The organism is Dysosmobacter acutus, from assembly GCF_018919205.1.
Lineage (GTDB): Bacteria > Bacillota > Clostridia > Oscillospirales > Oscillospiraceae > Oscillibacter > Oscillibacter acutus.
This window is the reverse complement of record NZ_JAHLQN010000001.1, coordinates 1994876-2456248: the sequence shown is the minus strand read 5'-3', so window position 1 is coordinate 2456248 and position 461373 is coordinate 1994876. Positions and strand designations below refer to the sequence as shown.

The following is a 461373-nucleotide window of genomic DNA, read 5'->3' as shown; positions in this document are numbered from 1 at the left end:
TTTTTCACCAGGGAGGGAACCCTGAGCGCCTCCTGGGGGCCGAGCCTTTCCTGCCGGCTGCTGACCTGGCTCCTCAATCTGCCTGCCTTGGTGCTCCACTGGCTGTACCGGAAGCTGCAGCCCTATTTTGACGGCAGCTTTTTTGCAACCCTGGCCTTTGACATGGGGGAGTCCACCGCCATTGCCGTGTCCTGGCTGGTGGCGCTGTTGCTGTCCATTCCCTATGAGCGCTGGAACAACGCCTACAGCCTGATGGGGTTCTTTCTCTGCCTGCTGCTGTTGGTTGCAGGCGGGATGCGCCGTAAAACCTTCCGGCTGAACGCTGCGGCTGTGGGCCCCTACGCGGTGCTTTTGGCCGCGTCTGTATGCCTGGCGGTGGTCTTTTCCGCCTATCGCGGGCTCTCTTACAGGTTCTTCCTGTTTCACTTGACCTGCATGATCCTCGTGATCGTGACGGTCAGCGCCGTGCGCCATGCCGGCGATCTGGTGCGCTTGGCGGCCGGGGCGGGGCTCGGCGTCTTTACCTCCTCCGCCTATGGGATTGTTCAGCGGATTCAGGGCGTGGAGGTCAATGCCTCCTACGTGGATCTGACGCTGAACAAAGGAATGCCCGGCCGGGTCTACTCCTTCTTTGACAATCCCAACGCCTTTGCGGAGATGCTGATTTTTTTCCTGCCCCTGGTGCTTGCGCTTGTCCTCTGCTCCAGGCGCTGGTACAGCGTGGCGGCTGCGTTGGGTGTGTTCTGCATGGGAGTGGGTGTGCTGCTGATGACCTACTCAAGGGCCAGTTGGATCGGGCTGGCGGTTTCCCTGCTGCTGTTTGTCTTTTTGTGGAAGCCTAAGCTGCTGCCGGGACTGATTCTGCTGGGGGTCGCCTGCATTCCCCTGCTGCCGGATACCATTCTCAACCGCATTATGACCATTACCAACCTGAAGGACACCTCCACGTCCAGCCGTTTCCCGCTCTATGAGGCGGCCTTGGCGTTGATCCGCCAGAGTCCTGTCACCGGCGCGGGGCTTGGCACGGATGCGGTGAAGGAGTATATCTCTGTCCACAATCTCTACCACGCGCGGGCGCCTTTTGTCCATTCCCACAACATCTATCTACAGATTTGGGTGGAGCAGGGGATACTGGGGCTGACGGCCTTCTTGGGCACAATGCTCTGGGGGTATAAGTCCGCGGCTGCCGCGATTAAGGGAAAGGTGTCCCGCCAGGCGAAGCTGATCACTCTGGCCGGTGCTTCTGCCATCGCCGGGGCAATGGTTTGCGGAATGGCGGATTATCTCTGGAATTATCCCCGGGTCATGTGCATGTTTTGGTATTTGTTTGCCGTGACAGCCGCTGGAATTAAGGTTTGCAAAATGGAAAAAGACCTGATATAATAATTTGGCCGCCCGGTCGGGCGGCCATCCTTCTGCCCAAGGCAGGGCAAAGAGGCAGTGCATGGTTAGAAACGTGGGGTAAAAATCCAATAACTGAAATTAGTGCAGTTGACAGATCGGGTGGTTTGGGAGCGCCGCGCCGCTATCCGGGGCGGGGGCGAAACGCCGGAAGCTATTGGGACACGGTTGTTTGCGGGATTTAACCGCCGATCAAAAACCGCTCCAAAATTGTGTTTGACCACAACAATGACCACAGACAGCAAAAATCTCGAAAACCGAAAAAGTAAATATCCGGGTGTAGCGAAGTTGGTATCGCGCCTGGTTTGGGAGTGGGGTGCCGCTATCCGGGGCGGGTGAAGGGGAAACGAAGGAAGCCGTTGACACACGGGCGTTTACGGGCTTTGACCGCTGATTGAAAATCGTCTCAAAATCGCATCTGACCACAGCTTTGACCACAGACAGCAGAATTTCCGAAAATCGAACCAGCAAATATCCGGGTATAGCGAAGTTGGTATCGCGCCTGGTTTGGGACCAGGAGACCGTGCGTTCGAGTCGCACTACTCGGACCAAAATCCCAGCGCCTCCCCTCCGCCTTGCGGCAAGGGGAGGCGCTTTCTGTTACAGTTCTTGTTTCACGGCCTCAGCCCAGTCCTGGACTGGCTTTTCGGGCGTTTCCATGTGATCCCCGCCGCTGGAGTCAAAGCGGACCTCCAGCGGATGCCGGACCTGCGCCCCCTTGCACAGCCGCTCCATATCCCGGATGACATGGCCAGGCCATTCGCCGTTGGTCATAAAGGAGATGACGGTTTTACCGGTCCAGTCCTGACTGCTCAGGAAGGTCAGGACGGCGGGAGCCATGGTGTACCACCAGGTGGGGGTCCCCACGGCTATCACATCATAGCCGCTTACCTCCACATCCAGAGGCTTCAGTTTCGGCTGATAGCCCCGCTCCACCTCCTCCTGGCCCTGGTCCACTGTGGTCTGATAGTCCTCGGGATAGGGGATCAAGGTTTCCAGTTTTATAAGGTCCGCCCCAGTGGCGGCCCTTAGTTCCTTGGCGATGCGCTCCGTGTTCCCGTTGGACCAGGAGTAGCAGACGATCAATAGCTTTTTCATGCGATACCTCATTTTCACCTATGGTCTCAGCGGCCCGTAGAAATAACTGGCTGTGGCGCCGCCATCGATAAGGAAGGTGGAGCCAGTGATAAAGGCGCTCTTTTCACTCATCAGCAATTCCGCCACATTTGCCACTTCATCGGCAGTACCGGGACGGCCAGCCGGACACTTGGCAAACATATTTTTGTAGAAGTCGCCACGGGGTCCATTGAACTCGTCTATAGCCAGTGGAGTCACGATAATGCCGGGAGCAATGTCATTCAGACGAGCGCCGCGCTTTCCCCATTTTATAGACTCTGCCATCACACGCTTTTCATTACAGCGCTTTGCCATCTGGTAGGCATGGAGCCCATCTTTGATGTTCTTAGGCTGAAGAATGTCCAGATTCAGCAGTTCCTCGGCAGGGGTAACAGCCAACAAGCGGTCTTCCTCGGCGGTCAACTGGGGCATCCGCCAGCCGGACTGGCTGGAGATGGTGACGCCGCAGCCGCCGGGAACAATGACCTTGCCCATTTCCTCCAGCAAAACCGCGGTGCCATACAGGTCGACTTTCAAAATGGCCTCAATGGGGGCCTGGGTTGGAGAAACACCTGCCCCATTGACCAGATACTTGATTTCCCCAAAGCTCTTGGCAGTCTCAATCAGCGCCAGAATAGATTCCCGGTTGGACAGATCCATCTCCACGCTTGTCACATCAAAACCGGCCTCATTCATGGCCTTGGCAATGGCCTGGGCGTTTTCAACCTTCTTGTCGCCTATGACGATCTTTTTGCCGTAACCCATGCGGCGGGCAATGGCCATGGAGATCTGGCCCGCGCCGGTAACAACCATCACTTCTTTCTGCATTACGGTATTCCTCCTGAAATATGTTTTTGTTGACTGTGGTTATCTGCACCATTTCTCAATGGCAGATCGAGAAATGTCCACACCGCTGCCTTGGATGGCAAGGCCCTTTGCCACAACTGCGCCCCTGGCCGCCTGAGCGATGTCCTGCTCTGTCCGGCCCAGGCCGCTGCCCTCATGGGTGCAGAAGGGGTGGATGGCCTTGCCCGTCCAGTCAAAGGCCTCCAAAAAGGTGTAGACCGCCATGGGCATGGTCCCCCAATAGTTGGGATAGCCCAGATAGATTTCATCATACTGCTCCAGGTCCTCCGGCCAGGATGCCAGCTCCGGACGAGCCTTCGCCTGGAGGTCTTTCTTTGCCTGGGCGATGCAGGTCTGATAATCCGCCGCATAGGGAACCTTCTGCTGGATCTTAAACAGGTCGCCGCCGGTCAGCTCCGCGATCATGCGGGCGGCCTTTTCCGTGTTGCCTACGGAAATATAGCGGTATGCGCCGCCAAAATAGTTCTCGTCCGCTCTGGAGTAAAATGCGATCAATGATGCCATGTCGAATTCTCCTAAAAATTATGTTCTTTATTTCAGGTCCCTGTAATCCTCGTCAGAAACGGGTTCGCACCACTCATTGGAGCCATTGACCCCCGGCACTTCAATGGCCAGATGGCTGAACCAGCTGTCCGGGGCGGCCCCGTGCCAGTGCTTCACCCCTACGGGGATGTTCACGCAGTCGCCGGGGTGCAGCTCCACGGCGGGCTTGCCCCACTCCTGGTAGCGGCCCCGTCCGGCCACGCACAGCAGGATCTGTCCGCCGCCCTGGTCGGCGTGGTGGATGTGCCAGTTGTTGCGGCAGCCCGGTTCAAAGGTCACATTGAAGACTCCTACCTGCTCCGTGGACACAGGAGCCAGATAGCTCTGCCCCACAAAATACTGGGCAAAGGCGTCGTTGGGAGCGCCGATGGGGAACATCAACCGGGCGGCGTGGGTGGCCTTGGCGTCTGCCGGAGCTACATCCTCCGCCCAGACCTCCTTTGCCAGGTTGAACGCGGCCCAGCCCTTGGGCCAGCCGGCGTAGAAGGCGGCATGGGTGATGATGGCGGCGATCTCCTGCCGGGTGACGCCGGCCTTTTTCGCGTTTTCCAGATGGTATTTGAGGGAGGAGTCCGTGACGCCGCTGGCCATCAGGGCCACCACCGTCACAATGCAGCGCTGTCTGTGGTCCATGCCGGGGTCGTTCCAGTTCTCCCCGAAGAGGATGTCGTCGTTGTAGTGGGCGAAAGCGGGGGCAAAGTCCCCAAGGACCGACCGGCCGGCGGTCTGTGTGATTTTTTTCATTGTGCACCTCCAAATTGGATTGACAGGGTCTGCGTTGCCTGTTATCATAATCCTTAAAGTTAACTTCAAGTCAAGAGTTTATTTTGAAAAATTTGGAGGGACTGTCATGTATACCATCGGCCAAGTGGCGGAACAGTTCGGCCTGAGTGTCTCCACTCTGCGCTATTACGATAAGGAGGGACTGTTTCCCGGCCTGGAGCGGATCAACGGCATCCGGCGCTTTGGAGATCGGGACCTGGAGGCCCTGCGGGTCATTGAGTGCCTGAAAAAGTCCGGACTGGAGATTCGGGATATCCGGCAGTTTATGGAGTGGTGCGCCCAGGGAAGCGCCACCTATCCCCAGCGGCGGGAGTTGCTTTGGAAGCAGAAGGCCACCGTGGAGGCGGATATGGAGCGTCTGCGGGACACTCTGGCCATGCTAAATTACAAGTGCTGGTACTATGAGCAGGCCATCCGGGATGGAAATGAGGATCGGATGCACTCCATGGGGCCGGATGAGATGCCGGAGGAAATCCGGGGAGCCTATCTGCGGGCGCATGCTTTGACGGCGGGGGAGGAACTCAGATAAACTGCCGGACGAACGCGGCATGCTTTTCAAATTGCCCCGGGTGTGGTATCATGGGCCCATGGGGAGGGAGCTTTGATGAAAACACCGGAACACTATGAAACGGACCTCTTGTTGTTTTTTGCGGGAAAGCCTGAGGAGATGGAGCTGTATAAAGCCCTTTTTCAGTGCATGTGCGACGCGTTTCCCGATGCGGGGGTGAGGGTGCAGAAGAGTCAGATCAGCTTCTACGGCCGCCACCTCTTTGCTGCCGCGTCGCTGCCCAGGCGGAAGGAAAAGGGCGCCCTTCTTGTGACTTTTGGCCTCTCCCATCGACTGGACTCACAACGCATTGCCGTGGCTGTGGAGCCCTACCCCAACCGGTGGACCCACCATGTCCTTGTGTCGGGGCGGGAACAGATCGACAGGGAGCTGATGGGCTGGATTGATGAGGCATTTGTATTTTCGGAGAGTAAACGCTGAAGGAGCCGCACATGTGCGGCTCCTTCAGCAATCACCGAAAATTGGGGCAGAAGTTACGGTTCCATCTCGTAGGGCCAGTCCCGGATGCCGCCGAACTCATACACCTGAGTGTAGCCCAGTTCCGACAGGGAATCGGCGGCGGTTTTGCTCCGGTTGCCGCTGCGGCAGTAGACCAGCAGGGTGGAATCCAATTCTGGAATCACCTCTGCGGCGCGCTCCTTGTCAATGGACCCCACCGGCAGCAGCACCGCGCCGGGGATATGCCCCTTGTCGTATTCCGTCTGCTCCCGGACATCCAAGATTACAGCGTCCGGCTGCTCTTCCATAATGGATTTGGCCTCCTCGGCCGTAATCCGGGTGTAACCCGGTTCCTCCTCAGAGCCGCATCCGGCCAGAAGGAGGATAAAGAGGATGAGCGAGAGCCGGGCTGGTTTTATAAGCATTCTCCTTTTTGTAGACGTGCCGCCAAAGAAATACGCATCAATGTACAATTGGAAACTGTTGCAAAGGCGGCGGAATCTGGTACAATACAGTCTATCCAAATTTTGAGTCAGGGGGAATGGGCGTATGGCCGAAATCATTTCATTCAGCGAATTTGCGGAAGAGCCGGATCTGGAGACCATGAGCCGGGAAGAACTTGCGGATTATCTGGAGGCGGTCCGGGACCGGATCAACCAGTTGGACCGGGAAGAGCCGGAGGACATGGAGAGCGAATCCTATGAGATCTGGGGCGAGCGCCATGAGGAGTTAGAGGACCTGGCGGATGAGATTTTGGAGCGGCTGGAGCGGTAGCGGCAACGGGGACTGCCGGTCCCAAAAGCCCGGTTCATCCGCTCCCGCACAGTCAACCTGAGACTGTAGCGCCGCGTGTGCTCCGGCGATGGAATCCCGGCCGCGGAGCGGCTGGAGAAAAGCCTGAGGATGGAGAAAGATGCAGAAAACCACATTTGATCTGCCCATCGGCGCCGTGCCCGCTGTTCTATACGGAGCGCCGTCGCCGGAGGTCTGGCTGTATGTCCATGGGAAATGCGGCTGTAAGGAGGAGGGGGAGGACTTTGCCCGGCTTGCCTGTCCAAGGGGCGCCCAGGTTCTGGCCATAGACCTTCCGGAACACGGGGCCCGGAAGGGGGCGGAGGAGTCCTTTACCCCGTGGGACATCGTACCGGAGCTCCGGGCGCTTTTGGCCTGGGCCCGGCAGCGGTGGGAAACCGTCTCCCTGCGCGCCACCAGTCTGGGAGCCTGGTTTTCTCTTGTAGCCTTTGGCTCCGAGCGGCTGAAAAGGGCGCTTCTGGTCTCTCCGGTACTGGATATGGAGCGGCTGATCCGGGACATGATGGGCTGGGCGGGAGTCGGTGAGGAACAGCTGGAGGCAGCCGGAGAGGTTCCCACCGACTTTGGCGAAACGCTCTCCTATAAGTATCTCCTGTACGCCGGAGCACATTCAATTCAGCGGTGGGATACGCCCACCGCCATCCTGTACGCCGGACAGGACGGCATGACCGGACGGAAGACGGTGGAAGGGTTTGTCCGCCGCTTTGACTGCGAACTTTATGTGATGGAGGACGGCGAGCACTGGTTTCACACGCCGGAGCAGCTTTTGACGCTGCGCTCCTGGGAGGATGCACACCTATGACGCTGAAAGAGCGGGCGGCGGGGCTGAAAAGCGATATCCCCGCTGTGTATCTGGCCCTGAAAAGCAGGGAGACGCCGAAAATCGCCCGGATCGCGGCATTTTTGACGGTTGCGTACGCGCTGTCCCCCATTGATCTGATTCCGGATTTTATTCCCGTACTGGGTTATCTGGATGATCTGATCGTGCTGCCCGCGCTGACGGCGCTGACCATCCATCTCATTCCGGCGCAGACATTTGACCGGTGCCGGGAGCAGGCCAGGGGGATGTGGGAAAACGGGAGGCCGAAAAAGTGGTATTTCGCCCTGCCGGTGGCGGTCGTGTGGCTGCTGCTTCTCTGGGTGGTCCTGAGGATTTTTATTGATCCATAAAAACGGCAAAACTGCCGCGCGCCCCCACGGCCTGAAGGTTTAACGCGTCTTTGGCGAAAGAAGCCCGCGGGCTGGCAACTCTGCGCAGCGGCATGAGGCGGACTTTGCGGAGGAGTCATCAGAGCGCCCCGGCTTTTGCGGGTATTGGGAAAAGAGGTGGTCAGGGCCGCGCCGTCCCTTTCAGGAAGACATAGCTGTTGTCAGTGGACAGCTCCGGGGAGAAGGCGTATTGCAGACGGCGGAAGTCCTTGAGCCGCTCCGGATCAAGAATGTGGCGCTCAGCCATGTAGCGCACCAGTTCACCCCGGGCCATCTTGCACGGGATTCCCTTTTCCACCACTTTTCCGCCCTCCCACTCGCCGAATGTGCAGGTAATCACGCGGCCGGGAAAGCGGCCGCAGACGGCTTTGCCGTACTCCCGGGAGGCAAGATTGACAAGGGTGTCCGTCTCAGCGCCAAGGGCGTCGGCAAGAGAGCTCCCCCAGAAGTCGTAGAGGGAGGAGAAGCCTGGGCCGGAGAGCTTTGCGCACATCTCCAGGCGGTAGGGCGTCACACCGTCGAAGGGGCGCAGCAGTCCGTAGAAGCCGGACAGGATACGCAGGTGGGCGCCGATGTACCGGAACTGGTCGTCCGTGAAGACGCCGGGGGCCATGTACCGGTATTGGATGCCCTCATAGGACAGGACGGCGGGTGTGAGGCGGCGGCGCAGGTCCATGGTCTGGATACGTTCAAAATTGAGGGCGGCGATCCTTTCATTGCAGCCCCAGAGGGTTTTGAGCTGCTCATAGGACATGCCGCGGAGAAGCTCCAGAAGATACTCCGTCCGTGTCAGGAAGCGGGGGAGGCTCCGAACCTCCAGGCTGTCCGCGTCCGTATTCATTTTTTTGGCCGGGGCGATGATGATGTTCATAGAAAAACTCCTGGGGATGATTTGAAGGAGGATATCCGGATTTTATCACACCGCCGCCGGGATTTCCAGAGATCAGACAGAAGTGAACAGGAAAAGGGAGGCTGATTATATCAGCCTCCCTTTTTGGGAACATGCGGTTGGACCGCTCAGGCGGAGGCGACGGGAACAACCGTTACCACGCCGGTCAGGTCGATGTTGTTGGTGAGTGGGCCGTAGGACAGCCGGAGGGTGAGCTCGGCAGGCCCTTCGGCGGTCTCCGTCACCAGGAAACTGCCGGCCGCCGAAGCGTTGCGGCCGCCGCAGGCAGAGGCCACGGTGCTGTAGAGCAGGCGGGCCTCGCCGTTGACAAAGGGGAGAATCTGGTAGTACTGCCCCTCCTCCGGTGTGGCCAGGAAAGTGTAGCTGACTTGATAAATATATCCGCGCTCAAAGGTCAGAACGTCAGGCGCGCTGGCGCGCGCCAGACCGCCGGATTCGGAGAGCAGCAGATAGGACACGTCGCTGCGGGAGGGGCCGTTGCTGCTTGCGCCGAACTGCGCATAGGCCGTGTTGAACGGGCGCAGGGGGCGGGGGCAGCAGTAGCAGCATCCGCCGCAGTCATACAGGGTAGAATCCATTGGTTGAAAACCACCTTTCAGGAGCTCCTTTCCATCTTATGCGCGGTCCCCTCCCGACGCCACCTGGGGCTGTGGATATCCAGCCTGGCGCAGACCTGGCGCAGCGTCAGCCGGTAGACCAGATACAAGAGAAGGGAGACCGCCGCGATGACGATGAGGCAGCTGCCCATGCCCGCCAGTTCGTTGACGGTGAGGCGGTTGTCATTGAAGTACATGATCATCGCATAAAAGGCGTAGATCAGCCCGGTGCCCGCCAGAATGGGCACCAGAAACACCCGCTTGATCTGGCCCCGGACGGAGTGGAAGAGGTAGTCGTTGGGCGCGCCCAGGTGGCGCAGGTCATCATAGACCCTGGCGTTGGTCAGGGCAATGGTCATGCACCGGGTGAAGGCGATGACGATCACGGCCGCAAAGCATACAATGGCGATGAAGATGAAGAGCATCAAAAAGACGGCTGTGGTCTTGACGAAGTCCGCCTTGTCAAGGACCCGGAACTGGGGCATGTACTGCCAGTACAGGCGGAAGGCGGAGCTGTTCCGCTGGGCGTAGTCGATGCGCTCAAAGCCGTTGGCCGCCAGATTGTCCCGGTCAAAGGAATAGGGCTCGCCCGCCGCCTCGCTCATCTGCCTGCGGACGGGATCGTAGGCGTCGTACTGTTCCACCTCGCCGCCGGAGCGGTCCACGATCTCGTAGAACAGCGCTTTGGCAAAGTCATAGGTGTCGGCGCAGTTTTCCACATTGAAAAAGGCGATGGTTTCCAGCCAATCCGGGGGAAGGCCGGCGGTCATGGAGGCATAGTCGCCGTCGTCCATGACATAGCGGCCAAAGAGCATGTCGCTGCGAAGCCCCTCCGTGGGCGTGACGGACAGTTTCCGCCCGGTGACGGTGTTGGTGATTTGGGTGGCGTCGCCGCCGAATATGCCCTGGCCGTCGCCGGTAGAGTCAAAAACGCCGGCCACCGTGCCGGGCAGGACATCGACCGCCTCGCCGGTGAGGGCTCTGTAGGCGGATTCGGAGAGGAAGATGTCGCTGCCCAACAGCTCCCGGTACTCTTTGTCCCAGGTGATGCCAAGAGGCCCCTCCTGCTCCACGTGCTCCCAGCCGTCCACGCCCAGCCGCGCGGCGCCGGCCTGGGCCCAGGAGGTGATGGTGACGCCATAGTCCCGGGCCATGGAGCGGACCTCATCCTCCATGGGGATATCCTGGTCCGAGCGGAAGTGGTAGGCGTAGTCCACCGGGCGGGCGTCATAGGTCATCATGGCACCGGTACCTAACATGGGGGTGTAAAAGGAGCCGAAATAGGCCCCCGCGATGAGCAGCGTCATCACCAGCATATTCCGCACGGTCTGGCGGCCCTGGAACTTCATCATGCTGGTGGAGATCAGATCCTTATAGCGGCTTCCCTTTCGCCGCCAGCCGTTGACCACCGTGTGGAGCAGGATCATATAGAGTCCGATGAGGGCGGGCAGGTAAAAGACGGCGCTGAATCCCTCCGGCGGATACCAGTGCATCACAAGGATGAAGAAGGAGGGCACGCTGTAGCCGAAAAAGGCGCCGGCGGCCACAAGGACGATGCCCACGGGGCCATACCAGCGGGGCACGTCCCGGATGGGTTCGGACTTGTGGGACTCCTGGACGATGTCGATGATGTTGGTGCGGCGGATGGACCGGCCGCCCAAGAAGAACAGCATGAGAATGACAAAGGCGGAAAAGGCCAGGGCAAAGAGATAGGCCTGGGGGTCAAAGGAGAGGGACATCTCCTCCGTATCCACCACACAAAGCCGGAACACCTGCCATAGAAACCAGGCAAGGGGCACGCCCAGGACAGCGCCCGCCGCGCAGGAGCCAAAGGATAAAATCGCCAGTTCCTTTGCCATCTCGGCCTTGAGCTGACGGCGCGTGGCGCCCAGGGCCAGGAAGACGCCGGTCTCCCGGGACTTGTTGCGGAAGAAGAGGCCGGAGGCATAGGTGGTGAACACGCCGCAGCCCACCACGGCCAGGACGAAAATCATCATCACCTGCTTGCGGGAGTCGCCGCCCTCCGGCAGGACGGAGAGGACGGTGGGGGAGCGCATCATGGACACATAGGCGGTGATGAGCAAAACAGAGAAGAAGCTGCACCCGGCAAGCAGAGAATACTGTTTGCGGTTGCGGCGGCGCAGGGCCGCATAGACTTCAGAGAAGTGTTTCATAACGGAGTTCTTCCTTTCAGGTTGTAGTAAAACGCATTGCCTGCGCGCGGCCGGGGAGAGGGATCATTCCTTGCCCATCTCCCGGATGCCGTCCAACAGCTCATCCTGAAAGTCTCCCCGCTGTTTTTCCCCACGCTCTATCGTGCGCCAGACCACGCCGTCGCGCAGAATGACCACCCGGTCGCAGAAGGAGGCGGCAAAGGAATCGTGGGTCACCATGAAAATGGTGGCGCCCAGGGCGCTTCGGGCCTGACGAAAGGTGTCGATCACCGCCCGGGAGGACTTGGAGTCCAGGTTGCCGGTGGGCTCATCGGCCAGAATCAGCAGCGGATTGTTGATGAGGGCCCGGGCAATGGCGGTGCGCTGCTTTTCTCCTCCGGAAATCTCCGCGGGGTATTTGCCGCGGATGTGGGAGATGCCGAACACACCGCACAGCCGGTCCGCGGCCTCCTCCATGGACTGGTCGGAGCGGCCGGCGATGATACGGGGCAGCAGGATGTTGTCCCGGACGCTGAGGCCGTCTAAAAGCAGGAAATCCTGAAAGACAAAGCCAAGCCTCTGGTTGCGTAGGGCCGCCAGCTCGTTCTCATCCAACCGGGAGAGCTCTGTTTCTCCCAGGCGGATGCTGCCGGAGTCCACCGGGATATAGCAGGAGATGCAGTTGAGCAGCGTGGTCTTTCCGGAACCGGAGGGCCCCATCACCGCCACGAACTCACCCTTTCCCACCGAGAGGGAGACGCCTTTGAGGACCTCGTAGGTGGTTTTTCCCACCTGATAGCTTTTGTGCAGATTTTCAACAGTCAACATATCAATTGTTCCTTTCCGTCAGATCAGAAATTGCAGCGCGGCAATGACCGCGAGATGGGCGGGGTAAAACGCATAGAAAAACCACCTTGGGAGCCGGACGGACGCCCGCATGGGGATCAGCAGCAGCGGCAGCGCCAACAGCGCGAAAATCTGGGCGTCCAGTAAGAAGCCGCCCACCGATAGGGCCATGGGGTCCAGGGGGTCTACGGCGTAAAAGAGGATGGGCAGGTAAAAGAGGGTGTAGAGGATGCCCATCCATTTGGGACTGCGGCGGCAGAGATAGAAGATCAGCATCAGGATCACGCCGTTGCCCGAGTAGTCGAAGTTCCACCAGCACAGGACAAACAGCGCCAGGGCGAAGAGCCACCATCGGTGGGACTGGAAGCCGTACATGGCAAGAAGGCTGAGAAACAGCGTGAAGAAGATGTTCCAGTTGGTGAACTGAGCCCAGAAGTCATAGGGGTGGAAGGCCAGCACATAGAAGGGCTGGCTAATGAGGGCAAAAAGCCCCAGCCGCAGGAGATAGCGCCTGATGTCGTGGGTGTAGAGAAGCCCCACGGTCATGCAGTAGCAGAAGATGGGAAAAGCCAGCCGGCCCACACAGCGCATCCATACGGCGTCCGGGTACAGGGCGCCGCCCACGTGGTCCACCAGCATGGAGGCGATGGCGATCAGCTTCAGCAGGTTGGTGTTCAGATTGGTGTTCAGTTTGGTCTCTGCCATGATCGAACCCTCCTTGCCTGACTCCAGTGTAGCGCCGCTTTTGAGAAGACGGGGAGGGGATCGTCACATTCGGCGGCTGTGATGTAAAGTTTTGCAGGAAGATGGCCCGGGATGTAAAAAACAGCGCCTTTGCCGTCAACTTTGGTTTGGCCGGGGAGAAAAGATGTGGTATCATATCCCCATACTCTTGGAAGCAAAAAGAGGTGAGCATATGCTTCGCATTGGAATCTGTGATGATCTGTATGACGCCCGGGCGGCCCTTGCCGCGGCCATAGACCGCATCCTGGAGCCCCAGGGAATCACCTGCCGGATGTTTGAATTCTCCTCCGGGGAGGGGCTTTTGGGCTGGCTTTCCAATCACGCCGGAGAGCTGGACCTGATTTTTCTTGATATGGAAATGGGGGAGCTGAGCGGGATGGAGACGGCCCGGAGGCTGCGGAGCGCGGACGAGGGGCTCCAGATCGTCTTTGTCACCGGGTACACCGACTATGTCTTTGACGGATACTCCGTGGGCGCCTTGGGCTACCTGATCAAGCCGCCCAAACGGGAACAGATAGCCGACGTGCTCAGCCGGGCCCAGGCGGCGCTGCACTTGGGGGCCGCTCAGACCTATCTCTGCCGCAGCGGTGAGGTGACCTATCGCCTGCCCAAAAGCAAAATCCTCTATTTCTGTTCCGACCGCCGTCAGGTCATCTGTGTGACCCGGGACAAGTCCTACACCTTTTATGCCAAGTTAGACGATGTGGAGCGGGAAGCGGGGGAGGGGTTTATCCGAATCCACCAGCGCTACCTGGTCCGCGCCGCGGCAGTGGAGCGGGTGGAAAGCGGCGAGGTGGTGATGGAAGGCAAGGCGCTGCCCATCAGCCGCTCCTGCCAGTCCGCGGCGCTGGCGGCCCTGACCCGCTGCCTGCTTGAGTGAGGAGGGAGAGTATGTGGAGTGCGGTATGGAAGGTTCTTGTGGCCCTGATGGCCATGGCAGGCGGAAGCGCCTGTATGGGGCGGGCCGTTTCCCGCGTTTTATCCCAGGGCCGAAGGCCTTTGCAGCGCATTGCGCCCTACGCGCTCTTTTTTGTTGTGATTGAGATGCCCAGCTGGATCGGCGATGAGAACCCTCTGTACCTGCTTCCCTTTTTTATAGCGGTGATCTATTGCTGTTATGAGGGGACCCGGCTATCCAGGCTGGTGACGGCGCTGCTCTTTTACATTCTGGTGGTACCGATCAATATGATGGTGGACACCCTGGGATTTTGGGGCACGGTGATTGAAATGGAGGGCAGCGTTGGCTTAACGGTCAAGGCGCTGGTCTATCTGGCGCTGTGGCTGCTGATACGCCGCCTGATTCCCGCGAACAGCGCCATCTATCTGCCCCAGAGGCTCTGGGGCACGGCGGGCACACTGTGCCTTGCGCCCCTGTTTGGCGCGCTGTCCTACTCCATCTGGAATAGACACTGGCGCTGGACGCTGTCCTTTGACTATGACGAACTGACCAAACCCCTAGCTTACACGGTGCTTCCCTTTGTCTTCCTCTCCGCGCTGGCCCTTTTATATGCGCTGACGGTGTTCTCCCGTCAGGAGCGGCTGGAGCAGGAGCACCAGCTGGCCAATGCGCGGGAGATCTACTACCAGGGCATCCGCCAGGAGCAGGCCCAGGTGCGCATCCTGCGTCATGACCTGCGCAACCACCTGACCGTGGTGCAGGGGTTGATAGACCGGGGAGACTATGAGAAAGTCCGGGACTATCTGGATCAGGTGGCCCAGTCCCCGGCGCTTCAGGGCTCCCGGCGCATCTGTGCCAATGAGACCGCCAACGTGGTGCTCTCAAGCAAACGGGCGGTGATGGAGAGCGAGGGGATGGAGGCGGACTTCTCCGTCTCCCTGCCGGAAGACCTCTCCATTCCGGACCCGGAGCTGTGCGCTCTGCTGGGCAATGCGCTGGACAACGCCATTGAAGCGGTCCGCAAGGCGGACAGCAAGCGGATCACCGTCCGGGCCCGTGCGGACAAGGGGATGCTGATGCTGCGGGTGGAAAACCCGGTGGGCGGGACGCTGAAGGAGCGCAAGGGCTGCTTTGAGACCACCAAGGCGGACAAGAGCGTCCACGGCTTCGGCATCACCGGCATGCGGGAGATCGCGGAGCGCCGGGGCGGTACGCTGGATACGCTGGTGCGCAACGGCTGCTTTGAGCTGATTGCCTGCGTTCCCCTGACAGGGGATTGAACTCCCGGAATTCCTATGTCATAATAGGAGAATCAAGGAGGGATACCATGAAAATTTCCACCAAAGGGCGCTATGCCCTGCGATTGATGATGGACATTGCCGTACACTCCAATGGGGAGATGGTGGCGCTGAAGGATGTGGCCCGGCGGCAGGAGATCTCCGTTAAATACCTGGAGCAGATTGTGGGACTTTTGAGCAAGGCCGGCTTTTTGCGCAGCAGCCGCGGCCCCCAGGGCGGATACCGGCTCTCGCGCCGGCCGGAGGAGTACACCGTGGGGGAGATTCTCCGCCTGACAGAGGGGAATCTGGCGCCGGTATCCTGTTTGGAGGATGAGGAAAACCAGTGCAGCCGCTGCCGCCAATGCGGCACGCTGGACTTTTGGACGGGACTGTACCGCACGGTCAACAGCTATATTGACCGCTATACGCTGGCCGATCTGGTGCGGAGCGAAGAGCAGAAGAAACAGGACGGGCCGGCCGGCGGTACGGAAACGGAAAGGAGGAGCGGCATATGAGGGGCCTGCGGCTGGAACTGCTTGGGATTGGGGTCATTCTTCTTGGAATTGCGCTCAGTACAAACAACTTTTTTGCCATTTTGGGCGGTGTGTTGGGATTTGGCCTCATTGTCGCGGGATGCTTTCTCAAAGAGAAATAGCCGCCCATTGATAGGCAGCGGACGCTTTAACAGGCCGCCTTATTGCCGAGGCGGCCTGTTCTTTCACTGCAGAAAAACACGCGTCGTTTGTCTATTGACAAAAGAGTAGAAGCATGCTACAACTATAACATAGTAATCAAATAGGAAATAGAGGAAAAAGACGGAGGTACCAAATTGATGAAGGTATATGCGGACAATGCGGCCACCACCGCTGTCAGTGAGACCGCGTTAAGCGCCATGCTCCCCTGTCTGCGGGAGGACTACGGCAACCCCTCCAGCCTTCACAGCTGGGGGCAGCGGGCGGCGGAAAAGTTAGAAGAGGCCCGGGCGGTTTTTGCCGCCAGGCTGCATGCAGACCCAAAGGAGATCATCTTTACCGGCAGCGGCAGCGAATCGGACAACCAGGCCATCCGTACGGCGGCGGCCATAGGGGAGAAGAAGGGGAAGCGCCACATCGTCTCCACTAAATTTGAGCACCACGCGGTGCTCCATACCTTGAAGCAGTTGGAGCAGCAGGGCTTTGAAGTGACGCTGATAGACATTCCCGCCTCCGGTGTGATCGCCCCGGCACAGGTGGAACGGGCCCTCCGGCCGGACACCTGCCTTGTGAGCGTGATGTTCGCAAATAATGAGATCGGCACCATCCAGCCCATCGGGGCGATCGGCGAACTCTGCCGCAGCCGCGGCGTCCTGTTTCACACGGATGCCGTTCAGGCGGCGGGACACCTGAATATCGATGTGGAGGCCATGCATATTGACCTGATGAGCCTTTCGGCCCATAAGTTCCACGGGCCCAAGGGCGTGGGCGTGCTTTTTGCCAGACGGGGCATTCCTCTGACCACCCTGATTCAGGGCGGGGCCCAGGAGCGGGGAAAACGGGCCGGTACGGAGAATCTGCCAGGAATCTGCGGCGCCGCCGCTGCCTTTGACGAGGCCTGCGCCAATATGGAGGAAAACGCGAAAAAGCTGACCGTACTGCGGGATAAGCTGATCCGGGAGCTGGGCAGGATCCCTCACAGCGTGGTTAACGGAGACCTGGTGCACAGGCTGCCGGGCAATGTGAATCTGTGCTTTGAGGGCATCGAGGGGGAGTCTTTGCTGCTGCTTCTGGATGCCAGGGGCATCGCGGCGTCCTCCGGCTCCGCCTGTACCTCAGGGTCCCTGGACCCGAGCCACGTGCTGCTGGCGCTGGGACTGCCCCACGAGGTGGCACATGGCTCCCTCCGCCTCTCGCTGAGCGAGTACAACACGGAGGAGGAAGTGAATTATATCATCGATGTACTGCCGGGGATTGTCTCCTACCTGCGGGAGATGTCGCCGGTTTGGGATGAACTTGAGAAAGGAGAGCGTACGCATGTTATATAGTGAAAAGGTGATGGACCATTTCCAGAATCCACGGAACGTGGGCAAGATGGAGGATGCCGACGGAATCGGAGAGGTGGGCAACGCCAAATGCGGAGATATCATGCGCATGTATATCAAGGTGAATCCGGAGACCCAGGTCATCACGGATGTGAAATTCAACACCTTTGGCTGCGGCAGTGCCATTGCCACCAGCTCCATGGCAACGGAGCTGATCAAGGGGAGGCCCGTCAGCGAGGCGCTGGAGCTTTCCAACCACGCTGTGGTGGAGGCCCTGGATGGGCTGCCGCCTCAGAAGCTGCACTGCTCCGTTCTGGCGGAGGAGGCGGTTCGCGCGGCGGTGCGGGACTATTACGATAAAAACGGTATTGCCTATGGAGAGGAGCTGCGGGAGTGTCCGGGCCACTGTGAAAGCTGCGGCCATGAGCACTGCGGAGAATAAGTAAAGTTTTTTTGAAAAAAATCGAAATTGAGACTTGAAAAATCAATCCGGATATGCTATTCTATCTAAGCTGGCTATCCGGGTGTGGCGAAGTTTGGTATCGCGCTTGAATGGGGTTCAAGAGGCCGCTGGTTCGAATCCAGTCACTCGGACCAATCGGAGTATTCTTAATGGGATACTCCGATTTTTTATTTTTGCCATCGTGTTTAGCGCGGCTTTTTAATTCTCAACCTCCGGGCCGCGGTGGTTTTAGACACGCTGCTCAAGGGGACCTTTGCGCCCGAGAGCCCTGCCCACTGGAACATTGGCTGAATACCGTCGGCACGGCGCTGACAGGCTTGCAGATGGAATTACACAAGCAGAGGGGAAAATTTAAGCGCTGGAGCAGCTTCTGCGCTTTGATCCGGGATACTTGGGCGACAACCCTGTAAGAACTGATATTTTATAACCACAGGGATTGAGAATGCCAAAGCAAATAAGCTTGGTGTCAACCAATATTGGTTGACAGGAGGCTACGCGTCGGGTGGAATACCCGAAGCGATCATTAACCAGCCGCAGATTGGTGATTATATGGTGCAACCATCGGATTTTAAAAGAGAAGCTGAGTTAAGATACGCATATAGGAAGAAGCGCGGACGTATGCCCGCGCTTCTTCCCATATTTTTGTGCATCGGAGGGTTGATTCATCTTACGAACGTCTTGGCGCTGGGGGCTGACGACCGGCTGGAGGATCGGCCTCAACTGCCTGTAGATTGGAAAGCGTAGCGCATTTTTCAAGAAACGGACAGCGTTTTATGGTGGGATGTCATTTGCAGTGACAGCCTCCGCCGCAATCACCGCAGTCGCCGCCGCAGGAGCAGCCGCCCTTGCCGTGCTTTTTGTTGCAGATGCCCCGGGCCACAATAGCGATGAAGACCGCCAGGATCAGAAGGCTGATGAGGATGGTGGGCAGATTCATAAAAGTGCTCCTTTCAAAGCTCAGCTGTTGCCGGACACAGCGGCCTCAACAGCGCTGACGGCAGGGATGCTGCCGCCGTATTTGTTCTTGCGGAACAGCATGTAAAGCAGGAACCCAAGGGCCGCGGCCGCCGCTGCGGTGCCCAGCCCGAAGCCGACCTCGCCGGTGATCAGCCCACCAAGCTGGTAGACGATCAGAGAGATCAGATAGGCAAAGCCGCACATGTAGCCGATGGCGGCCCAGGTCCACCTGGCACTGTTCATTTCCCGCTTGATGGCGCCCATGGCGGCGAAGCAGGGGGCGCACAGCAGGTTGAAGATCATGAAGGAGTAAGCGGAGATGGCGGTATAGTGGGCGCCGACAGCGGCCAGCAGCGCCACGTCGTCCTCGGCGACCTCCTCGCCAATATGGAACAGGACGCCGAAGGTGGATACCACGTTCTCCTTGGCAATGAGACCCGTGAAGGTGGCCACGGTGGACTTCCAGTCGCCGAAGCCCAGGGGGGCAAACAGGAAGCAGACGGCGCTGCCTACAGCGGCCAGCAGGGAGGAGTTGTTGTCCTCCACCATGCCAAAGGAGCCGTCGGCGAAGCCGAAGCCCTGGAGGAACCACAAAATGATGGAGGAGACAAGGATGACGGTGCCGGCCCGCTTAATGAAGGACCAACCCCGCTCCAAGGTGGCGCGCAGCACGTTTCCGGCCGCGGGCACATGGTAGGCAGGCAGCTCCATGACAAAGGGGGCGGGGCCGCCGGAAAAGCCCCTGGTCTTCTTCAGAATGATGCCGGAGAGAATGATGGCGGCCACGCCGATGAAGTAGGCGGAGACGGCCACCAGGCCGCTGTCGTGGAACAAAGCGCCGGCGAACAGGCCGATGATGGGCATTTTGGCGCCGCATGGGACGAAGCAGGTGGTCATAATGGTCATCCGCCGGTCCCGCTCATTTTCAATGGTGCGGGAGGCCATGACACCGGGCACGCCGCAGCCGGAGCCGATCAGCATGGGGATAAAGCTTTTGCCGCTGAGACCGAACTTGCGGAAAATCCGGTCCATGATGAAGGCCACCCGGGCCATATAGCCGATGTCTTCCAGGACGGCCAGCATCAGGAACAGCACCAGCATCTGAGGGACAAAGCCCAGGATCGCCCCCACGCCGGCCACAATGCCGTCGGACACCAGGCCCACCAGCCACTCCGCGCAGCCCCAGCTCTCCAGCAGCGTCCTGGACCCGTCCTGGAGCCACCCGGCGCCCAACACGTCGTTGGTCCAGTCGGTGAGGAAGGTGCCGAAAGGCCCCATGGCGATCCAGTAGATCAGGAACATGGCAGCCGCGAAAATGGGCAGGGCCAGAACGTGGTTGGTGACAACCCTGTCGATTTTATCAGAGGCGGACAGGCTGTGCTTGGGGGCCTTTTTCCGCACGGCCCGCTCCACCACGGAGTTGATGTAGGCGTAGCGCTGGTTGGTAACGATGCTCTCAGCGTCGTCGTCCAACTCCCGCTCGCAGTCGGTGATGTGTTCCTCCAGGTGTTCTTTGAGACTGTCGCTCAGGCTCAGTTCCGCGAGAACCTTGTCGTCCCGCTCAAAGACCTTGATGGCATACCAGCGAAGGAAGCGTCTGTCCACCTTGCCCTGAATGGACTCTTCAATATGGGCGATGGCGTGCTCCACGCTTCCGGTGAACACATGGGGCAGCTCGCCCGTCTGATGGGCATAGCCCAGGGCCATGGCTTTTTCGGCGGCGGCCATACTGCCCTCGCCCTTCAGGGCGGACATTTCCACCACTTCGCAGCCCAGCGCGGCCGCTAACTGATGCAATTCTATTTTGTCCCCGCTCTTCCGGACCAGATCCATCATATTTACTGCCACCACAACGGGCAGTCCTAACTCGATGAGCTGTGTGGTCAGGTACAGATTGCGCTCAATGTTGGTGCCGTCCACGATGTTCAAAACGGCATCCGGCTTTTCGCCCACCAGATAACTTCTTGCCACAACCTCTTCCAGCGTATAGGGCGACAGGGAGTAGATGCCGGGCAGGTCCTGGATGACCACGTCCTTGCGGCCCTTAAGCTTGCCCTCCTTCTTCTCCACCGTGACGCCGGGCCAGTTGCCCACGTACTGATTGGAACCGGTCAAATCATTGAACAGGGTGGTCTTGCCGCAGTTTGGATTGCCGGCCAATGCGATCTTGAGCTCCATGTATGTTTCCCCTTTCTGATTTTATGGTTAGCATGAACTAACCATGTGGCTCAAAAAAAGCGGCCTCAGCCGATTTCAATCATCTTCGCGTCGGCCTTGCGCACGCTCAGCTCATAGCCGCGCACATTCAGCTCCATGGGATCGCCCAAGGGGGCTACCTTCCGCACATGGACCTCCACGCCTTTGGTGATTCCCATATCCATGATCCTGCGCTTGACGGCGCCTTCGCCATGGAGCTTTACCACCAGGGCGGTCTCGCCCACCCTGGCATCGTTCAGTGTTCGCATTGGGTTCTCCTCCTTAAATCATGATCCGGTTTGCCATGGTTTTGTCCAGTGCGATGCGGCTGTCCTTCACCTGAAGAATCATGTTCCCCCTGATCTCACTGACCACGCTCACCGTGCCATCCACCACAAACCCCAGCTCCGCCAAGTGCTGGCGCACTTCATCTTTACCGGTTACTTTCCGAATAACCACCGTTTCACCTGTCTTCGCCATCGTTAAAGGCATCATTCCGCCTCCCTCCTCAATTGGTTAGTCCAAACTAACGATCTGGGGATTCGACAGGGAGTTAGCGCATTCTAACTCCCTGAGTGACTATCAATATAGACCAGCTGTGTTTTTTTGTCAAGTCCCCTTTTGCAATTTGTTGCCAAATAAAAAAGTTTGTGGTAACCTGTATAAAAAACGGCGGATTCAAGGAGAATCTGGTTATGAATATTTATGAATCATCCGAGAACTATTTGGAGGCCATCCTCAGGCTGGAGGAGCAGGGTGGCTCCGTACGCTCCATCGATGTGGCAAACGCGCTGAATTTTACAAAGCCCAGCGTCAGTGTGGCGATGAAGAAGTTGCGCCAGAGCGGCTTCATTGAAATCAGCGGCGACGGGTCCATTTGGCTCCAGCCGTCGGGACGTGAGATTGCGGAGCGGATCTACGAGCGCCACCGGCTGCTGACGGAGTTTTTTGTCCGGTTGGGTGTGGATCCTGAGGTGGCGGCGGCGGACGCCTGCAAGGTGGAACACGATCTCAGTGACGAAACATTCCGTAAGATCAAGGAGCATGCGTTGAAAGGGCGGAAATGAGAAAGCCAGCCTGCTTCAGCAGGCTGGCTTTTATTTTTCACTCCGCCACGGAGCCGTCTGGGTGAAGGGTGATGATCTGCCAGGGGATAAACTTTTCACTGCCGCGCAGCGCGGCCCTGACCGCCGAGGCCAAAGCGTCGCAGCAGGCGGATTCCATACGGACCAGGGTGATGGTCTTGATATCGTTTTCGGCAATCACCGCGCTGAGCTTTGATAGATAGTCGGAGTGGTCCGCGTCGGGACAGCCGATCAGGACCGTGCGGCTGCGGACAAAGCGCTGGTGGAACTCACAGCAGGCGTAAGCGGTGCAGGAGGCGGCTATCAGCAGGTGGGTGTTGTCGAAGGCCCCCTGCTCTCCGCTCAGGCGGCAGATGGGGACGGGTGGGCGGCCGGGATGGAATTGGGGGAACTGGGGCGGATGGCTGCAGGCTCCGCAGCCGGCGCAGGCTTTTTCCATATGACGCCTCCTTTCCGGAATGTGTTCATTTTAGCACACGTCGGGGAAAATACATGTTGCTTATGCAACCGGAAGGAATTGGAGATAAGAGGGAGTCCAACAGGCGGTTGTAATTTATGGAAAATGTGATAAAATCACAACAGAAGAGATAGGAGGCGCGCCGATGCAGAAGATTCTGTACACAAAGGAGCTGGAGGCCTGCTCCTCTGACATGGATGACCGGGTGGCGGAGCATATCCGCTCAGGCCAGGTGGTGACATTTGAGGGCATGGCGGACTATGACCTGCTGGCCTTTGACTGGTACGATGTGAGTTATGCGGGAACGGATACCTCCCGCATTTTGATCTATCTGGACCGGGAGAACCTGTTCTTTTTCTGCGAGGATAAAAAGGCATTTGAAAAGGTGCGGGACCTGCTCCCGGAGGGGGAGGGCAACGAGCGGGCGCTGTACCGCTTTTTCCTGGGCCTTCTGCAGGAGGATCTTGCCCATCTGGAGCAATATGAAGGGGAGATCACCGATGCGGAGGACGCTGCCCTGAAGAGCTCCCGGCGGGACTATCTGGACAAGATCGTGGAGTACCGAAAGGAGCTGCTCCGTCTGAAGAGGTATTATGAGCAGCTGGCCGCCATCTTAGACAATCTGACGGCCAATGACAACTGTCTTTTGACGGAAGACGCGGTCCGCCACCTTGCGATCCTTGCCAGCCGGACGGAGCGGTACCGGGGCAGCGTGCTGAATCTCAGGGATTACGTGACGCAGATGCGGGAGGCTTATCAGTCCCAGATTGACATTGAGCAAAATAATCTGATGCGGATTTTTACGGTGATTACCGCCGTATTTTTACCGCTGACGCTGTTGGTGGGATGGTACGGGATGAACTTCAAGAACATGCCGGAGCTGTCCTGGCCCTATGGCTATCCGGTTTTCATCCTGTGCAGCCTGTTGATCTGCGCGGTGCTGATCTGGTACTTTAAAAAGAAGAGATGGTTTTGAGAAGGCGCCAGTTCCACATGAGCATTGATGAGTGAAGAACTTACAATCAAAATTTCTTGGAGGCTGTCAGTATGAAGAAACTATTTGGATTGATACCCTACATTGCTGCTTTGGCAGTCGATTTTTATGTTTTACCTTTGCTTATCAACGATACAGGGTCAGGTATGTTGATGATGCTATGCGTTATCCCCTTGATTGATTTTTTCTGTTCTTTTGTGTATGGGATTAGACAAGGGAGTGGTTTACTGCTCACTGTTGCGGCAGTGATTTTGTTTGCGCCAACAATTCCTATTTTTTACAATGAAACAGCGTGGATTTATATAGTTGTTTATGCGGTAATAACTTTGGTTGGCAGCGCGATCGGCAGAGTATTTTGCAAAGCAAGTAAGTGAGTTTTGATGAAGTAAAAACCATGTGAAACCTCAACTGCTGTAACGGCTGGGATTTCACTGTTTTTAAACATCCATATTTATGGGTGATTGGAAGTTGAAAAAGGCTCCACCGGCTTATGTCGGTGGAGCCTTTTCCTATTTGAACTGGGGACTGTGTCCGCAGTGTTTGGAACAGCCCTCACAGCCGCCGCGGCAGCTCCGCTTCTGGGGACGGAGGGCGTAAATGAGCCAAAGGAACAAGAGCAGCAGGATGCCGTAGTCTAAAATACCCAAGAGAACCTCCCTTCAAAAGAGCAGCAGCGCCGCGTGGTAGACCAAAAAGGCGGCGATCCAGGCCACACAGCACTGGAACAGGGCCACGCCCGCCGCCTTCCAGCCGGAGCGCAGCTCCCGCCGCACGGCGGAAATGGCCGCGATGCAGGGGGTGTAGAGCAGGGTGAACACCAAAAAGCTGAGAGCGGTTACCGTGGAGAAGAGGCCGGCGATGGCGGCGGACACATTGGAGCTGCCGCCTAAAAGAACGCCCAAGGTGCTGATGACGGATTCCTTGGCGATGAAGCCGGTAATCAGGGAGGTGGAAACGCGCCAATCCCCAAAGCCCAACGGGGCAAAGAGGGGGGCAAGGAACTGGCCCACCAGTGCTAACAGGCTGTCGGCACTGTTGGAGACCACGTTGAGACGGGTGTCGAAGGTCTGGAGGAACCACACGATCAGCGTGGCCACGAAAATCACGGTAAAGGCCCGCTGGAGGAAGTCCCGGGCCTTTTCCCAGCATAGCTGGAACACGCTCTTGAGAGAGGGGAAGCGGTAGTTGGGGAGCTCCATGACAAAGGGCACGGGGTTGCCGCGAAAGAGCGTCTTTCCAAACCCCTTGGCGGCTAAAATACCCACTAAGATGCCGGTGACGTACAGGCCGATCATCACCAGCGCCCGGTGGCGGGGAAAGAAGGCGGCGGTGAAAACGGAGTAGATGGGGATTTTGGCGGAGCAGCTCATAAAGGGCGTCAGGAGGATGGTCATCTTCCGGTCCCGCTCCGAAGAGAGGGTGCGGGTGGCCATAATGGCTGGCACGGAGCAGCCGAACCCGATGAGCATGGGGACGATGCTGCGGCCCGAAAGGCCGATCCGGCGCAGCAGCTTGTCCATCACAAAGGCCACCCGGGCCATATACCCCGTGTCCTCCAGGATGGAGAGAAAGAAGAACAGCACCACGATGATGGGCAGAAAACTGAGCACGCTGCCCACGCCGGTGAAGATGCCGTCGATGACCAGACTATGTACCACCGGGTTGATTCCATACGCGCTCAGGCCGGCGTCGGTCCAGGCAGTCAGCGCGTCGATGCCGGAGGCCAGCAGGTTGGATAAAAGGGCGCCGACCACATCAAAGGTCAGCCAGAAAATAAAGAGCATGATGCCAAGAAACAGCGGGATGGCAAGAATCCGGTGGGTCAGCAGGTTGTCCAGCTTCTCGCTGCGCGCCCGCTCCCGGCTCTCGTGGCAGCGCACCACGGTGTCCCGGCAGACGGATTCAATGAAGTCGTAGCGCATATCCGCCAGGGCCGCATTGCGGTCCATCCCGTGCTCCATCTCCATCTGAACCACCAAATGCTCCGTCAGCTCGATCTCGTTTTGGGCCAGGTGCAGCCGCTCCACGATGTCGCCGTCCCCTTCGATGAGCTTGGTGGCGGCAAAGCGAATGGGAATCCCCGCGGATTCGGCATGGTCGGCAATCTGGTGGCACACGGCGTGAATGCAGCGGTGGACGGCGCTTTCCTGACTGCAAAAGTCGGTGACGGCCGGGCGGATCCGGTTCCTGGCCACATGGAGCAGCGCGTCCAGGAGTTCTGAAATGCCCTCATTTTTCACGGCGCTGATGGGGATGACGGGAATCCCCAGCCGCTGGGACATCTTCTTCACATCGATGGTCCCTCCGCCGGAGCGGACCTCGTCCATCATGTTCAGCGCCAGCACCATGGGAACCTGCAGCTCAATGAGCTGCAGCGTCAGATAGAGGTTGCGTTCAATGTTGGTCGCGTCCACGATGTTGATGATGCCGTCGGGCTTTTGATTGAGGAGAAAGTCCCGGGTGACGATCTCCTCCCCGCTGTAGGGGCGGATGGAGTAGATGCCGGGCAGGTCCACCACCGTGCAGTCCCCGTGGCTGCGGATCACACCGGATTTCTGATCCACCGTGACGCCGGGAAAATTGCCCACATGCTGGTTGGAGCCGGTGAGCTGATTGAACAGGGTGGTTTTGCCGCAGTTTTGATTGCCGGCCAGTGCAAAAATCATCTCTGCCGCGCCTCCACTTCGATCTTTGCGGCGTCGTCCCGGCGCAGCGTCAGCTCATATCCCCTCACCCTCAGCTCCATGGGGTCTCCCATGGGTGCCACCTTTTTCAGCGTCACAGCGGTCCGCGGTATCAGACCCATGTCCAACAGCCGGCACCGCAGCGTTCCCTCTCCGCCCACCTTGGTGATGACCGCGGACTGGCCGATGGCAAGTTGATCCAGTGTCATAGTATTCCTCCTAAGAAAAAAAGCTCCCAATATAACTATAGAATAGCATAGCTCTACAGGCGAGTCAAATCCAATGTCCGCCGAAAAAGGAAATGATGCTTGCACGTTAAAAAAGAAGCCGGCGGACAGCCGGCTTCTTCCGCTTGCTATTCAGAAAAGAGGGGAGTGGAGAGATACCGCTCGCCGCTGTCGGGGAGAAGGGCGACGATGGTTTTGCCCCGGTTCTCAGGCCGCCTGGCCAGCTCGGCCGCGGCCCAGAGGGCGGCGCCGGAGGAGATGCCCACCAAAAATCCCTCCCGCCGGGCAATGGAACGGCCTGTGCGGTAGGCGTCCTCGTCGCTGACCGTCAGGATTTCATCATAGACGCTCCGGTCCAGCGTGTCGGGGATGAAATTGGCGCCGATACCCTGAAGGCCATGGGGGCCGGCCTTCCCCCCGGACAGCAGGGGGGAGGAGGCGGGCTCAACCGCCACCACCTTCAGATTGGGATTTTGTTCCTTCAGATACCGCCCAGCGCCGCTGAGGGTGCCGCCGGTGCCCACGCCGGACACGAAAAAGTCCACCCGCCCCTCCGTGTCCTCCCAGATCTCCGGTCCGGTTGTGGCATAGTGGGCCGCCGGATTGGCGGGGTTGTCAAACTGGCCGGGCAGGAAGCTGCCCGGGATGGACCTGGCCAGCTCCTCCGCCTTGTCCACCGCGCCCTGCATCCCCTTGGAGCCCTCTGTCAGAACCAGCTCGGCGCCATAGGCTTTCAGCAGCGCCCGGCGCTCCGCGCTCATGGTTTCCGGCATGGTGAGGATGATGCGGTAGCCCCGGGCGGCGGCCACAGAGGCAAGGCCGATGCCGGTGTTGCCGGAGGTGGGCTCGATGAGGACGGATCCGCTCTTCAGAAGCCCCTTTTCCTCCGCGTCCTCCACCATGGCCTTTGCCACCCGGTCCTTGGCGCTGCCGGCGGGGTTGAGATACTCCAATTTTGCAAGTATGACGGCCGGGAGGCCCTGCCCAAAACGCCGCAGCTCCAAAAGAGGAGTGTGGCCCACCAGGTCGGTGACGGTGCGACAGACGTTCATAAAAACCGCTCCTTCTATACTCCGGCGGAAAAAGCCGGCATTTCAATTATAAGACATCATAGCACACCGGATAGAAAAAGGCAAAGCGGATGGGATAAAGTGGAGGCGCTTGCTGGGAAGTTAAAACTGATCCGCCCACTGGCGCAGCAGCTCCTCCGCCCAGTCAGAGTCTTCTTCCAAGTACGCAAGGTGCAGGCTGTACAGGACACCGCCGTCCACCAGATAGCCGTCCAGGCACAGATAGCCGCTTTTCAGGGCAGAGGAGGTGATGATGTGGCAGCGCCTGGCGCTGGCGGTGGTGTAAAAAGATTCCTGATACCCAACACTCTCCGTTGTTCGGACTCCGATGGTAAGCGGTTCATCGCAGAATTCGGTATAGATCCGGGAGTGGAACTGGAGGCGTATCTCCTCAGACAGATACATGGTTTCCAGATTGATGGAAGTGATCCGCCCGTCGGGAGTGCCGCAGACATTCAGCGTGGTTTCCTGCTCCTCCAGATCCCAATCCAACTGTTTGAGTGAACTGAGCCCGATATAGTCATATGCTTCTTCAGGGGAAGAGAAGCGGATCTGGTAGAGACCGGGGAACCAGCTGTCGTATGGCCGGTAGTCTTTGAACTGCTGAGCGATCAATGCTCCCGCATTCCGGACCTCTCCCGTCAGGTCTGATATAGGGACTCTTTCAAGTTCCACGCTCAGGTCAAACCCGGATTCGGTGAAGTCTGAGCCCGGCTCAGCCCTGGATGTAAACCATTCGATGAGCGCTGTGCCGGGACCGCTCACAGCAAATGCCGTCGCCGTGGCGATGAGAAGGCACAGGCAGGCCGCCGCGCCCCATCTGTTGAGAATCCACCTCCTTTTCTTTGTAAATGGCTCCTGTGCCTCTTCAATCCATGTTTCACTTACATTTGTCAAGCTGTCAAAAAGCTTTTTGCACGCAGCTTCCCTCATAGGGAATATCCCTCCTTTTCAAGCGCCTCCCGCAGCTCCGCCCTGAGCCGGTACATACGCTTCGCAAGTTTTCCGTGGGAGACCCCAAGCTCTTGTTCCAACGTATTCAGCGCTTCTCCATACCAGTAGCGGCGCAGGAACAAGATGCGGTCGTCCCGGGGGAGCGACGCAAGCCATGCGTTCAGAAATCCGGTCAGTTCAATCTCCTCCACCTTGTGTTCCACCGTTTGGCGGGACGGGATGCACTCCTCTATCTCGCTGAGCAGCGCCTCTATGCCAGAATACCGTTTTTGCGCGTGGTTTTTGTGCCACAGGTTGATGGAGAGGTTGCGGACAACTCTCCCAAGATATGCGCCCAGCCTGTTGGGGCGCTGGGGCGGGATGGAGTTCCACGCGTGAATGTAGGTGTCGTTTACACATTCCTCCGCATCCTCCTCCGCAGACAAAATGTTCCTGGAAATGCGATGGCAGAATGTTCCGTATTTCCGGGCAGTGGCTGAAATCGCCGCCTCTTCTCTCCGCCAGTAAAGGTCAACAATCTGAGAGTCCTCCATGTTCCGCCTCCTCTCTCTTGGAAAAGTCTCTTGTCTATAAAGACAGGGTTTTTGCCGCGATGTTCCTTTCCCGATAAAATTTCATCGGCTGAATATGATGATATCTGAACCTGATACGGAAATCCACTCTTTTTCTGAAAGGGGAAACGCCGTCCGGTATCATACCGGACGGCGTTTCCCTCGGAAAGGGAACTCCCTACAGATCAAAAGCCATGGACAGGGCGCACCAGAGCAGGATCAGCACCATTGCCATGCGGAAGGGCCGGTCGTGCCGCTTCAAAAATGTTTGGAAGGCACTGCCTGCCACGGCCCATGTAAAGGTTCCCGCCATACCAATAACGGTGATCCATACCGCGTGGCACAGCAGCGACCCCATGCTGAGTTCGTATGGAAGAACATATCCGGTGTAGATTGTAATGGCGTACAGGATGATTTTCACATTGACAAATTCAAGCAGGAACCCTTTCCAGAACGACATCTGCCGGACCTCGCTGTCTTCCGACTTGCTCACAGCTATATGAACAGCAAGATAGACGATATAGGCGGCCCCCGCATATTTGAGCGCTCCGGCGGCGGTTGGCGCATATCTGGCCAACTCATAGCAGAACAGGGCGCACAGCGCCATGACGCAGAAAAAACCGGCGGCAATGCCAAAGAGAATATTTTTGCCCCGTTTCCAGCCGTACTGGCCAATGGAATAGAGAGCCACAATGTTGTTCGGTCCTGGGGTAAAGGCGGTTATTAGGCCGTAGGGCGTATAGGACAGCACACTTGATAAAAACATTTGCATTCCTCCTCCTATGAGGATATAATACAGCAAAGAATACTTTTGTAAAATTAGAATATTTATAGTATTATTTCAAATTTGTTGAAGAGAGTGTGTGGAAGTGGATCTGAAATATCTGAACACATTCCGGACCATTGTAGCAGAGGGCGGATTTTCCAGGGCTGCGGAAAAACTGAATTACACTCAGTCTACGATTACCTTTCAGATCGGGCAGCTGGAGCGGGAACTCTCCGTCACACTGTTTGAAAAAATTGGGCGGAAAATGGTGCTGACCAAAGCGGGTGAGCAACTGCTCCCCTATGTGGACGAGGTGCTTTCCTCGGTGGAGAAGCTCCGCTGTTTTGAACAAGAGCTTGTGCAGTGCCAGGGAGACCTCCGTGTGGGCGTGGCGGAAACCCAGCTGTGCTACCGGATGCCGCCTGTTTTGAAGGAGTTTCACGCGCAGGCCCCCAGGGCCCACCTGTTTCTGCGGTCCATGAATTGCTACGACATACGGGATGAACTGATGAGCGGGACGCTGGATCTGGGGATATTTTATGAAGATGTGGGAGGATTTGGCTCCAACCTTGTCACAGACCCATTGAGCAGCGATCCGCTGGCGCTGGTTGCATCGCCCCGCGTAAAAGCGCGGCATCCGGATTATATCACGCCGGATCAAAGGATTCCTGTGCCGCTTATTATCAATGAGCCAAGATGTATCTTCCGGCAGATATTTGAACAGTACCTGCGGGACAAAGCCATTCGTCTGGATCACACGATTGAGCTGTGGAGCATCCCCACCATCAAGAACCTGGTGGAAAATGACGTGGGAATTTCCTTTCTTCCCCGGTTTGCCGTTGAGGAGGAACTGGAAGCCGGAAGCCTGGCGGAAATTCCGACCAGCCTTTCCGGCCGGACGATTACAGCTGTGTGCGCGTATCATAAAAACAAGTGGGTCAGCCCTCTGATGCGGCTTTTTCTGAACCTCTGTGCCGGGGGATGAAGGCTTGACGCAGGCTGCGTCCTCCCTGGTTTACATAAAAAAGAACCCGGCTACCAATTGGGAGCCGGGTTCTTTTTTAATTCCGGGCTTTCGGTCTTAGAAGATGGGCAGCACGTTGCCTTGGAAGGTGTCGTTGATGTAGTTGCGGACGGCGTCGGATTTCAGCGCCTCAACCAGAGCAAGGACGGCGGCATTGTTTTCGTTGCCCTCTTTCACCACGACGACGTTGGCGAAAGTCTGGGCGGCCTCGGAGGAGGAGTCCTCCAGGGCGATGGCGTCCTGGGCGGAGGAGAAGCCCGCCTGGAGGGCATAGTTGCCGTTGATGACGGCGATGTCCACCTCAGAGGTGACGTTGGGCAGCATGGCGGCCTCCAACTCCTTGAACTGCAGGTTCCTGGGGTTTTCCTCGATGTCGTTGGGCGTGGCATTCAGGCCGGCGCCCTCCCTCAGCTTGATCAGACCCTGGGCCTCCAACAGCTGCAGCGCGCGGGCCTCGTTGGTCACGTCGCTGGGCACACCCACGGTGGCGCCGTCAGGCAGGTCCTCCAAAGAGGCGGTCTTGCCCGGATAGACGCCGAAGGGCTCGTAGTGGATGGCGGCCACGCTGACCAGATGGGTGCCCTTGCCTTCGTTGAACTCATCCAGATAGGGCTGGTGCTGGAAGTAGTTCACATCCTCGTCGCCCTCTTCCACGGCGGTGTTGGGAACCACGTAATCGCCGTATTCGGTGATCTGCAGATCGATGCCCTGCTCGGCCAGGACGGGCTTCACCTGCTCCAGGATCTGAGCGTGGGGCGTGGGGGAGGCGGCGACCTTCAAAACCACGGTTTCGGCGGAGCCGGAAGCGCTGCCGGACTGAGAGCCGGAGCCGGAAGCGCTGCCGCTGTTGCTGCTGCCGCAGGCGGCCAGGGACAGGCTCAGGGCCAGGGCCAGGATGAGAGACAATACCTTCTTGTTCATACGATTTCCTCCTTAAAAATGTTTGGATTATTTCAAGCGCTTGTCAAGCTTGGCTGACAGCAAACTGAAAACGGATTGAATGAGCTGTACCAGCACGATCAGCAAAATGACCGTAGCCAGCATCATGGCGGGGACGTTTCTCTGATATCCGTACCGGATGGCCAGATCGCCCAGGCCTCCCGCGCCTATGGCGCCCGCGATGGCGGTGTAGGCAAGGATGGTGATGACGGAGATGGAGCCACCCAACACCAGCGAGGGCATGGCCTCCGGCAGATAAACCTTCCAGACGATCTGAGGGGTGGATGCGCCCATGGACTGGGCGGCCTCCACCACGCCGGCGTCCACCTCGGCCAGGGAGGTTTCCACCATGCGGGCGATGAAGGGGGCGGCGGAGACGATCAGGGGGACGATGGCGCCCTTGACGCCGATCTTGGTGCCAACGATCAGTTTGGTAAAGTCCATGATGGCGATCATCAGGATGATGAAGGGCAGGCTTCGGCCGATGTTGATGACCCAGCCCAAGATGCGGTTGAGCGTCCTGCGGGGCCAGATGCCGTGGGGCTGGGTCAGAACCAGCAGCACCCCCAGGGGCAGCCCGATCAGATAGGCGAACACCGTGGATATAAAGACCATTATCAGCGTGTCGCAGGTGCCCTCCAACAGCAAAGCCCCATATTGGGACCAGAATTCGGAGGTAAAGAACTCAAGCATTTTCTTCCACCTCCTCCACAGTGACATCGCGCTGGGCCCGGATATAGGAGAGGGCCTTTGCGGCCTCATTGGGATCCCCGGGAAGCCCCAGGAGCATGGTGCCGAAAGCCCTGCCGTTGACGTTGCGGGTGTCGGCGCCTAAGATGTTCACCTTCACACCGCACTCGATGGCCAGCGAGGCGATCAGGGGTTCATAGGCGGAGCCGCCGTTGAAGGCCACCCGGACCACCCGCTGGGCGGGGAACTGTTCGATCTGGGCGCCGCCGGGATAGACCAGCCGCCGGGCAGCGTCGGTGGTGGGATTGGAGAAGATGTCCTCCACCCGGCCCTGCTCAGCCACCGATCCGCCGTCTAAGATGGCAACCCGGGAGCAGATCTCCTCGATGACGCTCATCTGATGGGTGATGACCACCACCGTGACGCCAAGCTTCTCATTCAAATCCTTCAGCAGCGCCAGAATGGACTGGGTGGTGGTGGGATCCAGAGCGGAGGTGGCCTCGTCGCACAGCAGCACCTTGGGATCGGTGGCCAGGGCGCGGGCGATGGCGATGCGCTGCTTCTGGCCGCCGGAGAGCTGCACCGGGTAGGCGTCGGCCTTGTCGGACAGGCCCACAAGCTCCAGCAGCTCCAGAGCCCGCCGCCTGGCCTGCTCGGCGCCGACTCCGTTGATTTCCAGGGGGAAACAGATGTTTTTGAGACAGGTGCGCTGCATCAGCAGGTTAAAGCTCTGGAAAATCATGCTGATGGATTGGCGGGCGCGGCGCAGCTCCCTGGGGCGCAGCGATGTGATCTCCGCCCCGTCCACCCGTACGGAGCCGCTGGTGGGCCGCTCCAACAGGTTCATGCAGCGCACCAGCGTGGACTTCCCCGCGCCGGAGAGGCCGATGATGCCGAAAATCTCCCCGGCCTCCACGGATAAGGTGATGTCACTGAGCGCAGCCACAGCCCCCTCGCCGGTGCCGAAGGTCTTGCTCAGATGCTCAATCTGAATAATCGGTTCACTCACGGAATGAATCCCTCCTGTGTCGGAATTGGCCCAAAGACCGTGAAATAAAAAATCGTCCCCGATGCATTGCATCAAGGACGATTCAAAATCGTGGTACCACCTTGGTTCACCGCTTCTTCACAAAAGCGGCCTTTGAGAGTGCCAGCACACTCCTGCGCGATGACGGGCGCCTCCGTCGCAGCCTATGCGGATTCCGCAGTCGGTGCGCGACTCCAAGACCATGTTCAGCAATGCCTTCCGTACCTCGTTTCCACCGGCCGAGGCTCTCTTTAACGTATCTCAATGCCTACTCTTCTCTTCATTGTCTTTTTCCTATTCAGTTGCTATGATCCAGAGTTTACATGGAAACAACGCATTTGTCAACTGTGCGCGCTGCCCATAAAAAACAGGAACTGGAAGGTGAAATTTGTACAAATTATTTGATTTTGCACAAAATGAAGAAAAAAGCGGAGAAGAGCCGTATTCTTCAGCGGTGGAATTGAAACCTGAGGAAAAACCTGTTATACTTTTAAATGAAAAGATCACACATTGGGAAGGCGCGCTATGGGCGACAGAAAAGAGAAAAAAAACTGGGTGCTTGGGCTGATCTGCGGCGCGCTGATGGGCGGCGGCGCGATTTTGCCGGGCGTCAGCGGCGGCGTACTGTGCGTGGTGTTTGGCTATTATCGCCCCATGATGGAGATTCTGACCCATCCCAAGCGGGGGCTGAGCAAATATTGGCGGATGTTCGTGCCCGTGGCCATCGGCTGGGTGCTGGGCTTTTTTGGCTTTGCCAAGCTGATTGCCGTCCTGTTCAGCGCTTCGGAGCTGCTGGCCACCTGGCTCTTTATCGGCCTGATCGTGGGCACTATGCCCTCGCTTTTCCGGGAGGCGGGAAAAGAGGGACGAGGCTGGCCCGCCTGGACGGCCCTGACGGTCTGCGCCCTAACCATGGGAGCCGGACTCTACTATGTGGGCCATGTTGCCGCTGTACAGGTGGAACCTAATTTCTGGTGGTATACCTTCTGCGGAATCCTGTGGGGACTGGGCATTGTGATCCCCGGCATGACCACGGCCTCTATTTTGATGGCCCTGGGCCTCTACCAGCACCTAACGGAGGGCATTTCCAATCTGGACATCGTGGTGATGACCGCCTGGATTCCGGGCCTGGTGCTGACGGTGGCGCTGCTGTCCCGGCTGATGAGCTACCTCTTCCGCTCCCATTACCCGGTGGCCTTTCACGCCGTGGTGGGAATTGTCATCGCCTCCACGGTGATGATCATCCCCACGGCCTATTCCGGCGCCGGAGAAGCCCTTGGCGCGGCAGCAAGCTTTTTCGGCGGGTTTGCCATCGCATTTTTGCTGGATAAGATAGAATAGATATCCCTCCCTCCGGGGAGGGCTTTTTATTTCTGAGCGCCGCTTGGAAATAAAAATTGTCCATGCTGGCCGCTGTGCGGCTTATGGCCTGAATTCCGGGCGCGTCCCCGGCTCGACCGGAGATATGGGCATAAAAACAGGTAAACCGCTTTTTGCATAGGTTTTCCATTTTAGGCCAAAATAAGTCCAAAATGAGAGGGGGAGCGATATGACCAAACTGACGCTGCTGGAGCTTGTGGACGCTTTGGGGATCAAAATGGTGCCGGAGATGTCTGAGTCGGAGTTTCACGACGCGGCGCAGGGGCAGATGGATGCCGACGACCTGTTCCGGGAACTGCTGCGTGGGGAGGGGCTGGTCGCCTGTCAGGAAAAAATTCTCCGATGGGCACATGACCTCTATGGAGTTCCCCGGGAAAGGGAGCAGTGAGGCTGCGGACCGGGGAAACCGGGGCTGCGTCGACCGTGGGAAATACTGAAAAATAAAGAAAAACACAAGATTTGAGTTGAAATTTTTAAGACTGCGTGGTAACATGAGCGTATGTGTAGGGCAAACCCGGCGAAAGCCGGCGACGCAAAGCTATAGGATCGTCAGTTATCTACGACAGCCAGCTGCAACACAAAAATAGGGGAAATGGATTTCAACGGGGAATCATTGCCTGTATTGATGTGAAACCATGGAAAAACTGTCGCTGTAACTTAACAGCGGCAGTTTTTTTATTTTATCTGGAGAGGGAGCAGCGGGGTTTGCATCGCTTGGGGGAGGGGGCAGCAATGGGAAATCGGAAAAATCGCGGCTTCACCCTTCAGGAGGCGCTGCTGGCCGTCGTGCTGGTCGTGGTGCTGGCCGCAATCGCCATTCCATCTGTGATCACGCTGCGCCGGAGCCTGAAGCTGCGGGAGTTGGACGACACTGCCCGCTCCCTCTATCTCACGGCACAGAATGAATTGACCGGCCGCAGGGCCACAGGCACTCTTGCGGAACTTCAGGACGCCCTGACGCGGGAGCAGAGCCTGAAGACCTTGGGGGCAAAGCCTCAGGACGCGGAGGATGACGCCTGGACCAGCCTCTACTACATCTCCTCCTCCCAGGCGGAGGAGCTCTTTCCCGACACCTGCCTGACACTCTCCACGCTGGCGCCGGAGGGCAGCTTTTTGATAGAGCTGGACCCGGCAGGCGGCAGCCTCTATGGACTTTTTTATGCTGAGCGGCCGCTGCTCTATTCGGAGGTCACCGCCCTGTCCAGCCGCAGCCGTGAGGACCGGAGGGCTGAGGAGATCGGCTATTACGGCGGCTTCTCCGCCGCTGCCGCTGGGGGGAGTCCGGCGCTCAGGCCCACAATAGAGGCGGTGAACAGCGAGGACCTTTATATAGCGTTTCACTGCGCCGGACTGAAAGAGGCGGTGGTTGACCAGAGAAATCTGACGCTGGCGCTCACCGTGACCGACGAGTCCGGGGCGGCGGACCACCGCTGGAGCCGCAGCTACACGGGCGGCGACGCGGAATTCAGCGTACTTGCCACGGGAGAGGTGACCACAAGGCTGCTGTTGGACAGCCTGAGACAGGGAGAGCACTTTGCGGAGCTCACCGAAGGGCGTCTGACTCCGGGTGACAATCTGACTGTGACGGCGGTCATCACCTACAGCGGGAAAGAAGGGGTTTTGCGGGGCGAGACCTGGACCACGGTGAACAGCCTTTTTGCGCAGAAGCGGGAGGCGGAGGGCGCCGTGGAGATAGATGTGGCCTGTCTGCGCCATTTGAACAACCTGCGCGGCGACTGCTATGACGGGCGGGCCGGAAGCAGCATCCGTCAGACGGCGGACATCAAGTTTGCCCCGGACAATTGGCAGGAGCTTGCGATGCCCGGCGCGTCGGCGGGGGAGCGGCCGCTGTCTGCTTTTTCCCCCATTGAAAACAGCGTTCTTTTCAGCGGCGGCACAGTTTATGACGGCTGCGGGAATCTGCTTGAGGGGTTTGAGATCAGGGGCGCCGACAATGTGGGACTGTTTGCCTCCCTGCGGGACTGCACGGTCCGCAATGTCCGCATGAAGGATGCGGCCGTCAGCGCCGCCGGGAGCTGCGCGGGCGCTTTAGCCGGCAGAATCGACGGGGTGTCGGCGGTGGAAAACTGCGGAGCCTGGCAGGAGGACTCCGGCTCTGTGGCGGCCCGCGGCAGCTCCGTGGGCGGTTTGGTGGGCCTGTGCGGAAGCGGCACCCTGGAGATGAAGGGTTCCTTTTCGGCGGTGGATGTCACCGGAAACTGGTATGTGGGCGGTCTGGTGGGCCTGGTGGACGGCGCCCTATCCGCGGAGCGCTCCTACGCCTCGGGTACGGTCACGGGAAATTCAAGGGTGGGCGGCCTGGCGGGGCTTTGCAACACAGGCGGGAAACTGGAGATCAGAGACTGCTATACCACGGCCTCCGTGACCGCCGCGCTCAGCGCGCCGGTCACCGCCCAGCGGGCGGAGGAGGACCAGGCTGGCGGCGCCATCGGCAATGCCGGCGGAACGGTGCGGTGCATCGGCTGCCGCGTCTACGGGAAGGTGACGGCTCAGACCGCCTCCGGCGCTTTTTACGGCAAGGGCGCGCTGAGCGCAAGCGGATGCGTCTACCTGGTCCAGAGCGGCTATAACGATGACTTTCCCCAAACCGGCCAGATCGGATTGACGGCAGCCTCCTATGGAGAGTTGGAGAGCTCGGACAACAGCGTGCGCAACAGCCACCCCCACAGCGAAAAGCTGCGTGGGTTGGCGTTCCCGTTCCCCATGGTGACGTCGGATCACTACGGCGACTGGCCGCTGGAGACGGAGGCCCCTGTGGAGGCGGATATTCCCTATGGCCTGTGCTACTATGAGCGGTATGGGGACGGCTCCTGGGGCTTTTACGGCTACGATCGGGAGGAGAAGCTGCAAGACAGCCTTGCCGGAAATGAAAGGTCCATCGCGGAGGCCGGCTACGGCGTCCTCTTGCTGAGCGGCGAATCGGCGGCCGGATGGTTCCGGGACTATGGCGGCGCGGCCTTGGACGCCCCGGTCACAGTGCGCTTCGGCGGCGTCAGCGGTGAGCTTCATCCCCTCAGCGCCAAAGGGAAGGACCTGATGGATCCCTATCCGCTGCCGGGGAAAACGGTCTATGAGACCAAGACCCGCCGCTCCCTTGCCATCAATCCCTATTTTGGAGCGGCGCTGTCCCTGAATGCCCTTTCTCCCTCGGAGAGGGAGCCATTCCAGCTCCGCACGGCGGAGCACCTGGAGAACATCGGCGGCCACGCAGGCGGCTGGTGGTATTTCCAGCAGACCCACGACATTGAGGCCCGGGCCTCCACGGCGCGGATTGACAACTACCTGGGCTGCACGGTGGACGGCGGAGGCAACCGGATCACGGGATTGAGGGACACACTGTTTCTCTGGAGCAACGGAACGCTGCGCAATCTGCTGGCAGAGGGTGTGGAAATCCGCCAGAGCGACGCCTGCGCCGCTCTTGTGAGCGCGAATACAGGGACGGTGGAGGGATGCGGCGCCACCGGCAGCGTAACGGGGACCGGCGCGGATTCCGCGGCGGCATTGGTCTCTCTCAACAGCGGATATGTCAGAAATTCCTGGGCCCGGTGCGACGTGGCGTCCGAGGGGCCTGCGGCGGGGCTGGTTTTCCGCAACGGCGGGAGCGTTTCAGACTGCTACGCGGCTGGTACCGTGTCCTCCGGACAAGAGAACGCGGCGGGGCTGGTGGTGGAAAACAGCGGCACCATCGCTTCTTCCTATGCAAACTGCGCGGTAACGGCGGAGAGCGGCAGCGCGGGCGCCCTGGTCTGTACGGCCGGCGCTATCATAGACTGCTATGCGGCCGGTTCCGTGACGGCAAAGAATACCGCCGCGGGAATCGCGGCGGTGACCGGTGGCAGCCTTCGCGCGGAGCGGTGCTACAGCGTGGCGGAGATCAAAGGCGGCGCCCGCCGGTACGGCGTGGCCCCGGCGGGTGCGGCGGAAGACTGCCGGTGGGGCTATGGGCCGGGATACAATGAGGCGCTTCAAGGCGGCGTGGGCCAGCCCATCACGCTGAACGATCTCACGATGCTGCGGATGGCGGCGCCCTGGACGCTGGAGACGGCGCCGGCGCAGTGCCATCCCCGGGCGCAGGAACTTCAGGGGAAAGCCTATCCCTATCCGCGGCTCTCCGCCTTGGACCACTGGAGAGACTGGCCCCTGAGCAGCAAGCAGATCGCAGCCGGTGATCTGGGGGCCGTGATCCTCTGCGGGGAGAACAGCGCCGGCGGGCCGGATGGGGAGTCCATGATAGTGGGACTGAGCATCGGAGCGGACGGGGAACCGGCGTCCCGGTGGCCGGTGCGGGAGAAAAACTGGCACCCACTGGGCTACGGCATTTTGCTCAGCGGACGGAAAGACGAATCGGAGTGGACGGTGGCTTATACCAGCAGCCGGGGCGGTACGGTCCGTATGAACCTGAGCGCCCTGAGGCAGATGCCGGAACTGGCGCCGGAGGGGATGCGCCTCTACCTGCTCAGCGACCCGGATATCATCAGGGGCGCCAAGGAGACCACGGACCTTGTGCTCACGGATGGAAAAACAGCTTACCGCTTCCGGATCAGCTATGATGACAGCAAGGAACCCGCGGTGGAATTCGTTGGATAAGAAGGGGAGACCACATGGGCGGTGCCAGGTCAAAACTGCATAGCCGGCGGGGCGCGTCGCTGCTGCTGGCCCTTGGCGTCTGCCTCATCTTCTTTCTGGTGGGGTCGGTGGTGCTGGGGTCGGCCACCGCCAGCGCCTCCCGGCTCAAGGGACGCCGGACGCAGGAGCAGGCTTATCTCTCCCTGAGCTCAGCGGCGCGTCTTCTTCAGGAGACGCTGGCCGGCTCGGAGTGCAGCGGCTGGACCAGCCGCACCGAGTACACCTGCGGCTGGGAAGCGGATACCGCCGGGCGCTGCGGCGGCCTCACGGGAGACGACAACTTTCTCACCGATGCCGCCTGGCCGGTGTTCTGCGGCCGGACGGGGGCGGGCGACTACACCGTCAGCGCCGGGCATATGGATGAGGTCCATGTGGCCCTTGAGATGGATGAAACCTACCGGGCTGTGCTCACCCTTACCACAGACAGCTCCGACTATGTGATGACCCTCACCTTTGAGGCTACGCTGACCCATTCGGAGGCCAGGGAAACCTCCTTCTGCTCCCATGAGACCACGGAGGTCAACGAGCAGGGAGAGGAGGTTTGGGTGACGGAGACCTATGACGTCTACACCATCACCGACACCACGGTGATCGCCTGGGACGGCGGCACCATCGCCAAAGGAGGTGCCGGCCGTGGGTAAACGCTTCAGCAGAGGAGAGACGCTGGTGGAGACGCTGACGGCCATTTTACTGGTGACGCTGGCCAGTCTGATGATGGTGCGGATGTGCCTGAGCGGAATCCAGCTCAACCAGTCCGCAAGGGAGCGGGAAAATGCGTTCCGCGGGGAGCGGAACGCCGCCGAACTATGCGATCCGCTCCAGTCGTCGCCAGGGGAGGTCTCCATCCGCGGCGGCGGGAGAGAGGAGACCTATGAAGTCCGAGTGGTGGGCGGCGAGGGAAGGCTGACCTCCTATTCCCTTGTAAAGGAGGGGCGGTGAGATGAGAAGGAGCAGGGGCTTTACCCTGGTGGAGACTCTGGCCGCCGTGGCGATATTGGTGATACTGATTGCCACAATGTGGCTGGGCCTTGCCTCCGCGTCGGATACCTACCGCATCTCCCTTTTCAACGCGGAGAGCGCCACGCTGGCCGACACGGTGGATACGGCGATAGGCGACGTGCTGCGCTATGCCTTGTGGGAGGGAGAGGACCGCTTTACAAATCCGGATTACGGCGTTTCCGGGGGACGGCTGTTTCTGAAGGATGGAAAGCTCTGCCTTACCCCCTCTCCCCTTGACAGGGATGCCGATGGGCTCGGGATCATGCCGCTGCTCAGCGACGGGGCCTATTCCAATCTGGAGCTTTCCGGGTTTTCCCTCTTGTATGAAGACGGGGTGTTCAGAGGAAGCTATACCATTGCCGCCGGAGAAATCTCAAGAGAAATCGAGTTTTGCTTCCGCACGCTGCGGTGCGGGACTGAAGGAGCGTAGGTTCATGGCGTATACAAGACTGGGGGATCTGCTCAAGTCTGTGAATCTCATCACCGACGAGCAGCTGTCCGCCGCCCTGGAAAACCAAAAAAAGTCAAAGCGGAGGCTGGGCGAGGAGCTGATCGCCGAACAGGTGATCACGGAGCAGCAGTTTATCGAAGCTTTGGAGATGCAGTTGGGCGTGGAGTTCATCGACCTGAGCCAGATCAGCATCCCGCCCAGGATGGCGGAGACAATCCCCAGGGGAATCGCCAAAAAGCATGCCCTGGTTCCGGTACGGCTCAATCAGAACACGCTCTACATCGCCATGACCGACCCGCTGAACTTTATGGCCATCGAGGAGGTCAAGACCGCCACCCGCCATCGTGTGGTGCCCATGATCGCCACATCCGAGGCGGTGAGCCGGGCCATCGCCTCCCTCTATGGAAACGAAGGCGCGGCCCGGGCCATCGAGGAGATGCAGCGGGAGATGCGCGCGTCGGAGGGGAGCCGGGGACCGGACCCTTTTCAGGCAAACGAGATCGGGGACGACGCCCGTTCGGCGCCCACGATCCGGCTGGTGAATTCCATCATTGAGCGGGCCATCTCGGAGCGGGCCAGCGACATCCATCTGGAGCCGGAGGAGGGCGAGCTGCGGGTGCGCATGCGCATCGACGGACTGATGCGCGCCGTCATGTCGGTGCCCAAGGATTTGCAGTCGTCGGTGGTCTCCCGGCTGAAGATCATGGGCGGCATGGACATCACCGAGCGCAAGGTGCCCCAGGACGGGCGGGCCAACGTGCGCGTCAAGCAGTCGGACGTGGACCTGCGCATGTCCACGCTGCCCACCATCTACGGTGAGAAGGTTGTCATCCGGCTGCTGGATAAGAGCGCCCGGCTGCTGGATAAGGGCCGCATCGGGCTAACCGGAGAAGACCTGGGGAAATATGAGCGGCTGATCCGCCAGAACAGCGGCGTTATCCTGATCGTGGGTCCCACCGGATCGGGAAAATCCTCCACCATGTACACCATGATCCGGGAGCTGAACCGGGAGCAGGTGAATCTGGTGACGCTGGAGGACCCGGTGGAGTACAACATCGCGGGCATCAACCAGGTGCAGATCAATGAGAAGACCGGCATGACCTTTTCCGGGGGGCTGCGGGCCATTTTGCGCCAGGATCCGGATATCATCGCCGTGGGTGAGATCCGGGACGGCGAGACCGCTCAGATCGCCATGCGCGCCGCCCTCACCGGTCATCTGGTGCTCTCCACCATCCACACCAACGACGCCGTCTCCACGGTGGAGCGGCTTTTGGACATCGGCGTGGAGCCCTACCTCATCGCCAGCGCCCTGAGCGGCGTGATCTCCCAGCGGCTGGTGCGCCGGATCTGCCCTGAGTGCAGGGAGGAGTACCAGCCCTCAGAGGAAGAACTGGCGGATATAGGCCTTCAGCCGGGCACGGAACATAAATTCTACCGGGGCCGCGGCTGCCCTGCCTGTTTCGGCACAGGATACCGGGGCCGAACCGGCGTATTTGAGCTTTTGATAGTGGACCGGAAACTGCGCGGCGCCATTTCCGCCGGAGCCGGACGGGAGGAGATAGACGCGCTGGTCCGGCGGGAAGGCAGGTTCACCTCTCTTGCGGACAACTGCCGCCGTCTGGTGATAGAAGGCGTTACTACCATAGAGGAGGCAAGGCGGATCACCAATTCCGCCGATTATGACTATGAGAGCTGAGGAATTGATTCGCAGCGCGTCGGAGGCCGGCGCCTCCGACGTGCATCTGATCTGTGGTCTCGCGCCCCGATTCCGCATCAACGGAACGCTCTGCCCCCAGGGGGAGGAGCCGCTTACGGCGCAGAGCTGCGAGGGCCTTGCCCGGGAGCTGGCCGGCGAGGGGTTTTCCGATCTGGAGCGCACGGGCGAGTGGGACGGCGCAGATACCATCGCCTCTCGCCGGGTCCGCTTCAACCTGTTCCGCCAGCAGGGCCGCTACTCCGGAGCGCTGCGGCTGCTTGCCGAGAAAATCCCGGCGCTGGAGTCCCTGGGCCTGCCAGTCGCGGTGGCCGCCCTGACGGAGCTGCGCCGGGGAATCGTGATCGTCACCGGCGAGACGGGCTCGGGCAAGTCCACCACGATAGCGGCCATGATCGACCGCATCAACCACAGCCGCTGTGAGCATGTCCTCACCCTGGAGGATCCGGTGGAATATCTCTACACGCCGGACCGGTGCGTATTCAATCAGCGGGAGGTGGGTCCGGACACCCGGAGTTACGCCGCGGGGCTGCGCTCGGCGCTGCGGGAGGATCCGGATATCCTGCTTATCGGCGAGATGCGGGACCTCGATACCATTGAGACAGCGCTGACGGCGGCGGAGACGGGGCACCTGGTGCTGACCACGCTCCACACCGGCAGCGCAGCGGACGCCGTGGACCGGATTGTGGATGTGTTCCCCGAGGCGCGTCAGCGCCAGATTCGCATGCAGCTGTCCATGACGCTCCAGGCGGTGCTCAGCCAGCAGCTGCTGCCGCTGCGCAGCGGGGAGGGCCGGGCTGCGGCCTGCGAGCTGATGGTGGTGAACCACGCCATCCGGAATCTGATCCGGGAGGGGAAGACGCCCCAGATCGCCAGCGCGGTGGCTACCTCGGCGGCCGAGGGAGGCATCTCCATGGATAACGCCGTGCTGAAGCTGTACCGGGAGCGTAAAATTTCCGCCGAGACGGCCCGCCAGGCGGCCCATGATCCGGACTTTGTCCGAAAGAATCTCTGAGCAGAGGGGTGATCTGATTTGCTCGCCTTCAAATATCGCGCCATCTCCCGGGACGGAGCCAGGGTCAGCGGTGTGGTCGAGGCCTTTGATGAGTATGAGGCCGTGGCCAAAATCAAAGAGAACTGCACGGTGGTGACGAAGATCGCCCAGGTGGAGCAGCGTGAAAGCATCCTGCACCGGGAGGTGCTGCCGCCGCGGCGGATCAGCGAGAAGACGCTGGCGGTGGTCAGCTCCCAGTTTTCGATCCTCCTGGGTTCCGGCATCCCGGTGGTCCGGGCGGTGGAGCTGATCGCCCGGCAGACCAACGACAAGGCGCTAAAGAAAATTCTGACGCAGGTGGCCGGGGATGTGGCCTCCGGCTTCGGCCTGGCCCAGAGCTTTGAGAGTAAGGGCCGGGGGTTGCCCACCACATTCATTGAAACCGTGCGCTCCGGCGAGGAGTCCGGTACGCTGGACGTGGCCTTTGGCCGGTTGAAGACATATTATGACAAGTCCTCCCGCACCAGGGCAAAGGTGAAAAGCGCCATGGCCTATCCCCTTTTTACCGTCGTTGTGGCGGTGGTTGTGGTGGCGATTATCATGGTGGTGGCGGTTCCCGTCTTCCTCTCAAGCTTTGCCGCCATGGGGACGGAGCTGCCGCTGCCCACCCGGATGCTGATCGGCCTTTCCAATTTCTTTACCAATTACAGCTTGGCCTCGCTGGGGATTCTGGCCGCGGTTCTCATTGCCCTGAAGCTCTATGGGCAGCGGGAGAGAGGGAGACTTCTCTTTGCGCGGATCCATCTCCACCTGCCGGTTTTGGGGAAGATCGCCGTGCTCAAAAGCGCCTCCCAGTTTGCCAACACCATGTCCACGCTCCTGGCCGCGGGACTGCCCGTGATCCGGGCGGTGTCCACCACCGGGAAGGTGATGGACAATTACTGCATTGCCTCCCAGGTCCTGCGCATGGTGCCCGGACTGGAGGAGGGCAAGCAGCTTGGGCTTTGCATGAAGCGCTGCCAGTACCTGCCGGAGCTGCTGATGGAGATGACCGGCGTGGGTGAGGAAACGGGCACCATGGAGACCACGCTGGAGGTGGTGGGCTCCTATTACGACAACGAGACGGAGCTTGCCTCCCAGAAGGCGCTGTCCCTGCTGGAGCCGGTGGTGATCTGCGTCCTGGCGCTGCTTGTGGGCTTTATCCTGCTGGCGGTTTACGCGCCCATGTTTGCCATGTACAACGGGGTCATGTGAGAGTGCAATTCTTCCGGAAGTTCAACCCGCTCCCGGATGGATATAAAAAAGTGATTGTCATTATAATTTTTAGGAGGAATATACAATGAAAAACCTGAAGAAACGTTTGAAAAAAGGCTTTACCCTGATGGAGATGCTGATCGTGGTGGCCATCATCGCGGTCCTTGCCGCCATCGCCGTTCCCAGCTTCAACGCGTCCCTGAACACCGCCAAGAAGGCCGCCGACGACGCCAATATCCGCACCGCTTACATGGAGACAGTGCTGCACAACTACGACTCCTCCATCACTGGTGATGCTTCTGTCAGCGGAACAACAATTACCTTTGGTGATGGCACTGAGTATAAACTGCAATATTACACTGAGATCGATCAGAACGGTCAGTGGAAGGGCAAATAAAATCACCGTACATTTCCTCAACCCACTGCGGGGATGAATCTGCCCCGCTGAACAACCGTTGAACCGCCGCGGGCGGGAGCCGATGGGTTGCGGCTCCCGCTTGCGATGATTCACCATTCCGGGAGGGCTTATGCTGCATCTCACGCCGGCTGTCACGATTTACATATTGACCCTCTCCGCGCTGTTTGGACTGGTGTCAGGAAGCTTTGCCAACTGCTGCGCCTGGCGCATGGCCCACGGGGAAAGCGCTGCCAAAGGCCGCAGCCACTGCGTCGCCTGCGGCCACACCCTGTCGCCCCGGGAGCTGATTCCGGTGATTTCCTGGGTGGTGCAAAAGGGGAGATGCCGCCACTGCGGCGCGCCGGTCTCCATCCGCTATCCCCTGACGGAGGGATTTACCGCCATAGCCTTTGTGCTGATCGTCCTGCGCTATGACGTGACGCTGAATACGCTGCAATTCTGGATTCTCACGGCGGTGCTGCTGACGATTGCACTGGTGGACCTGGAGACGGGATACATTCCCGATTCCCTGGTGCTGGGGATCGCGTTGGACTTTACCGTCGTCACCGCCCTGCGGGGCGGCCCTTTCTGGAGCCTCTGGCTGAAGGGCGTTTTCAACGCGGCGGCCGTGGCGCTGCCGCTGCTGGGACTGGTGCTGCTCATGGACCGGGTGCTGGGCCGGGAGAGCATGGGCGGCGGGGATATCAAGCTTTTTTTTGCCATCGGGCTCTTTTCCCACTGGAGCTGCAATCTTTTTACGCTGCTGCTCTCCTGTTTCCTTGGCATTGCGTTCGCATTGATTTTCCGCGGCGTGTGCACAGAGGACGGGGAGGGGGCGTTTCCCTTTGGCCCGGCCATCGCCGCTGCCGCGTTTTTGTCCATATTGGCTGCGGAGCCGGCCGTTCAGGCATATTTGAGCTTATTTTGAATCGGAACAAACTTCCCAAAAACGGGAATGAAGATAGAGGAGGGGAGCTTATGACCTATCTTGGTCTGGACATCGGCAGCAGCGCGGTGAAAGCCGCGGTCGTCTCCGACGGCAAAATTCAGAAGATCGCAATGGAGCCGCTGCCGGAAAACCTTGTGCGGGACGGACGCATCCTGTTGCCGGAGGCCATGTCCGACGTACTGCGGGAGATAGTGCGGAAAAACCACATCACCACCCGGCGCTGCGCTCTGGCGCTTCCCTCGGAGACGGCGATGACCCGGCGGATCGCCATGCCCTATATGACGGTGGACCAGTTGGCGGTGAATCTGCCCTATGAGTTTCACGACTACATACAGGGGGATAAGGACCTCTACTTCTATGACTACGCCGTGGTGGGCACGGAGGAGGATGAGGAGGGCCTGCCCAGAGTGCTGGAACTGCTGGCCTCGGCGGTGGCAAAGGCGGAGATCGCCGCCTGCCGTCAGATGATCGGCAAGGCGGGGCTGAGGCTGACGACGGCGGTGCCGGAGTGCATGGCCTACCGGAACCTGCTGCGCCGTTATGAGCAGGACCATCCCGGAGCGCACCCGGCGGAGTACTGTGTGATCGATCTGGGCCACGAGGCCATCCGCATGCACGTGTTCCGGGGCAGCGTCTACGAGACGACCCGGCTTGTGGACATCGGCGGCCGGGATGTGGACAGCGCCATCGCCGAGCATATGGATGTGGACCCCCATGTGGCCGCCTCCTACCGGATGAACAACTATGAGGACGCACAGCGGCTGCCTGAGTGTATGGAGCTCTATAACCGTGCGGCGGTGGAGGTGCTCCGCGCCATCCACTTCTATGGGTTCAACACGCCGGACAGCGACCTGCGGGATGTCTATTTATGCGGCGGTGGGGCCCAGGTGGAGCCCATGACCCGGACGCTGCGCTCACAGCTGGAGCTGACGGTGCACGATATCTGTGAGCTGATGCCCGAGGGCGGGGAGCTGCTCTATCCCGCCGCCGTGGGCGCGGCGCTGCAATAGGGGGGATTGGATTGTTGAATTGGAATGTATCGGCGCCGGGAAAACGGTATCCCTCCAAGCAGACGCTGAACCTGGCCCAAAGGGAGAGGGATCCCCACCATTTGGAGGCAGTGCTACCCGCGGCGCTGATCTTAGCGGTGGCCGTAGGGCTCTTTTGTAAGTTTGCCGTGGTGGACCGCCTGAACGCGGCCGCCCGGGCGGAGGCCGCCGCCGCTGCCGCACAGGCGCAGGTGGCGGAAATCCGGGTGTCCAACGCGGAGTATGACGACGTGGCGGCGGCCTATGAGGGATACGTGCTGGCCATGCGCTCCACCGGCGGAGTCGACCCTATGGAGACGCTGGAACTGGTGGAAAAAGAGCTGGTGGAGACCTCCCGGGTGGAGTATTTCTCCATGACCGACAGCGTGGTGACGGTCAAGCTCTCGGGGGTGACGCTGAACCAGATCTCCCGGATTTTTAAGTCCCTCACCGATTCCAGCCAGGTGGCCAACGTGCAGGTATATACCGCCAGCACCCAGGGGGACGACAGCGCGCTGACCACCGCCACCATGACCATTCAGCTTTCCGCTCTGGAGGGATTCGCCCTCTCCGAACCCGCTGAGGAAGGAGGCGGTGAGGCATGAACCGCACCTTTACCAACCGGGAAAAAGTGCTGCTGCTGATCCTGACTCTGATTTTGCTGTTTGTGGGCTACACGAAGGTCGTGGCCCAGCCGGTGGCCCAGCGCATGGCCGATGCCCAGCTGCTGGCCCAGGGCGCCCAGGATGAGATGGTGCTGGAGCTGGCCAAGGCCCAGCGGCTGGAGTCCATGAAGCAATCGCTGGCGCAGAGCGGCCACACGGTGCAGACCGCGTCTATTCCGGATTATGACAATCTGGAAAACGTCATGGTACAGTTGGACGCCATACTGGGGCTCTCGCAGGAGTACAGCCTCATTTTTTCCGACGTGACGTTCGGGGAGGACGGGCTTGTGTCCCGGCCCATCCAGATGATCGTTTCCTGTGCAAGCTATGAGGCGGCAAAGCAGGTGATGGAGCGTCTGGCGGGCTGTGTTTACAGCTGTTCCCTCAACGACATCACCGTCACGGCCTCCGGAGGAGAAGCATCACCGGATGTGACCAAGGGACCGGTCACCGTGGCGCTGACCGCCACCTTTTATGAAACAATTACATGAGAGAAGGGAAAAGAGCCCCATCCATTTTTGGATGGGGCTCTTTATTTGGTCAGACGTGTTTGGATTGGTAGCCCGTGCCCCACTCGGTCATGGCGTCCAGGACAGGCTTCAGACTGTACCCTGTCTCCGTCAGGGTGTATTCCACCCGGGGCGGCACCTCCGGATAGACCCTGCGGCTGAGCAGGCCGTCCGCCTCCATCTCCCGCAGATTGGCGGTCAGCACCTTTTGGGACACGGTGCCGATGGACTTTTTCAGCTGGCCGAACCGCCGGGTTCCCTCCATCAGGTCCCGCAGGATCAAAACCTTCCAACGGTCGGAGATCAGCATCAGGGTGGTTTCCACCGGGCAGGCGGGGAGTTCCTTTGCCATCGTGCACACTCCTTTTCTGCTGCTTTTAACAAAGGACAGTTTACACCAACCCGCGCCGGTTGTAAAGCCGGAGCTGTGCAATGGTATCCAACCGGTGCCTATACCACAAAAAAGTGCTTACTTTACAACCTGGGTGTTCCGACCTATGATGTGGCTGTACCGGGAGAGCAGCGCTTTCCCAAAGCACAGAATGAAACTGGAGGCATACATCATGAACGAAGTCGTTAAATTTTTGCAGGAAAATCCGGTCCAGTATCTGGCCACTGTCGGCCGGGACGGAAAGGCCAAATGCCGCCCCTTTATGTTCGCCCTGGAACAGGATGGGAAGCTCTGGTTCTGCACCAACCACACGAAGGACGTGTATCTGGACATGCGGGCCAACCCCTATGTGGAGGTCACGGTGTCCAGTCCGGACTACGCCTGGCTCCGGCTGAGCGGGAAGGCTGTATTTGAGAACAACCGGGCGGTGAAGGAGGGCTGCATGGCCAACCCCATCGTCAAGGATCAGTACCAGAGCGCCGACAACCCTATCTTCGAGGTGTTTTACCTGGAGGGCGCCCACGCCGTCATTGCCGACTTTTCCGGCAACCCGCCTGAGGAGTATAGCCTGTAAAAAAGAGCCGGGGAGGCAAAGAGATGAACCGAATGGAGCGAATCCGCTGTCTCAATGAACTTTTGTTGGAGGAGATGCCGGAATACAGGGATCAGGCCGCCGAATTCCCGGAGGCCGGGCAGCGGAGGCTTCTGCGCGGCCTGATGAATCTGCGGCCGCCGGGAGGGCTGAGCCAGGCGTTTTTGGACTTGCAGGACGAGCTGCTGAGCGCGGAACGGGGGGAGAAGGGCGTGGTGAACGCTGAACACCTGCCTCCCACGGCCCGGGATCCCCGCCTTGTGCTGTGGCGGGGAGACATCACCCGCCTTGCCGCCGGCGCCATTGTGGACGCGGACAACAGTGGACTCTTGGGGTGCTTTTGCCCCTGCCACGGCTGCATCGACAACGCCATCCACTCGGCGGCGGGGCTTCAGCTCCGGGAGGAATGCAGCCGCATCATGGTAGCTCAGGGCCATCCGGAGGCCGCCGGAGGGGCCAAGCTCACCGCGGGGTACAACCTGCCCAGCCCTTATGTGCTGCACACGGTGGGACCCGTCGTCCAGGGGCGGCTGCGGGAGGAGGAGTGCCGGACGCTGGCAAAATGCTACCGCTCCTGTCTGGAGCTGGCGGAGCGCCGGGGCATCCGAAGCGTGGCCTTTTGCTGCCTCTCCACAGGGGAGTTTCACTTCCCCAACCAGCGGGCCGCGGAGATCGCGGTGCGGACTGTGCAGGAGTTCCTTGATGAGACCGGAAGCGAAATGAAGGTGATTTTCAATGTATTCCAGGAAAAAGACGAGCGCATTTACCGAGCCCTCCTGGACCCCGACCGAACGGCTGAAGCAGGCGGTTGAAACCGCGGAGGCCATCGTGGTGGGTGCGGGCGCGGGCCTCTCCGCCTCGTCCGGCCTGCTTTATTCGGGACCCCGGTTTGAAACGCATTTTGAAGATTTCATTGAGAAATACCACTTCCCGGACATGTACACAGCCGGCTTCTACCCCTATCTAACGCTGGAGGAGTACTGGGCCTACTGGAGCCGACACATCTACTGGAACCGGTATGACCGGCCGGTGGGAGAGGCCTACCGGCTGCTGCTGGAGATGGTGGGAAGAAGGGAATACTTTGTGCTTACCACCAATGTGGATCACTGCTTTCAGGACACCGGATTCGATGAAAAGCGGATATTTGCCACACAGGGCGACTACGGGCTCTGGCAGTGCTCACTGCCCTGCTGCCAGAGGACCTTCAAAAACGAAGAGTCGGTCCGGCGGATGGTGGAGCTGCAAAGGAATATGCGGATTCCGGGGGAGTTGGTTCCAAGGTGCCCTGTCTGCGGCCGCCCCCTGACCATGCACCTGCGCTGTGACGACCGGTTTGTCCAGGACGCCGCGTGGTATGCGACCCAGACGCGGTGTATGGACTTTTTAAGCCGGCACAGGACGGGGCGGGTGGTTTATCTGGAGCTTGGCGTAGGCGGAAACACGCCCGCCATCATTAAATACCCCTTTTGGCGGCTCACCCTGGAAAATCCTGACGCCGTATATGCCTGTATCAATCCGGAGCCCTGGCCATTGCCGGAGGAGATTGCGTCCCGGGCGCTCTGGATCGGAGCCGATATCAAAAAGACGCTGGAGGAGATCACGGACGGCGGCGCGGAATAGAACAATCCCCCGGGAGGTTACTCCCGGGGGATTATTTCATTACAGGTCAAAGACACCCATGATAAAGATGCCGGCCACCACCAGCACGATCATGCCGTAGTGCTTCCAGGAGAGCTTTTCCTTGAGGAAAAGGCGGCTCCAGAGCACAGAGGCCGCGCAGTAGGAGGAGATGATGGGGGCGGACATGGCCAGATGCTGGGTGTCCGCGATGGCGTAGATGTAGGCGAACTGGCCGGCGGTTTCAAATACGGCGCCGGTATACTTGGGCAGTTCGGCCTTTGGAACAAGGGAATCCCGCTTGATGACCACCACATAGAGGAAGCAGAGGACCGCGGCCAGCAGGAAGGTCAGTTCGTAGGCCGCGTTGGCGCTGTCCTCATAATTTTCCACCATGGTGCTTAATACCTCCAACACCCGGTTGTCGGCAAAGGTGCCCAGAGCGTCCAACAGGCAGTAGGCCACCGGAAGGGCCAGGGCCAGAGCGCTCTTGGCGTATTTGTAGTTGCCGGCCTCCTGCCGGGCGGCCCGGAGGGACTCATCCTCCCGGGCGTCCACCACGCCGAGGCCGATGGCACCGATGCACACAAGGGCCACGGCGGCAAGAGCCAGAGGGGGATAGTCCGAGGCTCCGCCGGTGGCAATGGCCAGCACGGCCACCAGGGCGCCGGAGGAGTTGCAGATGGGCGATGAGATGGAAAGCTCAATGTACCGCAGGCCCAAATAGCCCAAGGTCATGGAACCGATGTACAGCAACGAGACGGGCAGGTAGATCAAAAGAATCTGGAGCGTGATGACCGTGCCGCCCACAAAGATCTCATAGGCGGCATGGAGGCCCATGACCGTGCCCACCGCCATGACCATCTTCAGATGGCTGTACTTATCGCTGCCGTCCCGGCAGCCAATCTTGGAAAACAGGTCGGAGCCGCTCCAACACAAAAGAGCGACCAGAGAAAGCCAAAACCACATAGATAGTTCTCCTGAATCGATTAAATTTTTTTGCTGCGCTGAAAACGCCGTGCCGGCGTGTAGCCGGCGGATGGCGATGAAGGGTCCTTGAAAACCCTTTGCCCTAACAAGATCGAAAAGAGCCGGGCTGCGCCCTCTCAGGGAAGCCGGATCAGACCGGCCTCCAGCAGCTTCTGGGCGGACATGAGAATGCCCAACTTGGCGTGATACCAGGTGAGCCCCCCCTGGAAATACACGGCATAGGGCGGCCGGATGGGGCCGTCGGCGGAGAGCTCGATGCTGCTGCCCTGCACAAAGGCTCCGGCGGCCATGATGACCTCGGCGTCATAGCCCGGCATGGCCCAGGGCTCCGGCGTGACATAGCTGTCCACCGGCGCCGCAGCCTGGATGCCCTTGCAGAAGGCCACCATGGCCTCCCGGCTTCCCAGGGTCACCGCCTGGATGATGTCGTGGCGGGGCTCGGAGGCGTTGGGGACGCAGAAAAAGCCCAGGCTTTCATAGAGGTTGGCGGCGAAGACGGCGCCCTTCAGCGCGCCGGAGACCACCGTGGGGGAGAGGAAGAGGCCCTGGTAGAGGGCCGGCATCAGCCCTAAGTTGGCGCCCACTTCCTGGCCCAGGCCGGGGGCGGAGAGGCGGTAGGCGCAGCGGTCCACGCACTCCCGGCTGCCGCAGATATAGCCGCCGATGGGGGCCAGTCCGCCGCCGGGGTTTTTGATGAGGCTGCCCACTACCATGTCCGCCCCCACGTCGGAGGGCTCCTGCAGCTCCACAAATTCCCCGTAGCAGTTGTCCACCATGCACTTGACGTCCGGCTTGACAGACTTGCAGAAGGCGATCAGTTCCCCGATCTGCTCTACAGAGAAGGAAGGACGGGTGGCGTAGCCCTTGGAGCGCTGGATGGTGATGAGCTTGGTGCGGGGGAGGATGGCGCGGCGGATGGCGTCGTAGTCAAAGGAGCCGTCCTCCTTCAGATCCGCCTGGGCATAGGTGACGCCGTACTCCTTCAAAGAGCACTTGCTCTCCCGGATGCCGATGACCTCCTCTAAGGTGTCATAGGGGCGGCCCACCGGTGAGAGCAGCTCATCGCCGGGCAGCAGATTGGCGCTGAGCGCCACCGCCAAGGCATGGGTGCCGCAGGTGATTTGGGGCCGGACCAGCGCCGCCTCGGTGTGAAACACGTCGGCGTAGACGCGCTCTAAGTTGTCGCGGCCGTCGTCGTTGTAGCCGTAGCCGGTCGTCGCGGCAAAGTGGGTGGCGTTGACCCGGTTCTTCTGCATGGCGGCCAGGACTTTGCACTGGTTGTACTCGGCCACGGAGTCGATTTGCTCAAACCGCTCTTTGAGCGAGGCAAGAAGTTTTTCGCCGTAGGAATAGACAGCCGGGGAGACCCCAAGCTGCTGATAAATGTGATGCATGTCAATCAGTCCTTTTCCCCTAAATCATCAGGGAATGTAATTCCATTGGCCCGCAGCATCACCCGCAGGGGGTAGCAGCGGTCCAGATAGCAGTCGCAGAACCACTGGTAGGTGGTCCGGCTGTCGCGGGAGAGCTCCGGGGTTTCCCGGCGGAAGGCCTCATAGGTCCGCTGATCTCCGGAGAGAAGAGCGGCGGCAAGCTCCCGCCGGTCCTCCTGAAGCAGGCGGCGGATCAGTCCGTCGTACAGCGCCGCGCAGGAGCGCTCCTCCTCATCGGCGTAGTCCTCCTTGTGGCCCAGCCAGTACAGGAAGTCCCGGGGGCTGATATCCGCCCTTGCCGCCACTTGGGAGAGCCTGAAAAAGGACAGGTCGTCGCCCCGGCGGAGGATGTCGATGAGATATTCGGTCAGACCCTCCTCCAACATTACGCTGGCGGCAAGGGCCTCTAAGGCGTGGGGCTTTAAATCGGGCGCTCTTGGGGGCTCGTCCTCCACATCCAGGGAGATCTGGGAGAGCGCTTTTTGGACATCCTCTTCCCGGAAACTGTCGAATAGGGACTGGGGGATGGCCTCGCCCTTGATCTGGGCGCAGGCGCGGACAAAGGAGGGAATGTCCCGGATCAGACCCTGCAATTCCACGGCCCGCTCCCACGGCGTTTCAGCGCTGAGCGCAATGCCGTCGGGCGGGGAGAGCGTCCCTTCGCAGAGCTCACCGCAAAATTGCAGATAATAGTCCATAAGCGTCACAAAACCACCTGCCTTTCCAATATAATTACGGAAAACCGCAATTAAAAACTTTACCACAATCAGGAAGCGATTGCAAGATGCGCGCAAGGGTTGATTTTATCTGGTATAATAACCGCATAGCGGCGGTATGTCCGATTTCATGCATATACCATAGCGGCCTTCTGCGACTGTGGTATCATGTTACAGTGCAGCGATGGCCCCTCATTTCATGCGGAGGCCGCACTGACGGTAAAAACAAACTGGACTCGTGTACACGAAAAAGGTTCATACTCAGGAAAAGAGGAATCAAGTTGTATCTGCACAGCTTCAATGAGGAGATGCGCAGCCGGTTCGGCTGCAAGGTGTACCGCCTGGCGCTGTCGGCCGGGTGCACCTGCCCCAACCGGGACGGCACTGTGGGAAGCCGGGGCTGCATTTTCTGCGATGGAGCGGGGGCCTTTGCGGCCCACGGCCCCATTTCGCACCAGCTGGCCCAAGCTAAGGCCAGAGTATCAGCCAAGGCCGGGAGCGGAGCGTATGTGGCTTATTTTCAGGACTACACCAACACCTACGCCCCTGTGGAGACGCTGCGCCGGCTCTTCACTGATGCCATGGAGCCGGAGGATGTGGTGGCGCTGTCCGTTGCCACACGGCCCGACTGCCTGGGAGACGAAGTGCTGGACCTTCTCCGGGACCTGAGAAGGAAAAAACCGGTTTGGGTGGAGCTTGGTCTTCAAACCATTCACCCGGCGACGGCGGAGTACATCCGCCGGGGCTATCCGCTGGAACAGTACGACGAAGCGGTAGAACAGCTGCACCGCATTGGCGCCGAGGTGATCACCCACATGATCCTGGGTCTGCCGGGAGAGGGCGCTGAAGAGATGGTCCGGACCGCGGAGTACATCGGCCGCTCCGGCGCGGAGGGGATCAAGCTCCATATGCTCCACGTGCTCCGGAACACCGATCTGGCGGAGGAGTATGGCCGGGGCGTATTCCGGACCATGGAGCTGGAGGAGTACATCTCCGCCCTGGAGCGGTGCATCCGGCGCCTTCCCCGGTCGGTGGTGATTAACCGCCTCACCGGGGACGGGGCAAAGAAGGACCTGATTGCTCCGCTATGGAGCGGAGATAAAAAGCGGGTGCTGAACGCCATCCGGGCATCGTTTTTAAGAGACGATTTGGTGCAGGGGTCGGAGCTTTGAGATCGTGAAAGGCGGGCGCAGCCTTTGCGCGTCGTCTCTGACTCTGCGCTGGTATTCCACCGCGGCGCGCCATGTGGGCTTTTGCAGACTGCCGCTGCACGCTGCAAAAAAAGCTCCCGGGCGCGGGATTTGAGGAAGTTCCGGTCCGGGAGGCGTTATATCAATAGAAGAGACTCCATGTCCGGCGGAAGGGGCGAGGTGAAGCGGAGCGCCTCTCCCGTGATGGGGTGGCGCAGGTGCAGCACATGGGAGTGCAGGGCCGGCCGGCCGATGAGCGGACTGTCTCCCTCTCCATAGAGCCAGTCGCCCTCCAGCGGATGCCCAACGCTTGCGAGGTGGAGCCGAAGCTGATGAGTGCGGCCCGTCTCCGGCAGGAGACGTATCAGGCTGTGGCGCTCCGTGCGGCGCAGCGTCTCATAGACGGTAACGGCGCGGTCCCCGTCCGGGCGGATGCACCGCCGGATGGCGGAGGATTCGTCCCGGCCGATGGGCAGGTCAATCCTTCCGCAGGGCGGTTCCGGATGCCCTCTTGCCACGGCCAGATACTCCCGGGAAAACTCCCCGCTGTGCAGCTGGAGCCGGAGCCGGTCGTGGACATAGCCGCTTCTTGCCACGGCCATCAGCCCGGTGGTCCCCTTGTCCAGACGATTTACCGGATGGAATATAAACCCCTCTTCCCAGCGCCCGGCCAGAGCGCCGGCCACGGTGGGTGTGTCCGGCGTCAAAGAGGAGGCGTGGACTGCCATACCGGCGCTTTTATCCAAAATCAGCAGGTCCTCATCCTCATAGACCACGTGGAGCGGGATGTCCAGAGGCGCAATGGCCCGGGCCGGAGGATCGCCGATTTCGATCTGGAGGACGTCTCCCGCCTCTACGGGATGCGTGACAAAGACCGGCGCGCCGTTGAGCAGGATGCCGTCCGGACGGCGCTTGAGCCGGGCCAGCTGGTGGGAGGAGAGGTTCAGCTCCCGGCGGAGCACATCTTTCACGGTTTTTCCACTTTGCTCCCGGCGGATGGTGAGCGCAAGCGCACGCATAGCGATTCCTCCTTTTTCCAACTGGAGACAGTTTAACAGAATTCAGGTGGAAAGACCAGAGATTTTATGGTATACTATTTTAGTTAGATCAAAAAAGGAGCGTATTCCATATGCTGCTCTCTGCGGAACATCTCTCCATCAACTTTGGCAGCCGTCAGCTTCTGGAGGATGTGAGTTTATTTTTGAATGAAGGGGACAAGGTGGGGGTCATCGGCATCAACGGGACGGGAAAGTCCACGCTGCTGAGGATTCTGGCCGGTGATTTGACGCCGGACAGCGGCACCATCTCCCGCAACCCCAATGTGCAGGTTGGCTATCTGCCGCAAAATCCCGTGATGGACGATGAAGCCGCCGTTTTGGAGCAGGTGTTTTTGCACATGCCGGACTCGTTTCGCGCCCTCAATGAATATGAGGCCAAGGCCATGCTGAACCGGCTCGGCATCACGGATTTTGATCAGCGGGTGGGCACCCTCTCCGGCGGGCAGCGCAAGCGGGTGGCTTTGGCCGCCGTGTTGCTGCACCCGGCGGATGTGCTGGTGATGGATGAGCCCACCAACCACCTGGACAGCGAAATGGTGGCCTGGCTGGAGCAGCGGTTGGCCCGCTTCTCCGGAGCGCTCATTATGGTGACCCACGACCGATACTTTTTGGAGAGGGTGGCCAACCACATCACCGAGGTTTCCCGTGGGAAGCTGTACCACTATGAGGCGAACTACTCCAAGTACCTGGAGCTGAAGGAGCAGCGCGAGGAGATGGAGCGCTCCAGCGAGCGCAAGCGCCAGTCCATTCTGCGCACCGAGCGGGAGTGGATCATGCGGGGCTGCCGGGCCAGGTCCACCAAGAGCAAGGACCGGATCCAGCGCTATGAGGAGCTGCGCCAGCGCTCCGCGCCGGAGACGGACAGTTCCGTTCAGATGGCGTCGGCTTCCGCCCGCTTGGGCCGGAAGATCATTGAGCTGTCCCACGTCTCCAAGTCCTTCGACGGCCGAACGGTGCTCCGGGACTTCTCCTACGGCCTGGGACGGGAGGACCGCATCGGCATTGTGGGGCGCAACGGCGTGGGGAAGTCCACGCTGCTGCGGCTCATCGCCGGCGATCTGGAGCCGGACTCCGGCGCCGTGGAGCGCGGGGCCACGGTGAAGATCGGCTACTTTTCCCAGGAGGGAAGGGAGCTGGACCTGAACCAGCGGGTCTATGACTTCATCCACGAGATCGCCGGGGAGGTCAAAACGGAGGAGGGGACCTTCTCCGCCTCCCAGATGATGGAGCGGTTTTTGTTCCCTGCGGATCTGCAGTCCGTGTCCATTGGCCAGCTCTCCGGCGGCGAGCGGCGGAGGCTGTACCTGCTGTCCATCCTCATGGCCTCGCCCAATGTGCTGCTCTTTGACGAGCCCACCAATGATTTGGACGTGACCACGCTGGCGATCCTGGAGGATTACCTTGATGGGTTTTCAGGCCCGGTGTTAGCCGTGTCCCATGACCGGTATTTCCTGGACCGCATCGCCACCTCCATGTTTGAGGTCCGCCCGGAGGGAGAGCTGCGCCGCTACAGCGGCAACTACTCCGACTATGTGGAAAAGCGGGTGGAGGAGGAGACGGCAAAGGAGCGGCCGGAGCGGGCGGAGACGCCAAGGGAGCGCCGCCGGAAGCTGAAGTTCTCCTATCAGGAGCAGCGGGAGTACGAGACAATTGAAGAGCGAATCGCCGGCCTGGAGGAGCAGCTGCGGGCATGTGGCGGGGAGATGGAGCGATGCGGCAGCGATTATGTGCGGTTGCAGGAGCTTCAGAGCCGCCAGGAGGAGCTGAGCGGACTTCTGGACCAGGCAATGGAACGATGGATGTACCTCAGCGATCTTGCCGAGAGGATTGAGGCACAGCAGGAAAGGAGCTTTTGATGGAACAAAAGAGAACAATCTGCCTGATGAATGATTCATTCCCGCCGCTGATCGACGGCGTGGCCAATACAGTGGTAAACTACGCCACGTTTATCCAGAAAAACCACGGCAATGCCATCGTTGCCACCCCATACAATCCGGAGGCCAGGGACGATTTCCCCTTCCCGGTGCTGCGCTACCGCAGCTTTGACACCACACGCCTTGTGGGCTACCGGGCCGGGTATCCCTTTTCCGTGGAGGCCATGCGGCAGCTGAAAGAGGCGGACATCAGCCTGATCCACAGCCACTGCCCCTTTGTATCCACCTTCCTTGCAAGGACCCTGCGGGCGGCCATCGATGTGCCGGTGGTCTTCACCTATCACACCAAGTTTGACGTGGACATTGCCAAGATCGTGGGCGACCACCCCTCTCTCCAGGAGAAGATCGCCAAGGTGGTGGTGATGAACGTCCAGGCCTGCAACGAGGTCTGGGTGGTCAGCCGGGGCGCGGGGGAAAACCTGCGCAGCCTGGGATACCAGGGGGACTACGTGGTTATGGAAAACGGCGTGGAGTTCCCCCGGGGACGGGTGGATGAGGCAGAAGTCCGCTCCGTCACCGCCCAATATGACCTGCCGCCTCAGGTCCCGGTATTTTTGTTTGTGGGCCGCATGATGTGGTACAAGGGCCTCCGGATTATTGTGGACGCGCTGTCCCGTCTGCGCACGGCAGGGCAGGAGTTCCGCATGGTGTTCATCGGCGACGGCACGGACCGCCAGGAAGTGGAGGAATATGCCCAGGCGGTGGGGCTTGGAGGCCGGTGCATCTTCACCGGCGCCATCCGGGACCGGGAGACGCTGCGGGCCTGGTACTGCCGGGCGGACCTGTTCCTGTTCCCCTCCACCTATGACACCAATGGGATTGTGGTGCGGGAGGCCGCCTCCTGCGGCTTGGGCAGCGTTCTGGTGGGGGGCAGCTGCGCGGCGGAGGGCGTGAGCGACGGGCGCAACGGACTGCTGATCCAGGAGAACGCGGAGTCCATGTCCGCCATGCTTCTGCGGGCCTGCGATCACCCGGAGTCCATGGCGCGGATCGGTGAAAATGCAATGAACGACCTGTACCTCTCCTGGGAGGAAAGCGTGGCACGGGCGGCGGAGCGGTACGAGGTGGTGCTGGAGCGCTACCGCCGGGGCGAGCTGGAGCAGGACCCCGGTGTGTTTGATGGATTTCTGAAGGCCGCCGGAGAGCTGATGACCGCCGTGGAAAAGGCCCGGGACTTCCGGGCGGACCCTGTGGGTGAGCTGAAGGAGCTGCGCTTTCGCCAGCGGGAGACCATGGGCCGGATGGCGGAGAGCTTCTGGCAGTACTTGGACCGCTATTTATGAGAGAACAAGAGAGAGCCGGGGGGCTCTCTCTTTTCCTTGCGGCAGGCGCGACGCAGGAGAGGAGAAACCTGCTGTGGAAGTGCGGAGGGTTACAGAATGTGGGAAAAACGATTGTTTTTGCCATTCTCTGTAAAATTATAAAAAAACACATGACAAGATAGGAAAATCTGCTATACTATCCTAAACAAATGTGAGATTGACAGGAGAGGCCTATGTCGCATAACGATCAGGAAATCACAAATGTGGAGGTTATTCAGGCGGAGTACCGCCGGATCAACCGAAAGTGGATGGGACTGCATTTCAAGGCGCTGTTCGGTCTGGCACTGTTCACCTTTGCGATGGAGATCGCCATGTTCTTTGTGATGGACCGGGCAGGGCTGATCAGCACGACAAAAGAGATTTACGTGTGGAAATACATCCTGATCCCCTCGGGGGTGAATTTCCTCTGTGTGCTTGCCAGCTTTTTGGTCAAACGGTGCACAAAGTGTTCCGATACCGTAAAAATCTACGTGGTGTCCCTCTGCTTTGCCGCGGCGGGATTCAGCGTATACAATGCCCACAGCCTGTTTGACGCGCTTTATATCGTGTTCACGATCCCCATGCTGATGACCACCGCCTACGGTAATCTGACCCTGACCACGCTGGTGGCCACCTGCTCGGTGATTGCAAAGGCGGTCTCTGACCTCTGGATCCGCTGGGACCCGATGCGGGTCGACGTGACTGCCACAGCGACGGAGTATACCGACTTTGTCATGTCCATGGTTTTGCTGCTGGTATTTTACGCGGCCTGCGTCATTGTGATCCACATCGAAAAGGAGAAGAACGACGTCAGCATCCAAAAGGAGCTGGAGCGGCAGCGGCTGAGTCGGGAGATGCTGATTGACAGCCTGACCCGGATTCAAAACCGGCACGGCCTGCGCCGGGCGTTTGACGAGATGCTGAAGGATTGTGACAGCGTGCCGTATCAGCTGGCCATGCTGGACCTGGACAATTTCAAGCAGGTCAACGACACCTATGGCCATCAAAAAGGGGACCAGTGCCTTCAGATTTTCGGCGGCGTGCTGCGCCAGGTCTGCGGTGACGGCGCCAGACCCTTCCGCTTCGGCGGTGATGAGTTCTGCATCCTGTTCCGGGGACAGGAGATGGGTTCGGCGGTGGAGACCTGCCGCCATATTCAGGAGCGGTATGCCTCGGCACTGGAAGCGGAGGGGGAGAAGCTCCCCTTTCATACCGCCAGCTTTGGCCTTGCGGCTTACCGGGCGGGAATGACGCCCACTCAGATGATCCGGGAGTCGGACGCCGCCCTCTATGAGGCGAAGCAGGAGAAGAATCAGATCAAAGTCTTTCAGACGCAGCAATGAAAAAAGGAGGGGCGTGCCCCTCCTTTTGATGCGTTATGAGAGCCGTTGACTTTTGTCGCAGGCGTACCACATGTTGTAGGTCTGCTGATAGACACGAAGGGCGTCCTCACTGTGGAGGACCATCCGCACCCGCTCCGGCAGGGGATGACTGGAGAGAAAGTCCATGATGGTCCGCAGCGCCACCGTGGCGGCCTGGGCCATGGGATAACCGAAAATTCCCGTGCTGATGGAGGGGAAGTCCACGCTGCGGCAGCCGTATTGCTGCGCCAGCTCCAGGCAGGAACGGTAGCAGCAGGAGGAGAGCTGCTCCGCCTCGCCGCAGCCGCCGCCCCGCCACACTGGGCCCGGCGTGTGAATGACGTATCCGGCCTTCAGCCGGTAGCCCTTTGTGAGCTTGGCCTGTCCCGTTTCACATCCGTGAAGGGTCCGGCACTCCACAAGAAGCTCCGGTCCCGCGGCGCGATGGATGGCACCGTCCACTCCGCCCCCGCCTAACAATCTGGTGTTTGCCGCGTTGACGATGGCGTCGGCATCCGATAAGGTGATGTCTCCCAAAACAAGCTCTAATTTTCCCATATAGCCGCCCCTTTCTGCTGCTCTTTCTCAGTATAATCAGCTGCGGGGAAAAAAACAAGCTTTTCACCGGGGCCGGAATGCGGTATAATAACCGTACACGGCTGTTTTTTATGGGTTCATGCAGATGTGAATGTAGCAGTGAGCCAACGAAGCGGCGCGTCCGGCAGGGAGCGGCCGCGTGGGTGGATAACCGGGAAGTCCACCCACGGCAAAGATCAGAGGAGTGTGAGAGTATGCGTGTCAACGACAGACACCTTTCCTTTTACTATGAGATGGACGACGACATCGGGGCCGTCCGCATCGACCGGCCAAGGACGGCGCTGCTGGTCATTGACATGCAGTACAGCCAGATCAGCCGCCCCTTGGGGAGAAGCGAAAGGGAGCAGCTGCGCTGGGAGCCATTTTACCGGAAGATTGAGGAAGTGGTGCTTCCCAACAACCAGACGATTTTGGAGACCTTCCGCCGATTGGAGATGAACGTCTGCTTTGCCAAGGTGGTGACCCACAAGAGGGACGGCAGCGACCGGTCGCTGAATCAGAAGGGCACCGGGTTCAACGCCTCCTACACGGTGGAGGGGGACCCCAGGGGGGAGATCGTGGCGGAGTTAGCGCCCGCGGCGGACGAGATTGTGGTGTGCAAGGGCACGGAAAGCGCCCTCACGGGTACGAATCTGCGGTTGCTGCTCCACAACATGGGCATTGACACGGTGGTGGTGACCGGTGTGCTGACGGACCAGTGTGTGTCCAGCACCGTGCGGAGCCTGGCGGACGAGAGCTTTCGGGTCTGGCTGATCGAGGATGCCTGCATGGCCGCCACGGAGGAGATACACAACCATGAGCTGGAGATCCTCAATAACCTCTACTGCCATGTCATCAATACGGCGGAGCTGCTGGAGGCGCTGTCAATTTCATAAAAAGAGGGCCGCGGAATGAAATCCGCGGCCCTCTTTTTCAATCAGTGTTTTGCAAGGTACTGCGCACAGGCCCGGTTGGCCTGACGGGACAGGAGTTCCTCGTCCACGCGGGTCAGGCGGCCCTGCTCCACCACCAGGCTGCCGTTCACCACGGTGTAGTCCACCGGTCCCCGCAGTCCCACGGTGGCCAGCACGGATTTGGGATCGTACAGTCCGCCCACCAGTTCCATGCGGCTGCGGTCCACCAGGAACAGGTCGGCGCATTTGCCCACCTCCAGGGAGCCGATATCCGTCCGGCCCAGCAGGGAGGCGCTGCCCCGGGTGGCCATCTTCAGCACGTCGTAGCCGGAGGGAGCATCGGCGCTGGAGGTCAGGCGGTGCAGCAGGTAGCACACCCGCAGCTCCTCCATCAGCGAAGAGCCGTCGTTGGAGGCGGAGCCGTCCACCGCCAGTCCTACCTTCACACCAAGGCGCAGCATCTCGCTTACCCGGGCCACGCCGGAGGAGAGCTTCATATTGGAGATGGGGCAATGGGCCACGCCTGTGCCGGTCTCGGCCAGCAGCTGCAGCTCATCGTCGTTGAAGTGGATGCCGTGGGCATACCACACGTCGCTGCCGGTCCAGCCCAAGGAGGCCATGTAGGCCAGCGGGCGCATGCCGAATTTCTCCAGGGTGAAGCGCTCTTCATCTTTTGTCTCCGCCAGATGGGTGTGGAGCCGAACGCCGTATTGGCGGGCCAGGACGGCGCTTTGCCGCAGCAGCTCCCCGCTGACGGAGAAGGGGGAGCAGGGGGCCAGGGCAATCCTTCGCATGGAGCCGAAGGAATCGTCGTGATAGCGCTCAATGAGCCGGACGGAGTCGGCCATGATCTCATCCACCGTCTGCACCACGCTGTCCGGCGGCAGGCCGCCGTCCTTTTTGGAAAGGTCCATGCTGCCCCGGGAGGCGTGCATGCGGATTCCCAGCTCCTCCGCCGCGGCAAACTGAGCGCCCAAGAGGTCGCCGGCGCCGTGGGGGAAGACGTAGTGGTGGTCAAAGCAGGTGGTGCAGCCGTGTTTCAAAAGCTCCCCCATGCCGCTCAGAGAGGACAGGCGGACCACTTCCTCGTCCAGACCCTTCCAGATTTCGTAGAGCGTGGTGAGCCAGTCGAAGAGCTCCATGTTCTGCACCTGGGGCAGGTTCCGGGAGAAGACCTGGTACAGGTGGTGGTGGGTGTTGACCAGGCCGGGATAACACACCATCCGGCTGCCGTCCAGGATCCGGTCGGCGCCGCAGGCAAGATCGGGGCCCAGGAAGCGGATGACGCCGTCTTCGCAATAGAGGTCTATGTGGGAGAGCACAGAATCGCTGTCGTCGCAGGTGACAACCGTATGTAAATTCCGGATGAGAAGAGAGGACATGGCGCTACCCCTTTCAAAGTTCGAATTCTGTCACAGGCGGCGTGGCAAACGCGCGTTAGCCGAGGCCCGGCCTGTGATAATAATTCATTATACCATAAGCCGCGTGGATTCACAACGGCCCTTCTTCCGCTTGCACTGGAGGCAAGGGTATGGTACAATAACCGCGAATCGGCTGTTCAGCCGCCATTGATCCTGCAATAAATTCGATCATAAAAAGAAGAGGCAAACGATTATGCTGGATATATTTGAAATTTTAGGGCCGGTGATGGTTGGACCCTCCAGCTCCCACACCGCCGGGGCGGTGCGCATCGGCAATATGGGCCGCACGCTCCTTGGAGAGCCTCCTGTGACGGCGCACATTGGGCTCCACGGCTCCTTCGCGGAGACAGGCAAGGGCCACGGAACCGACAAAGCGCTCATCGCCGGCCTTTTGGGAATGAAGCCCGACGATATGGACATCCCGGGCAGCTTCCAAATCGCCCAGGCGCAGGGGCTCTCCTTTGACTTCCGGGAGGTCCAGCTGCGGGACGCACATCCCAACAGCGTGGTGATGGAGTTGGTGGGGAATGTGGGACATACCCTGAAGATGCAGGCGTCCTCCACTGGCGGAGGACGGATTATGGTAAACCGGATTGACGACATTCCCGTGGAGTTTACCGGCAACTACCACACGCTGGTGATCCATAATCAGGACGACTGCGGCTACATAGCGGAGGTGACCACGGAGCTCTCCAAGATGCAGGTCAACATCGCCAACATGCGTCTTTGCCGCCACGAACGGGGCGGGGAGGCCATTATGGTCATTGAGACGGACCAGCAAGTGCCGCCGGTAGCGATTCAGCTGCTGGGGGAATTGCGGGGCATCAACAAGATCACCTATTACGAGAGAGAGGACGCATAATATGGCACTGGACTCGATGGCGGAGATCCTGGAGGCGGTGGAGAAGACCGGGAAGCCTTTCTGGGAGGTCATTTTGGATACGGATGTGGAGGAGCGGCAGGTCAGCCGGGAGGACTCCATAGAAAAGATGCGCTTCACCTGGCGAAACATGGTGGCGGCCTCCGACGCCTATACCGGCACCCGGCGTAGCGTCAGCGGGCTGGTGGGGGGCGACGGCGCGAAAATGCGCCAGTTCATCCAGTCCGGACAGGTCATCGGCGGACATCTGCTGGGCGAGATTATCGCCGAGGCGCTGGCCATGGGCGAATCCAACGCCTGCATGCGCAAGATTGTGGCCGCGCCCACCGCGGGGGCCTGCGGCGTCCTGCCGGCGGTGCTGATCCCGCTGTACCGGTGGGAGCTGGCGGCGGAGCGCAAGATATTGGAAGCACTCTACGTGGCCAGCGGAATCGGCGCGGTGATTGCCTACCGGGCCTGTATTTCGGGTGCGGCAGGCGGATGCCAGGCGGAGATCGGCACCGCTTCCGCCATGGCGGCAGGCGCGCTGGTCGCCCTGCGGCGCGGCGACGCGGCGCAGATTGCCAACGCCACGGCCATGGCGCTGAAGAACCTCATGGGACTGATCTGCGACCCGGTGGCGGGACTGGTGGAGGTCCCCTGCGTCAAGCGGAATGTGATCGGCGCCATGAATGCCGTCAGCAGCGCGGATATGGCGCTGGCGGGGATTGAGAGCCGCGTGCCGGTGGACCAGGTCATCGACGCCATGGGGGATGTGAGCCGGCATATGCCGGTGGAGTTCCGGGAGACCGCCTTAGGCGGCCTGGCGGTGACGGAATTCGGGCTGCGGGCCAAGGAGAACCTGAAAAAGCAGCGATAAGGAAAAGCGCCTCCGCCGATCTGGCGGAGGCGCTTGATTATTCTGCCGGCAGCTCTTGCGCTTTTTGCGGCATCGGCTGGACCGCCCGGCGGCTGTAAATGAGGAAGTGCAGGGGGATACACAGCGCTACGCCGGCAAAGACGTCCAAAATGGAGTGCTGCTTGATGAACACGGTGCTGATGGCGATGAAAAAGCAGAGGATCGCGGTCAGGACCTTCAGCCAGCTTTTCCTCCGGAGCGTATCGGAGTGAAAGACGCCGGCCGCCACGGCGATGGCGCCCACCACATGGGCGCTGGGGAAGACGTTGGTGTTGGTGTCGGCCGCGTACAGTCCGGCGATCAGCTCTGTGAAAAAGTTCTCACGGGGAAAGACCTCTGGCCTCAGATTCTGCCCGTTGGGGAAGAGAAGCCAGATGACCTCGCAGAGGAAAAAGCCGGCGAACAGGAACTTCATGTACCGCTTGAAATTCTCCGGCTCCTTCAGCAGCAGATAGACGCCGATGAGGATCATGGCAGGGTACCACAGATCGTAAAACAGGACGAAGCCCTCCAGAAAGGGGATGTGGTCATCCAGAGGCAGGTAGGAAACCCAGTAATTTTTGGTAATCAGCGCCTCGGCGATGAAGTAGATCAGCAGATAGACAGGGAAGAGCAGGCAGTATTTGACGTGCGGATATGTATGATAGAACGCATTCAGTTTTCGCATCAGATATACCTCCGTTTGTTTCCCGAAAAAACAAAATGCATCATAACACATTTTTAACGAAAAATAAACGGGGGTATACAAAATAGCATAAAAAGTTTACAAATAACGCACACAGGCGATTGAGCCTGTGTGCGTTATTTACGGTTACCGCTCTTCCCGGAAATAACTCAGGCCCAGACTGGCCGGAGGCTGGTTTTCCCGCTTGTTGCGCAGGGAGACGATGATCAGCACAACCAGCGTCACCACATAGGGGATCATCTTGTAGAGCTCCTTCACCGATAGATCCAGTCCCGAGGGAATGTAGAGGTAGAGGATGTAGAAGCCGCCGAACAGGATGGAAGCAAGGATGCTGACATTGGGACGCCAGATGGTGAAAATCACCAGGGCGATGGCCAGCCAGCCCCGGTCGCCGAAGGCATTGTTGGACCAGACGCCGCAGGCGTAGTCCATAACGTAGTAGAGGCCGCCCAGCCCTGCCACCATGCTGCCGACGCAGGTGGCCAGATACTTATAGCGGGTGACGTTGATTCCGGCGGCGTCAGCGGTAGCGGGGCTCTCACCCACGGCCCGGAGCTGGAGGCCAACCCGGGTGCGCTTGAGCACGTAAGAGGACGTGATGGCGATGAGTATGGCCAGATAAGCCAAAAAGCCGTAGGAGAGAAACACCTGGCCGAACCAGCCCAGATCGTCCGCGAAGGGAAGGGCCTTGCTGAAATAGGAACTGGTGGAAGAAAGAGCGATGGAGGGTACCTCGCTGCCGGTGAGCTTGATGAGGGAGCCGCCGAAGAAGTTGCCCACGCCCACGCCGAAGGTGGTCAGCACCAGGCCGGTGACGTTCTGGTTGGCCCGGAGGGTAATGGTCAGAACACTGTATATAAGGCCCATCAGCAGCGAGCCCAGCAGGGAGCAGATCATGGGGATGCCCACCGCCAGCAGGGCGTTCATCTGCGCCGCAGGAACGGCCTGCTCATAGAAGAAGGCACCGATGACACCGCAGATGCCGCCTACGTACATGACACCGGGGATGCCCAGGTTCAGGTTGCCGGACTTCTCCGTCAGAATTTCACCGGTGCTGCCGTAGAGCAGGGGGATGCCCTGCATCACGGCCCTGGGGATAAAGGATACCAGATCAAACATCGCTTAGGCCTCCTTCTCGGCGGATTTCCGCAGGTTGATCTTATAGGTGATGAAGAACTCGCTGCCGATGATAAAGAAGAGGATGATGCCGGTGAGGATATCGGCAAAGGAGTGATTCAGACTGAAGGTGCTGGAAATTTCACTGGCACCCCGGCTGAGGAAAACCAACAGCAGGCTGGTAAAGACCATTATGATGGGGTTGAACTTGGCCATCCAGGATACCATGACGGCGGTAAAGCCCTGCCCGCCCACGATGGTGGTGGTAAGGGTGTGGTTGATGCCGCCCACAAGCAGCAGACCGATCAGGCCGCAGATGGCGCCGGAGAGCACCATGGTGCGGATGATGACCCGATCCACCTTGATGCCGGCATAGCTGGCGGTGCGCTGGCTTTCGCCCACCACGGCGATCTCATAACCATGCTTGCTGTAGTTGAGGTAGATGTATATGACGCCGGTGAGAATGGCCACCAGCACGATGCTCAGCAGGTACTGGTTGCCTATCTTAGGCAGCCAGCCTATCTCTGTGCTCTGGTTGATGATACCGATCTTGCCGGCACCTTTGGGGACCTCCCAGACGATGATATAATAGGCCGCCAGCTGGGTGGCGATATAGTTCATCATCAGGGTAAACAGGGTTTCGTTGGTGTTCCACTTGGCCTTGAAAAAAGCGGGTAAAAATCCCCACAGGGCGCCTGCGGCGATGCTGGCGATGACCATGCAGAGGATCACAAGGGCGTTGGGGAGTTTGTCTGACAGGCAGATCATGCATGCGGTGGTGGCAAGTCCGCCGATGAGGACCTGGCCCTCGGCGCCGATGTTCCAGAAGTGCATCTTGAATGCCGGCGTCACGGCCAGGGCGATGCCCAACAGGATGGCCAGGTCCTGCGCCGTCACCCAGGTGCGCCGGGCCGTGCCGAAGGCCCCGTAAAAGATGGTGGTATAGATGCTGATGGGGTTTTCCCCGGTCATCAGCATGGTGACGATGGCACAGACGATCAGCGCCAGCAAGATGGCGGCGCCCCGGATGGCCCAAGCCTGATATCGGGGAAGATCCGTGCGTTTGGAGATGTAAAACCTCTTTTGCTTATTCATCTGCACCGCCTCCTCCCACATGTGTCATGAGAGTGCCCACCTGAAGTTTGTCGGTTGTGCGGGCATCCACGATGCCGCTGACCTGGCCGCCGCAGAGCACCAGGATTCGGTCGCACAGCTCCAGCAGCACATCCAGGTCCTCGCCCACATAGATCACGGCCACACCCTTTTTTTTCTCTTCCGTCAGCAGGTTGTAGATGGTGTAGGAGGTGTTGATATCCAGGCCCCGGACGGCGTAAGCTGTCATCAAAACGGCGGGATCCTGGGCGATTTCACGGCCGACCAGCACCTTCTGCACGTTGCCGCCGGACATCCGCCGCACCGGGAAGGAGGTGCTGGGGGTAACAACATCCAATTCCTTCCAGATTTGGTTGGCCAGAGTCTCCGGAGCCTTACGGTTGAGGAAGACCCCCTTGCTCTTGTTCCAGGAGCGCAGCATCATATTTCCAGTCATGCCCATGGAACCCACCAAGCCCATGCCCAGCCGGTCCTCGGGGACAAAGGCCATGGATACGCCGCACTTGCGGATCGCCATGGGATCCAGCCCCACCAGCTGCCGGCTCTTGGGCTCTTCGGCGCTGTCCTCCGCGGGGGGATAGAAGCGGATACTGCCCTCAGAGATGGGGTAGAGGCCGGAAATGGCCTCCAGCAGCTCCCGCTGGCCGGAGCCGGAAATGCCTGCGATGCCAAGGATTTCACCGCTCAAAGCAGTGAAGCTCACATTGCTCAGGCGCTTGACGCCCAAGTGGTCATAGACCGTCAGCCCCTCTACCACCAGGCGCTTGCGGGGATTCACAGGCTGGGGGCGGTTGATGTTCAGCGACACGGCCCGGCCCACCATCGTGTCCGTCAGGGACTGACTGCTGGCATCCTTGGTGGCCACGTCGCCCACGTATTCACCCTTGCGCAGCACCGCCACCCGGTCGGAGACCTCCAGAACTTCATGGAGCTTGTGGGTAATAATGATCAGGGACTTTCCATCGTCGCGCATATTGCGCATAATGGCAAAGAGTTTTTCCGTTTCCTGCGGAGTCAGGACGGCGGTGGGTTCGTCCAGGATCAGGATGTCGGCGCCCCGGTAGAGAACCTTCACAATTTCCACCGTCTGCTTCTGAGAGACGGACATCTCGTAGATCTTCTGGTTCAGGTCAATCTCGAAGCCGTACTTCTTGCAGATATCCTGAATCTTCCTGCTGGCTTTCTTCAAATCCAGCCTGCCGGAGTCCTTCAGGCCCAACACGATATTTTCCGTGGCGGTGAATACATCCACCAGCTTGAAGTGCTGGTGAATCATGCCGATGCCCAGGTCGAAAGCGTCTTTGGGGGAGGAGATGGTCACCGGCTGGTCATTGACATAGATCTGGCCCTCGTCGGCATAGTAGATGCCGGAGAGCATGTTCATCAGCGTGGTCTTGCCGCTGCCGTTCTCTCCCAACAGGGAGAGGATCTCGCCCTTGTGCAGCTCAAGATTGATATCGTGGTTGGCCACGACGTTGCCAAAGCGTTTGGTGATGTGTTCCATCCTGATGGCGTTTTTAACAGTTTCCAAGGCTGTCATCCTTTCTCTGCAGAAGGGACCGGGAAAACCGGTCTCCTGGCGTGGGCATCAATTAAAGGTGAGTTTATTTTAGCATATATGGCAGATAAAGTAAATCACCTTTCCCATCTGCAGGCGGAATTTTGAAACGCCCCTGTCTGGAGCTTTGGCCAGACAGGGGCGTGGCATCGATCTGTCAGAGAGAGCCGATGCAGGGCTGGGGAGGATTAATAAGCCTCGTCCAGGAGGGTGATGCCGTCGATCCGCAGGTCGAAATAGGGCGCGGAGCGATACTCAGACTCATGGAAATACCCATCCGCAATGACCTCGGTGTCGGGGGTGTAGTCGGCGTCGGTATCCACGTCCGCCATGTAGCTGCTGAGGGCCTCACCGTTCACGGTGAAGGTGGAGGTGTCGAACACGTGCAGCGTATCGTCCTCCAGCTGGGCCACAGCCGCGTCGATGGCCTCGGCGGTGCCGTCGGCCACCGCGTTGGTGTTCAGGTCGGTGAGGACCACGGAGCCGGTGGCCAGGGTGCCGGTCCAGTCGGCGTCGATGCTGGTGCCGTTCATCACAGCGGAGATGGCGTACTCATAATAGGGAGTCCAATCGATGCGGGAGGACACCAGATAGGTGTTGGGGCAGGCGCTGATGGTAGAGCCGTTGTAGGAGACGTTGGGTACATTGGCCAGCTCGCAGGCAGTGGGGGCACCCATGGAGTCGGCATGCTGGCTGATGAGCTTGCAGCCGTTGTTGATGAGCTTCTGCGCGCCTTCCTTCTCGGCGGTTTCGTCATACCAGGAACCGGTGAAGGTCACTTCCATGGTGGCGGAGGGGCAGACGGAGCGGGCACCTAAGAAGAAGGAGGTGTAGCCGGAAACCACCTCGGCATAGGTGAAGGCGCCCACGTAGCCGATCTTGGCCTGGTCGGCGGTAATGGTGCCGTCCGCGATCATCTCGTTGAGCTTCATGCCGGCCACGATGCCAGCCAGATAGCGGCCCTCATAGATGGAGGCAAAGGCATTGTGGTAGTTGTCCAAGCCCTCGGTGTGGGCCTTGGTGCCGGTGGAGTGGCAGAACTGGACGTCGGAGAAATCCTTGGCGGCCTGGATCATGAAGTCCTCATGGCCAAAGCTGTCGGCAAAGATGATGTTGCAGCCGTCGTCAGCCAGATCGGCAGCGGTATCATAGCACTCCTGGCCCTCGGGTACGTTGGTTTTGAGGACATAATCCGTGATGCCAAGATTTTCGCAGGCAGCCTTGGCAGCGTTGATGAAGTTCAGGTCATAAGTAGAGTTTTCGTCGTGCAGGAAAATGAAGCCCACCTTCACGTTGGCGCCGTCAGTCCCCTCGGTGGAGCTTCCTCCGGCAGAGCTTCCTCCGGCGGAGCCTCCCCCACTGGAGCCGTTTCCGCCGCAGGCGGCCAGACTCAGGACCATGACCAGTGCGAGAAGCGTTGCAAGAAACTTCTTCATTCTAAATTTCCTCCTTATCAATATGCAGCCAATGATGTGAATACCTGTCTGCTGATTTCATCATACAGGATCGAACACTGGAATTCAACACCAATTTTGTAAGATATGGAAAAAACCGCACATTGTCCAAAGAATTCTTGCCCCAATTTCGACAAATTTTCAAGGTATCACAAAATTTGGGGGGCAAAAATAAGAAAGATTAGTTGTGCTAATAATGAAATCCCCGGTGGAGGAGCTCCGCCGGGGACAGCGCTTATTGATGGACAGCGGTGCCGGTTTTTCCGGAAATGCCGTCCTTTGCTTTTTCCAACAGGGTGATGAGGGCCGTGCGTCCGGGCTTGGACTCGGCAAACTTGAGAGCGGCCTCCACCTTGGGGAGCATGGAGCCGGGGGCAAACTGGCCCTGGGCGATATATTCCCGGGCCTTGTCCGGGGTCAGATCGCTTAGCCACTGCTGGTCGGGCTTGTTGAAGTTGATGGCCACCTTCTCCACAGCGGTGAGGACGATCAGCATGTCGGCGTTGAGGTGCTCCGCCATCAGCTCCGAGGCAAAGTCCTTGTCAATCACGGCGGCCGCGCCCTTGAGGTGGTGGTGATGTTCGGTGACAACGGGGATCCCGCCGCCGCCGCAGGCGATGACCACATGCCCGGAGCCCACCAGGGCGCTGATGGTGGACAGCTCCACAATGGCCTGGGGCTTGGGGGAGGCCACCACCCGGCGATAACCGCGGCCGGAGTCCTCCACCATTTTATAGCCGTGTTCACGCTCCATCTTCTCCGCTTCCTCACGGGTCAAAAACGCACCGATGGGCTTGGTGGGATTCTGGAAGGCGGGGTCGTCCTGATCCACCACCACCTGGGTCAGCACCGTGGCCACGCCCTTGTCGATGCCGCGGTCCAGCAGCTCCTCCTTCAGGGCGTTTTGCAGGTCATAGCCGATATAGCCCTGGCTCATGGCCACGCAGACGGACAGGGGGAAGGGGATATACTTTTCCGGCTCGGCACGGGTCAGAAGGCCCATTGCCTCCTGAATCATGCCCACCTGGGGGCCGTTGCCGTGGGCGATGACCACCTCGTGGCCCTCCTCGATCAAATCGGCGATGGCCTTGGACGTCTTGCGGACAGCCACCATCTGTTCCGGCAGGTTATTGCCCAGGGCGTTGCCGCCCAAAGCGATGACGATACGTTTACCCATGTGAATCTTACCTCTTTTTCCTATCAGTGATGATATGTGAGGAAAATTATGCGGGAGAGTGTCCCTCCCGCATAATAAAACAGGATATGTACCTTAAAATTCCTTGCGCTTTTCGCCCCGCCGGTCCAGCTCCATCAGCGCCGCGGCGGGATCCTTCACCTTGGACATGAAGATCATGGCCGCGATGATGTAGGGCTTGTAGGAGGCCTGCTTGTAGAGGGGAACCAGATAGCGGTCAAAGACGGAGCTGTCCACCTCGCCCTCCTCGCAGCTCAGCCCGGAGATGTCGGCGGGCAGACAGTGGAGGTAGAGGGCTTTGCCGTCGCGGGTCAGCTTCATCATGTCCTCGGTGCAGGCCCAGTCCTTGTGCTGGGCGTTTTGGGCCAGCAGCTCCTGCTCCAGCCGGTCAATGCCGGCCTGGTCGCCGCCGGCGTAAAGCGCCGTCCTCTTCTCCATGGCGGCAAAGGGCGCCCAGGACTTGGGATAGACGATATCCGCGTCCCGGAAGGCCTCCTCCATGGAGTTGGTCTTGGAGAAGCTGCCGCCGGTGGCAGCGGCGTTCTTTTTTGCGATCTCCTCGATCTCCGGCATGACCTCATAGCCCTCGGGGTGGGCCAGGACCACATCCATGCCGAAACGGGTGAACAATCCAATGACGCCCTGGGGCACGCTGAGGGGCTTGCCGTAGCTTGGGGAATAAGCCCAGGTCATGGCGACCTTTTTGCCCTTGAGGTTTTCCACACCGCCGAAATGATGGATCACATGGAGCATGTCGGCCATGCACTGGGTGGGATGGTCCACATCGCACTGGAGGTTTACCAGAGTGGGGCGCTGCTCAAGGATGCCGTCCCGGTAGCCCTCTTCCACCGCGTCCACAAAGGTCTTCTGATACTTGTGGCCCTCGCCGATGAACATGTCGTCCCGGATGCCGATGACGTCGGCCATGAAGGAGACCATGTTGGCGGTTTCGCGGACGGTTTCGCCGTGGGCGATCTGGGACTTCTTCTCATCCAGGTCCTGGACCTCCAGTCCTAACAGGTTGCAGGCGGAGGCAAAGGAGAAGCGGGTGCGGGTGGAGTTGTCCCGGAAGATGGAAATGCCCAGGCCGGAGTCGAATACCCTGGTGGAGATGTTGCGCTCCCGCAGGTCACGCAGGGCGTCGGCCACGGTGAAGACGGCCTCCAGCTCCTCGTCGGTTTTATCCCAGGTCCAGTAGAAGTCGTTTTTGTACATGTTGTTGATATGCAGCTTTTCCAGGTGCTTTGCCAGTTCAACAGTTTTGCTCATATCTGTTCTCCTTCAATAGTATGTCAGATTTGGTCCGGATTATTGAAAACCGCAGATTGCAATTTTTGGTTATTTGATGTCGTTGTTGGTCCTGCCGCCCCGGTACTCGCACACATCCTCGTCGCCCTTGCCCTTGTAGAGGCCGGGAACGGCGGCGTAGACGGCGGCGCAGGCCACCAGGTCCTCTTTCCAGGTGATTTCGTTGGGGGCGTGGGCCTGGGATTCGGCGCCGGGGCCAAAGCCAACGCAGGGGATGCCGTAGCGGCCCTGGATGGACACGCCGTTGGTGGAGAAGGTCCACTTGTCGATCAGGGGAGCCCGGCGCTTTTCTGCGGCCTCGGGCGTGGAGGGGGAACCCACCCGCTTGTCGCCGTAAAGGGCCTTGTGGGCGTCCACCAGCGCCTGGACGTGGGGAGCGGTCTCCTTGTTGATCCAGGTGGGGAAGTAGCACTCCGTCTCGTAGACCAGGCCGGTCCAGGCGGGACGGTCGTACATGTACATGCTGACCTTCACGTCGTCCTTGTACTTTTTGCAGGCGGGCAGATTGCGGATTTCCTCCAGACAGGAGTCCCAGGTTTCACCGGCGGTCATGCGCCGGTCGATGGAGATGGCGCAGCTGTCCGCCACGGCGCAGCGGGAAGGGGAGGTGTAGAAGATCTGGGACACGGTGCAGGTGCCCCGGCCTAAGAAGCGGGCGTCCTCGTAGTGCTCGGGGTTATATTTGGGGTTGAGCATTTTCACCAGGCCCTTGATTTCCGTATCGTCGGAATCGCCGTTCTCATTGAGGGAGCGGACGTCGGCGATGATGTCTGCCATCTTGTAGATGGCGTTGTCGCCCCGCTCGGGCGCGGAGCCGTGGCAGCTGACACCGTGGACGTCCACGCGGATCTCCATGCGGCCGCGGTGGCCCCGGTAGATGCCGCCGTCGGTGGGCTCGGTGGAGATCACGAACTCCGGCGTCACCTTGTCCTCGTTGTGTATGTACTGCCAGCAGAGGCCGTCGCAGTCCTCCTCCTGAACGGTGCCGGTGACCAGCACGGTTACGTCCTCGGGGATGAGCCCCAGGTCCTTCATGATCTTGGCGCCGTAGACCGAGGAGACGATGCCGCCCTCCTGGTCGCTTCCGCCGCGGCCGCCGATCTCCGTCTCCGTCTCATAGCCTTCATAGGGGTCGAAGGTCCAGTTCTCCCGGTTGCCGATGCCCACCGTGTCGATGTGGGCGTCGTAGGCGATGATCTTGGAACCCCTGCCCATCCAGCCCAGCACATTGCCCTCGCCGTCGATCTCCACCTTGTCGAAACCGACCTTTTCCATCTCGGCGGCGATGCGCCGGATCACGCCTTCCTCGCCGCAGCTTTCGCTGGGGATGGCAATCAGGTCCCGCAGGAATCTGGTCATGTCCGCCTCGTACCCCTTGGCGGCCGCTTGAATCGCCTCAAAATTCATATCCATTCCCTCCGTTTGTCGTTATTGATCTTACCGGCAGTTGATTCTTTTTTACTATTTCTATCATAGCATAAGAACACAAGATGTCAAACAAAAAATGAGCAAACCTAAAAGATTTTTAGAAAAAGTCATTGATTTATAGAAAAAGTATGCTATGATATAGAATATAGTGCAAAAGCGCAGAGCAATGGGCGGCGCCGCCTGATGACGGCCTCCGCTCTGAAATGAGGGGTGATATCACTGGAAGCGGGAAAACTGGAACTGCTCAAGCAGGTGGCCAAGGGAATTGCCAAACAGTTCGGCAGCAGCTGCGAGGTGGTGGTACACGATCTGAGCCGCCACCCGGACCACTCCATTGTCGCCATTGAAAACGGGCACGTCACCGGCAGGCAGGTGGGCGGCGGGGCCTCCCATGTGGTGTTGGAGCAGATGAAGGAGACGGATGCCCAGCCGGAGGATCACCTCTGCTACCTGACGCGCACCCCGGACGGGAAAATCCTCAAATCCTCCACCATGTACATCCGGAACAACCGGGGCAGGGTCTCCGCAATCCTGTCCATCAACTACGATATCTCCTCGCTGAGCATGGTGGAGCAGGCGGTCCACGACCTGATCTCCACCGGCGAGCCGGAGCAGGCGGAGCCGGAGAAGATCGTCAATGTCAATGAGCTGCTGGACGATCTGATCGCCCAGTCCGTGGCGCTGGTGGGCAAGCCCGTGGCGCTGATGAACAAAGATGATAAGGTCAGGGCCATCCGTTTTCTCAGCGACAGCGGCGCGTTTCTTGTGACCAAGTCCGGCGATAAGGTCGCCAAATACTTCGGCATCTCCAAATACACACTCTATTCTTATATTGATTCAAAACAGGAGGGCAAACGTCATGATTGATCTGAGCATCAACAAGCAGGGTCTGGAGCACAATATTGAAAAGGCCAGAGAGAGCAATGTCATCATTCCCACCATCGCCCAGATGGAACACCCGGAGACCATTCCGGAGAAGATTCAGGAAAAGCTGAAAACCGTGGGCCTGTGGGACGTGAACCCCTTGAACCTCTTCCGCATCACCTGGAAAAACGAGGCGAAGGAGACGGGAGGCCTATTTCAGGCGGTGCCCAATTACGTGGAGCTGCCCTCTGAGCTGACCGGCGTAAAGTGCCGCATTATCGCCATGGCGGGCAAGTGGTTCCCCACCGGCTGCCACAAGGTGGGCGCCTCCTTCGGCTGCCTGGCCCCCCGCCTGGTCACCGGCCAGTTTGACGCTACATACCACCACGCCGTGTGGCCCTCCACCGGAAACTATTGCCGCGGCGGTGCCTTCAACTCCAAGCTGCTGGCCTGCGACAGCGTGGCCATCCTGCCCGCTGAGATGAGCAAGGAGCGCTTTGACTGGCTGAGCAAGATCGCCGGCCAGGTCATCGCCACCCCGGGCTGCGAATCCAACGTGAAGGAAATTTTCGACAAGACCTGGGAGCTGAGACAGGATCCCACCATGATGATCTTCAATCAGTTTGAGGAGATGGGCAATCCCCTGTGGCACTACAACGTCACCGGCAACGCCCTGGCCGACCTCTATGAGGCCGTCAAGCGGCCGGGCGACCGCTTCGCCGGCGCCTGCTTCACCTCCGGCTCCGCCGGCACCATGAGCGCCGGAGACCTGCTGAAGGAAAAGTACCCCAATCTGAAGTTGGCGGTGGGCGAGGCGCTGCAGTGCCCCACCATTCTGGAAAACGGATTCGGCGGACACCGCATCGAGGGCATCGGCGACAAGCACATCCCCTGGATTCACAACGTGAAGAACACCGACATGGCCATCGCCATTGACGACGAGGATTCTCAGCGTCTGCTGCGCCTCTTTAACACTGCCGAGGGTCAGAAGTACCTGAAAGAGGAGCTGAAGCTCAGCGACGAGCTGATTGAAAAGCTGACGTGGCTTGGCATCTCCGGCATTGCCAACGTGCTCTGCTGCATCAAGATGGCCAAATACTATGAGCTGACCGAGCATGACGTGGTGGGCACGGTCCTCACCGACTCCGCGGTGATGTATCAGTCCCGCGTGGAGGAGCTGGACGAGATGCACGGCGCCTACAATGTCCATGAGGCGGCCCTGGACCACAACCTCCATATGTTGGGGCTGAAGACCGACAATCTGATGGAGCTGACCTACGCCGACCGCAAGCGGGTCCACAACCTGAAGTACTACACCTGGGTGGAGCAGCAGGCCAGAGACGTGAAGGACCTTAACGCCCTGTGGTATGACACGGAGAACACCTGGGACGCCGTTCACAAGCAGGCCAAGGACCTGGATGAGCTGATCAATGAGTTCAACGAGGCCACCGGCCTTTTGAAGGCGATGTAATAAATACCGGCGCAAACAGCCCAAATGGGCGGGCTATTGTTCAATGGCCCGCCCATTTTTTGAAAGGAGCAAAGGATGTACAGACGGATTGGCGCGATGCTGCTGGCGGCGGTGCTGTGCGCCGGGGCGACTGCCTGCGGTTCGGACCGGCAGGGGGACACAAGCCGGCAGGAGCCCAGTGTGAGCCGGCAGGAACCGGATGCAAGCCTGAATGAACCGGATGTAAGCCGACAGGAGCCGGCGGAGGGAGACCTGCTGGAGACCGAGCGCCTGGGCGAGCTCCGGTACAACCAGACGGAGGACGAGGTGGAGGAGCTGCTGGGCGAACCCGCCGGCCGCACGGAACCGGAGTACTGGGGTTCGGACGGGCTCACACATACCCAGTGGTCTTATGACGGAGTGGAGCTCTCCTTTGCAGAGGGCATCCTTGAGAGCGCTGCCGTGACAGAGCCCTTTGCGGGGAAGACCCAGGCCGGGATCGCCGTCGGCGACAGCGCGGAAGCGGTCCGGGAGGCCTATGGCGGCTGGATCGACGAGGAATCGTCCACGGAGGAGCGGATCGTGGCCGGGGACGTATACGGCGGGCTGATCTTCACGCTGAAGGACGATTCGGTGGTCCGGATCACCCTGGGCGTGACAGCCGAGTGATGGGAGGAACTGAGTTTGAAACATGTGAAGTACGGAAAGTGCGTCCGGTGCGGCAGGACCTATGAGGCCGTGCCCGGACTGACCACCTGCGAGTGCGGCGGTATTTTGGATATCGTCTACGATTACGGCTACATCAGACAGAATCTGACCAAAGAGAAGCTGAAGGAGCGGGAGCACACCATGTGGCGCTACCGGGAGCTGCTGCCCATCAAGGAGGACACGGCGCCAACGCCGCTGCGGGTGGGCTGGTCGCCCCTGTATGAAGAGCCCCGCCTGGCGGAGCAGTTGGGCATAGGCAGGCTGTGGGTCAAGGACGACGGACAGAATCCCACCGCCTCTTTGAAGGACCGGGCCAGCGCCATGGCCGTGGCCAAGGCCGGAGAGGCGGGAGCCAAAGTGATCGCCTGCTCCTCCACCGGCAACGCGGCCTCCTCTCTTGCGGGCAACGCGGCCGCCGCCGGGCTGAAGACCTACATCTTTGTGCCCAGCCGCGCGCCCAAGGGTAAGGTGGCCCAGCTGATGACCTTCGGCGCCACCGTCGTCTCCGTCCAGGGCAGCTATGAGGATACGTTCGAGCTCAGCCGGGCCGCCATCGACCGCTGGGGCTGGTACAACCGCAACGCCGCCATCAACCCGTACCTGTCCGAGGGCAAGAAAACCGTGTCGCTGGAGATCATGGAGCAGCTATGCTGGCAGGTGCCGGACTATGTCGCCCTCTCCGTGGGCGACGGGTGCACCATCGCCGGCGTGTGGAAGGGCCTGAAGGACCTGTATGCCATCGGCTTCATCGACAAGCTGCCCCGGCTGATCTCCGCCCAGGCGGAGGGCTGCTGCCCACTGAACCGGGCCATTGCCTCGGGCGAGCCCTGGCGCCCCATGGAGGAGAACACCCTGGCGGATTCCATCGCCGTGGGCGTGCCCCGCAACGCCGACAAGGCGTTGATGGCCATCCGGGAGTCGGGCGGTTTGGTGGTCAATGTCTCCGATGAGGAGATCATGGCGGCCCAAAAGCTGTTGGGCGCCGCCTGCGGCGTGTTCGGCGAGCCGGCGGGCGTCACCGGTACGGCGGGCGTGAAAAAGCTCTGTGAGCAGGGCGTTTTAGGCAAGAACGACTCGGTGGTCAGCATCGTCACCGGCAACGGGCTGAAGGATGTGGCCAACGCCATCAAGGCCTGCGGTGAGCCCATCTCCATCCCCGGGGATATGGAGTTGCTGCTGCGCGCCTTTGCGGACCGGGGTATCGTGGCGGAATAATTCTTGCCGGATCCGCCTGTGCCTGATATACTGGCCCCAGGGAAGAAAAATCTGCCGAATTTGTCAGGAGGATCAGCCATGCGAAGAGCAGACAGAGAAGTAACGGATCAGAAGAAGATCGCAGAGGTGATTGAACGCTGCCACTGCTGCCGTTTGGGCTTTTGCGACAAGGGAGAGGTGTATATCCTGCCGCTGAACTTCGGCTATGAGGAGGGGGTCTTCTATTTCCACGGGGCAAGGGAAGGCCGGAAGATCGACCTGATCGCAGACGCACCCATGGTTGGGTTCGAGCTGGACACGGACTACGAGCTCCATGAGGCGGAGACCGCCTGCAAGCACTCCGCCCGCTTTTCAAGCGTCATCGGCACGGGCCGCGTCTCCTTTGTGGAGGACGCGGCGGAGAAGGAGGCAGCGCTCCGCTCGATCATGCGCCACACCACGGGCAGGGGGGACTGGGCTTTTACCGGGGCCATGCTGGACTCGGTCCGTGTGTTCCGGATGAATGTGGAGAAGCTCTCCTGCAAAGAGCACTTATAAGATTGAAAATGCAAATGAGCATCCGGCCGCGGCCGGATGCTCATTCTTTTTCATCAGGGGTAAATTGGATGATGTCTGATACATCACATTGGAGAATGTTGCAGAGGTCATTTAACGTATTTAAAGTGATACTGTGGTTTTTGCGGAGGGCATCCAGTGTTCCGGTGCTCACCCCATATTTCTTAATCAATGCATACTGACTGATTTTCTTTCGCTTCATTGTTTCCCACAACGGGTCAAATGTCAACATATCCACACCTTCTTTTTTGTTAGCATAACTTGATTAGTGTGGATTGAATATTGCCGAATATTAGGCTATACTGAAAGAAAGAATATCTAACTTATGGCTTTAAAAGGGAGGAGCAGATATGCGGATGTTTCCCCAACAGGTGCCTCAACCCAATTATGAACAGATATGCCGAATATTGTTTGTCGCTTTGCATGCAGCTCGTTTTCACCTGTCCCAAGGACAGGAAGATCAGGCTGCGGCTGTATTGGATCAAGCAATGGAACGCTGCCGGAAACTGGCTACTGGCCGAGAGCCGCCCACCCACATCTACATAAAAAGAGACAATTAGGGCGATCCCTTTTTCTTGCCAAAGAGCCGCCAAGTGTTTATAATGGCTCTATGAAAAAGAAAACGGTATATTGGCTTCCTGAGACCAGCCTTCTGGTCATCCTGGCGGCGCTCCTGATGCTTTGCTCGGCAGTGGTGCGCATCGTGTATTACGCCGGAGAACAGTATGTCTCCGGCGGAACCATGGCGTTCCAAATTCTCCTGCCAATCGCGGCAAACATCTTTTTTGCGCTGCTGCTGTTCACCTGCGGGCGGGACCGGCTTTACCGCACCGCCATCCCCGTATGGCTGGGCTGCGTGTTCTTCGCCGTGAAGGCGGCTGGCTTCTCGTCCCTGACGCATATGGTGCTCTGCCTGCTGCTCTATGCACTGGTGGCGGCACTCTACACGGCCACAGTCACCGGCCGCATCCCCACCCAGGCGCTGCTCTGTCCGCTCTTTGCGCTGCCCCTTTTGTACCACGTGTTCGTCGAGGACCCGGTGAAGCTCCAGGGCCAGACACTGCGTGGCTGGCTGCCGGAGGTTTCGATGCTGCTGTGCATGGCGGCGCTGCTGGCGGTATCGGTGAGCATTCGGAAAAAGAAGATGGGGGAGGGCGAGTACGTCCGCCGGTTCGGCGACCGCTGCGACGGGCGGAGGCTGCGCTCCCTCTCGCCCATCTTTGCCGTCTCGCCCTACATCATGAAGACCCGCAACACCTCTCAGAATTTCATCGAAGACCACATCGAATGCTCTAACATGGAGCGTTACATCCAGGAAAAGCGGGCCCAGGGTATGGAGCAGTTCGGCGTGCTCCATGTGATTCTGGCGGCCTACGTCCGCGCCTGTGCCAGGTACCCGGGCCTCAACCGCTTTGTCTCCGGCCAGCGGATCTACAGCCGGGACGGGGAGATCGAGGTGGCCATGACGGTGAAAAAGGAGATGCGCACCGACTCTCCGGACACGGTCATCAAGGTCTATTTCACTCCGGAGGACACCGCCGCCCAGGTTTATAATCGGTTCCACGCCAAGGTGACAGAGGTGAAAAACGCGCCGGAGGACACGGGCTTTGACTCCCTGGCCAAAGTGATGCACTTCATCCCCGGTCTGGCGCTGAAGTTCGTTGTGTGGCTTTTGGAGGTGCTGGACTACTTTGGAGAGCTGCCCCGGGGCCTTCTGCGGCTGAGCCCCTTCCACGGTTCGCTGTACATCACCTCCATGGCGTCTCTGGGCATTCCGCCCATCTACCACCATCTCTATGATTTCGGCAACGTGCCTGTGTTCTGCTCCTTCGGCAAAAAGCGCCGGGTGCGGGAGTTGGACAGCGACGGCAATGTGGTGGTGCGCAAGTATGTGGACTGCAATTTTGTCACCGACGAGCGGATTGTGGACGGCTTTTACTTTGCCTCCATCATGCGCTATCTCCACAGCCTGCTCCACGATCCCTGGCAGCTGGATATGCCGCCGGAGGAAGTGGTCCGGGATGTGGACTGAGTTTACATAATAAAATGGGTTCCGTGTAAATGCACGGAACCCATTTTTTGGCCGCAGGGGAAGGACAGACCATTGCAAAGGAGGCGTTAAGAGTCCCCGGGGCATCGTAAAGGCGCTGCCAATAAGGCGCAAAACCCATTGCACATTCCAATGAAGAAGCTAAAATGAGAGCAGTCAAAATTGCAGGAGGAGTTTCATCATGCAAGTTTCCAATCTGTTTGTATGCGTCATGGGCATGGGCGTCACCTTCATCGGCCTGATCTGCCTGATTTTCCTGATCCAGCTGCAAAGCCTGCTGTTCGGAAAGAAAGAGGAGCCTGCGGCCGCCGTGGCTGCCACTGTCCCGGCCTCCGTTCCTCCCACTCCGGCGCAGGAGGCGATCCCCAACCGGGGTGAGCTGATCGCCGCCATCTCCGCCGTGGTGGCGGAGGACATGGGAGTGGACGTTTCCGCCATCCGTATCCTCTCTTTGAAGAAGATCAGCTGAGCATTCCACAGAAGAGCCCGGCGGCGTGCCGCCAGATCGGACGTATGCCGGGCCGTAGCAAAAAAAGACTCATGCCGATGCATGAGTCTTTTTTTGCTGCTTTGAAACGGGCGATCAGAGCTCCAGCGGCTCAAAGAGCACCCGGATGCTGCCGCCGCAGATCATGCCAATGGTGGCTGCTGCGTCGTTGGAGAGGTCATAGGTGCGGATTTGAGGGCGCGCGCCGCCGCAGAGCGCCGCCGCCTCCCGGATGGCGGCCGCCTCCACCGCGCCTCCGCCGATGGTGCCTGTGATGGAGCCGTCCGGACCCACCAGCATCCGCGCGCCCGCGCCCCGGGGGGATGAGCCGGTCTTTTCCAGTACCGTGGCCATCACAAGGGGGCCGCTCTGTGCGGTTAAGGCATCTAAAATGGACCGCTCCAGGTAGTCCTTGGGAGAGGAGCGGAACACCTGGATGATTTCCGCCGCGATGGACACAGCAATCTCCTCAGGCGTCTGGGCGCCGATGCGAAGCCCCACCGGGGAGTGGATGCTGCCGATCTCCTCCGGGGTAAAGCCGTCCTCCTGAAGCCGCTGGGCGGTGGCGGCCACCTTGCTGCGGCTGCCGATCATGCCCAGGTAGCCGCAGCGCCGGCGCAGCAACTGGCGCAGACAGACATAATCGTCCTGATGGCCCCGGGTCATGATGACGGCGTAGTCTCCGTCGGGGCAGAGAGGCAGCGAATCAAAGGACGCGCACAGCCGCCGGGCGTGGGGGAAGCGCTGCTCCGTCACGAATTCAGGACGGTCGTCCTGCACGCTGACCCGCCAGCTGAGGGTGTGGAGCAGAGCGGCCAGGGCGGCGGACACATGGCCTCCGCCCAAAAGATGGACCTCCGGCCTGCCGGAGAGCTCCTGACACAGGGCGCCGGGAAAGGGCGCATACCCTTTTTCTCCGGTGGCGGGATCGGTGTAGACGGTGCATGTGCCCTGGACGCTCAGGCGCTGGATCAGGTCCAGGTAAAATAGACGTGGTTTCATGGCGTTACAGGCTGTTCTTGCCCCGGGCGATATACCGGCCCTCCGGCTTCTCTATGAGGACCTGGCCGCCGCGGACGACAAGCTTGCCCCGGAGCCAGACCTGGGCCACGGCGCCGGAGGTCACAAAGCCCTCATAGGGGGAGTAACCGGCGGCGCCGATCATGTCGTCGCCACGGAGGACATGGCTGGCTTTCGGGTCGTAGACCACGATGTCCGCGTCGCTGCCCGGACGGAGGATGCCCTTGCGGGGATACATGCCGTAGAGCCGGGCGGGGTTTTCGCTGAGCAGGCGGCACATCTGGGCCGGGCTGATCCGCTTCCGGGCAACGCCGGCGGTGTAGATCAGCTCGCCCCGGGTTTCCACGCCGGGCAGGCCGCCGGGGATCCTGGTGAAGTCGTCCCGGCCGGCCTCCTTCTGTTCCAGGGTGAAGGAGCAGTGATCCGTGGAGATGGTCTGGATTTCCTCACGGCGCAGGGCGCGCCAGAGGGCATTCTGATCGGCCGGCGTCCGCAGGGGCGGCGCGCAGACGAACCGGGCGGCCGCGGAGTAGTCTGGCTGGAAGTAAACGGACTCGTCCAACAGCAGGTACTGGGGGCAGGTTTCCACATAGACCTTCTGGCCCCGCCTGCGGGAGCGTTCCACCTCCTGAAGGGCGGCGGCGTTGGTCAGGTGGACAATGACCACCGGGCAGTCGGCGGCCTGAGCGATACGCAGCAGCCGGGCCACGGCCTCCGCCTCCAGATAGTCCGGCCGAGTCAGGGGATGGGAGGAGGGGGCAAGCTTTCCGGCGGCCTTCCGTTCGGAGATCATGGCGTCGATCACTCCCGCGTTTTCACAGTGGACGCCGCAGATGCCGCCGTGGGCGCGGATTTTTTTCAGGGCAAAGTACATGTCCCGGTCCCCGATCATCATGGCGGGATAGGTCATATACATCTTAAACGAGGAAATTCCGGCGGCGAACATATCGTCCACCTCGGCGCGGATGCCGTCGTTCCAGTCGTCGATGGTCATGTGGAAGCTGTAGTCGCAGAAGGTCCTGCCGTCGGCCTTTTGGTGCCACAGCTCCAGGGCGTGATGAAGGGACTCCCCTTTGTTGGGACAGGCGAAGTCCACCACCGTGGTGGTGCCGCCCCGCAGGGCCGCCCGGCTGCCGGAGGTAAAGTTGTCGGCAGTGGTGGTGTTTGCCACATCAAGATCAAAATGGGTGTGGGCGTCGATGAAGCCGGGGAAGAGCAGCATCCCGGACACGTCGATCACCTCGGTGCCGATGGTGCTGAGGCCGCGCCCGATTTTTGCGATTTTTTCGTTTTCTACAAGCACTTCCGCTTTGCGCAGGCCCTGGCCGGTGACCAGGGTGCCACCTTTAAAAAGACGTTTCATCGAATCGCTCCCTTTTCATTTTATTGGCATCAGCATAGCACATTTTCAGGGGGATTTCCACCGGAAGAGGAGAAAAAGCGTGCGATTCCCGAAACCGCCTGCGTCGGAGCGCCCGGGAACATTTGGTACAAGCGGAAAATTTTACACAATTGCACTTTCTTTTTTCGGCAAAACTGATATACTGATCCCTAAGAGGAATACGCAGGCGTATTCGAAATTTTGGAGGAGGTAGTATATGAAGAATATGCGAAAGACGATGTCTCTGCTTCTTGCGGTCGTCATGGCGCTGAGCCTGACGGTCACCAGTTTTGCGGCGGACACCACCACCGCGGCGGCAAAGGGCGATATCGTGGTGCTGTACACCAACGACGTCCACTGCGGCGTGGATGACAACATCGGCTATGCCGGACTTGCCGCCTACCGCAGCGATATGGAAAAGGCCACGGAGTATGTGACGCTGGTGGATGTCGGCGACGCGATCCAGGGCGCTGCGCTGGGTACCCTCTCCAAGGGTGAATACCCGGTGCAGATCATGAATGAGGTGGGCTATGACGTTGCGGTTCCCGGCAACCATGAGTTCGACTACGGCATGGAGCAGTTCCTGTCCCTTGCCAAGGGGCTGAAGTCCGGCTATGTCTGCTGCAACTTCATGGATTTGAGAACCGGAAAGACTGTGTTTGACGCCTACAAGATCATCACCTATGGCGACACCAAGGTGGCCTATGTTGGCATCGACACTCCCGAGGCGATCTCCAAGTCCACCCCCACCTATTTCCAGGACAGTAAGGGCGAATACATCTACGGCTTCTGCCAGGGCAACGACGGAAAGGACCTCTACAGCGCGGTCCAGACCGCCATTGACGCGGCCAAGGCCGACGGCGCGGACTACGTGATCGCCGTTGGCCACTGCGGCATCGACGAGCAGAGCGCGCCCTGGCGCTCCACCGATATCATTCAGAACGTCTCCGGTTTGACCGCATTCATTGACGGCCATTCCCACAGCACCATCGCTTCCGACAAGGTGGCGGACAAGGACGGCAAGAGCGTGCTGCTCACCTCCACCGGCACCAAGCTGGCCGCCATCGGTAAGCTGGTCATCAAGAGCAACGGCGCGGTCACCACCGGCCTTGTCACCGATTACACCGCCAAGGACGAAACCGTCAAGGCCTATGTGGACAAGATCAAGGCCCAGAATGACGCGCTGCTGAAGAAAGTGGTTGCCAAGACCGATGTCGCGCTGACCACTTTAGGCGCCGACGGCCAGCGGGCTGTGCGCAGCGCTGAGACCAACCTGGGCGACCTGTGCGCCGATGCTTACCGGGCCATCGCCGGTTCCGATGTGGCCATTGTCAACGGAGGCGGTATCCGCGCCGACATCCCCGCCGGAGATATCACCTATGAGCAGATCATCGCGGTCCACCCCTATGGAAATGCCCTTTGCGTGGTGGAGGCCACGGGCCAGGAAATCCTGGACGCGCTTGAGATGTCCTCCCGCAGCTGCCCTGGTGAAAACGGCGGCTTCCTCCAGGTCTCCGGCATCACCTATACCATCGACACCACTGTCGCCTCGTCCGTCAAGGTGGACGAGAACAAGATGTTTGTCAGTGTGGACGGCCCCTACCGGGTGAAGAACGTGGAGATCAACGGCAAGCCCATTGATCTTGCCAAGACCTACACCGTGGCTTCCCACGACTATATGCTCAAGAGCGCCGGCGACGGCATCAATATGTTCCAGAACAACAAACTCATTCAGGACAGCGTGATGTTGGATAACCAGGTGCTGATCACCTATATCACCGGGAATCTGAAGGGCACCGTGCCCGCCGCCTACGCCAAGTCCCAGGGCCGCATCACAGTGGTCCGTGAGCCCTTTGCCGACGTGGTGGAGAGCGACTGGTACTATGCCGGAGTAGTGTATGCCTATGAAAACGGCCTTTTCGCCGGCGTGACCGAGAGCAGCTTTGCCCCCAAGGCCACCATGACCCGGGACCAGCTGGTCACCGTACTGTGGCGCATGGCGGGCAAGCCTGAGGCCACAGCCGCCGGATTCACCGATGTGGCCGCCGACTCTGTCTACGCCGCGGCCATCAACTGGGCCTATGCCAACAAGATCACCAGCGGCTACACCGAGACCACCTTCAACCCCAACAAGGCCATCACCCGCGAACAGTTTGCCACCATCCTCATGAACTATGCCAAGTACATGAAGTATGACGTCACGGCCGGCGGCAACGCCATCAAGGAGTACACCGATTATCCCACCATCTCCGCCTTTGCGGGCGAGGCCATGAACTGGGCCAATGCGGCGCAGCTCATCAACGGCTATGACGATAACACCGTCCGGCCTCAGGGCACCGCGACCCGCGGCCAGGTGGCGGTCATCCTGCATCGCTTCTGCACCACTGTGGCTGCCTGATTGAAAAGATCAGCGGGTCCACTGTACGAAGAGCCTCACACCGCCTGAAAAGGGCGGTGTGAGGCTCTCTTATTGAGGGGAAAGGCTTGAAAATGCTGACGCGTCCGGTCTTTCACACTTGATTCCTGATGGACGGCGGGATAAAATAGTCCTATCTTCATCTAACACGGGAGGAACGCGTCAAATGAAAATCGCGGTCACTTACGAAAACGGACAGGTGTTTCAGCACTTTGGCCACAGTGAGCAGTTTAAAGTATACGAGGTGGAAAACAACGCGGTCATCGGTCAGGAGGTGGTGAGCGCGGAGGGCGGCGGCCACGGCGCCCTATCTGGATTGCTGTCCAAGCTCCACGTGGACACCCTTATCTGCGGCGGCATCGGCGCCGGAGCCCGGAACGCCCTGGCCCAGGCGGGCATCCGGCTCTACAGAGGCGCAAGCGGGGGCGCGGATGAGGCGGTTCAATCCCTTTTAAACGGGACACTCCGCTATGACTCCGATGCGCACTGCGGCCACCATCATGAGGAGGGCCACGGCTGCGGCCATCACTGTGGGGAGGATAAGCACGGCTGCTCCGGCAGCTGAGGCGGGATATCTTGACGCGGATTGAACACCGGCCCTGCATCCACTTTTCGGCCGGGGAGCGCGCTCTTGCGGCATACCCAACCGGAAAACAAGGCAGTACGGCTCAAAGCCGTACTGCCTTTCAAATTGATGGGGAAATTCCCGGGGCGTCAGGCAAGGGTCAAATCGCCGTCCTTGACCCAGCCAAGCTTCCGGCAGCCCAGGTTGATCAGCGGGCAGAGAAGAGCGGGAAGAAGGAAGCAGATCAGTATCAATCCGGCCCAGTCCCATGCGCCGGGGACGATGGCGGAAGCGCCCTTTGCCAGGGCCTCCGCGCTGGGGGCGACCCAGCCGGTCCACACGCCGATCTGTCCCACCAGACCGCAGGTGCCCATGCCGGAGGAGATGGGGGAGCCGTTCATCTGCATATGGAATAAACAGGTGGCAATGGGGCCGGTGATGGCGGAGGTGAGGGTGGGCGCGATCCAGACGCGGGGGTTGCGCACGATATTGGGCATCTGGAGCATGGAGGTGCCCAGCCCCTGGGAGACCAGCCCGCCCCAACGGTTTTCACGGAAGCTCATGACTGCAAATCCCACCATCTGGGCGCAGCAGCCCGCCACGGCGGCACCTCCGGCCAGACCTACCAGCTGGAAAGAGGCGCAGATGGCGGCGGAGGAAATGGGCATCGTCAGGGCTACGCCCACGGTCACGGAGACCAGAACGCCCATCCAAAACGGTTGCAGATCGGTGGCCCACATGATAAAATTACCAATAGCCATGGCCGCCTTGCCGATGGCAGGAGCCCACCAGGCGGAGAGGGCCACGCCCACGCCGATGGTCACAAGGGGCGTCACCAAAATGTCCACCTTCGTTTCCTTGGAGACCGCCTTGCCCACTTCCGCGGCGATGATGGTCACAAAAAGCACTGCCAGCGGTCCGCCCGCGCCGCCTAAGGCGTTTGCGGAAAAGCCCACGGTGATGAGGGAGAAGAGGACCAGAGGCGGGCAGTGGAGGGCGTAGCCGATGGCGGCCGCCATGGCCGGGCCGCTCATGGCGGAGGCCAGCCCGCCCACCGTATAGGAGATGGCATGGTCGCCGCTGCCAAGGGTGGCCACGGTGCGGCTCAGCCATTCAATGTGGAATTGAGTGCCCACCGTGTTGATGATGGTACCGATGAGCAGCGAGCAAAATAGACCCTGCGCCATGGCCCCCAAGGCGTCAATGCCGTAGCGCCGGGCGGAGAGGACGATGTCCTTCCGCTTTAAAAATGCTTTGAATTTCTCCATGTAGATTCCCTGCTTCCTGAAAAATAGTCAGGACATATGTCTTGACACATGTCCTGACTATTCTACTCGCCGATGGTCCGCTTGTCAATCCTCAATTGGACAAAAGAATCCCATCCCTGTCCAGCGCCTCCAGCACCCGCTGACAGGCGCTTTCGTCCGGGCAGGCGATGGTGTGGAGGTGGATGCCGTCGGTGAGGGCGCTGAGGGGCATGGCCTCCGAGGAGCTGACTCGCTGAAGGAACTGCTCCACCTCATACCGGCTGGAGAGCTGCAGCGGGCCGGTGAGCTGACCGTAGACGGGATGCTCCACAATCACATCCACCACGGTGCAGCCCTGGTCCACAATGGCGCAGAGCTCGGAGCGCATCTTCTCCGCGCTGTGGCGGCAGGCGATTTTCCGGATCAGGCGGTCCGTTGCCGGCAAAATGACATAGCCCCGGGGAGTGGCGCAGATTTCCACCCCGGAGGCCCGCAGCAGCGCAATGTCCCCCACAATGATCTGCCGGCTGACGGAAAAGCGCTCCGCCAGGGAGGAGGCGCTGACGGGGCCGCTGGAGCGCTGCAAAAACCGGTGCAGCTTGGTCCGGCGCTCTTCGGCATGCAATGCAATCACTCCCTTCTTCCCATAGGATAGCATGGACCTCGGCGGATTGCAATTCCTTGTTGATTTGATGCCTGATCGAATCGCGGTCCTGGGGCTTTTTGTACAAACAGGAGAAAATGGAAAATTTATTGAATTACCAATTTACAACGTTAGTATGATGAAGTATAATGCGGTTATCAAAGCGGAAGAAGGAGTATCCATGGAGTTTGACCTTTCCATTTTAAAGCCCCAGGAGCTGGTTTCCCTGCAGCTGCGGTCCCTGTATGAGAAGGCGGGCTATCGAAAATACCATATGGGCCGGTTTGAAGAGTACGGCCTCTATCAGGAGAACCTGCACTTCCTCCCGTCGGAGCAGGTCATCACCTTTACGGATTTGGACGGACGGCTGCTGGCGCTGAAGCCGGATGTGACGCTGTCTATTGCGAAAAACGCCCAGGCCAGCGCGGAGGAGCGCACCAAATATTATTATATTGAGAACGTCTACCGTCCCAGCCTGGAGAGCCATACCTTTGAGGAGATCAGCCAGATGGGGCTGGAGTGCATGGGCAGAGTGGACGATGCGGCCACGGCGGAGGTGGTCCGCCTGGCACTGGAGAGCTTGGGGCGGACCGGGCGGCCCTTTTTGCTGCAGCTTGGGCATATGGGCTTTGTCACCGGCCTTTTGGACGCGGTGGGCGCGCCGGAGCGGTGCCGGCTGGAGCTGCTGGAGTGCATCAGGGACAAAAAAGCCCACGCCCTGCGCCAGGCCGCTTCCCGGGAGGGCCTTTCCAAGCAGGGCACGGACGCGCTGTGCCGGCTTTTGGAGCTGTCGGGGGAAGGGGCGCGGGTGGTGGAAAGCGCCGATGCCCTGGCCCTCAACAGCGCCATGTCCGACGCGCTGGAGGAGCTGCGCTCCATCTGCGGCGCCTTGGGCCGCGATGCAAAGGGCGTTCAGGTGGACCTCGCCCAGGTGGGAGATATGGATTACTACAACGGCCTGGTCTTCCAGGGATTTTTGGACGGCTGTCCCCGGGCGGTGCTCAAGGGCGGGCGGTACGATCCCCTGGTGGCCCGGTTCCATCCCGGCGCCCGGGCCATCGGGTTCGCGCTCTACCTGAACGAGCTGAACCGCCGCCTGCCGGAGCGGGAAGAGGGGGAGCGGATGCTCAGCGTGGCGCTGCCCAAGGGCCGCCTGGGCGATCAAATCTATCACCTCCTTGCATCTGTGGGCTATGGCTGCGGGGAGAACTACAGCGAGACCCGTAAGCTGGTGGTGGAAAACCAGTCGGCGGGGATCCGCTACTTCCTTGTTAAGCCCAGCGACGTGGCCATCTATGTGGAGCATGGGGCAGCGGATGTGGGCTTTGTGGGCAGGGACATTTTGTGTGAGCACGGCGCCGACGTCTATGAGCTGCTGGACACGGGTCTTGGCAGGTGCGACATGTGTGTGGCCGGGCCGGAGGACTTTGAAGAGGAGCCGGACCGGGCGCTGCGGGTGGCCACCAAGTTCGTCCGTATCGCCAGGGAGCACTATGCGGCCCAGGGCCGGGACATCGACGTCATTGAGCTCAACGGCTCCATCGAGCTGGCGCCTATCTTAGGACTCAGCGATGTGATTGTGGACATTGTGGAGACCGGCACCACGCTGCGGGAGAACCATTTAAAGGTCATCGAACGCTTCATGCCCATTTCCGCCCGGTTCATCGCAAACCGGTCAAGCTATCTCTTCAAGCAGGAGGCGGTGCTCCGGCTCCTGACCAGGTTGAGTGAGGTGATTGCGCAGTGATTTCCATATATGAGTTCGATCAGCTCCGGCCGGAGGAGATTCTGAACCGGGATATCCGGGCGGAGGCCGGCGTACAGGCGGCTGTGGAGGAGATCATCGGCGGCGTTCGCGCCCGGGGCGACCAGGCCCTGCGGGAGTATGAGCGGCGTTTCGACGGTGCCGTATTGGACGCGCTGGAGGTTTCGGAGGAGGAGATGGAGTCGGCCTGCCGCCGGGTGGACCCGGAGTTTTGGAAGACGCTGGAGATGGCGGCGGACAATATCCGGGACTTCCACCGCCGCCAGATTCACCAGGACTTTGTGGTCAGCGAGCGCGGAGGCGTGGTGATGGGTCAGCGCTACACCCCCATTGAGAAGGTGGGCGTCTGCGCGCCCGGCACGCCGGTGGCCTTTCCTTCCACCATATTGATGAATGTGATCCCGGCCCGCCTGGCGGGGGTCCGCGAGATTGTCATTGCCACGGCTCCGGAGGCCGACGGCTCCATCAGCGCCGAGGCCCTGGCGGCGGCGAGGATCGCCGGAGCAACGCGGGTATTCAGGATCGGCGGGGCCCAGGCGGTGGCCGCCATGGCCTTCGGCACCGAAAGCGTGCCGAAGGTGGATAAGATCGTGGGACCCGGCGGCGTCTACGTGGCCACAGCCAAGCGGCTGGTGTTCGGCCTGGTGGACATCGACATGATCGCCGGCCCCAGCGAAATCCTGGTGTTGGCCGACGGCACCTGCAACCCCAAATATGTGGCCGCGGACCTTCTGAGCCAGGCGGAGCACGACAAGCTGGCCTCCGCCGTGCTGGTGACGGACAGCCGTCCCCTGGCCCGGGCGGTGCAGCTGGAGATAGAGGCCCAGCTTGATTCGCTGTCCCGCGGTGAGGTGGCCCGGGAGAGCATTGCGCGCAATGGAAAAATCCTGATGGTGCGGGATTTGGACGAGGCGGTGGAGGCGGTGAACCTCATCGCGCCGGAGCACCTGGAGCTGTGTGTGGACGATCCTTTCCGCCTTTTGGGCTCCATCCGCAACGCCGGCAGCATCTTTTTGGGTAAGTATGCGCCGGAGGCCTTGGGCGATTATTTCGCCGGGCCAAACCACACCCTGCCCACCTCGGGCACCGCCCGGTTTTCCAGTCCCCTCAGCGTGGATGACTTCGTAAAAAAATCCAGCTTCCTCTACTACAGCAAGGAGGCGCTGGAACAGGCGCACCGGCGGGTGGCCGACTTTGCGCGGCGGGAGGGACTGGACGCCCACGCAAGGAGCGTTGCCATCCGCTTTGAGCGGGAAGAGGAGGAACGTGTATGAGCCGATTTTTCAGCGCCGCGGTTTCCGACTTGGACCCCTATACGCCCGGCGAGCAGCCCCGGGGCCAGAACTACATCAAGCTGAACACCAATGAAAGTCCTTTTCCGCCCTCTCCAAGGGTGGTGGAGGCGCTGACGGAGGAGGAGAGCCGCGGCCTGCGGCTCTATTCCGACCCCACCTGCAAGGACCTGGTGGACGCCATTGCCGGCTATTATGGACTGCAAAGCGGCCAGGTGCTGGCGGGCAACGGCAGCGATGAGAACCTGGCCTTTGCCTTCCGGGCTTTTTGCGGTCCAGAGCGGGGAGTGGCCTTTGCGGACATCACCTACGGCTTCTATAAGGTCTGGGCCAGGCTATGGGGCATCCCGGCCCGGGTGATTCCCCTGCGTGAGGATTTTACGCTGCATGTGGACGATTACATGGACCTCCATGAGCACATCGTGATCGCCAATCCCAACGCCCCCACCGGCATCCCCATCCCGTCCTCGGATATCCGGCGGCTGTTGGAGCGGGATTCGGAACGACTGGTGATGGTGGACGAGGCCTATGTGGACTTTGGCGGCGAGAGCTGCGTGCCACTGCTGGCGGAGTACGGCAATTTGCTGGTGGTGCAGACCATGTCCAAGAGCCGCTCCCTGGCCGGCGCCCGGGTGGGGTTTGCGTTGGGCAGCAAGGAGCTGATCGCGGACCTCAACCGGGTGAAATACGGCTTCAACCCCTATAACATCAACCGGCTCTCCATCTTGGCGGGCAAGGCCGCCATGGAGGATCGGGCCTATTTTGAAAAATGCACCGGAGAGATCCGGCGCATCCGCCGCTGGACGGAGGGGGAGCTGAAGTCGCTTGGCTTTACCGTGCTGCCCTCGGTATCCAACTTCCTCTTTGCCGCGTCGAACCGTATGGAGGGCGGCGCGCTGTACCGGGCGCTGAAGAAGCGGGGCATCCTGGTGCGCTGGTTTGATGCGCCGCGGATTAACCCCTTTGTGCGCATCACCGTGGGCGCACAGGAGGACATGGAAACGCTGATCCGCACGCTGCGGGAACTGCTGGAGGTGTGAGATGCGAAGGGTGAACATTGAGCGCAATACCACGGAGACGAAAATCCAGATGACACTGAACTTGGATGGCACCGGCACCTATGATGTGGATACGGGCTGCGGCTTTTTGAACCACATGCTGGAGCTCTTTGCCCGCCACGGGCGCTTTGACCTGCGCGTGCTGTGTCGGGGCGATGTGGAGGTGGACTGCCACCACACGGTGGAGGATGTGGGCATTGTCCTGGGCAGGGCTTTTTCTCAGGGCCTGGGCGATCTGCGGGGCATCAACCGATACGGCAATTTCCTGCTGCCCATGGACGAAGCCTTGGTGCTGTGCGCGGCGGACCTGTCCGGCCGCACCTATCTTGGCTGGCAGATGGAGCTGCCCACGGAGAAGGTGGGAGACTTTGACACGGAGCTGGCTGAGGAGTTCTGGCTGGCCTTTGCCCGGGGCTGCCCCTCCACGCTGCACTTTCGCCAGCTGGCCGGCGCCAACAGCCATCACATCCTGGAGGCCTCCTTTAAGGGGATGGCCCGGGCGCTGCGCCAGGCGGTTTCCATTGACCCGGCCTTTGCCGATCAGATTCCCAGCACCAAGGGAGTCTTATAAAGGAGTATAACATGACAGCGATTGTGGATTACGGCGTGGGAAATTTGTTTTCCCTTACCTCCAGCCTCCGTCATCTTGGCGTGGAAACGGAGGTCACCCGGGAGGAGGAAAAGCTCCGCCGGGCGGACCGGATCATATTGCCGGGGGTGGGCGCCTTCGGCGATGCAAAAGATAAGCTGGAGGAGACCGGTTTGATTCCGCTGCTGCGGGAAGAGGCGGGGAAGAAACCCTTTTTGGGAATCTGCCTTGGCATGCAGCTGCTGTTGGAGCGGAGCTATGAGTACGGCGTTCACGGGGGATTGGGTCTTATCGGCGGAGAGGTGGTTTCGCTGCGGGAGACGCTGCGGGACCCGGCCTGGAAGGTTCCCCACATGGGCTGGAACAGCCTCCGCTTCCTCCGGGGAGAGGATCCCCTTCTGCGGGAGGTGGACGAGGGGGAGTACGTCTACTATGTCCACAGCTTTTACGCCGCACACTGCGGTGAAAGCACGGTGGCCGACTCTGAATACGGAGCCGTCCGGGTGCCGGGGATCGTGCGCCGGGGCAGCGTCTGGGGCTGCCAGTTCCACCCGGAAAAAAGTGGCGACACGGGACTGCGGATTTTGAAGGCTTTTACGGCGCTTTGAGAAAAGAGGAACTGTATGGAGATTTTTCCTGCCATTGATCTGCGGGGCGGACAGGCGGTCCGTCTCTATCAGGGGGACTACGCTCAGACCACCGTCTATTCCCCGGACCCCTGCGCCGTGGCAAAAGGCTTTGAGGCCGACGGCGCACGGTGCCTCCACGTGGTGGACCTGGACGGGGCCCGGGACGGCACACTGGCCAATTTCGACACAGTGGCCGCGATGGCGCGCCGGGGCGGGCTGTTCATAGAGGTCGGCGGGGGCATCCGCACCGAAGAGCGCATCCGCCGCTACCTGGACCTGGGGGTGGACCGGGTGATCCTGGGCACAATTGCTGTGGAGGATTTTCACTTTACAGAAAAGATGGTTCAGATCTACGGGAAGAAGATCGCCGTGGGCGTGGACGCCCGGGACGGATATGTGGCCACCCACGGCTGGACACGCCGCAGCGGAGAAAAGGGGATTGACTTTTGCCGCCGGCTGCGCAATGCTGGAGTAGAGACAGTGATTTACACCGACATCAGCCGGGACGGGACGCTGAGCGGCACGAATCTGGAGGTCTACCGGGAACTGGTGGGGATAGCGGGGCTGCGGGTGGTGGCCTCGGGAGGGGTCAGCTCCCTGCCGGAGATCGCCCGGCTGCGGGAGATGGGGGTCGAGGGCGCCATTTTAGGGAAGGCTTTGTACACCGGCCGCCTGAGCCTGAAGGAAGCCCTTTCCGCCGCAAGGGAGGAGTGCGCATGTTAGCAAAACGCATTGTGCCCTGTCTGGACGTCCGGAACGGGCGGGTGGTCAAGGGCGTCAATTTTGAAGGGCTTCAGGATATGGCGGACCCGGTGGACATGGCCCGGTTTTACAATGCCTCCGGCGCGGATGAGCTGGTGTTTTACGACATCACAGCCAGCGCCGAGGGGCGGCGGCTCTTTGACGACGTGCTGCGGTCCGTGGCGTCGGAAATTTTCATCCCCCTTACCGTGGGCGGCGGCATCCGCACTCTGGCGGACTTTGACCGGGTGCTCAAGTGCGGTGCGGACAAGGTGAGCGTCAACTCAGGCGCCATCGCCGACCCATCCATCATTCAGCGGGCGGCCCGGCGATACGGCGATCAGTGCGTGGTGCTGAGTATGGATGTGAAGCGGGTGGACGGACGCTTTCACCTCTTTGCCAAGGGCGGACGGGTGGACACGGGCATGGACGCTCTTCGCTGGGCGGAGGAGGGCGTGCGCAGCGGCGCGGGGGAGGTGGTGGTCAACTCCATTGACACCGACGGCGTGAAGGGCGGCTTCGATCTGGAGCTGTTGGACGCTGTGGCGCGGCGGGTGGATGTGCCCATTGTGGCCTCCGGCGGAGCCGGGAAAATGGAGGATTTTGGAGAGCTTTTCCGCCACAGCGGAATGGACGCGGGGCTGGCCGCCTCGATTTTCCATACGCGGCAGGTTGACATCAAAGATTTGAAGCGCTATCTCCGGGACCGGGGAGTGGAAGTGCGCGTTTGATTCAAAAAGGGGAAGGGCGCGGCCAGGGCCGCGGGAGGAAGACGAATGGAACTGAAGTTTGACGAAAAAGGGCTGATCCCGGCCATTGTTCAGGATCACTACACAAAAGAGGTGCTGACCCTTGCCTACATGAACGCCGAAAGTCTGGCCATCACCATTGACGAGGGCCGCACCTGCTTTTGGAGCCGCAGCCGCCAGGAGCTTTGGCGCAAAGGCGAGACCTCCGGAAATGTGCAGCGGGTGGTATCCATCACCGCCGACTGCGACGCCGACGCGCTGGTGGTGGAGGTGGTGAAGGAGGGGCCGGCCTGCCACACCGGGGCGCAGAGCTGCTTCTTTCAGCCGGTCTACCTGGACAAGGAGCTGAAAGCCTTCAGCTATGAAGGGCTCTACCAGCTGATCCGCGGGCGGAAGACCCGGCCCAGAGAGGGCAGCTACACCACCTATCTCTTTGAAAAGGGACTGGATAAAATTCTCAAGAAGGTGGGCGAGGAGTGTACCGAGGTGATCATCGGCGCCTGCAAGCAGGACCAGGAGGAGACCGTCTATGAGATCGCCGACCTCGCCTACCATGTGATGGTGCTGATGGTGCAGATGGGTATTGAGGTGAAGGACATCACGGAGGAACTGGAGAAGCGCCATGTGGTGGACCGCAAGGTCAAGCAGGAGCGGATGCAGTGATGGAGTCCGTCTTCAGCTGCTGCGTTCACACCCACTCCCTTTTGTGCGACGGGCGGGACACCATGGAGCGTATGGCCGGCGCGGCCTGGGAGCAGGGCGTGCGCAGCTTTGGCTTTTCCGGCCACAGCCACACGCCCATCCCCCACGACCGGGAAGGCGTGCTCAGCGCCGACGCCTCTGCCTACCGGGCGGAGGCGCTGCGCCTCCGGCAGGTCTATAAGGGACGGATGGAGGTGCTGATCGGCATCGAATGGGACGCGCTTTCCGATGTTTCTTTCGCGCAGTGGGACTACTGGATCGGAAGCGTCCACAACCTGAAAGCGGGAGGGCGATACCATGCCGTGGACTGGGACCGGGAAAAGCTGATCTGCGGGCGGGATCAGGCCTTTGGAGGAGACATCTATGCCCTGATAGAGGAATACTACCGGGAGGTGGGACGGGTGGCGGAGAAGAAGCCCACCATTTTGGGGCACATCGATCAGATCTGCAAGCTCAATGGGGACGGCGGCCTGTTCGATGAGGAGCATCATAGGTACCGCGCCGCCGCTTTGTCGGCGCTGCACCAAGCCGATCCGTCGTCCACGCTGCTGGAGATCAATACCGGCGCCGTGGCCCGGGGATACAGGAAGGAGCCCTATCCCGCGTTGTGGCTGCTGCGGGAATGGCGGCGGATGGGCGGGCGGATCATCGTCACCTCCGACGCCCACAGCGCGCGCCATCTGCTCTATGGGTACGATATGGGGACCGCCTTGGCGCAGGCGGCCGGATTTTCCACCGCCTGCATCCTTGACGCCGGGGGAATCCGGGAAACAACGATAGACACGGCACGATCAAACTAACGGGAGGCTGCTATGAGAGTCATCAAACGGAACTATCTCCTGTATCTGGCCATTGTGCTGGCGGGACTGGTAATCTTTGTGGGGGGCAGGCTGCGCCCGCTCCGGGGGCTGGACGCATCGGAGATCAGGAGCGCTTCCGTGCGCTGTGTGCCCCCGGACAAGGAGGCGGAGCTGACCGCCGAACAGATCACGGAACTGACGGAGCTGCTGCGTGTGGCGGTGGTCTATCAAAAAGACGACTCCTGCAAGGAATACAGCGGGCAGAGCGTGTCCTTCACATTGGAAAAGGCCGACGGCACCGTCTCCACGGTGGTGGCTTTTTCTCCTTTTATGGCGGTGGACGGCGTGTGGTACCGGGCCAAGCAGGGGCCCTGCGGGGACCTGGCCGCCTTTGGAAACCAGGTTCTGGAAGGGAGGAACTGATGGAAAAAGAAGCTTCTTTTGGAAGCTTCTTTTCTTTTCAGGAAAACTGTGGTATACTATAACTCAATTTGTCCGCAGACCGCCTGAGGCGGCCGCGGTTCAGTTTTGTATGATGAGAAGGAGCACGACATGATCACAGTTTCCGACGTTTCGCTGCAGTACGGCGGCGAGCCGCTGTTTTCCCACGTGGATCTGCAGTTTCTCAAGGGCAACTGCTATGGCATCATCGGCGCCAACGGCGCGGGGAAGTCCACCTTTTTGAAAATTCTCTCCGGAGAGCTGGACCCCTCCTCCGGCGAGGTGTCCGTTTTGCCCAACACCCGCATGTCCATCCTGAAGCAGGATCAGAACGCCTACGACGAGTACACCGTGATGGACACGGTCATCATGGGCAACCGCAGGCTTTATGACATCGCCAAGGAAAAGGATGTCCTCTATGCCAAGGAGGAGATGACGGAGGAGGACGGCATCCGGGCCTGTGAGCTGGAGGAGGAGTTTGCTGAGCTGGGCGGTTGGGAAGCCGAGTCCGACGGCTCCCGGATTTTACAGGGACTGGGGATCCCTGTCTCCATGCACGGTGATCTGATGGCGAACCTGGATGGCCGGCTGAAGGTGAAGGTGCTGCTGGCCCAGGCGCTGTTCGGCAGCCCGGACATTCTGATGATGGACGAGCCCACCAACAACCTGGACATTGCCGCCATTGACTGGCTGGAGGACTTTTTGCTGGACTTTGAGGGCACGGTCATCGTGGTCAGCCATGACCGCCATTTCCTCAATACCATCTGCACCCACATTGTGGACATCGACTACAACAAGATCAAGCTGTACGTGGGCAACTACGACTTCTGGTACGACGCCTCTCAGCTGATGCAGCAGCTGATCCGCAACCAGAATAAGAAGAACGAGGAAAAGGCCCAGGAGCTCCGGGAGTTCATCTCCCGCTTCTCCGCCAATAAATCCAAGAGCAAGCAGGCCACTGCGCGCCGGAAGCTGCTTGATAAGATCACCCTTGAGGAGTTCCCCGCCTCTTCCCGCCGCTACCCCTATGTGGGCTTTTCCCCCGACCGGGAGGTGGGCAAGGACATTCTTTTTGTCAGCGATGTGTCCAAGACCATCGACGGCGTGAAGGTGCTGGACAAGGTCAGCTTTATCGTGGGCCACGGCGACAAGATCGCCTTTGTGGGCGACAATGAGAACGCCCACACCGCCCTTTTCAAGATTCTGGTGGGGGAGATGGAGCCGGACGAGGGCACGGTGAAGTGGGGCCAGACCGCCTCCTTCTCCTATTTCCCCAAGGACAACACGGAATTTTTCAGGGACTGCGACCTGAATCTGGTGGAGTGGCTGCGCCAGTGGTCCCCGGACCCCCATGAGGCCTATCTGCGCAACTTCTTAGGCCGTATGCTCTTCTCCGGCGACGATGTATACAAGGCGGTGAAAGTGCTCTCCGGCGGCGAAAAGGTGCGCTGCATGCTGTCCCGGATGATGCTCTCCGGCGCCAATGTGCTGCTGTTAGACCAGCCCACCAACCATCTGGACCTGGAGTCCATTGCCGCTGTCAACAACGGTTTGGAGGCGGTCAAGTGCAACGTGCTGGTGTCCTCCCACGACCACCAGCTGGTGCAGACCGTGTGCGACCGCATTTTTGACTTTACCCCCGAGGGGAGGCTCATCGACCGTAAGACCACCTACGACGACTATCTGGAAAGCCTCCGTCAGGAGGGAGCGGAATAAGCTACAAGCGGCAGCCAATTTGGCTGCCGCTTGTTTTTGCAACAGGGCCGGGAATACTCAGATTCCCGGCCCTGTTACATGAAAAATGGGGATAAAGCGTTTGGTCAGTTCTGCATCTGACGGAGGACCAGCTGGAAGACCTCCAGCATATTACAGCAGTCCTGTTCGTAGATCTCGCCCATGTTTGCCACCTGGATCATGCCCTGCCTGGCATAGTCGCCCTTGCCGGCGTAGAAGGTGTAGCCCCGCTTCTCCATCTCGGAGAGGAACCGGGCGCCATCCACGCCCTGGGGCAGGAAGACGGAGGTGACCGTGTTGGACAGGTGTTCTTCAAGCAGCATCCGGCAGCCCATGTCGGTAAGGCCTTTGCGGATGATCTCCGCACAGCGCTGATATCGGGCAATGCGGCCGGCCAGGGTCTCATCTTCAAGGATGTTGGTCAATGCCACGTTGAGGGGCCAGAAGAGGTTCACGTTGGGGGTATTGGGGGTCTGATGGGAACTCAGGGCGGTCTGATAGTGCTTGTAGAGGCTTAAGTACACATTCCTGCACTGCTCAGCGGTGAGGCTCTCCAACACATCCTTCTTTGCGCACACATAGGCGGAGCCGGGGAAGGCACCCACACATTTGCCGCCCACGGAGGTGCACAGGTCGATGTTCTTGTCCACCACGTCGATGTTCTGGCCGCCGGCGGCGCTGACGCAGTCCACGCTCAGCAGTTTGCCGTACTGCCTGCACAACTGCCCAACCTCCTTGACGGGGTTGATCATGCCGGTGCAGGTCTCGTGGAACACCATGGTCACCACCTTGACCTTGGGGTGGTCCGCCATGGCCTTTTCGATGACGTTCAGGTCCGGATAGGCGGCCCAGGGGAAGGCCACGTCCACCAGGGGGATCTGGTACTTCTCAATGATCTCAAGGAGCCGCTCGCCGAACATGCCGTTGCGGATCAGCATCACCTCTTCGCCGGGCTGGAACAGGGAGGAGAGCACGGTTTCGTTGGCCGAGGTGCCGGAGCCGGAGACGATCATGCTGTAGTAGGAGTCATCCGCGTTGAACAGCTTTAGGATTTTTTCCTGGGTGTCCACGAACATCTCCTCAAACTCGTGGCTGCGGTGGCAGATATCATAGTGCAGCAGCGCGCGGCGCACGTTATCCTTGACCATAACGGGACCAGGGCTGAACAATTTTGTCATGCTCATTGTAAATTACCTCCAAATGTGATTTGCGATTATAGTAACATTTGAAAGTAAAAAGTCAATAAAAATGATTAAAATAGGTAAAAATCGGAACATTTAAATAAAATTAATCCTCGCGCCAGTATTTGGAGCGCTCCACGGCACGGTGCCAGCGGTACAAAAGCCGCTCCTGCTGAGAGATGTCCATCCGGGGCTCAAAGCAGCGCTCGCTGCGCCAGAGCTGCTCCGCGTCGCTGATGTCTTCAAATTCCCCAAGCCCCAATGCGCCCATGAAAGCGGAGCCGAAGGCGGTGGTATCCGAACGCTCCGGAATCTCCAGGGGGAGGTCCAGGACGTCGGACTGGAACTGCATCAAAAACCGGTTGGCAGTGGCTCGGCCGTTGCAGCGCATGGCGGTGATGGGCACATTGGAGTCCCGGCGCATCACATCCAACACATCCCGTACCTGGTAGCAGGTGGCCTCCAGGGCGGCCCGGACGATGTGGGCCTTTTGGGTGCCGCCGGTGATGCCGATCACCATGCCGGAGGCATAGGAGTCCCAGTGGGGCGCGGCCAGACCAGTGAAGGCGGGAACAAAATAGACTCCGCCGTTGTCCGGCACCTGAAGGGCAAGCTGTTCCGTGTCGCGGGGATCTTCCACCAGGTTCAGCGATTCCTGGAGCCATCTAACGGCGCCGCCTGTGATGTAAACGCCGCCGTCTAAGGCGTAGGTGCGCTTGCCGGAGAGCTGCCAGGCCACGGTGGGCAGCAGCCCGCTCTCAGAAAAGACAGGCGTTTCGCCTGTGTTCATCAGCATGAAGCAGCCGGTTCCATAGGTGGTTTTCACCATGCCGGGCCGGACGCAGGCCTGGCCCACCAGCGCCGCCTGCTGATCTACAAGGATGCCGGAGATGGGAATCTGAGCGCCAAGGAAATCCAATGGATCGGTCCAGGCATAGACCGAGGCGCTGTCGCGAATCTCCGGCAGGAGGGATCGGTCTATCTCAAAGAGGTCCAGCAGCTCCTGATCCCAGTCTCCGCTTTCCAGGTTAAAGAGCATGGTGCGGGAGGCGGTGGAGGCGTCGGTGATGTGGGTGCGGCCATGGGTCATCTTCCAGATGATCCATGTGTCCATGGTGCCCGCCAGCAGCCGGCCCTTGGCCGCCAGCTCCGCGGCGCCCTCCGCGTGGTCCAGAATCCACTTCAGCTTGGTGGCACTAAAGTAGGAGTCGATCATCAGACCGGTTTTGCTGTGGATCAGGCCGTTGTATTGGTCCACAAGGGAATCGGCGTAGTGGGCGGTGCGCCGGTCCTGCCAGACGATGGTGTTGTGAATGGGTTCACCGGTCAGCTTGTCCCATACCACCACCGACTCGCCCTCGTGGTCCAGGCCGATGCTGCGGATGGAGCCGGCGTCGGCGCCGGCTCCGGCCAGAGCCTGGGCGGTGGCAGAGAGCACGGAGGTCCAGACGGCCCTGGCGTCGTGCTCCACCCAGCCGCTGCGGGGGTAGAGAAGGGGAATCTGCTCATATCCCCGGGAGACGGCATTCCAATGCTCGTCAAAGAGAATGGCGGTGGTGCCGGTAGTGCCTTGATCCAGGCCCAGATAGTAGTGTTCGTGCATCCTCTCATCCCTTTCCAGGAAAATTCAGGGCCTTTATCCCGCGGCCCAGTTTCGGGAGCGCTCCACGGCCCGGTGCCAGTGGTGGAGCAGGGATTGGCGCTGCTCCGCGCTCATGGCGGGCTCATACCGGCGGCTGCGCGCCCAGTGGGCAGTCGCCTCCTCCGGAGAGGTAAAGTCCCCGATGCCCAATGCCGCCATATAGGCGGCCCCTAAGGCGGTGGTATCCGGAATCTCAGGGATTTCCAGGGGAATATTCAGAATGTCGGCTTGGAACTGCATCAAAAACCGGTTGCAGGTGGAGCCTCCGTCACAGCGCATGACGGTGATGGGAACCCCGGAGTCCCGGGTCATTACATCCAACACGTCCTTTACCTGGTAGGCTGTGGATTCCAGGGCGGCCCGCACGATGTGGTCCTGGGTGGTGCCGCCGGTGATGCCGATCATCATGCCCCTGGCATAGGAGTCCCAGTAGGGCGCGGCCAGGCCGGTGAAGGAGGGGACGAAATAGAGCCCGCCATTGCCTCCGGCCCGCAGGGCCATCTCCTCTGTCTCGGAGGCGTCGGAGATGATCCCGGCCCCGTCCCGAAGCCACTGGGTGGCGGCGCCGGCTATGTAGATTCCGCCGTCTAAGGCATAGGAGCGCTTGCCGGAGAGCTGCCAGGCCACGGTGGTCAGCAGGCCGTTGGAGGAGCGGACCGGGTGATCACCGGAGTTCATCAGCATGAAGCAGCCGGTGCCATAGGTGGTTTTGACGGTGCCCGGCGCAATGCACGCCTGGCCGAACAGGGCCGCCTGCTGGTCCACCATCACGCCGGTGATGGGGCAGTGGATGCCAAGAAACGAGTCCGGGTCCGTCCAGCCAAAGAGGGCGGCGCTGTCCCCGACTTCCGGCAGAAGGCAGGGCGCAAGGCCCATCAGGTCCAGAATATCCCGGTCCCAGATACCTTTTTGCAGGTGGAAGAGCATGGTGCGGGAAGCGGTGGAGGCGTCGGTGCGAAGGAACTTTCCTCCGGTCAGCTTCCAGTTCAGCCAGACATCCATGGTGCCTGCAAGCAATCGGCCGCCCTTGGAGGCGGAGCGGTCCGGGTCCACCCGGTCCAGAATCCACTTCAGCTTGGTGGCGCTGAAATAGGGATCGATCAGCAGCCCGGTCTTTTCCCGGATCGCCGCCTCGTAGTCCGCCTTCAGGGAATCGGCATAGGCGGCGGTGCGCCGGTCCTGCCAGACGATGGCGGGATAGACCGGCTTCCCGGTGGCTTTCTCCCACACCACCACCGACTCGCCCTCGTGGTCCAACCCCAGGCAGCGGATGTCGCCGGGGCCGGCCCCCGCCGCCTCCATGGCCTGGCGGACGGAGGAGAGGGCGGAGTTCCAGATCTCCTCCGGATCATGTTCCACCCAGCCCGCACGGGGATAGTACTGCCTGATCTCCCGATATCCTCTGCCGGCCAGGCGCCAGTGCTCATCAAAGACAATGGCGGTGATTCCGGTGGTTCCCTGATCCAGACCCAGATAAAATCTTTTTGCCATATGCAACTCTCCAAACAGAACTATAAAATAGAATCCACACGCCGCAGATTGACGCTGCCCTCGTCCAAATACCGCATGTCGCTGGCAGTGCAGTCCAGAAACTTGCGATAGGAGCGGTTCATATGCGTCTGGTCGAAGTACCCGCAGGCAATGGCCGTGCTCATCAGGGATTTCGGCTTGGTGGTGACAATGGTGTACAGGGAGTACTGCAGCTGCGTCAGTTCACAAAAGAGCTTGGTGGAAACGCCCACCCGCTCCTGAAAGATGCGGTTTAAGTAGCGCTCACTGCATCCGGCGGCCTGCGCCACCGCCGAGACCTTGATGACGCCCCGCTCAGATGAAATGAGGTCGATGCAGCGGGAAACCTGGGCGGGCGGTATGTATTGTGAGGCTTTTCGTGCGGAGAGCCGCCTTCCAAGGAGGACGTTGCGCTCATGGAAGGATTCGCCCCGCCGCAAAGCGCTTAAAAACCCGGAGGGAGTCTCCATAAACGGCAGGAGGGAGACGGACCGGTCGGTAAACTCATTGGCGCAGGCATTGATCAGCCACCCGGCGGTGCCGGGGCGGAACCTGACGCAGTAGGCCCTGGAGCGGGGCGGAAGCGTCAGCTTTTTCAAAGCGGTGGTGGGGCCGCAGAGGCTGGCGCCAGAGGACATGTCCTCAAAGAGGAACACAGCGATAAATCCGCTGTAGGGCAGCAGGGGATAGGCCTGCTCGCCGAACTCCGGATTCACCAGTTCAAAGGTGTCCAGCAGCAGGCGGCTGAACTCGTAGTCCTGAGGAAACACTCTGCGCTGAAGCCGCAGCCGGGAGGTCCCCAGCAAAACAGGAAGGCCCTGATAGGAGGATTCAATTTTGGATAACTGCCTGTTACTGATGTAAAGAGACATGGCACTCCCTCGATTAGTAAAAAACAGAACTAAAAGTGTGATATTAATTATGATACTTAGTTTAATATTAAGAGTGTACCACAAGATATTACAAATTGAAATTCTGATTTTTCCTAATTTTGAGAGTGGTTTTACAAAAGAGTCAGGCCGGACGATATTTCAAACATCGTCCGGCCTGACTCTTTTGTAAAAAAGAAAAGCGCTGCCGCCGCAAGCGCTTTTCCAATCCGCTTAATCGTATGTTCCGCCGCCTTAGGGTTCCACCGGCAGATAGCCCCGCAGAAGGATGTCCATGGAGCGGGTGCCGAATTCCATGAAGGAGTAAGTGCCGCCTGAGATGCACCAGTCGAAGATGATGCCCCGCTCCAGGAGGCTGTAGACTTTGGACAGCTCCACAAAGGAGATGTCGTCGCGGATTTCGCCCTTGGCCTGCCCCTCCTTGATCAGCGTGCGGATGATACGGTTATAGGAGCGGTTGCTGCCGATGTAGCTCCCCCGGTTTTTTGTGGCGACTTCAAACCGGCAGGTGGCGGAGGCGCGGTCCAGGTCATAGGTCTGTTCCAGCTTGGACAGAAACACGCGGTTGAGCGCGTGGAGTTTGGAGATGGCATTTTCATCGGTGTCCCTGGCCGTTTCATACCACTGCTCATACGCATAGTCATACAGGTCCGGCGTACAGGCCAGCTCTTCCTTGGCCTCAAAGTAGTGGTAAAAGGTGCTTTTGGAGCACCCGGCCACCTCGACGATCTGATCCACGGTGGTATTTGCATACCCCTGCTCTGCAAACAGCTTCTCCGCTGCCGATAGAAGCTGCTCTCTCAAGCCTGCAGATTTCATGATATTTCCCCTTGTTCTCTATTTTTGTATGACCTTAGCATACACCGGATAAGACTTTTTTTCAAGTGTGGACAGTTCTGTTTTTTATGATACATGCATAGTTCCAATGCAATTATTCCTGCATATGCCTTTAATATAGTATGAAACTTAATATCAAACTATCAAAATTTCCAAAAAGGAAGGCGCATAAAGTCGATTTATGGGTGTATTGCACGTAAACTATTTAAAAAATTCGTATATTTCAACAAGATTCTCTTGTTTGTAAAAAGGAGTATTGACATTTGAACCGGATATTTACTATAATTTGTCACATCAAGTACGAGACTTAGTATGAAACTTGATGTAAAATTTGAGCTGCCATCAGCAGTAGCAAAAAGGGAAGGAAGCGTAAAAAATGGAATGGACTCAAGAGCTTGTTGACCGCTTTATGAAAGTGGATCCCGCGCAGATCGGCCACTATGTTAAAAGCGGCTATATGAACACCGACATCAAGCCTGTGGTAAAAAGCTTTAAGGTTGTCGGGCCCGCCGTCACCGTCCGCATGACCGGAGACAGCAACCTGATGCTCTACTATGCCGCCGAGCACGCGCCCAAGGGTTCCGTCATCGTGGTGGACCGGGGCGGGGAACCCATGCACGCCTGCTGTGGCGATGGCTGCGCCCTCAACGCACAGTGCCAGGGGGTTGCCGGCATTGTGATTGACGGCCCGGCCTGTGACTCCGCCGGCATCGAGCGGGTGGGACTGCCCGTCTTTTCCACCGGACTCTCCGTACTGACCACCACCATTGTGGAGGATCGCAAGGCCACGTTCAATGAGCCCATCCAGTGCGGCGGCGTTGTGGTGAACCCCGGCGACATCGTATTTGGAAACGCGGAGGGCGTTCTGGTGATGAAGCCGGAGGAGTGCGAACAGCTTCTGGAACACGCCGAGGCCGGCGACAAGCTTGAGCAGGAGCCCGGCGGCATGTTCGACAGCTTCCGCGCTGGTAAAAAGATGTCCGATTTCTTCCCCATTATCCACGACGCGCTGAAGATGAACGGAATTGAGGATTCCGCCGACTGGATCAACCGCAAATAACTGTTCAGAGGGTATTGGAACGATACCTCACAATAAAAAGAAAAGGAGAATATCCCATGAAAAAGACTCTTGCAATCTGCTTGGCGGCGGCCATGGCCTGCTCGCTCCTGCTGACCGGATGCGGCGGCTCCGGCTCGGGCAGCGCGTCCTCCTCCGGCGGCGCTTCCGCCTCCTCTGCCGGTTCCCAGACCTCCGGAGACACCATTGTCCTCTCCTGCGCCACAAAGGTGACGGAAGACAGCTTTGAAGGCAAGACCTACCAGCACTTTGCCGATTTGGTCAAGGAATACACAAATGGCTCCGTGGAGGTCCAGATATATCCCAGCGAACAGTTGGGCGACAGCACCACCACCGTCAACAACATGCAGTTAGGCACCATTGACATGTACATAGAGGGCTCCACCTTCTACTCCGGCTACGGCGTGGACGTGCTCTTCACCTCCAGCCCCTTCCTGATGACCGAGTGGGAGGACTACCTGGAGCTGGTCACAGGCGAGTTCGGCGATCTGCAGATGCAGCAGATGGAGAAGGCGGGCTTCAAGATGCTCTGCTCCGACAGAAGCTGGCAGCGGGGCCCCTACTATGTCACCTGCTCCACCAAGCCCATCAACAGCCTGGACGATCTGAAGGCCACCAAGCTCCGCTCCGCGGATTCCGCCGCCTTCATGAACGCCATGAGCTTTTTGGGCGTCTCCACCACGGTGGTCAATTACTCCGAATGCTACATGGCGCTGCAGCAGGGCACCGTGGAGGCGGTGAACTGCCCGGTGTCCAACGTGGAGTCCATGGCCTTTTATGAAGTGGGCCCCTATGTCTCCTACATGAACTGCTATCCCCAGGAGCTCTGGCCTGTGATGAACCTTGATAAGTTCAACAGCCTGACCCAGGAGCAGCAGGACGCTCTGGTAAAAGCCGCCAACGACGCGGCCGCCTATTCCAACGAAGAGCTCTACACCTTCACGGATGAGATGATCGCCCGTTTGGAGGGCGAGGGAGCCCAGTTCAATATGGACTTTGACTGCGGTGTGATTCAGGACGCGCTCCACGACTACTATGCCGAGGAGGCGGCCAAGGGCAACATCCCCGAGCTGGTGGCCCAGTTCCTGGGTCTTCTGTAAGAGTATCTCCAGAAAGGACGCTCCCCGCCTTGGCAGGCGGGGAGCGCCAAAGGCACAATCCGGTCTGTCCGGAGACAAGGAGACAATAGGAGAGTTTCATGAAAACGATAAAGAAACTGTACGGCTGGATCGTGGAGCTTGAGAGCGGCATCGCATTGGTTCTCCTGGCCCTGGCCATTGTTCTCAACGCCTACGAAATCTTCCAGCGCAACTTCCTGGGAAAATCCTTCATCTGGCTCCAGGAGTACAGCACACTGATGCTGCTGTGGTTTGCCCTGCTGGGCATGTGCAAGATCGTCAATGAACATCAGGATATCTACGTGGATCTGTTTGTAAAGAAGTTCCCCAAGGGGCTGCAGAAAGTGATCGATGTGATTGTGTACGCCCTTGTAACAGCCTTTATGGTTGTGGCCATTATTTACACTTGGAAGCTCTTCCTCTCCCAGGAGGGGAATTACACCATCGTTGCCGCCTATCCGCTCCAGCTGCGCTCGCTGGCGCTGTTGATCGGGTTTGTGACGATGGGCCTGAAAAACTGCGCGTCCTTTGTGGAGGGCGTGATCGGGCTGTTCCGAAAGAATGAGGAAGGAGGCGCTGCCTGATGGTTGCCGTGATTATGTTCGCGCTGCTGATCCTGCTGGTTGTGGTGGGGGCCCCGGTCTCCATGGCCATGGCGATCGCGGCGCTTTGCGCGATTTTGTTCTGCGGGCTGGATCCCGTCATCATCCCCAGCCTCATCTCCGGCGGCATCAGCAGCTACACGCTGATGGCCGTGCCCTTTTTCATCTTCTTAGGCAATGTGATGAACAGCGGGGGCATCACCCACCGCATCTTCGACTGGTGCGAGGCGTTGGTGGGCCACATCAAAGGCGGACTGGCCCAGGTGAACATCATCTCCTCCGTGATCTTCGCCGGAATCTCCGGCACAGCCGTGGCCGACTCCGCGGGGCTTGGCATGGTGGAGATCGAGGCCATGAAGAAGAAGGACTACGACATTTCCTTCTCCATCGGCGTTACGGTGGCCTCCTCACTTCTGGGACCCATCATCCCGCCCAGCGTGGTGCTGCTGGTGTTTGCGTCATTGGCCAACGTTTCGCCCGGCAAGCTGTTCATGGCCGGCGTAGTGCCCGGCGTGCTGATGGCCGCCGTGCTGATGGTGTGCGTGTACGTCATGTGCGCCCGGGGAAAGGTGAAATGCCCGGAGCCTGAACCCTTCAGCGCCAAACGCCTCTGGGACGCGACAAAACACAGCATCTTCGCCCTGCTGTGTCCGGTGATTCTGCTGGTCGGCATCTCCACCGGGTTTGCCACCGCGACGGAGGTGGGCATCATCGGCTGCGTATACTCCATCTTTGTCAGCATCATCTACAGGACCTTTTCCCTCAAAGGGCTGCTCCAGGCGCTGAGGGACACCCTGATGTCCTCCGCCTCCATCATGTTCCTCATGGGCATCGGCAATGTGCTGGCCTGGATCATGACAAAGGAGCAGGTGCCCCAGGCCATCACCAAGGCGCTGACCGGCATGACGGACAGCAAATATATTGTGCTGCTGATTATCATGGCCATTTTGCTGTTTCTTGGCTGCTTTATGGACGGCACCTCCATTCAGCTGGTCATGGTGCCTATTCTGGTGCCCATTGCCAACGCCTTTGGCATCGACCTGATCCTCCTGGGCGTGGTGGTGGCCCTGGCCGTCACCATCGGCGCGGCAACGCCGCCTGTGGGCGTGTGCCTCTTTGTGCTCAGCTCTGTGACGGGTGAATCCCTTGAAACCGTGGTGCGGGGGACGAAGCCCTTCTATCTGCCCATCCTGCTTGCCCTGCTGGCGGTGGCGTTTATCACTCCGCTGAGCACCTGGCTGCCAAGCCTCTTGGCATAGCGGCGTAAATTCTGGAAAGGTGTGTAAAACATGAAAAAATTGATTAAAGTTGCCATCTGCCAGCGTGGAGCCACTGGCGCCACGCCCCGGGAAAACCTGGAGCAGTCGTTGGAGATGGTGGAGCGGGCGGCGGAGGGAATGCCGGACCTGGACCTGATTATGCTGCCGGAGTGCAACAACTTCCTGGCCCATTCCGGGGAGGAGTTCCAGCAGATTGCGGAGCCCATTCCCGGTCCCTACACCGACGCCATGGCGAAGCTTGCAAAAAAGCTGCACGTCAACCTGCTGCCCGGCAGCATCACCGAGCGGGCGGAGGGCGGCAAGGTCCGAAACACCACGGCCTTCATCGACCGCCAGGGCAATCTCCTGGGCAAGTATGCCAAAATTCACCTTTTTGACGCCCTGGGCTATAAGGAGTCCGACAACATAGAGGCGGGCAGCGAGACCTGCGTACTGGATACGGATTTTGGACGGGTGGGCATTCAGTTGTGCTACGACTGCCGCTTCCCGGAGCTGGCCCGCACGCTGGTGTTGGATGGCGCCGAAATTCTGTGCATCATGGCGTTCTTTCCGGGCGGAAATCCGTTGCCGCCCCGGACGGATCACTGGGACACGCTGATCAACGCCATGGCATTGCAGAACCAGACCTGGGTCTGCGCCGCCAATCAGTATGGCCTTGTGGGTGGGGAGCACCCCTTTGGCCGCAGCCGGGTGGTGGATCCCTGGGGCACGCCTGTGGCCGTCGCGGGCAACCATGAGGACATCATCTATGCCACGCTGGATATGGATTACCAAAGCGCCTGCAAGGAGAGCATGGGCGGGCTGAACAACCGCCGGCCCGACGTCTATCATAAATAAGAGGAAAGGCCCATTGCCAGGCAATGGGCCCTTCCTGCAAAGTGGAGGAAAAATGGAGAGACAGGTGGTCCTTTTTACCTTGGGCGGCACGGTTGCCTGCCGCTATGACCCGCAGCGCTCCGCGGCGGTGCCGTCTCTTGGCGGCGGAGACATCCTGCGGGCGCTTGAGATGCCGGAGGGCGCTCTTTTGCTGCGGGAGGTCTGCAGCAAACAGAGCAGTGACCTGACATTGCGGGACATCGCGGGCCTTGCCCGGGAGGTGAACGCCGCGCTGGAGCGGGAGGAGGCTGCGGGCGCCGTGGTGCTCACAGGTACCGACACGCTGGAGGAGGTATCGTATCTGCTCTCCCTCTGGACGGCGTCGGACAAGCCGGTGGTGGTCACCGGCTCCATGAAGAGCTTTGGAGAGCCTTACGCGGACGCGGCCGGAAACCTGCGGGGCGCCCTAACGGCGGCACGGTCCGATGAGTCAAAAGGCGTTCTGGTCCATTTTAACGAGCAGCTCTACTGCGGTTCGGACGTGGTCAAGCACAACTCCGCCCGAATCGATGCCTTCACCTCCTACCGGGGGCCGGTCGGCCGGGTTTGCGGCGATCGAGTGCGCTGTTGGCGCCGTGTGGACCGGGAGAGCGTCTACCCCGTCCGTGAGCTCACCGGCAGGGTGGCGGTGGTCAGGGCCTGCCTTGACTGGGAGCTGTGTTGTCCCCGGGAGGGGCTTGACGGACTGGTAATCGAGGCCTTGGGCGCCGGAAACCTGCCCGCCCGGTCGCTGGCCCCAATACGGTCGCTGGCGGAGAGGGGCGTGCCGGTTCTGATCGCCTCACGCTGCCCCGACGGGGAGACGCTGGAGCTCTACGACTACCCGGGCAGCGCGAGGGACCTGCGCGCCATGGGCTGCGTTCTGTGCGGACGCTTAAGCGGCGTCAAGGCCAGGCTGAAGCTGCTGGTGCTGCTCTCCTGCGGCATTCGGACGGTGGAGGAGCTGCGCCGCCATTTTGAGACAAGAACAATATGAGTTCAGGAGGGATGATATGAAGCAGATCAAGGTGCTGCTGTGGTTCGATGTGGAGGACTACCTGACGCCGGAATCGGACGACGCGTTTTTCAAGCTCCTTCAAATGCTGGATTCCATCGGAGTCCGGGCCACGCTGAAATTCTGTACCCGAAAGGCCGCGGTGCTGAAGGAGCGGGGGAGGGAGGACATCCTCCGGCTTCTTCCAAATCATGAGCTGAGCTTCCACACCACCCGCCATAGTGTCCACCCGCTGCCCACAGAGTACCTAAACCACTATGGATTCCGGTCCGGGACCGAGGAGTTTTACCGCCGGGAAAAGCCCGGGTTTGACCATCTGGCCGCCATCGTGGGCCAGCGCCTGACCAGCTATGGCCACCCTGGATTTGCCTGGGCGCCCCAAGCGTTTGCCGCGGTGCGGAAAATGGGCGTGCCCACCTATTTGGACGCCCATCCTATTTTGAATGTGAACGGCGGACCCTTCTGGTACGAAGGACTGTTCACTATGAGCGGACTTGTGAACCTGATCCACTCCAGACATGAGCCGGACCAGTTCCAGAGGCTCTGCCGGGCATTCGACCAGATGGACCTGCAGGGGGAGGATGTGGTGTTTCTCAGTGTGTACGACCATCCCACGGAGCTGGCCTGCACGGAGTTCTGGGACGAGGTGAATTTTGCCCGCGGGAAAAATCCGTCCGTGTGCCGTCCCGCACCGCTGCGCGCGGCGGGAGAATTGGAGAAGAATATCGAAGCTCTGCGCCGATTCCTGCTCTACACCCTTGAAAAGGAGAATGTGGAGTACATTACGGCCACGGAGGCCATGCGCTATGAGAAGAGTGGTATCGAACCTATCACCGTCCAGGATCTGAGGGAATATGCCCGGAGCGTCGACGGCCTGGTGAGCTTTTCCTCTCTTGGAGGGCGGATGCTCTGCGCGTCAGAGCTCTTTTCCCTCCTGGCCCGGAGCCTGACGGGCCGGGCGCTGATCCCGGAGCTGCTCTACGGTCCGGAACAGGACGAACCCTCCCGGATCAGGACGGAAACCGTCCCCGTCCGGGAGATAGCGGAGGCGGCCTACGGCCAGTTTGAGACGGTATTGGGCTACAAGCAGCTCAAATCCCTTTACCCGGTGGGAGAAAACCTTCTGAACCCGGCGGATATGCTCTGCACCATGGCGGAGGCGCTGCGCACCGGGGTGGAGCGGGTGCCGGTGCGCCGAGGCCGCCTGAGCGCCGCCGACTATGTGGACTCGGCCTACCGGTTCGGAGGGAACTGGATTCTCTGGGAAGAATCGTTCCGGGCGGAGAACGTGGTGGAGGCCACCCGGCTTCAATGCTGGACGCTGAAGCCCGCCCGGGTTTAGAGGAGGACTTTATGGAAACCCATGAATTGATGAAACTCACCGCGGAGCAGGTGGAGAGGGGAGGATACGACAAAGCGATTCTGGCCGTTGGATCCTGCGAGGCCCACGGGAAGCACCTTGCCTCCGGCACCGATACATTGGTATCCCACATGCTCTCGTGCCGTGTGGCGGAGCGGGTGCGGGGACTGCTGGTGCTGCCCCCGGTGACGGTGGGCTACAGTGCCCACTATGATTCCTTCCCCTTCTCCCTGACACTGGGATACGACACGGTGACCCAGGTGATCTGCGACATCTTAGAGTCGGTGCTGCGCAACGGCATCCGGCACATCTTCCTCATGAACGGCCATGACGGAAACATCGCGCCCATCGAAATTGCCAGCCGGAAGATCAAGGAGACCCATCCGGAGGCACGGATCGCCTGCCTGCCGGCCTGGTGGGTGACGGCGGGGGAGCTGCTGCCTCCGGGGACCTTTGAGGTCTGGAACGGGCTGGGCCACGCCGGGGAAGGGGAGAGCTCCATCGCCTACTACCTCTATCCCCAGTGGTGCCAGCCGGAAAACGCCTCCTGCGTGGTACCTGACAACCTGCCGGAGCACATCGACATCAAATGGGATTTCTCCGAGCTGACCAACTGCGCCGCCACCGGCGACGCCACCCGGGCCACCGCGGAAAAAGGAAAAAAGATGACGGAGGCTTTGGTGGACTGCGTGGCCTCTGCCATTGAGCGGCTGGATGGATGCGGCTGGGACTACAGGACCAGCTCCATCCGATGAGAAAAGACTCCGGAATATCCGGAGTCTTTTCTTTGCAGCCGCCCCGGGGAGGATTAGGACCGGTTCAGGGGAAAGGTGACGCGCCAGCTGCCTTCCGTATACCGGCCGGAGGTGTAAAAGTCGCCGCAGATGCTGTAGGGGCCCAGTTCCTCCGGGGCAAGGTCAAAGACAAACTCATAGTAGTCCTCCCGCTCTTCTCCGCCAGTGAAGGCGGCGGAATAGAGGCTGGTCACAGCATTCCCCTCCGCATCCTCCAAGCGCAGGAAGCAGTGGCCGTCGGTTTTGGGTAAGTCTTCGATTTTCACCTGGATATGAAGGAGATCGTTCACATATCCAATTGCTGTAATGGAAAATCCATTGACAGGATTTGCGATTGCGCTTCCCGGCTCCAACATGGGAGGGTCCTCCAGCATGGCTTTGCCATTGGGGGCGGAATAGCCGCCGCCCCGGCACTGGTAGCCGTCGGTGGTCGGCGCCTCTTGGGCGTACTTCGTCAGGGGAATATCCAGTGTCAGGTTCTCTGTCGATTTTTTCCCACTGAGAAAGCAGCTCATGGAAAAGGTCATCTTCCCCCCGGGAACCGCCTGACCACTCATGGTTTGCTCAGTTACCCGGAAGAGGGCGGTCCCCGCCTCGGGGTCGAAGGCCGCCAACTCGCAGTGGCCGGAGGAATCAAAGGGGACGTGCATGGAGCAGCTGTCGTAGAGGTCGGTGGTCTCATCCACGCGGCTGCCGGTCAAGTCCGTCAGGGCAATATAGGCCTGGGCAGTGTCGCCCTCCGTCTGGACGGACACCACCTCCATCCGGATGCCGTTGTCCTCGCAGCTTTCCTGAACGGGCTGGAAAAACTGGGCGGCGGCGGGGGCAACGGCGTATAGAAGCTGATAGCCGGGTTCCGTCCGGGCGGCCAGCGGCGTGGCGGCGCAGAGCAGCAGGGCGGCAGCGGCAACGGCAGCCGCACCGCGCCGGAGGGGTGGGTGTCGGACTTGCCGGAGGGTGCTCTCCACCAATTCGGTGCCGGGATGGAGTTGGTCGTTCATGGCGCGATAGGCTTCTTCAAACATCTCATAGGTCTCCTTTCAGCAATTGGGAGAGCTGTCGCCTTGCTCGGGTCAGCTGAGTGCGGACGGTGGAGGAGGCTCGGTGGAGAAGGCGGCTGATCTCCTCCGTGGAATAGCCCTCATAGTAGTAAAGGTGAATCACTGTTCGGTAATTGGGCGGCAATGAGTCTATTGCTTCTTTCAGACCGGATTCCTCAGGCGTGGGACAGGGCAGATCCTCCAGCAGGGGACTGCTGGGGCGCGACGAGGACCAGAAGCTGTTGCCGCAGTTGGCCGTCACCCGCAGCAGCCAGGCCCTGCGGTGCTCCTCACTTTCAAAGCGGCGGGGAATACGGAAATACCGGAGGAAAACCTCCTGAAAGATGTCGTCGGCGTCGCTGCGGCTCCGGGTGCGGGCATAGGCCAGCCGATACACCATATCGCCGTAGCGGCGGACAATCTCCTCGGGCTGTTCCAAGCTCTCCCTCCTTTCTATCTGGAATACCCTTCAAAGGGAAGAAATGCTACAGGGAGGCGATCTTTTTTTAAACTGTTTTTTCAGAGCGGGACACTCTGCTGGAAAGTGCTGAAGTGCAGACAGTTCCACAGCGGTCAATTGGAACAAGGCTCAATCATAAAAAACCGCCTGGACGCAATCCGTCCAGGCGGTTTTTTTAAAATGGACTCAGCCGATCAGATAGGCATATTTATTCAGCACAGTAAGGATCAGCACCTCGATGTCGGCGGGCAGAGGATTATCGCCCGCCAGATCCGCCTCAAAGACTTTGCCGGCCAGGCGCACCAGCACTTTCCCTCCGCCCAAGGGCAGGAAGCCCTGGTTGTCCACGCTCTCCTCAAAGCCCCGGCGGTTCAGGAAGAGGGTGAATTTGTCACGGTAGGGGGCACTGTCATAGGGGCAGAACACGGCGCAGTTGCCGCACTCGTTGCACATCCGGTCCACGTGGAGAATCTGATGGCGGCCGTCCGGCAGCTGAATGACCACGTTTGCCCGGTTGGGGCACACATCGGCACAGACCTGGCACACCACATTGCAGCTGAGGCACCGGTCCCCCTCGCATTTCGCGGATTCACAGAGCACGCCTTTTTTGGCAAGGGCGGACTCCCGGTCTGCAATGGCATGGGCTGGCATTTTGAAGGTGTGAGACTGCCCGATGACCGCATTGGCAAAGGCTTGGGCGTCGGCAATGCCCTCCACCACGGTGGCAGGGCCCCGCATGGCGTCGCCGCCTGCGTAGACGTTCTCCAGATTGGTCTGGAAGTCGGGGATACCGCGGCTGTCCACGTGGATGCCGTTGGCTGTGAACAGCTCGCTCTCCACCTGCTCTCCCACGGCGGAGATCACCGTGTCGCAGTCGATGGAGACGGTTTCGCCGGTGGGCTCGGGCCTGCGGCGTCCGGAGGCATCCGGTTCGCCCAGGCGCATCTTTTCACAGAGCAGCCTGCCGTCCTTCTGCTCCACGGGAGAGACCAGCTCCAAAAACGCCACGCCGTCCCGGATGGCAAGTTCCAGCTCTTCGGCATCGGCGGGCATATACTTCTTTGTCCGACGGTAAACAAGGGTGGAGGACTCAGCTCCAGCCCGGAGAGCGGCCCGGGCGGCATCCATGGCGGTGTTGCCGCCGCCCACCACAGCCACATGGCCCAGGGGCGCTTCCCTGCCGGCCTTCAGGTCCTTCAGCCAGCTGATGACCGGCACCACATTGCCGGGGATGTCAAGGCGTCCGGCTTTCCAGGCGCCCACGGCAAAGAAGATGTGGGTGTAGCCCTGGGCCTTCAGCTCCGCCACAGAGGGGGCCTTCGTATTCAGCCGGACCTCAACGCCCATCTTTTTTACCAGCGCCGCGTCCTTGTCAATGGCCGCGTCGGAGATGCGGAAGGAAGGAATCACCTGGCGGACAATGCCGCCCAACTGACCGGATTGCTCAAAAATGGTGGCGGGAATCCCGGCCCGTCCCAAGAAGTAGCCGGCCGCCATGCCGGTGGGGCCGCCGCCGATGATAGCGGCCTTTGCGCGGGAATCGGCGACGGCGGGCGGCGTCAGCTTATCCATCAGCTGATCGTAGCCCCGCTCCGCGGCCACCAGCTTGGTGGAGCGGATCTGGACCGCCTCGTCATAGAAATTGCGGGTGCACTTGGTCTGACAGCGGTGGGCGCAGATGGTGCCGGTGATAAAGGGCAGGGGGTTCTTCTCCGTAATCACCCGCAGAGCGGAGGCGTAGCGGCCCTTTCTGCACAGCTCGATGTACTCGGGGATGTCCTGGCCAATGGGGCAGCCGCCCTCGCAGGGGGCGGTGAAGCAGTCAATCAGCGGCACCTTCTCATAGAGCTTGCGCCGGGGCAGAGGCTTGACGGCCTTCACATGGTACTTGTCGGACCGTGCGGCGCGGGAGAGGGCTTCGATGGCGCCCACGTCCACCTTTGTGAAGGGGACAAAATTTAGGGCGTCTAACTTGTCGCCGATCTGGGAGAAGCGCTGGTAGCCGCCGGGTTTGAGCTCCGTGGTGGCCATGGTGATGGGCCAGATGCCGCACGCAAACAGCTTGTCAATGTTGAAGTAGTCGGCGCCGCCGGCATAGCTGAGCCGGAGCTGGCCGTCAAACTCCCGGGCGATCCGGGCGGCCATGGTGGTGGTCAGGGGGAAGAGGGACTTGCCGGCCATGTACATCTCTTCGCTTGGCAGCTCTCCGGCCTTCACATCCACCGGGAAGGTGTTGGAGAGCTTCAGCCCGAACTCCAGTCCCTGCTCCTTTGCAAGGGTCATCAGGCGGCGGAACATGGGGACGGCGTCGCCGTACTGGAGATCCTCGTTGAAATGGTGGTCGTCAAAGGCGATGTAGTCGTAGCCCATCTCGTCCAAAATGGTCCGGGCGGTCTCGTAGCCCAAAATGGTGGGGTTGCACTTGACAAAGGTATGCAGGTGCTTTTCCCGGAGGAGATAGGAGGCGATGCGCTCGATCTCATCGGGCGGGCAGCCGTGGAGGGTGGAGACTGTCACGGAGCCGGAGACGTGGGGGGTGATGGCGTCGATGTACCCCTCCTCGGCGGGGAAGAGCTCCTTCAGGACGCGGATGCACTCCTGAAAAATGGGGGTTTCCCCTGCGTCGATCATGCCGTTCAGGAAGGAGTCGATCTTCTCTCCCCGGATACCCGCCAGGTCATAGCCCACGCTCATGTTGAACACAAACCCGCTGGGATCGCCCAATCCGTAGACCTTTGACAGGATTTTTAAGGCGCACCAGGCCTTCACGTACTCCTCAAATGCCTGCTGGACGTAGAGCTCTGTGGACCACTCACAGTTGTAGCACTCGTCCTCCGCCAGGATGCAGGGACGGCTGATGCAGGCCGCCAGGTCCGCGCCGTCCATCTTCTGGACGGTTTTCAGCTCAAAGAACCGGGCGCCGGCAAAGTAGCCGGCCACAATATTCTGGGCCAGTTGTGTATTGGGCCCGGCGGCGGGGCCGAAGGGCGTCTCAATGGTTTCTCCAAAAATGGGCAGTTTTTTCACCCCGGCGCGATAGGGGCGGTGGACACCGAAGACGGAGCCCTCGTTCTGGTACTCCGTGGTGATCCAGGTCATCAGTTCCCGAAAGGGGATGGGGGTCATCAATTCAGACATAATCCGTTTCCTCCTCAAACGTCGGTATCTTCCTCAGCGGGCGGCGCCATCAGGCACAGTGCGTCCGGAAGCCTGAAGAAACTCCCGAAACTTCAGCCAGCAGCCGTAGTGGACGGCGGCGTGGCCTTTTGGGTCCTTGCGGCCAATGGCGGCAAAATGGGACTCCAGCAGCTGCCGGGCGGCATCCATGGAGCGGCTGCTGGAAAAGATATCCCCAAACGGCATGCCGATGTCATGGTAATAGGTGTAAAGCACATTGCTTGCCATGTTGCCGGGCCGCGCGTAGTGATAGTGGCTGTTTAAATATTGGATGAACTCCAGCCGGAGCTCTTTGGCCTGCGTATCCCCCATACTCAATAGGTGCAGTGATTCAGCTGGCCCCAGAGCCGCTTGGCGCTTTCAAGGACGTGGGCGTTGACGGCCTCCTCGTCGATGTCCACCAACTCCCGGTCCACCATGCGGAGCCTGCCGTTGATCATAGTGGTCTGGCACTGTCGTCCGGTCATGCCGAAGAGCATGTGGCCGTCGATGTTGTCGCTGCCAAAGGGCGTGAAGGGCTTGTAGTCCATGACGATCACATCCGCCGCGGCCCCGGCCTTCAGGACGCCCAATGGCGCTTCAAAGGAACGGTTGGCAATTTTGGCGTTGTTCTTAAAGAGCATATCCGTCACCTCGCACCAGGCCACGTTGGGCAGGCACGCATTGTGCCGCTGGGAGCACAGCGCCACCTTCAGCGACTCCAGCATATCGTTGGTGTAGGCGTCTGTGCCCATGCCAAGGAGGATGCCCTTGCGGTACATGGGCAGGATGGGGGAGATGCCCACGGCGTTACCCATGTTGGATTCGGGGTTGTTGACCACCATGGTGTCGGTGGCGCGGATGAGGTCCATCTCGGCGGTGCTCACATGGATGCAGTGGCCAAGGATGGTCCTTGGTCCCAGAATGCCGTGGTCCTGAAGCCGCTGGACCGGACGCCGGCCGTAGGTCTGCAAACTGTCGTACACATCGTTCATGCCCTCGGATACGTGGATGTGATACCCCACCCGTCCGCCGTTGGCGGCTTCCATGCGCTCAAAGGTCCTGTCGGAGATGGTGAACAGGGCGTGTCCGCCGAACATGGCTTTGAGCATGTCGCTCTTCTCCTGCTCGCAGTAGGCGATGAAGTCGGCGTTTTCCCGCACGGCCTGGAGGGATTTCTTCTCGCCGTCCCGGTCGGAGACCTCGTAGCAGAGGCAGGCGCGCATACCGTATTCCCGGGTCACCTCGGCAATTTTCATCAGCGATCCGGGAATTTGGCAATAGGAGGCGTGGTGGTCGAAAATGGTGGTGACGCCCTGCTTGATGGAATCGATCACAAGGGCCTGGGCGGAGGCGCGGGTGGCCTCCAGGTCCAGGTGGCGGTCGATGGCCCACCAGGTGCCGTCCAGCACCTCAAAGAAATTGGTGGGGTTGTTGCCCTGGATGGACAGGCCCCGGGCCAGGGCGGAATAGATGTGTGTGTGGGCGTTGATCAGGCCAGGCATGATGACCCCACCCCGGGCGTCCACAAATTCCGCCTGGGGGTACGCCTCCTTCAGCCTAACGGTTTCGCCCACATCAATGATCCTGCCGCCGTCGGTGACAACACCGCCGTCGGCCAGATAGGGAAGGTCGCTGTCGCGGGTGATCAGTTTTCCGTTTGCCAGTAAATACATACGATGGCCTCCTTTATGTCTGTTGTTGAATGGGCAAACCGCTGCCTGAGGTAAGAAAAAATGTATCAAACCCCGGTTGGTTTGATACACTCGAGCAGCAGCTGAGTGATAGTGTTCAGCCCGTGCGCACAGCACTTCGTTACAGCTATCAGTCTTGGATTGTGGCTTTATTATACTGTGTTTTGCCGCGAATTGCAATCTTTTTTCCGGTGGGAATCCAAGGGAGGCGGGAGGGACAGGGAGAAAATAGAGGAAATTATTTGTGCAGTTTGACCGAAAGACTCATGAAACATTTTCCAGTTTTTGATCGTCTAATGATTGTATTGCATACGATTGAAGAGGTGTATGGACGAATGAAGCGGTTTCTTGCCCTTTGGCTGGCGGCTGGCCTGGCGGTGTGGCTGACAGGGTGCGCGAAGACTCCCGGCCCGGTGGAGAGCGGTCTGGAGGAGAGCCCTTATGGAGAGCAGGACATGGGAGAGGCGTTCCGCCTTTCCTCCGAGTGGCCGGCCTACGACTCGTCGGTGGAGGAGGTCACAATTTTCCTGGACAACCTGACCGGGACGGACGCGGAGTCCGGCGGGGCTTTTGAAATAGAGACCTCCATAGACGGCGGCTGGCGTCAGCTGACGGAGCGCGAATCGGCCCTTTGGCCGGAGGAGTCCCTGACCATTCCCGCCGGGGGAACCGCCGCGCTGCGCTGCCGCCTTTCCAATTACGACCTGACCGGCTTTGAAGAAGGGGTGTTCCGTATTGTCATGGAACTGTGCGGTAAGCACTACGCCGCGGAATTTGCCATAGGCGAAAGCCCCATCACCGCCGAAACGCCTTACGGCTTCCTGCCGCTTGAGGAGCTGAGCCGCGACTATGGGCCGGAGGATAGGGACGGCTGCCTTGTCAGCGGCCCCAAGGGCGTGGAAAACGGAGCGGCCATGGATGAATTCCTGAAAAAGGTAGGCCTTGGCGTCCCATGCCAGCTGCGGATCCTGAATACAGCCGCCGGAGGCGGGGCGGTGCTCACGGATGTGATCTATGAGCCAGTGAACGGCGCGGACCGGTTTTTATGGCGCTGTGACGCGACCCGCGGCCAGGGAGATGACCTGGGCGCCGGGATTGCGGAGAACACCTACAGCTTCCTTGTGACCGACGGAAGCGATATCTCCCTGAGCAATTGGAGCGGCTGGAAAGAGGATCACGCTGAGCGGGATATGTCCATCCTCTGGGACGAGGCGGCCCGGCCCTGGGTAGCCCATGTGGAGGAAATGGCCCGCCGGGCCGGAGAGGACTGTACATACCGGATATGGAATCAGAGCGGAACCGCCAGCGCCGGACTGACAGGGGAGGAGTTGGTCTTTTCCTTCCAGACCCATGAAAAAGGGGTAATCCAACTGCTCAATGACGTTCCGGAGGGGTTTGAGCGCATTGAGGAGATATCCTGGGCCAATCAGCACACCCAATGGCTGGAACAGGAGGGCATCCAGATCGATGAAAACACCCTGCTGCTTATCAGCAATGAGTATGACTCAAGGCATTACTATGCCATTTACGACATAGACGCGGAAGCCCTGCAATCCTACGTTTTATATTGAACAAAGAGCCACGGCGTCAGCCGTGGCTCTTTACTTTCGGGTCCGACGCGTATCCGCGCCTGAATCGGGATAAAATACCTGTGAGAAAAGCTGAATCCCACTTGAAATATTTTTTAAAACGATGTAATATAATAATTAATACTATATTACGAGTCGGGGGAAATCATATGGCTAAGTTGTTTCACAATGCACAGGACCCGGTCAGCTGCGGAACCCATGCGCTGGGCGCGGTGCTTGCGCTGATAGGAGGATTTTTATTTTTGGCGCGTGCCGCAAGCGGCGACGGCTCCGCCATGGCCGTCTCGGCGGCCATGTGCTTCTGTCTCTCCATGATCGCGCTGTATGCGTCAAGCGCGGTGTATCATTTTTATCCCGGCGATATCACCAGCGGGGGCGTCAAGCGAGTGCTGCGGAAGATGGATCACAGCATGATCTATGTGCTCATTGCCGGCAGCTACACGCCCTTTTCCCTGGTGCTGCTGCCTCAGCCCAAGGGGCAGCGGTTCTGCCTGGTGCTCTGGGGTGTGGCCATCGCGGGTATTTTGCTCAAACTGCTCTGGATCAACGCGCCCCGGGTGCTGTCCACAGTCCTCTACCTCATCATGGGGTGGGCGGTGGTCTTTGTGGCAAGGGATTTTCTGACCATAGGGCAGCCCTGCCTGACGCTGATCGCGCTGGGCGGGCTGTGCTATTCGGTGGGCGCGGTATTCTATGCCGTCAGGCGGCCCAACTTCTCCGCAGAGTGGACGTTCCACGAGCTGTTCCACCTGCTGATCCTGGCCGGATCCTTTTTCCACTATCTGGCCGTGTATTTTTACGTGCTGTAAAGGCGATAAAAAAGCGCCCCCGTCACAGGACGGAGGCGCTTTTCCTCACTTGGTGCCGAAGATGCGGTCGCCTGCGTCTCCCAGGCCAGGGACAATATAGCCGTGGTCGTTCAGATGGCTGTCCACAGCCGCCACATAGATCTCCACATCGGGGTGCTCCTGCTGGATGCGCTCAATCCCCTCCGGAGCGGCCAGCACGTCCATCAGCTTGATGTGCTTGCAGCCGTATTCCTTCATGAAGGTGATGGCGGCGGAGGCGGAGCCGCCGGTGGCCAGCATGGGGTCCACGATCAGCACATCCCGGCTGGCGATGTCCGCGGGCATCTTGCAGTAGTATTTCACAGGCTTCAGCGTGGCCGGGTCCCGATACAGGCCGATGTGGCCCACCCGGGCGGCGGGAATCATTTTGAGCACGCCGTCCACCATGCCGAGGCCCGCCCGGAGGATGGGGACAATGGCCATCTTTTTTCCGGAGAGGGTCTGGAAGGTGCCTGTGTCCACGGGGGTCTTAACCGTGACCTCCTCCAGGGGCAGGTCGCGGGTCGCCTCATAAGTCATCAACATGGCGATCTCGGAGACCAGCTCACGGAAGTCCTTTGTGCTGGTATTTTCATTGCGCAAAATGGTCAGCTTGTGCTGAAGGAGGGGGTGGTTCAGGACATGCACGTTTTCATTCATGTTGGACAGCTCCTATTCTTTTGTTTCGTTCCCGCTCCGCCTGGGATAACCTCAGGTAGACCGGCTTCAGGTCCTGGGCAGCGACGGTTTGCCCCGCCTGCGCCATGCGTTCGGCCACGATGCCCACGCCCACGGCGTGCTGCATCACCAGACGGGAGGGGGCCATGCGGCAGCCAATCCCATTTTTCGACAAATCATTATAGCACAGCTGCGCGCCGTCTCCAACTATGATTTTGTTTTTTTTGCAAGTTTTCAATTCACCGCCCAACTCCTCCAAAGAGATGGCCCGGTCGGGGCAGAGCCGGGTCAAAACGCCGTCCTTTGCCTCAAAGAGGGCGTTGTAGACCTGGGCGCGGCGGGCGTCCATGGCGCAGACGATCACACCGTCCAGGTGGGCGACCCCCTGGGCCATGGCCTCCAAGGTGGAAACGCCCACGCAGGGCAGCTCCCTGGCCCAGGCCAGGCCCTTGGCGGCGGCGATGCCGATTCGGATGCCGGTGAAAGAGCCGGGGCCGGCGGCCACGGCGATGGCGTCCAGGTCGGCAAGGGACAGCTCACTGCTGCACAGCATGGCTTCCACCATGGGCATCAGCGTGCGGCTGTGGGTCAGCCCCACGCACTGGTAGGCGGAGGCCAGCACGCAGCCGTTCTCCACCACGGCGGCGGAGACGGCCTTAGCCGATGTCTCCAGAGCCAGTAATTTCATGGTCTTGTCCTCCTGTAACCGTGATGATGCGCCAGTCCTCCTGCTCCGGATGGCGCCGCAGCTCCACCCAGAGGGTGCCGGGCGGCAGGGCGTCGGCCACCCGCTCGCTCCACTCCACGGCGCAGACGCCGCGCCGGTCCAGATAATCCTCCCACCCAATGTCGAAAAGGGCGTCGGAGTCCTCCAGCCGGTACATGTCAAAGTGAAAGAGGGGAACGGCGCCCTCGTATTCGTTCACAATTGTAAACGTGGGGCTGGTGACCCGTCCGGAGCACCCCAGGCCTCTGGCCAGCCCCCGGGTAAAGGCGGTCTTGCCCATTCCCAGGCCGCCCCGGTACGCCAGCACGGTTCCCGGCCGGAGCCGAGCGCCCAGCGCCTCTCCGATCCGCTCTGTCTCTGCCTCGCTGTGGGAAAGATACTCCATTGCCCACCCTCCTCAATTCCTGTTCGGCAAAATAGTATATCACAATGCAGCCCGGTTGAAAAGGAAAAGCTTGTTTACAGAATGTTGGTTTACAGAAAACCCAGCCTGTGGTATACTATACCATCACGGCCAGAATATGGAAGATGCCAAAAGATAATGAGATGGAGCGTGTCATGTTCACTCGTCTAAAGAGCATTATATCTGATTTTATTCAGCAGGCCGACCTGGTCCTGCTGGCGCTGTGCTGTACGGCCACATGCTACGGCCTGGCCCTGATCTACAGCGCCACCCGCTACAAGGACACCTACCGATATGTGGTGGTCCAGGCGGCGGCGCTCTGTATCGGGATTTTGTGCTATATTTTCTTCTCCATGGTGGACATCGAGGAGCTGTCAAAGAAGTGGAAGTGGCTGGTGGCCTTCAATGTGGTGTTCATCCTGCTGCTGATCCCTTTCGGCAAGGAGGTCTATGGAAACCGGGCATGGGTGCATTTCCCGGGGATGCCGGTGAACATCGGCCCGGCGGAGTTCATTAAAATCACTTTCTCCATCCTGCTGGCCCGGCAGCTTCAGTGGCTCCAGGAGGAGAAGCGGGATTTAAAATCCATCAGCGCCATTGCATTCATCGGCGGCCACACCATTTTGCTGTGCGGCTATTACTATGTGATCTCCAGCGATATGGGCAACGCCCTGGTGTATGTCTTTATCTTCATCTGCATGGCTTTTGCGGCGGGTGTGGCGCTGCGGTGGTTCGTACTGGCCTTCGCCGCGGCCGGCGGCGGCATTACGGCGCTCTGGGCCATGGATTTGATCCCCTCCTATATGAAAGAGCGGTTCATCGTCCTTTTTGACCACTCCTATGACCCCCTGGGGAAGGGATGGCAGCAGACACGCAGCCTGCTGGCCCTTGGCTCCGGGCAGCTGACCGGCCAGGGTTTTTTGAACGGCACCCAGACGCAGGCGCGCTATGACGGGTCCCTTCCCGCCCGCTGGACGGACTTCATTTTCTCCGTGGCCGGAGAGGAGCTGGGGATGTTGGGCTGCCTTGGGATCATCCTCATCCTGGCCGCCATCATCGTCCGGTGCCTGATGGTGGCCAAGCGGGCAAAGACCAGGATGTCGGCCTATATCTGCGTGGGCATGGCGGCCATGCTGATCTTTCAAACGGTGGAAAATATCGGAATGTGCCTTTTTGTCATGCCGGTGATCGGGCTGACGCTGCCATTTTTCAGCTACGGCGGGTCCTCGGTTGTGACACTCTTCTGCGCCATGGGCGTGGTGTCCGGCATCAAGAAGCGGTCTTTGCCGGACTGGCTGCGGAACCGATAGGCTTTGGCAGTTCAAACCAGATTTGTCAGCAAAAAAAGCGGGCAGTTCCCTTGCGGGCGGGAAAGTTCCGGTCGTGACTGCACGTGGCCGCATGCTTGGCACGCCGCTCGCAGACGCATACGCGCGCATAGTTTTTGCAGCTGTGGAAAACAATACTTCTATCCAAATCAAACAGGAGGTATTCGTTTTGAAACAGTTCAGATGGCAAATGAGCCTTTTCCTGGCCCTCACTTTGGCAATGCTGACCACCCAGCCGGCCGCGGCTCTGTTTGGAATCCAGCCCAAGGAGGAGGCGCCCGCAGCGGCGGAGGGCGCGCCCATCGCCAGGGAGCTGGAGATCAGCGCCTACCGCGGCGTCCCCTACACCGGCCAATTCCAGAGCAACACGGAGGGCGTGACCTACGCTCTGGCGGACGAGCCCAAAAAGGGCACCGTCACGGTGGAGGGCGACAGCTTCACCTACACGTCGGAGAAGACCGGCAGCGACAGCTTCACCTACACCGCCACCGATGCGGACGGCAAAACCTCGTCTCCCGCCACGGTGAAGATCACTGTGACCAAAGCCAAGACCCCGGTCACTTACGCCGACCTGGAGGGCTCTGCCGCCCAGACCGCGGCGATCCGCCTGGCGGAGTGCGGCGTATTCACCGGCGCCAACGTGGGCGGCAGCTATTTCTTTGAGCCGGACCGCGCCGTATCCCGGGGCGAATTCCTGGCCATGACCATGGAGACCGCCGGCCTTGCTGCGGAAGAGGCTGTGAATCTCACCGGATTTTCCGACGATGAAGCCATCCCCACCTGGGCCAAGTCCTATGCAACGGCCGCTGTGGAAGAGGGCGTGATCCGGGGCGTAACCACGGACGCGGGCGTGGTATTTTCCGCGAATTCCCCCATCAGCTTCAACGAAGCCGCCACCATTTTGAACCGGGTGCTCTCCGTCAGCGACGTAGACGTGGAAACCTGGTACGCCGACCGGGACAGCGTGCCCTCCTGGGCGGCCCAGGCCGTGGGCAACATGGAGTCGGTGAATGTGCTGGCCACCGGGAGCTTCGGCAGCACGAAGATGAGCGAGCAGGTGACCCGGGCGGACGCGGCCCAGATGCTCTGCGCGGCAAAGACGCTGCTGGAAGGGAAACAGACCGGCTTTTTCGACTGGCTGGGCGAATGAAATCAAGCGGGCGGACAGAGGGGAAACTCCCTGATGCGCCCGCTTTTTCCCTTGTATTCCGGAGCCTTCTGTGCTAAAGTGTATCCTGTTATAATAGGTTGATGAAAAAGGTTCCATGCCGCGCAAACCGACCCGCGGCAGACCAAAGGAGTGAGAAGAACCATGAAAATCGTTGTTTTGGCCGGAGGCCTCAGCCCGGAGCGCAATGTGTCGCTCTCCAGCGGCATCATGATCTGCCAGGCGCTGCGCAGCCGCGGACATCAGGCCGCGTTTGTGGATCTCTTTTTTGGGACAGAGGGCTGCAGCGGAGCGCTGGAGGAGCTCTTTTCCGCCCCGCTGCCGGAGGATTTGCGCCGCGTGTCCCGCCAGGCCCCGGATTTGCAGGAGATTAAAAAGAGCCGCAAGTGCGGCGGGGAGAGCATGTTCGGCGAGGGCGTGCTGGAGCTGTGCGCCATGGCCGACGCCGTGTTTTTGGCCCTCCACGGCTCCTGCGGCGAGGACGGCAGGGTTCAGGCGGCGCTTGACCTTTTGGGCATCCCATACACCGGCTCCGGTTACTTGGGCAGCGCCATCGCCATGGATAAGGACCTGACCAAGCGCCTGGTGGCACCCAAAGGCGTTCTGACCCCGGATTGGAAGACCGTCAGCTATGGGGCGGAGGACATCGACAGCCTGGTGGGGTCCACGGAGCTGCCCTGCGTGGTAAAGCCCATCGACAGCGGTTCCTCCATCGGCGTATACATTGCCAGGACGGAGCAGGAGCTGCGCGGTGCGCTGGAGTCGGGCCTTGCGCTGGGCGGGCGCAGCGTGATCGAGCAGTACATATCCGGAAGGGAACTTCAGGTCGCCGTTCTGGAGGGGAAAGCGCTTCCCTCCATTGAGATTGTGCCCAAGGTGGGCTTTTATGACTATGAGAACAAGTACCAGCCCGGCGCGGCGGAGGAAATCTGTCCCGCTCCCGTCAGCGCGGAGGTGGAGGAGCAGCTGGGCAGGGCGGCTCTGGAGGTCTATAACACCCTGGGCCTGAGTGTTTATTCCCGGGCGGATTTCATCCTGAGCCCGGACGGCCGCGTATATTTTCTGGAAATCAACACGCTGCCCGGCATGACGCCCACCAGCTTGGTGCCCCAGGAGGCCGCTGCGGTGGGGATCGACTATCCCACGCTGTGCGAGCGGATCCTGCTGGCCTCGCTGGAGGCCCGGCGCCAGGGAAAATAAGGGGGAAGCGACGTGGAGGAGATTTCCATACAGCAGATTCTGGAGGCCGTGAAGGGAAAGCGCCTGAACCAGGCAGGGGACGGAACCGTCTTGTCCGTCTGCACCGACAGCCGGAAAATCACCCCCGGCTGTCTCTTCGTGCCCCTGAAGGGGGAGCGCTTTGACGGCCACGACTATATCGAACGGGCGTTGGAGCGTGGCGCGTCCGGCACACTCTGCGCCCAGCCGCCCAGGGAGATCCGGGAGGACCGCTTTTACATTCAGGTGGAGGACACCCGCCTGGCGCTGAAGGACCTGGCCTCCTGGTACCGCGGGCAGTTCGACATCCCCGTGGTCCAAGTCACCGGCAGCGTGGGGAAGACCACCACCAAGGAGATGGTGGCCGCCACTCTTTCCGCCCGGTACAAGGTGCTGAAGACGCCGGAGAACTTCAACAACGACATCGGCACACCCCTGACCCTGCTCAGCCTGGAGCGGAGCCATCAGGCGGCGGTAATCGAAACCGGGATGAACCATTTCGGAGAGATCCGATACTTGGGGGAGATGGTGCGGCCGGACATTGCCGTCATCTCCAACATTGGAGACGCCCACATCGAATTCTTAGGCAGCCGCCAGGGGATTTTGCAGGCCAAATGCGAGATTTTCGATAACCTGAAGCAGGACGGCACCGCCGTCCTGGACGGCGACGACGCGCTGCTTGGCACGCTGGAGCTGCCTTTTGAGACGCTGCGCTGCGGCAAGTCGGAGCGGTGCAACGTGCGGGTGTCGGAGATTCTTGACAACGGCGTCAACGGCCTGATCTGCCGGGTGGAGACCGGACGGGACGCCTATGTCCTGGAGATTCCGGCCCCCGGCGAGCACATGGTCTATTCCGCCTCCATGGCGGTGGCCATCGGTGAAAAATTAGGGCTCAACCGGGAGGAGATCATCCGCGGCGTAGCCTCTTACGAGCCCACCGGCTCCCGGATGCGGCCCGTCCATCTCAGCGGGGAGCGTACAATTTTAGACGACTGCTATAACGCCAACCCCCAGTCTGTGGCCGCGGCGCTGGAGATTCTGGCCAAGACCGGCAGCGGGCGGAAGATCGCCGTCCTGGGGGACATGGGCGAGTTGGGTGACCTGACGGATCAGGCCCACTACAACATGGGCGCGCTGGCGGCCATGCTCGGCATCGACCAGGTGTTTGCCATCGGGCAAAAGGCCCAGAAGATCGCCGACGGCGTGGCCTCCTCCGGCGGTGAGGTGCTGTATTTCCCTGTCAAGGAAGCGGCCTTGCCGGAGCTGGAGCGCCAGTTTACTGAGGAGAGTACCATGCTGGTGAAGGCATCCCACGCCATGCATTTTGGAGACATAGTGAAGCAGCTGACCAACACCTTTGGAGCTGCCCAATAAGTAAAGAGACAGATTCGGAGAATACCATGATTGACATCCAGGCGGAGGGACTGGTCAAGTCCTTTGATTTGGAAAAAAAGATATTGGACGGCCTGAGCTTTCAGATCGACCAGGGGGAGCGTGTGGGGCTGCTTGGCAAAAACGGCGCCGGCAAGACCACCCTCTTTAAAATCCTCACCGGGGAGATGGACTATGACGCGGGCCGTGTGGCCATTGGCCAGGGCCGGCGGATGGGCCTCATCTCCCAGATTCCCGTCTATCCCGGGGACTTTACGGTGGAGGATGTGCTGCGCACCGCTTTTTCCCGTCTCCAGGCCCTGGCGGAGGAGATGGAGCAGCTCACCGTCCGTATGGCGGGCGGGGAGAGCGGCAGCGAGGTGCTGCGCCGTTACGGCCAGCTGTCCGAGCGGTTTGAGGCCTTCGGCGGCTACGATACGGACGTGGCTGTGAACAAGGTGGCCAACGGCCTGTCCATCACCCGGGACATGCGCTCCCAGCTCTTTGAGAGTCTCTCCGGCGGCGAGAAGACCCGGGTGAATCTGGGCCGGCTGATCCTGGAGGACACGGACATTCTGCTGTTGGATGAACCCACCAACCACCTGGACCTCCACGCCACCGAATGGCTGGAGGACTACATCGCCCACTTCCACGGCACGGTGGTGGCCATCTCCCATGACCGCTACTTCCTGGACCGGGTGGTGAAGCGTGTCATTGAGATTGAAAACGGCAGGGCCGAGTTCTACAGCGGCAACTACAGCTTCTATGCCATCGAGAAGGAGCGCCGCTATCAGGAGCGCATGCGCCAGTATCAGAAGGAGCAGGCCAAGATCGGGCAGCTTCAGGAGGCCGCGGACAAGCTGCACCTGTGGGCCTTCATGGGCAACGACGCGCTGCACAAGCGGGCCTTTTCCATGGAAAAGAGAATCGAGCGGATGCGCACCACCGACAAGCCCACCAAGGCAAGGAAGATGGACGCCCGGTTTGCCAGCACGGAATTTTTCGGCGACGAGGTGCTGGAGCTGAAAAATGTATGCAAATCCTTTGGAGAAAAGACCCTTTTCTCCAATTTGAACCTGAAGGTGGAGGGGGGCGAGCGCATCGCCCTCATCGGCGACAACGGCACCGGCAAGTCCACCCTCATCAAGCTGATCATGGGGGAGCTGTACCCGGACGACGGCCGCATCAAGACCGGCCCCTCGGTCCGCGCGGCCTATCTGCCCCAGATCATCCACTTCGAAAATCCCCAGCGCAACCTGGTGGACACCATGCTCTATGCCAAGAAGAACATCACGCCCCAGTCCGCCCGGAACCGCCTCGCGGCCTATGACTTCCGGGGCGAGGACGTATTTAAGAGCGTTTGCGTGCTCTCCGGCGGGGAGCAGAGCCGGCTGCGCCTCTGTATGCTGATGGACGAGGAGATCAACTTTCTCATCCTGGACGAGCCCACCAACCATCTGGACATTGCATCCCGGGAGTGGATCGAGGAGGCGGTGGAGGCCTTTGACGGCACGCTGCTGTTCGTTAGCCACGACCGGTATTTCATCAACCGCTTTGCCACCCGCATCTGGGAACTGGAGGGCGGAGCCATCCGGGATTATCTCATGGGCTTTGCCCGCTACCGCTTGGCAAAGGCCGAGGAGCAGAAAACCGCGCCCCGCCAGGAGGCACCCCGTCCGGAGGAAAAGGCGGAGCGCCCCGTCCGCGGCAACAAGGCCCAGGTGGCGGCCCGCAAACAGCTGGTGATCTGCGAGCGGGAGATTGCCAGGTCGGAGGAGGCCATCGCCGCGCTGGACCGGGAGATGGAGGCGGCGGCCTGCGACTATGAGGCGCTCAACAGGCTGTTGGGAGAAAAGGAGGAGGCCCAGGCTGAACTGGAGGCCCTCTATGAAAAATGGGAGGCTCTCAGCGAGGAGGCCCAGGCGTGAAGGGCCGCTGGTGCGCCGCGCTGATATGCGCCCTTGCCGGCGTCCTTTTGACGGTGGTCCGCGTTTGGGGTATGCGCTTTTCCGGGTTTTTGCTGATAGGGACCGCCGCCGCCATTGGGCTTTCGGCTCTGATTGACGCCCGGGCGGAGAAGGGGCGGCTCTGGCGCTGGCTGCGCCGGGCCTTTTACGGCGCGCTTTCGGTGCTGATAGTGCTGCTCACCTCCATTGAGGTGTTTGTGATTTCCAAGGGCCGGGAGGATTTTACCGCCCTGCCCTCGGAGGCGGTGATCGTCTTGGGGGCGGGAGTCAACGGGCGGGAGCCGTCCCTTGCCCTAAAAAGCCGCCTGGACGCGGCCCTTGCCTACCTGGAGGAGCATCCTGATATTCCCGTGGTGCTCACCGGGGGAAAGGGCTACGGCGAGGAGATCACCGAGGCCCAGTGCATGTATGAGTACCTGACTGGGCATGGCGTGGAGGGGGAGCGGCTGATCACAGAGGAACAGGCGCTGAACACGGCGGAGAATTTCGCCTTTTCCCGGGCGCTTTTGAGTGAGCATGGCGTGGACGTGGAAAACGGCCTGGTGGCCGTGGTCACCAACGACTTTCACGTGGCCCGCTCCAGGCTGATCGCCCAGCGGCAGGGCGTGCGCATGTTAGGCGTCCCGGCGCCCCTTCCATGGAAGCACCTGAGTGCCAACTACTATCTGCGGGAGTCCTTTGCCATGGTGAAGACATTCCTGTTTGACTGAATCGAGACGGGAGGAAAGCTATGAGCGACGTTTTGTGCATCTATTATTCCCGAACAGGGAGAACCAAACAGGCCATGGAGGAGATCGCGTCGGAGGTGGGCGGCGAACTGGTGCGGCTGCGGGACGGCGTGGAGCGGGGCGGCTTTCGGGGCTACCTCCGCTGCGGTTTGGACGCCGTGCGCCGCCAGTGCGAGCCGCTCAAGCGCTATGAGACGGACAAGCCCCTTTCGGAGTACCGCCTGATCATCATCGGCACCCCGATCTGGGCCGGCCGGTGCAGCGCACCCATCCGGTCGTTTTTGAAGGAACAGGGGCTGTACCTCAACAAGGTGGCCTATGTGGTGACCCGCTCCAGCGAGACCAAGTTTCAGGAGGTCTACCGCCAGATGGACAGCTATACCGCTGCGCCCCACCTGCTGGCCGTATCCCTGCGGTGCAATTCCGTGGGGCACCACTTCTGGCAGGAGCAGTTCATCAAGGACGTGCGCAAGTATTTGGGGAAGTAATGGAGATTGAGGAGGAACTGCCGTGCTGGAAAAACTGAAGGGGATCGAGGCGCGTTATGAGGACCTGGAGCGCCAGCTGACAGACCCGGAGGTCTACTCGGACGCCGCGATGCTGAAAAAGGTCAACCGGGAACTCAAGGAGCTCTCAGCGGTGGTGGAGGCCTACCGGGCCTACTGCGCCGCCGCGGCCGACTGTGAGGAGGCAAAGGAGCTGTTGGGGGATGCGGAGATGAAGGAGATGGCCCAGGAGGAGCTGAGCCGGTCCAGGGCTGAGATGGAACGGCTTACAGAGCAGCTGCGCTGCCTGCTGCTGCCCAGGGACCCCAATGACAGCAAAAACGTCATCATGGAGATCCGCGGCGGCGTCGGCGGGGAAGAGGGGGCGCTGTTTGCCGCGTCCCTTCTCCGGATGTACACCATGTACGCCGAGTCCAAGGGCTGGACGGTGGACATCATCAATATGAACGACACGGAGTTAGGCGGTGTCAAGGAGTGCAGCCTGATGGTGGAGGGCGAGGGCGCCTACTCCCGGCTGAAGTTTGAATCCGGCGTGCACCGGGTGCAGAGGGTGCCGGAGACGGAGTCCGGCGGCCGCATTCACACCAGCGCCGCCACGGTGGCGGTGCTGCCGGAGGCGGAGGAGGTGGAGTTTGAGATCAACCCCGCCGATCTGCAGATCGACACCTACCGGGCCTCCGGCGCCGGAGGCCAGCACGTCAACAAGACGGAGTCGGCCATCCGCATCACCCATCTGCCCACCGGCGTGGTGGTGGAGTGCCAGGATGAGCGGAGCCAGTACAAGAACAAGGACAAGGCCATGAAGGTGCTGCGCTCACGCCTTTATGAGGCGGAGCGGCAAAAGCAGGAGGCCGCCGTGGCGGCGGAGCGCCGCAGCCAGGTGGGCAGCGGCGACCGCTCCGAGCGGATCCGCACCTATAACTTTCCACAGGGCCGCGTCACGGATCACCGCATCGGCTTGACGCTCTATAAGATCGAATCCATTATGAACGGCGCGATAGATGAGCTGATTGACGCGCTGGTGACAGCGGATCAGGCGGAAAAGCTTCAGCGGAGCGAGGAATGAGGAGAAGAGCATGGAAACCAGAAAATTTGATTTGACGGATATTCACCGCCCCCAGCGGGAGATTGAGGAGAAGATCGACGCGGCGGCCCGGATTCTCACCGAGGGCGGGCTTCTGGCCATTCCCACGGAAACGGTGTATGGGCTGGGCGCCAACGGGCTGGACGGCGCCGCCGTGCGCCGCATCTTTGAGGCAAAGGGACGGCCCCAGGACAACCCCCTGATTCTGCACGTCCCCTCCTCCCAGTGGCTGCCCCGGTTTTGTGAGGATGTGCCGCCGCTGGCCTATGTGCTGGCCGCCCGGTTCTGGCCGGGGCCGCTGACCATGATCCTGCGCCGCAAGAGCGTGGTGCCGGACGAGACCACCGCCGGACTGGACACGGTTGGTGTGCGCTGTCCCAACCACATGGTGACCCAGGCCATCATCAAGGCGGCCGGCGTGCCGGTGGCCGCGCCCAGCGCCAACCTCTCCGGCCGGCCAAGCTGTACCTGTGCGGCGGACGTGCTGGAGGATATGGACGGCAAGATCGACGGCATTGTGGACGGCGGTCCCTGCCAGGTGGGCGTGGAGTCCACCATTTTGGACCTGACGTGCGTGCCGCCCCGGCTGCTGCGGCCCGGCGGACTGCCCCTGGAGGAACTGGAGGCCGTGGTGGGCGAGATTGTGGTGGACAAAGCCGTCACCGGCGCCCTGGCGGAGGGGGAAAAGCCCAAGGCCCCCGGCATGAAGTACCGTCACTACGCGCCCAAGGCGCCGGTGACCGTGGTGGTGGGCAGCCCGGAAAAATCCGCCCAGGTGATCGAAAAGCACATGGGCCCGGCCTCAGGCATCATCTGCTTTGACGAGTATGCCGGCCTGTTCGCGGGCCATGAGCTGCAGACGCTGGGGTCCTACACGGATAAAAGCGCCCAGGCCCAGCGGGTCTTTGACGCCCTGCGCGCCTTTGACGCCACCTCCGTCACGGAGATTTACGCCCAGTGTCCCGACAGCCGCGGACTGGGATTGGCGGTGGGGAACCGTCTGAAAAAGGCGGCGGGCTTCCACATCATTGACGCGGATGCGCGCAGAATCGTCATCGGCATCACCGGCGGCACCGGTTCGGGGAAGAGCAGCGCCCTGCGGGCCCTGGAGGCTCTGGGCGGCCGGGTGGTGGACTGCGACATGGTGTACCATGAGATGCTCAAAAGCTGCCCTCCGCTGCGCAAGGCGCTTTTTCAGGAGTTCGGCAACATATTTGACAGCACTGGTGCATTGGATCGGCAGAAATTGGGTACATTGGTCTTTGGCGACAGCGTCAAAATGGACCGGCTGAATCAAATTGTCTTCCGCTTCCTGCTGCCTGAAATTCAGGTGCGGATGGAGGAGGAGCCGGAGGCACTCTACGGACTGGACGCCATCAACCTCATCGAAAGCGGTTTGGGAAAGGTCTGTGACCGGACCGTGGCCGTCACCGCGCCCGCTGAAATCCGGGTGCGCCGGATCATGGAGCGGGACAGCATTCCCGAGGAGTATGCCCGGCTGCGGGTGACGGCCCAGAAACCGGACAGCTTTTACCGGGACAACTGTAGCTGCGTCCTTGAGAACACGGCCCCCTCGTCACAGGAATTTGAGGATTCGGCGCTGCAATTTTTGACAAAGCTCATTGAATCGATCAAGGAGGAAAAATCGGATGTCTGATCAGCATAAAGAGCGGAAAGAAGCACTGTTTACCCAGAAGAAAAACGGCTATGACCGGATGGAGCCAGCCCAGCGGGAGGCTATGGAGCGCTACTGCGCGGACTACAAGGCGTTTTTGGACGCGGGCAAGACCGAGCGGGAATGCGCGGCCTTTGCCGTGGCTCTGGCGGAAAGGGCGGGCTACAAGCCCCTGGTCCGGGGCGCGGCGCTGAAGACCGGGGACAAGGTCTACCGCTGCAACCGGGACAAGTCGGTCCTGCTGGCTCACATCGGCTCCCGTCCGCTGAGCGAAGGGGTGCAGATCACCGCCGCCCATATCGATTCCCCACGGCTGGACCTCAAGCCCACGCCGCTCTATGAGGACGGGGAGATGGCCTATTTCAAGACCCATTACTACGGCGGCATCCGGAAGTACCAGTGGGTCACCATTCCCCTGGAGCTCCACGGTGTGGTGGCCATGAAGGATGGCTCCACCGTGACGGTCACCATCGGCGCGGACGAGGGGGAACCCAAGCTGGTCATCACCGACCTTCTGCCCCATCTGGGCGCGGAGCAGAACAAAAAGCCTCTGGGGGAGGCCATCCCCGGTGAAACGCTGAACCTGCTGCTTGGCAGCCGCCCGGTGAGCGGCGGAGAGGGCGGCGACCGGGTCAAGCTCCAGGTGATGGAGCTTCTCAACGAGAAGTACGGCATCACGGAGGATGATTTCAACTCCGCTGAACTGGAGGCCGTCCCCACGTTCCGGGCGACCGACATCGGCCTGGACCGCAGCCTCATCGGCGCCTACGGCCACGACGACCGGGTCTGCGCCTACGCCGCGCTGAAGGCGCTGCTGGACCTGAAAAACGCTCCGGGCAAGACGGCGGTGTGTGTTCTGGCCGACAAGGAGGAGGTCGGCTCCGACGGTGTCACGGGCATGAAGTCCGCCGCCTTTGACACCTTTATGGAGGATCTCTGCGACGCCCAGGGCGTACCCTGCCGGGCCTGCTATGAAAATGCGTTCTGCTTAAGCGCGGACGTGACGGCGGCCTTTGATCCCAATTTCTCTGAAGCCTATGAAAAGCGCAACTCCGCCCAGGTCAACTATGGTATAGGCCTTTGCAAGTACACCGGCGCCCGGGGCAAGTCCGGCGCCTCCGACGCCAGCGCCGAGACAGTGGCCTATGTCCGCGGCGTCCTGGACCGAGCGGACGTGGTCTGGCAGATCGCGGAGTTAGGCAAGGTGGATTACGGCGGAGGCGGCACCGTGGCCATGTATATGGCCAACCGGAATATCGCCACATTAGACGCCGGCGTTCCGGTGCTTTCCATGCACGCGCCCTTTGAAACCGTATCCAAGCTGGACTGCTATATGACCTATCGGGGCATCCAGGCGATCTACCAGGCGGAATAAGAAACAGCAGACGGGTGAGCACAGCTCACCCGTCTTTTTTTGCCCTTTTGAAGGGGCATACCGTCCCGGACAGCCTGAGCGCGGGCCTTCGGCTGCGGGGCTGCATACCGGAAAAGGCCGGAGGGCGACAACGCAAATTTAAACAATTGATTGTGAGGGAAAAAACTAAAATGTGCGATATTTTGCGCAACAAAACGAAAGAAATTTTCCGGTACGGCCCATATACTGAGCATAGACAAGTTGCACAATGAACGAAAGAAGAGACATATAAAACTGTTTATTTTTACAGGATTGAAAGAGGTGCTCTTGTGAAGGCAACAATTTTGACAGCTCCAAAGCAGCTTGCGGTGGTGGAGAGGGAATTGCCTGCGCTCCGGGATGGGCAGGCGCTGGTCCGTATCCGGGCGACCGGTCTGTGCGGCACGGATGTCATGGTGTACGAAGGCGGTTTGCCCCCGCGCAAACTGCCGATTACGAATGGGCATGAGGCGGCCGGAACCATCGAAGAAATCCGCGGGGAGTCCTTTGGCTTCCGCGTGAACGACGCGGTTTTTTTCCGGGGAAGCTGGGGTTGCGGCCGGTGCGAGTACTGCCTGTCCGGCGCCGCGCAGCTGTGCAGGGAGCGGAGGATGCTGGGTGTGGACATCGACGGCACCATGGCGGAGTACGCCGTCATCCCGACCGCACAGCTTTTTCACCTCTCGGAAAAGATTCCCTTCTCCGACGCACAGTCCCTGATCGGCATCAGCTGCGGGCTCAATCTGGTGCACCGCATTGCGGAGCCGGCGGGAAAGACCGCAGTGATCTTCGGCCCGGGACACAATGGGCTGATTATTTTGCAGCTGCTGCGCCACGCCGGGTTTGGCCGGATCGTTGTGGTGGTTGGCCATCGGGAGAACCGCGCAAGGCTTGCCATGGAGCTTGGTGCGGACAAGACAGTGGCCTACGACGACCCCCGCTTGGAAGAGACCATTGACTCCCTGATTCCGGACGGCCCGGATATCGCCGTCGAGGCCTCCGGTTCCGTGACCGCGCTGAAGCAGTGCATCCACATCGTGCGCAAGAGCGGGCAGGTGCTGGCCTTCAGCATCTACCGCGGCGACGCGGACCAGTTCCCGGTACGGGAGTTCTACAACAAGGGGATCACGGTCACGGGGGTAAAGGGAGCGGCGGACTGCTACCGGGAGGCGGAGGAGCTTTTGCGCCGGGGGGCGGTCCGGATCGATCCGCTTATCACCCACCGCTTCCCCCTGGAGAAGACAGCGGAGGCATTTGCGGCGTTCCACGATCCGGAGGCCATCCGGATCATCGTTGAAAATCAGGCTTGACTCTCAATGCGTTCCCACACCATGTCTTATGGTTATTTCAAAGGGTTAAAAGATTAGGAGGTACAAAAGATGAAAAAGATGTTGTCAATCCTGCTGTCCGGAATGCTGATTTTCACCTTGCTTGCAGGCTGTGGAAATACAGGCGCTCCCGCCAAGGGCGGGTCTTCCTCTTCAGGCTCCTCCCAAAGTTCTTCCGCCGGCGGGTCCGGCGATGAGCTGGTCATTCCCGACAGCTACACGCTGCTCAATACGGCCAGCGGCTCCAGCGGCGGCCTCTGGTACACCCTGATGGTGTGCTACAGCGAAGTGCTGAAAAACGACACCGGCATCTCCCTCCAGTGCGAGCCCGGCGGAGGCGGCACCGCCAATATGAACGCGGTGGGCGTGGACGACCACACATTCGGGTTTACCAACAACGCGGCCATGTACTGCGGAATGAACGGCATCGGCTATGACCGGACGTTTGACAATGTCCGCACCATGTTCCCGCTGTATCCCAGCATCCAGCTGTTCTATGCCGTGGACCCCAACCTCAAAACCATTTATGACCTGGAGAACAAGATCGTCTGTCTGGGGCCCTCCGGAGGCGGTGTGGTGAATATGACCCTTCTGGAATTTGAGACGTTCGGCATCCATCCAAGAGAGGTGGTCTACATGGCATACGCGGATGCGCTGACCGCCCTGAAGGACGGCACCGTGGACTGCGTTGTGGACGCCGGCGGCCATCCCAACGCCTCTGTGACCGAGCTTGAGACCACCATGGACAAGGTGTCCCTTTTGACCGTGCCGATGGAGGACATGGAAAAGATCCATGAGGCGGCGCCCTATTACAGCATCTTCCCCATCTCCTCCGACCTCTATAAATCCCTGGATGAGGACCTGCAGATGCTGGGCTTCTACTCCATCGCCATCTGCACGGAGGACTTCCCCGACGACGTGGTCTATGCCATGACGAAGGCCGCGTTTGACAACTACGATACCATTGTGACCAACGTGGCGTCCGCAAAGGATATTGCGCTGGAAAACGTCCAGTACATGTACGGCCCCATGCACCCAGGCGCGATGCGCTATTACGAGGAGCAGGGCATCGACGTCTCCGCGTTTGACCCAGGCAACTTTTAGACTCATGCGGTAAAGGTCTATTTGTGTCGCCAGGACGCTTCCGGTCCGCGCGCAAGGAGCCGCGCGGACCGGAATTCAGTCCGACAGGTGAATTTACAGCGTGGGAGGCTTTATGAAGAACGCAACGATACCGAAGACAGGAGTTGACAACCCCAAGCTGCTGCTGTTGGCAAAATGCGTTGCAGTTGCCGGCATCCTGTACCACATTTATTCGCTGATGATCCGCGCAACCTCACCAGGATATATCCGCCCGGTTCACGTCTGCTTTCTGGTCATCATGGCCTACCTGGTGGCGCCAAAGCCAGGAAAAAAGAAGGGAACGATCCTCTTTTGGTGGATTGTGGACACGGTGCTGGTCTGCGGCGTAATTGCCTCCACGGTCTATATTTTTATAGACCAGCAATCCTGGATGATGCGCTATGCCATCTCGTCCACGGACCTGGATTTCCTCTTCTCCACCATCACCGCCATTGCGATTCTTGTGATGGCTCAGCGGCTGGTGGGCTGGCCCATGGTCCTTCTGGCCGGTGTGGCCATGGCCTACTGCCTGTTCGGCCACAATCTCTCCGGCTCCTTCCGCATCCTGCAGATCACGCCCCGGAAGATGATGACCACCATGTATTTCATGCAGGACGGATTTTTCAGCTCGCTGATCGGCGTGTGCCTCTCCTATGTGCTGCCTTTTGTCTTTGTGGGAAAGCTCATGGAGATCTGCGGTACCGGCGATTATTTCACGGAGCTGGCCGCCAAGTTGACCGGCAGATCAAGAGGCGGCCCCGCCAAAGTAGCCATTGTCTCCAGCGCGCTCTTTGGGACCGTGTCCGGAGCCGGCACCGCCAATGTGGTGGCCACCGGAACCTTCACCATTCCGCTCATGAAGCGCATCGGCTATCCCAGCCATTTTGCCGCGGCGGTGGAGGCAGTGGCCTCCACCGGAGGGCAGATCATGCCGCCCATCATGGCCTCCGCCGCGTTTTTGGCCGCGGACCTCAGCGGCATCCCCTACGGCCAGCTGGCCATCGCCGCGGTCATCCCCGCCCTGATCTACTATGTGAGCCTCTATTTTTCCATTGACCTTGAGGCGGGGCGGCTCAGCCTCAAGGCCATGGACGCTGAGGACATCGTCTCCTGGGGCGCACTTTTGAAACGCGCCTATCTGCTGCTGCCCCTGGCCATTATCATTATCGTGCTGACGGTGCTGCAGCAAAGCCCGCTCAAGGGCACCTTTTACGCCATGATCTGCGGCTGTGTGATCTACTTCATCAATCCCAAGACACGCAAGTCCCTGAAGGAGGGACTGATAGGCATCGTCGATGCGATGTACAAGTGCGCCTCCGCCATGGCCGGCATCGGCGCCGCGTTCCTGTGCGCCAGCATTGTGGTGGCCGTATTGAATATGACGGGAATTGCAGTCAAGTTCTCCTCCGCCATTTTGCAGGTGGGGCAGGGCAGCGTCCTGCTGTCCCTGCTTCTGACAGCCGCCATTGTCATTGTGCTGGGCATGGGGCTGCCGGTGGCCGCCTCCTATGTCATAGCGGCCAGCGTCTGTGTCAGTTCCCTGCTGAAGTTGGGCATCCCCATGGCCGCGGCCCATCTCTTCATCCTGCACTTTGCCAGTCTCTCCGCCCTGACTCCGCCGGTGTGCCTCTCGGCCTATGCGGCCGCCGGTATCTCCGGGGACTCCCCCATGAAAGTGGGCTTTACCGCCGTGCGGATTGGACTGGTGGCCTTTATGCTCCCCTTTTTCTTTGCCATCAACCCGGACATGCTGGTCATCATCAATGGGGCGGGACCGGCTCTGCGAACCTGTATTACGGCGCTTATCGGATGCGCGGGCATCTCCTTTGCAACCATCGGCTGGTACAGGCACACGGTCAATCCCGTTTTCCGGGTGGCCTTTTTGGCAGGCGGCCTCTTGATGATCGACCCCTCTCTTACCACGGATGTGGTGGGCTTTGGCGTTCTGGCCGCGACCATGCTTGTCCACTTGATAGTGAGCCGGAAGAAAAAGGAAGCTGAAAAAATATAGCAATTAAATCTGCCAAAGGGAGGGATTCCTCTGTTGATTCACAACGTGATGGCGTCTGAGGCAAAAACCGCGCCGGGGCATTGGAGCGTATTCGGCCGCACCGTTTTTGAGGGCGGAGGCGTTTCCGTCCGGCACAACCTGATTTTGGCCGGCGGCGGAGCCCAAGCCCATCGGCATGACTTTGAACATATCTTTTTTGTCCTCCGGGGCAGCCTCCATGTGACCTGCGGCGGTAAGACCACGGTGGTTCCGGCCGGCTGCGCGTTCCGGTTTGAGCCGGGGGAGCAGCACCAGGTCTGCGGCGACGGCGTGTCCGACGCGGAGTACCTGACCATCAATGTGCCCGCTCTCCAAACAGCGCCGGATGACGGCGGGAAGGGGGCGTAAGGTCATTGGAGCGGTTTCAGCTTTTCAGTCCCGCGTCTATTCCGGAGGCGATAGAGCTTTACCAGGCGCACCGGGAGGCGGGCTGCATGTACATCAGCGGCGGGACCGACCTGGTTCCCTCTATGCGTAAAGGCGCTTTGCATCCCGCGTTTTTGATCGATCTCCAGTCCGTCGGGATAGGCGGCATCCGTCTCACGGCGGAGGGAACGGAGATCGGCGCTGCCTGCACCATGAAAAAACTCTGTTCCAACAATCTCATCCAGTCCCTGTGGCACGCTCTCTATCTGGCGGCAGGCTCCGTTGGCTGCACCCAGACCAGAGGGCTTGCGACGGTGGGCGGAAACCTCTGTTCCGGCCTGCCCAGCATGGATACGGCGCCGGCGCTGCTGGTTTATGACGCGGTCCTGGAGATTGCTTCCGCCTCGGGCTGCCGCCGGGTCGGCGCGGAGGACTTTTTCGTGGGCCCAAGGAAGACCTGCCTGAGACCGGGGGAGATTCTGACCAGGATACTTCTGCCGGACCGGGAAGAGCGCCGCAAGGCCCATTTTATCAAGTTTGGCCGCCGTAATACGCTGACGCTGTCCATTGTCAACGAGGCGGTGGGAGCGGTGGTCCGGCAGGACTGCCTGCATCAGGTCCGCGTCGCGGTGGGGGCCTGCGCGCCTACTCCGGTGCGGATCCACGGCCTGGAGGATTACCTTGAGGGACGGAGCGCGTCGGAGATAGAGGAACAGGCGGTGCGGGAACTGGTGGCGCGCGAAATCCGACCCATCGACGACTTCCGGGCCAGCGCCGAATACCGCTCCTCCCTGGCCGGCGCCCTGGTCTGCAAGAGCCTGCGCGTTCTCACCGGGCGGTCCGATCCGGAGGACCTTGTGATAGGAGGACGTGAATGAGAGACATTGTGCTGACCATCAACGAGCGGGAGTACCCGGTGCAGGTGGAGGACCATGAGGTCCTGGTGGACGTCATACGAAACCGGCTGCATCTGTACGGCACAAAGATAGGCTGCGGCAGCGGGGAGTGCGGCGCGTGCAGCATCATTATGGACGGAGACATCGTCAACTCCTGCCTCATCCTGGCCTGCCGGGCCCAGGGACACCGCTTCACCACTATTGAAGGACTGGAGCAGGACGGAAAGCTCCATCCCCTCCAGGAGGTCTTTATCAAAAATTCCGCGCTCCAGTGCGGATTCTGCGGGCCGGGCATGCTCCTTGCGGCCAAGGTTCTGGTGGAGGAGAATCCCTGTCCCAGCGAGGCGGAAATCCGCGCGGGGATCGGCGGCAATCTCTGCCGGTGCACCGGCTATGTCAATATCGTCAAGTCCGTGATGGAATACGCGGCGGAGAATGGAGGGAGCGGAGCATGAACACGGTGGGAACCTCCATGCCGCGCCTGGACGCGGAACTCCTTGTCACCGGAAGAGCGCGCTACGGCGCGGACATCGACCTGCCAAACGCCCTTTGGTGCAAGGTCAAGCACAGTGAGCGCGCCCACGCCAAAATCCGCTCCATCGACCTCTCCGAGGCCCAGGCTCTGAGCGGTGTGGCCGCCGTGTGCACGGCCGGGGATTTTGCCTGCAACCGCCACGGCGTCAGCATCCGGGACGAGCCCTTCCTGTCGGATGACCGCGTGCGGGGCTACTACGACAGCGTGGCCGCCGTGGCCGCGGAGTCGGAGGAGATCGCGCAAAAGGCCGCCGCGCTTATCCGCGTGGAGTATGAGGACCTGCCCGGTGTGTTCGACCCCTTTGAGGCCATGAAAGAGGGAAGCTGCTCTATCCACGGAGGCGGCAACATCGCGGCGGAGGTAAAAATCGTCAACGGGGATGTGGACCGGGCCTTCCCCCGGTGCCCGCATATTTTTGAGCAGCAGATGTATACACCGGTCAATGAGCACGCATTCATCGAGCCCCATGCCGCCGTGGCCTACCTGGACGAGATCGCGGGAGATATTGTGGTCCGGACCTCGGTACAGCGCCCGGCCCTGATCGCGGAGGACCTGGCACTGGCCATCGGCTGGCCCCAGAGCAAAGTCCGGGTCATCACCGGCTCCGTGGGCGGCGGGTTCGGCGGGAAAAACGAGATCACGTTTGAGCACATCCTGGCTGTGCTGGCCATCAAGACCCGCCGCCCGGTGAAAATGGCCTATACCCGTGAGGAGGAGTTCGACTGCTCCACCGTGCGCCACCCCTACTGGATCAAAATGCGCTCCGGCGTCTTGGAGGATGGGAGAATACTGGCCCGGGAGGTCTGGATTGTCTCCGACTGCGGCCCCTATGTGGGGCTTGGGAAGATGACGCTGGAGAAGGGCTGCATCCACGGCTGCGGCCCCTACCGGATTCCAAACACCCGGGTCTGCGGGAAACTGGTCTACACAAACAACAGCTTTGGAAGCGCCATGCGCGGATTCGGCGTGCCCCAGCTTGGCTTTGCCTACGAGGTGCACACCGACTACATCGCCCGCCGGATGGGCATTTCACCGCTGGAGTTCAGAAGGATCAACGCCATCCGGGACGGCGACAAGCTGCCCACCGGCATGTCGCTGAACCAGGTCACCGTGGGGCAGGCAATCGACCGGGCGGTCCAGCTGGCACGGGAAGGAGGCGACTGGGAATGATTCACCGCGGGCGCGGCCTGGCCGCCATGTTTTATCCCATCGCCCCCACCGGCGTTTCCGCCTGTTTTGTAAAGGTCAACGCGGACGGCACGGCGGTGCTCTACTTGGGCACCACGGACATCGGGCAGGGTTCTGTCACCGTGCTGTCCCAGATCGCCTCCGAGGCGCTGGGTATTTCCATCGACCGGATCGCGGTGGTGTCCGGGGATTCCAAGCTGGCCCCCTACGACCGGGGGCCGGTGGGCAGCAGGACCACCTACGCCACCGGGAACGCGGTTCTGATAGCCTGCGCGGAGGCCAGGGAGACGCTGCTCCGGGCAGCGTCCCGCTTGCTGGACATGGACCCCGGCGGCCTGCGGGTGGAAAACAACCGTGTCTGCATAGAGGGCTTTGAAGAGGAGAGCGTCTCCGTCGCCCAGGCCGCGGACTATGCCTTTCGCACCATGGGAACCGCTATATTGGGGAAGGGGACGTTCAGCCCACACATCCGGCCCATCCGCAAAGAGACCGGCCACGGCAAGCAGTACGCCACCCACGTGTACGCCGCCCAGATCGCCGTTGTGGACGTGGACGATGAGACCGGAGCCTTTGCGGTCAAAAAAATTTACGCCGTCCACGACTGCGGACAGGCCGTCAACCCCATGCTGGTCCATGGCCAGATCCACGGCGGAACCGGAATGGGCGTGGGCTTTGCCCGGTACGAGGAGATGGTGCTTCAGGAAGGGAAGGTGCGCAACAACCAGTTTACGGATTATATCGTCCCGACGGCCGGCGACGTGCCGCCGATCCTCAGCGACTTTATAGAGCGTCCGGAGCCCACCGGCCCCTATGGGGCCAAGGGCGTGGGGGAACCCGCCATTCTGCCCACGGCCCCGGCCATTGCCAACGCCATTTTCGACGCGGTGGGCGTCTGGATCCTGGATCTGCCGATCACGCCGGAAAAGGTATACAGGGCGCTTCAGCAAAAGAAAAGCGAATCCGGGAGCGGCGGGCGGATTTGAAACAAACAGAAGGGGGAATTCACTTGAACGGAAAGCCGTGGGAAACCGAGAACTGGAATGTCAGCCAGTGCAACTACTGGGACGAGGTGCGGGAGAAGTTTCAGCTGGCCCCGCACATCCAGTTCCATGACGCCACGCTGCGGGACGGGGAGCAGAGCCCCGGCGTCGTATTCAGCGTGGAGGATAAAATTGCCATAGCAAAACAGCTGGACCGGATCGGCATGCATCGGATTGAGGCCGGTATGCCCGCGGTCTCGGCGCAGGACTTTGAGGCGATTCGCCGAATCTCCCAGCTGGGACTTAAGGCCAGGCTGTTCGCATTTTCCAGGGCCATGCCCGGGGATATTGAGAAGGTGGTGGCCTCCGGGGTCAGCGGCGCGGTCATTGAGATCACCTGCGGAGAATCCAGGCTGAAATACGCCCATCCCAAGTGGGGGTTTGAGGATGTGGTCCGCCAGAGCGTGGAGACCATCCGCTTTGCCAAGCAGCACGGCCTCTATACGGTCTATTTCCCATACGACACCACCCGGGCGGACCCTGATTTTCTCAAAGAACTCCTGAAGGAGGTCTGTGAGCGGTCCGATCCGGATGCCGTGGCCGTGGTGGACACGACGGGCACGATTCTGCCCAGCGCGCTGCGCGTACTGGTGGGGCGCGTCCGGGAATACGTGGGAGGCCGCCCCGTGGAAATCCACACCCACAACGACCTTGGTATGGGCGTTGCCAACGCCCTGGCGGCGGTGGAGGCCGGGGCGGAAGTCGTCCACGGCTGCATCAACGGCTTGGGCGAGCGCTGCGGCAACGCGGCTATGGAGGAGATGGTGGTTGCGGCCGAGGCGCTATACGGCATCCGGACAGGTATCGACTGCTCCAGACTCAGGGAGACCTGCCTGCTCCTGGAGCACCTCTCCGGCGTCAGGGTGCCGTTCAACAAGCCCATTGCCGGACCCGCGGCCTATATGAAGGAAAGCGGCGTCGGCATCAAGGTGGCCACGGAGCACCCCCTGGTCACCTTCCCCATCAGCGACCGGTTCGTGGGCGGCAAGCGCACGCTGGTCTTGGGAAAAAAGAGCGGTAAGGACTCCATCCATATGAAGTTGGACGAGTTCCACGAGACGCTGCCGGAGGAGAAGGTGGAGCTCCTGCTGACCCGGGTGAAGGAGCTGTCCATCCGGGAACGCCGCTATCTGAGCGACGAGGAATTCCGCACTTTACTGAACTCTGTCCGCTGAGCGCAGATATGAATTGGGCGGTGGCCCATCATATAAGAAAATTTTCAGGGAGGTTACATTATGTCTCAAAACCAGCTTGGAACGGCTCTGGGCGCCCAGGGAGTGGACTGGGAGGTTCGAATCGACTACGACCGCATGCGCAGAGAGCGCCTTGAGCGGCTGACCAACGCCGTAAACGAGTCCGGCATTGACGCGCTGTTCGTCTTCCGCCTCGAGGCAACACGCTACGTGACCAGCTTCCGCTCCCACGACTGGCCCATGGCCCACTGGGGCATGGCGGCCGTCATCATGCCCCGGGGCGGGGACTACACATTCTACACGCTGGATTATGTCCATGCCAAGGCGCGCATGCCCTGGCTGGGCGATCACCTGACCGACGTCACCTGCCGGGGACTGGATGTGCCCGGCGGAGCCATGGACTGGGCCCTGTCCGCGAAAAAGCGTCTCTACGACCAGGGGATCGAGCCCAAGGTCATCGCGGTGGACGCATGGAGTCCCGCCCTCTATGAGGCGCTGCCCAAGGTGTTCCCCGGCGTGACATTTGTGGACGGTCAGAGCATCATGATGAAGGCCCGGATGATCAAGACCCAGGATGAGATCAGCTGCCTGCGCATGGCCTATGAGATCACCATGGCCGGCATGGCCGCCTGCACGGAGTTCCTGCGTCCGGGCCGCAAGGAGTGCGAGGTCCTGGCCGAGGCATTCAAGGCCATGTACTACTATGGAAGCGAATGGAGCCAGTGTTCCAACATCGTCTGCTCCGGTCCCTATACGGCGCCCTACCGCCGTTTCACCTCGGACCGCATCATCGGCTACGGCGACCCGGTCATCATCGACATCGGCGGCCGGTTCAACGGCTATTGGGGCGACTTCACCCGCACCTGGATCTGCGGCAGGGGCGCAAAGCCCTCCAAGGAGCTGAAGGCGGAGCACATGAAGTGCTACACCGCCCTGAAAAATGCCGAGGCTGCCTGCAAGCCGGGCAACACCACCCGTGATGTGGCACTGGCCTGCGGGGACAACTTCATCCTGGGCAGCAGCCTGGGCCACGGCCTTGGCATCTCCGCCAACGAACAGCCGCTGCTTGGCACCTACAAGGGCGTGATCGAGCCTGAAAACGCTGTGACGCTCCAGCCTGGCATGGTCTTTTCCATTGAGCCCTACTCCGGCACACCGGGCATCGGCGGCATCCGCCTGGAGGACAATGTCATCATCACCGAGGACGGCTGCGAGGTACTCAGCACCTATCCCTTCGAGGAGCGCTTCTTCGACTGATGAGCCATTGAGCGCAGTCTGGGTACGGGCCGGCGGAGGGCGGTCCGCACCCAGACAAACCTGCCGGTCCGGCATAAAAATGGAGGCTTTCCTATGCGTTTTAAAGTTGTTCTTACAGACGGCCGCATGCCCCATTACGACTATGAGCGGGAAATCCTGGCCGGGGTGGACGCGGAGCTGGTGTTCTCCGGCATTCCCTTCGGCACAAGGGACGACGAAGCGCTCAAACGCGCCGTGGCGGACGCGGACGCGCTGCTGGTTTCTCAGGCCCAGATCACCCGGGAGATCATCAGCAGCATGGACCACTGCAAAATCATTGTCCGGTACGGCATCGGCACGGACACGATAGACATTCCGGCGGCCACGGAGAAGGGCATCCTTGTGGCCAATGTGGTGGACCACTGCGTCTCGGAGGTGGCGGACACGGCTCTGGCGCTGATTTTATGTCTGGCGCGCAAGACCGTGCTCTCCGCCCGCCAGGTCCGTCAGGGAATGTGGGGCGTGGCCGGATTAAAGCCCATCCACCGCATCTCCGACACCGTGTTAGGCATCTTGGGCTGCGGACGGATCGGTCGCGACATCGCCCGCAAGGCGTCGGCCGTCGGGTTCAAGGTCGTCGGCTTCGACCCCTATTTGCCGGAGGCGGCGGCCCGCCAGGCGGGCATCCGCCTGGTGAGCCGGGAGGAGCTGCTCTCCACCGCCGACATCGTCACGCTGCATATGCCGCTTTCGGAGGAGACGGCCGGCATGATCGACCGGTCGGTTCTGAACCGGATGAAGCCCGGCGCGGCCATCGTCAACGTGAGCCGAGGCGCCCTTATCTGTGAACCCGACCTGATCGAAGCCCTGCAATCCGGCCACATCGGCGGCGCGGGGCTGGATGTCACCTGCCGGGAGCCGATCGAACCGGATAACCCGCTGCTCACCATGGACAATGTGATCGTCACGGCCCATACGGCCTGGTACTCCAATGAAAGCAACGACGAGCTGCAGAGGAAGGCCGCTCAGATTGTGGCGGACGCCCTGACGGGAAAGCCGGTCAAAACAAGGCTGAACTGACCATCTGAGAGAATATGCCTGAGCGGGCAAGAGAGGGTGATTTCATGACAGCGGCGTTTTTCACTCTGCTGGTCTGCTTCATCGGGGGCGCGCTCCAGTCCCTGATCGGCTTTGGCTGTGCCATCATCATGATGGCGCTCCTTCCATACCTGATATCGCCCATTCCCCTGGTGTCGGGCATGACCAGCGTCATCTGCTTTCTCTGCTCACTGGCTCTGACGCTTAAGTACCGGCGGCCCGTGCACCTGCGGAGGATCCTGCCTGTGTTCGCGGCATATCTGGTTCTGCTGCCCATCTCCAACAGGATCGCCCTCGCCCTGCCCCCGGGCCGTATGAAGCTGTACCTTGGGCTGGCCCTGGTGCTGATGAGCGCCTACTATCTGATGTGCTCAGGAAAGACACTGCGGCTGCCCCGGACCCTTCCCGTGGCGCTGGCAGTGGGGATGCTCAGCGGCATTTTAAGCGGACTTTTTACCATGGGCGGCCCGCCGGTTGTGCTCTATGCCATGAGCGCCTCGGACGACAAGGAAGACTACCTTGGGATGATCCAGTTCTATTTCACCATCACCAATCTCTCCAACAGCGTGGTCCGGATTGCCGCCGGCGTCATCACACCGGCCGTGCTCCCCTGGATCGCCGTGGGCATGACCGGCACCGCCGCGGGTATGCTTGCGGCAAAGCCCCTTCAGGGCAGATTGAACTGGGACGCGCTCCGTCGGTGGACCTATGTGATGATCGGCGTGGTCGGCGTGAACAACATTCTTTCGGCGCTTTAAAAAGAGCACAGGGGCGCATCGCCCCTGTGCTCTTTTGTCCGCTATATTTTGTGGCTGGACCGGTATTCCCGGGCATAGCGGCCGGGAGAGGTCCCGACCACGTTGGTAAAGGTCTTGATGAAGTGGGCGTTGCTCCCGAACCCGGACCGCTCGCCCGCCTCCTGCACGGAAACGCCGCTGCGCAGCAGCGACCGGGCCTGGGCCAGCCGGTTCCGGATGATATACTCCGTGGCGCTGAAGCCGGTGACTTTTTTGAAGAGATGGCAGAAATAGTGTTTGCTCAGGTAGAACTCACCGGAAAGGGTATCCAGAGGCAGCGGCTCGTCCAGGTGCTCCTGGATATAGTCCAGGACCGGCCGGATCCGCTTATAGTCCGGAGAGGTGACGGGCTGGCCCTCTTCAAAGGGCTCCCCCAGGATATTCCCGATATAGTACAGGATCTCCAGCAGGGCGATGTTGCACTGGAACGTGTTCCCGCGCTCCGCTCCGCTCAGCGTATACAGCCGGTCGAAAAGGTAGTTGAGCTGGATGTAGTCCTGGGGGGAGAGCAGTGTGCAGAGATAGGTCCGGTTCAGAACCGAAGCGACCGGGTCCGTCCCGTCGCTTAAGTCCCGGAGAATGGTTTCGGGGAACTGCAGCACGTATCGTTTGAATTCATCCACCTCGGATCTCGTCCGGTGCAGACACCCGGCCTGAATGAGGCAAAGGGTGCCGTTTTCCAGCGGGAAGAGCTCGTTGTCAATGAAGATCGAGCCCGCGGTGGTCAGTGAAAAAAGAATTTCATAGTTGTCGTGAAAATGGAACTGCGGCTTTTGCCAGCTCTTGTCCGTCAACAGCCGCAGGCTGTAGTCAAACCGCATGGCTGAATTCACCTCCATTGCCGTCTGCGCCGGCCGCCCGTTGGGATTGACGCGGTCCGGGAGGACCGCATCCCGATTGACTCACACAAAAAGACCATCCAATTTTCCTCCTTCAAGAGTAGCACGGAGAGTATTTTTTGTCCACTGATTTCATTGTAAAAATATCAAATTTGATGAAAAAAGAAAACAAGATTTCACAAGTTATTTCAAAAATCTTTGAATAATTAAGAATCTTATAAAATTATTGGAAGCAAAAACCACCATATGGAAAAGCGATGGACCTGCCGGGAAATACAGAGCGAAAGCACATGCCTCTCTCAGGTGGTGTGAAAAGGGACCGGCACGGCTTTTAGCCGTGCCGGTCCCTTTTCTTCAATGAATGCCGGCGTGGGGATGTCATCCCATGGAGGTGCTGCCGCTCCAGGGCACCTCGAACCCCCGGATCCATCCGCCATCCTGCCGATAGGTGTCGGCATGGACCTTGATGCGGCGCTCCCGAGCGTCCTCAAAGGACAAAAGGAAGGGGTGGGCGAATACACGGTGGCCCTCCGCCTCCAGAAATTCCGTGACCTGGCAGGTGTCGGAGATTCCATTTGGATCACGGGCAAGGTCCGTGACGCTCAGCTGCAGCGAGGCGATGTCCGGGTCGCTGACACAGCCGAACACATAGACGATGTAGCGGTCCAAATCCGAATAGGTGACGCTGTACTCGCCGATGACCACCGGCTCCGACCCATCGCAGTCCAGAACCGGCGCGTAGACCGGATACCAGCCGCCCAAAAGGTTCCAGCGCATGGAGGTCAGCATCACCACATCCTCGTTGCAGGAGAGGTAGAAGAGAGTAAAGGGGTGCACCTGGGGCAGATAGTCCCGGCGCAGAGTCTCCGTCCGGCGGACGCCGGAGCGGTCCTCCTGATTCCGCAGCGCCTGGATGGGTAGAAAACCGTAGAGGTTGGTGAGGACCATGAAAAAAACAAGGGCCAGCGCCGCCGCCGTCCGGCGCAGGGCCTTTTTCCGCCGGGAAAGCTCCGTCTTTTTTACTGATTTGTGATCGCTCATGGCGCAGCCTCCTCTCCCGGCAGGGGGATGTATTCCTCCAATTGGTAGCCGTGGGAATCGTAGTACAGCGTAAACCCATTCTCCCCCTCCGGAAGCGGAAAGCTGATGGTTGTGTACCAGGCGCCTGTGTTGCCGCTGCCGCCGTAGAGGCGCTCCAGCTCATTGCCTGATTCATCCAGAAAAACCACGTCCCGCACCAAAGACTCCGAGGCGCAGCGGAAGGGATTGCGGTTGTAGGCACAGAGATAGACCCGGACGCGGGAGTCGCCGTTGGCGTCCATGTGGTTCGGTTCCAGGCCGTAAACCCGCAGCACGCTGCCGCCCACCGTCCAGCGGTAGTCCGTGAGGCAGACGCTCTCCGGCGCGGCACCGCTCATGAAGCGGCCCCCATAGGAGGGGGAGATGCGGCAGCGCAGATTGTTATAGGCGCTGCCGAAGAGGGGGAGGGTAAAGAGGATGTAGAGGCAGAGCAGCAGGAGCAGCGCCCCCGAGAGGCGGGAGAGAATCAGCCACCCCAGCGGATACTGACGGTTCATGGCCCGGCCGATCTCAGCAGGATCGCCCATGGCCTCCACGGCGGCCTGCGCGGCCGCCTCCTCATCGCTTCCGGAAGATTGCAGCGCCTCCGCCCGGTCCTCCAGATGGTCCCGGAGCTCCCGGCGGATGCTGTCCCGCTCCTCCGGCGTGGCGTGGCGCACCTCCCGGCACACCTGTTGGCAAAAGGTTTCAAAAAGCTCCATCCGCCGCTCCTCACGCAAGCCCCATGGCCTGCTCCAGCACCGCGTTGACGCTGTGGCTGTAGCGGCGCCACTGCTCCGCCTCCGCCTTCAAAGCAGCGGCGCCCTTTTCCGTCAGGCGGTAGTATTTCCGCTCCCTGCCGGAGGGGGCCTGGGTCCGGTAGGACTCCACTGCGCCGGAGCGCTCCAGGCCGTGGAGAATGGGGTAGAGGGTTCCCTCCTTCATCTCAAAGGTGTGGTCCGACTGGCGCTCTAACTCCGCGATCATCTGATAGCCGTACATGTCCCCCTGGCTCAGCAAAGAGAGCACCAGCAGCGCGGTGTGGTCCATGGTTTGCTTCCGGCCCATAGGCAAGCTCCTTTCATACATCGATTCTCTATGTATAGCATACCTTGAAACTCGAGGCATGTCAAGGAGAAACCTGTGCGCAAAAGGGAAAAACGCCCGCCGGAATAATTTCCGGCGGGCGTTCATCTTACTTACCCAAGGACTGGTTTTTTTCGTACGCGGCGATGACCGCGTCCATCACCGTGGCCCGGAAGGCGCCCTGTTCCAGGGTACGCACCCCTTGAATGGTGCTGCCTCCGGGGGAGCAGACCGCGTCCTTGAGGACGCCTGGGTGATCGCCTGTCGCAAGGATCAGCCGGGCGGTGCCGGCGGTCATCTGCGCGGCCATCTCCAGCGCCTGAGCCCGGGGCAGGCCGCAGGCCACGCCTCCGTCGGCCATGGCCTCCACAAAGAGGTTTACAAAAGCGGGGCCGCAGCCGGACACGGCGCTGCCCGCGTCGATGAGACGCTCCGGCAGCCGGCAGAAAAGGCCGGCTCCGGCCATGAGGGAGAGGAACTCCTCCGTCCGTTCACCGTCCACACCCTCGCCGGGAGCGTACAGGATCATCCCCTCGCCGATGGAGGAGGGCGTGTTGGGCATGATGCGAAGCACCGGATAGCTTCCCCCGGCCAGACGCCGGATATCCGCGGTGGTCAGTCCCGGAGCCATGGACACCAGAATAAAGCCGTCGCCTCGCTCCTTCAGAATGGGGGCGATGCCGGAGAGCAGGTCCTCGGTCATCTGGGGCTTGACGCCTAAGAAGATGTACTCCGCCTGTCTTGCGATGGTCTCGTTGTCGGATACCCGGCACCCCAACTTGACGGCCAGCGATTCCGCCTTGGACCGGGTGCGGTTGGCCAGGAGAACCTGATCTGCGGAAACGGTCTTGCAGGCCGCCGTGGCCAGGGCGGTCCCCATGTTGCCGGTGCCGATGAAGCCTAAAATTGCCATAGAAAACTCCTCCAGTTTCAGCGGGCGCGCCCGCTTTATTCTTAAAATTCCCGGAATTCAGTATAGCAGATTGAAAAGCGTTTGCAAGTTTGGTTTATTTTCTGACAAACGGTTCATCCTAAGGAGGATCATTAAGGAGGGATTGTTTTGGCAGACAAGACGAAGGAAGTGACCCCGGAGAGCGGCGACGGGGAGAAGAAAGAGGCGCCGGAGCGCTGGCAGCAGCAGATCGTGGACATGGGCAGCGCCACCACGCGAAACAGCCATGGCGCCATCCACTGCCTGACCATCGTGGGACAGGTGGAGGGCCACATGGTTCTCAATCAAAATACAAAGACCACAAAGTATGAACATGTGATGCCGCTGCTGGCCTCCTTGGAGGAGTCAGAGGACATCGACGGGCTGCTGCTCCTGCTCAACACAGTGGGCGGGGATGTGGAGGCGGGCCTTGGCATCGCGGAGCTGATCTCCGGCATGCAAAAGCCCACAGTTTCCCTGGTGTTGGGCGGCAGCCACTCCATCGGCGTGCCGCTGGCGGTATCGGCCAAGGTGAGCTTTGCCGTGCCCTCGGCCTCCATGACCATTCATCCGGTGCGCATGAACGGGACCATGATCGCCGCGCCCCAGACCTACAATTATTTTGACCGGCTGCAGGAGCGGATTGTGAAGTTCGTCTGCAAAAACTCCCACATCAGCGAGAAAAAATTTCTGGAGCTGATGCTCAAAACCGGTGAGATGGCGGCGGATGTGGGCAGCGTGCTCTACGGCGAGGAGGCGGTGAGCCTGGGGCTGATCGACCATGTGGGCGGGCTTTCCGAGGCGCTGGAGTGCCTTTATGGACAAATTGATGAGAAAAAGCATCCGGCGGAGTAAACGCCGGATGCTTCTTCTTTTCACAACGCGCCTATCGGAACTCCTCCACGCGGAGGGCCCGGGTGGCGTTTAAAATGGCAAGGAAGGCAACGCCCACGTCGGCGAATACAGCCTCCCACATGGTGGCCGCGCCGAAGGCGCCCAACGCAAGCACGGCGGCCTTAACGCCCAGGGCGAACCAGATGTTCTGCTTGACGATGCGCAGCGTCTTGCGGGAAATCCGCATGGCTGTTGCAATCTTGGAGGGCTTGTCGTCCATCAGCACGATGTCGGCGGCCTCGATGGCCGCGTCGGACCCCAGGGCGCCCATGGCAATGCCGATGTCGGAGCGGGTCAGGACAGGGGCGTCGTTGATGCCGTCGCCCACAAAGGCAACCTTGCCGCCGGGGCTTTTATCGGCCAGCAGCCGTTCCATCCACTCCACCTTGTCGGCGGGCAGCAGCTCGGCATGGTATTCATCGATCCCCAGTTCCGAGGCGATGGCCTCCGCTGTGGCCCTGGAGTCGCCGGTGAGCATCACGGTCTTGCGGACGCCGCCGGCCTTCAGGTCGGCGATGGCGTCTTTCGCGTCTTCCTTGGGCTGGTCGGCGATGAGGATGTGGCCGGCGTAAACGCCGTCCACCGTCACATGGACGATGGTGCCAGGCAGTTCGCAGGGCTGAAAGGCAATGTGCTGGCGGTTCATCAGGCGGCTGTTGCCCGCGCAGACCCGTTTGCCGTCGACGCAGGCGCATACGCCGTGGCCGGCGATCTCCTCCACGTCGGATACCCGGGCCGGGTCCGGCTCCGCCTTGCAGGCGGCCTTCAGAGAGAGGGAGATGGGGTGGTCGGAATAGTACTCCGCAAGAGCGGCGTACTCCAGGAGCTGCTCCGCTTTCAGGCCGGACTCCGGATGGATGGCGGTGACGGAGAAGGTGCCGCGGGTCAGCGTGCCGGTTTTGTCAAAGATAACGGTCTCCGTGTTGGCCAGCGCCTCTAAGTAGTTGCTGCCCTTGACCAGGATGCCGCATTTGGAAGCGCCGCCGATGCCGCCGAAAAAGCTGAGAGGCACGGAGATCACCAGAGCGCAGGGGCAGGAGATCACAAGGAAGATCAGCGCCCGGTGGAGCCAGTCGGACCACACGGTGCCTGATAGGAACGCGGGCAGCGCGCTGTCCGGCGCCAGGGCAAGAACGGCGGAGGGAAGGAGAAAGAGCAGCGCCGCCGCCGCAACCACACAGGGCGTGTAGTACCGGGCAAAGCGGGTGATGAAATTTTCACTGGCGGACTTTTTCTCACTGGCATTCTCCACCAGATCCAGGATTTTGGACACAGTGGACTCGCTGCTCTCCCGGGTGACCTGAATCCGAAGCACGCCGGTCTGGTTGACGCAGCCGCTGATCACCGCGTCGCCGGGCATCACGTCCCGGGGCACGGATTCCCCGGTCAGAGCGGCGGTGTCCAGGGCGGAGCTGCCCGACACCACGGTGCCGTCCAAGGGCACCCGTTCGCCGGGCTTTACCACGACAATGGCGCCCACAGACACCTCCTCAGGGTCCACCTGACTCAGCTGGCCGTCCTCCTCCAGGTTGGCGTAGTCCGGGCGGATGTCCATCAGGGAGGCAATGGACTGGCGGGATTTGCCCACCGCATAGTCCTGGAACAGCTCGCCCACCTGGTAGAACAGCATGACGAACACGGCCTCGGCGTATTCCGCGGTGGCGAAAGCGCCCACCGTGGCCAGCGCCATCAGAAAGTTTTCGTCAAAAACCTGGCCGTGAGCAATGTTGCGTACGGCCCGCCAAAGCACATCCCATCCGATGATGAGATAGGGAATCAGGTACAAAGGCCAGCGGCTCAGAGTAAAGGCCGCCGTGCCGTCCGGGGCTGTGTGACTGAGGGAGAGGAGAGGGACGGAAGCCGGGAGGGAGATGACAGGCAGCAGCTTGACAAGGATCAGCAGTACCGCCGATGTAAGGATGCGGGTCAGCATCTTCTTTTGCTTTTTGCTCATACAGGTTCCTCCGAAAGTGGATTTCGCCTCCGAATAACGGAAGCGGATGTTCGGCGTTGGCCCGCCAGGCAGACAGACGGTGCCGGAGCTTGCCGGCGCCATGGAGCCAGCCGGAGCGCGGGGCCGGCCGCTTTCGGCTGGAGATCAGCCGCGGAGCGCATCACACATGGATCACACAGTCCGGCTCCACCTTTTTGCAGATGGCCACGACCTCCTTGAGTATTTCGTCAAAGCGGGCGTCATCGGCCTCGATGGTCAGCTTCTGGGTCATAAAGCTGACGGCGGCGTCGTGTACGCCGTCGATTTTCCTGATGGCATTCTCCATTTTCGCCGCGCAGTTGGCACAGTCCAGATCGGTCAGGTTGTAGCGCTTTTTCATGTGGGTTCCTCCTCATTTATCAATAAAAATTTGAATTTACTCGGAAACGTGCTCAATTCCCTGGTCGATGATGGTTTTCACGTGGTCATCCGCTAAAGAGTAAAACACCGTCTTGCCCTCCCGGCGGGATTTGACCAGCCTGGCGTTTTTCAGCGCCCGGAGCTGATGGGAAATGGCGGACTGGGTGAGCCCCAGAAGCTGGGCGATGTCGCACACGCACATCTCCGCCTCAAAGAGCACATATAGGATGCGGACGCGGGTGGAATCGCCGAAAATGCGAAACAGCTCCGTCAGGTCGTAGAGCGCATCCTCACTGGGCAGCTCCTTGCGGACCCGCTCCACGATGTCCTCGTGGGCGTGGATAAAGTCACAGCACTCCACATTATACTGGTCTTCCATGGGATCGCCTCCTAACAAATGAATGATTGTTCATATGTTCATTATATGCAAGATATAAACTTTGTCAAGCCCTCAATGAAAAAAATCCGTCGGCGGGCGGTTTGGGCAGAAGCGGAAAGCGCAAATAGTTGGAAAATAGAGTGCATTTTTGTGGAAATCACAGGGCCGGTGTGGTAAAATACAATATTATCCTGCAATAAAAGCGGAAAACGCCCGGCGGCAAAGCGGCTTGACCGGGGTGCGGACCTCCGCTATAATGACCAAGATGATCCGTTTGCCTGGGAAAACTGCGTAAAAGACTTTACTTTCAGGAAAACCGGGTATGAAATCAGGCGCATGGATCAAAGGCGGGCTGGAACAGGGCCTGCTTTTCCATTGAAGCTGACAGACAGAGGTGAAAGCATGCATTTACTCAAGGCGCTGGAGATACAAGGCTTCAAATCGTTTCCGGACAAGACCGTCCTGAATTTTGGAGAGGACATCACCGCCATTGTGGGACCCAACGGCAGCGGTAAGTCCAACATCTCCGACGCCATCCGCTGGGTGATGGGGGAGCAGAGCACCAAGAGCCTGCGGGGCGCCAAGATGGAGGATGTGATCTTCGGGGGTACGGAAAAGCGGGGCCAGGTGGGCTTTGCCCAGGTCACGCTGGTCATCGACAATACCGAGCATATCTTCCCCACCATGGACGAGGCGGAAGTGGCCGTCACCCGGCGCTATTACCGCAGCGGCGAATCCGAATACTACATCAACCGTCAAAGCGTCCGGCTCAGGGACGTATACGAGCTTTTTTTAGATACCGGCATGGGCCGGGAGGGCTACTCCATCATCGGGCAGGGCAAAATCGACGAGATTTTGTCCGTCAAGAGCGGTGAGCGCCGGGAGGTCTTTGAGGAGGCAGCGGGCATCTCCAAATACCGCCACCGCAAGGAGGAGTCGGAGCGCAAGTTGGAGCGCACGGAGGAGAACCTGGTGCGCATCAACGACAAGATCGCCGAGCTGGAGCTCCAGGTGGAGCCGCTGCGGGACCAGGCGGAAAAGGCCAAGCGCTACCTGGTGCTCCGGGATGAGATGCGCGTTTTGGAGATCTCCGTCTGGCTGGAGAACCTGGAGACGCTGAAGGCGGGCGCGCGGCAGCTGGAATCGGATTTCCACGAGGCGCAGGCCCAGCGGGACCGGGCCCGGGAGGAGCTGAACGCGCTCTACGCCCAGTCGGAGCGCTGTGGCGCGGATATGCAGCAAAAGGACATCGAGGCGGAGCAGGTCCGTGGTCAAATTTCGGAGCTGGAGACGAAGATCCATGATGAGGAGGCCGGCGTCGCCGTCCTCCGCTCCAACATCCGCCACGCTGAGGAGACCATTGAGCGCATCGACCGGGAGCTTGCCGAGCAGGAGGAGCGATCCGGCGGGATGCAGTCCCAGATCGACGAGCAGACCAGCCGTATCGCGGCCATCGACGCCCAGGCCGCCCTTCTCCGGCAGGAATTGGAGGAGCTGTTGAGCCAGGCGGAGGAGGCCTCCCGCCTGGCGGGCGGCAGGCAGTCTCGGGCGGAGGCACTGCGGGCCCGGGAGGCCATTGCCGTGGCCGCGGCCTCAGAGTGCCGGGCGGAGTCCTCCGCCCTTGCGGCGGAGAGCCGGGAGCTTGGCGAGCGTGCCGCCGCGATAGAAGGGGAGCTTGCCTCCGCCCAAGAGCGGCTGCGCCAGAGTGAGCAGGAGGCCCGGGAAAACCGGCGCGCCCTGGAGGAGGCGAAGGAGGAGGCCACCGCCGTCTCCAACATCATCGCCGGACACGCCATGAAGATGGCCGAGCGCAAGCGCCGTCACAAGGAAGCCACGGACAGGCGGATGAAGCTGACCATGGACGCGGGGGCAATGGACAACCGCATCCGCCTCCTTGAAGAGATGGAAAAGGAGTACGAGGGCTTTTCCAAGGCGGTGCGCATGGTGATGCAGGGGTCCCTGCGGGGCATCCACGGCCCGGTGGCAAGCCTGATGAACACGGAGGAAGCTTACTCCGTGGCCATTGAGATCGCCCTGGGAGCGGGCCTGCAGAATATCGTGGTGGACCGGGAGGAGGACGCCAAGTCCGCCATCGGCTACCTGAAGCAGCGCGACGGTGGCCGCGCCACCTTCCTGCCCCTCTCCGCCATCCGGGGAGAGGAGCTACGGGAGCCGCGGGTGGAGAGCGAATACGGCTTTGTGGGCATAGCCTCCAATCTGGTGCGCTTTGATCCCCAATACAGTGGGATTTTCCTGAATCTGCTGGGCCGCACCGTGGTGGTGGAGGACCTGGACTGCGGCATCGCCATGGCAAGGAAGTATCAGAACCGGTTCCGCATCGTGACGTTAGACGGACAGGTCATCAACCGGGGCGGCTCCATGACCGGCGGCAGCGTCAGCCGCAATGCCGGCGTGCTCAGCCGGGCGGGAGAGCTCAAGCGGCTTAAGTCCCAGGCCGGGGCGCTGCACCAGAAATTGGAGCAGGCCCGGGCCGATGAGGAAAGCGCCGGCCGGGAGCTCTCCGCCGCCCAGTACGAGGTGGAGGTTGCCGAGGGGCAAAAGCGCCAGGCGGAGGACGAAGTGCTGCGACTGGAGGGCAGCGGGAACCACTATGCAATTTTGATCGACAGTCTGAAAAGCAGCTGCGAAACCTTTGAGGGAGAATTGGCCTCCGTGCGGGGCAGGCTGGAGGACAACCGGGCCCGGGCCGAGGCGATTGAACAGGAGACGGCCCGCCAGGACGGCCTGGCCGCCCAATACCGCTCCCAGGCGGAGGAGCAGCTCTCCGGCCAGTCGGAGCTTTTGGAGCGCAGCGGCACCTTGGCGGAGTCCATCAGCCAGCGAAAATCCGGCCTCGCGGCCCTCAACGCCGAGCGGGAGGTTACGGAGCGGTCCCTTGAGGATCTGCGGCGTCTCCAGTCTCAGATGTCCGGCGACCAGGGAGAGAAGGAGCAGCTGAAGGCCCGGTATGAAAAGACCATCGCCGAGGCCGAGGGGGAGATCGCCCTGCACGACGGCGCGGTCGGGGCGCTGCGCGGGCAGAGCCAGTCCCTCCAGCAGCGGCTGGGCGCCATCAATGAGGAGAAGATCGCCCTGGAGGCCGAGCGCACCGCAAGGAACAGGGCGGGGCAGGAGATGAATGAGACGCTGCTGAATCTGGAGCGCTCCGCCTCCCGCCTGGAGCAGAAGATCGCCACCTCCGCTCTGGAGGAGAAGCAGATTCTGGACCGGCTGTGGGAGCACTACGAGCTCAGCCACTCCGACGCCCAGGCCCAGCGCATCGAATTGGAGAGCCTGCATAGGGCCAACCGCCGCATCGGCGAGCTCAAGAGGGAGATCGGCTCCCTGGGCACGCCCAACATCGGCGCCATCGAGGAGTTTGGACGGGTCAACACCCGCTATACCTACCTCTCCGGCCAGCGGGACGACGTGGAGCGGGCCAAGGAGGAGCTGGCCGGGATCATCGACGAGATCACCCGGGAGATGACCGGGATTTTCGCCGAGCAGTTCAAGCTGCTCAACGAGAGCTTTCAGGAGACGTTTCTGGAGCTCTTCGGCGGCGGCCAGGCACGGCTGGAGCTGGAGGACGAGGAGGATATCCTGAACTGCGGCATCGACATCAAGGTCCAGCCGCCGGGGAAGAGCCTGAAGACCATCACGTTGCTCTCCGGCGGAGAGAAGGCCTTTGTGGCCATTGCGCTGTATTTCTCCATATTGAAGGTACATCCCACGCCATTTTGCGTAATGGATGAGATCGAGGCGGCACTGGACGACGCCAACGTCACCCGCTTTGCAAAATACATGCGGCGCATCGCCGGACGCACCCAGTTCATCGTCATCACCCACCGCCGGGGCACCATGGAAGAGGCGGATGTGCTCTACGGCGTGACCATGCAGGAGCGGGGCGTCAGCAAGATTTTGACCATCAATTTAAACGATCTGGCCAAGGAACTGAAGATCCGGTAAGAAGAATTCTGCGGTTCTCCCGGAGCTTGGCCGGGAATACTTAAGAGTGATCCTTTTATTGAAGCAGAATCCATTGAAACTGAGGAGCGGACGTATGGGCTTTTTTAGCAAACTGAAAAAAATCTGGCAGGAGGACATCATCGGCTATTCCATTTCCCCGGACGACGAGGCGTTTTTTGACGACTTGGAGGAAATGCTGATCTTAGCGGACGTGGGGATGGAAACCTCCACCAAGGCGGTGGAGCAGCTGCGCTCCCGTATGAAGCGGGAGGGCATCTCCGGAGAGAGCGCCGTCAAGGAGGCGCTGCGGGAGATTCTGGCCCAGATGCTGGATGTGGGGGACGAGGCCCTGGACCTTTCCACCAGGCCCAGCGTGGTGCTGGTGATCGGCGTCAACGGCGTGGGTAAAACCACCTCCATCGGCAAGTTAGGCTACCGGCTGCGCCAGGAGGGAAAGCGGGTGCTGCTGTGCGCTGCGGACACCTTCCGGGCCGCCGCCGCCGATCAGCTCCAGATTTGGGCGGAGCGTTCCGGCTGCGAACTGGTGCGCCAGCATGAGGGCGCCGACCCCGGCGCGGTGCTCTTTGACGCCTTGCAGGCAGCCCGGGCCCGGGGCGCGGACGTGGTGCTCTGCGACACCGCGGGGCGGCTGCACAACAAGCAGAACCTGATGAATGAGCTTTCGAAGCTCTCCAAGATCATCGACCGGGAATGCCCCGGCGCCGCAAGGGAGACGCTGTTGGTGCTGGACGCCACCACGGGCCAGAACGGCCTGATTCAGGCAAAGCAGTTCAAGGAGACCGCCGGACTCACCGGCATCGTGCTCACCAAGTTGGACGGCACCGCCAAGGGAGGGATCGTCATCGCCATCGCCCAGGAGTTAGGCGTGCCCGTCAAGTACGCGGGCGTGGGCGAGGGGCTGGAGGACCTGCGGCCCTTTGACGCAAGGGAGTACGTGGAGGCCATCATTTAAAGAAGACAAGGAAAGGAGCGGCTATGATTACGATGTTCAACCGCAGGGAGCTCACCGTGGTGTGGGGCATGGAGAAGCTGAACGCGCTGCGCGCCGCCCTGTCCGAGGCCGGGATTGAGAGCGCAGTGAAAGCGCCCGGCCTGGCCGCCGACGCCCTGAACCATGCCCAAGTGGGCGGTTTGGAGACGCGTACGCCGCAGCGGCGGGAATATATCCTCTATGTGGCAAAGGAGGACTACCAGCGGGCGGCGGCCCTGATACGGGGCAGGGCCTGAGTGGAGTCTATTAAGAAATAGGAGTAAGTCATGACCAGAATAGACGGCCGGGCGATAGATGAACTTCGCCCCATTCAAATCACCACCGATTTTGTCAAATTTGCCGAAGGCAGCTGCCTCATCGCGTGCGGCGATACCAAGGTGCTCTGCTGCGCCAGCGTGGAGGAGCGGGTCCCGCCCCACGTGGCTGAGGGGAGCGGCTGGGTGACGGCGGAGTACTCCATGCTGCCCCGGGCCAACCGGGAGCGCAGCAAGCGGGATGTGTCCAAGCTGAAGCTGAGCCCCCGCAGCGCGGAGATTCAGCGCCTGGTGGGCAGAAGCCTGCGCGCTGCCGTGGACCTAAAGCGATTGGGAGAGCGTACCATCACCATCGACTGCGATGTGATCCAGGGCGACGGGGGAACCCGGACGGCCTCCGTCACCGGCGGCTTCATCGCCCTGGCCCTGGCCTGCCGGAAGTTAGTGGCCGACGGCGTGTTGGGCGCGACGCCCATCCGCCGCTTTGTCTGCGGCGTCAGCGCCGGCATTGTGGATGAAACGCCCATGCTGGACCTGTGCTACAGCGAGGATTCCCGGGCCCAGGTGGACCTGAACTGCGTGATGAATGAGCTTGGAGAGCTGATCGAGCTTCAGGGCACCGGCGAGGGCCGGGCCTTCACCCAGGCGGAGCAGCAGGAGCTGGTGCGCCTGTGCGCCAAGGGAAACCGGGAGCTGGTCGCACTGCAAAAGCGCGTGGTAGGAGGGCTGTAAGATGAAATTTGTACTGGCTTCCCGGAATCCGGGAAAACTGACGGAACTGGCGCTGACGCTGAAGGAGCTTGGGGTGGAGATCGTCCTCCAGTCCGACCTCGGATTGGATGTGGAGGTGGAGGAGACCGGCACCACTTTTGGGGAAAATGCCAGATTGAAGGCACAGGCCGTGTGCAGCGCCTCGGGGCTTCCGGCCATCGCCGATGACTCCGGACTGTGCGTGGATGTGCTGGACGGCGCGCCCGGGGTGTATACCGCCCGTTACGGCGGGGAGGACCTGGATGACCGGGGCCGTTATCTGCTGCTTTTAAATTCCCTCCGGGGTCAGACCAACCGCTCCGCCTGCTTCCGCACCGCCATCGCCTGTGCCTTTCCCGACGGGGACCTTTTGGAGGCGGAGGGGGAGTGCCAAGGAACCATCGCTTTTGCGCCCATGGGGGACCAGGGCTTTGGCTATGACCCGGTGTTTTTTGTGCCGGAGCTGCGCAAGACCTTTGCCCAGATGAGCCTGGAGGAGAAGGCGGCCATTTCCCACAGGGGAAAGGCGCTGAGGGCCTTTGCGGCGGAGTTGGGACAATATTTAAAGAGACAGGAGAAATAGATGGAACTGACAAGTAAGCAGAGGGCCCAGCTGCGGGGCCTGGCCAACGGAGAGGACGTGATCGTCCACATCGGCAAGGACGGCATCACGGAGAACCTCATCAAGCAGGCGGACGGAGCCCTGGAGGCCCGGGAGCTCATCAAGTGCCGGGTGCTGGAAAACTCCGTGTACACGGCCCGAGAGGCATGTGAGGAGCTGGCCCGGCTGACGCACAGCGAACAGGTGCAGGTCATTGGCAGCAAATTTGTGCTCTATCGGCAGAACCGGGACAAGAGCAGACGGAAAATCCAGCTGGTCAAGGCGGCGCCGAAGTCCCTTTGACAATTGTTCAAAATTAGTTTACAATCCAGCGGAAACCATTTGACACGAAGCAGCGTCCTAAAGAAAATAGAGGAAAAGGGGAGCGATGTATGCGTATCGGTGTCTATGGCGGGACATTCAATCCGCCCCATCTGGGCCATATCACCGCGGCAAAGGCGGTTTTTGAGCTTTTGAAAATAGACCGTCTTCTGCTGATCCCGGCCAGGGAGCCGCCGCACAAGGTGCTGCCTCCCGGCAGCCCCACGGCGGATCAGCGGCTGGAGCTGACGCGGCTGGCCGCCGATCAGATGGGCCTGGGCAGCAATGCCCAGGTACTGGATATTGAACTGCGCCGGGAGGGAAAAAGCTACACAAGTGACACCCTGGAGCAGCTCCATGCGCAGTACCCGGGCGCTGAGTTCTGGCTTTTGATGGGCACGGATATGTTTTTGACCTTCCAGGCCTGGAGGGATCCGGCCAGGATACTGAGCCTTGCCGGGATCGCCGCGTTTGGCCGCACCCAGGCCGATACCAAAGAGCTCTTCCTTGTGCAGCAGGACTACCTGCACCGCACCTATCCGGACGCAAGGATTTTCACATTAACGCTGCCCCATGTGGTGGATGTCTCCTCCACCGAGCTCCGGGAGGAGTTGGGCCGGGGCGGCGGACAGCAGTATCTGCCTCCCGCGGTATACGGCTACATTCTGAGAGAGGGCCTTTACGGCACCGGCGCGGACTTGAAGCATCTGACGCCGGAGCAGCTGCGGCCGGTGGCGCTGAGCTACCTCAAGCACAAGCGCATACCCCACGTCTTAGGCACGGAGCAGGAGGCGGTCCGGCTGGCGGAGCGTTACGGGGCGGATGTGAAGATGGCCCGGGAGGCCGCTCTGCTCCACGACTGCACCAAGAAACTGGATATCCAGGAGCAGCTGGAGCTTTGCAGCCGTTATGGCGTGGAGCTGGACGAACTGGAGCGCAACGCGCTGAAGCTGATGCATGCCAAGACCGGGGCGGCCATTGCCAAGTACGTGTTCGGCGAGCCGGAGGAGGTGGTGGAGGCCATCCGCTGGCACACCACCGGAAAAGCGGAGATGAGCGTGCTGGAAAAGGTGTTGTATCTGGCGGATTACATTGAACCCAACCGGGATTTCCCCGGAGTGGAGGAGCTTCGTGAGGCATGCTACCGCAGTCTGGACGAGGGACTGGAGATGGGATTGCAGATGACGGCGGACGAGATGAACCAGCGTGGCAACCCCATCCATAAAAATACGCTGGAAGCGCTCAGCGAGCTGAAAGGAAAGAACGGGCGTGGATAAATACCAAGGTAAGCGGGTGGGTCAGAAAAGCCCCAGGGGGCCAAAGAAAAAACTGACCAAGAAGCAAAAGTGGATGGTGGCGGGCGCGGCGGTGTTGGCCGTGGCGCTGGTGCTGCTGATTGCCTATATGCTTCTCTTTGTAAGGCCGGAGGTCCCTGGAGCGGGCAAGCAGGAAAAGGAGCAGGAGGACCCGGTGAGTTCCGAGGAGGGCGTGCAGCCCAAGGCCACCGGAGAGCGCAAGTCCAAGGACTACTATACTATTCTGGTGTTAGGACGGGATACCGGGGGCGGCGGCAACTGTGACACCATGATGCTGGCGTCCTATGATGTGACCAATCAGAAGATGACAGTGATGAACATCCCCCGCGACACCATGGTGAACGTCTCCTGGGACGTGAAAAAGATCAACTCCGTCTACAACTTCTACGGCGGCGGGGAAAAGGGCATCGACGCGCTCTACAAGGAGATTTCCCAGCTGGTGGGCTTTGTGCCCGATTACCGGGTGATCGTGGAGTGGGAAGCCGTGGGCAAGTTAGTGGACGCCATGGACGGGGTCTATTTCGAGGTGCCCCGGGATATGGATTATGAGGACCCCTATCAGGACTTGTCCATTCACATCAAAAAGGGATATCAGAAGCTCACTGGCGAACAGGCCATGGGCGTGGTCCGGTTCCGGGACGGGAAAAACGGGTATAATAACGGCGACATCGGCCGCATTGAGACTCAGCAGAATTTTCTCAAGGCCGTGATTTCCCAGCTGCTTCAGGTGAAGAACCTGACAAAAATTGAGAAGTTTGCAAAAATCTTTACCGAGTGTGTGGAGACGGACCTGACCTGGCAGAACCTCTTCTGGTTCGGTAAGTCCGCCATTGTGGGCGGTCTCTCCATGGACAACGTGAACTTTGTCACCATGCCCTATAAGGGAGTATATGCCTGGAGCCGCAGCTATAAGCAGACCCTCTCCTATGTGGTGCCGGTGGCCGACGAGCTGCTGGAACTGGTCAACAACTCCCTCAGTCCCTATGTGGAGCCCTCCAGGATGTCTGAGCTGGACATCATGTTCGTCAACTCCGACGGCAGCATCGGCTCCACCACCGGACGGGTGGAGGACGCCAAGGCGGCGGTCCCGCCTGTCACCTCCTCCGGAGAAGGGACCACGCCTCCGGAGACAGGCGGCGAGACGACCTCACCCGAGACCGGTGGTGAAACCACGCCTCCGGAGACGGGCGGGGAAACGGTGCCGCCAGAGACAGGGGGAGAGACAATGCCGCCGGAAACGGGCGGGGGAACCACGCCCCCAGAGACGGGCGGCGAGACGACGCCTCCTTCCACCGGCGGGGAAACCACGCCTCCGGAGACGGGCGGCGAGACGACGCCTCCCTCCACCGGCGGGGAAACCACACCTCCTGATACAGGCGGGGAGGTCATGCTGCCTCCCTCCACCGGCGGGATCGACAATTGGCCGGTACCCGGCGAACCCACACAGCCGGCCCAGTCCGCGGGAACTCCGGCGGATTCCATGGCCGCATAGAAAGGAAGAAATGGAATGACCCCAAAAGAAATTGCATTGGCTGCCGCCGCCGCATTGGACAGCAAAAAGGGCGGAGACATCAAAGTCCTTGAGATCACAGACCTGACCACACTGGTGGATTATTTTGTCATTGCCACCGGCACCTCCAACACCCAAATCTCCGCCTTGTGCGGCGCCGTGGAGGAAAAGCTGACAACCCAGGGGGAGGAGCCTTTGCACAGGGAGGGCTACCGGGACGGAACCTGGGTGCTGCTGGACTACGGCAGCGTGGCAATCCACGTGTTCTCCGAGGAGGCCAGGGAATTCTACTCCCTGGAGCGGCTCTGGAGCGACGGCAAAGAGGTGGATTTGACCGGCGTGCTGACAAAAGAGTAAGCGAATTCAAAGAGTGCTCTTGACAAAAGCTGCAAACCTCCGTAGAATATTCCTGTTAAAGACGTTGAAGGGAAGAAAGACGGATACGACGCCTTCAGAGAGCCGGCGGCCGCTGCGAGCCGGTGGGGAGTTCCGTGTATAACTGATCCCGGAGTTTTCCGTCCGATGCCTCTGGCCTAAGATGGAACGGTTTGGCCCCGTTACCGGCTGAGATCCTTTGGATCACTGAGGGCCGTCCGGGCAACCGGCGGCTGAATCAGGGTGGTATCGCGTATCAACGCCCCTGACCAAATGGTCAGGGGCGTTTTATTTAAGAGAAAACTTTCATGAATATGAGGGAGAAGCGCAATGAAATACGATTTCACAGCGATTGAAAAAAAGTGGCAGGAGAAGTGGCTGAAGGAAAAGACCTTCGCCGCGGTCAACGGCGATGCTTCCCGGCCCAAGTTCTACGGCCTGGTGGAATTCCCCTATCCCTCCGGACAGGGTCTCCACGTGGGACATGCCCGGCCCTATACCGCCATGGACGTGGTGGCCCGGAAAAAGCGGATGGACGGTTATAACGTCCTCTTTCCCATCGGCTACGACGCCTTTGGCCTGCCCACGGAGAACTACGCGGTCAAAAACCACATCCATCCCGCCAAAGTGACCCATGACAATGTGGCGAACTTCCGCAAGCAGCTCCAGATGCTGGGCTATTCCTTTGACTGGGATCGGGAGGTCAACACCACCGATCCGGACTACTACAAGTGGACCCAGTGGATTTTTCTCCAGCTCTATCAGAAGGGCCTGGCCTACAAGGCCTCCATGCCCGTGAACTGGTGCACCTCCTGCAAAATCGTCCTGGCCAACGAAGAGGTGGTGGAGGGTGTGTGCGAGCGCTGCGGAGGCGAGGTCATCCGCAAGGAGAAGAGCCAATGGATGCTTGCCATCACCAAGTATGCCGACCGCCTGATCGACGATTTGGACGGCCTGGACTTCATCGAGCGGGTCAAGACCCAGCAGAAGAACTGGATTGGCCGCAGCGAGGGCACCGAGGTGGACTTCACCACCACCTCGGGCGACACCATGACGGTCTACACCACCCGCTGCGACACCCTTTTCGGCGTCACCTACATGGTGCTCTCCCCGGAGCATCCTTTCCTTGAAAAGTGGAAGGATCAGCTGAAAAACTGGAGGGAAGTGGAGGCTTACCGGGAGGAGGCCGCCCGCAAGTCAGACTTTGAGCGCAGTGAGCTGAACAAGGAAAAGACCGGCGTGCGCCTTCAAGGCGTGGCCGCTGTCAATCCGGTGAACAACACCGAAATCCCCATCTACGTCTCCGATTACGTGCTGATGAGCTACGGCACCGGCGCCGTGATGGGCGTGCCCGGTCACGACCAGCGCGACTGGGAGTTTGCCACCAAGTTCGGCATTCCCATCGTGGAGGTGGTGAAAGGCGGCGACATCACCAAGGAGGCCTTTGCGCTGAAGGACGATACCGGCATCATGGTCAACTCCGGCTTTTTGAACGGTCTGACGGTGAAGCAGGCCATCCCCGCCATGAAGGAATGGGTCACCAAGCAGGGCATCGGTCATCCCAAGACCAACTACAAGCTCCGCGACTGGGTCTTCTCCCGTCAGCGCTACTGGGGCGAGCCCATTCCCCTGGTCAACTGCCCCAAGTGCGGCTGGGTGCCCCTGCCGGAGTCGGAGCTGCCGCTGCTGCTGCCGGAGGTGGACTCCTATGAGGTCACCGACACTGGCGAAAGCCCCCTGGCCAAGATGACCGATTGGGTCAATACCACCTGCCCCTGCTGCGGCGCTCCGGCCAAGCGGGAGACGGACACCATGCCCCAGTGGGCCGGGTCCAGCTGGTATTTCCTGCGCTATATGGACCCCCACAACGATAAGGCCCTGGCCTCCAAGGAGGCGCTGGACTACTGGTCCCCCGTGGACTGGTACAACGGCGGCATGGAGCACACCACGCTGCATCTGCTCTACAGCCGCTTCTGGCACAAGTTCCTCTACGACATCGGCGTGGCGCCCACATGCGAGCCCTATGCCAAGCGTACCAGCCACGGTATGATCTTAGGCGAGGGCGGCGAAAAGATGTCCAAGTCCAGGGGCAATGTGGTGAATCCCAATGACATTGTGGATCAGTTCGGTGCCGACACCATGCGCACCTATATCATGTTCATCGGCGACTTTGAAAAGGCCGCGGCCTGGTCCACCCAGGCGGTGAAGGGCTGCAAGCGTTTTTTGGACCGGGTGTGGAACCTGGCCGAGGCGTGTACCGATTCCCTGGAGCACACCCCCAAGCACGAAGCCGCGCTCCACAAGGCCATTAAGAAGGTCTCCGACGACATTGAGGCTATGAAGTTCAACACCGCCATCGCGGCGATGATGGCGCTGGTCAACGACTTCTATGCAGACGGCTGCACCAGAGGCGACATAAAGACGCTGCTGCTGCTCCTCTCTCCCTTCGCCCCCCATATGGTGGAAGAGATGTGGGAGAACCTGGGCTTTGCCGCCGCCGAGGGTAAGATGGCCTGTGAGATGCCCTGGCCCGCCTACGACGCCGCGAAGACCGTGGCCGCCTCGGTGGAGATGGCGGTGCAGGTTAACGGCAAGCTCAGGGGCACTGTGATCGTGCCCACCGACAGCGCCGAGCAGGATGTGGTGAACGCCGCCCTTGCGGTGGAGCGGGTGGCCAAGGCCGTGGAAAACGGAACGATTGTGAAGACCATTTTGGTGAAAAACAAGCTGATCAACCTGATCGTCAAGAGATAAGATAATATCCGGCCGGAGGTTTTGAGCCTCCGGCCGGGTACTTTTCCGGAGGGGTATACTGAAAAGGGCCCGGACACACAATGGCGGGAATTTGAGATATCATTTTCACATAAGCGCCGATACTATGCCTGATAAAGTGGCCTTCGCCGAAATAAATAAAAAGAACCCCTGCACTTTTGGTGTAGGGGTTCTCCCGTTCAAATCACAGTATATCAATCAGATGAAACTGCATATCAAGCAAAGTGCGATGCAATAATTGCAATGATACATACCAAAGTCACTCCGCCGCAAAAAACGAATATCGCTTTTCTGAGCTTTTTATCCGCTTTTACAGCCATATCTATCTTATCTGAAAAGATTGCAAGAAAGATTGCGGGGATTAAAAACCACCAATATATTTGCATATGAGTTACCGTCCAATTTCAGCTTGAGGAGTACGCCTTATCCGATTTGGATAATAAACATTTCTACCGATACTGAAATACTATCATATCGACTTGTTCCTTTCAAGGCTGCTCGATGAAACCGACAGAGCTTTTCCCATCAATACTTATCTAAAAAGGGGACAATTCGAAGTTCCTCTTGACAAGTGTGCTGTAAACAGGTATAATGCATTCGTTAAAGCCATAGATTATGGCCCTTAAAGTGTCGGGTACCCGGCATTCTGGAGGGAGGGAAATATAAATGTCTGAAGTCCATGTGAAGGAAAATGAATCGATTGACAGCGCGTTGAAGCGGTTTAAGCGCAGTTGCGCAAAGGCCGGCGTTCTGGCGGAAGTCCGCAAGAGAGAGCACTATGAGAGCCCCAGCGTGAAGCGCCGCAAGAAATCTGAGGCAGCCCGTAAAAACCGGAATAAGAAGTTTTATTAATAGAAAAAAGAGGTCTGCGGAAACGCAGACCTCTTTTTTTCTTTCCGGTAATGGGCTTGCCGCGATGGACTGATGACCGGCTATTTCCCCGTTCTGGAGGGGGGCTGGCCGAAAAGAGCGGGCAGAAGGTCCGCCACCTCAGGATACATGAGAAACGCGGTGCTGACCCCCAGCTTTTTGCCGATCTGGAGTTTCCGGCGCAGCGTGTCCGCGTCATCATAGAGGACAAAGTGGGTTTCTCCCCCCTGGACGCAGGTGAAGTACCGGGCCGCCAGGGAAGGGGAGTAGAAGACGGACCGGTCTTTGGAGAGCACTGCGAAAGACTCTGCGGTCAGCGGTGAGCCCTCTCCGGTAGGGGCGGGGAGCGGGAAATCCATCCGCAGGCGCTGTAAGTCCAGGGCGATGCTTCCCTGCCGCACCTTATCCTCCAGATAGGTTTGAAAGTCCCCGCCGGAGATGGCGGTGGTGATCAGGGTGACGGCGCCCGGCATGCGGTAGGTCTCCGGCACATAGAGCACACGCTGGTTTTGCTGCAGCATCTCCTGAAGACGGGCCAGAAACTGCAGCCGGTCCTGAGTGGGTTTTGCCTCAAAGTCAGCCACAACGCCGCTGTAGCCCCGCCGGCAGCACTCCCGGATAACCGCGCCGGCCAGCCGCTGCGGGGCGGTGATGGTGGGTGCGTCCAGGTCGCTGAGGGACAAAAGGCCGCCTCTGGTCTGGATCAGCAGATTGCTGTAGAGCAGCGTGGACTCCGACCCGATGCGGTAGGCCACATGGGCAAAGTTTCGATAGTAGGCTGAGGCCGGACGGATTTGCTCCGGTGTGACAGAAAGATAGAGCTGCAAAGGATCTCCCCCTTGTGGAAGCGTTTGGAAGCTGATATACTGATAACAAGATATGCGAAAGAGGAGCGGAACATGAGTTTTTCCTTGGTGCCGGATGCGGTATTCAATCATTTTTCCCAGATCGCGCCGGATGAGCTGAAGCGGCGCGGGATCACGCTGCTGCTTTCTGACCTGGACTACACACTGGCGGCCAAATCCACCCGGCGGCCGGGGGAGGAGGTCAGACAGTGGATCGACGCCCTTCATGAGGCGGGGATCCAGTTGATGATCGTCTCCAACAACCGTTCCAGCCGACGGGTCGATGAATTCTGTGCCGAGTTGGGCGTGCCCTATCAGGGCCATGCCAGAAAGCCGTCGCCTCAGGGACTCAACGCCGCCATGGAACGGGCGGGAGCCTCCCGCGCATGTACCGCCATGTTGGGGGACAAGCTGTTGACGGATGTGCTGGCCGCCAAGCGGGCCGGTGTTCCCGCGCTGATGGTGGAGCCCGTGGGCGGGCCGGTGACGATGTGGCAGAGGGTAATCCATGCCATGCAGGAGCCCTTTAAGCGCCGCTGTCAGACCGATCTGCGCAGAGGCGGATAGGCCATCCGGATTGGGCTGAAAACCGGCGCGGAGGTCCCGGAACATTAAAATTGGAAAGATTTTTCGGCTTTTCCCACGGAAATACTTGCAATAGGCGTAGAATTGGGATAAAATATCATAGGCTATTTTTGCTTGCACTTTTTTGTAATAGAGAAAATAATCGCAGCAGGTTGTTTTCTCATATTCGTTTGAGGAGGAAAAAATATGGCAACAATTACTGCCGGCGATTTTAGAAATGGCGTCACCTTTGAGATGGACGGCAAGATCATGACCGTGGTGGAGTTCCAGCATGTGAAGCCCGGCAAGGGCGCGGCCTTTGTCCGTACCAAGATGAAGAATGTGGTGACCGGCGCGGTCACTGAGACTTCCTTCAACCCCACCGCAAAGTTTGAGCAGGCCTTTGTGGAGCGCAAGGACGCGGAGTACAGCTACAACGACGGCGACCTGTACTACTTCATGGACCCCGAGACCTTTGATATGGTTCCCTTGAACCGGGACGTCCTGGGCGATGCCTTCCGCTTTGTCAAGGAGAACACCGTCTGCAAGCTGCAGTCTTATAAGGGCAGCGTCTTCGGCGTGGAAGTGCCCAACTTTATGGACCTTGAAGTGACGGAGACAGAGCCCGGCTTTAAGGGCGACACCGCCACCAACGTGACCAAGCCCGCCACGTTGGAGACCGGCGCGGAGATCAAGGTGCCCCTGTTCATCAACGTGGGCGACAAGATCACCATCGATACCCGCACCGGCGAGTATATGTCCCGTTGCAAGGACTAATTTTGTTCGCTCCGGCGCGCTTGCCGGAAAGATAGCTATCCGGCGCGGAATCCTCTGCGCCACGGCTTTGAAAGGAGCTGCAACATGAATATTTCTGAAAAGGTTTCCTACCTGAAGGGTCTGGCCGAGGGCCTGGCGCTGGACGCGGAGTCCAAAGAGGGCAAGCTGATTTCCGTCATCATCGATATCCTGGACGACATTGCCCTGGAGATCGACGACATGCAGGAGGAGCAGTGCGACCTGGAGGATGGCCTGGACGCCGTCAGCGACGATCTGGCTGATCTGGAGAGCCTGGTCTATGAGGAAGAGGACGACGACGAAGACGAGGAGTGCTACGAGACCGTCTGCCCCAACTGCGAAGAGGCCATCTATTTTGACGACTCCATCCTGGAAGAGGGCGAGGTCATCTGCCCCAACTGCGGCGAAAAGTTAGAGTTTGATTTGAGCGATCTGGCCAACGAGGAGAAAGAGGAAGACTGAATCCTGAAAAGGCCCTGACCCAAGTGGTCAGGGCCTTTTTTTGGTTGGAGTAAAAGACCGCTCCCGAAAATCGGGAGCGGTCTTTTTACTGTTTTTGCGCTGAGACAAGAAGCATCATGGGCCGGCGCAGTTCATTCCGCATCCCGGGGAGCTCCAGCATCTCCTCCGGCGGCTGAGGCTCCACCACATGACGGAGCAGGAAGCCGCAGGACAAAAGGGACTCCAGACAGGAAGTCAGCGTCCGGTGGTATTTGGTGACCTTTTCCCCAAGAAAGACCGCTTTACGCGCCCCTTCTTCAAAGTAGCGATCCACCGGAAAGTGGAGGATTTCCCCATCAGGTCCGTAGTACCAGTCCTGAGAGCCGCAGGCGGTGAAAACAGGGTGCTCTGTTGAAAAGAGAAAGGCGCCACCCGGGATGAGCCAGCGATGGATGCGCTGCACCAGATCCGGAAAATCCGCCACATAGTGAAAGGCCAGCGAGCTGATCACCGCGTCGAAGCTCTCCGCGGGGAAGTCCAGGTCCTCCATGGCCGCCCGGCGGTAGGAAATCACGGGAGAGACGGATTTTTTTCGGGCCACCTCCAGCATCTTCTCTGAGAGATCAATGCCCAACACAGAGACGGCACCCTGATCCGCGGCATAGATGCAGTGCCAGCCATAGCCGCAGCCCAGGTCAAGGACCCGCTTACCGGAGAAGTCCGGCAGCAGCTTTTGCAGCGCGGGCCATTCGCCGGCGCCGCTGAGTCCCTGAGTGGAGCGGGACATCTGACTGTATTTTTCAAAAAAGAGAGGGTCGTCGTACTTGTTTTCTTTCATGAAGTCCCTTTCACTGCCGCGGTGGCGTCCATACTGCAAAGCCCGGCGCCGATGGCCGTGGCGAATGTGGCGTTCTCAGGGATGATATAGCGGATGTCGTAGAGGCGGTGAAAAATCTGGAAGGTGGGTTCCACCTGTGGAAGGGTGGTCATGGAGCCGGTCAGAACCACCGTGCGGGTGCCGCAGCCGGTGCAGGCCAACATGGACATGGTGCCGATGGCCTGAAGCACCAGATTCACCGCGCCTGCCGCCAAATCCGCCGGCGTGGCGTCCTCCGCCAGGTTTCCGAAGTTGGCCGCCGTCATATCCGGGTGAAGGGAGGACTCGGCATCCCGGGAGATATCCTGAATAGTCAGGTCCACTTTGCCCAAATCGCCGTCCTGGGCAAGCTTTTTGATCTGTCCAAAGCGCTCCATGCCAACTAACTTGTGGCACAGTCCGCCTAAGGTGCCGCCGCCGATACCGCTGCCGCCGATGTGGCGGATTTCTCCCGTTCGGTTGGCACAGATGAAGGCGGTGCCGGTGCCCATGGACACCACAAGGGCGGATTCCTGGCCGGACAGGGCCAGGGCGCCCAGTCCGCAGGCCGTAAACTCACTGACCACCTCGGTGGGGATGCCGTAGATATTGCCGTCCACATAGGAGGCGCCCACGCCGGTGAGGGCAATGTGGGACACGTCCTGAAGGTTCAGCCGGTTGCTCTTTAAGTAATTGCCCAACGCGCCATAGAGGGAGGTCAGCTGATCCTCCGCCCGCACACGGAGCATGGACAGTACAGTTCCATCCTGCCGGAGTCCCACGATCTTGGTGGTGGAGCCTCCGATGTCGATTCCCAAAATCACACTCATTCCGATTCCTTTCCGGGGTCTGCCCCATGGAAGAATTGTCCTCCCTAAGAATAGGCGACTTTACCAGCAAAGTCAATGCTTTTACATTTGACAAATTATTGGCAAAGAATGATTGATTTTGTGCAGAAAATGGACTATACTCTGAATGAAGCCCTGCAAAAGGGCAATACATGAGGAATCTGAGGGACTGAAATGAGAACCGATGAAAAGCTGAATATGACTATGCTCTGCGATTTTTACGAGCTGACCATGGGCAACGGGTATTTTCAAAACGGCTTAAAGGACCGCATCACCTATTTTGACGTATTTTTCCGCAATGTGCCCGATGGCGGCGGCTTTGCCATTGCCGCCGGGCTGGAGCAGTTGGTGGAGTACATCCAGGACCTTCATTTCTCCGAGGAGGACATCCAGTACCTCAGGGGAAAGAATCTCTTTTCCGAAGAGTTTTTGGAGTATCTGCGCAGCTTTAAGTTTACAGGAGACATCTACGCCGTGCCGGAGGGAACGCCGATCTTTCCCCAGGAGCCCATTGTCACCGTACGGGCGCCGGCCATTGAGGCTCAGCTCATTGAGACGTTTACCCTGCTGACCATCAACCACCAGAGCCTGATTGCCACCAAGGCCAACCGCATTGTCCGGGCCGCCCGGGGCCGCACAGTGCTGGAGTTCGGCTCCCGCAGAGCCCAGGGCGCGGACGGCGCTGTCACTGGCGCCAGGGCCGCCTACATCGGCGGCTGCGGCGGAACAGCCTGTACCATTTCCGACGAGCTGTTCGGCGTCCCCGCCGGCGGCACCATGGCCCATGCCTGGGTGCAGATGTTTGACAGCCAGTATGAGGCTTTCAAGACCTACTGCGAGATATATCCCCACAATGTGGTGCTGCTTGTGGATACCTATAACACCCTCAAGTCGGGTATCCCTGACGCCATCCGGGCCTTCAACGATGTGCTCAAGCCCATGGGGATCACCAAGTGCGGCATTCGCTTGGACTCCGGAGATATGGCCTATCTGACCCGGAGGGCCCGCCAGATGCTGGATGAGGCCGGATGGACGGAGTGCACCATTACCGTCTCCAACTCTCTTGACGAGTATCTGATTCAGGACCTGCTGCTTCAGGACGCCAAGATCGACCAGTTCGGCGTGGGCGAGCGGATGATCACCGCCCGCAGCGAGCCGGTGTTCGGCGGCGTTTACAAGCTTGCCGCCATTGAGGATGAGCAGGGGAACATCATCCCGAAGATCAAGGTCAGCGAGAACGTGGGGAAGATCACCAACCCCCATTTCAAAAAGACTTACCGGTTGTTCAACCGCTGTACCGGAAAGGCCATCGCCGACTATCTCTGCGTCCACGACGAAGTGGTGGACGACTCGAAGCCGCTGCTGCTCTTTGACCCCAACGCCACCTGGAAGAAGAAGACCGTGGTGAACTATGAGGCCCGCCCGCTTCAGGTACAGGTGTTCCGGAACGGGGAGCTGATCTACGACCTGCCTAAGCTGGAAGATGTCCGCGCTTACTGCGCCCAGCAGGTGGACACGCTTTGGGAGGAAGTGCGCCGGTTCGACAACCCGCACACCTTCTATGTGGACCTGTCTGCGCGCCTGTTCGGCATCAAGCAGAATCTGCTGCAGCAAAATGGATAATCAATCAGCCGCCCGTCTGGATTCCAGGCGGGCGGCTGTGCCTGTCAAAGGCGGAGGCAGGGCTGTCTGCTTCGTGGCTTGTGCGGGGAGAGTGGGTAAAAATTTGCCAAGGCGGACAGACTGAACCGGGACACATTTGTCGGAATGAAGGTTGCGCCTCGGCGGCATCCTATTATATAATAAAACAAACTGGTGGTATTTCCTGTTCCAGCACAGCGGCGAACTTGGGAAGAAGGGGGCGGATCCAGCGTGAAAAAAGCAGATGGAGTCGTAAAAAAAGGGAGCAAGAGGCAGCGGGTGGAGCGGCACATCTCCGCGGCGCTGCGGATTTTGATGGTCTGCCTCACGCTGCTGCTGCAAATCGCCGTGGTCCTGGGACTGGCTTTTGCCACCAGGCGGTACTCCACCGTGATCTACCTGATCATGGAGCTGATTGCCCTGGTCTGCGCGGTGGGGGTGCTGAACCGGGGAGGGAGTCCGTCCTATAAAATCAGCTGGATTTTACTGATCCTTGCTGTGCCGGTGGCAGGTATGATCCTCTATATTCTCTGGGGCGGTACCCACCAGGCAAAGCAGCTGAGCCTCAAATATGTGCCCCTGCCGGTGGAGCGCCAGAGCGCCCGCATGGAGAGCAGCAACAACATAGCCCGCCTTTCAAGAGCTCTTCCCACCTGGGAGCGGCTGGCCACCTATCTGGAAAAGAGAGGGTTTCTCCTCTACCGCAATACGGAGGTGCGCTACTTTCGGGAGGGCGCTGATTTCTTTGCGGATTTGATCACAACCATGGAGAAGGCCCAAAATTATATCTTTCTTGAATACTATATCCTGGCGGAGGGGAAGCTTTGGGACCGGATATTTGAAGTGCTCCGCCAGCGCTCTGCGGCAGGTGTGGAGATCAAGATCATCTTCGACGATTTTGGGAATATCACCCGCTTGTCCGACGCCATGCTCCAGCAGATCCAGGACGCGGGCATTCAGGTCCAGATTTTCAACCCGGTTCACAAATATGTGAACCGCCTGTATTTCAACTACCGGGACCACCGGAAGATCGCTGTCATCGACGGCTGGAGCGCCTATACCGGCGGACTGAACATTGCCGACGAATACGCCAACATCATCAACCGCCTGGGCCATTGGAAGGACACCGGGGTCTGCCTGAGGGGAGAGGGCGCGTGGGGCCTTACTTCCCAGTTTGTCCATATGTGGGAGATGTTAGGCGGCACACTGGACAATGAGCACGACTACTACCGTCCGGAATCCTCCGGACAGGGCGGCGGGTTTTGTCAGTGCCTCTGTGACGGACCCATGAATAACCCGGACAACCCCGCCGAGGAGACCTATCTTCAGCTGATCTCCAACGCCCGCCGCTTTCTCTATATGACCACGCCCTATCTGGCCATCGAGGAGTCCATGGTCAAGGCCCTGTGCATTGCCGGAGACGGAGGAGTGGATGTGCGGCTGATGGTTCCGGCCATTCCGGATCACAAGTTCACCTATCTGGTGGCGGAGACCTATTATGGCCAGCTGATGGCCCACGGGGTGAAGATATACAAATACTCACCTGGCTTTCTCCACTCTAAGACCGTGATGGTGGACCGGGAGGTGGCACTGGTGGGGTCCATCAACATGGATTACCGCAGCTTCCAGCTCCACTATGAGTGCGGCGTTCTGCTCTATGACGTACCGGCGGTGGAGGAGATTTTTGAGGATATGGACAACATCGTTCAGGTCAGCGCCCGGTATACCCAGGACGACTGGAACAAGCGCCCCTGGTACCGCAAGGCGATGGAGACGGTGCTGAAACTGTTTGCCATCTGGATGTAAAAGAGGAGGAAGGCCATGGCCCGGGAACTGACGGCGGCGGAGACCGCCCAGCGGAGCATCATCAAGAAATACAGACGGGTGCTGTGGAACCCCTTTATCGCGGCGGTCAAGCGCTACGAGCTCATTTCTCCGGGCGACCGGATCGCCGTGTGCATCTCCGGCGGCAAGGACTCCATGCTGCTGGCAAAGCTGATGCAGGAGCTGCAAAACCATACGGTTGCGCCTTTTGAGCTGGTTTTTCTGGTGATGGACCCGGGCTATCGGAGAGAGAACCGGGAGCAGATCGAATCCAACGCCAAGCTGCTGGATATCCCTGTCACCATTTTTGAAAGCGATATTTTTGACGTGACCGCCGCGGTGGAGAAAAATCCATGCTATCTCTGTGCCAGGATGCGCCGCGGGACGCTCTACAGCCGGGCCAGAGAGTTGGGCTGCAACAAGATCGCCCTGGGCCATCACTTCAACGACGTGATCGAAACCACGCTGATGGGGCTGCTGTATGGCTCCCAGATTCAGGCCATGCTGCCAAAACTCCACAGCAGGAACTTTCCGGGAATGGAGCTGATCCGGCCGCTGTACTGCGTCCATGAGGAGGACATCATTGCCTGGAAAAACTACAACCATCTAACGTTCATCCAGTGCGCCTGCCGACTGACCGAGAATCGGACCGTGGGGGAGGACGGCGCCAGCAATTCCAAGCGCCAGGAGATGAAGGAGATGATTTACCGTCTGCGTAAAATCAACCCCAACGTGGAAAAGAGCATTTTTCAGGCCATCCACGGTGTGCAGCTTGACACCATGGTGGGATATAAGACCGGCGGGGTGCTCCATTCCTTCCTGGACGAGTATGAAAAGAAGGGACAGCCTCAATAAGGCCGTCCCTTCTTTCTTACATGATGTGCTCTTCACAGAAGTTGTCCAGAACGCGAAAGCCCATCTCTCCGCGGTCCGCCACAGGATACAGGGCAATGCTGACGCTGTCAAAGGCCGGGCACAGCCGTTCTTCCGGGTCAAGGCGCAGAGCGGGCAGGTCCTTTGGACGGTGGTTTTTCATTTGCAATCACCCCGAAATTAGCCTTTGCCGCATCCTGTCGGTTATGCCGGGAGATCCATGGAACCGTGGAAAAAATTTGGGAACTGCGGGCAATTTTCTATTGACAAATTTGAGATAAGGAGTATAATATAACCTGTTCACGGCTTGAACACAGCGGGTTTGTGTAATGGTAGCACACCGGACTCTGACTCCGTTTGTGAGGGTTCGAATCCTTCACCCGCTGCCATAAAAAGTCCTGAAATCCCAAGGGTTTCAGGGCTTTTTTCTGCGTTTTGACCCTTACTTTGACCCTTACGAGATTTTACAATCTTTTGGAGCCAGCGCAAAAGCTAACGAAGTCCCTCAATATACCGCTGCATCCGGTTGGCACTATCCTCTTTCATACGTTCCGAAACATGACCATAGACATCCAGCGTGAAGGCCGCTGTCGCATGTCCCAGATTTCCCTGCACCGTTTTGACATCATCTCCGTTTTGGAGCGACAGGACGGCGTAGGTATGACGAAGATCATGCACCCTGGCGTTGGGAGCGCCGACAGATATCGCCAGCTTCTTGAAGTGATTGTATACGGTCTGGGGATGCAGATGTCCGCCGAACTCATTGGTGAATACAAGAGCGGTCCGCCGCTCTTTTTCATTTTTCCACCCCTGCCATTCCGGGCCGCATTTCAGGCGCCACTCTTTCTGACGCTGTTCCCACTCTTTCAGCAGATCCAGCACATAGGGAGCCGGCGCGACAACACGCACCTTATCGTTTTTCAAGGAGGCAAAAACGAATCCGCCATCAGCAATCGGGCGCTTTTGCAGCTGTTTGTCAATGGTCAGCCGCCGCTTGGTGAAATCCACACAGTCCCAGGTCAGGCCTAACGCCTCACCGAGCCGGAGCCCTGTAAATACCACAACTTTGAACAGTGTCCCGAAGCCATCGTCACCTGCGGCGCAGATCATCTTCTGTACTTCTTCATCTGTCAGCGGCTTGATGATCTTCTTCTCTACCCGTGGCAGGATCACCGGCTCTGCGGGATTGCGGCGGATATACTCCAGCTGCACAGCCACGGCCAGACACTTGCGCAGGACACCGTGTACGTTGCGTACGCTTTTGGGCGTCAGGGGCTTCTCTTTCCCGGTTCCCCGCAGCAATGCGTTATCAAACGCCTGGATGATGTGTGGATTCAGCTGAGATAGTGGATAATGCCCCAGAGCCGGGAGAATGTGGGATTTTACCTGAGCCTTGTAGTGCTTGATGGTGGACCATTTTTTATCGCCCATATATTCCGCCAGCCAAATGGTCATCCATTCTTCCAGCGTCATCTGACAGGGTTCTATATAGGTCCCTTCATCGATCTCAACCGTGACCTGCGCGAGCTTTTCCCGGACCTCTTTCTGCGTCTTTCCATAAATTGATTTTTGCTTCTGCTTTCCGTTGACGGGATCGAAGCCGATTGTAAATCGTGCTTCCCACCGACCATCAGAACGCTTGCGGATGGTCCCTGCTCCCTGCGCATTTTTCTTATTGCGCTTCATAATACTCCTTTCCGAGCGTGGGCCAGTCCACCGTGTTTAGGGTGCTTCTATTGTACTCCAAACACTGGGACTGGTCAATTTTTCTCTCGCTTAACGCTGAGCTAAGTAGTCCTGTATAGCATCTTTGGGGATACGCAGCTGACGCCCGATGCGAATGCTGCGGATCTTTCCGGAACGCACCAACTCATAAGCCGTATTCCGCCCAATGCCGAGAATGGGCATCAGGTCCTCTACCCGGAGGGTCAGAGGGAGTTCCTCGAAAGAGTGGTAATTACTGCTCATGCTTGTCACTCTTTCTCACGGAGGCCAGATAGATATTAGTCACATCCGGCCGCTCATGGCCCAGCAGGCGGGAGACTTCAAAATGGGCGTCCAGAGGGCCCTTGCCGCTGTCGACCAGCTCCTGGTACTTCTCCGCCGCATAGGTATGGCGAAGTCCGTGGAAGGTCATAGGACGGTCGGAATCCACATCCCGCACTTCATCCCGGTGCCGCATGATGAAGAATTGCAGATGGTTGATAGCCCGATCCGTGGGCATGTCATCGGGCACCAGCAGCTTATGTCCCCGTGGCGTGCGCTCCAACTGCTTCCGCATGGCAATGGCAATCTGCTCATTGATGGGGACAGTCCGCACTTTGCCGCCCTTGCCCTTGATGGTGATGGCGTTCTCCCGAAGCGCCCGCTCTGCCGTGGCGGTGTCGATGCGGAAGCACTCGTGGATACGCAGGCCAGCATACCGGGCCAGGTAAAGTGCAAGGATGAAGTCATAGCGGTCAATCGCCAATGCCTTGCCCAGCATCTTGTTGAACTCCGTCATGCTCCAGGTGCGGTCATCCTGTCCGAACCTGCGGCGTTCCAGTGTGATGCCCAACTCGTCGTTGGAAGGCAGAGTGTACTTGTGATCCATTTTGTCATGGAAAAACCGAATGGCTGCCAGATCCGTTTTGATGGTACTGGCCGATTTACCGGTATCCTGCAGATAGATCACATAACTGACCAGATGCTTGCCGCTGATGTTGGACAGCTTCTGCAGATGATACACATCGGCCAAGTAGGCACAGAATCGCTTCATGGCCTCATAATAACGCCGCTTCGTATGAAAGCTGCCTTGGCGATTGTGGCGGAAAATACGATCCAACTGTGCAACTAGTGTCTCATAAATGCCGACTTGTTGAATTTTGATCCTCATATGAAAAGGTTCCTCCTGTGTTCTGAAGTGCCCAATGGACGCAGTACACCCGTTGGCACAAACACCCCGTTTCTGGATGATCTCCGCAGAAACAGAAAGCGATCACTCGAAGAAACCTTGCTGTATCAGCACTTAGGAACTCTGTTCCGTTCTCTGTCTCTGTTTATGAAATTGGCTGTTTAGTATCAATGCCGCGTAGGGATGGAAGTTCCCTGCCTGGTGAGACTGCGGCGAACACGACCGTTGGGAACGGCTGCAGCATACATGCCGCTGGTGTTCTTCGACCTTTCGGTGCAGGTCTGATTTGCTGAGAGAGCTTTGCATAACCGGCCGGACACTCTGACTGTCCGGATACAAAGCCCAGCAGCTGGCACTGCTGGATGGCGAACCAAAAGGACCTCACACTTTGCCAGAAGCGGGAGTGACCGGCAGTCCAGACCGGTCTGAAATCATTTCCTCTGGTAATAAAAAGCTTCAACATACAAAAACCTCCTCGCCCGCAGCGGTCTAGGGAGACAAGTCCTGAACCGGAACCGGGCTTTCTTCATCTAAAAATGGATACAAAAAGGCCTGAAAACGGCTTTCGCCCTTTTCAGACCTCTAGTAAGCAATATTCATCCTAAAACCGGGACTGCACAATTATCCAAAACAGTGCTTTCCCCAATACCTACAAACCCTGCAAAAGCAGGTAAATCCCAAACCGATCATATTCCCGCAACATTCCTGCGCACGAGCATGCGAGCAGGCACCGAAGTTCCATGGGTGCAAAGCCACAAAAACCATCAGACAGGCGAAAACAGATCCCAATACCCCTGAGGGGCAATCAAAGCTGCACAATCGTGCAGAGCCATAGCGACCACATTCAGGGTCACTTCACAACTTAGCAATCTCCACTTGCCGGGAGTGGGCACATCTAATAAAAACAAGATTATATTAGCACAAGATGTCGCATATGTCAAATTTCTGAGAGTTTATCTGGTGTTGTTTCGTGTTAATCTGTGCCTAATTTGAAATTATTTTTGGCATTTTATAAAGAGAGATACGCATAACGTTTTCGTTCGAGAACGCAAGCGCATTCCTGACAAAAGCCGTTCAACCTGCGGGGATGCTCCGCATCCTCAGCTCACTGCATAACAAGGCCCGTTCCGGGGAAGCTCATTGAATCAATACGCCATCAGTTTACCATGAGACAAACGGATTGGCTATCATACCAAAATCTATGTGGCGTTTGTGCGGAAGCCCCATTCGTTACGCATAACGTAGTCGATCGTCAACATATCTTTTTGTTTACGTTATGCGTAGTCGTAATGTAATAGTTCCGGTTCCTGCGTTCTCGATCGTCTACGTTATACGTTGACCATCCACTCCTGTGAATCTGGCAACAGTCAGACTCCCCCTTATCACTGTCCGGTATAAGCTTGTAAATTGCGATAGTTGCAGAAACCCAACGGCGCAAGTAAAACACCCCAAATATGGAAAATATTTTGCGTTTTTCGCGTCCCACAGAGAATCAGAAAGAAACAATCCCGGAATCCATTGCAGCGCAATGGGGTCCGGGGTATTTTTACATCATTTTTTGAAAGTGAGTTGCCTTGATCTTCTATAGGGAAATAGACTGCCAGAGTATAGTAAGCGTTAGCGGGTTGTCAATTTTATGGTCTTCCGAGCTAGCTGCTTTCAGAGAATCTTTCACCTGTCCATCAGTAAGCGGATGAATATCTTTTTTCTCTACCCCTGGCAATATTACACATTCCGCCGGGTTACTGTGAAATATACGTCCTCACGAATCCAGAACTTCGGTAGAGCCATCTTTAGCGTTCGATGTACTTCATTATCAATTTCCTCTATCTGGTTACCGCAAACCTTACAGCCAGGGCCTTTCTGCGGTTTTCGCAAAGTGGGTCCCGCTTTGCAGGTTTGCCGCTTTCTTGTGTATGGTTTTCAATCTCTTGCAATTCAAGGCATTTCCCAGTATAATGACAAGTATGTAATGAGCGAGGTGCCTCGCAATGCCTGTCAAGCTGAATACAACGTATATCTCCAGTGCGCTGGCCGATAAGCTGTCCCACATTTCCGAATATCCGGTCACTTCCATCGTGGCCCCGATTGGATACGGGAAAAGCAGAGCCATCCGCTGGTGGGCAGATCATTGCCAAAAGAAGAAATCGGATGCTCTGATCCTGCGGCAGACCATCGTCACGGACTCCCTGGCGGATTTCTGGCGAGGCTTTTGCCGGAACCTCCGGGAATGGCCGGAACTGGAAAAGGATATGTCTGCTCTTGGATTTCCCGCAGATCCACAGGCGCGGCAGCTGATGATGGAATTGCTGACCGATGCTCTGGCCGGGAAGTCCCACGATATTTTTTACATCATTGATGACCTGCACTTTCTGCCGAATCCCGCGTTTACATCTCTAATCCTGTTTTTAAACGATCACCTGCCGGAGCGGACCCACATTATTCTGCTTTCCCGCAACGTGATCTTTGACCGGGCGGCACAGATGAAGCTGGGGCCCCGCCTGTGGGAACTGAATGTGGACGATTTGCGGCTCGGAGAAACGGACGTCCGGGAATATGCACGCCGGAGCGGCCAGCTTCTGAACATCCGGGATGTGAATATGCTGGCCAGCAGTACCGAGGGCTGGTTCTCCATGGTCTATCTGAAGCTGCGGGCCTATACGCAGACCGGAAAATGGCCGGAAAACACCACAAATATCTATCCGCTCATAGACGAGGTGCTGTTTCGTCCCCTGACGGCCCGTCAACGGGAATTTCTGGTTCGGCTGGGTGTGCCGGATGATTTCACGATGGAAGAGGCAGAGTTCCTGTGGCCGGAAGATGACACTGCGGCGCTGCTGAGCCAGCTGACAGAACAAAATGCCTTTATCACCTGTACCGACGGTGTGTATCGCTATCACAATATGCTGCGCTCCTGCGCCCGGAAGAAGTACGCACTGCTGCCGGAGGCGGAGCAAAACGCCACGCTTGCCCGCCTGGGAGCGTGGTATGAGCGGACGGGAGAGTGCTGTCTTGCCGCAGAGTGTTATGAAAAGGCCGGCAGGTGGGATGATCTCCTGCGGACAGTGGGACAGGACCGGGGTCTGAGCTTCGGCCCCGAGCGGCTACCGCTGATGCGCCGCTGGATGGCCAATTGCCCGGAGGAATGTCAGCTGCGCCATCCGCGGGCGCTTCTGGTATTCATGCTGCTGCTCTTTTACGGCCGGGACATCCCGGAAATGCGGCGGTATCACGCACTGTTTCAGCGCAGCATGGCCCTTTGCACCGACCTTTCCCGGCGGGAGCGGGATCAGCTGGAGGGAGAGGCCCTGCTGCGCCTGTCTTTCCTGTGCTTCAACGACATTTCCGCCATGAGCGCCTATCACCGGCAGATCCGCGCCCTGATCCCTGCGGACCGCAACCCATGGACGCAGGGCTCACCTTCCGTTTTGATGCTCTATCACAGCAAGAGCGGCGGCCTTGACCGGGAGAATGCCGAGATGCGGGAATGCATGCCTATTTACAGCCGCGTTGCCAGCGGACATGGCAGCGGCGCGGCGACCATCATGCAGGCCGAAACGGAATTTATGCGGGGGAACCTGACCGACGCCGATATTCTCTGCCGCCAGGCGGAGGAACAGGCGCTGGAGGCGGGAGAATACAGCATTTATACGGCCGCCGCCGTTCTCTCCGCCCGGCTGGCGCTGTATGACCAGCCGCTCCGGGGCGGCTTTCCGAGCCTGGACCGGGCGGCGGACACCCTGCGCCGCGCCCATCAGTACCGTTTGCTGACCACCGTGGAACTGGGCCGGGGATGGCTCAGCGCCCTGCTGGGGCAGACGGAGCAGCTTCCCGCGTGGCTGACGGCGGAAGGCGCCAGCATGGCACAGGTGTTCCCGCTGATCGAGCCGGTCTTTCAGGTGATCGTGGGCCGCGTGCTGCTGGCGCAGAGCCAGTGGGCCCAGGCAGCGGCCCGGACGCCCCGGCTGCTCCGAGCCAGCGCCGATGCCCGGTTCGCCCTGTGCGGCATGTATGCCCATCTGCAAAACGCCGTGGCGCTGATGCATCTCGGAAAGGAAACGGCCACACTGCAAGCGCTTCAGGAGGCCTGGTCCCTGGCGTAGCCGGACGGCATCCTGCTGCCTTTCGCCGAGAGCGATCCCTGTCTGGACCGGCTTCTGGACGAGCTGGCAGAGGGGGAAGTCCATGAGCATCTGCATACCCTCGCTGCCAGGTTCCGCGCCGGACGGGAGGCCATCCGGCGGGAAGGGGGCCTTTTGGCGCAGTACGGTCTGACGGAGCGGGAGCTGGAGATTGCCGGTCTGGCGGCTCAGCGCAAGAGCAGCCGGGAGATCGCCGAAATTCTGAGTATTTCCGTGAAGTCTGTCAACAACCGCCTGAACGCCGTCTACGAGAAGCTGGGCCTGGGCGGCGAAGGGAGAAACAAGCGTCAGGCGCTGGCCAAGCTCTTAAAAAACTCATAATGGAATCCGGCAAATTGGGGTAATCATAGGTTAAACGCCTGTTTCATATCTCAATATACCTTTATAAAGCTCAATAAAACCCATATTTGTGTACTTTTCTGTTACATAAATCCATGTATCTACATATATTTTCATGGCAAATTGGTGCGGAATTGGTGCGGCGTATGGGAATCGACATTCGGGAAACGGGGTTCATCACGACAGATTAAGGCAACACCGCACAATTGCGTCTGCGGTCTTCGGCGGATCTTTTGAGCCGGAAATGCGGTACTTTTTCTTGCAATACACCAAGTATTCCCGCGAAAAGTACCTTTTTCCGAACTCAAAATCTCTCACCGAATACTCTTGCCGAACTATGCGGTGTTGCCCTAAAAATTGCAGTCAGAGTTTCCGGAGGACCCTATGCGCGCATCGCGCAGAGAATACATATGCTCGTATGTTCCGGAGAGAGGGGAGCCTTTATGTCACGATACAGAGAGAATTTGAACACGATATATATATCTGAACGCATGCAGGAGTGTCTGCGGCAGATCGAAGAGAGTGCGTTTACAACGATCATCGCGCCAATGGGCTACGGCAAGACCACGGCTGTGTCATGGTATCTGGAAAAACGCAGACAGATGGGAGATCAGGTATTTCGTGTCAATATCTACTCCAACAACATCAACCTGTTCTGGAAGAGCTTCTGTGGAGCGTTTCACAATACGGAGCTTGGAAAGCAAATCAGTCAGTTTGACTTCCCGATGGGCGAAACCGCTGTCGGCCTGCTTGCGGAGACCGTCCTGGATTACCTCTGTCATCGGGAGGATCAGTTTTTTCTGTTTATCGACGACTACCACCTGATGAATGACGGGCGTGTGCTGTCCATGCTGATCAAACTGACCGACATCCCTGTCAGCAACCTGCATATTATCGTTGCCTCCCGCAATGCCATTTTGTCACAGAGCGAGGATATGCATCTTGGACAACGGCGGCACGCCATCGCGACAGGTGACCTGCGGCTGAATCCCACAGAGCTTTCCATCTACTGCCGCCGCTGCGGTGTGTCCATGAGCAAAAAGCAACTTGCGGAACTCAGCGAACAGAGCGAGGGCTGGTTCTCGGCCGTCTATTTGAATCTGAAATCCATCTCCATGGGGAAAGGTCTTCTGGATGGAAGAGACGATGTTCTCGGTATGATGGATCACACGCTGGTGGAAGGACTGAACGCCGGTTATGTGGAGCTGTTGCAAAAGATGTGCCTCGCCGACGAATTTTCCCTCCAGCAGGCGGAATATATTACGGAACAGACGGACGTGGCGGATCGTGTCCGAAACCTCAGTGCCAGCAACGCCTTCGTGCGGTATCTTCCCGATACCCAGACCTATCGGTTCCACCATATGCTGCAGGAGTGCATGCAGAAGCAGTTTTCCCGGCTTCCTTCCGAAGAGCAGGCGGCCTGCCGCACACGCTATGGTAAGTGGCATGAATCCCAAAGGCAGTATACCCAGGCAATCAATTTTTACGATCAGGCAGGCGACAGACGCTCCGCGCTGCGCGTCATCGGTCTGGACGGTGGAACGCAGCTTGCGGCTATCGCGCCGGAACGGATTCTCTCCTTGCTGGACAACTGTACGGAGGAGGAACTGATGGCGGAGCTCCAGGGACTTCTGGTTTTGATGCGCCGCCTGTTCTCCTGGCAGCAGATCCCCAGAATGCTGAAGATCAAGGATGTTCTGCTGAAAGCGGTGAGCCAGTCTGAGCTGGCAGAGGATGAGCGAAACAACCTGCTGGGCAATTGCGACCTCATCATGAGTTTCCTGTATTACAACGATATCACTGCTATGAGCCAACTGCACCAAAGCGCGTGCCGTCTGATGTCCCGGCCATCCATCAGCATCCCCAAAAATGGTTCTTTCACGTTCGGATCCCCCTCTGTCCTGATGATGTTCCACCGGGAAGCCGGGAAGCTGGACAGTGAGATCAACGAGATGAATCACTCCATGCCGTACTATTATCAAGTGACGGACGGTCAGGGCATGGGCGCGGAACAGATCATGGAGGCGGAGGCGTTTTTCAACCGGGGGCAGTTTGTCGATGCGCATATCATGCTGGAAAAAGCACGGGCGTCGGCTGCCGGAGAGCAGCAGAATTACATCCTGCTGTGCTGCGATTTCCTGTCTCCGCGGCTGGCGCTCTGCGGCCAGCTGCCGTATCAGGAGGAGTGGTACGAAAGGAAGCTGGAACAGTTTAAGGCATCCCGTGACCCGATGCTCTTCACGGTGCTGGACGGTTGCCTTGCCTATGTCCACGCGCTGCTGGGCCGGGTAGATCGTCTCCCCATCTGGCTCCGTGATGGAAAGCTGGCGGAGGCCAATCTGCTGAATCCTGCCCGCCCCATGTTTGAGATTATCTACAATCAGGTGCTTTTGGCCCAAAAACAATATGCGGTGGTGATCGGCCGCAGCGAGGGGCTGCTGAAGTCCTGTCAGGCGATCCCGTATTTGCTGTGCGAACTGCATATCCATATCCAGCTCGCGGCGGCCTACTATGCCCTGAACAGGCAAAAGGACGCTGAGGAGGAACTTCGCACCGCCTTGGAGATCGCTGTGCCGGACGGCATCCTCCTGCCCTTCGTGGAAAACGGTGTATACCTGCGGGAACTGCTGACGGCCACGCAGAGAAAATACCCGCAGCAGATCAGCGCCATCCTTGCCTGCGCGGATGAGATGGAGAACGTAAAGCGGGGCCTTTCCGGAAACAATTCCGCCGATCTGGGCCTGACGGAGAGCGAGCTGGCAATTGCCCGGCTGATCGTCCAGAGAAAGACGCGGAAAGAGATTGCGGATACACTGTATCTCGCGGAACACACCGTAAAAAATAAACTGACGCATATTTATGATAAGCTTCATATCTCCGGAAAGCCGACGGAGAAGCGGGAGCAGCTTACAAAAATGCTCTCAAACGAAAAATAGGGACATTTCGTCTCATTACAAAAGATTTTATCCCCAGTACAATTATTTTTGTACTGGGGATTTCTTTATGCACCAGAGGGAGGCTGTACGATGAGCAGAACAATGCCAATCAAAAGCGTAATGACGTTGGACGGGCATTTGCTGCAGGTGACGTTTCATACGGGAAACTGCGCCGTGGTGGATCTGAAACCGCATCTGCAGAGCGTACGTTTTCGTGCCTTATCTAATCAAGAAATCTGGGAAACTGCCGACACCAACGGCGGATTCATTCACTGGTATCAAAGCGGCTTTATGGTTGTTGAGTTGGCGTGGAACGAGGTCGTGGAGATGCTGTTGGGAGAATGGGCCTGATAGAGATGGTATCGTTTTCGGAGAGCTAAGAATCTTATAATAAATAATCCAGGAGTAGGAGGAAAAAACATGAAATCGCGTGTGTTCAAAAGATTTGTGTCATTGCTTTTGGTTCTGGTGTTCAGCACGCAGCTGGTGACACCGGCACTGGCTGCTGTCATCCAGAATGATGACGGCTCGTTGATATTGACAGATGAAAACGGGAACGTCATCGAGGAGGATTGGGAGGCTGAATTCCCTTACGGAACCTTCGTCTTCGAAAACAGCCAGCTGGCCACCGCTGAGGACGCCGGCGAGAAAAGCATCAAAATCTATCGTCTTGGAGGCACGGTCGGCAAGGCAGACATTACCGTGACAGTGGCTCCCGTTCTCTCCCAGATGGATGACGGGAGCTACTCCGCTTCTACGGCGGCCTGCTGCTATGACTATGTGATGATGGTGGAGGACACGCTGCCCATCGCGGCATATCAGGCCTACGGCCAGGATGTCCAGCCTCTGGCCGCGAAGGATCCGGCAACGATCTCCGCCGAGGTAGTGGAGCCTGACACCGTGGACGAGGAGGGCAATCCGGTCTACGGTCACACGGTCCTGTCCCTGAGCGTCACGGCGAGCAAGTACCTCTGGCAGGCCAAGAATGCCGACGGTATGTGGAGCGACGTGGGCACTGAAAAGACGCTGGATGTGGACAACGATGTTCTGGAACTCGGCGACATCCGCTGCATCTACACCGTGGGCGGCCAGCGCTATTGCTCTACCTCTTACAAAGGCGAGGTGTATGTGCCTGACGATGACGACCTGCCCGCCATTCCGGAGGATCTGGAGCGCAACCCGGAGAAGAGCTTCAGCGTTCTGGATCCCGAGAAGTACGAAATCGCCCCCTACGGCACCTATGAATTCACCATGACCTTCGCCGAGGGCGAGTCGGTCAAGGAAATCAGGATTTTGCCCGTGGATGACGACGAGGCGGAAAACGTGGAGCTGCTGGCTCTGCGTATCAGTGCCTGCAAGGGCGGCGAACTGTATGATACCGCCAACACTCTGGCAATTTCCATCGAGGACAACGAGGAGCAGGAGCCCAGCTTCTTCGCCTTTGAGACCACCGATATCACCGTGGACAAGGCCGCGGGGACGGCAAAACTGACCGTGTGCCGCACCGGCGCGCTGCAATATGTGACTTCGGTGGACTACCACACCGAAGACGGCACCGCCGTCGCCGGCGAGGACTATTCCTACACCGAGGGGCAGCTCTACTTCTCCACGGATATGGATGAGATGACCATCGAGATCCCTCTGATCAACAACGGCGAGGTCATCGCTGAGGAGGACAGCGACCTCAGCTTTACCGTGGTGTTGGACAACCCCATCGGCGGCGGCAACAGCGCTGTGGTCGAGGGCAAGGGTACAGCCCGGGTGAAGCTTTACAACAGCGGCGAGAGCGAAACGCCGAATCTGGCCACCATGCTCTATACCCCTGAGGCGGACGACGTGTCCGGCAATACCCAGACCACAGGGGCCATTGCGCCCTCCGGCAGCGATACGGTGATTGCCCAGCCTGTGACGCAGGAAAGCGCGGATGTGGGTTTCTCCTTTGGGAGAAGCGGCGACGTCAGCGCGCTGACCTATGATCTCAGCGCGACCCTGAACTTCAACCGTACCACCATGCCTATCAGCACCCATTGGACCGACCGTGCGGCGCTGGATGGTTCTTTCAGCTCCAGTGCCATCGTCAACGATACCCAGGGCCTGTCCTACAACGGCTGGGATGATTATGGTCAGGTATCGAAACAGTCTGACGGCTATATGGGCCGGTATTCCGGCGCGGTTGGCAAATCGAACAATCGATACCTCAAGTGGAACAAGCAGACCGTTGAAAACTTCGACCAGCTGTTTACCAATGTGTATGCCATATTCCGCGGCAAAACGGAGAACAATTGGGCAAATCAGTATCACACGACCAGTTCGGTGGGCCTGACCAATAGCGCATCGGGAAACTCTCTGAACCAGATAGACAGCACCGTTGACTTTGTCAAAAGAGGATCGGCCGGAAACTACTCGAATGTGAGCAAAACAATTCCGGTCGTCAAGGGGTCTGCGGGCCTGTTCATTGCCCTGGGTTCCGAGGATGTTGGCTGGGCTGACACCAGAGACGCCGGCGGCTCCGTCTATTTGAAGGCCGAGGCAGCGCGCCGGGTGTTGACGGGAGATATCAAATACCTGGTCCACACGGCGGATGACGATACCATCACCGCGGCGGAGCGCACGAGTCTGTACAAGGCGATTGCGCCCTCAATCTCCGTGGCGTCCGGCGCTGGCGGCGTGGATCAATCTGGAAATGTGTACGTCGGCACCACGTTGACGCTGTCGGGTCCCATTTATTCCAGCTATCAGTACATCCCCACCGAGAGCGGCAAAACTCCCCTATACCTCACCAACAGCGCGGGCGACATAGTCAACACCGGTACGGTGGGGGATGACAAGAGCGCCACTCTGAAGCTTGTGGGTTCCAATGGACTGACTTTTGCCAGTGGCGGTGATTTGAGTACCAGTGACGACTACACGGTCAACGTGGTCCTCAACCGCGTGCAGAAGATCAATGTGAATGTGGCCCCTTCCGTTCCCCGGACCGAGGACGGCAATCTGGACACTGAGCAGATCCAGAACACCGTGGACAAATTCTTTCAAAACGCGAGCATTGAACTTTCCTATAAGGTGAGCCAGACCCCCAAAATGGAGGGCGGAAATTACACGGTTCCTTTCAAGACCGAAACGAAGTACCTGACGGCGGACCAGTTTAGTAATACGTCTACCATGGTGACCTCCAACGGGACTGTCGAGAACCTCCAATACATCAATTTCCACCTGCCTCACACGGATCAGATCCTCTTTAACGGTGAAGCGTACGCAGGCGATGCCCTTATCCCCATCAGCATGGGCATGTTCGGCATGAATGAGCTTACCTTTACCTATTACGCCTCCGACTATGTCTCCGTGGAGAGCGACATGACCCTGTCCATCGGCCGTATTGAGCACTACATCGACTACAACGGCAACGGCCAGATCGATGGCGAGTTGACGGATGCAAACCAGTTCATTCTTACGCCTGTGGTCAAGGACGGAGTCGAAGTCTATGACGTGCTGGTGGAGGTCCTGGACGAGGATCAGTACAACATTACTGAGTTCCTCCCCGTCTTTGGTGCTGACGGACAGCCTGTGCAGCACTTCCTGAAATTCTACTACAATATGACCCCGCGATGCCTCTCTGTCCCGGCAGGGTATAAATCTGATGATCCTGCGCAGATCCTGCCCTCTTTTGTCACCTCTATCACGGATTCGGCGGCGTTTTCTGCCCTCAGCAAGGAGATGCAGGGCTTCCGCTTCATTGACAGCGGCAAGTACACTTCCGAGACCGTTGTCTATAACAACAGCAAGAAGCCGGTCATCACCCATGCGGCGGGGTCCTATTCCGGCGACGGCAAGCTCATGTTCGGCGCGGTCGCCAACTCCCTGGAGACCGTGGACGTTCCTCTGGGCGGCGACTGCGGAACACCCACCCCCACTTATATCTATATGGATGGAGATGGGGAGGAACACGAAACTAAGGATAAGCCCTCCGTAGTAGCAAAGGACCCCAATAGATCCGACTGGTACCTGGCCGACGCCAAGTTCCTGCGGGAGGACTGGTCCACCGCTTACCGCGGCAATCTGCTCTATGAGTTCCATGATCCCGCGGCGGTCTTTATCAGCGACCCCCTCTACGGCGACATGCTGCCTGTGGCCGCTGAGGATAAAAGTGGGAACTACTCAAGCGGCTATGACGCAGCGCAGACCAACCTCTATCTGGGCAGCTTCAATCCCAACGACACGGTGGCACTGTGTATCCGTCCTCAGTCTGAGACAACGGATGAGATCCACGCCAGCCACGACCTGTATTCGGGCTCTGCGGATGTCTCCGCCCTTGACGAGACCATTGAATCCGGAGAATACAGAATCAGCGTGGACTCCGTTAACCCCGCCGGATTCAAGACCGTCCCGGACGGAAGCAACCTGCGCGTCATGACCAGCCCGGACGCGGGCAGCAATCAGAGCTTCGACTCCAGTGCAAGCAGCAGCGCCTTCTCGGAGTTCAACATGGACATGGGTATTGAGCTGCCTTCCATGAGTTTCGCGGTTACGGATTATGTTACTCTCATCATAGACGGCGATGAGATAGGCTTCTCCATCGGTGTGCCTCTGGCTTCCTGCAAAAAGGAGCAAGACTACTACACGAAAAGCCAGACGAACGAAAAATTAAGTACGCACTCCTTTATCCAGAACACCAAGGCCGAATGGGAGACGGGTAATCCTGTCAGTGAGAACATTGATCAGGCCCAGGGTATCCTGGATAATCTGAACCCCAAGGGCGAACAGTGGCAGTCTATCAAGTCGGCACAGTCCCATCGGATGATGAAGAAGGACAGCAATGGCCATATCGTGAAAGACCCGAAGACTGGCAAGCCCCAGTACAACGACAAGCTGCTCCACAGCTCCAGCAAGGAGTTCAGCCTGGCCTTCAACGTCACTGTCATGTTCAAATACAGTCCCGTTGACAATACCTATCACTTTACCAGCGCGATGATCTTCCTCCAGTTCGGGTTCGAGTACCGCAAAGAGGTCCGCCTGGGCGTCTGCCCCATTATCTATGCTTATGTCGTGGTGGGCGTCAGCCTGGAGGCTGCCGGCGGCGTCATCAATGAGCGCGAGGTGGTGGAAGTCGGCCAAGGTACCTCCGGGTATATCGATATCAACAGCGGCACGAGTTCGCAATATACGCTATCATCGATAAATGAGCTGGACGAATGGCGGATTGATGACCAGGACGGCGCGTCCGGCAAGAAGGTGGCCAATGGCGCTCCGGGCTGCAGCATCGAGTTTATCTGTAACAGCGACGCCTTCAACGCGTATTTTAGCGGCACGCTGAAAATCGAGAAGCAGACCGGCTCCAGCGATGACGATTGGGAGTGTCTCGGTTACATCCGGTCTGACGGCAGCGAGCCTGTGCTGGTCATGCTGGATGAAAAGGTGAACGGAACCGAAAGCTCTGATATCCCTGTTCGGCTCACGGTTCTCGACGCCCGCGCGGAAGTGGACACGATCGTGGCCATTGAGAAAATCCGCAACGATACCTACTTCTCCGGCTTGTCCCTGACCCCCTGCGCTTACATGGAAGTGGGCGCCGGTATCGGCGTGGAGTGTTTGAAGGCTGAGATCTATTTTAAGGCCAGTATCTCCATCACCATGTCCTTCTTCACCCGGCAGAATAACGCCGCCACGAAGGGCTCCAATCTGCGTGACCCCTCCTCTTCTTCCGTCTCTGTGATGGGCGCTGCGGCCAGCCTGGTCAGCAGTGATGATATGGTGTCCGCCTTTGGTGGCGAAGTTGAGAAATTCAGTTTTGACAACTTCAAATTCCGGGCCGGATTCGGCGTGCGCGTGGTACTCCTGTTCTTCAATTTTGAAATGGACATGATCCAGTTCGGCATCGACTATTCTAAGGAATATGATATGAACCGTGGCGGCGATGATGGCTCAGAAGATGGCTTCAAGTCAAGCGGCTGGAAATTTGCGTGGTATGCCTTCAACGAGACTACGGACGTAGCTACTTACGGACTGGACGATGAGGATGAAGGTTTCCCCGGCATCAAGATCACCATTCCTGCCAACACCTTCACCGCACAGCAGATTTTCGGGCCTGAGTACGCGGACCAGGTCATGGATGAGATCGAGGCTCTGGCCTTCGATCCCGAAAATCTCGCGGACAATGCCTTCCAGATCTCCGGCTATTCCTCGTCCGGCGACGCCTTCCGTCTGGCTGAGGGCCTCGGCTCCGGCGCGGACTATCAGCTGCTGACCGTGGGCAATACAAACTACCTGCTCTATACCATCAGCCGGGATCCCAGTAGTATCAGAAATGCCGTGGACTCCAACATGCTGGTGCTGTCTAAGATTCAGAATACCGGTGCGGAGGAGAATATCGGTCTGGTGAACCCCGTGGATGGGGGGACCGAGCCCGCCTATATTGTCGTGGACAACGATAACACCGGCGATCTGGACTTCTCCGGTCAGGTGAACGGCAATACGATCTATGTCTCCTGGGTGAGCTATGCCTCGCAAACTGCCGCGGACGGCAGCACCAAGCCCACGATGCCGGACGCAGATGTATATCGCCCCAGCTACACCGACAGCAATGACGCGACGGTGTATATGAACAACGTCAATTATGAAGAGGCGGCGTTCAAACCGGTGGAGCCGACGCTGGGTGTTACAGAACCCACTGCGCCCAAGCAAACGGATTACTATCTGACCGCTGATGAATTCGATGCACTGGGCGAAGAGCAGCAGTCGGCTTATACGCAGGATGCAGATAGCGGCAATTATTACAATACAAGTACCTACGAAACGTACACGGCTGCCGAAGGCGCGTATAATGCGGCGCTTGCGCAGTACGCAACGGACAAGGCTGCCTATGATGCAGCGGAGGAAGAATACAAGGCAGCATACCAGACATATTCGAGTCTGAAGGCTGCCTACGATGCCTGGTATGGTTACTATGCCGGCAACGCCACGGCCTCCGCAAGCACCCAGGAGCTGTTGGCGAATTCCGCCCGTAACACGGTGATCAAGACGGCAAGCTTCACCGTTGGCGGCACAGACAACGGCTTTACAGAGCCGGAGGTGGTAGCGGAGGCGAACGACGGGGCCTATAAGTTCCTGCCCTCTGTCAGTCCCGACGGCAAGCTGACCTTCTTCGCCCGAAGCAACAATTATACTTCCGACGAGAAGACAGCTGCCACCGACAAGGCGAAAGACTACTACGAGGCCAGCAAGGGTGATGTGAGCACCGACGCAAACGGCCTTTCCACCGGTTCGGGCGATCCCAGCGCGGCGTTCCGCTACGCCTATACCACCTCGACGGATGACGTCTATGGCAAGAACACGCAGTTCTTCTTCAGCTATCAGACCGACGATGGTAAGGTCGTTACCACCGGCTGGACGCCGAAGGGCTGGGAGCAGGCTGGCATGCGCCTGTCCAGCGTGGACATAGTGATGCTGGATGACACGACTTTCTATTTGGCCTATACCGCCACCCAGACCGTGACCAGCGTGAGCGGTGACAGTTACAGCGACGCCAACGTGCATAAGCTGTATCTGCAGAAGGGAAGCGTGGACACAGCTACCGGCGCGGTCACACTGGAGACGGCCAAAATGCTGCGCACGCTGGTGGATCTGAACGAATCCGGCGGTGGAGATGCGATGATCAACAGCCTGACCGGTACGACCGGCGTTTCCAAGGACGGCGTTTACCGCAATACTGACGGCAACGGTCTCCAACTGGTGGAGGAACACAATGATCCCTACTTCGGCACCGTGAAGTTCCTGCAGGGCAAACTGGGCAATCTGACCGGGGAGGAGGAGAACTTCGGCGAGAGTCTGAGCTTTACGGCTCTGGATACCGAGGAAAGCCTGTTCCTGATGTTCGAGATGAACGGCATGGCCTATGTGGTCCCCGAAACGAGTCTGGCATCCATCACGGATCCCGATCAGGGGAGCGGCTGTATCATTCCCTTCTTTGCCCCCACAGAGGAGAACAGCGGACGGGGCAGCATGGATATTGGCGTGGACGGCGACGGTAATATCTCTGCCGTGTACACCAGCACCGTTCCCTATACCACCAACAACGCCATCTATGTATCCAAGTATGACGCAAACACCCAGAAATTTGGCGAGGGCCGCATGCTGGCCATGAACCAGATGCAGGTCTATGAGGACTCCATCGCCAACTGCTGGAACGCCGAGGAGACCGAGCAGGCCTACTACGGCAAGCTGGAGGGCTATGAGACGGACGAACGGGGCCTGATGACCTCCTTCACCTTCAGTGATCTGGCAGTGGCGCTGGGCCTGACGAAGACGCCCGAAACTTCGGAAGACTCGGAGAGCGCAGCCGGCACAGTGGATCAGTCCACGCTGGTTATTCTGGCCCGGGGCACCAAGACCGAGCTGGAGGAAACTGAGTTCTACGGCGAAAAGGGCACAAAGATCGTCACCAGCAAGTACAAGGATGACGGTACTATGGACACCACCACCGGCATCTACGTCCTGTCCTTCGGCGTAGGTGAAAAGAGTGTGGGCGAGGCCAGCATTACCTTCGAGTCTCCCAACTTTGTGACCGGCGCGCGGCTGCGTCCCGTGGTGTCCTTCAAAAACACCGGCGACGTCTCGCTGCTTGGTTCCGAGGCAAATCCCATCACTGTGAAGCTGTGCATCTCTGATCAAAGCGGCAAAGGTTTTGGCGAAGAGCTCTTTACGTGGGAGATCACCGAAAACATCGCGGTGGGTCAGACGGTAACCACCCAGTTGAGCACCGGCGATTATACCAAAGCGCTGCCGGAAAATCTCGTGGGACGCGAGATCTACTTCACCGTGAGCGAAGACACTGAATATGTCGATTCTCCCCTCGAATACAGCTCTCTGGACGGCGGTGTTACCCGGAAAATCGAGAACAAGCCTGAGCTGGCTGTGGAAGACCTGAAGTTCAGCACCCTGGGTGTCGAGACCGTCGGCAGTGAGCAGATGGTCAAGATCGGGGTGGATATGAAGGTCACCAACCGCGGTGCGGCAAACGCCGTGGCTCCGTACATCCAGTTCGCCTATCAGAGCGGACGGACCATGGAGGAGGTCAAGGAAGGCGACACCGACTATCAGAAGGCGGTCTACTCGCCTCTGGACATCACCAACAGCAGCTTTGAGATCAGCAATCAAACTCCTATCGAAGCCGCATCCGCTGACGATGACAAGCAAAACGGCATCCTCCGTCTGGTCGGTAAAGATGGCGAAGATTTGAAGGCAGGCTACGAACGTACTGTCTCCGGTACCATTCTGGTACCCAAGGACGCCTATTGCCTGGCAACTGCCACTGGCAGCCTGAATCTGGTGGTATCCGTGTTCGACGACAATACCTCCATCAGCTCCCTGTCTGCCGACGGCCTGCTTGTCTCCGCTTTCGACAATGAGTATGTGCCGGACAACAATGCCGTCTACGATTCTCTGGAGCCCACCAGCTTCTTCTCCGCTCCTCAGAAGCTGACCATCCCGCTGGGCACCACCATGCGTCTGGCGCTGCCCGTCACTACCACGGAGCAGACCGTGCCCGTGATCGAGGTCAACGAGCTTAACTGTCAGGCACAGGCGACCAATGAGAGCCACATGGGCATTCTGTATTACAACATGGGCTCCAGCGGCACCGGCGCGGACGGCTACCTGGTTCTCAGCCCCTCCGACGAGGGCAGCGGTATCATCCGCGTAGCGGACAAGAACACCAATGCCTGGGTGGACATCTCCTACACGGTCACTGAGGCCGGCAGCGGCGTCAATATTTTCAAGGACAACGGCCGCTTCACCTGGTATAACGCCAGGGGTCAGCAGATCGATCCCGAGACGGACGAATCCGGAGCCTGGGTATTCCCGAGCGCTGTGGCCCAGTGGGGCAGCGGCGAAGAAACCACCGTCCCCTACCTGGGTGATACATCCAATGCAAAAATGCGCAACACGTCCTTCACCTTCGACACCCTGGCTGAGACCATCGACCTCTATTTCGACGGAAGCATCCAGGTGAGCTGCAATGACGAAGACGTGGAGACGCAGAACCTCACCGCCACAGGCGGCAAGGGCGAGGGCAGCTATGCCACCATCAACCTGGGCAGCAACCCCGCCAACAAGACCCGCAGGGTCACGGTCAGGGTGAACAGCGACAGCGCCGTCTTTGACTACATGGTGGAGCATTTTGCCGGCAATCTGCCGATTATGCCTGACGTCGGCGGCGAAGCTCCGCAGATCTATTTCAGCCGTATCATGCCTGAGACGGCGAGCCTGGATCCTGCGAAATATCCCGATGGCTTCTCCGTCACCGTTTATATCGTGGACGAGAACGGCCTGGCCCAGGCCACGCTCGACCCCGGCAGCAGCAATGCGGCTACGGCCAATTACAGCGCGCCAAACGACAATTTCCGTCAGTTTGACGTGGTGGTGAAGAGAAACGGTACCTTCGCAGTCAGTGCCACGGACACTACGGGCAATACCTCCAGCCGCACGATCATGGTAGACTGGTTCAACAGCACTGTGTCGGCTACGGATGAGCCTCTGGTCATGGAAAGGAACTGGGTCTATCTGAACAGTGGCAATGAATCCATTGCGGTTGCGGATGACGCCATGCTCAAAAAGGACCAGTTCGCCTATCTGGATGTCTTGACGAAGATTGGCAACGTGCCTGAGAATGCGGATACCACACTCGAGTACTATCAGATCACGGTAACCACGGTCACTACCAGCTATGAACTGGTGGAGAAGGAGATCACGGGTGAAACCGGGGAAGACACTGAGGAAGCCCCTGTGCCGACCACCTGGGTCCTGCGAAAGACGGTCACCACCGTTGATGGAAAGGGTAATCTCGTCGGTGACCCGGAGATTACGGACACTCCGGCGGACGCGACCACGGTCGTTCCGGCGAGCAGCGTTTCCGTTGAGACCCGCGGCGTGTGGGAGAAGGTCGAGCCTGTGCAAATCGGGGATGCGGAACCCAAGACGACGCTGTATCCCGTTGTACAGAATGGCGTCTATAAGCTGACTGCGGAATTGGATGGAAAGTACGCCAATGAGATCTTCCTGATGAACCGGCTCAACAGTGACCTGCCCAGCATCAGACTGGGTTATGTGGAGGCGGAGAGCGTCCTTTCGGCGCCCAGCATTACCTATTCCGCCACCAAGGGCGAGAGCAGCAGCGCCGGACTGGCCCAAATTAAGTTGGACGACTATGTGATCGCTACAGCCGACAACGCTGACGTCATGAAGGGCTCCATCCAGGTGCTGTACAACGGCTCCTACAAGCTGACCGCTGTGGATGGCGCGGGGAACGAGCAGGATGCCACAAAGGAGATCGAAGACATTTCCCTGATGGCGCAGAATGATGCCATCACTGTCAACGCAGCCACAAACAATGCCAAGGACAACGGCAGCATTTCCATTGATGCCTCCAAGCTGATGGGTGGAAGCTATGACAGCATTGACGCCGACGGCGTCCACAATGTCTATCAGATTGCACTGATCCCGTCTGCAGAGAACTATAATGGAACGGTCGACGGATTCGGAGCCTTTGCCGATGGACTGAACTGGAAGAGCACGGAATTGGGCGGCGTCAGCTTTGAGGATCTCACCCCCGGCGTTTACGTCCTCTATGTCAGAGACGCGGAGGATACTCCCGATCCGGCCGTAAGCACAGAGGAGGATTATCTGATCCGCAAGCTGACCGTCAATGACCACAGCGTGAACTTCACCACGACCACGACCTCCAGCAGCATTACGGTGAAGGCTACCGGCGCGGAGCGGTATGAGTACATTGTATTCCCCGTGGACAGCACTGAGATGACGGCCTACAGTGAGATCGATGAACTCATCGAACAGTCCAGGACCGCAGCAGAGGCCAACGCCCAGGCGGCGAAGGAAGCGGCGGTCGCACAGGCCGAAAAGGACCTTGCTTCCATCGCCGATACCACATCCGAGGAATACAAGGCGGCGGAGAAGCAGCTTGCGGCGATCGAGAACTCCGACATCAGCAGCTTCATTGACCAGAACGAACTGATCAACTGGAAGAGCACAAACTACTTCTCAGGACTTACCAACGGGCAGCAGTACCAAGTGGTCGTCCGTGACGCGGCCGATCCTACCCGTTATAAAGCCGCGCTGGTCACAGCGGTTTCGTCCTCCGGAGGAGGCGGCGGCAGCAGCCTCGGAAGCATCATCAGCGGTGAAACCTTCACCGAGAAGGAAGAGGCCGAGATCATCAAAAAGAACCAGGCGGATGACGTGGTGATCGAAAACGAGAAGTACATCGTCATCATCCCCCAGAGAACGCTGGAGAGCGGTGATTCGGTCAATAGCCTGCTTCTGAGCGTGCCGAGCGATTTGAGCATTGCAGACGATGGTATCGTGGTCAGCTGCACCACAGCAGACGGCAGCACCTATATTGTCCCCTGGTGTATGGTAGAGAATGAAAAAGTCCTCTATCTGGCTCTGGAACCCGGCGACTATGCTCTGGTCAACAACGCCAAGCACTTCAGCGACATTGACAGCCACTGGGCAAAGACGTATATCGACTTTGTCACCGCCCGCGAACTGTTCAAAGGAACTGGCGAAAATGTGTTCTCTCCCAATCTGACGATGACGAGAGCCATGTTTGTAACGGTCCTGGGACGGATGGCAAATGTGGATACGGCGAATTATGACGGCTCCAGATTCCGCGATGTGCAGAAAAATTCCTGGTGCAGCGCCTATGTGGAGTGGGCGGCGGATAACGGCATTGTCTCCGGTTACGGCGACGGCAGCTTCAGACCCAACAACCCGGTCACGCGGGAACAAATGGCGAAGATCCTCTATCATTTCGCCCGACTCATGGGTGAGGAAACGACAAGCAGCGGCAATCTCTCCCGTTACACCGACCAAACGCAAATCTCCGAATGGGCGATTGATCCCTGCTCTTGGGCGACCGACTGCGGCCTGCTCCAGGGCAGAGAGGACGGGTCTTTCGATCCTTCCGGTTTGGCCACAAGAGGCGAAGTTTCCGCTTTGCTGAAGCGCTTTGTCGAACACATCATCCAGCGCATTTACAAGGCCGGAAGCAACAACTGATTCCTGTGCCGCAGAGGAAACGCGTGCAATCACAGGTGGGATTTTATCCCACCTGTGATTGCCGTATCAAAATAAAAAACCGGAAAGGAGAGCCGCGTCATGATACATAAGAAGATCCGTGCGGGGATGGCTCTTGTCCTGAGCCTATGCATGGTGATCCCAAACGCATACGCGCTGTCCGGGGACGAGTCGACCGATCTGGAATATGATGGATATATCGTCAAACTGAAAGACGAGATACCGCAGCAGAGTTTGTATGTACTTGGCGGCGGGGACAGCAGCTCTGAAAGCGGCCTCATCGTAGTGGACAGTTTGGAAGAAGCTCGTGATATCCCGGAAGAACTGGTGGAGTATATCGAGCCAAACTATCTGGTGGAGCTCTTCGCTGAAAATGAGGCTGAGGATGAGCCCGCAGATGGGGACTCTCTCTCCGACAATTCTGTTGTGCCCAACGATCCCTATTACGCCGACTATCAGTGGAACCTGCAGACGATCAACGCATATGAAGCATATCGACAGAATTTGACCGGCAGTGGTGTAAAGGTAGGCTTCGTGGACTCCGGCATCAATATTGAACACGAAGACGTAAACGACAACAATATCAGCGGAGCGAATTTTAACCAAGACGAGCTTGCATATTATCAGGATACCTACGGACACGGCACCTTTGCCGCAGGTATCGTGGCGGCGCAGACAAACAACAGCCGCGGTATCGCCGGCATTGCGCCGGATGTCGAGCTTCATGCGTACCGCATCTTTTCAAGCAAGACCACAACGACAGACGCAGTCGTAGCCGCCATTGAGCAGGCGGTTCAGGACGGCTGCCAGGTTATCAACCTGAGTCTGGGAACCTCGAATTCCTCGACAGCGCTGCGGGACGCGGTTGCGGAAGCGGTCGCTTCCGGCGCGGTCGTTGTGGCGGCCGTCGGCAACGGCGGCAACGCCGTGACGCAGTATCCCGCCGCCTATCCCGGCGTCATTGGCGTCGGATCAGTGGATATAGGCCTGGAAGTCTCCAGCTTTTCCCAGCGGAATACATCTGTTGACTTTACAGCGCCGGGCGACGGCGTGGCAAGCCTCAGTAATACCGATAACAGCGGCTATAAACTGGACATTACCGCTTCATCCAACCGGGGAACCTCCTTCGCCGCGCCGGTCATCACCGGAATGGCCGCTCTGGCTCTGGGCTATGACAAGGACATCACAGCGGATGGCGTTTTCACCCTGCTGCAGGCCAGCGCCGTGGACAAGGGCGCAGAGGGTTACGACACCAGCTACGGCTACGGTGTTGTGGATGTGGCGATGTTCGTGGAAGAATTGACCAGGGACTACACGATCAGCTATCAACTTGATGACGGCACGCTTCCGGAAGGGGCCGTATCGACTTATAACGTAAAGTCTGACACGGTCACGCTGCCTGCGCCGGAAAAGGCGGATTACCAGTTCGCCGGTTGGTACGTGGACGAGGACTGCACAGGCGATCCCGTAACGGAGATCCCGGCAGGCTCCGTCGGTGATTTGACCCTCTACGCCGGTTGGCAGACGGACCTGTCCACCGCAGTGGCCTCGGTCTATGTGGACGGTTATGCCGCCAGCCTGCAGGAAGACGGAACCTTCCTCGCCTATTTCCCCTATGGTGCGGATCTCAGCGCCGTCATAGCGGATAATATTGTCGTGACGCCGATGACCTCCACCAGTACGGCGGGCTATCCGCAGCGGTCTGAGGCTGACAGCACCATTTGGCAATTTACCATTCGCAGCGCGGCCCCGGTGGTCGAGAAAACCTATACGATCCGGCTCTCGACTTTCCCGCTGCACGTAAAAGCGGATGCCGCCGGGCAAAAAGGAACTGCTGCGCCCGCATCGCTGGACGGAACAAGGTCCGCAGTGAGCTATGAGGTGCAGGATGTTTCTGCCTGGTTCCAGTACGGGGAAGGCGGGCTGCCCGAAGAATTTGCCGCCCTGGCGGAGATGACCGACGGGACAGGGACCCTGAATCTGGAAGGGAACCAACTGACCTACACCCCGGCCGCGGAGGACGCGGGAAAGATCGTGACGCTGACGGTGCGCGGCAGCACAGGGAATGTGTCAACGCCGGATGCTGTCACGGTAGCGATTACAGTTGCCCCGCTGCCCACCAGCAACGCGGTGCTGATAACGAAAACGGAGACCTTTGATCCATACACCCAGGAAACGGCGGAATTTATGCTGACCATGTACGACAATTCCGTAACGGCAGTCAAGGTTGGCGAAATTGCGCTGTCGCCCGAACAATACCGCACAGGGAGCGTCTCAATCGACGGTTCTGCCGCGCTGATTCTGACGCAGGATGGGGTGTCAGCCTTGGCGGACGGCGAGTACACCGTAACGATTTCCTTTGACAAGAGCGCGCCGGTCGTCGGAAAACTGACGGTGGCACGCAGCGAGATCAGCTGCACGGCTGCCTATCGTGCCGCCAGTATGACCCTGACCGACAATATTGCCCTCAACTACAAAGCCACCGTTGTGGTGCCGGAGGATGTCGTCATCCCCTATACTGTGGGTTCTCTGTTCTGGACCACCGAACCCCAGAGCTATACAGTGGAGGATGATCCGCAGCTGCAGATCGAAAAGGATGGCGTGAATTCTGACCTCTACCGCTATGAGGACAATACCGGTTACCATGTCTTTACCTACGACGACATACCAGCCAAGCAGATGAACGATACCATCTACTCTGTTGTCTATGTTCTCATAGACGGTCGGTATTTTTACAGCGATCCGCTGGAGTACAGCGTTGCAAAGTGTGCCATGGCAGTCCTGAACGCTGCCGGCTATTCCGCCGAATTTAAAACACTTGCGGTGGATATGCTCAATTACGGTGCTGCCGCGCAGAGCTATTTTGGGTACCGAACGGATAACTTGGCCAACGGTTCTCTAACCAGTGCGCAGAAGGCGTTGGGGACGAGCAAGAATGTCTCCCTTACCGATGGAAAGACGAAATACGGCACGGATTCTGAAGAAGTGAAATTCTCATCGGTCAGCCTGACGCTGGAGAGTGCGGTATGGCTCAATTACAAAGTGTCTGTGGCACAGCGGGATGGGGCGGTCATTGACAGCGTGGTGCTGCTGTATGACGACGAGTTTTCTGGCGTGACAGACTGGGAGACCCGTCGGGAAGCAAATGAACTCAAGACCGCTGCCATGACTCTGGACGGCGCCATATATTCCGGCTCTATTCAGGATGTTGTGGCAAAGGAACTGCGAAAACCCTACTATGCGCAGGTTAGGGTGGGATACAGGAATACGGAGAACAATACCGTTACCTATGCGTACAGTTCCGTTCTGAAATTTGCCATATCAGATTTTGCCTACGCAGCTCGTCAGCAGGGCAGCAGCGCGCTGAAGCCGCTTTCAGAAGCGCTGATGCGGTATGGAGATGCGGCTGCCGCCTATTTCAATAGCCTGCATTAACAAAGAAAAGGAGAATGATCTATGAGCTTCTGGAAAAAAATCCTTTGTGCTGTTCTGGCTGTCGGCTTATTGGGGATGGGTACCACCGCACTGGCGGCAGAGAATACCCAGGATAACTATGCTGATGCCCTCCATGAATTGGGACTGTTTCAGGGGACCAACGCGGGATACGAGTTAGAGAAGGACCTTCCCCGGGAGCAGGCAATCACACTTGTGGTCCGTTTTCTGGGGACGGAAAAAGAAGCGTTAGAAAAAAACTATCAGTATCCTTTCGCTGACGTGCCAAACTGGGTCGCTCCCTATGTGGGCTATGCCTATGCAAATTGGATCACCAGCGGCATCAACGTAACAACGTTCGGCACCGGACAGCTGACGACCCAGGCACAATATATTGTTTTCATGCTGCGGGTCCTCGGCTACCAGAGAGGAGAAGATTTCGCCTGGGATGAGGCGAAGGCCTTTGCGGAACAGATAGGGCTTTTGCCCTCTGGCTGGGACAGCGGTGACCATTTTACCAGAGGCGATGCCGCGGAACTGTCCTGGCTGACATTGGGCGTAAAGGTAAAGGGTGGAACAGAAACGCTGGCGGATAAGTTGATCAAAGCCGGGGTGTTTACCGCGGATGAGTACGAGTTTGCTCAACGTGTGGCCGAGGTTGGTCTTGCGGGGGCGCAGGAAGCGGAAAAACCTCTCCCGGGGAACGATGATAATTCCGGCAGCGGCGGTTCCGGCGGCGGTTCCGGCGGCAGTTCCGGCGGCAGTTCCAGCGGCAGTTCCGGCGGCAGTTCCAGCGGCAGTTCCGGCGGCGGTTCCGGCGGCAGTTCCGGTGGAAACCCCGATACGAATGAAACGGAGGATATCCCTCTTTTCTGACGGTGAATCTTTTTTAGGGCAATACCGCACAGAACAAAGGTGTGCAATATAACCCCAAAAATGGTACAATATGGCTGACAGTCTTTTCTGCGGACATGGGAGCCCAAGGAGGCACTGGTCAGCCAGTTGCTCCCCTAATTGTAGCTGAGGCACGAGATGGAAGGAAGCCCAGCTGGATGCTGGGCTTCCTTCCAAAACATATTGTAATAGGAGGTACGTGTCAGTTCTTCCGGTGGCAGCACCTCCAATCCGGTAACTGTACCGGAGCAGCCGAAGAACGGCAGCATTTCTGTTAGCCCCTCCAACGCATCTGAAGGCCAGACCGTTACGGTCACTGTCACCCTGGATGATGGTTATGGTGTGCAGACCGTCACAGTGACGGACAAAAAGGGTAATAACATCCCTGTGACGCCTCTTGGCAACAACAAATACAGCTTCACGATGCCTGGCACCGCAGTCACCATCGAGGCCGAACTTTTGCCGCTGAGTGACATCGTAACCTTTACCGATGTTCCCGCCAATGCCTACTATGCGGACGCGGTGACTTGGACGGTACGCAATGGTGTCACAAAGGGCACCACCGAGACCACATTCTCTCCCAATGCAAGCTGCACCCGCGCCCAGGCCGTCACATTCCTGTGGCGTGCTGCCGGCTCTCCCGAGCCCGCATCGACCCGTAATCCTTTCACAGATGTAAAGAGCGATGCGTATTATTACAAGGCCGTCCTGTGGGCCTTGGAGAAGGGGATCACGGTCGGAACCACCGCCACCACCTTCTCCCCCAACAATGACTGCACCCGGGCCCAGATCGTGACGTTCCTGTATCGCTTCCTGGGCGAATAATCCGAAGCTGCCCCAACTGTAAAACGGAGGGCGGCAGGCAAGCGCCTGCCGCCCTCCGCTCATGCACGACCAAAGGGAAAAGCGGCCTTGCAAAGGAGCTGACATGCACGGCGCAAAGTACAAGCAGACCCTTATTTTGACCCTTATTCTGACCCTTACCACGGTAAAACCGGCCAACACGCTCTAACAGCACTTAAAACAATGAAATCTCAAACCCTTTGTGCCGCAGCACTTTGCGGCATTCGGCGACATCAGATGACACGGTTCAAAATCGCGCACAGGCGATTCGAATCCTTCACCCGCTGCCAATAGAATTGCTCTGGAATCGTTGAGGTTCCAGGGCTTTTCTATATAATGACACAGATTTTCTAATTTCGTATTGATTTCAACTGTTCTGGTTGAGGACTGCGCAGTCCCACATTAGCACAAAAGGGTAAGTCATTTAGGAAGATGAGGGCCTTATGGGCCTACTCATGCCTGCCAGATTCGGCAACGCAATGGCCCAGATGGTAAAAAAGGGAGCTTGCAGCCTGGCTCCATGAATATGGTTGCGAAATAGAGCGGGAGGGACACTGTCTTTTGGTGACATCTGCTGCATTGCTTTAGTGCTATACTGCTCCGCGTCTTGAGGCGCGGGGCAGTTTTTTACAGTAAATTTTGACCGCATAAGGGGAAAGAGTTGGATCGTAAGGATAAAGAACCGGACAAAACAGCGATGAGCAATCCGATCGGACTGCTCATCGCTGTTTTTGCAAGAATGAAAGCCGGACAATTTTTCTCAAAAGAATGTTCTCCATAAAATGGATACCAATCCATAAGGGGGATTTTCTAAAAGGCCGGGGCCTGATAGGGCTGTCCACAGGCCCTTGATATAAGACTGTACATCATGGCGAGAATCAGAACCTCTCAGGCAATCAGGCTTAACCGGAAAACGATTATAAGGGAATCTTCTCCCAATTGCTTAATCCTGCTGTCACCAGCTGCATTCCATTCAGATATGTATAGTTGCCGCCTCTGTCATAATGATCAAAATCGATACAGAAAACAGAGTAAGCGACGATTTTTCCTGTCTCCATAACAATGCGAATATTACGCATTACCACATCAAGATCATGGCCGTAGGGAACTGCTTTTTCATAGGCTGGGATATACTTTGCCTTCAGTATATCAGCGTCAACAGACAAATATATCACATCAACTTCTGAGGCAAGCTTTTTCACGGCCCTTTCCCATGCGGCAGCATCTTCAAAAACACTTGCCTCCAAACGCAAAATATTTGCATTGCATAAAGCCTCGGCAGTGGGCTCATCCATGATACGGAAATCACTGGCAATGATATGTTCGCCCTTGATGGGGAGATGCAGCCCGCAGATTTCTTTGCGGAAATTGGGAAGCGTTTGTCCTGCCATCATCGATAGCCGCACGCCCACCATGCGGACCGGCGTCGATGATGTTTCAACGATGCGATTATCGGCATGTGCGTCTACCCAAATGAGGCCGATCTTCTTATCCTCTCCGATTTACAGGCGGGTACCAGGCTTATTCAGAGGAAGAAGTGATATTAAAGTGATCCCTGTCTGTTCTTGTTATAACGGCAGTAGCCATAGAGCCAGCTGCCCTGTCTGTTCGCTCCATAAGCAGGCGGCCAGTGTTTTTTGTAACGTCTTTCTTTACCAATGTTGTTTTGGGAGGATGTGTTTTGATATAATGGTTAAAAAACATTAACGAAAGGATTTGGGGATATGAAACAACGGCAGGTAATAGTTGATACAGATAAATGTATCGGGTGCGGTCTGTGCAGGAATGTATGTGTTGCCCACAATCTTGTCATACATGATAAGAAGGCAAAAATTGTGCTGGATGAGTGTGTTATGTGCGGACAATGCTCGGCAGTCTGCCCCAAAAGGGCAATTTCATTGGTTGGGTGCGGAAGCGGGCAGATGGAAAAAGCAGGAGATGCACGGCTTGCTCCTGATGATATTTTGAACACGATCCGTTTCCGCAGGAGCGTACGCAGTTTTCAAGAAACAGAAATTCCCCAAAGGGTGATCGAACAGATTTTAGAGGCAGGAAGGCTTACTCATACTGCAAAAAATATGCAGGATGTGTCTTATGTTGTGCTTACCGCCGGAAAAGACCGCGTTGAAAAGATGGCAGTTACCCTATTCAGGGCAATTAAGCCTGTTGCGAATCTGTTTAGCCCAATGACAAGAAACAATCAAATCAGCGATCAATTTTTCTTTTTCAGCGCCCCTGCTGTCATCGTTATTTTAGCAAAGGATAAGACAAATGGCGTTCTTGCTGCACAAAACATGGAGTTTGTTGCGGAAGCAAACGGGTTAGGCGTTTTATACAGCGGATTTTTTACAATGGCGGCCAATATGTCACGAAAAATTAAAAAAGAGATTGGCGTACCGAAAGGAAAAAAGGTTGCCATGACACTGGTGCTCGGTTATCCCAATGTAAAATTTTTACGCTCTACACCCCATAAAGAATTGGAAGTCAGATATATGTAGGAGGTTTGAAGTGCAAAGAGAATGTGAGGAAAACTTAAGGCAAATCATTAATGGCTTCCAAGAATGTAGAAACGCGTTTACTGCCATTGGAGATGAGACAAGACAGCTCATATTGCTTGTGTTGTTAGAAAGCGATCTATCCGGTATTCGAGTAGGCGAAATTGCCGGGAAAACGCATCTGACAAGACCCTCTGTTTCTCATCATCTTCAAATATTAAAAGAAGCTGATATTGTTGCCATGCGCCGCGTGGGAACCAAAAATTATTATTATTTGAGCACGGATGGAACACAATGGAAAGAAATTTCGGATTTGATCAATCGCATTTATGAAAGCGTTAAACACATCACCCAATCAGAGTGGAGGAGCAATCTATGATTTTATATTTTTCGGCAACCGGAAACAGTGCGTATGTGGCGAACAGAATTGGGAAGGGGATAGGCGATACAGTCGTGGATCTTTTTGATAAAATCAGAGAGAATGATTTTTCAGAACTGTGCGCCGAACGTCCGTGGGTAATCGTGGTTCCGACTTATGCCTGGAGAATCCCGCATATCGTGAGAAAATGGATAGAGAACACAACGTTTACAGGAAACCATGATATGTATTTCGTTATGACCTGCGGGGGGAACATCGGAAACGCGGGCAAATATCTGGAAAAACTGTGTCTCAAAAAGAAAATGAATTATCTGGGCTGTATGGGAATTACAATGCCGGAAAATTATATTGCGCTGTTCTCAACGCCAACGCAGGAAAAAGCACTGCAGATTATTGACAAGGCTGAGCCGGTCATAGACCAGGCGATCAATTATATTAAGAATGACAAAAAGTTTCCGCAAATGGATGTTTCTTTTAAAGATAACATGAATAGCGGAATCGTAAATGACCTTTTCTATCCAATGTTCGTACATGCCAAAAATTTTTTTGCCACCAGTGACTGCATTGCCTGCGGTAAATGCGCCAATGTGTGCCCACTGAACAATATTTGTATCGAAAATGGAAAACCTGTCTGGGGAAATGCCTGCACACACTGCATGGCGTGTATCTGCCATTGCCCGAAAGAGGCAATTGAATATGGCAAGCATAGTCAAGGTTTGACTCGCTATATATGTGAAAAAAAGGTTTTATAACATTGTGCATAGAAATTCGGCTTTTTTGTTTTTGTCAATTGAGGAGCGGCTTCAGAAGACCCTGAAGCCGCTCCTCAATTGATTTACAGATTAAAAACAGGACACCTCAGAGCTTGTTGGCCTCGATATAGGGCTGGAACTGGGTGAAGACACTGCGCTCCAAAGGGGAGCGCAGCCAGGCGTTTCGGCGGCGCAGAAGCTGCATGCGCTGCGCGCGGACCTGAGCAGCATCCTTGGAGATATCGCACAGCTGGGCGATCTCCTCTGCCGTCTGTGCGCCGCAGCCCCACAGAACACAGGCCGGCGCCAAAAGGCGGGAGGCGAACACATTGGCGTCCCGCTCCTTTTTGGGGTCCGGAGAGGACAGCAGCGCGCCGTGGGGACAGACTATATGTCCCATGTGCCCCAACAGAATGTGGCCGTACTCATGGGCCACAGTAAAACGGATCCGATGATGGCTGTAGCGGTCGTTGAAAAAGACCATCAGTTGTCCGGAAGGGGCTTGAAGTGAAAAACCGTCGGCAGCCAGATATGCCCCAAGGCCCGCTTCAATGATCGGCTCCCGATTGACTGTGTATTTATAGAGACGAATCCCCAGACGGCCTCCCAATTCATTGACCTGTACCGGCAGAGAGGAGATCTGGCAGTCAAGCAGGCACTGCCAGCTGGCGTCTCTGGCGCCGGTATACTTTCCATAGGAACTCATGTAAAGCAACTCCTCTGAAGTGCTTTGCAGAACTCAAGGCTCTTCATCTGTTTCTTGGGCCTTCAACTCCAGGATGCGGGCGGCGTCCTGTGAAATCTGACCCACCGGACCACCCCGGGCGACAATGGGAATATCGCCCTTCTGGGGAAAGGGGATTCGCTTCCCGGCAGAGCGTGAGCGGCGGGCGGGTTTGGGTTCCTGAGTCTTTTTGAAGGCGATGAAAGCCAGAACTTCCTTTTGCGCCTCCGGGGAGAGGGCGTCAAAAGACAGCAAAAGATCCGCCCGGAGATCATCCCTCCGGGGTTTTTCCAAAAGCAGGTCGGAGAGCTCCACATGCAGGAGCTGAAGCAGCTCGCTGAGCCTGTCCGTCCGGGGAATATTCTGTCCCGCGCACCAGGCGGACACTGTACCCTTTGCAACATGGAGCTGATTCACAATGTCAATTTGTTTGATGGATTTTTCCAACATCACCCGGTTGAGATTTTTTGCAAATACCACACACATTTCCCGCTCTGTCAATTGTATCACCCCGTTTCAAAAGCATTTTACATGAAAACTGAACAAATTGCAATAGAAATTCCAAAAAGTTCATTTTAATTTGAACATCCGCTTGACAGAGATAGCCTGTTGTCGTATGATAAGTTCAATTAAAACGAACGGAGGTGCGCGAGATGGAGTACAAGATTACGCTCAGGGCAGCACGGATCAACGCCAATCTGAACCAAGCTGAGGTTGCTGCGGAACTTGGTGTCTCAACAGAGTCAGTTGCAAACTGGGAACGGGGAAAGGTTCCGCTGAAGGCCACGACTCTGGTGCGGCTGTGCCATTTATACGGTGTCCCTATCGACAATATTTTGCTGCCATAAAGTTCATTTAAAATGAATAAATGTACTAAAGGGAATATGATTCTGTCGGGCGGCGTACAGACTGGCCGTTCTGCACGCCAACAGATGCAATGGGAGAGGGGAGAGGCAAAAGCGGAAATGAAAGCAGAGCGGTTAAAAAGGCAGGAGAGCGGAGAAGCGGCCGACATGGCCTATGTGCGGCAGACCCTGCGCCTGGTACAGGGAACCTTGGAGCGGCACGGCTGCCCTGCCGCCTGGCCTTTGGGGAGGAACAAGGGAACAATGGACGAACCGGACCTTTTGCAGCTGGCACTCTGCATTGATTACATAGCGCAGTGCAGGGCAGGGATTGATGCGGCGGCTGCAAAGCCTGCATGGGATAGACTCAGGCTCCAGGAGGCCGGGCGGATGCAAAAGGCCTTAGAGGAGGCGGAACGGATCACAGTGCGGATGCTGATCTCCCTTTTTCATGAGGAAGCATCAGAGGGACAGAAGGAAAAATAGGAATTGAGCAGGAAGGGTCCTGAACCCAGACGGGATCAGGACCCTTCCTTGATCTGCTGATTGACCCACTCTACCGCTTCCGGATAAAACATCCGGCGGCCGTCGGCCTCCAGAACCGGCACAGTGGTGAACCCAAGCTTACGCATGGCTTTTGCGTCTGTACATTTTTCGTAGGAAATGCCGCTTTTATCCAGTAGCTTTTCTAAAAAAATGCAGTTGGTACAGTTGAGCGTATACAAAGTTGCCTGCCCCAGAATAAATCCCTCCTTATGCTGTCAAGCGTTTGAGATTCGGAAAACGCACAGAGATAGTATAGGCAGATGGGGACAGGTTATACCGCAAAAATCGACTTTTTTTGGATAGAAGGAAAGGCCTGCCGGTGACAGGCAAACCGGGTCCGCGGGGCATACAATGAAACAGGCGCGTGGTGAATCAGCGCGCAATCATCTGAAAGGAGCTTCACTCCATGCCAACAGAAAAAAATCTCCGGGATGTACCGGCAACGCCGCTGCCGGAAAACACCCCTGTTGTTCCCTTGCCACCCATCGTACCGGATGAGGGAGACACCCCGGTGGTTCCCCTGCCGCCCATCGTGGATCAGCCTCCCGCGGCAAATCCGGACCAGACGCCGGTAATTCCCCTGCCGCCCATTGTGGACCAGCCTCCCGCAGCGAATCCGGACCAGACGCCGGTAATTCCTCTGCCGCCCATCGTGGGTCAGCCTCCCGCGGCGAATCCGGACCAGACCCCGGTGATCCCTCTGCCGCCCATTGTGGGCATCCCCATGCCCGGCGTCCGCCCGGAGTACCCCGGATACGCGACGGTTCGTTTTCTCAACGCTGTAGCGGACGGAGAGCCCGTCCGGGTGGCGGTAGGATCCAGAACCGTGGCCAACAATCTGGCGTTTGGAAACCTTGGCAATTATTTCAATGTGATTGACGGATTCCGTACAGTCACCATCTACAGCGTCCGTTCTCCCCGGACTGTGCTCTACCAGAGCAGCGTACCCATGAGCGCCGGGGAAGTGATCACCCTGGCCATCGTGCGCTCCGGCGGAGTGCTGGATCTGGTGCGGGTGTCGGATAAACCCTGCAACAACCGCCCGGCCAACCGGGCCTGCATCCGCGCGGTGAATCTGGTCTACAACAGCCCGGCCCTCGATGTGGTGCTGGCGGACGGCCGGGTGGTCTTTACGGATGTGCGCTATAAAGAAGTAACGATCTGGCGTCAGGCGCGGCCCAAGGAGTATGATTTCTACATTGCCCAGACCCCGTACTCACTCAATCGGATGTATGACGATATCCAGACTGTGGAGGACCTGCCTCTGGCCATGGCAGGCTACTATCTGCCGGGCTACGGTTCCGTGGATCCTCTGGTGTCCTTCTACGTAAATGCCAGAGCCGGAGCCATGGATACCATCTATATCCTGGGCAACTGGAACATTTCCCAGGTAATCCGCACCAAAGTGGTGGAAGATTATTAACGCCAACTGACAAAACAGCGTAAAACGCTGCTTTTGCGCGCTTCTCCGACGGAGCCGGAGGAGAATAAGGGGTTTCAGGCCGTGGGGCACACCGCGCCCCACGGCTTTTTTGCCGCTTTGCAATAAAAAGAGACCGGAGCATCAGCTCCGGTCTCTTTCGCACTTGTTATTTCGCCACGGTTTCGCAGTAGCGCATCAGGATGGTAGCCACCTGGGCGCGGGTCGCGTTGCCCTTGGGAGACAGGGTGCCGTCGGTCTTGCCGGTGATGAGCTGCTTGCCAACCGCCCAGTTCATGGCGGAGACGGCATACTCGGAAATCTCATCGGCATCGGGGAAGGAGGTCAGGTTTTCTTCCAGGGTCACGGCCTCCATGCCCTTGTACTGCGCATAGCGGTACAGGATCGCGGCCATCTGCTCCCGGGTGATGTTGCTGCCCGGTGCGAAAACATCCTCGGAGAAGCCCTTGACGATGCCGTTGGCATTGGCCCAAACCACGGCCTTGGCACAGTAGCTGTCCGCGGCCACATCAGAGAAGGAGGGCGCGGCGGTCACGGCGGGAGAACCCTCCAGGCGGTAGAGCACGGTGACCAGCATGCCGCGGGTCATGGTGGCGTTGGGGCTGAAGGTGGTGTCGGTGGTGCCGTTAAACAGGCCGTTTTCCACTGCGTACTTCACTGCGTCATAGCACCAGTCGTTCTCATTCACGTCGGTGAAGGGGTTCTTCCAGCCGGTGGGCGGAGTGACGACGGAGCCGCCGCCGCCACCACCGCCGCTGGAGTTGGCGGAGAACTTGGCGGTTGCGGTAACATCCTTGCCATTCAAAGCATCCAGGAGCTTGTCGGTCAGGGTGGTGTAGGTTCCGTCGATGCCCTCAAAGGTCCAGCCGCTGAAGCTGTAGCCGCTCTTGGAGGCGGTGGGCAGTTTGTCGCCCACGTTCAGGGCGTTAAAGGACTGGCTTTCAGCCACAATGTCATTACCGTTCTTGAAGGTGACGGTGGCGGTGCGGGCGTCGGCTTTCAGAACGAACTTGCTGAAGCCGTGGGTCACGGTGAAGGTGGCGGTCTTGGAAGAGTCTCCCTCAATCGTGGCGTCGTAATAGTAGACGCTGCCGTTGGATTTGGTGTGCTGAACCTTCAGGTTCTCCACGGAGAACCCATCGGGCAGGGGAATGGTGATGGTCACGGGAGTGGTGACGGTCATGGGCTTGGGGGAACCGACCACCGCGGCGTTGACTTTCAAATCAGGATTGTCATTGCCTTCCGGAATCTCCTTGACCAGTTCGTCGCCCTCGCTGACATTGGCAGTGGTGGCCACGGTGTTGTACATGGGAGTGATGTTCAGCTCCAAAGTGACCAGAGCGTCGCTGCCCTCATCCTTGACGCAGTCCTTCACCTCGATGTTCAGATAGGGCTCCACCACGATGGTAACGGACTCGTCAGCGATATCGATTTCCGCCTCTTCCAAGGCCTTCTTGACACTGGGACTATCGCTGGTCAGCGTGGTGTTCTGGGCCACCTTGTTGGCAACAGTCTCCAGGCCTTCGGGAGCAGGGGCGGTTTCCAGTGCCGCGGCAGCTTCCTTTACCTCATCCTTGGCATTTTCGGGGAGAGGAGCCACGTTGGGAGGAGACACGACCACTTCAACTTCGGTCTTCTTCTCCTGAACAGCGTACTTATAGGTGACGCCGCCGGTGGTGTAGTCCTCGGTCACAGCCAAATAATCAGTGGCAAGGTAGGCGGTGGGGTCAGAGGTAAACCGTCCGCCGGTAATGAAGGACTTCATATTGTCGGAGAGAATGGCGCCGACCTTACCGGAGAAATAGCCGCCGGTGATGGAGAAACCGTTCTCTTCGATATAAGCTGCGCTTGGATTCGCTTCATTCTGGACATGCGCCAGGTTGTACTCATCAATGGCATAGTAGGTGGGGCTGATGAATGTGCCGCCGGTGATGGTGATGTCCATGTGGCCATAGTAACTCGTTGCGCTCTGATTGCCCTTGGAGACAATGGCAAGAGCGGTGCCGAAGTTGTAGTTACCGCTGCCGCTTGGCTTATACTTACGGGTTCCGTCTCCGCTGTATGTGGACTGGATGGTTCCGCCGGAGACGGTCAGCTTACCGGAATCGATCTCAATACCACACCAACCCTTGATGACCGCGTTGCCGGAAATGGAGGTGGTGTTGGCACCGGGGAGATAGAGGGCGCAGTCCTGGACGCTTTCCACTGTACCGCCGGAGATATTGATGGTAATGCCGCCGTTATCGGTTTTGCTGTCGCGGGTCCCATCTCCGCTGATGGCAAAGTTGCCGTCCGTTGTCCCATTTTTATAGGTGTTGCGGACTGTGCCGCCTGTCATATTCAGCGTGGCGCCGCTGCCCCTTACATAGACGGTAGCGCCCTTGCTGCTGGTGATGGTGCCGCTCTTCAGATTCAGCGTAGAGAGGACGGCCTTTTCCGGAATATGCACGCCGCTGTTTTCATACGCGGTGTTGCCGGTGATAATCAGGCGCGCACCGTTGTTCAGTGCGATGGTTCCGGTGCTGCCCTGAATGGTTACTTTAGCTCCGGTATCGATGTTGATCGCGTAATCGGAGGTAATGGTCTTTCCGTTCAGGTCCAGTGTAACCGCCTTGTCGCCGCTGAAGGAAAGAACGCTGTCCAAAGTGGTGTTCTTTAGCATGCGGATTGTCTGTCCCTCGCCAGCCGCAGCTACGGCTTCGGCCAGGGTGCCGTACTTGTCGGTGCCGATCTGAGCAACCGCGCTGTCGCTGACCATGTAGCTGTAGCCGTCCTTGTCGCTGGGCTGGACATAATAACCTGCTGCAAGATACTTGCTGTCCAGCTTGGCGGAGAAATAGCCGCCGGAAATGGAGATGGTCTCTTCCACTTCGGTGGTATCAGAGAAGAGCATGCGAACCATTTCGCCGGACACGCTGGAGAAACAGCCGCCCTGAATGGTCAAAGACAGGGGGAAATTGTAGCCGCATTCCACGTAGACGGCATCGCCGGTCAGGTCCGAAATGCCGCTGGGAGTAGATGCCTCCGGAATTTCAGATGTTGCCCGGGTACCGCTGATTTTAGCGCCATTCTCAATGATAACGTTGCCGCCCTTGATGCCGAGGCCGGTAGAGCCGGTGATCTCTGTGCCGCTCTTGATGGTCAGGGCGCTGTGCTCCTTACCGGGGAAATAGACGCCCTCGCCGGTGGTGGAGGTCACCTTGACGCCGTCTAAGACCAGCTTGACTCCGGGAACTTCACCGTTCAGAACCACGCCGAAGTTGCTGCCGACGATTTCGCCGCTTTTGGCACTGTCAGTCAGGGTGATGTTGGCATGGCTTGGGGACAGGACGCTCACCGGAACAATACCAAAGCCGTATTCATTAGAAGAACCACCCAATGTATGGCCATTTAGATCCAGAGTATAGGTGGCATAGGCCAGGGCTTCGGTGTGGGAAGACGAATCCTGTTGCATGACCACCACGTCGTTGATCTGGCTGGAGGATGTGTCGTTCTGGCAGGCAACAGACAGTGCGTTGACCAGAGCTTCATAGCCTGTCCTGCCGATTGTGGCGCCAAAACTGCTGGTAGCGGCCACCTTGCCGTTTAAACCGTTCTGATCACCGATGCTGTAATCATCGGGGATGTACTTAAGGACCGTGGCCCGCAGTGCCTCCGGTACAAAACCGGCCGTAATTTCTTTGGCGGCCATGGTGAAGCTGCCGACGGCTCCATCGGTGACGGTCAGGGTCCCCACATTGATCAGCTCAGCACCCGTGGACACCAACTTGGCCAGGGAGCCTCCGTAGCTCACCGACTTATTCTGGGCATTGATAGATGTGTCTGCGGGCAGGGAACTCAGCTCCACGTCTGCAAGCAGCAGAATGGGCTTTCCGTTTGCTCCCGCGATTGCCTCGTCGATGGTTTTATAAGAGGTGCCGCCGTTGACATCGGCGACGTAGGCCACGGAGCCGGTCTCCGGAGCGGCAATGGCCTTGGGATATGCCTCTTTGTTGGCGTCATCCGTATTGGCCACGACCATATAGGGGGCTTTTACAAAGTCGCCGACATTGCTGTTTTCGGTATAGTAGCCGCCGACGATCTCTACATTGGCAGGCTTATTGCTGGCAATTGTGCTTTCGGCGCTGTAACAGCCGCCCTCTATCCGAATATGGCCGCCTGCGTTATCTGCGGTGCCGTACATTTTCACAGTACCTGAAACCTCTGATTCGCCCTTTATCACAAGAGTGCCCTGGGAACTCCAGGTGATAGAAGCGGCGGGCTTGTCGGCAGTGGCGGTGATGGATCCTCCATCTACCGTGAAGGTGCCGCCTGCGTTAGAAACTACTGCATAGATGGATTCGGAGCTTCCTCCGCTTACCGTGCAGTCTGTCAGCAGGACATCATTGGAGGTGAGGTCAATGGCATACGTGCTGGTGCCGCCGTTTACGGTGCAGCCATTCAGGAGCACCTGGTCCGCCGTACCTTTAATTGCGGCGCTGCCCTTGCCAGTCATTTCAAAGGTGCAGTTGGTAGCAGTTAGGGTGCTGCCGGAGGACAACTTTACTGCAGACCCTGTGGAGCTCTTCAGCGTGCAGTCCACCATCACTACGGGAGCATTGATTGACAATCCGTCACTTTTCTCATAGGAGACAGTGCCGTTTTTCAAAGTGATCTCCGCCTTCAAAGAAAACCAGCCGGATTCTTTTGCAATCAGAGAATACTGATTCAGATCAAGCGTGACCTTTTTGCTGATTGTCACACTGCCATCATATGTTGTGGCAGTTACATCGCTGAGCAATGTGACGGTATCGCCGTCACCGGCCGCATCAAGAGCGGCAGCCAGCGTGGGATATGCTGTACCGTTCACTTCGGCCTGATCGGTGCTTTGCGGCGCGTCATAGGTGACCGCCTCCTCCGGAAGCTCGGCCGCCTGTTCAGGCTCCTGGGTATTCTCCAGCGGCTCCGTTGTAACCTCCTCAGGCGTGGTCGGCACTTCCGGCTCATCCGCCAATGCGGCAGTGGGCAGGAGGGAAAGCGCCATGCACAGAACAAGGAGAACACTGAGTAGCTTTTTCCTCATAAGAATCTTTCCACCTTTCTTCATTTCCTTGAATCTCTTCCGCGGGAAAAGATGCTGGCGTGGATCGATAAAATCACCTCGAATCAAAAAAGAGCCTGCCGCATTCCTATTTGGCAGGCCCCGATTTCCGTTCGAGAGCGGGCAGCTGGCTGGCATACGAAGATCGATTAGCCCCTATAGCATTGCGTCCCTGTCTTTCAACAGGTTTGCCAAATAGTATGGATGCGGGATGCCGGAAGACAAGAGGCGGAGGAATTTACGGCTCATTTACGCTTGGCAAAAGAAAACCGCCTCTGCCGCTGGCAAAGGCGATTACAACACAATGTACGGGAATAGCTTTGCCAGCCCAAAATGGATTTGGTCACTCAGCATACTCCTTATGTTGGCTCTTATTATACAGGAAATGGGCGGGATAAGTCAATAGAAATGTGCAAAATTTAACATAAAGCGTCACAATGCATTTATGGAAGAGTAAATTCAGGTCTGACTTGTTCCGGATGCGCTCTGCCGCGAAAAAAACCGCTCCGGGAATTTTCTCCCGGAGCGGGGCTGGATTACGCCTGCTGGAGGTCCGCGCAGGTAAAGTATTTGCGCAGCGGCTTTTGCAGCAGCGCAAATACCACGACGCACAAAATGGCGTCGGGCAGGGCCCAGGTCATGTTGTACAGGAAGGAGTAGACCCACTCGTTGGTCATGGCCATGCCTAAGAATTCATCCGGCATATATTCGGCCCAGACCGTGGCGCCCACCACAAAGCTGGAAAGGAAGCGAAGGAAGGTGCCGACAACAGTACCCAGATAGATGCCGCCCTTTTTTCCGCGGAAGAATCCCGCGCCTACTCCTAAGAGCGTGTAGGCCACCAGGTAGTCGGCGATCATGGTGGTCCAGGAGATGGCAATTCCATTTCCAAGGAAATACTGCATCAGCCCATAGACGAACCCAACGCCAGTGCCCCAGGCCAGGCCGTAGCGGAAGCAGAAGAAGATGATGGGCACCATGGCGAGGTCGATGGAGCCGCCGCTGGGCAGGGGCTCAATCTTGATGTAGCTGAGCACCTGGGCCAGGGCCAGCATGATGGCGGCCTCGCAGAGGCATTTGACTTTTGCATGTTGCATGGGAAGACAATCCTTTCGTGAATAGAGTCCAATTCCATAAAAAAATCCCGCATGGCGAGCCATGGGGCGTCGCAATGCGGTCAGCAAAACAATATCATCGCATTCCTACGCCGGCATTACCCGGATCAGGTTCGAGGGACTGGGCGGCAGTACGCCCGATCTCAGCCAGCTTGCGCCAGCGCCCCTTGGAATTGTCGCACTTACTATATCAAAGGCGAATGGATTTGTCAAGGCGGGAGACTTGTGGTAAACTGTACAAAATTGTCGGGAGGGATGGAATGAACGCCTGCTTTATTTTTGGGGCTGGGACGAATTACGGCCTCTATCGCCGCCCCGCAGACGGCGACTATGTGATCGCCGCCGACGCGGGATATCTGACCTGCCAAAAGGAGGGGATCCGTCCGGATCTGCTGATCGGGGACTTTGACTCCATGGCGGAGCCGGTGGATTTTCCAAACCGGATGCGTCTCCCGGTGGAAAAGGACGATACGGACACTATGATGGCCGCAAAGATCGGATTGGATAAGGGGTGTAAGGTATTTCACATTTACGGAGGAACCGGCGGAAAACGACTGGATCACACCCTGTCCAATCTGCAGATGCTGCTCTTTTTGGACAGCAGGGGGGCAAGGGGCTACCTCTATGACGACGCGTTTGTCTACACGGCGCTGTGCAGCGGTTCCCTGACCATCCCAAGAGGGCCGGAATGGGGGCTTTTATCGGTCTTCTGCTTCGGCGCTCCGGCCACCGGCGTGGAGGAAGAGGGCGTCCAGTATCCGCTGAAGGACGCGGTGCTGACGCCGGAGTTCCCGCTTGGGGTCAGCAACCACATCGTGGCGGAAGAGGCGAAGATCACCGTGGCCCGGGGCAGTCTGATCGTAGGGTGGGAGTTGGAGAAGGCTAAAAGTTTTTTATGATTCCAAACAAAATGGAAGCATTTTCTCTTGCAGTCCCCGGTGAGGAATAGTATAATTGGATAAAAGAGCGCGGAGGGGAGCCTCCGCGTCTGGCAAAAATAACGAACAGCGCTCCGCTGGGTAAGGAGATGGACCATGGCAACATTTACCGTGAACGGCCGCATGGTCAGCGTGGAAAAGAATCAGAAGCTGCTGCGCTATCTGAGGGATGAACTGCACCTGACTTCTGTCAAGGACGGGTGCAGCGAGGGTGCCTGCGGCACCTGCCATGTGCTGATCGACGGGAAGGCCACCAAGGCCTGCATCCCCCAGACCGACAAATTGGAGGGCAAGGCCATCGTGACGGTGGAGGGCCTGTCGGATTTTGAAAAAGAGGTCTACACCTATGCCTTCGGCAAGGCCGGCGCGGTCCAGTGCGGCTTCTGCATCCCGGGCATGGTGATCTCCGCCAAGGCGCTGCTTGACGTGAACCCTGACCCTACGGAGGAAGAAGCGGCCTACGCCATCCGCAACAACATCTGCCGGTGTACCGGTTATGTGAAGATCATCCAGGCCATTTTGCTGGCGGCGGAGGTGTTTCGGATCGGCGAGGTGCCCCGGGAAAATGAGGAGTGGAAGGTGGGCGCCCGGGTGCCCCGCATCGACGTGCGGGAAAAGGTCACCGGCACCGGCCAGTATCCGGACGACGTCTATTTGGATGGGATGATCTATGCCAGCGCGGTCCGTTCCGCTTATCCCCGGGCCATCGTGAGGGCCATCCACACGGATGAGGCCCGGGCACTGCCCGGGGTGGTGGGCGTCTTCACCGCCGCCGACGTGCCGGGCATCAACAAGGTGGGCCATTTGGTGAAGGATTGGGACACCATGATCGCGGTGGGGGACACGACCCACTACCTTGGAGACGCCATCGCCCTTGTGGCGGCGGAGGATCGTGAGACGCTGGAGAAGGCGAAAGCACTGGTACAGGTGGAGTATGAGGTGCTGGAAAGCGTGCGCAGCGCCGAGGAGGCCCGGGCTGAAAACGCCCCCTTGGTCCACAGGACCGGGAACCTGCTGGCCCACCGGCACATCCACCGGGGAAACGCGGCCTTCGCCATTGCCAAATCCAAACACGTGCTGACCCGGCGGTTCCACACCCCGTATACGGAGCACGCCTTTTTGGAGCCGGAATGCGCCGTGGCCTATCCCGACGGAGACGGGGTCATGGTCCTCTCAAGCGACCAGGGCACCTATGACACCCAACAGGAGACCATGCGCATGTTGGGGCTTGGGCCGGACCAGGTGAAGGTCCGCAACATGCTGGTGGGCGGCGGATTCGGTGGGAAAGAGGACGTGACGGTCCAGCACCACGCCGCCCTGGTGGCCTATCTCACCAAGCGGCCGGTGAAGGTAAAGCTCACCCGGGCGGAGAGCATTCTGATCCACCCAAAACGCCACCCCATGGACATGGAGTTTGCGCTGGGCTGCGACGAAAACGGCATTATCCAGGGCGTGGCGGCTCAGATCATCGCCGACACCGGAGCCTACGCATCTTTGGGCGGGCCGGTGCTGGAGCGGGCCTGCACCCATGCCGCCGGGCCCTACAACTATCAGAACTTTGAGATCGACGGCTACGCCTACTACACCAACAATCCCCCGGCCGGAGCCTTCCGAGGCTTCGGCGTGACCCAGTCCTGCTTTGCCATTGAGAGCCTGCTCAATGAGATGGCGGATGTTGTGGGCATCTCCCCTTGGGAGATCCGCTACCGCAACGCCATCCGCCCCGGTCAGGAGCTGCCCAACGGCCAGATCGTGGACGAATCCACCGGACTGGTGGAGACTCTGGAGGCCGTCAAGCCCTATTACGACAGCGCCAGGTACGCGGGGCTGGCCTGCGCCATGAAAAACGCCGGCGTGGGCGTGGGCATCCCGGACACCGGCCGGGTCCGTCTGGCGGTCCAGGCGGGGAAGGTGCACATTTACGCCGGCGCCTCCTGCATCGGCCAGGGGCTGGGCACGGTGCTGACCCAGATCGTCTGCGAATTGCTGTCCATAGCGCCGGAGCAGGTGGTCTACGAGCGCGCAAACACCTATGAATCGCCGGATTCCGGCACCACCTCCGGCTCCCGTCAGACTCTTTTTACCGGAGAGGCCTGCCGGCGGGCCTGTGAGAGCCTGCTGGACGCATTGAAGGAAAACTCCTTAACAGACTTGGAGGGGAGGGAGTTTCGGGGGACATACCTTGGAAAAACCGACCCGCTGGGAGCGGATGTGCCCAACCCGGTGAGCCACATCGCCTACGGCTACGCCACCCAGATGTGCGAGCTCAACGAAGACGGCACCATCCGGCGGATCGTGGCGGCCCACGATGTGGGCAAAGCGGTGAACCCCATTTCGGTGGAGGGCCAGATCGAGGGCGGGGTGGTCATGTCCATGGGGTTTGCCCTGACAGAGCAGTACCCGCTGACGGACTGCAGGCCCACCGCCAAATTCGGCACCCTGGGCCTCTTCCGGGCTCATCAGATCCCGCAGATCAAGGCCATTGTGGTGGAGAAGGCCGGACTGAAGGTGGGCGGCGGGGCCATCGGCGTTGGAGAGATCACCTCCATCCCCACCGCGCCGGCCATCGCTGACGCCTATTACCGCCATGACGGAAAGCGGCGCAGCTCCCTGCCCCTTGAGGACACGCCCTACAGCCGGAAGTGAGTCTTCCTTTGGGACGTGGGAGGCGATGAAAAAGGGGAGCCTTTCCGCTCCCCCAATCCCTTATTCTGAATGCCTGCCCTGCAGTGCCGCCAGCGCCTGGACCGTGTCCACGTCCGTCAGCTCTTCCTCCGCAACATCCAACAGGATGAGGCTCTCCTCATGGGCGCGGATCACCGCAGAGCCGCCGTGGTCCTCCGTGAGGGAGAGCAGCTCCGGAAAGAACCGGGCGGGGAAGAGGCAGGGATTGCCCCGGACGCCGTTGCGGCCCAGGGCCGCAATGCGGTCCGGGCGCTGCATCCACAGGTCGATCAGCGCTTCAATGCTGCTCCGCCGCAGAAGCGGCTGGTCGGACACCTGAAAGAGGACCGCGTCACAGCCGGACAGGGCCTCCAGCCCCAGACGGATGGTGTGGCTGATGCCCCAGTCGGGGTGGGCGTTGTGGACACAGAGAAAACCGAACTCTTCGGCCATTTCCGCTCCCTCCGGATATTGGGTCACCACGGCAACGGAGGAAAAGAGCTGGCCCGGTATACTCTCCATGGCCCGGCGCAGCAGAGTTTTGCCCTGCACTTGGGCGCAGAGCTTGTTGTCGCCGAAGCGGCGGGCGTTTCCCGCAGCCATGAGGACGCATCCGATTTTCCAGTCCATTGACTCCGCTCCTTTCTGATAAAAGTATACCGTTGATAGCATGCCCGGTCAAGGCGGAAAATAGCGCTGTTCTTTTGAGAATATAATGATGCGGAATTGACCCTGTGATATAATCTATGGAAATAGCAGAAATAAGCCTGTGTAATCATGGACTTGCGCAGCAGGTAAAGGAGGCCATAAAATGAGTACAAGTGTAGGGCAGAGCAAGGTCCGCGTGGACGCCTACGACAAGGCGGCCGGCCGGGCCAAATACACCGACGACCTGTGCGACAAAAGCGCTCTGATCGCAAAGATCCTCCATTCCACCATCGCCCACGGCTTGGTGAAGTCTGTGGACACCTCTGCGGCGGAGCAGATCCCCGGCGTGGTGAAGGTGATTACCTGCCTGGACGTGCCGGACTATAAGTTCCCCACCGCGGGACACCCCTGGTCCACGGATCCGGCCCACCAGGATGTGGCGGACCGGCTGCTGCTGAACCGGCATGTGCGCTACTACGGCGACGATGTGGCCGTGGTGGTGGCTGAGGATGAGGTGGCCGCCATGCAGGGCGTGCGGGCGCTGAAGGTGGAGTATGAGGAATATCCCTTTGTGCTGGACGCACAGGAGGCCATGGCCGACGGAGCGCCCCAGGTGCAGGAGGACTTTCCCGGAAACATCCTGGCCCACACCAGCATTCGCAAGGGCGATCTGGAGAAGGCTCTTCAGGAGCCGGGCCTGATCAAGGTGGAGGGCTGGTACGACACGCCCACGGTCCAGCACTGCCACATTGAAAACCACGTCTGCTTTGCCAGTATGGAGGCCGGGCGGATCACCGTGGTGTCCTCCACCCAGATTCCCCATATCATCCGCCGGGTGGTGGGCCAGGCCCTGGGCATTCCCTGGGGCAAGGTGCGTATTGTGAAGCCCTACATAGGCGGCGGATTCGGCAATAAGCAGGACGCGCTCTATGAGCCGCTGTGCGCCTACCTCACCACTCAGGTGGGAGGACGGCTGGTGAAGTTGGAATGCACCCGGGAGGAAACCTTTGTCTCCAACCGTGTGCGCCACGCCATCCGCACCCATATCATCTCCTGGGTGCGGTCGGACGGCACCCTTGCGGCCCGGAAGTTTGAGGCGTTTTCAAACCAGGGCGCCTACGCCTCCCACGGCCACGGCGTGGTGGCCAAGGGCATGGGAGCCTTCCCCCAGCTCTACCCCTGCGATAATGTGGAGTGCGACTGCTGGTCCGTGTTCACCAACCGGCCCGCCGCGGGGGCCATGCGGGGCTACGGCATCCCTCAGGCTATGTTTGCAGGAGAGTGCCATATCGACGACATCTGCTTGAGCCTCGGCATGGACCCGCTGGAGTTCCGCCGGAGAAATCTGATGCCGGTGGGCTATGTGGACGGTTTTTCCAAAAATGAACTCTATGACGATACCTTCAACCAGTGCCTTGAACGGGGCATGGAGGTCATCGATTACCAGCGCAAATGGAAGGCCTATCAGAACCAGACCGGGCCTGTCCGCCGGGGCGTGGGCATGGCCGTGTTCTGGTACAACACCGCCGTCTGGCCCATTTCTCTGGAGTCCTCCTCCTGCCGCATGGTGCTCAACCAGGACGGCTCGCTCCAGTTCCAGACCGGCGAGACGGAGATTGGGCAGGGCTGCGACACCGCCTACACCCAGATGGTGGCCGACGCGGTGGGCGTACCCTTTGAGGATGTCCACGTGATCTCCTCCCAGGATACGGATGTGACGCCCTTCGGCACCGGTGCCTATGCCTCCCGCCAGACCTACATCGGCGGCTTCTCCATCATGCAGACCGGCCTGCTGCTGCGCCAGCGGATTTTGAACTACGCCCATGAGCTGACCAGGATGCCGGTTGCCACGCTGGACCTTTCGGACGGCAGGATCATCCGCAAGGGGGACGGCCGGGTGTTGATGACCTTGGGCGAGCTGGCCACGGAGGCGCTGTACTCCACCACCAACAGCCAGCATCTCACGGCGGAGTCAACCGCTCAGATCAAATCCAACGCCTACTCCTTTGGCTGCTCCATAGCGGAGGTGGAGGTGGACATTCCGATGTGTAAAGTGAAACTGCTGAACATGGTCAATGTCCACGATTGCGGCCGGCTCATCAATCCGGCCCTGGCCGAGGCCCAGGTCCACGGCGGCATGTCCATGGCGATTGGCTACGGACTCAGCGAGGAGTTGAAGTTTGACCCCAAGACGGGCAAGCCGCTGAACAACAACCTCTTGGACTATAAGCTGTCCACCTGCATGGACCATCCGGACCTGGAGGCCCGGTTTGTGGAGAACCTGGAGCCCACCTCGCCTTACGGCACCAAGTCCTTAGGCGAACCGCCGGCCTGCTCCGGTGCCCCGGCCATTCGCAATGCCGTCCTGCAGGCCACCGGCGTGGCGGTGGACAGGTGTCCCATCACGCCCCACGTCCTGTTTGAAGCGTTCAAAGAGGCCGGGCTGATTACCGATTGAAGGAGGGATGAGCCATGTATGATATGAAAGCGCTGTATGAGGCCCGGAGTGTGGCCGACGCGGTGCGGCTGCGCCAGGAGCATCCCCAAGCCCAGATCATCGCCGGCGGCTCCGACGTGCTGGTACAGATGCGGGAGGGGAAACGCGCCGGCGCGGAGCTGATCTCCATCTATGGCATCGACGAACTGCGGGGCGTTACCCTGGAGGAGGATGGCACGCTGCGCATCGGAAGCCTGACCAGCTTTTCCCACATCACCCGCCACCCTCTTATCCAAAAGTACATCAACGTGCTGGGCCAGGCGGTGGATCAGGTGGGCGGCCCCCAGATCCGGAACATCGGCACCATTGGCGGCAACACCTGCAACGGCGTGACCTCCGCCGATTCCGCCTCCACGCTCCACGCCTATGAGGCCATTGTGGAGCTCATCGGCCCAGAAGGGGTGCGGCGCGTCCCCATTGAAAAGTTCTACATCAAGGCCGGCGTGGTGGACATCCGCCCCGGTGAGATTCAGACGGCCCTCCTCATTCCAAAGGACAGCTATCAGGATACCGTTGGCCACTACATCAAATATGCCATGCGCAATGCAATGGACATCGCAACCCTTGGGTGCAGCGTCAACGTCCGCCTGAGCAGGGATAAAAGGACCGTGCTCCGCGCCCGCATCGCCTACGGCGTGGCCGGGCCGGTGCCCATGCGCTGCCCCGGCGCCGAGGCCGCGGCCAACGGCAGGGCGGTTTCGGAGGAGATGGTGGAGGCGTTCAGCCGCGCGGTGCTGGAGGACATCCACCCCCGCGACAGCTGGCGGGCCTCCAAGGCCTTCCGGGAGCACATTGCCGTGGAATCGGCAAGGCGCTGCATGCGGGAATCCATCCGTCTTGCGGGAGGTGAGCTGTAATGGAGAAGCAGTTTAAGCTGGTGCGATGCACCATCAACGGCAAAGAGGTGGAGCAGATGGTGGATGTGCGCGCCTCTCTCACCGACATGCTCCGGGGTGACTACCGGCTGACCTCTGTAAAAAAGGGCTGCGAGGTGGGGGAGTGCGGCGCCTGTACCGTCCTCATCGACGGCGAGGCGTTTAACTCCTGCATCTACTTGGCGGTGTGGGCCGACGGCAAGCACATCCAGACGCTGGAGGGACTCCTTGGACCCAATGGGGAGCTCAGCGACATCCAGCAGGCCTTTGTGGAGGAGGCGGCCATCCAGTGCGGCTTCTGCACCCCGGGCTTTATCCTGACGGCGACGGAGATTCTCAATTCCGGGAAGGAATACAGCGATGAGGAGCTGCGAAAGCTGCTCTCCGGCCACCTCTGCCGCTGCACGGGGTATGAGAACATCCTGCGGGCGGTAAAAAAGACCATGTACCGCCGCTTGGGCAAGAAAGCCGAAACCCGCATGTCATAAATATACAAAACGGCGCGTGGAGAAAATTCCGCGCGCTTTTTTGTAACTTCCCGTAATTGACGTTGCGGCGATTTGGATTTATAATAAGGATAAGCAAAGGAGGGATCACTATGTCAACAAAAACCATCATCACAATCGGCAGACAGTACGGCAGCGGCGGTAAGGAAATCGGTATCCGGCTGTCCAAAGAACTGGGAATCCCGTTCTATGACAAGGAGCTGCTCAAGCGCGCGGCGCAGCAGAGCGGCCTGTGCGAAAAGGTCTTTGAAAGCTTTGACGAAAAGCCAAGGAGCCTGCTGTATTCCATTGCCATGGACCCCTATGCGTTCTCCTTTGCCGGGGGCATGGAGGGGGACTCTCTGGAGCAGAGGGTGTACCTTGCCACCTTTGACACCATCCGCCATCTGGCGGACCAGGGTCCCTGCGTCATCATCGGGCGGTGCGCGGACTACGCGCTTCAGGAGTATCCCAATCACCTGAGCCTGTTCATCCACGCGCCCATGGCCAAGCGGATCGAGCGGGTGGCCAGACGGCTGAATACCACGCCGGAGAAGGCCAAGACGGCGATTATCAAGACCGACAAGCGTCGGGCGTCTTACTATGAGTATTACTCCTCCCGCAAATGGGGCGATGTGGGCAGTTACGACTTCTGCCTGGACAGCAGCTACCTGGGCACCGGCGGGACTGTTGAGCTGATCCGCGCCATCCTTCAGGAGATTGAGCATCCCCATCCCAGCACCACGGAAGTGGATCCCGAGGAATGATACCTTTCATTGGATCAAAAGAGAGCGGGCATTATTGCCCGCTCTCTTTTAGTCTGCCTGCGCGTATAAACAGCAGCTATTTTGAGGATTGGTCTTTTGCGCAAAAGGGGAAGACCTCCCGGAAGAGCTGCTCCCCATAGGACTCTATCTGGGTGCAGTAGCGCCGGTAGGAGGTCAGAATCTGCCGCGCCTCCTCTGTCAGGACGGCACCTCCGCCGCCCCGCCCGCCGGTGGTGGAGAAGAGCAGCTTGCAGCCGAAGCCCGCCTCGGCGGCACGGATAATTTTCCAGGCCTTGGAGTAAGCCATATCCATGCGCATTGCCGCGGCGCGCAGAGAATGCACCTCGTCCACCAAGGCCAGCAGCTGGGCGACCCCGGGGCCGAAACACTTCTCCTCCGCGAAGAGGCGCACAGTCAGTTTTACGGTCAAATTCTGTTTCATATCCATATTTTATCATTGATAAAATCGTTCGTCAACGTTTAAGGCAAAAGTTCGCTGATTCCTGTGTTGACAGGACTTGGAGGGCGTGTTACTCTAAGTGGGAATGCAGACGGAAGGCTTGTGAGAACATGATTTGCTTTTACCGGGTCCTGGATATCCAGCCGGGCGTCACAACGGTCATCGGCAGCGGAGGGAAGTCCTTGCTGCTCTCCACCTTGGGCCGGGAACTTCCGGGGACGGTGATTCTATGCACCACCACCAGGATTTATCCCATTGGCCGGACGCTGTGCACTCCCGGAGCGGAGGAAGTGCGTCAGGCGCTGAAGCGCTGGGGCACGGTGTGCATTGGCACAGAGCTCCCCAATGGGAAGATAGGTCCTCCCCGGCAGTCCATCCCACTGCTGATGGAGATAGCCGACTATGTGATCGTGGAGGGGGACGGGGCGGCCGGTCTGCCGCTGAAGGCCCATGCGCCCCATGAGCCGGTCATTCCGGCGCAGAGCGGGCAGATCATCCAGGTGGTGGGGTTTTCCGGCATGGGGCAAACCATCCGGGAGGCGGCCCACCGGCCGGAGCGCTATGCCCAGCTGGCCGGAGCGGAGCTGGAGGACGCGGTGACGCCGCGCATGGCCGCTGCGGTTATCAACCAAGAGGGCCTTTGCGGGCGGGTTCTAATCAATCAGGTGGACGAGCCCTCCCAACAGGCGGAGGAGATGGCCTCGCTTTTGCAGGTACCGGCAGCGCTGGGCTCGCTGCGGAAAGGATGGACTTCATGCTTGTTTTGATCCGTGGCGCGGGTGACATTGCCACCGGCATTGCACTGCGCCTGTGGCGCAGCGGGATGCTGGTGGTGATGACCGATCTGCCCTGGCCCACCGCCATCCGGAGAACGGTTTGCTTTTCAACAGCCATCACCGAAGGAGAGACAGCGGTGGAAGGCGTGCGTGCGGTCCGGGCGGAGGACGCGGCCCAGGCGCGGCAGGTCCTGGAACAGGGGGCCATTCCGGTCCTTGCGGACCCGAAGTGCCGCTGCCGGGAGGCGCTGAGGCCCGATGTGCTGGTGGACGCCATCCTGGCCAAGCGGAACCTGGGGACCAGAATCACAGACGCCCCGGCGGTGATCGGCGTGGGCCCCGGCTTCACCGCCGGAGAGGACTGCCATGCCGTGGTGGAAACCATGCGGGGCCATGCCATGGGACGGGTCATCCGGCAAGGCTCCGCGCTGCCCAATACCGGCGTCCCCGGCGAGATCGGCGGCTACGGGGAGGAGCGGGTGCTTCGGGCGCCGGCCCAGGGCATCTTCCGCCCGACTGCGCAGATCGGCGACCGGGTCAAGGCGGGGGAGATTGTGGGCTATGTGGCGGATTATCCCATGGTGAGCGCCATCGATGGAATTCTGCGGGGCATCCTGCCCAAGGGGACAAGGGTCCATATGGGGATGAAAAGCGGAGACGTGGACCCCCGGTGTCAGAAAGAGCATTGTTACTTTGTATCAGATAAGGCCCTGGCCGTGGGCGGCGGCGTGCTGGAAGCATGCCTGGCCCTGACCGGCGCGCTGGTGGAACAATAAAAGGAGAAAAAGCTATGGAAGAACAGAACATCAAATTGACCAAGCTGGCCAAGTGCGCCGGCTGCGGCGCCAAGGTGGGCGCGGGCGTGCTGGCCCAGCTGTTAGAGGGGATCAAGGTACATCACGACCCCAACCTGCTGGTGGGTTTTGACAAGAGCGACGACGCTTCGGTCTACAAGATCAGCGACGATCTGGCTCTGGTCCAGACGGTGGACTTTTTCCCGCCCATCGCCGACGACCCCTATCTCTTCGGCCAGATCGCGGCCACCAATGCCCTTTCGGACGTGTACGCCATGGGAGGCGAGCCCAAGCTGTGCCTGAACATCATGGCCATCCCCGAGGACATGCCAAGGGACGCGGTGCATCAGCTGCTCCGGGGCGGCTATGACAAGGTCTACGAGGCCGGCGCGCTGATCACCGGCGGCCACAGCATCTTGGACGACGAGCCCAAGTACGGCCTGTGCGTCACCGGATTCGTACATCCCGACAAGATGCTCAGCAACTCCAACGCCAAGCCCGGCGACGTGCTGCTGCTGACCAAGCCCATCGGCATTGGCGTGCTGACCAGCGCGGCCAAGGCGGAACTCCTGTCCAGGGAGGGCCAGGAGCTGGCCAACCGCATGATGACCACGCTGAACAAGGCGGCCCGGGACGCTATGGTGAAGTACGAGGTTCACTCCTGCACCGATGTCACCGGCTTCGGCCTGCTGGGCCACAGCTATGAGATGGCCCAGGGCAGCGATGTGGAGATCATCCTCCACGTGGACGACATCGACCTGATTCCCGAGGCGCTGGAGTTTGCCCGGATGGGCGTGCTGCCGGCGGGCATGTACCGCAACCGCACCTTTGCCGCCCCCGGCGTGGACGCAGGAGAGGTGGAGCTTGCCAAGCAGGATTTGCTCTACGATCCCCAGACCGCCGGCGGGCTGCTGATCGCGGTGGCGCCCCAGGATGCCGACGCCCTGTTTGAGGAGCTCAAGGGCGCGGTGCCCAGCGCCCAGCGCATCGGGACCGTAGGGGAGTATCAGGGCGGAGAGCGCATCAAGCTCCGCTGAGTTCCCGCAGGGCGGCGAGCGCCGCGTCCACGTCTTCTTTGCTGTTGGCAAAGCCCAGGGAGAAACGGACCGTGCCCTGGGGGAAGGTTCCTAAGGTCTTATGGGCCGATGGAGCGCAGTGGAGGCCGCAGCGGGTCAAAATCCCGTACTCCGTCTCCAGGCGGAAGGCGGCTTCAGCGTTATCCTGGTTGAGAAAGTCCACGGAGAGCACGCCCACCCGGCATCTGAGGTCCCGGGTGCCGCACAGGCGCAGGCCGGGAAGGTCAGAGAGGCCGTCCAAAAAGCGGCCGCAAAGCTCCATCTCGTGGGCGCGGAGCGCGTCCACGCCCTGCTCCTCCACAAACCCCACAGCAGCCTCAAAGCCGTAGATGCCCGGCATGTTGGGCGTCCCGGACTCAAAGCGGTCCGGCAGATAGGGCGGCAGGTATTCGCTGTCCGAGGCGCTGCCGGTACCGCCGGCAATCAGAGGCGTCAGCTGTCCGGCGAACTCCTCTCCCAGTACCAGCGCGCCAATGCCGGAGGGACCAAGCAGCCCTTTGTGGCCCGGGACCGCCATGGCTGAGAGCCCAAAACGCTGAAAGTCAATGGGGTAGTGGCCCGCGGTTTGGGCGGCGTCCAGGGCAAAGGGAATCCCGTGCCGGGCGCAGATATCGCCGATGGCCTGGGCGTCCTGTACGGTGCCGCAGACATTGGAGCCATGGGCCAGGATCACCAGACGGGTATTCTTCCGGATGAGGCCGGGCAGGGCGTCCACCTGTACCAGCCCCTTGTCGTCGCAGGGGATGCGGTCCACCTCCACGCCCTCCATCCGAAGCAGGGGGCGCATGACGGCGTTATGCTCCATGGAGCTGACGATGCAGTGGTCGCCGGGGCGCAGGAAGCCGCTGAGGATCATGTTCAATCCGGCGGTGGCGCCGGGCGTCAGGATGACGTGGGTGGGCGGCCCGGAAAAGGAGAAGAGCCTGCCCAGCCGCTGGCGCAGCTGCAGCGTCACAAGCCCGGCGTCCTGCGCGCTTGCGTAGACGGAGCGGTTGATGGTGGCGCCTATGCGGTCCATATAGCGCTTCATACTGTCGCTGACACCAGCGGGTTTTGGAAATGATGTGGCCGCGTTGTCCAGATAGATGGTATTCATGAAATATCCCTCCTGTAAGAGAGCATACCACATCAAGCGGAGAAAGTCATATGGAAAGAAACGATAAGAAGGGGAAGCGGATGCTGGAAATCAACCTGAGACAGCTGGAGGCCTTTGTGACCACGGCTGAATACAGTAGCTTTACCCGTGCTGCTGAGGAGCTGTATTTGACGCAGTCCACCGTCAGCGCCCATATCCGCGCCCTGGAGCAGGCCTTGGGCGCTCAGCTGATCCTGCGGGGCGCCCGGAGAAAGGTGTCGCTGACGGAGGAGGGCAAGCGGGTGTACGGCGCGGCCAGGGATGTGCTGGGCCGCTGCCAGGCCCTCCAGGAGATGACGGAGCGTTCCCGGGGCGGTGAGCTGACCATCGGGGCTTCGACCGTGCCGGCCCAGCATGTGCTGCCGGAGCTGCTGCCCGGTTTTCTGCACAAGTATGGAGACAGCCGCTACCTGCTGCGCCGGGGCGACAGCGCCCAGGTCCACAAGCTGTTGGAGCAGGGCGAGGTCCGGCTGGGCTTTGTAGGCGCCGCCCTGGACCGCAAGCGCTATACATACCACACCCTGATGGAGGACAAGCTTGTGCTCATCAGCCCCAACACCTCCCACTACCGGGAGTGCCGTGCCCAGGGGTCCGGCGGGCGCGCCCTTTTGCTGCAAGAGCCCATGATCTCCCGGGAGGAGAGCTCCGGGACCAAGCAGGTGCTGAACCAGTATCTGAAAAAGTGCGGCCTGACACCGGAGGAGCTGCATATTGTGGCGCGGATGGACAGCCCCGAGACCATCAAAAACACAGTGGCCCAGGGGATGGGCGTCTCCGTGATCTCGGAACTTGCCGTGCGGGAGGAAGTGGACTCGGGAAAGCTGATAGCCTTTGACCTGGATGACGGGGGTGTATACCGTAAAATCTACCTCACCTGGCGCAAGGAGGAGACGCTCAGCAGGATCGAGCAGGAGTTCATCAGCTATATCCGTGGAGAGATCAGAAAAAGATACGATCGGTAAAAACGATCGTATCTTTTTGTTATCGAAAACGGGAATTGGATATTTGCGCCATCAGCTCCTATAATGAATCTTGTTGAAACCGCGGGGCTCCGCGGGAAACTTGTGTGAATAGGAGCATAGAGATGAAAAAGATCAACTGGATTGTAGTGCTTGCCGGCGCGGTGGTAGGCGCGGCGGCCGTGGTGCTGACAGCCCTGGGCAATCCCGCAAACATGGGCTTTTGCATCGCCTGCTTCCTGCGGGACATCGCAGGCGCGGTGGGTATGCACAGCGCGGCAAAGGTGCAGTATGTCCGCCCGGAGATCATCGGCCTGGTGTTGGGCGCCTTGATCATGTCCGTGGCGACCAGGGAGTTTCGCGCCAAAGCGGGATCCTCTCCCGCCACCCGCTTCGTGTTGGGCGCCTTTGTCATGATCGGCGCGCTGGCCTTCCTGGGCTGCCCGCTGCGCATGGTGATCCGCCTGGGCGGCGGAGACGCCAACGCCCTGGTTGGTCTTCTGGGATTCATCATCGGCATTGTCATTGGCGTGCAGTTCCTGAAGGCCGGATTTTCCCTCAAGCGCGCCTACGAGGTGGGCAAGAGCGAGGGCAGCGTGCTGAGCGCGCTGATGGCGGGTCTGCTGATCCTCTTTTTGGCGGTTCCCGCCCTCTTCCGCTTCAGCGAGGAGGGGCCTGGCTCCAAGCATGCGCCGGTGCTGGCGGCTCTTGTGATCGCCCTTGTGGCGGGGGCTCTTGCGCAGAGGGCGCGTCTTTGCATGGTGGGCGGTATCCGCGATGCCATTTTGTTCCGGGATTTCAAGCTGCTCTATGGCTTTGTGGCCATCTTCCTGGTGGTTTTGGCAGGCAACCTGGCCGCCGGCAGCTTCAAGTTCGGCTTTGAGCTGCAGCCCATCGCCCACAGCAGCCACCTGTGGAATCTGCTGGGCATGACCATTGTGGGCTGGGGCAGCGTGCTGTTGGGCGGATGCCCCCTGCGCCAGTTGATCCTGGCCGGAGAGGGCAACGGCGATTCCGCCGTCACGGTGCTTGGCATGGTCGTGGGCGCGGCCTTTGCGCACAACTTTGGCCTGGCCGGCAACGCCGACGCCCTCAATGAGGCCAAGGAGATCGTGGTGGGCGGAATCTCCACCGCCGGTAAGGCCGCGGTCATCATCGGACTGATCGTGATGCTGGGCGTATCGGTGTGGAACCTGCCCAGGAAGGAATCGGTCAGCGCCTCCGTGGAAACGGTTTGAGAAAGGAGAACATACGATGGTTGTTGATGCAAGAGGGTATTCCTGCCCCATGCCCGTGGTGATGGTGCAGAAGGAAGTAAAGAAGTCCGCTCCCGCCTCCCTGGAGGTTCTGGTGGACAACCAGTGCTCTGTGGAGAATGTCACCCGCTTTGGGACAAGCTGCGGTTATCAGGTCACTGTTGCACCGGAGGGCCGGGATTTCCGGCTGAGCCTGAGCAAATGAATCTGTATATTGCCACCTTCCACACCCATCTGTCCGCCCTGATGACCAGCCGGACGCTGACCGGGAAGGGGGTCCGTGCACGGATGATGCCGGTTCCCCGAAAGCTGAGCTCTTCCTGCGGCACCTGCATCCGATACGAGGCGGAGGAGCCGAACCTTGCCACCATGGATGTGGATGTGGAGCGGGTCTATCAGGTGGGACCGGAGGAGCAATACACACTGCTGCTGGAAAATCAGTAAAGAAAAGCAGCCTCCCCTTCGGCAATGTCATTAAGTTAAGCTCTGTTCAGGGCAAAAAAAGCTACCCCCGTCCATTTGAGTGAATGGCCGGGGGTAGCTTTTGCAATATGTTGTCGAAAGACACTTGATTTTCTGTGCATTATCGGTTAAAATTGGATTGGAAACATAAATAGCGGCAGAGCATAGCAGGTTGCAGCCTGCTATGCTCCTATGAAGAGTGTCTTACCCACTCAACACAACAGTCTTACGACTGCACCACATCTCCCATTATACTGTTTCGGCGTTTCCTTTTCAAGTGCAAACAACAGGAAATGGGAACCTATGTGTTACGCTTTGATTGATACAGTCAGGCGGTGTTGAGTTATACGCTCAACACCGCTTTTTATGTTTCCGGCGGACACCCCGGGCGGGGGCGTTGGCTCCCGCCCGCCGGGACCGTCCGTCGGAAATATACGGGCTGACCTTGATAATTGTTCGTTGTGCCGTGGGATGTAGGCCCGGAGAGAAAGGAGAAAGCGCGCGTAAACCGGCACAATAAAACATGAGAGAGGAAGTCCATAGGATGAAAAAATTAGCTACACTTTTCTTGTCCCTTGTCCTGTGCATGGGGCTGGCTGTGCCAGCATTCGCGGCAGGCTATGAAGCCCACACGTTCACGGCAGACGACGCAACAATAGCGTTTGAAGCCGTATCGATTTCAAAGACGACAATTAAACTTGTCGGGATGGAGGGCGACCCTGTATCCAGCGAGGTCACAATGGTCACGATCAAACCCGGTTCCACGGTGACAGTCAAAGACAATGCAGGATATGGTTTTGTTTCGCTGTACGGTTATGTCTTGGAAGAAAGCGGCGTGTATGGTATGACAATGGCCGCATATGAACTTGCCACTGGTACGGCTGACAACGCTTTTGTAGGGAACCCCGATTTGATTATTGAGTTGAGCGGTTCGGATAAGATTTATTTAAAACTGGGTGATGGGAATAGTGCCGCTACGGAACCTGCCACTCCCACCGCGCCCGTTACGCCTGCGGAACCGACAGTCCCGGCGGATAAACCCGCCCAGCCCGAACAGCCCGCCCCCTCCGCGTCCCCGGACACTTACGCCGTGAAAAAGGGCGACACCTACGGCACAATCGCGCTGAACACCTACGGCACTTATGGCGTATGGCGCGAGCTTTACAGCGCCAACAAGAGCGTAAAGCTGGTTCCCGGTGTAGAGTGCTGACCCTGCCCGCGAAACTGGGTAACACCGCCCGCATTTCCGCTCCCGTGGCTGGCACAGGTGAAACCCTCTATACCGTCAAGGCCGGGGACACACTGGGCGCTATCGCAAAGGCCACTTATGGCGATGTGATGAAGTACAAGGCCATCTTTGAGCGCAACAGCGACCGCTTGAAGAACGCCAATACTATCTATGCGGGACAGGTCATCGTCCTGCCCGCGAAATAAAAAACTGATGTGAAACGAGTACCCCCGCCATTTGAAATGGCGGGGGTACTTTTTTTAACTTGTCCCCGCCATGCCTTAAAAATATGTGAGCAAGCCGAAAAAGCCCAAAAAGGGCAATACTCAACATGTCCCTGAAACGATATAGAAGCTGGGCCAAAAGTGAAAATCATTGTTTAAGGAATAAAACTCCCTGTTTTTCATTTGGCGATTTGTCGTAGACAATGTAAAAAATCGTTAAGCGATTTATCGTGTATTTGGTGCTGTATTTTCTTGACGACGCCCTGAAAGCCGCTGTTTCCGGGGCTTTTGCCGCCATTTCTGAAAAGTGATACGCACCAAAAACATGCGTTTGGGTGAGACGGGCAAAGGGCGGCCCGTTCCTGTGTAAAAAATCGTGTAACCCCTAAACCCGGATTTTCGTATTTACGCCGCCACCCGGTAAAGGAATCCCACAAAGGATTTCGGGCGCAGTTTTCGCTCGTCCTGCCGCCCCGGTCTGACCGGCTCGGTGTATCGTGCTATGTCCCGCAGAAGCTGTTCCCCGTCCGCGCCCGGCGTTCGGAAAAACTTCTTGCAGAGATAGGCCGCCATTTTCTGGTTGACATTGTAGAGATATGCCGCCCCTGTGTGCTGTTTGACAACCGCTTGGCTGATGATACGCGAGCAGAGCGACGCGATAATCATGGAAGCGTAAATTTCCTGCCGGGCAAACTCCTCGCTCCGCCCATGAAGATTGACAAGGCCATAATGATACTTGAGCTCTCTGTAGGCAGTTTCTATTCCCCATCTGGCCGCGTAGAGCGCTTTGATTTGCTGTGCCGTAACGCTGGGCGGCAAAGAGGTCGCCAGCGTTTCATACTCGCCCGTATCCAGCAGGACGCGCACGATCCGCAGCTTCATGGGATAGGGCGACGGGAAATCCCACCGCCCCGCCCGCGTGTTTTGGCTATATACGCGGTCTTTCCTCTTTCTCGTTTGCAGGAAAATATATCCCTTTTCTTTATCTTCCTTTGTCTGCGTTGTTGTGATAGTGAAGCTGATTTCCGTATCCAGTTCCCGCATGGGCAGCGTTGCCACTTCGCGCATGGCTCCCCGCCCCTGTTTGACGCGGATGAGAAAGTCCGCGTTGGGCTTTTGCTGTATCGCAGCGAACAGATTGTAGCTGGAAAAGGCCCTGTCAGCCACAAGAAGCGTCTTTTCCTCGAAGTCATGCCACGCGAGAAGGGCGTCCAGAGCGCCGATTTCGTCCTGCTGCGGCTGGGGCTGTATCACGCAAGCCCGATAGCTTTTGTTAAGAATATCATACATGGGGGTGGCGTGCAGCTGGCAATAGCCCTGTGGTGCGCTTGGGTTGCAGACGAAACAGCGGGATTCCGGGTTACGGGCTATGTTGACGGCTGTTCCGTCCACAGCCAGCACCCGATAACCCAGATAGGTCTTGGGTGTGTCATAGCGTGCGTGCAGTTCTGTGAGAATATCCCCCAGCAGCTCGGAGGGGATTTGACGGCGGCGCTGGACAAAGGCGGACGCGCTGATATTCAGTCCCAGCTCGTGCAGTTCCTTTTGCAGGCTGCCGCCCTGCATGAAAAGCAGGGCCTTTATGATGTCCGCCCGGGAAACCTTGCGGCTGCGTGCAGGCTTGTCCAGCGCGGCAAAGGTGCTGTTTTTCAGCACATGGTTGATGACTTCGTCCAGATCAGACGATACGATTTCAGGATAGGCCATAGCCGTTTTCTCCAATGCTTTGATATTCAGCATAAAAAAACAAAGGAGTACAGCGACGCCTGCGGCGTCTGCTGCACTCTCTTCTTTCAACTTCCTTGCCTTTGGAGATTATGGCTTGTCCTAAAATTTGCTTGAAATTTTAGCGGTGACTTTGCCGGGCTTCAACTTCCTGTGTGTGCTTTTTGCTGTGATTTCATGATACGACGGACAGGGGGAATTGTCAAGGGGAGAAACGCGCCCTTAACTTAACGGGCGATTGAAAAAGGGCCGTTAAGTTAAGCAATTCAGGCACAAATACCGGCCTTTTGCGGCGGTTATACTGGGATTTGTGCGAGGGAAAAATCTCCCCGCCTGTTTCACGCAATCAGGCGGGGAGTCTTTTTCTGCCTTAGCTTAATGACATTGCCCCTTCGGAGGCTGCTTTTCTTTGACGGCAGCCCGGGATTCCCTCTTTTAAAGGAGCAAAAAGTGTGTTACACTACAGGGGAACAGGAGGAGTGTCACATGGTATTTAAAAATGATGAGGAGTCGCTGAAGGTGGAAGTGGCGGCCTATGAATTCCCCGATGGCGTGGATGAGGATGCCAACTGGCTGGTGCTCAAGGGCACCTATACCGATTCGGAGGGAAATGTCACCATTGACCGCAACAGCTGCCTGACCACCTCTGAGCTTCAGGAGCTGACTGCCGGACTGAAGGTGCTCCTGGCCGGGATCAAGGGGCTGTATGAGAGCGAGTTCACCGAGCCTTACTTTGAACTGACGGTGGAACAGGTGGAGGAGGATGTCTATCAGACCGCAGTGGCATTCACCATGCTGAACGCGCCGGAGGACTGGGACACGGTGGAGATAGAGCTGACGGCCTCCGGGGCGGACCTGAAGGATTGGATCGCCGATCTGGAGCAGGCGGAAAAGCGATTTCCCGTCAAATAGCCCGGCGAGAATGGAGCAGGCAGGGACCGCCTTGCGGTTCCTGCCTGCTTATTTGTTGAAGTGCATATATAAAAAAGAGCGCGGAACCGTCCGCGCTCTTTTTTGCACAGGGAGGACTTACAGGGAGTTGGCCTCATCCACCACCTGACGGATGGCATCGGCCGCATCGGCAGGCAGCTTGTTGAAGCCGCCCTCCGTGGTATCAAGATTCAACACGTAGTCCAGACGGTCCTGCATGCGGGCCTTAAGCTGCGACACATACTCCTTGTCGGACAGATCGGGCACAAAGCCGTCCCACTCATAGATATCAATGTCGGAGAAGGGGCCCCAGGGCTTAAACTGAGCCTTTCCCTCCACAACGGCCTCCAGCACGCCAAGAGTGTCCTCCTTCTTCACCTTCTTGCCCATGAACTCGCCGGTGTTGATGATGTAGCAGGCCACATTCTTTTCGGCCACAAGCTTCTTGAACTTCTCATAGTCATTCACCAGGGGATAGGTGCGGAAGGGATTGGCATAGGGCTCCACCACCAGGGCGTTGGGGTCCACGCCGGCCTTCAGCCGCTCGGCAGAGGAACGCTTTGTGGCCAGAGTGGCGCCCATGACGGAGGCCAGAGACGCACCCTTGAGCCTGACAATTGGGGGAATGGTGGGGTCCTTCATGATCCAAAAGATGGCGTTGACAGGGGATTCGATCTTATCCACCCGGTTGGGGGACCAAAGCTTGGACTTGATGGCCCGGCCATTGCCGTTGCGCACATCCTCGGTGACCAGGACCACCTTGCCGTCCTCATCAAGCGTGGCGGAGCAGTTCTGCACCGTCAGCAGGTACTTATTGTCCTCGGAGTTGACCGGATAGTCGGCGGTCTTGTCAAAGTATGTAGGTTCCAGAGCGATGGAGGAGCAGGTGTCGGAGTTGATGATAAACGCGTCGTCGTGCAGCACCTTGATGGAGGGATACTTTCCGCCGTGCTTGGCATGGGTCAGAGTGGATTTGCCGGAGCCGGACAGGCCGAACACCGCGGCCACGTACTTGGAGCCGTCGTCCAGGGTATACTCCTTCTGTCCGCCGTGGCAGGAGGCGTAGCCGTTGCGGTTGGCAATGGCCCAGGCAAGGGTCAATGTGCCCTTCTTGTGCTCGCCGAAATAGCGCATGCCCAAAATCGCGGCGCAGTTGGTGTCGGTGTTGAAATAGCACAGGCACTTGGGGTCGCAGACATCCTCCTGACCGGGAGCACCGGTCCACTGGGGATCGGAGAAGATATAGATGTCGGGCTCTCTGCCGTCGCCCACGCTCTTGGATTCCTTGTACATCTTGACGTATTCGTCGGACATGTACTGGAAATTCAGCATCCAGGAGTAGAGGAGGTTTTCCTCTCCCTTGGGGATCAGCAGATGGGCCTTCACCATGAATTCAGGGTCCAGGCCGATGAAAACCTCGGCGTGGTACATGGTCTTCCAGCGGGTGTCATAGACCGCGTCCATCAGGATTTTATCCAGTTTGTCGGTGTTGACACCGGGTTTGCCGGTGATGCGCCGGGCGGGGGCATAGCGGCCGGTAATGGATCCGTCGTTGAACAGCAGCACCTTGGCGTCGGCATCCAAACCAAACTCCTCGCCGCGGTAAACCGGCATGTCGGTGACAACGGTGCCGGGGGAGCTCTTCGCCAGTTTGTAGGCCTCCTTCAGGGAGTTGACCTCAACGACATTGTTTCCATAAAATGGAGCCTCAATAATAGATCGGGTTTTGGCAAACCCGACCTTTTCAGGACCAATTTCGGCCCGAGCGTAATGGGATTTAGTAGACATAACTCTTCCTCCTTGTTGGATTCGTTTTTTGTGCGGATTTCCAACTGACAAACGAGTACCTCAGGAAAAACCAATCATCCGTACTTACCTACAGTATAGAATACACGGTAAAAAATAGCAAGGAGTATTTACTGCTTTCCAAGCTGATAGAGGCGGTCGGACAGAGCCGCCATCTCCTGCAGCGACAGCCGTTCGCCCCGGATATCCGGCGGCAGGTCGCAGGCGGCGATGGCGTCCCGGAGGGCCTCCTTGCTGTAGGTGCTCCCAAGGGCGGAGCTGAGGCTGTTGAGCAGGGTTTTGCGCCGGAGAGCAAAGGCACCCCGGGCTACCCGGAAGAAAAACGCCTCGTCCATGGGGGAGACGGCGGGCGTCTGGCGCATCCGGCAGCGAAGGACGGAGGAGGTGACTTTGGGGGCCGGATAAAAGCAGGCGGGAGGCACGTCAAACAGCAGTTCCGGCTCCGTGTGGTACTGCATGAAGAGGGAAAAGGCGCCGTAGTCCGGGCTGCCGGGAGCGGCACAGATCCGGCGGGCCACCTCCCGCTGAATCATGACGGTGAGGCTGGTGAAGCAGCCCGCCTCTACGATCCGGGTCAGCACAGGCGTGGTGATGTTGTAGGGGAGGTTCGCGCACACCATGGGCCGCAGGCCCGTCAGATGCTCCGATGCCAGCTGCCTGAGGTCTGTTTTCATCACATCTCCGGAGATGACCTCCACGTTGTCGTACTCCGCAAGCGTCTCCCCAAGCACGGGAAGGAGGGTGCGGTCCAGCTCCACAGCCGCCACCTTGCCTGCCCGGCGGGCAAGCTGTACGGTCAGCGGGCCAATGCCCGGTCCGATCTCCAGTACGCCGCAGCTGCTGTCCGCGCCGGAGGCTTCGGCGATGTCCCGGGGGACGGAGGGCTCGATGAGGAAGTTCTGTCCCATGGATTTGGAAAACCGGAACCCATGGCGCCCCAAAAGGGCCCGTATGGTATTTAAGTCACAGAGGTTCATATGTCGTCCGCCTTTCGGAAGTTTGCATTCATAGGAGGGTATCCGGCCCGCGCGGTGAGTATGCGGCGGGATCGGCCGAACTCCCGCCGCAATTGCCTTAGTTATTATATCAGATTTTCAGGAGGAAGAAAGAGAAAAAACGCTCCCGGTCGTCAAACCGGGAGCGTTTGCTCAGCCAAGCACGTAGACAGTGCAGTTGCGCCGTCCGAACTGAATGCATTCATTGTAGGTTTCGTAGTAAAGGTCCAGCCGGTTGCCGCGTATGGCTCCGCCGGTATCCTCTGCCACGGCAGTGCCATAGACGACGCTGCCGTCGCTGCTGACGATATACATCTTGGTGCCGTAGGGGATGGTGTTGGGGTCCACGGCCACGGTGCCGTGGCGCACGGTGGTACCGGTCGAGGTGCGGGTGCCCACGCCGTCGTGGCCGCTGGTATAGGCGGTGGCGGAGCAGGTGATGACCTTTTCATAGGGCATGGTGGCGCCGGAGGCGAAGGTCAGATAGCCGCTGCCGTCGCTGCCGGCGTTTACCCTGGCGATCCGGTCGGACCGGTCCACAGAGGTGACCGCAGTGCCGTACTCCACCACCTGGTCCACAGAGGTGTCGCCGCTCTCCTCCACCAGCTGGCGGGAGATTTCCTGACCGTTGGCATAGATCACCTCGTAAGTGGCGGTAACGGTGCCGCTGCGGCCCTCCTGAGTCACGGTTTCCGTGCCCTTCGCCATGGCGGGGTTGGCCACCCGCACGGTTTCAAAGGGCTTTTCCGCCTCAATCTTCTCATAGAAGGTGAGGTCGGAGGCCACCGTAATCCTCATCACAGGGGCGCTCAGGTCCACTGCGATCATATCCAGAGGACCGGGCTCGATGTGCATGCGGTTCAAAAGGGAGGTGACCGTCTCCTGGCGGGATGCAGCGGAAACGGACGCGCCGTTGTAGGAGATGGAGACCATGGTGCCGTCGTTGAGGATCACCTCAGGGTTGGCGGAGCTGCCGCCGATGGTAATCAGCCTGGAGGAGAAGCCGGCAGTGTCCGCGGAGTCGTCCAATACCAGGGCGGTATCGTCGGTGCCGGTGAGGATATACAGAGCATCAGCTTTCTCAGACCCCAGGAATGTGCACAAAACCAGAGCGGTTGTCAGGCAGCAGAAAAACGTGCGCCAGAAAAACGCGGCATGGGCTTTCAAATTGCTAAACATAAGAGACCTCCTGAAAAATTTCCCAATCCAATCATTTCCTCTTTTTGCATTTGCTATTCAAAAAAATAACAGAGTGAAAACGACTTGTAACTTTTGTTACCGGTCGGAAAACTTGCGTTAGTATAATACATCCCACCACTTTTGTCAAGTTTTTTATATTAAAACTGTAGATGATCCCCCACATGGGTTGAAAAATTCGGGATCAAATGCGACAAGAACACTCCAAATATATGCAAAATGGTAACAAATGATTACAGAATAAATGGAAATTTTCTGGAAGAAGGAGCGAAAGCATGAAAAAAATTCATAACAGATTATAAAATGTTCCAAATGGGAGCCTGGCGCGCAGAGTCAGATATTAGCGGGAAAAAGGAGAATAAAATTTGAAAAAAATGTAAAAATAAAAGAAATGAAGAATAAATACCATACAATACAATCGATTTTTTGTACACTTTGACAGTAGAAACCCTCATGTTAGATATGCACTTATGACGCTTTACGAATGGGAAAAAATAAAATAGAATACTTACAGAGAGAAAAAATGTGAAAATGCTGCGATGCGTGCGGCCAGTCGCGATTCACGTTTCCCATTTGCCAAAACGGGATAGTATATCCTGTTTTCTATATACCTCCCTCCCCTCTCTTTATTTTGCAAAAGAAACCCGCTGCCCAAAAGGCGGCGGGTTTCTTTTTGATTCCTTCATATATACATGCGGCTCAGGGGAGGGTGGGGACGATGCGCTTGGCGTAAGAGACAAACTTCCGGGCCGCCGGGGACAGCGCTTCAAAGGAGGGGGCGATGATGCCGATGGTACGGTACTGTGGCGGATCCAGCTCCACAATCGCCACCTTGCTTGGATTGCCCTTGAGCAGCATTTCATAGCTCAGGCTGACGCACAGTCCCTTTTCCACCATTGCGATGGCTGCGTAGTCATCCATGGTGGAGAAGGGGCACGCGGGCTGTACCTTGGCCTCCTTCAGCACCCGCATGATGTCGTAATCCACACCCATGGAGGGGATGACAAAGGGTTCGTTCTGAAAGGCGGAGATGGGATAGCTGTCAAAATTGGCGCAGGGGTGGTTCAGCGGCAAGATGGCAAGGATCGGGTCACGCTTCAGCGGAAACCAGTCATAGTGCATGTGGGGCTGAAAGCTGCAGAAGGCAAAGTCCAGACGGTTTTCCTCCAGCAGTTTCTCCAGCTCCTGGGTGGAGCCCTCAATGAGGTGCAGCATGATGTTGGGATAGTCCCTATGGAACTCGTCGATGATATTGGGCATCCAGGAGATGGATATGCTGGCGAATTCGCCGATGTTGATCTCGCCGGTGTCCAGCCCGTTGAGTTCCGAGACGTTCTGGTTCAGATGGCGGTTGGCGTTGACGATGGTCCGGATATAGGGCAGGATGGATTCGCCGCCCTTGGTCAGCGTAACGCCGGAGCGGCCGCGCACCAGAAGGGGGAACCCAAACTCGGTCTCAAGGCTTTTCATCATGTGGCTGATGCCCGACTGGGTATAGCCCATCTCCTCCGCGGCGCGGGTGAGGCTGCCGCAGTCCACGGCCCGCAAGAGCACTTCGTATTTGGTAATATCCATAAACAACACTCCCATGAAGATTCTGCATGGAATATCAGACAACAATTCAATAACTGCATTGTATGCCACAGAGCAAAAAAAGTCAAGAACCGCCTGAAAGGTTGCTTTTTTCCGTCAAGTTGGGTAGAATGTGCTGAAAAGGAGGGAAATCGGTGAAGCGAGTATTCAAATGGGGAATTTGCATCCTCCTGGTACTGATTCTGGCCGCGGCAGGATATGTGATTTACGCCTGTGCCGCCTATTACCGGGTGGAAGATGAACTGAGGATAGATGTCGAGTGCAATCAGGAATCCTTGGTGGAGGCGGATACATTATATAAAATAGTATCTTACAATGTGGGGTTTGGCGCCTACAGCGCCGACTACAGCTTTTTTATGGATGGAGGCCGGGAGTCCCGGGCCAGGTCCAAAGAGGCGGTGGAGGAGAACATCGGCGGCGCCCTGGACGCCGTGGAGTCCCTGGGCCCTCAATTCGTCTTATTCCAGGAGGTGGATATAGGCTCCACCCGGAGCTATCAGGTGGATGAGCGGTCGATGATTCAGGAGCGGATGGCCGGGTATGGCGTAGTATTCGCCCAGAATTACGATTCCCCCTACCTCCTTTGGCCGCTGAACGAGCCCCATGGAAAGTCCCGGTCCGGCATGATGACGCTTTCTGCGTATCAAATCGGAGAGAGCCTGCGCCGCAGCCTCCCCGTGGAGGAGGGAGTGTGGAAGTTCCTGGATTTGGACCGCTGCTACAGTGTGAGCCGCCTGCCGGTGGACAACGAGAGGGAACTGGTGCTGATCAATGCCCATCTTTCGGCCTATACAAAGGATGGAAGCATTGCGGACGCCCAGCTTCATCAGCTTGCGGCAGAGATGGCAGAGGAGTACCGAAAGGGGAACTATGTGATCTGCGGCGGTGATTTCAACAAGGACTTGCTTGGGGATTCCTCCGCCGTGTTCGGCGCCTCCGGAGAGGAGTACAGCTGGGCCCAGCCCTTCCCGGCGGACTCGGTGCCGGAGGGACTCGGACTGGTGGCGCCGCTGGATGAAGAGCGCCCGGTGGCCTCCTGCCGCAACGCGGACCGGCCCTATGACGCGGACACCGCGTACACGCTGACGGTTGACGGTTTTTTGGTCTCGGACAACGTGTCCGTGGAAAAGAGCGGCGTGGCGGATACCGGCTTTGCCTGGTCGGACCACAATCCGGTTTATATGGAATTCCGCCTGAACGGGAAGGCATAGGAAAGAGGGCTGGTCCGTCCGGGGGTTGCAAAAACTCCCCGGTCCGGAACGGATGCGCTTTTTCGCAGACGGCAGGGGAGAAGCGGCTGATCTCAGGAGAAAGTCCGAATAATCAGGCACCGCCCAGCCAAACCGGCTGGGCGGTGCCCCTTTTTTATAAGCGGATACCCTTCACATCTTTGATGCGGCGCAAAATCGTCTCGCAGGTTGCATGTATCAACCCGGGCAGCGTGTAGACCACATCGGTAATCAAGCGTTCCAATTCTCCGTCACTGCTGACCACCGCGTGGGCGTGCAGCTTGGAAGCGCCCGTCATCAGATAGATCTGGGTGATGTTTGGAGTCTGCTGCAATCGCGCAATGGCCTCCTCCACATGCCGGGGCTCCAGTTCCAAATCCAGGTAGAGGGACACGGTGTTATCCAATTTGGCAAGGTTGATCACCGTGACGTACTTGTCGATGATACCGGCGGATTCCAACGCCTGTACCCTTGCCTTTGCGGCCACACGTGAAAGGCCCACGGCATTGCCCACATCGACATAGGACATCCGCGCATTTTCGGCCAGCATATCCAGAATTTTTTCGTCAATTTCATCAAGGTCCTTAAACCCTTTAAACATACGCATTTCTCCTTGCAGCTCTGTGGGTTTTATTATATTTCATCTTGCCGGTTTGTGCAATACGTAAATTATCATATAAAAAGGAATATTTATCGGCAAAATACTTGCAATTTGTTTTAGAAAGTTATAGCATAATTTATGTAATCAATAATTCCAATTTTGGTTTTCAATCGAATAAACAGTCAGACGTTCTGAAAGTGATCCGCGGTTCAAACCACTTGGGTTCCCTTCCACAGTCTCTGCGTGTAAGTTGCGTGTAGTTTTGTGTAGGAGGTCATTTATGAAAGAGTTTGTTGAAACCACCTGGACGTATTTTCATGAGCATCCTGAACTTGGCTTTGAGGAATTTGAAACCACAAAGCACATTGTCGAACTGCTGGAGAGCTTCGGCTATGCGCCAAAGGTGTTCCCCTCGGGCACGGGGGCCATCGCTGTACTGGATTCCGGCAGCCCCGGCCCTGTGCTTGGCCTGCGCGCGGACATCGACTGCCTCGCGTTTACGGTTGATGGAGAAGTGGAGAAGTACCACGCCTGCGGGCATGACGGCAACATCACGATGCTGATAGCCGCGGCCAAGCAGCTTAAAGAAGAGGGAATCAAAAGAGGAAAGGTATATTTTATTTTTCAGCCCGCGGAAGAGACGCTGAAGGGTTCTCTGTCCGTCATCGACAGCGGGTACATCAGCGACATGGAGGAGATCGTCGGCATGCACCTCCAGCCGGATCAGGAGGAGCAGTACGGGCACGCCGCGCCCAGGCTGCTGCACAAGTCCTACGGCCGGGTGGAAGTTACCGTTCATGGGCGCAATGCCCACGCCTCCTTGCCCTATCTTGGAATCAACGCCACGGAGGCCGGCGTTCAGATTGTCAACGCGGTCAACTGCATCCGCTGTGATTCCCGTTCACCCTATTCGTGTAAAGTCACAATTTTCAAGGCGGATGGCAGCAGCCACAACACCATCCCGGATAAGGCCCTGCTGGTATTCGACATCCGCGCGGATACGAACGACACCATGGCGCAGATCATTGAAAAGCTGAAAGTTGCCGCCGAGCACGCCGCCGTCTCGGTGGGCGCAACAGCGGAGATCAGCGATGAGGTGATCTGCTACTCCGCCAGCTATGACCCGGCGCTCTGCGACGAGGTAAAGTCGGTCCTCTGCGATGTGCTTGGCGCTGAGAATGTGACTGACGCCTGCCCGGCCACCACCTCTGAGGACTTCCACAATTACAGCAATCATATGGGGGTGAAAGCCGCTTATATCAGTCTTGGCGCCTCCTTTACTCCGTTTTTACACGCCAACCATTCTTTCTTTAATCATGATGCGCTTCTCAGCGGCGCTAAGATCTGGGTCGGTGTTGCCCACAGGCGTCTTGGATAATTGACGGTACGTTTGGGTCGATGCACGGGTGGACGCCTGCCGGTTCAACGTTCTTGAAACGCCGCAGCGCTTCCTGTGTTGAGATAGAGAGATGGCAAATAGAAAGGGAGAGTGATATTATGGAAAAGGAAAACAAGAACAACCAGAAACCCGGATTTTATGCAGTGTGCTTCAAGGAGTTCAAGTTCTGTGCAATTGCCGCAAGCGTCTACATCCTGTTGAGCTGTCTCATTTGCTGGATCCTTGGCTACAGCCAGGGGGGAGAGGTGGCATTTATCGCCGGCTTCCCCGCATGGGCGGTCTTTGGCGTGTTCATTCCGTGGATCCTGATGGTCATCCTTACCGCCATTTATGGCTTTAAGGTCATGAAAGGAGATGTGGAATAATGCAGATCGAAGTTGCTCCGATTACAAAAGTATTGTTCTTTGCCTATTTTGCAGTTTTGATTTTCATCTCCGTATATGCGTATTACAAGCGGAAAAACAGCAAAAACTTCCAGAATGAGTACTATGTGGCCGGCCGCTCCTTTGGTCCCTGGGTGGTTGCATTCCTCTGGGCCACATCCTGGACCAGCGGCGGTACGTTTATCGGCACACCGTCTGTGTACTATTCCTATGGCTGGTGCACCATCCTCTGGCAGGCCGGCGCGGCAATCCTTGGCATCTGCGGCATGCTGATGATCGGCAGACGCATTGCCCGCTTTGCCTCTGACAACGGCTGCGTGACACTGCCCGACCTCTTTGCGGAGCGGTTCGGCAGCCGCTGGATGGGCATCATCGCCGCCTGCTCCATCATTGTGTTCGGCGTTGCGTACATGGTTTCCCAGTATACCGCCGCGGCCCGGATCATCGAAACCTTCTTTGGGTTTGACTACACCATGGCAATTCTCCTCTTTGCGGTGGTAACCGCGATCTACACCGTCGTCGGAGGCATCCGCGGTGTTGCGTACAACGCATTGGTACAGGGCATTATTATGCTGGGCGGCTCGGTCCTGATCTGCGGTATTATGATCAGCAAGGCCGGCGGCATTTCGGCGATCACCTCCGCTCAGATGGCCATTGATCCGGCCCTGCTGACGCCTCCGGGACCCAACAACTACCTGCCCCTGGCCACCGGCTTCTCCACCTTCTTCACCCTTGGCGTTGCCGTGATGGCGCAGCCCCACGTTGTGACCAGAATCTTCACCGTGAAGGATACCAAGTCCCTGAAGCGCGCCGGCGCTCTGATCAGCATGATCTGCATGGTGTGGTTCTTCTCCCTGTTCCTCAGCGCTCAGGCCGCCCGCGCCCTGATCCCCTCCCTGGAAGTGCCGGATCAGATTTTCCCGACGATCGTCCTCACTTACTGCGGAAAGTATTTGGCCGGCATTTTGATGTGCGCGCCCTTTGCCGCGGTGATGTCCACGGTTTCCGGTCTGATCCTCACCGTGTCCAGCGCCATCATCAAGGACATCTATCAGCGCAGCTCCACAAAACCCCTGACCGACAAGAGCCTGAAGGCCACTACCTATATCGTGACGCTGGTCATCGCCATGGTCGTCATGTTCCTGTCTCTTAATCCGCCCGCCTTTTTGCAGGATATCGTCATGTTTGCCGTCAATGGCTACGCGGCATCCTTCACCATGCCGATTATCTTCGGCTTCTTCTGGAAAAAGACAACCTCCGCCGCGGCCACTGCGGGTATGATCTCCGGCTTCCTCACCCTGATCGGCCTCTATGCGCTGCCGATCACCACCAACCTGCTGGGCTTTAACCCCCTGATCTGGGGCATGCTGGTGTCCGCAATCGTCATCGTTGTGGTCAGCAAGGCAACAAAGGTAACCAATCCTGAATTGGTGGAAGCAATTTTCAGATAAAAAGTCAACCGTCAGATAGGGGGACTCTATGGCAAATCATATTTGTACCGCGGACCAGATCACAAGCATCATCGGAGAGGGCATAGGGAAAGAGGTCTGTGTCTCCGACGGAGACCTCCTTGTTCTTGAAACGGCTCCGGGCTGCTGGGGGCCGATGATCACGCCCAGCGTTTCGGGAGGCCATGAGATTACAGGCCCGGTATGGGTCAATGGCGCCGAACCCGGAGACGCGGTGGCCCTCACCATTGAAAAGGTGGAGGTGCTTTCCTCTGCGACCTCCTCCGGTACCGGACGCGTAAACCCGGGCTTTTTCGACAAGGACCCGTCTGTCAAGGCAATTTGCCCCTTCTGTCACATCAGCAATCCGGAGACGGAGCTGAGCGGCACGGGAGAAGAGGCCGTCCGCTGTAAAAAATGCGGCAAACCCATCCTGCCCCAGACCTTTGAGAACGGGTACACCGTCGTCTGCGATGATGAGAGCGGTCTGGCGGTCGTGGTGGATGGAGAAACGGCCCAGCAGATCGCGCAGGACACCCTGGAGGGAAAGCTCTATCTGCCCAAAGGCGCAAAGCAGCATCTGGCCACCATCCTTGGCAGGGCTGATTTTTCCGGTTTGGTAGTCCGTTCCCGTCCGATGGTGGGAAATATCGGCTGCTCCCCGTCGGGCCGGATTCCCGCCTCCAAGAACGCGGGGGACTGCTATCTCTCCGTTGGAAATACTGATCTTTTTGAGCCTGTGGGCAAGGAGCAGATCACCGACGCCCACATGGACATCAAGTCTGTGGGGGAGGGGTGCGTCGTCATCAGCCCGGTCCTTGTGCCGGGAGCGGGCGTATACGTTGGAGATGTGCATTTTACGCAGGGGGACGGCGAGATTGCCGGCCATACGCTTGACATCTCCGCCCGGGTGAGCGTTCGCGTGGCGCTGATCAAAAATTTGAATATGGAGGGACCTGTTCTGATTCCCTCCGTTTCCGAGATAGACAGCCGGTTTGTCCCGTTCTCCAAAGAGGAGTATGAGCGGGCGAACAAGCTGCTTGCCCCCTATGGGAAGAGTTTGTCGGTCCGCAGTTACCCCATTCAGTTTGTCGGTTCCGGGACAAATATGAATGAAGGAATGGACAATGCCCTTGACCGGGCCCAAAAACTCACGGGACTCCCCAGAGGAGAACTGATGAACCGGGCTACAGTTGGCGGCGAAATCGGAATTGGAAGGACCAGCGGACTGGTCTATCTCACTATGATGTTAGAGGAAGAGACGCTGGAGAAAATGGGACTGCTCAAGTTGGTGCTGGCACAGTATAATAAGCCGTGATCAACTGTTCCACATTCCGCATGGTCCGGAATTCAGCGATCCTGGGAATCTGAGCAACGCATGGGGCTGATTAAGAAGTAGATATCTTTTTAATCAGCCCCACATTTTTTAAGTTTACGCACAAAATCTGACACAGGAGCAGCGTACAATGACAATATCTTTATCAATTCCATTGTGGATTCTATCGGCCTTCCCAATTGTCTTCCTGATTGGCGTCATGGTGGCACGCAATTGGCCCGCATCAAAGGCTGCTCCAATTACCCTGTGCATTACGATCGTATCGGCAATAGTTTTTTTCCGGATGAACCTTTCGGCTGTTGTGGTCGAAAGCGGCAAAGGTATATGGAGCGCCGTCAGCATTCTTTTGGTGGTGTGGCCCGCGCTGCTGCTGTATGAGATGTCCAACCAGGTCCACGCGTTTCAGGTGTTACGCAGGAGCCTGGACCACTTTACAGCCCATAAACTGATGCAGATTATCCTGCTGGGCTGGATATTTCCAAGCTTTCTGCAGGGAATCACAGGATTTGGCGTTGCGGTGGCGGTCGGAGCCCCGCTGCTGGTCAGCATTGGAGTTGCCCCGCTGTGGTCCGTTGTCATCGTCCTGCTGTGCCATTCCTGGGGCGGAACGTTTGGAACGCTGGCGATCGCTTGGCAGGCGCTGCTGACCCAGGTAAATGTTTCGGAGGACACTGCGGCTATGGCCGCTTTTATTGCATGCATTTTGATCTGGCTGTACAATTTTGTTGCCGGGCTGCTGCTGGCCTGGTTTTATGGGAAATGGGCCGCCGTTAAGGAGGGCTTCCCGGTGATCCTTTTGATCAGCGTGGTACAGGGCGGAGGCCAGCTTCTCTTTTCCCAGATCAATTCCACCATCTCCTGCTTCCTTCCCGCCTGCATCTCGATGCTTGTGGCAATAGCAGCCTGCAGAACGCCGAAATATCACCGCAAGTGGGAGATAGAGAGCGGCATCATGACGTCCGTTCCCGAACAGAGCACAGAGGGGAAACCCATCTCCTTTGTTCAGGCTCTGTTTCCCTATATCATTTTGACGGTGCTGGCCATTACCTGCCTGCTCATTTCTCCCCTCAACCAGCTGCTGAAGCAGTGGAGAGTGGGTTTCCCATTTCCGGCAAGCGTTACGGGATATGGGTATGAAACGCCGGCAGAGGCCTGCTTCTCCCCTCTGACGCCGCTGACCTTCGCGGGTACATTCCTTATGCTCTCGGTGGTAATCGGGTGTCTCTACTATGGAAAAATCGGCGTGATCACGCGAAAGAGCCTGCGCTCGATCTGGAAGCGCACCGTTCAAAAGGCTGCCTCGTCCTCTGTCGCGATTCTCTCACTGCTGGTCCTCTCGAGGATCATGAGCTCCAGTGGGCAGATTTATGTGCTCTCCCGGGGAATCGCGCAGATCTTGGGCTCCAGCTATCTCTTTGTGGCGTCTCTGGTTGGAATGGTGGGAAGTTTTGTGACAAGCAGCAATATGTCTTCCAATATCCTCTTTGGCAGCTTTCAGACGCAGATGGCTGAGTTCCTTGGCCTGAATGCGTCCCTGCTCATGGGGGCGCAGACGGCTGGCGGTGTGATCGGCACTGCGTTTGCCCCGGGAAATGTCATCCTTGGAACCTCCACCACGGGCCTTTCCGGCCAGGAGGGAAAGATCATCCGAAAGGTGCTCCCGGTGGCCCTGTCCATGGCGTTGATCGACGGGCTGGTGATTCTTGTTTTTGGGAAATGCGGGTTCCCGTTTGGAAATCTGTGATAGAAATGAATGATAAGCCCGGAAGAGTGGTCGATCCATCTTTCGGGCTTGTTCTTTTTCACCTGAAAGGCGTTTGGGAGCGGATGGAAACTTTGACATTGAGCTGACCGCCAACAATTATGAAGAACGAATAAGCGACAATGCGGGAACATCTTAACCGATGCTCCCGCCTTACTCTATACACACATTATGAAGTTAAAAATATAGACACCCATAAAGTGTTCCTGTGATATATTTGACATTGAAAACTAAATTATTTCTTCTTGAATTTTTCAAATAGCCCATATAATCCTTCAAGCAAACCCCATGTTAAAATCGCAGAAAGAAAGGCGGCTATGTATGCACCTAAAGGTTCACTTTTGGCACCAGTTTGAATCATGCCTGGTATGGGAGCAGGAAAAAGGCCACGATAAAGCTGGATGAAATAGACAAGGGCAACAAGGGAAACAATAATCGTATATTTAGTTTTCTTTTTCATTCGGAACCTCCTTTCAAACTCTTTTATATTAAGAGGATCTTCAATAATTACATAATAGCATAAAGCATATCAAGTGAGCAAGGGCAGGAATATGTTCCCGCCCTTGCTTATCATAGTACATTCTCAATAGAAATGATAAACCCGAACTATATGACCCACCTGAATCATATAGTTCGGATTATCATTGTTTGGTCCGAGTGACTGGATTCGAACCAGCGGCCTCTTGAACCCCATTCAAGCGCGATACCAAACTTCGCCACACCCGGATGCAAAAATGATATTACCACACCCGGAAGCGCTTTGCAAGGGTATTTTTTTCGTGGCCTATTTTTTTACCGGACTCAGCTGATTATAGAGCGAAAGGGCCTCTTCGTAAGTTAAATTCTTTTCCCCGGTATGGTTGAACCCACTGTTTTGCGCGTTATTCGCAAAAACATAATAGGAATACAGACTGCCATCGGAGGCGTCTGTACTGCTGTAGAGCGCCACATTGCTCATCGCCACGGAGTATTTGCCCGTATCAACTGAGTAGGAGATCGCCGGGACCTGCTTATATGCTCCGGCGCTGACGTCATAGGTGGACCAGACATATTCCACTCCGGCGGGAGAGGAGCCTGTCTTGTTGTTCAAGATCACCCAGGACTGTATGGCAAGGTCGGGATAGCGGTCCATGGCTCCGGTTACCGTGGGAGCCCAGTTCTTTCCACCGGAATCCACACGGGTGTTGGCAGTACTGTCCGTCCATTTGCTGCTCATCTCGCTGTTGGCGTCCAACACAGCCTGCAAGCCCTTGGCAAACTGGTCTACCAGTAAACTGCCGTCCACCTGTTTGGTGTGCTTGGAGCAGACCACCAGGCAGGCATCACCCGCCTGCTCTACGGAATAAGTGCCGCCGCCAGGGCAGGTGACACCGCGGTCCGTGACCATCTCATTGAGCTCCTTTAGGGATACAGCGCTGTTTTGAAACCGCGCCAGAGTGACCTCCTGGCGCAGCGTCCTGCGGTTGGCTGAACAGGCCACTTCACGGGTGGTGTCCATGCGATGGGCGAACGTCGGAACCGCGATCGCCGCCAGAACGGCGATGATTGCCACGACAATCAGCATCTCCATCAAGGTAAATCCTTTTTTCACTGCTGCACCTTCCTTCAAGTAACATATTATTCCGAATTTTGCAGCATGTCAAAGGATATTTATCGAATCTGACCGGTTCCGTGAATCAAATATTTATAGGAGGTCAGCTCCCGCAGCCCCATGGGCCCCCGGGCATGCATCTTTTGGGTGGAGATACCGATTTCCGCACCCAGGCCGAACTCGCTGCCGTCGGTGAAGCGGGTGGATGCGTTGACGTAGACAGCCGCCGCGTCCACTTCGGCGCTGAAGCGCCCGGCGGACTCGGGATCCTCTGTGACGATGCATTCGCTGTGGTGGGTGGAGTATCTGGCAATGTGATATAGCGCCTGGTCCAGGCTCTCCACCACCCGGGCCGCCAGGATGTAGTCATTGAATTCGTCGGCGTAATCCTGCTCTGTGGCGGGCTGGATGCCGGGCAGTATGGCGCAGGCGCGCGGGCAGCCCCGCCACTCCACACTGGCCTCGTCCAGCCTGGCCTTTGCGGCAGGCAGGAAGGCCTGAGCCACATCTCTGTGCACAAGGACGGTCTCAAGGGCGTTGCAGACCGACGGCCGGGAGCACTTGCCGTTGAACAGCAGCTCCACCGCCATGGCAAGGTCGGCGCTTTGGTCCACATAGAGGTGGCAGTTTCCCGTGCCGGTTTCGATGACCGGCAACGAGGCGTTGTCCAGCACGCTGCGGATCAGTCCCGCGCCGCCTCTGGGGATTAAGACGTCGATGTAGCCCCGCAGCCGCATCATCTCCCGGGCCACCTCGTGGGAGGTGTCGTCTAACAGCAGCATGCAGTCCGGGTTCAGACCCGCCTGGGTCAGGGCGTCACGCAGAATGGACATCAGCGTCATATTGGAGCGGAAGGCCTCCTTGCCGCCCCGGAGAAACGCGGCGTTGCCGGATTTGAGGCAGAGCGCGGCGGAATCCACGGTGACATTGGGCCGGGCCTCATAGATGATGCCGATTACGCCCAAGGGAACCCGAACCTTTTGGATATTCAGGCCGTTGGGACGGTGTACTGTTTCCATCACCTCGCCCACAGGGTCCGGCAGCGCCATCACGTCCCGAACGCCCTTTGCCATGGATTCGATGCGTTCGTCCGTCAGCGTCAGCCGGTCCACCATGGTGGGGCGGACGCCGTTTTGCTCTGCCTCCGCCACATCCCGGACGTTGGCGGCAAGAATTTCCTCTCTGCGGGATTCCAGCGCGTCGGCAATGGCGGAAAGGCCCCGGTTTTTCGTTTCCGCGCTGTAGAGGGCCAGTTCTTTTGCAGCCGCTTTTACACGGCCTGCCAGTTCATGCAGATGATCCATTCGCATTCCCTCACTTTCCGGTTATAAACACAGTGCCCACGGATTTTCCATCCAATAGATCATACAGAAGGTTGGGGTCCGAGCCGTTGATGATGGCCATAGTGACACCGGCTTTCCCGGCGATTTTTGCGGCCTGAATTTTGGTGCTCATGCCGCCGGTGCCAAGTCCGGAGACAGAGCCCCCGGCGATTCCCTCTATGTGGGAATCGATTCGATCCACCACGGGGATCAACTTGGCGGCGGGATTTTTGTGGGGATCAGAGTCATAAAGCCCGTCGATATCCGAGAGAATGATCAGGGCGTCGGCTTCGGTCAGGGCGGCCACCATGGAGGAGAGGGTGTCGTTGTCGCCAAATTCCAGTTCCTCTGTGGCCACCGTGTCATTTTCATTGACAATGGGAATGGCGCCCAGGCTGAGCAGGCGGTCAAAGGTGTTTTTCATGTTCTGACGGCGCTGTGGCTGCTCGAACCCGTCCCGGGTCAGAAGGACTTGGGCCACCTTGTGGTTTTTCTCAAGGAACAGCTTGTCGTAAAGATACATCAGCTCGCACTGTCCCACAGCGGCAGCGGCCTGTTTTCCCGGTATGTCCCGCGGCCGCTCCGGGAGGCCCAACTTGGCCACGCCGACGCCCACGGCGCCGGAAGAGACCAGAACGATCTCCCGACCGGAGTTTTTCAGGTCGGAGAGCACCTTACACAACAGCTCAAAGCGGCGGATATTGATCCGTCCCGTGGCATAGGCCAGGGTGCTGGTACCGATTTTAATGACGATTCTCTTTGCCTCACTGATTTGGCTCATAACTACACGCTCCCTCTGCACGGATGCGGACCATCCGGACTGAATAATTCAGTATAGCAAACTTGGAAAAGACAGTCAATTGTAATGGAAAAGACTTTATGAATTTTAACGGAACATGCGCTTGCTTGATTTGATGTGAGGGCTATGACGGCGGGCGCGGCTTTCCGCGTTGCGGTCCGCGCCACTGTCTGGTATGATATTAGCGGCAGACCCTGTGGGTTTTGCCCTGGCCGATCGGTCTTCAGCGGGACGCGCTGAGATTTCTTGAAAGGGGAGAGGCGCCATGAAAGGATTCTGGAGAGACAACCTGCTCTTTTCTTTGTGCGGACTCAACTGCGGACTCTGTCCCATGCGGCTGGGAGGCTACTGTCCCGGCTGCGGCGGCGGGGAGGGGAACCAGTCCTGCGCCATTGCAAGGTGCAGCCTGGCCCACGGAGGCCTGGAATACTGCTATGAGTGCGGCGCGTTTCCCTGCGAAAGGTATGAGGACATCGATCAGTTCGACTCGTTCATCACCCATAAAAACCGCAGACGGGACATAGAGCGGGCGTCGGAGGCGGGTATGGAGGCATATTGCGCCCGGCAGAGGGAAAAAACGGCGGTTTTGCAGGAACTTTTGACGCACTACAACGACGGCAGGCGGAAGACGCTGTTTTGCACCGCAGTCAACCTGCTGGAGTTGGAGGATGTGCGGGCGGTTGCGGAGAAACTTCAGGGACACGCCTGGCCGGAGGGGACGTCCTTGAAGGAGAAAGCGGCTCACGCGGCATTCCTGTTTCAGGACACGGCCCGGAGGCGGGATATAGACCTTGCCTTACGTAAAAAGAAAAAGAGCTGAGTGAACCTTCAGCTCTTTTTATACATTATATCAGGCTCAGCAGGTCCATCAAACTGAAGCGATGGCAAAAGGCGTCCTGCAGTGAATCCAGGTTTTCGGCGCAGTGTTCCACCTCCCGGCAGAACATCCGCAGGCAGTCGGGATAGGGGGCGTTGAGGGAACCGGCCACGGCGGTGGCCAGCACGCAGAGTTCCGCCCTGGAGAGGACGTCGCCGTCCCAGACGCTGTGCAGCCAGTACCGGAATAGAAAGTAGACGGCGGTCCGCTGGCCCAGCGGTTCCGGGGCGTGATAGACGGGGAGGCCCCTGACCCAGCTGTTGGGCCACGTTTGGAGTAGGCTGCGCCAGTCATCGCCCAAACAGTCCAGCTTCCGCAGCAGTTCCAACACACGGCGCCAGACTTCGGCGCGTTGTGCTTCATCAGGGACAGGGAGGCCCGGGGCCGTCCATTCCTCAGCGAATTGCGGGAGAGAGGCTTCTTCACCCTCGTCGATGCGCGACTGGACCTCATTGGCAAAGAGGAGCAGCTCCCCTAACTTTTCCCGGAGCGGAGGGCCTTCCCGGCGGAGAATCGCAAAGGCCGTGCCACGGCAGCGCAGAAGAGGGTTCAGCAGGGAAGGGGCCGGGCCGGAGGGGCCCGCCCACTCCGACTCTGCAAACAGGGCATCCCGGGAGAGAACCAGCCGAGTCACCTCGGGGCAGGAGGCGCAGAGACTTTCCTCACGGCGGGAGCCGTAATCGTCAAAGAACCGGGGATGGGTTCGGCAGATGAAGCTTGTGTGCGATTCACCCAATCGGCGGTAAATTTCACAGAGGCCGCCGCGCTCCAAAAACGGGCAGCGCCCGCCCCGGAGGGGAAAGCAGTATGCATTATCCTCATCCCGCTGCAGCGCCTGGCGCAGCCGCCGGCCCAGCTCGCCCGGCACGCTCTGGTAGAAAGCGGCGGTGTCGTTGTCTATCATCACCTCCCAGCCGATGCAGCAGCTGTGGGGGCATCTTTCCGCCAGACAGCGGAAGTCATCGTAGTAGTCCGGGACGCAGCGTATCATAAATCAATCTCCTCAGGATGCCGGCGGGACCGGATGCGCTCGTCATTGGAGCAGCAATCTCCCCTTCCGCCGGCGCGCCTCTCATTTGAATAATTTGTCCGCCCGCGTGATGCGGCGGCTGCTTTACGGCCATTCTACCACAGAATCCGACAGTTGGCGAGTGAAAAAGGGGATGCAAAATCGGGAGGATTGTGCTACAATAAAACGGATATGGAATCGCAGAGGAGGGAAGGCCATGGAACGGCCCCTTGCGGATGAAATCCGCCCCCAGACACTGGATGAAGTGGTGGGGCAAGCCCATCTTCTCGCTCCCGGAGCCGTGCTGCGCCGGATCATTGAGAGCGGGACCAATGCCAACATGGTGTTCTACGGCCCATCCGGCACGGGAAAAACCACGGTGGCAAACCTGATCGCCCAGCGGACCAACCGTACGCTGTACCGGCTCAACGCCACTACCGCGTCTTTGCAGGACATCAAGGAGATCATCGCCGATGTGGGTACGCTGATGGCCCCCGGCGGAGTGCTGCTCTATCTGGATGAGATTCAGTACTTTAACAAAAAGCAGCAGCAGAGTCTGCTGGAATTTATGGAGAACGGGAAGATTACCCTGATCGCCTCCACCACGGAAAACCCCTATTTTTATGTGTATAGCGCGCTTTTGTCCCGCAGCACCGTGTTTGAATTCAAGCAGGTTCCGCCGGCGGAGGTGGAGCGGGCCGTCCTGAGAGGGCTGGAGATCGAAGGGCGGCGATTGGGCTTGGAGATCAGCTGGGAAGAAGCGGTTCCCATTCAGATCGCCACCGCCTGCGGAGGCGATGTGCGCAAAGCCATCAACGCGGTGGAGCTGCTGTGCCAGTCTGCGACCCCGGAGAAGGGAAAGCTGAAACTGACAAGTGAAGATGCTTTGCAGGTCGCGCAGCGCAGCGCTATGCGCTATGATAAGGATGGGGACGCTCACTATGACATCCTCTCCGCGCTGCAAAAGTCCATCCGCGGATCGGACCCGGACGCGGCGGTCCACTATCTGGCCAGGCTCCTTGAGGCGGGAGATCTGCTCTCGCCCTGCCGGAGGCTTTTGGTCATCGCGGCGGAGGACATCGGCCTTGCCTATCCCCAGGCCATCGTCATCACAAAGGCCTGCGTGGATGCGGCGGTGCAGTTGGGGCTTCCGGAGGCGAGGCTTCCTCTGGCGGAGGCTGCGGTGCTTCTGGCCACGGCGCCCAAATCCAACTCCGCCCACAACGCCATCATCGCCGCCATGGAGGATGTGGCCCACGGCAAGACCGGTGAGATTCCCCGCCAGCTGCAAAATGTCCACGCGGACACCACCGGATTTGACAACCGGCAAAACTACAAATACCCCCACAACTATCCCAGCCACTGGGTGGAGCAGCAGTATCTGCCTGACGCTATCCGCGGCGCCCGGTACTATGAGTACGCAGACAACAAGACGGAGCAGGCCGCCCGGCGCTATTGGGAGGAGATCAAAGGGAAGCGGTGAAGTCCGTCTCAATGAGGTCCCGCTGAAAGCCCGGTGGTGAATAGCGCCACAGGGCAATCTGGCCGTCAGTGATCTGATAGGAGAGCTGGGGCAGGAAGGGCGGAAGTTTTTCGATGATCTGGAGCTTGATCTTCATCCGCTCCGGCTGCAGGCTTTTGATGAACACGGACACGCACTCGCCCGGAGAAAAGCCCTCTTTCAGGTCCGCAAGACCGGAGAGGTTGGGCTGGAGCTCCACAAAGATGCCGTAGCTTTTGACGCCTCGGACAATGCCCCGGACGGTTTCGCCGGAATGGTAGCGGCTGGCGTTTTCCATCCAGGTGCCAAGAAGCTCCTTGTGGGTCAGCTGAAAGCGTTTGTTCTCCCGATCCACGGAGGAGATCACCGCCCGGATCCGCTGCCCTGAACGGAAGCGCTCAGCGGGGTGGGTGATGCGGGAGATGGAGATGTTCTCAATGGGCAGCAGCGAGACGATCCCGCAGCCAATATCCACGAAAGCGCCGAAGTTCTCCATGTGTGTGATCGCGGCATCGATCACCATGCCGGGCTTCAGAGCCTCAAGCAGATACGCCATTGCCCGCTCCTGGGCCTGCCGGCGTGAAAGACGAACCACCGGGGCGCCCTTTTCATCGGAGCGGATGGAGGAAACCGTGAAGCAGACCGGTTTTCCCACCCGGGACAGCACGGCGATCTCCCGGTCGGAGCCGTTGATGGAGGGCAGTACGGCCTGGTCCCGGGAAATGATGCCTGTGTATCCGCCCAGGGAGACATGCAGGTTATGCTGAGTGTCACAGCGCAGGACGACGCCCTCCAAAATGGCACCGGACTCCTGTGCCGCTTTTAAATCATCCAACGAATAGGGTCCGCTTGAGCGGAAGCCCTCTGGTAAAAACAATCTGTTTTCTGGCATAATCAACCATCCCATCCGCCGCCCAGCGCGGCTGTATTTATCCAATATATGCACTGCGGCGGGAGGGATTGATCAAGAAAGAGGCGGTATTTTGGAACTGCACCTGCACGATAAGGTGGAACTGAAAAAGGAACATCCCTGCGGCAGCAAAACCTGGGAGGTGCTCCGGGTGGGGATGGATATCAAGCTGCGCTGTCTTGGCTGCGGGCATGAGCTGATGCTGCCCCGCAGCAAGGTGGAAAAGAGCATCCGGAAAATCCTGACGGAGGAGGGTGAAAAATGAACAAAAAAGCAAGAGTCTTTGCGCTGATTATGGCTGTGATCATGGCGCTTTCTCTGATTGCCTCCATGATTGTGCCCTACATCATATAAAAAAGGAGAGCGTCCTGAGGGACGCTCTCCTTTTTTGCGACCTCTTTTACGCACAGCTCGTTCTATAATGGGACCATCCTGTGCGGGGAGGTTTGCCATGACGGTCGTGTACATAGACAGCGTGTTTTTATTCAACATGCTGACAGACTATCTGATGCTGCTGTGCGCGGCCCATCTGGCCGGCATCCGGCTGCGCAGGGGGCGCTTTCTCCTGGCCGCGGCGGCGGGAGGGGCATACGCGGTGGCGGTGTTTTTGCCCGGATGTGCCTTTTTGACGGCGCTTCCTGTCAAGGCGGCGGCCGGAGTGCTGGTAGCCTTGATCGCTTACGGCGGAGAGCGTCTGCTGCTGCGGCTGACGCTGCTTTTTTTCGGCGCCTCCTGTGCCTTTGCCGGTTGTGTGCTGGCGCTGGGGCTGATAGCCGGGCGCACGCCCATGGTCAGCGGGGTGTTTTACACCCAGGTGGACGGGAAGATTCTGCTCATTGCCTCTGCGGCCGCTTACGCCGTGCTGTCGGTGATCTTCCGCTCCGGCGCAAAGCACGGAGGGGACCTGGTGGGCGTCAGCGTGGAGCTGGCGGGAAGGCGGGTTTCCCTGACCGCTCTGTGCGACTCGGGGAATACGCTGCGTGATCCCATCTCCGGACGGCAGGTGCTGGTTGTCTGGGCGGACCGGCTGAAGGACTTGTGGCCTCCTGAATGGAGAGCGGCGTTGACGCCGGAAAGTCTGGCAGAGCCGGTGCAGGCCATGGAACAGTTGAACGACAAGCGTTTTCGGCTGATTCCCTACCGCAGCGTAGGGGTCAGCAGCGGGCTGCTGCTGGCGGTGCGATGCGACTATGTCAGCGTAAACGGAGTGCGGTATCCAGACCTGCTGGTGGCGCTGTCTCCTTCGGAGGTCAGCGACGGCGGCGGGTATCATGCCCTCTGGGGCGGAGAGGTAAAGAAGGGAGCGAAAAAACGTGCTGGAAAAATGGAGGCAGGGGCTCAGCCATCTTCTGACCCGGTTGGGGCTGCTGCGACCGGGGAAAATCATGTACATCGGGGGCAGCGATACGCTGCCGCCGCCTCTTTCCCGGGAGGCGGAAGCAAAGCTGCTGGAGCGGATCGCCGAGGAGGACGCGCGCCAGACGCTGATTGAGCACAATTTGCGCCTGGTGGTCTATATTGCCCGCCGGTTTGAAAATACCGGCATCGGCATTGAGGACCTGATCTCCATTGGGACCATCGGGCTCATCAAGGCGGTGTCCACCTATCAGCCGGGGAAGAACATCAAGCTGGCCACCTACGCCTCCCGGTGCATTGAGAATGAAATTCTCATGTATCTGCGCAAAAATGCGTCACGGCGGTCGGAAATCTCCTTTGACGAGCCGCTGAACACAGACTGGGACGGGAACGAGCTGCTGCTCTCCGATGTGTTGGGCACGGAGGAGGACACGGTGATGCGCCCCATCGAAGAGGTGGTGGACCGCAAGCTGCTCCACAGCGCGATCAGCACGCTGCCCCAGCGGGAAAAGGAGATCATTGTGCTCCGCTTTGGGCTGGAGGGCCACCAGGAGCAGACCCAAAAAGAGGTGGCAAGCCGCTTGGGAATATCCCAGTCCTACATCTCACGACTGGAAAAGCGGATCATCCAGCGGCTGAAAAAAGAGATTCTTCGAATGAGCTGAAAATAGTCCAGATACAATTCGTCATACTTGACAAAATTCCGGCGCTATATTATACTGATTCACGATATAAACTGCGATGAAGGGAAGCAGTACCTGCGGGGCGGAAGCAAAGAGAGGGGACGGACGGTGCGAGTCCCCGTGACGCGGCAGGGAAGTCGTCCCGGAGCTTTGGGCTGAAGAGGAAAGAGTAGGCGCCAACGGATTCCCCCGTTATCGGGAAGCGGCAGATTAGCCGGAAAAGTGCGGGAATTTCCCGAATTCAGGTGGTACCACGGATGATTGATCCGCCCTGAGCCAAACTTGGCTCAGGGCGTTCTTTTTTTAAAGGAGGATAGAGATGGAAGTTGTCACACAGTATACGCCTCGTGATTTGATTGCCTTCCAGCGGATTTACGCAAAAACAACAGGCCGGCGCAAGACGCTGCTGATGCGTGGATTCTACTGCCTGTTCGGCCTGCTGGGTCTGCTCAGCGGCTGTCTTTTGATCTATGCGGAGGGAAAACTTTCCGTACTGGTGGCGGTGGAGCTGGTCATAGGAACACTGTTTCTTTTCGCGGGAATCTTTTATTTCCGCCTCACCGCCTGGAGCTCCAAACGGATGATGCCCAAGGAGGTTCGGACCAACACCTTTCTCTTTGGCGAGGAGGAGATCACCATTCGGGACGAGCTGGAGACCTCTCAGCTGCCCTATCGGGTCATCAAGACCTGGGGCGAGAGCCGGGAGCTGGTGGCCCTTTTCTTCAGCGACAAGCATGGAATCCTGCTGCCTAAGCGGGATATCTCCGACCCGGAGGCCCTGCGGGTATTTCTACAGAAAAAACTCTCCTGCGGGAGAGTGGACTTTGGATTTTAATCACTACAGATATAGGAGATCAGACGTATGAAAAAAGAGCTGCCAAAAGTGTATGAGCCCCAGCAGGTGGAGTCCCGCATCTACCAGATGTGGATGGACGGGGGATGCTTCCGGGCGGAGCCGGACCCAAAGAAAAAGCCGTTCTCCATTGTGATGCCGCCGCCCAATGTCACCGGACAGCTGCACATGGGTCATGCCCTTGATTCCACCCTCCAGGACATCCTGACCCGTTTTAAGCGGATGCAGGGCTACTCCGCCCTGTGGCTGCCGGGCACCGACCACGCCGGCATCGCCACACAGATCAAGGTGGAGGAGGAACTGCGCAAGAGCGAGGGAAAGACCCGCTATGACCTGGGCCGTGAAAAATTCTTAGAGCGCGTCTGGCAGTGGAAGGAGAAGTACGGCGGCCGCATTGTGCGCCAGCAGCAGAAGCTTGGCGTCTCCTGCGACTGGAGCCGCTCCCGTTTCACCATGGACGAGGGCTGCTCCAAGGCGGTCCGGGAGACCTTTTGCGACCTCTATGAAAAGGGGTATATCTACAAGGGCAGCCGGATCATCAACTGGTGTCCCCACTGCACCACCGCCCTTTCCGACGCGGAGGTGGAGTATGTGGACAAGCCGGGCCACCTCTGGTATATCCGCTATCCGCTGAGCGACGGCTCCGGCGATTTGGTGGTGGCCACCACCCGACCCGAAACCATGATGGGCGATACCGGCGTGGCCGTAAACCCGGAGGATGAGCGGTTCAAGGATCTTGTGGGCAAGACCTGCATCCTGCCCATTATGAACCGGGAGATTCCCATTGTGGCCGACGACTATGTGGAACTGGGCTTTGGCACCGGCGCCGTGAAGATGACCCCGGCCCATGACCCCAACGACTTTGAGGTGGGGCTGCGCCACAACCTGGAGGTCATCCGCGTCATCAATGACGACGGCTTCATCAATGAAGACGGCGGCCCCTACAACGGAATGGACCGCTACGAGTGCCGCAGGCAGATCATAAAGGACCTGGAGGAGCAGGGCTATCTGGTGAAGAGCGAGCCTTACAGCCACAACGTGGGCACCTGCTACCGCTGCCACAACGACGTGGAGCCGCTGATTTCGGCCCAGTGGTTTGTGAAGATGGAGCCCCTGGCCCAGGAGGCGCTGCGGGTGGTGCGCAGCGGCGAGGTGAAGTTTGTCCCGGAGCGCTTCTCCAAGACCTACACCAACTGGATGGAAAATGTCCACGACTGGTGCATTTCCCGCCAGCTCTGGTGGGGCCACCAGATTCCCGCCTGGTACTGCGACGAGTGCGGCCACATCAATGTCAGCCGCGAAGACCCGGTGCAGTGCGAAAAGTGCGGCTGCACCCATCTGACAAGAGACCCGGATGTGCTGGACACCTGGTTCTCCTCCGCCCTGTGGCCCTTCTCCACCCTGGGCTGGCCGGAGAAGACGGAGGACCTCAAGTACTTCTATCCCACCTCCGTCATGGTGACGGGGTACGACATCATCTTTTTCTGGGTGGCCCGGATGATCTTCTCCGGATGTGAGCAGATGAAGGAGATTCCCTTCCACACTGTGCTGATCCACGGATTGGTTCGTGACGACAAGGGCCGCAAGATGTCCAAGTCCTTAGGCAATGGCATCGATCCGCTGGAAATGGCGGAGCAGTACGGCGCCGACGCCCTGCGCTTTAACCTGATTACCGGAAATTCCCCGGGCAACGACACCCGGTTCTACACGGAAAAGTGTGAGGCCATGCGCAACTTTGCCAACAAGATTTGGAATGCCTCCCGCTTTGTGATGATGAACCTGAGCATTGAAACATGCCGCCTGCCAGAGCGGCTGGAGTTGGAGGACAAGTGGGTCCTGAGCAAGCTGAACACCCTGGTGAGGGAAGTCACCGAAAACCTGGACAGCTACGAGATCGGCGTGGCCTCCGCCAAGGTCTACGATTTCATCTGGGACACCTACTGCGACTGGTATATTGAGCTGACCAAAACCCGTATGAACGGCGAGGATGCCCAGAGCAGGCAGACGGCGGAGCAGGTGCTGTGCTACGTGCTCACCCAGGTGCTCAAGCTGCTGCATCCCTTCATGCCCTTTATCACGGAGGAGATTTGGCAGGCGCTGCCCCGTCTGGAGGGAGAGGAGGGCGCGTTCCTGATGACCTCCCAGTGGCCTGAATACCGGCAAGCGCTGGACTTCCCGGCGGAGGAGGCCGCCATGGAGGCGGTGATGGACACCATCAAGGCGGTCCGCGCCCGCCGGGCGGAGATGAACGTGCCGCCCTCCAAAAAGGCGGAGCTGATCCTGTCCACAGAGGAGCCGGCCATCTACAGGCAGGGCATCCACTTCATCACCCGGCTGGCCTTTGCCTCTGAGGTAAAGATTGTGGGCGAGGCTCCGGAGAATCTCAACGGCTTGGTGACCATTGTGACCCACAAGGCCAATGTGTATATCCCCCTGCGGGAACTGGTGGATTTTGAAAAGGAACTGGAGCGGATTGGCAAAGAGAAGGAAAAGGCGCAAAAAGGGCTGGCGTCGGTGGAGGGCAAGCTGAAAAACGAGAAGTTTGTCGCCAACGCGCCGGAGGCCGTGGTCAACGCCGAACGGGAAAAAGCGGTGAAATACCGGGAGCTGATTGCCAAGTTGGAGGAGTCCGAGGCCGCGATGAAAAACTGACAAATACAGCTTGATTGATCAGTGGAAGAGAGGATGGATTGCCATCCTCTCTTTTTAATTCTCTCAGAAAGTATCTCATAAAAGGACCGGTCCGCAGAGGGAGTGCTCCTCCTGCGGACCGGTCCTTTGCCATATGAAGTCAATGCCCCTTGTGTTTTTCCCGGCGCTTTTTCTGGCGCAGATCGAATCGACGGTCTTTTTCCGCCTGATGCCTGGCCCGCACGCGGACTGAGCGCTCTATTTTGCACTGCTCCCGATAGAGCTGAAGTGCCTGCTGGGCCTTGGTGCCCACGCCGGAAGAGGAGAGCAGCCTTTCCGCCTGCCGCTGGGCCCGTTTGGGATTGGAGGCTTTATTGGCACTGCAAAAGCCCTCCACAGACGGGCTGAAGCGGAGATGATCGTAGTGCCTGAGCAAAAACCCGTAGAGCTCGCCCTCTTTTGGCTCCGCGCCAAAGACGACTTTACAGGCTTCCCATCTGCCCTGCGACCAACGCTCAAAGACGCCCACCCAAAACGGGGGATCAAAAAACACCGTGAGACTTGAACCGTTTTCTTCCATGGCAAATTCCTCCTTACTGTCTTTACACAAAGAAGGGACAACCAAGGAGGCAGGTTACTGATCCCAGAAGGGGACGCCCGGACTACCAACCGGACCGTGTTTTTATCTTTGCAGCGGCATTCTATCACATTCCGCCCGGTGAGTCAAATGTGTATGCCTGAAGGTCATGGGTCTGCGGATCAGATATATTTGCGGCAAAAAATACGGCAATTTTTGATTTCCCGATCCAATGGATAGAGGTTTCGACAAAAAACCGGAAGGCGGACATGCTATCATCGAAATCGGGGAATAATTTACCAAAAAGGAGCGTTTCCATGAAAATCAATGCAACAACAGTTGACCGGAACCTCCTGCTGGAATGCAGGGGAGAACTGGACCACAGCGGCGCCAAGGGGGCCATGCGGGAGTTGGATCTGGCAATAGACGCGGCGCTGCCCCTGCGGCTTGTTTTGGATTTTTCCGGCATCACATTTATGGACAGCTCGGGTATCGCGCTGATTTTGCGGGCACACCATAAAATGCAGCTGTTCGGCGGGAACCTGGTGCTGTGCAACGTGCCGTCCCAGGCGATGCGGGTGCTGGACGCGGCAGGGATCAGCCGCATTGTGACCATTCGACAGGAGGAAAGACAATGAAAGCAATCAACTACATATCCATGGAGTTTTTGAGCCGCAGCAGCAACGAGGGCTTTGCCCGTGTGGCTGTGGCGGGCTTTGCCACGCAGATGGACCCCACGTTGGACGAATTGGGCGATATCAAAACGGCGGTGAGCGAGGCGGTGACCAACGCCACCATCCACGCCTATCCGGATTCACTTGGGAAGGTGCTGGTACGGGCCAGGATATTTGAGGGCAACATCCTTGAAATCCTGGTGCGGGACTGGGGACGCGGCATCCCGGATGTGGAGCAGGCCCGCCAGCCCATGTTCACCACCGGCGGGGAAGAGCGCAGCGGTATGGGGTTCACCATCATGGAAAGCTTCATGGATCATCTGACGGTTCGCTCCAAGCCGGGGAAGGGAACCACCGTGGTCATGCGCAGAAAGATCGCGGTGCGGGCCCATCTATGAGTGCTCAGGAGCTTCTGGAAGCCGCCCAACAGGGGGACCAGGACGCCTGTGAGCGGATGCTGAAGGAAAACGCGGGGCTGATCTGGAGCATTGTCCGGAGATATTACGGCCGCGGCGTGGAGTCGGACGACCTCTACCAATTGGGCTGCCTTGGGTTTTTGAAGGCGGTCCGCGGATTCGACTTCCAGTACGGCACTTGCTTTTCCACGTACGCCGTGCCGAAAATCGCCGGTGAAATCCGTCGTTTTTTGCGGGACGACGGAGCGGTAAAAGTATGCCGCAGTATACGGGAACAAGGACAAATGCTTTACAGGGAACGGGAGCGGCTGCGGCGGGAGTTGGGCCGGGAGCCGGTCCTTTCAGAACTGGCGGAGGCCACCGGAATGCGCCTGGAGGAGATCGCCCAGATCGACCTGGCCACCGAGGCGCCGGAATCGCTGCAGCAGGAGATAGCTGAGGGGCTGACGCTGGAGGGCGTGTTGGGCGGAGAGGCGCCGGAGGAGGGACTGGTGGAAAAAATTGCCCTCCGGGAGGCCATAGACCGCCTGCCGGAAAAAGAGCGGATGACCATTTTGCTCCGCTTTTTCAAAGGCTTTACTCAGGAGCAGGCGGCCCGGGTGCTTGGAGTCTCCCAGGTGCAGGTATCCCGCCTGGAGCGGCGGGGCCTTCAACGGCTGCGGGAGAATTTTTCGCCTTAAAATAAGAAGGGGGCTGAAACTCCGTCATGGTGTTCCAATAGCGCTTGGGCATCTGCGTCATGCGGCATTTGGGATTGTAGCGCTCCTTAATGGCGATGGTGTCATAGAAGCGTTTCCAGAGGATGCGGTAGGATGCCTCCTCCTCGTCCGGCGGCGCCATCTCGAAATCCTCCAGTGGACGGATCTCCGATTTGCGGTCGGCGTAGAGCAGCACCTCGTGGTGAGTCCGGTCGTAGATGAAGAAGGTCTCATTCTGATAGCGGCCGCAGAAGTGGCCACGCAGGATGGGAAGCACCCGGTTTTTCGGCTCGATTTCAGCACCCAGGATGCCGGAGAATTCGGAGAACCGGACGAATCCCCGCAGGAGATGAGCCTCGCCCTCCAGATGGCGGACAGCGGTAAAGACAGGGTAACAAACCTCGTCGGAAAAACGGCGGAGCAGCGGCGCGCCCACCCGATAGAGCTTTCGGATCAGCAGATACAGGCGGTATTCCCGGTCCGGAAGGCAGGTCAGAAACCCCTTGCGGATCAGGTTTCCAGCCTGGGGCGAAATCTTGACCAGACTGCGGTAGACCCGCAGTGCGTGGGCCCGGTCGGTCTCCACCGTCCTTGTGGCAAACAGCACAGGTGCGAAGTCCTCATCGCTGTAAATAGCGGTGAGGACTTCTCTTCTTGTATAGCTTTCAAAGACGCAGCAGAGAAACCCTTCAAAACTGCCGTCATACAGATAGACCAGTTCAGACATTGTATCCATCCTTGTTTTAGTTCATCCGGCGTCAAAGAGGGACAGCTGCTCCGCCTGGGGAAGAGGCAGGGAGGGCCGCTCCGCCGCGATCAGCCCCTGCAGCAGGCTGTCCGGCGAGAAGCGGAGGCCCTCCGCCATCTTTCCGCATGCGGTCAGGAAGTACTGGGCCCGCTTCATCACCACGCCCAACTTCTTCAAATCCTCGTGATGCAGCGGTCCGGCCCGGCGGGAGACCAGGATGCGTTTGGCGCTGCGAACGCCCACGCCGGGGATGCGCAGCAGCGCTTCATAGTCGGCCGAGTTGACCTCCACCGGAAAAAAGTCCAGATGGGCAAGGGCCCAGCTGCATTTTGGGTCCACCAGGGGGTTGAAATCCGGATGCTCCTGGTCCAACAGTTCCTCCGCCCGGAAGCCGTAAAACCGCAGCAGCCAGTCGGCCTGATAGAGTCTGTGCTCCCGCAGCAGGGGCGGCTTGGTCTCTTTGGAAGGCAGCAGAGCGTTTTCCACAACAGGCACATAAGCGGAGTAGAACACACGTTTGAGTTGATACTTGTCATACAGCCCCTGGGTCAGGGAGAGGATGTGCAGGTCTGAATCAGCGGTGGCGCCTACAATCAGCTGGGTGCTCTGCCCGGCGGGAGCAAACTTCGGCGCGTGGCGGTATTTGACCAGTTCCTCCCGGTTTTCCAGGTTCTTTTGCTGAATCTGGCGCATAGGGGTGAAGATGGCCTGCTTTGTCTTATCCGGAGCCAGAGTCTTCAGCCCTGACTCAGAGGGCAGTTCGATGTTGACGGAGAGCCGGTCCGCCAGCAGGCCCAGCTGGCTCACCAGCTCCGGTGAGGTGCCGGGAATGGCCTTGGCGTGGACATAGCCGTTGAAGCGGTACTGCTGGCGCAGGATGGTCAATGACCGGACCATCAGCTCCGTGGTGTAGTCCGGAGAGCGGAGTACGCCGGAGGAGAGAAAAAGCCCCTCGATGTAGTTCCGGCGGTAAAAGCCGATGGTCAGCTCCGCCAGCTCCTCCGGCGTAAACGCGGTGCGGCGGACATCGTTGCTGCGGCGGTTGACACAGTACTTGCAGTCATAGACGCAGCAGTTGGTCATCAGCACTTTCAGCAACGTAACGCATCGACCGTCGGCGGAGAAGCTGTGGCAGCATCCCGCTACAGAGGAAGAGGTATTGCCGATATAGCCCTGCCGGAAGCCGCGCCTGCTGCCGCTGGAGGTGCAGGCGGCGTCGTATTTGGCCGCATCGGAGAGAATGGTCAGCTTCTCCAGCAGATCCATGACTCAGGCGGCGCGGCGGCGTACACGGCGGCGCTCAGGCCGCTCAATGAGGTCGATCAGGCGAAACAGCTGCACCGTCAGGAAAGCGGCGCCGATCAGGATGAAAAGAAAGGTCCAGCCACTCATAAGTCAAATCCTCCGTATCGAATATTTGTTCTATACATACTATATATCGAACAAGCGTTCGTGTCAAGAGAAAATCAGAAAAAATAAAAACCCCTCCCTTTTTAAAAGGGAGGGGTTTTTGCGGCCGCTTACGGGTTTCCCGACTCATCCAGGCGCAAAGAGGTGTAGCTGCCGCCGTACCAGTCGCTGTTCCAGTGGCTGGCCGGGTCGGCGCTGTAGGGGAACAGGTTGGTATACACCGGCATGTCGTAGCAAAATCCGGTCCAGAAGACGGTCCATTCGGCGGGCACATTCAGGTTGTAGGCCATATAGCCGCAGCGGTCTTCCGAGAAGAAGGGGTAGCTGAAGCGAACCGTGGGCAGGGCGTGGGAATCGCCGAAGAAATCGTAGTAGGTCCGGCTGTCCACTTCCACGTCTCCGTAATATGGCTGCCCATCGGAGGTCCAAAGAATCCGGCAGGTGAAGTCCGAAGGATAGGAGGAGGGGTGGATATCCGGCTGATAGTCCGGATTTACATTTGCGATGTTCTGCCAGTTGGAGCGGAGGGTGGTCTCCTCCAGGGTAAAAAAGGAGTAAATGCGATAGCTCAGATCGCCGGTCCGTACGATCACCGTATCAAAGCGCAGCTTTGTCTTTTCCCGGTCACCGCCGTTTTCCTGATCCCGGGCGGTAAAACACCAGTCCGCGCTATCAAGCCGCTGCCGCTCCGCATCGTCCAAGCGCTCCAACAGGTCTGAGGGGAAACCAATCTGAAGGAGATTTTCCTCCACGTCCGTTGGAGCTGTAAAGGACTGCTTTTCCACCGGCACGTGGTTGAAATACAAGGTGCAGCCCACCACCAGGACCAGAAGGCTCAGGTAGTACCAGCGCTGTAAAAGGCCGCTGCTCAGGCGCACAGGGGAGGCCTGCACCGAATAGCCGCAGACATCCAACGAATCGGAGACGCGGCTGAGCGAGCGGAGGATGAGCACATAGGCCACAAGGACTATGACGCCGCCCAAAAGACCGATGTTGGGCAGCCACAGGGCCAGAATGAGTATGACGGCGTACCAGATCATGGCACCCAACAGCGGATCATCCTCCTGTTTTCTTCCAACCGCGTGGAAAGCCTCCTGTAGGGCCCGGCGGAAGCAGAAGAACAACAGGAAGGTGACGGCGGCGCCCGCCGCCCCATGGACTGTGCCAGCCAGACTGGAGGCGGCATAGGGCGTGGCGCAAAGCACATTACCAACGTAAATCAAAATAACTTCACAAAGTGCCAAACAGGAGGAAATTCGAAACCACTTGTTGTTGCCCCGCAGTGTGCGGAATCCAAGATAGAGCTGCATGGCGCCGACAGCCGGCAGAATATATTGGAGATTGAAAAAATTCAGCGTGATGGAGGTGAGCAAAAGTCCTGCCACAATGCGGTCGATGGCGCCGCGCCAGGGGGTGATCTCCTGCACCGCTTCCTCCAGGGGCGGGAACTCCTCCAGGGATTCGGACAGGGAACGGTCAAACTTCTCCCATTCATTCATAGAGCGTCACCTCCCAGTTCCTCCTGCAGCCGCTTGCGCAGCCGGTAGAGCCGCCCCTCAGCCGCGCGGAGGGACAGGCCCATTTCGGCGGCAATCTGCGCCATGGGCTGCATGTAATAGTATTTCCGGTAAAAGAGCTGCCGGTCCCTATGGTCCATGCGGGCGACAAGGGCCTTAAGCTGCTCCAGCTGCTCCTTGCGCATCAGCGCGTCCTCGGGCGTACCGACGGAGGCGGGTTCCTCCTGCGTCTCATGGGCGCTGCGCCGCTGTATGGATTTGAGGCGGTTCAGGGCCATATTTCTTGACACAGCGGTCAGATAGGTTGCAAGGGACGCTTTTTCCGGGTCATAGGTGTCCATCTTCTGCCACAGGCACAGGCACACCTCATTGTAACAGTCCTCCACCTCCTGAGGATGGCGGAGGATACCGCCGATCACGTAGTGCATCAAGCCGCTGTAGCGGCTCAGCAGCTGCTCCAGGCCCTCGCTTTGATGGGTGCGCAGCAGCTCCACAATGGATGCATCCTCCATATCCAGCCTCCTTTCTCTTGTCTCTACTCTATCATACAACGCCGCCGGGAAAAACCCACAAAAAAGCCGCCCATTTTTCTGGGCGGCTTCTGCTAAGAATGGATTTGGGCCAGGTCCTCCAAAAAGCGGTCCACATCCCGGGCCTCGGTGGCCCAGCTGGTGACCAGCCGTACCCGGGTCCGGCGGGGTCCCACCGGCGCGTCCACAGTGAAGTCGTAGGAGGAGGCAAGGCGTTCGGCCACGTGGTTGGGGAAGACGGGGAAGATCTGATTGGACGGGGAGTGGTAGGACAGCTCGTACCCAAGGGCGGAGATGCCCTCCCTCAGGCGGGCGGCCTGCTCGTTGGCGTGACGCGCAAGATGCAGATAGAGGCCGTCCTTCAAAAGAGCCTGGAACTGGACGCCTAAGAGACGGCCCTTGGCCAGCATGGCGCCCCGCTGCTTCATATAGTACCGGAAATGATCCTTGACGCTCTCCCGCACCAGAACCACCGCCTCACCGAACAGAGCGCCGTTCTTGGTCCCGCCAATGGTGAAGGCATCGGTATAGCGGGGCAGGTCCGACCAGGTCAGGTCGTTTCCGGGCGCAGTGAGGGCGGAGCCCAGGCGGGCACCGTCCAGGTAGAGGAAAAGCCCATTCTCATCGCAGCATCTGCGCAGGGCGGCCAATTCTGATTTGCTGTAAAGTGTACCCACTTCCGTGGTATTGGAAATGTATATCAGGCGGGGATGCACCATGTGCTCTGAGGAGTGGGCGGCCACCGCCTGCTCCACCATGGCCGGCGTCACCTTTCCGTCGGCAGAGGGGAGCGCCGCCACCTTGTGGCCGGTGAGCTCGATGGCGCCGGTCTCGTGGACGTTGATATGGCCCGTGTGGGCGGCAATCACCGCCTCATAGGAGCGGAGGAAGGCGTGGATGGTCAGGAGATTCGCCTGGGTTCCGCCCACCACAAAATGGATGTCCGCCTCCGGGGCGGTGCAGAGGGAGCGGATGGCATCCGCCGCCGCGGCGCAGTAATCGTCCAGACCGTAGCCGCGGGTCTGCTCTGAGTTGGTCTCGGCCAGAGCCTGCAAAACAAGGGGGTGGGCCCCTTCGCTGTAATCATTGGCAAAGCTGTACATAAAACTCCCCTTTGGTAAAATGTAGAAGGCGAACAAATTATAGCGCCCGGCGCGGAAAAAAGCAAGCATGTATGAAATGGAAGCTTCAGGGGAAAACTATGGGAACTTTTTCCCACGCTGTCCCGTCTGAGTACGGGAAAGAAACAAATCAACAAACAAAGGAGTCCATATATGAAAAAACAAGTGATACTGCTGCTGAGCGCCGTGCTTGTGCTGATCCTGCTGACCGGCTGCAAGGGTTCGGAGACGCCTAAAGAGGTGAATCTCACAGACTTTTACAACTCCCTGGCGGAGCGCTACGGCTGGGAGGGCACCTATCTTGTGGATGTGACCGATGAGCTGCAGGAGACCTATTATCCCGGGCTTGGGGAGTATACGCTGGTCCAGAAAGTGATGAAGATGCCCATGATGTCCTCTGTGGTGGCGGAGTTTGCCTTTGTCCAGTGCGAGACGGAGGAGGACGCCGGGAAGGTGGCTGAAATTTTCCAGAAGCGGGCGGATGAACAGGCGGAGGGCGGCGCCTGGTACCCGGAGTCCATGGAGGCCTGGGGCGATGCCCAGGTGCTGACGGAGGGGCCCTACGTGGCGCTGATCGCCTATGCGGAGAACGGGCAGGAAGTGGTGGACCAGTGGAAGGCGCTTTTTGACGAATAAGCCTTGTTTCCCGGAAAAATTGTGATACAATTTGTATCGTTCCGCAAATGGCGGCGGGCCGCGAATCAGACGGAGCAGGCTGCCGTTTGCCGGAGACAGTGTACGGAAATCAGCTGTAGACGGACGTTTACCGGTTGCCGCGGCTTTGGGGCCGCGGCAACCATACTGTAAGGAGAGAGACTTTTGGTTTTCAGCAGTTTGACATTTTTATTCTACTATCTGCCTGTGGTGCTGCTCCTGTATTTTGCGGTCCCGCTCCATTGGCGCAATGTGGTGTTGCTGATCGTCAGCCTGCTCTTCTATGGCTGGGGCGAACCGGTGTACATTGCAATTATGGTCCTGTCCATCCTCATCGACTATTCCCACGGACTGCTGGTGGAGAAATACAGGGCAAACGATAAAAAGGCCCGACGGTTTGTGGCGCAGTCCGTGGTGTTCAACCTGATGCTTCTGGGCTTTTTCAAGTACTATGACTTTTTCGCCGCCAATCTGTCCCTGATTCCCGGCGTTCAGATCCCCCAGTTGGGGCTGAGCCTGCCCATCGGCATCTCTTTTTTCACCTTCCAGACCATGAGCTACACCATCGATGTGTACCGCGCTGACGCGCCGGTGCAGCGGAACCTTTTGACATTTGGGACCTTTGTCACCATGTTCCCCCAGCTGATCGCCGGCCCCATTGTCAAGTATAAGACTGTGGCCCGGGAGCTGAACGAACGCACCCACAGCCCGGAGGGGTTTGCCTCTGGCGTGCAGCTCTTTGTGATCGGCCTTGCCAAAAAGGTGCTGCTTGCCAACTCCATCGGCGCGCTGTGGGATACGTCCCTTGCGGCCCAGCTCTCGGGAACCTTGACGGTGGCGGGCGGCTGGCTGGGCCTTGCGGCCTACTCGTTCCAGATTTATTTTGACTTTTCCGGATACTCCGATATGGCCATCGGCCTGGGCAGGATGTTCGGTTTTCACTTTGAGCAGAACTTCGACCACCCGTATCTCTCCTCGTCGGTGACGGAGTTCTGGCGCCGGTGGCACATGTCATTGACCTCCTGGTTCCGGGAATACGTCTATATTCCCCTTGGGGGCAATCGGGGCGGGACGGCCAGGACGCTGCGCAATATTGTGATCGTGTGGTTTCTCACCGGCTTCTGGCACGGCGCGGGCTGGAACTTCATTCTGTGGGGGCTGTACTTTGCCGTCTGGCTCATTTTGGAGAAGTTCCTCCTCAAAGGCGTCCTCAGTAAGACGCCCGCCTGGGTAAAGCATCTTTACACCCTGTTGGTGGTGGCGGTGGGCTGGGGAATTTTCGCCATCGAGGACATGGGCCGCTGTCTTGCCTATCTCTCCACCTGCTTTGGAAACGGCGCGCTGTGGAGCGCGGCGGACGGTTACGCGCTGCGCAGCTACGCGCTGACGCTGATCGTTCTGATATTGGCCTCCACGCTTTTTGGAAAGCGGGTGTGGGGCGCGCTTTCGCCGCGGCTGCGGCAGCTTGTCTTCCCGGTGCTGATGGTGGGGGCGCTGATCCTCTGCACCGCCTATCTGGTGGACGGCAGCTATAATCCCTTTTTGTATTTCCGGTTTTGAGAGGAGGGTGAAGATGCAAAAACGATACGCGCAGTTCATCTCCGTTTTGTTCTGCCTCTTTATCGGCGGATTCTTTGCCCTCCACCTGATTCTCCCGGACCGGGAGAAGTCGGAGGTGGAAAACCGCACCCTTCAGCAGGCCCCCCGTTTTTCCGTGGGGGCGGTGTTAGACGGCAGCTTTATGGAGGACGTGGAAACCTATATTGCCGACCAGTTTCCCATGCGGGATGAGTGGACCGGGGTAAAGGCCCGCAGTGAGCAGGCCATCGGCAAGCGGGAATTTAGCGGAGTCTACCTCTGCGGCGATACGCTGATCGCCAGGGTGAATGAGCCGGACGCGGCCCTGGTGGAGAAAAACCTGGGCTATGTGAAGGCATTGGCGGAAAAAACGGAGCTTCCCGTGTACCTGGGGCTGATCCCCTCGGCTGCGGAGGTGTGGAAGGACCGTCTGCCGGAGGGAGCGGCCTCCTATGACCAGAGGCTGGTTTTGGATCAGGCCCGGACAATAGGCGTACCTCTGGTGGAGTATTCCTCCGTGCTGACCGATCACGCGGAGGAGCCCATTTTTTATCGGACGGACCACCACTGGACCACCTTGGGCGCCTACTACGGCTATACCGCCGCGGCCCGGGCCATGGGCCTGGATATCGAGCCCATGGGCGAACCACGGCAGGTCAGCGACAGCTTTTCCGGTACGCTCTACTCCACCTCGGGCATCCACTGGCTGAAGCCGGATGCCATGGAGATTGCCGTGGAGGAGGAAGGAGTGGATGTGACCTCCTACCGCACCGGCAAGCCGGAGGCGGGAGCGCTGTATGACTGGAGCAAGTTGGAGGGGAAGGACAAGTACTCCTTCTTCTTAGGCGGCAACCAACCCCTTTGCATCGTGGAGAGTCAGTCCGCGAAAGAGGGCGGGCGCCTTCTAATCATCCGGGACTCCTACGCCGACTCCCTGGCTCCGTTCCTGTCTCAGAACTTTGAGCAGGTGCATCTGCTGGACCTGCGCTATTATAAAGGCTCCGTGGCGGAGTACGCGCGGGAAAACGGCATAGACGCGGTTTTGATCTCCTACAGCGTGCCCAACTTCATCGAAGAAAAAAACATGGCCCTGTTAGGCCAATAGGAAAGGACGCCCCGTGGGGCGTCCTTTCCTGACAAATCCGTTTATTCTTCGGGGGCCATGTAGCAGTTGAGCAGAGGACAAAGGGGGTTTGCCTCAATGCCGTTGCGGCTCAAAAAGTCCTCTACCACCGTCTGGGAGCAGACTCTCAGGCAGCCGTAGTGGCGGCGGCTCAGGAAGTTGTGCTCCAGATACTGCACATCCGTTGGCTCCGTCAGCACATAGACATAGGTCTGATCGGTGCCGATGACGCCGCCGGCCGCGCCCACGAACTGGGAGAGGTCGGTGCCGAACTGATCTTCAAATTCAGACCGGGGCCAGATTGTCAGGTTCCAAACGAAGCCGTCTCCGTATTTCTGAAAGGCCCCGTTCTCCCGGAGGGTGAAGACCGACCGTCCGCCCTCCTCCGTGCTGGTTCGCACTGTGCCAAATTGGTCCCAGCCCACCGGATAGGCAAGGGTCAGGCCGTAAGTGTCCTCCCGGACCGTTTTTGTCTTGGAGCCGTCCAAATCGCGGATGGCCGTTTCCACCCGGTTGTAAAAAGCCTCAGCCCGGCGGCCCTCCGATGTGGAGGGGAACTCACCCGGCAGATTTCTTGCCTCATACTGCCATTGGTTATACTGGGCCTCCAGGGCCAGCAGGTGGACGAGGTCCGCCCGCGCATCTTCCCCAAGGCCGGAGAGGGTAAGGCTCAGGTCATAGGGCGTGCGGAGGTACTGGTCAAAGAGGATGTTCAGAGCGCTCTCCGCCCGGATGCCCTCATAGAAGGTGACGTCTGCGGGGGAACCGCTGATTTCCAGCAGGAAGTTTGCCACCACGTCGGCGCTCTGGTGATTCAGGAAAGAGGAATAGGCGCCCTCCCAATAGGAGGAGGTCTCCTGGGCGCAGGCAAGAGACAGTCCCTCCTGATAGGACCCCATGGCGGTTCGGACCAGTTTTGCAGAGTCGGCGGGGAAGCGGGTCTCCACCTGCGCAAGCCAGTCCGTGTCGGCGGGACGGGAAGCGGAGGGAGGGGACGGAACGGCGACGCCGCCTGACGGGGCCCAGAAGTCCCGTATGTAGAAGAGCTCTCCCTGCTTTTCCAATGTCACAGAGCAGGGGAAAAAGCACTGGCGCAGCAAGGTGAGATCGATGCCGCCGGTGTAGCCGGACTCCTGATAGAGGGCCACGCCATAGTAGGTGGAAAGAGTTTCACCGGTTTCGGCGATGGAGAGCACCGCGTGGGCCTCGGCGGCGTAGAGCGCGTCTTCTCCCAAGGAAGCGCCGACATGCTCCATCACCGCCTCACGAAAGGCGTCCTCCGGGTCAAAAAATACGTCGCTTTCAAAGAGCATGGATTGGAAAGTTGCCCAAAAGAGATCTGAGTCCGGGCCGCAGTCGTTGATCATCTGAGCGCCCACATAGGAGCGGCTGCCGTCCTCGTTTGCATGGAATAGAAGATGGGTGCAGTAGGGATAGGAGGGGCAGACCCATCCGTCCTCCTTCAGGTACATGCCGCCGGCCAGCGTCACGGACTCCGGCGAGGAGGAGTGGAACTCATAGTTGAGGTTGTATAGCTCCACCGGCACGCCGTGAACCTCATAGGAGCCGGTGAAGGTCAGGCTCTCAATGCGCCAGTCGTCGTAGTGGGGGTCATCCTCCCGGTCGTAGTCTTTTTCCTCACGATAGAAGCCCTCCACCGTCTCTTTGGCCGCGGCCAGCACGTCTTCCGGGACGTCAACGCCCTCCATCACATGGTCGCTGGTGGAGCGGTTGTCCCGGTAGGATTCCAGTGAGTCGCCGGTAAAGCGGAGGAAGCGCTGGACCGTGGCCCAGTTGTTCTGCTCATCGTATCCGCTCAGAGGCAGCAGGAAGGTCTCGCTGTCAAAGGACCCAAATTCCCAGTAGCTCCAGCTGGGGTAGGCGTCCTGTATCAGCGAATCCAGATGGATCTGGTAGAGCGCGCCTTGGCGACGGAAGAGGAAATAGAGGCCCCGCTCCTCCGGCTCCGCGCCCAGGGGCTCCCAGAGAAGCTCCTGCTGGCCGTCCAGGTCCATGTCATACGTGGAGCAGCCGCCGGTGGTTTCAAACAGCAGCTGAAGCTGTCCCGCATCGTCGCAGGTATAATAGGCGGTCACCGAGGTGCCCATAAAAATGGGATATGTGATCTGGAAGCCGTCGTACCCAAGGAGGTTGGAGAAGGGATGGATGGAAAGGCGTCCGTCGGTGGCGTCGTACTCCACAGTCAAAAAGCAGTCCGCCGTCCAGAGCCCCGATTCGCCATTGGTGAGGGCGGCGTAAATGGTTTCATCCGCGGCGCGGTAGAAGACAACGGTGCGCCCTTTCAGATTGCCCTGCTCCATGGGACAGGATTGCAGAATCTCAAAAAGATCGGAGACATGCTCCTCAGTGGGGGCGGCCTCCAGCGGATGGGGGAGCGCGCCTTCAAGGGAGAGCACCTGGTCCAGCTCTCCGGCGGGAGGGGGCAGGTAGCGCTGGTTGGAGACGAAGTGATAGCCGCCGCCTGTCTTTCGCAGCGTGAGCACCTTATATCCATCGTCCATAAACCAGTCGTCATAGATGAGGCGGATCAGGTCTCCACGGCGGCTGCCGGAGGAAAAGGCGACGCTGCTCCGATAGTTGGTGTCGCCGTGGGCCCAGAAGTAGGTGTCATGTTCCGGGAAATAGTGGAACTGGTCAAGCCCAACCCCCGCCGACTCCTCCAAAGAGATGCCCATATACCGCTGTAAGAGGCCATCCATTTCCTCAGCGGACATTTGGTAGGTGGCACAATCCGGGTCCACGCCGCCATACGCCGCGTCAATGACCTGCTGCCAGACATCGTCGGGCAGGGCGGGGGCAGAGAGATCGTGAAGCTCTGAGCCTGGAATCCCGCAGTAAAAGAGCGCAAAGAGGTCGATTTCCTCCGGTGAGTCATAGAGGGAAGAGAGGAACTGGTTGCGGAGGTTGTAATCCTCCCCATTGAAGTATTCTTCATTAAAGTAGCGCAGCTCCTCCTCATCGATGGGGTCCCAGGGCTTTTCCGCTGCGGCGCCGGTGAAGGCAAAAGCGCAGACGGCGGCCACCAAGGCCACCACGGCGAACAGCGCCGCCGCCACGCTCTGGCGCTTTTGAGCGATTCGCTGGATGCGGTCTTTGAGCTGCTGCTTGCCTGAGGTCATGGTGGTTGCGGTGCGCAAAAGCCCGGTGGGAACGGTTTTCACCGGAATAAGGGACAGCAGCGTCTGGCCATAGGGGATCCGCTGCTCCTCGCCCAGGCGCCGTACGGCGGACTCGTCGCAGGCCAGCTCACAGTCCGTGCGGGAGGCCGCGGCGGCGGCCCAGACCAGGGGGTTGAACCAATAGACCGAGAGGCACAGGCACCGCAGAAGCGACCAGATGTGGTCCCCGTGGCGGTGGTGGGCTGTTTCATGGGCCAGCACGTGGCGCAGCCGCTCTTGCGAGGAGCAGGAGGAGGGCGTCAGATAGACGGCGGGGCGGAGAAGTCCGAACAGGCAGGGCGAGTCAAGCCCCTCTTCCACCAGGTAGCAGGGCAGGGTGGTCTCCTTTGTCTCAAAGGGGCGGCGGGTTTTGCGCAGCCGGCGGTAAAAAAGCAGATTTCCCACAAGGAACCAGCCGCCGGTCACAAGGATTCCGGCCTTCCAAACCAGAGAGAGCACCTCCGAGGCGCTCAGGCGGTCGGCGTAGCGGGTGACGGTCTGGCCGTCCCGGGAGAGGACGGGGTAGCCGAAGGAGGCGCCGTCCGGCACCACCTGGCCGGGCTGCACCTGCCGGGAGAAGGGGTACTCCTCCGCCGGAGCGCGGTCCATGGGCAGGACATAGACCGTCCGGCTGTCCAATTGGGCGGAGACCGTCTCCTGGACGTCTTGGGTGACGCTGAGGGCGCTGAAGCCCATGTCCGGCAGGTTTACCGGAACCAGCAGCCGCAGCGCCACCACAAGCCACAGGGCATATTGGACCCGGCGGCTGATGTTATGGCGGAACAGCCGGCGCAGCGTAAGCAGCGCAAGAATCAGCAGGGAAGAGGTAATCAGGATTTCTTTCATAACGAATCCTCCTTCGATTGCCGCAGCAGCTCGGAAAGCTCCGCAAGGTCTTGTTCCGTCAGGGCGTTGCCGGACACCATGGCATTGACCAAAGAGCCGAATCCGCCCACCTTGTGGAGAAAGCTCTCCGTCTCCGTCAAAATCGCGTCCTCCCGGCGGATGGAGGGATAGTACTGTTTGGCCCGGGCCCCCTCCGCATAGTGGACGGCGCCCTTAGATTCCATCCGCCCCAGCATGGTGATGACTGTGTGCTTGGACCAGCCGGTTTCCTCCCGCAGCGCGCCCACCAGCTCCGTAATGGTGCGGGGCGATTGCTCCCACAGGCGGTTCATCACTTTCCACTCCCCGTCGGACAGATTGATCTTCATGTGCGTATCCTCCCCAATTGGTAAACTCTTGTCTACCTTCAGGATAGCAGAGAGGTAGACGAATGTCAACCTTTTCTTGCCGCTCATTTCTTGCCGCTCATTTCACCTTGACCTCAGGAGGGTTCTATCGTAGAATAGACAAAGATTTTAAGAATGGGTGGAACTATGAACAACGAACGATATGTAGCGGCCCGCAAGCGGGTCATTGAGCGGGATTTCCAGCGCCTGAACCCGGAGCAGCGCCGGGCGGCCATGGCCACGGAAGGGCCGCTGCTGCTGTTGGCAGGCGCGGGGAGCGGAAAGACCACCGTGCTGATCCAGCGGGTGTATAACCTGTTGACCTATGGCCGGGGCAGCGACTGCGATGAGGTTCCGGAGTGGGCGTCGGAGGAGGACCTAAAGTTTCTGGAGCACTATCCAGACCATCCCACGGAGGAGGAGAAGCGCAGGGCCAGAAGGCTTTGCGCCGTGGAGAGCGCGGTGCCCTGGTCGGTGCTGGCCATCACCTTCACCAACAAGGCGGCGGGGGAGCTGAAAGAGCGCCTGGCGGCCCGGCTGGGCTCGGCGGCCAACGACATCTGGGCCTCCACCTTCCACTCCGCCTGCGTGAAGATTCTGCGGCGGGACGCGGACAAGGTGGGCTTCAGCAAGGACTTCACCATCTATGATACCGACGACAGCAAGCGGGTCATCAAGGATGTGCTGAAGGAGCTGGGACTGGAGGAAAAATCCTTTCCGCCCCGGGACGTGCTCTCCATCATCAGCAGCTCCAAGGACAAGTACGAAAGCCCCCGGGAGTTTGCCCGGCGCATGGAAGCCACCAACGACTGGCGCTTAAAGCGCATCGCCAGGGTTTACGATGCCTATCAGGAACGGCTGCGTACGGCCAACGCCATGGATTTTGACGATATCATCTACCACACGGTGGAGCTTTTACAGCGCAGCGAGGAGACCCGGACCTTCTATCAGCGCAAGTTCCGCTATGTGTTGGTGGACGAGTACCAGGACACCAACCACCTCCAGTATCTGCTGACCTCCCTGCTGGCGGGCGGGTATCAGAACATCTGCGTGGTGGGCGACGACGACCAGTCCATCTACCGCTTCCGGGGCGCCAACATTGAGAACATCCTCAGCTTTGAAAAGCAGTATAAAAACGCGCGGGTGATCCGCCTGGAGCAGAACTACCGCTCCACCCAGAACATCCTGGACGCCGCCAACGCGGTGATCCGCAACAACCATGGCCGAAAGGGCAAGACCCTTTGGACAGAGAACGGCGGCGGCAGCCTGGTGACGGTGAAAACCACCTTCAGCGAGATGGATGAGGCAAACTATGTGGTTTCCTCCATCCTCTCCGAGTGCCGCCGGGGCCGCAGCTTCCGGGACTGCGCCGTGCTCTATCGCATGAACGCCCAGTCCAACGCGCTGGAGCAGGCGCTGCGGCGCAACGGTGTCACCTACAAGGTGGTGGGCGGCATGAAGTTCTTTGACCGCGCTGAGATCAAGGACATGCTGGCGTATCTGTGCGTGATCAACAACCCGGACGACGATCTGCGCCTCACCCGCATCATCAATGTGCCCGCCCGCTCCATCGGCGCCGCCACGGTGGAGAAGGTGCAGACCCTGGCCAGGAGTCAGGGGACGTCCATGTTTGAGATTCTGACCCGGGCGGCCTCCTATGCGGAACTTAAGAGCGCGGCGGGAAAGCTTGGAAAGTTTGCCCAGCTGATCGCTTCTCTCCGCGCCCAGGCCTCTTCCATGGAGCTCCCGGAGTTCTATGAGCAGGTCTGTGCCCAGACGGGTTATACCGCCGCGTTGATGGAAAAGGACGACATGGAGAGCCGGGGCCGGTTGGAGAACGTCCAGGAGCTCCAGTCCAGCATTGTGGGCTTTTTGGAAAACCAGCCGGAGGACCCTACGCTGTCCGGCTTCCTCAATGAGATTGCCCTGTACACCGATCTGGATGCGGTGAACGAGGGGGACGACGCAGTGACGCTGATGACCATTCACAGCGCCAAGGGGCTGGAATTTCCGTCGGTTTATGTGGTTGGCATGGAGGACGGCATCTTCCCGGGCAACCGCGCCATCGGAGAAGAGGAGGAAATGGAGGAGGAGCGGCGGCTGTGTTATGTGGCCATGACCCGGGCCAAGGAGCAGCTGACGCTGGTTAATGCCCGCCAGCGGATGCTCTACGGCCGCACCAGCAGCAATATGCCCTCCCGGTTCCTTGAGGAGATTCCGGCAGAGAACATGGAGTGGCTCAGCAAGTCGGAGCCGCGCCGCGGCGCCTGGGAGGACGACGATCCCTTCTTCCGGGAGCAGGAGGGCTGGAGTCCCCGGCGGGGTGCCGCGGCCGCCGGGAGTCCCGGTACCGTCCGGGAGAGCGGAGCGCCCCGCCGTGCGATTTCGCCTTCCGCCGCCCGGAAGGCGGTATCTTCCGCTCCGCTGCTGGAGCTGGTCAAGGGCGACATGGTGGAGCACAGCGCCTTTGGAACCGGCATGGTGGTTTCCGTCCGGCCCATGGGCGGCGACGCCTTGGTGGAGGTGGCCTTTGACGGCATCGGCACCAAGAAGCTGATGCTCAAATCCGCCGGCATACATATGAAAAAGCTGTAAATACACGAACGCCAGAGGGGACTGCCGCAGTTCCCTCTGGTGTTATGTTTCTAATTATTATTACAAATTGAAAGAAACTTTATAAAATATATCCTCTCCCGTAACCAGTGCCATGTAAGATAATCCCAACGACACGACATTGACTGATAAGGAGAATCAAGTGATGAACCATACTTGCAGGAAACTGTTTGCAATCCTTTTGTCCCTGACCGTGATGGCGTCCGCCATCTCCCTGACCGCTTTCGCCGAGGAGAGCCAGGATCAGGCCGGCGCCGGGGAGAAGACGGAGAACACGCTCAACCCGGAAGGCGGAGCGGATTCCGATTCCGCCGAAGAAGATGATGAGTATACCGAGCCCTCTGAAGAAGCGGGTGCCGAGCCTGGTGATCCTTCCAAGGAAGCGGAGGACGTCGAGAACGGTTCGGAGGATATCCAGGACGAGGAAGGCAAGGAGACTGAGCCCTCTGAGGATGAGGACGAAATCGGCTTGGAGGAAGGGATTTCCCTGTTTTCCGCACCGGCAGAGGAGATCGGCCGTCTTTTGGTTCAGGACGAGAGCGGCGAGTTGGAATACGACACCGCCGCGGTGGTGATCGACGCCTCCGGCGATTACACCATCTCCGGCACCGGAATCGGTGAGAACAATGTGCAGATCGTGAGCGGAAGCGACGAGGCCCTGGAGGTTTCCCTGACTCTGGACAATGTGACCATCGGCGAACTGGAGAGCGGCCTTTCCGCCATTGAGATCGGCGAGGGGTGCAGCGTGGAACTCACCGTGGTGGGCGACGTGTACCTCACCGGCGGAAACGGCGGCGCGGGTATCGCGGTGCCTGCGGGCTCCGCTCTGGTCATCACCGGGGACGGCAGCCTCACCGCCATCGGCAGCAACGGCAGCGATGAAAACGCTTCCGGCGCCGGTATCGGCGGCACTGCCGCCAATGGCTCCAGCGGTGAGATATCTGTGGGCTCCCTGAGCGCTCTCACTGCACAGGGGTACGGCTCCTTTGCCGCGGGGATCGGCAGCGCCAATGGCAACAGCGGCTCCATCGAACTGTCCCAGGTCGGCAATGTCCGCGTTCAGGGCGCCTGGGCGGGCTATGAAAACCAGACCGACTCCAACAGGAACAGCCCCGATGGCGGCCCCGCCATCGGCGGCGGCGGAAAAGGCCCCAACGAATACAACAGCGACGGTTCCGACGGCACGGGCCTCTGCGGCGACATCACCATCACCGGCACCACCATTCTCAGCGCGGTGGGCGGAAACAAGAGCGCGGCCATCGGCTCCTCCTGCTGGTCCAACTGCGGCACCATCACCATTGACCGTTCCAGCCTCTCCGGCATTTTGGGCGGAGGCTGCGGCGGCGCCGGAATCGGACTGGGCCGCTACAACACCAACGCCACCGGCGATGTGGAGATCATCATCACCGATTCCACCGTCAGCGCCAAGGGCGGCGCCCTGGGTCCCGCCATCGGCACCACCAGCACCGACGACCTGGGCGGCCGCAATGCCGAGACCAACTCCTCCGTCACCATTGCGAACAGCACGGTGGAGGCCATTGCCGGCCAGGGCGCGGCGGCCATCGGCGCCGGGTACCGGTTCGGCAACGTGCGGATCAGCATTGAGAAAAATTCCTCCGTCTACGCCTTAGGCGGTGTGTTGGAGAGCAAGAGCGAGATCAACAAGAACGGCGCGTCCGCCATCGGCAGCGGCGCCTATGGCAGCTGGTGCCCCGGCTCCTCCTACGGCGAATCCACCGAAAGCCGCGGCATCACCGATTTCTACGGTCCCTGTGAAATCTCCATCGACAGCACCTGCTCTGTGGTGGCCCTCTCCAACGGCGGCAAATGGGCCGTTGACCTTGGCGGGGGACATAGCTCCGACGTCTCCGGCGTGGCGCCCATGATCCAAGCCAGATTCCTGGTGGAACAGGGAGTGCTGTCCTTCTCCAAGGAGGCGCTGGGCCAGAGCGCCTATTACGAAAAAAATGATGCCGATGCGTGCGCCATGATCGCCTCCAACGCGGAGAACACAGTGAACATGGCTGGCCGGAGCGTCACCCTTCCCGCCGGATACATCTGCGCGGCTGTGACCACCGGCCAGACCGGGATCTTCCGCATCCAGACCAGCGACGATACGCTGCGCTTCAGCCAGTACGACGATGCCAACGCGGCCTTTGATTACGCGGGCCAGGAGAGCCTGGCGAAGGCCGACGCGGCCTTTGCGGCCAACGATGGCCTGGCGGAGAGCTCCTACCTCTATGTGGCGCTGCGGGGCGACGAGGTTCCGGAGGAAAAACCGACTCCCGGCGGCAATGAAGACAACTCCGACGAACCTTCCGGCGAAACGCCCACTGTCCCGGAGACCATTGTGGACGAGGACGTCCCCATGGGCGATCTGCCTGAGGTGGAGGCTGCGCCTGAGGAGAGCGCTGAAATCCCGGAGGAAGAGGTTCCTCTGGCCGATGCCCCCAAGACGGGAGACGGCAGTCTGCTGTTTTTCGGTGCCATGCTGAGCTCCCTGGGCGGCCTTGTGGTGCTGATGCGGAAAAAGGTCAGCGAGTAAATGGCAATCTCAATATGGTCCATAGGCGGAACATACGGGATTAAAAGAGCTCAATCAGATCATAACGACAGAATATAGGGAAAGAGCATCCCGCTCCGGGTTACCCGGAGCGGGATGCTCTTTTGCCGGAAGGATACTCAGAGAAGCTCCTCAAAGCTTTTGAGGTACACGTCGCAAAACTCCCGCATGGCTTGCTCATCCGCGGCAAAGAAGGGGTCGTAGACGCCAACCACCCGCATCCTGGCGGCCCTGGCGCCTTTGCAGGCCTGAAGCGAGTCGTCGAACACGGTGCAGCGCTCCGGTTCCACGCCGGATTTTTGGGCGGCCAGCAGAAAAATCTCCGGGTCTTTTTTTTCAAGGCCCAAATCGTGGGCGAAAAAAATCTCTTCAAAATAGGGCTCTAACTTGTGCTGGGCCAGCACCGCCCGGCAGTGCTGGGGAACGCTGGAGGTGATGACGGCCATCCTGCGCCCCTCGGCACGGCATTTTTTCAGGTAGGCCCGGACACCGGGCTTGATGGGGACGTGGTGGGCATAGGCGTCCTTGGCCAGCTCCATCCACTCCGCCATGATCTCCTCACAGGACTCCTCCAGGCGGCAGTACTCCTTGGTGAATTTGGCGGCCAGAGGGAAGATGGTGTGGGCCACACCCTCATAATAGGCATGGGTATAGGGAAGGCCGCGCTTTGCAAGGAACGCCCGGTCCACGTCCTTCCAGATTCCGTTGGAATCCACCAGCGTGCCGTCCAAATCAAAGAAAAACATCCGTTTTCACTCCTTTTCCTCCAGATAAAACCGCCACGGAAAGTCCACGGCCTCCTCGGCATAGTCGATGCCGATCCGTTTGCTGACATGAATCCGGTGGGAAAGATGCGCGTCGCCCGGGACGCCGGCATCCTCCGCACGGTCGCAGACAAACAGGGGAGGGGCGGTGAGATCCAGCCCATTTTCAAGTTTGGTAAGTGATAAGCCTTTACAGACCTTGCCCGGGCCGTTCAGAAAATTCTTTCGCTGATACGCGCTGAGCCGCTTGTCCTCTATGGCGCCGAACCGGAGACGCCGGATCGTCTGCTCGCCCCAGACCGGGGAGAGGCCGCGGATCAGCACGGCGGCGGGCTCCCCCTCCGGCTCTGTGACAAAGTTCAGACAGTGGTACATCCCATAGATGAGGTAGATATAGGCGTGGCCGGGAGGGCCGAACAAGGTCTCCGTCCTGGGGGTGCGGCGATAGCCGTAGGCGTGGCAGGCCTTGTCCATGCGCCCCACGTAAGTCTCGGTCTCGGTGATGCGGCAGACCAGAGGCTCGCCATCCCGGATGCGCACCAGATATTTTCCAAGAAGCGCCCGGGCCGTCTCCACTGTGTCTCCGCTATAAAATTTCCGGTGAAGTATTGCCATTTCCACACCTCTGTGATAGCATTTTCCGTATTGTAACATTTTATTGTATGAGGAGCAAGCAAATATGAGGACAAACCACCTCCGCCAGAACTCGTGCGCTGTGCTGGCGGCGTTCATATGGGGAACCGCTTTTGTAGCCCAGAGCATCTGCGCAAGATATGTCTCGCCGTTTACCTTTACCGCCTCAAGGTTCGTCATTGCCACGCTGGTGATGGGGGGAATTGTGGCCGTCATTGAGGTCCGGCAGAGGAAGCAGGACAAGGAGCGCGGGCCCAGGGACTGGAAGGCGCTTTTGACTGCAGGAACGCTCTGCGGAACGCTGTTGGGCGCCTCCACCATTTTGCAGCAGGCGGGACTGGGCGGCACCAGCGCCGGAAAGGCCGGATTCATCACCGCCCTTTATATTGTGGTGGTCCCGATTTTAGGGCTGTTCCTCCATAAAAAAGTGACGCCGCTTGTCTGGATGGGTATGGGTTCCGCCGTGTTTGGACTGTATTTTCTCTGCATAACGGAGTCTTTCTCCGTCTCGCTCAGCGATACGTTTGTGATCCTCTGCGCCATTTTTTTCGCGGTGCATATTTTGGTGGTGGACCACTATGACGGCAGGGTGAATTCCATAGAGCTCTCTCTTGTGCAGTTGGCGGTGGCCACTGTGTGGGCGCTGCTGGGCATGCTGCTATTTGAAACGCCTGACGCGGGGACCATTGAGGGTCTGCGCCTTTGCTTCTGGCCCATCCTCTACATGGGTATTTTCCCAAGCGGCGTGGCCTACACCCTTCAAATTCTGGCCCAGCGAGAGTCCAACCCCACAGTGACCGCGCTGCTGATGAGTTTGGAGTCCGTGTTTGCCGCGGTGGCCGGCGCGCTGATTCTGAAGGATCAGATGAGCGGGAGGGAGTACTTAGGCTGCTTTTTGATGATGGTGGCGGTGGTGCTGGCCCAGCTGCCGCCGATCCCCCTGAAAAAGAAGGAAGAGGACCTGACGGTGGAATCATAGGAAAAAAGCGGGTATGCGCCTGCATGCCCGCTTTTTGTTTTGGTTGGACAAAGAGAAGTTTCTGTGGTAAAATCAAATGGACTTTGTGTTGAAGAGGTGTTTCCGTGCGCATAGATGTATTGGGCGTTGGATTTGACAACCTGACCATGGCGGAGGCGGTGGAACAGGGGATGAAGCTGATTGCAGAGGGCGGGTGCCACTATGTGGTGACGCCAAACCCTGAGATCGTGGAGGTCTGCCGGGAAAATCCCGCCGCAAACGAAGCGGTGAACGGGGCGGATCTGGTGCTGCCTGACGGGGTGGGTGTGGTCAAAGGCGCCCGGATTTTAGGGACGCCCCTGAAGGAGAAAACGCCTGGCGTTGAGTTTGCGGCACACCTGATGGAGCGGCTGGCCGCCGAGGGGAAGTCCCTCTTCCTTTTGGGAGCTAAGCCCGGCATTGCGGAGCAGGCGGCCGAAAAGCTGAAGGAGACCTATCCCGATCTGGTGATTGCCGGCACTCACGACGGCTACTTCAAGGAGGATGAGCCGGTGGTGGCGGAGATTGCCGGCAGCGGCGCGGACGTGGTCTTTGTGTGCCTGGGCGCGCCCAAGCAGGAGCTTTGGATGAAGCGGTACGGCCCGGCCACCGGCGCCCGTCTGCTCTGCGGACTGGGCGGAAGCTTGGACGTGTTTGCCGGCGTGGTGCAGCGCGCGCCCGCCGTATGGAGCCGCATGGGGCTGGAGTGGCTTTACCGGCTGCTCAAGGAGCCGCGGCGCATTGGGCGGATGATGAAGCTGCCCCTGTTTTTGGTGCATGTTTACGGCCAGAAAGGGAAGAAAAAGGGATGAGCGGGAAGCTGATTGTATTTGAGGGTACGGACGGCTCAGGAAAGGCGACCCAGGCCAGGCTGCTGTGCCGGAGGCTGGAGCGGCAGGGTATGGCGTTTCGGGAGATCGATTTCCCCCGCTACGGGGCCCCTTCCGCGGCCATGGTGGAGGAGTATCTCAGCGGCGCGCTGGGAAAGAATCCCGGGGATGTGAACGCCTATGCGGCCTCCACCTTTTACGCCATAGACCGCTATGCCTCTTATAAGCAGGACTGGGGTCCTTTTTACGAAGGAGGCGGTCTGGTCGTTGCCAACCGCTATACCACCTCCAATGCCGTGCATCAGGCGTCCAAGCTTGCGCAAGCGGAGCGGGAGGCCTATCTCAGGTGGCTCTTTGACTTTGAGTACAGGCTGCTTGGACTGCCCGCGCCCGCGCTGGTGCTGTACCTGGACCTGCCCACGGAACTGAGCGGACAGATGATGCGTCAAAGAGAGCGGCAGACCGGAACCCAGGCCGATATCCATGAAAATAACGAGGCCTACCTGCGCGCCTGCCGGGAAAACGCCCGCCAGATCGCAAGGGACCTGGGCTGGAAGGTGATCCAGTGCGCCTCCGGCGGGAGGGTCCGCAGCGCGGAGGACATCGAGGACGAGGTCTATCGGGAGATCCAGCGGCTTCTGTAGGGGCTGTCCCAAAGCGAAACGGCAAAAAAGGACGCGGCGCGCCCTTTTTTGCACAGGGATCAGCAGCAGGGATTGCAGCAGTCGTTTCCGCAGTTGTTGCCGCAGCCGTTCCCGCATCCACATCCACAGCCACAGCTGTTTCCGCAGGTAGAACCGCTGTTTCCGCAGCAGCAGCAAATCAGGACGATGATCACGATCAGCCAGATGCAGGAGCAATTGTTGGAGTTATTGAACCACATTGTTTTGTCACCTCACCTTGTTTTCTATAGACCATCTTATGCGTGAGGTGACGGTTGGGAACTTGACCAACAAAAGATTTTTGCCGCCGCGGCTCCAGCGGCGGAGAAAGGCGCTGAGTATATGGGCAAACAAAACGACACTACAGGCTGGGACGCAAAACAGGTCCGTTCCCAGTCGGACTCTTATCGTCAGGAGCGGCAGCATCCCCGCCGGCGGGGCACGCGGGCGGCAAACGTCGTGCTGTATCTGCTGGTCGTGGTGCTCTCCTCCGCCATTTTGGCCGGTGTGGGATGGCTTCTGGCCAACGACCTGTGCTCCTTTAACAAGGAGCCGGTGACCACCACCATTGAAGTGACGGCGGACGATACGCTGGGATCTGTGGCAGGCAAGCTGAAAGACGAGGGGCTGATCCAGTACAAATGGTTTTTCCGGCTCTTTGCCAAGGTGGCCGGCGCCGAGGACAGCATTGGGATCGGCTCCTATGAGCTCAACAGCGATATGGATTACCGGGCTTTGATCGTGGCTATGAAGAACGGCTCCGGCAGTTTGAACACGGACACGGTGCGCGTTACCATTCCGGAGGGCTATACGGTCCGGCAGATCATCCAGCTGCTTGCGGACAACGGTGTAAACACGGTGGACGCGCTGACGGACGCGGCACAGAACTATGCGTTTGACTATGATTTCATCGACAATCAGAATTTAGGCGATGTCAGTCGGCTGGAGGGGTATCTCTTCCCGGACACCTATGACTTCTACCTCAATGAGAATCCCGCCAACGCATTGGGCCGTCTCATCAAAAACTTCAACACCAAGTTTGACGAGCAAATGCGCAAGCAGTCGGAGGATTCCGGCTACTCCATGCAGCAGATCGTCATCATCGCCTCTCTCATTGAAAAGGAGACGGACGGTACGGATCAGAGTAAGATCGCCTCGGTCATCTACAACCGCCTTGCGGACTCCGGAAGCCACGGAACCTATCGCATGCTGCAAATCGACGCCTCGCTGCTCTATGGCCTGCCGGATCACACCGGAGCCCTGACCAACGAAGACCTGAAGGCCGATACTCCCTACAACCTCTATAAGTACCAGGGCCTGCCGCCCACGGCCATCGCCAACCCGGGCCTTGCGGCCCTGCAGGCGGCGGTGAATCCGGAGAGCACGGAATCCTATTACTATGCCCTGGGCAAGGATGGGAAGCACCACTTCTTTGCCACGCTGAAAGAGCATCAGGCCTTTACCAGCAGCGATCAGTATGGCGGATAAGAAAAAGCCGGAGCTGCTCTGTCCGGCGGGAGATATGGAAAAGCTGCGGATGGCCGTGCTCTATGGGGCCGACGCGGTGTATCTGGCGGGAACTGCCTTCGGGATGCGCTCCTTCACCGGAAATTTTTCGGCGGAGGAGCTGCCCCGGGCAGTGCGCTATGCCCACGACCACGGCGTGCGTGTCCACTGCACGGTGAACACCATGCCCCGCAGCGGCGAGGTGGAGCAGCTGCCCGCCCACCTGGAGCGGTTGGAAGAGGCGGGAGTGGACGCGCTGATCCTGGCGGACCTGGGCGTATTCCGCCTGGCGGAGCGCTACGCGCCCCATTGCCAGCGGCACATCAGCACCCAGGCAAGCATTGCAAATCACGAGTGCGCCCGGGCCTGGTACGATTTGGGCGCCAGCCGCGTCATCCTGGCCAGGGAATTGAGCCTGGAGGAGATCAGGGGCATCCGGGAGAAGACCCCGGCCCGGCTGGAGATCGAAGCCTTTGTCCACGGAGCTATGTGTGTCAGCTATTCGGGAAGATGCCTACTGTCCAACTATATGACGGGGCGGGATTCCAACCGCGGAATGTGCGCCCAGCCCTGCCGCTATCAGTATGCGCTGATGGAGGAGAAGCGGCCCGGGGAATACTTCCCGGTGTTCGAGGACGAAAAGGGCACATATATTATGAATTCCCGGGATATGTGCATGATCGATCATTTGGAGGATCTGATGTCTGTCCCGATCGACAGCCTGAAGATCGAGGGGCGGGCCAAATCCGCCTACTATGCGGCCATCGTCACCGGGGCCTACCGCCACTGCCTTGACGCGGCATCCCGTGGGGAGAGGCCCGACCCGGTCTGGCGGGACGAGGTGGAGCATGTCAGCCACCGCCACTACTCCACCGGCTTTTTCTACGGTGAGCCGGGCCAGTACTATGCGGATTCCCGCTATATCCGGGAGTGGCAGGTCTGCGCCATTGTGATGGACTGCGATCCCTCCGGCGGCGCGGTTCTATCCCTGCGCAATAAGTTCTCTGCCGGCGACACGGTGGAGGTCGTAGGACCGGATGTAAAGCCATTTTCCATGGTAGTTCCTGTGATGGAAGATGAAGAGGGATCTCCGCTGTACGAGCCCCGCACGCCTCAGATGGAATTTCGCATGCAGCTTCCCGCTGCGGTTCCGAAGTACTCCATTGTGCGCCATGCGGTGGAGCTTTCCCCCAAGGACAGAGAGAAATGAGGCGGTACCATGCGCCTAAGGGAAGAACGTAAAAGAATATGCTTTCACTGCGCCAACATCTTTGAATCCGGGGAGACGGAGTGGATTTGCTGTCCGGAGTGCGGCCATCGTGTGTCCTCCCGCCGCTACCACCTCATTGTGGACCGGGCCAGAGAGGCGGTGGATTACGGCTATCAGTACCGCCTGAAGTATGAGGAGGATTTTGCCGCGGAGGGAGCGATCACCAGGCACTACGCGCTGACGCCGTTCGATGAGTTTCTCACCTTTGTGGCAGTGGCGGCGGCCAGTGGGATCGTGGGAAACCTTTCCACGGACCTGGTCAAACGGGCGGTGGGAAAAGTCCGGGAGGCCCTTCGCCGGGAGGAGAAGAGTGAGACCGGCGGAAAGCTGACGGCCCTTCTGGATGATCCGGAGAAGATGAAGCAGTTTATGGATTACATAGACGCCTACTTCACCTGCTTTGAAGAGATTGAACCCCATGTGCGGGCGGCAATCTATGAAGAGATGATCGTGGACCGGGTGTCTCCCACCATGATGGACCGGTTGATGAAGGCCTGCCCCAAACTGAAGGTGGAGCAGGCCCAGGAAAGCAGCCCCTTTACACAGGAGGAAATCTTTCGTATGATGATAGAAGCGCGCCGGGAGCTGTCCCGGCGCCCCGGACTGAAGCCCTCCCTCTTTGATGGGTTTTGGGAGGGTGTGGAGCCGGAGAGTGAGCAAAATCGGGATACCGAATGAACATAGGAGGACAATATGAACGCTGACATTGTCATTGTGGGAGCAGGCCCCGCCGGCATCTTTACCGCGCTGGAGATGATCAAAAAGGGCGCGAAGCAGAAGATTGTGATGGTGGAGAAGGGACAGAGCGTGGAGCGCCGCCACTGTCCCAAGGACAAGACCGGACACTGCATGAACTGCAAGCCTTACTGTCATATCACCACCGGGTTTTCCGGCGCAGGCGCCTTTTCCGACGGAAAGCTGTCGCTGAGCTATGAGGTAGGCGGCGACCTGCCCAATCTGATCGGACCGGACCTGGCTCAGGAAACCATCAACTATACCGACCAGATCTATCTGGAGTTTGGCGCGGACACTCATGTGGAGGGCATCGGCAGCACGGAGGAGGTCAAAGAAATCCGCAAGCGTGCCATCCAGGCGGGACTCAAGCTGGTGGACTGTCCGATCCGCCATCTGGGCACGGAAAAGGCACAGGGGCTCTATCTGGCCATTGAGAAGTTCCTTCAGGAAAAGGGAGTGGAGATGCTCTTCGGCTACGAGTGCAGCAACATCATCCTGGATGGGGACACCTGCAAGGGCGTTATTATCTCCAACCGGGATCAGGAGATGGAGATTTACGCAAAGCACACCATCGTGGCCACCGGCCGCCGTGGAGCCGACTGGCTGGAGAGCATCTGCGCGGAGCACAACATCGCCCACCAGCCCGGCACCGTGGACATCGGCGTCCGGGTGGAGGTACGCAATGAGGTGATGGAGACCGTCAACCGGGTGCTCTATGAGTCCAAGTTGGTGGGATACCCCAAGCCCTTTAAAAACAAGGTCCGCACCTTCTGCCAGAATCCGGGCGGATTCGTGGCCCAGGAGAACTACGACAACGACCTGGCCGTGGTCAACGGCCACAGCTACAAGGACCTCAAGTCCAACAACACCAACCTGGCCATCCTCTGTTCCCACAATTTTTCCCACCCCTTCAACCAGCCCATCTCCTACGCTCAGAAGGTGGGCGAGCTGACCAACATGTTGGGGGCGGGACATATCCTGGTGCAGCGCTTCGGCGACATTCTGGACGGTAAACGCACCTGGGAGAAGGAGCTGGCTCAGTCCAACGTCCGTCCCACGCTGCCCGACGCCGTGGCAGGCGACATTACCGCCGCGCTGCCCTACCGCTCCATGATGAACATTATCAACTTCATCCAGGCCGTAGACCACGTGGTGCCCGGCTTTGCCGCCACCGAGACGCTGCTCTACTCCCCGGAGCTGAAGTTTTACTCCAACCGGGTGAAGATGGACACGGATTTCAACACCAATGTGAAAGGGCTCCACTGCCTGGGGGATTCCTCCGGCTGGACCCGCGGACTGATGATGGCCTCCGTGATGGGCGTGCTGATGGGCCGCAGAATCGCGGAAGAAAGCTGATTGATATGGATGGAAAACAGGGCTGAACGCCCTGTTTTCCGTTGATTGGATGAGTACATAAAAGGGGAAGAGAAATGAACTTTATCAAAAAAAACGCCGCGGGTCTGTTGGTATGCCTTGTGATCGCCGTGCCGGCCTGGCTGTTGGGCAAACGGCTGGAAGTGGTGGGGGGTCCTGTGTTCGCCATTTTGATCGGCATGGTGGTGGCCCTCTTCTGGAAGGACCAGGGCAAGGCCAAATCCGGCATCACCTATACCTCCAAAAAGATTTTGCAGCTGGCGGTGATCCTGCTGGGCTTTGGCATGAACCTTGGGAACGTGCTGAAGGTGGGCGGGCAGTCCCTGCCCATCATCGTCTCCACCATTGCCACGTCTCTCATTGTCGCCTATATTCTGTTCCGCGTACTTCATATGGACGGCAATATCTCCACGTTGATCGGCGTGGGGTCCTCCATCTGCGGCGGCAGCGCCATTGCCGCCACCGCCCCGGTGATCGGGGCAGACGATGAGGAGATCGCCCAGGCCATCTCTGTGATTTTTCTGTTCAACGTCATCGCGGCGCTGATTTTCCCCACGCTGGGGGGTATGCTGGGCCTTTCCAACGAGGGGTTCGGCCTCTTTGCCGGCACGGCTGTGAACGACACCTCCTCCGTCACGGCGGCGGCCGCGGCCTGGGACGGCATCTATGGCAGCAACACACTGGATACCGCCGCCATTGTGAAGATGACCCGCACCCTGGCCATCATCCCCATTACGCTGGTGCTGGCCTTCCGGCGCACCCGTCAGGCCGGGCGGCGGGAGGGCGCCAAGGTGGATATCAGAAAGATATTTCCCTGGTTTGTTCTGCTCTTTCTGCTGGCCTCCATCGTCACCACGCTGCTGCCCATTCCGGCGGCTGTGGTGGGCTTCCTGAAAAACGCAAGCAAGTTTTTCATCGTGATGGCTATGGCGGCTATCGGATTGAACACGGACATAGTGAAGTTGGTGAAGACCGGCGGCAAGCCCATCTTCATGGGCTTTTGCTGCTGGGTGGCCATTGCCGGCGTTAGCCTTGGAGTCCAGCATCTGATGGGGGTCTGGTAAACCCTGCGCCGCAAGGGTTGCAACTGTGGGTTGACAAAGTTCCACCCGCCGCGTTCTTGCCTTTTTCTCAATTGAAAGATATGGTGGAGCCATCTTGAACAGTGGGAGGAACCAATGGAATTTTCAGAGAAACTGACCTTACAGAGAAAACGGAGGGGTCTGTCACAGGAGCAGATAGCGGACCGCCTGGGCGTTACCCGCCAGTCGGTGAGCAAGTGGGAGTCCGGTGCGGCCGTGCCGGAGTTGGGAAAGCTGATTGCCCTCTCGGAGCTTTTCGGCGTCAGTGTGGATTATTTGGTAAAAAATACCTGGGATGAGGAGCGCCCCCGTCAGGAAGGGGACAGGGAGGACGCGGCGGCCCAGACACGTATGGAGCGTCAGGTGGCTGAGCTTCACCGGATGTTTCGCGGCTACCGATACACCAGCGCCGCAAGGGTCTTCGGCCTGCCACTGGTGTCCATCCGGTTGTGCCGCAGGATGATGGGCCGGGACGACGTGGCCCGAGGCATCATCGCCATTGGGAACGCGGCGGTGGGCGTGGTGGCCATCGGTGCGTTTTCGGTGGGGCTCTTTGGCCTGGGCGCCTTCTCAGCGGGCCTTGCCGCCGTGGGAGCCCTTGCGGTGGGCGGAGTATCCTTTGGGGCGCTCTCGGTTGGCATCGTGGCCGTGGGCTCTTGCGCCGTGGGGGTTTGGACCTGCGGCGTTGCCTCCGCGGCAAAGGAGATCGCCGTTGGCGTTGCGGCCTTTGCGGAGACCGCGGTGGGGAAGGACGCCGAGGGCGCCCATGTGCTGCTCTGGGGAGACGGGCTGACAAAGGCCCAGGTGGAGGAGTTTCTGCTCCGGCATCATCCGGGGCTGTGGAAGCCCTTGGTGCACCTGCTGTCCTTCTTCGGCGCAAATATCCGGTAAACGGAAGAAAAGCGTTGACAATCCAATGAAAACGGGTATAATAATCAAGTAATCAGTCAAACGCAGTGAAAAAGTCAGCCGTGCGAACGAGGCCAAGCGAGAGGGGAATGGTGGGAGCCCCTTGCCCACGACGCACAGCAGCCGCTTTTGAGCAGTCCGCGAGGAGCGGAACGGCCTGTCCCCGTTACCGGACGCTTAAGACGTCCCGCTCCGGCGGGAATAATTAGGGTGGTACCGTGAAGCAGAGTCTTCGCCCCTATCATAGGGGCGGGGACTCTTTTGATTTGACAGAACCGCTGAACTGCGATTGAACTGGAAGATAACAGGAGGAAGAAACGATGTCACATCCCTACTATGGGCTCAATGAACTGCGGGAGATGTTTCTCAGCTACTTTGAAAGCAAGGGTCATCTCCGGCTGCCCAGCTTTTCTCTGATTCCCCACAACGACGCCAGCCTGCTGCTCATCAACTCCGGCATGGCGCCCATGAAGACCTGGTTTACACGGGAGGAGGAGCCGCCCTGCAACCGGGTATGCACCTGCCAGAAGTGCATCCGCACCGGCGACATTGAAAATATCGGCAAGACCGACCGCCACGGCACCTATTTTGAGATGTTAGGCAACTTCTCCTTCGGCGACTATTTTAAGAAGGAGGCGATTCCCTACTGCTGGGAGTTTCTTACCAAGGTGGTGGGACTGGAGGAGGACCGGCTGTACCCCTCCATCTACCTGGATGACGAAGAGGCGTTTGAAATCTGGAACAAGGACATCGGCATCCCGAAAGAGAGGATTTTCCGCTTTGGAAAAGAGGATAACTTCTGGGAGCACGGCGCCGGCCCCTGCGGCCCCTGTTCCGAGGTGTATTATGACCGGGGCCCGGAGCACGGCTGCGGCAAGCCGGGCTGCACCGTGGGCTGCGAGTGCGACCGCTATATCGAGGTCTGGAACAACGTGTTCTCCCAGTTCGTGGGCGACGGCGAGGGCCACTATGAGGAGATGGAGAACAAGAACATCGATACGGGCATGGGATTGGAGCGTCTGGCCTGCGTGGTGCAGAACGTGAACTCCCTCTTTGACGTGGACACGGTGATGAACATTACCAACAAGGTCAGCGAGATCACCGGCGCCCACTATGGCGAGAGCCACAGGACAGATGTGTCCCTCCGCGTGATCACCGACCACATCCGCTCCGCGGTAATGATGATCTGCGACGGCGTGCTGCCCTCCAACGAGGGCCGGGGCTATGTGCTGCGCCGCCTGCTGCGCCGCGCCGCCCGCCACGGGAAGCTTCTGGGCGTCGACCATGCCTTTTTGTATGATGTGGTGGACACCGTGGTTCATGAAAATGAATGCGCCTACCCGGACCTGCGGGAAAAGCAGGGCTATATCACCAAGGTGGTCCGCACCGAGGAGGAAAACTTTGCCAAAACCATCGACGGCGGCATGCGGATCTACGAGGAAATGCTTGCTGCCCACAAGGAGCAGGGGGAGAAGGTATTCTCCGGCGCCGACGCCTTCAAGCTGTATGATACTTTCGGCTTTCCCATCGACCTGACGGTGGAGATGGCGGAAGAAGAGGGCATGCAGGTGGATAAGTCCGCCTTTAACGCCCTGATGGAGGCCCAGCGCGTCCGCGCCCGGAAGGCCCGGGAAGCGTTGGGTGATCTGGCCTGGGCAGGTATCGACCTGGGGCTGGACACGACTCCCACGGAGTTCACCGGCTACGACCGCCTGGAGGGCACCGGCAAAATCCTGGCCATGGTGGCCGAGGGCGAGCTCCGGGAGGAGATGGTCAAGGGCGTGGAGGGCATGATCGTCCTGGACCGGACGCCTTTTTATGCAGAGATGGGCGGCCAGGTGGCCGACCACGGTGTTATACGCCTGGGCGGGGAAACCCTGTTCCGGGTCAGCAACGTGCAAAAAGACAAGGCGGGCAAGTTCCTCCACACGGGCGTGATGGAATTCGGCACGCTGAAGGTGGGCGACAGTGTGGAGTGCTCCATCGACGCGGAGCGCCGCAAGGCCGTCATGCGCGCCCACAGCGCTACCCATCTTCTGGACGCGGCGCTGAAAAAGGTGTTGGGCGACCACGTGCACCAGGCCGGTTCCCTGGTCGAGCCGGACCGGCTGCGCTTTGACTTCACCCACTTTGAGGCCATCACACCAGTGCAGCTGGCCGAGATCGACCGATTGGTCAACGACGCCATCCTTGAGGGGTACGACGTGGTGACGGAGGTGCTCCCCATTGAGGAGGCTAAGAAGAAGGGCGCCGTGGCCATGTTCGGCGAGAAGTACGGCGACACGGTCCGCGTGGTGGAGATGGGCGACTTTTCCATGGAGTTCTGCGGCGGCACCCACCTGAACAACACCGCCAAGGCCGGGCCCTTCCGCATCAAGTCCGAAGGGTCCGTGGCCTCCGGCGTGCGGCGCATCGAGGCCACTGTGGGCAAGCTCTCTCTGGAGGTGATGAACAAGAACCAGGAGATGCTGTTCCACGCGGCGGAGATTCTGAAGACCAATCCCGGTGAGCTGGCCGCCAAGGCGGAGCAGCAGATGTCAGAGATGAAGGAGCTGCGCCGCAGCCTGGATAAATTCAAGGTCGCCAACTGTCTGGGCGAGGCCCGCCAGTGCCTGATGTCGGCCAAATCCGTGGGAGGCATCAAAATCATCACCGCAAACCGCAGCGGCGCCGACGCTGACACACTGCGTCAGATGGGAGACTTTTTACGGGATAAGGAACCTGCCGCAGTGGGCGTGCTGGCCTCCGTCAACGGCGATAAGATCACCTTCCTGGCGGTTTGCGGCAAGGAGGCCGTGGCCAAGGGGATCAAGGCCGGAGAGCTGGTCAAGCATGTATGTGCGATCTGCGGCGGTAAGGGCGGCGGCAAGCCCGACAGTGCCATGGGCGGCGGCAGCGACCTTTTGAAGTTGGATGACGCTTTGGCACAGGTGGACGATTTCGTATCCGCCAAGTTGGGGCTGTAACGTATGGTTCCAAGAGACCCTGCCATTCTTTTGAGCTTTGTCAATGCCAAGCTGCGGGATTATTATGACAGCCTGGAGGAGCTCTGCGCCGCGCTGGACGCGGACCAGTCGTCCGTCACCGCTTCTCTTGCCGCCATCGATTATTACTATGATCCCGCCCGGAATCAATTTATCTGAAGCTTCCATCTCATCATAAAAGGAGGGAGTCCACATGTCCGATTGCTTGTTCTGCAAAATCGCCGCGGGGGAAATCCCAAGCGGCAAGGTGTACGAGGATGAGGTCTGCTATGCGTTCAACGACATCGCGCCTCAGGCGCCCACCCACTTCTTGGTGATCCCCAAGGCCCATATCGCCTCCGTGGCCGGTATCAGCGCGGAAAACAGCACCGTGGTGGCCCACATCTTTGAGGTGATCGCCAGGCTCACCGCGCAACTGGGCCTCAATAGCTACCGCGTGGTGTCCAACATCGGCGAGCAGGCGGGGCAGAGCGTGCCCCATCTGCACTTTCACGTGCTCAGCGGCCGCGATATGACCTGGCCTCCGGGCTAAGAGCGGAAAAAGAAATGGAGCGCAGGCTCCATTTCTTTTGCGTTGGAATGGCTCCGGATGGGCACAATAGCATGAAGAAAATGTTTCCGATTGGTAACATTTTATAGGTGATGCGTATGGAAATCAAACGGCTTCGGGATTTAAGGGAAGATCACGACAGAACGCAGCAGGAGCTGGCGGACTATCTGAATATGCACCGCAGCGTCTACCGGCGCTACGAGAGCGGAGAGCGGGAGACGCCGGTCTGGATCGTGGACAAGCTGGCTGACTACTATCAGGTCAGCACGGACTATCTTCTTGGGCGGACCGACGATCCCGCGCAGCCAAAACGGAAATGAGAAAGCTTGCCGCTTTTGGGTTTTCCTTTGCCGTGGGTGTGTTTGCGGTCCAGTATCTGCTGCCCGGCCGGTATGTGATGGCGGCGGGGCTCGGGGCGCTGGCGCTTGGTATCTCGGCCTCCTTTCTGCGCGGTTTCCGGCGGACACGGGTGATGCTGATTTTGATCGGCGTGGGGATTGGACTTGTCTACTCCTGGGGCTATGCCAAGGTGATTCAGGAACCTTATCTGCGTCAGGCGGAGACGCTGCGGCGCAATCTGACCATGGAGGTCTGCTCCTGGCCGGAACGCTCCACCTTCGGCGCAAAGGTGACGGTGCGGATAGGTCCTTTCGGCAAGGCGGTTTACTACGGGGATGAGAAACTGCTGTCGCTGTCTCCCGGTGATGCTGTAACCGGCGACGTCTATCTGACGGACGCCTCCAGCATCCGCGGAAACGAGCTTACGACCTTCACCTCCCGTGGAGTTTGGCTGCTGGCCTACAGCAGGGGAGAGGCTGTAGTGGAACCGGGCCGGGGTTCGGCCCGCTATCTTTCGCTGCATTTGAAAAAGAGGTTTCAGGATCAGATCGACCTGCTGTTCACAGGGGACAGCAGGTCCATGATGCGGGCGCTTCTCACCGGAGACCGCGGCGATATGCCCGAACACCTCTCCTCCGATCTGGAGGAGAGCGGACTCTACCATGTGACGGCGGTCTCCGGTATGCACTGCACGATTCTACTAAGTCTGGTGACGGCACTCACGGGGAAACACCGCCGCCGGCTGAAAGCGGCGGTGGGCATGGCCGTGCTGGTGCTCTACATGCTGATGGTGGGCTGTACGCCTTCGGTGGTACGCTCCGTGGTGATGAACGGATGCCTCCTTTCGGCGCCGCTGTTCCGGCGGGATGGGGACCCGCCCACATCGCTGGCCACGGCGCTTCTTGTGATCCTTTTGCAAAATCCCTTTGCCGCCGCCAGCATCAGCCTTCAGCTGAGCTTTTCCGCCGCGGCGGGAATCCTGTGGCTGACGCCTAAGCTTTGGCCCAAAGGCGAACACGGAGGGGTAATTCGGTTTATCGCGGGCAGCTTTGCCGTAACGGCCGGCGCCCTGGTCTTCACCATTCCGCTCTCCGCCTACTATTTTGACTTTTTCGTGGTGGTTGCGCCGCTCTCCAACCTGCTGTGCCTGGAGGCGGTGAGCGGCCAGTTCCTCTTCGGACTGATGGCCGTGCTTGTCAGCTATATTTGCCTCCCGCTGGGCCAGGCATTATCTTTCATTTCGGCGGGACTTGGCTGGTATGTATTGGACGCGGCCCGTCTGCTTTCGGCGATTCCCTACCATGCCCTCTACTTCTGCAGCGGATATCTCAAGTACTGGCTGGTCTACGCCTATGCCGCCTTCGGCATCTGCGCGGTGTCCGGGGCGCCCAGGCGCAGATACATCTTTGCCGCCGCCGGATGCGTGCTGACGCTGATTTTGACCGTCCATATGACGGAAGAGCAGATGACTGGCGGGAAGATGGACCTCTTTGTATTGGATGTGGGCCAGGGCCAAAGTGTGCTGATGGTCTCCCGGGGCCGGACCGCGCTGGTGGACTGCGGCTCCGGAAACACGTTCCGGGACGCGGGCGGAACGGCCGCCGATTACCTGAATACCATTGGGGAGCGCAAGTTGGACTATCTGGTGCTGTCCCACTACGACACGGACCACGCCAACGGAGTGGAAAGGCTCCTTGCCCGGGTGGACGTGGGGACGATGCTGGTGCCGGAGATTGAGAGTGAGTACGGTGAAGCGCTGCGGGAGCTTGCGCAAGAGCATGGCGTTCAGGTGGAAGGAATTACGGAGGAGCGGCGCTATGCCCTGGGCGAGGCGGAGCTTACGGTTTATCCGCCGGTGGGAAGCGGGAGCAGCAACGAAGAGGGATTGACGGCGCTGTGCTCCTGCGGGGAGTTTGACTTGCTGGCCACCGGCGATATGGACAGCGCAACAGAGCGCAAGCTGATCGAATCGGTCCCTCTTCCGGATGTGGAGGTCCTTCTGGCCGGGCACCATGGCTCACGGCACTCCACCTCCACGGAACTCCTGAAGGCGGTCATGCCGGAGGCGGCCGTCATCAGCGCAGGAGAAAACAGCTACGGCCACCCGTCCAAGGAGGCGCTGCGGCGTCTGGTGTTAGAGGATGTGGAAGTCTTTCGGACAGACCTTCAGGGAACCATACATATATCGGTAAATTGAGGAGAGCATATGGCAGTCAAAAAGAGCGACAGCTATCAAAAGCTGAAAAATGACCTGAACGCGGGAACTCTTGGCCAGGTCTACGTATTTCACGGGGAGGAGACCTATCTCCGGGAGTATTACCTGGGCGAGGTCAGGAAGAAACTGGTCCCCGCCGGGTTTGAGGAGTTCAATTACCACCGCCTGGATGGAAAGGCCCTGAGCATCCAATCCCTGGCGGAGGCGGTGGAGGCGCTGCCCATGCTGTCGGAACGGACGCTGGTGGTGGTGACGGACTGCGACCTCTTCAAATTGGGAGAGGACCAGCGGGGAAAGCTCATCGAGCTGCTGAGCGATTTTCCCCCATACTGCTGTCTAATATTTGTCTACGACCTGATTTTTTATAAGCCCAACAAGGTGATGAAAAAACTCTGCAAGGCCATGGAGGAGCATGTCCAGGTGGTGGAGTTTCCCGCCCAGGGCACCGGTGATCTGCTGAACTGGATCGGAAGGCGATTCAAAGCCCTGGGGAAGGAGATCGACAAGCAGGCCGCCGAGCATCTGATTTTTACCTGCGGCGGGCTGATGACCGGCCTTGTGCCGGAGATCGAGAAGATCGGCGCCTACGCCCGGGGAAAGCAGGTCACCATAGCGGACATCAACGCCGTGGCGGACCCGGTGCTGGACGCCCGGGTGTTCGACATTACCAACGCCATCACCGCCAATCAGTACGACCGGGCCGCCGTCATCCTTGGAGATCTTTTGAAAGAGCAGGAGGAGCCTATCCTGATCCTTGCGGCCATTGGAAAGGAAATCCGCAAAATCTACACGGCCCGCATCGCCCTGGACAATGGGAAGGATAAATACTGGCTGATGGAGTTGTGGGGCATGCGCTCCGACTATCCAGCCAGGCTATTGATGAACGTGGCGGGGAAGACCACCGCCGCCTGGTGCGACGACGCGGTGAAGATGTGCCAGAAGTTGGACAGGCGGATGAAGAGCGAAAAGGGCATCGACAGCGAGGGGGAGCTGAAGCTCCTTTTGACGCGTCTGGGGACAAAGCGGGCATGAAACCAAAGATCAGAGAAGTGATCGTGGTGGAGGGCCGCTACGATAAAAATGCCCTCAGCCAGGTGGTGGATGCCGTCATTTTGGAAACCGGGGGATTTTCGGTGTTCAACGACCGGGAGAAGCTGGTCTTCCTGCGCCGCCTGGCCCAAAACCGCGGGCTTATACTCCTTACCGACAGCGACGGCGCGGGGTTTGTCATCCGCAACTATCTCAAAGGCGCGCTGCCCCGGGACCGGGTGAAGCAGGCCTACATCCCGGATGTCCCCGGTAAGGAGCGCCGCAAGCGCCGGGGCGGAAAAGAGGGCAAGCTTGGCGTAGAGGGCATGGCGCCTCAGGTGCTGTTGGACGCCCTGCGCCGCTCCGGAGCCACCTTTGAAGAGGGCGGGGAGGAGCCGAAAGGGCCGCCGATCACCAAGGCAGACCTCTATGCGGCGGGCCTTACGGGCGGGCCGGACAGCCGGGAAAAACGGCTGGAGCTCTTGAGGCGGCTGGAGCTGCCGGAACATCTGACAACCAACGGCTTACTGGAGGCGCTGAACCTGCTGATGAGCCGGGAGGAATTTTTGCGTCCGCATGGGCTTTAAACGCTCACTGAATAAATTTGCAGAAAAAACGCCAAATTTCGACAGAGTTTCTCTTGACGGGGCTGGTACAATTTGAGTGGATACAGGGTATCATACAGTGTACAAAAGGTCGGAAGAAAGGAGCGTTTTTTTATGCGCGATCAGCTGATCGGATGTATACCGCTTGACGGAACGCAGCTGGAGTACTATCTGCTGGTGGAGGAGACGGAGCGGGAAACGGAGCACTATGGCGTCAGAATCGAGTGGGAGGGCGGAGACTGTGCCGCCATCGGAAATATCACCGCATCCCAAAGCAGGATTGAAGAGCTGCTCTCGCTGCTCCAGGCGGGTGCCGTTACGCCGGCCACGCTGTGGGACGTGGTGGAGGATTGGCTGTAAATGGCTGTAAATCGCAAATCCGCTTTTTCCTTGATTTTTGAGGCTGGTGTCTGTATAATAAACTTTATGTTTTACCGCAGAAATGGAGAAAGGATGAACAAGACATGGCCGAGGAAATCAAAATGACAGACGCGCCGGAAAGCAAGAACTTTATTCAGGCTTTTATTGAAGAGGATATTGCGGAGGGCGGCCAGTTCCAAGGCATGACGGTTCACACCCGCTTCCCGCCGGAGCCCAACGGCTATCTGCACATCGGGCACTGCAAGGCGCTGACCATCGATTTCGGCATGGCCGAAAAGTTCGGCGGCATGTGCAACCTGCGCTTTGACGACACCAACCCCGCCAAAGAGGACAACGAGTATGTGGAGGCCATTCAGGAGGATATCCACTGGCTGGGCTTTGACTGGGGCAACCGCATGTTCTACGGCTCGGATTACTTTGAAAAGACCTATGAGCTGGCTGTGGGCCTGATTAAAAAGGGACTGGCCTATGTGTGTGAACTCTCCCCCGAGGAGTTCAAGGCCATGCGGGGTGACATCGGCGTGAGCGCCCAGTCTCCCTACCGGGACCGCCCCATTGAGGAGAGCCTTGACCTTTTTGAAAGGATGAAAAACGGGGAGTTTCCAGAGGGGTCCAAGACGCTGCGGGCAAAGATCGACCTTGCCTCCGGCAACTTCAACATGCGCGACCCGGTGCTCTACCGCATCCGCTATATTGAACACCACCGCCAGGGCACCAAATGGTGCATTTTCCCCATGTATGATTTTGCCCATCCCATCCAGGACGCGCTGGAGGGGATCACCCACTCCCTGTGCTCTTTGGAGTATGAGGCCCACAGGCCGCTCTATAACTGGGTGATCGAGCACACCGACGTGCCCTCCCATCCCCGGCAGATCGAGTTTGCCCGTCTGGGGATCAACCACACGGTCATGAGCAAGCGCAAGCTGCGCCTGCTGGTGGAGGAGGGCTACGTCAGCGGCTGGGACGACCCCCGCATGCCCACGCTGTGCGGATTGCGCCGCCGTGGCTATACGCCCCGCTCCATCCGGAACTTCTGCGAGCGCATCGGCGTCGCCAAAGCCGACTCCACGGTGGAGTACGCATTTTTGGATCACTGCCTGCGGGAGGATCTGAACGAGACCGCAAAGCGCACCATGGCGGTGCTGCGGCCCATCCGCCTGACCGTGGTCAACTACCCCGAAGGCCGGTCCGAGACCTTTGCGGTGGAGAATAACCCGGTGGACGAATCCGCCGGGACCCGGGAGATTACCTTCTCCCGCAACCTCTTTATTGAGGCCGACGACTTCCTTGAGACGCCGGTGCCCAAGTACAAGCGCCTCTATCCTGGCAACGAGGTGCGGCTGAAGGGCGCGTATCTGGTCACCTGCACGGGCTGCGTCAAGGATGAGAACGGCAATGTAACCGAGGTGCTCTGCGAGTACGATCCCGACAGCCGCGGCGGAGACCCCGCCGATGGGCGCAAGGTGAAAGGCGCCACCGTCCACTGGGTGGACGCGGCCACCGCCCTGGATGCGGAGGTGCGCCTCTACGACAACCTTTTCACCGACCCCGACCCCGACGGGGCGGACAAGAACTTCCTGGACTATATCAATCCCCAGTCTTTGGAGGTGCTTCAGGGCTGCAAGGTGGAGGCCAATATGGCGGAGGCGGCTGTACCGGCCAGCTTTCAGTTTATGCGTCAGGGCTATTTCTGCCTGGACAACAAGGACTCTGAGCCCGGCCGCCTGGTCTTCAACCGCAGTGTGTCCTTAAAGGACAGCTTTAAGAAATAACATGCAGGCAGGCGTGCATGCACGCCTGCCTGATCGTTTCCTGTGAATCGGCTGCGGTTCAGGAAATTACGGATGATTCCATACCAAGGAGAGACGGTTTGAACGAAAATTCAGCATTGATTTTGGAGGGAGGCTCCCTGCGCTGCCAGTTTACCGCGGGCGTCCTTGACGTGTTTATGGAGAAGGGGATTCTCTTCCCTTGTGTGGCCGGAGTTTCCGCCGGCGCTTTGTGCGGGATCAATTACCTGTCCGGGCAGATCGGCCGCACGGCAAAGATCAACCTGGAATTTGCCAACGATAAGCGCTATATGGGGCTGGGCAACCTGGTCAGGCGGCATTCGGTCTTCAACTTTGACTTTTTGTTCGGCGAAGTGTCGGACACGTTGGTGCCCCTGGACCGAAAGGCCTTTGAAGAGTCCGCGCAGCGCTTTGCGGCTGTCTCCACCGATGTGCGGACAGGGGAGATGGCGGTCCATGAAAAGGGCGTCAGTGAGGACATCCTGCTGGCCGCCCGCGCCTCCGCCAGCCTGCCGCTGCTGGCCCCAATCGTGGAGGTGGATGGAAAGCGCTGCCTGGACGGCGGCGTTGCCATGCCCATCCCGGTGGAGTGGGCGCTTCAGGAGGGGTACGAAAAAATCGTCCTTGTGCTGACCCGGCAGAAGGGATACCGGAAAAGGCCGGTGCGGCGGGCAGCCAGGATGGCCTATGAGCGGATGTACCGGGACTACCCCATGCTGCTCTGGCGGCTGAACCAGGTGCCGGTTCACTACAATGAGCTCCAGGTGAAGATCAATCGGCTGGAGCGCGCCGGAAGGGTTTTCGTCATCCGGCCAAGAGACCCGGTGATGGTGTCCCGGGTGGAGCGGGATACGGAGAAGCTGAAGGCTCTTTATGAGATCGGCAGGGAGAGCGCCCTGCGGCGCATGGATGAGATGAAGGCTTATCTGGACCGACCATGAAAGGATGGAAAAAGCCGGCCGGCAACAATACCGGCCGGCCGCTTCAAAGGCTTTTTTTAATGGTGTTGATGGCGTTTTTTTCCAGCCTCGAAACCTGGGCCTGGGAAATACCCACCTCGCTGGAGACCTCCATCTGGGTTTTCCCTTCATAAAAGCGGAGGGAGAGGATGTGCTTTTCCCGCTCACCCAACTGCTTCATGGCCTCCTTCAGCGCAATCTGTTCAATCCAGGACTCGTCCGTGTTCCGGGTGTCGCTGACCTGGTCCATGACGCAGATGGTGTCTCCTCCGTCGGAGTAGATTGGCTCATAGAGGGAGACCGGGTCCACGATGGCGTCCATGGCAAAGACCACCTCTTCCCGAGGGATGCCCAACTCTTTGGCGATCTGCTCCACAGTAGGCTCTTTCTGTGTCTGGGCAATCAGCTTGTCCTTTGCCTGAAGGACCCGGTAGGCGGTGTCCCGCATGCTGCGGGACACCCGGATGGCGCTGTTGTCCCTGAGATACCGGCGGATTTCTCCGATGATCATGGGAACGCCGTAGGTGGAGAAGCGGACGGGCTGTGTGATATCAAAATTGTCGATGGCTTTAATGAGCCCCACACATCCCACCTGAAACAGATCATCCACATTTTCGCCCCGGCTCAGAAATTTCTGAATCACGGACAGGACGAGTCGGAGGTTGCCTGCGATCAGCTCCTCCCGGGCCGCTTTGTCTCCCTGCTTGGTACGCCGTAAAAGCTCCATGGTCTCATCATTTTTCAACACCTTCAGCTTGGAAGTGTTGACGCCGCAGATTTCGACTTTACCCTGCATCAAAGCGCCTCCCGCAATCTCTAAACTGTACGCTTCAGTATTGCCTTGGCGGCGTGGAATTATACGGCATAGGACATCCGCATCCGCGCATAGGATCAGAACTGAGGTGAGAGAAGATGCAGTGCAGGATTCGTGATTTGCGGTGCAAAGAAGTCATCAATATCTGTGACGGCTGCCGTCTTGGCTGTGTGGCGGACGTGGATGTCAAGGTGCCGGAGGGACAGGTGGTGGCGATTGTGGTCTACGGGCCCTGCCGGTTCTTCGGACTGTTCGGAAGGGGAGAGGAGTACTATATCCCCTGGGACTGTATCCAGAGGATTGGGGACGACATCATCCTGATCGACAAGCCCTTCCAGCGCCGCGATCCGTCCATGGAGCGGAAGAGGAGAAGACGCTTTTGACAAAAAGCTCGGAAAGCCGGTGGATTTCCCCGGTTTTCTGAGCTTTTTTCTGGGTGTTTTTTGAAAAAGTCCTTGCAAATCCGGGTATACTATGGTATTATATTTCAGCATTCCGCACAGCCTCCGACTCTCTGTCTGTGCCAAATTGGTTGGCAGGGAGGATGAAGGGGCTGGAGGTAAAACTAAATTGATATTGGAGGAACACTCAAATGGCAAACGTCGTATCCATGAAAGCCCTGCTGGAAGCAGGCGTCCACTTCGGTCATCAGACCCGCCGCTGGAACCCCAAGATGGCTCCTTATATTTACACGGAGCGCAACGGCATCTATATCGTTGACCTTCAGAAGACCGTGAAGAAGCTGGAAGAGGCCTATAACTTTGTCCGCCAGCTCTCCGAAAACGGCGACACGTTGCTGTTCGTCGGCACCAAGAAGCAGGCGCAGGAAGCCATCCGCGAAGAGGCCACCCGCTGCGGTCAGTTCTATGTCAACGCCCGCTGGCTGGGCGGCATGATGACCAACTTCAAGACCATGCGCACCCGTGTGGACCGCCTCAATCAGCTCAAGACCATGCAGGAGGACGGCACCTTTGATATGCTGCCCAAGAAGGAAGTCATGAAGCATCTGGGCGAGATCGAGAAGTTAGAGAAGTATCTGGGCGGCGTCAAGGAGATGAGAAAGCTGCCCGGCGCGCTGTTCATCGTGGATACCCGCAAGGAGCGCAACGCCATCGCCGAGGCCCATAAGTTGGGTATTCCCGTCGTAGCCATTGCGGATACCAACTGCGATCCCGATGAGATCGACTATGTGATTCCCGGCAACGACGATGCCATCCGCGCCATCAAGCTGATCGCCTCCGTCATGGCCAACGCCGTGGTTGAGGGCAAGCAGGGCGAGGAGACCGCTGAGGCTGCCGCCGAAAAGGCTGAGTAAAGTTTTCAGGAACTCCCTGTTACACTAAATTTTGGAGGAATACAAGATGGCTTTTACCGCTGCAGATGTAAAGAACCTGCGTGAGATGACCGGCGTTGGCATGATGGACTGCAAAAAGGCCCTGACTGCTTCCGAGGGTGATATTGAGAAGGCAGTTGAGTGGCTCCGCGAAAAGGGTATGGCCGCCTCTGCCAAGAAGGCCGGCCGCATTGCTGCGGAGGGCATGTCCTATGCCGCCGTGATCGACGGCGTGGGCATTGTGGTCGAGGTTAACGCCGAGACCGACTTTGTGGCCAAGAACGAGAAGTTCGTGGAGTTTGTCAAGGGTGTGGCCGCTACCGTGGCCAAGCAGAACCCCGCTGACTTGGACGCTCTGATGGAGTGCAAATATGAGGGCACCGACTTGACCGTCACCCAGCAGCAGCAGGAGATGGTCCTTGTGATCGGTGAAAACATCAAGGTCCGTCGCTTTGCCCGCTATGCCGACGGTGTCTCCGTTCCCTATGTCCATGCCGGCGGCAAGATCGGCGTGCTGGTGAACCTGAGCGTGGAGGGCGGCATCGACGCCACCGAGATCGGCAAGGATGTCGCTATGCAGATTGCCGCGCTGAATCCCCGTTTCTGGGACAAGTCCCAGGTCACCCAGGATGTGCTGGATGAGGAAAAGAAGATCATGATGGTCCAGATGGAGAACGACCCGAAGATGGCTTCCAAGCCTGAGCAGGTCAGAGAGAAGATCGTCATGGGCAAGCTGAACAAGTTCTATGCTGAGAACTGCCTGCTGCAGCAGGAGTTCGTCAAGGACAACACCACCAGTGTGGAGAAGTATATGGCCTCTGCTGCCAAGGCCCTGGGCGGAGGCGTATCCTTCAAGGATGCGGTCCGGTTTGAAACCGGCGAGGGTATCGAGAAGAAGGAAGAGAACTTTGCCGCTGAGATCGCTTCTTTAGTAAAGTAACATTTGCTGTTTCGTTCCCCATTGAAACGGACACAATGTCCCGCATAAATCGACTCAAGAGAGTCCGAGGTAATTCGTTTACCTCGGGCTCTTTTTTTCTCGATTTGTGGCCTGCACTGGCCTTTTTAGAGTTCTGGGGCAATTTTTTTTCTTCTTTGCTCATCCTGTTCGTTCGTTTTTTGAGGTCTGTTTTGAAGGGACAAAAGGACGATTTGAAATGGGATGATGACATTTGCTGTTATCGTGCGCTGAATAATGGTCCAATCGTCCGTAATTTTGTCCCATTTTTAAGGATTTCCGGAAGGGAGATCAAGGGAAAAAGGGCAAAATAAGCGGCGGTGGCCACTGAACACTTAACAAATAAAAGAACCAGAAGATACAATTCGTATCTTCTGGTTCTTTTATATTTTTTACAAGATTGCTATTACGCTTTCGCGGCAATTGCGGAAAAGGAAGTCATAGCATGTAAGACATTTGCTACCGCAAGATGCTTATCCCTGCTGCCAGCCGCTGGCAGCAGGGATAAGCCGCCTCACCACCTTTTCATAAAATGCCGCATCTTTCAGCAAACTGTTGCTATTTTTACGTGGATTTGCTATACTTTGAAATATATATGAATGTGAACAATACAGGGCTTTCAGAAGCTCTTCGAACATCCGGGGATTAAAAACAATTTTGATAAATCCTATAGAATGGGCGGTTAAATCATGGAAAACAAGCGCGGGGCAAAGTGGAGCGGGGCAAAAACAAGCGTCAGGTGTCCGGAAGCGCTGGACATGCTGAAGACGGGAATGCTCTGCTGCCTGCTGGACGATGAACTGACCTTCCGGTGGGGAAATTCCAGCTTTTTCAGCAGCATTGGATATTCCAGGGCAGACTTCCACAGCCGCTTTCACAGCCTGCGGCAATATTATGCGGAGCTTCCCGACGAGTTTATATTGCTCCGACAGAACGTATTACAGGCTGAGAGAAATGGCGGCGGCCTTGAGATGATTCTCCGCCTGCCCTCCGGGGAGGGGGGCTTTTCCTGGATAAAGCTCTATGGAACCATTGCGGATGACCCTGTCCTGGACACTCCGGTGCTGCGGATGGAACTGGCGGGCGTGGATGGTTTGGCGGCTGAAAAAGAGGGGCAGGAGCGGCTTTATCAACAGAAACTGCACTATTTTCACTGGATGCTGGACTCCTATGAGGGCAATGTCTATATCAGCGATATGGACACCTACGAGCTGCTGTATGTCAATCAGCATTCCTGTGATGTTTTGGGCGCACCGGCGGTGAAGCTGGTGGGCAAAAAGTGTTACGAGGTGATCCAGGGAAGGAACTCTCCCTGTCCTTTTTGTACCAACGATAAATTGACTGAAGAAAGCTTCTATGAGTGGGAGTTCCAGAATCCGGTCCTTGAGCGGACGTTCCGAATTAAAAACCGAATCATCAACTGGGAGGGCCACCGGGCGCGCCTGGAGCTGTCCCACGATATGTACAGCACGGAATATAAACTGGCCAAAAAGGACCAGGAGCGGGACGCGCTGATCCGCAGTGTCCCCGGTGGATTGGTCCGGGTGGACGGACGGGATATGCGCACCGTCCTCTGGTACAGCGGAGGCTTTCTGGAGCTGATTGGATACACTAAAGAGCAATTTGAAAAGGAACTTCATTCGCAATGCACCTATGTGCATCAGGATGATATGGACCGCACCGCCAGCATCATGGAGCAGTCCCGGGAGACCGGGGAATCCTCAATGGTGGAGGGCCGCGTCGTCACCCGCGACGGAACTGTTAAAATTCTGATGATGACCTACAGCTATGTCAGTGGTGAGGACAGCTGGGACGGGATTCCCTCCTATTACAGCGTGGGCGTCGACGTGACGGCGGAGCGCACGGAGCAGGCCCGGCAGAGGCAGGCGCTGGAGGACGCGTACAAGGCGGCCCAGATCGCCAACGACGCCAAGACCAACTTCCTCTCCTCCATGTCCCACGACATCCGCACCCCCATGAACGCCATCATCGGCATGGCGGTCATCGCCCAGGCCAACTTGCGGTCCCCGGAAAAGATACAGGACTGCCTGAATAAAATCAACGTTTCCAGCCGGCATCTTTTAAGCCTCATCAACGAGGTGCTGGACATGTCCAAGATTGAAAGCGGGAAAATCGACCTGATTTCTGCGAACGTCTCTCTGCCGGAACTGATTGAGGATGTCATGGACGTCTTCCGGCCGCTGGCGGCGCAAAAGCATCAGGAGCTGCAGATCAATGCCGACCATGTGCGGCACGAGACTGTGGTGACGGATCAGAGCCGTCTGCAGCAGGTTTTGGTGAACCTGCTCTCCAATGCCGTCAAATACACCCCTGATGGCGGTTCTATTGGGCTTCGGGTCCGGGAGGTGCCGTCCTTTGCGAAGGGCAGGGGGCAGTATGAGTTCATCGTCACCGACAACGGGATCGGGATGTCCGATGCGTTCATCCCTCATATTTTTGAGCCTTTCTCCCGGGCGGAAGAGTCCAGAATCAATCAAATACAGGGGACTGGACTGGGTATGGCGATCACCCAGAATATCGTGCGCATGATGAACGGCACCATTGAGGTCAAGAGCACCCTTGGAGAGGGGAGTCAGTTTATCGTCGCCGTCGCCTTTGACCTTTGTGAGGAGGCGGAGGAGAACGACAGCGAACTGTCGGGCCTTCCGGTGCTGGTGGTGGACGACGACCGGATTGTCTGCGAAAGCGCGGCCGAAATCCTGGACGAGTTAGGCATGCGGGGCAGCTGGGTGCTCTCAGGGCAAGAAGCGGTGCGCCGCGTTGTGGATGCCCACGAGGCGAAAGAAGATTTCTTTTCTGTGATTCTGGACTGGAAGATGCCCGAAATGGATGGGCTGGAAACACTCAGGGCAATTCGAAGGGAATTGGGCATGGATGTGCCCGTCATTGTGATTTCGGCCTATGATTGCTCCGAGATCGAGGAGGAGTTCCGGCTGGCAGGGGCGGACGCCTTTATCACGAAACCGCTCTTCAAGTCCAAGATCGCCCATACCTTCCACCAGTTCTGCCAGAGTGGCCGTTCTGAGGCCGCCGCGCTCCCCGCTGAGCAAGCGCCCTTCCGGTTGGAGGGCAAACGGATTCTGATCGTGGAGGACAACCAGCTCAACCGGGAAATTGCGGCGGAACTGCTGAAAATGCAGGGCTTTTTGATCGAAGAGGCTGCGAACGGCCAGATTTCGGTGGAGAAGTTTGAATCTTCCGCTCCCGGTACATACGACTGTATCCTGATGGATATTCAGATGCCGGTGATGGATGGGCTTCAGGCTGCCGAGGCAATCCGGGCGCTGAGGCGGAAGGACGCCAAAACCGTCCCCATCCTTGCCCTGACGGCAAACGCCTTTGCCTCGGATGTCGGAAAGTCCCACAGCGCCGGTATGAACGACCACGTGGCAAAGCCCATTGAATTGGACCGGCTTATGGAGACGCTGCAAAGATGGATCAGATAATTCCTTGATAGCATAGAGCGATTCGGGCGGAGAGTCCGGATGCGGAATTGTGAGGGGATTCAACGTGCAAAGACTGTTGAAGGGACTTAGTGCGGAGGGAGAGGCTCTTCTCGATCTCATTCCCGGGGGAGTCATGCAGTGCAGGAATGACGGAGGATTTACCATCGTTGGAGTCAACGAGGGGTTTCTTGGCATGTTCGGATTTACGAAGGAAGAGATGGCCGAACAGTTTCAGAACCAGTTCCTCACAATGATCCACCCGTCGGACCGGCAGAATTTCCTGATAGAAGTCGACAGACAGCTCATTAAGGGCGACCGGCTTTCCCTGAGTTACCGGGTACTGTGCAGGGACGGCAGCTACAAGTGGACCGCCAGCAGCGCAAAGCTGTTTGGAAACGATGAGGAGGAGCGGTTTTTCTGCATCTTTCTGGATCTCACCGAGGTGCGGGACGCGCAGGAAAAGCTGCGGTTGTCCCTGGAGCACCTGGAGATCATCATGAGCCAGTCCTCGGATATCATTTTTGAATGGGACCTCTCCGCGGACACCATATCGTTTTCCCCCAATTGGCTGGATAAGTTCGGATATCCGCCGAATTACGACAGCCGCCTGCCGAAGGAGAGGATTTTCCGCAATTTCCACCTGGATGACGTGGATCCCATGGCCGAGTTTATGCAAGAGGCCAGAGAGGGGAGGTCCAATGCGGTCGTCGACGTCCGTATCCGAAATTCAAAGGACCAATATCTCTGGTGCCGGATTCGCTCAGCCACCCAGTTCAGCGAGGACAACAAGCCCCTTCGCGCTGTGGGAACGATATCCGACATCGACGAGGAAAAACGGATGGTGGAGGATTTGCGCAGGCGGGCGGAACTGGACACGCTGACCGGGCTTTATAACCATGCCGAAACGGAGAGAAGGTCTGAACTGTACCTCTCCGGCGGGCCGGATACAATCTGCGCCATGTTTATCATCGACGTGGACAATTTCAAGATGGTGAACGATGGGCAGGGGCATCTCTTTGGCGACGCGGTATTGGCTGAACTGGCGGCGGGCATGAAAAGGCTGACGCGCAAGAGCGATGTGATCGGAAGGATCGGCGGGGATGAATTCGCCATGCTCCTGAAGGACCTACCGTCCTCTCAAATTGCCGAGGACAAGGCGCGGAAGCTTCTTGAGATGTTTCGTCATCTCTTTCAGGGGGAGAAGCGGCCTGTTGCGGTGAGCTGCAGCATCGGCCTTGCAATCTATCCCTGGGACGGCGCCGATTACCAGTCCCTGTATCATTGCGCGGACCTGGCGCTGTACCAGGCAAAAAGCCGGGGAAAGAACCAGTTTGCCCGCTTTGACGCGAAAAGCATGGGGACGGTGGACCGCATTGGCTATTCCGCCCTTGGAGCGGCCATCGACTCTGACCAGAATACAGGCGAGCGGGGCGGCAATCTGGTCAATTATGTGTTCCAAATCCTGTATGATGCCGATGACATCGACACCGCCGTGGAGGCGATCCTTGAAATCGTGGGCAGGCGCTTCGATGTGAGCCGGGCCTATGTGTTCGAGAACAGCGCCGGCGGAAAATATACCGACAATACCTATGAATGGTGCAATGAGGGAGTCACGCCCCAAAAGGAATTTTTGCAGAATTACCCTTACGAAAATGTAAAGGGATATAAGGAGCTCTTTAAGGACAACTCCATTTTTTACTGCCGGGATGTCCATTCACTCACGCCTGCCCAAGCCGCGCTTTTTGAAAGCCAGGGTGTGTGCTCCACGCTCCAGTGCGCGCTGTACAACGGAAAGGAATTCCGCGGATTTATCGGGTTTGATGAGTGTACGGGCCTGAGGATGTGGAATAAAGAGGAAATTGGCATACTATCACTGGTCGCCCAATTGCTTACAACATTCCTTCTGAAAAAGCGCGAGGCGGACCGGAACCAGCAGATCATGATCCAGCTCAACACCATACTGGACAAACAGGACGCCTACATCTACGCCATCCGGAAAGATACCTATGAGCTGCTGTACCTCAATGAAAAAACCCTTCGGCTCGATCCCATGGCCAGGGTGGGAATGACGTGCCACCGGGCATTTTTTGGCCGGAACTCCCCCTGCGGGACATGTCCCCTGTCCGGAGCCACGGAGGTCTACAACCCCCAGTACGATGTCTGGACCAGGGTGCAGTTTTCCCCCATGAAATGGGTCGACAGCGACGCGTATCTGATAAACTGCGTCGATATCACGGACTATAAGCGGCTGCAGGGGCCCGAAAAGTGAGTGCCTCCATGAGAGAGCCAATGAAAATCAGAAGGCGGGAGATAATGCATCTCCTGCCTTCTGAGCGGCGCTCCGCCGATTTCCACATCCAATTCAACTTTCACTTACATCCGGGATCAGAAGCTTCTCCGCCCCGGGAATATTGAGCTGCCACAGGAACTCAACAGTTGTGCGAAGTTCATAGAGGGCAAGCCGTTCCAGATGGGCCGAGAACTGTGGAAAATCCATGTTCTCCAGAGCCTGGATCAGGTCATCAAGATAGGGGTCGTAGACTTGGTTGATGGTTTCCTGACTCCCTTTCATCCCACGGAACGCATAGCCCCAGAAGAACTGGCGCAGCAGTTCCGAATAGACGGTCCGGATGGCCCGGTGGGGAGCGCATTTTGCGATCAAATCCAGTATGTAATAGGATAGGGTCTCGCCGCGCCGCCAATCCCTGTTCTCCTTCAGCTGTCCGTACAGCCTTTGAACGGAGCCGGCATCCAGGGCGGAGAGCGTGGTTAGAGAGACCTCTTTGCAGGAGATGGCCAGGAGCTGAAGGCTTTCCGCCATATCCAAAAGCCTGCGCCGAAGGACCGGTTTTGAAAAATCGCTGTTATCTGTAGCTTTATCCAGCGGCAGGACCCGTGTACCCACATATTTGGCGGACTTCACCGCCCCGACACTGGAGAGCAGGTCAAGCGCCCTGCGGACTGTACTGACGGAAACGCCTCTTTGCCGGGCAAGCTCCTCCTGGGAGGGAAGCAGGCTCCCGGCGGGATAGATCCCCCGGCTGATGGAGAGCAGAATGTCCATGGCAATGGTGTAGCACAGCTGCTGGCTTTTTTTATAGGAACTCCAGATGAAAGGTGTTTCCGCCTCCGGAGGCGGAAAGGTGATTCTGGACTCATAAAACCAGGCAAGGGCTGAGGGAATCTGCTTGATGGAGCGGTCCACCGCGGAGCGCAGCCCGGACCAGTCCTTCTTGCGGCACAGGGCCAGAAGAGTCTGCAGGTAATCGGCAGATGGATCAAAGTAGCGCTGATTGTCTTCTATACAGAAAAAAGGATCATATAAAAACATAAACATCTGCCAGACAAGATGCATGAGGAGAGAATTCCCAAGGGCGCAGTACTTTTGATTGAGGTGACTGAGCATTGCGAAAGGAGCCGCCGTTTTCTCCTCCCTGAAAAGGCGCTCCATCGCCTCAAGCGTCTGTGGGGAGGCGTATTTCAATCCCAGCCACTGCGCATTGCCCAAAAGCGGCCCAAGGGAGTTCCCCAAATCCATCATGGCGTCTTTTCGCGTGGAGAAAAAGGTCTGGATAAACCGCTCCGTCTCCTTGTCGTCATACGCTGCTTTTACTGTGGCGCCCGCATTTTTTACCAGGGAAATATACCCCTTCTCCTTGAGCTTCAGATAAGCGGCACGGGCCGTATCAATCGATACGCACAAACGCTCGCTGGTTTCCTCTATAATGGGGAGCTTTTCTCCGCAGCGATATGCGCCAAATTGTATCTGGGTCAGCAAGGCGCTGTAGACCGCCTTGCGCAGTTCCATACTGTTTTCCAAAGCCGGCTCCTCCATTTTCTATAAATTCGAACTGCAATGGAGACAGTATATCATTTTTTTCCCCTGTTTTCCACAATCCCTTTTGATTTTTGGCCAGTGGTTGCTATTTTTGCCGCCGCTTGTTATACTGAAATAAATGTGTATATGAACAATTGAGAGTCTCTCGTTCCAGCCGCGGGATTCGGCTTTTTCAAAGGGGACGCATATGCGTGCAGAAGGCGCCAGTCGTGTCACATCGCAAGCTTTGTTCAAAGAGGTGGATACAGTGAATCTGACTGCAAAAAGAAGAGTTTTAGTGGTGGAAGATAATGCGCTGAACCGCGGCCTCCTGTGTGCGATATTGACCCCGCATTATGAGGTGGTGGAGGCGGAAAACGGTCTGGAGGCCCTGAACCGGCTGCGGCAGGATGCCGGCAGCTTTTCCCTTGTCCTGCTGGATATCGTCATGCCCGTTATGGACGGATATGAATTTCTGAGAGTGGTCAGGGACGACCCGGAGCTTTCCCCCATTCCGGTGATCGTCACCACGCAAAACGACGGGGAGTCGGAAGAAGTGGAGGCCCTGTCCTGCGGCGCCGCTGATTTTGTGGCCAAACCGTACAAAACGCAGATCATCCTGCACCGGGTCGCGAATATCATCCATTTACGGGAAACAGCCGCCCTTGTCAATGAATTTCAGTACGACCGGCTCACCGGACTCTACAGCAAGGCCTTTTTTTGCCGGCAGGTGAAGGAGCTTCTGCTCCAGAACCCGGACAGGAAGTACGATATCATCTGCTCGGACATTGTCAATTTCAAGCTGGTCAATGATATATTTGGAGCCTCCGCAGGGGACCGGCTCCTGAAGACGATAGGGCAAAACTATATGGACAATACACGGGACAGAGGGATCTGCGGACATTTTCTTGCGGACCGCTTTGCCTGCATCATTGAGCACAACTGGGAGTACACGGAGGACATGTTCCAGGAGGCCTGCGCACGGATCAACGCCCAGTCCCAGACACGGAATATTGTGATGAAATGGGGCGTCTACCGCGTGGAGGACCGGGATGTCCCGGTAGAGCAGATGTGTGACCGCGCCATCCTGGCCGCCCGCAGCATTAAGGGGCAGTACAAAAAGTATTTTGCCTATTATGACGATGTGCTCCGCAGCAAACTGCTCCAGGAGCAGAAGATTGTGGACAGCATGGAGTCCGCCCTGGCGGACGGGGAGTTTGAAATTTACCTCCAGCCAAAATACAGGATCAGGGACAGGCGAATGGTGGGCGCCGAGGCGCTGGTCCGCTGGAACCACCCGGAATGGGGATTGCAGTCCCCCGCGGTGTTTATCCCTCTTTTCGAGCGCAACGGGTTTATCACCAGGCTGGACCAATCTGTCTGGGATCAGGCATGCGCCGTTTTACAGGACTGGAAGAAACAGGGGCTGCCGGACCTGCCCATCTCGGTGAATGTGTCCCGGGCGGACATCTATCATATGGATTTGACCGATACTTTATCGGGACTCATGCGCAGGTACGGACTGAACCCTTCCAGCCTCCACCTGGAAATCACAGAGAGCGCCTATACCGAAAACCCCCAGCAGATCATTGACACGGTGAGCCATCTGCGGGAGCTGGGCTACATCGTTGAGATGGACGATTTTGGGAGCGGCTACTCATCTTTGCACATGCTCTGCAAAATGCCGGTCGATATTTTAAAATTGGACATGAAGTTCATCCAGAGCGAGCCGGCGACACTGGTCAATCAGGAAATCATGCGCTTTATCATCAATCTTGCCCACCTGATGTCGCTGGATGTGGTGGCGGAGGGCGTCGAAACGGCGGAACAGCTGGACCGCCTGCGTGAGATCGGCTGTGAATACGTTCAGGGATATTATCTTGCAAAGCCGATGCCGGTGAAAGAGTTCGAACAGCTTATAAAAAAGGAAAGCTGTGATATGCGGTAGCGGCGGACTCAGGACGTGTTTCCTTTGGAAAGAAGGGTTACATAAAATGTATCGATTGGCGGAGAGAACGGATGACCGCGGGGTGGATCATACCGTCACGATGGAAGGCTTTCCGTGGAACGAGGCCATGTACCTGTGGATTTTGAACATGCTGTCTGAGGAAGCAGGCCTGCGGCAGCGCAAGGAGGGCGGGAAATAATGGCAGAGGATCACCTTTCCATGGAGCAGCTGAGCGCTGTACTGGATAACGTGCCGGCGGCTGTTTTTGTCAGTGCGGTGAATGATCGGCGGCTGCTCTATTTCAACAGGCTGGCGCGGGAGATGTTCCCGCAGACAGGCAGAGCCGCCGCAGCCTGCTATACGGTTGCCGGCTTTGAGGAGGTCTGCCCCTTTTGCCGCAGTGGGAAGATGAGCCGGTCTGAGCTGCTGGTCCGGGAATACCATCATCCTGTCGACCATCGTATTTACCAGCTCAGTGGGAAGCTCATCGACTGGGCAGGGGAAGAGGCCCATATTGAATACATCCTGGACATTACGGAGCGCAAGCGGGAAGAGGAAGCGCTCAAGCGCTCAGAGCGGGAGATGTCCGAGACATTTGACAGCATCTCCTGCGGATTGTGCATTTACCAGATCAGGGGAAGCAACATTTCTCCTCTCTTTCACAACAGGGCCTTTTATGAACTCATGGGGTATTCCGAAGAGAACATCCGGCAGGTGGAGCAGGCGACAAACTATCTCAACGTACATCCGGAGGATGTGGAGCCCCTGAGGCAGAAGCTGAACGTCCTTTTTGAAAAGGACGGGATCATGCGGGATACCTACCGCCTGTGGAATGACAGGGAACAGGAATACCGATGGATCCATCTTGAAGGGACCCTTCAAACCCGCACAGATGGACGGAAGCTGCTCTACGGCGTCTACAGTGACGTCAGTGAACAGGAGCGGCTGAAAAAAGAGCTGACGAGCGCCAATGACAAGATGGAGGATATCATCAACGCTATCCCCGGAGGCGTTGCGATCTACAAGGTTTCGGATATTTTTAAAACGGTCTATTTTTCGGATGGAGTTGCGGAACTGTCAGGATATACCGTGGAGGAGTACCGTGAGCTCATCAGAGAGGACGCGGCCAGGCTGACCTATCCGGAGGACAGCGCCATGGTGGTGGAAAAGCTCCGTGAGGCGATCCGGAACCATACGGTGGCGGACTTCAAGTTCCGCAAGCAGCACCGGGACGGGCACGTGGTCTGGGTCCATATCCAGGCGCGGCAGATCGGTGAGGAGGACGGATTTCCCCTGCTTCAGTGCGTATTCCACAACATCTCCGCATTGGAAAAAACCCAGCGGGAGCTGGACCACCTGATCAACTCTATTCCAGGAGGGATCGTCAGCTACCGTGTGGAGAACGGACAGTTTATCCCTGTCTTTTTTACCGATGGAACTGCGGAGCTTGCCGGATTTTCACGGGAGGAGTATGAAAAGCAATGCCCCAGCGACGCGCTGGAGTTCATTTATGAGCAGGACCGGCCGCGGGTGAGAGCGGCGGCTCTGGCCGCTGTGGAAAGCGGGGAGGTACTGGATATTTCTTACCGGACGCGCCACAAAAACGGCAATCTGGTCTGGATACATCTCAACGGACGGAGAATAGGGCCGGTTTCCAAGTCCTCTCAGTTCTACGCGGTTTTGACCAATATGCTTTCGGACGTGAGTACGCTCACCAATGAGAAGGCGGACGGAGTCTACGTCGTCGATCGGGATACCTATGAACTGCTCTATGTCAATGAATCCAAGAAACTTGCCGTGAGCGGGGATGTCCGTGTCGGAAGCACCTGCCACGCGGCCATTCATGGCCTTGGCGCTCCCTGCGGCTTCTGCCCCCTGAGAACCTATGGCCCGGATGAACAGGAGCACGAGATCACAGTGGAAAATACGGGTCTTGTATACACAGCCCGTGTCAAAGAGAGCGTCTGGAACGGTATTCCTGCCTACATCATGTTCCTGCGGGATGTGACCGAGGAGGTACATGCACGCCAGGAAAAAGAGCGGATGGAGCTGTATTTCCAGACGCTGGTCAGAAATCTGCCCGGCGGGATCGCGGTGCTCCGCTGCACGCGGTCGGGCGGCATGACGCCGGAATACATTTCGGAGGGGTTTGCTTCGCTGCTTCAGATGACGGTAAAAGAAGCGGAAGAGTTGTACCGGAAAAACGCTTTTGCGGGCATCCATCCGGATGACGTTGAGAACTGCCGGGCAAGAATTGAGGCGTTTTTCCAAAGTGGGGAGGAGCACTGCGAGCTTTCACCGCGGTTCAAGCGGAGCGACGGAAGCTATGTATGGATTCGAGTCCATATCTCCCTGCCAAAGGGACCGGATGGGATTCAGCGGCTCTACTGCGTCTATACGGACATCAATCAGCTGGTGGCCGAAAAAGAGCAGATGGCCCGGCAGTATGAGGAGCTGATCCTCCAGCATTACCGCACGCCGGGTCCTGACACGTTGGTTCTCGGCCACTGCAATATCACACAGAATCGGATTTTGGATATCCAGGATTTCACTGAATCCGGGCTTTTGGAGATATTCGGCCGGGAAAGGGAGGCCTTTTTTACCGGAATCGCCGGGCTGATCGTGAACGAGGAGGAGCGGCAGGCTTTCCTGGGCACTTATCTAAACGCGCCGTCCTTGAATGCGTTTGCACGGGGCGACACGGAGCGGATTCAGAGGAGCTTTATCCAACTTCCCCGGGAGTCCAAGGGCCGCTATGCGGAAATTCAGATGAATATGGTAGAGACGCCAGACACCGGAGATATCACCGGGATCTTGTCGGTGACCGAGGTGACCGATCAGGCTATTTCCGAGCAAATTCTCCGCCGGCTGTCAGTCACCAGCCACGACTATGTGATCGACCTCGATCTGAACAGGGATTTCTATGTCGTTTTGACCTGCAATGAAAATGCCAGCCTCCTGCCTGCGCCAGAGGGATGCCACAGCGAACGGGTTGCGTTTATGGCAGGCTCCGTGGTGGTGCCGAAGGACCGTGAGGTATACGCCAGAGCAATGGACCCGGATGAAATGATGCGGCGCCTGCGGGAAAGCGGCACATATACGGTCGCCTACTCTGTGGAGGACGAAAGCGGCGCCATCCGGACAAAGAATATGACCATTTCTGCCATCGACCTGCGCCTGGGACGGGTTTCCCTGGTATGCACCGACATCACCAGCTCCGTGAGGGAACAGCAAAATCTTTTGAGCATGCTGGCCTATACCTTTGAACTGGCGGGTATGATCGACATCAGGGACAACAGCTTTGTCATGTATACCCGGGAAATGATCCTTGAAAACCTGCCGCCCTTTGTTAGCGACGACTATTGCGTGACGCAGGTGGGGTTCGCAAAAGCCTATGTGGAGGAGAGCCGGGCGGATGCGCGCAGGCAGTTCAGCCTGAAAACCATGCTGAAAAGGCTGGACGAGACGCCTTCCGGCTATGAATTTGTCCTGCCTTTCCGGGAAAAGGGACAGGAAGAGCTGCGGTATAAGCAGATCAACGTGCTGTGGGGGGACCGGGGCCACGAAACCATCTGCATGGTGCGGGCGGATGTGACCGAGGCATTGGCGGCGGAGTTGCAGGCCAAGAGCGCACTGGAAAAGGCGCTGGCCTCCGCCAAAGAGGCAAATCAGGCAAAAAGCGATTTTCTCTCCTCCATGAGCCACGATATCCGCACGCCGATGAACGCCATTATGGGGATGACGGCACTGGCGCCGGCCCACCTGGACGACCGGGTCTGGATGGAGGACTGCCTCCAGAAAATTTCCATTTCCTCCAAGCACCTGCTCAGCCTCATCAACGACGTGCTGGATATGAGCCGGATTGAGCGGGGGCAGCTTACCCTGAATCCGGTGCCCCTTTCTATTTCCGAGCTGACGGAGCATCTGTCCGCCATGATGGAGCCCCAGGCGGAGAAGGCCGGAATTATGTTTTCTGTCTCTACGCGGGATATTTCCCATCCCGTTTTCCGCGGGGATTCCCTGCGCATCGACCAGACGCTGATCAACCTTTTGAGTAATGCAATGAAATTTACGCCTGAGGGCGGCCGGGTGGAGCTTCTTGTGGAAGAGATACCGCCGGTTGTTGAAGGGGCGGTCCGCTATCGATTCACAATCAGCGATACGGGAATCGGGATGTCGGAACAATTCCTTCAGGTCATCTTTGACCCCTTTGCCCGGGACGGCAGCGCGGCGCGCATTGAGGGCACGGGATTGGGTCTGAGCATTGTCCATGGGCTGGTTGAGCTGATGGGAGGCCGGATTTCTGTAAAGAGCAAGCCTGGAGAAGGTTCCACCTTCCGGGTAGAGATAGAGTTTGAAGCCGCTTCGGAGCAGGATGGCTCTCCCCTGGACACGCGCGGCGCTGCCGAACACAATGGGGACGCCCTCTTTTGCGGCCGCCGGTTTTTGGTGGCGGAGGACAATGCCCTCAACGCGGAGATCCTCTTTGAAATTCTTCAGGGGTTTGGGGCGAAGCTTGTCGTGGAGCCGGACGGCGCACAGGCGGTACGGGCGTTCCGGGCCGCAGCGCAGGGATACTATGACGCGATTTTGATGGATATCCAGATGCCGAACATGAATGGATACGAGGCGTCCCGCGCCATCCGCGCCATGGAGCGGCCTGACGCAAAAGCAATCCCGATCATCGCCCTGACAGCCAACGCCTTTGCGGAAGATATCCAGGCCGCGGCTGATGCGGGCATGACCGCCCATGTGTCAAAGCCGATCGATGTGGCTGTGCTCCAGGCGACGCTTGGCAGGGCTCTGGGCAATGAAAACTGAAAAAAGAAAAACGTGGTCATCCGGGGTAGTCGGCGTATGGCCGGAAAACAAGGAGTTAAGACAGATGCAGAAGGCTGTGAAAGACAGGAAGGGCTCTGTGGGGCGGAGTCAGCAGATGAGCGTGATCAGTACGGCGGTCCTCATTTTGCTGATGCTGTGCTACTTGGCCATGACCATCAGCAATTCCACCAATTTGGCGGCACAGACGGAGATCATATCCAACCACCCCTTTGAGGTGGTGATTTCCGCCGGCGACGTCAAGCTCTATGTTTCGGAGATGAGTCTGCGCACCGGACGGCTGGTCCGCCATTTCAGCCTGGACGACGTGGAGTTTGCCAGAACCAGCCTGGAGGAGCTTGACCGACAGCTGAAAACCCCGGTGGCCCAAATTGAGGAGCTGTATCTGGGCGATGAGCGGGACGTGCGTGCGTTGGAAGAAACTCTGGCGCTTTTGCGGACGGAGCAGGCGGAGTATCTGGACTTTTGCGCCCGGCTGGATACCACGGCGGAGGATATTGAGGCGTATGCGCAGGAGCATCTGCAGCCGCTCTATGATGAGACCCTTCGCCAGACGGAAGAGATCATCTCCATCGCCCAGGCAAAAAAAGTGGGATATGGCGAGACCGCGGAAGCGCTGCGGCTTACCAACCTGATCGGCTCCACTGTACTGATGGGCCTGATGGTGGTTGTGCTGCTGGTCTCTCAGTATGTGCTTCACCGTCAACGGGAAGAACTCCTCTACCGCAGCAAGCTTTTTGATAACCTCTCGCTGAGCATCGACGACGCATTTATCATCCGTGACGCCAATACAAACAAGATCAGCTATCGCGGGCTGAATCTGGAGCGGGTCCTTGGCATGCAGATTGAGAAGGTGGAAGACCTCTACCAGGGCCTGAAGGAGGAAGACGCCCAGGCGTTCCGTGATGGGGCCGCCGATCCCAGGTTCGCGTCACCTCTTGAAAAGCTTGTGGAATACACAAAGCCCAATCGGGAGAAGCGCTGGATGCTGATTCGCATCTACCGGATGGAAGATCTGAACACCAGGCAGCTGATTACCGTGTTTTCCGACCGCACGGAGGAGGTCCGTTCGCGTCAGGTTTTGCAGGAGGCTATGCTGACCGCAGAACGCGCCAATACGGCAAAGAGCGAATTTCTCTCCCGGATGAGCCATGAGATCAGGACGCCTCTGAACGCCATCATCGGCATGACCACCATTGCGGCGGCCTCGGTCAAGGATTCCGCCAGGGTGGAGGACTGCCTCTCCAAAATCACTTTTTCCTCCAAGCACCTGCTGATGCTGATCAATGACGTGCTGGACATGTCCAAGATTGAAAGCAGCAAAATGGTGCTGCAAAACGAGCCTTTTGATATTTTTGAGGCTGTCAATGGATTTGTGTCCACCGTTTACGCCCAGGCCAAGGGGAAGGGGATCGAGTTCACGGAGACCATGGAGGGCTTTGGGGAGGACGCTGTCTTTATCGGAGATTCCCTGAGGCTCAACCAAATTCTTCTGAATCTCAGTTCCAACGCGGTCAAGTTCACCGCCCCGGGCGGCAGCATCCGTCTGGAGGTCTCCCAGCACAGGAACGGGGCCACAGTCGACGTACTGCGGTTTGTCCTTTCCGACACCGGAATCGGCATGACGAAGGAGGCTCTTGAAAAGATTTTTCAGCCCTTTGAACAGGCTGACGCGTCCATCGCAAAGCGTTTTGGCGGAACGGGGCTGGGCATGTCCATCACCCGAAACCTTGTTACATTGATGGGCGGCCAGATTCAGGTGGAGAGCGAACCCGGTGTGGGAACCACCTGTATTGTGGACCTGCCGTTCCAAAAGGGGACAGAGAGCAGCGTAGCGGAGCCTGATTTTGGACAGGAGGGGCTGCGTGCGCTGATCGTGGACGACGAGCGGCAGGTCTGTGAACAGACGGCAGTTTTGTTGGAAAAGATCAAGATCGGCGCCGACTGGTGCCTGTCCGGCGCGGAAGCCGTAGACCGGGTGAAGAAGACCCACCGGGAGGGACGGGATATTGACCTCTGCCTTGTTGACTGGAAAATGCCGGATATGGACGGTGTGGAGGTGACGCGCCGCATCCGCCGGGAGGTTGGAAACGGTGTCCCCATTGTGATGATTTCGGCCTACGATATCTCAGAGGTGGAGGAGGAAGCGCGGGCGGCGGGCGTCAACGGATTCCTCCCCAAACCGCTCTACCGATCCTCCGTCTACGCCACCATCAAAGAGGCGCTGGAATACAAGGGGCGGCCTTCTGCCTACAGGGAGGAGAAGTCCGGCGGAAAATCCCTGGACGGCGTCCGTCTGCTGGTGGCGGAGGACAATGCCCTCAACCAGGAGATTGCGGCGACGCTGCTGCGTATGAACGGGGCCTCGGTGGACTGTGTGGAAAACGGCCAGCAGGCTCTGGATACCTTCCTTGCATCAAGTCCCGGCGACTATGACGCGATTTTGATGGATGTACAGATGCCGGTGATGGACGGTTACGAGGCCACAAGGCGCATCCGCGTATCCGATCATCCGCTTGCCCTCACGATCCCTATCATCGCAACAACGGCCAACGCATTCAGCGACGATATCTCCGCCGCGCTGGCGGCCGGGATGGACGCCCATGTGAGCAAGCCGCTGGATATGGCACAGCTTTGCAAAATACTTACAGAGTGTATCCACAGGTCCGAGCACTGAAAAAATCGCATTGCAGTTTCTGCAATGCGATTTTTCCTGCGTCAGCTGCCGCTTTTTGGCGCTGGCACTGCGGCTTTTATCTTGTCATAAGCCGCTTTTTCTGCTATACTGATTTTTATAATTTGGGTAATTTTGACCTTTGAAGGAGCTGTGCCGGTTGCACTACATCGAAAATTTGATCCAATCCATTGATTTGAGCAGTTTACAGGCTATATTGCTGCGCATTGTCTCCATATTTCTCTGTCTCACCATCCACGAAACATGCCACGGCCTGGCGGCTTATGCCCTTGGCGACCCTACGGCCAAGTCCATGCACCGCCTTTCGCTGAATCCGCTGCGCCACATCGACTGGTTTGGACTGCTGATGATGTTTGTCTGCGGCTTTGGCTGGGCAAAGGCGGTGCCGGTAGACCCCCGGTATTTTCGAAAGCCAAAACAGGGGATGGCTTTCACGGCTTTGGCGGGACCGGCGTCCAATTTTGCTCTGGCCTTTTCTCTGATGTTGGGCGCCAGTGCCATCTACTATCACGCACCCTATTCCGGCCTTTGGGACACGCTGTTTGAATTCCTGATGAGCACGGCGGTTTTGTCCATTGGCCTGGGAATTTTCAACATAATTCCCATCCCGCCCCTGGATGGCTCCAAGGTGTTGGGCGCGCTTTTGCCGGATCAGGCCTATTTTACCCTGATGCGGTATGAGCGCTATGGGATGCTGGTGCTGATCCTGCTGTCCTTCACCAATATCGGCGGAGGTCTGGTCTCTGATGCGATTTTTTCAGTCTACTGGCTCTTTGTGAGACTGCTCTTCTGAGGTGACGTGTTGGATAATCCGATTTATAAACTGGAAAAAATCGTGCGGGCGAAAAGCGAGGAATCCATGCAGGATTTCGAGGGCCCTCTGGATTTGATCCTCTACTTATTGGGTAAAAATAAAATTGAGATTCAGGACATCTCCATCTCTCTGATTCTGGACCAGTATCTGGCGTACCTTGAGGCGCGCCAGAGCATGGACTTGGAGGTGGCCAGCGAATTTGTCACCATGGCGTCCCATCTGATGTTCATCAAGACCCGGATGCTTCTCTCCATTGAGGACGAAGAGGCCCAGAGTGAGATGGACGCGCTGATCAAGTCCCTGGAAGAGCGCCGGCGCAACGACAACTACCTGAAGGTGAAGGCGGTTGCGGAGCATCTTGGCCCCATGGGGGAATTCGGGCGGAATATTCTGACCCGGAATCCGGAGCCTGTGGAGCGGGGGAAGATCTATGAATACGACCAGGAGAAGGCGGATCTGATCCTTGCCATGCAGGAGATACTGAACCGTTCGGAGCGGAACGCGCCTCCAAGCGCGGCGGCGTTCAGTTCCATTGTGCGCCACGAGCCCTATCCCGTGGAGTCCAAGGCCAGGGAGATTCTGAACCGGCTGAAGCTCAGCGGCGTCACCCGGTTTTTGCTGCTGTTCCGCGGAAACAGGAGCAGAAGTGAAGTAGTGGCCACCTTTTTGGCGGTGCTGGAGCTATGCCGCTCAAAGGTGATCCGTCTGGCCGGCTCTGAGACGGACTGCACCGTCGCGCCGGAAAAGGACGACCTGGCGGCGCAGGATGGAAGAGGATGAAAAACATGGAAATGAAAGAGATAGAATCCGCCATTGAGGGCATCCTATTTGCATCGGGAGAACCGGTTCACATTGACCGGATTTGCCTGGCGCTGGAGATGGACCGTCCCACGGTGGAAATGGTGCTGCAAAAGTTGGGGGATTACTATGCCTTTGAGCGCAGAGGAATTCGCATGCTGCGCCTGGAGGACAGTTACCAGCTCTGTTCGGCTCCGGACTACGCGGACCTGATCCGTAAGGCCTTTGAAATCCGAAAGCCCGCCAAGCTGAGCCAGCCCGCGTTGGAGGTTTTGACCATCATCGCCTACTATCAGCCCACCACCCGGGCCTATGTGGATCAAATCCGCGGCGTGGACAGCTCCTATACCATTGGCCTGCTGCTGGAGCGCAGGCTGATTGAGGAATGCGGCAGGCTGCAGGTACCCGGCCGCCCCCACCTGTACCGCACGACGAAGAACTTTCTGAGGGTATTCCATCTGAGCTCCTTAGAGGAATTGCCTGAACTGCCGGGACTGTCCATGGAGGGGCAGATGCGTCTTTCCGAGACCGGAGCGGTGATCGATCCGGAGCAGGAGGAGTAACGTGGAGGTGACCGCTTGATCTGGCTCTACATCTTAGGCGCCCTGCTGGCGCTGTTCCTGTTGATCTGCCTGATCCGCATCGGCGTCACCATAGCCTTTGAAGAGCGTGTGACACTGGATATCCAGGTGGGTCTCATCCGGATTCACGTGGACCCGGCCGGCCCGAAAAAAGCGAAAAAACAAAAGAAGCCAAAAGAGAAAAAAGAAGTCACGGCAAAAGATGTGGAGCGCCTGGCCGGCAAACTGCCAAAGCCCACGCTCTTGGAGCTTAAGGAGGCCGCGGCCTATTTTAAGCCGGTTTTGCAGCGCACGCTGGGCCGTACCAGGCGCAGCGTGCGGATTCACCCCCTGACGCTCTCAGTGACCCTGGGGGCTGCGGAGGACCCGGCCAACATGGCCCAGATCTACGGCTATGCCAACGCCGGGATGTGGACGTTCATGCCCTGGCTGGAGCATCTGCTGGTGATTCCGGATCCCCGGATCCACCTTGGGCTTGACTTTGACAGCGCAAAGACAGTGATCCGGGGAAGGCTTGGCGTGTCCATCCTGATAGGCGACGTATTTTTGATCGGACTGGGCGCCGGGCTTCCGGCCCTGAAGTGGTTTTTACAGTTTAGAAAAAGGCACAAAGCGGATAAAACAGAACAAGCGGTATAGAAAGGATGCGACTGAAATGGATGAGAAAAAAAATCCTTTGAACGACCTGATGAACTCTACCATGGATAAGGTGAGCCAGATGGTGGACACCAATACCATCGTGGGCGAGCCCATCTCCACGCCCGACGGCGTGACGCTGATCCCCATTTCCAAGGTGACCTTCGGCTTTGGAAGCGGAGGCGGTGACTACGGCAAGACCCAGCCCAAGGAAAACTTTGGCGGCGGCAGCGCCGCAGGCGTTAAAATCGACCCGGTGGCCTTTCTGGTCATTAAGGACGGAACCACCCGCGTACTGCCTGTGGCGGTTCCTCCGGTGGGCACGGTTGACCGAATTGTGGAGATGGTGCCCGACGTCCTGGACCGGGTTGAAAAATATTTCGACAAAAAGAAGGAAAAAGAGATCGACTAAAGGGGTATACTACACTCATCCTATAAAGCAGGTGAGTGTAACATGCCGACCATTCGACGCGTTTTTTCCTTTCTCTTTGCTGTTTTATTGTTAAGTGTTATGACTTGTCGAGCCAGTGCTGTCAGCACTTCCGCCACGTCCTCCATCTTGTTGGACGCCGGGAGCGGGCGTGTTTTGTATGAGCACAATGCAGACAAGCAGATGCTGATCGCCAGTACCACCAAGATCATGACCGCCCTTGTTGCCATTGAGAACGGGGATCTGGATCAGGTGGTGACGGTCAAGCGCACCTACACGCTGGTGGAGGGCTCTTCCATGTATCTGAAGGAAGGGGAGAAGCTGACGCTGGAGACGCTGCTCTACGGACTGATGCTGTGCTCGGGAAACGACGCGGCGCTGGCCGTGGCGGACGCTGTGGGCGGCAGTGATTTCATCGACATGATGAATGACAAGGCGGAGGAGTTGGGCATGAGCTCCACCTCCTTTGCCAATCCCAATGGGCTGGACGATGAGAAGCACTACTCCACCGCCCGGGATATGGCGATATTGGCCGCGGAGGCAATGAAAAACCAGACCTTTGTCCGGATCGCCTCCACCAAAAGCGTTTCGATCGGCGGCCGGTTGATGAGCAACCACAATAAGCTGCTCAACATGGTAGATGGATGCCTTGGACTGAAAACCGGCTACACCAAGGCCGCGGGCCGCACGCTGGTCAGCTGCGTGCAGCGCCACGGTCAGATGCTGGTGGCTGTGACGCTTCAGGACGGCAACGACTGGGCGGACCACGCCGCGCTCTATGACTACGGATTTTCCACCTACCCCGCCTCCACGCAGGTAACGGCGGGGGAGCGCGTGGGAGTGGTCGGTGTAACCGGGGGGACCGTTTCCCGCGTGCCGCTGGCGGCGGCGGATACGTTTTCCTATCCGCTGGCGCAGGGGGAGAAGCTGCGCACCGAGACGGACTTCCCGGAGGAGGTCTCCGCACCTCTCTATGCTGGCACCCCCTTAGGCGAGATTCGCTTTTACCTGGGTGAGCAGGAGGTAGGCTGCGTGGAACTGGTTTGCGGGCAGGACGTGGAGCTGGATTTCCCGGAGCCGGTCAGCTTCCTGCACCGGATATTCTCCTTTTTACCATAGGAGGGTCATTTGGAAGAGAGAGTACAAAAGATCATCGCCGCCTCGGGACTCTGTTCCCGGCGGGCGGCGGAACAGCTGCTGGAGAGCGGCCGGGTTTTCGTGGATGGGCATGTGGCCCGTCTGGGGGAGAAGGCCGATCCGGATCGTGCTGAAATCACTGTGGACGGCAGGCCCATTTCGAAGAATGTGCCTGCTGTCTACATTATGCTGAATAAGCCCAGGGGGTATGTGACCACTTTGTCGGATGAAAAGGGCCGCCCTGTGGTGACGGACCTGCTCAAGGGACTGGACGGTGTGCGGGTCTTTCCTGTGGGCCGGCTGGATATGGACTCGGAGGGGTTGCTGCTGCTGACCAATGACGGAGAACTGATGCAGAAGTTGCTGCATCCAAGTCATGAGATTCAAAAGACCTATTTTGTCTCTGTCTATGGGGATATCTCCGGCGTCGACCGCCGTCTTTCCGCATTGAAGGAAGTGAACGGAGAAGCCATCCGGCCGGCGCAGGTGGAGATTCTCCGCAGCGGCGGACGGGCGGCGGACCTGCTGATCACTATTCACGAGGGGAAAAACCGGCAGATCCGGAAAATGTGCGGCAGCTGCGGCCTGATGGTGAAGCGGCTCCGCCGTATCCGGGAGCACACGCTGGAGTTGGGCCGGCTCCCGGCGGGGCAGTGGCGGTATCTGACTGAATCGGAACTTGCAAAACTCCGGGACCATGCATGAAAATTTAAGAAACTTGCAAAATTGAGTTTAAAAAGAGAAAACCTTGTGGTATACTACCATTGCATGCTGTGCCTGTAAAGCACATGGCTGCGGCGTGCTTTAGAATGATTTGTACGATTAAGAGGCAGGTGAGGATTCCCATGGCTAAAAGCGTCCTACATACCATTGAGAGCAACATGAGTACCTTTTCCAAGGGACAGAAACTGATTGCGAACTACATCCTGGAAAATTACGACACAGCCGCCTTCATGACAGCCAGCAAGTTGGGCAAGATGGTGCATGTCAGCGAATCCACTGTGGTGCGTTTTGCATCCGAGCTGGGTTATGACGGCTATCCCAGTATGCAGCGGGCTCTGCAGGAGATGATCCGCAGCAAATTGACCTCGCTGCAGCATCCAACGACCAGCTGACGGGGCAGGATGTGCTGACGGCCGTCATGCAGTCCGATATGGAGACCATCCGCATGGCCATTGAAGAGGTAGACCGCAATGAGCTGGCCCGGGTGGTGGACAAGCTTACCCACGCCCGGCACATCTATATCCTGGGCGTCCGCTCCTCCTCCTTCCTGGCGGGTTATCTGAACTTTTATCTGCATCTTCTCTTTGAGAACGTGACGCTGGTGCAGAGCAACGCGGCTGGAGAGATTTTCGAGCAGCTGTTCCGCATCGGGCCAGGTGACGTGATCATCGGCATCAGCTTTCCACGCTACTCCAAGGTCACTCTGAACACCATCAAGTTTGCCGCCGACCGGGGCGCGGACGTGGTTGCCATTACGGACAGCGAGTTATCGCCCCTCTACCAGATGGCCGGCACCGCGCTGCTGGTCCGCAGCGAAATGATTTCCTTCATCGACTCCATGGCCGCGCCGCTGTCGCTGCTCAACGCGCTGATTGTGGACATCGGCGTTCAGATGAACCGGGATATTTCCAAGACCTTTGCTGAGTTGGAGGGCATCTGGGACGCCTACAGCGTGTTCGGAAAAATGGACGATGAATAAAAAGCTTGTGGTGGTGGGCGGCGGCGCCGCCGGTATGATGGCCGCCATCTGCGCGGCCCAGTCCGGCGCCGCTGTCACTGTGCTGGAGCCCAATGAACGGTTGGGCAAGAAGCTGAACATCACCGGAAAAGGACGCTGCAATGTGACCAATTGCGCCGGGCTGCAGGAGCTGCTGGCCAACGTGCCCCGCAACGGCAAGTTTTTGTACAGCGCGTTCAGCCGCTTTGACGGGCATGACGCCATGGCCTTTTTTGAGAGCCTGGGCGTGGCGCTGAAGGTGGAGCGGGGGAACCGGGTGTTTCCGGTTTCAGACCGGTCCTTCGACATCAGCGCCGCGCTGGAGCGCCGCATGAAGGCTCTCCGTGTGGCGGTTGTCCGGGACCGGGCTTCGTCCCTGCTGCTTTCAGACGGAGCTGTGCAGGGTGTTCGCGGCGAAAAGGGGGATTATCCCGGAGAGGCCGTAATTCTGGCCACCGGAGGCGTCTCATACCCCGCCACCGGCAGCACAGGGGACGGGTTCCGCATGGCGGCGGAGGCCGGACATACCATCACGCCTTTGCAGGGTTCCTTGGTGCCGCTTCAGGAGGCGGGAAACCTCTGCGCCGAGCTCCAGGGGCTGAGCCTGCGCAATGTGGCGCTGAGTGTCTTTGAAAACAACAAGCGGATCTATACGGATTTCGGCGAGATGCTGTTCACCCACTTTGGGGTGAGCGGCCCCCTTGTCCTGTCCGCATCCGCCCATATGCGTCACTGGGGCAAAAAGGCCTACCATCTGGAGGTCGATCTGAAGCCCGCGCTGGATGAGCAGCAGTTGGACAGGCGGCTGCTGTCGGACTTTGAAAAGCACTGCAACAGCGATTTCTGCAATGCTCTGGGGGACTTGCTGCCTCAGAAGCTGATTCCCATGATGGTAAAGTTTTCTGAAATCCCCGCCCATCAAAAAGTGCACGAGGTCACCCGGGAGCAGAGAAGGGGACTTTTGCAGCTTTTGAAGCATTTTCCCATTGTGGTTTCAGGACTGCGGCCGGTTGAGGACGCCATTGTGACATCAGGGGGTGTCAAGGTGAGGGAGATCGACCCAAAGACCATGGAATCAAAGATTGTAAAGGGATTATACTTTGCGGGAGAGATGATTGACGTGGACGCCTATACCGGCGGATTCAACCTACAGATCGCCTGGGCCACCGGCAAAGCCGCCGGGGAGGCCGCCGCAAATTGTGAGGGATAGCATGAGAATAACACGCAACCGCGCCATTGCCATCGACGGACCCTCCGGCGCCGGAAAAAGCACTCTGGCAAAGGCCCTGGCCCAGGAGCTGGGCTTTTTATATGTGGATACCGGCGCCATCTACCGCACAGTGGGGTATTTTGCCCGCAGCCGCGGCGTGGACACGAAGGAGGAAGCAGCCGTGAAAGCGCTGTTCCCGCACATCCGTCTGGACATGACCTACAGCCCGGACGGCCTTCAGCACATGATCCTCAACGGCGAGGACGTGACGGAGCACATCCGCCTGCCGGAGATTTCCCTCTGTGCCTCGGCGGTTTCGGCTCATCCCGCTGTCCGGGCCTTTTTGATGGAGATGCAGCGGGATATGGCCCGGCGCTATAATGTGATTATGGACGGACGGGACATCGGCACCGTGGTGCTGCCGGATGCGGACGTCAAAATCTTCCTGACCGCAGCGCCGGAGGCCCGGGCCCGCCGGCGCTGCCTGGAGCTTGAGCAGCGGGGAACGCCGGAGCCCTACGAAAAGGTGCTGCGGGAAATTGAGGAGCGGGACTATAACGACTCCCACCGTGCGGCGGCTCCGCTGCGGGCGGCGGAGGACGCGCTTACCGTGGACACCACCTATCTCACCTTTGACGAGAGCCGGGATGCGCTGCTCCGGCTGATTGAGGAGCGGATTGGACGATGAACGGATTCTTTCGGTTTGTCTGGCGGGTGTTTGGCCCCATCTTCCGCTTTTTCCAGCCGGTTTCCGTGGAGGGTCTGGAGAACCTGCCGCCCCACGGGGCCCTGCTGTGCCCGAACCACTCCAGCAACTGGGACCCGGTGCTGCTGGTGGTCTCCCTGCCCATCGATTACCGGCTGCACATCATGGCAAAGGACTCGCTGTTCCGCATCCCTGTGCTCAGCTGGGTCATCACCAAGTTGGGAGCCTTTCCCGTGGCCCGGGGAAATTCCGATCTGAATGCGGTAAAAACCGCCATACAGAGCATCAAATGCGGCGACAATCTGCTGATCTTCCCGGAGGGAACCCGGGTGGAGCGGGAAGGTGATGCCCCGGCCAAGGGCGGCGTGGCCGTGATCGGCATCCGCACCGGGGCCATCCTGGTGCCTGTTTTCGTGGATGGAAAAAAACGGATTTTCCGCAGAAGCCGAATCATCATCGGCCAGCCCTACCAGCCCTCCTACACAGGGCGGCACGGGACGGCGGAAGAGGTCCAGGCCATTGCCGATGAAGTGCTGCGCCGGTCCTACGCTTTGGGGAGATCGCAATGAATGTGATACTTGCCGAATCCGCCGGCTTTTGCTACGGCGTGGAGCGCGCGGTGCGCCTGGCCGCTCAGACGGCGGAAGAATGCGGCGGCTGTTGGATGCTTGGGGACATCATCCACAATGCAAGCGTGGTGGAGGAGCTGGAACGCCGGGGTGTCCGCAGGGCGGAAGGGGCGGAGGAGCTGTCCTGCGGCGATGTGGCTGTGATCCGCTCCCACGGAGAGTCCAAGGAGATTCTGGGCATGCTGGCCCAGCGGGGCGTCCGATGCGTCAACGCCACCTGCCCAAATGTGATGCGGATTCAGAATCTGGTGGCCCAGGCGGAGCAGGAGGGCCGTCAGACCGTTATCATCGGGGACCCGGAGCATCCTGAGGTCCGGGGCATTGCCAGCTGGTGCAGCGCGCCTTTGGTTTTTGACACTTCCGACGCGGTCATACGGTGGATTTCCGGACAAAAAAGCCCCTGCGGGATACCGGTTACCGTTGTTGCTCAAACCACGTGCATCCGTGAACTTTTTGAAACTTCCGCGAAAATCTTAAAAAACCAGTGTACAAATTTAAAAATATTTGATACAATATGCAATGCTACGCATAGACGTCAGTCGGAAGCGGCGGAAATCTCCGCCATGGTTGACGCGATGGTGGTAGTCGGCGACCGCAAAAGTGCCAACACCAAGCATCTGACAGAAATTTGCCAAGAGAGATGTCGGTCCGTCATTCAGGTCGAGAAGGCGGACGAGCTCTCGCCGGATTTTTTCCATGGTTGCTCTGTTGCGGGTCTTACGGCCGGCGCGTCCACGCCTGCGGGCATCATTAAGGAGGTATATGCAACCATGAGTGAAGAAATCAAAGCGGCTGAGGGGAAAGAAGAGTCCTTCGAGGAATTGCTGAATCAGTCTTTTAAAACTTTAAATACAGGAGAGAAGGTAACCGGCATTGTCACGGCCATCACTCCCACTGAGGTGCAGGTGGACGTGGGCGCTAAGCAGGCTGCTTATATCAAGCTGAGCGAACTGTCTGACGATCCCAATGCCAAGCCCGAGGACATCGTACATATCGGCGATGAAATCGAGACGTACATCGTGCGTGTCAATGACATCGAGGGATATGCCGAGCTCTCCAAAAAGCGTCTGGACACGGTCAAGGTGTGGGAGAACATCGAGAAGGCCGTGGAGGAGAAGACGATTCTTGAAGGCGTTGTCACCGAGGAGAACAAGGGCGGTATCGTGGTTTCCGTCAAGGGCGTCCGCGTATTCGTTCCCGCTTCCCAGAGCGGTCTGCCCCGCGGGGCTGAGCTGTCCGCGCTGCTCAAGCAGAAGGTGCAGCTGCGCATCACTGAGGTGAACCGCGCCCGCCGCCGCGTGGTCGGTTCCATCCGCGCCGTCCAGCAGGAGGCCCGTCAGGCCGCTGCCACGGCTGTGTGGGAGTCCATCGAGGTGGGCAAGCATTATACCGGCACCGTCAAGTCCATGACCTCTTACGGCGTCTTTGTGGACATCGGCGGCGTGGACGGCATGGTCCATATCTCCGAACTGAGCTGGAGCCGCATCAAGAACCCTGCGGAGGTGGTTTCTGTCGGCGACACCCTGGAGGTCTATGTCATCTCCTTTGACGCGGAAAAGAAGAAGATTTCCCTGGGCGTCAAGGATCGTACCTTGGATCCCTGGAAGCAGTTCATGGACACCTATCAGGTGGGCGACGTGGCGTCCGTCAAGATCGTCAAGCTGATGACCTTCGGTGCCTTTGCCGAGGTGGTTCCCGGTGTGGACGGCCTGATCCACATCTCCCAGATCGCCGACCGCCGCATCGACAAGCCCGGCGATGTGCTGAGCGAGGGCCAGGTGGTGGATGCCAAGGTCACCGCTGTGGATGAGGAGAAGCAGAAGATTTCCCTGTCCATCCGCGCCCTGCTGGAGCCCCAGTCCGTTCCCGCTGACGACGAGGAGAACGAGGCGGAATAACACAAGTTACAAAAAGAGGCAGATGAGTTTCGTCTGCCTCTTTTTTCTATGCGCGCGATTCTGAATTGCATTTCCCATTGGGCTATGTTATTATATTATCAATCATGGCAAGGAAGAAAATACCTTGATCCAATCAGGGATTGAACAGACAGGGAGGAGCAGTTTCACATGAGCTATGCGGAAGAATATGCAAAAAAGCTGACCACAGCCGATCAGGCGGTGCGGGTCGTCAAATCTGGAGATTGGGTGGACTACGGCTGGTGCACCGGACATCCCCGGGTGCTGGACCAGGCGCTGGCAAAGCGCGCCGGGGAGCTGACAGACGTCAAGGTCCGCGGCGGCATCTGCCTGTGGAAGCCGGCCATCGCCGAGGTGCCCGACGCGGCGGAGCACTTTACCTGGAACTCCTGGCATATGAGCGGCATTGAGCGCAAGATGATCGCTGAGGGAATCGCTTTCTACGCCCCCATCCGTTACTCCGAGCTGCCCCGGTATTACCGGGAGCACATCGTCCATGATGACGTGGCCATGTTCCAGGTTGCGCCGATGGATGAGCACGGGTACTTTAATTTCGGCCCCAACGCCTCCCACATGAAGGCAGTCTGTGAGACCTCCAAAGTGGTGATTGTGGAAGTCAATCAGAACATGCCCCGCTGCTGCGGCGGAATGGAGGAGTGCGTCCACATCAGCGACGTGGACATGATCGTGGAGGGCAACAACGATCCCATGGGCATCCTGTCTGGCGGAGGAGTCCCCACGGAGGTGGACGCTGCCGTGGCCAAGCTGATCGTGGAGGAGATTCCCAACGGTGCCTGTCTCCAGCTGGGAATCGGCGGCATGCCCAACACAGTGGGCAGCATGATCGCGGAGTCCGACCTGAAGGACCTGGGCGTACATACGGAGATGTATGTGGATGCCTTTGTGGATATTGCCAAAGCCGGCAAGATCAACGGCTCCAGGAAGAACATCGACAGAGGCCGCCAGACCTACGGCTTCGGCGCCGGAACCCAGAAGCTCTACGACTACCTTCATGAAAACCCTGAGCTGATGAGCGCGCCGGTCAGCTACACCAACGACATCCGCTCCATCTCCGAGCTGGATAACTTCATCTCCATCAACAACGCGGTGGATGTGGACCTCTTCGGCCAGATCAACGCGGAGTCTGCCGGAGTCAAGCACATCAGCGGAGCGGGCGGACAGCTGGACTTTGTCCTGGGTGCCTACCTCTCCAAGGGCGGCAAGAGCTTCATCTGCTGCTCCTCCACCTTTACAGACAAGAAGACGGGCAAGCTGGTCTCCCGCATCCGTCCCACCCTCTCCATCGGCTCCATTGTCACGGATACCCGGACCAATGTCCACTATCTGGTGACGGAGTACGGCAAGGTCTGCCTGAAGGGCCTGTCCACCTGGGAGCGGGCAGAAGCCATCATCAGCATCGCGCACCCGGATTTCCGGGATGAGCTGATTGCCCAGGCCGAAGCCATGCGCATCTGGCGTGCAAGCAACAAGCGCTGATTGCTCCAAAATAAGGGAAGGCGGAAAGACCGCCTTCCCTTATTTGATGGAAAAAAAGAGGAATTCTATTGTAAAGGGCGGAAATTGCCTGTATAATGTGAGATAGAAGTGTAAAATGGAGGGAATGGGGCAAGGAAGGAGCGCATATATGTTTTGCGTAGGGGATTATGTGGTTCACCCCATGCACGGAGCCGGTGTCATCAGCGACATTGTGCACGAACGGATCAACGGGACGAGCCGGGAGTACTATGTCTTTGAGATGCCTGTGGGCGGGCTGCTCCTGAAAATCCCTGTCTCCAACAGCCCCGCCATTGGAATCCGCGCCGTTGTGGGACGGGCCGAGGCGGAGGCGCTTTTGCGTGCCATTCCCGCCCTGGAAGTGAAGGAGCCCTCCAACTGGAACCACCGGTATCGGGAGAATATGGAACGCCTGAAGTCCGGCGACCTCTATGAGGTGGCCAGGGTGATCAAGGGACTGATGCAGCGGGAGAGCGTCCACCGGCTCTCTACCGGCGAACGGAAGATGTTGCACAGCGCCAAGCAGATTCTGATTTCGGAGATCGTGTTGACCGAAGGGTGCGGCTACCAGGAGGTAGAGGACCGAATCAACCAGGCGATGACGACTGAGGAGCCATAGTGATGAAATCGTTTTTCAAAAAATTCCGGGACGCCCAGCGCCCCTTCTGCACCATGATTGTTGCCGCTGCCGGCGCCTCTTCTCGAATGGGCGGCGGCAACAAGCTGTTTATGCCCATAGACGGGATCCCGGTGCTGGCCAGGACCCTTTTGGCCGTCGACCAGGTGTCGCTTGTGGATGAAATCCTCATTGCTGCCCGGGAGGAGGACATCCTGACCATTTCCGACCTCTGCAAGACTTTTGGGATATCCAAACCGGTCAAAGTGGTGCGGGGCGGAGAGAGCAGGGAGGAGTCCGTTTATCTGGCAGCGATAGAGGCGGATTCCCGAGCCGGGCTGATTGCCGTTCAGGACGGAGACCGGCCGCTGGTGACGCCGGAGCTGATCGCCGAGGTGGTGCGTAAAGCTGCCGCTACTGCCGCCGCCGCCCCTGCCGTGGCGGTAAAGGACACCATCAAAGTGGCGCAAGAGGGCGTTGTGGTGGATACGCCCCAGCGGGAGACCCTCTATGCGGTGCAGACGCCCCAGGTCTTTGACGCGGATCTGCTGCGGGCCGCGCTCCAGTCGGCCCTCCAGTCCGGCGCGGAGCTTACCGACGACTGTTCCGCGGTGGAGCGCATGGGAAAGCAGGTCTTTCTCACAGAGGGCGATCCGGAGAACCTCAAGATCACCACTCCGGTGGATTTGACCATTGCAGAGGCAATAATACAGGAGCGGGAGGAATCGTGATGACCGGTTTGCGGATTGGGCAGGGATATGACGTTCACCGGCTGGAAGCGGGTCGGAAACTGATCTTGGGCGGGGTGGCTGTCCCCTATGAGAAGGGGCTTTTGGGCCACTCCGACGCTGACGTGCTGCTCCACGCTCTGATGGATGCGCTGCTGGGCGCAGCAGGGCTGGGGGATATTGGATCGCATTTTCCAGACACAGACCCGCAGTACGCAGGAGCCTCCAGTTTGCTGCTGCTGATCCGGGTGGGACAAAAGCTCCGGGATGCGGGGTACGTTTTGGTCAACGCGGATGTGACGCTGCTGGCCCAGGCGCCGAAGATCGTCCCCTACCGTCAGGCCATGGCGGAGAACATCGCGGTCGCCTTGGGCGTGGAGCTGGATCAGATCAACGTCAAGGCCACAACGGAGGAGGGGCTGGGCTTTACGGGAGATGGCTCCGGTATGGCAGCCCACGCCATTGTGCTGGTAGAAAAAAAGAAGTGAGAGCGTGCCGATTCCGGCACGCTCTTTTCATTTGGGCATACACTGAGTTGAGAGGGGGAGTGAGTTTTGGAATACTACCTGATCATCGCCCGCTCCATCACCTATGCCCAGCGAATGAGCAGGGTGCTGGAACGGATCGGCATCCGCGCCCAGATTTTTCGGGCGCCTGTGGGTCTGACCGACCGGGGATGCAGCTATGCCCTGCGCCTGCGCACAGAGCATCTGGCACCTGCGCTGCGTGCGCTGCACGAGGCGGGACTGAATCCGATCCAAGTTTTTTTATTCCAGCAGGGAGAATATCACGAATTAGAGCCGAGGTAAGGCTATGATCTATTTTGACAGCGCAGCCACCACATTTCAGAAGCCCGCTGCGGTCCGGGACGCCATGGCCCGGGCCATGGCGACAATGAGTTCCCCGGGAAGGGGAAACTATCCCGCCGCCCAGACGGCAGCGGAAACTGCATTTGAATGCCGCAGCGAGCTTGCGGAGCTGTTCCATGCGGAATCGCCGGAGCAGGTTATTTTTACCTCAAATGCCACCCATGGACTGAATATTGCGATCAAAACACTGGTGAAGCCGGGCAGCCATGTGGTGATCTCCGGCTATGAACACAACGCGGTCACCCGCCCCCTGAGCGCAATTCCAAATGTTCGCGTCACGGTAGCGGCCAGCCCCCTCTTTCAACAGAAAGCGGCGCTGAGCGCTTTTGAGCGGGCCATTTCTTCCGATGTGGATGCGGTGATCTGCAACCATGTCTCTAACGTCTTCGGATGCGTCCTTCCGCTGGAGGGAATCGCCGCTCTTTGCCGAAGCCGCAATGTCCCCCTGATCGTGGATGCGTCCCAGAGCGCCGGCGTGCTGCCTCTGGACCTCATGTCTCTTCAGGCAGCCTTCATCGCCATGCCGGGACACAAGGGGCTCTATGGGCCTCAGGGCACCGGCGTCCTGCTCTGCAACCACAGTGCGACCCCTCTTATGGAGGGCGGTACCGGCAGCCTTTCAGTGCAGCAGGAGATGCCGGATTTTCTGCCGGACCGGCTGGAGGCCGGAACCCACAACATGCCAGGGATCGCAGGGCTTCTGGAAGGAGTACGCTTTGTGCGCTCCCGGTCGCCGGAGGTCATCTGCCAGCATGAGAGAGAGCTGACCCAGGCCGCGGCGGTGGCAATGCGCCGGATTCCGGGAATCCGTGTATTTGCCGAGCCGGATCTGCGCAATCAGGTGGGGGTTCTCTCTTTCCTGATGGCCAACCGGGACGTGGAATCGGTGGGCGAGGCCCTTGCAAACAGCGGTATAGCAGTCCGGGCGGGCTTCCACTGCGCTCCGCTTGCCCATCAGACGGCGGGCACGCTGCAAAGCGGAACCGTCCGCTTAAGTTTTTCCGCATTTAACTCCAGACAGGAAATCAGCAGATTCCTGCAACTTTTGCGCACGATTTGATTTCTTTTGTGGTATTTGTAGAAAAAATGTAGAAATATGAACCAAAGTTCACAATTTTCAGACTGGTAATCCTTGCAATTAGCCAGTATTTTTTATATAATAAGTGTTACTAATTGCCTGAGAGGATGCCGACATGGAAATGATCACAAATTTGCTCGCCGTTGTCGTCAGATTCCTGATGACGATCAAGATTGCGGATATCCTGGACATTACCATTATGGCGTACCTGGTCTACCAGCTCCTGAAGCTGGTCAAGAGCACAAAGGCCGCCAGTCTGCTCAAGGGCCTGCTGGTATTTTTGATGGCGCTGTGGCTCTCTACCATCTTCAAGCTGAACGGCATCAACTTCATTTTAAACCGTATGATGGAGCTTGGTATTCTGGCTCTGATCATCCTGTTTCAGCCGGAGATCCGGCGTATCCTGGAGCAGGTGGGCAGCAGCCGCTTCGCCGGCTTTGGCCTTTTTTCCAAGGAGCAGAAAGCGGGCACTATGGAGCACGCCATCGGTCAGACTGTGCTGGCCTGTACGGAGATGTCCAAGAGCCGTACCGGCGTATTGATTGTGTTTGAACGGGAAATCCTCTTGGATGACCTGGTCCGCAGCGGCACGGTGCTGGATGCGGCCGTGTCCAACGAGCTTTTGAAGAATATCTTTTTCGTCAAGGCACCTATGCATGACGGCGCCGTCATCATCCGGCAGGGCCGGGTGCTGGGCGCCGGCTGCATGCTGCCGCTTTCCAAAAACGTCAATCTGAGCCGCGATTTGGGCATGCGCCACAGGGCGGGCATCGGCATGAGCGAGAACTCCGATGCGGTGGTGGTGATTGTCTCTGAGGAGACGGGTTCCATCTCCGTGGCCATCGGCGGCATGCTGAAACGGCACCTGATGCCGGAGACGCTGGAAAACCTCCTGCGGAACGAGTTGCTTCCGCAGGAGAGTGCCGAGACGGACAAGCGCAAGATTCGCCTGTTCCGCAGGAAGGATGGTGGCAGCGATGATGGAGAATAAAAAGAGCAAGGCGTTTTTGATCGTCATTTCCGCTTTGGTCGCGTTCGGCGTCTGGCTCTATGTGGACAGCGCAAAGGGGATCAAAGTCACCACCTATGCAAATGACATCCCGGTGGAGTTTGTGGGGGAGAACACCATCCTTGCAGACCGGGGGCTGATGCTTCTGACCGGCTCCACCGACACGACGGTCACGCTGCGGCTCCGGGCCGAGCGTACGGTGATCGCCAGGCTGGATACGAAAAAAGTCAGAATCCGGGTAGACCTTTCCAGCGTCACCGCGGTGGGAAAACAGTCCCTGGGATACCGTGTCATCTATCCGGAAGGCATATCCAGCAACGAGGTCACCGTGGAGTACGCCAGCACCACCTCCATTACGGTCAACATCGGGGAGCTCTATAAAAAGTCCGTGGAAATCCGCTGTGAGAGGACCGGCAATCTTCCTGAGGGATATCTGGCCGGAGAGGTGTCCTTTGCCCCGGAAACCCTTGAAATCCGAGGGCAGCAGGCGGACATCGAGCGCATCAGCTATGCAAAGGTGGTCCTGGACATTGACAACGCCACGGAGACTGTGGTGAAAAACCTGCCCTTTGCCCTCTATGACTACAACGACCAGCTGGTGGAGGATGAGGACATCCATGCCATGAGCGACTTCATCCAGGTGACCATGCCCATCCAGGTCATCAAGGAACTGCCGCTGAACGTCAGCTTTGAGGAGTCGCCCGGCTCCAGTCTGAGCAATGTGAACTACAGCATTACGCCGGAGTCTATCACCGTCTCCGGCAACCCATCCATCCTTGAGAGCGTGGACTCTTTGCTGCTTGGCTCTATTTCTCTTGCGGAGTTGGACAACTCCGCCACGTATCACTATACCATTACGCTGCCGGACGGCTGCGCAAATCTCAGCGGAGTCTCCACCGCCACGGTGGTGGTTGCCTTTAAGGATATCTCCAATTTCAACGTTACCACCACCAACATCGGTGTGGAAAACGGGCCGGAGGATCGGATCGCCTCTATCCTCACCGGAGAGATGACGGTCACGCTGCGAGGCACCACCGAGGATCTGGCGACAATTACACCGGACAAGGTCCGGGTGGTGGGCGACCTCACCGACGTCAGTTCGGCGGACGGAAGCTATACGGTGCCCGCTACCGTGTACGTGAACACGGACCGGGACGTGGGCGTTCTGGGCACGTACCAGATACAGGTGACCATCAGCCAGACGGCGGATAACCCGGAAGACGATACTACAGAGTAGGAGTTTCAGCATGACGCAGGTTGCGACAATCGAAAAAATCATCGACAGCACACACGCCCAGATCGCCGTCCCAAGAAAGTCCGCCTGCGGACACGACTGTGAGGAATGCGCCGGCTGCGGCGCCTCCGGTATGGTGGTGCGCGCCGTGGCACGGAACCAGATCGGGGCCGGGGTGGGAGATAAGGTCGTGGTGCAAAGCAGCACCAAAAAGACGCTGCGCATTGCGCTTTTGGTCTATATGCTCCCGCTGGCGCTGTTTCTGGTTGGCTATTTTGCATCGGAGGCCCTGGGGGCGGAGGCTGTGCGCTATGCCGTCGCCATCGCGTCCTTCTTCCTTGGCGTGCTGCCGGCGGTGGCCTATGACCGCCGGGTCCGCAAGAGCGGAGAGCTGACCTTTGAGATCGTCCGGCTTTTCTGATGTTCGGCTATGTGCTGCCGGCGCTGGGCGAGCTGCCGGAGGAGGAGAAGCTGCGGTTCCGATCCGTATACTGCGGTCTCTGCCATACGCTTGGCAGGCGCTATGGGATCCTCTCCCGCTTTATTCTCAATTATGACTTTACCTTTTTGGCGGTGCTGCTCTCGGAGAATCAGGAGTCTCCCTGCCAGGCGTGCAGGTGTCTGGCCAGCCCTTTTAAAAGAAGGTCTGTGATGGAAAGCACGCCGGCGCTGGAACTGGCGGCGGACGAGAGCGTGATTCTGACCTGGTGGCAGCTGCGCGACGGCGTGGCGGACCATGGGTTTTTCAAGGGGCTAAAATACCGGCTGCTCTCTCTTCTGCTGCGCCGGGCCTATCGCAAGGCCAAAAAGCTCCGGCCGGAATTTGACCGTTCCACCCGGGAACAGCTTCAGATTCTTTCGAATTTGGAACGGGAGCGTTGTCCGTCTATGGACCGGGCGGCGGATGCCTTTGCCGTGCTGCTCTCCGGTGCGGCGCAGGAGGTCCCGGAGGAGGGGCGCAGGCGCGTTTTGCGGGAAATGCTCTATCATCTGGGGCGATGGATCTATCTCATTGACGCGGCAGATGACTTAAAGCGGGACTTTCAGGACGGCAGCTACAACCCGCTGATTTACCGCTACGGCCTGACGGAGGGGTGTCTTGAAGCGGACAGCCGCCGCGATTTTTCCATAACCCTGGACCACTCCATCCGGCTGATGGCCTCCGCCTCGGCGCTGTGGGACTTCGGATGTTGGTCGGCGATTATCGAAAGTACGGTTACCCGCAGCCTCTTTTATGTGGGCGGCGCGGTGCTGGACGGATCTTTCCGAAAAAAGAGAAAAAAGGAGACACCATGAACGACCCGTACAAAGTACTGAATGTTTCCCGTGACGCCACAGATGCGGAAATCAAAAAAGCATATCTGGCCCTTGCCCGCAAATACCATCCGGACAACTACCATGAAAGTCCGCTGGCTGATCTGGCCCAGGAGAAGATGAAGGAAATCAACGGCGCCTATGAGCAGATCACCAAGGAGCGCAGCGGCCGGGGCGGCGGCTCTTCCTCCTATGGGTACGGCGGCGGATATGGCTATGGCGGTTACGGCGGCTCCACCGCGGGGCAGGCCTATCAGGGCGCCTCTATTTTCCAACAGGTGCGCATCGCCATCAACCAAGGCGATTTCAGCCGGGCGGAGGGACTTCTTGGCGCCATCGACGACCACAACGGGGAGTGGAATTTTCTCAAGGGCACCATCTGCCTGCGCCGGGGTTGGCTGGATGAGGCGAAGCGGTATTTTCAGACGGCCTGCCAGATGGATCCGGGCAATCAGGAGTACCGCAACGCGCTGAACTATATGGAAAACGGAGGGCAGACCGCTTATCATCAGGGAGGCTCTTTCTCCACGGAGAGCTGCGTGGGCAACGATCTGTGCAGCCGGCTCTGCTGTGCGTATCTACTTTGCAATGGCTGCGGCTATGGCGGAATTCGGTTCTGCTGTATATAAAGGGAGGGAATGAGATTGATCAAAAGCATGACTGGCTATGGACGGGCCAGGCAGACAAGAAATCAGCGGGATATCACGGTGGAAGTGCGTTCCGTCAACAACAGATATCTGGACTGCACGGTGAAAATGCCCCGTATTTATACATTCGCCGAGGATGCGATCCGGTCCCGGGTGCAAAAGGCCATCTCCCGCGGTAAGGTGGACGTTTACATTTCCGTGGACGCGACCGCCGCGGATACGGCGGTGGTCAGCGTGAACCGGGATTTGGCCGCCGGGTATTTCCGCGCCTTGAAAGAGCTTCAGGACGCATTTCACCTGGAGGGCGAGCTCTCAAGCGCGGTTTTGGCAAAGTTTCCGGATGTGCTGAGCGTCACAAAGGCCGACGAGGATATGGAGACTGTCACGGAGGATATATGCGCCGTGCTGAACGAGGCGCTGGAGTCCTACAACGTCATGCGGGCAACAGAGGGAGAAAAGCTTGCTGCGGATATCGGCGGGCGGCTTGGAAACATCGAAGCGCTGACGGCCCGGGTGGAGGAGCGTTCTCCCCAGACAGTGGCCGAGTACCGGCAGAAGCTGACCGCCCGGATGCAGGAGGTTCTTCAAAACACCAACATCGACGAACAGCGCATTCTCACTGAGGCGGCGATTTACGCCGACAAGATCGCGGTGGATGAAGAGACTGTCCGGCTGCGCAGCCATGTGTCCCAGCTGCGGGATATGCTTCTTTCCGATGAGCCCATGGGCAGGAAAATGGACTTTTTGATCCAGGAGGTCAATCGGGAGTCCAACACCGTTGGCTCCAAGTGCAACGACATCGCCATCGCACAGGTGGTGGTTTCCCTGAAAGCGGAAGTGGAAAAGATCCGCGAACAGGTACAGAACATCGAATAGGGACAAAGTCATGAAACTGATCAATATCGGCTTTGGCAATCTCATTTCCGCAGAGCGCCTGGTGGCGGTGGTGGGTCCGGAATCGGCTCCCATCAAGCGGATGATCCAGGAGTCCCGGGAGCGGGGCATGCTGATCGACGCCACCTATGGGCGGAAAACCGCCTCGATTTTTATTATGGACAGCGACCACGTGATCCTCTCCGCAATAGCGCCGGAGAAGCTTTCCGGGCGGCTGGACATCCTCAACGATGAGGATTGATTTGACATAGCTGCGCAAGGCAGCGGAATAGGAACGGTGATTCAATGCGCAGTGGAAGAACCTTTATCATTTCCGGTCCGTCCGGGGTGGGCAAGAGCACGGTGCTGAACGCGCTGCTGGCAAAGCACACGGATCTGGCTTTTTCGGTATCCGCCACCACACGCAATCCGCGTCCGGGTGAGCAGAACGGCGTCCACTATCACTTCATCAGCGTGGACCAGTTCCGCGAGATGATCGCCCGGCATGAGCTGCTGGAATATGCGGAGTACGTGGGAAATTTCTATGGGACCCCCAAGCAGTTTGTGGACGACAATATGGCCCGCGGCCGGGATGTGATTCTTGACATCGAGGTGCAGGGCGCCACCCAGGTCCACACGCTCCGCCCGGAGACTGTGCGGATTTTTATCGCCCCGCCCTCCTGGGACGAGTTGGAGCGGCGTCTGTCTGGCCGGGGAACCGACAGCCCGGAGAAAATTCAGAAGCGTCTGGTCCGGGCAAAAGTGGAATTCCAAATGGCGCATACGTATGACTATTTTGTCATCAATGATACTGTGGACGGCGCGGTCCGGGAGCTGGAGGCGATCTTGGTCGCGGAACACTGCCGTCCAACAGAGCGGATGGAAATGATCAACGGCTGAAACGATTCTTTTTTGGGAAAACTGACAGCAGAAAAATAACAGCCAGCAACTGGCAGAATGGAAGATGATTGATATGATGCTTTATCCTGCAATGAACAAGCTGAACGCCTATATCCCCAACCGGTACATGCTGGTCAACGTGGTGGCCCGCCGCGCCCGCCAGCTGGCGGCAGCCGCGGAGCAGACCGGGGAGCACCTGAAGGAAAAGCCTGTGACCATGGCGCTTCACGAGGTGGCCGAGGGCAAGATGGACGCCAATAAGATCGACACGCAGATCAACGAGGACTGATTCGTTCGGAGGGCTGAGATGGAGACCGCAAACATTGCAAAATTGGCGGTTGCCGCCGCGCCCTACGCCATCGACAAGCCCTATGACTATCTGATCCCGGAGGGGATGGAGGTTTCGGTGGGCGTCCGCGTCAGCGTCCCCTTCGGGCGGGGCAACCGCCGTTCGGAGGGGGTGGTTCTGGCCGTTGGAGAAGGGGAGAAGCTCCCGGGCCTCAAGCAGATCCTGAGCGTGCTGGACCGGGAGAGTGTGCTGGACCGGCAGGACATCGATCTGGCGCTGTGGATGCGCCAGCGGTATTTCTGTACCTTGTACGACGCATTGAAGACCATTTTGCCCGCCGGCCTATGGTATCAGTTCAGGGAGGTCTGCCGCCTTGCGCCGGGGATCGACCGCACCGCCGCCTGTGCGGACGCACAGGAGGCTCCTGCCTGCGCCGAGGTGATGCGGCTGCTCTTTGCAAAGGGCGGCTCAGTGGAGCTGAGCGAGCTGAAAAGCGCCTGCGGCGAGGAGTGTGTAAACGCACTGAAGACGCTTGCCGGAAAGGGCCTCATTTTTTGCGAATCCCGCGCTCAACGGAAGATCGGAGACAAAACCCGCCGCATGGTGGAGCTTGCGCTCAGCGCCGAGGAGGCTATGGAGATCGCGGAGTCCCGTCGGCGAGCCGCGCCTGTGCGCTATGAGGCAATCCGGCTGCTGTGCACCGTGGGCCGCATCTGCGCATCTGAGCTGTGCTATTTTACCGGCGCTTCCTCCCAGACGCTCCGGGCCCTGGAAAAGGCGGGCGTGGTGCGTTTTTTTCAGGAGGAGACGCTGCGGGTGCCGGAGATAAAGCAAAGCGGAGAAGCCGCGCCCATTGTCCTCAATGAGGAGCAGGAAGCGGCCTACTGCGGCCTTCTTTCCCTGATGGAAAGCGGCCGGGCGGAGGCCGCGCTGCTGCACGGTGTCACCGGAAGCGGAAAAACCCAAGTTTATATTCGCCTGGTTCAGGAGGCCCTGCGCAGAGGGAAAAACGCCATCGTCCTTGTTCCGGAGATTATCCTGACCCCTCAGATGATGGATAAGTTCTCCTCCTGTTTCGGCGTGGAAGTCGCCATGCTCCACAGCGGCTTGCGCCTCAGTGAGCGCTATGACCAGTGGAAACGCATCCGGCGCCAAGAGGTGCGGGTGGTGCTTGGTACTCGGTCGGCCATCTTTGCGCCGCTGCGGAACCTGGGCCTCATTGTGATGGATGAAGAGCAGGAGAGCAGCTACCAGTCTGAAAATCCGCCCCGCTACCACACCCGGGATGTGGCCAAATTCCGCTGTGCCCAAGACGGGGCGCTGCTGCTGTTAGGTTCGGCCACCCCGTCGGTGGAGTCCGCCCACTGGGCCAGGGAGGGCGTGTACCATCCCTTCTTCCTGCGCCGCAGGTACAATGAAAAAAGCCTGCCCCGGGTAATGCTGGCCGATTTAAAGGACGAGGTGCGCTCGGGAAACTCCGGAGTCATCAGCTCTCTGCTCCGCCGGGAGATTGAGCAGAACCTTCAGCGCCGCGAGCAGAGCATCCTCTTTCTCAACCGCCGGGGCAACAGCCGCATGCTCCTTTGTGGGGAATGCGGCTTTGTGCCGGAGTGCCCCCGGTGCAGCACGGCGCTGACCTACCACTCCGCCAACGGACGGCTGATGTGCCACTACTGCGGCCACTCGGAAAAAGCCAACGAGGCCTGCCCCATGTGCGGCGGCATTATGAAGCGGGTGGGCGTGGGGACCCAGAAGGTGGAGGAGGAGCTTCGCACCCTTTTTCCAGGCATCCAGCTTTTGCGTATGGACGCCGACACTGCCTCCGGAGAGCATGAGGCGCTGCTCTCCCGCTTTGAACGGGAAAAGATACCAATTCTCCTTGGCACTCAGATGGTGGCCAAGGGCCTTGATTTTGAAAACGTGACGCTGGTGGGCGTGCTGGCCGCCGACCTTTCCCTCTATGTGGACAACTACCACGCGGCGGAGCGGACCTTCAGCCTGCTGACCCAGGTGGTGGGCCGGGCCGGCCGGGGAGAGAAGAGCGGCCGGGCGGTCATTCAGACCTATACGCCGGGGAATGAGGTCATTGTCAGCGCGGCGGAGCAGGACTACGACCGCTTTTTTGAAAGTGAAATCCGTATGCGGAGAATACGGCGCTATCCGCCTTTCGCGGACCTCTTTACCTGCACCATCTCCGGAACGGATGAAACGGCGGTCCTCCGTGCGGCGGTCCGGCTGCGGGAGGAGTTGAGGCTTGAGGCGCAGAAGGAGCCCTTTTGCCGCAGCGATCCGGAGGTTCTCGGACCGGCGCCGGCGCCGGTGGTGAAGGTGGACAACCGCTACCGGTATCGAATCCTGTGGGTGGGGAAAAATGATAAGGACACCCGCGCGCTCCTGTCCTACACATTGAAAAAATTTGCGTCGGACCGGCAAAACCGCGGCATCAGCATATTTGTGGACTGCAACGCATTGGAATAAAGAAAGGGACATCAGTATGGCTTTGAGAAAGATTGTGGAAAAGGGTGACGAGTGCCTGAACAAGGTCTGCCGCCCGGTGACAGACTTCAACCAGAGGCTGCACACCCTGTTGGATGATATGGCTGAGACGCTGCACGATGCCAATGGCGCAGGCCTGGCGGCCCCGCAGGTGGGTGTTCTGCGTCGGGTCTGCATCGTGATTGACGATGAAGGTGAGGTCATTGAGCTAATCAACCCGGAGATTGTCTCCAGCAGCGGCGAACAGACCGGCTTGGAGGGCTGTCTCAGCGTCCCCGGCAAGTGGGGCATCGTGACCCGGCCCAATGTGGTCCGGGTGCGCGCCTGTGATAGAAACGGCTCCTTGTTTGAAACGGAAGGGGAGGGGCTGACCGCCCGGGCGTTTTGCCATGAGATAGAGCACCTGGACGGCCACATGTTTACGGAGCATGTGGACCACTTCCTGACAGACGAAGAACTGCAGGAATATCTGGAAGAAGAGGAAGCGGACGAATGAGAATTCTGTTCATGGGGACCCCGGAGTTTGCAGTGGCATCCCTGCGCCGCCTTGTGGAGGATGGGCACGAGATCTGCGGCGTGTTCACCCAGCCTGACAAGCCTAAAAACCGGGGGATGAAAATGACCTTTTCCCCGGTGAAGGAGTATGCGGTTTCTCAGGACCTCCCGGTCTATCAGCCTCTGAAAATGAAGGACGGCACGGCGCTGGAAACCGTGCGGGAGCTGAAGCCCGAACTCATTGTGGTGGCGGCATACGGCAGGATTCTGCCGGAGGATATCCTGAATGTGCCTCCCTTTGGCTCCATCAATGTCCACTCATCGCTGCTGCCCAAGTACCGGGGAGCGGCGCCCATCAACTGGGCCATTCTGAACGGAGAGGAGGAGACCGGCGTATCCATCATGTATATGGCCAGGGAATTGGATGCCGGTGATGTGATCTCCCAGGTTTCCACGCCCATTGGACCTGAGGAAAACGCCCAGGAGCTGACCGCACGGCTGGCTGAACTGGGGGCGGAAGCACTCTCCAGTGCGGTGGATGCCTTGAAAAACGGCACGGCCCGGCGCACGCCTCAGAATCATTCCGCCTTCACCTACGCGCCCATGCTCTCCCGGGAGCTCTCTCCCGTGGACTGGAGCCGGAGCAGCGGGCAGATCATCAACCAGATCCGTGGTCTGATTCCCTGGCCCTGCGCGGTGGCCCAGATCGGGGAGACAAAGTTCAAGCTGTTTCAGGCCGCGGCGGGCGGCGATACCGCCTCCGCTCCCGGCACGGTGCTGTCCGCCGGAAAGATGGGGATTGAAATCGCCTGCGGAGACGGGAAAAGCCTTTTGATCCGGGAGCTGCAGGCCGAGGGCGGCAAGCGGATGGCTGCCGCCGACTATCTGAGAGGACATCCTCTCAATGTTTGAGTGAGGGTTTATGTATCACGACTATGCCTATTTCTTTGCCCAGAACGTCTACTGGGTTTTGCTGGTTCCTGTGCTGATTCTGTCCCTCTGGGCCCAGGCCCAGGTTTCCGGCTCCTTCCGGCGCTACAGCGCGCGCAACAACAGCCGCCGCCTCACCGGCGCGGAGGCCGCGGAGCGGGTGCTCCGGGCCCACGGGGTGATGGACGTGCCGGTGCGCTGCGTCCGGGGCGAGCTGACCGACCACTATGACCCAAGGGACAACACCATCTATCTCTCGGAATCCGTGTTCAACGCTCCGACCATTGCGGCGGTGGGCGTTGCGGCCCATGAGGCCGGCCATGCGGTACAGTATGCGGAGGGGTATGCCCTGGTCCGGCTGCGCCAGGCCATTGTCCCGGCCACCAGAATCGGCTCCCAGTTTTCCTTTATTCTTTTGTTTGTGGGGCTTCTTCTCTACAGCCAGCCCTTTTTCCTCATCGGTATTGTGCTCTTCTCCCTGACCACGCTCTTTCAGCTGGTCACGCTGCCTGTGGAGTTCAACGCTTCCCGCCGGGCCATTGAGACCATTGAAGGGGAACGCCTGTTAGATGAAGAGGAGATCGGCGGAGCGAAAAAGGTCCTTCGGGCCGCGGCTCTCACATATGTGGCCGCGCTGCTGATGTCTTTGCTGCAGCTGCTGCGCTATTTGCTGATTTTTCTCAGCCGCGGCGGAGGAAGCCGGAGGGGAGGAGGAAGCCGATGAGGGCCTCCGCCCGTGAGACGGCCCTTCAGGTGCTGACCGCCTGCCGCCAGGGCGGTGCGTGGGCCGACGGCGCGCTGAAAAGCGCCATTGGCAAAGACCGGCTCGCCGGCCCTGACGCCAAGCTGGCCACCCATATTGTCTATGGTGTGATGCAGAACCGGATTCTCCTGGACAGGTATGTTGGCCTCTGCTGCTCCCAAAGACCGGAACAGCTGGAGCCGCTGCTTCTGGATATCCTCCGCATCGGGGCCTACCAGATTCTCTTCCTGGACCGGATTCCGGACAGCGCGGCGGTGAACGAATCCGTGGAACTGGCCAAGGCCCACGGGAAAGCGCGGGCCTCCGGTCTGGTCAACGCCGTACTGCGGAAGATTTCCCGGGAAAAGGACAGGCCCGTGGAGCTGCCCGCGGCTCAGGAAGAGCGGCTGAGCATCTGCTACAGCCACCCCAGGTGGCTGGTGGAGCGGCTGATCGCGCTCTTGGGGGCGGAAGAGGCGGAAGCCTTTTTAAAGGAAAATAACCGTCCCGCCCCGTTGACTGTACAGGTCAATACGCTGAAGACCTCCGTGGAGGAGCTGATGGGCGCTCTGAGGGCGGAAGGCGTGGAGTCGGAACGCCACCCTTGGCTTTCTGACTGCCTCATCCTCTCCGGGACAGGGAATCTGGCGTCTTTGACCGCCTTTGCTGACGGGGGATTCTGGGTTCAGGATGCCGGTGCGAAGTTGGCGGTTCTGGCGGCCCGGCCCCACGGAACGGTAATCGACGTCTGCGCCGCTCCCGGCGGAAAATCCTTTGCCGCCGCTTCTTTGATGAATGGAGAGGGGCATATCTTCTCCTGCGATATCCACGCCCACAAGCTGAAGCTGATGGAGGCCGGGGCAAAGCGCCTTGGCATTGAGAATATGGAGCCTATGCTGCAGGACGGACGGGTGCTCAGGGAGGACTGGCTGGAAGCTGCGGACACTGTTCTGGTGGACGTGCCCTGCTCCGGCCTGGGGATCATCCGCAAAAAGCCGGACATCCGCTATAAAAACCCGGCGGACCTCTCCGGACTGCCCCAGATTCAGCGTGCCATCTTAGAGAACGCCGCCCGGTACGTAAATGTGGGCGGCACCCTGGTCTACTCCACCTGCACCATTCTTCCGGAGGAGAACGAACAGGTGACAGAAGGCTTTTTGAGAGACCATTCCCAATTTTCCAAGGAGCCGTTTTCACTGCCCCTGAGTCAATCGGAGACCGGGGAGCTGACCCTCTGGCCCCAGCGCCACGGGACCGACGGGTTTTACATCTGCCGTATGAGAAGGACTGACCATGATTGACATCAAATCCATGACGCTTGATGAGCTGACCGATTCGCTCCGGCAGCGGGGAGAGCCTGCCTTCCGGGGAAAGCAGGTGTTCACCTGGCTTCACCGGGGAGTCGCCTCCTTTGAGGAGATGACCAATCTCTCCAAAACGCTGCGGGAAAAGCTGAAGCAGGAGTATCTGCTCACTGTGCCCCAGGTGGCCAGGAAGCAGGTTTCGGCTCAGGACGGCACCATCAAATACCTCTGGGAGTTGGGGGACGGCAACTGCATCGAGTCCGTCCTGATGCAGTATCACCATGGGAACACTGTCTGTATCTCCTCCCAGGTCGGCTGCCGGATGGGATGCTCTTTCTGTGCATCCACAATTGCCGGCAAGGTAAGAGACTTAACACCATCTGAGCTGTTGGACCAGGTGATTTTCACGCAGAAGGACTCGGGTTTGAGCGTGTCCAACATCGTGCTGATGGGTATTGGTGAGCCGCTGGACAACCTGGACCGTGTGCTGCGGTTTTTGGAACTGGTCAACCACCCGGATGGGCTGAACATCGGGATGCGTCACATCTCTCTGTCCACCTGCGGGATCATCCCCGGCATTGACAGATTATCGGATTTGGGATTACAATTGACGTTATCGGTTTCCCTGCATGCGCCGGACAGCGGGACCCGTTCCCGGATCATGCCGGTGAACCGGGCGTATGATGTGGATCAGCTCTTTGACGCCTGCCACCGTTATTTCAAAAAGACGGGTCGGCGCATTTCCTTTGAATACGCCATGATCGACGGCGTCAACGACAGCGACTGGCAGGCGGACCTGATAGCCAAAAAGATTCGCGGTATGCCTGGGCATGTGAACCTGATTCCGCTCAACGACGTGGTGGAAAGCCCTTTGAAGCCCAGCCGGAGAATTGCCGCGTTTCAAAAGCGGCTGGAGTCCCATGGGATTACGGCAACTGTACGGCGCAGTTTGGGCGGCGACATCGACGCCTCTTGCGGGCAGCTCCGTAGAAAGGCCATGGAGGAGGAGCATCAACAATGAAAGTTTGGGGCATTACAGATGTGGGCCTGGTCCGAAAGGAAAACCAGGACGCCTATGCCATTGCGGAAGAGCCCACCACCATCTGTGTGGTCTGCGACGGAATGGGCGGGACCAACGGTGGACGGCTGGCCAGCAGCATCGCCGTGTCTACATACGTGGCGGAGCTGAAGAAGGTGCTGCGTGAGGACATGACGCCGGAACAGCTGCGGGAGGCGTCTTCCTACGCCGTATCCCTGGCCAACGACGAGGTGCGCAGGGCGGCCCAGCAGTCGGAGGAGTACCGCAGTATGGGCACCACCTTGGTCTCCGCCATCGCCTATCCGGGCGGGGTGGTGGTCAGCAACGTGGGAGACAGCCGGGCCTACCACATCACCGAGGACGGTATCCAGCGCATAACCCGGGACCATTCTCTGGTGGAGAACATGGTGGAGCGCGGGGACATCACCGAGGAGGAGGCGCGCCGCCATCCCAACAAAAACCTGATTACCCGGGCGCTGGGCCCGGATATGACCACCATTTGCGACGGCTTTATCTGCCCTTTGAAAAAAAATGACTTTGTGCTGCTCTGTTCCGATGGTCTGGTGGACACAGTCACAGACCAGGAGATGCTTTTTGAAGTCATTCACAGTGAGGATGTGGACTCGTGTCTGAACCGGCTGCTGGAAATCTCCAAGGGCCGGGGCGCGTCGGACAACGTGACCATTGTCCTGATGCAGAACAACTGAGAAAGGTAGGAATTGGAATGGATCAGTATATCGGACAGATGCTGGATAACCGCTATGAGATTTTGGAGCGGATCGGCACTGGCGGTATGGCTGTTGTCTATAAGGCAAAATGCCATCGCCTGAATCGCCTGGTGGCGGTGAAAATCCTGAAAAGTGATCTGACCGGGGACGCGGACTTCCGCCGCAGATTCCACGACGAATCCCAGGCCGTTGCCATGCTCTCCCATCCCAATATCGTCTCTGTCTACGACGTTTCCCGGGGCGGTGATGTGGAATACATCGTCATGGAGCTGATTGACGGAATTACGCTCAAGCAGTATATGGAGCGGCGCGGTCAGCTGAACTGGCGGGAATCGCTGCACTTCATGATCCAGATTATGAAAGGTCTCAGCCACGCCCACAGCCGCGGGATTGTCCACCGGGACATCAAGCCCCAGAACATCATGGTGCTGCGGGACGGCAGTGTGAAGGTGACGGATTTCGGCATTGCCTGTCTGGAAAATTCGGCTCAGACCCTGACCCAGGAGGCGCTGGGATCGGTGCACTATATCTCGCCGGAGCAGGCCCGGGGCGACCGCACGGATGCCCGGTCCGACATATACTCCGCCGGTGTGGTGTTCTATGAGATGCTGACCGGACGGCTGCCGTTTGAAGGTGATTCCGCCGTCTCCGTTGCCATACAGCATCTCTCCTCCATCCCGCTTCCTCCCCGGGAGATCAACCCGGATATCCCGGAACAGCTGGAGTTGATTTGCATGCGGGCCATGGCGCCCGACATCCAAAAGCGCTATCCCACCGCCGACGCCATGGTGGCTGATCTGGATGCGTTCCGCAAGAATCCGGAGGTGGATTTGGAGTATAACCTCAAGGATTTACAGCCTGAAGAGCCCGATGAGCCCACCCGGTACATCCGCCCGGTCACCGACGTTGCCCGGCGGCAGGAACGCCATTCCCCGGTTCCTGTCCGTCAGGAGCCGCGCAAAGGGGGAGCCGGTAAGCGGATCGGAATCATTGTGGGCGCCTTTGCCGCCGCCCTGGTGCTGATTGTGCTGCTGTTCCGCTTCATCCTGAGCTCCTTCAGCGGGCCGGTTACAGTGGATTACACGGTCCCCAACATCCTGGGCTACACAGTGGAGCAGGCATCTGAACTGGAGAGCGTCAAGGATATCTTTGAGATCCAGGTCAAGGGCTATAAAAACAGCAGCGAATATGAAGCGGGGGAGATCATCTCCCAGAACCCCACTGCGGAGAGCATCAAAAAGTCCACGGACGGCGCGCTGATCCCAATCAGCGTCTACGTAAGTGAAGGCGAAAATACCGCCGTGATGCCTGATCTGGTCAACAATGAGTACCGGGCCGCCACCATCAAGCTGCAAAAGAGCAACTTGGGCATTGAGGTGAGCATCGCGGAGCCCATTGAAGAGTTTTCCGACATCTACGCGCCCGGATATGTGATCTCCACAGACCCGGTGAAGGATACGGTGCTTCATGAGGGCGATGTGATTACCCTGACCATCAGCAAGGGCGCCGAGATACAGCCTGTCACTGTTCCTTCTTTTTTAAACAGCCACATTGACAAGGCCATGGAGCTTGTGGATCAGCTGGGCCTGAAATGCGGTAAGGTGGACGAGGTGGAGAGCGATCTTCCAAAGGGCTATGTGGTTTCTCAGGATGTGGATGCCCTTTCCAGCGTTGACCCGGGCACCACAATCAATTTCGAGATCAGCCGGGGCGAAACGGTTACCTCCCAGCAGATATCCATCAACCTGCCCCAGGACCGGGACACGGTCACCATCGTCATCGAGCAGGATGGGCGGGAGGTCTGCAACAAGGTGGTGAGTTGTTCCATGGGCACCTATACCTACGAACTTCAGGGCAGCGGGACCAGCACGGTAGACATCTACTTTGACGGTGTTCTGTCCGACAGCAGGGAGATTACGTTCAATTGAGCAGAGGGCGCATTCAAAAGGCCCTGAGCGGCTTTTATTACGTGAATACGGGGACTCAGCTGCTCCAGTGCAGGGCCCGGGGCAAGTTCCGCAAGGAGGGCCTGACCCCACTGGTTGGCGACTGGGTGGACGTGCAGGAACTGCCTGGCGGCCAGGGCTATGTGGAGCGGATCGAACCACGTAAAAACCAGTTTGCCCGCCCCGCCGTGGCCAACATCGACCAACTGGTCATCATCGCCTCTCATGCCATTCCCCAGACAGACCCCTACCTGATCGACCGGGTTTCCGCCATTGCGGTGTTGAAGGGGTGTGAGGTTCTTGTGTGCATCAACAAGACCGATCTGGATCCGGCGGACGACCTCTATGAAATTTATAGCAGCGCCGGTCTTCCGGTGCTGCGGGTCAGCGCTGAGAGCGGGGAAGGGCTCAATCAGCTTACAGAAGCAATATCTGAAAAGCTATCTGCCTTTACAGGAAATTCCGGTGTGGGAAAGTCCAGCATCTTAAACGCACTGGATCCGGAGTTCCATCTTCAGGTGGGAGAGGTCAGCCAGGCCCTGGGCCGCGGCCGCCACACCACCCGTCATGTGGAGCTCTACCATCTTAGGTGCGGGGCGGATGTGGTGGATTCCCCGGGCTTCTCCTCCTTTGACACCGACGAGCTGAATCTGGAGCTGAAACGGGAGCTGCCCAATACCTTCCCGGAGTTTGCCCCCTATCTGGATCACTGCCGCTTTACCGGATGCAGTCATACAAAAGAAAAGGGCTGCGCCGTGCTGAAGGCGGTCCGGGAGGGGAAGGTTCCCAAAAGCCGGCATGAGAGCTACCTGCGATTGTATGAAGAGCTCAAGCCCCTGAAAGAGTGGGAAAAATAGCAAAAGAGCCTGTGGAATTTTTCCGCGGGCTCTTTTGTACCTTTTGTGCCTCCGCTGTATATACTGATAACAAACAAGAGAGGAGTGTGGGGCGGAGATGTATGGCGGCGGCCTTTGTTTTTTGGGGCTTTGCGCCCTGGCACTGGGGTTGGGAATATTGATTGCCGCTGTTTTCCCGGTGGGCTGTCTGATGTTTATTGTTGCCCTGCTCCTGATTGCCTGCGGAATTGGCTGTATGAGAAGAAGATAAGGAGGAACTGCATGAAAATCGTCGTTTGGAAATCACCCAAATCCCTGTCCGGAATTCTGCGCCGTATTTTTAAGATCCACGAATAATCCTGTCCAGCCGCTCATATCTTTTTCATAGGAATTAGCGGCTGAGGAGGACAAATATGGAATTGAAAAAAGCTTGCCTGAACTGCTGGGAAGCAGGGGCGGATTTGACATTGACGCAAGAGGAAACCCTGGAGACGATTGTCCCGGACTACTGCCCGGACATCGCTCGCATCATCGACACGGCCGGAAAGGTTTTTCTGCACAGCCGCGAGCTGCGAGACGGCAAAATCCTGATTACCGGAACGGTGAAAGTAACTGTACTTTACACTCCGGAAGACGACGGCGGGATTCGGTCTCTGGAATTTGCGCTGCCCTTTACCACAGAGGGTGAGGGGACGGGAGAGCACCTGAGCGTCAAGACGGAGATCGAGTCCGTTGAGACCCGCATGACCAATCCACGCAAGGTATTCACTAGGTGCCTGCTGTCCAGCCGCGTCTGCTGCTTCAGGCGGACAGAGCGCCCTTATTGCAGCGACGTGGAAGCGGAGCCGGCCCTGGGCATTGAAAAGCGGCTGGAGGCGGCCAAGGTGAATACGGTAGCCGCCATTGCGGAGAAGGAGTTCACCTTTTCCGATGAACTGAATATCTCACCTGGAAAAAACCCGGCTGAAGAGATTTTGCTCTCCAGCGTCAGAGACTCGATCAGCGAGACCAAAATTGTTGGGAATAAGCTGATCATCAAGGGCCTGTTCACCATTTCACTGCTTTGCTCCGCCGCGGAGAAACAGTACTATTCCGCGGGAGGGGAGCTGCCTTTCTCCCAGATCATTGAGTTAGAGGCTCCGGCTGAGGACTCTCTTTGCAGCGTATCGCTGCAGCTGACCGGCGCTGAGTTCAAAATAGGGGAGGACGGCCACACCGTGACGGTGACGCTCTACCTCCACGCCCAGGCGCAGCTTCGAGAGGAGCAGACGCTGACGCTGCTTTCGGACCTGTACAGCACGGCCCATGCCATGACCTATGACGCCGCCCCAATGGAGCTGTCCGACTACATAGACACGGTCTCCAGGCGGCAGACCGTCCGGGAGGTGCTGGAGATCGGCGTGGTGGCCAAGACCATTCTTGCCATCTCCGTCGCCTGCGGCACCGTCACACACTCGAGGGAGGGGGAAGTCGTCACATTGCGGACCACGGCGTCCATCCATGCCCTCTATCTGGATGAGGGCGGAGTTCCGCTGGTTTCGGAGCGGCGGATGGAGGTTAACTGCCAGATGGAATTCCCGGAGAACTGTCAGATTACAGCCCGGGCGGTCTGCCCGGAAGATGCCATGGGCAGCCTCTCCTCCGGCGGGATCGAAATCCGCTTCCCGGTGGATTTCTCCGCGGAGGCTACTGTGCAGAAATCCTATAGCTGCGTCATGTCTGCCGACATAGACCTGGAGGCCGCGCAGGAGGATGCCAGCCGTCCCTCCATTGTGCTGCGCTGCCTTGCTCCGTCCGAATCCCTGTGGGACCTTGCCAAGCGCTATCGCACCACCTGTGCCAACATTCTCAGCGCCAATGAACTGGAGGAGGGAACGGCCATTCCCTGTGACCGGCTGCTGCTGATTCCAAAAAAGCGCGTATAGACAAAAAGAGCAGTCCGATTTCGGACTGCTCTTTTTGGATTCAGTTGGCAAACCGGGAGAGGAACTGGCGGGTGCGCTCCTCCCTTGGGTTCCCGATGACCTCCTTGGGGTTACCTTGTTCCACGATCACACCGCCGTCCATAAAGATGACCCGGTCGGCCACATCCCTGGCAAAGGCCATCTCGTGGGTAACGATCACCATGGTCATCTTCTCCTCGGCCAGCTGGCGGATGACCTTCAAAATCTCGCCGGTCAACTCCGGGTCCAGGGCGGAGGTGGGCTCGTCGAAAAAAAGAATTTCCGGATTCATGGCCAGGGCCCGGGCAATGGCCACGCGCTGCTGCTGTCCGCCGGAAAGCTGGCAGGGATAGGCTCCGGCCTTGTCCGCCAGGCCCATCTTCTGCAAAAGCTCCCTGGCCTCCCGCTCCACCTCCGCCTTGTTCCGGCCGCCCACTGAAATCGGGGCGTCCATCAGATTTTTCAGCACAGAGTAGTGGGGGAAGAGGTTGAAGTTCTGAAACACCAGTCCAAAATAGCCGCGGATCTTTTTCAGGTCCCTGGCATACACGGATTTGCCGTTTTCGTCGTTCCAGGCGGCTTTTTCACCAAGGTAGGAGAGCTCGCCGCTGTCCATCTGCGTCAGCAGTGTTGCACAGCGCAGCAGGGTGGACTTTCCAGAGCCGGAGGGGCCGATGATTGCCACCACTTCACCCTTTTCCACGCTGATGCTGATGTCCCTGAGCACTTCCAACTGACCGTCAAAGGTCTTCTGGACACTTTTTAATTCCATAACATTCATAACCCGGACCTCCTCAGTTGTAATAGGAAAGGGTGCGTTCGATGCGTTCCATGATCCAGGCCACCACACCGTTGAAAATAAAGTAGAAGATGCCGGCGACAAACAGGGGCATCACCGTGGTTTTAGCAGCCGCAATCTGTTTGGCGATGGTAAAAAGCTCCTGATAAGCGATGACAAAGGCAAGGGAGGTGTCTTTCACCAAGGTAATGACCTCGTTGGTCACAGCAGGGAGGACCCGCTTGACCATCTGGGGCAGGATGATCTTCAGGAAGGTCTGGCTGCGGCTGTAGCCCAACACCTGGGCGGCTTCATACTGGCCCACCGGTATGGACTGGATGCCGGAGCGGTATATCTCCGCAAAATAGGCGGCGTAGTTGATGGTGAAGGCGATTACCGCGGCCAGGAGCCGGGAGTAGCCGGACAGGTTCAGTCCGAAGAGATAATATGGGCCAAAGTAGACCACCATCAGCTGCAGCATCAGCGGAGTGCCCCGCAAGATGGAGATAAAAAACTTGAAGATCAGCTGTACGGGCCGAAAGCGGCGCAGAGCGGTGATCCACCAGCCAGCTTCCTGCCCGGCCTCCGCTTTTCCGCAGCGGTGGAACGGCGCCCATTCCGAACGGCGGCCAAAGCACACCGCCATGCCCAACGGCAGGGAAAACACCAGCGTCAGGACAAACAGCTGCACAGCGGCCCACAGTCCGCCTGTCAGCTGTTGGATGATATTACCCAAATCCATGTTCTCTCTCCTCACTGCGTTCACGAGAGGAACGGCGGGAAGTTCCCGCCGTTCCTCTTGGAAGATATCTGTTATTTTACTCGCCGTAGCAGATCATGTCAATCAGTTCGGGAGCGTCATATGATTCGGCGGCATTGGTGGCAATCTCCATGAAAGTGCCGTCTTCCCACATCTCATCCAGCGTGGCCTTCACCTGGTCGGCCAGCGCGGTGTTGCCCTTTTTGAAGCCGATGCCGTACTGCTCGGTGGAGAGGGGCTTTTCCAGCATGGTGAAGACATCGCTGCCGCGGGTGTTGAGCTGGTAGTTGGCCACGCCGATGTCCACGGCAATGGCATCATCTACGCCGGATTCCAAGTTCATAAAAGCGGTGTTGTAGTCGGGCACCTGATCCAGGGCGGAGAAGGAGGCGGCCAGGGCCAGGTTCTCGTCGTTGCTGCCGTCGCCGGGATCATCGGTCAAAGCGGTCAGAGCCGAGGAGCCGGACTGGGTGACCACCGGCTTGCCGGAGAGCTGGGAGGCATCTGTGATGCCGGAATCGGCGCGGACCACAAACATGATGGAGTTGTTGACATAGGGCCCGACCCAGGTGTAGTCGCTTTCACGGCCGGTCATGGTGAAGCCGTTCCAAAGCACGTCGATGTTTCCCGCATCTAACTCCATATCCTTGGAATTCCAGTCGATAGGCTGGCGGACCAGCTCCCAGCCGTTGCGGTCGCAGACCTCCTGGGCAAGGTCCAGGTCAAAGCCCACGTAGCTGCCGTCATCGGCCTTAAAGCCGTAAGGGGGATATTCCGCGTCAAAGCCCACGGTGAAGGTGGTGCGCCCACCGCCTGCGGAGCTTCCTGCACCACTGCCGGAAGACGCGCTGCCTCCGGAGGAGGAACCTCCGCTGCCGCCGCAGGCGCTCAGGCCAAGGATCAGTGCCGCTGTCAAAGCCAGGGTCAATATGTTCTTCTTGTTCATCGTTCTTTCCTCCAATTCCAGTCATCCAATGTATCGCGCGTATCATTTATTACATTAGCAGTTTACCATGATAAATCAATGGTGTAAAGAATCAAAATCAGATAAAACTTCACAAGAATTGCTCCTGACTTTGTGCAGCTTTTACAAAGGAGATTCGACTGGCAAGGTTGGGAATACTTGACCATATTGGCTCATAGAAATATACCATGCAGAATGCAGCTGTGGAAAAGGACGGGATGATATGACAAATACGAGTATTTATCAAAATATCGCCACCCGCACCGGCGGAGATATTTATATTGGTGTGGTAGGGCCGGTACGCACTGGCAAGTCAACCTTTATCAAGCGCTTTATGGAGACGCAGGTCATTCCCAATATCGAGAACGTCTATCGGAAAGAGCGGGCAAAGGATGAGCTGCCCCAAAGCGGATCCGGTCGGACCATCATGACCGCGGAGCCGAAATTCGTACCGGAGGAAGCGGTCCAGATCTCTTTGGAGGACGGCGCGGCTTTTTCCGTCCGTCTGATCGACTGTGTGGGATATATGGTGAAGGGCGCCATTGGCCAGACGGAAAATGACGAACCCCGTATGGTGACGACTCCCTGGTTTGACCATGAGATTCCAATGACCGAGGCCGCGGAGGTGGGGACCAGGAAGGTCATTGTGGAGCACTCCACCATTGGAATCGTCATCACCACCGACGGCACCATCTCTGAGATTCCAAGGGAGGATTATCTGGAGTCGGAGGAACGGGTCATTCGGGAGCTGCAGGAACTGGGAAAACCCTTTATTGTGCTGCTCAATTCCTCTGAGCCCCGCTCTGACCGGGCTCAGGCCATCAGCAAGGATATTGCCTCCCGCTATGAAGTCAACTGCATTCCGGTGAACTGCCTGGAGCTGGAGGAAAATGACGTGTCGGCGCTGCTCAGGGCGGTGCTGTACGAATTCCCCATGCAGGAGCTGGATTTGTTCCTGCCGCCCTGGGTGGATGCGCTGCCGGATGAACACCCCATTAAAAGCGGGCTGTACGCTTCCATCCGGGAGGCCACAGGGCAGCTGCGCCACATCCGGGAGGTGGATGCGGCTATCAAGACCATGGGGGCCTATGACGCTATTCAGGATGCCAGAATCCTCAGTATCCAGTTGGGGACCGGAATTGCCACCGCAGAGCTGCGGCTGCCCCGGGAGCTCTTCTACCAGACCCTCTCTGAGCAGTCCGGCCTCCATGTGACGGATGACGGCGATCTGATGAGCCTGCTGACACAGCTGGCCTCCATCAAGACCGAGTACGACAAGGTGGCCGGCGCGCTGCGGGACGTGAAGGAAAAGGGCTACGGCATTGTGGTGCCGGGCATCGAGGAGCTGACGCTGGAAGAGCCGGAAATCGTCAAGCAGGGCGGCCGCTACGGCGTCCGGCTCCGCGCCAGCGCGCCCTCCATCCACATGATCCGGGCGGACATTGAAACGGCGGTCTCGCCGATTGTGGGCAATGAGAAGCAGTCGGAGGATATGGTGAACTACCTCCTCCAGGAATTCGAGGGGGATACCAGCAAAATCTGGCAGTCCAACATCTTTGGACGCAGCTTCCATGAGCTGGTGAACGAGGATCTTCAGACAAAGCTCAAACGCATGCCGGAGGACGCCCAGCACAAGCTGCAGGAGACCCTCCAGCGGATCATCAACGAGGGCAGCGGCGGCCTGATCTGCATCATCCTGTAAAAAGCATATTGGTTTGAGCGCCGGCGTGATCTTCATGCCGGCGCTTTTTCCTTGCGTGAAGGGGACGGGCGTGGTATGCTAAAGACAGTTAATAAAAGGGAGGAAGCAATATGCTTTTGGCCATAGACATAGGAAACTCCACCACGTCCATCGGGCTGTTCGACCAGACGAAGGAGCTGCGCTTCCTGGCCTCTTTGGATACGGACAGCAAAAAGACGGCGGACCAGATCAGCATTGATCTCATGAATCTCTTCACCCTGTACCACTACGCTGTCTCCGATGTCACCGGGGCCATTTTCTGCAGCGTGGTGCCTCCCATGAACTTCATGATGGAAAAGGCGCTGACCCGGCTTCTGGGGAAGCCGCCCATGATGGTGGGGCCCGGGGTCAAAACAGGGCTCAATATCCGGATGGAAATCCACTCCCAGCTGGGCGCTGATATTGTGGCGGACGCGGTTTCCGCTCTGGCAAAATATCCGGCGCCCTCGGTGGTGATCGACATGGGAACCGCCACCACCATTGGTCTCATCTCCGCCGATCGCACCTATCAGGGCGGCTTGCTGCTGCCGGGCGTGCGCATCTCCTTAGACGCCCTCTCCGACCATGCGGCCCAGCTGCCGGATATCTCCCTCCAGCACCCCAAGAGCCTCATTGGGAAAAACACAGAGGACTGCATGCGCTCCGGAATCGTCTACGGCACCGCCGCCATGATAGACGGCATCGTGCAGCGGATCGAAGAGCAGTTAGGGCAGTCGGTCACCGTAGTGGCAACCGGCGGCAATGCGCCGGTGATCGTGCGCTACTGCAAAACCGACATCATCTATGATAAGTACCTGCTGATGGAGGGCCTGTGGCAGATATATCAGAAGAACAAGCAGGGAGGAGGGGGAGCATGAAACGGGCAATTATCTGCGCCCTGATTGTTTTGGCGGCTGGATATTTCGGCTGCATTCTTGGCGTGGCGGGCTGCATGATAGCCGTTGGGGCAACCATGACCGGTTGCATCATCTATGAGTTGGAGGATATCCGGGCGGAAAGAAAGCCGCCTTCTGAATAAGAAAAAGCCGTGCGTGAGAATATCCCGCACGGCTTTCTTTACTATTTGGCCAGCACTTTTCTCAGTTTGGCAAACCTGGGAAGGGACTCCTGCTTGGGCAGGTTGGGCTCTCCCTGGATCAGGGGCAGGCAGTAGTCGATAAACGCCTTCTGAACGCCGTTGCCCTCCGGATTGATCCACTCACGGGGCACTTTCTTCTCGGTGTTTGCCACCTCGGAAAGGCTCAGAAGCTTGGTCTTACAGAGGTATTTGCCGCCCTGGACGCCCCGCTCAAAGCCCACCATTTTGTCGGTGATGCCGTTGACCGCGTTTTCCACCGCGGCCTTTCCGGCCATATAGGATTCCGAGATGTCCGTCTCAGAGGCCAGGTGCGCGCCGCAGCGCTGCAGCAGGCTCAGCTCAATGCCGCGGACCTTGGCACCGGTGCGCTCCTTGACCGCGTTGGCCAGCAGCGCGGCAAGGCCGCCCAACTGAGCGTGGCCGAACCCGTCGGTGGCAGAGGTCTTTGCCTCGGATACGAAGGAGCTGTCGGCATAATGGATGCCCTCGGAGACTGCCACCATGCAGTTGCCCTTTTCCTTGTAAATGCGATCCACGTCGGAGAGGAACTTCTCCATATCGAAATTGGTCTCCGGCAGATAGATGAGGTCCGGACCTGCTCCAAATTCCGTGGCCAGACCGGCGGAGGCGGCCAGCCAGCCGGCATGGCGGCCCATAATCTCGATGATACAGACCATCCCGGTATCGTAAACCCGGGCGTCCTGGTAGACCTCCATGCAGGAGGTGGCGATGTATTTGGCGGCAGAGGCGTAGCCGGGGCAGTGGTCTGTACCGTAGAGGTCGTTGTCGATGGTCTTGGGCACGCCCATCACACGGCACTCATAGCCCACCTTCTGCATATATTTGGAGATTTTGTTGCAGGTATCCATGGAGTCGTTGCCGCCGTTATAAAAGAAGTAGCGGACATCGTACTTTTTAAAAATCTCCAGAATACGCTTATAGTCGGTGTCGTCCACATCGGGGTCCGCGATCTTGTAGCGGCAGGAGCCCAGGGCGGAGGAGGGCGTGTATTTCAGCAGCTCCAGTTCTTTGGGGTCCTCTTTGCCCATATCAAACAGGCGGTCGTTCAGTACGCCCTTGATCCCATGCTCCGCGCCCAGCACACGTGTGATGCTGGGGTTGTGCAGCGCGGTGTCGATCACGCCGTAGGCACTGGCGTTGATGACCGAGGTCGGCCCGCCGGACTGGCCGATGATGCAGGCGCCTTTCAACTCACTCATAAAAAACAGCCTCCCATAACATACTAAGTTAGCCTAATCATATCACGCATTTTTTAAATTGTAAACAGGTTCTTTTTATTTAGACAATCGTTTACCTCGTTTTTTCAGGAATATTTCTTGCATTTTTTATAATTTATGATAGAATGAAAACGAAATTTTGAATAGGAGCTGATGATATGCCTCTGGTCACATCAAAGGAAATGTTTCGCAAAGCCTACGAGGGCGGTTACGCCATCGGTGCTTTCAACGTAAATAACATGGAAATCATTCAGGGAATCACGGAGGCGGCGAAGGACCTGTCCGCGCCGCTGATCCTGCAGGTCTCCGCCGGCGCCCGCAAGTATGCCAACCACACCTACCTCATGAAGCTGGTGGAGGCGGCGGTTGTTGAAACCGGCCTGCCCATCTGCCTGCATCTGGATCACGGCGACAGCTTTGAGCTCTGCAAATCCTGCATCGACGGCGGCTTTACCTCCGTGATGATCGACGCGTCCTCCAAGTCCATGGCGGAAAACATCGCCGTCACCAAGCAGGTGGTGGAGTATGCCCACGACCACGGCGTGGTGGTGGAGGCCGAACTGGGCACCCTGGCCGGCATTGAAGATGATGTGAAGGTCGCCGCCGAGGATTCCTCCTATACCCGCCCTGAAGAAGTGGAGGAATTCGTCACCAAATCCGGCTGCGACTCCCTGGCCATCGCCATTGGTACCAGCCACGGCGCGTATAAGTTCAAGCCCGGCACCAAACCCCAGCTGCGCTTTGACATTCTGGAGGAGGTCTCCCGCCGCCTGCCCGGTTTCCCCATAGTCCTGCACGGGGCGTCCTCCGTGCCCCAGGAATTTGTGGCCAAGATCAATCAGTTCGGCGGCAATATGCCCGGCGCCATCGGCGTTCCCGAGGATCAGCTGCGCCAGGCCGCCCGCATGGCCGTGTGCAAGATCAACATCGACTCCGACCTGCGTCTGGCGATGACCGCTTCCATCCGGGAGCATCTTTCCGAGCATCCCGACCATTTTGACCCCCGCCAGTATCTCAAGCCCGGCCGTGAGGCCATCAAGGCCATGGTCGCCCACAAGTTAGTGGACGTCCTGGGCTGCGATCACAAGGCATAAGACTCTGCGCAGAAGCAGGACCGTACAAATTTGTACGGCCCTGCTTTTTTGTGCTGCCGATGCCTTGGGCGGCATCCGGCCTCAGAGAAACGCCGGAACCCCGCCCGGCCTCGATGCATAGACTGCGATGGGGAGGGAAGCAGATGGAACTTGTGCCCTATGACCGCCGGGCGGCTGTGGCCTATGCTCACCAATGGGCCTATGGACGAAACCCGGCCTTTTACGATTACGATGAAATCGGAGGAGACTGCACGAATTTTGCCTCACAATGTCTCTACGCAGGCTCTTCTGTCATGAACTTTTTGCCTACCTATGGGTGGTATTATATCGACGCCAATCAAAAATCCCCGTCCTGGACGGGAGTACCTTTTTTATTCCAGTTTCTGACCAGGAAGGAGGCGTCCATCGGCCCTGTGGCGGAGGTGGCCGCGCTGGAGCAGATGATGCCCGGAGACCTGGTGCAGCTCCGCTTTGCCGGTGAGAAATTTCAGCATACGCCTGTGGTGGTATACGCCGACCAGCCAAGGACGTTGGGCGATATATGGGTGGCCGCCCACAGCTATGACGCTGACAACCGGCCGCTGAACACCTATGAGTTTGAGGAGATCCGCTTTCTGCATATAACAGGAGTCCGCAGGCCTTAGGCGCGGACTCCTTGCTTTTAGGGGCGTTTCGGAATATAATGGATTGGTAATCAGAGATGCAATTCAGATGCAAGCTTGCAGTAAAATAGATTGCACCAATACAAAAGAGGAGACGACGTCATGGGAAAGAAAGTATTTGCTCTGCTGCTGTCTTTGGCTCTTGTCACGCCGGCATTTGCGTATTCAGATGTTCCGCAGGACAGCGTTTTAAAGCCGGAAATCGAATCCGCCGCCCAGTATGGACTGATGAATGGATTTACCGACGGCACCTTTGGATACAGCCAATCCATCACAAGGGCGCAGTTTGCTACTGTGTTGGTCCGGATGTTCGGCTGGGATACGGTTTTGCCGGCCGCTCCATCCTACAGTGATCTCTCCTCAGACAGCTACTATTTTCCGTACATAGAGTCCGCACTGGTCCACGATGTCTTTGACGCGGGTACGAATTTCCGGCCCGGAGATGCCGTCACCCGGGGAGAAATGGCAGAGATGCTGGTCCGGGCCCTTGGGCTGAAATCCGCCGCCTCTCTGGTGCGCCAGGCCTGGAAAGACCGGGTCACCGCTCAGCACTTCAGTCTGCCCTTTACGGATGTCTCAGGGGACAGTGCCGGCTACATCTATGTTGCATACAGCATTGGCATGACCAACGGCACATCTGCCACCACCTTCAGTCCCAACGCATCCGCCACCCGCGCTCAGGCAGCTGCCATGCTGGTGCGCATCTATGAGAAGATCAAGCAGGACACCACCTTCAACCATGCCTTCTATGCCATCTCCTCCTATAGTCAGCTGAGCCTGAGCGACGAGATGGACGCTGTCAGCGTCGGCTGGAGCCGCATGAGCTGGGATAGGACCGCCGCGTCCCTTGCGACCACCAGCGCCAACGGAAACGAATACTGCATTCCCAGCGGCTACAGCGAGGTAACAGATTACCTGAGCAGCCGCGGCATTGGGATGAATCTGAGCGTATTTATGGATACTTCCGGAGGGTTGCAGGACATGCTGTCCTCCGATGCAGGCCGCACCCAGGCGGTGGAGCAGATTGTAAATGAACTGACCATCACCTACAATGCCATTGGCCGAAACCCCTACAGCGGCGTCACAATCGATTTCGAGGGACTCCGCTCCGCCCAGCGGGAGGACTTCAACCGCTTTCTTGTCTCGCTGTCCAGCCAGTTGAAGGCGATGGGGAAGTCCCTCTATGTCTGCGTATCGCCGGTTCTGGTCACCGGCAGCTACTACGACGGCTACGACTACGCCGCCATTGGGGACTTGGCGGATCGGGTGATCCTCATGGCCTATGACTACGATACACGGGACCTGAGCGACTATGTGGGCACTGAGTATTATAAAACTGCCGTGCCCGCGCCCATCGATCAGGTTTGGGCCTCTTTGAAGGCCATTACAGACCCCGATACCGGCGTTAGGGACCGCTCCAGGGTGTCTCTGGGCTTCAGCGCCAAGCAGGTTGCCTGGCAGATCGATGAAAACGGCAAGCTTCTCTCCGGCACGCCGGTCTATCCTACCAAGGAGACAGTGAGCAAGCGATTGGCCCAGGCCGATACGGTGAAAGGCTGGTCCTCCGAATATCAGATGTCCTACGCCATCTACCGGACGGAGGACGGGAGCCGGTACTTCCTATGGTATGAGAGCAGGGAAGCGGTGGAAGTCGCGCTCAATGCCGCAAAATCCTTAGGCGTGACCGGTATCTCCCTCTGGAGACTGGGTACGATCCCCGATGATGCGCTTTGGAGTTGGTAAGCATAAAAAAGAAGGCCGCCCATAAGGACGGCCTTCTTTTTTTGGATTCAATCCTTCTTTTTCTCTGATTTTTTCATATTTGACAAGGGGTTTGCCTTTGCAGCAACGCGGAGCGCCTCATTGTCGATATGTGTGTAAATCTCCGTTGTGTTCAAATGCTCATGCCCCAAGACCTCCTGAACAGCCTTCACATCCACACCGTTTTGCAGCATGAGTGTGGCCGCTGTATGGCGCAGCTTATGGGAGGAATACTGTTCGCTGTCCAGTCCGGCTTCCGCCAGGCGCTTTTTTACCATGGCGTGGACGGTGGAGCGGCTGATCCGTTCGTTTTGAGAAGAGAGGAAGAGGGCGTTCCGATCCCTTCCGGAGATGGGACGCCGCACGGCAAGATATTGACCCAAGGCATCCTTGCAGGCGTCGTTGAGATAGACGATGCGCACTTTATTTCCTTTGCCAAGCACCCGCAAAGCATCGTCTTGAATGTCATTCAGGTTCAGCCCAATGAGCTCCGATATCCGCAGGCCGCAGTTGAGGAACAGAGTGAGGATACAGTAGTCACGCTCTTGATTGTTCCCACCAACTGAGCGGAGCAGCTGCATGCTTTCGTCCAATGTCAGATATTTGGGCAGTGTTTTCATAATTTTGGGGCTATCCAGATCTTTGACCGGGTTTTCTGTGAGAAGATGGGCCTTATTGGTAAGATAGTTAAAAAATGAACGAAGTGTGGCAATTTTTCTGGCTCTGGATGCCGCGTTCAGGCCATAGTCGGAGTCCTTGCTGTTTTGATGCTGGATCCGGTCCCGGCTGAGGTAGGTCATGTAGCCGTAGATCTCCGTCAAAGTGACCGTCTTAACAAAAGATAAGTCCACATCGCCAATGGATATCTCGTCCAATTCTTTGCCGCTGAATTCCGCAGGACTGCGGCTTTTCTTCAAATAGCGGAAAAAGTTTCGCAGGTCCAGGAAATATTCATCCACGGTTTTTTGAGAATGGGCCTTGATGGTTTCATGGTATGAGAGAAAATCCCGCAGAATCTGCGGCGCTTCCGACTGATAATCAATCATAGTTTTGGAAAGAAGGCAATTTCATCGTTCCACAGAGCATCAGCGCTGTACACCATTATGCGCTGGTGATCAATCTGCGGATTGGTGGGGGTAAAAGACTTTTGCCCCCACCCTGTTTTGAACAAAATTTTTATTTTGTTCAATTCTCCCTATTCGCCTTCCAGACCTCCTCCCGATGCGTTCTCTTTGCCTGAGATGATAATTTTCGATCCATGTGAGATACTAAAGTCAAATATGGAAAGGGTTGAATGCTTCAATGAGTCTGATCCCTTGTACGAGCCAATGTATGTATCAAAACGACGGCATCTGCACGCTGGACTGTGTATCCGCCGCCGGGCTGCCGTCCCACAGCGGCACATGCGTCCACTATATCCCAAGGATCAGCGGCGCAGCACCGCACGCAGCGCCTCGCCAATGTTGCGGGCCGAAATCAGCTGAAGACCGGGTGGAATCCTCAGATCCTCCCTCTGCTTTGCCGGAATCAGGCATCGATTGAATCCCAGCCGCCGCACCTCGGAAAGCCTTTGCTCCAGGTGGCTTACGCCGCGCAGCTCCCCTGTGAGGCCCACTTCCCCGACGGCCACCAGGTCATTGCTGATGGCCTGATCCAGATAGCTGGAGGCCAATGCAATCACCGCGGCCAGATCGGCGGAGGGCTCGTCCAGATAGAGCCCTCCAATGATATTCAGATATGCGTCACAGGAGGACACTTTGAGACCTGCCCGTTTTTCAAGAACAGCCATCAGCATGGCTGCCCTGTTATAGTCAAATCCGTTGCTGGTGCGCCGGGGCGTGGAAAAGCTGCTGGGCACCACCAGCGCCTGGATTTCGGCCAGCACAGGCCGGGCACCTTCCATGACACAGGTGACACAGGTCCCCGGCGCATCCTCCGGCCGCCCGGAAAGCAGCATTTCCGAGGGGTTTTCCACCTCCACCAGCCCCTCGCTGCGCATCTCAAATACGCCGATTTCATTGGTAGCGCCAAACCGGTTTTTGGCTGCCCGCAAAATGCGGTAGCTCATCCGCTGATCCCCTTCAAAGTACAGCACGCAATCCACCATGTGCTCCAAGACCTTTGGACCTGCGATTGATCCCTCCTTGTTGACGTGGCCAATGACAAAGACTGTCAAATTTTCTCCTTTGGCCAGCTGCATCAGAGACATGGTGGCATTTTTCACCTGGGCAACGCTGCCCGCCGGAGAGTCCAGAGCCTCATCATAGAGTGTCTGAATGGAGTCGATGATGAGGACATCCGGCTTTTCCTCCCGGACCGATTCCAGCACGTCTTCAAGATTTGTTTCGGAGATCACATACAGCCGGTCGCTCTCCACCTGCAGGCGGCGGGCCCGTAGCTTCAGCTGATGCTCTGATTCCTCGCCAGATACATATAATACCTTGGAAAACTCGCACAAGCTGCTGCAAATCTGCAGCAGCAATGTGGATTTACCAATCCCAGGCGCGCCGCCCACCAGAACCAGAGAACCCCGCACGGCTCCTCCGCCTAACACCCGGTCCAGTTCTCCGATCCCGGTTTGAAAGCGAATCTCCTCAGCCGTCTGAAGGTCCGTCACCGGTCTGGCCTTCCGCACCCCGTCAATGGAGGATGAGGCAACCTTTCCCCTGCGGACTTCCGGCTGCTCCACAATGGTGTTCCATGCGCCGCACGCAGGACACTTCCCCGCCCATTTGGGATATTCATTTCCGCACTCTGTGCAGTAAAACCGCGTCTTGGATTTCATTCCGTCCCCTCATTTGCTAAATATCTTTGGTATCCAGCTGCGATGGATACGGCCAAAGCCGTCTGGTACGCATCGGTCTGCAGGCGCGCCGTCTCTGGTGCGTTGGATAAAAATCCGCATTCTACAATCACCGCCGGGCAGGTCACATGCTTCATCAGGTAAATGGAATCAGGTATCTTTTTTGCCGTTTTCCCCTGCTCTGCATTGATGAACTGGTTCAAGCTCTCCTGCACTGCTCCGGCCAGCTCTTCGCTTCCCTCCGACCGGTTGTAAAAAGCCTGGGCACCGTGGACAGAAGGTGCCGACGGCATACTGTTCTGATGAATGCTGATGAGCACCGCGCCTGTTGTTCCGTTGATCTGATCCACCCGGTTTTTCAGGTCGGATACCTTCTTTTCGCGCAGCGTCTTTGCACCCTCCGTATATACGGAGATATCCTCTTTGCGGGTCATCACCGTTTCATGGCCAAGAAAACGCATCACATCGTCCAGGCGCAGCGCCACCGCCAGATTGATGCCGCTCTCCGTTGTGCCATCCACCGCTACAGCCCCGCCGTCCTCGCCCCCGTGCCCGGGATCGATGACAACAGTGGCAGGGCCGCTCAGACCCGGGGCGAAAACCTCCGCACTCTGCCCTCTGCCCTGCCACAAAACAACGGCTAAAACAGCCACGAAAAGACAGAACAGCCCCGCAAACACACCGTGCTTTTTTCGAATAATCAATACCACTCAACCCACCCCCAAGCATCCTATGGGGGAAAAGCTGTCCAATATGCTTTTGACAGTATAACATATCTCTGAACAAAATGAAACTCCTGTTTCACAGGTCAGGCCCTGCGCATAGACTGGGATGAGCGCACCGCTGTGCGCCCAAAGGAGGAATATGCTTTGCAACCCAATCCCAACACTTGCAGCGTGGGCCAGGGCGGGCTCCCCGGCCCCTGTGCTTCACTCGCCTATCCCTTTGTCTCCATGCAGTGCAACAATCCGGAGCGCTATGATCAGAATAAGGCTCTTGCCACCGGTACCTTATTCCCCGGTCTGGATCTGCCGTTTCACGCCGCTGTCAACAGCAACCTGAAGGTAAACACTGCGCTGGCAGAGCTGATGGCCCTGGATTTTGCCATTGACGAACTGGGCCTCTATTTGACCACCCACCCCCAGGATCAGGAGGTTTTGGATCTGTATTGGTCCTATATCAAACTGGCAAAGGAAGGCCGGAAAAAGTACCAGGAGATGTACGGTCCCCTTCTGCAGACAGACCTCACCCCGGATGAGGGGTATGCCTGGCTGAATAATCCCTGGCCCTGGGAAGAAGGAGGAAATGACTGATGTTTGTATACGAGAAAAAACTTCAGTACCCTGTTCGGATTAAGAACACCAACCCTAAGCTGGCGGCACTGATCATTTCGCAGTACGGGGGACCACACGGGGAGCTTGGCGCATCCCTGCGTTACCTGAGTCAGAGATACTCCATGCCATATCCCGAGCTGAAAGGGCTGCTGACCGATATTGGCACGGAAGAGCTGGGACACCTTGAAATGGTGGGCACGGTCGTGCACCAGCTGACCCGGAACCTGAACGCCAACCAGATCAAAGAGGCTGGTTTTGACCAGTACTTCGTGGACCACACCGCCGGCGTCTATCCCCAGTTTGCCTCTGGCGAGTCCTGGACGGCCAGCACCATCTCTGTCTCCGGCGACACCATCGCTGATCTGACGGAAGATCTGGCGGCCGAGCAGAAGGCCCGTCTCACCTATGATAATATTCTGCGCTTCACCGATGATCCCGACGTACGGGATGTCATCAAGTTCCTGCGTGAGCGTGAAGTTGTCCACTTCCAGCGATTCGGCGAAACAAAGCGTACAAGATGGAATGGGACAAGCAAGAGCTGCTGACATTGAAAAGAGTTCTGAACTTTGCGTCTTGCAAAGCTCAGAACTCTTTTTTTGAGCCAATATCTCTGCTTACCGGGTCAGCACCTTCTGGTGCCCCTCCTCTTCGGAGGTATCCGGCGTTTCCAGGCCGAACATCTCCAGAGCGTTTGCGTCGCCCGCCAGCAAGGCGGACTTCAGGTCCTCCAGCGCCTCTTTATGCTCCTGGATCTCATCCAGCCGTTCGGATGTGCTCTCCTCAAACTCCCTCAGGCCCTCCTGGGCGGGGGTCAGCTCCTCCACAGGGTTCTCTCCGTACAGCTCCTCCATCCGCTCCGCGACGGTGTGGGTGTCGCCGTTCTCCTCTAAGATCTCAATCTCATCCAGACTGCTGGCTTCATACACGTCATCCCCAGCGCCGTCGGAGATATCCGTCTGTATATCGTCCTGGGGGGTATCGAAGATTCCCTCCGATTCAAAATCGATGCCGCTCTCCTCGCAGGAAACATCATTGTCTGTGCTCACATCGCCGGAGACATCCATGCTGCTACCGAATTCGTCACACATATGTTATTCTCCCTTCTCCCGGGGGAGCAGAATGGTCTCCATCTCCCGCGGGGAAAATACAAAGCCTTTTTCCAATGCAATCTTCCGCAGCAGCCGCAGACGGGCGCAGAAGCACAGCCGTTCAAAGTCCGGCCCCGGCGTCCCCTCCCAGAGGGCCAGGGGCTTGTGCAGCAGGATCGCGTACTGTGCCGCGGTGCTGCGGCCTTTCATTTTGACACCGTTTTCCTGCAGCACCCGGGTGGCGTAGTAGTCCGCCCGATCCCGGAGGGCCAGATCGCAGCCGCCGGCGCACTGGGGGCAGAGGCCGCATTCCCGGCAGGGCTTGAGCAGATCCCCATGATGGATCCAATAGGTCATGCGTCCGGCGATCTCCCCGTCGGGAACCGATAGGCGGATACCTTTGGCTGCCCGGCTGTCGGTGGTCTTCACCAACTGGGGCGCGTCCAGGCGGCTGTAATAGACGAAGGCCTCGCCCACGCCCAGACGGCCCAGATGCTGCCGCTGGGTCTCCTCCATGCCGGTACTGTCCGCCAGAGCCGCCTTCTCCTCTCCCTGCACCAGGCGGAAGGACACCTTGATGTCCGTGTTGGCCACGATAGGCCGACTGACCGCCGTGGGGGACTGATCAGCGATGAGGATGCCGGTGCCGTAGGAGCGGATCTCCGCGATCATATTCTGCAGAGCCAGCACCGTGGTGTCCTGCCCGCCCGGCCCATCGGCGCGGGACTTGCCTCTCAGCAGCACATGGGCCTCGTCGATGAGGATGATGTTTTTCAGCTCTCCGTCGCCCTTCTGGTTCTGCTTGGTGTGGGTGCAGACGGAGATCAGCAGCAGGGCCATGAGCAGCGCTTTCTGCTCCTGATTCTCGATGGCATTCAGCTCCAGCACCGTGGGCTTGGACAGCAGATCATCCAGCGGGATGGTGTGGATGGTGTCGTAGATGCTGGCGTTCTGCTCCAGCAGGTTCATCAGCCGCAGGGTGCCGCCGGACTGGAGGTTGCTCCGCACCTCGCCGCTGTACCCGGAGTTGGCCACCAGCTCCTTGAAGCAGAGGATGAACTCATACAGGCCGAAGGGCTGTACATCCGGGTCCCCTGCCCTGCTGCTGTTCTTCCAGCCGTATTTCGTATAGGCCGCCCGGACAACGGACAGGAAGATCATATCCAGGGGCGACGGCATGGAAAACGCCGCCTGGAAGGCGCTGACCAGACTGGGGATGTACTTCTCCACCGTGATGTTCCGGGGCGGCAGGAAGGGATTGCAGAGGAAGGGCGACACGCCGCTGTTGCCGGGGGTGAAGATCTGCAGATCCGGGATGGCGTCGATCATGGCCCGGTACTCCGTTTTCGTCGGCTCGATGGCCAGGAAGGGGATGCCCTTCTCATAGAACTGCAGGAGCATATCCACGGAGAAGGTGGTCTTGCCGGTGCCGGGGGTGCCCACGATCAGACCATGGCGGGTGAATGCTTTCAACGGCGCGCCGATGCGTACCCGCTCATCTCCCGCCAGGTGGCCAAAGACGATATTGTCCTCCGCCAGCACTGCCTTGTCAAACAGTGCCCCGGACAGGTCCACACGGTTACTGACGATGCCGGGCAGGCTGCCGTCATCCACGGGGATCTGCAGAAGCTTCGCCGTCTCCTCCTCCGTGTAGAGGTACGGTAGCCGCATGAGGTCCTCCATGCCCTGCAAATTCTGCCACAGGGTCCCATCCCGGTACTGGTAGATGAGAGCGCTGCTGATGTTCCAGGGTGAGAACAGCAGGTCCCGCCCCAGGGAAAAGGCCCCCGTCAGGTCGGTGTCCGTCAGAGACACCCCCCGCAGGGCACTCTGGACCCGGGCCAGCAGGGCGGCACAGGCGGCGGGCGGCCCGCCCACCAGCAGGTTCATCAGAAAGCGGGGGCCGCTGTCCTGGGCGTAATAGGTGTAGGTTTCCAGCGGCCTGCGGGCGGTATCGTCCCCCATGACGGGGGTTTGCCCGGACATTCCGCTGACCGCCTGGGAAAGCATCTGGCGCATCTGCTCGGCGGCTAACTGTTCCTCCGGGGACAGATACGCAGGGATGACCTGCACGGACAGCGCCCCACCCAGCGCGCCGCACAGGGCTGTCAGAAGGGATGCGAAGTCCACCGCGCAGCCCTGCAGGGTGTCATAGTGGTAATAGGGAAACTGGGCGAAGAAGCTCATGGGCACCTTCTCCTGCCGCACAAGAGCGTGAAGCTGCCCCTCCGCCTGTTTCAGCAGACCTGCCAACGGCTCTCCCCCGGACAGGGAGCAGCCCTTCTGAGTGAGCACCGCCTCCATGGCGGACAGGAAGGCGTCCATCTCCCGCTCTGCCTGCTGTGCCGTGACGGACAGCTTCCGCAGCAGCAGGAACAGCCGCGCCCGGGCGGGGAACTTCTGTCCGCTCACCGGCTGGGACAGCCAGAGAAACTCCAGCGCCGCGGACTCCCCGCACAGCAGGGCAAGGTCGCCCAGCAGGCCTTCAAAGATCTCCCCCATCCGCCCGGTATCCGTGCCGAACACATCCACATGGGGCAGGGCCGTCACCTCCCTGACGCTCAGGCCCAGGTAGCGGCCGTCCTCCAGTCGGGTTCCTTGAAACAGGGGCATACCGCCGCCTCCTTACTCGTCAAATGTGGGGCCTTTGTCCTTGTCGGGGTCGTCGGCGTAAGAATAGGTTTTCTTACCACCGAACAGGCCCGTTTTATAGGTGAAGCCGTCCATCATGGGGCGGATATCGCCCTGAATGGTCATGCCTTCCGGAAGATCAATCGAACCAGAGCGAGATCCACTATAATGTGTAGTACGCCCAGCATAACGACGAGAACCAGAATAATGATAATTAAAACGGATTTTACTACCCTGCACGCCCTCAAAAGATTCGATCATGTCGAATTCGCTACTCAATTTCCTTAACCCTGTCTCGGTGATTATCTCATGACGACCCTTCTTTACATCCAGCTTCAGGAGAAAAGCCAACGCGTATTCCTTAGCAAAAATACTGGGAAAGGTATTCAGAAATTCTGCATTGGCTTTTTCCCAATAGTAATATGTGTCGCGCTTCCTTTTCTTGTCCTTGTACTTCTGGATCACCGATTCCTTTTGATTTTGGAACCACAGCAGGCCCTGCTGTGCTTCGTCAGCAACGCCGCCGAGAGACTGTGCCCGCTTATAGTATTTTTCTATTTCATCGCACCACTTCAAATCCCCAAATGAGTTATCGAATATATAAGGATAATAACATTTATCATTATCACCGGTAGCAGGATACTCTAATAGTTCCTTTTCGCATTCTCCCAGTTTGATCTTCACCCGGACAGTTGCCTTACCAAGCCACATTCTGCCATCTCCGGGATATTTCCTTGTGGCATTCGAGTAGGTATCATACGCAGCTTCTAATTCTCCAATGCGCTCGGCATCTTTGGCCCGCCGGTAGAGGGCGTCGGCATCCTCCACGCCAGTGACCTTGACCTCGCCGTCGATCTGGATGGGGCCGGACAGCTCCACCACCATTTTCTTAACTTCTTCTTTGGAGAACTTCATGCCGCAGCTCTCGCACACGGCCATGCCGTCCTGCATGACCAGCGCTCCGCCGCAGATCGCACATTGTAATTTTTTCATATGTAATCACTCCAATCATCAGTTAGGTCTTGCTTCCTTCACCGCCGCCAGGGCCGCTTTCGCCTCTTCCAGAGCTTTCCGGGCCTCGGGCAGTTCCTGCTGTGCCTGCTTCAATTCCTGCTTCAGTTCGCTGGCGCGGTCGAAGTGGCCCTTTGTCCGGTTCAGGCGGCGGATAATGAACAGAAGGGGCAGGCCAAGGCCAATCAACGTAGCGATAGGTGTCCCGATGGGATGAAACTCCTCAAACCACACAACATAGGTGAGTGCGCCGCCGAAAAAGAGTCCCAGGATATTTCCCAATGTGATGGGCCGGCGATCGCCGGTCTTTTGGTTGTTTGTGAGTTTCCGCTCGTCTTTGATCTGATCTGCGTTTACACGGATGGTCAGTTCAAGATAGCTAACACGGTTTCGGGCTTCCTCCACCCGCCGCTCCTCCTGTTTCACTGCCTGCTGGTAAATGGCAATCTTCTGCTGGCTGGCCTCCCGTGCTGCCTGTTCCGCCTGTTTTGCCGCCTGTTGTTCCGCCTGTTCCGCGGCTTCCTGCTGCAATTTTTTGTCCGTGTCCGGCTTGACGCTGCGCACCCGCTCCTCAAAATAGGCCCGTATCTCCTCTTTTGTCCCCTCCGGTGCGAAGTCTATCGCCCGCTGGCACGTCTGCGGCATAACCGCTTCGTCCAGTCCGCCGTCGTGGAAGTATTTCTCCCAGTCCATGGTTCGGGTCAGGCCCCACCAGCCCCGGTAATCAGAGGGATACTCGTCAGCCATCTGCCGGAAAGCGGCCTGGGCCTTTCCCGTCTCTCCCATGCGCAGGAAGGTCTCTGCCCGGTCAGCCAGAGAGTCGCTGTTCTGGATGCCCTCCACCTTCACCGGGCCGGACAGCTCCATGATCATTTTCTTGACGGTTTCCTTTTTAAAGCTCATACCGCAGCTTTCGCAGACGGCCTTTTCTCCGTCGTCGCTCATCACCAGAGCGCCGCCGCACACGCTGCACTGCAATTTTTCCATAAGTATTCTCTCCTTTATCCCTTGAAACGATAGACCTTTTCTGACTTGAACAGTCCGGAGGGCTTCATCCGCTGTCCGTCGAACAGGGGGCGCACATCGCCGTCGATGAAGCGGCAGGGCGCATAATAGGTGTGCCATTTTCCATCAGCATCGTCCCACAGACCTTTTCGCAGTTTTCTGCGAAATTCCACAACACCGCCCGCCGCATAAAGAACTTCAAAGCCCAGAGCACCTTCGTAGCATGTACTGGGGAGGAAGCTTGCTCCTGTCCGTCCGTTCCCGACGGAAACCCACTGCTTTACACTGTGATTCCACAGCTCATCGGGCCACCCCTCTCCGCGCAGGTAGTGTCGATCAAAGTTGAGTATCGTTGCGATCGTATCGGCCGGGAACTGATTTAAAAACGCCGCGTTTTTTGTTCCCCAGGCGTCCAGACGGATAAATTCCTTCGTTTTTTCCAAATCGGTCTTGGGTGCATTCATTGCCAACTCTTCCAGCATGGCGGCATAGTCCGCCACGCTTTGGTTCACCGGTTGGCCGACCGCCTCCTCTTTTCCTGCACCGCATTGGGGGCAGCAGTATTTTCCCATGGGGGTGCGGGGGAAGGTCTCTCCCTCGTATCCACAGGCTTTACACTTCATCTTTCTTCCTCCTCATTTCGCGCGGCTCTCTTGGCGCGGTTTTCCCGCTCCCGCTCCGCGATCATTCTGCCGCCCAGCACCGTCCCGCCGCCGCAGAGCAGACAGGCCGCCACCAGCACGATCTCCACAATAGCGCCCCATTTGAGCGGCAGGAAGGTGACGATGACACCCACCACCAGCTGAAGCACAAAAAAGATGGTCAATACCGCACCCAGGGCCATTGGCAGATGGGCGATCCCGGCCCGGAAGGCGTCCTTCCAGACAGCGGCGAGACACAGTCCCAGCACCAGAACCGTGCATGCAAGGCCCAGCCAAGCGCCCGGCGACGCAAATCCTGTCAGTAAAAGCAGAATGGCTCCGTAGGCAAGCGTTACGATTCCATACCCGATGGAAAATCCAATCTTATATCCCATATCCCGCTCCTTTCCTCACATCCGGCTGAGCACTTCCTGCATTTTCTTGTCGTAGACCTCCTGAGGGATCAGTCCCGCATCCAGCATGGCCTTTAATTTTTGCAGCACGGCCACCGGGTCCTCCTGGGCAGGGGCTGCGGCCGCCGCAGGCGCGGGAGCAGGCTCCGCCGCCTTGGCTTTCAGCGGGCTGGGGGCCGCACCGAAGGGAGAGGGCGGCGGCGTGAAGGGGGATGCGGGCGCCGCCGGGGCGCTCTGCTGGCCGCCGAAGGCCTTGGGCGGCTGGGAGAACGCCTGATCCATCAGAGGCTTGGCGGCTCCCCGGAGCATCTGGCCAAATCCGAAAGCCAGGGGCATCTGCGCCATCATGCCGCCCACGTTGTTGGCGCTGCCGGGGTTTTTGGCGTACTCCCTGGCGATCTCCGCCATTCTTTCATCTGTCCAGTTATAGCCCAGCAGATCCATGCGCTGCTTTTCCGCCATGGAGGAAATGCCCAGCGCGCTGGCGTCGGACAGGGCGGACTGGATCTTCTGGTAATCTTCATCAGCCAGACGGATGCCGGAGACGAAGAATTTTACCAGCTTCACGCCAAATTCAGCCATCTCCTCCCCAAGCACCTCCTGCATGGCGGCGGAGATCTCATTCAGATGGGCATTGGCAATGGTAAAACTCACCTGGCTGAGCAGCGTGGTCAATTGTGATTTGACCCGGGTGACGATCATCTCCCGGAAGTAGCTGGTCAGGGATTCCGTGGTAAATTCCCGGTTGGTGCCATTGAAGCTCACCAGGAATTTTTGGCTGTCCCCGATCTGGACGCCCATGCCGCCGTTAGCGCCGGCGTGGATCAGGATATGGAACTGGGGGTCCATGGCGATGACCTGGTCAGGCGTCCCCCACTTCAGGTCCATGGGGATGGACTTGTTGATGTAGTAGACTTCGCAGTGGAAGGGCGACACGCCCCCGGTGGGGATATTCAGCAGGCGGCGCAGTACAGGGATGTTTTCTGTTTTCAAGTCGTGGCGGCCGGGGCCAAATATTTCTGCCACCTGGCCGTTGCACATAAAGAGGGCCTCCTGGGACTCATGTACGATCAGGTGGGAGCCGGTGTTGAAGTCCTCGCAGGGGTGCTTCCACACCAGAACGTCGTTTCCGCCCTCATAGTTGATGACATCCAAAAATTTCAAGCTCATATCTGTCTCTCCGTTCTCAGTTGATCGGGCAAATAAAAAAGTAGACTACCCATAACATGGATAGTCTACCATATCTCCTGTGAGCCTTGGCGTATCGCGGCCCATCTTACCATGGTGAAAATCAGCGTTTGGAAAACTGGAAACGGAGCAGAAACAGGATGCCCCGTACGTTCAGCTCGATGCTCATGGCCAGCCAGGCGCCCACCAGTCCCAGCGGGCGGATGAGCAGCATGGACAACGGCACCCGCACCAGCCACAGGCTCCCCAGCATCAGCGTACTGGAAACAAGGGTGTCTCCCCTGCCTTGCAGAATGCCGGCGCACACCAGCTGGGTGCCGTACATCAGTTCCGCAAAGGCCTCAATCCGGAGGATCTTCGTTCCCAGCAGGATCAGTTCCGGGTCCGGCGTCAGCATCCGCATGAGCTGCGGGGCAAACAGGAACAGTACCACGGACAGGGCGATGGTGACCATCGCCGCAAAGCCGATCCCGGCCCAGCCCATCTGTCTTGCACGTTTTTTATCTCCCGCACCGATCTCCCGCCCGGTGATCGCCACTTGGGCGAGGCCGATGCCGTAGGCGGGCATATAGCAAAAGCTCTCCGCTGTGATGGCCAGGGAGTGGGCCGCCATGGCAACGTTCCCAAGAGGTGCGATCATCCCAACCACCGTTGTCTGGGCAAAGCGCATGACCACCTGTTCCAACGCGATGGGCGATCCAAGACGAAACGCCCGGCCCAAGACCTCCCGAAGCCCCGGGGCGAAAACGGGCTCGCCCCGGCGCAGCTTCATGCCGGATTCCCGCACCAGGAGCATATACAGCATCAGCAGCCCGGTTATGATCTCGGACAAGGCTGTTCCCAACGCGGCGCCCTCCACGCCCAGTCCCGCGCCGGGGACGGTCAACGGTAAGTGGAACAATTCCAACCGTCTGGTGGGGAAGATCAGCAAATAGTTGAACAGAACATCCATCCCGTACATCCCGGCAGTCAGCATCCCCGGCACACGCATATTCCCGCTGCTTTGCAGCATCCCTGCCGCGTAACCGTTCAGCTGAACAAAGGGCATGGAGACGGCATAGATCTGGAAATACCGGGCGGCAGACCCGTGTATGGACGCTTCCGCTCCAAGCCAAACTGGAAGGCGGACGCTGAGCCACAAGCCCAGCAGTGCCATACACATCCCTACGCTGAAGGCCACCCAAAGGCCATGCCGCATAATGCCTCTGGCGCGCGCCTGCTCTCCTCCGCCGCTGGCCTGGGCCGCCTGCACGGCGAAACCTGTGGTCAGGGCGGCGCACAGTCCGCCGAACAACCAGGTCACACTTGCCACAACGCCCGCGGCAGCTGCGGCGTCGGCATTCAGATGGCCCAGCATGGCCGCGTCGATGTACTGCATGACTACCGAGGAGACCTGGGCCCACATGGACGGCAGGGAGAGCCGCACCACCAGCCGGAACAGTTCCCGCTTATTTGTACTGCCGTAATTGTTCATAGACATCCTTCTCAAAACAGCTGAAGTTCTGTTCCTCTGCCTTTTGGAACCAGGTGAAGGCCAGCTTTTGCTGTTTAAGCTTCTCCTCCGTTGTTTTCGCCGCGTCACGCGCCGCCAGTGCCAGCTTACCCAGGACGAGGCTTGCCCTGGCGCTCCCGTCATAGGCAGCTTTTTCCAGATAATGACGGTATTTCTTTTCATCCGGCCCAAAGCCGTCCGCTCCGTAGAAATACCGGGCCAGATGGTAAGATGCGTTGGGATAATTCATCCCGGCCGCCTGCTCCAGCATCTCCCGGGCCTCCTCTATGTACCCCAGCCGCAGGTCCAACATGGCAAGTTCATCCATTGCAAACACATTTCCCATGGCTACCGCCTGCTTCCACCTGGCCCGGGCGGTCTGCTCTCCGGTCAGACCGGCCTTTGCCAGAGCCTGCTCCCGGTACGGCTCGTAGGCAGGATTCTCCAGAAACTGCGCCGCTTTGATGGGGCCCCAAAAGGACCCCATCCGCTCCGCCTGGTCAAAATATCCGATGGCGGCGGCCAGTTCCGTCACGATATCTTTGAAACGCACTTCCGATTCAGGCTGTTTCAGCAGCCGGTCCGCCCGCAGCAGTGCCAGATCACCCAAGCCGCTCACCGCATGGTGGAACTTCTGCGCCGCCGCCAGCCGGTAATGCCGCTCAGACTCCGCCATCCGCTGTTCCGCAGACAGCTCCCCTGTCTCGCCGTGCAGGAGCATATAGCCGTAGGAATACAGGGCGGGGGCATAAGGCGGCTGGCTGGACGCTGCCCGCTTGAAGTAATGGGCCGCCTGTTCCAGATTGCGCTCCACCACATACTTTCCATGGGGGCCGCCGGCCTCATTTTTCACCACGAATTCCATGCCCACATAATAGAAGCCCGCCAGATTGCTGGAGGCTATCACATTCTGCCCAGCCATCCGCCGCAGGGCGAAAAAGAAATCGATACTGGTGGCCTCATAGCAGTCGCAGGTCAGGTAATACTCCTCCACCTGCCGCTTCATATTGACCTTTCCAAACGCCGTCTCCTCCCCGGACTCCTCGGGACTGCGCCGTTCCCCCAGATGGGTCTGCACGATCTCATACAGGATAGAGGCCAACAGCATGCTGTCCGCCGTTTCAGCCTGAGATAAAATTCCCGACGCGCAGGAGAGCTCACCCTTCAGGCGGAGAAACAGCTCGTCCAGATCGGTCCCACGGCGGTTCGCACTGTACCGGATCACCGCCGCAAGGCGTTTGCAGATCTCCCGTTTATGCTCTGCCTGGGCGTAATGGACGCAGTGGAATTTGGGGATGCCCATGCCCGGTTCGTCATTGATGTGCTTTCCGATATTGCTGGAGCTGTTATCCAGACCGCCCTTGAAAAACGAGTCAATCTCCTGCCTTCTGCGTTCTCTCGGTCCATCGTGCGTTGCTGTCTCCATATACACGACCAGTTCTTTTGGGAACGCCTCCGGATTGGTCATTCCGAAAATAGCGTTATAAAAACCAACCTGATTATCAAACAGCTTGTTTTCCTTTCCGGACAGAATTTTTTGAAGTTTTCTCAAAACGGTCTCTTTCTGAAACATTCTCCCACACCTCTGACAAGTCCCTGTGCGCATCATCGCCAGTTCTCCACACATTTTCTGTAAACTATAAAATCATATAATCCCATGAGTTCTCATGCAAGCGAAAGGATAAAATCACCATGGTGATTTTATCTGAACGCATTCGTAATGCGATAACGACATAAACCAAAACCCGTATTGGAACGTTCCATGATCTCCCGCGGAATCTGTTTTAGGATCTTGCGTCCGAAGCTGGTCGTTCCGAAATAAGCATCGAAATTTGCCACCGGCAGCACCACCCAGTCGGAATCATCCGGCTTGTTGGCTATATAATAAGCCACCACGGCAGTAACCATGTGTATGGGAATTTCCTTTGGCGTTGCTGTCCGAATGCGATCCATCAACTCGTCGGGCAGCTCCATATCTGTACAGCGCAGAGGCCCCTGATCCAGCGCATTGGCAAGGATATCTTCAAACCGCAAGCTCCACTGCCCTTTGGTGGTGGGCGAGAATACTGGCATCTGCATTTGCGTGACCTTGTCCCGCCAGGCATCGTCAAATCCGCTCTCCAGCTTGGCGCACTTCTGAGGAGTGCCGCTGTATACGGCGCCGAGGTTCGCTTTCACAAAAGCGATCACCCCATGTACATGGCGATGGAACCAACCACTGCCTTCCCCGTCCACCAACCGAGGGAACTCTCCGTGAAGTTCTCTGAAATCTGTTCTGAACTGCCATGCCGCTTTGGGAGTGGCTTTTTTCTTGTCCGGAACACTGCACCAGGCGCACAGACCCCGGCGGGCGTATTCGATTCGCCCACGCGGCTGTGCCGCCAAACTTCCGTCTGGTTCATGGAACAGAAATCCTCTGGCAAGGATGGTCAGCACCCGGGCCAAGCCCTCAAAATCCATCAGTGTGTCAAAGGTGAACCGGCCCAGATAGGTGGTGTCCTGCTTGTTGACGGCAGAATAGTGAACCGTCCCGGTATAATCTGAAAACTCCTTCCACTCATTCAGCATAGGGCACCTCCAGTACATTCTCTTCAATCCGGTCCAGCAGCAGGTCCCACAACAGCTTCCGCTTGCCCAAAGCCACCACATACCGTACAGCAAGACCAGGGCGAACGATCCTGTCCAAATATTTTCGGCACACTTTGGAAACCACAGCACGCTCATCTCCTGAAAACGGATTCTCCATATACGCCTCCATCATGGCTATGAAATATGGCGAGTCTCCCTTTCGAATCAGCTTTTTTCGCTCTCTGCTGCTATTCTCATCATCCACATCACAGACCAGATCGCCCAAAACGCGAAAACCGCTGTTCCGAAAATCTGTCAGCAGGTCATAGTAGTCAGCTGCCTCCGGGAGATGCGCCATCAAAAATGTCTCCCTCTCATCAGATGCCATGAAATGCCACTGGCAGTCGGAAATAGCCTGCCGCAGTGCGGTAATGCGTTCCGGAGGCAGCTGCTGGAAAAAAGCGTACAGCTCGTCAGAATCATATAATTCCTCCTGTCCTCTGGCATAGAGAATACGGTCAATGTCAATCTTTCTCTGTTTGTCTTTCACAGGAATACGGCAGGCTCGAATACGGGAAAGACAGTGTTCGTAGTCCCCCAGCAGTTCAGAAACAGAAGCAAGGACCTGCTTGTCCAACTTGTTTTTCCAACCGCGTTCCTGTGCAAAAACAAACAACTCACTGTCCTTCGCAGGTCTGGCTTTCATTCTTGGTGTGTTCTGCTCCAGCTGCCGCGCCAGATACGGCAACCGCTCAATATGAGACCCCACCTTGCTCCAGTCTGTCTTTTCAAAAAAAGCATCCAGCTTTTCCTTATGGCTCGGTTCATACCAGGCCCGCCGAGTCTCCTCAGCCTGTTCTGCCAGATATTTATACTGGAGGAACGCACTGCGCTTTACCCGCTTTTTACCGATATACTCATCCAGATCAGGCCGAACGCCGCTTTTAGCGGCATCGATCTCCAGACCGCTGAGGATGGCCAGCGTTTCAATTTCCCGGCGGTACCGCTTCCGTTCTTCCGGGTCGGCATTCTCACTGTATGCAATAACACTGCGGTCCATAGCGGCGTTGCAGATCTGGCCGATGCGGGCGGCGAAGGTGTTTTCTACCGTGCGGAATCTCTCCCGCCAGTCATTGGCGTTGGACAGCGGCGCTGACAGAGATGGGATTTTCAGCAGCGGTAGATTGGTATTATTGGAAAGCTTCTGATAGACATCATACTCGTAATTCCGCTTGACGCAGCGGTTCAGGACAGGGTCAGCAATGGTTTTGATCAAATCGCCGTCATAGTCGGCCCCGCCCAGACGCTCTGCCGCCAACGTATCCGCGGACACCATAACGACATCTGTCAGATGCCCCAGATAATGAGCTCGGAGTTCATCATCTGGGTATACGGATAGCTGAAGCTCCTCGTTGCGTGCGATGTGAGGATTACGAAGCAAGGTGCAGCTTTCGTCATGTTCATAGACAGCGCCGGGGGCATAGAAGCTGTCCTCTGTAAACATATCAGCGTTGACAGCATCGCAGAAAGAACGCTCTGCCGGCATCTGAAATATGCGTGGCGTCATAAGCTGCCGCAGCAGTTCCAGCAGGTCTCCGGACAGGAAACGGTTATCACCCGGCACCAAAAGATGACCCACAGCGTAACCCTTTAAAATCTTTTTCGCTTGCGCGTCCAATGCGTCGGCATAGATCGGTTCCTGAATAAACAGCGGATTTTTGCGCAGTACCCGGGCAAGCATATGCGCTCGGCTTCTGCGCGGCTGGTCAAAGCCCTTCAGAAAATACTCTCGACGGAAAGTCTCATTGGCGCAGAAATCATAGTAGGCAGTCTCTGTTGCCTTGGTCAGCCACCGCCTCTCATCTTTCTCCGGACTGTGACCCCAGCCATTGGGAAGATCCGCAGGCCGGAATTCCTCTGGTCGAATGGACACTGTGGATAGAAACTGGTAGTTCAGTTCAATGAGCGCTTCTGGTTCCTCCTTGCTCACGTTGGTGATATACAGGGCATGACGGTATTTCCGGAATGCCTTCCAGTAATCCTGCCAGGTCATGCCGTTTTCCCGCAGCCAATCATAAGCCTTGAACTGGCTGCGGGTCAGGATGATGTCCACATCCTTGACTGCGTGATTTACGCCCCAGATATCCTGAATGATCTGTGTACCGGAACGCTTCAAAAAGTCCTTGAAGTCTACCTGATGCAGCATCCCTTTGATATAAGGCATGCGGATCTGAAACGAAGTATGGCTATGCCTGCCGCAGTAGGTCTTGTCCACTGTCTCAGCGTACTCCTTAGAAATGAGTCCGACGCCGTCGAAGCAAGTGACTTTCACATCTTCCAGCGTCTCTACTCTATGATATTTCCCCGGCTCATACCCCTCCCGAACAGTGATGACGGGAACTCTCTTTACGACTTTCGTAGGGTTGTCGATCACAATGACGCGGTGCGGCTTGTCAATACGAATGCCGTCCACCCGGATTCCGCTGGAAAACAACAGGCCATTGTATGCATAGAGCTTACTGAGCTGGCAGCGCTCCAGGGTCATATCCATCATCATGCGCCGGCGCATTGGCTCATACAGGTCTGCACGAATAAATGAGAGCCTGGATCTGCGGCTCATGCTGGCGGAACGTTCAAAGCTGACATATCGGTGAGGCCCGCTGCCAAAATCCAGCGTAACGCCTTCGGGGCGAAACATGTCCCTGGCTTTCTCGCGGCGGGTTTTCTGTGTCTGGTTTGTACCACGGCGATCAAAGATACCGGTAAAGTCCATATAAAAAATGATGTCCGCAAGGTCGGCAATGCACGCATCCGCCGGCACCCGATACCGGTCTCCATGGAGTTGACACATAAGCTGAAAAAACATAGCACAGTCGTCCTGCTCGTGCTTTGCTCCGGGTACCTTGCAGTGCTCGGTAGCAGTATGATTCAACCGGAATGTATGAATTCTATTCTCTTCTTCTGCATAACTCATGACCGCTCTGGCCGAGAGTTCATAGATCGTATATTTCACCATCGGCACACGCACCTCCATTTGCTTTTAGTATATCATAAACCTTTTCAAATGCAAAACGAATACTGCTCCCACCTTTTATGAGGTTGTAGTTCTTGTATTCAAAATTTGAAAAGGAGGTTTCATATATGAGCAAACCAACACCGCTGCAGACCATTGATGGTAAAACGCTTATGAGCACACCTATTGAACCGCTGTACTTTGTAGTGGATACGTTCATATCCCAGGGGCTGCATATACTTGCAGGCCCTCCCAAGGTGGGAAAGTCCTGGTTGGCACTGTGGCTGGCTGTCAGCGTTGCCAAAGGAGATCCGGTATGGGGTATGGAAACAAAGAAAGGCACAACGCTCTATCTCTGCCTGGAGGATTCCACTCGTCGTATCCAAAACCGGCTCTGCCAACTTACAGAGGATGCTCCATCCAATGTTCATTTCTGTACAGAGAGCAGTATCCTCGACCGGGGGTTGGAAGAACAGTTGGCACAGTTTATCTATGACCACCCCGACACAGTCCTGATCATCATCGACACGCTGCAAAAGGTGCGAGGCGTAAAAAATGACAACGCCTATGCGAATGACTACCGCGACCTCTCTCTGCTGAAAAAGATAGCGGACAGGCATGGCATTGCGATTCTGCTTATCCACCATCTGCGCAAAGAAGGCGATGAGGATGTGTTCAACCGCATCTCCGGAACCACGGCGATCAGCGGTGCCGTGGATTCCAGCTTCACACTGGTAGAAGATAAACGCGGCAGCGGCCGTGCCAAACTTTTCTGCATAGGCCGTGATATCGAGTACCGTGAGCTGGAGCTGGAACGCAACGAAGACAATATCTGGCAGCTTCTCTGTGACAGCAAGATCAGTCCCGGCGGCAGGATCACTGCTGCCATCTCTGCATTCATGTCGAACCGCACGGACTACATCGGCACTCCCACAGAGTTCGCAAATAAAATCGACCCTGATGGTTCGCTTGGGATCACGCCAAAGAAAGCCACTCGTCTGATCTTGGAAAGCCTTGCGGCGCTTGGAAAATCCGGGATCACAGTGCGTGTATACCGCAGCAATGGAAAGCGGCTCATCGAGCTTCGCCGTGCCGAAAGTGTCGACACCCAGGGAGTTGACCCTATCGACCCTCTCGAGGCCACAGGAGCCGATTTGAGGGGCTTTTCCGAACATGACGAGTGAACCCCCGCAGGGACAAAATAACCGCCGTTTGGGCCGTTTGTGGCCAAAGGAGAAACGCGGGTGTCCGGCGAAAGAATTTCCTCCCTCGGAGGAAGCCAGCATCGCGTTTGTCTGGTCACCGGCACAGCCGTTGCCCATCTTCCGCTCTATTTCCGGGCGAAGCCCAGACCCACTTCATCTACGATTTGGAGGAAACAACATGAAAAAAGATATTAAATTCAGTACCCGTATGACTTCCGGAGACCGGGAATCCATCAAGGAGTTGGCAAAGCAGTCCGGTATGTCCATGAGCAATTATGTGACGGCCTGTTGTTTGGGCAAACAGGTCGTGGTCATCGACGGACTAAAAGAAGTATTGAAGGAGCTGAAATACATCGGGAAAAATCTGAATCAGCTTGTTACCCTGGCGCACATGGGACGAGTGACAGTGATTCATCTGGACAGCACACTTCAGGTGTTCTCGGAACTCCGTGATGCCGTCCGGATGATCCTGGAACGAAAGCGCTGGTGAGTTATGGCGATCATCACCTTCACAAATTATAAGCGGGGACAGACCGCCGGGTGCATGGGCGCTGTTATGCGTTACACTATGCAGGAAAAGAAAACGCTGTGGGAAGGTCAGCGGCTGGTCACGGGCGTCAACTGTGAACCAGACGCTGTCTACGCAGACTTCATGACTACCAAGCGGTTATATCACAAAACGGATGGCAAACTGTTTTACCATATGGTGCAAAGCTTTCCGAAGGGCGCGTCAGTAGACCCGGTCACAGCTCACGCCGCTGCGCTCAGGCTGGCGGAATATTTTTCGGGCCATGAGGTCCTGGTCTGCACCCATGTAGATCGCGAGCATATCCATTCACACTTCGTTATCAACTCTGTCAATTTCGATACTGGAAAGAAACTGCACATCGCAAAGGAACAGCTCCAGGAACTGCGTCAGCGCAACGACGCGGTATGCCTGGAGTTTTCTCTTCCGGTATTCATGCCCGACCCAAGCCGGCACAAGTCAAAAATCATGACTACCGGGGAGTATCACACAGCAGCCCGCAGTCAGAGCAAAAAGCTGCAGCTCATGAATATCATCAACGATTGTATGCGCCACGCGTCCACCCGTGAGGAATTCATTGCGCTGATGGAGAGTGAGGGCTGTAAAGTCCGCTGGGAAAAGTCCCGTAAGAATATCACTTACACCACGCCGAGCGGCTGGCAGTGCCGTGACCGCATGCTGTTCGGTGACAAATATCTGAAGGAGAATATGGAATATGAATTCAGGATCAGAGAAGAAATTATCTATGGACGATCTAATGGCGTTGAACCGACCCGCGCAGGTACAGCCGGAGCTGGAGACACCGCCACCGGTCCTGCCGCCCATCGAGGTCCACTGTCCCCTTCCGGAAGCGGTGGAGCATCGGCTGGAATCACTGGAGAATTTGAATTCGTGGCAGACAGAGTATCTGAAGCGACTGTCGGAGATGCCCTGCGACTATCCATCCAGATCCCAGATGGACGAGCTGCTGAAATCGGTGAAGCATTTGGAGCAAATGGTCGAACAGGCTGGGAAGCAGAAAGAGAAATCTTTCTATCTTCCCCGGTTTCGGATGCCGTACATTCCCTGGGGCAGTCTGCTCCTGTGGTCAGCGATGCTGGCAATCATCGGAGCAGTCTTGTGGGCGATGTGCTACAGCTCGGCTACACTCTGGAACGCGATCAAACCGCTGTTCCAGTAATCGACAGTACCACAAAACGCGATCGCGCTGACAGCAAACTACTCCGCAGAGAAAAGGAAAAGAAAATCGCCCTCGGTCACAAAGCAGATGATCATGAGGAGGAGCAGACACATACCTGGCAGCAGACGATGTGACGCAAAGGGGAGAGCCGAAATCATTCGGCTCTCCCCTTTTGCATAGGACAAGTATATCAAAAATACAATGTATCAAGCGTACCCGAACCTGGAGGTGATATCTATTATTACCCGTCCATTCACGTATAACAGTGATGCGCATATTGTTTCCGGCAGAAAAAACACCATCACGATTGAAAACCTCACTCCTCAGCTTTCTGATGAGGAACGCTTTGAACAGCGGCGATGCATCGAGGAAGGGCTGTTTGAGGTTTTTATCAAATATACAAATCAACATGAAAGTAATAGCTATTTAGGAGCTGCTGCGGTATGATGTACTCGTCAGCAGCTCTTTTCTATGTGAAAGGAGCTACAACATGAACGCAATCTACACAAGACAATCCGTTGACAGAGCCGATAGTATTTCTATCGAAAGTCAGATCGAGTTCTGCAAATATGAGATGCGAGGTGAAGCCTACAAAGTATATACCGACAGAGGCTACAGCGGTAAGAATACAGACCGCCCCGCCTTTGCCGAAATGATGAATGACATTGAAAATGGAATCATCAGCAAAGTGGTCGTCTATAAGCTCGACCGTATCAGCCGTTCGATTCTGGACTTCTCTACCATGATGGAACGCTTCGAGAAGTACAAGGTTGAGTTCGTATCAACGACCGAGAAGTTCGATACCTCTTCCCCGATGGGCCGCGCCATGCTCAATATCTGCATTGTCTTTGCTCAGCTGGAACGTGAAACCATTCAGAAACGTGTCACAGACGCCTATTTCTCCCGCAGTCAAAAGAGTTTCTATATGGGCGGACGGATCCCATACGGCTTTCGGTTGGTGCCGACTACCATTGAAGGCGTTAAGACTTCCATGTATGAGATCAATCCCGAGGAGGCAGAACAGGTCAAGCTGATCTATGAGCTCTATTCCAAACCGGAATGTTCCTACGGCGATATCATCCGGTACTTCCAGGAGCATGGTATTCTCAAGAATGGAAAACCGTGGTGCCGTACTCGTATGGCAGATGTGCTGAGGAACCCAATCTACGTTCGCGCGGACCTCTCTGTCTACGAGTTCTACCGGGACCAGGGCGCGATCATCGCCAACGACCCCGGCGACTTTATCGGAACAAATGGCTGCTACTACTACAAGGGCCAGGACTCCACCGGCCGCAAGCAGATGAATTTGGAAGGCAACCATCTGGTATTGGCGCCCCATGAGGGAATCGTCCCAGCAGATCTGTGGCTGAAATGCCGCGCCAAGTGTCTGGAGGCTCAGCAAATCAAGCCGTATCAGAAGGCCAAGAATACATGGCTGGCTGGAAAGATCAAATGCGGCGTCTGCGGCTACGCGCTGGTGGATAAGCATTATGCTACCACAAGGGCCAGATACTTCCTCTGCTCTAACAAAATGAACTCCAGAGCCTGTGTAGGACCCGGTACGATCTACTCGGACGAATTCGAACAGCTTATCTACAATGAGATGCTCAAGAAACTGGCGCAGTTCACTTCTCTCAGAAAGCGTAAAGGAAATATCCTTAACCCGGAACTCACCACTCTCAATGTGGAATTGACGCAGACAGAGAGCGAGATCAGCGCTTTGATGGACCGTCTGGCCACCGCTGACGATACCATGTTCCGCTATATCAGCGGGCGCATCAAGGAACTGGACGGTAAGAAGCAGGAACTGATGAAGCGCATCTCCGAGCTGAAACTTCACAAGGAAGCTGACTACACCGAGATCAGCAACCATCTGACCATGTGGGATGAACTGAGCTTCGAGGATAAGCGCCAGACCGTGGATCAGCTCATCCGGGTCATCTACGCCACCAGCGATTCCATTAAAATCGAATGGCGCATCTGAAACCAACTTATGCCCATCTTGTACGCTTCGGCGAGGGCCTGCGTCTGGTGAAGGATCGTCTGGATGAAAAGAATGTCTACTATATGAACCCATCATTTGACAAGTAAATCAACTGCTGTTAAGGGGTATCACTTTATTGTGATACCCCTTTTTGCATGCACTTCTTCTATAGTTTTTTATCTTTTAAACATTAAACCCGGCGCGTACTTTTTCGGGAAAGCTTGCCTTCTGTAAAAAAAGCGGCTATTATAGAAAATAATGTTTTACGGCATATAGCTCTTTGGGCCTGCCCAAGATTTTAGCCGTCAGCGGAATGCAGGCAGGGTCTATCTATTTCTGAGCTGAGCTCAGAAATAGATAATTATACTTCTCTGCCGCATAGACACCCATTTCCACCTGAAGGAGTCATTCTATATGGACATTTGCAAGCTATCCCAGGACATACAAGCTGAGACGGAAAAGATCATTGTGGGAAAATCCGATCGCATCAGGCTGATTATCATGGCTGTGCTGGCCAACGGCCATGTGCTTTTGGATGACCTGCCCGGCGTGGGTAAGACCACACTGGTGAAGACCATTTCCCTTGCCCTTGGCTGCCGCTCCGGGCGTGTTCAATTTGTGCCCGACATGCTGCCCAGCGACATCATCGGAATGCAGATATTCAACCAGAAAACGGGAGATTTTGAGATGCGCCAGGGTCCTGTCATGACCAACCTGCTCTTGGCCGATGAGATCAACCGGGCCATACCCCGCACGCAGTCCGCCCTGCTGGAGGCCATGGAAGAGCGCCAGATCTCTATTGACGGGCAGCGTTTTTCCCTTCCCTCTCCCTTTTTGGTGCTGGCCACACAGAACCCTGTGGAATCGGAGAGCACGTTCCGCCTCCCTGCCGCCCAGATGGACCGATTCCTGATCCGAATCAGTATGGGGTATCCCCAGCCGGAGGAGGAACGGCAAATGCTCCGCAGTCTTGGAGATGAGATTCCCTTTGATTCCGTGCGCGCTGTCACAAGTGACGCGGAGCTGAGATCGGCTCAGCGGCAGATTGCCGGCATCCACCTCTCCGACTCTGTGGCGGATTACATCGTGGCGCTTGCGGACAGGACCCGCAGCCACCCTCAGCTGATGATGGGGGCAAGCCCCCGCGCCACCCGCAGCCTCTATCGGGCCGCAAAGGCCTGGGCGGCCATGTCGGGCCGGGACTATGTGACGCCGGACGACGTCAAGTTTTTGGCCCATCCTGTGCTGGAACATCGTCTGATTTTAAAGAGCAGCGCACGGTTTTCCGGCAATACGCCAGCCAAGGTTCTGGAAGAGGTATTGGAGCAGACCGAGGCGTCCCCCTCCCTGGACACGCTGGATCATGAGGGATAAACCGATTTTCAGCCGTTCCAGCAATCTGGTCTCCCTGCCGGCTCTGGGGCTGGAACTGCTTTTTTGCGTGTTGGCGGCGTTTTTTGATCAGAGGCAGCTCTCTGCCGCGCTGATGTTCGTCTTCCTTCTCTCCGGGGTTTCCCGGCTGTGGGCCGTGCTCTCCCTTCGGAGGCTTTCCATCTCCGTCTCCGATGCCGGCCGTGGCTTATTCCCGGGTGAGACGGCTGTTTTTGAGATAGAGGTGCGAAATGAAAAGTTTCTGCCTGTGATCTGGCTGGAGGTCTTCTTTCCCCTGGCAAAAACCCTCTGTCTGACGCCGGAGGACTGCCGTCCCCCCGATGATTGGGAAGCTCCCGTGCTGGAACGAAGCGGCGCCTCCTCCGCGCTGGTGGGTGAGCGGCGGTTTTCCTTTTTCCTCTGGTATGAGACGCTCCGCTTTCAGAGCCGCTGGATCGCAAACTGCCGGGGCATCTATTCCATGGAGGGCTGGCGGCTGCGCACCGGCGATGGTTTCGGCCTGACTCAGGTGGAGCGCTCCATTCACAAGGATGCGCGGTTTGCGGTATACCCCAGGCTCATTGACGTAGCGCCGGACCTTTTTTTGCGCAATCTCTGGAACACGGAGAGCGGCACCCGGGGCGTGATGGAGGACCCGACCATCATACGCTCCACCCGGGACTATATGACCACCGACTCCTTCAAGCACATCAACTGGCGTCTGGCGGCTCAGGGGCTTCCCCTGACGGTGAACGTGTATGAGGAAATTCTGCCTCAGACGGTCCACTTTCTTTTTGACGGAGAGAGCTTCAGCGGGCCGGATCCACACCCGGAGGAGATGGAGGACGCCCTCAGCATCCTGGCCTCCGAGCTTGTCCTGCTCTCGGAGCGCCAGGTTTCCTGCGGACTCAGCCTCTGCCGCGGGGCAGAGTGTGAACCGGTCAACCTCTTCCCCTCCTCTTCCCACATAGAGGAGCTGCTCTGGGCTTTGGCTGCCTATCAGCCTATGGAACCAAAGCGGGACCCCAATTCCGGGAGCATCCTTCTCCAAGCTCCCGCCTTTGATACGAACACACTGTATGAGGCTGCGGGAAATGTGGGACGGTTCTATTATATCTCCTATGATATCGCCTCGCTGACCGATCGGACACTGCTGCGGCATTTGGATCACACCTGTCTGTCTCTGCTCACCTACTGTGAGCCGGAGCCCTATGGAGGCTTTGAGACGGTGTGCCTCTGCGGCTTAAAGGAGGGTCAGGGCCATGCGTGAAAAACACACCCTCTCCGCGTTGACCACCCTGTTTTCCTCCGCCTGTATCTTCTGCACCCTCTATTACCTGATGACGCTGGGGGAGCGGACCCCGGCCGCCTACTATCCCCAGGTTCTCATGATCTATGCCCCGGTGCTCTATGGGCTGAATCGCGCCTTTTTGCATCGGGAGCACACCATGCGCTCCTTTACGCTTCTCAATGTGTCCATGGGGACTGCCCTGTTCCTTTCAGTTCTGCTCTCAGGTGGCGAAAGCGGATGGGTGTCGCTGCTGTTTGTGGGGATCATCTGCCTCTGGCTGACGATACTTGGCGCTCAGCTGGCTATGGAACCGCCCAAGCTGTCCTACCTGATCCTGTGCTTGGATCTCAGCCTGATGCTGTTGGTGCTGTTCATCGGCTACCTCTCACTCACCGGGGCCTCCACCCTCTGGAGCCTTCCCATTGCCGCCGGATGCGCCGCAGCCATTTTGGGAATCATCTCCCACCGGACTGGAAGCCAGATGGGAGCGCGGGGATGGGGAATTGTGGCGCTCATGTTTCTTGTGATCTTTATCCTGGTTTGGCTGCTTGTCAGCTTTGCGGCCGCCCCGGCGGGCCAGGGTTTGGTGGTCTTGTGGAACGCTGCTGTTGCCGGCGTCAGGTTCCTGGCGGATCTGATGTGGAAGATTTTGCTCTTCCTGTGCTCCCTGATTCCAATGGGCGGGCAGGGAGAGCTTTCGATGGAACCCGGAGCTGTCTCACTGCCCCAGGCCGCGCAGGAGAGCCTGGAGGCAAATCCGGCTATGCTAATTGTTTTGGCGGTTCTCTGCGGCGCGTTGCTGCTGGTGCTGTTTGTCTGGGTGCTGCGCCAGTTGGGAAAGCTGCGGATCGGCGGAAAAGCGGCGCGGCCGGCAGCCGCAGCTCCACTGCGTCAGCGGGTTTCCCTTTGGGCAGGTCTCAGACGGCTGTTGGCCGCATGGCGCCGCCGGCTGCACCTGCGCATCTTCTTGTGGCGGATACGGAATATGCCGGCGGGGGTGTACTATTGCCTGGTCCGGAGATGCCGCTCAGGCCCATGGCGGAAAAAAGCCGGTGAAACGCCAAGAGACTTCCTTCTCCGGCTGCAGCGCGGAGCCGACCCGGAGCTGTATGCCGCATTGAATGATCTGATTCCGGCGGTGGATGAGTCGCTGTTTGGCCTCAGTGCGCCGCAGCCTGTCCCCCAGGCCCGGCTGATCCGGCGCCGGGTGGGGACGGCGGTCCTTCGGCAGGCTTTCAAAAGCTTCCACGTGCGGATAAAAGAGCTGAGCAGTACTCATAAAACTACATCACAGTCTGATCCGACCTGATTAATCAATACATAGAAAGTGATATCACTTTACAGTGATACCACTTTTGCTCAGCGCAGCATCTCTTCAAACTCCTCTTCCGTCAGTACGGGAACGCCCAGGTCCCGGGCCTTTTTCAGCTTGGAACCCGCCGACTCTCCGGCCACCACGTAGGTGGTCTTCTTGGAGACCGATCCGGCGGATTTCCCGCCCCGCTCTTCGATTAGCGCGGCGGCTTCGTCCCGGGTGAATTTGCTCAGCGCCCCGGTCAGGACGAACGTCATACCGGAAAAGCGATCATCCACCATCTGGTTGACGCTCTCCATATTGACGCCGGCCTTTTTCAGGCGGTCGATCAGGTCTTTAGACTGCGGGCTCCGCACCCAATCGAGGATGAACCGGGCGGTGACGGCGCCGATGTCCTCGATCTCCGTCAGTTCCTCCAACGTGGCCTGCGCAAGGGCGTCATAGCTTCTGAAGTGGGAGGAGAGCACCTTGGCGGCCTTCACCCCCACCTGGCGGATACCCAGGGCGTAAAGCAGGCGGGACAGGTCGTTGCCCTTGGATTTCTCAATGGCAGCCACCGCGTTATCGGCGGATTTGACGCCCATGCGATCCAATTGGGCGATCTCCGGCGCCTTCAGATCGTAGAGGTCCGCCGCGTTGGACACTATCTTTGCCTCAATCATCTGCTGCAGGACCGCAGGCCCCAGACCGTCGATATCCATGGCGTCCCGGCTTGCAAAGTGGGTCAGGTTCTGAAGCAGCTGGGCCGGACACTCCGCTCCTGTGCAGCGGATGGCAGCGCCGTCGATGTCCCGGAAAACCGGAGCGCCACAGACGGGGCAGGCCTCCGGGAACTGATAGGGCGACGTTCCCTCTGGTCGCTTGGAAAGGTCCACCTCCACGATTTCCGGGATGATCTCGCCGGCCTTCTGCACAATGACCGTATCCCCAATCCGGATGTCTTTTTCCGCGATATAGTCCTGATTGTGCAGTGAGGCGCTGGTGACGGTGGTCCCGGCCAGGTGGACCGGCTCCAAGGTGGCCTTGGGCGTCAGCACGCCGGTGCGTCCCACCTGAACCACAATATCCACCACTCTGGAGGGCTTCTTTTCCGGCGGGTACTTATAGGCAATGGCCCACTTTGGATTTTTGGACGTGCTGCCAAGGAACTCTCTGGCGCTCAGACTGTTGACTTTGACCACAGCGCCGTCGATTTCAAAGGGAAATTGCAGCCGCTCTTCATTGAGCCGCACGATCTCCCGCTGGCATTCGGACGCCTTGGATACCGTATGATAAGGAATTACCTTAAAATGCTGGCTTTCCAGGTAGTGCAGCGTTTCGGTATGGGAGGAGAACTTCTTTCCCTCAGCAAGCTGAAGATTGAAAATCTGGATGTCAAGACGCCGCTTTGCCGCAATTTTGGGGTCCAACTGGCGCAGGGAGCCGGCGGCCGCATTTCTTGGATTTGCCATGAGCGGCTCTCCGTTGAGCTCCCGGATGGCGTTGAGCTCCTCAAATACGCTGCGGGACATATAGACCTCTCCCCGGACAATCAGCTTCGGGAGCTTTTCCGGCAGCGTCATGGGAATCGACATGATGGTTCTCAGGTTCTCCGTGACATCCTCCCCCACCCGGCCGTCGCCGCGGGTGGCGCCCCGGAAAAAGGCCCCGTTCCGGTATTCCAGCGCAACGGAGAGTCCGTCGACCTTTGGCTCCACCGTGTACTCCACATCGCCGCCCAGCTGATTCTCCATCCGCTGGCAGAACTCCTCCACCTCCTCCGGAGAGAATACGTCCTGCAAACTCTCCAGAGGCACCTCATGGGTCACGGTGTCAAATCCCTCCAGCGTCCGTCCGCCGATCCGCTGGGTGGGAGAATCCGGTGTGATTTCCTCCGGATGCTCCTTTTCCAAATCCTCAAGCTGGCGGAGCAGCTGGTCGTATTCATAGTCCTGAATAATGGGATCATCCAAAACATAGTAGCGATATCCATGCTCGTTCAGCGTGTCCCGCAGTTCCTTCATTTTCTCACGATAGTCCATGAAGTTCTCCTCAATTTCCGTTCAAAATAAATTCCCTGGCATCCTCTGCAATGGGTGCGTCTGAATTGAAATAGGTATAGGATTCCGGCACTGACCCCACGATCACGGTCTCCGCCACCACAAAGGAGTTGCTCACCTTGGTGGCGGTGGAAAACCCGGGCATCAGGATGCTGGCGACCACATCCACATTGAGCTGAATCTGGTGCCGCGTCTGATTGATCCCCGCGGAGGTAAAGACATTCTCCAGAGATGCAGACGACGATCCCACAGACTGCATTTTAACCGTAATCAGCGGCCCGCGGCCGGAGAGCAGCGCGGAGCCGCTCAAACTGCCAAGGGGAATGGACAGCTCCTTGGTGGACACCTCGGAGAGCTTCTCCAGCACCCGGTCCAAAATCTTGGACTGGAGACGGTTGAACTCCGCCATATTGCTTTTGACCGCCGTCACCTTTCCATCATTGTCCTTTTCAAAAGACACCAGATTGCTGTAGTCGATCTCCCCGCTGTCGATGGTCTGGTTCACCGCCTCGGTGACCACCCTGGTCACCGTGTTGGACACGCGGGCCGTGGCCATGCTGCTCAGGATGGGCCTGAGCTGAAACGTGGCCGTCAGCAGCGCGATGGCCAGCAGGACTGACACAAGAAAAAACAGCGCCAGCGCCGATTTCTTCCGGCTCAGCCGGTATCGGTAGAAAAAGTATCCGCGCATTGGCCTCACCTCATCATGAAAGCCTATGCAAAGACAGCTTTTCCTTATTTCAAATCATTGACAATGGATTTGAACGCCGTTCCCCGCACCATGAAATTGGGAAATTGGTCAAAGGCCGCGCAGGCCGGTGAAAGCGTCACCACATCCCCGGAAACCGCACGATTGGACGCGGTCTCCACCGCCTCCTGAAGGGTGTGGACCTCCACCATCTCCGGACAGCCCGGCCGATAATTGGAAGCCCCCGTCACGGCGGCTCGGATTTGATCGGCCGTGGCGCCGCAAAGGATCAGCAGCTTGACATGCTCCACGATTTCGGGCCCCAGCACGTCAAAGGGAATGTGCTTATCATAGCCGCCGGCGATCAGGATGACCTTTTCCGGAAAAGAGCGGAGCCCGGCGATGGTGCGGGAGGGGCTGCTGGCAATGGAATCGTTGTAGTAGCGGACGCCCCTGAGGGTGCGCACCAGTTCGATGCGGTGCTCCACTCCCTGGAAGGTTCTTGCAACCTCCCGGATGGTTTCGTCGGAGACCAGGCCCTCCACCGCCGCGATGGCGGCCATATAGTTTTCGATATTATGCACGCCCGGCAGGAAAATATCCTCTGTTTTCAGCACTTCACGCTCTGTTCCGCCGGAGCGGCAGACGATGGCGCCGCCCCGGAGAAAGACGCCCTCCTCCAACTCACAGGTGCGTGAAAACAGCCTCACACGCCCCCTTGCCTCCTTGGAGAGCTCGTAGGTGATCTTGTTGTCCCGGTTGAAAACCGCCAGATCGTCATCGGACTGATGGAGAAAAAGGTTCTCCTTGGCCGCCACATATTCCGCCATGTCTTTGTGAACGTCCAGGTGATTAGGGGCCAGATTGGTCAGCACGGCCACATGGGGGCTGCGGTTCATGGTCATCAGCTGGAAGGAGGAGAGCTCCAAAACCGCCACGTCCTCCGGACGCATCTGACCTGCTTCCGCTAACAGCGGGTGGCCGATGTTTCCGCCCACGTAGACCCCTTTCCCCTCTTTCTTCAAAAATTCGGAAATCACCGTGGTGGTGGTGGTTTTGCCGTCGCTGCCGGATACGGCAAGAATGGGACAGGGGCATACTTCAAAGAAGACCTCCATCTCCGATGTGATGACGCTGCCCCGCTCTCTGGCCTCCAGAAGCTCCGGAACATCGGGGCGCAGGCCCGGCGTGCGGAAGATGATGTCCTGGCGCAGGCCTCTGAGATACCCGGGGCCCAGCTTGAGCTGGACACCCATGGATTCCAGACGGTCGGCTGTCTCGCCCAAGGCATCCCTCTCTTTTTTATCGCAGGCGGTCACGGAGATACTCGACTTGGCCAGCAGCTCCAACAGGGGCGTGTTGCTGACGCCGATGCCGATCACCGCCACGGTTTTATCCTGAATGGAGTGGAGATATTCCTGAAGATTCATACGATTGCCTCCAAAAAGCGGGGCTGACGCCCTGCGGACTTTAACTTTAAAATTATACCATCCCCTCCAGTATTTCGCAACGAAAAGCTGTCTGTATGGGCCGCTTTTTCATTGACTTTTTCCGCCGGATTCGATACAATAAACCGTACGAGTAAGACAGACAGTCGCGTAAGCTGTGCCGAAAGGCCGCTTATGAGGAAAGTCCGGGCTCCACAGGGCAAGAATAACGGGTAACGCCCGCCGAAGGCGACTTCAGGAAAAGTGCAACAGAAATAAACCGCCAAACCGGGTCAAACCGCTTTGGTAAGGATGGAAAGGTGAGGTAAGAGCTCACCCGATGGCTCGAGAGTGCCCATCGCTGTAAACTCTATTCGGAGCAACACCGGTATGGGAGCTATGGTTTGCCCGACCGCTCCCGGGGTGGCTGGACCGTATTGGCAACAGTACGGCAAGATAGATGACTGTCAGATACAGAACCCGGCTTATAGTCTCACTCGCACTGTACACGAGGCCGCTGGCGTAATACGCCGGCGGCCTCTCACGTATGAAAAAGGCGGAACCGGATTCATTCCGGTCCCGCCTTTTCTGTCAGTCCTGCTGCCAGTTGTGCCAGACGTTCTGCACGTCGTCGTTTTCCTCCAGGAAGTCGATGAGCTTTTCCATGTTCTTTACGTCGTCCTCGCTCTCAAGGGTCACGTAGTTCTGAGGAACCATCTCGATATCCGCGTTCACAAAGCTGTAGCCTTTGGCTTCCAGCGCCTTGACTACATCGTTGAAAGCGTCGGGGTCCGTGGTGATCTCCAGGGCCTCGCCGTCCGCCTCAAAGTCCGCGGCACCGGCCTCTATGGCGTCCATCATCACGGTATCCTCCTCCAGCTCCCCTTCGGAGTTGTCGATAACAATAACGCCCTTGCGGTCAAAGGACCAGGAGACGCAGCCCACAGCGCCCAGGTTGCCGCCGAACTTATCAAAGTAGTGGCGGACCTCCGGAGCCGTGCGCTGGCGGTTGTCGGTCAGCGCCTCCACGATCACGGCCACGCCGTTGGGGCCGTAGCCCTCATAGGTTACGTTTTCGTAGTTGTCCGTATTGCCGGCGCCCAGCGCCTTGTCAATGGTGCGCTTGATATTGTCGTTGGGCATGTTCACTGCCTTGGCCTTGGCAATGACGGTGGCCAGCCGGGAGTTGTTGTTGGGGTCGCCGCTGCCGCCCTCCTTCACCGCAACGATGAGCTCACGGGCAATCTTGGTAAAGGCCTGGGAGCGCTTGGCGTCCGCCGCGCCCTTGGTCTTTTGGATATTATGCCATTTGGAATGTCCGGACATAAGTAAACCTCTCCTTATACATAGTACTGAATCACTTCCCCATGGGAAGCGGACAAGACGATCTCCAATTCCGGGAACGCCTGTTTTAACGTATCAATGATCACCGGGCAGACCACCTGCTCCGTGGGAAAATGTCCGGCGTCAATCAAGTTGATGCCCTTTGGTCTGGCATCTAAAAAGTCATGGTAGCTGAGATCAGAGGTGACAAAGGTGTCACAGCCGGCCGCAACGGCCTGATCCACAAAATCGCCGCAGGCGCCGCCGCCCACCGCCACACGATGGACGCTTCTGCCGCCGTCGGCATAGCGCAGGCCGTTGCAGTGAAGGCACCGGGAAACTTCCGCAACGAACCGCCTGAGGGGCACAGGCTCACTCAACGTGCCCACGCGCCCAATGCCCTCCCGGGTCAGCGGCCCAGGGTCGTTCACCCGCAGGGCGGCCGCCAGAGCGTCATTGACGCCGCCTGACGCCGCATCCAGATTGGTATGCATACAGATGGCGGAAATATCACCTTTAAGCAGCGCGATCAGCAATGCGCCCTGGGGTGTGTCGCTGCGCACCGTCTGCACAGGCAGCCATTTGCAGTTGATGAGCGGATGGTGGGCCACAATGAGCTGCGCGCCGATCCGCGACGCTTCCTCGGCCACTTCCCAGGTGATATCAAGAGCCACCAGGACTTTTTCCACCAGCCGGTCCGGCTCGCCCACCAGCAGTCCCACATTGTCCCAGTCCATTTTCAAGTCCGGCGGGGCAAATTCGAACAGCTTTGCTTCAATCTGCTGAACAGTCGGCATCCTCCCACTCCTTTCTCATCTTCTGAAGTTCCTGGACAATCCCGTCCAGTTCAGCAGCCCTTTCCGAACCGTCCTTTGCCTGCCGGAGCCCCTGAGCCGCGCGACTGAGCTTCCCAATTAAGCAGCTCAGGTACTCTCCCTCCAGGGGGTCCGACGCAAGGGCGATTCCGCCGTAAAGCCTGCCGGGAGAAGGCGGCTCCATGCTGCCGCCCATGGCCTCAAGGATAGGGTACAGGACGCCTTTATCCCGCACCAGCCGCTCCCGGGTCACCTGATAGCCGTGACCGGCCAGAAAGCCGCGTAGATATTCGGGCTTGGACATGGGCTGAAGCAGCAGCGTATGGCCTTCTCTGGTCCAGGGCGCCCGCTCTATGATGGAGGCGATGTTTTCCCCGCCCATCCCGGCGATGACCACTGTGTCCGCCTCCTGGGGGAAAATCCCGTCCAGGCCGTTGCACAGGCGAAATTCCATCTTCTGACCGTACTCACGGGATGTGCGGCGGGCATGCTCCAGAGGAGATTCGTTGATATCGCTGGCAATGGCATATTCCACGACGCCGGCTTGCAGGAGCCAAACCGGCAAATAGCCGTGATCCGTGCCAATATCAGCGATCTTTGCACCGGAACGCACCCAGTCTGCAATGGCCTGAAGCCTGGGCTGAAGCTCCAATCTGCGCTTTGGCTGCATCCCTTCCCTCCTTCGCGTTGACATTCTCTCCCCGCGCGGGTAAGATAACGAAAAAGGAGAGATATGCATGCGGTTATTTGTTGCTATCCAGCTTCCCTGCCCGGTGAGGTCCTCCCTGCTCAACGCCGTCAGCCGGATGAAAGAGCTGGGCCGGGGCAATTTTACCCGGCCGGAAAACCTTCACCTCACCTTGATCTTTATTGGGGAAACCGGGAATGAGGAGGCGGCCCGTCAGGCGCTTTCCATGGTTCAAGGGACGGCCTTTCCCCTTTCAATCGGCGGCCTTGGGTCCTTTGGAGATCTATACTGGGCGGGAGTAGACCCATCCCCAGCCCTGCTGAGTTTACAGCGCCAGGTGGAGGGGTCATTCCGCGCGGCCGGATTCAAACTGGAACAAAGGCCCTACCGGCCCCATCTGACGCTCTGCCGTCAATTCCGGCCCTATGGAGCCTTCCGGGCCGACGAGATCACAGTGCGGCCGCCCACCTGTTCCATCGAACGGATCAGCCTGATGGAATCCCTCCGCCGGGACGGCAGGCTCATCTATCGGGAGGTAGCCGGCCAGCAGCTCATCTGATGATCGGTAGAAGACGCATACGGGGAGTGGCCCCGTATGCGTCTTGCTGTTATTCAGCGGCCTTGTTGGCTTCCTCGTTGACCAGGGCCAGCAGCTTGTCCACATCGATTCCGTGGACCATGCAGGCTTCTTCCACCGTCTCACCCCGGGAAGAGGGGCAGCCCAGGCAGTGCATGCCGATGGACAGGAAAATGGGAGCGGTCTGAGGCGCTACATCCAAAATATCACCAATGATGGTGTCTTTCGTAATTTCAACCATAGAAGTGTATCCTCCAGTTTAAATTCAATTCGCGGCCAGCGCAGAATTGTTGCGTATTTATTATACCCTGATCTCAGTACCATTTCAATAGAAAATAGAGAGAACACTGTCAAAATCTCAAAAAAAGCGTCCGCCTGTTGGCGGACGCTTTTTCAACAGCAAAGTTGAGTCGCTGCTCTGCTTAGGCGTTCTGCTCGCGCATCTTGGCGAAGCACTCGCTGCAGTAAACAGGACGGTCAGACTTGGGCTCGAAAGGAACTCTGGCCTCGCCGCCGCAAGCTGCGCAAACAGCGGTGAAATACTCACGGGGACCACGGGCAGCGTTCTTGCGGGCATCACGGCAGGACTTGCAGCGCTGGGGCTCGTTCTGGAAGCCTCTCTCTGCATAGAACTCCTGCTCGCCAGCGGTGAACACGAACTCCTGGCCACACTCTTTGCACACTAAAGTCTTGTCTTCGTACATGATCTTTACCCTCTCTTTGATAGAAAAAATATATTGCGTTCAGCTTTTGCTGATCTCGCCGGAATATTGCGCAACCTTGCGCCGGACGCGCTGCACAGCGTTGTCCACAGATTTGGGGGATTTGCCTACTGATTCGGCAATCTCCCGACACGAAAGACCATCTAAATAATACCCTAAAATCTTCGTTTCGAACTCGGACAACTGCTTTCGGACGCCGGACAATACGCTTTCTGCGTGTTCCCTGTCGATGATATACTCTTCAGGATTGCGCTGTGCCATATTCCGGGTAGCCGCGGTGTAGGAATTACTCTCAAAGAAGGGTGTATCCAATGGAACCGACTGATTCAGCGGGGAGTGTTTGTCTCTTGTTGCAGCGCGCAAAACCGAATACAGCCGATTTCGTATACAGATTTCTGCAAAAGTCCGAAAAGACGCCTCTTTGGCACCATCATATTCCCGGACCGCTTTAATGAGACCTACCATTCCCTCCTGGGTTAAGTCCTCGCTGTCCCCACCGATTAGAAAATAAGGGCGGGCACATGTGCGTACCAGACGGTTGTATCTTGTCACCAAGATCTCCTCCGCCTCCCGGCTGCCCGCGGCGGCCAGAGCACAAAGCTCTTCATCTGTCAGACGTTCAAAGGGGGGATTGGTTTTCTCATTGCATTTGTACATAACGTATTATACCTGTCTTCCGGTAAAAATGTCAAGCAAATTATCAAATTTACAAGCTCGATTTGTTAAAATTTTAGTGATTTTATAAAATCCACCAAGTTCATTGCACATTTTTCCGCTTCCGACTCTGTTTTTGCCTCCACCATGACCCGAATCAGCGCTTCGGTACCGGATGCGCGCACCAGGACGCGCCCCGCTCCAGCCAGGCGCTTTTCCTCCTCCGCAACGGCCTCCCTCAACGCCCCGGACGCCATAATCTGCTCTTTCACACCGCCGGAGTGAGGCACTTCCACATTGTGCAGCACCTGGGGATACTGAGGGCATCCCAAGGTGAGTGCTGAGGCGCTCTTCCCGCAATCACTGAGAATCTGCAAAAACTGAAGCGCCGTCAGTTCCCCGTCCCCGGTGGTTGCAAACTCGGTAAAGATGGTGTGACCGGACTGCTCTCCGCCGATGCGGTAGTCGCATTCCAGCATCTTTTCCAGCACGTTCCGGTCTCCAACACCGGTGCAGATCAGCTCAATGCCGCTGCTTTTGCAGAACTCGTGGAGCCCAAGGTTGGACATCACCGTGGCCACCACGGTATTCCCGTTGAGCTTTCCCCTGCGCTTCATATCCGCGGCGCACGCGGCAATCACTTTGTCCCCGTCGATGACGCCTCCGGTCTCATCCACCATCAGACAGCGGTCCGCATCGCCGTCAAAGGCCACGCCCACGTTGTATCCGCCGGACACCACGCTGCGGCAGAGATCCTCCAGGTGGGTGGAACCGCAGCGGCTGTTGATGTTGATTCCGTCCGGGTCCCGGTGGATAAAATCCGTATGGGCCTTAAAGCGGCCGAAGAGCTCGGGCGCGGTGGCGCTGGCAGCTCCGTTGGCGCAGTCCACCAGGATCTTCAGACCGCCCAGGTCGCTTTCGATGGTGGAGGCCAAATAATCGATATAGTCCCGCTTGAGCTGGCGCATACCGTGATGGCGGCGGCCGATCTCCTGCCGGGTGCGCAGCTTCATGGGCGCAGCGGAGAGAACCCTCTCCTCCACCCGCAGCTCGGTTGCGTCGGGCAGCTTATACCCCTGGCCGTTGAAGACCTTGATCCCGTTGTGCTCATAGGGGTTGTGGGACGCGGAGATCACGATTCCCGCGTCGGAGCGCTCCTGCACCGTCAAAAAGGCCACGGCGGGCGTGGGGATGGTGCCAAGGGGCTTCACGTCCCCGCCCACGGAGCAGATGCCGGCCATCAGCGCGGACTCCAGCATGTCGGAAGAGATTCGGGTGTCCTTGCCAATGGTGATGACCGGGCGGCGGCCCAGGTCCTCCGCAAGGACCACTGCCACAGCCTGCCCCACCCGAAACGCAAGATCAGCGGTCAGATTTTCTCCCACAACGCCGCGGATTCCGTCTGTACCAAATAATTTACCCATACAAGGAAGTTCCTTTCCTATTTCTCCAGCAGATAATGCAGCATCTGCTCCGGATGATTTAAAAATTGCCTGGTCAATTGATAGTGCTCCGTTTCCTGATAGGCCACCTGCCGGATGCCTGCCCCGCTCAGCTCATAGAGCTGCGCGCCGGGGTAGGCCATCAAAATCGGCGAATGGGTAGCGACCACGAACTGGGAGCCGGCCTCCACCAGGCGGTGCATCTCAGCCAACAGCACCATCAGCCTGGAGGGGGACAGCGCCGCCTCCGGTTCATCCAACAAATAGAGCCCATCGCCCCGGAACCGGTTTTGCACCAGGGCCAGAAAGCTCTCGCCGTGGGACTGACAGTGCAGCGATACACCGCCATAGCTGTCGATGAGCCGCGGGCCGAAGGAGGGCTCGGCGTCCAGCCGGTCGATGTTGGTGGCCACGTTGTAAAAGCTCTCCGCCCGGAGGAAAAACCCGTCCTTGGGGTAGCTCCTGCGGGCTGGGGTCAGATACTCTCCCAACACCGAGTGAGTGTCGTTGGTGGAAAAGCGGAAGTTCCGGGTCCCGCCTTCGGCGTTGAAGCCGCAGGCCACTGCGATGGCCTCCAGGAGGGTGGACTTGCCTGTGCCGTTCTCTCCCACGAAAAAAGTCACGGGGGACTCAAAGGACAGCACATGGCCCTCCATCAAATAGCGCACCGGTGCAAGATCGCGCAGGTAGGAATTCTCCGGCAGTTCCCGCCGGAGCTTGATCTGGGCAAGAAAGTTCATTCCAGCGTCAACTGGTCCATGGGCGACGCAGGCGCGGCGCCGCCGGGGATGGAAACATGGAGGTGCTGATAGGCCTTTTGGGTCACGCAACGGCCCCGGGGCGTTCTGGTGAGGAATCCAAGCTGCATCAGATAGGGCTCGTAGACGTCCTCCAGGGTGATGGACTCCTCGCCGATGGTGGCGGCCAGCGTCTCCAGCCCCACCGGGCCGCCGCCGTAGTTCTCCATGATGGCCCGCAGCATCCGCCGGTCGATGGGGTCCAGCCCCAAATAGTCGATCTCCAGCGCGGAAAGGGCCAGGTCCGCCACGTCTCTTGTGATGGTGCCGTCGGCCCGCACCTCGGCAAAATCACGTACCCGGCGCAGCATCCGGTTGGCGATGCGGGGCGTCCCCCGGGAGCGTCTGGCAATCTCCAGCGCGCCCTCCAACTGGATAGGCACGTTCAAAATCCCGGCGCTGCGCGTCACGATCTGAGTGAGCTCCTCCGGCGTGTAGAGCTCCAGCCGCAGCGTGACGCCGAAACGGTCCCTGAGCGGCGCGGAGAGCTGACCCGCCCGGGTGGTGGCGCCGATGAGCGTAAACCTGGGCAGATCCAGCCGGATGGAGTTGGCCGAGGGGCCCTTGCCCACGATGATGTCGATGGCAAAGTCCTCCATGGCGGGATATAGAATCTCCTCCACCGACCGGTTCAGCCGGTGGATCTCATCCACAAAGAGGATGTCATTTTCATTCAAATTGGTCAGCAGCGCCGCCAAATCTCCCGGCTTTTCGATGGCAGGGCCGGAGGTGATGCGGATGTTAACGCCCATCTCCGCCGCGATGATGCCGGCAAGGGTGGTCTTGCCCAGGCCGGGCGGGCCGTGGAGCAGCACATGGTCCAGGGACTCCGTGCGCCGGCGGGCCGCCTCGATGAAAACGGAGAGGTTTTCCTTGGCCTTTTCCTGGCCGATGTATTCTTTTAAGCTTTTGGGGCGCAAAGACCCTTCGCTGGCGTCCTCCTGCAAAAAGGAGGTGGTGACCAGCGGCTCTTCGTAGATGTCGTTACCAAAATCAATGCTCAATTGCTCATCCCTTTCAGGCTGAAGCCCATCACTTCACCATCTTTTTAAGGCAGGCGCGGATGATCTCCTCCAGCGGCAAAGACTCCACGTCGATCCCCTTCATGGCCGCGGACACCTCTTGGCTGGAATAACCCAGCACCGCAAGAGCCGCCGCCGCCTCCGCTGCCTTGGAGGAAAAGGCACCCGTGCTCACCCCGCCCACGGGCGCGCCGGACTGCTCCTTTGCGATCTTGTCCTTCAGCTCCAGGATGATGCGCTGGGCGATCTTCTTGCCGATTCCCGGGGCCACGGTCAACGCCTTTTCGTCGCCGGTGACAATGGCCATGGCAAGAGTCTCCGGCGTACCCACCGACAAGATGGCCAATGCCGCCTTGGGCCCCACGCCCGAGACGCTGATCAGCATTTTGAAGCTGTTCAGCTCGCTCTGGGTCCTAAAGCCGTAGAGACCGAACACATTCTCCCCCACATGGAGGTAGGTATAGAGCCGGGCCCTCTCTCCCTTTTTCAAAGCGGAGAGCGTATTGTTGGTGGTCATGCAGGCATACCCCACCCCGCCGCAGTCGATCACCGCCAGGTAGGGCTGCAGCTCCGCCACCGTGCCGTCCAGATAATAAAACATACAAGACTCCTTAAACCGTGGACTTTGCCTCCGGGTTCTGTTTCAAAAGAGACGTGGCGCTGCGGGCGTGGCAGATGGCCAGTGCCAGCGCGTCGGCCGCGTCGTCCGGCCGGGGGACCGCGTCCAACTTCAGCAGCCGCCGGGTCATATCCATCACCTGCCGCTTTTCCGCCTTGCCGTATCCCACCACCGCCTGCTTGACCTGGGAGGGGGTATACTCAAAAAGAGGAATGCCGCACTTTTCCGCTGCGTACAGGATCACGCCGCGGCCATGGGCCACGGCGATTCCAGTGGTGATGTTGTTGTTGAAAAAAAGCTCTTCCACAGAGACGGCGTCCGGATGCAGCTGGCCGATCAGCGTCTCCATATCCGATTCAATCTGGAAGAGCCGCTTGGAAAGCGGCAGGCCGGCTGGCGTGGTGATCACACCGTAGCGCACCATTTTCACCTGTCCCCTGTCAGATGCCACCAGACCAAACCCAATGGTGGCAATACCGGGATCGATCCCCAAAATCAGCATGCTGCGCGCCTCCACCCCAAATTATCATAATTATATCAAATCCCTTCTCCGGATGCAACCGAAAAAGGGACCTCCGGCCAATTGGCCGGAGGTCCCTTTTTCTATCGAATATCCACGGCAACCGGCAGAGTAAGGGTCTCCATCCTGGTGAAGGCGGGTTCCAGCCAAACCGAACCCTCCGTATAGCCCACCAGGGGAAACTCCTGGCTGAAGGTGTCCTCCCCGCCCTCCGGGTCGATCCCAGTGCTCCAAGAGCGAATCTCATACGAATGGCCCTGCGCGTCATAGAAGGTCTGGCTCCAGAGCTGGTAGAAGGCGCTCTCCTCCCGTTTCGGCGCCCGGAACGTCAGAATCCATCCGTTTTTCATCTCCTCCGAGCGGATGAATTCCACGCCTTGAGGCAGGAACTCCGCTGTGCACTCCCGCAGGTTCAGCTCCACTTTTTCCCGCTCCTTATCCAGCCATGTCGCCCCAGTGATGTGCAGCGTCAGATGCTTGCTGCTTGCAAAAAAACTGCTTTCCACCCGGAAGGAGTCCATCATGGGGGAGTCCGCCCTGCCGGTGGCGGTCACGCCGTTGGAAACGGGATCAAAACGCTGGCCCTCCTCATTTTCCAGATAGAACTCCAAATCCTTGAGCCAGGCCGTGTTCTCCGGATCGTCCGTGAAATTCAGCCGGATATGGGTGGGGTATATCTCAGCCTCCTGAAGCGTCAGAGTCTGACCGTCTATCTCAAAGTCCTGATCCACGGCAATCCGGTCGCCCTGAGCCGTATAGTAGGAGTCAAAGTGGAGGGAGAAAGTGAATTCCGCCACGTACTCCATCTCCTCATGTTCCGGATGAGCCAGAATGCCGCTCTCTTCGGGTTCCTTGTAGTCCATTTCGTGGCTGTAATCCGCCACCTGCATTTTAAGCTGCAAGCCGTCCGGCATGCTGTTCTCAAAGTCCGCCGTCAGGTAATTGAGCTCCCCGTTGGGAACGCCGTAGTCGCCGTACATCAGGCTGAATCCCTCCATGGGTTCGCCGCTCAGGCTGTGGAGCTCCGGCATGATCTCCAGATGCTCATAGAGCCCGGAGTCCAGGCTGTAGAAGATGATCAGCTGTTTTTGATCCACAATGACGTACTCCACCCGGGCGGTGACGTTGTTTTCCGTCTGTTCCTGCTCAATGGGCTGCACATATTCGTGTTCCACCGCCGCGCTGAGGGAGGCTGACCAGGACACGGCCTTGGCCAGTTCCCGCAGCACCGGCACCCGGCCGCAGGCGTAGGCAAAGGTTGGCAGCAGGTTCACCAGAAGCGTAAAGCTGACCAAGAACACCAGGACGCTGCCCACCGGCACGCCCAGGAATTTGCGCAGACGCTTCCTGGTTCGCAGACGGGCCTGGGCCCGCTGTACGGTGTAGGCAAGCTCTGGCGGAACCTGACTGACCTCCTCCATCAACTTGCTATACTCCTCTTTTCGGTTCATTGTGTTCCTCCTCTCCCAACTCCAGGCGCAGAAGGCTCAGTGCCCTGCGCTGTCTTGTGGATGCGGTACCCTGGGGAATTCCCAGGCTCAGGGCCGTCTCCTGCAGGGTGTAGCCGCCGAAATACCGCAGGATCACGAGGCTGCGCAGCTCCTCCGGCAGACGGCCGATGGCTTCCCGGAGCGGTAGTGCGTCATATTGTTCCGATGCCGCCTCCGGCAGCGTCTCCTCCGGACTCATACGCTTTCTCCGACGCAGCTCCTTTTTGCATTGATTGATCAGAATGCGGGTGAGCCAGGTTTCGAAAAACTCCGGCTGACGCAGTTTCTTTAGTGCCCGCAGCCCCTGGTAGACGCTTTCATCCACCGCCTCCATGGCGTCGGCCTGGCTGCCAAGGTACAGATATGCCGTACGGTAGAGCCGCTCCCGGATGCACTCCACCCGTCCGGCAAACTCCATCTGCTCCATCCGCTCCCTCCTCTCTTTACCTCTTAGAGTCTCCATCGGCCTGTTTTGATTGCAGGCTTCCAAAAAAATTTTCACAAAAAAACCGGCGCGGCAATCTGCCGCGTCGGTTGGACTATGCCCGGGGATGGGCCTTGTTGTATACGTCCTTCAGCTGCTTTTTCACCATATGGGTGTAAATCTGGGTGGAGGAGATGTCCGCGTGGCCCAGCATCTCCTGGATGGACCGGAGGTCTGCGCCGTTTTCCAGCAGATGGGCTGCAAAGGAGTGGCGCAGCGTATGAGGGGTGATGTCCTTCTCAATGCCGGCTTTCTCCTGATAGTATTTGATGATCTTCCAGAATCCCTGCCTGCTCATGCGCTCGCCGTTCATATTCACAAACAGGGCACGTTCGTCGGCGTCGGAGATGATCTGGGGGCGTATGTCCTTAACATAGTCCTGCAACGCCTTTACCGCAGTGTGGTACAGCGGGATGATCCGCTCTTTTCCCTTGCTTGCACAGTGTACCAGCCCGGCGGCCAGATTCAGGTCCTCTAAGTTCAGCGAGATCAGCTCGCTGACCCGAATGCCGGTCGCGTACAGCAGCTCCAGCATGGCGTGATCCCGGTACCCTTTGGCATCCACACATTGGGGCTGCTCCAAAAAGAGCTCTACCTCTTTGCTTGTGAGGATCTGGGGATATTTGCGCTCCACCTTGGCCGCAGCCACTCCCTTTGCAGGAGAGGTCTTCATGAAGCCATAGCTGACCATGTAGCCGTAAAAGGACTTCAGCGACGCCACCGACCGGGTGACGGAGGTGGCGGACTTCCCTTTTCCTAACATCCAGGTCATGTAGGTTTTAATGGTCTCGGGCTTTACCTTTTTGAAATCACTCTGCCCGTTGTCCTCCAGATAGGTGTGAAACTGGGTGACGTCTCTCAGATAAGAACTGACCGTATTGGCGGAGGAGTGCTTGACATCCGTCAGATAGTCGCGATATCCGGCGATATAATCCGCTGCCAAAAAATCTCCTCCTCTTCTCTCTATAGAATCCGCGCGCAGGCAAGCCGCACCAAGAGCGGCGAAAGATAGACCTCACACAAAACACCGACCAGCAGCACCGCCACACAGGCGGCAAAGCGCAAAAACCAGGCCGCATCGTAAACCACTGGCGCCGACCGCCTCCCCTTTCCAAAGGAGAGCAGCGCCAGGGAGATGGAGTTTCGAAAGGACGGCACCGCCAGCCAAAAGTAGCAGGGCAGCGTAATAAGGCAGCGCAGCCCCAGCACGGCCGCAGCCAGCAAAATCCCCTCTTTTCCATAGGCGCCGGCAAAACAGCAGGCGGAAAAGGAGAGAAAGAAGCCAAATGCTGCCGACACCAGCGGCAGCAGCAGCGCCCCAATCGACGCAAAGCCCAGCAAAAAGGCCATCAGCGGATAACGAAAATAAATCAGCAGCGCCGGAAGGAACATCCCCGTCTCCAGCGTTTCGCTGATTTGAAAGAACTCACTAAGATACCGTGTCAGCTCCTGGTCGTTGGATGCCTTAGCGCTGAAGACCTGTCCTAAAATTACGCCGACTGCAAAGCAGAGGGACAGCAGCACAAGGTGTACAGTCTGCCGATCCTCCGTCCGCCTGCCCAGCGGTTTGTTCATTCGATTCATCCGCCTCACCTCGCAACAGATTATGCGGCGGATAGGACAAATAGAATCCCGGTTGACGTAATTATGCTTCTTTCTAAATATATTGCAATTTTGCCCGCTTCGCAAGGCTTATTCTGGAAATTTTCCTTTTTTGTAAATTATCACAAAATATTATGTAAATTGAATTATGTAAACATACGAAACGGGCGCTGTGGCAACAGCTTTTTCCTTTTGCTGTATTCCAAGATGTGGGGTGACAGCCCGATTATGTCCACCAGATATTGGCGAAGCCGCAGCGGAGGCGTCTCGCGATCACGCAAGAACACCTCCGCCGCAGTTTGTCAATGGCTTTTCTGATACTTTGAGGATTTTTGTGAAAAATTACAGCGACTTTCCCCACCTGAAGTCAACGCTTCCGCTTTTTCCGCTTTTTCTTCCCCACCTTGCTCATCCCGGCGACACATCCGCATACCAGCCCCACGGCCAGAAGGATCCAGCCCTGCTGCGCCATGCCGTCAAAGATCAGGTAGCCGGCAAGCAGCACCAGCGCCAAAAAGCCGCATGTGCTCCCCAGAGCCGACGGGAATCCAGCGCCTTTTTTTGCGGCAAAGCGCGCGCCAACAAACGCGGCGATTCCACAGCTCACTGTCACCAGCACTCCGGCGCGCTCCTCCGGAACAACGGACTTGATCAGAAGCAGCGCCCATAAAAACTGGAGCAGCAGATACAGCGCCAGTGATATGCCGATTCCCTTCCCCACTGTGATGGCCGTTTTTCCCTTAGACATAGCATAAAACCTCCCCTGGAATACGCTCTTTGTAAACAAGCATATTCCAGGGGAGGCGCGTTTAGAAGAATCAGTCCTGTTTTTCCTCTTCCGGAGCGGGGATTTCATCCACGGGACACTCCACAGTGCTCTCCTCTTCTTCGGGGATATCATCCTCGTCCTTTTTCTTCTTGCCCTTGACAGGCTCGGTGGAGGCCTGGACGCCGGTGGTGGAAACCGCCCACTTGGTGAGTTCAAGGCGGACGCGGTCCTCGCTGGTTTCAATGACGATGGTGCTCTCGGTCACAGTCACGATCTTGCCCACGATCCCGCCGATGGTGGTAATCGTATCGCCCTTTTTCAGGCTGTTGCGCATCTGCTCCGCAGCCTTTTTCCGCTTATTCTCAGGGCGGATCAGCATAAAGTAAAAGACGGCGATCAGTACTACCAGCATCAGAATGGAAGAAGTTTGTGAATTCATTCAAATGGCTCCTTTTTCAAAATCAGTATGTCTATTATATCCAAGCGCGGAAGGATTTGCAAGTCTTTTGTCAAATCCGCTCTTCCAGCCTTCCGCTGTACCTGGCACGGAATGCTTCGAAAGTGCCCTCATCCAAGGCATTCCGGATTTTTTCCATCAGTTTGTTATAAAAATACAGGTTGTGCATCACCGCCAGCCGCAGCGCCAGTACCTCCTCCGCTTTGAAGAGGTGCCTGAGATAGGCCCGGGAAAAGCTGCGGCAGACCGGGCAGTCGCACTCCGGGTCGATGGGAAGCGGGTCGGTCTTGTATTTTTCGTTCTTCAGGTTCATCGTCCCGCCCCAGGTGAAGAGCTTTCCGTGGCGGGCGTTGCGGGCCGGCATGACGCAGTCGAAAAAGTCCACTCCCCTTGCCACCCCCTCGATGATATTGGAGGGCGTCCCCACACCCATGAGGTAGCGGGGCTTATCGAAAGGCATATGGGGCTCCACCGCGTCAATAATTTCGTACATCACCTCCGTGGGCTCCCCCACGGCAAGTCCGCCGATGGCATAGCCGTCACAGTCTATCCTTGCGATCTCCTTCATGTGCCACACCCGGAGGTCTGCGAAAGTGGCGCCCTGATTGATGCCAAAGAGCAGCTGGCCTGGGTTCACCGTATCAGGCAGGGCGCCCAGCCGGTCATGTTCCGCCTTACACCGTTCCAGCCAGCGCAGCGTCCGTTCACAGGACTGTTTGGCGTAGTCGTGGGTGGCGGGATTCTCCACGCATTCGTCAAAGGCCATGGCGATGTCTGAGCCTAAGTTGGACTGAATCCGCATGGACTCCTCCGGCCCCATAAAAATCTTCCGCCCATCCAGATGGGAGGAAAAATAAACCCCCTCCTCCCGAATCTTGCGCAAAGAGGACAGGGAAAACACCTGAAACCCGCCGGAGTCGGTGAGGATTGGGCCATCCCAGTCCATAAAGCTGTGAAGGCCGCCCATACTCCGCACCACCTCATCCCCAGGCCGAAGGTGGAGATGATAGGTGTTGGAAAGCTCGATCTGGCACCCGATCTCCTTTAAATCGTGGGCGGAGAGGCCGCCCTTGATGGCCGCCTGCGTCCCAACGTTCATAAAGACAGGGGTTTGCACCGTACCGCCATGGGCGCAGGTAAAGGTACCGCGCCGGGCGCGGCCCTGGGTCTTGATCAGTGTGAACATAGTCAAACTCCTACGCTAAACTTTTATAAAAGGCTTTCAGCTCTGCCTTTTTCTCAGCGGACAGCTCCTTCTTGGGAATTCCCTCCACCGCGGCCTCCAGAGCCAAGAGCTTGTGAAGGCAGGCGGTCTTGTCCGTCTGGGCGCGAATCCGCACAAATGCCTCCGCCGCACCGCACCGGCGCAGCGATTCCGGGCTTATAATGCCCACACTGCGCAGATGCCCCTCCAGTACAGGGCCGATATTGGGCAGGTCGGTCAATTCCATAGACTTCTCCTGTTCTCTCTTGTCCGAATCAGCTCAACGAATGAACATGGCATCCCCAAAGGAGAAAAAGCGGTACTGCTCCCGCACCGCCTCCTGATAGGCCTCCAGAATATGCTCCCGCCCTGCAAATGCGGAAACCAGCATGATCAGCGTGGACTCAGGCAGGTGGAAATTTGTGACAAGTGCGTCCATCACCTTAAACTGATAGCCGGGATAGATATAGATGTTGGTCCACCCCGCTCTGGCCCTCATGGTGCCGTCGGGAGCGGCCCAGGACTCCAGTGTCCGGCAGGAGGTGGTGCCCACGCAGATCACCCGCCCGCCTTTTGCGTGTGTCCTGTTGATGAGGTCGGCTGTCTCCTGCGGGATGACGCAGTACTCGCTGTGCATCTCGTGGTCCTCGATGGTATCCTCTTTCACAGGGCGGAAGGTGCCCAGTCCCACGTGGAGCGTCACATATCCCACGCCCACGCCCAGCTCTGAAATTCTGCCAAGCAGCTCCGGTGTGAAATGAAGCCCTGCCGTCGGCGCCGCGGCGGAGCCCAGAACCTTGGAGTACACGGTTTGATACCGCTCCTGGTCCTGAAGCTCCTCCTTGATGTAGGGCGGCAGGGGCATCTTGCCCAGGCGCTCCAGCACCTCCAGGAAGATGCCCTCGTATGCAAAGCGCACCAGGCGGTTTCCGCCCTCCACCTCACCCACGATCTCCGCCGTCAGCTCTCCGTTGCCGAAGCTGACGCGCTGGCCGGAACGCAGCTTTTTTCCGGGGCGCACCAGACACTCCCACACCTGTTCCCCCCTGTCGATCAGCAGCAGGATTTCACAGGCGCCTCCGCCCGGCAGCCGCTGGCCCAAAAGACGGGCGGGCAGGACCCTGGAGTCGTTGAGGATCAGGCAGTCATTAGGGGAAAGGAATTGAGGCAGCTCATAGAAGTGGCGGTGCTCCGTTTCGCCGGTGGCACGGTTGAGCACCAGAAGACGGGACCCGTCCCGTTTTTCCAGCGGTGTCTGCGCAATCAATTCCTTGGGAAGGTCAAAATAAAAGTCCGAAGTTTTCATGCTTTCTTCCAATCTCAGGTGTCACCAAATGGAAACTCCCGTATAATAGAACTGTAAGATATCCTCGCAGCGATATCCCTGCTCCGCCATGGCCTTTGCGCCGTACTGGCTCATCCCCACATTGTGGCCGTTTCCTGTCCCGGTGATGGTAAAGCCCTCGCCGGAGGGGACGGAGGACGGGTCGGGAGAGGCAAGGCGGCTTGTGCCCGAAGAGGTGATGACATAGGCGCTTTTGTCGCTGTAGCGGCCCACGGTTCCGCTTCCGGAGATGGTATAGGCTCCGCTGAGAGAGGAGAGGCGGTTGGAGGCGTTGTTCACATAGCATCCGGAGGACGGCACTCCTCCGCTGCCTCCGGCGATGTCGAAGCGCATGCTGCGGACCGATTTATTATATGTACTGCTGTAAAACACCGTCCGGCAGGCTTCCCGGGAGACGGTGAGCTCCTTTCCGGAGCTGTCCACAAAGGTCACCTTACATACATTGCCCATATTGGTGCGTTCTGAGACATACACATTGACAATTGTTCCGATGGAATACCCTTTGGCCTGTAAAATGGAGGTGAGCTGAGATGGGGTATAGCTGACGGTATACTGATAATTGGGGATGGAGATGGTGCCCTCATAGGGGTCCTGTTTCCCGATGAGATAGCCTGTATCCCCGCCCCAGACGTTGGCCGCATCTTCGGTGGCGCCTCCATCTGAGGCGTGGTAGACCGCGTCGATGTAGCTGCCGTTATAGTAGAGGCACTGCCCCGCTGTCTCCTCCACCGCCCGGTTGCTGTTGGAGGTGGCGCTGGCCGTCCCGCGGTAGACCTGGCAGTCGGTGCCGCCGCACAGGTCAAACCCATAGGAGCTCAGGTGCTTTGTGGTCCGGGCGCCGTAGGTTCTGGCGCAGACCGCCTGGGCCTTCAGAGCCTCCAGGGGCCAGTCCCCGCTCATCTCATAGGGGATCACGCCCTTGACATAGTCGTCCAAATCCACCACGTTGATCACATTAATCCTGCCGCCGGTGACGCGCTGATATTCAAAGGCGCCGTAATAGCGATAGCCCTTAAACCAGGTGACGGGATTCGCGGCGCCTCCCGGCTGGACGCCGAGGCTCCTTGCGCCATAGCAGTCGAACTGGAAGAGAATCCTGGTGGTTCCGGTCACGGTGACGGTCACGCCGGTGCTGCTTGGTTCGGCTACGTCCCCGCCATAGCCTGCGGCAGCCGACTGGGCCTCCCCGTAGGAGGAATAGGAGCCAACCCTTGCATAGAATGTCCCGCCCACATAGGCCGCAAACCCGTCATAGGCGCCTGCGGCCGACTGGGCGCTTTCATAGGAGGGATAGCTTCCCGGGAGCTGCACATGGTATCCCCCGATCACGGAGAAGGCTCCGGAGGGTGCGGTGGAGGAATAGGTGCCGTCGGAGGCGACATAGATGTTGCCGTCCTGGGTCATGGAGATGGTGGTGTACGAGGTGCTCCCAAGGGACACAAAGCCGCGCCCCTCGTCAAAATACCCAAAGGAGTACCCCGAGCCGTTGCCGGTGTAATTCTCCAGGTTGGCGGAATACAGGGCGTCGGAGCCGTAGCGCAGCCCCACCTTCAGCATGTCGTTGACGGCCCCGAGCGCGCTGACGCATGTAAGGCACGCCAGCAGCGCGCCCAACGCGGCCGCAGTCCAAAATCTCTTCATAGCGCCTCCATTGATTTTCTGGTTGACTCCCGGAAAGAAGTGTGCTACCATTAGGCAAATCCGTTGTTTGGTAGGCGAACGTTTGTCCGCAATACAAATACAAATCGATTGTTCTCTGTACATTATAGTACAAAAAACAACCCCATTTCAAGCAAAATCGACAAGAATCTTTCCATAAATTCAGAATTATTTTTACATAGGAGGAAGTACGCATGAAAAAGTATCAGGTTGGCATCATCGGAGGCACGGGGATGGTGGGCCAGCGGTTCATCACTTTGATGGAAAACCACCCCTGGTTCCAACTGACCGTGATCGCCGCCAGCGCCCGCAGCGCCGGTAAATCCTATGAAGAAGCGGTGGACGGCCGCTGGGCACTGGAGCAGCCAATGCCCACGGAAGCCAGGAAAATTGTGGTCATGGACGCAGAGGCGGACGCAGAGAAAATCGCCGGACTGGTGGACTTCTGCTTCTGTGCAGTGGACATGAAAAAAGAAGAGATCCGCGCCCTGGAGGAAAAATACGCCAAGCTGGAGTGCCCCATTGTCTCCAACAACAGCGCCCACCGCTGGACCGACGATGTGCCCATGGTGGTGCCTGAGCTGAATCCCGAACACATCCGGATCATCGACTCCCAGCGCAAACGCCTGGGCACCAAGCGGGGCTTCATCGCTGTCAAGTCCAACTGCTCCCTTCAAAGCTATGTGCCCGCGCTGCACCCGCTGAAGAAATTCGGTCTGGACCGGGCGCTGGTCTGCACCTATCAGGCCATCTCCGGCGCCGGAAAAACCTTTGAGCGCTGGCCGGAGATGGTGGATAACGTCATCCCCTACATCGGCGGCGAGGAGGAAAAATCCGAGCAGGAGCCTCTGAAGCTGTGGGGCCGCATTGAAGGAGACCGGATTGTCAAGGCCGAGGGTCCTTCCATCACCGCCCAGTGCTTCCGGGTTGCCTGCCTGGACGGCCACATGGCGGCCTGCTTCATGAAGTTCCGGGACCGGGTTCCCTCCATGGAGGAGATCAAGGCCGAATGGGCCTCCTTCCGCGGCCGGGCGCAGGAGCTGGAGCTCCCCTCCGCCCCCAGGCAGTTCCTGCACTACTTTGAGGAGAACGATCGGCCCCAGACCCGTCTGGACCGGAACCTCGAGCACGGCATGGCGGTCTCCATCGGCCGCCTGCGCCCCGACACCCAGTACGACTACAAGTTCGTCTGTCTCAGCCACAACACCCTCCGGGGTGCTGCCGGCGGCGCAGTGCTGCTGGCGGAGCTGCTGTGCAAGGAAGGATACATCAGCGCCAAGTAAGCATTACAAAAGAGAACGCGTGCGTCTGCGGAGTTGCGGGCGCACGCTCTTTTTTATCATAAAGGAGTGTATTGATTGTGAAGGAACCTATCTTTACAGGATCTGGCGTAGCGATTGTAACACCTTTTACCAAAGCTGTGGTAGACCTGCCCGCACTGGGAAAGCTCATCGACTTCCAGCTGGCCAATGGCACGGATGCCATCATCGTCTGCGGCACTACCGGCGAGTCCTCCACCATGACCTATCGGGAACGGATGAACACCATTGAATACTGCATCGAGCATGTTGACGGCCGGGTGCCGGTGATCGCCGGGACCGGCTCCAACAGCACGGAAAACTCCCTTGCGTTGTCCCGTGACGCGGAGGCGGCAGGCGCGGACGGCCTGCTGTTGGTCACCCCCTACTACAACAAGGCCACCCAGCTGGGACTGATCCGCCACTACAACAAAATTGCGGACGCCGTCGACATCCCCATGATCCTCTACAACGTCCCCTCCCGCACCGGTGTAAGCTTCACCGCGGAGACCTATGCCGTCCTGGCCAAACACCCCAGCATTGTGGGCGTCAAGGAGGCCTCCGGCAATTTCAGCCTTATCCAGAAAACACGCAACCTCTGCCCGGAGGACTTTTACATCTGGTCCGGCAACGACGACGAAACCGTCTGCATCTGCGCCTTGGGCGGTGTGGGCGTCATCTCCGTGGCCGCGAATGTGATGCCCAAGGAGATGCACCTTCTGACCCACCTGTGCCTGACGGACCGCTTCCAGGAGGCTGGACGGCTGCAGCTACGTCTTAAGGAACTGTGCGACGCGCTGTTCTGTGAGGTAAACCCCATCCCGGTGAAAACCGCGCTGAACCTGATGGGCTATGGAGTCGGTGAGCTGCGGCTGCCTCTTTGCGAGATGAGCCCGGAACATCTTGAGCAGCTCAAGCACGCGCTGAACACCTATCATCTGCTGAAAAAAGAGAGCTGAGGCAACGCCTCAGCTCTTCTCTGTTTTATTGCACCTGCACCTTGTGGAACACCTTTTTGCCCTTTTTGATCACCATGCCGGCGCAGTCATCCTTTGTGTAGACCTGAGCCGCGTCCGTGACCTTTTGGTCGTTGACGCTGACTCCGCCCTGCTGGACCAGGCGGCGTGCCTCGCCGTTGGAGGCGCACAACCCGCAGGCCACCAAGAGGTTCAAAACGCCGATCTGGCCATCGCTGAACTGTGCGTCGCCCAGGGTGGTGGTAGGCATGTGCTCCGTGTCGCCTCCGCCGGCAAAGAGGGCCTTGGCGGCCTCCTCGGCCTTTTGGGCTTCCTCTTCCCCATGGACCAGCTTGGTCAGCTCATAGGCCAGAACCTCCTTGGCGCGGTTGAGCTGGCTGCCCTCCCAGTGGTCCATGGCGTCGATCTTATCAAGGGGCAGGAAAGTCAGCATGCGGATGCATTTGAGCACATCCGCGTCGCCCACATTGCGCCAGTACTGATAGAAGTCAAAGGGGCTGGTCTTGGCGGGGTCCAGCCAGACGGCTCCGTTGGCGGTCTTCCCCATCTTTTTGCCCTCGGAGTTCATCAGCAGCGTGATGGTCATGGCATAGGCGTCCTTGCCTAACTTTCTGCGGATCAGCTCCGTGCCGCCTAACATGTTGCTCCACTGATCGTCTCCGCCGAACTGCATATTGCAGCCCACGGTCTGGAACATGTGGTAGAAGTCATAGGACTGCATTATCATGTAGTTGAACTCAAGGAAGCTCAGCCCCTTCTCCATCCGCTGCTTGTAGCACTCTGCCCGCAGCATGTTGTTGACGGAGAAGCAGGCGCCCACCTCCCGCAGCAAGTCCACGTAGTTCAGCTTCAGCAGCCAGTCGGCGTTGTTGAGCATCATGGCCTTGCCCTCGCCGAACTCGATGAAGCGCTCCATCTGCTTTTTGAAGCAGTCGCAGTTGTGCTGAATGGTCTCCGGCGTCATCATGGACCGCAGATCGCTGCGGCCGGAGGGGTCGCCGATGTAGCCGGTTCCGCCGCCGATGAGGGCGATGGGCCGGTTGCCCGCCATCTGCAGCCGCTTCATCAGGCACAGCGCCATAAAGTGGCCCACGTGGAGGCTGTCCGCCGTGGGGTCAAACCCAATGTAAAAGGTGGCTTTCCCATTGTTGATCAGCTCTCTGATCTCCTGTTCGTCCGTCACCTGGGCAATCAGGCCACGGGCCACCAGTTCCTCATAAATCTGCATCTTTCTTGTCTCCCGTCTTCTCGTTGTAATACGCCTCGATCAGGCGCACTGTGCCGTCCCGAAGCAGCATGATATTGGTTTCGTCCAGTTCCGTATCCTTTGGCGTATGGATGCGGCTTAAGTAGTATCCCACGCCCTTTTTCCGGTGGAACGCGCCCACCGCCACATGAAAGGCAAATTTCCGATGGTCGGAGGGGTAGTAGACCAGACCCTCGATGGTCTGTCTGACCACCTTCTCCCCCACCGGCTGATAGCATTGCTCCAGATTGTCCAGCAGCTGGCCGTCCCATCTGGATTTTTTGGAGGGCATCAGCAAAATATAGTCGCCGTCGCCCACACAGTCGAAGTTGAAAAAAACCTGGCTTCCGATTTCCGCGGAGTGCTTCTTTTTGTACTTGGACGCGCCGGCCATCCCCGCCTCACTGTTGTCAAAAAAGACAAAGGCCACGTGCTTTCGAAGTGGTTTGGGCAGGGCCTGGGCGATGGAGAGCACGGTCAGCACGCCGGAGGTGTTGCTGTTGGCGTTGTTGGGGTTTGCCGGGCCACGGACCATCATCCACAGCCCGAAAAACATCAGCGCAACAAAGAGCGGGACCGTGGCGCCCGGCGCGTTGATTAAAAACGTGGGCAGCACGGAGAGAACAAACGCGGCCGCCGCCATCATGAGCACCGTCGCCACCGGAATCAGTACGGACAATAGCAGATTGGTGGGCGATACAAAGCCAATGCCCCGGGGACCCGTGTCATAATGTGCGGTAAACACCAGCTCCGCGGTCTCCGGCCGGCCGGCGATCACATTGTTGGTGCCCATCCCATAGGTTTCGACCTCAACGGAGTAGCCCATCTTCCGCAGCTGGCGATTCAGCCACTCCCGGAACGCCTGCTTCTGTGCCGCGGTTTTCCGGACGGGAAAGACGTCCAGAAGCTGCTTTCGCAGTGTCTCTATTTTTTCCAATGGTGCAACCCCTCTTTATAAATTTCCGCCTCGCGCATCAGCTCTTCCGCGCTTTGCAGCAGCGCGGGCGTGATGCGGCTGCCGCCGGTGATCCGGGCCAGCTCGGCCTTGCGCTGCTCCGCGTCCATGCAGATCACCCGGGTGTAAGTACGGCCCTTCTCCTCCCCTTTTTCCACGGAAAAATGGGTGTCGGCCATGGCGGCCAGCTGCGGGAGATGGGTTACGCACAGCACCTGTTTGCCCTGGGAAACGGCAGCCAACTTTTCCGCCACCCGTTGGGCGGCCCGGCCGGACACACCGGTATCCACCTCGTCGAACACCAGCGTACCCACCCGCTCCTGTTCAGCCAACACGTTTTTCAGAGCCAGCATGATCCGGGCCAGCTCGCCGCCGGATGCGATTTTGGAGATGGGCTTCAAATCCTCGCCGGCATTGGCCGACATGAGGAATCGGACCTGGTCCATGCCGCTGGCGTCCATCTCCTTCGGCACAATCTCGATGGAAAAGCGCACCTTCCCCATGTCCAGGTCCCGGAGCTCGCCTAAGATCCGATGCTCCAAATCGCCCGCCGCCGCCTTCCGCACGCCGGTCAGGGCTTCCGCCGCTTCCGCTGTCTTCTTCTCCGCCGACCGCAGCTTTTTTTCCAGCTGCTCTATCGTGTCGTCAGCCAACTCGATTTCGCCAAGCTCCCTTCGGCATCGGTCCAGGTACTCCAGCATCTCCTCCACCGTGGAGCCGTATTTCTTTTTCAGCCGATAGAGCTGGTCCGCCCGGCTCTCCAAGGCATCCAGTTCCGCCGGGGAAAACTCAAAATCCTCTTTCAAGTCCCGGACGATCTCGGCAAGGTCATATACTTCACTGCGCATCTGGGACAACCGCTCCGCCAGCTCGGCAAGCTGACCACCCAAGTTTTTCACACCTGAGAGGGCCATTTCCGCCTCCCGGATCTGTGCCAGTGCCCCGGCAGTGTCGTCGTCGCCGCTGAGACAGTAATCCGCTCCGCTGAGGGCGGAGATGTATTTTTCGCTGTTGCGCAGGATGTCCCGCCGGGCGTCCAGCTCCTCTTCCTCCCCGGCTTTCAGGCCGGCCCGCTCCAGCTCATCGATCTGGAAGTGAAGGCTGTCCACCTTCCGGGCCTTTTCCGCCTCGTCCATTTGAAGGGCGCGAATCTTATGGCGCAGCTCCATCATGGACTCATAGCAGGCGCCATACGCCTCCAACTGCGGCCCCACACGGCCAAAGCGGTCCAGATAACCGCAGTGCTGCTCCTCATCAAGAAGCTGTGTGCCGTCGTGCTGGCCGTGGATGTTCAGCAGCTCATTCCCGATCTGGCGCAGCTGGGCCACGGTGACGGGCCGTCCGTTGACACGGCAGAGATTCTTTCCATCCGACATGATCTCCCGCTGCAGCAGCAGCGTCCCGTCCTCATCCGGCACGATGCCGTTTTCCACCAATCCGGCCAGGTCCGCCGGCACCCCGGAGAACTCCGCGCTGACAAAGGCCTTGCCCGCCCCGGTGCGGATCAGGTCCCGGGAGGTGCGGCTGCCAAGGACCGCTCCCAAGGCGTCGATGACGATGGATTTACCGGCGCCGGTCTCTCCGGTCAGGGCGTTGAACCCAGGCTGGAAGGAGATATCCGCCTCCTGGATCACCGCGATATTCTCAATGTGAAGCAGCTGCAGCATGGACTCCCTCCCCCCCTTAAGATGATCGGATCGATCAGAGCATCTCCTGAATCTCTTTGCAGAATTCGTCGGCGCTTTCGTTGTCCCGCATGATGATAAAGGCGGTGTCATCCCCGGCCAGGGAGCCCACCATAAAGGGAAACTCCATACCGTCCATGGCGGCGCAGGCCGCCGACGCAAGACCCGGCATGGTCTTGAGCACCACAATGTTCTGGGCGCTGTCGATGCTGGTGATGCTCTCCCGGAAAATGGTCCTCAGACGCTCTGCAAAATTCAGCTTTGTCCGGTTGCCCGAGACGGCGTAGCGGTACATCCCCTGCCCCATGGGCTCCTTGATGAGGTGCATCTGCTTGATGTCCCGGGATATCGTGGCTTGGGTGCTGCGGATTCCCATGTCCTGCAAACGGGTCAGAAGCTGCTCCTGGGTTTCAATATTCTCCGAGGTAATAATCTCCAAAATTTTGGCCTGCCGGTCATTTTTCATCCTTTTGTCCTCCTGCAAGCAGTTTCTTTTCAAATATCTCACTAAAGCTCTTCCCGGACAAACGGACAAGCTTCAGCTCATGTTTGGACTGGCGGACCCGGACCACGTCGCCGGGCTTGAGAAGAAAGGCCTTTCCGCCATCCACCGAGAGGTAGACCGGCTTCCGGCCCGACTCCACCGGCCACACGGTCAGCGTGTGCTCCGGGGAAAGCACATAGGAGTTGAACCGCATGGAGATGGGACAGATCGGGGAAACCAGCAGATTCCGGGCCGTGGGTTCCACCACGGGGCCGCCCGCGGACAGGGAATACCCCGTGGAACCGGTTGGCGTTGCCAGGACGATGCCGTCCCCCCGCACCTCCACCAGATCCTTGCCGTCAGAGGAGACATGGAGCTTGATCACATGGGCCACGGCCCCCTTGGTGACGGAGGCCTCGTTGAGCGCTAAGTTGGTGTAGATCTGCTTTCCATTGCGCAGCACAGCCACGTCAAGCATCATGCGGCACTCCACCGCAAAGTTCCACTCCGCCAGCTCCCGCAGACGGGGCATCTCATTTTGCTCCAGCTCGGAGATGAACCCCAGGCTGCCTAAGTTGACGCCCAGCATGGGGATTCCCCGCAGGGCAACCGCCTTCGCCAAATGCAGGATGGTTCCGTCGCCGCCGAAGGCAAGAACCATATCGCTGTTCCTCAGCTCCTGCTGCAGGGGGAGCATATTGAGCTCCGGATCCCGGAACCGCCCATCGTCGCTGAAGGGCAGACACACTACGATTTCCATGCCGGTGTCCTTCAGCAGCTCCAGCGCCGCTTTTGTCCCCGCAAAGCCCTTATCCCGATAGGGATTGGGGCAAAGTATCACTTTTTTCATTCGCTTCCCTCTTTCAGACACCGATGGGACTCCTCCACCAGAGCCTTCAGGTCAAATGACGCCTGTCCGCCGCCACCCTTTTGCAAATAGCCCAAATATTCAATGTTCCCCTCCGGGCCCCGGATTGGGGAATAAGTCAGGCCAAGGACTGTAAAGTTTGAATCCTTTGCATGGATCAGAAATTGCTCCAACACCTCAAGATGGACCGCCGGGTCCCGGACAACGCCTTTCTTCCCCACTTTTTCCCGGCCGGCCTCAAACTGCGGCTTGACCAGCGAGACCGCCTGTCCGCCCTCTCTCAGCAAGCCCCAAAGGGGAGGAAGAATCAGCTTCAGCGAAATAAAGCTCACATCCACCGACGCGAAATCCAGCTCATCCGGCACCTCATCATGGGTGAGGTAGCGGGCATTGGTCCGCTCCAGACAGACCACCCTTGGATCAGAGCGCAGCGACCAGGCCAGTTGTCCGTACCCCACGTCCACAGCATAGACCTTTTTGGCGCCGTTTTGCAGCATACAATCCGTGAACCCTCCGGTGGAGGCGCCGATGTCACCGCAGACCGCGCCGCTCAGCGAGATGGGAAAGGCCGCCATTGCCTTTTCTAATTTTAACCCGCCGCGGCTCACATATTTCAGAGCGCTGCCGTGAATTTCAATTTTTGCATCCCTTGGCACCGCGGTGCCAGGCTTATCCACGCGCTGCTGATTCACGAAGACCAGCCCGCTCATAATGGTGGCCTGGGCCTTTTGGCGGCTCTCCTGCAGCCCAAGTTCCACCAGAAGAACATCCAGTCTGGTCTTTGCGCTCATCTGCACTCCTCCAATACCGACTCCACGATTCCGCGGGTATCCAGCCCATAGCTGCGCTGGAGCTCCTCCACCGTCCCCTGGGGAGCGATGGTTTTTCCAAGGTTTTTCAAAATCAGCTTCTCCGGCGCCCAACCCTCCTCCGCCATCATGGCGGCAATCCGCTGGCCGACGCAGCCGGCGCCAAAGGAGTCCTCCAACACCAGAAGGCGGCGGGTGGCGCGCACAGAGCGCATCAGGCAGTCCTTCTCCATGGGGGCGATGCAGTTGAGTTTGAGCACCTGGGCGGAAATGCCCTTGCGATCAAGCTCCGCGGCCGCCTCCAACACATTGTTGACCAGCGTCCCGTAGCTGACAAGGGTGATGTCCGTGCCCGGGCGCAGGCAGACGATCGGCGCGCTGCCGCTGTCATCGCGATAGGCTCCTTCTTCCCCCCGGGGATAACGCACCGCCACAGGGCCTTTCAGTTCAAAAAGGGCCCGCTCCAGCATCTTGCGCAGCTCCGTATAATTGGAGGGGCAAAGCACCGTCATATTGGGGATCTCCGGCAGAAACAGCGCATCCAAACTGCCGTGATGGGTTTCACCGTCGGCGCCCACCAGCCCGGCCCGGTCCACGGCAAGCACCACGTGGAGGTTGGACAGGGCCACATCGTGGATCAGCATATCATAGCTGCGCTGCAAAAAGGTAGAGTAGACGGCAAACACGGGGATCAGTCCCTGTTCCGCCATGCCCGCCGCCATGGAAACCGCATGTCCCTCGGCAATCCCCACGTCAAAAAAGCGCTCCGGCAGCGTCTCGGCAAACCGGTGGAGCCCCGTTCCATCCTCCATGGCCGCCGTGATGGCGCAGACCCGCCCATCCCGCCGGGCATACTCTGTCAGCGCGTTGCCGAACACATGGGAAAAACTGTTGAGCTCCTTCTTTTTCACCAGACCGGTTTCCGGGTCAAAGGGCGCAATGCCGTGGAACTTGCCGGGATCCCGCTCCGCATAGGCGTAGCCCTTGCCCTTGATTGTATTCACATGGACCACCACGGGCCGGTTCAGCTCTTTTGCCCACTGGAGCACATGGCACAGCCGATCCAAATTGTGGCCGTCCACCGGACCCAGATAAGTAAAGCCCATGTCCTCAAACAGGGTGCTGCCAGGCCACAGCGTCTTCTTGACCGCCGTTTTGATCCGGTGGTTAAACCGGTAGAGCTTCATGCCAAATTCACTGTTCCCCAATGCGTTCCGGTACCACTTTTTAAAATGGTAGTATCCGGGCCGGGTCCGCAGGCGGCTCAGATGGTTGGACATGGCGCCAACATTGGGATTGATGGACATGCCGTTGTCATTGAGAATCACAATCAGCGGTTCACCGGACTCGCCGGCGTTGTTGAGCCCCTCATAGGCAAGGCCGCCGGTCAGGGCTCCGTCGCCGATCAGGGCGATCACCGCGTAGTCCTTCTTCAGCAGCGTCCTGGCCCGGGCCATGCCCAGCGCCACGGACACAGAATTGGAGGCATGGCCGGCAATGAACGCGTCATGGCCGCTCTCATAGGGTTTCGGGAATCCGGACAGTCCGCCGAATGTACGCAGCGTGGAAAACAGCTCCTGACGCCCGGTCAGGGCCTTATGCACATAGCACTGGTGGCCCACATCGAACACCAGCCGGTCGCTGGACGTGTCAAATACCCGGTGCAGAGCCACCGTCAGCTCCACGGCTCCCAAGTTGGAAGCCAGATGGCCCCCTGTTTTCGACACTTGGTCCACCAGAAAGCGGCGCAGTTCCGCACAGAGCTGCTCCGTCTGCTCCCGGTTCAAGGCCTTTACATCCGCAGGGGAATGGATCGTATCTAAAATCAAAACTTGAGACTCCCTTTCGGTCAGCGGCGATGAAACACATGCAGCACTTTGGCCACTGCAAACACCACGCCGGTGCTGTTTTGGATGGCGAAATTCTTGCCCACGGCCTTTCCGCCGATGGTCAGCCCGGAGATCAGCGCGGTGAATCCCACAGACAGCGCCAGGCTGCTTATGCTGAAGGCCTGGTGAAGCCGCGTCACAATAACGGCGGCCGTGGTGCCGCTGACGATGCCGCAAATATCGCCCACCACGTCGTTGCAGAAGCTGCTGACATGGCTTGCATTGCGCAGCAGCGACAGCGCCTCGGCGGCGCCTTTTTCCTTGTGGGCCGCCATGGAGTGGAACGGCCGCTCATCCGCCGCGGTGACGGCCACGCCCACCACATCAAACCCGATGCCCAACAGAATGAACACCGCCAGCACCAATACCGCCAGCAGGATTCCGGCGCCCTCCAATGCCGATTCCGACAGAAGGCTCAGGGCCGCAGAAAGAGCCACAGACATGAAGAAAACCCGCAAAATCCACTGATATTGCGGTTTTTCATTGCCTTTATTCCTTCGTTTTTGATCTTTGTCCAACAGGAAACTCCTCCGAACAGAGTGATAAATGCTAAGCAGCGGCGGCTACAGAGGTAAATCTTACGGCTTAGGTACGGGTTGGATTTCCCCATGGCGCGCCTCTCGTTGCCGATCAGGTGGTTTCCCTTTCAGCGCCATGCCACAGTGTCGCCAGCTGTGATACCCGACTGCCACTTAGTCCGCACTGCAATCCCTCTGCTTCCCTTGTTAGGACAGCCTAGGTGATTTCCACAACAGTCTAACCGTTTCTTAGCCTCTTTTGCAGGCAAGGTTTCAGGGCAATAGCACCCAGCCCTGGCCGGGGCACAGGTGCGTAGATTCCCATTCGCCAGACCCACTCAAGGCAGGCTACTCTGCACACAGCGTTTGGGAGCGGACGCTCCGTTCACACCGCATTGCAGGTTCAAATCTGTTTCGTACACAGGCCGGTTACCACGCAGGGAGTACGTCTGTGCACAAGAACAGGTCTCCACAGGAGCAGGGTCGGGATTTCCATGCCATTGGAAAGCGCCCTACAGCTGCAAGCGCATCGCAAACGCGCTTCCCCCCAGCACCCACCCGAAACTGGGCGTAACAAGCAGGCACCAAGAGTTTCATCGATGTGCCCTTCAAAGGATTTTTAGGCCCTTCCTGGAAAACGGCAGTTCTGACTAGAATACTGCGCCGCTAACTTAGCACATGTAGTATACCACTTCCGGCCGGAATATGCAACGTATACCGTATATCGAATTGTGAATTTTTTCTGGAAAATCATACATAAAAAGAGCCGGCCACATAGTGGCCGACTCCTGCGATCACTGGGTCCTGTCTGCAAGATGGTCTGCAAGCCGGAATAAAAACGCATGGTTTGGAATGGGCTCCACGGCGGCCTTCGCCAGCTCCGTACACTCCCGAATGGCCTCGCCGCAGCCCTCCATGCCCAAAAGATCCACAAAGGTCAGCTTCCCCTCTTTTTTATCCGAGCCGATCGGCTTTCCAAACGCCTTCTCGCTGCCGATCACATCCAACATGTCGTCCCGGATCTGGAAGGCCAGTCCCACCTGGGAGGCATACTGCCTGGCCGCCTGACGCATCCAGGCTCCCGCCCCGGCGGCGGCGCAGCCCATCTCCGCGGCGGCAGAGATCATGGCCCCGGTCTTCAAACTGTGGAGAAGGGTGATATCCTCCCGGCTGGTGAGATGATGCAGGGTATCCAGTACCTGTCCCGCCACCATTCCGTCGGCCCCGGCGGCCCGGGCCAGGATCAGGGCGCAGTTTGCCCGGTTCTCCGCCGAGATTTCCGGCGCGGAGAGGATCAGCCGAAAGGCCTCCGGCTGCAACGCGTCTCCCGCCAGCACCGCCAGCGTCTCGCCGAACATCTTGTGGTTGGTCAGCTTCCCCCGGCGCAGCTCGTCATTGTCCATGCAGGGCAGATCGTCGTGGATCAGTGAATAGGTATGCACCAGCTCCACAGCGCAGGCCACCGGCAGCGCCTTGTGCCAGTCCATGCCGCAAAGGTCTGCAAATTCCAGCGTCAGGGCCGGGCGGATGCGTTTGCCGCCCGCCAGGAGGCTGTAGCGCATGGAGGCATAGAGATCGCTGTAGAGCGGCTCTCCCAAAAAGAGGTTTTCCAAAAACCGGTCGGTTTCCGTGCGGTAATCCTCGTACTGGGGAGAAAATTTATGATTGCCCATCGGTATCCTCACTTGCAAACGTATTTTCCACCGGCGCGCCGTCCGGCCCCTTCATCAGCGCGACCACCTTCTGCTCCGCCTCGTCTAACTGAAGAGCACAGGAGGATGCCAGCTTCGTCCCCTCTTCAAAAAGGGCCAGGGAGTCCGCCAGCTGGGCGTCCCCCTTTTCCAGCAGAGCCACGATTTCTTCCAAACGGGAGATTTTCTCTTCAAATGTCTTTTGTTTCATAACTGCTCCTCCGTTTTTTCCACGCGGCACAAAAGGCCGCCTTCCCCCAGTGTCACACGCACCCGCTCACCCGCGGCCACATCCCGGGCGGACTTCAGAATTTCCCCCTGCTCCGTCCTTGCCACGGCATAGCCGCGGCCCAGGACCTTCAGCGGACTCATGGCGTCCAGCGCCGCGCTCAGGGAGGAAAACCGCGCCTTTCGCCTGGACAGGGACTGGGCCTCCACATCGGCCAGCCGCTGCTGAAGATGGGCCAAAAGCATGCGCTTGTCCTGAATATAGGCCGTCTGATCCAAAAGAACCCGCTTGCGCCGCAGGCCGTCCAGCCTTTGCCGCAGCATCTGGAGCCGCTGGGACTCCGCCTGGGAGAGGCGGGCGCCGGCGCTTTGAATATGGCGCAGCAGCTCCGCCATATCCGGTACTGCCAGCTCCGCCGCGTTGGAGGGCGTGGCCGCCCGCAGGTCGGCCACAAAGTCGGAAATGGTCACGTCCGGCTCATGGCCCACGGCGGAGATCACCGGCAATTCGGACTCATAGATGGCCCGGGCCACCCGCTCGTCATTAAAGGCCCAGAGGTCCTCCATGGACCCGCCGCCCCGGCCGGTGATGATCAGATCCGCCACCTTCCAGCGGTTGGCATAACGGATGGCGCCGGCAATCTCCGGCGGCGCCTCCGCGCCCTGCACCCGCACCGGCAGCAGGATCACCTTGGCGACGGGATAGCGCTTACGCAGAATGCGGATCATATCATGGACCGCCGCTCCGGCGGAGGAAGTGACGATGGCGATCTTCTCAGGATAGGGCGGCAGCGGCTTTTTGTGGGAGGGGTCAAAAAGGCCCTCCTCCAGGAGTTTGGCCTTGAGCTGCTCAAAGGCCACATAGAGGTCCCCCACGCCGTCGGGGGACAGCTCCGTGCAGTAGAGCTGGTAGGCGCCGTCCCTGGGAAATACGGCCACCCGGCCGCAGGCAATCACCTTCATGCCGTTCTCAGGACGGAAGCGGAGCTTCGCGGCGCTTGCACGGAACATCACGCAGCGCAGCGCCCCTTCGGCGTCTTTGAGCGTAAAGTAATGGTGCCCCGAGGGATACATTTTATAATTGGAGAGCTCGCCGCGCACATAGAGGCGATTGAGCTCCGGCGCCTGGTCCAGCAGCCCCTTGATGTACTGGTTGAGCTGGGAAACCTCGTAAATCTGATGCTCTTCCAAAGCTTGTCCCTCCCTCCCTTCTTTTGAAAAAACAGAAAATCAGAGCGCAGCAAACCGGCTCGCTGCGCTCTGTAGCTCTATTGAGAAACTTCCTGCCGGACGAAACTGCCCAAAATCCCGTTCATAAATTTTACGGTTTCCGGAGTCTCGTATCTCTTGGCGATCTCCACCGCTTCATTGATCGCCGCGCCGTTGGGAATCTCCGGCATATAGAGAATCTCATACATGGCCACACGCATAATGGCGGAGGCCACCAGCGGAATCCGCGCGAAATTCCATCCCACCGCATATTTGGCGATGTAGCCGTCCAACTCCGCCGCATGCTCCGCCACGCCGCCCACCAGCGCGCGGATATAGGCCGCCTGCTTGGCGTTGGGCGGCTCCTGATAGAGCGCGTCCTCCGGCGCCAGGCGGGAAAACGACTCCGGTGTCAGGCGGCTCTGGAGCAGCTCCTCCACGGCCTTGTCCGTGAAGTTCAGCTCATAGGAAAGGTGGATTGCAATCTCTCTTGCGGTATTCCGCGTCATAGTCAATTCGTCCTTTTCTCTTTTGTTGACGTTACAGGCTGATCCCGGTCACATGAACGTTCACGGTGCTCACAGAAAATCCGGTCATCGCCTCCACGGCGGAGGCCACGGCCTTCTGAACGTTTTCAGCCACCTCGGGAATGGCGTGGCCGTAGGAGACATTGAGATACAGCTCCAGGGAGATGGCATCCTCGGCGACGTCCAGCTTAACGCCTTTGGCCAGACCTTTTTTCATCAGTTCCGACACGTTCCCGGCACTGGTGGACATCATGCCGGCCACGCCCTCGACCTCACGGGCGGCGGACACGGCGATGGCGGCAACCACATCCTCGGAAATATTGATACTTCCGCCCTCTTCCAGATGGGTCATATATTCTTTGTTATCGCTCATTCGCTTACTCTCCTCTGAACAATACGTCTTTTGTAACATGCATAATAAGGGATTCTATTTGTTTATTTTATCACGCCGCCCTGTAAAATACAACCACTAATTTGCCGCCATAATTTTGATCTGATCCGCCTTGTACCCGGTTTCCGTCATGGCGATATCGGTAATTTTTGCCACATCCTGGGCGCTCAGCTCTCCGGCGTCGGGAGTCGCCACCACCACGCTGAGGCTCTCAGCGCCCATGAACGCCACGCAGTCTGTGTAGCCCTTGGCGGTGACCAGGTTTTCAATCTGGGCCTCCTGAAGCGTGTAGGACGCCAGGGCCTGAATCCCCTCGGAGGCCGCGTTCAGCGTCTCCTGATCCGCGGACTCCTCCTCAGACGCCTCCTTGAGCAGGTTCAGTGCGTTGTCCCGAGCCTGCTGACGGGTCAGCCGGGCCGTTGCAAAGTAATCGGAACCCTCCCCGTAGACCGCCGCCTCGTCCGTGGGCCCGCCGTCGGTCTCCGTCTTGCTGACCAGAGTGGATTCCCCCAAGGTCTTGGTCTCCACCGCCTCACCGGGATCCGCCACATTTCCGGCGTATTTCCAGTTCAGATACACCGCCGCGCAGACAAAGAGCAACACCGTCGCCACTACCATGTTCCGTTTGAAATTCCTGTTCATCGTACGTCCCCTTTTCCAAATTATCACTGACATCTGACCACCGTAATCCGATCTGAGCTCAGCCCGGTCAGGGCGGCCACCGCCTGGGTGAGCGCCAACTTTACCTCCGGGTTTGCTCCGCCCTCACAAACCACCAGCGCTCCCCGGTAAACCGGGCAGGTGCTTTTTGTGATGATCGCTCCTTCTCCCCCGCCGCTCTCCGAGAGCACCACAGTCTCCGAGCGGCGCTGGTAATCCTCCGGAGCCTCCGTTGCCCCGCTGTAGCTCAGCTCTGTATCCTGGGCCAGGGCCTTTTCCCCTGTGGAGTCCAGCGTGAGCATCAGCGTCAGGTTCCCCGCGCCGCTGATCTTTGAGAGGATAGACTGCATCCGCTCCTCCGTCTGCTCCAGTGTGGGCTCCTCCGCTGTTGCCGGGGCGGCGGCGGGCCCCTCCTTTTCCCGGCTCCCCGAGGGCCAGGCAAGCAGCGCCACACCGGCCAGAATCACCAGCACTACATATTTGTAGCGGTCCCACAGCGATCGCACCGCGTCTTTTTTGTTTGCCTTCATCGTTTTCATGTTCCTTTCCAGGTCTGCTTTTCCCTGGGGATGCCTAACTCCTGCTCGATGTAGCCGGCAAGCTCCTCTGAAGTCTCTCCGCTCAGCGTCACCTCCGTGGGACAGGGCGGGTCGGAGCCCTCCACCTTGACGGAAGGCGTGCATCGAACCCCCAGTTCGTCCGCTTTGTCTGAGATATATGCTTCCGTTTTCTCCTGTATGATTGTCCGGAGCGTTTTTTCATTTTCCGCCGCGTAATCGGCCTGCTGCGACCGGACCTCCGCCTCCCAGCGGCTGTAGTCCATGGAAAGCTCCTCCGGCTGAATCTGAAGAAGCGGCTGGAGAATCACCAGCAAAAGGGCCAGTCCTCCAGTGAACCGGGCAATCTTCCGGATGGACCCCTCCGGGATGATGCTCTCCACCAACGACACCAGCACCGTGGCCGCCACGATGCCGGTCAGCCAGCTTCTCAGCGCCTCAATCATGGGATCACCGCCGCCACGGAGGAGAGGAGGGAGATCAGCAGCAGCAGCGCGCAGGAACCGGTCATCCCCAACACCAGGCCAAAGGCGCCGCCCAGACCGTTGAGCAGCTTCACCAGCGGCGCTATTCCCACCGCGCCGGAGGCAAAGGCCGCCAGTTTATAGAGGAGGTACTGCACACCTAACTGCAAAAATGGGGCAAGACAGGTGGCCATCACCACCAGCATGCCGAAGATGCCGATGGTGTTTTTCAGCATGCCGGCGCCGGCCAGCACCGTTTCCGAAGCCTCGGAGATGATGCCGCCCACCACCGGGACCATCCCGGAGATGGCGGTCCTGGCCACCCGGACGCTCAGCGCGTCGGCGGCGCCGGAGATGATGTGCCCCACGCCCAAATAGGCGGTAAAGATCAACAGCGCGCCGCTGAGAATCCAGGTGATCACCTTTTTCAGCATCTCCGCGATCCCCCCCAACGGGTAATCCGGCAGCATCACCCCGGCGGTCAGCGCCCCTATGTACAGGTAGGTCATGGGGATGAGAATGCCGTTGATCAGATTGAGCAGCAGGTCCACAAAAAACACGGTGGCCACCTGATGCACCGTGGCGGTCCCCACCGACCCGCAGGCCGCCGTCGCCGCCGCCAGGGTGGGCAGCAGCGCCTTGGAAAACTGGTTGAGCTCCTCAATGGTCCCGGCGCCCAGGCCGATGAGCGAGTCGATGCTCCCGGCGGAGAGCAGCGTAATGGACAGCGCCCCGGCCATGGGCACAAAGTTCCGGATTCGGCTGCTGGCCGTACCCTGAAAAAAACCGTCCGTCAGGCCGCACAGCAGCACCACCATCAGCAGCAGCACCAGGTTCCGCACCCGGGAACGCAGTATGGTCCCCAGCTGATCCTGCACAGCCTGTCCCATGCGTCCGATCCCCTCATTGAGGGCGCCTGCTCCGCCAAAGTCCATGCCCTCCAAGAGCTTCTGCTCAGGGGCGGCGTCCGTCAGATTGTCGGGAATCTCCGCAGCCGCGGTTGACGTGCAGAGCATGCATGTTAGCAGAAAACAGATCACAAATCGTCTCATAATAACTCCAGCAGCAGCTTGATCACCGACCGCAGCAGGGGCAGCGCAGCAAGGATGGCGCAGATGGCGCCCGCCGTCTCCGTCAAAGAGGCCAGGGCCGACTCGCCCGCATCCCGGCAGAGGTCGCTTCCCACTTTCGCCACCAGGGCGATGCCGACGGTTTTCAGAAGCGGCGTAAATACCGCCTGAGGCACTGCCGTCTCCTCCGTCAATTCCTGTAAAAACTCCAGTATCTCTCCCGCGTCCTGCAGCAGGCAGAGCAGGATCACCGCGCCCACCGCCAGCGTCAGGAGCAGCGCCGTCTCCGGCGCGTTTTTCTTCATCAGCAGTCCCAGTACGGCGCCGACGATGCACAGGACTGCCACCTGGGCCATCCGCTCCATCCTTCTAAAAGTGGAACAGTGTCTTGACCAGTTCAAAGAGGTCACTGATCTTTTGCACCAGCATCATCAGGACAATCACCAGCCCGGCCAGCACCACCATCAGCCCCTGCTCCTCCCGGCCGGAGCGAATCAGCAGTTGATTGAGAACCGCCACCAAAATGCCAATCGCCGCAATTTTAAAGATCAAATCCACATCCATCGTCAAGGCCTCGCTTCTGTAAAATTTGGACATGCTCCACTCTATGAGCGCGTGGGGCAGGATATGCCTCAAAGCAGCAGGATCACAAGAAACAGCGCTCCGGAAGCGCACAGCGCCGTGCAGAGCTTTTCTCTGTCCTTCTGCCGGTTTCGCTCCGCCTGGGCCTGCTGGCGCAGCTGCCGGGCCGCCCAGGTGAGATGCCTGCGCACGCTGGCCTCGTCCCCGTCCAGCCGCAGCTCCATCAAAACCCGCCGGGCCGCGCCTGAAAAGTAACGGGCCGCCTCTTCCCGCCAGGCCTGTCCCAAATCTCCGCCCCGGGCGGTCCGGTCGGCGACGGCGCCAAAAAAGCCGCCGGTGAAGCGGTGGGAAATCAGCTTTTTCAGCAGCCGGGGCATGGGCGTCAGGGAAAGGGCAATCTCACTTTCCATCTGTTCCAAATCCGACGCCATCTGCTCCACCAGCCGCAGCTCCTGCCGCCACCGACTCACCGTGTCGTACCAGCCCCAAAATCCTCCTGCCAGGATCAGGAGGCATCCAACTGACCTCAGCATGGCAGTTCTTCCACCTGGTAGACGCGTTCCGTTCCCTTGCAGCGGATGAGGACCGCCCGGTCAAATACCCGCGCGTTCAAAAGCTGGTGAAAGAGGGGCTTTTGCATGAGCTCCTCCGTCCCTGAGGCATGGATCGTGGCCAGGAGGGAAACACCGCAGTTGGCCGCGGAGGCCATGGCCCGGATATCCTCCTCCATGGTGATCTCATCCACGGCGATGATCTGCGGATTCATGGCCCGCATTACCATAGGGATGCCCATGGCCTTGGGGCAGCCGTCCAGCACATCCGTACAGTTCCCCATATCCATCTGCGGCTCCCCCTGGCAGCACACCGCGATCTCCCCCCGCTCGTCCACCACGCTGACCCGATGGGATGGCCGCCCCTCCCCTCCGTTGGAGAGGCACCGGACCATGTCCCGCAGCAGCGTGGTCTTTCCCCCTCCCGGCGGCGCCAGGATCAGAGTGCTTTGGAATGTGCCCTCCTCAAAGAGCTGAGGCATGAGCGGCTCGGCGATCCCGATCTTCTCCCTTGCGATGCGGATGGCCACGGAGGTCAGATCCCGCAGGTTGGTGTTGACGCCGTCCCGCAGAACCGCTGTGCCGCAAAGCCCGATCCGGCAGCCGCCTCTGGCGCTCAGGTATCCGTTGCGCATCGATTCCACCGCGGAGTAGCGGGAGAATTCCGTGGCCATATTGACCACCGTCTCCAAATCCTCCCCGCTCACCTGCTCATTCCATGGCCGCTGTTCCCCCTCCGGCGTCAATATGGACAGGGGACGGCCCACCCGCAGCCGAAATTCCTCTGCCTGCCGCTTGACCTCTTCAGGCAGGTGGTTCACCTGGGTCCGCAGGCGCATGGGCAGGCACTCCGCCGCCTGCTGAAAGCATGTCATTGCAGTCCTTTTATATTCCACAGGTCTCTCCCCTTTCCTTTTCACTCTACTCTATGAACGCTCGTCCCACTCTATGACGGAATCTTTTTGCCGGATGACGTTCGGACAAAAAAACCCGCCCGCCGAATATCGGCGGGCGGGTCCTGCGTGTTACTTACAGCAGCAGTAGGCCTTTGTATCCTCGTAATTTTCAGGGTTGCGGATGGTGTTGGGCGGGAAGAACTCGCCGGTGGGGAAGGAAATGTTGCGGAACAGGTCGCAGGGGTCATCGCCGGAATTTCCGCTGGCGCACTCCTTGTTGGGCATGCAGTAGTCGTACACGGGCACCAGCAGCTGGGTATCCCGCTCCAGGCGAACGATGGAGAACTGGCCCAGGGTGACATAGACACGCTTGCAGTCGTCTCCGCTGCAGAGGTCCGCGCCAAAGCAGTTGGTGACGCAGCAGGGAATCTCGCACAGGTCGCAGTCGCAGCAGCGTCTGTCGCAGCACTCCGTCAGCTTGGCATCCAGCACAATGGGATCCACCGCTTCCACCACGGCAATCGGCATATTGCTCTTCTCTTTCATCTGGCGGTCCATATCGCCGACACGCAGTTCAGAGGAGAAAATCTTGGCGCTGCCCTCGCTGCCGAAGAGGATCACCCGCTTATCGAACACGCACAGACCCTCCACCTCAACAGGGCGGGGACAGCTCAGATAAGCCTGCAGGGTAACGCGGTAGAAAAAGCGCATATCGACGGTGTAAAAGCCGCGGTTAAAGGACACGGGCTCCACATCCACATAGACGTGGCACAGCTCGGCGGACCCGCCCTTCACGTTCAGGGCGCGGTTAATCGTCTCCACAGAAGACAGCGTGGGATAGAAGCGCAGGTCTTCTACACAGTCTTTGTCTCTGCAGGAATCATAGATTTTTTTCGTGTGAATGCAAACAGCCTCCCGAAGGCCGCAGTTGTCGTCAACAGGGCCGGGCATGACTTTATCAGGCATTTCAATACCTCCTAATAAGTAACTGAGTTGAAAGAAGGACTCTTTCAATCCAGTGTATGCGCCTGCCTGAAAAGCGTGAGGGGAGCGGATGGCTCCGCTCCCCTTCTGTTTATGATATACCTTAAAGAGACACGCAAAAGGCTTAATACATCTCCGCAATCTTCTGATACGTCTCCACACGCCGATCCTGCAGGTAAGGGACGTCGGTTGCGCGATGATAGGCCACATCGTCCATATCAATCGTATGTACAAGCAGAAATTCCTCATCCACCGGCGCCTCAGCCAGCAGATGGCCGCGGAAGTTGTAGATCTTGTTGTTGCCGAACATGTGGCAGTCGCCCTCCGTGCCAACACGGTTGATGCCTGCGACAAAGCAGCAGTTTTCCAGGGAGCGGGATCCGAAATAGGTATCCCACATGTCCTTGTCCCGAATCGGGAACGCGCTTGGGCAGAGAATCAGCTCCGCGCCGGAGAGCGCAAGGATGCGGGATACCTCCGGGAAGCCGCCGTCGTAGCAGATCATGAGACCCACTTTGCCAAAATCCATATCGAATACGGGATAGCGGTCGCCGGCTCTGAACCAGAACCGCTCTCCGGCCCAAAGGTGGGTCTTGTTATAGGTCCCCATCAACTGGCCGTCTCTGGAGATGACGATCAGCCCATTGTAGAGAAGCCCGGGGATTTTGCTTTTTAAAACAATAGGCGCAACAATATACATGCTGTGCTTCTTGGCAAGCTCCGCAAGAAATGCAAATGTTGCGCCATCGGGCTCCTCGGCAATGTCAATATATTTGGGTCCGATGATGGAGGGACTATAACCCGTTGAAAACATCTCCGGGAAACAGATGATGTCCGTATGCTGCTGAGCGGCCTGCTCAATAAAGTCCTTTGCCTTGCTCAGGTTGGCTTCTTTGTCCAGCATGGCGCAGTCCATCTGAACAAGTCCAACCGTGACGTTTCTACTCATGGCAATTACCTCTCTTATGGCGTTTGTGCTGGCAAAAAGGAGGATTTTTTGTGTGTAGAATAAGTATAGCAGATAATTTTTCTCACACAACTTCCGCAGTGCACCATTCTCAGCAGCTTTTTTTGTGCATCGCGCACAATCACTTTGCAAGGTAATGGTCGATTTGAGTGGCAAGGAGCATCGTTTCAATATCTCGCTGGTTGGTCAAATCCAGATTGCAGAGCTCTTTGATCTGCTTCATGCGGTAGGCCAGAGAGTTTCTGTGCAAAAAAAGTTCCGACGCGGTAACATTTTGAACCCCAAGGTTTTTGGCAAGATGGAGGGCGGTTTTGACCAAATTCGTCTTGTGGGCGGCATCGTATTCTTTCAGAGGGCCCAGAATGCGTCTGGAAAATTCCCGGCACTCCGGCAGCTCTGCAATCGCGCTGTAAAGGCTCGGCAAAGCCGTGTCACACGCGAAGACCACTCCTCCGCAATGCCCGTCGATGCGCTCTAATTTGATTGAGTTCGCTAAAGTGCGGTACTGGGGAGCGATATCAAGATATTTTCCTATGGGGTCTGATATGGCGCTGATCAGATTCAGGTTTCTCTGCGCCAACAGAGTATTGTGAACGGCCTGCAGAGCAGACTGGATTTCGCCGGCCGGCGTGGACGCATCGAAAAAACAGGCGATCTCATTGTCCTGGCTGATCAGGATGTTTTCAGAGTGAACCTCCCTGAGCGTGTGGGAAAAAACCGGGATGCTCTCCTTTAAGAGGCTTCTCTCTTTCAAGGCGTCGCTCTCCTCCCCATCCGCTTGAAGCAAAAGCTTGCTCAGAGAAATGCGAAAGGGCGGCCGGCTCCAACGCAGCGATTTTGCCCGGATGGCCGCCTCCGTCTCAGAGGAGACGCGCCGGTTCACGATCTGGTCAAAAAACTCTTTTCCCTCACGTATCTGGGACTTCAGCTCTCTTTCACACATCGAGAGCTCCAGGGCCAGATAGGAAGAGGCCTGCTGAATCGCGGCGGTGCATGCCGGGGTTAAAGTGCCGGTTTCACCGAATGCCATCAGATAGTTGGAGGAAGAGACCTGATCCGGAATCTCAAAATAGATGCAGTCGTATGCCGCGTTGCCCCGCGCCACGGAAAAGACGCTGTTGGGTCTGCCTTTTGCCGTGAATTCTTTGCGAATGCAGGAAATCCCCTGTTTTTCTTCAATGAATATCTCAGGATTGGACCGCTTGGCCGGGGACTGCTCTGTGACATGAAACGAGCTGTCCGCCACAAAGAGAGAGCATCCCGTCAGATCGCCGACCAGGTCCAGCATTTCGTTTACGCCGCGGCCCTGAATCTGCATGTTCAGAAACTGCCGGCGCATTTGTTCAGTGAATTGATAGATGTGGTTCTGTTCATTTGCCAGGGCCTGCATCAGCGGATTTGTGATTTCCACAAAGGGAAACTGCGGCGGTATCTGGATCAGGGGGACCGCTATCTCATCCGCCAGGGCAATGGTTTCCGGCGGGATATCTCCCAAAAACCTTGTTTTCAGAGCCAGACCCGCAGCACCGATGACCTTCATTTTGCGCAGCAACTCGCCCAGGGCACGGCTGTCTTCACGGATCGCGTATGCGGTTGTGACCACCAGTTCATTCTTTCGGAGCCAGGGCCCGATATCCGGTATCTCCATGGTATCCACAAAGGTGATGGGATTGTCCAGACCGCCGCTTCCCGCGATCAGTTTGAACTCTCTGAACTCAGGCAGATTGAGCATATCTCTGACGCAAAAGGGCAAGGCTGATGCCACCTCCTGAAATCGTTGATGCATTAGACATTCATGAGATTGTTGTCTGAAAAAAACGCGATGGTCTCCTTGCGGAAGAGATTCACCGTGGGCGAGATATACTGGGGAAATACGGTAATCAATCCGATTGTTCTAAAAGGCGCGTTTTCAATTGGATACATGTTGATCCTGTCGTCCCGCGGATATGTGATGGCAGCAGTGATGCGAAAGCCAAAGCCCTGGCGGATATACTCATAGCAGGATTCATCGTTGTCGATGCGGAAAACAGAGTCAAAGGGAATGGCCGCGCCGGACAGAATGGAATTTGTCTCTTCGTCAAAATTTTCAGTGCGCAGAATGATGGGCATGTCCCGCAGGTCCTCAGCGGTCATATAGGTCCCATTGCGGGGGAAATAGTCTTTTGGCGTAAAGCAGACCATTGGCGTTTTATGAAGCGGGATGAAGGAGGATGCGTTGTAATAGGAGTTAAACACGATTGCAAGATCGATTTCACCGCGTTCCATCCACTGCTTGATTCTCACGTCGTTCGACTGGCGAATGGTGATCCGGATATTTGGGTATTTCTCGTGAAACCGCTTTAATATGGAGGGAAGCCAGTTTCGGATCACGTTGTTATACGCGGCAATGCATACGGCCCCCTCCACGGAGTTCTTCAGCCGCGAGGCCTCCTCCTGCAGCGCGGTGCCGGACTTCAGATAGTTCTGAACATAGGGAAGCAAGGTCTTTCCGTTGCTTGTCAGTTCAAAGCGGTTGCGCTCTCTGATAAAAATCGGATAGCCGACATTCTCCTCCACCTTTTTGATCATGTGGCTGACCGCGGAAGGCGTGAGATCAAGGATGTGGGCGGCCTGCGTGATGCTGTGGTGTTCGGCAACCATGGCGACTACGTTCCAGGAATAAAGAGACATGGAAACCTCCTTTGAGTATCTTTTCAAGTTTAATCATAGGATACATCTTACATGTTTGTCAATAACTATGAAAAAATTCGCAAATTTAGTCAAAAAAGCAGAGTATATCCAAAATTTTCGCCGATAATTAGTTGAATAAATGCTCAATAACTTGTGACTATTTTTGCTATTTACATCAAATGAGGCGGTGGATATAATAAAATTATTCTGTTGTGTGTGGCAAATTGGATATTTGATGTGTGGCATTTTCATAAAGGAGGCTGGCCTAAGTCAGCCTCCTTTATGAAAAAAGAAAAGATTTTGAAAGGGGAAGGAAAATGAAGCAGGAAAAAAACGTCGCGGGAGCGGCGGAAACAAAAGAGGTTTTTAATGACTATGAGTTTTCTCCCGTCCCGGAGGAAAAGAAAAACACATGGAAGGCCCAGGTCTTTGTCTGGCTGGGCGTCGGCTTCTGCCTGACGGCCTTTACGCTTGGCGGACAGATTGCGCTTGGCCTCGGCTTTTGGCCGACGGTGGCGGCCGTGTTTATCGGCGGTATCATTCTTACCCTTGTTGGCTGCCTTGTCGGAGCCATTGGCGTGAAAAGCGGACTTTCCTCCACGGTCTCGTCCCGTTTTACCTTCGGCACATACGGCGCCATTGTGTTCGGCATCATCAACGCGCTGTGCAACTTTGGCTGGTTCGGCTACCAGTGCACGTTCTTCGGCAGCAGCATTACCAGCATGTTCAAGCTTGCGGCCGGCATCGATGTGAATCTGACCGTGTGCATCGTCATCGGCGGTCTTTTGATGATGGTTACGGCCATCGTGGGCTACAAGGGGATCAAGGTGCTGTCCCAGTTCGGCGTACCGCTCCTGTTTTTGCTGGTTATCTTCGGTGTGGCTAAGACTTTTACAAAGGTTCCCGCCTCTGAAATTTTCTCAGCCGCTCCTGTCGCGCCGATTTCCTTTGCCACCGCGGTCTCCCTGATGGTGGGCAGCTTTATTGTGGGCGTTTCCATCGTTCAGGACTTTACGCGCTACTCCAAGACGGTTAAGGACTCCTCCATCGGCGTTACACTTGGTTTCACAATTGGCTATCCCGCGGTTGTGATCTGCGGCGCTATTTTTGCCTGCGCCTTCCAGTCCAATGACCTCACCAATACGTTGATCCATGTTTTGGGCTTTGGCTATGTGGCGGCGTTCATCATTGTGGTTGCAACCTGGACCACCAACGACAACAACCTGTATCAGTCCGTCCTGGGCCTGACCAATGCCTGCCACGGCATCATCAAGCTGCCCCGCTGGATTACGACGGCCATCTGCGGCATCATCGCCACGATCATGGGCGCAATCGGCATGATTGACTGGCTGGTTCCGTTCCTGAATATCCTCTGCGTGGTTGTTCCCCCCATCACGGGCGCAATGCTTGCCGATTTCTACATCCTCAAAAACGCGGACAATTATAAATTTGAGCTGATGGACAAGATTCCCAATGTGAGAAGCGACACAAGCATCGGCGCGATCTTCGGCTGCCTGGTGGGCCTTTGCATGAATGAAGCCCCTGTCGGATTCGGCGTTCCCTTTATGGTTCAGCTGTCCACTGTGGTTCCCACCGCGCTGGTCGCAATGGCGTGCTCCGTCGTCGTGGTTATTCTCATCAATAAATTCTCCAAAAAGAAGGCGGATTGATTGAAGAAGAAAGAAGTCGCGGTAATCCGGGTTGTCACGACAGAGGATCAGAAGCTTCTTCAGATGCACGGGGCCCTGATTGAGCAGTATTATCCTATGGTGCATACCACCTCATACTGTATTGAAGATCAGCCCTCTGGAATCCACAGCCCTGAGACAAAGGCCCTGGCAATCCCTAAAATCATAAAACTTGCAAAAGAACATCGGGACGCGGCTGCCATTGTAATCAGCTGCTGTGACGATCCGGCCGTCAGGGAGCTGCGGGAGGAGCTGAGTATCCCGGTATTTGGCGCGGGCCAGTCGGTGTGCGCGGTTGCGCAAACCTACGGCACCAAAATCGGCATACTTGGCATCACCGAGTATGCCCCCGGCCCCTACCATGAACTTTTGGGAAACAGGCTCATCAATTTGGGAAGGCCCAAGCATGTAACCTGTACGCTGGACCTTATGACCGAGGCGGGCCGCAAAGGCGTTATAGAAAAGGCACAGGAACTGAAAAATCATGGCGCGGATGTCATTGCACTTGCATGTACGGGAATGAGTACGATCAAAATTGCCGGCGCGATCGAAGAACAGTGCGGCCTCCCTGTGATTGACCCGGTGATGGCGGAAGGCCTGTTTGCATGCTACGCATGCCTGAGAAGTGAAAAATGAAAGTAGCAGGAGAATGTTATGCTGATTAAACAAGTGATTGAGGTATTTGATTTACTGGACAGCGCCCGCGCTTCCGGCGAGAGCGTTCAGAGCTATCTGCAAAGCAAGGGCGCGGCGGATATCACCGTGAAACGGATTCAGGGCGGAGCGCATTCCACAGATTTCATAAAAATCGTTGTCCCCGGAAAGAATGGAAAGACGGCGGGCGGCTCCGCGCCGACCTTTGGCGTTGTGGGAAGACTGGGGGCCATTGGAGCGAGGCCGGAAGTGACCGGGTACGTGTCCGATGGAGACGGCGCGCTGTGTGCGCTGTCCGTCGCCTCCAAGCTCATCGACATGAAGGCAAAGGGCGACGAGCTGGAGGGCGATGTCATCCTCTGTACCCAGATCTGCCCCAACGCCCCCACGCAGCCTCACGAGCCTGTTCCGTTTATGGGCTCCCCTGTAGATATGGCCACTATGAACCGGGAGGAAGTCGACGGCGCCATGGAGGCAATCCTCTCCATCGATACGACCAAGGGCAACAATGTGATCAATGTGAACGGCTTTGCCATTTCTCAGACCGTGAAGGAGGGATATATCCTCCGGTACAGCAGCGACGTGCTTGACGTGATGCAGCGGACGACGGGAAAGGCTCCCCACACCTTCGGCGTCTCTGTACAGGACATTACGCCGTACGGCAACGATCTCTACCACTTGAACAGCATCCTCCAGCCCTCCATCGCAACCAACGCGCCTGTGATCGGCGTTGCACTGACAACAGAGCTTCCGGTGGCCGGATGCGCGACCGGCGCTTCCCACTTTGTGGATGTGGAAGAGACGGCCCGTTTTGTATTGGAAGTGGCAAAGGCGTTCTGCGACGGAAAATGCCGGTTTTACGACGAAGCTGAGTTCCAATCCATTGTAAAAAAGTACGGCAAAATGAATCACCTTCAGACGATGGGAGTTGGTGCTGAGTGAAAAAGATCGGTGCCATTACCATCGGCCAGGCGCCAAGAACCGATATCTCAGAGGATATCGGCGATATCTTGGGAAGCGATATTGAGCTCATTCAGGCCGGAGCGCTGGATGGATTGACCATAGAAGAGGTAAAGCGGCTGAATCCCGACGGAACAGGTACCACCCTTGTGAGCAGAATGCGTGACGGCACCGCTGTCACGCTTCAGGAGCAAAAAATTCTGCCCCTGATGCAGCAGAGAATTGATGATCTGGAAAGCCAGGGCGTCGGCGCGATCCTCATTCTGTGCACAGGTGAATTCCCGGAAACCTTTTTGTCAAAGGTTCCTCTCATTTATCCCAGCAAGGTCATCTGCGGCATTGTGGCGGCGCTCAACAATGTGAGCCGCATCGGAGTGGTTACGCCGGATCAGGATCAAATCGAGGACATCAAAAAAAAGTGGGGGAAAATTGTGGAGACGGTGATCCCCGTCCAGTGGAACCCCTATCTAAAAAAGAAGTCCGAACAGGCCGCGTCGCAGCTGCGGGACGCAAACGTGGATCTGGCCGTCATGGATTGCTTTGGATACAGCAGTGGGATGAGGGAATTCCTTGCTGAAAGGATTTCCAAACCGGTGATCCTGTCAAGAACCATAGCGGCCCGCATTTTACGGGAGATTGCGTAAGTGGAAGCCTGCTCGCAGATTTTTTTGACGGTCAACACCGGAAAATGGCTGATTGCACAAGCGGTTTTGGAGCTTGACTGCGTCAAAGCCGCGCTGCAGTCCGGAAAGGTTGTTTTAAAGGGTGGAACCACTGTGTCCTGTATCTCGGAGCTGCTGCTTGACTATCCGCTGAAGATATCGGGCCGGCTCACTCCGAAGGGCGCTTTGCCGAACCGCCACGTTACCAGGCAGGCGTATGGGATTCTCGTTGAAAACGGAGCGGCGCGGGGCATTGATTCCGAGGTGGAGGAATGCGTTGTCCGTCTGGGGCCCGGTGACGTTGTGATCGCAGGCGCAAATCTCATTGACGCACAGGGAAACGCCGCCGTGTTGGCTGGGAGTCCCGGCGGCTTTCGATGGGGCCGGGCCATGGCCGCGATGTGTACGGAGGGGGCCCGCGTGATCATTCCCGCAGGGCTTGAAAAACTTACACCCGGCTCCGTGACGGAGGCCATAAAATCGGCCAGGCGGAAAAATATCGACCAGTATGAGGGGATGTCCTGTGGACTTTTTCCTGTGGTGGGTGATATAATCACAGAGTTAGAAGCAGTGAGACTATTGGCAGATGTGGAAGCGTGCGTCATTGGCCGTGGGGGAATACATGGCGGAGAAGGAGGAACCCTTCTCCAGATTCACGGTGAGGCCGATGAACTCACCCGCCTGCAAAAGATCGTGCATCTGTGCCAGGAAAAGAAAACAGGGGGCGATCCAGTCTCTCTGTTCTGATTGGAAGGAGAGAAGTGCAATGGCATACAGCAAGGAACTTTTGGACTTTATACAGCATCATCCCAGCGTATATCATGTGATTGAAGGACAGAAACAGCTTCTTCTGGAGGCGGGATATGAGCAGCTCCTTGAAAGCAGACCCTGGGCGGTCCGGGAGGGCGGCAAGTATTTTGTCACCAGAAACGGCTCTGCGCTGATTGCGTTCCGCGTTCCGAAGGGGCGGTTTCACGGCTTCATGATGATGGCAAGCCACAGTGATTCCCCTGCGCTGAAGATCAAGGAAAATCCGGAGATCACGGTGGATGGAACGTACCGGAAGCTCAATGTCGAGCTGTACGGCGGCGCTCTTCTGGCCCCATGGTTTGACCGTCCCCTTTCCGTCGCGGGCCGGGTTTTTGAAAAAACGGCTGAGGGAGTCCGGATGCGCCTGGTGCACGTTGACCGGGATTTGCTCTTAATTCCAAGCCTTGCGATCCATATGAACCGGGAAGTCAACTCCGGCTATGAGTATAAGGTGCAGCGGGATATGCTTCCTCTTTACGGAAGCGCGTCGGCCAAAAGCCTGCTGGAGGTCGTTGCGCAAGAGGCGAACCTCCCGGCAGAGGCGATCTTAGGACACGATCTGTTTGTTTACAACAGGCAGGCTCCTGCCATCTGGGGCGCTGAACAGGAGTTCATGTCCAGCCCAAGGCTTGACGACCTCCAATGCGCGTTCTCCTCCCTGTGCGGCTTTTTGGAAGCCTCCCCTGCCGAGAGCATGCCGGTTCATGTTGTATTCGACAATGAGGAAATCGGCTCCTCCACAAAGCAGGGCGCCGCCTCAGGATTTTTGGAGGATACCCTCAGAAGGGCTGTCGAAAGCCTTGGTCTTACGGAGAACGAATACCTGGAGAAGCTGTCTCAAAGCTTTATGCTCTCGGCGGACAATGCCCACGGCATGCACCCGAACTATATGGACAAATGTGACCCGGTCAATCACCCTGTACTGGGCGGGGGCGTCGTGGTCAAATACAGCGGAAATCAGAAGTATACCACGGATGCGGCCTCTGCGGCGATCGTCAATATCCTTGCTGAGCGATCTGGCGTAAAGCTTCAAACCTTTACAAATCATTCTGATATTCCAGGCGGGACCACGCTTGGAAACATCTCCATCCAGCATCTTGCGGTGAAGACCGCCGACGTGGGCATTGCGCAACTTGCGATGCACTCCCCTTACGAGACCTGCGGCAGCCGCGACACAGAGGAGCTTGTGGGACTGGCGCGGGCCCTGTTCTCCTCTTCCATAGTTGAGCATGGAGAAGAAGAGTACTTGATCCAGTGACCTGTGAAAAACAGGGGACAGTCGCTTAAAAGCGCCTGTCCCCTGTTTCTTCTTTTTCATGGCAGGTGTCTTTGACTGCTGCTCACTCTGCGGTTACCGCGCTGTCCAGCCCCACAATGCAGACATATGTGGTACCCCGTCCCAAGGTCAGCGGTGTGCCGTCCTCCAGGGTGTAAGCAAAGGGCTCCGTCCTGCCGGACTTGCTCCAGCGAATAGGCACGGACTTGCCGCCGCAGCAATACATCCCCTCGCCGCCTGAACTCAGATCCACGGAGATGCGTCCCGCGCTGTCTCCGGAGATCAGGCTGATCCGCGTCCGCAGGACCAGTACATTGGTCACCGCCACCTGATCTCCCGTGCCGCCGTCCACATAGGCGCCGTTGTACTGGCCCACCAGATAGGCGCCCTCACCGGCGTCATAGTCAAACGTCCCTGTCTTGGACTTTGAAAACTTCACGCTGACATGTTCGGCCGCGCTGCCGCCCGCCGGGGTTCCGTCCTCGGCGAATGTCATCTCATACCGGTATCCGTCCTCATGTTTTGTCGCATAGCGCCCGCCGGCAAGGTATTCCTGAATTTTCTCACCGGAGGTCAGCAGACTGTGCTCGTATCCCGCGTTCTTTCTCCGCTCCGGGTCCCGCCAATAAATTTCCTGCTCACTGCCGCCGTTGACCCCGTCCAGATTGTCCACCCCCCATTTGGGGATGCAGGAATAGGCCTCCGGGCTGCCCCCGGCATGCACCAGAATCGCATCATGTCCTAAGGCAATCTCCAGATAATAGGCCCTTGTGCTGCGGATGCTTCCCAGGTCACCCACTCCATCCAGGTCCTGAAAAACCGCAAGCATGCGGGTAATACCTCCCTCCGCAAGCACCTCATAGATGATGTCCGCCTTGGAGACGCCTAACTGCGGAAGGGATGCCTTGAGATTGTTCAGCATCACCGCCACCGGACGCTGATCCGCCTTTTCCGGATCAATCCCCAACCCTGTCAGCGGATTGCGGGCCGCAGGCTCCTGAGGCGGCTCCTGAACCGGAGCCAGCTGCAGCGAGGACGCGGAGGCCCTGCTTTGACTGGAGGAGGATGCCTCTCCCGCTTTGCAGGAGGCAAGGGTCGTCATCATGAAAACCGCCAAAATCAGGCTAAGCATTCGTCTGCTCATACGGTAGCCGCCTTTCTACTGAGTCTGTATACGCGGAAATTGTCATATTTTGTCTTTTCCCTATCATACCAAGGATTTGACGGGTTCGTCAAGGGAATTTGGCAAAAGGGAAATTTTTGCTATACAAACCTGCGCTCTGTGCGCTATAATAAGAATACAGGCTGCGGTGAATAAGCGCGGCATTCTCGTCTCCAGGAGGCTGAAAGCGTGGCAGGGTTTGGTTTTATTCGGGACAAATTAGAGATCAAATTTTTGATCCTGTATATAGCGGACAGGGTGATTGAACCGATCCCCTTTGATACGGTCCTGGACCTGACGCTGTGCGACGGCGGGATCGACTATTTTGACTTTTCAGACTGTCTGGCAGACCTGGTGCGCACCGGGCATCTGACCCTTTCCAAGGACGGCCTCTACGCCATCACGGATAAGGGCCGGCGCAACAGTGAAATCTGCGCCTCCAGCCTCCCCTATTCCGTCCGCATCCGCACCGATAAAAACGTATCCATCTGCAACCAAAAGCTCCGCCGCAAGAGCCAGGTGAAGGCCTCCACGACCCGCAGGCCCAACGGAACCTATACCGTGACGCTCTCCCTCAGCGACGACGTGGGCAGCGTGATGGAGCTGGACCTGATGGTGCCCAAGGAAGAGATGGCGCAGGAGGTTGAAAACCGCTTCCGGACCAATCCGGAGGGTCTCTACTCCGCCCTGCTGGGCACCTTGCTTGGGGATGGAAAGAAAACATAATAAACAGTGGACGCCGCGGATACCCGCGGCGTCCCTTTTCTATTCCTACTTGATGACGATGTTTTCTTTGCCGATGGTCTCCCGCAGCTCCTCCAAAAGCGCCCGGTGCAGCAGGCAGCTGGTCCCAAAGAGTTTACCCGTGTCCGCCATGCGCATCTTCACCGGCGTGGTGCCGGGGAACATCTGAAAGACTATCTTCATATGCTCAAATTCCGGGCTCTGGGCGCCGGGGAAACGGAGGTAGAGCACCTGGCCGTCCAAGACTTTCCCGTCGCCCCTGCCCGCCGGCGGCTCCTCCGGAAGTCCCTCCCGCAGGGGCTGAATGGAGTCGGCCATGATCTGAGGCGATTTTTCATCCCGCACGGAGAGCCTGCCCTTCACGATCACCACCTGATTTTCCTTCAGATAGCTTCCGCAGGTTTCCAGCACCCGGGAAAAGCACAAAAGCTCCATGGATGCCGTATCGTCCTCCACCATCACGTAAGCCATCAGGGAATTGTTTTTCGTGGTCTTGGTTTTGCTGGAGGTCACCACGCCGGCGATGGTGATGCGCTGGTCATCGGCAAAGCGGGTGGGGCCTGTCTCCTGGGCGAAATCCTCCAAAATGGAGGCAATGGGCACGGCGCCGGACTTTTTTGCAAGGTCCCTGTAGTCGTCCATGGGGTGTCCGGAGAGATAGAGGCCCGTGCTGTCCTTCTCCATGCTCATCAGCTCCGACGCAGTGTACTCCGGCACATCCGGCAATTGGATGTGCCCTGCCCCGGAGGGCTCGGAGGCGCTGGCAAAAAAGTCCATCTGCCCCTCAATATTTTGGCGGCGGCTGCTGGCGATGGCGTCCAAAACCCGCTCATAGACCGCCATCAGCTGGGAGCGCCGGACACCCATGGAGGAAAAGGCGCCGCTGCGGATCAGGTTTTCCACCGCCCGTTTATTCATATCGCTTCCGCTCATCCGCTCACAGAAATCCTGGAAGGAGGCAAACGCTCCTCTTTCCCGCTCCTCCATCACCGACTGGATAAAGCCCCGACCGATGTTTTTGATGGCCACCAGCCCAAAGCGGATTCCCTTCTCCTCCACGGTAAAGCGGTCGCAGGAGCGGTTGATGTCCGGCGGCAGCAGCTTGATGCCGCAGTCCCTGCACTCGGCGATGTACTCGGAAACCTTGTCCGAGTTGTCCAGCACCGACGTGAGCAGCGCCGCCATGTACTCCTTGGTATAGTGGCATTTGAAGTAGGCGGTCTGATACGCCACCACCGCATAGGCCACGGCGTGGGCCTTGTTGAAGGCGTAGTTGGCAAAGTCGTATATCTCCTGATAGATGGCCTCTGCCGTCGACTCCGGTATGCCGTTGTTCACGCAGCCTGAAATCCCACGCTCCGCGTCCCCGTGGATGAAGGCCTCCTTTTCCCGCTTGATCTGCTCCGCCTTCTTCTTGGAGATGGCACGGCGCACCATATCCGCCTGGCCCAGAGAGTAGCCGCCCAGGCGGCGGAATATCTCAATCACCTGCTCCTGATAGACGATGCAGCCGTACGTGATGGAAAGAATCGGCTCAAGAGACGGATGCTGATAACGGATCATCTGCGGGTTCTGCTTGCAGGCGATGAACCGGGGAATGGATTCCATGGGACCCGGACGGTAGAGGGCGATGATGGCGGTGATGTCCTCGATGTTCTGGGGTTTGAGTCCCACACACACGCCAGTCATGCCGGTGGACTCCATCTGGAATACACCGGAGGTTTGGCCCCGGGAGAGCATCTCAAAGGTCTCCGCGTCGTCCTCCGGTATGTCCTCCAGCCGAAAGCCCGGCTGATGAAGCTGGAGCATTTTCACCGCGTCGTCCAGGACCGTCAGGTTCCGCAGACCCAAAAAGTCCATCTTCAAAAGGCCAAGCTCCTCCAGTGTGGTCATGACATACTGGCAGACCACCGCGTCGTCGTTCTTGGCCAGGGGCACATACTCATAGACCGGCATTTTTGTGATGACTACGCCGGCGGCATGGGTGGACGCGTGGCGGGGCATGCCCTCGATGGAACGGGCAATGTCGATGAGCCGGTGGATTTTCTCATCGCCCTCATAGAGGTCGGACAGCGGCTTGGAGAGGCGCAGCGCCTCATCCAGGGTGATGTGCAGCGTGGCGGGCACCTGCTTGGCCACCACGTCCACCTCAGCGTAGGGCATGTTCAGCACCCGGCCCACATCCCGAATGGCGCCCCGGGCGGCCATGGTGCCGAAGGTGACGATCTGCGCCACGTGGTCGTCCCCATACTTCTGTCGGACATAGTCCACCACCTCGCCCCGCCGGGTATCCCCGAAGTCCATGTCGATATCCGGCATACTGACCCGCTCGGGGTTGAGGAAGCGCTCAAAATATAATCCGTATTGGATGGGATCGATGTCCGTGATATGGAGGCAGTAGGACACCATGGAGCCGGCGGCGCTGCCCCGGCCCGGCCCCACCGGGATCCCCGCTTCCCTTGCAAAGCGCACAAAGTCGGAGACAATGAGAAAATAGTCCGTAAAGCCCATCTTCTCGATCATGTTCTGTTCATACTCCAGCTGCGGACGATGGGTGTCGTCGTCGCCGTAGCGACGGCGGTATCCCTCATCGCAGAGCTTTTTCATATAGGAGAAGGAGTCATAGCCTTCCGGCAGCTGAAACTCCGGCAGGTGATACTTGCCAAAGGTGAACTCCACGTTGCACCGCCGAACAATTTTCTCCGTATTCTCAATGGCCTCCCGGGGGAAGAGCTCCGCCATCTCCGCCTCGGAGCGCAGATAGAAATTCTGGGGCTCATAGCGCATCCGGTTTTCCTCATCCACCGTCTTGCCCGTCTGAATGCACAGCAGCACATCGTGGCTGGCGGCGTCGGACTTGCGCAGGTAATGGGCGTCGTTGGTTGCCACAATGGGCAGTCCCGTCTCCTCGTGAATGCGCAAAATCCCCTGGTTGACA

430 protein-coding genes, 4 tRNA genes, 1 other RNA gene, 1 pseudogene, 3 riboswitches and 3 other annotated features (2 of these 442 only partly in view) are annotated in these 461373 nt (G+C 58.3%); of the genes and pseudogenes, 258 read left to right on the top strand and 178 right to left on the bottom strand.

Going from position 1 to position 461373, the window contains the following annotated elements; translation table 11 throughout:
- A protein-coding gene (locus KQI82_RS11795; RefSeq protein WP_216632943.1) for an O-antigen ligase family protein crosses the window boundary here: on the top strand, positions 1-1383 show its 3' portion. Its footprint begins 156 nt before the window's first position; the window shows 1383 of its 1539 coding nt (coding positions 157-1539); the start codon falls outside the window, past its left edge; its stop codon occupies positions 1381-1383.
- A gap of 493 nt (positions 1384-1876) precedes the next feature.
- Positions 1877-1952: transfer RNA gene (locus tag KQI82_RS11790), tRNA-Pro, on the top strand.
- Between the two features lie 49 nt (positions 1953-2001).
- Here KQI82_RS11790 and KQI82_RS11785 read toward each other — a convergent pair.
- Genes KQI82_RS11785 through KQI82_RS11770 form a run of 4 tightly spaced genes read right to left on the bottom strand, consistent with a single transcriptional unit; the run spans position 2002 to position 4671 of the window.
- Positions 2002-2499, bottom strand: coding sequence for a flavodoxin family protein (locus KQI82_RS11785; RefSeq protein ID WP_216632942.1), 498 nt, complete (start codon positions 2497-2499; stop codon positions 2002-2004).
- A gap of 18 nt (positions 2500-2517) precedes the next feature.
- Entirely contained in the window at positions 2518-3345 is an 828-nt protein-coding gene (locus tag KQI82_RS11780) for an SDR family oxidoreductase (protein WP_216632941.1), read from the bottom strand.
- A 39-nt stretch (positions 3346-3384) separates the two neighbouring features.
- Positions 3385-3888, bottom strand: a complete 504-nt coding sequence (locus KQI82_RS11775) for a flavodoxin (protein WP_216632940.1) — start codon at positions 3886-3888, stop codon at positions 3385-3387.
- Between the two features lie 27 nt (positions 3889-3915).
- Positions 3916-4671, bottom strand: coding sequence for a carboxymuconolactone decarboxylase family protein (locus KQI82_RS11770; RefSeq protein WP_216632939.1), 756 nt, complete (start codon positions 4669-4671; stop codon positions 3916-3918).
- Positions 4672-4777: 106 nt separating this feature from the next.
- Between KQI82_RS11770 and KQI82_RS11765 the strand changes: the two genes are divergently transcribed.
- Complete coding sequence (locus KQI82_RS11765) at positions 4778-5239, top strand: MerR family transcriptional regulator (protein WP_216632938.1); 462 nt, start codon at positions 4778-4780, stop codon at positions 5237-5239.
- Between the two features lie 75 nt (positions 5240-5314).
- Positions 5315-5698, top strand: coding sequence for a DUF5655 domain-containing protein (locus KQI82_RS11760; RefSeq protein WP_216632937.1), 384 nt, complete (start codon positions 5315-5317; stop codon positions 5696-5698).
- A gap of 53 nt (positions 5699-5751) precedes the next feature.
- On the opposite strand, the gene KQI82_RS11755 is transcribed toward KQI82_RS11760, so the two are convergent.
- Positions 5752-6141 (bottom strand): rhodanese-like domain-containing protein, encoded by a 390-nt coding sequence (locus tag KQI82_RS11755; RefSeq protein ID WP_216632936.1) that lies wholly within the window; start codon positions 6139-6141, stop codon positions 5752-5754.
- A gap of 124 nt (positions 6142-6265) precedes the next feature.
- Between KQI82_RS11755 and KQI82_RS11750 the strand changes: the two genes are divergently transcribed.
- From KQI82_RS11750 to KQI82_RS11740, 3 genes are all read left to right on the top strand, one after another.
- Complete coding sequence (locus KQI82_RS11750; RefSeq protein WP_216632935.1) at positions 6266-6490, top strand: hypothetical protein; 225 nt, start codon at positions 6266-6268, stop codon at positions 6488-6490.
- Between the two features lie 139 nt (positions 6491-6629).
- On the top strand, positions 6630-7331 hold the full coding sequence (locus KQI82_RS11745; protein WP_216632934.1) for an alpha/beta hydrolase: 702 nt from the start codon (positions 6630-6632) through the stop codon (positions 7329-7331).
- The gene (locus KQI82_RS11740; protein WP_216632933.1) at positions 7328-7699 is read left to right on the top strand and encodes a YkvA family protein; all 372 of its coding nucleotides are present in this window, start codon (positions 7328-7330) and stop codon (positions 7697-7699) included. The genes KQI82_RS11745 and KQI82_RS11740 overlap by 4 nt, the downstream gene beginning before the upstream one ends.
- Positions 7700-7859: 160 nt before the next feature.
- Here KQI82_RS11740 and yaaA read toward each other — a convergent pair whose 3' ends face one another.
- From yaaA to KQI82_RS11715, 5 genes are all read right to left on the bottom strand, one after another.
- Positions 7860-8609, bottom strand: coding sequence for a peroxide stress protein YaaA (gene yaaA / locus KQI82_RS11735; RefSeq protein WP_216632932.1), 750 nt, complete (start codon positions 8607-8609; stop codon positions 7860-7862).
- Between the two features lie 146 nt (positions 8610-8755).
- Positions 8756-9226, bottom strand: a complete 471-nt coding sequence (locus KQI82_RS11730; RefSeq protein WP_216632931.1) for a hypothetical protein — start codon at positions 9224-9226, stop codon at positions 8756-8758.
- Positions 9227-9243: 17 nt separating this feature from the next.
- Positions 9244-11418, bottom strand: a complete 2175-nt coding sequence (locus KQI82_RS11725; RefSeq protein ID WP_216632930.1) for an ABC transporter permease — start codon at positions 11416-11418, stop codon at positions 9244-9246.
- A 63-nt stretch (positions 11419-11481) separates the two neighbouring features.
- A complete protein-coding gene (locus KQI82_RS11720) occupies positions 11482-12225 on the bottom strand; it encodes an ABC transporter ATP-binding protein (RefSeq protein ID WP_216632929.1) in 744 nt (247 codons plus the stop codon).
- Between the two features lie 18 nt (positions 12226-12243).
- A complete protein-coding gene (locus KQI82_RS11715; RefSeq protein WP_216632928.1) occupies positions 12244-12948 on the bottom strand; it encodes a TraX family protein in 705 nt (234 codons plus the stop codon).
- Positions 12949-13159: 211 nt separating this feature from the next.
- Here KQI82_RS11715 and KQI82_RS11710 point away from each other — a divergent pair, with 211 nt between their 5' ends.
- From KQI82_RS11710 to KQI82_RS11680, 7 genes are all read left to right on the top strand, one after another.
- Positions 13160-13867 carry a LytR/AlgR family response regulator transcription factor gene (locus KQI82_RS11710; RefSeq protein ID WP_216632927.1) on the top strand — a complete coding sequence of 236 codons (708 nt, stop codon included), beginning with the start codon at positions 13160-13162 and terminating at the stop codon, positions 13865-13867.
- Positions 13868-13878: 11 nt separating this feature from the next.
- A complete protein-coding gene (locus KQI82_RS11705) occupies positions 13879-15165 on the top strand; it encodes a sensor histidine kinase (protein WP_216632926.1) in 1287 nt (428 codons plus the stop codon).
- Positions 15166-15212: 47 nt separating this feature from the next.
- A complete protein-coding gene (locus KQI82_RS11700) occupies positions 15213-15680 on the top strand; it encodes an RrF2 family transcriptional regulator (protein ID WP_216632925.1) in 468 nt (155 codons plus the stop codon).
- Positions 15677-15820: a hypothetical protein gene (locus KQI82_RS11695; protein ID WP_216632924.1), complete on the top strand. Its 144-nt coding sequence runs from the start codon at positions 15677-15679 to the stop codon at positions 15818-15820. Before KQI82_RS11700 ends, KQI82_RS11695 begins: the two co-directional genes overlap by 4 nt.
- Positions 15821-15997: 177 nt before the next feature.
- Positions 15998-17185, top strand: coding sequence for a cysteine desulfurase NifS (nifS, locus tag KQI82_RS11690; protein WP_216632923.1), 1188 nt, complete (start codon positions 15998-16000; stop codon positions 17183-17185).
- Entirely contained in the window at positions 17175-17624 is a 450-nt protein-coding gene (gene nifU / locus KQI82_RS11685; protein ID WP_216632922.1) for a Fe-S cluster assembly scaffold protein NifU, read from the top strand. Before nifS ends, nifU begins: the two co-directional genes overlap by 11 nt.
- A gap of 78 nt (positions 17625-17702) precedes the next feature.
- A tRNA-Pro gene (locus tag KQI82_RS11680) sits at positions 17703-17779 on the top strand.
- A 650-nt stretch (positions 17780-18429) separates the two neighbouring features.
- On the opposite strand, the gene KQI82_RS11675 is transcribed toward KQI82_RS11680, so the two are convergent.
- From KQI82_RS11675 to KQI82_RS11660, 4 genes are all read right to left on the bottom strand, one after another.
- Entirely contained in the window at positions 18430-18582 is a 153-nt protein-coding gene (locus KQI82_RS11675) for a FeoB-associated Cys-rich membrane protein (protein WP_216632921.1), read from the bottom strand.
- A gap of 20 nt (positions 18583-18602) precedes the next feature.
- Positions 18603-20780 carry a ferrous iron transport protein B gene (feoB, locus tag KQI82_RS11670; protein ID WP_216632920.1) on the bottom strand — a complete coding sequence of 726 codons (2178 nt, stop codon included), beginning with the start codon at positions 20778-20780 and terminating at the stop codon, positions 18603-18605.
- Between the two features lie 65 nt (positions 20781-20845).
- Positions 20846-21067, bottom strand: coding sequence for a FeoA family protein (locus KQI82_RS11665; protein WP_216632919.1), 222 nt, complete (start codon positions 21065-21067; stop codon positions 20846-20848).
- A 13-nt stretch (positions 21068-21080) separates the two neighbouring features.
- The gene (locus KQI82_RS11660; RefSeq protein ID WP_216632918.1) at positions 21081-21293 is read right to left on the bottom strand and encodes a FeoA family protein; all 213 of its coding nucleotides are present in this window, start codon (positions 21291-21293) and stop codon (positions 21081-21083) included.
- Between the two features lie 200 nt (positions 21294-21493).
- On the opposite strand from KQI82_RS11660, the gene KQI82_RS11655 reads away from it, so the two are divergent.
- Positions 21494-21865 (top strand): metal-dependent transcriptional regulator, encoded by a 372-nt coding sequence (locus KQI82_RS11655; RefSeq protein WP_216632917.1) that lies wholly within the window; start codon positions 21494-21496, stop codon positions 21863-21865.
- A gap of 37 nt (positions 21866-21902) precedes the next feature.
- Here the strand turns inward: KQI82_RS11655 and KQI82_RS11650 are convergent, their stop codons facing one another.
- Positions 21903-22322, bottom strand: a complete 420-nt coding sequence (locus tag KQI82_RS11650) for a hypothetical protein (RefSeq protein ID WP_216632916.1) — start codon at positions 22320-22322, stop codon at positions 21903-21905.
- 163 nt (positions 22323-22485) lie between these two features.
- On the opposite strand from KQI82_RS11650, the gene KQI82_RS11645 reads away from it, so the two are divergent.
- Together KQI82_RS11645 and KQI82_RS11640 are read left to right on the top strand one after the other, a co-directional pair.
- Complete coding sequence (locus KQI82_RS11645; protein WP_216632915.1) at positions 22486-23316, top strand: magnesium transporter CorA family protein; 831 nt, start codon at positions 22486-22488, stop codon at positions 23314-23316.
- Positions 23317-23387: 71 nt separating this feature from the next.
- Positions 23388-23708 (top strand): hypothetical protein, encoded by a 321-nt coding sequence (locus KQI82_RS11640; protein WP_216632914.1) that lies wholly within the window; start codon positions 23388-23390, stop codon positions 23706-23708.
- A gap of 135 nt (positions 23709-23843) precedes the next feature.
- Here the strand turns inward: KQI82_RS11640 and KQI82_RS11635 are convergent, their stop codons facing one another.
- From KQI82_RS11635 to KQI82_RS11605, 7 genes are all read right to left on the bottom strand, one after another.
- Positions 23844-23981 carry a hypothetical protein gene (locus KQI82_RS11635; RefSeq protein ID WP_216632913.1) on the bottom strand — a complete coding sequence of 46 codons (138 nt, stop codon included), beginning with the start codon at positions 23979-23981 and terminating at the stop codon, positions 23844-23846.
- A gap of 12 nt (positions 23982-23993) precedes the next feature.
- On the bottom strand, positions 23994-26000 hold the full coding sequence (gene feoB / locus KQI82_RS11630) for a ferrous iron transport protein B (protein ID WP_216632912.1): 2007 nt from the start codon (positions 25998-26000) through the stop codon (positions 23994-23996).
- The gene (locus KQI82_RS11625; RefSeq protein ID WP_216632911.1) at positions 25997-26227 is read right to left on the bottom strand and encodes a FeoA family protein; all 231 of its coding nucleotides are present in this window, start codon (positions 26225-26227) and stop codon (positions 25997-25999) included. The genes feoB (KQI82_RS11630) and KQI82_RS11625 overlap by 4 nt, the downstream gene beginning before the upstream one ends.
- Before the next feature lie 146 nt (positions 26228-26373).
- Positions 26374-27297 (bottom strand): cysteine synthase A, encoded by a 924-nt coding sequence (cysK, locus tag KQI82_RS11620; protein ID WP_216632910.1) that lies wholly within the window; start codon positions 27295-27297, stop codon positions 26374-26376.
- Positions 27298-27417: 120 nt separating this feature from the next.
- Positions 27418-28248: a hypothetical protein gene (locus tag KQI82_RS11615; RefSeq protein ID WP_216632909.1), complete on the bottom strand. Its 831-nt coding sequence runs from the start codon at positions 28246-28248 to the stop codon at positions 27418-27420.
- The gene (locus KQI82_RS11610) at positions 28245-28802 is read right to left on the bottom strand and encodes an RNA polymerase sigma factor (protein ID WP_216632908.1); all 558 of its coding nucleotides are present in this window, start codon (positions 28800-28802) and stop codon (positions 28245-28247) included. The genes KQI82_RS11615 and KQI82_RS11610 overlap by 4 nt, the downstream gene beginning before the upstream one ends.
- A gap of 196 nt (positions 28803-28998) precedes the next feature.
- On the bottom strand, positions 28999-29586 hold the full coding sequence (locus tag KQI82_RS11605) for a LysE family transporter (protein WP_216632907.1): 588 nt from the start codon (positions 29584-29586) through the stop codon (positions 28999-29001).
- Between the two features lie 103 nt (positions 29587-29689).
- Here KQI82_RS11605 and KQI82_RS11600 point away from each other — a divergent pair, with 103 nt between their 5' ends.
- Entirely contained in the window at positions 29690-30571 is an 882-nt protein-coding gene (locus tag KQI82_RS11600) for a LysR family transcriptional regulator (RefSeq protein WP_216632906.1), read from the top strand.
- Positions 30572-30667: 96 nt separating this feature from the next.
- Here KQI82_RS11600 and KQI82_RS11595 read toward each other — a convergent pair whose 3' ends face one another.
- The 3 genes from KQI82_RS11595 to KQI82_RS11585 are packed head-to-tail and all read right to left on the bottom strand — an operon-like array spanning position 30668 to position 33236.
- Positions 30668-31531, bottom strand: coding sequence for a MetQ/NlpA family ABC transporter substrate-binding protein (locus KQI82_RS11595; RefSeq protein ID WP_216632905.1), 864 nt, complete (start codon positions 31529-31531; stop codon positions 30668-30670).
- Between the two features lie 27 nt (positions 31532-31558).
- Positions 31559-32242: a methionine ABC transporter permease gene (locus KQI82_RS11590; RefSeq protein WP_216632904.1), complete on the bottom strand. Its 684-nt coding sequence runs from the start codon at positions 32240-32242 to the stop codon at positions 31559-31561.
- On the bottom strand, positions 32235-33236 hold the full coding sequence (locus KQI82_RS11585; protein WP_216633705.1) for a methionine ABC transporter ATP-binding protein: 1002 nt from the start codon (positions 33234-33236) through the stop codon (positions 32235-32237). Before KQI82_RS11585 ends, KQI82_RS11590 begins: the two co-directional genes overlap by 8 nt.
- 82 nt (positions 33237-33318) lie before the next feature.
- Positions 33319-33559, bottom strand: a binding site (T-box leader).
- 95 nt (positions 33560-33654) lie between these two features.
- Between KQI82_RS11585 and KQI82_RS11580 the strand changes: the two genes are divergently transcribed.
- The 15 genes from KQI82_RS11580 (at position 33655) to KQI82_RS11510 (ending at position 48235) form a co-directional block, all read left to right on the top strand.
- Entirely contained in the window at positions 33655-33834 is a 180-nt protein-coding gene (locus KQI82_RS11580) for a hypothetical protein (protein WP_216632903.1), read from the top strand.
- A complete protein-coding gene (locus tag KQI82_RS11575) occupies positions 33792-34607 on the top strand; it encodes a DUF368 domain-containing protein (protein WP_216632902.1) in 816 nt (271 codons plus the stop codon). The genes KQI82_RS11580 and KQI82_RS11575 overlap by 43 nt, the downstream gene beginning before the upstream one ends.
- A 208-nt stretch (positions 34608-34815) precedes the next feature.
- Positions 34816-35034: a hypothetical protein gene (locus tag KQI82_RS11570; RefSeq protein WP_216632901.1), complete on the top strand. Its 219-nt coding sequence runs from the start codon at positions 34816-34818 to the stop codon at positions 35032-35034.
- Between the two features lie 109 nt (positions 35035-35143).
- Positions 35144-35224: riboswitch (cyclic di-GMP riboswitch) on the top strand.
- Between the two features lie 154 nt (positions 35225-35378).
- A complete protein-coding gene (locus KQI82_RS11565) occupies positions 35379-39254 on the top strand; it encodes a hypothetical protein (protein ID WP_216632900.1) in 3876 nt (1291 codons plus the stop codon).
- Between the two features lie 14 nt (positions 39255-39268).
- The gene (locus tag KQI82_RS11560; protein ID WP_216632899.1) at positions 39269-39934 is read left to right on the top strand and encodes a hypothetical protein; all 666 of its coding nucleotides are present in this window, start codon (positions 39269-39271) and stop codon (positions 39932-39934) included.
- Positions 39927-40232 (top strand): type IV pilus modification PilV family protein, encoded by a 306-nt coding sequence (locus tag KQI82_RS11555; RefSeq protein WP_216632898.1) that lies wholly within the window; start codon positions 39927-39929, stop codon positions 40230-40232. The genes KQI82_RS11560 and KQI82_RS11555 overlap by 8 nt, the downstream gene beginning before the upstream one ends.
- 1 nt (position 40233) lies before the next feature.
- Entirely contained in the window at positions 40234-40722 is a 489-nt protein-coding gene (locus tag KQI82_RS11550; protein ID WP_216632897.1) for a type II secretion system protein, read from the top strand.
- A 4-nt stretch (positions 40723-40726) separates the two neighbouring features.
- Positions 40727-42439 (top strand): GspE/PulE family protein, encoded by a 1713-nt coding sequence (locus KQI82_RS11545; RefSeq protein WP_216632896.1) that lies wholly within the window; start codon positions 40727-40729, stop codon positions 42437-42439.
- Positions 42429-43472 carry a type IV pilus twitching motility protein PilT gene (locus tag KQI82_RS11540; protein ID WP_216632895.1) on the top strand — a complete coding sequence of 348 codons (1044 nt, stop codon included), beginning with the start codon at positions 42429-42431 and terminating at the stop codon, positions 43470-43472. Before KQI82_RS11545 ends, KQI82_RS11540 begins: the two co-directional genes overlap by 11 nt.
- An 18-nt stretch (positions 43473-43490) precedes the next feature.
- Positions 43491-44705 (top strand): type II secretion system F family protein, encoded by a 1215-nt coding sequence (locus KQI82_RS11535; RefSeq protein ID WP_216632894.1) that lies wholly within the window; start codon positions 43491-43493, stop codon positions 44703-44705.
- An 85-nt stretch (positions 44706-44790) separates the two neighbouring features.
- Positions 44791-45102, top strand: a complete 312-nt coding sequence (locus KQI82_RS15805; protein WP_277602921.1) for a prepilin-type N-terminal cleavage/methylation domain-containing protein — start codon at positions 44791-44793, stop codon at positions 45100-45102.
- A gap of 130 nt (positions 45103-45232) precedes the next feature.
- A complete protein-coding gene (locus KQI82_RS11525; RefSeq protein WP_216632893.1) occupies positions 45233-46030 on the top strand; it encodes a prepilin peptidase in 798 nt (265 codons plus the stop codon).
- A 50-nt stretch (positions 46031-46080) separates the two neighbouring features.
- Entirely contained in the window at positions 46081-47061 is a 981-nt protein-coding gene (gene pilM / locus KQI82_RS11520) for a pilus assembly protein PilM (protein WP_216632892.1), read from the top strand.
- Between the two features lie 11 nt (positions 47062-47072).
- Positions 47073-47684 (top strand): hypothetical protein, encoded by a 612-nt coding sequence (locus tag KQI82_RS11515; RefSeq protein ID WP_216632891.1) that lies wholly within the window; start codon positions 47073-47075, stop codon positions 47682-47684.
- Positions 47681-48235, top strand: coding sequence for a hypothetical protein (locus KQI82_RS11510; protein WP_216632890.1), 555 nt, complete (start codon positions 47681-47683; stop codon positions 48233-48235). Before KQI82_RS11515 ends, KQI82_RS11510 begins: the two co-directional genes overlap by 4 nt.
- Positions 48236-48284: 49 nt before the next feature.
- On the opposite strand, the gene KQI82_RS11505 is transcribed toward KQI82_RS11510, so the two are convergent.
- Positions 48285-48605, bottom strand: a complete 321-nt coding sequence (locus KQI82_RS11505; RefSeq protein WP_216632889.1) for a winged helix-turn-helix transcriptional regulator — start codon at positions 48603-48605, stop codon at positions 48285-48287.
- Positions 48606-48816: 211 nt separating this feature from the next.
- Here KQI82_RS11505 and KQI82_RS11500 point away from each other — a divergent pair, with 211 nt between their 5' ends.
- The 3 genes from KQI82_RS11500 to KQI82_RS11490 are packed head-to-tail and all read left to right on the top strand — an operon-like array spanning position 48817 to position 50856.
- The gene (locus KQI82_RS11500) at positions 48817-49218 is read left to right on the top strand and encodes a pyridoxamine 5'-phosphate oxidase family protein (RefSeq protein ID WP_216632888.1); all 402 of its coding nucleotides are present in this window, start codon (positions 48817-48819) and stop codon (positions 49216-49218) included.
- Between the two features lie 23 nt (positions 49219-49241).
- Complete coding sequence (locus KQI82_RS11495) at positions 49242-50048, top strand: protein-ADP-ribose hydrolase (RefSeq protein ID WP_216632887.1); 807 nt, start codon at positions 49242-49244, stop codon at positions 50046-50048.
- Positions 49972-50856 carry an SIR2 family NAD-dependent protein deacylase gene (locus tag KQI82_RS11490; protein ID WP_216632886.1) on the top strand — a complete coding sequence of 295 codons (885 nt, stop codon included), beginning with the start codon at positions 49972-49974 and terminating at the stop codon, positions 50854-50856. Before KQI82_RS11495 ends, KQI82_RS11490 begins: the two co-directional genes overlap by 77 nt.
- Before the next feature lie 39 nt (positions 50857-50895).
- Here KQI82_RS11490 and KQI82_RS11485 read toward each other — a convergent pair whose 3' ends face one another.
- The 3 genes from KQI82_RS11485 to KQI82_RS11475 form a co-directional block, all read right to left on the bottom strand.
- Positions 50896-51822, bottom strand: a complete 927-nt coding sequence (locus KQI82_RS11485; protein WP_216632885.1) for an EamA family transporter — start codon at positions 51820-51822, stop codon at positions 50896-50898.
- A gap of 137 nt (positions 51823-51959) precedes the next feature.
- A complete protein-coding gene (locus KQI82_RS11480; protein WP_216632884.1) occupies positions 51960-53237 on the bottom strand; it encodes a methionine gamma-lyase family protein in 1278 nt (425 codons plus the stop codon).
- A gap of 5 nt (positions 53238-53242) precedes the next feature.
- Positions 53243-53974, bottom strand: coding sequence for a hypothetical protein (locus KQI82_RS11475; protein WP_216632883.1), 732 nt, complete (start codon positions 53972-53974; stop codon positions 53243-53245).
- Between the two features lie 299 nt (positions 53975-54273).
- On the opposite strand from KQI82_RS11475, the gene mnmL reads away from it, so the two are divergent.
- The gene (mnmL, locus tag KQI82_RS11470; RefSeq protein WP_241426701.1) at positions 54274-55164 is read left to right on the top strand and encodes a tRNA modification radical SAM protein MnmL/YtqA; all 891 of its coding nucleotides are present in this window, start codon (positions 54274-54276) and stop codon (positions 55162-55164) included.
- A gap of 155 nt (positions 55165-55319) precedes the next feature.
- On the opposite strand, the gene KQI82_RS11465 is transcribed toward mnmL, so the two are convergent.
- Positions 55320-56201, bottom strand: a complete 882-nt coding sequence (locus KQI82_RS11465) for an RluA family pseudouridine synthase (RefSeq protein WP_216632881.1) — start codon at positions 56199-56201, stop codon at positions 55320-55322.
- 110 nt (positions 56202-56311) lie between these two features.
- On the opposite strand from KQI82_RS11465, the gene KQI82_RS11460 reads away from it, so the two are divergent.
- From KQI82_RS11460 to KQI82_RS11450, 3 genes are all read left to right on the top strand, one after another.
- Positions 56312-58096: an ABC-F family ATP-binding cassette domain-containing protein gene (locus KQI82_RS11460; protein ID WP_216632880.1), complete on the top strand. Its 1785-nt coding sequence runs from the start codon at positions 56312-56314 to the stop codon at positions 58094-58096.
- Positions 58097-58122: 26 nt separating this feature from the next.
- Positions 58123-59457, top strand: a complete 1335-nt coding sequence (locus KQI82_RS11455; RefSeq protein ID WP_241426700.1) for a glycosyltransferase — start codon at positions 58123-58125, stop codon at positions 59455-59457.
- 212 nt (positions 59458-59669) lie between these two features.
- Positions 59670-60818, top strand: coding sequence for a GGDEF domain-containing protein (locus KQI82_RS11450; RefSeq protein WP_216632878.1), 1149 nt, complete (start codon positions 59670-59672; stop codon positions 60816-60818).
- Between the two features lie 33 nt (positions 60819-60851).
- Here the strand turns inward: KQI82_RS11450 and KQI82_RS11445 are convergent, their stop codons facing one another.
- A complete protein-coding gene (locus tag KQI82_RS11445; protein ID WP_216632877.1) occupies positions 60852-61394 on the bottom strand; it encodes an O-acetyl-ADP-ribose deacetylase in 543 nt (180 codons plus the stop codon).
- Positions 61395-61627: 233 nt separating this feature from the next.
- Between KQI82_RS11445 and KQI82_RS11440 the strand changes: the two genes are divergently transcribed.
- Entirely contained in the window at positions 61628-62308 is a 681-nt protein-coding gene (locus KQI82_RS11440; RefSeq protein WP_216632876.1) for a cysteine hydrolase family protein, read from the top strand.
- Positions 62309-62349: 41 nt separating this feature from the next.
- Here the strand turns inward: KQI82_RS11440 and KQI82_RS11435 are convergent, their stop codons facing one another.
- Positions 62350-63708: an 8-oxoguanine deaminase gene (locus tag KQI82_RS11435; RefSeq protein ID WP_216632875.1), complete on the bottom strand. Its 1359-nt coding sequence runs from the start codon at positions 63706-63708 to the stop codon at positions 62350-62352.
- Positions 63709-63940: 232 nt separating this feature from the next.
- Between KQI82_RS11435 and sdaAB the strand changes: the two genes are divergently transcribed.
- Together sdaAB and sdaAA are read left to right on the top strand one after the other, a co-directional pair.
- Positions 63941-64609 (top strand): L-serine ammonia-lyase, iron-sulfur-dependent subunit beta, encoded by a 669-nt coding sequence (sdaAB, locus tag KQI82_RS11430; RefSeq protein WP_338148977.1) that lies wholly within the window; start codon positions 63941-63943, stop codon positions 64607-64609.
- Between the two features lies 1 nt (position 64610).
- Entirely contained in the window at positions 64611-65486 is an 876-nt protein-coding gene (gene sdaAA, locus KQI82_RS11425; RefSeq protein ID WP_216632874.1) for an L-serine ammonia-lyase, iron-sulfur-dependent, subunit alpha, read from the top strand.
- 37 nt (positions 65487-65523) lie between these two features.
- Here sdaAA and KQI82_RS11420 read toward each other — a convergent pair whose 3' ends face one another.
- The 8 genes from KQI82_RS11420 to KQI82_RS11385 all read right to left on the bottom strand — a co-directional run bounded on the left by KQI82_RS11420 (position 65524) and on the right by KQI82_RS11385 (position 75361).
- Complete coding sequence (locus KQI82_RS11420) at positions 65524-66192, bottom strand: phosphatase PAP2 family protein (RefSeq protein ID WP_216632873.1); 669 nt, start codon at positions 66190-66192, stop codon at positions 65524-65526.
- Positions 66193-66336: 144 nt separating this feature from the next.
- Entirely contained in the window at positions 66337-67329 is a 993-nt protein-coding gene (locus KQI82_RS11415; protein ID WP_216632872.1) for an ABC transporter permease, read from the bottom strand.
- Between the two features lie 3 nt (positions 67330-67332).
- Positions 67333-68421 (bottom strand): ABC transporter permease, encoded by a 1089-nt coding sequence (locus KQI82_RS11410; protein WP_338148976.1) that lies wholly within the window; start codon positions 68419-68421, stop codon positions 67333-67335.
- Entirely contained in the window at positions 68414-69943 is a 1530-nt protein-coding gene (locus KQI82_RS11405) for an ABC transporter ATP-binding protein (protein WP_241426852.1), read from the bottom strand. The genes KQI82_RS11410 and KQI82_RS11405 overlap by 8 nt, the downstream gene beginning before the upstream one ends.
- Before the next feature lie 242 nt (positions 69944-70185).
- Positions 70186-71433 (bottom strand): BMP family ABC transporter substrate-binding protein, encoded by a 1248-nt coding sequence (locus KQI82_RS11400; protein WP_216632869.1) that lies wholly within the window; start codon positions 71431-71433, stop codon positions 70186-70188.
- A 253-nt stretch (positions 71434-71686) separates the two neighbouring features.
- On the bottom strand, positions 71687-72628 hold the full coding sequence (arcC, locus tag KQI82_RS11395) for a carbamate kinase (protein ID WP_216632868.1): 942 nt from the start codon (positions 72626-72628) through the stop codon (positions 71687-71689).
- A gap of 93 nt (positions 72629-72721) precedes the next feature.
- A complete protein-coding gene (gene ygeW, locus KQI82_RS11390; RefSeq protein WP_216632867.1) occupies positions 72722-73915 on the bottom strand; it encodes a knotted carbamoyltransferase YgeW in 1194 nt (397 codons plus the stop codon).
- Between the two features lie 69 nt (positions 73916-73984).
- Positions 73985-75361 carry a YgeY family selenium metabolism-linked hydrolase gene (locus KQI82_RS11385; protein ID WP_216632866.1) on the bottom strand — a complete coding sequence of 459 codons (1377 nt, stop codon included), beginning with the start codon at positions 75359-75361 and terminating at the stop codon, positions 73985-73987.
- 240 nt (positions 75362-75601) lie between these two features.
- Here KQI82_RS11385 and KQI82_RS11380 point away from each other — a divergent pair, with 240 nt between their 5' ends.
- The 5 genes from KQI82_RS11380 (at position 75602) to KQI82_RS11360 (ending at position 80156) form a co-directional block, all read left to right on the top strand.
- The gene (locus tag KQI82_RS11380; protein ID WP_241426851.1) at positions 75602-76249 is read left to right on the top strand and encodes a helix-turn-helix transcriptional regulator; all 648 of its coding nucleotides are present in this window, start codon (positions 75602-75604) and stop codon (positions 76247-76249) included.
- Positions 76242-77717, top strand: a complete 1476-nt coding sequence (locus KQI82_RS11375; protein WP_216632865.1) for a pyridoxal-5-phosphate-dependent protein subunit beta — start codon at positions 76242-76244, stop codon at positions 77715-77717. The genes KQI82_RS11380 and KQI82_RS11375 overlap by 8 nt, the downstream gene beginning before the upstream one ends.
- 75 nt (positions 77718-77792) lie before the next feature.
- The gene (locus tag KQI82_RS11370; protein WP_216632864.1) at positions 77793-78365 is read left to right on the top strand and encodes a hypothetical protein; all 573 of its coding nucleotides are present in this window, start codon (positions 77793-77795) and stop codon (positions 78363-78365) included.
- Positions 78366-78380: 15 nt separating this feature from the next.
- A complete protein-coding gene (locus tag KQI82_RS11365) occupies positions 78381-79619 on the top strand; it encodes a threonine synthase (RefSeq protein WP_216632863.1) in 1239 nt (412 codons plus the stop codon).
- 78 nt (positions 79620-79697) lie between these two features.
- The gene (locus tag KQI82_RS11360; RefSeq protein WP_216632862.1) at positions 79698-80156 is read left to right on the top strand and encodes a pyridoxamine 5'-phosphate oxidase family protein; all 459 of its coding nucleotides are present in this window, start codon (positions 79698-79700) and stop codon (positions 80154-80156) included.
- Between the two features lie 40 nt (positions 80157-80196).
- Here KQI82_RS11360 and KQI82_RS11355 read toward each other — a convergent pair whose 3' ends face one another.
- A complete protein-coding gene (locus KQI82_RS11355) occupies positions 80197-80406 on the bottom strand; it encodes a helix-turn-helix domain-containing protein (RefSeq protein ID WP_216632861.1) in 210 nt (69 codons plus the stop codon).
- Positions 80407-80784: 378 nt separating this feature from the next.
- On the opposite strand from KQI82_RS11355, the gene KQI82_RS11350 reads away from it, so the two are divergent.
- Together KQI82_RS11350 and KQI82_RS11345 are read left to right on the top strand one after the other, a co-directional pair.
- A complete protein-coding gene (locus tag KQI82_RS11350; RefSeq protein WP_216632860.1) occupies positions 80785-82206 on the top strand; it encodes a hypothetical protein in 1422 nt (473 codons plus the stop codon).
- 199 nt (positions 82207-82405) lie between these two features.
- On the top strand, positions 82406-82693 hold the full coding sequence (locus tag KQI82_RS11345) for an OadG family protein (protein ID WP_216632859.1): 288 nt from the start codon (positions 82406-82408) through the stop codon (positions 82691-82693).
- A gap of 114 nt (positions 82694-82807) precedes the next feature.
- Here the strand turns inward: KQI82_RS11345 and KQI82_RS11340 are convergent, their stop codons facing one another.
- Together KQI82_RS11340 and hydA are read right to left on the bottom strand one after the other, a co-directional pair.
- Positions 82808-83713, bottom strand: a complete 906-nt coding sequence (locus tag KQI82_RS11340) for an XdhC family protein (protein WP_216632858.1) — start codon at positions 83711-83713, stop codon at positions 82808-82810.
- A gap of 4 nt (positions 83714-83717) precedes the next feature.
- Positions 83718-85094: a dihydropyrimidinase gene (gene hydA, locus KQI82_RS11335; protein ID WP_216632857.1), complete on the bottom strand. Its 1377-nt coding sequence runs from the start codon at positions 85092-85094 to the stop codon at positions 83718-83720.
- Between the two features lie 235 nt (positions 85095-85329).
- Here hydA and KQI82_RS11330 point away from each other — a divergent pair, with 235 nt between their 5' ends.
- A complete protein-coding gene (locus KQI82_RS11330) occupies positions 85330-87510 on the top strand; it encodes a 5'-nucleotidase C-terminal domain-containing protein (RefSeq protein ID WP_216632856.1) in 2181 nt (726 codons plus the stop codon).
- Positions 87511-87694: 184 nt separating this feature from the next.
- Positions 87695-88093, top strand: a complete 399-nt coding sequence (locus tag KQI82_RS11325) for a NifB/NifX family molybdenum-iron cluster-binding protein (protein ID WP_216632855.1) — start codon at positions 87695-87697, stop codon at positions 88091-88093.
- Between the two features lie 149 nt (positions 88094-88242).
- Here the strand turns inward: KQI82_RS11325 and KQI82_RS11320 are convergent, their stop codons facing one another.
- Positions 88243-89361 carry a PTS sugar transporter subunit IIC gene (locus KQI82_RS11320; protein ID WP_216632854.1) on the bottom strand — a complete coding sequence of 373 codons (1119 nt, stop codon included), beginning with the start codon at positions 89359-89361 and terminating at the stop codon, positions 88243-88245.
- Positions 89362-89452: 91 nt separating this feature from the next.
- Positions 89453-89974 (bottom strand): transcription repressor NadR, encoded by a 522-nt coding sequence (locus tag KQI82_RS11315; protein ID WP_338148975.1) that lies wholly within the window; start codon positions 89972-89974, stop codon positions 89453-89455.
- A 145-nt stretch (positions 89975-90119) separates the two neighbouring features.
- Here KQI82_RS11315 and hisG point away from each other — a divergent pair, with 145 nt between their 5' ends.
- The 11 genes from hisG to KQI82_RS11260 all read left to right on the top strand — a co-directional run bounded on the left by hisG (position 90120) and on the right by KQI82_RS11260 (position 100465).
- On the top strand, positions 90120-91730 hold the full coding sequence (gene hisG, locus KQI82_RS11310; RefSeq protein WP_338148974.1) for an ATP phosphoribosyltransferase: 1611 nt from the start codon (positions 90120-90122) through the stop codon (positions 91728-91730).
- Positions 91727-93022: a histidinol dehydrogenase gene (hisD, locus tag KQI82_RS11305; protein ID WP_216632852.1), complete on the top strand. Its 1296-nt coding sequence runs from the start codon at positions 91727-91729 to the stop codon at positions 93020-93022. The genes hisG and hisD overlap by 4 nt, the downstream gene beginning before the upstream one ends.
- Entirely contained in the window at positions 93019-94080 is a 1062-nt protein-coding gene (gene hisC / locus KQI82_RS11300) for a histidinol-phosphate transaminase (protein WP_216632851.1), read from the top strand. Before hisD ends, hisC begins: the two co-directional genes overlap by 4 nt.
- Before the next feature lies 1 nt (position 94081).
- Positions 94082-94669, top strand: coding sequence for an imidazoleglycerol-phosphate dehydratase HisB (gene hisB / locus KQI82_RS11295; protein WP_216632850.1), 588 nt, complete (start codon positions 94082-94084; stop codon positions 94667-94669).
- An 11-nt stretch (positions 94670-94680) separates the two neighbouring features.
- Positions 94681-95295 (top strand): imidazole glycerol phosphate synthase subunit HisH, encoded by a 615-nt coding sequence (gene hisH / locus KQI82_RS11290; protein WP_216632849.1) that lies wholly within the window; start codon positions 94681-94683, stop codon positions 95293-95295.
- Positions 95296-95310: 15 nt separating this feature from the next.
- Complete coding sequence (gene hisA / locus KQI82_RS11285) at positions 95311-96039, top strand: 1-(5-phosphoribosyl)-5-[(5-phosphoribosylamino)methylideneamino]imidazole-4-carboxamide isomerase (protein WP_216632848.1); 729 nt, start codon at positions 95311-95313, stop codon at positions 96037-96039.
- Positions 96033-96788 (top strand): imidazole glycerol phosphate synthase subunit HisF, encoded by a 756-nt coding sequence (gene hisF, locus KQI82_RS11280; RefSeq protein WP_216632847.1) that lies wholly within the window; start codon positions 96033-96035, stop codon positions 96786-96788. The genes hisA and hisF overlap by 7 nt, the downstream gene beginning before the upstream one ends.
- 45 nt (positions 96789-96833) lie before the next feature.
- On the top strand, positions 96834-97469 hold the full coding sequence (gene hisIE / locus KQI82_RS11275; RefSeq protein ID WP_216632846.1) for a bifunctional phosphoribosyl-AMP cyclohydrolase/phosphoribosyl-ATP diphosphatase HisIE: 636 nt from the start codon (positions 96834-96836) through the stop codon (positions 97467-97469).
- The gene (locus tag KQI82_RS11270; protein ID WP_216633700.1) at positions 97469-98308 is read left to right on the top strand and encodes a histidinol-phosphatase HisJ family protein; all 840 of its coding nucleotides are present in this window, start codon (positions 97469-97471) and stop codon (positions 98306-98308) included. Before hisIE ends, KQI82_RS11270 begins: the two co-directional genes overlap by 1 nt.
- A gap of 12 nt (positions 98309-98320) precedes the next feature.
- Positions 98321-98731, top strand: a complete 411-nt coding sequence (locus KQI82_RS11265; protein ID WP_216632845.1) for a hypothetical protein — start codon at positions 98321-98323, stop codon at positions 98729-98731.
- Between the two features lie 129 nt (positions 98732-98860).
- Positions 98861-100465 (top strand): ABC-F family ATP-binding cassette domain-containing protein, encoded by a 1605-nt coding sequence (locus KQI82_RS11260; protein ID WP_216632844.1) that lies wholly within the window; start codon positions 98861-98863, stop codon positions 100463-100465.
- 104 nt (positions 100466-100569) lie between these two features.
- On the opposite strand, the gene KQI82_RS11255 is transcribed toward KQI82_RS11260, so the two are convergent.
- The 5 genes from KQI82_RS11255 to KQI82_RS11235 all read right to left on the bottom strand — a co-directional run bounded on the left by KQI82_RS11255 (position 100570) and on the right by KQI82_RS11235 (position 106524).
- Positions 100570-101667, bottom strand: a complete 1098-nt coding sequence (locus KQI82_RS11255) for a pyridoxal-phosphate-dependent aminotransferase family protein (RefSeq protein ID WP_216632843.1) — start codon at positions 101665-101667, stop codon at positions 100570-100572.
- A 103-nt stretch (positions 101668-101770) separates the two neighbouring features.
- Positions 101771-103267 carry a glycerol kinase GlpK gene (gene glpK, locus KQI82_RS11250; protein WP_216632842.1) on the bottom strand — a complete coding sequence of 499 codons (1497 nt, stop codon included), beginning with the start codon at positions 103265-103267 and terminating at the stop codon, positions 101771-101773.
- Positions 103268-103300: 33 nt separating this feature from the next.
- The gene (gene glpK / locus KQI82_RS11245; protein ID WP_216632841.1) at positions 103301-104797 is read right to left on the bottom strand and encodes a glycerol kinase GlpK; all 1497 of its coding nucleotides are present in this window, start codon (positions 104795-104797) and stop codon (positions 103301-103303) included.
- Between the two features lie 20 nt (positions 104798-104817).
- Entirely contained in the window at positions 104818-105687 is an 870-nt protein-coding gene (locus tag KQI82_RS11240; protein ID WP_216632840.1) for a helix-turn-helix domain-containing protein, read from the bottom strand.
- A 252-nt stretch (positions 105688-105939) separates the two neighbouring features.
- Positions 105940-106524: a TetR/AcrR family transcriptional regulator gene (locus tag KQI82_RS11235; RefSeq protein ID WP_216632839.1), complete on the bottom strand. Its 585-nt coding sequence runs from the start codon at positions 106522-106524 to the stop codon at positions 105940-105942.
- Between the two features lie 394 nt (positions 106525-106918).
- Between KQI82_RS11235 and KQI82_RS11230 the strand changes: the two genes are divergently transcribed.
- The 8 genes from KQI82_RS11230 (at position 106919) to KQI82_RS11195 (ending at position 114605) form a co-directional block, all read left to right on the top strand.
- Positions 106919-107602, top strand: coding sequence for an RraA family protein (locus tag KQI82_RS11230; protein ID WP_216632838.1), 684 nt, complete (start codon positions 106919-106921; stop codon positions 107600-107602).
- Between the two features lie 56 nt (positions 107603-107658).
- Positions 107659-108720, top strand: a complete 1062-nt coding sequence (locus tag KQI82_RS11225) for a TRAP transporter substrate-binding protein (protein ID WP_216632837.1) — start codon at positions 107659-107661, stop codon at positions 108718-108720.
- A gap of 98 nt (positions 108721-108818) precedes the next feature.
- Positions 108819-109322: a TRAP transporter small permease gene (locus tag KQI82_RS11220; protein ID WP_216632836.1), complete on the top strand. Its 504-nt coding sequence runs from the start codon at positions 108819-108821 to the stop codon at positions 109320-109322.
- Entirely contained in the window at positions 109322-110599 is a 1278-nt protein-coding gene (locus tag KQI82_RS11215; protein ID WP_216632835.1) for a TRAP transporter large permease, read from the top strand. Before KQI82_RS11220 ends, KQI82_RS11215 begins: the two co-directional genes overlap by 1 nt.
- A gap of 30 nt (positions 110600-110629) precedes the next feature.
- Positions 110630-111457 carry a carbon-nitrogen hydrolase family protein gene (locus KQI82_RS11210; protein ID WP_216632834.1) on the top strand — a complete coding sequence of 276 codons (828 nt, stop codon included), beginning with the start codon at positions 110630-110632 and terminating at the stop codon, positions 111455-111457.
- Between the two features lie 52 nt (positions 111458-111509).
- On the top strand, positions 111510-112472 hold the full coding sequence (locus KQI82_RS11205) for an asparaginase (protein WP_216632833.1): 963 nt from the start codon (positions 111510-111512) through the stop codon (positions 112470-112472).
- A 16-nt stretch (positions 112473-112488) separates the two neighbouring features.
- On the top strand, positions 112489-113832 hold the full coding sequence (locus KQI82_RS11200) for a polysaccharide deacetylase family protein (RefSeq protein ID WP_216632832.1): 1344 nt from the start codon (positions 112489-112491) through the stop codon (positions 113830-113832).
- Positions 113833-113843: 11 nt separating this feature from the next.
- A complete protein-coding gene (locus tag KQI82_RS11195; RefSeq protein WP_216632831.1) occupies positions 113844-114605 on the top strand; it encodes a creatininase family protein in 762 nt (253 codons plus the stop codon).
- Between the two features lie 53 nt (positions 114606-114658).
- Here the strand turns inward: KQI82_RS11195 and KQI82_RS11190 are convergent, their stop codons facing one another.
- The 5 genes from KQI82_RS11190 to ssnA all read right to left on the bottom strand — a co-directional run bounded on the left by KQI82_RS11190 (position 114659) and on the right by ssnA (position 120976).
- A complete protein-coding gene (locus KQI82_RS11190) occupies positions 114659-115669 on the bottom strand; it encodes a DUF4179 domain-containing protein (RefSeq protein WP_216632830.1) in 1011 nt (336 codons plus the stop codon).
- A gap of 1 nt (position 115670) precedes the next feature.
- The gene (locus tag KQI82_RS11185; protein WP_241426699.1) at positions 115671-116123 is read right to left on the bottom strand and encodes an RNA polymerase sigma factor; all 453 of its coding nucleotides are present in this window, start codon (positions 116121-116123) and stop codon (positions 115671-115673) included.
- 207 nt (positions 116124-116330) lie between these two features.
- A complete protein-coding gene (gene ygfK / locus KQI82_RS11180; protein WP_216632829.1) occupies positions 116331-119282 on the bottom strand; it encodes a putative selenate reductase subunit YgfK in 2952 nt (983 codons plus the stop codon).
- 33 nt (positions 119283-119315) lie between these two features.
- Positions 119316-119633, bottom strand: a complete 318-nt coding sequence (locus tag KQI82_RS11175) for a hypothetical protein (protein ID WP_216632828.1) — start codon at positions 119631-119633, stop codon at positions 119316-119318.
- A gap of 2 nt (positions 119634-119635) precedes the next feature.
- Positions 119636-120976, bottom strand: coding sequence for a putative aminohydrolase SsnA (ssnA, locus tag KQI82_RS11170; protein ID WP_216632827.1), 1341 nt, complete (start codon positions 120974-120976; stop codon positions 119636-119638).
- Between the two features lie 353 nt (positions 120977-121329).
- Between ssnA and KQI82_RS11165 the strand changes: the two genes are divergently transcribed.
- Both KQI82_RS11165 and trhA read left to right on the top strand, forming a co-directional pair.
- On the top strand, positions 121330-122565 hold the full coding sequence (locus KQI82_RS11165; protein WP_216632826.1) for an immunoglobulin-like domain-containing protein: 1236 nt from the start codon (positions 121330-121332) through the stop codon (positions 122563-122565).
- 167 nt (positions 122566-122732) lie between these two features.
- Positions 122733-123392, top strand: coding sequence for a PAQR family membrane homeostasis protein TrhA (gene trhA / locus KQI82_RS11160; protein WP_216632825.1), 660 nt, complete (start codon positions 122733-122735; stop codon positions 123390-123392).
- Between the two features lie 45 nt (positions 123393-123437).
- Here trhA and upp read toward each other — a convergent pair whose 3' ends face one another.
- From upp to tsaE, 3 genes are read right to left on the bottom strand one after another with little or no spacing between them, the layout of a single operon-like run.
- Complete coding sequence (gene upp, locus KQI82_RS11155) at positions 123438-124070, bottom strand: uracil phosphoribosyltransferase (protein ID WP_187333752.1); 633 nt, start codon at positions 124068-124070, stop codon at positions 123438-123440.
- Positions 124063-124776 (bottom strand): tRNA (adenosine(37)-N6)-threonylcarbamoyltransferase complex dimerization subunit type 1 TsaB, encoded by a 714-nt coding sequence (gene tsaB, locus KQI82_RS11150; protein ID WP_187333753.1) that lies wholly within the window; start codon positions 124774-124776, stop codon positions 124063-124065. Before tsaB ends, upp begins: the two co-directional genes overlap by 8 nt.
- Positions 124745-125200 (bottom strand): tRNA (adenosine(37)-N6)-threonylcarbamoyltransferase complex ATPase subunit type 1 TsaE, encoded by a 456-nt coding sequence (gene tsaE, locus KQI82_RS11145; RefSeq protein WP_187333754.1) that lies wholly within the window; start codon positions 125198-125200, stop codon positions 124745-124747. Before tsaE ends, tsaB begins: the two co-directional genes overlap by 32 nt.
- A 143-nt stretch (positions 125201-125343) precedes the next feature.
- Between tsaE and KQI82_RS11140 the strand changes: the two genes are divergently transcribed.
- The 22 genes from KQI82_RS11140 to KQI82_RS11035 all read left to right on the top strand — a co-directional run bounded on the left by KQI82_RS11140 (position 125344) and on the right by KQI82_RS11035 (position 150466).
- Positions 125344-126528, top strand: a complete 1185-nt coding sequence (locus KQI82_RS11140; RefSeq protein WP_241426698.1) for an FtsW/RodA/SpoVE family cell cycle protein — start codon at positions 125344-125346, stop codon at positions 126526-126528.
- A 187-nt stretch (positions 126529-126715) separates the two neighbouring features.
- On the top strand, positions 126716-127696 hold the full coding sequence (locus tag KQI82_RS11135; RefSeq protein WP_241426697.1) for an Ig-like domain-containing protein: 981 nt from the start codon (positions 126716-126718) through the stop codon (positions 127694-127696).
- Positions 127697-127858: 162 nt separating this feature from the next.
- Positions 127859-128914 (top strand): D-alanine--D-alanine ligase family protein, encoded by a 1056-nt coding sequence (locus KQI82_RS11130; protein ID WP_216632824.1) that lies wholly within the window; start codon positions 127859-127861, stop codon positions 128912-128914.
- Between the two features lie 12 nt (positions 128915-128926).
- Positions 128927-130306: a UDP-N-acetylmuramoyl-tripeptide--D-alanyl-D-alanine ligase gene (locus KQI82_RS11125; protein ID WP_216632823.1), complete on the top strand. Its 1380-nt coding sequence runs from the start codon at positions 128927-128929 to the stop codon at positions 130304-130306.
- Positions 130307-130332: 26 nt separating this feature from the next.
- Positions 130333-132231: a ribosomal protection-like ABC-F family protein gene (abc-f, locus tag KQI82_RS11120; RefSeq protein WP_216632822.1), complete on the top strand. Its 1899-nt coding sequence runs from the start codon at positions 130333-130335 to the stop codon at positions 132229-132231.
- A complete protein-coding gene (locus KQI82_RS11115) occupies positions 132228-132980 on the top strand; it encodes a YdcF family protein (protein WP_216632821.1) in 753 nt (250 codons plus the stop codon). Before abc-f ends, KQI82_RS11115 begins: the two co-directional genes overlap by 4 nt.
- 20 nt (positions 132981-133000) lie before the next feature.
- Positions 133001-133486 (top strand): flavodoxin family protein, encoded by a 486-nt coding sequence (locus KQI82_RS11110; protein WP_216632820.1) that lies wholly within the window; start codon positions 133001-133003, stop codon positions 133484-133486.
- A gap of 22 nt (positions 133487-133508) precedes the next feature.
- Positions 133509-134570: a peptide chain release factor 1 gene (gene prfA / locus KQI82_RS11105; RefSeq protein ID WP_216632819.1), complete on the top strand. Its 1062-nt coding sequence runs from the start codon at positions 133509-133511 to the stop codon at positions 134568-134570.
- A gap of 10 nt (positions 134571-134580) precedes the next feature.
- Positions 134581-136245: an L-threonylcarbamoyladenylate synthase gene (locus tag KQI82_RS11100; RefSeq protein ID WP_216632818.1), complete on the top strand. Its 1665-nt coding sequence runs from the start codon at positions 134581-134583 to the stop codon at positions 136243-136245.
- On the top strand, positions 136238-137638 hold the full coding sequence (locus tag KQI82_RS11095; protein ID WP_216632817.1) for an aminopeptidase: 1401 nt from the start codon (positions 136238-136240) through the stop codon (positions 137636-137638). The genes KQI82_RS11100 and KQI82_RS11095 overlap by 8 nt, the downstream gene beginning before the upstream one ends.
- 308 nt (positions 137639-137946) lie before the next feature.
- On the top strand, positions 137947-138966 hold the full coding sequence (locus KQI82_RS11090; protein ID WP_216632816.1) for a zinc-dependent alcohol dehydrogenase: 1020 nt from the start codon (positions 137947-137949) through the stop codon (positions 138964-138966).
- A gap of 69 nt (positions 138967-139035) precedes the next feature.
- Positions 139036-140088, top strand: a complete 1053-nt coding sequence (locus tag KQI82_RS11085) for a TAXI family TRAP transporter solute-binding subunit (protein WP_216632815.1) — start codon at positions 139036-139038, stop codon at positions 140086-140088.
- Positions 140089-140200: 112 nt separating this feature from the next.
- On the top strand, positions 140201-142117 hold the full coding sequence (locus KQI82_RS11080) for a TRAP transporter permease (RefSeq protein ID WP_216632814.1): 1917 nt from the start codon (positions 140201-140203) through the stop codon (positions 142115-142117).
- 48 nt (positions 142118-142165) lie between these two features.
- Positions 142166-142504, top strand: coding sequence for a cupin domain-containing protein (locus KQI82_RS11075; protein WP_216632813.1), 339 nt, complete (start codon positions 142166-142168; stop codon positions 142502-142504).
- A gap of 5 nt (positions 142505-142509) precedes the next feature.
- Complete coding sequence (locus KQI82_RS11070; protein WP_216632812.1) at positions 142510-143400, top strand: FAD binding domain-containing protein; 891 nt, start codon at positions 142510-142512, stop codon at positions 143398-143400.
- Positions 143397-143873, top strand: coding sequence for a (2Fe-2S)-binding protein (locus tag KQI82_RS11065; protein WP_216632811.1), 477 nt, complete (start codon positions 143397-143399; stop codon positions 143871-143873). Before KQI82_RS11070 ends, KQI82_RS11065 begins: the two co-directional genes overlap by 4 nt.
- The gene (locus tag KQI82_RS15800; protein WP_216632810.1) at positions 143870-145123 is read left to right on the top strand and encodes a xanthine dehydrogenase family protein molybdopterin-binding subunit; all 1254 of its coding nucleotides are present in this window, start codon (positions 143870-143872) and stop codon (positions 145121-145123) included. Before KQI82_RS11065 ends, KQI82_RS15800 begins: the two co-directional genes overlap by 4 nt.
- Positions 145120-146124, top strand: coding sequence for a xanthine dehydrogenase family protein molybdopterin-binding subunit (locus tag KQI82_RS15795; protein ID WP_216632809.1), 1005 nt, complete (start codon positions 145120-145122; stop codon positions 146122-146124). Before KQI82_RS15800 ends, KQI82_RS15795 begins: the two co-directional genes overlap by 4 nt.
- Positions 146125-146147: 23 nt before the next feature.
- Positions 146148-147356 carry a LeuA family protein gene (locus KQI82_RS11050; RefSeq protein ID WP_216632808.1) on the top strand — a complete coding sequence of 403 codons (1209 nt, stop codon included), beginning with the start codon at positions 146148-146150 and terminating at the stop codon, positions 147354-147356.
- A 60-nt stretch (positions 147357-147416) separates the two neighbouring features.
- A complete protein-coding gene (locus KQI82_RS11045; RefSeq protein WP_216632807.1) occupies positions 147417-148631 on the top strand; it encodes a M24 family metallopeptidase in 1215 nt (404 codons plus the stop codon).
- Positions 148632-148724: 93 nt separating this feature from the next.
- Positions 148725-149690, top strand: coding sequence for a C-terminal binding protein (locus tag KQI82_RS11040; RefSeq protein WP_216632806.1), 966 nt, complete (start codon positions 148725-148727; stop codon positions 149688-149690).
- A gap of 44 nt (positions 149691-149734) precedes the next feature.
- On the top strand, positions 149735-150466 hold the full coding sequence (locus tag KQI82_RS11035; RefSeq protein ID WP_216632805.1) for a sulfite exporter TauE/SafE family protein: 732 nt from the start codon (positions 149735-149737) through the stop codon (positions 150464-150466).
- A gap of 41 nt (positions 150467-150507) precedes the next feature.
- Here KQI82_RS11035 and KQI82_RS11030 read toward each other — a convergent pair whose 3' ends face one another.
- From KQI82_RS11030 to proC, 5 genes are all read right to left on the bottom strand, one after another.
- Complete coding sequence (locus tag KQI82_RS11030; protein ID WP_216632804.1) at positions 150508-151344, bottom strand: helix-turn-helix domain-containing protein; 837 nt, start codon at positions 151342-151344, stop codon at positions 150508-150510.
- Between the two features lie 378 nt (positions 151345-151722).
- The gene (locus KQI82_RS11025) at positions 151723-152385 is read right to left on the bottom strand and encodes a hypothetical protein (protein ID WP_216632803.1); all 663 of its coding nucleotides are present in this window, start codon (positions 152383-152385) and stop codon (positions 151723-151725) included.
- Positions 152382-153125: a permease prefix domain 1-containing protein gene (locus KQI82_RS11020; RefSeq protein ID WP_216632802.1), complete on the bottom strand. Its 744-nt coding sequence runs from the start codon at positions 153123-153125 to the stop codon at positions 152382-152384. The genes KQI82_RS11025 and KQI82_RS11020 overlap by 4 nt, the downstream gene beginning before the upstream one ends.
- Before the next feature lie 10 nt (positions 153126-153135).
- Positions 153136-153471 carry a PadR family transcriptional regulator gene (locus KQI82_RS11015; protein WP_216632801.1) on the bottom strand — a complete coding sequence of 112 codons (336 nt, stop codon included), beginning with the start codon at positions 153469-153471 and terminating at the stop codon, positions 153136-153138.
- Positions 153472-153598: 127 nt separating this feature from the next.
- Complete coding sequence (proC, locus tag KQI82_RS11010) at positions 153599-154402, bottom strand: pyrroline-5-carboxylate reductase (protein ID WP_216632800.1); 804 nt, start codon at positions 154400-154402, stop codon at positions 153599-153601.
- Positions 154403-154549: 147 nt separating this feature from the next.
- On the opposite strand from proC, the gene KQI82_RS11005 reads away from it, so the two are divergent.
- Positions 154550-155275 carry a ClpP family protease gene (locus KQI82_RS11005; protein ID WP_241426696.1) on the top strand — a complete coding sequence of 242 codons (726 nt, stop codon included), beginning with the start codon at positions 154550-154552 and terminating at the stop codon, positions 155273-155275.
- Positions 155276-155306: 31 nt separating this feature from the next.
- Here KQI82_RS11005 and KQI82_RS11000 read toward each other — a convergent pair whose 3' ends face one another.
- The 3 genes from KQI82_RS11000 to KQI82_RS10990 all read right to left on the bottom strand — a co-directional run bounded on the left by KQI82_RS11000 (position 155307) and on the right by KQI82_RS10990 (position 158046).
- Entirely contained in the window at positions 155307-157268 is a 1962-nt protein-coding gene (locus tag KQI82_RS11000) for a heavy metal translocating P-type ATPase (RefSeq protein ID WP_216632799.1), read from the bottom strand.
- A 160-nt stretch (positions 157269-157428) separates the two neighbouring features.
- A complete protein-coding gene (locus KQI82_RS10995; RefSeq protein ID WP_216632798.1) occupies positions 157429-157647 on the bottom strand; it encodes a cation transporter in 219 nt (72 codons plus the stop codon).
- A gap of 36 nt (positions 157648-157683) precedes the next feature.
- Positions 157684-158046 carry an ArsR/SmtB family transcription factor gene (locus KQI82_RS10990; RefSeq protein ID WP_216632797.1) on the bottom strand — a complete coding sequence of 121 codons (363 nt, stop codon included), beginning with the start codon at positions 158044-158046 and terminating at the stop codon, positions 157684-157686.
- Between the two features lie 402 nt (positions 158047-158448).
- Between KQI82_RS10990 and smc the strand changes: the two genes are divergently transcribed.
- The 11 genes from smc to rpsU all read left to right on the top strand — a co-directional run bounded on the left by smc (position 158449) and on the right by rpsU (position 171775).
- A complete protein-coding gene (smc, locus tag KQI82_RS10985; protein WP_216632796.1) occupies positions 158449-162012 on the top strand; it encodes a chromosome segregation protein SMC in 3564 nt (1187 codons plus the stop codon).
- A 94-nt stretch (positions 162013-162106) separates the two neighbouring features.
- A complete protein-coding gene (gene ftsY / locus KQI82_RS10980) occupies positions 162107-162985 on the top strand; it encodes a signal recognition particle-docking protein FtsY (protein ID WP_216632795.1) in 879 nt (292 codons plus the stop codon).
- Positions 162986-163008: 23 nt separating this feature from the next.
- Positions 163009-163260: a hypothetical protein gene (locus KQI82_RS10975; protein WP_216632794.1), complete on the top strand. Its 252-nt coding sequence runs from the start codon at positions 163009-163011 to the stop codon at positions 163258-163260.
- Between the two features lie 30 nt (positions 163261-163290).
- Positions 163291-164010, top strand: coding sequence for a ribonuclease PH (gene rph / locus KQI82_RS10970; RefSeq protein WP_216632793.1), 720 nt, complete (start codon positions 163291-163293; stop codon positions 164008-164010).
- Between the two features lies 1 nt (position 164011).
- Complete coding sequence (locus KQI82_RS10965; RefSeq protein ID WP_216632792.1) at positions 164012-164611, top strand: XTP/dITP diphosphatase; 600 nt, start codon at positions 164012-164014, stop codon at positions 164609-164611.
- Positions 164612-164932 (top strand): YhbY family RNA-binding protein, encoded by a 321-nt coding sequence (locus KQI82_RS10960; RefSeq protein ID WP_216632791.1) that lies wholly within the window; start codon positions 164612-164614, stop codon positions 164930-164932. It abuts the gene before it with no gap.
- A gap of 89 nt (positions 164933-165021) precedes the next feature.
- Complete coding sequence (gene nadD, locus KQI82_RS10955; protein WP_216632790.1) at positions 165022-166227, top strand: nicotinate (nicotinamide) nucleotide adenylyltransferase; 1206 nt, start codon at positions 165022-165024, stop codon at positions 166225-166227.
- On the top strand, positions 166220-167758 hold the full coding sequence (locus KQI82_RS10950) for an LCP family glycopolymer transferase (protein ID WP_216632789.1): 1539 nt from the start codon (positions 166220-166222) through the stop codon (positions 167756-167758). Before nadD ends, KQI82_RS10950 begins: the two co-directional genes overlap by 8 nt.
- 15 nt (positions 167759-167773) lie before the next feature.
- A complete protein-coding gene (rsfS, locus tag KQI82_RS10945; RefSeq protein WP_216632788.1) occupies positions 167774-168133 on the top strand; it encodes a ribosome silencing factor in 360 nt (119 codons plus the stop codon).
- 55 nt (positions 168134-168188) lie between these two features.
- Positions 168189-168421: a binding site (T-box leader), on the top strand.
- Between the two features lie 60 nt (positions 168422-168481).
- The gene (gene leuS, locus KQI82_RS10940) at positions 168482-170905 is read left to right on the top strand and encodes a leucine--tRNA ligase (protein WP_216632787.1); all 2424 of its coding nucleotides are present in this window, start codon (positions 168482-168484) and stop codon (positions 170903-170905) included.
- A gap of 684 nt (positions 170906-171589) precedes the next feature.
- On the top strand, positions 171590-171775 hold the full coding sequence (gene rpsU, locus KQI82_RS10935) for a 30S ribosomal protein S21 (RefSeq protein ID WP_187333792.1): 186 nt from the start codon (positions 171590-171592) through the stop codon (positions 171773-171775).
- Positions 171776-171855: 80 nt separating this feature from the next.
- Here the strand turns inward: rpsU and KQI82_RS10930 are convergent, their stop codons facing one another.
- The gene (locus KQI82_RS10930; protein WP_216632786.1) at positions 171856-172620 is read right to left on the bottom strand and encodes a glycoside hydrolase family 18 protein; all 765 of its coding nucleotides are present in this window, start codon (positions 172618-172620) and stop codon (positions 171856-171858) included.
- 72 nt (positions 172621-172692) lie between these two features.
- On the opposite strand from KQI82_RS10930, the gene KQI82_RS10925 reads away from it, so the two are divergent.
- From KQI82_RS10925 to KQI82_RS10915, 3 genes are all read left to right on the top strand, one after another.
- Positions 172693-173205 (top strand): YqeG family HAD IIIA-type phosphatase, encoded by a 513-nt coding sequence (locus KQI82_RS10925; protein WP_216632785.1) that lies wholly within the window; start codon positions 172693-172695, stop codon positions 173203-173205.
- A gap of 204 nt (positions 173206-173409) precedes the next feature.
- Complete coding sequence (efp, locus tag KQI82_RS10920) at positions 173410-173979, top strand: elongation factor P (protein ID WP_187333795.1); 570 nt, start codon at positions 173410-173412, stop codon at positions 173977-173979.
- 84 nt (positions 173980-174063) lie between these two features.
- Positions 174064-174459 carry a CD1247 N-terminal domain-containing protein gene (locus tag KQI82_RS10915; RefSeq protein WP_216632784.1) on the top strand — a complete coding sequence of 132 codons (396 nt, stop codon included), beginning with the start codon at positions 174064-174066 and terminating at the stop codon, positions 174457-174459.
- An 85-nt stretch (positions 174460-174544) separates the two neighbouring features.
- Here the strand turns inward: KQI82_RS10915 and KQI82_RS10910 are convergent, their stop codons facing one another.
- Together KQI82_RS10910 and KQI82_RS10905 are read right to left on the bottom strand one after the other, a co-directional pair.
- Positions 174545-175276: a class I SAM-dependent methyltransferase gene (locus KQI82_RS10910; protein WP_216632783.1), complete on the bottom strand. Its 732-nt coding sequence runs from the start codon at positions 175274-175276 to the stop codon at positions 174545-174547.
- Positions 175273-176124 (bottom strand): BadF/BadG/BcrA/BcrD ATPase family protein, encoded by an 852-nt coding sequence (locus KQI82_RS10905; RefSeq protein WP_216632782.1) that lies wholly within the window; start codon positions 176122-176124, stop codon positions 175273-175275. Before KQI82_RS10905 ends, KQI82_RS10910 begins: the two co-directional genes overlap by 4 nt.
- Before the next feature lie 192 nt (positions 176125-176316).
- Here KQI82_RS10905 and KQI82_RS10900 point away from each other — a divergent pair, with 192 nt between their 5' ends.
- The 3 genes from KQI82_RS10900 to KQI82_RS10890 all read left to right on the top strand — a co-directional run bounded on the left by KQI82_RS10900 (position 176317) and on the right by KQI82_RS10890 (position 180462).
- Entirely contained in the window at positions 176317-177765 is a 1449-nt protein-coding gene (locus KQI82_RS10900; RefSeq protein WP_216632781.1) for a nicotinate phosphoribosyltransferase, read from the top strand.
- A 249-nt stretch (positions 177766-178014) separates the two neighbouring features.
- A complete protein-coding gene (cls, locus tag KQI82_RS10895) occupies positions 178015-179589 on the top strand; it encodes a cardiolipin synthase (RefSeq protein ID WP_338148973.1) in 1575 nt (524 codons plus the stop codon).
- 15 nt (positions 179590-179604) lie between these two features.
- Positions 179605-180462 (top strand): tRNA lysidine(34) synthetase, encoded by an 858-nt coding sequence (locus KQI82_RS10890; protein ID WP_216632780.1) that lies wholly within the window; start codon positions 179605-179607, stop codon positions 180460-180462.
- Positions 180463-180478: 16 nt separating this feature from the next.
- Here the strand turns inward: KQI82_RS10890 and KQI82_RS10885 are convergent, their stop codons facing one another.
- Entirely contained in the window at positions 180479-180643 is a 165-nt protein-coding gene (locus KQI82_RS10885; protein ID WP_216632779.1) for a hypothetical protein, read from the bottom strand.
- A 152-nt stretch (positions 180644-180795) separates the two neighbouring features.
- Here KQI82_RS10885 and KQI82_RS10880 point away from each other — a divergent pair.
- A tRNA-Gln gene (locus tag KQI82_RS10880) sits at positions 180796-180869 on the top strand.
- A 103-nt stretch (positions 180870-180972) separates the two neighbouring features.
- Here the strand turns inward: KQI82_RS10880 and KQI82_RS10875 are convergent.
- The 3 genes from KQI82_RS10875 to KQI82_RS10865 all read right to left on the bottom strand — a co-directional run bounded on the left by KQI82_RS10875 (position 180973) and on the right by KQI82_RS10865 (position 183355).
- Positions 180973-182166, bottom strand: coding sequence for a site-specific integrase (locus tag KQI82_RS10875; RefSeq protein WP_216632778.1), 1194 nt, complete (start codon positions 182164-182166; stop codon positions 180973-180975).
- A gap of 90 nt (positions 182167-182256) precedes the next feature.
- Positions 182257-182448, bottom strand: a complete 192-nt coding sequence (locus KQI82_RS10870) for a helix-turn-helix domain-containing protein (RefSeq protein ID WP_216632777.1) — start codon at positions 182446-182448, stop codon at positions 182257-182259.
- Complete coding sequence (locus KQI82_RS10865) at positions 182438-183355, bottom strand: tyrosine-type recombinase/integrase (RefSeq protein ID WP_216632776.1); 918 nt, start codon at positions 183353-183355, stop codon at positions 182438-182440. Before KQI82_RS10865 ends, KQI82_RS10870 begins: the two co-directional genes overlap by 11 nt.
- A gap of 2009 nt (positions 183356-185364) precedes the next feature.
- On the opposite strand from KQI82_RS10865, the gene KQI82_RS10860 reads away from it, so the two are divergent.
- From KQI82_RS10860 to KQI82_RS10825, 8 genes are all read left to right on the top strand, one after another.
- A complete protein-coding gene (locus KQI82_RS10860) occupies positions 185365-187476 on the top strand; it encodes a winged helix-turn-helix domain-containing protein (RefSeq protein ID WP_216632775.1) in 2112 nt (703 codons plus the stop codon).
- Positions 187477-187629: 153 nt separating this feature from the next.
- On the top strand, positions 187630-187836 hold the full coding sequence (locus tag KQI82_RS10855; RefSeq protein WP_216632774.1) for a response regulator transcription factor: 207 nt from the start codon (positions 187630-187632) through the stop codon (positions 187834-187836).
- Positions 187837-188318: 482 nt separating this feature from the next.
- Positions 188319-190790: a winged helix-turn-helix domain-containing protein gene (locus KQI82_RS10850; protein WP_216632773.1), complete on the top strand. Its 2472-nt coding sequence runs from the start codon at positions 188319-188321 to the stop codon at positions 190788-190790.
- Positions 190791-190880: 90 nt separating this feature from the next.
- Positions 190881-191141, top strand: coding sequence for a DUF2442 domain-containing protein (locus tag KQI82_RS10845; protein ID WP_216632772.1), 261 nt, complete (start codon positions 190881-190883; stop codon positions 191139-191141).
- Positions 191142-191210: 69 nt separating this feature from the next.
- Positions 191211-203855, top strand: coding sequence for an S-layer homology domain-containing protein (locus KQI82_RS10840; protein ID WP_216632771.1), 12645 nt, complete (start codon positions 191211-191213; stop codon positions 203853-203855).
- A gap of 99 nt (positions 203856-203954) precedes the next feature.
- Positions 203955-207308 carry a S8 family peptidase gene (locus KQI82_RS10835; RefSeq protein ID WP_216632770.1) on the top strand — a complete coding sequence of 1118 codons (3354 nt, stop codon included), beginning with the start codon at positions 203955-203957 and terminating at the stop codon, positions 207306-207308.
- 21 nt (positions 207309-207329) lie between these two features.
- A complete protein-coding gene (locus tag KQI82_RS10830) occupies positions 207330-208181 on the top strand; it encodes a hypothetical protein (RefSeq protein WP_216632769.1) in 852 nt (283 codons plus the stop codon).
- Positions 208182-208466: 285 nt separating this feature from the next.
- Positions 208467-209024, top strand: a complete 558-nt coding sequence (locus tag KQI82_RS10825; protein WP_338149006.1) for an S-layer homology domain-containing protein — start codon at positions 208467-208469, stop codon at positions 209022-209024.
- 935 nt (positions 209025-209959) lie between these two features.
- Here the strand turns inward: KQI82_RS10825 and KQI82_RS10820 are convergent.
- A complete protein-coding gene (locus KQI82_RS10820; RefSeq protein WP_338149005.1) occupies positions 209960-210526 on the bottom strand; it encodes an arginase family protein in 567 nt (188 codons plus the stop codon).
- Between the two features lie 240 nt (positions 210527-210766).
- On the opposite strand from KQI82_RS10820, the gene KQI82_RS10815 reads away from it, so the two are divergent.
- The 3 genes from KQI82_RS10815 to KQI82_RS10805 are packed head-to-tail and all read left to right on the top strand — an operon-like array spanning position 210767 to position 212668.
- Positions 210767-211540, top strand: coding sequence for a nitroreductase family protein (locus KQI82_RS10815; RefSeq protein ID WP_216632767.1), 774 nt, complete (start codon positions 210767-210769; stop codon positions 211538-211540).
- Between the two features lie 10 nt (positions 211541-211550).
- Positions 211551-211916, top strand: coding sequence for an ArsR/SmtB family transcription factor (locus tag KQI82_RS10810; protein WP_216632766.1), 366 nt, complete (start codon positions 211551-211553; stop codon positions 211914-211916).
- A complete protein-coding gene (locus KQI82_RS10805; protein WP_216632765.1) occupies positions 211913-212668 on the top strand; it encodes an EFR1 family ferrodoxin in 756 nt (251 codons plus the stop codon). Before KQI82_RS10810 ends, KQI82_RS10805 begins: the two co-directional genes overlap by 4 nt.
- A 106-nt stretch (positions 212669-212774) precedes the next feature.
- On the opposite strand, the gene KQI82_RS10800 is transcribed toward KQI82_RS10805, so the two are convergent.
- Positions 212775-213374: an ImmA/IrrE family metallo-endopeptidase gene (locus KQI82_RS10800; protein ID WP_216632764.1), complete on the bottom strand. Its 600-nt coding sequence runs from the start codon at positions 213372-213374 to the stop codon at positions 212775-212777.
- A gap of 33 nt (positions 213375-213407) precedes the next feature.
- The gene (locus KQI82_RS10795; RefSeq protein WP_216632763.1) at positions 213408-213872 is read right to left on the bottom strand and encodes a helix-turn-helix domain-containing protein; all 465 of its coding nucleotides are present in this window, start codon (positions 213870-213872) and stop codon (positions 213408-213410) included.
- Positions 213873-214045: 173 nt separating this feature from the next.
- Between KQI82_RS10795 and KQI82_RS10790 the strand changes: the two genes are divergently transcribed.
- The 3 genes from KQI82_RS10790 to KQI82_RS10780 all read left to right on the top strand — a co-directional run bounded on the left by KQI82_RS10790 (position 214046) and on the right by KQI82_RS10780 (position 216206).
- The gene (locus KQI82_RS10790; protein WP_216632762.1) at positions 214046-214240 is read left to right on the top strand and encodes a helix-turn-helix transcriptional regulator; all 195 of its coding nucleotides are present in this window, start codon (positions 214046-214048) and stop codon (positions 214238-214240) included.
- Between the two features lie 117 nt (positions 214241-214357).
- A complete protein-coding gene (locus KQI82_RS10785; RefSeq protein WP_216632761.1) occupies positions 214358-214723 on the top strand; it encodes a hypothetical protein in 366 nt (121 codons plus the stop codon).
- A 466-nt stretch (positions 214724-215189) separates the two neighbouring features.
- Positions 215190-216206, top strand: a complete 1017-nt coding sequence (locus KQI82_RS10780) for a DUF4397 domain-containing protein (protein WP_216632760.1) — start codon at positions 215190-215192, stop codon at positions 216204-216206.
- Between the two features lie 166 nt (positions 216207-216372).
- Here the strand turns inward: KQI82_RS10780 and KQI82_RS10775 are convergent, their stop codons facing one another.
- Together KQI82_RS10775 and KQI82_RS10770 are read right to left on the bottom strand one after the other, a co-directional pair.
- On the bottom strand, positions 216373-221286 hold the full coding sequence (locus tag KQI82_RS10775; protein WP_216632759.1) for an S-layer homology domain-containing protein: 4914 nt from the start codon (positions 221284-221286) through the stop codon (positions 216373-216375).
- Positions 221287-221423: 137 nt separating this feature from the next.
- A riboswitch (cyclic di-GMP riboswitch) is annotated at positions 221424-221507 on the bottom strand.
- Positions 221508-221840: 333 nt separating this feature from the next.
- Positions 221841-222401, bottom strand: coding sequence for an energy-coupled thiamine transporter ThiT (locus KQI82_RS10770; RefSeq protein WP_216632758.1), 561 nt, complete (start codon positions 222399-222401; stop codon positions 221841-221843).
- 85 nt (positions 222402-222486) lie between these two features.
- Positions 222487-222597, bottom strand: a riboswitch (TPP riboswitch).
- 82 nt (positions 222598-222679) lie between these two features.
- Here KQI82_RS10770 and KQI82_RS10765 point away from each other — a divergent pair.
- Entirely contained in the window at positions 222680-223318 is a 639-nt protein-coding gene (locus KQI82_RS10765) for a thiamine diphosphokinase (RefSeq protein ID WP_216632757.1), read from the top strand.
- A gap of 135 nt (positions 223319-223453) precedes the next feature.
- Entirely contained in the window at positions 223454-226003 is a 2550-nt protein-coding gene (gene xdh, locus KQI82_RS10760) for a selenium-dependent xanthine dehydrogenase (RefSeq protein ID WP_216632756.1), read from the top strand.
- Positions 226004-226063: 60 nt separating this feature from the next.
- Here xdh and KQI82_RS10755 read toward each other — a convergent pair whose 3' ends face one another.
- Positions 226064-226651: a nucleotidyltransferase family protein gene (locus KQI82_RS10755; RefSeq protein WP_216632755.1), complete on the bottom strand. Its 588-nt coding sequence runs from the start codon at positions 226649-226651 to the stop codon at positions 226064-226066.
- Between the two features lie 181 nt (positions 226652-226832).
- Between KQI82_RS10755 and xdhA the strand changes: the two genes are divergently transcribed.
- From xdhA to KQI82_RS10735, 4 genes are all read left to right on the top strand, one after another.
- Entirely contained in the window at positions 226833-229127 is a 2295-nt protein-coding gene (gene xdhA, locus KQI82_RS10750) for a xanthine dehydrogenase subunit XdhA (protein ID WP_216632754.1), read from the top strand.
- A gap of 14 nt (positions 229128-229141) precedes the next feature.
- Complete coding sequence (gene xdhB, locus KQI82_RS10745; RefSeq protein ID WP_216632753.1) at positions 229142-230023, top strand: xanthine dehydrogenase subunit XdhB; 882 nt, start codon at positions 229142-229144, stop codon at positions 230021-230023.
- Entirely contained in the window at positions 230023-230529 is a 507-nt protein-coding gene (gene xdhC, locus KQI82_RS10740) for a xanthine dehydrogenase subunit XdhC (protein ID WP_216632752.1), read from the top strand. The genes xdhB and xdhC overlap by 1 nt, the downstream gene beginning before the upstream one ends.
- A 110-nt stretch (positions 230530-230639) precedes the next feature.
- Positions 230640-231293 carry a cytidylate kinase-like family protein gene (locus KQI82_RS10735; RefSeq protein ID WP_216632751.1) on the top strand — a complete coding sequence of 218 codons (654 nt, stop codon included), beginning with the start codon at positions 230640-230642 and terminating at the stop codon, positions 231291-231293.
- Positions 231294-231369: 76 nt separating this feature from the next.
- Here KQI82_RS10735 and KQI82_RS10730 read toward each other — a convergent pair whose 3' ends face one another.
- Positions 231370-231735 carry a winged helix-turn-helix domain-containing protein gene (locus KQI82_RS10730; protein WP_216632750.1) on the bottom strand — a complete coding sequence of 122 codons (366 nt, stop codon included), beginning with the start codon at positions 231733-231735 and terminating at the stop codon, positions 231370-231372.
- 128 nt (positions 231736-231863) lie between these two features.
- On the opposite strand from KQI82_RS10730, the gene yqeC reads away from it, so the two are divergent.
- From yqeC to selD, 3 genes are read left to right on the top strand one after another with little or no spacing between them, the layout of a single operon-like run.
- Positions 231864-232520, top strand: coding sequence for a selenium cofactor biosynthesis protein YqeC (gene yqeC / locus KQI82_RS10725; RefSeq protein WP_241426695.1), 657 nt, complete (start codon positions 231864-231866; stop codon positions 232518-232520).
- A complete protein-coding gene (gene yqeB, locus KQI82_RS10720; protein WP_216632749.1) occupies positions 232508-233305 on the top strand; it encodes a selenium-dependent molybdenum cofactor biosynthesis protein YqeB in 798 nt (265 codons plus the stop codon). Before yqeC ends, yqeB begins: the two co-directional genes overlap by 13 nt.
- A gap of 14 nt (positions 233306-233319) precedes the next feature.
- Entirely contained in the window at positions 233320-234360 is a 1041-nt protein-coding gene (gene selD, locus KQI82_RS10715) for a selenide, water dikinase SelD (protein WP_216632748.1), read from the top strand.
- Here the strand turns inward: selD and KQI82_RS10710 are convergent.
- Positions 234347-235495: an aminotransferase class V-fold PLP-dependent enzyme gene (locus KQI82_RS10710; protein WP_216632747.1), complete on the bottom strand. Its 1149-nt coding sequence runs from the start codon at positions 235493-235495 to the stop codon at positions 234347-234349. The two genes, selD and KQI82_RS10710, sit on opposite strands and share 14 nt — an antisense overlap.
- Before the next feature lie 50 nt (positions 235496-235545).
- On the opposite strand from KQI82_RS10710, the gene KQI82_RS10705 reads away from it, so the two are divergent.
- The 6 genes from KQI82_RS10705 (at position 235546) to KQI82_RS10680 (ending at position 239645) form a co-directional block, all read left to right on the top strand.
- Positions 235546-236496 carry a selenium metabolism-associated LysR family transcriptional regulator gene (locus tag KQI82_RS10705; protein WP_216632746.1) on the top strand — a complete coding sequence of 317 codons (951 nt, stop codon included), beginning with the start codon at positions 235546-235548 and terminating at the stop codon, positions 236494-236496.
- A gap of 122 nt (positions 236497-236618) precedes the next feature.
- Positions 236619-237731 (top strand): YedE family putative selenium transporter, encoded by a 1113-nt coding sequence (gene yedE, locus KQI82_RS10700; protein ID WP_216632745.1) that lies wholly within the window; start codon positions 236619-236621, stop codon positions 237729-237731.
- Between the two features lie 16 nt (positions 237732-237747).
- Positions 237748-237954: a sulfurtransferase TusA family protein gene (locus KQI82_RS10695; RefSeq protein ID WP_216632744.1), complete on the top strand. Its 207-nt coding sequence runs from the start codon at positions 237748-237750 to the stop codon at positions 237952-237954.
- Positions 237951-238193 (top strand): putative Se/S carrier protein, encoded by a 243-nt coding sequence (locus KQI82_RS10690; protein ID WP_216632743.1) that lies wholly within the window; start codon positions 237951-237953, stop codon positions 238191-238193. The genes KQI82_RS10695 and KQI82_RS10690 overlap by 4 nt, the downstream gene beginning before the upstream one ends.
- Positions 238194-238755: 562 nt before the next feature.
- Positions 238756-239421: a LysM peptidoglycan-binding domain-containing protein gene (locus KQI82_RS10685; RefSeq protein WP_216632742.1), complete on the top strand. Its 666-nt coding sequence runs from the start codon at positions 238756-238758 to the stop codon at positions 239419-239421.
- Positions 239415-239645, top strand: a complete 231-nt coding sequence (locus tag KQI82_RS10680) for a LysM peptidoglycan-binding domain-containing protein (protein WP_216632741.1) — start codon at positions 239415-239417, stop codon at positions 239643-239645. Before KQI82_RS10685 ends, KQI82_RS10680 begins: the two co-directional genes overlap by 7 nt.
- Positions 239646-240068: 423 nt before the next feature.
- Here the strand turns inward: KQI82_RS10680 and KQI82_RS10675 are convergent, their stop codons facing one another.
- On the bottom strand, positions 240069-241370 hold the full coding sequence (locus KQI82_RS10675; RefSeq protein WP_216632740.1) for an IS4 family transposase: 1302 nt from the start codon (positions 241368-241370) through the stop codon (positions 240069-240071).
- 504 nt (positions 241371-241874) lie between these two features.
- On the opposite strand from KQI82_RS10675, the gene KQI82_RS10670 reads away from it, so the two are divergent.
- Positions 241875-242300 carry a WapI family immunity protein gene (locus tag KQI82_RS10670; protein WP_216632739.1) on the top strand — a complete coding sequence of 142 codons (426 nt, stop codon included), beginning with the start codon at positions 241875-241877 and terminating at the stop codon, positions 242298-242300.
- 117 nt (positions 242301-242417) lie between these two features.
- Here the strand turns inward: KQI82_RS10670 and KQI82_RS10665 are convergent, their stop codons facing one another.
- The 4 genes from KQI82_RS10665 to KQI82_RS10650 all read right to left on the bottom strand — a co-directional run bounded on the left by KQI82_RS10665 (position 242418) and on the right by KQI82_RS10650 (position 247891).
- Complete coding sequence (locus KQI82_RS10665; RefSeq protein WP_216632738.1) at positions 242418-244106, bottom strand: phosphoenolpyruvate carboxykinase (ATP); 1689 nt, start codon at positions 244104-244106, stop codon at positions 242418-242420.
- Positions 244107-244234: 128 nt separating this feature from the next.
- A complete protein-coding gene (gene rsmA / locus KQI82_RS10660; protein WP_216632737.1) occupies positions 244235-245101 on the bottom strand; it encodes a 16S rRNA (adenine(1518)-N(6)/adenine(1519)-N(6))-dimethyltransferase RsmA in 867 nt (288 codons plus the stop codon).
- Between the two features lie 171 nt (positions 245102-245272).
- Positions 245273-246298, bottom strand: coding sequence for a 3D domain-containing protein (locus KQI82_RS10655; RefSeq protein WP_216632736.1), 1026 nt, complete (start codon positions 246296-246298; stop codon positions 245273-245275).
- A gap of 717 nt (positions 246299-247015) precedes the next feature.
- Entirely contained in the window at positions 247016-247891 is an 876-nt protein-coding gene (locus tag KQI82_RS10650; RefSeq protein WP_216632735.1) for a LysR family transcriptional regulator, read from the bottom strand.
- A 152-nt stretch (positions 247892-248043) separates the two neighbouring features.
- Here KQI82_RS10650 and KQI82_RS10645 point away from each other — a divergent pair, with 152 nt between their 5' ends.
- Complete coding sequence (locus tag KQI82_RS10645; protein ID WP_216632734.1) at positions 248044-249120, top strand: endonuclease/exonuclease/phosphatase family protein; 1077 nt, start codon at positions 248044-248046, stop codon at positions 249118-249120.
- A 154-nt stretch (positions 249121-249274) separates the two neighbouring features.
- Here the strand turns inward: KQI82_RS10645 and KQI82_RS10640 are convergent, their stop codons facing one another.
- Complete coding sequence (locus KQI82_RS10640) at positions 249275-249739, bottom strand: Lrp/AsnC family transcriptional regulator (protein WP_216632733.1); 465 nt, start codon at positions 249737-249739, stop codon at positions 249275-249277.
- Positions 249740-250019: 280 nt separating this feature from the next.
- On the opposite strand from KQI82_RS10640, the gene KQI82_RS10635 reads away from it, so the two are divergent.
- From KQI82_RS10635 to KQI82_RS10615, 5 genes are all read left to right on the top strand, one after another.
- Positions 250020-251117, top strand: a complete 1098-nt coding sequence (locus KQI82_RS10635; protein WP_216632732.1) for an amidohydrolase — start codon at positions 250020-250022, stop codon at positions 251115-251117.
- A gap of 119 nt (positions 251118-251236) precedes the next feature.
- On the top strand, positions 251237-251503 hold the full coding sequence (locus KQI82_RS10630) for a DUF997 family protein (protein WP_216632731.1): 267 nt from the start codon (positions 251237-251239) through the stop codon (positions 251501-251503).
- Entirely contained in the window at positions 251503-252972 is a 1470-nt protein-coding gene (locus tag KQI82_RS10625) for a sodium/pantothenate symporter (protein ID WP_216632730.1), read from the top strand. Before KQI82_RS10630 ends, KQI82_RS10625 begins: the two co-directional genes overlap by 1 nt.
- A gap of 28 nt (positions 252973-253000) precedes the next feature.
- The gene (locus KQI82_RS10620) at positions 253001-254287 is read left to right on the top strand and encodes an acetamidase/formamidase family protein (RefSeq protein ID WP_216632729.1); all 1287 of its coding nucleotides are present in this window, start codon (positions 253001-253003) and stop codon (positions 254285-254287) included.
- A gap of 148 nt (positions 254288-254435) precedes the next feature.
- On the top strand, positions 254436-256049 hold the full coding sequence (locus tag KQI82_RS10615; protein WP_216632728.1) for an L-lactate permease: 1614 nt from the start codon (positions 254436-254438) through the stop codon (positions 256047-256049).
- 253 nt (positions 256050-256302) lie between these two features.
- On the opposite strand, the gene KQI82_RS10610 is transcribed toward KQI82_RS10615, so the two are convergent.
- The 5 genes from KQI82_RS10610 to proB form a co-directional block, all read right to left on the bottom strand.
- Positions 256303-256527, bottom strand: coding sequence for a hypothetical protein (locus tag KQI82_RS10610; RefSeq protein ID WP_216632727.1), 225 nt, complete (start codon positions 256525-256527; stop codon positions 256303-256305).
- A gap of 189 nt (positions 256528-256716) precedes the next feature.
- A tRNA-Pro gene (locus KQI82_RS10605) sits at positions 256717-256793 on the bottom strand.
- A gap of 58 nt (positions 256794-256851) precedes the next feature.
- Entirely contained in the window at positions 256852-257658 is an 807-nt protein-coding gene (locus KQI82_RS15785) for a prepilin-type N-terminal cleavage/methylation domain-containing protein (protein ID WP_216632726.1), read from the bottom strand.
- 59 nt (positions 257659-257717) lie between these two features.
- The gene (locus KQI82_RS10595; protein ID WP_216632725.1) at positions 257718-258962 is read right to left on the bottom strand and encodes a glutamate-5-semialdehyde dehydrogenase; all 1245 of its coding nucleotides are present in this window, start codon (positions 258960-258962) and stop codon (positions 257718-257720) included.
- A gap of 10 nt (positions 258963-258972) precedes the next feature.
- Positions 258973-259761 (bottom strand): glutamate 5-kinase, encoded by a 789-nt coding sequence (gene proB, locus KQI82_RS10590; RefSeq protein WP_216632724.1) that lies wholly within the window; start codon positions 259759-259761, stop codon positions 258973-258975.
- A 283-nt stretch (positions 259762-260044) separates the two neighbouring features.
- Here proB and KQI82_RS10585 point away from each other — a divergent pair, with 283 nt between their 5' ends.
- Positions 260045-260599, top strand: coding sequence for a DUF3795 domain-containing protein (locus KQI82_RS10585; RefSeq protein WP_216632723.1), 555 nt, complete (start codon positions 260045-260047; stop codon positions 260597-260599).
- Positions 260600-260624: 25 nt separating this feature from the next.
- Here the strand turns inward: KQI82_RS10585 and fliB are convergent, their stop codons facing one another.
- Complete coding sequence (fliB, locus tag KQI82_RS10580) at positions 260625-261647, bottom strand: flagellin lysine-N-methylase (RefSeq protein ID WP_216632722.1); 1023 nt, start codon at positions 261645-261647, stop codon at positions 260625-260627.
- Positions 261648-261882: 235 nt separating this feature from the next.
- Between fliB and KQI82_RS10575 the strand changes: the two genes are divergently transcribed.
- Positions 261883-263148 carry a replication-associated recombination protein A gene (locus KQI82_RS10575; RefSeq protein ID WP_216632721.1) on the top strand — a complete coding sequence of 422 codons (1266 nt, stop codon included), beginning with the start codon at positions 261883-261885 and terminating at the stop codon, positions 263146-263148.
- Here the strand turns inward: KQI82_RS10575 and KQI82_RS10570 are convergent.
- Positions 263132-264001, bottom strand: coding sequence for a S1 RNA-binding domain-containing protein (locus KQI82_RS10570; protein WP_241426694.1), 870 nt, complete (start codon positions 263999-264001; stop codon positions 263132-263134). The two genes, KQI82_RS10575 and KQI82_RS10570, sit on opposite strands and share 17 nt — an antisense overlap.
- 148 nt (positions 264002-264149) lie before the next feature.
- On the opposite strand from KQI82_RS10570, the gene KQI82_RS10565 reads away from it, so the two are divergent.
- The 5 genes and pseudogenes from KQI82_RS10565 (at position 264150) to KQI82_RS10545 (ending at position 269620) form a co-directional block, all read left to right on the top strand.
- Positions 264150-264341: a DUF951 domain-containing protein gene (locus KQI82_RS10565; protein ID WP_216632719.1), complete on the top strand. Its 192-nt coding sequence runs from the start codon at positions 264150-264152 to the stop codon at positions 264339-264341.
- A gap of 156 nt (positions 264342-264497) precedes the next feature.
- Positions 264498-265343, top strand: a pseudogene (locus tag KQI82_RS10560) (sigma-E processing peptidase SpoIIGA); the annotation flags it as partial.
- Between the two features lie 82 nt (positions 265344-265425).
- A complete protein-coding gene (gene sigE / locus KQI82_RS10555; RefSeq protein WP_241426837.1) occupies positions 265426-266097 on the top strand; it encodes an RNA polymerase sporulation sigma factor SigE in 672 nt (223 codons plus the stop codon).
- Positions 266098-266164: 67 nt separating this feature from the next.
- Positions 266165-266392, top strand: a binding site (T-box leader).
- Between the two features lie 42 nt (positions 266393-266434).
- A complete protein-coding gene (locus tag KQI82_RS10550; protein ID WP_216632718.1) occupies positions 266435-266950 on the top strand; it encodes a YcxB family protein in 516 nt (171 codons plus the stop codon).
- A 27-nt stretch (positions 266951-266977) separates the two neighbouring features.
- On the top strand, positions 266978-269620 hold the full coding sequence (locus tag KQI82_RS10545; RefSeq protein WP_216632717.1) for a valine--tRNA ligase: 2643 nt from the start codon (positions 266978-266980) through the stop codon (positions 269618-269620).
- 139 nt (positions 269621-269759) lie between these two features.
- Here the strand turns inward: KQI82_RS10545 and KQI82_RS10540 are convergent, their stop codons facing one another.
- Both KQI82_RS10540 and KQI82_RS10535 read right to left on the bottom strand, forming a co-directional pair.
- Positions 269760-270179 carry a YjdF family protein gene (locus tag KQI82_RS10540; RefSeq protein ID WP_216632716.1) on the bottom strand — a complete coding sequence of 140 codons (420 nt, stop codon included), beginning with the start codon at positions 270177-270179 and terminating at the stop codon, positions 269760-269762.
- Between the two features lie 124 nt (positions 270180-270303).
- Positions 270304-270495: a hypothetical protein gene (locus KQI82_RS10535; RefSeq protein WP_216632715.1), complete on the bottom strand. Its 192-nt coding sequence runs from the start codon at positions 270493-270495 to the stop codon at positions 270304-270306.
- Between KQI82_RS10535 and KQI82_RS10530 the strand changes: the two genes are divergently transcribed.
- Genes KQI82_RS10530 through KQI82_RS10520 form a run of 3 tightly spaced genes read left to right on the top strand, consistent with a single transcriptional unit; the run spans position 270494 to position 271946 of the window.
- Positions 270494-270814 (top strand): STAS domain-containing protein, encoded by a 321-nt coding sequence (locus tag KQI82_RS10530; RefSeq protein WP_216632714.1) that lies wholly within the window; start codon positions 270494-270496, stop codon positions 270812-270814. The genes KQI82_RS10535 and KQI82_RS10530 overlap by 2 nt on opposite strands.
- Complete coding sequence (spoIIAB, locus tag KQI82_RS10525) at positions 270811-271248, top strand: anti-sigma F factor (RefSeq protein ID WP_216632713.1); 438 nt, start codon at positions 270811-270813, stop codon at positions 271246-271248. Before KQI82_RS10530 ends, spoIIAB begins: the two co-directional genes overlap by 4 nt.
- Positions 271245-271946, top strand: coding sequence for a sigma-70 family RNA polymerase sigma factor (locus KQI82_RS10520; RefSeq protein ID WP_216632712.1), 702 nt, complete (start codon positions 271245-271247; stop codon positions 271944-271946). Before spoIIAB ends, KQI82_RS10520 begins: the two co-directional genes overlap by 4 nt.
- Here the strand turns inward: KQI82_RS10520 and KQI82_RS10515 are convergent.
- From KQI82_RS10515 to KQI82_RS10495, 6 genes are all read right to left on the bottom strand, one after another.
- A complete protein-coding gene (locus KQI82_RS10515) occupies positions 271843-272691 on the bottom strand; it encodes a TIGR03915 family putative DNA repair protein (protein ID WP_216632711.1) in 849 nt (282 codons plus the stop codon). The two genes, KQI82_RS10520 and KQI82_RS10515, sit on opposite strands and share 104 nt — an antisense overlap.
- 21 nt (positions 272692-272712) lie before the next feature.
- Positions 272713-273978: a putative DNA modification/repair radical SAM protein gene (locus KQI82_RS10510; RefSeq protein WP_216632710.1), complete on the bottom strand. Its 1266-nt coding sequence runs from the start codon at positions 273976-273978 to the stop codon at positions 272713-272715.
- 3 nt (positions 273979-273981) lie between these two features.
- Positions 273982-274104, bottom strand: a complete 123-nt coding sequence (locus KQI82_RS15780) for a hypothetical protein (protein WP_277602916.1) — start codon at positions 274102-274104, stop codon at positions 273982-273984.
- A gap of 128 nt (positions 274105-274232) precedes the next feature.
- Positions 274233-275621: a hypothetical protein gene (locus KQI82_RS10505; protein WP_216632709.1), complete on the bottom strand. Its 1389-nt coding sequence runs from the start codon at positions 275619-275621 to the stop codon at positions 274233-274235.
- Positions 275618-276151, bottom strand: a complete 534-nt coding sequence (locus KQI82_RS10500) for an RNA polymerase sigma factor (RefSeq protein ID WP_216632708.1) — start codon at positions 276149-276151, stop codon at positions 275618-275620. Before KQI82_RS10500 ends, KQI82_RS10505 begins: the two co-directional genes overlap by 4 nt.
- Positions 276152-276243: 92 nt before the next feature.
- Positions 276244-277272 carry a threonine aldolase family protein gene (locus KQI82_RS10495; RefSeq protein ID WP_216632707.1) on the bottom strand — a complete coding sequence of 343 codons (1029 nt, stop codon included), beginning with the start codon at positions 277270-277272 and terminating at the stop codon, positions 276244-276246.
- 171 nt (positions 277273-277443) lie between these two features.
- On the opposite strand from KQI82_RS10495, the gene KQI82_RS10490 reads away from it, so the two are divergent.
- From KQI82_RS10490 to KQI82_RS10480, 3 genes are all read left to right on the top strand, one after another.
- On the top strand, positions 277444-277926 hold the full coding sequence (locus tag KQI82_RS10490; RefSeq protein WP_216632706.1) for a DUF4358 domain-containing protein: 483 nt from the start codon (positions 277444-277446) through the stop codon (positions 277924-277926).
- 183 nt (positions 277927-278109) lie between these two features.
- Positions 278110-279504: an MBOAT family O-acyltransferase gene (locus KQI82_RS10485; RefSeq protein WP_216632705.1), complete on the top strand. Its 1395-nt coding sequence runs from the start codon at positions 278110-278112 to the stop codon at positions 279502-279504.
- 13 nt (positions 279505-279517) lie between these two features.
- The gene (locus KQI82_RS10480; protein ID WP_216632704.1) at positions 279518-280627 is read left to right on the top strand and encodes a DHHW family protein; all 1110 of its coding nucleotides are present in this window, start codon (positions 279518-279520) and stop codon (positions 280625-280627) included.
- Between the two features lie 41 nt (positions 280628-280668).
- On the opposite strand, the gene KQI82_RS10475 is transcribed toward KQI82_RS10480, so the two are convergent.
- The gene (locus tag KQI82_RS10475; protein WP_216632703.1) at positions 280669-284670 is read right to left on the bottom strand and encodes a M56 family metallopeptidase; all 4002 of its coding nucleotides are present in this window, start codon (positions 284668-284670) and stop codon (positions 280669-280671) included.
- Positions 284667-285038, bottom strand: coding sequence for a BlaI/MecI/CopY family transcriptional regulator (locus KQI82_RS10470; RefSeq protein ID WP_216632702.1), 372 nt, complete (start codon positions 285036-285038; stop codon positions 284667-284669). Before KQI82_RS10470 ends, KQI82_RS10475 begins: the two co-directional genes overlap by 4 nt.
- 165 nt (positions 285039-285203) lie before the next feature.
- Here KQI82_RS10470 and KQI82_RS10465 point away from each other — a divergent pair, with 165 nt between their 5' ends.
- Both KQI82_RS10465 and KQI82_RS10460 read left to right on the top strand, forming a co-directional pair.
- Positions 285204-287651 carry an ATP-dependent helicase gene (locus tag KQI82_RS10465; RefSeq protein WP_216632701.1) on the top strand — a complete coding sequence of 816 codons (2448 nt, stop codon included), beginning with the start codon at positions 285204-285206 and terminating at the stop codon, positions 287649-287651.
- 163 nt (positions 287652-287814) lie between these two features.
- On the top strand, positions 287815-290214 hold the full coding sequence (locus tag KQI82_RS10460) for a hypothetical protein (RefSeq protein WP_216632700.1): 2400 nt from the start codon (positions 287815-287817) through the stop codon (positions 290212-290214).
- 137 nt (positions 290215-290351) lie between these two features.
- On the opposite strand, the gene KQI82_RS10455 is transcribed toward KQI82_RS10460, so the two are convergent.
- Complete coding sequence (locus KQI82_RS10455) at positions 290352-290978, bottom strand: HAD family hydrolase (protein ID WP_216632699.1); 627 nt, start codon at positions 290976-290978, stop codon at positions 290352-290354.
- Between the two features lie 6 nt (positions 290979-290984).
- Positions 290985-291611 carry a DNA-3-methyladenine glycosylase gene (locus KQI82_RS10450; protein ID WP_216632698.1) on the bottom strand — a complete coding sequence of 209 codons (627 nt, stop codon included), beginning with the start codon at positions 291609-291611 and terminating at the stop codon, positions 290985-290987.
- 64 nt (positions 291612-291675) lie between these two features.
- Between KQI82_RS10450 and KQI82_RS10445 the strand changes: the two genes are divergently transcribed.
- The 3 genes from KQI82_RS10445 (at position 291676) to KQI82_RS10435 (ending at position 294100) form a co-directional block, all read left to right on the top strand.
- Positions 291676-292608: a DMT family transporter gene (locus tag KQI82_RS10445; protein ID WP_216632697.1), complete on the top strand. Its 933-nt coding sequence runs from the start codon at positions 291676-291678 to the stop codon at positions 292606-292608.
- A gap of 104 nt (positions 292609-292712) precedes the next feature.
- On the top strand, positions 292713-293438 hold the full coding sequence (locus KQI82_RS10440; RefSeq protein ID WP_216632696.1) for a WecB/TagA/CpsF family glycosyltransferase: 726 nt from the start codon (positions 292713-292715) through the stop codon (positions 293436-293438).
- Positions 293435-294100: a dTMP kinase gene (locus KQI82_RS10435; protein ID WP_216632695.1), complete on the top strand. Its 666-nt coding sequence runs from the start codon at positions 293435-293437 to the stop codon at positions 294098-294100. The genes KQI82_RS10440 and KQI82_RS10435 overlap by 4 nt, the downstream gene beginning before the upstream one ends.
- A 59-nt stretch (positions 294101-294159) precedes the next feature.
- On the opposite strand, the gene KQI82_RS10430 is transcribed toward KQI82_RS10435, so the two are convergent.
- Positions 294160-294339 (bottom strand): hypothetical protein, encoded by a 180-nt coding sequence (locus KQI82_RS10430; protein WP_216632694.1) that lies wholly within the window; start codon positions 294337-294339, stop codon positions 294160-294162.
- A gap of 121 nt (positions 294340-294460) precedes the next feature.
- On the opposite strand from KQI82_RS10430, the gene mltG reads away from it, so the two are divergent.
- The 16 genes from mltG to KQI82_RS10350 all read left to right on the top strand — a co-directional run bounded on the left by mltG (position 294461) and on the right by KQI82_RS10350 (position 311828).
- Complete coding sequence (mltG, locus tag KQI82_RS10425; protein WP_216632693.1) at positions 294461-295606, top strand: endolytic transglycosylase MltG; 1146 nt, start codon at positions 294461-294463, stop codon at positions 295604-295606.
- Positions 295596-296834, top strand: coding sequence for a peptidase U32 family protein (locus KQI82_RS10420; protein WP_216632692.1), 1239 nt, complete (start codon positions 295596-295598; stop codon positions 296832-296834). Before mltG ends, KQI82_RS10420 begins: the two co-directional genes overlap by 11 nt.
- 9 nt (positions 296835-296843) lie before the next feature.
- The gene (locus KQI82_RS10415) at positions 296844-297572 is read left to right on the top strand and encodes a hypothetical protein (protein WP_216632691.1); all 729 of its coding nucleotides are present in this window, start codon (positions 296844-296846) and stop codon (positions 297570-297572) included.
- Positions 297573-297587: 15 nt separating this feature from the next.
- Positions 297588-298985 carry an NAD(P)/FAD-dependent oxidoreductase gene (locus KQI82_RS10410; protein ID WP_216632690.1) on the top strand — a complete coding sequence of 466 codons (1398 nt, stop codon included), beginning with the start codon at positions 297588-297590 and terminating at the stop codon, positions 298983-298985.
- Between the two features lie 74 nt (positions 298986-299059).
- Positions 299060-300067, top strand: a complete 1008-nt coding sequence (locus KQI82_RS10405; RefSeq protein WP_216632689.1) for a YeiH family protein — start codon at positions 299060-299062, stop codon at positions 300065-300067.
- 114 nt (positions 300068-300181) lie between these two features.
- Positions 300182-300976: a helix-turn-helix domain-containing protein gene (locus tag KQI82_RS10400; RefSeq protein WP_216632688.1), complete on the top strand. Its 795-nt coding sequence runs from the start codon at positions 300182-300184 to the stop codon at positions 300974-300976.
- A gap of 338 nt (positions 300977-301314) precedes the next feature.
- Positions 301315-303960: an alanine--tRNA ligase gene (gene alaS, locus KQI82_RS10395; RefSeq protein WP_216632687.1), complete on the top strand. Its 2646-nt coding sequence runs from the start codon at positions 301315-301317 to the stop codon at positions 303958-303960.
- 3 nt (positions 303961-303963) lie between these two features.
- A complete protein-coding gene (locus tag KQI82_RS10390; protein WP_216632686.1) occupies positions 303964-304137 on the top strand; it encodes a DUF4250 domain-containing protein in 174 nt (57 codons plus the stop codon).
- 34 nt (positions 304138-304171) lie between these two features.
- Positions 304172-304510, top strand: coding sequence for a histidine triad nucleotide-binding protein (locus tag KQI82_RS10385; protein WP_216632685.1), 339 nt, complete (start codon positions 304172-304174; stop codon positions 304508-304510).
- A 116-nt stretch (positions 304511-304626) separates the two neighbouring features.
- On the top strand, positions 304627-304848 hold the full coding sequence (locus KQI82_RS10380) for a helix-turn-helix domain-containing protein (protein ID WP_216632684.1): 222 nt from the start codon (positions 304627-304629) through the stop codon (positions 304846-304848).
- Positions 304845-307064 (top strand): DNA internalization-related competence protein ComEC/Rec2, encoded by a 2220-nt coding sequence (locus KQI82_RS10375; RefSeq protein ID WP_216632683.1) that lies wholly within the window; start codon positions 304845-304847, stop codon positions 307062-307064. The genes KQI82_RS10380 and KQI82_RS10375 overlap by 4 nt, the downstream gene beginning before the upstream one ends.
- A gap of 9 nt (positions 307065-307073) precedes the next feature.
- Entirely contained in the window at positions 307074-308114 is a 1041-nt protein-coding gene (gene holA, locus KQI82_RS10370) for a DNA polymerase III subunit delta (protein WP_216632682.1), read from the top strand.
- Positions 308111-308698: a ribonuclease M5 gene (locus KQI82_RS10365; protein WP_216632681.1), complete on the top strand. Its 588-nt coding sequence runs from the start codon at positions 308111-308113 to the stop codon at positions 308696-308698. The genes holA and KQI82_RS10365 overlap by 4 nt, the downstream gene beginning before the upstream one ends.
- Positions 308699-308830: 132 nt before the next feature.
- Positions 308831-309076, top strand: coding sequence for a DUF6514 family protein (locus KQI82_RS10360; protein WP_216632680.1), 246 nt, complete (start codon positions 308831-308833; stop codon positions 309074-309076).
- Positions 309077-309180: 104 nt separating this feature from the next.
- Positions 309181-310869 (top strand): glutamine--tRNA ligase/YqeY domain fusion protein, encoded by a 1689-nt coding sequence (locus KQI82_RS10355; protein WP_216632679.1) that lies wholly within the window; start codon positions 309181-309183, stop codon positions 310867-310869.
- Between the two features lie 98 nt (positions 310870-310967).
- On the top strand, positions 310968-311828 hold the full coding sequence (locus tag KQI82_RS10350; protein WP_241426693.1) for a patatin-like phospholipase family protein: 861 nt from the start codon (positions 310968-310970) through the stop codon (positions 311826-311828).
- Positions 311829-311871: 43 nt separating this feature from the next.
- Here the strand turns inward: KQI82_RS10350 and sigG are convergent, their stop codons facing one another.
- Positions 311872-312642: an RNA polymerase sporulation sigma factor SigG gene (gene sigG / locus KQI82_RS10345; protein ID WP_216632677.1), complete on the bottom strand. Its 771-nt coding sequence runs from the start codon at positions 312640-312642 to the stop codon at positions 311872-311874.
- A gap of 116 nt (positions 312643-312758) precedes the next feature.
- Between sigG and KQI82_RS10340 the strand changes: the two genes are divergently transcribed.
- The 5 genes from KQI82_RS10340 to KQI82_RS10320 all read left to right on the top strand — a co-directional run bounded on the left by KQI82_RS10340 (position 312759) and on the right by KQI82_RS10320 (position 320687).
- Positions 312759-313043, top strand: coding sequence for a YlmC/YmxH family sporulation protein (locus KQI82_RS10340; protein WP_216632676.1), 285 nt, complete (start codon positions 312759-312761; stop codon positions 313041-313043).
- Between the two features lie 209 nt (positions 313044-313252).
- Positions 313253-313975 carry a 30S ribosomal protein S2 gene (gene rpsB, locus KQI82_RS10335; protein WP_216632675.1) on the top strand — a complete coding sequence of 241 codons (723 nt, stop codon included), beginning with the start codon at positions 313253-313255 and terminating at the stop codon, positions 313973-313975.
- Positions 313976-314021: 46 nt separating this feature from the next.
- Positions 314022-314933: a translation elongation factor Ts gene (gene tsf / locus KQI82_RS10330; RefSeq protein ID WP_216632674.1), complete on the top strand. Its 912-nt coding sequence runs from the start codon at positions 314022-314024 to the stop codon at positions 314931-314933.
- Positions 314934-315640: 707 nt separating this feature from the next.
- The gene (locus KQI82_RS10325) at positions 315641-318418 is read left to right on the top strand and encodes a PAS domain-containing hybrid sensor histidine kinase/response regulator (protein WP_216632673.1); all 2778 of its coding nucleotides are present in this window, start codon (positions 315641-315643) and stop codon (positions 318416-318418) included.
- A gap of 64 nt (positions 318419-318482) precedes the next feature.
- Positions 318483-320687 (top strand): diguanylate cyclase domain-containing protein, encoded by a 2205-nt coding sequence (locus KQI82_RS10320; RefSeq protein ID WP_338148972.1) that lies wholly within the window; start codon positions 318483-318485, stop codon positions 320685-320687.
- Between the two features lie 93 nt (positions 320688-320780).
- On the opposite strand, the gene KQI82_RS10315 is transcribed toward KQI82_RS10320, so the two are convergent.
- A complete protein-coding gene (locus KQI82_RS10315; protein WP_241426692.1) occupies positions 320781-322226 on the bottom strand; it encodes a GntR family transcriptional regulator in 1446 nt (481 codons plus the stop codon).
- 310 nt (positions 322227-322536) lie between these two features.
- Here KQI82_RS10315 and KQI82_RS10310 point away from each other — a divergent pair, with 310 nt between their 5' ends.
- From KQI82_RS10310 to KQI82_RS10110, 42 genes are all read left to right on the top strand, one after another.
- Complete coding sequence (locus KQI82_RS10310) at positions 322537-324183, top strand: putative bifunctional diguanylate cyclase/phosphodiesterase (protein ID WP_420908105.1); 1647 nt, start codon at positions 322537-322539, stop codon at positions 324181-324183.
- 46 nt (positions 324184-324229) lie between these two features.
- Positions 324230-324382, top strand: a complete 153-nt coding sequence (locus KQI82_RS10305) for a hypothetical protein (protein ID WP_216632671.1) — start codon at positions 324230-324232, stop codon at positions 324380-324382.
- On the top strand, positions 324382-329004 hold the full coding sequence (locus KQI82_RS10300) for a PAS domain-containing protein (RefSeq protein WP_241426691.1): 4623 nt from the start codon (positions 324382-324384) through the stop codon (positions 329002-329004). Before KQI82_RS10305 ends, KQI82_RS10300 begins: the two co-directional genes overlap by 1 nt.
- 64 nt (positions 329005-329068) lie before the next feature.
- On the top strand, positions 329069-331699 hold the full coding sequence (locus KQI82_RS10295) for a hybrid sensor histidine kinase/response regulator (protein WP_216632670.1): 2631 nt from the start codon (positions 329069-329071) through the stop codon (positions 331697-331699).
- A gap of 157 nt (positions 331700-331856) precedes the next feature.
- Positions 331857-332510, top strand: a complete 654-nt coding sequence (locus KQI82_RS10290) for a site-2 protease family protein (protein ID WP_216632669.1) — start codon at positions 331857-331859, stop codon at positions 332508-332510.
- 9 nt (positions 332511-332519) lie between these two features.
- Complete coding sequence (locus tag KQI82_RS10285) at positions 332520-333311, top strand: segregation and condensation protein A (RefSeq protein WP_216632668.1); 792 nt, start codon at positions 332520-332522, stop codon at positions 333309-333311.
- A gap of 5 nt (positions 333312-333316) precedes the next feature.
- Entirely contained in the window at positions 333317-333892 is a 576-nt protein-coding gene (gene scpB, locus KQI82_RS10280) for an SMC-Scp complex subunit ScpB (protein ID WP_216633689.1), read from the top strand.
- A 15-nt stretch (positions 333893-333907) separates the two neighbouring features.
- The gene (locus KQI82_RS10275) at positions 333908-334549 is read left to right on the top strand and encodes a DUF2953 domain-containing protein (RefSeq protein ID WP_216632667.1); all 642 of its coding nucleotides are present in this window, start codon (positions 333908-333910) and stop codon (positions 334547-334549) included.
- A 16-nt stretch (positions 334550-334565) separates the two neighbouring features.
- Positions 334566-334958 (top strand): GerW family sporulation protein, encoded by a 393-nt coding sequence (gene ytfJ / locus KQI82_RS10270; RefSeq protein WP_216632666.1) that lies wholly within the window; start codon positions 334566-334568, stop codon positions 334956-334958.
- Positions 334959-335000: 42 nt separating this feature from the next.
- Positions 335001-336095 carry a D-alanyl-D-alanine carboxypeptidase family protein gene (locus KQI82_RS10265; RefSeq protein ID WP_216632665.1) on the top strand — a complete coding sequence of 365 codons (1095 nt, stop codon included), beginning with the start codon at positions 335001-335003 and terminating at the stop codon, positions 336093-336095.
- A 9-nt stretch (positions 336096-336104) separates the two neighbouring features.
- Complete coding sequence (locus tag KQI82_RS10260) at positions 336105-336818, top strand: pseudouridine synthase (protein WP_216632664.1); 714 nt, start codon at positions 336105-336107, stop codon at positions 336816-336818.
- A 140-nt stretch (positions 336819-336958) separates the two neighbouring features.
- The gene (locus KQI82_RS15970; RefSeq protein ID WP_478213751.1) at positions 336959-337228 is read left to right on the top strand and encodes a MurR/RpiR family transcriptional regulator; all 270 of its coding nucleotides are present in this window, start codon (positions 336959-336961) and stop codon (positions 337226-337228) included.
- A gap of 26 nt (positions 337229-337254) precedes the next feature.
- Positions 337255-337815 carry a MurR/RpiR family transcriptional regulator gene (locus KQI82_RS10255; protein WP_478213750.1) on the top strand — a complete coding sequence of 187 codons (561 nt, stop codon included), beginning with the start codon at positions 337255-337257 and terminating at the stop codon, positions 337813-337815.
- Complete coding sequence (locus KQI82_RS10250; RefSeq protein WP_216632663.1) at positions 337808-339043, top strand: BaiN/RdsA family NAD(P)/FAD-dependent oxidoreductase; 1236 nt, start codon at positions 337808-337810, stop codon at positions 339041-339043. Before KQI82_RS10255 ends, KQI82_RS10250 begins: the two co-directional genes overlap by 8 nt.
- Position 339044: 1 nt before the next feature.
- A complete protein-coding gene (gene cmk / locus KQI82_RS10245; RefSeq protein ID WP_216632662.1) occupies positions 339045-339731 on the top strand; it encodes a (d)CMP kinase in 687 nt (228 codons plus the stop codon).
- Positions 339728-340318: a lysophospholipid acyltransferase family protein gene (locus KQI82_RS10240; RefSeq protein WP_216632661.1), complete on the top strand. Its 591-nt coding sequence runs from the start codon at positions 339728-339730 to the stop codon at positions 340316-340318. Before cmk ends, KQI82_RS10240 begins: the two co-directional genes overlap by 4 nt.
- Entirely contained in the window at positions 340315-342276 is a 1962-nt protein-coding gene (locus KQI82_RS10235) for a bifunctional 4-hydroxy-3-methylbut-2-enyl diphosphate reductase/30S ribosomal protein S1 (protein WP_216632660.1), read from the top strand. Before KQI82_RS10240 ends, KQI82_RS10235 begins: the two co-directional genes overlap by 4 nt.
- Positions 342277-342444: 168 nt before the next feature.
- Positions 342445-343791, top strand: coding sequence for a butyryl-CoA:acetate CoA-transferase (locus KQI82_RS10230; RefSeq protein WP_216632659.1), 1347 nt, complete (start codon positions 342445-342447; stop codon positions 343789-343791).
- A gap of 148 nt (positions 343792-343939) precedes the next feature.
- The gene (locus KQI82_RS10225; protein ID WP_216632658.1) at positions 343940-344428 is read left to right on the top strand and encodes a CarD family transcriptional regulator; all 489 of its coding nucleotides are present in this window, start codon (positions 343940-343942) and stop codon (positions 344426-344428) included.
- A 2-nt stretch (positions 344429-344430) separates the two neighbouring features.
- A complete protein-coding gene (gene ispD / locus KQI82_RS10220) occupies positions 344431-345156 on the top strand; it encodes a 2-C-methyl-D-erythritol 4-phosphate cytidylyltransferase (RefSeq protein WP_216632657.1) in 726 nt (241 codons plus the stop codon).
- Positions 345157-345164: 8 nt separating this feature from the next.
- Positions 345165-345641 (top strand): 2-C-methyl-D-erythritol 2,4-cyclodiphosphate synthase, encoded by a 477-nt coding sequence (gene ispF, locus KQI82_RS10215; RefSeq protein WP_277602947.1) that lies wholly within the window; start codon positions 345165-345167, stop codon positions 345639-345641.
- Between the two features lie 66 nt (positions 345642-345707).
- Positions 345708-345962, top strand: coding sequence for a putative Se/S carrier protein (locus KQI82_RS10210; RefSeq protein ID WP_216632655.1), 255 nt, complete (start codon positions 345708-345710; stop codon positions 345960-345962).
- Between the two features lie 4 nt (positions 345963-345966).
- Positions 345967-347082 (top strand): aminotransferase class V-fold PLP-dependent enzyme, encoded by a 1116-nt coding sequence (locus tag KQI82_RS10205; protein ID WP_216632654.1) that lies wholly within the window; start codon positions 345967-345969, stop codon positions 347080-347082.
- A gap of 178 nt (positions 347083-347260) precedes the next feature.
- Positions 347261-348091, top strand: coding sequence for a diadenylate cyclase CdaA (cdaA, locus tag KQI82_RS10200; protein WP_241426690.1), 831 nt, complete (start codon positions 347261-347263; stop codon positions 348089-348091).
- Positions 348078-349346 carry a CdaR family protein gene (locus tag KQI82_RS10195; protein ID WP_216632652.1) on the top strand — a complete coding sequence of 423 codons (1269 nt, stop codon included), beginning with the start codon at positions 348078-348080 and terminating at the stop codon, positions 349344-349346. The genes cdaA and KQI82_RS10195 overlap by 14 nt, the downstream gene beginning before the upstream one ends.
- A 10-nt stretch (positions 349347-349356) precedes the next feature.
- Positions 349357-349764: a SoxR reducing system RseC family protein gene (locus tag KQI82_RS10190; protein WP_216632651.1), complete on the top strand. Its 408-nt coding sequence runs from the start codon at positions 349357-349359 to the stop codon at positions 349762-349764.
- Complete coding sequence (locus tag KQI82_RS10185) at positions 349764-350639, top strand: DUF5685 family protein (protein WP_216632650.1); 876 nt, start codon at positions 349764-349766, stop codon at positions 350637-350639. Before KQI82_RS10190 ends, KQI82_RS10185 begins: the two co-directional genes overlap by 1 nt.
- Positions 350636-351286: a J domain-containing protein gene (locus tag KQI82_RS10180; protein ID WP_216632649.1), complete on the top strand. Its 651-nt coding sequence runs from the start codon at positions 350636-350638 to the stop codon at positions 351284-351286. The genes KQI82_RS10185 and KQI82_RS10180 overlap by 4 nt, the downstream gene beginning before the upstream one ends.
- Positions 351287-351301: 15 nt before the next feature.
- Complete coding sequence (locus KQI82_RS10175; RefSeq protein ID WP_216633688.1) at positions 351302-352180, top strand: YicC/YloC family endoribonuclease; 879 nt, start codon at positions 351302-351304, stop codon at positions 352178-352180.
- A gap of 10 nt (positions 352181-352190) precedes the next feature.
- On the top strand, positions 352191-352439 hold the full coding sequence (locus KQI82_RS10170; protein ID WP_216632648.1) for a DUF370 domain-containing protein: 249 nt from the start codon (positions 352191-352193) through the stop codon (positions 352437-352439).
- 44 nt (positions 352440-352483) lie between these two features.
- Complete coding sequence (gene gmk, locus KQI82_RS10165; RefSeq protein ID WP_216632647.1) at positions 352484-353077, top strand: guanylate kinase; 594 nt, start codon at positions 352484-352486, stop codon at positions 353075-353077.
- 91 nt (positions 353078-353168) lie between these two features.
- On the top strand, positions 353169-353366 hold the full coding sequence (gene rpoZ, locus KQI82_RS10160) for a DNA-directed RNA polymerase subunit omega (RefSeq protein WP_241426689.1): 198 nt from the start codon (positions 353169-353171) through the stop codon (positions 353364-353366).
- Between the two features lie 18 nt (positions 353367-353384).
- Entirely contained in the window at positions 353385-355844 is a 2460-nt protein-coding gene (gene priA, locus KQI82_RS10155) for a replication restart helicase PriA (RefSeq protein WP_216632646.1), read from the top strand.
- Between the two features lie 16 nt (positions 355845-355860).
- Complete coding sequence (gene def / locus KQI82_RS10150; protein ID WP_216632645.1) at positions 355861-356358, top strand: peptide deformylase; 498 nt, start codon at positions 355861-355863, stop codon at positions 356356-356358.
- On the top strand, positions 356355-357269 hold the full coding sequence (gene fmt / locus KQI82_RS10145; protein WP_216632644.1) for a methionyl-tRNA formyltransferase: 915 nt from the start codon (positions 356355-356357) through the stop codon (positions 357267-357269). The genes def and fmt overlap by 4 nt, the downstream gene beginning before the upstream one ends.
- 10 nt (positions 357270-357279) lie before the next feature.
- Positions 357280-358011 (top strand): zinc metallopeptidase, encoded by a 732-nt coding sequence (locus tag KQI82_RS10140; protein ID WP_216632643.1) that lies wholly within the window; start codon positions 357280-357282, stop codon positions 358009-358011.
- Entirely contained in the window at positions 358008-359330 is a 1323-nt protein-coding gene (gene rsmB, locus KQI82_RS10135; RefSeq protein WP_216632642.1) for a 16S rRNA (cytosine(967)-C(5))-methyltransferase RsmB, read from the top strand. The genes KQI82_RS10140 and rsmB overlap by 4 nt, the downstream gene beginning before the upstream one ends.
- Complete coding sequence (gene rlmN / locus KQI82_RS10130; RefSeq protein WP_216632641.1) at positions 359323-360354, top strand: dual-specificity RNA methyltransferase RlmN; 1032 nt, start codon at positions 359323-359325, stop codon at positions 360352-360354. Before rsmB ends, rlmN begins: the two co-directional genes overlap by 8 nt.
- Complete coding sequence (locus tag KQI82_RS10125; RefSeq protein WP_216632640.1) at positions 360351-361079, top strand: Stp1/IreP family PP2C-type Ser/Thr phosphatase; 729 nt, start codon at positions 360351-360353, stop codon at positions 361077-361079. The genes rlmN and KQI82_RS10125 overlap by 4 nt, the downstream gene beginning before the upstream one ends.
- 17 nt (positions 361080-361096) lie before the next feature.
- On the top strand, positions 361097-363028 hold the full coding sequence (gene pknB / locus KQI82_RS10120) for a Stk1 family PASTA domain-containing Ser/Thr kinase (protein WP_216632639.1): 1932 nt from the start codon (positions 361097-361099) through the stop codon (positions 363026-363028).
- On the top strand, positions 363025-363903 hold the full coding sequence (gene rsgA / locus KQI82_RS10115; protein WP_216632638.1) for a ribosome small subunit-dependent GTPase A: 879 nt from the start codon (positions 363025-363027) through the stop codon (positions 363901-363903). Before pknB ends, rsgA begins: the two co-directional genes overlap by 4 nt.
- A 392-nt stretch (positions 363904-364295) precedes the next feature.
- Positions 364296-365807 (top strand): DUF3794 domain-containing protein, encoded by a 1512-nt coding sequence (locus KQI82_RS10110; protein WP_216632637.1) that lies wholly within the window; start codon positions 364296-364298, stop codon positions 365805-365807.
- A 40-nt stretch (positions 365808-365847) separates the two neighbouring features.
- Here the strand turns inward: KQI82_RS10110 and KQI82_RS10105 are convergent, their stop codons facing one another.
- The 3 genes from KQI82_RS10105 to KQI82_RS10095 form a co-directional block, all read right to left on the bottom strand.
- Positions 365848-366606 carry an amino acid ABC transporter ATP-binding protein gene (locus KQI82_RS10105; protein WP_216632636.1) on the bottom strand — a complete coding sequence of 253 codons (759 nt, stop codon included), beginning with the start codon at positions 366604-366606 and terminating at the stop codon, positions 365848-365850.
- 13 nt (positions 366607-366619) lie between these two features.
- The gene (locus tag KQI82_RS10100) at positions 366620-367345 is read right to left on the bottom strand and encodes an amino acid ABC transporter permease (RefSeq protein ID WP_216632635.1); all 726 of its coding nucleotides are present in this window, start codon (positions 367343-367345) and stop codon (positions 366620-366622) included.
- Between the two features lie 76 nt (positions 367346-367421).
- Positions 367422-368309: a transporter substrate-binding domain-containing protein gene (locus tag KQI82_RS10095; protein WP_216632634.1), complete on the bottom strand. Its 888-nt coding sequence runs from the start codon at positions 368307-368309 to the stop codon at positions 367422-367424.
- 241 nt (positions 368310-368550) lie between these two features.
- Here KQI82_RS10095 and spoIVA point away from each other — a divergent pair, with 241 nt between their 5' ends.
- The 3 genes from spoIVA to KQI82_RS10080 all read left to right on the top strand — a co-directional run bounded on the left by spoIVA (position 368551) and on the right by KQI82_RS10080 (position 371086).
- The gene (gene spoIVA, locus KQI82_RS10090) at positions 368551-370029 is read left to right on the top strand and encodes a stage IV sporulation protein A (RefSeq protein ID WP_216632633.1); all 1479 of its coding nucleotides are present in this window, start codon (positions 368551-368553) and stop codon (positions 370027-370029) included.
- A gap of 110 nt (positions 370030-370139) precedes the next feature.
- Positions 370140-370925, top strand: coding sequence for a type III pantothenate kinase (locus KQI82_RS10085; protein ID WP_216632632.1), 786 nt, complete (start codon positions 370140-370142; stop codon positions 370923-370925).
- Positions 370922-371086, top strand: a complete 165-nt coding sequence (locus KQI82_RS10080) for a hypothetical protein (RefSeq protein ID WP_216632631.1) — start codon at positions 370922-370924, stop codon at positions 371084-371086. The genes KQI82_RS10085 and KQI82_RS10080 overlap by 4 nt, the downstream gene beginning before the upstream one ends.
- Before the next feature lie 41 nt (positions 371087-371127).
- Here the strand turns inward: KQI82_RS10080 and KQI82_RS10075 are convergent, their stop codons facing one another.
- Positions 371128-372366, bottom strand: a complete 1239-nt coding sequence (locus KQI82_RS10075; RefSeq protein ID WP_216632630.1) for a 6-phosphofructokinase — start codon at positions 372364-372366, stop codon at positions 371128-371130.
- Positions 372367-372542: 176 nt separating this feature from the next.
- Here KQI82_RS10075 and fba point away from each other — a divergent pair, with 176 nt between their 5' ends.
- From fba to KQI82_RS10060, 3 genes are all read left to right on the top strand, one after another.
- Positions 372543-373478, top strand: a complete 936-nt coding sequence (gene fba, locus KQI82_RS10070; protein WP_216632629.1) for a class II fructose-1,6-bisphosphate aldolase — start codon at positions 372543-372545, stop codon at positions 373476-373478.
- Positions 373479-373621: 143 nt separating this feature from the next.
- Positions 373622-374122 (top strand): amidase domain-containing protein, encoded by a 501-nt coding sequence (locus tag KQI82_RS10065; RefSeq protein WP_216632628.1) that lies wholly within the window; start codon positions 373622-373624, stop codon positions 374120-374122.
- A 120-nt stretch (positions 374123-374242) separates the two neighbouring features.
- On the top strand, positions 374243-375883 hold the full coding sequence (locus tag KQI82_RS10060) for an S-layer homology domain-containing protein (RefSeq protein ID WP_216632627.1): 1641 nt from the start codon (positions 374243-374245) through the stop codon (positions 375881-375883).
- A gap of 47 nt (positions 375884-375930) precedes the next feature.
- Here the strand turns inward: KQI82_RS10060 and KQI82_RS10055 are convergent, their stop codons facing one another.
- The 3 genes from KQI82_RS10055 to KQI82_RS10045 form a co-directional block, all read right to left on the bottom strand.
- Entirely contained in the window at positions 375931-376947 is a 1017-nt protein-coding gene (locus KQI82_RS10055) for a tyrosine recombinase XerC (protein ID WP_216632626.1), read from the bottom strand.
- A 380-nt stretch (positions 376948-377327) separates the two neighbouring features.
- Entirely contained in the window at positions 377328-378686 is a 1359-nt protein-coding gene (gene radA / locus KQI82_RS10050; RefSeq protein WP_216632625.1) for a DNA repair protein RadA, read from the bottom strand.
- On the bottom strand, positions 378683-379414 hold the full coding sequence (locus KQI82_RS10045; protein WP_216632624.1) for an N-acetylmuramoyl-L-alanine amidase: 732 nt from the start codon (positions 379412-379414) through the stop codon (positions 378683-378685). The genes radA and KQI82_RS10045 overlap by 4 nt, the downstream gene beginning before the upstream one ends.
- A gap of 159 nt (positions 379415-379573) precedes the next feature.
- On the opposite strand from KQI82_RS10045, the gene KQI82_RS10040 reads away from it, so the two are divergent.
- Both KQI82_RS10040 and KQI82_RS10035 read left to right on the top strand, forming a co-directional pair.
- Positions 379574-380017, top strand: coding sequence for a spore coat protein CotJB (locus KQI82_RS10040; RefSeq protein WP_241426688.1), 444 nt, complete (start codon positions 379574-379576; stop codon positions 380015-380017).
- Complete coding sequence (locus tag KQI82_RS10035; protein WP_216632622.1) at positions 380017-380583, top strand: manganese catalase family protein; 567 nt, start codon at positions 380017-380019, stop codon at positions 380581-380583. The genes KQI82_RS10040 and KQI82_RS10035 overlap by 1 nt, the downstream gene beginning before the upstream one ends.
- 69 nt (positions 380584-380652) lie before the next feature.
- Here KQI82_RS10035 and KQI82_RS10030 read toward each other — a convergent pair whose 3' ends face one another.
- The 11 genes from KQI82_RS10030 to KQI82_RS09980 all read right to left on the bottom strand — a co-directional run bounded on the left by KQI82_RS10030 (position 380653) and on the right by KQI82_RS09980 (position 395007).
- On the bottom strand, positions 380653-381126 hold the full coding sequence (locus KQI82_RS10030) for a hypothetical protein (RefSeq protein WP_216632621.1): 474 nt from the start codon (positions 381124-381126) through the stop codon (positions 380653-380655).
- 3 nt (positions 381127-381129) lie between these two features.
- Positions 381130-383739: an ATP-binding protein gene (locus KQI82_RS10025; protein ID WP_216632620.1), complete on the bottom strand. Its 2610-nt coding sequence runs from the start codon at positions 383737-383739 to the stop codon at positions 381130-381132.
- A 12-nt stretch (positions 383740-383751) separates the two neighbouring features.
- Positions 383752-384750, bottom strand: a complete 999-nt coding sequence (locus KQI82_RS10020; protein ID WP_216632619.1) for a tetratricopeptide repeat protein — start codon at positions 384748-384750, stop codon at positions 383752-383754.
- A gap of 18 nt (positions 384751-384768) precedes the next feature.
- Positions 384769-385755 (bottom strand): hypothetical protein, encoded by a 987-nt coding sequence (locus tag KQI82_RS10015; protein ID WP_216632618.1) that lies wholly within the window; start codon positions 385753-385755, stop codon positions 384769-384771.
- A gap of 14 nt (positions 385756-385769) precedes the next feature.
- Positions 385770-386396, bottom strand: coding sequence for a hypothetical protein (locus tag KQI82_RS10010; protein ID WP_216632617.1), 627 nt, complete (start codon positions 386394-386396; stop codon positions 385770-385772).
- On the bottom strand, positions 386393-386809 hold the full coding sequence (locus tag KQI82_RS10005) for a hypothetical protein (RefSeq protein WP_216632616.1): 417 nt from the start codon (positions 386807-386809) through the stop codon (positions 386393-386395). The genes KQI82_RS10010 and KQI82_RS10005 overlap by 4 nt, the downstream gene beginning before the upstream one ends.
- A gap of 15 nt (positions 386810-386824) precedes the next feature.
- Positions 386825-387997, bottom strand: a complete 1173-nt coding sequence (locus KQI82_RS10000) for an SPFH domain-containing protein (protein WP_216632615.1) — start codon at positions 387995-387997, stop codon at positions 386825-386827.
- A 121-nt stretch (positions 387998-388118) separates the two neighbouring features.
- Positions 388119-389495: an MATE family efflux transporter gene (locus tag KQI82_RS09995; RefSeq protein ID WP_216632614.1), complete on the bottom strand. Its 1377-nt coding sequence runs from the start codon at positions 389493-389495 to the stop codon at positions 388119-388121.
- Positions 389464-390933: a tetratricopeptide repeat protein gene (locus KQI82_RS09990; RefSeq protein ID WP_216632613.1), complete on the bottom strand. Its 1470-nt coding sequence runs from the start codon at positions 390931-390933 to the stop codon at positions 389464-389466. Before KQI82_RS09990 ends, KQI82_RS09995 begins: the two co-directional genes overlap by 32 nt.
- A 275-nt stretch (positions 390934-391208) precedes the next feature.
- Positions 391209-392075: a hypothetical protein gene (locus KQI82_RS09985; protein ID WP_216632612.1), complete on the bottom strand. Its 867-nt coding sequence runs from the start codon at positions 392073-392075 to the stop codon at positions 391209-391211.
- Positions 392065-395007 (bottom strand): RNA dependent RNA polymerase, encoded by a 2943-nt coding sequence (locus KQI82_RS09980; RefSeq protein WP_241426687.1) that lies wholly within the window; start codon positions 395005-395007, stop codon positions 392065-392067. The genes KQI82_RS09985 and KQI82_RS09980 overlap by 11 nt, the downstream gene beginning before the upstream one ends.
- A gap of 209 nt (positions 395008-395216) precedes the next feature.
- Here KQI82_RS09980 and KQI82_RS09975 point away from each other — a divergent pair, with 209 nt between their 5' ends.
- From KQI82_RS09975 to KQI82_RS09940, 8 genes are all read left to right on the top strand, one after another.
- Complete coding sequence (locus KQI82_RS09975; protein ID WP_216632611.1) at positions 395217-396272, top strand: AAA family ATPase; 1056 nt, start codon at positions 395217-395219, stop codon at positions 396270-396272.
- Between the two features lie 199 nt (positions 396273-396471).
- Entirely contained in the window at positions 396472-396783 is a 312-nt protein-coding gene (locus KQI82_RS09970; RefSeq protein WP_216632610.1) for a plasmid mobilization protein, read from the top strand.
- Positions 396784-396786: 3 nt separating this feature from the next.
- Entirely contained in the window at positions 396787-398133 is a 1347-nt protein-coding gene (locus tag KQI82_RS09965; protein ID WP_216632609.1) for a relaxase/mobilization nuclease domain-containing protein, read from the top strand.
- 67 nt (positions 398134-398200) lie between these two features.
- Positions 398201-398446: a hypothetical protein gene (locus tag KQI82_RS09960; RefSeq protein ID WP_241426686.1), complete on the top strand. Its 246-nt coding sequence runs from the start codon at positions 398201-398203 to the stop codon at positions 398444-398446.
- 43 nt (positions 398447-398489) lie between these two features.
- The gene (locus tag KQI82_RS09955; RefSeq protein ID WP_216632608.1) at positions 398490-399983 is read left to right on the top strand and encodes a recombinase family protein; all 1494 of its coding nucleotides are present in this window, start codon (positions 398490-398492) and stop codon (positions 399981-399983) included.
- A gap of 414 nt (positions 399984-400397) precedes the next feature.
- Positions 400398-401357, top strand: a complete 960-nt coding sequence (locus KQI82_RS09950) for an AAA family ATPase (protein WP_216632607.1) — start codon at positions 400398-400400, stop codon at positions 401355-401357.
- The gene (locus tag KQI82_RS09945; protein ID WP_216632606.1) at positions 401347-402624 is read left to right on the top strand and encodes a DUF58 domain-containing protein; all 1278 of its coding nucleotides are present in this window, start codon (positions 401347-401349) and stop codon (positions 402622-402624) included. Before KQI82_RS09950 ends, KQI82_RS09945 begins: the two co-directional genes overlap by 11 nt.
- Positions 402617-403954, top strand: coding sequence for a hypothetical protein (locus KQI82_RS09940; protein ID WP_216632605.1), 1338 nt, complete (start codon positions 402617-402619; stop codon positions 403952-403954). Before KQI82_RS09945 ends, KQI82_RS09940 begins: the two co-directional genes overlap by 8 nt.
- 50 nt (positions 403955-404004) lie before the next feature.
- On the opposite strand, the gene ligA is transcribed toward KQI82_RS09940, so the two are convergent.
- The 3 genes from ligA to murD are packed head-to-tail and all read right to left on the bottom strand — an operon-like array spanning position 404005 to position 408117.
- On the bottom strand, positions 404005-405981 hold the full coding sequence (ligA, locus tag KQI82_RS09935; RefSeq protein ID WP_216632604.1) for an NAD-dependent DNA ligase LigA: 1977 nt from the start codon (positions 405979-405981) through the stop codon (positions 404005-404007).
- A gap of 10 nt (positions 405982-405991) precedes the next feature.
- Positions 405992-406690 carry a sporulation protein YunB gene (gene yunB / locus KQI82_RS09930; protein WP_216632603.1) on the bottom strand — a complete coding sequence of 233 codons (699 nt, stop codon included), beginning with the start codon at positions 406688-406690 and terminating at the stop codon, positions 405992-405994.
- A gap of 44 nt (positions 406691-406734) precedes the next feature.
- Positions 406735-408117 carry a UDP-N-acetylmuramoyl-L-alanine--D-glutamate ligase gene (murD, locus tag KQI82_RS09925; protein WP_216632602.1) on the bottom strand — a complete coding sequence of 461 codons (1383 nt, stop codon included), beginning with the start codon at positions 408115-408117 and terminating at the stop codon, positions 406735-406737.
- Between the two features lie 148 nt (positions 408118-408265).
- On the opposite strand from murD, the gene rnpB reads away from it, so the two are divergent.
- Positions 408266-408618, top strand: an RNA gene (rnpB, locus tag KQI82_RS09920) — RNase P RNA component class A.
- A gap of 87 nt (positions 408619-408705) precedes the next feature.
- On the opposite strand, the gene KQI82_RS09915 is transcribed toward rnpB, so the two are convergent.
- The 3 genes from KQI82_RS09915 to KQI82_RS09905 are packed head-to-tail and all read right to left on the bottom strand — an operon-like array spanning position 408706 to position 410922.
- The gene (locus tag KQI82_RS09915; RefSeq protein WP_216632601.1) at positions 408706-409440 is read right to left on the bottom strand and encodes a YebC/PmpR family DNA-binding transcriptional regulator; all 735 of its coding nucleotides are present in this window, start codon (positions 409438-409440) and stop codon (positions 408706-408708) included.
- A 14-nt stretch (positions 409441-409454) separates the two neighbouring features.
- A complete protein-coding gene (locus KQI82_RS09910; RefSeq protein WP_216632600.1) occupies positions 409455-410234 on the bottom strand; it encodes a Nif3-like dinuclear metal center hexameric protein in 780 nt (259 codons plus the stop codon).
- Entirely contained in the window at positions 410212-410922 is a 711-nt protein-coding gene (locus tag KQI82_RS09905; protein WP_216632599.1) for a class I SAM-dependent methyltransferase, read from the bottom strand. The genes KQI82_RS09910 and KQI82_RS09905 overlap by 23 nt, the downstream gene beginning before the upstream one ends.
- Positions 410923-410989: 67 nt before the next feature.
- Here KQI82_RS09905 and thpR point away from each other — a divergent pair, with 67 nt between their 5' ends.
- Entirely contained in the window at positions 410990-411499 is a 510-nt protein-coding gene (thpR, locus tag KQI82_RS09900; protein ID WP_216632598.1) for an RNA 2',3'-cyclic phosphodiesterase, read from the top strand.
- A 49-nt stretch (positions 411500-411548) separates the two neighbouring features.
- Here thpR and KQI82_RS09895 read toward each other — a convergent pair whose 3' ends face one another.
- The 18 genes from KQI82_RS09895 to KQI82_RS09810 form a co-directional block, all read right to left on the bottom strand.
- The gene (locus KQI82_RS09895; RefSeq protein ID WP_187333994.1) at positions 411549-411758 is read right to left on the bottom strand and encodes a DUF1858 domain-containing protein; all 210 of its coding nucleotides are present in this window, start codon (positions 411756-411758) and stop codon (positions 411549-411551) included.
- 181 nt (positions 411759-411939) lie between these two features.
- On the bottom strand, positions 411940-412221 hold the full coding sequence (locus tag KQI82_RS09890; protein ID WP_187333993.1) for a zinc-ribbon domain containing protein: 282 nt from the start codon (positions 412219-412221) through the stop codon (positions 411940-411942).
- A gap of 39 nt (positions 412222-412260) precedes the next feature.
- The gene (locus tag KQI82_RS09885; protein WP_216632597.1) at positions 412261-412896 is read right to left on the bottom strand and encodes a sigma-70 family RNA polymerase sigma factor; all 636 of its coding nucleotides are present in this window, start codon (positions 412894-412896) and stop codon (positions 412261-412263) included.
- 65 nt (positions 412897-412961) lie between these two features.
- A complete protein-coding gene (gene glmM, locus KQI82_RS09880; protein ID WP_216632596.1) occupies positions 412962-414317 on the bottom strand; it encodes a phosphoglucosamine mutase in 1356 nt (451 codons plus the stop codon).
- 17 nt (positions 414318-414334) lie between these two features.
- A complete protein-coding gene (locus KQI82_RS09875) occupies positions 414335-415075 on the bottom strand; it encodes an AAA family ATPase (protein WP_216632595.1) in 741 nt (246 codons plus the stop codon).
- Entirely contained in the window at positions 415072-416136 is a 1065-nt protein-coding gene (gene ruvB, locus KQI82_RS09870) for a Holliday junction branch migration DNA helicase RuvB (RefSeq protein WP_216632594.1), read from the bottom strand. The genes KQI82_RS09875 and ruvB overlap by 4 nt, the downstream gene beginning before the upstream one ends.
- 28 nt (positions 416137-416164) lie before the next feature.
- Positions 416165-416755 carry a Holliday junction branch migration protein RuvA gene (ruvA, locus tag KQI82_RS09865; protein WP_216632593.1) on the bottom strand — a complete coding sequence of 197 codons (591 nt, stop codon included), beginning with the start codon at positions 416753-416755 and terminating at the stop codon, positions 416165-416167.
- Between the two features lie 10 nt (positions 416756-416765).
- Complete coding sequence (gene ruvC / locus KQI82_RS09860; RefSeq protein WP_216632592.1) at positions 416766-417275, bottom strand: crossover junction endodeoxyribonuclease RuvC; 510 nt, start codon at positions 417273-417275, stop codon at positions 416766-416768.
- Positions 417276-417376: 101 nt separating this feature from the next.
- On the bottom strand, positions 417377-418744 hold the full coding sequence (locus KQI82_RS09855; protein ID WP_216632591.1) for a DUF4179 domain-containing protein: 1368 nt from the start codon (positions 418742-418744) through the stop codon (positions 417377-417379).
- Positions 418722-419210 carry a sigma-70 family RNA polymerase sigma factor gene (locus tag KQI82_RS09850; protein WP_216632590.1) on the bottom strand — a complete coding sequence of 163 codons (489 nt, stop codon included), beginning with the start codon at positions 419208-419210 and terminating at the stop codon, positions 418722-418724. The genes KQI82_RS09855 and KQI82_RS09850 overlap by 23 nt, the downstream gene beginning before the upstream one ends.
- A 112-nt stretch (positions 419211-419322) precedes the next feature.
- Positions 419323-420210, bottom strand: a complete 888-nt coding sequence (gene xerD / locus KQI82_RS09845) for a site-specific tyrosine recombinase XerD (RefSeq protein ID WP_241426685.1) — start codon at positions 420208-420210, stop codon at positions 419323-419325.
- Between the two features lie 20 nt (positions 420211-420230).
- Complete coding sequence (locus tag KQI82_RS09840; protein ID WP_216632589.1) at positions 420231-420842, bottom strand: stage II sporulation protein M; 612 nt, start codon at positions 420840-420842, stop codon at positions 420231-420233.
- A gap of 394 nt (positions 420843-421236) precedes the next feature.
- Complete coding sequence (locus tag KQI82_RS09835; protein WP_216632588.1) at positions 421237-421617, bottom strand: TIGR04086 family membrane protein; 381 nt, start codon at positions 421615-421617, stop codon at positions 421237-421239.
- Positions 421618-421687: 70 nt separating this feature from the next.
- Complete coding sequence (gene yajC / locus KQI82_RS09830) at positions 421688-422077, bottom strand: preprotein translocase subunit YajC (protein WP_216632587.1); 390 nt, start codon at positions 422075-422077, stop codon at positions 421688-421690.
- 70 nt (positions 422078-422147) lie between these two features.
- Entirely contained in the window at positions 422148-423281 is a 1134-nt protein-coding gene (tgt, locus tag KQI82_RS09825; protein ID WP_216632586.1) for a tRNA guanosine(34) transglycosylase Tgt, read from the bottom strand.
- Positions 423282-423291: 10 nt separating this feature from the next.
- On the bottom strand, positions 423292-423546 hold the full coding sequence (locus tag KQI82_RS09820; protein ID WP_216632585.1) for a TfoX/Sxy family DNA transformation protein: 255 nt from the start codon (positions 423544-423546) through the stop codon (positions 423292-423294).
- 33 nt (positions 423547-423579) lie between these two features.
- A complete protein-coding gene (gene queA, locus KQI82_RS09815; protein WP_216632584.1) occupies positions 423580-424605 on the bottom strand; it encodes a tRNA preQ1(34) S-adenosylmethionine ribosyltransferase-isomerase QueA in 1026 nt (341 codons plus the stop codon).
- 21 nt (positions 424606-424626) lie between these two features.
- Entirely contained in the window at positions 424627-426285 is a 1659-nt protein-coding gene (locus KQI82_RS09810; RefSeq protein WP_241426684.1) for a SpoIID/LytB domain-containing protein, read from the bottom strand.
- 212 nt (positions 426286-426497) lie between these two features.
- Between KQI82_RS09810 and asd the strand changes: the two genes are divergently transcribed.
- Positions 426498-427586 carry an aspartate-semialdehyde dehydrogenase gene (gene asd / locus KQI82_RS09805; RefSeq protein WP_216632583.1) on the top strand — a complete coding sequence of 363 codons (1089 nt, stop codon included), beginning with the start codon at positions 426498-426500 and terminating at the stop codon, positions 427584-427586.
- 77 nt (positions 427587-427663) lie between these two features.
- Positions 427664-428560 (top strand): 4-hydroxy-tetrahydrodipicolinate synthase, encoded by an 897-nt coding sequence (dapA, locus tag KQI82_RS09800; RefSeq protein ID WP_216632582.1) that lies wholly within the window; start codon positions 427664-427666, stop codon positions 428558-428560.
- Positions 428561-428585: 25 nt separating this feature from the next.
- Here dapA and tyrS read toward each other — a convergent pair whose 3' ends face one another.
- From tyrS to KQI82_RS09675, 25 genes are all read right to left on the bottom strand, one after another.
- Positions 428586-429806 carry a tyrosine--tRNA ligase gene (tyrS, locus tag KQI82_RS09795; RefSeq protein ID WP_216632581.1) on the bottom strand — a complete coding sequence of 407 codons (1221 nt, stop codon included), beginning with the start codon at positions 429804-429806 and terminating at the stop codon, positions 428586-428588.
- Complete coding sequence (locus KQI82_RS09790) at positions 429793-430761, bottom strand: M28 family peptidase (RefSeq protein WP_216632580.1); 969 nt, start codon at positions 430759-430761, stop codon at positions 429793-429795. Before KQI82_RS09790 ends, tyrS begins: the two co-directional genes overlap by 14 nt.
- The gene (gene recN / locus KQI82_RS09785; RefSeq protein WP_216632579.1) at positions 430749-432446 is read right to left on the bottom strand and encodes a DNA repair protein RecN; all 1698 of its coding nucleotides are present in this window, start codon (positions 432444-432446) and stop codon (positions 430749-430751) included. The genes KQI82_RS09790 and recN overlap by 13 nt, the downstream gene beginning before the upstream one ends.
- A 34-nt stretch (positions 432447-432480) precedes the next feature.
- Positions 432481-432930 carry an arginine repressor gene (gene argR, locus KQI82_RS09780; RefSeq protein ID WP_216632578.1) on the bottom strand — a complete coding sequence of 150 codons (450 nt, stop codon included), beginning with the start codon at positions 432928-432930 and terminating at the stop codon, positions 432481-432483.
- A complete protein-coding gene (locus KQI82_RS09775; RefSeq protein WP_216632577.1) occupies positions 432920-433798 on the bottom strand; it encodes an NAD(+)/NADH kinase in 879 nt (292 codons plus the stop codon). Before KQI82_RS09775 ends, argR begins: the two co-directional genes overlap by 11 nt.
- Positions 433795-434607 (bottom strand): TlyA family RNA methyltransferase, encoded by an 813-nt coding sequence (locus KQI82_RS09770; RefSeq protein ID WP_216632576.1) that lies wholly within the window; start codon positions 434605-434607, stop codon positions 433795-433797. Before KQI82_RS09770 ends, KQI82_RS09775 begins: the two co-directional genes overlap by 4 nt.
- Positions 434604-436454 carry a 1-deoxy-D-xylulose-5-phosphate synthase gene (gene dxs, locus KQI82_RS09765; RefSeq protein WP_216632575.1) on the bottom strand — a complete coding sequence of 617 codons (1851 nt, stop codon included), beginning with the start codon at positions 436452-436454 and terminating at the stop codon, positions 434604-434606. The genes KQI82_RS09770 and dxs overlap by 4 nt, the downstream gene beginning before the upstream one ends.
- A 20-nt stretch (positions 436455-436474) precedes the next feature.
- Positions 436475-436957 (bottom strand): hypothetical protein, encoded by a 483-nt coding sequence (locus tag KQI82_RS09760; protein WP_241426683.1) that lies wholly within the window; start codon positions 436955-436957, stop codon positions 436475-436477.
- An 869-nt stretch (positions 436958-437826) separates the two neighbouring features.
- Complete coding sequence (locus KQI82_RS09755; protein WP_216632573.1) at positions 437827-438705, bottom strand: polyprenyl synthetase family protein; 879 nt, start codon at positions 438703-438705, stop codon at positions 437827-437829.
- Positions 438692-438934, bottom strand: a complete 243-nt coding sequence (gene xseB, locus KQI82_RS09750) for an exodeoxyribonuclease VII small subunit (protein WP_187333966.1) — start codon at positions 438932-438934, stop codon at positions 438692-438694. Before xseB ends, KQI82_RS09755 begins: the two co-directional genes overlap by 14 nt.
- Entirely contained in the window at positions 438931-440142 is a 1212-nt protein-coding gene (gene xseA / locus KQI82_RS09745) for an exodeoxyribonuclease VII large subunit (protein ID WP_216632572.1), read from the bottom strand. Before xseA ends, xseB begins: the two co-directional genes overlap by 4 nt.
- Positions 440143-440219: 77 nt before the next feature.
- The gene (gene nusB / locus KQI82_RS09740; protein ID WP_216632571.1) at positions 440220-440669 is read right to left on the bottom strand and encodes a transcription antitermination factor NusB; all 450 of its coding nucleotides are present in this window, start codon (positions 440667-440669) and stop codon (positions 440220-440222) included.
- A gap of 31 nt (positions 440670-440700) precedes the next feature.
- Entirely contained in the window at positions 440701-441060 is a 360-nt protein-coding gene (locus tag KQI82_RS09735) for an Asp23/Gls24 family envelope stress response protein (protein WP_216632570.1), read from the bottom strand.
- A gap of 96 nt (positions 441061-441156) precedes the next feature.
- Entirely contained in the window at positions 441157-441696 is a 540-nt protein-coding gene (locus tag KQI82_RS09730) for a SpoIIIAH-like family protein (RefSeq protein ID WP_241426682.1), read from the bottom strand.
- A 47-nt stretch (positions 441697-441743) separates the two neighbouring features.
- Positions 441744-442268 (bottom strand): stage III sporulation protein AG, encoded by a 525-nt coding sequence (locus KQI82_RS09725; protein ID WP_216632568.1) that lies wholly within the window; start codon positions 442266-442268, stop codon positions 441744-441746.
- Between the two features lie 5 nt (positions 442269-442273).
- The gene (locus tag KQI82_RS09720) at positions 442274-442741 is read right to left on the bottom strand and encodes a stage III sporulation protein AF (RefSeq protein ID WP_216632567.1); all 468 of its coding nucleotides are present in this window, start codon (positions 442739-442741) and stop codon (positions 442274-442276) included.
- Positions 442738-443775 carry a stage III sporulation protein AE gene (locus KQI82_RS09715; RefSeq protein ID WP_241426681.1) on the bottom strand — a complete coding sequence of 346 codons (1038 nt, stop codon included), beginning with the start codon at positions 443773-443775 and terminating at the stop codon, positions 442738-442740. The genes KQI82_RS09720 and KQI82_RS09715 overlap by 4 nt, the downstream gene beginning before the upstream one ends.
- 32 nt (positions 443776-443807) lie before the next feature.
- The gene (locus KQI82_RS09710) at positions 443808-444185 is read right to left on the bottom strand and encodes a stage III sporulation AC/AD family protein (RefSeq protein WP_241426680.1); all 378 of its coding nucleotides are present in this window, start codon (positions 444183-444185) and stop codon (positions 443808-443810) included.
- A 13-nt stretch (positions 444186-444198) separates the two neighbouring features.
- Positions 444199-444393 (bottom strand): stage III sporulation protein AC, encoded by a 195-nt coding sequence (gene spoIIIAC / locus KQI82_RS09705; protein ID WP_187334241.1) that lies wholly within the window; start codon positions 444391-444393, stop codon positions 444199-444201.
- Between the two features lie 68 nt (positions 444394-444461).
- Entirely contained in the window at positions 444462-444944 is a 483-nt protein-coding gene (locus KQI82_RS09700) for a stage III sporulation protein AB (RefSeq protein ID WP_216632565.1), read from the bottom strand.
- Positions 444938-445837, bottom strand: a complete 900-nt coding sequence (locus tag KQI82_RS09695; RefSeq protein ID WP_216632564.1) for a stage III sporulation protein AA — start codon at positions 445835-445837, stop codon at positions 444938-444940. Before KQI82_RS09695 ends, KQI82_RS09700 begins: the two co-directional genes overlap by 7 nt.
- A 150-nt stretch (positions 445838-445987) precedes the next feature.
- The gene (locus tag KQI82_RS09690; RefSeq protein WP_216632563.1) at positions 445988-446824 is read right to left on the bottom strand and encodes a hypothetical protein; all 837 of its coding nucleotides are present in this window, start codon (positions 446822-446824) and stop codon (positions 445988-445990) included.
- A 142-nt stretch (positions 446825-446966) separates the two neighbouring features.
- A complete protein-coding gene (locus KQI82_RS09685; RefSeq protein ID WP_216632562.1) occupies positions 446967-447791 on the bottom strand; it encodes a nitrilase-related carbon-nitrogen hydrolase in 825 nt (274 codons plus the stop codon).
- 139 nt (positions 447792-447930) lie between these two features.
- Positions 447931-449541: a PucR family transcriptional regulator gene (locus tag KQI82_RS09680; RefSeq protein WP_216632561.1), complete on the bottom strand. Its 1611-nt coding sequence runs from the start codon at positions 449539-449541 to the stop codon at positions 447931-447933.
- A gap of 53 nt (positions 449542-449594) precedes the next feature.
- Complete coding sequence (locus KQI82_RS09675; RefSeq protein WP_216632560.1) at positions 449595-450479, bottom strand: LysR family transcriptional regulator; 885 nt, start codon at positions 450477-450479, stop codon at positions 449595-449597.
- A gap of 317 nt (positions 450480-450796) precedes the next feature.
- Between KQI82_RS09675 and KQI82_RS09670 the strand changes: the two genes are divergently transcribed.
- Genes KQI82_RS09670 through KQI82_RS09645 form a run of 6 tightly spaced genes read left to right on the top strand, consistent with a single transcriptional unit; the run spans position 450797 to position 456511 of the window.
- Positions 450797-452149 (top strand): purine-cytosine permease family protein, encoded by a 1353-nt coding sequence (locus KQI82_RS09670; RefSeq protein WP_216632559.1) that lies wholly within the window; start codon positions 450797-450799, stop codon positions 452147-452149.
- Positions 452150-452803 (top strand): aspartate/glutamate racemase family protein, encoded by a 654-nt coding sequence (locus KQI82_RS09665; protein ID WP_241426679.1) that lies wholly within the window; start codon positions 452150-452152, stop codon positions 452801-452803. It abuts the gene before it with no gap.
- An 18-nt stretch (positions 452804-452821) separates the two neighbouring features.
- Positions 452822-453763 (top strand): DUF1177 domain-containing protein, encoded by a 942-nt coding sequence (locus KQI82_RS09660; protein WP_216632558.1) that lies wholly within the window; start codon positions 452822-452824, stop codon positions 453761-453763.
- On the top strand, positions 453760-454425 hold the full coding sequence (locus KQI82_RS09655; RefSeq protein ID WP_216632557.1) for an AroM family protein: 666 nt from the start codon (positions 453760-453762) through the stop codon (positions 454423-454425). The genes KQI82_RS09660 and KQI82_RS09655 overlap by 4 nt, the downstream gene beginning before the upstream one ends.
- Positions 454426-455190: a hypothetical protein gene (locus tag KQI82_RS09650; RefSeq protein ID WP_216632556.1), complete on the top strand. Its 765-nt coding sequence runs from the start codon at positions 454426-454428 to the stop codon at positions 455188-455190.
- A 19-nt stretch (positions 455191-455209) separates the two neighbouring features.
- Positions 455210-456511 (top strand): M18 family aminopeptidase, encoded by a 1302-nt coding sequence (locus KQI82_RS09645; RefSeq protein ID WP_216632555.1) that lies wholly within the window; start codon positions 455210-455212, stop codon positions 456509-456511.
- 82 nt (positions 456512-456593) lie between these two features.
- On the opposite strand, the gene KQI82_RS09640 is transcribed toward KQI82_RS09645, so the two are convergent.
- Positions 456594-457673, bottom strand: a complete 1080-nt coding sequence (locus tag KQI82_RS09640; protein ID WP_216632554.1) for a DUF3048 domain-containing protein — start codon at positions 457671-457673, stop codon at positions 456594-456596.
- 207 nt (positions 457674-457880) lie between these two features.
- Between KQI82_RS09640 and KQI82_RS09635 the strand changes: the two genes are divergently transcribed.
- Positions 457881-458417, top strand: a complete 537-nt coding sequence (locus KQI82_RS09635; RefSeq protein WP_216632553.1) for a DUF4364 family protein — start codon at positions 457881-457883, stop codon at positions 458415-458417.
- A 45-nt stretch (positions 458418-458462) separates the two neighbouring features.
- Here KQI82_RS09635 and KQI82_RS09630 read toward each other — a convergent pair whose 3' ends face one another.
- On the bottom strand, positions 458463-461373 hold the 3' portion of the coding sequence (locus tag KQI82_RS09630) for a DNA polymerase III subunit alpha (RefSeq protein WP_216632552.1). 557 nt of this gene lie beyond the right edge of the window; 2911 of the gene's 3468 nt are visible here — the last part of the coding sequence; the start codon falls outside the window, past its right edge; its stop codon occupies positions 458463-458465.

Bases quoted from the DNA above. Each gene is read 5' to 3' on its own strand.
- KQI82_RS11650 (WP_216632916.1), bottom strand. From the start codon at position 22,322: ATGGAAAAAGCCTGCGCCGGCTGCGGAGCCTGCAGCCATCCGCCCCAG.
- ygeW (WP_216632867.1), bottom strand. From the start codon at position 73,915: ATGAGCAAAACTGTTGAACTGGCAAAGCACCTGGAAAAGCTGCATATC.
- KQI82_RS11065 (WP_216632811.1), top strand. From the start codon at position 143,397: ATGAGAGACATTGTGCTGACCATCAACGAGCGGGAGTACCCGGTGCAG.
- smc (WP_216632796.1), top strand. From the start codon at position 158,449: ATGCATTTACTCAAGGCGCTGGAGATACAAGGCTTCAAATCGTTTCCG.
- KQI82_RS10225 (WP_216632658.1), top strand. From the start codon at position 343,940: ATGTTTTGCGTAGGGGATTATGTGGTTCACCCCATGCACGGAGCCGGT.
- KQI82_RS11130 (WP_216632824.1), top strand. From the start codon at position 127,859: ATGAAAATCGTTGTTTTGGCCGGAGGCCTCAGCCCGGAGCGCAATGTG.
- spoIIIAC (WP_187334241.1), bottom strand. From the start codon at position 444,393: ATGGATGTGGATTTGATCTTTAAAATTGCGGCGATTGGCATTTTGGTG.
- KQI82_RS10000 (WP_216632615.1), bottom strand. From the start codon at position 387,997: ATGAGCTTGAAATTTTTGGATGTCATCAACTATGAGGGCGGAAACGAC.
- KQI82_RS10415 (WP_216632691.1), top strand. From the start codon at position 296,844: ATGCGCCTAAGGGAAGAACGTAAAAGAATATGCTTTCACTGCGCCAAC.
- KQI82_RS10800 (WP_216632764.1), bottom strand. From the start codon at position 213,374: ATGAGTTCCTATGGAAAGTATACCGGCGCCAGAGACGCCAGCTGGCAG.
- KQI82_RS15780 (WP_277602916.1), bottom strand. From the start codon at position 274,104: ATGAGTGGCTGGACCTTTCTTTTCATCCTGATCGGCGCCGCTTTCCTG.
- KQI82_RS09985 (WP_216632612.1), bottom strand. From the start codon at position 392,075: ATGCTGAATGAGTGGAAGGAGTTTTCAGATTATACCGGGACGGTTCAC.
- KQI82_RS09945 (WP_216632606.1), top strand. From the start codon at position 401,347: ATGAGGGATAAACCGATTTTCAGCCGTTCCAGCAATCTGGTCTCCCTG.
- KQI82_RS10450 (WP_216632698.1), bottom strand. From the start codon at position 291,611: ATGGCAATACTTCACCGGAAATTTTATAGCGGAGACACAGTGGAGACG.
- sigG (WP_216632677.1), bottom strand. From the start codon at position 312,642: ATGCAGGGTAAAGTCGAAATCTGCGGCGTCAACACTTCCAAGCTGAAG.
- KQI82_RS09975 (WP_216632611.1), top strand. From the start codon at position 395,217: ATGAGCAAACCAACACCGCTGCAGACCATTGATGGTAAAACGCTTATG.
- KQI82_RS11565 (WP_216632900.1), top strand. From the start codon at position 35,379: ATGGGAAATCGGAAAAATCGCGGCTTCACCCTTCAGGAGGCGCTGCTG.
- cdaA (WP_241426690.1), top strand. From the start codon at position 347,261: ATGACGATCAAGATTGCGGATATCCTGGACATTACCATTATGGCGTAC.
- KQI82_RS10015 (WP_216632618.1), bottom strand. From the start codon at position 385,755: ATGGAAAAATTGCAGTGCAGCGTGTGCGGCGGCGCTCTGGTGATGAGC.
- KQI82_RS10510 (WP_216632710.1), bottom strand. From the start codon at position 273,978: ATGGATCTGCTGGAGAAGCTGACCATTCTCTCCGATGCGGCCAAATAC.
- KQI82_RS11235 (WP_216632839.1), bottom strand. From the start codon at position 106,524: ATGAAATCTGCAGGCTTGAGAGAGCAGCTTCTATCGGCAGCGGAGAAG.
- KQI82_RS10380 (WP_216632684.1), top strand. From the start codon at position 304,627: ATGGAAATCAAACGGCTTCGGGATTTAAGGGAAGATCACGACAGAACG.
- KQI82_RS09995 (WP_216632614.1), bottom strand. From the start codon at position 389,495: ATGTCTATGAACAATTACGGCAGTACAAATAAGCGGGAACTGTTCCGG.
- efp (WP_187333795.1), top strand. From the start codon at position 173,410: ATGGCAACAATTACTGCCGGCGATTTTAGAAATGGCGTCACCTTTGAG.
- KQI82_RS11460 (WP_216632880.1), top strand. From the start codon at position 56,312: ATGCTGCTCTCTGCGGAACATCTCTCCATCAACTTTGGCAGCCGTCAG.
- KQI82_RS11450 (WP_216632878.1), top strand. From the start codon at position 59,670: ATGTCGCATAACGATCAGGAAATCACAAATGTGGAGGTTATTCAGGCG.
- thpR (WP_216632598.1), top strand. From the start codon at position 410,990: ATGCGGTTATTTGTTGCTATCCAGCTTCCCTGCCCGGTGAGGTCCTCC.
- KQI82_RS10035 (WP_216632622.1), top strand. From the start codon at position 380,017: ATGTTTGTATACGAGAAAAAACTTCAGTACCCTGTTCGGATTAAGAAC.
- KQI82_RS11240 (WP_216632840.1), bottom strand. From the start codon at position 105,687: ATGTCTCTTTACATCAGTAACAGGCAGTTATCCAAAATTGAATCCTCC.
- KQI82_RS10780 (WP_216632760.1), top strand. From the start codon at position 215,190: ATGCCAACAGAAAAAAATCTCCGGGATGTACCGGCAACGCCGCTGCCG.
- xseB (WP_187333966.1), bottom strand. From the start codon at position 438,934: ATGAAACAAAAGACATTTGAAGAGAAAATCTCCCGTTTGGAAGAAATC.
- KQI82_RS10845 (WP_216632772.1), top strand. From the start codon at position 190,881: ATGAGCAGAACAATGCCAATCAAAAGCGTAATGACGTTGGACGGGCAT.
- KQI82_RS10185 (WP_216632650.1), top strand. From the start codon at position 349,764: ATGTTCGGCTATGTGCTGCCGGCGCTGGGCGAGCTGCCGGAGGAGGAG.
- feoB (WP_216632912.1), bottom strand. From the start codon at position 26,000: ATGATTTTTGCACTGGCCGGCAATCAAAACTGCGGCAAAACCACCCTG.
- KQI82_RS10885 (WP_216632779.1), bottom strand. From the start codon at position 180,643: ATGAAAAACCACCGTCCAAAGGACCTGCCCGCTCTGCGCCTTGACCCG.
- hisH (WP_216632849.1), top strand. From the start codon at position 94,681: ATGACAGCGATTGTGGATTACGGCGTGGGAAATTTGTTTTCCCTTACC.
- KQI82_RS10025 (WP_216632620.1), bottom strand. From the start codon at position 383,739: ATGCCCCTGTTTCAAGGAACCCGACTGGAGGACGGCCGCTACCTGGGC.
- KQI82_RS11745 (WP_216632934.1), top strand. From the start codon at position 6,630: ATGCAGAAAACCACATTTGATCTGCCCATCGGCGCCGTGCCCGCTGTT.
- KQI82_RS10140 (WP_216632643.1), top strand. From the start codon at position 357,280: ATGTATCACGACTATGCCTATTTCTTTGCCCAGAACGTCTACTGGGTT.
- alaS (WP_216632687.1), top strand. From the start codon at position 301,315: ATGTCACATCCCTACTATGGGCTCAATGAACTGCGGGAGATGTTTCTC.
- KQI82_RS10620 (WP_216632729.1), top strand. From the start codon at position 253,001: ATGGCAAATCATATTTGTACCGCGGACCAGATCACAAGCATCATCGGA.
- rlmN (WP_216632641.1), top strand. From the start codon at position 359,323: ATGATTGACATCAAATCCATGACGCTTGATGAGCTGACCGATTCGCTC.
- KQI82_RS11045 (WP_216632807.1), top strand. From the start codon at position 147,417: ATGTCTCAAAACCAGCTTGGAACGGCTCTGGGCGCCCAGGGAGTGGAC.
- KQI82_RS09875 (WP_216632595.1), bottom strand. From the start codon at position 415,075: ATGAACTTTCTTGCCCAGATCAAGCTCCGGCGGGAACTGCCGGAGAAT.
- KQI82_RS09720 (WP_216632567.1), bottom strand. From the start codon at position 442,741: ATGATTGAGGCGCTGAGAAGCTGGCTGACCGGCATCGTGGCGGCCACG.
- nifU (WP_216632922.1), top strand. From the start codon at position 17,175: ATGTTATATAGTGAAAAGGTGATGGACCATTTCCAGAATCCACGGAAC.
- nifS (WP_216632923.1), top strand. From the start codon at position 15,998: ATGAAGGTATATGCGGACAATGCGGCCACCACCGCTGTCAGTGAGACC.
- asd (WP_216632583.1), top strand. From the start codon at position 426,498: ATGAAAAAGTATCAGGTTGGCATCATCGGAGGCACGGGGATGGTGGGC.
- KQI82_RS10190 (WP_216632651.1), top strand. From the start codon at position 349,357: ATGACGCAGGTTGCGACAATCGAAAAAATCATCGACAGCACACACGCC.
- KQI82_RS11410 (WP_338148976.1), bottom strand. From the start codon at position 68,421: ATGAATAAGCAAAAGAGGTTTTACATCTCCAAACGCACGGATCTTCCC.
- KQI82_RS09760 (WP_241426683.1), bottom strand. From the start codon at position 436,957: ATGTCTGTGGCTCTTTCTGCGGCCCTGAGCCTTCTGTCGGAATCGGCA.
- ygfK (WP_216632829.1), bottom strand. From the start codon at position 119,282: ATGTCTGAATTGATGACCCCCATCCCCTTTCGGGAACTGATGACCTGG.
- KQI82_RS10390 (WP_216632686.1), top strand. From the start codon at position 303,964: ATGGTTCCAAGAGACCCTGCCATTCTTTTGAGCTTTGTCAATGCCAAG.
- pilM (WP_216632892.1), top strand. From the start codon at position 46,081: ATGACCTATCTTGGTCTGGACATCGGCAGCAGCGCGGTGAAAGCCGCG.
- KQI82_RS09840 (WP_216632589.1), bottom strand. From the start codon at position 420,842: ATGAACAAACCGCTGGGCAGGCGGACGGAGGATCGGCAGACTGTACAC.
- KQI82_RS11370 (WP_216632864.1), top strand. From the start codon at position 77,793: ATGTACAGACGGATTGGCGCGATGCTGCTGGCGGCGGTGCTGTGCGCC.
- KQI82_RS10865 (WP_216632776.1), bottom strand. From the start codon at position 183,355: ATGAGGATCAAAATTCAACAAGTCGGCATTTATGAGACACTAGTTGCA.
- KQI82_RS10965 (WP_216632792.1), top strand. From the start codon at position 164,012: ATGAAATTTGTACTGGCTTCCCGGAATCCGGGAAAACTGACGGAACTG.
- KQI82_RS10635 (WP_216632732.1), top strand. From the start codon at position 250,020: ATGAAAGAGTTTGTTGAAACCACCTGGACGTATTTTCATGAGCATCCT.
- feoB (WP_216632920.1), bottom strand. From the start codon at position 20,780: ATGGAGCTCAAGATCGCATTGGCCGGCAATCCAAACTGCGGCAAGACC.
- KQI82_RS10125 (WP_216632640.1), top strand. From the start codon at position 360,351: ATGAAAGTTTGGGGCATTACAGATGTGGGCCTGGTCCGAAAGGAAAAC.
- KQI82_RS11025 (WP_216632803.1), bottom strand. From the start codon at position 152,385: ATGAGCGATCACAAATCAGTAAAAAAGACGGAGCTTTCCCGGCGGAAA.
- KQI82_RS10875 (WP_216632778.1), bottom strand. From the start codon at position 182,166: ATGAAGCGCAATAAGAAAAATGCGCAGGGAGCAGGGACCATCCGCAAG.
- rsmB (WP_216632642.1), top strand. From the start codon at position 358,008: ATGAGGGCCTCCGCCCGTGAGACGGCCCTTCAGGTGCTGACCGCCTGC.
- KQI82_RS10255 (WP_478213750.1), top strand. From the start codon at position 337,255: ATGCAGTCCGATATGGAGACCATCCGCATGGCCATTGAAGAGGTAGAC.
- KQI82_RS11720 (WP_216632929.1), bottom strand. From the start codon at position 12,225: ATGTTGACTGTTGAAAATCTGCACAAAAGCTATCAGGTGGGAAAAACC.
- KQI82_RS11660 (WP_216632918.1), bottom strand. From the start codon at position 21,293: ATGATGCCTTTAACGATGGCGAAGACAGGTGAAACGGTGGTTATTCGG.
- KQI82_RS10860 (WP_216632775.1), top strand. From the start codon at position 185,365: ATGCCTGTCAAGCTGAATACAACGTATATCTCCAGTGCGCTGGCCGAT.
- nadD (WP_216632790.1), top strand. From the start codon at position 165,022: ATGCGTATCGGTGTCTATGGCGGGACATTCAATCCGCCCCATCTGGGC.
- trhA (WP_216632825.1), top strand. From the start codon at position 122,733: ATGGCTAAGTTGTTTCACAATGCACAGGACCCGGTCAGCTGCGGAACC.
- KQI82_RS10470 (WP_216632702.1), bottom strand. From the start codon at position 285,038: ATGAAGATCAATCTGTCCGACGGGGAGTGGAAAGTGATGAACCGCCTG.
- KQI82_RS11610 (WP_216632908.1), bottom strand. From the start codon at position 28,802: ATGGAGGACTCTCAGATTGTTGACCTTTACTGGCGGAGAGAAGAGGCG.
- KQI82_RS10430 (WP_216632694.1), bottom strand. From the start codon at position 294,339: ATGTGGTTCAATAACTCCAACAATTGCTCCTGCATCTGGCTGATCGTG.
- KQI82_RS10085 (WP_216632632.1), top strand. From the start codon at position 370,140: ATGCTTTTGGCCATAGACATAGGAAACTCCACCACGTCCATCGGGCTG.
- KQI82_RS10925 (WP_216632785.1), top strand. From the start codon at position 172,693: ATGAGTTTTTCCTTGGTGCCGGATGCGGTATTCAATCATTTTTCCCAG.
- KQI82_RS09755 (WP_216632573.1), bottom strand. From the start codon at position 438,705: ATGGGCAATCATAAATTTTCTCCCCAGTACGAGGATTACCGCACGGAA.
- KQI82_RS11475 (WP_216632883.1), bottom strand. From the start codon at position 53,974: ATGGACTATTATCTGCAATTTTGCGGTGAGCTCTGCGAAGGGACGCTC.
- KQI82_RS15970 (WP_478213751.1), top strand. From the start codon at position 336,959: ATGGCTAAAAGCGTCCTACATACCATTGAGAGCAACATGAGTACCTTT.
- yedE (WP_216632745.1), top strand. From the start codon at position 236,619: ATGAAAAAGATCAACTGGATTGTAGTGCTTGCCGGCGCGGTGGTAGGC.
- KQI82_RS10990 (WP_216632797.1), bottom strand. From the start codon at position 158,046: ATGGAAGACCAGTATAATGTGGAGTGCTGTGACTTTATCCACGCCCAC.
- KQI82_RS11755 (WP_216632936.1), bottom strand. From the start codon at position 6,141: ATGCTTATAAAACCAGCCCGGCTCTCGCTCATCCTCTTTATCCTCCTT.
- tsaE (WP_187333754.1), bottom strand. From the start codon at position 125,200: ATGGAGTATCTTTCCCACAGCGAGGCAGAGACAGAGCGGATCGGAGAG.
- KQI82_RS11270 (WP_216633700.1), top strand. From the start codon at position 97,469: ATGGAGTCCGTCTTCAGCTGCTGCGTTCACACCCACTCCCTTTTGTGC.
- KQI82_RS10455 (WP_216632699.1), bottom strand. From the start codon at position 290,978: ATGTTTTTCTTTGATTTGGACGGCACGCTGGTGGATTCCAACGGAATC.
- rpoZ (WP_241426689.1), top strand. From the start codon at position 353,169: ATGAACAAGCTGAACGCCTATATCCCCAACCGGTACATGCTGGTCAAC.
- KQI82_RS10105 (WP_216632636.1), bottom strand. From the start codon at position 366,606: ATGAATGTTATGGAATTAAAAAGTGTCCAGAAGACCTTTGACGGTCAG.
- KQI82_RS10530 (WP_216632714.1), top strand. From the start codon at position 270,494: ATGAAAATCAATGCAACAACAGTTGACCGGAACCTCCTGCTGGAATGC.
- KQI82_RS10535 (WP_216632715.1), bottom strand. From the start codon at position 270,495: ATGGAAACGCTCCTTTTTGGTAAATTATTCCCCGATTTCGATGATAGC.
- hisF (WP_216632847.1), top strand. From the start codon at position 96,033: ATGTTAGCAAAACGCATTGTGCCCTGTCTGGACGTCCGGAACGGGCGG.
- abc-f (WP_216632822.1), top strand. From the start codon at position 130,333: ATGATTGACATCCAGGCGGAGGGACTGGTCAAGTCCTTTGATTTGGAA.
- KQI82_RS10575 (WP_216632721.1), top strand. From the start codon at position 261,883: ATGGAACGGCCCCTTGCGGATGAAATCCGCCCCCAGACACTGGATGAA.
- yajC (WP_216632587.1), bottom strand. From the start codon at position 422,077: ATGAATTCACAAACTTCTTCCATTCTGATGCTGGTAGTACTGATCGCC.
- KQI82_RS11695 (WP_216632924.1), top strand. From the start codon at position 15,677: ATGAGGGGCCTGCGGCTGGAACTGCTTGGGATTGGGGTCATTCTTCTT.
- KQI82_RS10625 (WP_216632730.1), top strand. From the start codon at position 251,503: ATGCAGATCGAAGTTGCTCCGATTACAAAAGTATTGTTCTTTGCCTAT.
- KQI82_RS11640 (WP_216632914.1), top strand. From the start codon at position 23,388: ATGAAGAAACTATTTGGATTGATACCCTACATTGCTGCTTTGGCAGTC.
- KQI82_RS15805 (WP_277602921.1), top strand. From the start codon at position 44,791: ATGAAAAACCTGAAGAAACGTTTGAAAAAAGGCTTTACCCTGATGGAG.
- KQI82_RS09915 (WP_216632601.1), bottom strand. From the start codon at position 409,440: ATGTCCGGACATTCCAAATGGCATAATATCCAAAAGACCAAGGGCGCG.
- fliB (WP_216632722.1), bottom strand. From the start codon at position 261,647: ATGATACGCTGCGTCCCGGACTACTACGATGACTTCCGCTGTCTGGCG.
- KQI82_RS10435 (WP_216632695.1), top strand. From the start codon at position 293,435: ATGAGCGGGAAGCTGATTGTATTTGAGGGTACGGACGGCTCAGGAAAG.
- tsaB (WP_187333753.1), bottom strand. From the start codon at position 124,776: ATGAAATTACTGGCTCTGGAGACATCGGCTAAGGCCGTCTCCGCCGCC.
- KQI82_RS15795 (WP_216632809.1), top strand. From the start codon at position 145,120: ATGATTCACCGCGGGCGCGGCCTGGCCGCCATGTTTTATCCCATCGCC.
- KQI82_RS10655 (WP_216632736.1), bottom strand. From the start codon at position 246,298: ATGTTTAGCAATTTGAAAGCCCATGCCGCGTTTTTCTGGCGCACGTTT.
- proC (WP_216632800.1), bottom strand. From the start codon at position 154,402: ATGGCAATTTTAGGCTTCATCGGCACCGGCAACATGGGGACCGCCCTG.
- xdh (WP_216632756.1), top strand. From the start codon at position 223,454: ATGGCAACATTTACCGTGAACGGCCGCATGGTCAGCGTGGAAAAGAAT.
- KQI82_RS09965 (WP_216632609.1), top strand. From the start codon at position 396,787: ATGGCGATCATCACCTTCACAAATTATAAGCGGGGACAGACCGCCGGG.
- KQI82_RS09940 (WP_216632605.1), top strand. From the start codon at position 402,617: ATGCGTGAAAAACACACCCTCTCCGCGTTGACCACCCTGTTTTCCTCC.
- KQI82_RS11700 (WP_216632925.1), top strand. From the start codon at position 15,213: ATGAAAATTTCCACCAAAGGGCGCTATGCCCTGCGATTGATGATGGAC.
- recN (WP_216632579.1), bottom strand. From the start codon at position 432,446: ATGCTGCAGCTGCTTCACATTGAGAATATCGCGGTGATCCAGGAGGCG.
- KQI82_RS10465 (WP_216632701.1), top strand. From the start codon at position 285,204: ATGAACAACGAACGATATGTAGCGGCCCGCAAGCGGGTCATTGAGCGG.
- KQI82_RS10355 (WP_216632679.1), top strand. From the start codon at position 309,181: ATGGCCGAGGAAATCAAAATGACAGACGCGCCGGAAAGCAAGAACTTT.
- KQI82_RS11590 (WP_216632904.1), bottom strand. From the start codon at position 32,242: ATGCTTGAGTTCTTTACCTCCGAATTCTGGTCCCAATATGGGGCTTTG.
- yunB (WP_216632603.1), bottom strand. From the start codon at position 406,690: ATGCGCGGATACTTTTTCTACCGATACCGGCTGAGCCGGAAGAAATCG.
- KQI82_RS11490 (WP_216632886.1), top strand. From the start codon at position 49,972: ATGTATTCCAGGAAAAAGACGAGCGCATTTACCGAGCCCTCCTGGACC.
- upp (WP_187333752.1), bottom strand. From the start codon at position 124,070: ATGAATGAAAACGTGCATGTCCTGAACCACCCCCTCCTTCAGCACAAG.
- KQI82_RS10710 (WP_216632747.1), bottom strand. From the start codon at position 235,495: ATGAATACCATCTATCTGGACAACGCGGCCACATCATTTCCAAAACCC.
- KQI82_RS10005 (WP_216632616.1), bottom strand. From the start codon at position 386,809: ATGGGATATAAGATTGGATTTTCCATCGGGTATGGAATCGTAACGCTT.
- KQI82_RS10515 (WP_216632711.1), bottom strand. From the start codon at position 272,691: ATGTCTGAACTGGTCTATCTGTATGACGGCAGTTTTGAAGGGTTTCTC.
- KQI82_RS10730 (WP_216632750.1), bottom strand. From the start codon at position 231,735: ATGAAACAGAATTTGACCGTAAAACTGACTGTGCGCCTCTTCGCGGAG.
- tyrS (WP_216632581.1), bottom strand. From the start codon at position 429,806: ATGCAGATTTATGAGGAACTGGTGGCCCGTGGCCTGATTGCCCAGGTG.
- KQI82_RS10065 (WP_216632628.1), top strand. From the start codon at position 373,622: ATGGAACTTGTGCCCTATGACCGCCGGGCGGCTGTGGCCTATGCTCAC.
- KQI82_RS11550 (WP_216632897.1), top strand. From the start codon at position 40,234: ATGAGAAGGAGCAGGGGCTTTACCCTGGTGGAGACTCTGGCCGCCGTG.
- KQI82_RS09910 (WP_216632600.1), bottom strand. From the start codon at position 410,234: ATGCCGACTGTTCAGCAGATTGAAGCAAAGCTGTTCGAATTTGCCCCG.
- sdaAB (WP_338148977.1), top strand. From the start codon at position 63,941: ATGCTGGATATATTTGAAATTTTAGGGCCGGTGATGGTTGGACCCTCC.
- KQI82_RS11545 (WP_216632896.1), top strand. From the start codon at position 40,727: ATGGCGTATACAAGACTGGGGGATCTGCTCAAGTCTGTGAATCTCATC.
- KQI82_RS09735 (WP_216632570.1), bottom strand. From the start codon at position 441,060: ATGAGCGATAACAAAGAATATATGACCCATCTGGAAGAGGGCGGAAGT.
- KQI82_RS11505 (WP_216632889.1), bottom strand. From the start codon at position 48,605: ATGGCAAAGGAACTCCCCGCCTGCCCGGTGGAAACCACCCTGATGCTG.
- KQI82_RS11215 (WP_216632835.1), top strand. From the start codon at position 109,322: ATGGTTGCCGTGATTATGTTCGCGCTGCTGATCCTGCTGGTTGTGGTG.
- KQI82_RS10010 (WP_216632617.1), bottom strand. From the start codon at position 386,396: ATGAAGTGTAAAGCCTGTGGATACGAGGGAGAGACCTTCCCCCGCACC.
- KQI82_RS10110 (WP_216632637.1), top strand. From the start codon at position 364,296: ATGGAATTGAAAAAAGCTTGCCTGAACTGCTGGGAAGCAGGGGCGGAT.
- KQI82_RS11355 (WP_216632861.1), bottom strand. From the start codon at position 80,406: ATGTTGACATTTGACCCGTTGTGGGAAACAATGAAGCGAAAGAAAATC.
- KQI82_RS10770 (WP_216632758.1), bottom strand. From the start codon at position 222,401: ATGCAACATGCAAAAGTCAAATGCCTCTGCGAGGCCGCCATCATGCTG.
- KQI82_RS11500 (WP_216632888.1), top strand. From the start codon at position 48,817: ATGAACGAAGTCGTTAAATTTTTGCAGGAAAATCCGGTCCAGTATCTG.
- KQI82_RS10735 (WP_216632751.1), top strand. From the start codon at position 230,640: ATGTCAACAAAAACCATCATCACAATCGGCAGACAGTACGGCAGCGGC.
- KQI82_RS11675 (WP_216632921.1), bottom strand. From the start codon at position 18,582: ATGAATCTGCCCACCATCCTCATCAGCCTTCTGATCCTGGCGGTCTTC.
- KQI82_RS11420 (WP_216632873.1), bottom strand. From the start codon at position 66,192: ATGCGAAAACTGAATGCGTTCTATCATACATATCCGCACGTCAAATAC.
- KQI82_RS11415 (WP_216632872.1), bottom strand. From the start codon at position 67,329: ATGTTTGATCTGGTATCCTTTATCCCCAGGGCCGTGATGCAGGGCATC.
- KQI82_RS11075 (WP_216632813.1), top strand. From the start codon at position 142,166: ATGGCGTCTGAGGCAAAAACCGCGCCGGGGCATTGGAGCGTATTCGGC.
- KQI82_RS11015 (WP_216632801.1), bottom strand. From the start codon at position 153,471: ATGGGCCGGAAGCAAACCATGGACCACACCGCGCTGCTGGTGCTCTCT.
- KQI82_RS11035 (WP_216632805.1), top strand. From the start codon at position 149,735: ATGACAGCGGCGTTTTTCACTCTGCTGGTCTGCTTCATCGGGGGCGCG.
- KQI82_RS10830 (WP_216632769.1), top strand. From the start codon at position 207,330: ATGAGCTTCTGGAAAAAAATCCTTTGTGCTGTTCTGGCTGTCGGCTTA.
- KQI82_RS11095 (WP_216632817.1), top strand. From the start codon at position 136,238: ATGTCTGATCAGCATAAAGAGCGGAAAGAAGCACTGTTTACCCAGAAG.
- KQI82_RS10030 (WP_216632621.1), bottom strand. From the start codon at position 381,126: ATGTGTGACGAATTCGGTAGCAGCATGGATGTCTCCGGCGATGTGAGC.
- KQI82_RS11255 (WP_216632843.1), bottom strand. From the start codon at position 101,667: ATGAGCATGACAAAATTGTTCAGCCCTGGTCCCGTTATGGTCAAGGAT.
- KQI82_RS10460 (WP_216632700.1), top strand. From the start codon at position 287,815: ATGAACCATACTTGCAGGAAACTGTTTGCAATCCTTTTGTCCCTGACC.
- KQI82_RS11400 (WP_216632869.1), bottom strand. From the start codon at position 71,433: ATGAAGAAGTTTCTTGCAACGCTTCTCGCACTGGTCATGGTCCTGAGT.
- KQI82_RS10610 (WP_216632727.1), bottom strand. From the start codon at position 256,527: ATGAAAAAGAAAACTAAATATACGATTATTGTTTCCCTTGTTGCCCTT.
- KQI82_RS10170 (WP_216632648.1), top strand. From the start codon at position 352,191: ATGAAACTGATCAATATCGGCTTTGGCAATCTCATTTCCGCAGAGCGC.
- hydA (WP_216632857.1), bottom strand. From the start codon at position 85,094: ATGAAACGTCTTTTTAAAGGTGGCACCCTGGTCACCGGCCAGGGCCTG.
- KQI82_RS09680 (WP_216632561.1), bottom strand. From the start codon at position 449,541: ATGCTCAATCTGCCTGAGTTCAGAGAGTTCAAACTGATCGCGGGAAGC.
- ruvA (WP_216632593.1), bottom strand. From the start codon at position 416,755: ATGTTTTATTATCTGGACGGCACGGTGGCGGAGCTGCAGCCCTACCTG.
- KQI82_RS10520 (WP_216632712.1), top strand. From the start codon at position 271,245: ATGAGTGCTCAGGAGCTTCTGGAAGCCGCCCAACAGGGGGACCAGGAC.
- KQI82_RS11165 (WP_216632826.1), top strand. From the start codon at position 121,330: ATGAAGCGGTTTCTTGCCCTTTGGCTGGCGGCTGGCCTGGCGGTGTGG.
- KQI82_RS11725 (WP_216632930.1), bottom strand. From the start codon at position 11,418: ATGAAACACTTCTCTGAAGTCTATGCGGCCCTGCGCCGCCGCAACCGC.
- KQI82_RS11085 (WP_216632815.1), top strand. From the start codon at position 139,036: ATGAAAAAGATGTTGTCAATCCTGCTGTCCGGAATGCTGATTTTCACC.
- KQI82_RS09660 (WP_216632558.1), top strand. From the start codon at position 452,822: ATGCTGATTAAACAAGTGATTGAGGTATTTGATTTACTGGACAGCGCC.
- KQI82_RS10505 (WP_216632709.1), bottom strand. From the start codon at position 275,621: ATGAATGAATGGGAGAAGTTTGACCGTTCCCTGTCCGAATCCCTGGAG.
- leuS (WP_216632787.1), top strand. From the start codon at position 168,482: ATGAAATACGATTTCACAGCGATTGAAAAAAAGTGGCAGGAGAAGTGG.
- KQI82_RS10615 (WP_216632728.1), top strand. From the start codon at position 254,436: ATGACAATATCTTTATCAATTCCATTGTGGATTCTATCGGCCTTCCCA.
- KQI82_RS10790 (WP_216632762.1), top strand. From the start codon at position 214,046: ATGGAGTACAAGATTACGCTCAGGGCAGCACGGATCAACGCCAATCTG.
- KQI82_RS10755 (WP_216632755.1), bottom strand. From the start codon at position 226,651: ATGGACTGGAAAATCGGATGCGTCCTCATGGCTGCGGGAAACGCCCGC.
- KQI82_RS09855 (WP_216632591.1), bottom strand. From the start codon at position 418,744: ATGAACCGAAAAGAGGAGTATAGCAAGTTGATGGAGGAGGTCAGTCAG.
- KQI82_RS11330 (WP_216632856.1), top strand. From the start codon at position 85,330: ATGAAGAATATGCGAAAGACGATGTCTCTGCTTCTTGCGGTCGTCATG.
- KQI82_RS09695 (WP_216632564.1), bottom strand. From the start codon at position 445,837: ATGACATGCTTTCAGCAGGCGGCGGAGTGCCTGCCCATGCGCCTGCGG.
- KQI82_RS10630 (WP_216632731.1), top strand. From the start codon at position 251,237: ATGGAAAAGGAAAACAAGAACAACCAGAAACCCGGATTTTATGCAGTG.
- KQI82_RS10835 (WP_216632770.1), top strand. From the start codon at position 203,955: ATGATACATAAGAAGATCCGTGCGGGGATGGCTCTTGTCCTGAGCCTA.
- KQI82_RS10385 (WP_216632685.1), top strand. From the start codon at position 304,172: ATGTCCGATTGCTTGTTCTGCAAAATCGCCGCGGGGGAAATCCCAAGC.
- sdaAA (WP_216632874.1), top strand. From the start codon at position 64,611: ATGGCACTGGACTCGATGGCGGAGATCCTGGAGGCGGTGGAGAAGACC.
- KQI82_RS11205 (WP_216632833.1), top strand. From the start codon at position 111,510: ATGGAGAGACAGGTGGTCCTTTTTACCTTGGGCGGCACGGTTGCCTGC.
- KQI82_RS10545 (WP_216632717.1), top strand. From the start codon at position 266,978: ATGAAAAAAGAGCTGCCAAAAGTGTATGAGCCCCAGCAGGTGGAGTCC.
- KQI82_RS10870 (WP_216632777.1), bottom strand. From the start codon at position 182,448: ATGAGCAGTAATTACCACTCTTTCGAGGAACTCCCTCTGACCCTCCGG.
- KQI82_RS11345 (WP_216632859.1), top strand. From the start codon at position 82,406: ATGCAAGTTTCCAATCTGTTTGTATGCGTCATGGGCATGGGCGTCACC.
- KQI82_RS11780 (WP_216632941.1), bottom strand. From the start codon at position 3,345: ATGCAGAAAGAAGTGATGGTTGTTACCGGCGCGGGCCAGATCTCCATG.
- KQI82_RS10785 (WP_216632761.1), top strand. From the start codon at position 214,358: ATGAAAGCAGAGCGGTTAAAAAGGCAGGAGAGCGGAGAAGCGGCCGAC.
- KQI82_RS10685 (WP_216632742.1), top strand. From the start codon at position 238,756: ATGAAAAAATTAGCTACACTTTTCTTGTCCCTTGTCCTGTGCATGGGG.
- KQI82_RS10840 (WP_216632771.1), top strand. From the start codon at position 191,211: ATGAAATCGCGTGTGTTCAAAAGATTTGTGTCATTGCTTTTGGTTCTG.
- glmM (WP_216632596.1), bottom strand. From the start codon at position 414,317: ATGGGTAAATTATTTGGTACAGACGGAATCCGCGGCGTTGTGGGAGAA.
- KQI82_RS11175 (WP_216632828.1), bottom strand. From the start codon at position 119,633: ATGGGGGATACGCAGGCCAAAGAGCTCCGGCTGGAGTTCATCCAATAT.
- KQI82_RS09990 (WP_216632613.1), bottom strand. From the start codon at position 390,933: ATGGAGACAGCAACGCACGATGGACCGAGAGAACGCAGAAGGCAGGAG.
- KQI82_RS11625 (WP_216632911.1), bottom strand. From the start codon at position 26,227: ATGACACTGGATCAACTTGCCATCGGCCAGTCCGCGGTCATCACCAAG.
- KQI82_RS11705 (WP_216632926.1), top strand. From the start codon at position 13,879: ATGTGGAGTGCGGTATGGAAGGTTCTTGTGGCCCTGATGGCCATGGCA.
- KQI82_RS10325 (WP_216632673.1), top strand. From the start codon at position 315,641: ATGGAAAACAAGCGCGGGGCAAAGTGGAGCGGGGCAAAAACAAGCGTC.
- KQI82_RS09835 (WP_216632588.1), bottom strand. From the start codon at position 421,617: ATGTCTAAGGGAAAAACGGCCATCACAGTGGGGAAGGGAATCGGCATA.
- KQI82_RS10975 (WP_216632794.1), top strand. From the start codon at position 163,009: ATGATTACGATGTTCAACCGCAGGGAGCTCACCGTGGTGTGGGGCATG.
- KQI82_RS10540 (WP_216632716.1), bottom strand. From the start codon at position 270,179: ATGGAAGAAAACGGTTCAAGTCTCACGGTGTTTTTTGATCCCCCGTTT.
- KQI82_RS10995 (WP_216632798.1), bottom strand. From the start codon at position 157,647: ATGAAAAAGCGCTACAACCTGACCGATCTGGACTGTGCCAACTGCGCG.
- KQI82_RS10250 (WP_216632663.1), top strand. From the start codon at position 337,808: ATGAATAAAAAGCTTGTGGTGGTGGGCGGCGGCGCCGCCGGTATGATG.
- KQI82_RS11570 (WP_216632901.1), top strand. From the start codon at position 34,816: ATGACCAAACTGACGCTGCTGGAGCTTGTGGACGCTTTGGGGATCAAA.
- KQI82_RS11225 (WP_216632837.1), top strand. From the start codon at position 107,659: ATGAAAAAGACTCTTGCAATCTGCTTGGCGGCGGCCATGGCCTGCTCG.
- yqeB (WP_216632749.1), top strand. From the start codon at position 232,508: ATGCTTGTTTTGATCCGTGGCGCGGGTGACATTGCCACCGGCATTGCA.
- ruvC (WP_216632592.1), bottom strand. From the start codon at position 417,275: ATGCTGATTTTGGGGATCGATCCCGGTATTGCCACCATTGGGTTTGGT.
- rsmA (WP_216632737.1), bottom strand. From the start codon at position 245,101: ATGAACCTCTGTGACTTAAATACCATACGGGCCCTTTTGGGGCGCCAT.
- KQI82_RS10765 (WP_216632757.1), top strand. From the start codon at position 222,680: ATGAACGCCTGCTTTATTTTTGGGGCTGGGACGAATTACGGCCTCTAT.
- yqeC (WP_241426695.1), top strand. From the start codon at position 231,864: ATGATTTGCTTTTACCGGGTCCTGGATATCCAGCCGGGCGTCACAACG.
- KQI82_RS11340 (WP_216632858.1), bottom strand. From the start codon at position 83,713: ATGAAACCACGTCTATTTTACCTGGACCTGATCCAGCGCCTGAGCGTC.
- KQI82_RS11615 (WP_216632909.1), bottom strand. From the start codon at position 28,248: ATGAGGGAAGCTGCGTGCAAAAAGCTTTTTGACAGCTTGACAAATGTA.
- KQI82_RS10495 (WP_216632707.1), bottom strand. From the start codon at position 277,272: ATGTACAGCTTTGCCAATGATTACAGCGAAGGGGCCCACCCCCTTGTT.
- KQI82_RS11040 (WP_216632806.1), top strand. From the start codon at position 148,725: ATGCGTTTTAAAGTTGTTCTTACAGACGGCCGCATGCCCCATTACGAC.
- KQI82_RS09670 (WP_216632559.1), top strand. From the start codon at position 450,797: ATGAAGCAGGAAAAAAACGTCGCGGGAGCGGCGGAAACAAAAGAGGTT.
- xdhB (WP_216632753.1), top strand. From the start codon at position 229,142: ATGTATGATATGAAAGCGCTGTATGAGGCCCGGAGTGTGGCCGACGCG.
- KQI82_RS10400 (WP_216632688.1), top strand. From the start codon at position 300,182: ATGGAATTTTCAGAGAAACTGACCTTACAGAGAAAACGGAGGGGTCTG.
- arcC (WP_216632868.1), bottom strand. From the start codon at position 72,628: ATGGGTAAACGTATCGTCATCGCTTTGGGCGGCAACGCCCTGGGCAAT.
- mltG (WP_216632693.1), top strand. From the start codon at position 294,461: ATGGGCAAACAAAACGACACTACAGGCTGGGACGCAAAACAGGTCCGT.
- KQI82_RS11230 (WP_216632838.1), top strand. From the start codon at position 106,919: ATGGAATGGACTCAAGAGCTTGTTGACCGCTTTATGAAAGTGGATCCC.
- KQI82_RS11140 (WP_241426698.1), top strand. From the start codon at position 125,344: ATGCCAAAAGATAATGAGATGGAGCGTGTCATGTTCACTCGTCTAAAG.
- KQI82_RS11665 (WP_216632919.1), bottom strand. From the start codon at position 21,067: ATGCGAACACTGAACGATGCCAGGGTGGGCGAGACCGCCCTGGTGGTA.
- queA (WP_216632584.1), bottom strand. From the start codon at position 424,605: ATGAAAACTTCGGACTTTTATTTTGACCTTCCCAAGGAATTGATTGCG.
- KQI82_RS10265 (WP_216632665.1), top strand. From the start codon at position 335,001: ATGCCGACCATTCGACGCGTTTTTTCCTTTCTCTTTGCTGTTTTATTG.
- scpB (WP_216633689.1), top strand. From the start codon at position 333,317: ATGGAAATGAAAGAGATAGAATCCGCCATTGAGGGCATCCTATTTGCA.
- ftsY (WP_216632795.1), top strand. From the start codon at position 162,107: ATGGGCTTTTTTAGCAAACTGAAAAAAATCTGGCAGGAGGACATCATC.
- KQI82_RS11750 (WP_216632935.1), top strand. From the start codon at position 6,266: ATGGCCGAAATCATTTCATTCAGCGAATTTGCGGAAGAGCCGGATCTG.
- KQI82_RS10670 (WP_216632739.1), top strand. From the start codon at position 241,875: ATGGTATTTAAAAATGATGAGGAGTCGCTGAAGGTGGAAGTGGCGGCC.
- KQI82_RS09960 (WP_241426686.1), top strand. From the start codon at position 398,201: ATGTATCAAGCGTACCCGAACCTGGAGGTGATATCTATTATTACCCGT.
- KQI82_RS11100 (WP_216632818.1), top strand. From the start codon at position 134,581: ATGGAAACCAGAAAATTTGATTTGACGGATATTCACCGCCCCCAGCGG.
- KQI82_RS09885 (WP_216632597.1), bottom strand. From the start codon at position 412,896: ATGTACAAATGCAATGAGAAAACCAATCCCCCCTTTGAACGTCTGACA.
- KQI82_RS10195 (WP_216632652.1), top strand. From the start codon at position 348,078: ATGATGGAGAATAAAAAGAGCAAGGCGTTTTTGATCGTCATTTCCGCT.
- xdhA (WP_216632754.1), top strand. From the start codon at position 226,833: ATGAGTACAAGTGTAGGGCAGAGCAAGGTCCGCGTGGACGCCTACGAC.
- KQI82_RS10690 (WP_216632743.1), top strand. From the start codon at position 237,951: ATGAATCTGTATATTGCCACCTTCCACACCCATCTGTCCGCCCTGATG.
- hisB (WP_216632850.1), top strand. From the start codon at position 94,082: ATGCGAAGGGTGAACATTGAGCGCAATACCACGGAGACGAAAATCCAG.
- KQI82_RS09970 (WP_216632610.1), top strand. From the start codon at position 396,472: ATGAAAAAAGATATTAAATTCAGTACCCGTATGACTTCCGGAGACCGG.
- KQI82_RS10550 (WP_216632718.1), top strand. From the start codon at position 266,435: ATGGAAGTTGTCACACAGTATACGCCTCGTGATTTGATTGCCTTCCAG.
- KQI82_RS11445 (WP_216632877.1), bottom strand. From the start codon at position 61,394: ATGGGAAAATTAGAGCTTGTTTTGGGAGACATCACCTTATCGGATGCC.
- KQI82_RS09775 (WP_216632577.1), bottom strand. From the start codon at position 433,798: ATGAAAAAAGTGATACTTTGCCCCAATCCCTATCGGGATAAGGGCTTT.
- selD (WP_216632748.1), top strand. From the start codon at position 233,320: ATGGAAGAACAGAACATCAAATTGACCAAGCTGGCCAAGTGCGCCGGC.
- KQI82_RS11190 (WP_216632830.1), bottom strand. From the start codon at position 115,669: ATGTTTGAAGAAGCCTATCGCGCCATGAACGACCAACTCCATCCCGGC.
- KQI82_RS11220 (WP_216632836.1), top strand. From the start codon at position 108,819: ATGAAAACGATAAAGAAACTGTACGGCTGGATCGTGGAGCTTGAGAGC.
- KQI82_RS09730 (WP_241426682.1), bottom strand. From the start codon at position 441,696: ATGGTAGTGGCGACGGTGTTGCTCTTTGTCTGCGCGGCGGTGTATCTG.
- KQI82_RS09955 (WP_216632608.1), top strand. From the start codon at position 398,490: ATGAACGCAATCTACACAAGACAATCCGTTGACAGAGCCGATAGTATT.
- KQI82_RS10375 (WP_216632683.1), top strand. From the start codon at position 304,845: ATGAGAAAGCTTGCCGCTTTTGGGTTTTCCTTTGCCGTGGGTGTGTTT.
- tgt (WP_216632586.1), bottom strand. From the start codon at position 423,281: ATGTTCACACTGATCAAGACCCAGGGCCGCGCCCGGCGCGGTACCTTT.
- KQI82_RS11080 (WP_216632814.1), top strand. From the start codon at position 140,201: ATGAAGAACGCAACGATACCGAAGACAGGAGTTGACAACCCCAAGCTG.
- KQI82_RS11710 (WP_216632927.1), top strand. From the start codon at position 13,160: ATGCTTCGCATTGGAATCTGTGATGATCTGTATGACGCCCGGGCGGCC.
- KQI82_RS11525 (WP_216632893.1), top strand. From the start codon at position 45,233: ATGCTGCATCTCACGCCGGCTGTCACGATTTACATATTGACCCTCTCC.
- rsfS (WP_216632788.1), top strand. From the start codon at position 167,774: ATGACCCCAAAAGAAATTGCATTGGCTGCCGCCGCCGCATTGGACAGC.
- KQI82_RS11030 (WP_216632804.1), bottom strand. From the start codon at position 151,344: ATGGAGGTGAATTCAGCCATGCGGTTTGACTACAGCCTGCGGCTGTTG.
- KQI82_RS11405 (WP_241426852.1), bottom strand. From the start codon at position 69,943: ATGGAACACATCACCAAACGCTTTGGCAACGTCGTGGCCAACCACGAT.
- KQI82_RS10410 (WP_216632690.1), top strand. From the start codon at position 297,588: ATGAACGCTGACATTGTCATTGTGGGAGCAGGCCCCGCCGGCATCTTT.
- KQI82_RS10500 (WP_216632708.1), bottom strand. From the start codon at position 276,151: ATGGAGGATGCATCCATTGTGGAGCTGCTGCGCACCCATCAAAGCGAG.
- KQI82_RS10315 (WP_241426692.1), bottom strand. From the start codon at position 322,226: ATGGAACTGCGCAAGGCGGTCTACAGCGCCTTGCTGACCCAGATACAA.
- KQI82_RS10020 (WP_216632619.1), bottom strand. From the start codon at position 384,750: ATGAAAAAATTACAATGTGCGATCTGCGGCGGAGCGCTGGTCATGCAG.
- KQI82_RS10080 (WP_216632631.1), top strand. From the start codon at position 370,922: ATGAAACGGGCAATTATCTGCGCCCTGATTGTTTTGGCGGCTGGATAT.
- KQI82_RS11375 (WP_216632865.1), top strand. From the start codon at position 76,242: ATGATTGATCTGAGCATCAACAAGCAGGGTCTGGAGCACAATATTGAA.
- hisG (WP_338148974.1), top strand. From the start codon at position 90,120: ATGATGAAGTATAATGCGGTTATCAAAGCGGAAGAAGGAGTATCCATG.
- ssnA (WP_216632827.1), bottom strand. From the start codon at position 120,976: ATGTATTTACTGGCAAACGGAAAACTGATCACCCGCGACAGCGACCTT.
- KQI82_RS11385 (WP_216632866.1), bottom strand. From the start codon at position 75,361: ATGAATTTTGAGGCGATTCAAGCGGCCGCCAAGGGGTACGAGGCGGAC.
- KQI82_RS11020 (WP_216632802.1), bottom strand. From the start codon at position 153,125: ATGGAGCTTTTTGAAACCTTTTGCCAACAGGTGTGCCGGGAGGTGCGC.
- KQI82_RS10360 (WP_216632680.1), top strand. From the start codon at position 308,831: ATGCGCGATCAGCTGATCGGATGTATACCGCTTGACGGAACGCAGCTG.
- KQI82_RS11560 (WP_216632899.1), top strand. From the start codon at position 39,269: ATGGGCGGTGCCAGGTCAAAACTGCATAGCCGGCGGGGCGCGTCGCTG.
- KQI82_RS11605 (WP_216632907.1), bottom strand. From the start codon at position 29,586: ATGTTTTTATCAAGTGTGCTGTCCTATACGCCCTACGGCCTAATAACC.
- KQI82_RS10900 (WP_216632781.1), top strand. From the start codon at position 176,317: ATGAGAACCGATGAAAAGCTGAATATGACTATGCTCTGCGATTTTTAC.
- KQI82_RS09820 (WP_216632585.1), bottom strand. From the start codon at position 423,546: ATGGAATTGACCGACCTGCCCAATATCGGCCCTGTACTGGAGGGGCAT.
- KQI82_RS11350 (WP_216632860.1), top strand. From the start codon at position 80,785: ATGAAAAAGAAAACGGTATATTGGCTTCCTGAGACCAGCCTTCTGGTC.
- glpK (WP_216632842.1), bottom strand. From the start codon at position 103,267: ATGCACGAACACTACTATCTGGGCCTGGATCAAGGCACTACCGGCACC.
- KQI82_RS10705 (WP_216632746.1), top strand. From the start codon at position 235,546: ATGGAAAGAAACGATAAGAAGGGGAAGCGGATGCTGGAAATCAACCTG.
- KQI82_RS10340 (WP_216632676.1), top strand. From the start codon at position 312,759: ATGCAGTGCAGGATTCGTGATTTGCGGTGCAAAGAAGTCATCAATATC.
- gmk (WP_216632647.1), top strand. From the start codon at position 352,484: ATGCGCAGTGGAAGAACCTTTATCATTTCCGGTCCGTCCGGGGTGGGC.
- holA (WP_216632682.1), top strand. From the start codon at position 307,074: ATGGCAGTCAAAAAGAGCGACAGCTATCAAAAGCTGAAAAATGACCTG.
- KQI82_RS10060 (WP_216632627.1), top strand. From the start codon at position 374,243: ATGGGAAAGAAAGTATTTGCTCTGCTGCTGTCTTTGGCTCTTGTCACG.
- yaaA (WP_216632932.1), bottom strand. From the start codon at position 8,609: ATGAACATCATCATCGCCCCGGCCAAAAAAATGAATACGGACGCGGAC.
- KQI82_RS10075 (WP_216632630.1), bottom strand. From the start codon at position 372,366: ATGAGTGAGTTGAAAGGCGCCTGCATCATCGGCCAGTCCGGCGGGCCG.
- KQI82_RS10365 (WP_216632681.1), top strand. From the start codon at position 308,111: ATGAAACCAAAGATCAGAGAAGTGATCGTGGTGGAGGGCCGCTACGAT.
- KQI82_RS09700 (WP_216632565.1), bottom strand. From the start codon at position 444,944: ATGCTGAGGTCAGTTGGATGCCTCCTGATCCTGGCAGGAGGATTTTGG.
- KQI82_RS10205 (WP_216632654.1), top strand. From the start codon at position 345,967: ATGATCTATTTTGACAGCGCAGCCACCACATTTCAGAAGCCCGCTGCG.
- KQI82_RS11360 (WP_216632862.1), top strand. From the start codon at position 79,698: ATGCGAAGAGCAGACAGAGAAGTAACGGATCAGAAGAAGATCGCAGAG.
- KQI82_RS11655 (WP_216632917.1), top strand. From the start codon at position 21,494: ATGAATATTTATGAATCATCCGAGAACTATTTGGAGGCCATCCTCAGG.
- KQI82_RS11000 (WP_216632799.1), bottom strand. From the start codon at position 157,268: ATGAGCAAAAAGCAAAAGAAGATGCTGACCCGCATCCTTACATCGGCG.
- KQI82_RS09770 (WP_216632576.1), bottom strand. From the start codon at position 434,607: ATGAGCGCAAAGACCAGACTGGATGTTCTTCTGGTGGAACTTGGGCTG.
- KQI82_RS10445 (WP_216632697.1), top strand. From the start codon at position 291,676: ATGAGGACAAACCACCTCCGCCAGAACTCGTGCGCTGTGCTGGCGGCG.
- KQI82_RS09905 (WP_216632599.1), bottom strand. From the start codon at position 410,922: ATGCAGCCAAAGCGCAGATTGGAGCTTCAGCCCAGGCTTCAGGCCATT.
- argR (WP_216632578.1), bottom strand. From the start codon at position 432,930: ATGAAAAATGACCGGCAGGCCAAAATTTTGGAGATTATTACCTCGGAG.
- priA (WP_216632646.1), top strand. From the start codon at position 353,385: ATGGAGACCGCAAACATTGCAAAATTGGCGGTTGCCGCCGCGCCCTAC.
- ytfJ (WP_216632666.1), top strand. From the start codon at position 334,566: ATGGATGAGAAAAAAAATCCTTTGAACGACCTGATGAACTCTACCATG.
- KQI82_RS09850 (WP_216632590.1), bottom strand. From the start codon at position 419,210: ATGGAGCAGATGGAGTTTGCCGGACGGGTGGAGTGCATCCGGGAGCGG.
- KQI82_RS10695 (WP_216632744.1), top strand. From the start codon at position 237,748: ATGGTTGTTGATGCAAGAGGGTATTCCTGCCCCATGCCCGTGGTGATG.
- KQI82_RS09725 (WP_216632568.1), bottom strand. From the start codon at position 442,268: ATGAAGGCAAACAAAAAAGACGCGGTGCGATCGCTGTGGGACCGCTAC.
- KQI82_RS11455 (WP_241426700.1), top strand. From the start codon at position 58,123: ATGAATGATTCATTCCCGCCGCTGATCGACGGCGTGGCCAATACAGTG.
- KQI82_RS10595 (WP_216632725.1), bottom strand. From the start codon at position 258,962: ATGGATCATCTGCATGAACTGGCAGGCCGTGTAAAAGCGGCTGCAAAA.
- glpK (WP_216632841.1), bottom strand. From the start codon at position 104,797: ATGGCAAAAAGATTTTATCTGGGTCTGGATCAGGGAACCACCGGAATC.
- KQI82_RS11325 (WP_216632855.1), top strand. From the start codon at position 87,695: ATGAAAATCGCGGTCACTTACGAAAACGGACAGGTGTTTCAGCACTTT.
- KQI82_RS10490 (WP_216632706.1), top strand. From the start codon at position 277,444: ATGAAAAAACAAGTGATACTGCTGCTGAGCGCCGTGCTTGTGCTGATC.
- KQI82_RS10180 (WP_216632649.1), top strand. From the start codon at position 350,636: ATGAACGACCCGTACAAAGTACTGAATGTTTCCCGTGACGCCACAGAT.
- fba (WP_216632629.1), top strand. From the start codon at position 372,543: ATGCCTCTGGTCACATCAAAGGAAATGTTTCGCAAAGCCTACGAGGGC.
- KQI82_RS11480 (WP_216632884.1), bottom strand. From the start codon at position 53,237: ATGCATCACATTTATCAGCAGCTTGGGGTCTCCCCGGCTGTCTATTCC.
- KQI82_RS11195 (WP_216632831.1), top strand. From the start codon at position 113,844: ATGGAAACCCATGAATTGATGAAACTCACCGCGGAGCAGGTGGAGAGG.
- cysK (WP_216632910.1), bottom strand. From the start codon at position 27,297: ATGAACGTCTGTCGCACCGTCACCGACCTGGTGGGCCACACTCCTCTT.
- KQI82_RS11210 (WP_216632834.1), top strand. From the start codon at position 110,630: ATGAAAAAATTGATTAAAGTTGCCATCTGCCAGCGTGGAGCCACTGGC.
- KQI82_RS10055 (WP_216632626.1), bottom strand. From the start codon at position 376,947: ATGATTGATTATCAGTCGGAAGCGCCGCAGATTCTGCGGGATTTTCTC.
- KQI82_RS11320 (WP_216632854.1), bottom strand. From the start codon at position 89,361: ATGGAGAAATTCAAAGCATTTTTAAAGCGGAAGGACATCGTCCTCTCC.
- KQI82_RS11260 (WP_216632844.1), top strand. From the start codon at position 98,861: ATGATCACAGTTTCCGACGTTTCGCTGCAGTACGGCGGCGAGCCGCTG.
- tsf (WP_216632674.1), top strand. From the start codon at position 314,022: ATGGCTTTTACCGCTGCAGATGTAAAGAACCTGCGTGAGATGACCGGC.
- spoIVA (WP_216632633.1), top strand. From the start codon at position 368,551: ATGACAAATACGAGTATTTATCAAAATATCGCCACCCGCACCGGCGGA.
- KQI82_RS10300 (WP_241426691.1), top strand. From the start codon at position 324,382: ATGGCAGAGGATCACCTTTCCATGGAGCAGCTGAGCGCTGTACTGGAT.
- KQI82_RS10775 (WP_216632759.1), bottom strand. From the start codon at position 221,286: ATGAGGAAAAAGCTACTCAGTGTTCTCCTTGTTCTGTGCATGGCGCTT.
- KQI82_RS10480 (WP_216632704.1), top strand. From the start codon at position 279,518: ATGCAAAAACGATACGCGCAGTTCATCTCCGTTTTGTTCTGCCTCTTT.
- KQI82_RS10960 (WP_216632791.1), top strand. From the start codon at position 164,612: ATGGAACTGACAAGTAAGCAGAGGGCCCAGCTGCGGGGCCTGGCCAAC.
- rpsB (WP_216632675.1), top strand. From the start codon at position 313,253: ATGGCAAACGTCGTATCCATGAAAGCCCTGCTGGAAGCAGGCGTCCAC.
- KQI82_RS15800 (WP_216632810.1), top strand. From the start codon at position 143,870: ATGAACACGGTGGGAACCTCCATGCCGCGCCTGGACGCGGAACTCCTT.
- KQI82_RS10890 (WP_216632780.1), top strand. From the start codon at position 179,605: ATGGCCCGGGAACTGACGGCGGCGGAGACCGCCCAGCGGAGCATCATC.
- KQI82_RS09645 (WP_216632555.1), top strand. From the start codon at position 455,210: ATGGCATACAGCAAGGAACTTTTGGACTTTATACAGCATCATCCCAGC.
- KQI82_RS10235 (WP_216632660.1), top strand. From the start codon at position 340,315: ATGAATGTGATACTTGCCGAATCCGCCGGCTTTTGCTACGGCGTGGAG.
- KQI82_RS11510 (WP_216632890.1), top strand. From the start codon at position 47,681: ATGAACCGCACCTTTACCAACCGGGAAAAAGTGCTGCTGCTGATCCTG.
- KQI82_RS11765 (WP_216632938.1), top strand. From the start codon at position 4,778: ATGTATACCATCGGCCAAGTGGCGGAACAGTTCGGCCTGAGTGTCTCC.
- rph (WP_216632793.1), top strand. From the start codon at position 163,291: ATGACCAGAATAGACGGCCGGGCGATAGATGAACTTCGCCCCATTCAA.
- KQI82_RS11645 (WP_216632915.1), top strand. From the start codon at position 22,486: ATGCAGAAGATTCTGTACACAAAGGAGCTGGAGGCCTGCTCCTCTGAC.
- KQI82_RS10295 (WP_216632670.1), top strand. From the start codon at position 329,069: ATGCAGAAGGCTGTGAAAGACAGGAAGGGCTCTGTGGGGCGGAGTCAG.
- KQI82_RS09685 (WP_216632562.1), bottom strand. From the start codon at position 447,791: ATGAGTAGAAACGTCACGGTTGGACTTGTTCAGATGGACTGCGCCATG.
- hisA (WP_216632848.1), top strand. From the start codon at position 95,311: ATGGAGATTTTTCCTGCCATTGATCTGCGGGGCGGACAGGCGGTCCGT.
- KQI82_RS11265 (WP_216632845.1), top strand. From the start codon at position 98,321: ATGAGAGTCATCAAACGGAACTATCTCCTGTATCTGGCCATTGTGCTG.
- KQI82_RS09715 (WP_241426681.1), bottom strand. From the start codon at position 443,775: ATGCTCTGCACGTCAACCGCGGCTGCGGAGATTCCCGACAATCTGACG.
- KQI82_RS11110 (WP_216632820.1), top strand. From the start codon at position 133,001: ATGAGCGACGTTTTGTGCATCTATTATTCCCGAACAGGGAGAACCAAA.
- nusB (WP_216632571.1), bottom strand. From the start codon at position 440,669: ATGACGCGGAATACCGCAAGAGAGATTGCAATCCACCTTTCCTATGAG.
- KQI82_RS11435 (WP_216632875.1), bottom strand. From the start codon at position 63,708: ATGTCCTCTCTTCTCATCCGGAATTTACATACGGTTGTCACCTGCGAC.
- KQI82_RS11760 (WP_216632937.1), top strand. From the start codon at position 5,315: ATGAAAACACCGGAACACTATGAAACGGACCTCTTGTTGTTTTTTGCG.
- KQI82_RS10230 (WP_216632659.1), top strand. From the start codon at position 342,445: ATGAGCTATGCGGAAGAATATGCAAAAAAGCTGACCACAGCCGATCAG.
- KQI82_RS09950 (WP_216632607.1), top strand. From the start codon at position 400,398: ATGGACATTTGCAAGCTATCCCAGGACATACAAGCTGAGACGGAAAAG.
- KQI82_RS11540 (WP_216632895.1), top strand. From the start codon at position 42,429: ATGAGAGCTGAGGAATTGATTCGCAGCGCGTCGGAGGCCGGCGCCTCC.
- KQI82_RS09810 (WP_241426684.1), bottom strand. From the start codon at position 426,285: ATGAAGAGATTTTGGACTGCGGCCGCGTTGGGCGCGCTGCTGGCGTGC.
- ligA (WP_216632604.1), bottom strand. From the start codon at position 405,981: ATGGACTATCGTGAGAAAATGAAGGAACTGCGGGACACGCTGAACGAG.
- KQI82_RS11495 (WP_216632887.1), top strand. From the start codon at position 49,242: ATGAACCGAATGGAGCGAATCCGCTGTCTCAATGAACTTTTGTTGGAG.
- ispD (WP_216632657.1), top strand. From the start codon at position 344,431: ATGAAATCGTTTTTCAAAAAATTCCGGGACGCCCAGCGCCCCTTCTGC.
- KQI82_RS11715 (WP_216632928.1), bottom strand. From the start codon at position 12,948: ATGGCAGAGACCAAACTGAACACCAATCTGAACACCAACCTGCTGAAG.
- rpsU (WP_187333792.1), top strand. From the start codon at position 171,590: ATGTCTGAAGTCCATGTGAAGGAAAATGAATCGATTGACAGCGCGTTG.
- KQI82_RS11440 (WP_216632876.1), top strand. From the start codon at position 61,628: ATGCGTGTCAACGACAGACACCTTTCCTTTTACTATGAGATGGACGAC.
- KQI82_RS11485 (WP_216632885.1), bottom strand. From the start codon at position 51,822: ATGTGGTTTTGGCTTTCTCTGGTCGCTCTTTTGTGTTGGAGCGGCTCC.
- KQI82_RS09640 (WP_216632554.1), bottom strand. From the start codon at position 457,673: ATGAGCAGACGAATGCTTAGCCTGATTTTGGCGGTTTTCATGATGACG.
- KQI82_RS11785 (WP_216632942.1), bottom strand. From the start codon at position 2,499: ATGAAAAAGCTATTGATCGTCTGCTACTCCTGGTCCAACGGGAACACG.
- KQI82_RS10675 (WP_216632740.1), bottom strand. From the start codon at position 241,370: ATGGCCTATCCTGAAATCGTATCGTCTGATCTGGACGAAGTCATCAAC.
- KQI82_RS10100 (WP_216632635.1), bottom strand. From the start codon at position 367,345: ATGGATTTGGGTAATATCATCCAACAGCTGACAGGCGGACTGTGGGCC.
- xdhC (WP_216632752.1), top strand. From the start codon at position 230,023: ATGGAGAAGCAGTTTAAGCTGGTGCGATGCACCATCAACGGCAAAGAG.
- KQI82_RS10585 (WP_216632723.1), top strand. From the start codon at position 260,045: ATGAAAGGATTCTGGAGAGACAACCTGCTCTTTTCTTTGTGCGGACTC.
- KQI82_RS10815 (WP_216632767.1), top strand. From the start codon at position 210,767: ATGAAACAACGGCAGGTAATAGTTGATACAGATAAATGTATCGGGTGC.
- KQI82_RS10420 (WP_216632692.1), top strand. From the start codon at position 295,596: ATGGCGGATAAGAAAAAGCCGGAGCTGCTCTGTCCGGCGGGAGATATG.
- KQI82_RS11595 (WP_216632905.1), bottom strand. From the start codon at position 31,531: ATGAACAAGAAGGTATTGTCTCTCATCCTGGCCCTGGCCCTGAGCCTG.
- spoIIAB (WP_216632713.1), top strand. From the start codon at position 270,811: ATGAAAGCAATCAACTACATATCCATGGAGTTTTTGAGCCGCAGCAGC.
- KQI82_RS10095 (WP_216632634.1), bottom strand. From the start codon at position 368,309: ATGAACAAGAAGAACATATTGACCCTGGCTTTGACAGCGGCACTGATC.
- KQI82_RS10405 (WP_216632689.1), top strand. From the start codon at position 299,060: ATGAACTTTATCAAAAAAAACGCCGCGGGTCTGTTGGTATGCCTTGTG.
- proB (WP_216632724.1), bottom strand. From the start codon at position 259,761: ATGAGCCAAATCAGTGAGGCAAAGAGAATCGTCATTAAAATCGGTACC.
- radA (WP_216632625.1), bottom strand. From the start codon at position 378,686: ATGAAATCCAAGACGCGGTTTTACTGCACAGAGTGCGGAAATGAATAT.
- KQI82_RS11730 (WP_216632931.1), bottom strand. From the start codon at position 9,226: ATGGATTCTACCCTGTATGACTGCGGCGGATGCTGCTACTGCTGCCCC.
- KQI82_RS10915 (WP_216632784.1), top strand. From the start codon at position 174,064: ATGAATATTTCTGAAAAGGTTTCCTACCTGAAGGGTCTGGCCGAGGGC.
- KQI82_RS10640 (WP_216632733.1), bottom strand. From the start codon at position 249,739: ATGTTTAAAGGGTTTAAGGACCTTGATGAAATTGACGAAAAAATTCTG.
- KQI82_RS09890 (WP_187333993.1), bottom strand. From the start codon at position 412,221: ATGTACGAAGACAAGACTTTAGTGTGCAAAGAGTGTGGCCAGGAGTTC.
- KQI82_RS10910 (WP_216632783.1), bottom strand. From the start codon at position 175,276: ATGAAAGAAAACAAGTACGACGACCCTCTCTTTTTTGAAAAATACAGT.
- KQI82_RS11740 (WP_216632933.1), top strand. From the start codon at position 7,328: ATGACGCTGAAAGAGCGGGCGGCGGGGCTGAAAAGCGATATCCCCGCT.
- def (WP_216632645.1), top strand. From the start codon at position 355,861: ATGGCTTTGAGAAAGATTGTGGAAAAGGGTGACGAGTGCCTGAACAAG.
- KQI82_RS10475 (WP_216632703.1), bottom strand. From the start codon at position 284,670: ATGAAAGAAATCCTGATTACCTCTTCCCTGCTGATTCTTGCGCTGCTT.
- pknB (WP_216632639.1), top strand. From the start codon at position 361,097: ATGGATCAGTATATCGGACAGATGCTGGATAACCGCTATGAGATTTTG.
- KQI82_RS10305 (WP_216632671.1), top strand. From the start codon at position 324,230: ATGTATCGATTGGCGGAGAGAACGGATGACCGCGGGGTGGATCATACC.
- cmk (WP_216632662.1), top strand. From the start codon at position 339,045: ATGAGAATAACACGCAACCGCGCCATTGCCATCGACGGACCCTCCGGC.
- KQI82_RS11770 (WP_216632939.1), bottom strand. From the start codon at position 4,671: ATGAAAAAAATCACACAGACCGCCGGCCGGTCGGTCCTTGGGGACTTT.
- KQI82_RS09710 (WP_241426680.1), bottom strand. From the start codon at position 444,185: ATGGCCCAGGTGGCAGTCCTGTGCATCGTCGGCGCCGTACTGGGACTG.
- KQI82_RS10665 (WP_216632738.1), bottom strand. From the start codon at position 244,106: ATGTCTACTAAATCCCATTACGCTCGGGCCGAAATTGGTCCTGAAAAG.
- KQI82_RS09675 (WP_216632560.1), bottom strand. From the start codon at position 450,479: ATGTCTCTTTATTCCTGGAACGTAGTCGCCATGGTTGCCGAACACCAC.
- hisIE (WP_216632846.1), top strand. From the start codon at position 96,834: ATGGAACTGAAGTTTGACGAAAAAGGGCTGATCCCGGCCATTGTTCAG.
- KQI82_RS10650 (WP_216632735.1), bottom strand. From the start codon at position 247,891: ATGGATATTACCAAATACGAAGTGCTCTTGCGGGCCGTGGACTGCGGC.
- KQI82_RS11575 (WP_216632902.1), top strand. From the start codon at position 33,792: ATGGGCGACAGAAAAGAGAAAAAAAACTGGGTGCTTGGGCTGATCTGC.
- KQI82_RS09895 (WP_187333994.1), bottom strand. From the start codon at position 411,758: ATGGTTGAAATTACGAAAGACACCATCATTGGTGATATTTTGGATGTA.
- hisC (WP_216632851.1), top strand. From the start codon at position 93,019: ATGAGCCGATTTTTCAGCGCCGCGGTTTCCGACTTGGACCCCTATACG.
- KQI82_RS11775 (WP_216632940.1), bottom strand. From the start codon at position 3,888: ATGGCATCATTGATCGCATTTTACTCCAGAGCGGACGAGAACTATTTT.
- KQI82_RS09690 (WP_216632563.1), bottom strand. From the start codon at position 446,824: ATGCCTGATAAAGTCATGCCCGGCCCTGTTGACGACAACTGCGGCCTT.
- fmt (WP_216632644.1), top strand. From the start codon at position 356,355: ATGAGAATTCTGTTCATGGGGACCCCGGAGTTTGCAGTGGCATCCCTG.
- murD (WP_216632602.1), bottom strand. From the start codon at position 408,117: ATGAATCTTCAGGAATATCTCCACTCCATTCAGGATAAAACCGTGGCG.
- KQI82_RS10805 (WP_216632765.1), top strand. From the start codon at position 211,913: ATGATTTTATATTTTTCGGCAACCGGAAACAGTGCGTATGTGGCGAAC.
- KQI82_RS11465 (WP_216632881.1), bottom strand. From the start codon at position 56,201: ATGCGTGCGCTTGCGCTCACCATCCGCCGGGAGCAAAGTGGAAAAACC.
- KQI82_RS11200 (WP_216632832.1), top strand. From the start codon at position 112,489: ATGAAGCAGATCAAGGTGCTGCTGTGGTTCGATGTGGAGGACTACCTG.
- KQI82_RS10905 (WP_216632782.1), bottom strand. From the start codon at position 176,124: ATGAGTGTGATTTTGGGAATCGACATCGGAGGCTCCACCACCAAGATC.
- KQI82_RS10240 (WP_216632661.1), top strand. From the start codon at position 339,728: ATGAACGGATTCTTTCGGTTTGTCTGGCGGGTGTTTGGCCCCATCTTC.